Source organism: Nitratireductor aquimarinus (genome assembly GCF_017255295.1).
Classification (GTDB): domain Bacteria; phylum Pseudomonadota; class Alphaproteobacteria; order Rhizobiales; family Rhizobiaceae; genus Nitratireductor; species Nitratireductor aquimarinus.
In genome coordinates this window covers 1-452774 of record NZ_JAFKDE010000002.1, presented here as the reverse complement: position 1 = coordinate 452774, position 452774 = coordinate 1, and the positions used below count along the sequence as shown (strand labels likewise).

454 protein-coding genes and 5 tRNA genes (1 of these 459 running past the window's edge) are annotated in these 452774 nt (G+C 62.0%); 176 read left to right on the top strand and 283 right to left on the bottom strand.

What is annotated here, in order from left to right; all coding sequences use genetic code 11:
• Both JYP46_RS02510 and JYP46_RS02505 read right to left on the bottom strand, forming a co-directional pair.
• Window positions 1-684, bottom strand: the 5' portion of a protein-coding gene (locus JYP46_RS02510; protein ID WP_206544746.1) for an aspartate aminotransferase family protein. Its footprint begins 639 nt before the window's first position; 684 of the gene's 1323 nt are visible here — the first part of the coding sequence; the start codon lies at window positions 682-684; the stop codon falls past the left edge of the window.
• Window positions 681-1586: a MurR/RpiR family transcriptional regulator gene (locus JYP46_RS02505; RefSeq protein ID WP_206547174.1), complete on the bottom strand. Its 906-nt coding sequence runs from the start codon at window positions 1584-1586 to the stop codon at window positions 681-683. The genes JYP46_RS02510 and JYP46_RS02505 overlap by 4 nt, the downstream gene beginning before the upstream one ends.
• Before the next feature lie 69 nt (window positions 1587-1655).
• Here JYP46_RS02505 and JYP46_RS02500 point away from each other — a divergent pair, with 69 nt between their 5' ends.
• The 5 genes from JYP46_RS02500 to JYP46_RS02480 all read left to right on the top strand — a co-directional run bounded on the left by JYP46_RS02500 (window position 1656) and on the right by JYP46_RS02480 (window position 6567).
• Window positions 1656-2522, top strand: coding sequence for a beta-keto acid cleavage family enzyme (locus tag JYP46_RS02500; protein WP_206547173.1), 867 nt, complete (start codon window positions 1656-1658; stop codon window positions 2520-2522).
• A 120-nt stretch (window positions 2523-2642) separates the two neighbouring features.
• Entirely contained in the window at window positions 2643-3056 is a 414-nt protein-coding gene (locus JYP46_RS02495) for an OsmC family protein (protein ID WP_113154360.1), read from the top strand.
• A 163-nt stretch (window positions 3057-3219) separates the two neighbouring features.
• Window positions 3220-4017: a 3-oxoadipate enol-lactonase gene (pcaD, locus tag JYP46_RS02490; RefSeq protein WP_206547172.1), complete on the top strand. Its 798-nt coding sequence runs from the start codon at window positions 3220-3222 to the stop codon at window positions 4015-4017.
• Between the two features lie 85 nt (window positions 4018-4102).
• Window positions 4103-6175 (top strand): 3-hydroxyacyl-CoA dehydrogenase NAD-binding domain-containing protein, encoded by a 2073-nt coding sequence (locus JYP46_RS02485; RefSeq protein WP_206547171.1) that lies wholly within the window; start codon window positions 4103-4105, stop codon window positions 6173-6175.
• 53 nt (window positions 6176-6228) lie between these two features.
• A complete protein-coding gene (locus tag JYP46_RS02480) occupies window positions 6229-6567 on the top strand; it encodes a protein tyrosine phosphatase family protein (protein ID WP_113154357.1) in 339 nt (112 codons plus the stop codon).
• A gap of 73 nt (window positions 6568-6640) precedes the next feature.
• Here JYP46_RS02480 and JYP46_RS02475 read toward each other — a convergent pair whose 3' ends face one another.
• The 4 genes from JYP46_RS02475 to JYP46_RS02460 all read right to left on the bottom strand — a co-directional run bounded on the left by JYP46_RS02475 (window position 6641) and on the right by JYP46_RS02460 (window position 10571).
• The gene (locus tag JYP46_RS02475; protein ID WP_206547170.1) at window positions 6641-7963 is read right to left on the bottom strand and encodes a TRAP transporter large permease; all 1323 of its coding nucleotides are present in this window, start codon (window positions 7961-7963) and stop codon (window positions 6641-6643) included.
• Complete coding sequence (locus tag JYP46_RS02470; protein WP_206547169.1) at window positions 7960-8490, bottom strand: TRAP transporter small permease; 531 nt, start codon at window positions 8488-8490, stop codon at window positions 7960-7962. The genes JYP46_RS02475 and JYP46_RS02470 overlap by 4 nt, the downstream gene beginning before the upstream one ends.
• A gap of 347 nt (window positions 8491-8837) precedes the next feature.
• Window positions 8838-9887 carry a TRAP transporter substrate-binding protein gene (locus tag JYP46_RS02465; protein ID WP_206547168.1) on the bottom strand — a complete coding sequence of 350 codons (1050 nt, stop codon included), beginning with the start codon at window positions 9885-9887 and terminating at the stop codon, window positions 8838-8840.
• A 216-nt stretch (window positions 9888-10103) separates the two neighbouring features.
• Complete coding sequence (locus tag JYP46_RS02460) at window positions 10104-10571, bottom strand: Lrp/AsnC family transcriptional regulator (RefSeq protein ID WP_113154353.1); 468 nt, start codon at window positions 10569-10571, stop codon at window positions 10104-10106.
• A 144-nt stretch (window positions 10572-10715) separates the two neighbouring features.
• On the opposite strand from JYP46_RS02460, the gene hppD reads away from it, so the two are divergent.
• Window positions 10716-11828 (top strand): 4-hydroxyphenylpyruvate dioxygenase, encoded by a 1113-nt coding sequence (gene hppD / locus JYP46_RS02455; protein ID WP_206547167.1) that lies wholly within the window; start codon window positions 10716-10718, stop codon window positions 11826-11828.
• Between the two features lie 96 nt (window positions 11829-11924).
• Here the strand turns inward: hppD and JYP46_RS02450 are convergent, their stop codons facing one another.
• The 5 genes from JYP46_RS02450 to hmgA all read right to left on the bottom strand — a co-directional run bounded on the left by JYP46_RS02450 (window position 11925) and on the right by hmgA (window position 17482).
• Window positions 11925-12125, bottom strand: a complete 201-nt coding sequence (locus JYP46_RS02450) for a DUF2783 domain-containing protein (RefSeq protein ID WP_206547166.1) — start codon at window positions 12123-12125, stop codon at window positions 11925-11927.
• A 2-nt stretch (window positions 12126-12127) separates the two neighbouring features.
• A complete protein-coding gene (locus JYP46_RS02445) occupies window positions 12128-13744 on the bottom strand; it encodes an FAD-dependent oxidoreductase (RefSeq protein ID WP_206547165.1) in 1617 nt (538 codons plus the stop codon).
• 363 nt (window positions 13745-14107) lie between these two features.
• The gene (locus JYP46_RS02440) at window positions 14108-15058 is read right to left on the bottom strand and encodes an MBL fold metallo-hydrolase (RefSeq protein WP_113154349.1); all 951 of its coding nucleotides are present in this window, start codon (window positions 15056-15058) and stop codon (window positions 14108-14110) included.
• Complete coding sequence (locus JYP46_RS02435; RefSeq protein ID WP_206544740.1) at window positions 15058-16077, bottom strand: fumarylacetoacetate hydrolase family protein; 1020 nt, start codon at window positions 16075-16077, stop codon at window positions 15058-15060. The genes JYP46_RS02440 and JYP46_RS02435 overlap by 1 nt, the downstream gene beginning before the upstream one ends.
• Before the next feature lie 91 nt (window positions 16078-16168).
• Window positions 16169-17482 carry a homogentisate 1,2-dioxygenase gene (hmgA, locus tag JYP46_RS02430; protein WP_206544739.1) on the bottom strand — a complete coding sequence of 438 codons (1314 nt, stop codon included), beginning with the start codon at window positions 17480-17482 and terminating at the stop codon, window positions 16169-16171.
• Between the two features lie 197 nt (window positions 17483-17679).
• Between hmgA and JYP46_RS02425 the strand changes: the two genes are divergently transcribed.
• Entirely contained in the window at window positions 17680-18165 is a 486-nt protein-coding gene (locus JYP46_RS02425; protein ID WP_206547164.1) for a MarR family winged helix-turn-helix transcriptional regulator, read from the top strand.
• Window positions 18166-18220: 55 nt separating this feature from the next.
• Here JYP46_RS02425 and tdh read toward each other — a convergent pair whose 3' ends face one another.
• The 4 genes from tdh to JYP46_RS02405 form a co-directional block, all read right to left on the bottom strand.
• Window positions 18221-19255 carry an L-threonine 3-dehydrogenase gene (gene tdh / locus JYP46_RS02420; protein ID WP_113154345.1) on the bottom strand — a complete coding sequence of 345 codons (1035 nt, stop codon included), beginning with the start codon at window positions 19253-19255 and terminating at the stop codon, window positions 18221-18223.
• A 159-nt stretch (window positions 19256-19414) separates the two neighbouring features.
• Window positions 19415-20602 carry a glycine C-acetyltransferase gene (locus JYP46_RS02415; protein ID WP_206547163.1) on the bottom strand — a complete coding sequence of 396 codons (1188 nt, stop codon included), beginning with the start codon at window positions 20600-20602 and terminating at the stop codon, window positions 19415-19417.
• A 689-nt stretch (window positions 20603-21291) separates the two neighbouring features.
• The gene (locus JYP46_RS02410) at window positions 21292-22515 is read right to left on the bottom strand and encodes an acyl-CoA dehydrogenase (protein WP_390881183.1); all 1224 of its coding nucleotides are present in this window, start codon (window positions 22513-22515) and stop codon (window positions 21292-21294) included.
• Between the two features lie 916 nt (window positions 22516-23431).
• The gene (locus JYP46_RS02405; RefSeq protein ID WP_206547162.1) at window positions 23432-24139 is read right to left on the bottom strand and encodes a carbonic anhydrase; all 708 of its coding nucleotides are present in this window, start codon (window positions 24137-24139) and stop codon (window positions 23432-23434) included.
• Between the two features lie 228 nt (window positions 24140-24367).
• Between JYP46_RS02405 and mutL the strand changes: the two genes are divergently transcribed.
• Window positions 24368-26269: a DNA mismatch repair endonuclease MutL gene (gene mutL / locus JYP46_RS02400; protein WP_206547161.1), complete on the top strand. Its 1902-nt coding sequence runs from the start codon at window positions 24368-24370 to the stop codon at window positions 26267-26269.
• Window positions 26270-26416: 147 nt separating this feature from the next.
• Window positions 26417-26647 (top strand): DUF2093 domain-containing protein, encoded by a 231-nt coding sequence (locus JYP46_RS02395; RefSeq protein WP_113154340.1) that lies wholly within the window; start codon window positions 26417-26419, stop codon window positions 26645-26647.
• An 88-nt stretch (window positions 26648-26735) separates the two neighbouring features.
• Here JYP46_RS02395 and lpxK read toward each other — a convergent pair whose 3' ends face one another.
• The 6 genes from lpxK to JYP46_RS02365 form a co-directional block, all read right to left on the bottom strand.
• On the bottom strand, window positions 26736-27773 hold the full coding sequence (gene lpxK / locus JYP46_RS02390) for a tetraacyldisaccharide 4'-kinase (protein WP_206547160.1): 1038 nt from the start codon (window positions 27771-27773) through the stop codon (window positions 26736-26738).
• 82 nt (window positions 27774-27855) lie between these two features.
• Window positions 27856-29175 (bottom strand): lipid IV(A) 3-deoxy-D-manno-octulosonic acid transferase, encoded by a 1320-nt coding sequence (waaA, locus tag JYP46_RS02385; protein ID WP_206544733.1) that lies wholly within the window; start codon window positions 29173-29175, stop codon window positions 27856-27858.
• A 2-nt stretch (window positions 29176-29177) separates the two neighbouring features.
• Window positions 29178-29963, bottom strand: a complete 786-nt coding sequence (locus JYP46_RS02380; RefSeq protein WP_206547159.1) for a lysophospholipid acyltransferase family protein — start codon at window positions 29961-29963, stop codon at window positions 29178-29180.
• Window positions 29964-29976: 13 nt separating this feature from the next.
• Window positions 29977-30225 (bottom strand): DUF4170 domain-containing protein, encoded by a 249-nt coding sequence (locus JYP46_RS02375; protein WP_113156194.1) that lies wholly within the window; start codon window positions 30223-30225, stop codon window positions 29977-29979.
• 217 nt (window positions 30226-30442) lie between these two features.
• On the bottom strand, window positions 30443-31213 hold the full coding sequence (locus JYP46_RS02370) for a 3'(2'),5'-bisphosphate nucleotidase CysQ (protein ID WP_206547158.1): 771 nt from the start codon (window positions 31211-31213) through the stop codon (window positions 30443-30445).
• A 19-nt stretch (window positions 31214-31232) separates the two neighbouring features.
• Window positions 31233-32579: a TldD/PmbA family protein gene (locus JYP46_RS02365; protein ID WP_206547157.1), complete on the bottom strand. Its 1347-nt coding sequence runs from the start codon at window positions 32577-32579 to the stop codon at window positions 31233-31235.
• A 115-nt stretch (window positions 32580-32694) separates the two neighbouring features.
• Between JYP46_RS02365 and JYP46_RS02360 the strand changes: the two genes are divergently transcribed.
• Window positions 32695-34497, top strand: coding sequence for a monovalent cation:proton antiporter-2 (CPA2) family protein (locus tag JYP46_RS02360; protein ID WP_206547156.1), 1803 nt, complete (start codon window positions 32695-32697; stop codon window positions 34495-34497).
• Between the two features lie 313 nt (window positions 34498-34810).
• Here the strand turns inward: JYP46_RS02360 and JYP46_RS02355 are convergent, their stop codons facing one another.
• The 5 genes from JYP46_RS02355 to JYP46_RS02335 all read right to left on the bottom strand — a co-directional run bounded on the left by JYP46_RS02355 (window position 34811) and on the right by JYP46_RS02335 (window position 40900).
• Window positions 34811-35701: a patatin-like phospholipase family protein gene (locus tag JYP46_RS02355; protein WP_206547155.1), complete on the bottom strand. Its 891-nt coding sequence runs from the start codon at window positions 35699-35701 to the stop codon at window positions 34811-34813.
• Between the two features lie 3 nt (window positions 35702-35704).
• Window positions 35705-37054, bottom strand: coding sequence for a M16 family metallopeptidase (locus JYP46_RS02350; protein ID WP_206547154.1), 1350 nt, complete (start codon window positions 37052-37054; stop codon window positions 35705-35707).
• Complete coding sequence (locus JYP46_RS02345) at window positions 37051-38424, bottom strand: M16 family metallopeptidase (protein ID WP_206544727.1); 1374 nt, start codon at window positions 38422-38424, stop codon at window positions 37051-37053. Before JYP46_RS02345 ends, JYP46_RS02350 begins: the two co-directional genes overlap by 4 nt.
• A gap of 88 nt (window positions 38425-38512) precedes the next feature.
• Window positions 38513-39067, bottom strand: a complete 555-nt coding sequence (gene rsmD, locus JYP46_RS02340; protein WP_206547153.1) for a 16S rRNA (guanine(966)-N(2))-methyltransferase RsmD — start codon at window positions 39065-39067, stop codon at window positions 38513-38515.
• Window positions 39068-39070: 3 nt separating this feature from the next.
• The gene (locus JYP46_RS02335) at window positions 39071-40900 is read right to left on the bottom strand and encodes a pseudouridine synthase (RefSeq protein WP_206547152.1); all 1830 of its coding nucleotides are present in this window, start codon (window positions 40898-40900) and stop codon (window positions 39071-39073) included.
• A 199-nt stretch (window positions 40901-41099) separates the two neighbouring features.
• Here JYP46_RS02335 and JYP46_RS02330 point away from each other — a divergent pair, with 199 nt between their 5' ends.
• Window positions 41100-41528, top strand: a complete 429-nt coding sequence (locus JYP46_RS02330) for a nucleoside deaminase (protein WP_113156193.1) — start codon at window positions 41100-41102, stop codon at window positions 41526-41528.
• Window positions 41529-41615: 87 nt separating this feature from the next.
• On the opposite strand, the gene JYP46_RS02325 is transcribed toward JYP46_RS02330, so the two are convergent.
• The 4 genes from JYP46_RS02325 to JYP46_RS02310 all read right to left on the bottom strand — a co-directional run bounded on the left by JYP46_RS02325 (window position 41616) and on the right by JYP46_RS02310 (window position 47513).
• Window positions 41616-42290 carry a hypothetical protein gene (locus JYP46_RS02325; RefSeq protein WP_206544724.1) on the bottom strand — a complete coding sequence of 225 codons (675 nt, stop codon included), beginning with the start codon at window positions 42288-42290 and terminating at the stop codon, window positions 41616-41618.
• Window positions 42291-42501: 211 nt separating this feature from the next.
• Window positions 42502-45414, bottom strand: a complete 2913-nt coding sequence (ileS, locus tag JYP46_RS02320) for an isoleucine--tRNA ligase (protein ID WP_206547151.1) — start codon at window positions 45412-45414, stop codon at window positions 42502-42504.
• Window positions 45415-45641: 227 nt separating this feature from the next.
• Window positions 45642-46640: a bifunctional riboflavin kinase/FAD synthetase gene (locus tag JYP46_RS02315; RefSeq protein WP_206544722.1), complete on the bottom strand. Its 999-nt coding sequence runs from the start codon at window positions 46638-46640 to the stop codon at window positions 45642-45644.
• Window positions 46641-46652: 12 nt separating this feature from the next.
• Window positions 46653-47513 carry a TIGR01459 family HAD-type hydrolase gene (locus tag JYP46_RS02310; protein ID WP_113154329.1) on the bottom strand — a complete coding sequence of 287 codons (861 nt, stop codon included), beginning with the start codon at window positions 47511-47513 and terminating at the stop codon, window positions 46653-46655.
• A 237-nt stretch (window positions 47514-47750) separates the two neighbouring features.
• Here JYP46_RS02310 and JYP46_RS02305 point away from each other — a divergent pair, with 237 nt between their 5' ends.
• The 4 genes from JYP46_RS02305 to hisG all read left to right on the top strand — a co-directional run bounded on the left by JYP46_RS02305 (window position 47751) and on the right by hisG (window position 53264).
• The gene (locus JYP46_RS02305; protein ID WP_206547150.1) at window positions 47751-49682 is read left to right on the top strand and encodes a TadE/TadG family type IV pilus assembly protein; all 1932 of its coding nucleotides are present in this window, start codon (window positions 47751-47753) and stop codon (window positions 49680-49682) included.
• A gap of 90 nt (window positions 49683-49772) precedes the next feature.
• A complete protein-coding gene (hisS, locus tag JYP46_RS02300) occupies window positions 49773-51242 on the top strand; it encodes a histidine--tRNA ligase (protein WP_206547149.1) in 1470 nt (489 codons plus the stop codon).
• A 211-nt stretch (window positions 51243-51453) separates the two neighbouring features.
• Complete coding sequence (locus tag JYP46_RS02295; protein WP_206547148.1) at window positions 51454-52575, top strand: ATP phosphoribosyltransferase regulatory subunit; 1122 nt, start codon at window positions 51454-51456, stop codon at window positions 52573-52575.
• Window positions 52572-53264, top strand: a complete 693-nt coding sequence (hisG, locus tag JYP46_RS02290; RefSeq protein ID WP_206544718.1) for an ATP phosphoribosyltransferase — start codon at window positions 52572-52574, stop codon at window positions 53262-53264. Before JYP46_RS02295 ends, hisG begins: the two co-directional genes overlap by 4 nt.
• A 127-nt stretch (window positions 53265-53391) precedes the next feature.
• On the opposite strand, the gene JYP46_RS02285 is transcribed toward hisG, so the two are convergent.
• From JYP46_RS02285 to JYP46_RS02275, 3 genes are read right to left on the bottom strand one after another with little or no spacing between them, the layout of a single operon-like run.
• The gene (locus tag JYP46_RS02285) at window positions 53392-54588 is read right to left on the bottom strand and encodes an MFS transporter (RefSeq protein WP_222473818.1); all 1197 of its coding nucleotides are present in this window, start codon (window positions 54586-54588) and stop codon (window positions 53392-53394) included.
• 41 nt (window positions 54589-54629) lie between these two features.
• Window positions 54630-54944: an ArsR/SmtB family transcription factor gene (locus JYP46_RS02280; RefSeq protein ID WP_113154323.1), complete on the bottom strand. Its 315-nt coding sequence runs from the start codon at window positions 54942-54944 to the stop codon at window positions 54630-54632.
• A 59-nt stretch (window positions 54945-55003) separates the two neighbouring features.
• The gene (locus tag JYP46_RS02275) at window positions 55004-56263 is read right to left on the bottom strand and encodes a DNA recombination protein RmuC (RefSeq protein ID WP_210346549.1); all 1260 of its coding nucleotides are present in this window, start codon (window positions 56261-56263) and stop codon (window positions 55004-55006) included.
• A gap of 209 nt (window positions 56264-56472) precedes the next feature.
• Here JYP46_RS02275 and def point away from each other — a divergent pair, with 209 nt between their 5' ends.
• From def to truA, 4 genes are all read left to right on the top strand, one after another.
• On the top strand, window positions 56473-57003 hold the full coding sequence (def, locus tag JYP46_RS02270) for a peptide deformylase (RefSeq protein ID WP_113154321.1): 531 nt from the start codon (window positions 56473-56475) through the stop codon (window positions 57001-57003).
• A gap of 137 nt (window positions 57004-57140) precedes the next feature.
• A complete protein-coding gene (gene fmt / locus JYP46_RS02265; protein ID WP_206547146.1) occupies window positions 57141-58076 on the top strand; it encodes a methionyl-tRNA formyltransferase in 936 nt (311 codons plus the stop codon).
• Window positions 58073-58576 carry a GNAT family N-acetyltransferase gene (locus JYP46_RS02260; RefSeq protein WP_206547145.1) on the top strand — a complete coding sequence of 168 codons (504 nt, stop codon included), beginning with the start codon at window positions 58073-58075 and terminating at the stop codon, window positions 58574-58576. Before fmt ends, JYP46_RS02260 begins: the two co-directional genes overlap by 4 nt.
• A gap of 2 nt (window positions 58577-58578) precedes the next feature.
• A complete protein-coding gene (gene truA, locus JYP46_RS02255) occupies window positions 58579-59322 on the top strand; it encodes a tRNA pseudouridine(38-40) synthase TruA (RefSeq protein ID WP_206547144.1) in 744 nt (247 codons plus the stop codon).
• A gap of 80 nt (window positions 59323-59402) precedes the next feature.
• On the opposite strand, the gene JYP46_RS02250 is transcribed toward truA, so the two are convergent.
• The 3 genes from JYP46_RS02250 to JYP46_RS02240 form a co-directional block, all read right to left on the bottom strand.
• Window positions 59403-59921, bottom strand: a complete 519-nt coding sequence (locus JYP46_RS02250; RefSeq protein WP_206547143.1) for an SRPBCC family protein — start codon at window positions 59919-59921, stop codon at window positions 59403-59405.
• Complete coding sequence (locus tag JYP46_RS02245) at window positions 59914-60258, bottom strand: ArsR/SmtB family transcription factor (RefSeq protein WP_206544802.1); 345 nt, start codon at window positions 60256-60258, stop codon at window positions 59914-59916. Before JYP46_RS02245 ends, JYP46_RS02250 begins: the two co-directional genes overlap by 8 nt.
• Before the next feature lie 89 nt (window positions 60259-60347).
• Complete coding sequence (locus JYP46_RS02240; protein WP_206547142.1) at window positions 60348-60887, bottom strand: Lrp/AsnC family transcriptional regulator; 540 nt, start codon at window positions 60885-60887, stop codon at window positions 60348-60350.
• Window positions 60888-60938: 51 nt separating this feature from the next.
• On the opposite strand from JYP46_RS02240, the gene JYP46_RS02235 reads away from it, so the two are divergent.
• Window positions 60939-62114 carry an MFS transporter gene (locus JYP46_RS02235; RefSeq protein ID WP_206547141.1) on the top strand — a complete coding sequence of 392 codons (1176 nt, stop codon included), beginning with the start codon at window positions 60939-60941 and terminating at the stop codon, window positions 62112-62114.
• Window positions 62115-62188: 74 nt separating this feature from the next.
• Window positions 62189-64585: a DUF3772 domain-containing protein gene (locus tag JYP46_RS02230; protein ID WP_206547140.1), complete on the top strand. Its 2397-nt coding sequence runs from the start codon at window positions 62189-62191 to the stop codon at window positions 64583-64585.
• Between the two features lie 40 nt (window positions 64586-64625).
• Here the strand turns inward: JYP46_RS02230 and JYP46_RS02225 are convergent, their stop codons facing one another.
• The 4 genes from JYP46_RS02225 to dapD form a co-directional block, all read right to left on the bottom strand.
• On the bottom strand, window positions 64626-65219 hold the full coding sequence (locus JYP46_RS02225; protein ID WP_206547139.1) for a transporter: 594 nt from the start codon (window positions 65217-65219) through the stop codon (window positions 64626-64628).
• Window positions 65220-65221: 2 nt separating this feature from the next.
• Window positions 65222-66409, bottom strand: coding sequence for a succinyl-diaminopimelate desuccinylase (dapE, locus tag JYP46_RS02220; RefSeq protein ID WP_206547138.1), 1188 nt, complete (start codon window positions 66407-66409; stop codon window positions 65222-65224).
• 61 nt (window positions 66410-66470) lie between these two features.
• Window positions 66471-66842: a DUF805 domain-containing protein gene (locus JYP46_RS02215; protein WP_113154312.1), complete on the bottom strand. Its 372-nt coding sequence runs from the start codon at window positions 66840-66842 to the stop codon at window positions 66471-66473.
• Window positions 66843-66862: 20 nt separating this feature from the next.
• Entirely contained in the window at window positions 66863-67717 is an 855-nt protein-coding gene (gene dapD / locus JYP46_RS02210; RefSeq protein ID WP_113154311.1) for a 2,3,4,5-tetrahydropyridine-2,6-dicarboxylate N-succinyltransferase, read from the bottom strand.
• A 154-nt stretch (window positions 67718-67871) separates the two neighbouring features.
• On the opposite strand from dapD, the gene JYP46_RS02205 reads away from it, so the two are divergent.
• Genes JYP46_RS02205 through JYP46_RS02195 form a run of 3 tightly spaced genes read left to right on the top strand, consistent with a single transcriptional unit; the run spans window position 67872 to window position 69722 of the window.
• Complete coding sequence (locus JYP46_RS02205; RefSeq protein ID WP_206547137.1) at window positions 67872-68711, top strand: LOG family protein; 840 nt, start codon at window positions 67872-67874, stop codon at window positions 68709-68711.
• 17 nt (window positions 68712-68728) lie between these two features.
• Entirely contained in the window at window positions 68729-69133 is a 405-nt protein-coding gene (locus tag JYP46_RS02200) for a DUF2946 family protein (protein ID WP_206547136.1), read from the top strand.
• A gap of 52 nt (window positions 69134-69185) precedes the next feature.
• A complete protein-coding gene (locus tag JYP46_RS02195; RefSeq protein ID WP_206547135.1) occupies window positions 69186-69722 on the top strand; it encodes a copper chaperone PCu(A)C in 537 nt (178 codons plus the stop codon).
• Between the two features lie 99 nt (window positions 69723-69821).
• Here the strand turns inward: JYP46_RS02195 and JYP46_RS02190 are convergent, their stop codons facing one another.
• Window positions 69822-70520, bottom strand: a complete 699-nt coding sequence (locus JYP46_RS02190; RefSeq protein WP_113156190.1) for a pyrimidine 5'-nucleotidase — start codon at window positions 70518-70520, stop codon at window positions 69822-69824.
• Window positions 70521-70613: 93 nt separating this feature from the next.
• A complete protein-coding gene (locus JYP46_RS02185) occupies window positions 70614-70811 on the bottom strand; it encodes a hypothetical protein (RefSeq protein WP_206544705.1) in 198 nt (65 codons plus the stop codon).
• A gap of 169 nt (window positions 70812-70980) precedes the next feature.
• Between JYP46_RS02185 and JYP46_RS02180 the strand changes: the two genes are divergently transcribed.
• A complete protein-coding gene (locus JYP46_RS02180) occupies window positions 70981-71883 on the top strand; it encodes a DMT family transporter (RefSeq protein WP_206547134.1) in 903 nt (300 codons plus the stop codon).
• 15 nt (window positions 71884-71898) lie between these two features.
• Here JYP46_RS02180 and JYP46_RS02175 read toward each other — a convergent pair whose 3' ends face one another.
• The 4 genes from JYP46_RS02175 to argB form a co-directional block, all read right to left on the bottom strand.
• On the bottom strand, window positions 71899-72339 hold the full coding sequence (locus tag JYP46_RS02175; protein WP_206547133.1) for a carboxymuconolactone decarboxylase family protein: 441 nt from the start codon (window positions 72337-72339) through the stop codon (window positions 71899-71901).
• Window positions 72329-72724, bottom strand: a complete 396-nt coding sequence (locus JYP46_RS02170; protein ID WP_206544702.1) for a MerR family transcriptional regulator — start codon at window positions 72722-72724, stop codon at window positions 72329-72331. Before JYP46_RS02170 ends, JYP46_RS02175 begins: the two co-directional genes overlap by 11 nt.
• Entirely contained in the window at window positions 72721-73137 is a 417-nt protein-coding gene (locus JYP46_RS02165) for a nuclear transport factor 2 family protein (RefSeq protein WP_162742248.1), read from the bottom strand. The genes JYP46_RS02170 and JYP46_RS02165 overlap by 4 nt, the downstream gene beginning before the upstream one ends.
• Window positions 73138-73228: 91 nt before the next feature.
• The gene (gene argB / locus JYP46_RS02160; protein ID WP_206544701.1) at window positions 73229-74122 is read right to left on the bottom strand and encodes an acetylglutamate kinase; all 894 of its coding nucleotides are present in this window, start codon (window positions 74120-74122) and stop codon (window positions 73229-73231) included.
• 192 nt (window positions 74123-74314) lie between these two features.
• Here argB and JYP46_RS02155 point away from each other — a divergent pair, with 192 nt between their 5' ends.
• From JYP46_RS02155 to msrB, 4 genes are all read left to right on the top strand, one after another.
• Window positions 74315-74854, top strand: a complete 540-nt coding sequence (locus tag JYP46_RS02155) for a sigma-70 family RNA polymerase sigma factor (RefSeq protein WP_206544700.1) — start codon at window positions 74315-74317, stop codon at window positions 74852-74854.
• On the top strand, window positions 74851-75576 hold the full coding sequence (locus tag JYP46_RS02150; RefSeq protein ID WP_206547132.1) for an anti-sigma factor: 726 nt from the start codon (window positions 74851-74853) through the stop codon (window positions 75574-75576). Before JYP46_RS02155 ends, JYP46_RS02150 begins: the two co-directional genes overlap by 4 nt.
• 128 nt (window positions 75577-75704) lie before the next feature.
• Window positions 75705-76259 (top strand): fasciclin domain-containing protein, encoded by a 555-nt coding sequence (locus tag JYP46_RS02145; protein ID WP_206544698.1) that lies wholly within the window; start codon window positions 75705-75707, stop codon window positions 76257-76259.
• Window positions 76260-76441: 182 nt separating this feature from the next.
• Window positions 76442-76951, top strand: a complete 510-nt coding sequence (msrB, locus tag JYP46_RS02140) for a peptide-methionine (R)-S-oxide reductase MsrB (protein WP_206547131.1) — start codon at window positions 76442-76444, stop codon at window positions 76949-76951.
• A 57-nt stretch (window positions 76952-77008) separates the two neighbouring features.
• Here the strand turns inward: msrB and yihA are convergent, their stop codons facing one another.
• From yihA to JYP46_RS02115, 5 genes are all read right to left on the bottom strand, one after another.
• On the bottom strand, window positions 77009-77656 hold the full coding sequence (yihA, locus tag JYP46_RS02135; protein ID WP_113156189.1) for a ribosome biogenesis GTP-binding protein YihA/YsxC: 648 nt from the start codon (window positions 77654-77656) through the stop codon (window positions 77009-77011).
• Between the two features lie 147 nt (window positions 77657-77803).
• The gene (locus JYP46_RS02130; RefSeq protein ID WP_206544696.1) at window positions 77804-78112 is read right to left on the bottom strand and encodes a hypothetical protein; all 309 of its coding nucleotides are present in this window, start codon (window positions 78110-78112) and stop codon (window positions 77804-77806) included.
• Window positions 78109-78477 (bottom strand): hypothetical protein, encoded by a 369-nt coding sequence (locus JYP46_RS02125; protein WP_206544695.1) that lies wholly within the window; start codon window positions 78475-78477, stop codon window positions 78109-78111. Before JYP46_RS02125 ends, JYP46_RS02130 begins: the two co-directional genes overlap by 4 nt.
• A gap of 107 nt (window positions 78478-78584) precedes the next feature.
• Entirely contained in the window at window positions 78585-79223 is a 639-nt protein-coding gene (locus tag JYP46_RS02120; protein WP_206547130.1) for a CatB-related O-acetyltransferase, read from the bottom strand.
• A gap of 288 nt (window positions 79224-79511) precedes the next feature.
• Complete coding sequence (locus tag JYP46_RS02115) at window positions 79512-80357, bottom strand: NAD(P)H-binding protein (RefSeq protein ID WP_222473817.1); 846 nt, start codon at window positions 80355-80357, stop codon at window positions 79512-79514.
• 103 nt (window positions 80358-80460) lie between these two features.
• Between JYP46_RS02115 and JYP46_RS02110 the strand changes: the two genes are divergently transcribed.
• The gene (locus JYP46_RS02110; protein WP_206544692.1) at window positions 80461-81084 is read left to right on the top strand and encodes a TetR/AcrR family transcriptional regulator; all 624 of its coding nucleotides are present in this window, start codon (window positions 80461-80463) and stop codon (window positions 81082-81084) included.
• Window positions 81085-81191: 107 nt separating this feature from the next.
• Here the strand turns inward: JYP46_RS02110 and yidC are convergent, their stop codons facing one another.
• The 8 genes from yidC to JYP46_RS02070 all read right to left on the bottom strand — a co-directional run bounded on the left by yidC (window position 81192) and on the right by JYP46_RS02070 (window position 88444).
• On the bottom strand, window positions 81192-83009 hold the full coding sequence (gene yidC, locus JYP46_RS02105) for a membrane protein insertase YidC (RefSeq protein ID WP_206544800.1): 1818 nt from the start codon (window positions 83007-83009) through the stop codon (window positions 81192-81194).
• Window positions 83002-83382 carry a ribonuclease P protein component gene (gene rnpA / locus JYP46_RS02100; protein ID WP_113154294.1) on the bottom strand — a complete coding sequence of 127 codons (381 nt, stop codon included), beginning with the start codon at window positions 83380-83382 and terminating at the stop codon, window positions 83002-83004. The genes yidC and rnpA overlap by 8 nt, the downstream gene beginning before the upstream one ends.
• Window positions 83383-83405: 23 nt before the next feature.
• On the bottom strand, window positions 83406-83540 hold the full coding sequence (gene rpmH, locus JYP46_RS02095; RefSeq protein WP_206544691.1) for a 50S ribosomal protein L34: 135 nt from the start codon (window positions 83538-83540) through the stop codon (window positions 83406-83408).
• A 217-nt stretch (window positions 83541-83757) separates the two neighbouring features.
• Window positions 83758-84384: an FMN-binding negative transcriptional regulator gene (locus JYP46_RS02090; RefSeq protein WP_206547128.1), complete on the bottom strand. Its 627-nt coding sequence runs from the start codon at window positions 84382-84384 to the stop codon at window positions 83758-83760.
• 117 nt (window positions 84385-84501) lie between these two features.
• Window positions 84502-85395, bottom strand: a complete 894-nt coding sequence (locus JYP46_RS02085; RefSeq protein ID WP_206547127.1) for a DUF937 domain-containing protein — start codon at window positions 85393-85395, stop codon at window positions 84502-84504.
• A 146-nt stretch (window positions 85396-85541) separates the two neighbouring features.
• Entirely contained in the window at window positions 85542-86915 is a 1374-nt protein-coding gene (locus JYP46_RS02080; protein ID WP_206547126.1) for a glutamate--cysteine ligase, read from the bottom strand.
• A 115-nt stretch (window positions 86916-87030) separates the two neighbouring features.
• The gene (locus JYP46_RS02075; protein ID WP_206544799.1) at window positions 87031-87768 is read right to left on the bottom strand and encodes a 16S rRNA (uracil(1498)-N(3))-methyltransferase; all 738 of its coding nucleotides are present in this window, start codon (window positions 87766-87768) and stop codon (window positions 87031-87033) included.
• Between the two features lie 31 nt (window positions 87769-87799).
• Window positions 87800-88444, bottom strand: a complete 645-nt coding sequence (locus tag JYP46_RS02070) for a hypothetical protein (RefSeq protein WP_206547125.1) — start codon at window positions 88442-88444, stop codon at window positions 87800-87802.
• Between the two features lie 146 nt (window positions 88445-88590).
• Here JYP46_RS02070 and JYP46_RS02065 point away from each other — a divergent pair, with 146 nt between their 5' ends.
• Complete coding sequence (locus JYP46_RS02065; RefSeq protein ID WP_206547124.1) at window positions 88591-88731, top strand: hypothetical protein; 141 nt, start codon at window positions 88591-88593, stop codon at window positions 88729-88731.
• 59 nt (window positions 88732-88790) lie between these two features.
• On the opposite strand, the gene JYP46_RS02060 is transcribed toward JYP46_RS02065, so the two are convergent.
• Genes JYP46_RS02060 through JYP46_RS02040 form a run of 5 tightly spaced genes read right to left on the bottom strand, consistent with a single transcriptional unit; the run spans window position 88791 to window position 93254 of the window.
• The gene (locus JYP46_RS02060) at window positions 88791-89531 is read right to left on the bottom strand and encodes a metallophosphoesterase family protein (RefSeq protein ID WP_206547123.1); all 741 of its coding nucleotides are present in this window, start codon (window positions 89529-89531) and stop codon (window positions 88791-88793) included.
• A 3-nt stretch (window positions 89532-89534) separates the two neighbouring features.
• On the bottom strand, window positions 89535-90209 hold the full coding sequence (locus JYP46_RS02055) for a LutC/YkgG family protein (protein WP_206544685.1): 675 nt from the start codon (window positions 90207-90209) through the stop codon (window positions 89535-89537).
• A complete protein-coding gene (locus tag JYP46_RS02050) occupies window positions 90206-91645 on the bottom strand; it encodes a LutB/LldF family L-lactate oxidation iron-sulfur protein (RefSeq protein ID WP_206544684.1) in 1440 nt (479 codons plus the stop codon). Before JYP46_RS02050 ends, JYP46_RS02055 begins: the two co-directional genes overlap by 4 nt.
• Window positions 91645-92418, bottom strand: coding sequence for a (Fe-S)-binding protein (locus JYP46_RS02045; RefSeq protein ID WP_206547122.1), 774 nt, complete (start codon window positions 92416-92418; stop codon window positions 91645-91647). Before JYP46_RS02045 ends, JYP46_RS02050 begins: the two co-directional genes overlap by 1 nt.
• A gap of 50 nt (window positions 92419-92468) precedes the next feature.
• On the bottom strand, window positions 92469-93254 hold the full coding sequence (locus JYP46_RS02040; protein WP_206544682.1) for an FCD domain-containing protein: 786 nt from the start codon (window positions 93252-93254) through the stop codon (window positions 92469-92471).
• 211 nt (window positions 93255-93465) lie between these two features.
• On the opposite strand from JYP46_RS02040, the gene JYP46_RS02035 reads away from it, so the two are divergent.
• From JYP46_RS02035 to glcF, 5 genes are all read left to right on the top strand, one after another.
• Complete coding sequence (locus tag JYP46_RS02035; protein WP_222473815.1) at window positions 93466-94866, top strand: DUF3422 family protein; 1401 nt, start codon at window positions 93466-93468, stop codon at window positions 94864-94866.
• A 78-nt stretch (window positions 94867-94944) separates the two neighbouring features.
• Complete coding sequence (locus JYP46_RS02030; RefSeq protein ID WP_113154284.1) at window positions 94945-96441, top strand: FAD-linked oxidase C-terminal domain-containing protein; 1497 nt, start codon at window positions 94945-94947, stop codon at window positions 96439-96441.
• 76 nt (window positions 96442-96517) lie between these two features.
• Window positions 96518-97726, top strand: a complete 1209-nt coding sequence (gene glcE / locus JYP46_RS02025; RefSeq protein ID WP_206547121.1) for a glycolate oxidase subunit GlcE — start codon at window positions 96518-96520, stop codon at window positions 97724-97726.
• 43 nt (window positions 97727-97769) lie between these two features.
• Entirely contained in the window at window positions 97770-98150 is a 381-nt protein-coding gene (locus tag JYP46_RS02020) for a DUF4870 family protein (RefSeq protein WP_113154282.1), read from the top strand.
• 144 nt (window positions 98151-98294) lie between these two features.
• Window positions 98295-99671 carry a glycolate oxidase subunit GlcF gene (gene glcF, locus JYP46_RS02015; RefSeq protein WP_206547120.1) on the top strand — a complete coding sequence of 459 codons (1377 nt, stop codon included), beginning with the start codon at window positions 98295-98297 and terminating at the stop codon, window positions 99669-99671.
• Window positions 99672-99858: 187 nt separating this feature from the next.
• Here glcF and JYP46_RS02010 read toward each other — a convergent pair whose 3' ends face one another.
• Window positions 99859-100668, bottom strand: a complete 810-nt coding sequence (locus tag JYP46_RS02010) for a L,D-transpeptidase (RefSeq protein ID WP_113154280.1) — start codon at window positions 100666-100668, stop codon at window positions 99859-99861.
• 264 nt (window positions 100669-100932) lie between these two features.
• Between JYP46_RS02010 and JYP46_RS02005 the strand changes: the two genes are divergently transcribed.
• The 3 genes from JYP46_RS02005 to groL all read left to right on the top strand — a co-directional run bounded on the left by JYP46_RS02005 (window position 100933) and on the right by groL (window position 103787).
• Window positions 100933-101571 carry a DNA-3-methyladenine glycosylase I gene (locus JYP46_RS02005; RefSeq protein WP_206544679.1) on the top strand — a complete coding sequence of 213 codons (639 nt, stop codon included), beginning with the start codon at window positions 100933-100935 and terminating at the stop codon, window positions 101569-101571.
• 211 nt (window positions 101572-101782) lie between these two features.
• Complete coding sequence (groES, locus tag JYP46_RS02000; protein ID WP_113154278.1) at window positions 101783-102079, top strand: co-chaperone GroES; 297 nt, start codon at window positions 101783-101785, stop codon at window positions 102077-102079.
• A 61-nt stretch (window positions 102080-102140) separates the two neighbouring features.
• Window positions 102141-103787, top strand: coding sequence for a chaperonin GroEL (gene groL / locus JYP46_RS01995; protein ID WP_206544678.1), 1647 nt, complete (start codon window positions 102141-102143; stop codon window positions 103785-103787).
• A gap of 84 nt (window positions 103788-103871) precedes the next feature.
• Here groL and JYP46_RS01990 read toward each other — a convergent pair whose 3' ends face one another.
• Complete coding sequence (locus JYP46_RS01990) at window positions 103872-104915, bottom strand: calcium:cation antiporter (RefSeq protein WP_222473814.1); 1044 nt, start codon at window positions 104913-104915, stop codon at window positions 103872-103874.
• Window positions 104916-105227: 312 nt separating this feature from the next.
• Between JYP46_RS01990 and fumC the strand changes: the two genes are divergently transcribed.
• The 6 genes from fumC to JYP46_RS01960 all read left to right on the top strand — a co-directional run bounded on the left by fumC (window position 105228) and on the right by JYP46_RS01960 (window position 111361).
• Window positions 105228-106619 (top strand): class II fumarate hydratase, encoded by a 1392-nt coding sequence (fumC, locus tag JYP46_RS01985; RefSeq protein WP_206547119.1) that lies wholly within the window; start codon window positions 105228-105230, stop codon window positions 106617-106619.
• Between the two features lie 200 nt (window positions 106620-106819).
• On the top strand, window positions 106820-107203 hold the full coding sequence (locus JYP46_RS01980) for a DoxX family protein (protein ID WP_113154275.1): 384 nt from the start codon (window positions 106820-106822) through the stop codon (window positions 107201-107203).
• Window positions 107204-107414: 211 nt separating this feature from the next.
• The gene (locus tag JYP46_RS01975; RefSeq protein ID WP_206547118.1) at window positions 107415-108176 is read left to right on the top strand and encodes a TVP38/TMEM64 family protein; all 762 of its coding nucleotides are present in this window, start codon (window positions 107415-107417) and stop codon (window positions 108174-108176) included.
• Between the two features lie 29 nt (window positions 108177-108205).
• Entirely contained in the window at window positions 108206-109630 is a 1425-nt protein-coding gene (locus JYP46_RS01970; protein WP_206547117.1) for a dihydrolipoyl dehydrogenase family protein, read from the top strand.
• 60 nt (window positions 109631-109690) lie between these two features.
• Window positions 109691-111145, top strand: coding sequence for a sensor histidine kinase (locus tag JYP46_RS01965; protein ID WP_206547116.1), 1455 nt, complete (start codon window positions 109691-109693; stop codon window positions 111143-111145).
• A 139-nt stretch (window positions 111146-111284) separates the two neighbouring features.
• A tRNA-Arg gene (locus tag JYP46_RS01960) sits at window positions 111285-111361 on the top strand.
• Between the two features lie 242 nt (window positions 111362-111603).
• Here the strand turns inward: JYP46_RS01960 and JYP46_RS01955 are convergent.
• The 3 genes from JYP46_RS01955 to JYP46_RS01945 form a co-directional block, all read right to left on the bottom strand.
• On the bottom strand, window positions 111604-113571 hold the full coding sequence (locus JYP46_RS01955) for an FUSC family protein (RefSeq protein ID WP_206547115.1): 1968 nt from the start codon (window positions 113569-113571) through the stop codon (window positions 111604-111606).
• A gap of 106 nt (window positions 113572-113677) precedes the next feature.
• The gene (locus JYP46_RS01950) at window positions 113678-114127 is read right to left on the bottom strand and encodes an ion channel (protein ID WP_113154270.1); all 450 of its coding nucleotides are present in this window, start codon (window positions 114125-114127) and stop codon (window positions 113678-113680) included.
• A 170-nt stretch (window positions 114128-114297) separates the two neighbouring features.
• On the bottom strand, window positions 114298-115203 hold the full coding sequence (locus tag JYP46_RS01945) for a LysR family transcriptional regulator (RefSeq protein ID WP_206547114.1): 906 nt from the start codon (window positions 115201-115203) through the stop codon (window positions 114298-114300).
• Between the two features lie 83 nt (window positions 115204-115286).
• Here JYP46_RS01945 and JYP46_RS01940 point away from each other — a divergent pair, with 83 nt between their 5' ends.
• The 9 genes from JYP46_RS01940 to JYP46_RS01900 all read left to right on the top strand — a co-directional run bounded on the left by JYP46_RS01940 (window position 115287) and on the right by JYP46_RS01900 (window position 124075).
• Window positions 115287-115925, top strand: coding sequence for a class I SAM-dependent methyltransferase (locus JYP46_RS01940; protein WP_206547113.1), 639 nt, complete (start codon window positions 115287-115289; stop codon window positions 115923-115925).
• A 78-nt stretch (window positions 115926-116003) separates the two neighbouring features.
• Window positions 116004-116945, top strand: a complete 942-nt coding sequence (locus JYP46_RS01935; protein ID WP_206547112.1) for an alpha/beta fold hydrolase — start codon at window positions 116004-116006, stop codon at window positions 116943-116945.
• A 197-nt stretch (window positions 116946-117142) separates the two neighbouring features.
• Entirely contained in the window at window positions 117143-118201 is a 1059-nt protein-coding gene (locus tag JYP46_RS01930; protein ID WP_206547111.1) for a LacI family DNA-binding transcriptional regulator, read from the top strand.
• Window positions 118198-119040, top strand: coding sequence for an inositol monophosphatase family protein (locus JYP46_RS01925; protein ID WP_113154266.1), 843 nt, complete (start codon window positions 118198-118200; stop codon window positions 119038-119040). Before JYP46_RS01930 ends, JYP46_RS01925 begins: the two co-directional genes overlap by 4 nt.
• Before the next feature lie 34 nt (window positions 119041-119074).
• A complete protein-coding gene (locus JYP46_RS01920) occupies window positions 119075-120325 on the top strand; it encodes an extracellular solute-binding protein (RefSeq protein ID WP_206544659.1) in 1251 nt (416 codons plus the stop codon).
• Window positions 120326-120388: 63 nt separating this feature from the next.
• Window positions 120389-121444 carry an ABC transporter ATP-binding protein gene (locus JYP46_RS01915; RefSeq protein ID WP_113154264.1) on the top strand — a complete coding sequence of 352 codons (1056 nt, stop codon included), beginning with the start codon at window positions 120389-120391 and terminating at the stop codon, window positions 121442-121444.
• Entirely contained in the window at window positions 121441-122304 is an 864-nt protein-coding gene (locus JYP46_RS01910) for an ABC transporter permease (protein ID WP_113154263.1), read from the top strand. The genes JYP46_RS01915 and JYP46_RS01910 overlap by 4 nt, the downstream gene beginning before the upstream one ends.
• Before the next feature lie 15 nt (window positions 122305-122319).
• Window positions 122320-123150, top strand: a complete 831-nt coding sequence (locus JYP46_RS01905; protein WP_204360872.1) for an ABC transporter permease — start codon at window positions 122320-122322, stop codon at window positions 123148-123150.
• 124 nt (window positions 123151-123274) lie between these two features.
• A complete protein-coding gene (locus JYP46_RS01900; protein ID WP_206544656.1) occupies window positions 123275-124075 on the top strand; it encodes a glycerophosphodiester phosphodiesterase family protein in 801 nt (266 codons plus the stop codon).
• Between the two features lie 88 nt (window positions 124076-124163).
• On the opposite strand, the gene JYP46_RS01895 is transcribed toward JYP46_RS01900, so the two are convergent.
• The 6 genes from JYP46_RS01895 to JYP46_RS01870 form a co-directional block, all read right to left on the bottom strand.
• Window positions 124164-124448, bottom strand: a complete 285-nt coding sequence (locus JYP46_RS01895; protein ID WP_113154261.1) for a PTS sugar transporter subunit IIB — start codon at window positions 124446-124448, stop codon at window positions 124164-124166.
• A 125-nt stretch (window positions 124449-124573) separates the two neighbouring features.
• Window positions 124574-125035: a PTS sugar transporter subunit IIA gene (locus tag JYP46_RS01890; RefSeq protein ID WP_113154260.1), complete on the bottom strand. Its 462-nt coding sequence runs from the start codon at window positions 125033-125035 to the stop codon at window positions 124574-124576.
• An 11-nt stretch (window positions 125036-125046) separates the two neighbouring features.
• The gene (locus tag JYP46_RS01885) at window positions 125047-126450 is read right to left on the bottom strand and encodes a PTS galactitol transporter subunit IIC (RefSeq protein ID WP_113154259.1); all 1404 of its coding nucleotides are present in this window, start codon (window positions 126448-126450) and stop codon (window positions 125047-125049) included.
• 487 nt (window positions 126451-126937) lie between these two features.
• The gene (locus JYP46_RS01880) at window positions 126938-127267 is read right to left on the bottom strand and encodes a hypothetical protein (RefSeq protein WP_206547110.1); all 330 of its coding nucleotides are present in this window, start codon (window positions 127265-127267) and stop codon (window positions 126938-126940) included.
• 100 nt (window positions 127268-127367) lie between these two features.
• Window positions 127368-128324: a hypothetical protein gene (locus JYP46_RS01875; protein WP_206547109.1), complete on the bottom strand. Its 957-nt coding sequence runs from the start codon at window positions 128322-128324 to the stop codon at window positions 127368-127370.
• A 768-nt stretch (window positions 128325-129092) separates the two neighbouring features.
• Window positions 129093-129422, bottom strand: coding sequence for a hypothetical protein (locus JYP46_RS01870; protein WP_206547108.1), 330 nt, complete (start codon window positions 129420-129422; stop codon window positions 129093-129095).
• A 123-nt stretch (window positions 129423-129545) separates the two neighbouring features.
• On the opposite strand from JYP46_RS01870, the gene JYP46_RS01865 reads away from it, so the two are divergent.
• From JYP46_RS01865 to JYP46_RS01850, 4 genes are read left to right on the top strand one after another with little or no spacing between them, the layout of a single operon-like run.
• Window positions 129546-129812, top strand: coding sequence for a hypothetical protein (locus JYP46_RS01865; RefSeq protein WP_206547445.1), 267 nt, complete (start codon window positions 129546-129548; stop codon window positions 129810-129812).
• A 43-nt stretch (window positions 129813-129855) separates the two neighbouring features.
• Window positions 129856-130122 carry a hypothetical protein gene (locus JYP46_RS01860; protein ID WP_206547107.1) on the top strand — a complete coding sequence of 89 codons (267 nt, stop codon included), beginning with the start codon at window positions 129856-129858 and terminating at the stop codon, window positions 130120-130122.
• Between the two features lie 9 nt (window positions 130123-130131).
• A complete protein-coding gene (locus tag JYP46_RS01855; RefSeq protein WP_206547106.1) occupies window positions 130132-130788 on the top strand; it encodes an SOS response-associated peptidase in 657 nt (218 codons plus the stop codon).
• A gap of 47 nt (window positions 130789-130835) precedes the next feature.
• Window positions 130836-131261, top strand: a complete 426-nt coding sequence (locus JYP46_RS01850; protein ID WP_206547105.1) for a hypothetical protein — start codon at window positions 130836-130838, stop codon at window positions 131259-131261.
• Window positions 131262-131278: 17 nt separating this feature from the next.
• Here the strand turns inward: JYP46_RS01850 and JYP46_RS01845 are convergent, their stop codons facing one another.
• The 6 genes from JYP46_RS01845 to JYP46_RS01825 all read right to left on the bottom strand — a co-directional run bounded on the left by JYP46_RS01845 (window position 131279) and on the right by JYP46_RS01825 (window position 136029).
• Window positions 131279-131620 carry a DUF1515 family protein gene (locus JYP46_RS01845; RefSeq protein ID WP_113154799.1) on the bottom strand — a complete coding sequence of 114 codons (342 nt, stop codon included), beginning with the start codon at window positions 131618-131620 and terminating at the stop codon, window positions 131279-131281.
• A gap of 12 nt (window positions 131621-131632) precedes the next feature.
• Window positions 131633-131878 carry a hypothetical protein gene (locus JYP46_RS22075; RefSeq protein WP_244974823.1) on the bottom strand — a complete coding sequence of 82 codons (246 nt, stop codon included), beginning with the start codon at window positions 131876-131878 and terminating at the stop codon, window positions 131633-131635.
• The gene (locus JYP46_RS01840) at window positions 131790-132059 is read right to left on the bottom strand and encodes a hypothetical protein (RefSeq protein ID WP_206547104.1); all 270 of its coding nucleotides are present in this window, start codon (window positions 132057-132059) and stop codon (window positions 131790-131792) included. The genes JYP46_RS22075 and JYP46_RS01840 overlap by 89 nt, the downstream gene beginning before the upstream one ends.
• Window positions 132056-132859: a lysozyme family protein gene (locus JYP46_RS01835; RefSeq protein ID WP_222473812.1), complete on the bottom strand. Its 804-nt coding sequence runs from the start codon at window positions 132857-132859 to the stop codon at window positions 132056-132058. Before JYP46_RS01835 ends, JYP46_RS01840 begins: the two co-directional genes overlap by 4 nt.
• A gap of 1122 nt (window positions 132860-133981) precedes the next feature.
• Entirely contained in the window at window positions 133982-134449 is a 468-nt protein-coding gene (gene nudI / locus JYP46_RS01830; RefSeq protein WP_222473811.1) for a nucleoside triphosphatase NudI, read from the bottom strand.
• Window positions 134450-134934: 485 nt separating this feature from the next.
• The gene (locus JYP46_RS01825; RefSeq protein ID WP_206547103.1) at window positions 134935-136029 is read right to left on the bottom strand and encodes a stealth family protein; all 1095 of its coding nucleotides are present in this window, start codon (window positions 136027-136029) and stop codon (window positions 134935-134937) included.
• 868 nt (window positions 136030-136897) lie between these two features.
• Between JYP46_RS01825 and JYP46_RS01820 the strand changes: the two genes are divergently transcribed.
• Entirely contained in the window at window positions 136898-137743 is an 846-nt protein-coding gene (locus tag JYP46_RS01820; protein ID WP_206547102.1) for an FkbM family methyltransferase, read from the top strand.
• A 161-nt stretch (window positions 137744-137904) separates the two neighbouring features.
• Here the strand turns inward: JYP46_RS01820 and wecB are convergent, their stop codons facing one another.
• The 37 genes from wecB to JYP46_RS22305 all read right to left on the bottom strand — a co-directional run bounded on the left by wecB (window position 137905) and on the right by JYP46_RS22305 (window position 166361).
• Window positions 137905-139041 (bottom strand): non-hydrolyzing UDP-N-acetylglucosamine 2-epimerase, encoded by a 1137-nt coding sequence (wecB, locus tag JYP46_RS01815; RefSeq protein WP_206547101.1) that lies wholly within the window; start codon window positions 139039-139041, stop codon window positions 137905-137907.
• The gene (locus JYP46_RS22270; RefSeq protein WP_206547100.1) at window positions 139038-140618 is read right to left on the bottom strand and encodes a stealth conserved region 3 domain-containing protein; all 1581 of its coding nucleotides are present in this window, start codon (window positions 140616-140618) and stop codon (window positions 139038-139040) included. The genes wecB and JYP46_RS22270 overlap by 4 nt, the downstream gene beginning before the upstream one ends.
• Window positions 140619-141395: 777 nt before the next feature.
• Window positions 141396-143474 carry a phosphodiester glycosidase family protein gene (locus JYP46_RS01805; protein ID WP_206547099.1) on the bottom strand — a complete coding sequence of 693 codons (2079 nt, stop codon included), beginning with the start codon at window positions 143472-143474 and terminating at the stop codon, window positions 141396-141398.
• A 91-nt stretch (window positions 143475-143565) separates the two neighbouring features.
• Entirely contained in the window at window positions 143566-145812 is a 2247-nt protein-coding gene (locus JYP46_RS01800) for a phage tail protein (RefSeq protein ID WP_206547098.1), read from the bottom strand.
• On the bottom strand, window positions 145809-146213 hold the full coding sequence (locus tag JYP46_RS01795; RefSeq protein ID WP_206547097.1) for a DUF6950 family protein: 405 nt from the start codon (window positions 146211-146213) through the stop codon (window positions 145809-145811). Before JYP46_RS01795 ends, JYP46_RS01800 begins: the two co-directional genes overlap by 4 nt.
• Before the next feature lie 2 nt (window positions 146214-146215).
• The gene (locus tag JYP46_RS01790; RefSeq protein WP_206547096.1) at window positions 146216-146785 is read right to left on the bottom strand and encodes a transcriptional regulator; all 570 of its coding nucleotides are present in this window, start codon (window positions 146783-146785) and stop codon (window positions 146216-146218) included.
• Window positions 146786-146788: 3 nt separating this feature from the next.
• On the bottom strand, window positions 146789-147514 hold the full coding sequence (locus JYP46_RS01785; RefSeq protein ID WP_206547095.1) for a hypothetical protein: 726 nt from the start codon (window positions 147512-147514) through the stop codon (window positions 146789-146791).
• Window positions 147514-149451: a phage tail tape measure protein gene (locus JYP46_RS01780; RefSeq protein WP_206547094.1), complete on the bottom strand. Its 1938-nt coding sequence runs from the start codon at window positions 149449-149451 to the stop codon at window positions 147514-147516. Before JYP46_RS01780 ends, JYP46_RS01785 begins: the two co-directional genes overlap by 1 nt.
• A gap of 115 nt (window positions 149452-149566) precedes the next feature.
• Complete coding sequence (locus JYP46_RS01775; RefSeq protein ID WP_206547093.1) at window positions 149567-149995, bottom strand: gene transfer agent family protein; 429 nt, start codon at window positions 149993-149995, stop codon at window positions 149567-149569.
• Window positions 149995-150453 carry a phage tail tube protein gene (locus JYP46_RS01770; protein ID WP_206547092.1) on the bottom strand — a complete coding sequence of 153 codons (459 nt, stop codon included), beginning with the start codon at window positions 150451-150453 and terminating at the stop codon, window positions 149995-149997. The genes JYP46_RS01775 and JYP46_RS01770 overlap by 1 nt, the downstream gene beginning before the upstream one ends.
• An 80-nt stretch (window positions 150454-150533) precedes the next feature.
• Window positions 150534-150740, bottom strand: a complete 207-nt coding sequence (locus JYP46_RS01765; RefSeq protein ID WP_206547091.1) for a hypothetical protein — start codon at window positions 150738-150740, stop codon at window positions 150534-150536.
• Window positions 150740-150943 carry a hypothetical protein gene (locus tag JYP46_RS01760; protein ID WP_206547090.1) on the bottom strand — a complete coding sequence of 68 codons (204 nt, stop codon included), beginning with the start codon at window positions 150941-150943 and terminating at the stop codon, window positions 150740-150742. The genes JYP46_RS01765 and JYP46_RS01760 overlap by 1 nt, the downstream gene beginning before the upstream one ends.
• Window positions 150943-151347 (bottom strand): DUF3168 domain-containing protein, encoded by a 405-nt coding sequence (locus tag JYP46_RS01755; RefSeq protein ID WP_206547089.1) that lies wholly within the window; start codon window positions 151345-151347, stop codon window positions 150943-150945. The genes JYP46_RS01760 and JYP46_RS01755 overlap by 1 nt, the downstream gene beginning before the upstream one ends.
• On the bottom strand, window positions 151344-151787 hold the full coding sequence (locus JYP46_RS01750; protein ID WP_206547088.1) for an HK97 gp10 family phage protein: 444 nt from the start codon (window positions 151785-151787) through the stop codon (window positions 151344-151346). The genes JYP46_RS01755 and JYP46_RS01750 overlap by 4 nt, the downstream gene beginning before the upstream one ends.
• Window positions 151787-152125 (bottom strand): head-tail adaptor protein, encoded by a 339-nt coding sequence (locus JYP46_RS01745; RefSeq protein WP_206547087.1) that lies wholly within the window; start codon window positions 152123-152125, stop codon window positions 151787-151789. The genes JYP46_RS01750 and JYP46_RS01745 overlap by 1 nt, the downstream gene beginning before the upstream one ends.
• Window positions 152125-152706, bottom strand: coding sequence for a head-tail connector protein (locus JYP46_RS01740; RefSeq protein WP_206547086.1), 582 nt, complete (start codon window positions 152704-152706; stop codon window positions 152125-152127). The genes JYP46_RS01745 and JYP46_RS01740 overlap by 1 nt, the downstream gene beginning before the upstream one ends.
• A 4-nt stretch (window positions 152707-152710) precedes the next feature.
• Window positions 152711-152845 (bottom strand): hypothetical protein, encoded by a 135-nt coding sequence (locus tag JYP46_RS22210; RefSeq protein ID WP_268968649.1) that lies wholly within the window; start codon window positions 152843-152845, stop codon window positions 152711-152713.
• A gap of 65 nt (window positions 152846-152910) precedes the next feature.
• Entirely contained in the window at window positions 152911-154275 is a 1365-nt protein-coding gene (locus JYP46_RS01735) for a phage major capsid protein (RefSeq protein WP_206547085.1), read from the bottom strand.
• 14 nt (window positions 154276-154289) lie between these two features.
• Window positions 154290-155138 (bottom strand): head maturation protease, ClpP-related, encoded by an 849-nt coding sequence (locus JYP46_RS01730; RefSeq protein ID WP_206547084.1) that lies wholly within the window; start codon window positions 155136-155138, stop codon window positions 154290-154292.
• Window positions 155116-156357 carry a phage portal protein gene (locus JYP46_RS01725; protein WP_206547083.1) on the bottom strand — a complete coding sequence of 414 codons (1242 nt, stop codon included), beginning with the start codon at window positions 156355-156357 and terminating at the stop codon, window positions 155116-155118. Before JYP46_RS01725 ends, JYP46_RS01730 begins: the two co-directional genes overlap by 23 nt.
• Window positions 156358-156360: 3 nt before the next feature.
• Window positions 156361-158055 carry a terminase large subunit gene (locus tag JYP46_RS01720; RefSeq protein WP_206547082.1) on the bottom strand — a complete coding sequence of 565 codons (1695 nt, stop codon included), beginning with the start codon at window positions 158053-158055 and terminating at the stop codon, window positions 156361-156363.
• Complete coding sequence (locus JYP46_RS01715; protein WP_206547081.1) at window positions 158052-158531, bottom strand: helix-turn-helix domain-containing protein; 480 nt, start codon at window positions 158529-158531, stop codon at window positions 158052-158054. Before JYP46_RS01715 ends, JYP46_RS01720 begins: the two co-directional genes overlap by 4 nt.
• A gap of 51 nt (window positions 158532-158582) precedes the next feature.
• Entirely contained in the window at window positions 158583-158975 is a 393-nt protein-coding gene (locus JYP46_RS01710) for an HNH endonuclease (RefSeq protein ID WP_206547080.1), read from the bottom strand.
• Window positions 158976-159489: 514 nt separating this feature from the next.
• Entirely contained in the window at window positions 159490-160110 is a 621-nt protein-coding gene (gene nusG, locus JYP46_RS01705; RefSeq protein WP_206547079.1) for a transcription termination/antitermination protein NusG, read from the bottom strand.
• On the bottom strand, window positions 160110-161294 hold the full coding sequence (locus tag JYP46_RS01700; protein ID WP_206547078.1) for a helix-turn-helix domain-containing protein: 1185 nt from the start codon (window positions 161292-161294) through the stop codon (window positions 160110-160112). The genes nusG and JYP46_RS01700 overlap by 1 nt, the downstream gene beginning before the upstream one ends.
• Window positions 161295-161329: 35 nt before the next feature.
• Window positions 161330-162025 carry a hypothetical protein gene (locus tag JYP46_RS01695; RefSeq protein ID WP_206547077.1) on the bottom strand — a complete coding sequence of 232 codons (696 nt, stop codon included), beginning with the start codon at window positions 162023-162025 and terminating at the stop codon, window positions 161330-161332.
• The gene (locus tag JYP46_RS01690) at window positions 162022-162570 is read right to left on the bottom strand and encodes a hypothetical protein (RefSeq protein ID WP_222473810.1); all 549 of its coding nucleotides are present in this window, start codon (window positions 162568-162570) and stop codon (window positions 162022-162024) included. Before JYP46_RS01690 ends, JYP46_RS01695 begins: the two co-directional genes overlap by 4 nt.
• Entirely contained in the window at window positions 162567-162872 is a 306-nt protein-coding gene (locus tag JYP46_RS01685; protein ID WP_206547419.1) for an HNH endonuclease signature motif containing protein, read from the bottom strand. Before JYP46_RS01685 ends, JYP46_RS01690 begins: the two co-directional genes overlap by 4 nt.
• Before the next feature lie 29 nt (window positions 162873-162901).
• The gene (locus JYP46_RS01680; protein WP_206547076.1) at window positions 162902-163189 is read right to left on the bottom strand and encodes a hypothetical protein; all 288 of its coding nucleotides are present in this window, start codon (window positions 163187-163189) and stop codon (window positions 162902-162904) included.
• On the bottom strand, window positions 163186-163479 hold the full coding sequence (locus tag JYP46_RS01675; RefSeq protein ID WP_206547075.1) for a hypothetical protein: 294 nt from the start codon (window positions 163477-163479) through the stop codon (window positions 163186-163188). The genes JYP46_RS01680 and JYP46_RS01675 overlap by 4 nt, the downstream gene beginning before the upstream one ends.
• Window positions 163476-164162 (bottom strand): hypothetical protein, encoded by a 687-nt coding sequence (locus tag JYP46_RS01670; RefSeq protein WP_206547074.1) that lies wholly within the window; start codon window positions 164160-164162, stop codon window positions 163476-163478. Before JYP46_RS01670 ends, JYP46_RS01675 begins: the two co-directional genes overlap by 4 nt.
• On the bottom strand, window positions 164162-164431 hold the full coding sequence (locus JYP46_RS01665) for a DUF2312 domain-containing protein (protein WP_206547418.1): 270 nt from the start codon (window positions 164429-164431) through the stop codon (window positions 164162-164164). The genes JYP46_RS01670 and JYP46_RS01665 overlap by 1 nt, the downstream gene beginning before the upstream one ends.
• 106 nt (window positions 164432-164537) lie before the next feature.
• Window positions 164538-164738, bottom strand: a complete 201-nt coding sequence (locus JYP46_RS01660; RefSeq protein ID WP_206547073.1) for a hypothetical protein — start codon at window positions 164736-164738, stop codon at window positions 164538-164540.
• 94 nt (window positions 164739-164832) lie between these two features.
• On the bottom strand, window positions 164833-165093 hold the full coding sequence (locus JYP46_RS01655; RefSeq protein WP_206547072.1) for a hypothetical protein: 261 nt from the start codon (window positions 165091-165093) through the stop codon (window positions 164833-164835).
• Window positions 165090-165575: a hypothetical protein gene (locus JYP46_RS01650; RefSeq protein ID WP_206547071.1), complete on the bottom strand. Its 486-nt coding sequence runs from the start codon at window positions 165573-165575 to the stop codon at window positions 165090-165092. The genes JYP46_RS01655 and JYP46_RS01650 overlap by 4 nt, the downstream gene beginning before the upstream one ends.
• A 195-nt stretch (window positions 165576-165770) precedes the next feature.
• Window positions 165771-165845 (bottom strand) — tRNA-Met (locus JYP46_RS01645).
• A gap of 297 nt (window positions 165846-166142) precedes the next feature.
• The gene (locus tag JYP46_RS22305) at window positions 166143-166361 is read right to left on the bottom strand and encodes a helix-turn-helix domain-containing protein (protein WP_206546789.1); all 219 of its coding nucleotides are present in this window, start codon (window positions 166359-166361) and stop codon (window positions 166143-166145) included.
• Between the two features lie 106 nt (window positions 166362-166467).
• On the opposite strand from JYP46_RS22305, the gene JYP46_RS01635 reads away from it, so the two are divergent.
• From JYP46_RS01635 to JYP46_RS01600, 8 genes are all read left to right on the top strand, one after another.
• Entirely contained in the window at window positions 166468-167115 is a 648-nt protein-coding gene (locus JYP46_RS01635) for a LexA family transcriptional regulator (RefSeq protein WP_206546790.1), read from the top strand.
• 14 nt (window positions 167116-167129) lie between these two features.
• Window positions 167130-167414 carry a hypothetical protein gene (locus JYP46_RS01630; protein ID WP_206546791.1) on the top strand — a complete coding sequence of 95 codons (285 nt, stop codon included), beginning with the start codon at window positions 167130-167132 and terminating at the stop codon, window positions 167412-167414.
• A 203-nt stretch (window positions 167415-167617) separates the two neighbouring features.
• Complete coding sequence (locus JYP46_RS01625; protein ID WP_206546792.1) at window positions 167618-167842, top strand: hypothetical protein; 225 nt, start codon at window positions 167618-167620, stop codon at window positions 167840-167842.
• A 120-nt stretch (window positions 167843-167962) separates the two neighbouring features.
• Window positions 167963-168103, top strand: coding sequence for a hypothetical protein (locus JYP46_RS01620; RefSeq protein ID WP_206547070.1), 141 nt, complete (start codon window positions 167963-167965; stop codon window positions 168101-168103).
• Window positions 168103-168465: a DUF4031 domain-containing protein gene (locus JYP46_RS01615; protein WP_206547069.1), complete on the top strand. Its 363-nt coding sequence runs from the start codon at window positions 168103-168105 to the stop codon at window positions 168463-168465. The genes JYP46_RS01620 and JYP46_RS01615 overlap by 1 nt, the downstream gene beginning before the upstream one ends.
• Window positions 168462-168740 (top strand): hypothetical protein, encoded by a 279-nt coding sequence (locus tag JYP46_RS01610; protein ID WP_206547068.1) that lies wholly within the window; start codon window positions 168462-168464, stop codon window positions 168738-168740. Before JYP46_RS01615 ends, JYP46_RS01610 begins: the two co-directional genes overlap by 4 nt.
• Window positions 168737-169000 carry a hypothetical protein gene (locus JYP46_RS01605; protein WP_206547067.1) on the top strand — a complete coding sequence of 88 codons (264 nt, stop codon included), beginning with the start codon at window positions 168737-168739 and terminating at the stop codon, window positions 168998-169000. Before JYP46_RS01610 ends, JYP46_RS01605 begins: the two co-directional genes overlap by 4 nt.
• Before the next feature lie 294 nt (window positions 169001-169294).
• Complete coding sequence (locus JYP46_RS01600; RefSeq protein WP_206547066.1) at window positions 169295-170407, top strand: tyrosine-type recombinase/integrase; 1113 nt, start codon at window positions 169295-169297, stop codon at window positions 170405-170407.
• A gap of 545 nt (window positions 170408-170952) precedes the next feature.
• Here the strand turns inward: JYP46_RS01600 and JYP46_RS01595 are convergent.
• The 28 genes from JYP46_RS01595 to JYP46_RS01460 all read right to left on the bottom strand — a co-directional run bounded on the left by JYP46_RS01595 (window position 170953) and on the right by JYP46_RS01460 (window position 193950).
• Entirely contained in the window at window positions 170953-171219 is a 267-nt protein-coding gene (locus JYP46_RS01595) for a DUF6378 domain-containing protein (protein WP_206547065.1), read from the bottom strand.
• Window positions 171216-172442 (bottom strand): COG3415 family protein, encoded by a 1227-nt coding sequence (locus tag JYP46_RS22065; RefSeq protein ID WP_222473808.1) that lies wholly within the window; start codon window positions 172440-172442, stop codon window positions 171216-171218. The genes JYP46_RS01595 and JYP46_RS22065 overlap by 4 nt, the downstream gene beginning before the upstream one ends.
• Window position 172443: 1 nt before the next feature.
• Window positions 172444-172722, bottom strand: a complete 279-nt coding sequence (locus JYP46_RS01585) for a hypothetical protein (RefSeq protein WP_206547064.1) — start codon at window positions 172720-172722, stop codon at window positions 172444-172446.
• Window positions 172723-172737: 15 nt separating this feature from the next.
• Window positions 172738-173007, bottom strand: coding sequence for a hypothetical protein (locus JYP46_RS01580; RefSeq protein ID WP_206547063.1), 270 nt, complete (start codon window positions 173005-173007; stop codon window positions 172738-172740).
• Window positions 173004-173195: a hypothetical protein gene (locus JYP46_RS01575; RefSeq protein ID WP_206547062.1), complete on the bottom strand. Its 192-nt coding sequence runs from the start codon at window positions 173193-173195 to the stop codon at window positions 173004-173006. The genes JYP46_RS01580 and JYP46_RS01575 overlap by 4 nt, the downstream gene beginning before the upstream one ends.
• Window positions 173180-173416, bottom strand: coding sequence for a hypothetical protein (locus JYP46_RS01570; RefSeq protein WP_206547061.1), 237 nt, complete (start codon window positions 173414-173416; stop codon window positions 173180-173182). Before JYP46_RS01570 ends, JYP46_RS01575 begins: the two co-directional genes overlap by 16 nt.
• The gene (locus JYP46_RS01565; protein WP_206547060.1) at window positions 173413-173613 is read right to left on the bottom strand and encodes a hypothetical protein; all 201 of its coding nucleotides are present in this window, start codon (window positions 173611-173613) and stop codon (window positions 173413-173415) included. The genes JYP46_RS01570 and JYP46_RS01565 overlap by 4 nt, the downstream gene beginning before the upstream one ends.
• Window positions 173610-174194, bottom strand: coding sequence for a carboxypeptidase (locus JYP46_RS01560; protein WP_206547059.1), 585 nt, complete (start codon window positions 174192-174194; stop codon window positions 173610-173612). Before JYP46_RS01560 ends, JYP46_RS01565 begins: the two co-directional genes overlap by 4 nt.
• Before the next feature lie 562 nt (window positions 174195-174756).
• Entirely contained in the window at window positions 174757-174906 is a 150-nt protein-coding gene (locus JYP46_RS01555) for a hypothetical protein (RefSeq protein ID WP_206547058.1), read from the bottom strand.
• Between the two features lie 14 nt (window positions 174907-174920).
• Window positions 174921-176912 carry a hypothetical protein gene (locus JYP46_RS01550; RefSeq protein ID WP_206547057.1) on the bottom strand — a complete coding sequence of 664 codons (1992 nt, stop codon included), beginning with the start codon at window positions 176910-176912 and terminating at the stop codon, window positions 174921-174923.
• A gap of 63 nt (window positions 176913-176975) precedes the next feature.
• Window positions 176976-177791: a phage tail protein gene (locus JYP46_RS01545; protein WP_206547056.1), complete on the bottom strand. Its 816-nt coding sequence runs from the start codon at window positions 177789-177791 to the stop codon at window positions 176976-176978.
• A gap of 189 nt (window positions 177792-177980) precedes the next feature.
• The gene (locus JYP46_RS01540) at window positions 177981-180011 is read right to left on the bottom strand and encodes a hypothetical protein (protein ID WP_206547055.1); all 2031 of its coding nucleotides are present in this window, start codon (window positions 180009-180011) and stop codon (window positions 177981-177983) included.
• Complete coding sequence (locus JYP46_RS01535) at window positions 180008-181996, bottom strand: hypothetical protein (protein WP_206547054.1); 1989 nt, start codon at window positions 181994-181996, stop codon at window positions 180008-180010. The genes JYP46_RS01540 and JYP46_RS01535 overlap by 4 nt, the downstream gene beginning before the upstream one ends.
• Window positions 181996-182493: a hypothetical protein gene (locus tag JYP46_RS01530; protein ID WP_206547053.1), complete on the bottom strand. Its 498-nt coding sequence runs from the start codon at window positions 182491-182493 to the stop codon at window positions 181996-181998. The genes JYP46_RS01535 and JYP46_RS01530 overlap by 1 nt, the downstream gene beginning before the upstream one ends.
• A gap of 2 nt (window positions 182494-182495) precedes the next feature.
• Window positions 182496-183512: a hypothetical protein gene (locus JYP46_RS01525; protein ID WP_206547052.1), complete on the bottom strand. Its 1017-nt coding sequence runs from the start codon at window positions 183510-183512 to the stop codon at window positions 182496-182498.
• Window positions 183512-183982, bottom strand: coding sequence for a tudor domain-containing protein (locus JYP46_RS01520; protein WP_206547051.1), 471 nt, complete (start codon window positions 183980-183982; stop codon window positions 183512-183514). Before JYP46_RS01520 ends, JYP46_RS01525 begins: the two co-directional genes overlap by 1 nt.
• Window positions 183979-185646 (bottom strand): hypothetical protein, encoded by a 1668-nt coding sequence (locus JYP46_RS01515; protein WP_206547050.1) that lies wholly within the window; start codon window positions 185644-185646, stop codon window positions 183979-183981. The genes JYP46_RS01520 and JYP46_RS01515 overlap by 4 nt, the downstream gene beginning before the upstream one ends.
• Window positions 185643-186251, bottom strand: a complete 609-nt coding sequence (locus JYP46_RS01510; RefSeq protein ID WP_206547049.1) for a phage adaptor protein — start codon at window positions 186249-186251, stop codon at window positions 185643-185645. Before JYP46_RS01510 ends, JYP46_RS01515 begins: the two co-directional genes overlap by 4 nt.
• Complete coding sequence (locus JYP46_RS01505; protein WP_206547048.1) at window positions 186248-186838, bottom strand: phage adaptor protein; 591 nt, start codon at window positions 186836-186838, stop codon at window positions 186248-186250. The genes JYP46_RS01510 and JYP46_RS01505 overlap by 4 nt, the downstream gene beginning before the upstream one ends.
• Window positions 186838-187161 (bottom strand): hypothetical protein, encoded by a 324-nt coding sequence (locus JYP46_RS01500; protein WP_206547047.1) that lies wholly within the window; start codon window positions 187159-187161, stop codon window positions 186838-186840. The genes JYP46_RS01505 and JYP46_RS01500 overlap by 1 nt, the downstream gene beginning before the upstream one ends.
• A gap of 2 nt (window positions 187162-187163) precedes the next feature.
• Window positions 187164-187331: a hypothetical protein gene (locus JYP46_RS01495; protein ID WP_206547046.1), complete on the bottom strand. Its 168-nt coding sequence runs from the start codon at window positions 187329-187331 to the stop codon at window positions 187164-187166.
• Between the two features lie 67 nt (window positions 187332-187398).
• On the bottom strand, window positions 187399-188388 hold the full coding sequence (locus JYP46_RS01490; RefSeq protein WP_206547045.1) for a DUF5309 domain-containing protein: 990 nt from the start codon (window positions 188386-188388) through the stop codon (window positions 187399-187401).
• Between the two features lie 18 nt (window positions 188389-188406).
• A complete protein-coding gene (locus JYP46_RS01485) occupies window positions 188407-189396 on the bottom strand; it encodes a hypothetical protein (protein ID WP_206547044.1) in 990 nt (329 codons plus the stop codon).
• A gap of 27 nt (window positions 189397-189423) precedes the next feature.
• Complete coding sequence (locus tag JYP46_RS01480) at window positions 189424-189657, bottom strand: hypothetical protein (protein WP_206547043.1); 234 nt, start codon at window positions 189655-189657, stop codon at window positions 189424-189426.
• Window positions 189650-191869: a cell envelope integrity TolA family protein gene (locus JYP46_RS01475; protein WP_206547042.1), complete on the bottom strand. Its 2220-nt coding sequence runs from the start codon at window positions 191867-191869 to the stop codon at window positions 189650-189652. Before JYP46_RS01475 ends, JYP46_RS01480 begins: the two co-directional genes overlap by 8 nt.
• Window positions 191869-193290: a terminase large subunit domain-containing protein gene (locus JYP46_RS01470; RefSeq protein WP_206547041.1), complete on the bottom strand. Its 1422-nt coding sequence runs from the start codon at window positions 193288-193290 to the stop codon at window positions 191869-191871. Before JYP46_RS01470 ends, JYP46_RS01475 begins: the two co-directional genes overlap by 1 nt.
• Window positions 193190-193561, bottom strand: coding sequence for a DUF5681 domain-containing protein (locus tag JYP46_RS01465; RefSeq protein WP_206547040.1), 372 nt, complete (start codon window positions 193559-193561; stop codon window positions 193190-193192). The genes JYP46_RS01470 and JYP46_RS01465 overlap by 101 nt, the downstream gene beginning before the upstream one ends.
• A 50-nt stretch (window positions 193562-193611) precedes the next feature.
• Window positions 193612-193950: a hypothetical protein gene (locus JYP46_RS01460; RefSeq protein WP_206547039.1), complete on the bottom strand. Its 339-nt coding sequence runs from the start codon at window positions 193948-193950 to the stop codon at window positions 193612-193614.
• A 212-nt stretch (window positions 193951-194162) separates the two neighbouring features.
• Between JYP46_RS01460 and JYP46_RS01455 the strand changes: the two genes are divergently transcribed.
• Both JYP46_RS01455 and JYP46_RS01450 read left to right on the top strand, forming a co-directional pair.
• Window positions 194163-194435 carry a hypothetical protein gene (locus JYP46_RS01455; protein ID WP_206547038.1) on the top strand — a complete coding sequence of 91 codons (273 nt, stop codon included), beginning with the start codon at window positions 194163-194165 and terminating at the stop codon, window positions 194433-194435.
• A 144-nt stretch (window positions 194436-194579) separates the two neighbouring features.
• Window positions 194580-194726: a hypothetical protein gene (locus tag JYP46_RS01450; RefSeq protein ID WP_206547037.1), complete on the top strand. Its 147-nt coding sequence runs from the start codon at window positions 194580-194582 to the stop codon at window positions 194724-194726.
• A gap of 531 nt (window positions 194727-195257) precedes the next feature.
• Here JYP46_RS01450 and JYP46_RS01445 read toward each other — a convergent pair.
• The 14 genes from JYP46_RS01445 to JYP46_RS01380 form a co-directional block, all read right to left on the bottom strand.
• Window positions 195258-195965 (bottom strand): hypothetical protein, encoded by a 708-nt coding sequence (locus JYP46_RS01445; protein ID WP_206547036.1) that lies wholly within the window; start codon window positions 195963-195965, stop codon window positions 195258-195260.
• Window positions 195966-195985: 20 nt separating this feature from the next.
• On the bottom strand, window positions 195986-196267 hold the full coding sequence (locus tag JYP46_RS01440) for a hypothetical protein (RefSeq protein WP_206547035.1): 282 nt from the start codon (window positions 196265-196267) through the stop codon (window positions 195986-195988).
• Window positions 196264-197373: an RNA-guided endonuclease InsQ/TnpB family protein gene (locus JYP46_RS01435; RefSeq protein WP_206547034.1), complete on the bottom strand. Its 1110-nt coding sequence runs from the start codon at window positions 197371-197373 to the stop codon at window positions 196264-196266. The genes JYP46_RS01440 and JYP46_RS01435 overlap by 4 nt, the downstream gene beginning before the upstream one ends.
• Window positions 197370-197654, bottom strand: a complete 285-nt coding sequence (locus JYP46_RS01430) for a hypothetical protein (protein ID WP_206547033.1) — start codon at window positions 197652-197654, stop codon at window positions 197370-197372. Before JYP46_RS01430 ends, JYP46_RS01435 begins: the two co-directional genes overlap by 4 nt.
• Before the next feature lie 106 nt (window positions 197655-197760).
• Window positions 197761-198084, bottom strand: a complete 324-nt coding sequence (locus JYP46_RS01425; RefSeq protein ID WP_206547032.1) for a hypothetical protein — start codon at window positions 198082-198084, stop codon at window positions 197761-197763.
• A gap of 7 nt (window positions 198085-198091) precedes the next feature.
• The gene (locus tag JYP46_RS01420; RefSeq protein ID WP_206547031.1) at window positions 198092-198478 is read right to left on the bottom strand and encodes a hypothetical protein; all 387 of its coding nucleotides are present in this window, start codon (window positions 198476-198478) and stop codon (window positions 198092-198094) included.
• Entirely contained in the window at window positions 198475-198684 is a 210-nt protein-coding gene (locus JYP46_RS01415) for a hypothetical protein (protein WP_206547030.1), read from the bottom strand. The genes JYP46_RS01420 and JYP46_RS01415 overlap by 4 nt, the downstream gene beginning before the upstream one ends.
• Window positions 198681-199058 carry a RusA family crossover junction endodeoxyribonuclease gene (locus tag JYP46_RS01410; RefSeq protein ID WP_222473805.1) on the bottom strand — a complete coding sequence of 126 codons (378 nt, stop codon included), beginning with the start codon at window positions 199056-199058 and terminating at the stop codon, window positions 198681-198683. The genes JYP46_RS01415 and JYP46_RS01410 overlap by 4 nt, the downstream gene beginning before the upstream one ends.
• Window positions 199034-199351: a hypothetical protein gene (locus JYP46_RS01405; RefSeq protein WP_206547029.1), complete on the bottom strand. Its 318-nt coding sequence runs from the start codon at window positions 199349-199351 to the stop codon at window positions 199034-199036. The genes JYP46_RS01410 and JYP46_RS01405 overlap by 25 nt, the downstream gene beginning before the upstream one ends.
• Window positions 199348-200100 (bottom strand): hypothetical protein, encoded by a 753-nt coding sequence (locus JYP46_RS01400; protein ID WP_206547028.1) that lies wholly within the window; start codon window positions 200098-200100, stop codon window positions 199348-199350. The genes JYP46_RS01405 and JYP46_RS01400 overlap by 4 nt, the downstream gene beginning before the upstream one ends.
• A 120-nt stretch (window positions 200101-200220) precedes the next feature.
• On the bottom strand, window positions 200221-200385 hold the full coding sequence (locus tag JYP46_RS01395; RefSeq protein WP_206547027.1) for a hypothetical protein: 165 nt from the start codon (window positions 200383-200385) through the stop codon (window positions 200221-200223).
• 66 nt (window positions 200386-200451) lie between these two features.
• The gene (locus tag JYP46_RS01390) at window positions 200452-200802 is read right to left on the bottom strand and encodes a hypothetical protein (protein ID WP_244974822.1); all 351 of its coding nucleotides are present in this window, start codon (window positions 200800-200802) and stop codon (window positions 200452-200454) included.
• Window positions 200803-201596: 794 nt separating this feature from the next.
• Window positions 201597-201887 carry a hypothetical protein gene (locus JYP46_RS01385; protein WP_206547025.1) on the bottom strand — a complete coding sequence of 97 codons (291 nt, stop codon included), beginning with the start codon at window positions 201885-201887 and terminating at the stop codon, window positions 201597-201599.
• Between the two features lie 2 nt (window positions 201888-201889).
• Window positions 201890-202132, bottom strand: a complete 243-nt coding sequence (locus tag JYP46_RS01380) for a hypothetical protein (RefSeq protein WP_206547024.1) — start codon at window positions 202130-202132, stop codon at window positions 201890-201892.
• Window positions 202133-202217: 85 nt separating this feature from the next.
• Between JYP46_RS01380 and JYP46_RS01375 the strand changes: the two genes are divergently transcribed.
• On the top strand, window positions 202218-202889 hold the full coding sequence (locus JYP46_RS01375) for a LexA family protein (protein ID WP_206547023.1): 672 nt from the start codon (window positions 202218-202220) through the stop codon (window positions 202887-202889).
• A gap of 97 nt (window positions 202890-202986) precedes the next feature.
• Here the strand turns inward: JYP46_RS01375 and JYP46_RS01370 are convergent, their stop codons facing one another.
• Window positions 202987-203469: a MarR family transcriptional regulator gene (locus JYP46_RS01370; protein ID WP_206547022.1), complete on the bottom strand. Its 483-nt coding sequence runs from the start codon at window positions 203467-203469 to the stop codon at window positions 202987-202989.
• Between the two features lie 34 nt (window positions 203470-203503).
• Here JYP46_RS01370 and JYP46_RS01365 point away from each other — a divergent pair, with 34 nt between their 5' ends.
• The 20 genes from JYP46_RS01365 to JYP46_RS01270 all read left to right on the top strand — a co-directional run bounded on the left by JYP46_RS01365 (window position 203504) and on the right by JYP46_RS01270 (window position 211820).
• Window positions 203504-203776 (top strand): DUF7303 family protein, encoded by a 273-nt coding sequence (locus JYP46_RS01365; RefSeq protein ID WP_206547021.1) that lies wholly within the window; start codon window positions 203504-203506, stop codon window positions 203774-203776.
• A 99-nt stretch (window positions 203777-203875) separates the two neighbouring features.
• Window positions 203876-204193: a hypothetical protein gene (locus JYP46_RS01360; RefSeq protein ID WP_206547020.1), complete on the top strand. Its 318-nt coding sequence runs from the start codon at window positions 203876-203878 to the stop codon at window positions 204191-204193.
• Complete coding sequence (locus tag JYP46_RS01355) at window positions 204190-204363, top strand: hypothetical protein (RefSeq protein WP_206547019.1); 174 nt, start codon at window positions 204190-204192, stop codon at window positions 204361-204363. The genes JYP46_RS01360 and JYP46_RS01355 overlap by 4 nt, the downstream gene beginning before the upstream one ends.
• Before the next feature lies 1 nt (window position 204364).
• Window positions 204365-204547: a hypothetical protein gene (locus JYP46_RS01350; protein ID WP_206547018.1), complete on the top strand. Its 183-nt coding sequence runs from the start codon at window positions 204365-204367 to the stop codon at window positions 204545-204547.
• A complete protein-coding gene (locus JYP46_RS01345) occupies window positions 204544-204813 on the top strand; it encodes a hypothetical protein (RefSeq protein WP_206547017.1) in 270 nt (89 codons plus the stop codon). Before JYP46_RS01350 ends, JYP46_RS01345 begins: the two co-directional genes overlap by 4 nt.
• Window positions 204814-204891: 78 nt before the next feature.
• Complete coding sequence (locus JYP46_RS01340; protein ID WP_206547016.1) at window positions 204892-205134, top strand: hypothetical protein; 243 nt, start codon at window positions 204892-204894, stop codon at window positions 205132-205134.
• Window positions 205131-205862 carry a hypothetical protein gene (locus JYP46_RS01335; protein ID WP_222473804.1) on the top strand — a complete coding sequence of 244 codons (732 nt, stop codon included), beginning with the start codon at window positions 205131-205133 and terminating at the stop codon, window positions 205860-205862. Before JYP46_RS01340 ends, JYP46_RS01335 begins: the two co-directional genes overlap by 4 nt.
• Complete coding sequence (locus JYP46_RS01330) at window positions 205859-206584, top strand: RAD52 family DNA repair protein (protein ID WP_206547015.1); 726 nt, start codon at window positions 205859-205861, stop codon at window positions 206582-206584. The genes JYP46_RS01335 and JYP46_RS01330 overlap by 4 nt, the downstream gene beginning before the upstream one ends.
• Window positions 206581-206967 (top strand): single-stranded DNA-binding protein, encoded by a 387-nt coding sequence (locus tag JYP46_RS01325; RefSeq protein WP_206547014.1) that lies wholly within the window; start codon window positions 206581-206583, stop codon window positions 206965-206967. Before JYP46_RS01330 ends, JYP46_RS01325 begins: the two co-directional genes overlap by 4 nt.
• Window positions 206967-207182 (top strand): hypothetical protein, encoded by a 216-nt coding sequence (locus JYP46_RS01320; protein ID WP_206547013.1) that lies wholly within the window; start codon window positions 206967-206969, stop codon window positions 207180-207182. The genes JYP46_RS01325 and JYP46_RS01320 overlap by 1 nt, the downstream gene beginning before the upstream one ends.
• 11 nt (window positions 207183-207193) lie before the next feature.
• A complete protein-coding gene (locus tag JYP46_RS01315) occupies window positions 207194-207655 on the top strand; it encodes a hypothetical protein (protein WP_206547012.1) in 462 nt (153 codons plus the stop codon).
• Window positions 207652-207840, top strand: coding sequence for a hypothetical protein (locus JYP46_RS01310; RefSeq protein ID WP_206547011.1), 189 nt, complete (start codon window positions 207652-207654; stop codon window positions 207838-207840). The genes JYP46_RS01315 and JYP46_RS01310 overlap by 4 nt, the downstream gene beginning before the upstream one ends.
• Window positions 207840-208238 carry a DUF1364 domain-containing protein gene (locus JYP46_RS01305; protein ID WP_206547010.1) on the top strand — a complete coding sequence of 133 codons (399 nt, stop codon included), beginning with the start codon at window positions 207840-207842 and terminating at the stop codon, window positions 208236-208238. Before JYP46_RS01310 ends, JYP46_RS01305 begins: the two co-directional genes overlap by 1 nt.
• On the top strand, window positions 208235-208648 hold the full coding sequence (locus tag JYP46_RS01300; RefSeq protein WP_206547009.1) for a hypothetical protein: 414 nt from the start codon (window positions 208235-208237) through the stop codon (window positions 208646-208648). Before JYP46_RS01305 ends, JYP46_RS01300 begins: the two co-directional genes overlap by 4 nt.
• Window positions 208641-209498 carry a hypothetical protein gene (locus JYP46_RS01295; protein ID WP_206547008.1) on the top strand — a complete coding sequence of 286 codons (858 nt, stop codon included), beginning with the start codon at window positions 208641-208643 and terminating at the stop codon, window positions 209496-209498. The genes JYP46_RS01300 and JYP46_RS01295 overlap by 8 nt, the downstream gene beginning before the upstream one ends.
• Window positions 209495-209803 carry a hypothetical protein gene (locus tag JYP46_RS01290; protein ID WP_206547007.1) on the top strand — a complete coding sequence of 103 codons (309 nt, stop codon included), beginning with the start codon at window positions 209495-209497 and terminating at the stop codon, window positions 209801-209803. Before JYP46_RS01295 ends, JYP46_RS01290 begins: the two co-directional genes overlap by 4 nt.
• Window positions 209800-210099 carry a hypothetical protein gene (locus tag JYP46_RS01285; protein ID WP_206547006.1) on the top strand — a complete coding sequence of 100 codons (300 nt, stop codon included), beginning with the start codon at window positions 209800-209802 and terminating at the stop codon, window positions 210097-210099. The genes JYP46_RS01290 and JYP46_RS01285 overlap by 4 nt, the downstream gene beginning before the upstream one ends.
• A complete protein-coding gene (locus JYP46_RS01280; RefSeq protein WP_206547005.1) occupies window positions 210092-210418 on the top strand; it encodes a hypothetical protein in 327 nt (108 codons plus the stop codon). The genes JYP46_RS01285 and JYP46_RS01280 overlap by 8 nt, the downstream gene beginning before the upstream one ends.
• 1 nt (window position 210419) lies before the next feature.
• Window positions 210420-210611, top strand: a complete 192-nt coding sequence (locus JYP46_RS01275; RefSeq protein ID WP_206547004.1) for a hypothetical protein — start codon at window positions 210420-210422, stop codon at window positions 210609-210611.
• Between the two features lie 162 nt (window positions 210612-210773).
• The gene (locus JYP46_RS01270; protein WP_206547003.1) at window positions 210774-211820 is read left to right on the top strand and encodes a tyrosine-type recombinase/integrase; all 1047 of its coding nucleotides are present in this window, start codon (window positions 210774-210776) and stop codon (window positions 211818-211820) included.
• Between the two features lie 100 nt (window positions 211821-211920).
• Here JYP46_RS01270 and JYP46_RS01265 read toward each other — a convergent pair.
• Window positions 211921-211995: transfer RNA gene (locus JYP46_RS01265), tRNA-Thr, on the bottom strand.
• Between the two features lie 243 nt (window positions 211996-212238).
• On the opposite strand from JYP46_RS01265, the gene JYP46_RS01260 reads away from it, so the two are divergent.
• The 8 genes from JYP46_RS01260 (at window position 212239) to yacG (ending at window position 216626) form a co-directional block, all read left to right on the top strand.
• Window positions 212239-212442, top strand: coding sequence for a hypothetical protein (locus JYP46_RS01260; protein ID WP_113154256.1), 204 nt, complete (start codon window positions 212239-212241; stop codon window positions 212440-212442).
• A 254-nt stretch (window positions 212443-212696) separates the two neighbouring features.
• Entirely contained in the window at window positions 212697-213986 is a 1290-nt protein-coding gene (gene murA, locus JYP46_RS01255) for a UDP-N-acetylglucosamine 1-carboxyvinyltransferase (RefSeq protein ID WP_206547002.1), read from the top strand.
• A gap of 19 nt (window positions 213987-214005) precedes the next feature.
• Window positions 214006-214449, top strand: coding sequence for a DUF2948 family protein (locus JYP46_RS01250; protein WP_206544652.1), 444 nt, complete (start codon window positions 214006-214008; stop codon window positions 214447-214449).
• Between the two features lies 1 nt (window position 214450).
• On the top strand, window positions 214451-214936 hold the full coding sequence (locus JYP46_RS01245) for a UPF0262 family protein (protein WP_206547001.1): 486 nt from the start codon (window positions 214451-214453) through the stop codon (window positions 214934-214936).
• A 37-nt stretch (window positions 214937-214973) separates the two neighbouring features.
• Complete coding sequence (locus JYP46_RS01240; RefSeq protein ID WP_113154252.1) at window positions 214974-215420, top strand: arsenate-mycothiol transferase ArsC; 447 nt, start codon at window positions 214974-214976, stop codon at window positions 215418-215420.
• Window positions 215421-215547: 127 nt separating this feature from the next.
• Window positions 215548-215766, top strand: a complete 219-nt coding sequence (gene infA, locus JYP46_RS01235; RefSeq protein ID WP_006200926.1) for a translation initiation factor IF-1 — start codon at window positions 215548-215550, stop codon at window positions 215764-215766.
• A 28-nt stretch (window positions 215767-215794) separates the two neighbouring features.
• Window positions 215795-216427 carry a Maf-like protein gene (locus tag JYP46_RS01230; protein WP_113154251.1) on the top strand — a complete coding sequence of 211 codons (633 nt, stop codon included), beginning with the start codon at window positions 215795-215797 and terminating at the stop codon, window positions 216425-216427.
• Window position 216428: 1 nt separating this feature from the next.
• Complete coding sequence (gene yacG / locus JYP46_RS01225; protein ID WP_113154250.1) at window positions 216429-216626, top strand: DNA gyrase inhibitor YacG; 198 nt, start codon at window positions 216429-216431, stop codon at window positions 216624-216626.
• Window positions 216627-216740: 114 nt separating this feature from the next.
• On the opposite strand, the gene JYP46_RS01220 is transcribed toward yacG, so the two are convergent.
• Window positions 216741-217043, bottom strand: a complete 303-nt coding sequence (locus JYP46_RS01220; protein WP_206547000.1) for a DUF1127 domain-containing protein — start codon at window positions 217041-217043, stop codon at window positions 216741-216743.
• A 195-nt stretch (window positions 217044-217238) separates the two neighbouring features.
• Here JYP46_RS01220 and JYP46_RS01215 point away from each other — a divergent pair, with 195 nt between their 5' ends.
• The 3 genes from JYP46_RS01215 to JYP46_RS01205 all read left to right on the top strand — a co-directional run bounded on the left by JYP46_RS01215 (window position 217239) and on the right by JYP46_RS01205 (window position 221086).
• Window positions 217239-218201, top strand: a complete 963-nt coding sequence (locus tag JYP46_RS01215) for a LysR substrate-binding domain-containing protein (RefSeq protein WP_113154248.1) — start codon at window positions 217239-217241, stop codon at window positions 218199-218201.
• A gap of 70 nt (window positions 218202-218271) precedes the next feature.
• On the top strand, window positions 218272-219843 hold the full coding sequence (gene xseA, locus JYP46_RS01210; protein WP_206546999.1) for an exodeoxyribonuclease VII large subunit: 1572 nt from the start codon (window positions 218272-218274) through the stop codon (window positions 219841-219843).
• Between the two features lie 142 nt (window positions 219844-219985).
• Window positions 219986-221086, top strand: coding sequence for a GGDEF domain-containing protein (locus JYP46_RS01205; RefSeq protein WP_113154246.1), 1101 nt, complete (start codon window positions 219986-219988; stop codon window positions 221084-221086).
• A 13-nt stretch (window positions 221087-221099) separates the two neighbouring features.
• On the opposite strand, the gene JYP46_RS01200 is transcribed toward JYP46_RS01205, so the two are convergent.
• The 6 genes from JYP46_RS01200 to JYP46_RS01175 form a co-directional block, all read right to left on the bottom strand.
• On the bottom strand, window positions 221100-221384 hold the full coding sequence (locus JYP46_RS01200) for a hypothetical protein (RefSeq protein WP_113154245.1): 285 nt from the start codon (window positions 221382-221384) through the stop codon (window positions 221100-221102).
• A 176-nt stretch (window positions 221385-221560) separates the two neighbouring features.
• Window positions 221561-221833 carry a heavy-metal-associated domain-containing protein gene (locus JYP46_RS01195; protein ID WP_222473803.1) on the bottom strand — a complete coding sequence of 91 codons (273 nt, stop codon included), beginning with the start codon at window positions 221831-221833 and terminating at the stop codon, window positions 221561-221563.
• A 223-nt stretch (window positions 221834-222056) separates the two neighbouring features.
• Window positions 222057-223568 (bottom strand): multicopper oxidase family protein, encoded by a 1512-nt coding sequence (locus JYP46_RS01190; RefSeq protein ID WP_206546998.1) that lies wholly within the window; start codon window positions 223566-223568, stop codon window positions 222057-222059.
• The gene (locus tag JYP46_RS01185) at window positions 223565-224059 is read right to left on the bottom strand and encodes a c-type cytochrome (protein WP_204360870.1); all 495 of its coding nucleotides are present in this window, start codon (window positions 224057-224059) and stop codon (window positions 223565-223567) included. The genes JYP46_RS01190 and JYP46_RS01185 overlap by 4 nt, the downstream gene beginning before the upstream one ends.
• A gap of 130 nt (window positions 224060-224189) precedes the next feature.
• Window positions 224190-224672 carry a DUF411 domain-containing protein gene (locus tag JYP46_RS01180; RefSeq protein ID WP_206546997.1) on the bottom strand — a complete coding sequence of 161 codons (483 nt, stop codon included), beginning with the start codon at window positions 224670-224672 and terminating at the stop codon, window positions 224190-224192.
• 213 nt (window positions 224673-224885) lie between these two features.
• Entirely contained in the window at window positions 224886-225212 is a 327-nt protein-coding gene (locus JYP46_RS01175; protein WP_206546996.1) for a hypothetical protein, read from the bottom strand.
• A gap of 416 nt (window positions 225213-225628) precedes the next feature.
• Between JYP46_RS01175 and JYP46_RS01170 the strand changes: the two genes are divergently transcribed.
• The 4 genes from JYP46_RS01170 (at window position 225629) to JYP46_RS01155 (ending at window position 232230) form a co-directional block, all read left to right on the top strand.
• Window positions 225629-226294 carry an imm11 family protein gene (locus JYP46_RS01170; protein ID WP_206546995.1) on the top strand — a complete coding sequence of 222 codons (666 nt, stop codon included), beginning with the start codon at window positions 225629-225631 and terminating at the stop codon, window positions 226292-226294.
• Between the two features lie 40 nt (window positions 226295-226334).
• Window positions 226335-228434, top strand: coding sequence for an AHH domain-containing protein (locus JYP46_RS22205; RefSeq protein ID WP_206546994.1), 2100 nt, complete (start codon window positions 226335-226337; stop codon window positions 228432-228434).
• A gap of 146 nt (window positions 228435-228580) precedes the next feature.
• Window positions 228581-230752, top strand: coding sequence for a type I secretion system permease/ATPase (locus JYP46_RS01160; RefSeq protein ID WP_206546993.1), 2172 nt, complete (start codon window positions 228581-228583; stop codon window positions 230750-230752).
• Between the two features lie 11 nt (window positions 230753-230763).
• Window positions 230764-232230, top strand: a complete 1467-nt coding sequence (locus JYP46_RS01155) for an HlyD family type I secretion periplasmic adaptor subunit (protein ID WP_210346548.1) — start codon at window positions 230764-230766, stop codon at window positions 232228-232230.
• Window positions 232231-232453: 223 nt separating this feature from the next.
• Here the strand turns inward: JYP46_RS01155 and JYP46_RS01150 are convergent.
• Window positions 232454-232530: transfer RNA gene (locus JYP46_RS01150), tRNA-His, on the bottom strand.
• Window positions 232531-232727: 197 nt separating this feature from the next.
• Complete coding sequence (locus JYP46_RS01145) at window positions 232728-233183, bottom strand: phasin (protein ID WP_206547413.1); 456 nt, start codon at window positions 233181-233183, stop codon at window positions 232728-232730.
• A 358-nt stretch (window positions 233184-233541) separates the two neighbouring features.
• Between JYP46_RS01145 and JYP46_RS01140 the strand changes: the two genes are divergently transcribed.
• The 3 genes from JYP46_RS01140 (at window position 233542) to JYP46_RS01130 (ending at window position 240156) form a co-directional block, all read left to right on the top strand.
• Window positions 233542-237123 carry a PAS domain S-box protein gene (locus JYP46_RS01140; protein WP_206546992.1) on the top strand — a complete coding sequence of 1194 codons (3582 nt, stop codon included), beginning with the start codon at window positions 233542-233544 and terminating at the stop codon, window positions 237121-237123.
• A 180-nt stretch (window positions 237124-237303) separates the two neighbouring features.
• Window positions 237304-238362, top strand: a complete 1059-nt coding sequence (locus tag JYP46_RS01135) for a Fe(3+) ABC transporter substrate-binding protein (protein WP_206544643.1) — start codon at window positions 237304-237306, stop codon at window positions 238360-238362.
• Between the two features lie 96 nt (window positions 238363-238458).
• The gene (locus JYP46_RS01130; protein WP_206546991.1) at window positions 238459-240156 is read left to right on the top strand and encodes an ABC transporter permease; all 1698 of its coding nucleotides are present in this window, start codon (window positions 238459-238461) and stop codon (window positions 240154-240156) included.
• Between the two features lie 260 nt (window positions 240157-240416).
• Here JYP46_RS01130 and JYP46_RS01125 read toward each other — a convergent pair whose 3' ends face one another.
• Window positions 240417-242375, bottom strand: coding sequence for an acetoacetate--CoA ligase (locus JYP46_RS01125; RefSeq protein WP_206546990.1), 1959 nt, complete (start codon window positions 242373-242375; stop codon window positions 240417-240419).
• A gap of 324 nt (window positions 242376-242699) precedes the next feature.
• On the opposite strand from JYP46_RS01125, the gene JYP46_RS01120 reads away from it, so the two are divergent.
• Window positions 242700-244559, top strand: coding sequence for an AsmA family protein (locus JYP46_RS01120; RefSeq protein ID WP_206546989.1), 1860 nt, complete (start codon window positions 242700-242702; stop codon window positions 244557-244559).
• Window positions 244560-244692: 133 nt separating this feature from the next.
• Here JYP46_RS01120 and JYP46_RS01115 read toward each other — a convergent pair whose 3' ends face one another.
• From JYP46_RS01115 to JYP46_RS01095, 5 genes are all read right to left on the bottom strand, one after another.
• Window positions 244693-245517 (bottom strand): ABC transporter permease, encoded by an 825-nt coding sequence (locus tag JYP46_RS01115; RefSeq protein WP_113154234.1) that lies wholly within the window; start codon window positions 245515-245517, stop codon window positions 244693-244695.
• 2 nt (window positions 245518-245519) lie between these two features.
• Window positions 245520-246431 carry an ABC transporter permease subunit gene (locus JYP46_RS01110; RefSeq protein WP_206546988.1) on the bottom strand — a complete coding sequence of 304 codons (912 nt, stop codon included), beginning with the start codon at window positions 246429-246431 and terminating at the stop codon, window positions 245520-245522.
• Between the two features lie 6 nt (window positions 246432-246437).
• The gene (locus tag JYP46_RS01105) at window positions 246438-247577 is read right to left on the bottom strand and encodes an ABC transporter ATP-binding protein (protein WP_113154232.1); all 1140 of its coding nucleotides are present in this window, start codon (window positions 247575-247577) and stop codon (window positions 246438-246440) included.
• Window positions 247578-247602: 25 nt separating this feature from the next.
• Entirely contained in the window at window positions 247603-248700 is a 1098-nt protein-coding gene (locus JYP46_RS01100) for a polyamine ABC transporter substrate-binding protein (protein WP_113154231.1), read from the bottom strand.
• Between the two features lie 120 nt (window positions 248701-248820).
• Window positions 248821-250188, bottom strand: coding sequence for a glutamine synthetase family protein (locus JYP46_RS01095; RefSeq protein WP_222473802.1), 1368 nt, complete (start codon window positions 250186-250188; stop codon window positions 248821-248823).
• A 217-nt stretch (window positions 250189-250405) separates the two neighbouring features.
• On the opposite strand from JYP46_RS01095, the gene JYP46_RS01090 reads away from it, so the two are divergent.
• Window positions 250406-251383 (top strand): NADPH:quinone reductase, encoded by a 978-nt coding sequence (locus tag JYP46_RS01090; protein WP_113154229.1) that lies wholly within the window; start codon window positions 250406-250408, stop codon window positions 251381-251383.
• Between the two features lie 13 nt (window positions 251384-251396).
• Here the strand turns inward: JYP46_RS01090 and JYP46_RS01085 are convergent, their stop codons facing one another.
• The gene (locus JYP46_RS01085; protein ID WP_113154228.1) at window positions 251397-252860 is read right to left on the bottom strand and encodes a helix-turn-helix domain-containing protein; all 1464 of its coding nucleotides are present in this window, start codon (window positions 252858-252860) and stop codon (window positions 251397-251399) included.
• Window positions 252861-253448: 588 nt separating this feature from the next.
• On the opposite strand from JYP46_RS01085, the gene aceA reads away from it, so the two are divergent.
• The 5 genes from aceA (at window position 253449) to JYP46_RS01060 (ending at window position 258641) form a co-directional block, all read left to right on the top strand.
• Entirely contained in the window at window positions 253449-254738 is a 1290-nt protein-coding gene (gene aceA / locus JYP46_RS01080) for an isocitrate lyase (RefSeq protein ID WP_206546986.1), read from the top strand.
• A gap of 35 nt (window positions 254739-254773) precedes the next feature.
• A complete protein-coding gene (locus tag JYP46_RS01075; protein WP_113154226.1) occupies window positions 254774-255019 on the top strand; it encodes an SMc00767 family acetate metabolism repressor in 246 nt (81 codons plus the stop codon).
• A gap of 289 nt (window positions 255020-255308) precedes the next feature.
• Window positions 255309-255767: an ANTAR domain-containing protein gene (locus JYP46_RS01070; protein WP_210344126.1), complete on the top strand. Its 459-nt coding sequence runs from the start codon at window positions 255309-255311 to the stop codon at window positions 255765-255767.
• 70 nt (window positions 255768-255837) lie between these two features.
• Window positions 255838-257271 (top strand): glutamine synthetase family protein, encoded by a 1434-nt coding sequence (locus tag JYP46_RS01065; protein WP_113154224.1) that lies wholly within the window; start codon window positions 255838-255840, stop codon window positions 257269-257271.
• 83 nt (window positions 257272-257354) lie between these two features.
• Entirely contained in the window at window positions 257355-258641 is a 1287-nt protein-coding gene (locus JYP46_RS01060) for an NAD(P)/FAD-dependent oxidoreductase (RefSeq protein WP_206546985.1), read from the top strand.
• Window positions 258642-258861: 220 nt separating this feature from the next.
• Here the strand turns inward: JYP46_RS01060 and JYP46_RS01055 are convergent, their stop codons facing one another.
• The 3 genes from JYP46_RS01055 to JYP46_RS01045 all read right to left on the bottom strand — a co-directional run bounded on the left by JYP46_RS01055 (window position 258862) and on the right by JYP46_RS01045 (window position 263016).
• Window positions 258862-260631, bottom strand: coding sequence for an SLC13 family permease (locus JYP46_RS01055; RefSeq protein WP_206544635.1), 1770 nt, complete (start codon window positions 260629-260631; stop codon window positions 258862-258864).
• Window positions 260632-260770: 139 nt separating this feature from the next.
• Window positions 260771-261520: an SDR family oxidoreductase gene (locus JYP46_RS01050; protein ID WP_113154221.1), complete on the bottom strand. Its 750-nt coding sequence runs from the start codon at window positions 261518-261520 to the stop codon at window positions 260771-260773.
• A 20-nt stretch (window positions 261521-261540) separates the two neighbouring features.
• A complete protein-coding gene (locus JYP46_RS01045) occupies window positions 261541-263016 on the bottom strand; it encodes an aldehyde dehydrogenase family protein (RefSeq protein ID WP_113154220.1) in 1476 nt (491 codons plus the stop codon).
• Between the two features lie 310 nt (window positions 263017-263326).
• Here JYP46_RS01045 and zwf point away from each other — a divergent pair, with 310 nt between their 5' ends.
• The 4 genes from zwf (at window position 263327) to JYP46_RS01025 (ending at window position 268766) form a co-directional block, all read left to right on the top strand.
• Window positions 263327-264799 (top strand): glucose-6-phosphate dehydrogenase, encoded by a 1473-nt coding sequence (gene zwf / locus JYP46_RS01040; RefSeq protein ID WP_113156179.1) that lies wholly within the window; start codon window positions 263327-263329, stop codon window positions 264797-264799.
• A gap of 2 nt (window positions 264800-264801) precedes the next feature.
• Window positions 264802-265515 carry a 6-phosphogluconolactonase gene (pgl, locus tag JYP46_RS01035; protein ID WP_206546984.1) on the top strand — a complete coding sequence of 238 codons (714 nt, stop codon included), beginning with the start codon at window positions 264802-264804 and terminating at the stop codon, window positions 265513-265515.
• Between the two features lie 66 nt (window positions 265516-265581).
• Window positions 265582-267396, top strand: coding sequence for a phosphogluconate dehydratase (edd, locus tag JYP46_RS01030; protein WP_206546983.1), 1815 nt, complete (start codon window positions 265582-265584; stop codon window positions 267394-267396).
• Window positions 267397-267446: 50 nt separating this feature from the next.
• Entirely contained in the window at window positions 267447-268766 is a 1320-nt protein-coding gene (locus JYP46_RS01025) for a DUF2254 domain-containing protein (protein WP_206546982.1), read from the top strand.
• 228 nt (window positions 268767-268994) lie between these two features.
• Here the strand turns inward: JYP46_RS01025 and JYP46_RS01020 are convergent, their stop codons facing one another.
• The 3 genes from JYP46_RS01020 to JYP46_RS01010 all read right to left on the bottom strand — a co-directional run bounded on the left by JYP46_RS01020 (window position 268995) and on the right by JYP46_RS01010 (window position 273766).
• Window positions 268995-269954 (bottom strand): GlxA family transcriptional regulator, encoded by a 960-nt coding sequence (locus JYP46_RS01020; RefSeq protein ID WP_206546981.1) that lies wholly within the window; start codon window positions 269952-269954, stop codon window positions 268995-268997.
• A gap of 68 nt (window positions 269955-270022) precedes the next feature.
• Window positions 270023-270919 carry a bifunctional methylenetetrahydrofolate dehydrogenase/methenyltetrahydrofolate cyclohydrolase FolD gene (gene folD, locus JYP46_RS01015; RefSeq protein ID WP_113154215.1) on the bottom strand — a complete coding sequence of 299 codons (897 nt, stop codon included), beginning with the start codon at window positions 270917-270919 and terminating at the stop codon, window positions 270023-270025.
• A gap of 216 nt (window positions 270920-271135) precedes the next feature.
• Entirely contained in the window at window positions 271136-273766 is a 2631-nt protein-coding gene (locus JYP46_RS01010) for a GumC family protein (RefSeq protein WP_206546980.1), read from the bottom strand.
• Window positions 273767-274017: 251 nt separating this feature from the next.
• On the opposite strand from JYP46_RS01010, the gene JYP46_RS01005 reads away from it, so the two are divergent.
• The gene (locus tag JYP46_RS01005) at window positions 274018-275238 is read left to right on the top strand and encodes a lipopolysaccharide biosynthesis protein (protein WP_222473799.1); all 1221 of its coding nucleotides are present in this window, start codon (window positions 274018-274020) and stop codon (window positions 275236-275238) included.
• 8 nt (window positions 275239-275246) lie between these two features.
• On the opposite strand, the gene JYP46_RS01000 is transcribed toward JYP46_RS01005, so the two are convergent.
• The 3 genes from JYP46_RS01000 to JYP46_RS00990 are packed head-to-tail and all read right to left on the bottom strand — an operon-like array spanning window position 275247 to window position 278076.
• Window positions 275247-276119 (bottom strand): DUF6492 family protein, encoded by an 873-nt coding sequence (locus tag JYP46_RS01000; protein ID WP_206546979.1) that lies wholly within the window; start codon window positions 276117-276119, stop codon window positions 275247-275249.
• Window positions 276120-276121: 2 nt separating this feature from the next.
• Window positions 276122-276904, bottom strand: a complete 783-nt coding sequence (locus JYP46_RS00995; RefSeq protein ID WP_206546978.1) for a WecB/TagA/CpsF family glycosyltransferase — start codon at window positions 276902-276904, stop codon at window positions 276122-276124.
• Window positions 276901-278076: a glycosyltransferase gene (locus tag JYP46_RS00990; RefSeq protein ID WP_206546977.1), complete on the bottom strand. Its 1176-nt coding sequence runs from the start codon at window positions 278074-278076 to the stop codon at window positions 276901-276903. The genes JYP46_RS00995 and JYP46_RS00990 overlap by 4 nt, the downstream gene beginning before the upstream one ends.
• 183 nt (window positions 278077-278259) lie before the next feature.
• Here JYP46_RS00990 and JYP46_RS00985 point away from each other — a divergent pair, with 183 nt between their 5' ends.
• From JYP46_RS00985 to proC, 3 genes are all read left to right on the top strand, one after another.
• Window positions 278260-279258: a glycosyltransferase family 2 protein gene (locus JYP46_RS00985; RefSeq protein ID WP_206546976.1), complete on the top strand. Its 999-nt coding sequence runs from the start codon at window positions 278260-278262 to the stop codon at window positions 279256-279258.
• A gap of 106 nt (window positions 279259-279364) precedes the next feature.
• Window positions 279365-280624, top strand: coding sequence for an Hsp70 family protein (locus JYP46_RS00980; RefSeq protein ID WP_206546975.1), 1260 nt, complete (start codon window positions 279365-279367; stop codon window positions 280622-280624).
• A gap of 106 nt (window positions 280625-280730) precedes the next feature.
• Window positions 280731-281537 carry a pyrroline-5-carboxylate reductase gene (gene proC, locus JYP46_RS00975; RefSeq protein WP_113154208.1) on the top strand — a complete coding sequence of 269 codons (807 nt, stop codon included), beginning with the start codon at window positions 280731-280733 and terminating at the stop codon, window positions 281535-281537.
• A 254-nt stretch (window positions 281538-281791) separates the two neighbouring features.
• Here the strand turns inward: proC and JYP46_RS00970 are convergent, their stop codons facing one another.
• Both JYP46_RS00970 and JYP46_RS00965 read right to left on the bottom strand, forming a co-directional pair.
• Window positions 281792-283111 (bottom strand): NAD(P)H-dependent oxidoreductase, encoded by a 1320-nt coding sequence (locus tag JYP46_RS00970; protein WP_206546974.1) that lies wholly within the window; start codon window positions 283109-283111, stop codon window positions 281792-281794.
• 52 nt (window positions 283112-283163) lie between these two features.
• On the bottom strand, window positions 283164-283643 hold the full coding sequence (locus JYP46_RS00965) for an Lrp/AsnC family transcriptional regulator (RefSeq protein WP_206546973.1): 480 nt from the start codon (window positions 283641-283643) through the stop codon (window positions 283164-283166).
• 142 nt (window positions 283644-283785) lie between these two features.
• Between JYP46_RS00965 and JYP46_RS00960 the strand changes: the two genes are divergently transcribed.
• From JYP46_RS00960 to JYP46_RS00940, 5 genes are all read left to right on the top strand, one after another.
• Window positions 283786-287205: an indolepyruvate ferredoxin oxidoreductase family protein gene (locus JYP46_RS00960; protein WP_206546972.1), complete on the top strand. Its 3420-nt coding sequence runs from the start codon at window positions 283786-283788 to the stop codon at window positions 287203-287205.
• A gap of 686 nt (window positions 287206-287891) precedes the next feature.
• Window positions 287892-288911 carry an ABC transporter substrate-binding protein gene (locus JYP46_RS00955; RefSeq protein ID WP_113154203.1) on the top strand — a complete coding sequence of 340 codons (1020 nt, stop codon included), beginning with the start codon at window positions 287892-287894 and terminating at the stop codon, window positions 288909-288911.
• A 43-nt stretch (window positions 288912-288954) separates the two neighbouring features.
• On the top strand, window positions 288955-289725 hold the full coding sequence (locus JYP46_RS00950) for an ABC transporter ATP-binding protein (RefSeq protein WP_113154202.1): 771 nt from the start codon (window positions 288955-288957) through the stop codon (window positions 289723-289725).
• Window positions 289715-290560, top strand: a complete 846-nt coding sequence (locus JYP46_RS00945) for an ABC transporter permease (RefSeq protein WP_206546971.1) — start codon at window positions 289715-289717, stop codon at window positions 290558-290560. Before JYP46_RS00950 ends, JYP46_RS00945 begins: the two co-directional genes overlap by 11 nt.
• A gap of 153 nt (window positions 290561-290713) precedes the next feature.
• Window positions 290714-290789 (top strand) — tRNA-Phe (locus JYP46_RS00940).
• A gap of 78 nt (window positions 290790-290867) precedes the next feature.
• Here the strand turns inward: JYP46_RS00940 and nikR are convergent.
• The 17 genes from nikR to crcB form a co-directional block, all read right to left on the bottom strand.
• A complete protein-coding gene (gene nikR / locus JYP46_RS00935; protein WP_113154182.1) occupies window positions 290868-291278 on the bottom strand; it encodes a nickel-responsive transcriptional regulator NikR in 411 nt (136 codons plus the stop codon).
• Window positions 291279-291338: 60 nt separating this feature from the next.
• Window positions 291339-291926, bottom strand: a complete 588-nt coding sequence (locus JYP46_RS00930; RefSeq protein WP_206544617.1) for an ABC transporter ATP-binding protein — start codon at window positions 291924-291926, stop codon at window positions 291339-291341.
• On the bottom strand, window positions 291919-292716 hold the full coding sequence (locus JYP46_RS00925; RefSeq protein WP_206546970.1) for an ATP-binding cassette domain-containing protein: 798 nt from the start codon (window positions 292714-292716) through the stop codon (window positions 291919-291921). The genes JYP46_RS00930 and JYP46_RS00925 overlap by 8 nt, the downstream gene beginning before the upstream one ends.
• Entirely contained in the window at window positions 292713-293579 is an 867-nt protein-coding gene (locus JYP46_RS00920) for an ABC transporter permease (protein ID WP_206546969.1), read from the bottom strand. The genes JYP46_RS00925 and JYP46_RS00920 overlap by 4 nt, the downstream gene beginning before the upstream one ends.
• Complete coding sequence (locus JYP46_RS00915; protein ID WP_222473798.1) at window positions 293572-294591, bottom strand: ABC transporter permease; 1020 nt, start codon at window positions 294589-294591, stop codon at window positions 293572-293574. The genes JYP46_RS00920 and JYP46_RS00915 overlap by 8 nt, the downstream gene beginning before the upstream one ends.
• The gene (locus JYP46_RS00910; RefSeq protein WP_206546968.1) at window positions 294584-296158 is read right to left on the bottom strand and encodes an ABC transporter substrate-binding protein; all 1575 of its coding nucleotides are present in this window, start codon (window positions 296156-296158) and stop codon (window positions 294584-294586) included. Before JYP46_RS00910 ends, JYP46_RS00915 begins: the two co-directional genes overlap by 8 nt.
• A 255-nt stretch (window positions 296159-296413) precedes the next feature.
• The gene (clcA, locus tag JYP46_RS00905) at window positions 296414-297763 is read right to left on the bottom strand and encodes a H(+)/Cl(-) exchange transporter ClcA (protein WP_113154177.1); all 1350 of its coding nucleotides are present in this window, start codon (window positions 297761-297763) and stop codon (window positions 296414-296416) included.
• Between the two features lie 72 nt (window positions 297764-297835).
• The gene (locus JYP46_RS00900) at window positions 297836-299080 is read right to left on the bottom strand and encodes an ArsB/NhaD family transporter (RefSeq protein ID WP_206544613.1); all 1245 of its coding nucleotides are present in this window, start codon (window positions 299078-299080) and stop codon (window positions 297836-297838) included.
• Between the two features lie 167 nt (window positions 299081-299247).
• Window positions 299248-300246 (bottom strand): urea transporter, encoded by a 999-nt coding sequence (yut, locus tag JYP46_RS00895; protein WP_328849968.1) that lies wholly within the window; start codon window positions 300244-300246, stop codon window positions 299248-299250.
• A 21-nt stretch (window positions 300247-300267) separates the two neighbouring features.
• Entirely contained in the window at window positions 300268-301203 is a 936-nt protein-coding gene (locus JYP46_RS00890) for an urease accessory protein UreD (RefSeq protein WP_206546965.1), read from the bottom strand.
• Between the two features lie 4 nt (window positions 301204-301207).
• Window positions 301208-301858 (bottom strand): urease accessory protein UreG, encoded by a 651-nt coding sequence (gene ureG / locus JYP46_RS00885; protein WP_113154174.1) that lies wholly within the window; start codon window positions 301856-301858, stop codon window positions 301208-301210.
• A 27-nt stretch (window positions 301859-301885) separates the two neighbouring features.
• Window positions 301886-302608, bottom strand: coding sequence for an urease accessory protein UreF (locus JYP46_RS00880; RefSeq protein ID WP_222473797.1), 723 nt, complete (start codon window positions 302606-302608; stop codon window positions 301886-301888).
• 6 nt (window positions 302609-302614) lie between these two features.
• The gene (locus JYP46_RS00875) at window positions 302615-303187 is read right to left on the bottom strand and encodes an urease accessory protein UreE (RefSeq protein WP_206546964.1); all 573 of its coding nucleotides are present in this window, start codon (window positions 303185-303187) and stop codon (window positions 302615-302617) included.
• A gap of 170 nt (window positions 303188-303357) precedes the next feature.
• A complete protein-coding gene (locus JYP46_RS00870) occupies window positions 303358-305076 on the bottom strand; it encodes an urease subunit alpha (RefSeq protein WP_113154172.1) in 1719 nt (572 codons plus the stop codon).
• 37 nt (window positions 305077-305113) lie between these two features.
• The gene (locus tag JYP46_RS00865; protein WP_113154171.1) at window positions 305114-305521 is read right to left on the bottom strand and encodes an urease subunit beta; all 408 of its coding nucleotides are present in this window, start codon (window positions 305519-305521) and stop codon (window positions 305114-305116) included.
• 26 nt (window positions 305522-305547) lie between these two features.
• Window positions 305548-305850, bottom strand: a complete 303-nt coding sequence (locus JYP46_RS00860) for an urease subunit gamma (protein WP_113154170.1) — start codon at window positions 305848-305850, stop codon at window positions 305548-305550.
• Window positions 305851-306202: 352 nt separating this feature from the next.
• The gene (gene crcB, locus JYP46_RS00855; protein ID WP_113154169.1) at window positions 306203-306607 is read right to left on the bottom strand and encodes a fluoride efflux transporter CrcB; all 405 of its coding nucleotides are present in this window, start codon (window positions 306605-306607) and stop codon (window positions 306203-306205) included.
• A 450-nt stretch (window positions 306608-307057) separates the two neighbouring features.
• On the opposite strand from crcB, the gene JYP46_RS00850 reads away from it, so the two are divergent.
• Window positions 307058-308518: a sensor histidine kinase gene (locus JYP46_RS00850; RefSeq protein WP_206546963.1), complete on the top strand. Its 1461-nt coding sequence runs from the start codon at window positions 307058-307060 to the stop codon at window positions 308516-308518.
• Entirely contained in the window at window positions 308515-309234 is a 720-nt protein-coding gene (locus tag JYP46_RS00845; protein WP_206546962.1) for a response regulator transcription factor, read from the top strand. Before JYP46_RS00850 ends, JYP46_RS00845 begins: the two co-directional genes overlap by 4 nt.
• Window positions 309235-309288: 54 nt before the next feature.
• Here JYP46_RS00845 and JYP46_RS00840 read toward each other — a convergent pair whose 3' ends face one another.
• The 11 genes from JYP46_RS00840 to JYP46_RS00790 all read right to left on the bottom strand — a co-directional run bounded on the left by JYP46_RS00840 (window position 309289) and on the right by JYP46_RS00790 (window position 320303).
• Window positions 309289-310095 (bottom strand): FAD binding domain-containing protein, encoded by an 807-nt coding sequence (locus tag JYP46_RS00840; RefSeq protein ID WP_206546961.1) that lies wholly within the window; start codon window positions 310093-310095, stop codon window positions 309289-309291.
• On the bottom strand, window positions 310092-310562 hold the full coding sequence (locus JYP46_RS00835) for a (2Fe-2S)-binding protein (RefSeq protein WP_206546960.1): 471 nt from the start codon (window positions 310560-310562) through the stop codon (window positions 310092-310094). The genes JYP46_RS00840 and JYP46_RS00835 overlap by 4 nt, the downstream gene beginning before the upstream one ends.
• A gap of 54 nt (window positions 310563-310616) precedes the next feature.
• On the bottom strand, window positions 310617-311318 hold the full coding sequence (locus tag JYP46_RS00830) for an ABC transporter ATP-binding protein (RefSeq protein WP_206546959.1): 702 nt from the start codon (window positions 311316-311318) through the stop codon (window positions 310617-310619).
• Entirely contained in the window at window positions 311312-312070 is a 759-nt protein-coding gene (locus JYP46_RS00825) for an ABC transporter ATP-binding protein (protein ID WP_206546958.1), read from the bottom strand. Before JYP46_RS00825 ends, JYP46_RS00830 begins: the two co-directional genes overlap by 7 nt.
• A complete protein-coding gene (locus JYP46_RS00820) occupies window positions 312067-313050 on the bottom strand; it encodes a branched-chain amino acid ABC transporter permease (RefSeq protein WP_206546957.1) in 984 nt (327 codons plus the stop codon). The genes JYP46_RS00825 and JYP46_RS00820 overlap by 4 nt, the downstream gene beginning before the upstream one ends.
• A gap of 20 nt (window positions 313051-313070) precedes the next feature.
• Window positions 313071-313985, bottom strand: a complete 915-nt coding sequence (locus JYP46_RS00815) for a branched-chain amino acid ABC transporter permease (RefSeq protein ID WP_206546956.1) — start codon at window positions 313983-313985, stop codon at window positions 313071-313073.
• Window positions 313986-314070: 85 nt separating this feature from the next.
• Entirely contained in the window at window positions 314071-315240 is a 1170-nt protein-coding gene (locus JYP46_RS00810) for an ABC transporter substrate-binding protein (protein WP_206546955.1), read from the bottom strand.
• 44 nt (window positions 315241-315284) lie between these two features.
• The gene (locus JYP46_RS00805; RefSeq protein WP_206546954.1) at window positions 315285-316238 is read right to left on the bottom strand and encodes an MBL fold metallo-hydrolase; all 954 of its coding nucleotides are present in this window, start codon (window positions 316236-316238) and stop codon (window positions 315285-315287) included.
• A 10-nt stretch (window positions 316239-316248) separates the two neighbouring features.
• Entirely contained in the window at window positions 316249-317412 is a 1164-nt protein-coding gene (locus JYP46_RS00800; protein WP_206547411.1) for an ABC transporter substrate-binding protein, read from the bottom strand.
• Window positions 317413-317448: 36 nt separating this feature from the next.
• Window positions 317449-318000 (bottom strand): 3-hydroxyanthranilate 3,4-dioxygenase, encoded by a 552-nt coding sequence (locus JYP46_RS00795; RefSeq protein WP_206546953.1) that lies wholly within the window; start codon window positions 317998-318000, stop codon window positions 317449-317451.
• Complete coding sequence (locus tag JYP46_RS00790) at window positions 317997-320303, bottom strand: xanthine dehydrogenase family protein molybdopterin-binding subunit (protein WP_236042072.1); 2307 nt, start codon at window positions 320301-320303, stop codon at window positions 317997-317999. Before JYP46_RS00790 ends, JYP46_RS00795 begins: the two co-directional genes overlap by 4 nt.
• A gap of 126 nt (window positions 320304-320429) precedes the next feature.
• Between JYP46_RS00790 and JYP46_RS00785 the strand changes: the two genes are divergently transcribed.
• Complete coding sequence (locus JYP46_RS00785; protein ID WP_206546952.1) at window positions 320430-321341, top strand: LysR family transcriptional regulator; 912 nt, start codon at window positions 320430-320432, stop codon at window positions 321339-321341.
• A gap of 15 nt (window positions 321342-321356) precedes the next feature.
• Here JYP46_RS00785 and JYP46_RS00780 read toward each other — a convergent pair whose 3' ends face one another.
• The 3 genes from JYP46_RS00780 to JYP46_RS00770 all read right to left on the bottom strand — a co-directional run bounded on the left by JYP46_RS00780 (window position 321357) and on the right by JYP46_RS00770 (window position 324574).
• Window positions 321357-322256 (bottom strand): alpha/beta hydrolase, encoded by a 900-nt coding sequence (locus JYP46_RS00780; protein ID WP_236042071.1) that lies wholly within the window; start codon window positions 322254-322256, stop codon window positions 321357-321359.
• A 65-nt stretch (window positions 322257-322321) separates the two neighbouring features.
• On the bottom strand, window positions 322322-323452 hold the full coding sequence (locus tag JYP46_RS00775) for a transporter substrate-binding domain-containing protein (RefSeq protein ID WP_222473796.1): 1131 nt from the start codon (window positions 323450-323452) through the stop codon (window positions 322322-322324).
• Between the two features lie 30 nt (window positions 323453-323482).
• On the bottom strand, window positions 323483-324574 hold the full coding sequence (locus JYP46_RS00770; RefSeq protein ID WP_206544609.1) for a calcium:cation antiporter: 1092 nt from the start codon (window positions 324572-324574) through the stop codon (window positions 323483-323485).
• Window positions 324575-325119: 545 nt separating this feature from the next.
• On the opposite strand from JYP46_RS00770, the gene JYP46_RS00765 reads away from it, so the two are divergent.
• The 10 genes from JYP46_RS00765 to JYP46_RS00720 all read left to right on the top strand — a co-directional run bounded on the left by JYP46_RS00765 (window position 325120) and on the right by JYP46_RS00720 (window position 336948).
• Window positions 325120-326559, top strand: coding sequence for a TolC family protein (locus tag JYP46_RS00765; RefSeq protein WP_206546951.1), 1440 nt, complete (start codon window positions 325120-325122; stop codon window positions 326557-326559).
• A 50-nt stretch (window positions 326560-326609) separates the two neighbouring features.
• Entirely contained in the window at window positions 326610-328067 is a 1458-nt protein-coding gene (locus tag JYP46_RS00760) for a metal-dependent hydrolase family protein (protein WP_206546950.1), read from the top strand.
• A 2-nt stretch (window positions 328068-328069) separates the two neighbouring features.
• Window positions 328070-328885 carry a DUF481 domain-containing protein gene (locus tag JYP46_RS00755; protein ID WP_222473795.1) on the top strand — a complete coding sequence of 272 codons (816 nt, stop codon included), beginning with the start codon at window positions 328070-328072 and terminating at the stop codon, window positions 328883-328885.
• 98 nt (window positions 328886-328983) lie between these two features.
• Window positions 328984-329280 (top strand): YtcA family lipoprotein, encoded by a 297-nt coding sequence (locus JYP46_RS00750; protein ID WP_222473794.1) that lies wholly within the window; start codon window positions 328984-328986, stop codon window positions 329278-329280.
• Window positions 329281-329283: 3 nt separating this feature from the next.
• Entirely contained in the window at window positions 329284-330333 is a 1050-nt protein-coding gene (mdtN, locus tag JYP46_RS00745) for a multidrug transporter subunit MdtN (RefSeq protein ID WP_206546949.1), read from the top strand.
• On the top strand, window positions 330320-332038 hold the full coding sequence (locus tag JYP46_RS00740; RefSeq protein WP_206546948.1) for an FUSC family protein: 1719 nt from the start codon (window positions 330320-330322) through the stop codon (window positions 332036-332038). Before mdtN ends, JYP46_RS00740 begins: the two co-directional genes overlap by 14 nt.
• Before the next feature lie 166 nt (window positions 332039-332204).
• Window positions 332205-333320, top strand: a complete 1116-nt coding sequence (locus JYP46_RS00735) for a linear amide C-N hydrolase (protein WP_113154162.1) — start codon at window positions 332205-332207, stop codon at window positions 333318-333320.
• Window positions 333321-333446: 126 nt separating this feature from the next.
• Window positions 333447-334826 carry a glutamate decarboxylase gene (gad, locus tag JYP46_RS00730; protein WP_206544605.1) on the top strand — a complete coding sequence of 460 codons (1380 nt, stop codon included), beginning with the start codon at window positions 333447-333449 and terminating at the stop codon, window positions 334824-334826.
• A gap of 37 nt (window positions 334827-334863) precedes the next feature.
• On the top strand, window positions 334864-335742 hold the full coding sequence (locus JYP46_RS00725) for a hypothetical protein (protein WP_206546947.1): 879 nt from the start codon (window positions 334864-334866) through the stop codon (window positions 335740-335742).
• Between the two features lie 135 nt (window positions 335743-335877).
• Window positions 335878-336948 carry a siderophore-interacting protein gene (locus JYP46_RS00720; RefSeq protein WP_206546946.1) on the top strand — a complete coding sequence of 357 codons (1071 nt, stop codon included), beginning with the start codon at window positions 335878-335880 and terminating at the stop codon, window positions 336946-336948.
• Between the two features lie 86 nt (window positions 336949-337034).
• Here JYP46_RS00720 and JYP46_RS00715 read toward each other — a convergent pair whose 3' ends face one another.
• From JYP46_RS00715 to JYP46_RS00685, 7 genes are all read right to left on the bottom strand, one after another.
• Window positions 337035-337763: a histidine phosphatase family protein gene (locus JYP46_RS00715; protein WP_222473792.1), complete on the bottom strand. Its 729-nt coding sequence runs from the start codon at window positions 337761-337763 to the stop codon at window positions 337035-337037.
• Window positions 337756-338880 carry an ABC transporter ATP-binding protein gene (locus tag JYP46_RS00710; protein ID WP_206546945.1) on the bottom strand — a complete coding sequence of 375 codons (1125 nt, stop codon included), beginning with the start codon at window positions 338878-338880 and terminating at the stop codon, window positions 337756-337758. The genes JYP46_RS00715 and JYP46_RS00710 overlap by 8 nt, the downstream gene beginning before the upstream one ends.
• A gap of 1 nt (window position 338881) precedes the next feature.
• Window positions 338882-340609: an ABC transporter permease gene (locus JYP46_RS00705; RefSeq protein WP_113154157.1), complete on the bottom strand. Its 1728-nt coding sequence runs from the start codon at window positions 340607-340609 to the stop codon at window positions 338882-338884.
• A gap of 136 nt (window positions 340610-340745) precedes the next feature.
• Window positions 340746-342101 (bottom strand): extracellular solute-binding protein, encoded by a 1356-nt coding sequence (locus JYP46_RS00700; RefSeq protein WP_206544600.1) that lies wholly within the window; start codon window positions 342099-342101, stop codon window positions 340746-340748.
• 172 nt (window positions 342102-342273) lie between these two features.
• A complete protein-coding gene (locus tag JYP46_RS00695; RefSeq protein ID WP_206546944.1) occupies window positions 342274-343635 on the bottom strand; it encodes a sigma-54-dependent transcriptional regulator in 1362 nt (453 codons plus the stop codon).
• Complete coding sequence (locus JYP46_RS00690) at window positions 343632-345635, bottom strand: ATP-binding protein (RefSeq protein WP_206546943.1); 2004 nt, start codon at window positions 345633-345635, stop codon at window positions 343632-343634. The genes JYP46_RS00695 and JYP46_RS00690 overlap by 4 nt, the downstream gene beginning before the upstream one ends.
• A complete protein-coding gene (locus JYP46_RS00685) occupies window positions 345632-346954 on the bottom strand; it encodes an ABC transporter substrate-binding protein (RefSeq protein ID WP_222473791.1) in 1323 nt (440 codons plus the stop codon). The genes JYP46_RS00690 and JYP46_RS00685 overlap by 4 nt, the downstream gene beginning before the upstream one ends.
• Before the next feature lie 261 nt (window positions 346955-347215).
• Between JYP46_RS00685 and JYP46_RS00680 the strand changes: the two genes are divergently transcribed.
• The gene (locus JYP46_RS00680; RefSeq protein WP_206544598.1) at window positions 347216-347641 is read left to right on the top strand and encodes an acyl-CoA thioesterase; all 426 of its coding nucleotides are present in this window, start codon (window positions 347216-347218) and stop codon (window positions 347639-347641) included.
• Between the two features lie 4 nt (window positions 347642-347645).
• Here JYP46_RS00680 and JYP46_RS00675 read toward each other — a convergent pair whose 3' ends face one another.
• Window positions 347646-348605, bottom strand: coding sequence for a LysR family transcriptional regulator (locus JYP46_RS00675; protein ID WP_206544597.1), 960 nt, complete (start codon window positions 348603-348605; stop codon window positions 347646-347648).
• 129 nt (window positions 348606-348734) lie between these two features.
• On the opposite strand from JYP46_RS00675, the gene JYP46_RS00670 reads away from it, so the two are divergent.
• The 9 genes from JYP46_RS00670 to JYP46_RS00630 all read left to right on the top strand — a co-directional run bounded on the left by JYP46_RS00670 (window position 348735) and on the right by JYP46_RS00630 (window position 357235).
• Window positions 348735-349517: an ABC transporter substrate-binding protein gene (locus JYP46_RS00670; RefSeq protein ID WP_113154151.1), complete on the top strand. Its 783-nt coding sequence runs from the start codon at window positions 348735-348737 to the stop codon at window positions 349515-349517.
• Window positions 349518-349588: 71 nt separating this feature from the next.
• The gene (locus JYP46_RS00665) at window positions 349589-350236 is read left to right on the top strand and encodes an amino acid ABC transporter permease (protein ID WP_113154150.1); all 648 of its coding nucleotides are present in this window, start codon (window positions 349589-349591) and stop codon (window positions 350234-350236) included.
• Window positions 350237-350247: 11 nt separating this feature from the next.
• Window positions 350248-350907 (top strand): amino acid ABC transporter permease, encoded by a 660-nt coding sequence (locus tag JYP46_RS00660; RefSeq protein ID WP_065815904.1) that lies wholly within the window; start codon window positions 350248-350250, stop codon window positions 350905-350907.
• A complete protein-coding gene (locus JYP46_RS00655) occupies window positions 350904-351668 on the top strand; it encodes an amino acid ABC transporter ATP-binding protein (RefSeq protein WP_280530249.1) in 765 nt (254 codons plus the stop codon). The genes JYP46_RS00660 and JYP46_RS00655 overlap by 4 nt, the downstream gene beginning before the upstream one ends.
• A 4-nt stretch (window positions 351669-351672) precedes the next feature.
• Window positions 351673-353310, top strand: a complete 1638-nt coding sequence (locus JYP46_RS00650) for a N,N-dimethylformamidase beta subunit family domain-containing protein (RefSeq protein ID WP_206546942.1) — start codon at window positions 351673-351675, stop codon at window positions 353308-353310.
• A gap of 12 nt (window positions 353311-353322) precedes the next feature.
• Window positions 353323-354687 (top strand): aminotransferase family protein, encoded by a 1365-nt coding sequence (locus JYP46_RS00645; RefSeq protein WP_206546941.1) that lies wholly within the window; start codon window positions 353323-353325, stop codon window positions 354685-354687.
• Window positions 354688-354695: 8 nt separating this feature from the next.
• On the top strand, window positions 354696-355664 hold the full coding sequence (kce, locus tag JYP46_RS00640) for a 3,5-dioxohexanoate:acetyl-CoA acetone transferase (RefSeq protein WP_162742241.1): 969 nt from the start codon (window positions 354696-354698) through the stop codon (window positions 355662-355664).
• Between the two features lie 30 nt (window positions 355665-355694).
• Window positions 355695-356213 carry a GNAT family N-acetyltransferase gene (locus JYP46_RS00635; RefSeq protein WP_206546940.1) on the top strand — a complete coding sequence of 173 codons (519 nt, stop codon included), beginning with the start codon at window positions 355695-355697 and terminating at the stop codon, window positions 356211-356213.
• Window positions 356214-356215: 2 nt separating this feature from the next.
• Window positions 356216-357235, top strand: coding sequence for a histone deacetylase family protein (locus tag JYP46_RS00630; RefSeq protein ID WP_113156166.1), 1020 nt, complete (start codon window positions 356216-356218; stop codon window positions 357233-357235).
• Window positions 357236-357283: 48 nt separating this feature from the next.
• Here JYP46_RS00630 and JYP46_RS00625 read toward each other — a convergent pair whose 3' ends face one another.
• The gene (locus JYP46_RS00625) at window positions 357284-358003 is read right to left on the bottom strand and encodes a copper homeostasis protein CutC (protein ID WP_206546939.1); all 720 of its coding nucleotides are present in this window, start codon (window positions 358001-358003) and stop codon (window positions 357284-357286) included.
• Window positions 357987-358889: an ROK family protein gene (locus tag JYP46_RS00620; RefSeq protein WP_206546938.1), complete on the bottom strand. Its 903-nt coding sequence runs from the start codon at window positions 358887-358889 to the stop codon at window positions 357987-357989. The genes JYP46_RS00625 and JYP46_RS00620 overlap by 17 nt, the downstream gene beginning before the upstream one ends.
• Before the next feature lie 70 nt (window positions 358890-358959).
• Between JYP46_RS00620 and JYP46_RS00615 the strand changes: the two genes are divergently transcribed.
• Entirely contained in the window at window positions 358960-359961 is a 1002-nt protein-coding gene (locus tag JYP46_RS00615) for a LacI family DNA-binding transcriptional regulator (protein WP_206546937.1), read from the top strand.
• 65 nt (window positions 359962-360026) lie between these two features.
• Here JYP46_RS00615 and JYP46_RS00610 read toward each other — a convergent pair whose 3' ends face one another.
• The 9 genes from JYP46_RS00610 to JYP46_RS00570 form a co-directional block, all read right to left on the bottom strand.
• Entirely contained in the window at window positions 360027-360821 is a 795-nt protein-coding gene (locus JYP46_RS00610) for a transporter substrate-binding domain-containing protein (RefSeq protein WP_113154146.1), read from the bottom strand.
• Window positions 360822-360840: 19 nt separating this feature from the next.
• The gene (locus JYP46_RS00605; protein WP_206544588.1) at window positions 360841-361758 is read right to left on the bottom strand and encodes an isoaspartyl peptidase/L-asparaginase; all 918 of its coding nucleotides are present in this window, start codon (window positions 361756-361758) and stop codon (window positions 360841-360843) included.
• Between the two features lie 3 nt (window positions 361759-361761).
• Window positions 361762-362496 (bottom strand): amino acid ABC transporter ATP-binding protein, encoded by a 735-nt coding sequence (locus JYP46_RS00600; RefSeq protein ID WP_206546936.1) that lies wholly within the window; start codon window positions 362494-362496, stop codon window positions 361762-361764.
• 1 nt (window position 362497) lies between these two features.
• Window positions 362498-363169: an ABC transporter permease subunit gene (locus tag JYP46_RS00595; protein WP_206546935.1), complete on the bottom strand. Its 672-nt coding sequence runs from the start codon at window positions 363167-363169 to the stop codon at window positions 362498-362500.
• A complete protein-coding gene (locus JYP46_RS00590; RefSeq protein WP_222473790.1) occupies window positions 363166-363840 on the bottom strand; it encodes an amino acid ABC transporter permease in 675 nt (224 codons plus the stop codon). The genes JYP46_RS00595 and JYP46_RS00590 overlap by 4 nt, the downstream gene beginning before the upstream one ends.
• Window positions 363841-364120: 280 nt before the next feature.
• Window positions 364121-364927, bottom strand: a complete 807-nt coding sequence (locus JYP46_RS00585) for an amino acid ABC transporter ATP-binding protein (RefSeq protein WP_113154141.1) — start codon at window positions 364925-364927, stop codon at window positions 364121-364123.
• A complete protein-coding gene (locus JYP46_RS00580; RefSeq protein WP_206546934.1) occupies window positions 364924-365871 on the bottom strand; it encodes an amino acid ABC transporter permease in 948 nt (315 codons plus the stop codon). Before JYP46_RS00580 ends, JYP46_RS00585 begins: the two co-directional genes overlap by 4 nt.
• Window positions 365872-365909: 38 nt before the next feature.
• Window positions 365910-366767 (bottom strand): ABC transporter substrate-binding protein, encoded by an 858-nt coding sequence (locus tag JYP46_RS00575; protein WP_206544585.1) that lies wholly within the window; start codon window positions 366765-366767, stop codon window positions 365910-365912.
• A 111-nt stretch (window positions 366768-366878) separates the two neighbouring features.
• On the bottom strand, window positions 366879-367895 hold the full coding sequence (locus JYP46_RS00570) for an isopenicillin N synthase family dioxygenase (protein WP_206544584.1): 1017 nt from the start codon (window positions 367893-367895) through the stop codon (window positions 366879-366881).
• Between the two features lie 97 nt (window positions 367896-367992).
• On the opposite strand from JYP46_RS00570, the gene JYP46_RS00565 reads away from it, so the two are divergent.
• The 6 genes from JYP46_RS00565 to JYP46_RS00540 all read left to right on the top strand — a co-directional run bounded on the left by JYP46_RS00565 (window position 367993) and on the right by JYP46_RS00540 (window position 373386).
• Window positions 367993-368937, top strand: a complete 945-nt coding sequence (locus JYP46_RS00565) for a nucleoside hydrolase (protein WP_206544583.1) — start codon at window positions 367993-367995, stop codon at window positions 368935-368937.
• Between the two features lie 176 nt (window positions 368938-369113).
• Window positions 369114-369764 carry a TetR/AcrR family transcriptional regulator gene (locus JYP46_RS00560; protein ID WP_206546933.1) on the top strand — a complete coding sequence of 217 codons (651 nt, stop codon included), beginning with the start codon at window positions 369114-369116 and terminating at the stop codon, window positions 369762-369764.
• A 164-nt stretch (window positions 369765-369928) separates the two neighbouring features.
• Complete coding sequence (locus tag JYP46_RS00555) at window positions 369929-370126, top strand: hypothetical protein (RefSeq protein ID WP_206546932.1); 198 nt, start codon at window positions 369929-369931, stop codon at window positions 370124-370126.
• Between the two features lie 166 nt (window positions 370127-370292).
• A complete protein-coding gene (locus tag JYP46_RS00550) occupies window positions 370293-371255 on the top strand; it encodes a GAF domain-containing protein (protein ID WP_206546931.1) in 963 nt (320 codons plus the stop codon).
• Window positions 371256-371403: 148 nt separating this feature from the next.
• Entirely contained in the window at window positions 371404-372921 is a 1518-nt protein-coding gene (gene adh / locus JYP46_RS00545; RefSeq protein ID WP_206546930.1) for an aldehyde dehydrogenase, read from the top strand.
• An 84-nt stretch (window positions 372922-373005) separates the two neighbouring features.
• Window positions 373006-373386 carry a DUF779 domain-containing protein gene (locus JYP46_RS00540; protein WP_236042070.1) on the top strand — a complete coding sequence of 127 codons (381 nt, stop codon included), beginning with the start codon at window positions 373006-373008 and terminating at the stop codon, window positions 373384-373386.
• A gap of 3 nt (window positions 373387-373389) precedes the next feature.
• Here the strand turns inward: JYP46_RS00540 and metH are convergent, their stop codons facing one another.
• The 8 genes from metH to JYP46_RS00500 form a co-directional block, all read right to left on the bottom strand.
• Window positions 373390-377172: a methionine synthase gene (metH, locus tag JYP46_RS00535; RefSeq protein WP_206546929.1), complete on the bottom strand. Its 3783-nt coding sequence runs from the start codon at window positions 377170-377172 to the stop codon at window positions 373390-373392.
• 137 nt (window positions 377173-377309) lie between these two features.
• Window positions 377310-380351 carry an aminotransferase class III-fold pyridoxal phosphate-dependent enzyme gene (locus tag JYP46_RS00530; RefSeq protein WP_206546928.1) on the bottom strand — a complete coding sequence of 1014 codons (3042 nt, stop codon included), beginning with the start codon at window positions 380349-380351 and terminating at the stop codon, window positions 377310-377312.
• A 166-nt stretch (window positions 380352-380517) separates the two neighbouring features.
• The gene (locus JYP46_RS00525; RefSeq protein WP_206546927.1) at window positions 380518-381165 is read right to left on the bottom strand and encodes a cysteine hydrolase family protein; all 648 of its coding nucleotides are present in this window, start codon (window positions 381163-381165) and stop codon (window positions 380518-380520) included.
• Window positions 381156-381950, bottom strand: a complete 795-nt coding sequence (locus JYP46_RS00520) for an N-formylglutamate amidohydrolase (RefSeq protein WP_113154132.1) — start codon at window positions 381948-381950, stop codon at window positions 381156-381158. The genes JYP46_RS00525 and JYP46_RS00520 overlap by 10 nt, the downstream gene beginning before the upstream one ends.
• Complete coding sequence (locus JYP46_RS00515; protein ID WP_113154131.1) at window positions 381947-382840, bottom strand: branched-chain amino acid ABC transporter permease; 894 nt, start codon at window positions 382838-382840, stop codon at window positions 381947-381949. Before JYP46_RS00515 ends, JYP46_RS00520 begins: the two co-directional genes overlap by 4 nt.
• Window positions 382840-383547 (bottom strand): ABC transporter ATP-binding protein, encoded by a 708-nt coding sequence (locus tag JYP46_RS00510; protein ID WP_204360890.1) that lies wholly within the window; start codon window positions 383545-383547, stop codon window positions 382840-382842. The genes JYP46_RS00515 and JYP46_RS00510 overlap by 1 nt, the downstream gene beginning before the upstream one ends.
• A gap of 19 nt (window positions 383548-383566) precedes the next feature.
• Window positions 383567-384721 (bottom strand): ABC transporter substrate-binding protein, encoded by a 1155-nt coding sequence (locus JYP46_RS00505; RefSeq protein ID WP_113154129.1) that lies wholly within the window; start codon window positions 384719-384721, stop codon window positions 383567-383569.
• 35 nt (window positions 384722-384756) lie between these two features.
• Window positions 384757-386538 carry a branched-chain amino acid ABC transporter ATP-binding protein/permease gene (locus tag JYP46_RS00500; protein ID WP_206544577.1) on the bottom strand — a complete coding sequence of 594 codons (1782 nt, stop codon included), beginning with the start codon at window positions 386536-386538 and terminating at the stop codon, window positions 384757-384759.
• 117 nt (window positions 386539-386655) lie between these two features.
• Here JYP46_RS00500 and JYP46_RS00495 point away from each other — a divergent pair, with 117 nt between their 5' ends.
• The 3 genes from JYP46_RS00495 to JYP46_RS00485 are packed head-to-tail and all read left to right on the top strand — an operon-like array spanning window position 386656 to window position 390182.
• Complete coding sequence (locus JYP46_RS00495) at window positions 386656-387510, top strand: MurR/RpiR family transcriptional regulator (RefSeq protein ID WP_113154127.1); 855 nt, start codon at window positions 386656-386658, stop codon at window positions 387508-387510.
• Window positions 387500-388813 carry a glutamine synthetase family protein gene (locus JYP46_RS00490; RefSeq protein ID WP_236042069.1) on the top strand — a complete coding sequence of 438 codons (1314 nt, stop codon included), beginning with the start codon at window positions 387500-387502 and terminating at the stop codon, window positions 388811-388813. The genes JYP46_RS00495 and JYP46_RS00490 overlap by 11 nt, the downstream gene beginning before the upstream one ends.
• A 52-nt stretch (window positions 388814-388865) precedes the next feature.
• Window positions 388866-390182, top strand: a complete 1317-nt coding sequence (locus tag JYP46_RS00485; protein WP_206546925.1) for an aspartate aminotransferase family protein — start codon at window positions 388866-388868, stop codon at window positions 390180-390182.
• A gap of 18 nt (window positions 390183-390200) precedes the next feature.
• Here JYP46_RS00485 and JYP46_RS00480 read toward each other — a convergent pair whose 3' ends face one another.
• The 11 genes from JYP46_RS00480 to JYP46_RS00430 all read right to left on the bottom strand — a co-directional run bounded on the left by JYP46_RS00480 (window position 390201) and on the right by JYP46_RS00430 (window position 401733).
• The gene (locus tag JYP46_RS00480; protein ID WP_206546924.1) at window positions 390201-391622 is read right to left on the bottom strand and encodes a hypothetical protein; all 1422 of its coding nucleotides are present in this window, start codon (window positions 391620-391622) and stop codon (window positions 390201-390203) included.
• 7 nt (window positions 391623-391629) lie between these two features.
• Complete coding sequence (locus JYP46_RS00475) at window positions 391630-393237, bottom strand: GMC oxidoreductase (RefSeq protein ID WP_206546923.1); 1608 nt, start codon at window positions 393235-393237, stop codon at window positions 391630-391632.
• On the bottom strand, window positions 393234-393716 hold the full coding sequence (locus JYP46_RS00470) for a hypothetical protein (RefSeq protein ID WP_206546922.1): 483 nt from the start codon (window positions 393714-393716) through the stop codon (window positions 393234-393236). Before JYP46_RS00470 ends, JYP46_RS00475 begins: the two co-directional genes overlap by 4 nt.
• The gene (locus tag JYP46_RS00465) at window positions 393713-394408 is read right to left on the bottom strand and encodes a phytochelatin synthase family protein (protein ID WP_113154121.1); all 696 of its coding nucleotides are present in this window, start codon (window positions 394406-394408) and stop codon (window positions 393713-393715) included. The genes JYP46_RS00470 and JYP46_RS00465 overlap by 4 nt, the downstream gene beginning before the upstream one ends.
• Window positions 394390-394695 carry a c-type cytochrome gene (locus JYP46_RS00460; protein ID WP_206544572.1) on the bottom strand — a complete coding sequence of 102 codons (306 nt, stop codon included), beginning with the start codon at window positions 394693-394695 and terminating at the stop codon, window positions 394390-394392. The genes JYP46_RS00465 and JYP46_RS00460 overlap by 19 nt, the downstream gene beginning before the upstream one ends.
• On the bottom strand, window positions 394676-396220 hold the full coding sequence (locus JYP46_RS00455; RefSeq protein WP_206546921.1) for a multicopper oxidase family protein: 1545 nt from the start codon (window positions 396218-396220) through the stop codon (window positions 394676-394678). Before JYP46_RS00455 ends, JYP46_RS00460 begins: the two co-directional genes overlap by 20 nt.
• A 71-nt stretch (window positions 396221-396291) precedes the next feature.
• Window positions 396292-397803 (bottom strand): hypothetical protein, encoded by a 1512-nt coding sequence (locus tag JYP46_RS00450; RefSeq protein WP_206546920.1) that lies wholly within the window; start codon window positions 397801-397803, stop codon window positions 396292-396294.
• A gap of 272 nt (window positions 397804-398075) precedes the next feature.
• Window positions 398076-398834, bottom strand: a complete 759-nt coding sequence (locus tag JYP46_RS00445; RefSeq protein ID WP_206544570.1) for an iron ABC transporter ATP-binding protein — start codon at window positions 398832-398834, stop codon at window positions 398076-398078.
• Window positions 398831-399799: an iron chelate uptake ABC transporter family permease subunit gene (locus JYP46_RS00440; protein ID WP_113154117.1), complete on the bottom strand. Its 969-nt coding sequence runs from the start codon at window positions 399797-399799 to the stop codon at window positions 398831-398833. The genes JYP46_RS00445 and JYP46_RS00440 overlap by 4 nt, the downstream gene beginning before the upstream one ends.
• Window positions 399792-400775 carry an ABC transporter permease gene (locus JYP46_RS00435; RefSeq protein ID WP_222473787.1) on the bottom strand — a complete coding sequence of 328 codons (984 nt, stop codon included), beginning with the start codon at window positions 400773-400775 and terminating at the stop codon, window positions 399792-399794. The genes JYP46_RS00440 and JYP46_RS00435 overlap by 8 nt, the downstream gene beginning before the upstream one ends.
• A 25-nt stretch (window positions 400776-400800) precedes the next feature.
• A complete protein-coding gene (locus JYP46_RS00430; RefSeq protein WP_206546917.1) occupies window positions 400801-401733 on the bottom strand; it encodes a siderophore ABC transporter substrate-binding protein in 933 nt (310 codons plus the stop codon).
• A 175-nt stretch (window positions 401734-401908) separates the two neighbouring features.
• Here JYP46_RS00430 and JYP46_RS00425 point away from each other — a divergent pair, with 175 nt between their 5' ends.
• Window positions 401909-402190 carry a DUF2218 domain-containing protein gene (locus tag JYP46_RS00425; RefSeq protein ID WP_113154114.1) on the top strand — a complete coding sequence of 94 codons (282 nt, stop codon included), beginning with the start codon at window positions 401909-401911 and terminating at the stop codon, window positions 402188-402190.
• A gap of 101 nt (window positions 402191-402291) precedes the next feature.
• Here JYP46_RS00425 and JYP46_RS00420 read toward each other — a convergent pair whose 3' ends face one another.
• The 5 genes from JYP46_RS00420 to JYP46_RS00400 form a co-directional block, all read right to left on the bottom strand.
• Window positions 402292-404430, bottom strand: a complete 2139-nt coding sequence (locus JYP46_RS00420) for a TonB-dependent receptor domain-containing protein (protein WP_206546916.1) — start codon at window positions 404428-404430, stop codon at window positions 402292-402294.
• A gap of 263 nt (window positions 404431-404693) precedes the next feature.
• Complete coding sequence (locus JYP46_RS00415; RefSeq protein WP_222473786.1) at window positions 404694-407837, bottom strand: efflux RND transporter permease subunit; 3144 nt, start codon at window positions 407835-407837, stop codon at window positions 404694-404696.
• 12 nt (window positions 407838-407849) lie between these two features.
• Window positions 407850-408926 carry an efflux RND transporter periplasmic adaptor subunit gene (locus tag JYP46_RS00410; protein WP_222473785.1) on the bottom strand — a complete coding sequence of 359 codons (1077 nt, stop codon included), beginning with the start codon at window positions 408924-408926 and terminating at the stop codon, window positions 407850-407852.
• A gap of 116 nt (window positions 408927-409042) precedes the next feature.
• The gene (locus JYP46_RS00405; protein WP_315900304.1) at window positions 409043-409657 is read right to left on the bottom strand and encodes a TetR/AcrR family transcriptional regulator; all 615 of its coding nucleotides are present in this window, start codon (window positions 409655-409657) and stop codon (window positions 409043-409045) included.
• A gap of 203 nt (window positions 409658-409860) precedes the next feature.
• Window positions 409861-411459, bottom strand: coding sequence for a GMC family oxidoreductase (locus tag JYP46_RS00400; protein WP_206546914.1), 1599 nt, complete (start codon window positions 411457-411459; stop codon window positions 409861-409863).
• 290 nt (window positions 411460-411749) lie between these two features.
• Here JYP46_RS00400 and JYP46_RS00395 point away from each other — a divergent pair, with 290 nt between their 5' ends.
• Window positions 411750-412175, top strand: coding sequence for a DUF983 domain-containing protein (locus JYP46_RS00395; protein WP_206544563.1), 426 nt, complete (start codon window positions 411750-411752; stop codon window positions 412173-412175).
• A 4-nt stretch (window positions 412176-412179) separates the two neighbouring features.
• On the opposite strand, the gene JYP46_RS00390 is transcribed toward JYP46_RS00395, so the two are convergent.
• The 12 genes from JYP46_RS00390 to JYP46_RS00335 form a co-directional block, all read right to left on the bottom strand.
• Window positions 412180-413931 (bottom strand): M14 family metallopeptidase, encoded by a 1752-nt coding sequence (locus JYP46_RS00390; protein ID WP_206546913.1) that lies wholly within the window; start codon window positions 413929-413931, stop codon window positions 412180-412182.
• Window positions 413928-414776, bottom strand: coding sequence for an ABC transporter permease (locus JYP46_RS00385; RefSeq protein ID WP_113154109.1), 849 nt, complete (start codon window positions 414774-414776; stop codon window positions 413928-413930). Before JYP46_RS00385 ends, JYP46_RS00390 begins: the two co-directional genes overlap by 4 nt.
• 14 nt (window positions 414777-414790) lie before the next feature.
• Window positions 414791-415714, bottom strand: coding sequence for an ABC transporter permease (locus tag JYP46_RS00380; RefSeq protein ID WP_206544561.1), 924 nt, complete (start codon window positions 415712-415714; stop codon window positions 414791-414793).
• Between the two features lie 171 nt (window positions 415715-415885).
• Window positions 415886-417415: an ABC transporter substrate-binding protein gene (locus tag JYP46_RS00375; RefSeq protein ID WP_113154107.1), complete on the bottom strand. Its 1530-nt coding sequence runs from the start codon at window positions 417413-417415 to the stop codon at window positions 415886-415888.
• A gap of 40 nt (window positions 417416-417455) precedes the next feature.
• Window positions 417456-419294, bottom strand: coding sequence for an ABC transporter ATP-binding protein (locus JYP46_RS00370; protein ID WP_222473784.1), 1839 nt, complete (start codon window positions 419292-419294; stop codon window positions 417456-417458).
• Between the two features lie 332 nt (window positions 419295-419626).
• Window positions 419627-420148: a 2,4'-dihydroxyacetophenone dioxygenase family protein gene (locus JYP46_RS00365; RefSeq protein ID WP_206546911.1), complete on the bottom strand. Its 522-nt coding sequence runs from the start codon at window positions 420146-420148 to the stop codon at window positions 419627-419629.
• Between the two features lie 117 nt (window positions 420149-420265).
• Complete coding sequence (locus tag JYP46_RS00360; protein WP_206546910.1) at window positions 420266-420961, bottom strand: RraA family protein; 696 nt, start codon at window positions 420959-420961, stop codon at window positions 420266-420268.
• A 15-nt stretch (window positions 420962-420976) separates the two neighbouring features.
• Entirely contained in the window at window positions 420977-421681 is a 705-nt protein-coding gene (locus tag JYP46_RS00355) for an SDR family NAD(P)-dependent oxidoreductase (protein WP_206546909.1), read from the bottom strand.
• A gap of 4 nt (window positions 421682-421685) precedes the next feature.
• On the bottom strand, window positions 421686-423194 hold the full coding sequence (locus tag JYP46_RS00350; protein ID WP_206546908.1) for a tripartite tricarboxylate transporter permease: 1509 nt from the start codon (window positions 423192-423194) through the stop codon (window positions 421686-421688).
• Complete coding sequence (locus JYP46_RS00345) at window positions 423194-423655, bottom strand: tripartite tricarboxylate transporter TctB family protein (RefSeq protein ID WP_206546907.1); 462 nt, start codon at window positions 423653-423655, stop codon at window positions 423194-423196. Before JYP46_RS00345 ends, JYP46_RS00350 begins: the two co-directional genes overlap by 1 nt.
• A gap of 29 nt (window positions 423656-423684) precedes the next feature.
• Window positions 423685-424647 (bottom strand): Bug family tripartite tricarboxylate transporter substrate binding protein, encoded by a 963-nt coding sequence (locus JYP46_RS00340; protein WP_206546906.1) that lies wholly within the window; start codon window positions 424645-424647, stop codon window positions 423685-423687.
• A gap of 27 nt (window positions 424648-424674) precedes the next feature.
• Complete coding sequence (locus JYP46_RS00335) at window positions 424675-425418, bottom strand: FadR/GntR family transcriptional regulator (protein ID WP_206546905.1); 744 nt, start codon at window positions 425416-425418, stop codon at window positions 424675-424677.
• A gap of 217 nt (window positions 425419-425635) precedes the next feature.
• Between JYP46_RS00335 and JYP46_RS00330 the strand changes: the two genes are divergently transcribed.
• From JYP46_RS00330 to JYP46_RS00300, 7 genes are read left to right on the top strand one after another with little or no spacing between them, the layout of a single operon-like run.
• Window positions 425636-426796 (top strand): transporter substrate-binding domain-containing protein, encoded by a 1161-nt coding sequence (locus tag JYP46_RS00330; RefSeq protein ID WP_206546904.1) that lies wholly within the window; start codon window positions 425636-425638, stop codon window positions 426794-426796.
• Window positions 426793-427410, top strand: a complete 618-nt coding sequence (locus JYP46_RS00325; protein WP_206546903.1) for an ANTAR domain-containing response regulator — start codon at window positions 426793-426795, stop codon at window positions 427408-427410. Before JYP46_RS00330 ends, JYP46_RS00325 begins: the two co-directional genes overlap by 4 nt.
• Complete coding sequence (locus JYP46_RS00320; protein WP_206546902.1) at window positions 427391-428281, top strand: ABC transporter permease; 891 nt, start codon at window positions 427391-427393, stop codon at window positions 428279-428281. Before JYP46_RS00325 ends, JYP46_RS00320 begins: the two co-directional genes overlap by 20 nt.
• Window positions 428281-429201: an ABC transporter permease gene (locus JYP46_RS00315; protein ID WP_206546901.1), complete on the top strand. Its 921-nt coding sequence runs from the start codon at window positions 428281-428283 to the stop codon at window positions 429199-429201. Before JYP46_RS00320 ends, JYP46_RS00315 begins: the two co-directional genes overlap by 1 nt.
• Before the next feature lie 46 nt (window positions 429202-429247).
• A complete protein-coding gene (locus JYP46_RS00310) occupies window positions 429248-430873 on the top strand; it encodes an ABC transporter substrate-binding protein (RefSeq protein WP_206546900.1) in 1626 nt (541 codons plus the stop codon).
• Window positions 430863-431807 carry an acetamidase/formamidase family protein gene (locus JYP46_RS00305; protein ID WP_206546899.1) on the top strand — a complete coding sequence of 315 codons (945 nt, stop codon included), beginning with the start codon at window positions 430863-430865 and terminating at the stop codon, window positions 431805-431807. The genes JYP46_RS00310 and JYP46_RS00305 overlap by 11 nt, the downstream gene beginning before the upstream one ends.
• Before the next feature lie 28 nt (window positions 431808-431835).
• Window positions 431836-433647 carry an ABC transporter ATP-binding protein gene (locus tag JYP46_RS00300; RefSeq protein WP_236042067.1) on the top strand — a complete coding sequence of 604 codons (1812 nt, stop codon included), beginning with the start codon at window positions 431836-431838 and terminating at the stop codon, window positions 433645-433647.
• A 6-nt stretch (window positions 433648-433653) separates the two neighbouring features.
• Here JYP46_RS00300 and JYP46_RS00295 read toward each other — a convergent pair whose 3' ends face one another.
• Entirely contained in the window at window positions 433654-434406 is a 753-nt protein-coding gene (locus JYP46_RS00295) for a sulfite exporter TauE/SafE family protein (RefSeq protein WP_113154105.1), read from the bottom strand.
• Window positions 434407-434695: 289 nt separating this feature from the next.
• Between JYP46_RS00295 and JYP46_RS00290 the strand changes: the two genes are divergently transcribed.
• Window positions 434696-435916: a GGDEF domain-containing protein gene (locus JYP46_RS00290; protein ID WP_244974821.1), complete on the top strand. Its 1221-nt coding sequence runs from the start codon at window positions 434696-434698 to the stop codon at window positions 435914-435916.
• 6 nt (window positions 435917-435922) lie between these two features.
• Here JYP46_RS00290 and JYP46_RS00285 read toward each other — a convergent pair whose 3' ends face one another.
• Window positions 435923-436834 carry a LysR family transcriptional regulator gene (locus JYP46_RS00285; RefSeq protein WP_206546897.1) on the bottom strand — a complete coding sequence of 304 codons (912 nt, stop codon included), beginning with the start codon at window positions 436832-436834 and terminating at the stop codon, window positions 435923-435925.
• 109 nt (window positions 436835-436943) lie between these two features.
• Between JYP46_RS00285 and JYP46_RS00280 the strand changes: the two genes are divergently transcribed.
• The 5 genes from JYP46_RS00280 (at window position 436944) to JYP46_RS00260 (ending at window position 441966) form a co-directional block, all read left to right on the top strand.
• The gene (locus JYP46_RS00280) at window positions 436944-437450 is read left to right on the top strand and encodes a TRAP transporter small permease (RefSeq protein WP_206546896.1); all 507 of its coding nucleotides are present in this window, start codon (window positions 436944-436946) and stop codon (window positions 437448-437450) included.
• A 15-nt stretch (window positions 437451-437465) separates the two neighbouring features.
• A complete protein-coding gene (locus JYP46_RS00275; RefSeq protein WP_206546895.1) occupies window positions 437466-438743 on the top strand; it encodes a TRAP transporter large permease in 1278 nt (425 codons plus the stop codon).
• Between the two features lie 30 nt (window positions 438744-438773).
• Complete coding sequence (locus tag JYP46_RS00270) at window positions 438774-439604, top strand: creatininase family protein (protein ID WP_206546894.1); 831 nt, start codon at window positions 438774-438776, stop codon at window positions 439602-439604.
• A complete protein-coding gene (locus JYP46_RS00265) occupies window positions 439601-440551 on the top strand; it encodes a TRAP transporter substrate-binding protein (RefSeq protein WP_206546893.1) in 951 nt (316 codons plus the stop codon). Before JYP46_RS00270 ends, JYP46_RS00265 begins: the two co-directional genes overlap by 4 nt.
• Before the next feature lie 224 nt (window positions 440552-440775).
• Window positions 440776-441966: a M20 metallopeptidase family protein gene (locus tag JYP46_RS00260; protein ID WP_206546892.1), complete on the top strand. Its 1191-nt coding sequence runs from the start codon at window positions 440776-440778 to the stop codon at window positions 441964-441966.
• An 86-nt stretch (window positions 441967-442052) separates the two neighbouring features.
• On the opposite strand, the gene JYP46_RS00255 is transcribed toward JYP46_RS00260, so the two are convergent.
• From JYP46_RS00255 to JYP46_RS00230, 6 genes are all read right to left on the bottom strand, one after another.
• Window positions 442053-442844 carry an FAD binding domain-containing protein gene (locus tag JYP46_RS00255; protein ID WP_206546891.1) on the bottom strand — a complete coding sequence of 264 codons (792 nt, stop codon included), beginning with the start codon at window positions 442842-442844 and terminating at the stop codon, window positions 442053-442055.
• An 11-nt stretch (window positions 442845-442855) separates the two neighbouring features.
• The gene (locus JYP46_RS00250) at window positions 442856-445219 is read right to left on the bottom strand and encodes a xanthine dehydrogenase family protein molybdopterin-binding subunit (RefSeq protein ID WP_206546890.1); all 2364 of its coding nucleotides are present in this window, start codon (window positions 445217-445219) and stop codon (window positions 442856-442858) included.
• 12 nt (window positions 445220-445231) lie between these two features.
• A complete protein-coding gene (locus tag JYP46_RS00245; protein WP_113154102.1) occupies window positions 445232-445711 on the bottom strand; it encodes a (2Fe-2S)-binding protein in 480 nt (159 codons plus the stop codon).
• Window positions 445712-446209: 498 nt separating this feature from the next.
• Window positions 446210-447331 (bottom strand): ABC transporter substrate-binding protein, encoded by a 1122-nt coding sequence (locus JYP46_RS00240; protein WP_222473781.1) that lies wholly within the window; start codon window positions 447329-447331, stop codon window positions 446210-446212.
• Between the two features lie 139 nt (window positions 447332-447470).
• Window positions 447471-447827 (bottom strand): hypothetical protein, encoded by a 357-nt coding sequence (locus JYP46_RS00235; RefSeq protein WP_113152804.1) that lies wholly within the window; start codon window positions 447825-447827, stop codon window positions 447471-447473.
• 122 nt (window positions 447828-447949) lie between these two features.
• Window positions 447950-452774, bottom strand: a 4825-nt coding sequence (locus JYP46_RS00230; RefSeq protein ID WP_206546889.1) for a VWA domain-containing protein, incomplete at its 5' end; no start/stop codon positions are given.

Genomic DNA, 452774 nt, shown 5'->3' with positions numbered 1-452774 from the left:
CTCGCGGATGCGTTTGAAATAGCCGCTCACCGCCGGCACGGCGCCCGCCGTGGCCCCGACCACCGGCTCGGCGACAAACGCCATCACCGTGTCCGGCCCCAGCGCGTTGATCCTGTCTTCCAGCGCCTGCGCGGCGCGAAGGCCGTAAGCCTCTTCGCTCTCTCCGGCGTCCTGGTAGCGATAGGCGTAGCACGGGTCGATGTGGTGCGTTTCGATCAGGAGCGGCCTGAACGGCTCGCGCCGCCACTCATTGCCGCCGGTCGCCAGCGTGCCCAGCGTGTTGCCGTGATAGCTCTGCCTACGGGCGATGATCCTGCGCCGCTGCGGCTCGCCCTTCTCCACGAAATACTGGCGCGCCATCTTCAGCGCCGCCTCATTGGCCTCCGAACCGCCAGACACGAAATAGGCATGGCTGATGCCCTCGGGCGCACCCGCAATCAGTCGATCCGCGAGCTGTTCGGCCGGTTCGTTGGTGAAAAAGCTTGTATGGGCATAGGCGAGCGTCTCCGCCTGCTTTTTCAGCGCATCCACCACATCGGGGTGACCATGGCCGAGGCACGAAACGGCAGCGCCGCCACATGCGTCGATATAGGCATTGCCCGCCTCATCGAAGAGTTCGACGCCGCGGCCGCCCTTGGCGACCGGCAGTGAGGCATGGATCTGACGATGCAGAATGTGTGTCATTTGGGTTTTCCAGAACGATGCGCACGCGGCGCGGGATCGAGCAAATGGGTGTTGAGGGTGGAAAGCAGCGCTTCGGTCTTTGCGATTTCCGCCAGCGCCTCCTCGCCTCCTTCGCCGGCAACGAGCGCTGCCAGAATTTCGGCGGCCGCGAAGGCCGGCGTCATCGTGTGCAGAAAGGACGGGCTCTCCGTCGAAATGATCACGCACTGGTCTGCAAGGCTGGCGAGCGGTGAAACGGCACTGTCCGTCAGCGCAACCACGGTCAGCCCCAGCGCCCGTGCGCTGGCCGCCGCTTCCACCGTCGCCCGTGTGTAGGGCGCAACCGTGGTCACGAAGAACACGTCCTCGGCGGTCGCGTGGCGCAGCTTGTCGAGCCCTGCCCCGTTCACATGGTCGAGCAGATGCGCCTTCTCGCCGAGAAAGGTCATCGAATAGGTGAAATGCGCCGCCACCGCGTGGCTCGAGCGCAGCCCGAAGCAATAGATGCGGCGCGCTGCGGCCAGGGTTGCCGCAGCGCGCGCCAGCGCTTCCAGCGTGCCGGCGTCAGCGAGATTGCCAAGCTGGGCCGCCGTCTGCGCGGCGATATCGCGCGCCAGCGCATGACTCCCGCCCTGCCTCTGCCTGGCAACCTGCTCCCCCGCCTTGCCGGCAAAGCCGAGCGCCTGCTCTTTCAGCGCCTCGCCGTGAAGCTGGCGCAGTTCGTCGTAACCATCAAAGCCGAAACGCTTCGCAAGCCGCGTCATCGTCCAGGGCTGAACGCCCGCACGCCGCGCCTGCTCGCGCATGGAAAGCAGCGCCACATCGCCCGGATTGTCGAGAATGTAGCGCGCCGCCGCGCCAAGCTGGCCCGGCAGGTCTTCAAAGGATTCCGTAATGCGGTCAGCAAGTGTGGCGCGATCCATGATGGCTCATCCTAGACGGGCGCTTCGGCGTATGCAACAAGTGTTGCAAGTTGATATTAAATGCTTCAAATGGAGTATTCCGTGAGCGCATCTGCAAACGCCCATCGCGCCGCCATCGCCGTCGCCCCCAATGGTGGACGCCGCACCCGCGCGGACCATCCCGCCCTGCCGCAGACATCCGCCCAGCTGGCCGAAACCGCAGCGGCCTGCCTTGAAGCCGGTGCCGCCATGATCCATTGCCATGTGCGCGATGAAGAAGGCCGTCACATCCTTGATGCCGATGCCTATCGCGACGCCATTGCCGCCATCAGGAAGGCTGTCGGCGACCGTCTGGTGATCCAGATCACCACCGAGGCCGTGGGGCGCTATGGCGTGCGCGAGCAGATGGATGTGGTGCGCCAGCTGCGCCCGGAGGCGGTATCGCTTGCCCTGCGCGAACTGGTGCCCGACGCCTCGCACGAAGAGGAGTTTTCAAAATTTCTCTCCTTCATGCGCGCCGAGAACATCGCCCCGCAGATCATCCTCTACCACCCGGAAGAGGCGCTGCAGCTCAAGCGCATGATGGCGCACGGCCTTATCCCCTTCCCCGACATTCCGGTTCTCTACGTGCTCGGCCGCTACACGGAAGGCCAGCGCTCCGATCCTGCCGATCTCCTGCCCTTCCTTGACGGAACCATGCCGGATTTCGCGCATTTCATGCTCTGCGCCTTCGGCCCGCGCGAAGCCGCCTGTGTCACGGCGGGCTGTCTTCTCGGCGGCCATGCCCGCGTCGGCTTCGAGAACAATCTGCAACGCCCCGATGGCGGGATCGCGCCGGACAATGCGGCCCTCGTTTCCAGTGTCGCTGCATCCCTCACCGCGCTTGGCACGCCGCTCGCGACAGCCGATGATCTGCGCGGGAGCTGGGGGCTCGGCGCACCGGCAATTGGCCGCTGAGGCTTCGCCTCTTCTCCGTCGGCAATCGGTCGCCGGGGCTTCGCCTCTTCTCCGGTGGACGCGGGACAGGCGCGCCATTACATGTGGCGCGTCTGAATTGCCTTTCTGGAGTCTCTAAACATGGCGATCCGCATCAAAGCGAAAACCTACGGTCCCTTCACCACGGCCATCGGCCCTGGCAAGGTCATCAATGTCGACACCGCGCCGAAGCAGAATGTCGCCATCACCTCGCCCTCCACGGAAGAGGCCGGAACGCCGGTGGACTTCATGATCTCCGCGCTCGGCGCATGCCTTGCGCTCTCCTTCCACCACGCTGCCCAGGAAATGAAGATCGAGGTCGGCACGGTTTCCGTGGAAGTGAGCGGCAAGAAGGCCGAGGATCTGCCCGACCGTATCGGCAGCTACGCCGCCACCGTCTCGCTCGACACCATGCCCGACGAGGCGCAGTGCGAAGAGCTCATCAAGCGCGCCAAGGCCCGCTGCACCGTTTCCAACTCGCTGAACGGTCCCGTCGAAATGACGATGGCCGGCTAACGCATCGTGCTTTCAATGGGTTGAAGCGTCCTTTGTGCGTCCGAATGGACGCACGGCGCTCTGGGATCAGAAGCTAAAGCGTTTCGATCTTCCGATCATTGACGACGCCGCGCCCTTCTCCCATACAGAAGCCGCCTTACGGCAAACCATGGGAGGAGAGTATATGCGCTTTGTGCGGGTAAACGGCGTCGTCATTCATCACGAGGTCAGGGGAACGGCAGGCAAGCCTGTTCTGGTCTTTTCCAACTCGCTGGGAACAGATTTCCGCATCTGGGATGGCGTCGTCGCGCGGCTCGAAGCCGACTACCGCATCGTCCTCTATGACAAGCGCGGCCATGGCCTTTCTGAGGCCACGCCGCAGCCCTATGCGCTTGCCGATCACGTCGATGATCTGGCCGCCCTGCTCGACCATCTCGATATTTCCGGCGCGACCATTATCGGCCTTTCGGTCGGCGGCATGATCGCCCAGGGCCTCGCCACCTGGCATCCGCATCGCGTGTCGCGCCTTGTGCTCTGCGACACCGCCCACAGAATCGGCAATGACGACCTCTGGAACAACCGCATTGAGGCGGTGAACACGAAAGGCATTGCCGCCATCTCGGACGGCATCCTCGAACGCTGGTTCACGCCCGCCTTCCGCTCGCCGGAGAACGCCGATTTCATCGGCTACACCGCGATGCTCACCCGCACCACGGTCGACGGTTATGCCGGCACCGGCTTTGCCCTGCGCGACGCCGACCTGACGGGATCGACAGCCACCCTGAAACTGCCCACCCTGTGCATCGTCGGCGATCACGATGGCTCGACCCCGCCCGATCTGGTGCGCACGCTTGCCGGGCTCATCGAAGGCGCACGGTTCGAGATCGTGAAAGACGCCGGTCACCTGCCCTGCATCGAGCAGCCCGAGAAAACGGCCGCACTCATTGCAGACTTCCTGCGCAGCACCGCGCCCGATGCCTGAACATTTCCCAACGGGCGATATGCCGCGCTGCATTTGCCCACGCCGCACGGCAAACTGGTCACTTCAGATGACGAGAGGACTTTGAATGAGCGACACCGTAAAGATCACCCGGGACGATGGCATCGCCGTCCTCACTCTGGACAATCCCCCGGTCAACGCGCTCGGCCATGCGCTGCGCGCGCCGCTCTTCGAAGCGCTGCAGCAGGCAAAAGCCGATGACGCCGTTCAGGCCATCGTCATCACCTGCGCAGGCCGCACCTTCATCGCCGGAGCCGACATTTCCGAATTCGGCAAGCCACCGAAGGAGCCGAGCCTTCCCGACCTGATCGCCATGCTCGAAAGCATCGACAAGCCCACCGTGGCCGCCATCCACGGCACCGCGCTTGGCGGCGGTCTCGAACTGGCGCTCGGCTGCCACTACCGAGTAGCCGACAAGAGCGCCATGATCGGCCTTCCCGAAGTCAATCTGGGTCTCATCCCGGGCGCCGGCGGCACGGTGCGCCTGCCGCGCCTGGTCGGCCCCGAAGCGGCGCTGAAGATGATCGTCTCCGGCAAGCCCATCGGCATGGACGAAGCGGTGCGGCTTGGCGCGGTCGACCGGCTGGCCGAAACCGATCTGCTTGCAGAAGCCATCGCATTCGCCCGCGAGAAGGCGGCCTCCGGCAACGCACACCCCCACATCCGCGCACGCGCCGAAAAGCTCGCCGTCGACCTCGCCGCCTTTGACGAAGCGGTCAAGGCGGTCACGAAGAAGGCGCGCGGCCTCACCGCCCCGCACACGGCGGCCGAAGCCGTCCGCAACGCCATCACCATGGAGTTCGACGCAGCACTCGACCGCGAGCGCGAACTCTTTCTGGAGCGCCGCGACAGCGCCGAATCCGCCGCCCAGCGCCATCTCTTCTTCGCCACCCGCGAAGCCACCAAAGTGCCCGGCGTCGGTCGCGAGACCGAGGCGCGCAAGATCGCCCGCGCGGGCGTCATCGGTGCAGGCACGATGGGTGCGGGCATCGCCATGGCGCTGGCCAATGGCGGCATTCCCGTCACCATTCTGGAGATGAACGAGGACGCCATTGCGCGCGGTCTCGCCCATGTCGAGAAAACCTATGCCGGGTCGGTCAAGCGCGGCTCCATCGCGCCTGAAGAGAAGGAAGCGCGGATCGCGCGCATCTCCGGCACCACCGATTATGCAGACCTTTCCGACTGCGACATCGTCATCGAAGCCGTGTTCGAGGACATGGGCGTGAAGCGTCAGGTCTTCACCGCGCTCGACAGCGTGCTGAAGCCCGGCGCGATCCTCGCCTCCAACACCTCCTATCTCGACGTCAACGAGATCGCGGCCACCACGAAGCGTCCGCAGGATGTGGTCGGCCTTCACTTCTTCTCGCCCGCCCACGTCATGAAGCTTCTGGAGATCGTGCGCGGCGACGAGACCGCACCGGAAGTCATCAAGACCGCGCTGACCCTTGCCCGTAAAATCGGCAAGGTTCCGGTCGTGGTCGGCGTGTGCAATGGCTTCGTCGGAAACCGCATGCTTGCCGCCCGGCGCGAGCAGAACGAAGACCTTCTCCTCTCCGGCGCAACGCCCGAGCAGGTCGATCGCGTGTTCACCGATTTCGGCTGGCCCATGGGGCCGTTCCAGATGGTCGACCTTGCCGGCCTCGACATCAGCTGGAAGCACCGCCAGTCGCTCGGTCTCACCGCCCCCATCGCCGACACGCTGTGCGAAGCGGGCCATTTCGGCCAGAAGGCCGGACGCGGCTTCTATCTCTATGAGGAAGGCTCCCGCACACCCAAGCCTGACCCCTTCGTTCAGGAGCTCATCGAGAAGAAGGCTGCGGAACTCGGCGTCGAACGGCGCGAGATCAGCGCGGACGAGATCACCGAGCGCACACTTTACCCGATGATCAACGAGGGTGCGAAGATCCTTGAGGAGCGCATTGCCGCCCGCGCCTCCGACATCGACGTGGTGTGGGTCAATGGCTACGGCTTCCCGGTCGCCAAGGGCGGACCGATGTTCTGGGCCGAGCGCTTCGGCATCAAGACAATCGTCGAACGGCTGGAGCATTGGCATCAGAAGACCGGCAACCCGCTCTTTGAGCCTGCGCCGCTGCTTCGCCAGCTTGCATTGACCGGCGGAGGCTTTGCCGACCTCGCATAAGGCGGGGTCGCACCCTATATTCGACGCCAAACGAAACAGCGGAACGAGACAGTATGGACATTCGTCAGATTTCAGAAGAGTACGCCGTCGCCGCGCAGATCACGGCGGAAGACATCGCGACCGTGAAGGCAGCCGGTTTCAAGAGCATCATCTGCAACCGCCCCGAGGGCGAGGAAGCAGGCCAGCCCGCAGTCGAGAGCATCGCCCGCGCTGCAGAAGAGGCGGGGCTCTCCTTCCGCCATGTGCCGGTGGTTTCCGGCGCCATGACAATGGACGACGTGACCGACATGGCAGCGGCTCTGAAAGAGCTTCCCGGCCCGGTTTTCGCCTATTGCCGCAGCGGCGCGCGCTCGGCAAATCTCTACGGCATCATCAAGGAACGCGGTCTTTAAGAAGCACCGCCCGGACGTGATTGATCGCTAAAAAAAGCGGGGCCGATTTCCGGCCCCGCTTTTTTTTGTGTCCTCAATAAAGCCAGCGCAACATGAACAGCGATATCGCCGGGAACAGCGTCAAAAGCGCCACCCGCAGAATATCGCTCATCACGAAGGGCAGAACACCGCGATAAGTCGCCGAGATCGGCGTGTCTTTGGCCATCGAGTTCAACACGAACAGGTTCATGCCCACGGGCGGCGTTATCAGCCCCACCTCCACGACGATCAGCACCAGAATGCCGAACCAGATCGCGAATTCTTCCGCGCCCAGCCCGAAATCCAGAACCGTGACGATCGGGAAGAAGATCGGAATGGTCAGCAGGATCATGGACAGCGAGTCCATCACGCAGCCGAACACGAGATAAAGCAGCAGGATCAGCGTCAGCACCATCCAGGGGCTGTAGCCCTGCTCGCTCACAAACGCCGCCATCTGCTGCGGCACCTGAGCCAGCGCCAGGAACGAATTGTAGAACCCGGCCCCCAGAACGATGAAGAAAATCATCGCCGTGGCGGTTGCCGTCGCAAGGATTGATTCCACGAAGGTTTCGCGTGTCAGCCCGCCATTGATGAGCGCGATCAGGCCCGTGCCCGCCGCCCCCACCGCAGCGCCTTCCGTCGGCGTGAAGACACCCAGATAGATGCCGCCCACAACCGCCAGAAACACGATCAGCACCGGCCAGACATCGAGAAGCGCCCGCATCCGCTCCGAATAGGGCGCACGCTCGCGCGTGCCAGCGGAGTCGGGCCAGAGCCGCACATAGATCGAGATGGCGAGCATGTACCCGACAGCAGCCAGAACGCCCGGCACGAGGGCCGCAACGAACAGTTTCGCGATGTTCTGCTCGGTCAGGATCGCATAGATGACGAGGATCACCGATGGCGGGATAAGAATGCCGAGCGTGCCGCCGGCCGCCAGCGTGCCCGTGGCGAGCGCGCCCGAATAGCCGTAGCGCCGCAGCTCCGGCAGCGCCACCTGGCTCATCGTCGCCGCCGTCGCCAGCGACGAGCCGCAGATCGCGCCAAAGCCGGCGCATGCGCCCACCGCCGCCATGGCCACACCACCGCGCCGGTGGCCCATCCATGTTTCAGCCGCCTTGAACAGCGCCCGCGACATGCCGCCCAGCGTTGCAAACTGCCCCATCAGCAGGAACAGCGGAATGATGGAAAGCGAATAGCCGGAAAAGGTCGAATAGGTCTCGTTCTTCAGCTTGGCGAGCACCGGCGTGACATTGCCGAACACAATCCAGCTGCCGCCGAGCCCGCACAGAAGCATGGCGAGACCGATGGGCAGACGCAGGAAGATCAGAAGCAGCAGTAACGGAAAGGACCAGAGCCCGATTTCAAGATTGGTCAATGGACACTCCCCTGCCCAAGCCCCGGCGTCGGCGTTCCGGCCCTGAATTCACGATAGCGGACGAAGACCATGTAGATCGACACGATCACCGCGATGACAGCCGCCACCAGGCAGGCCGCATAGGGCCACCACAGGGGGAACTGCAGAATGAAGGTGGTTTCGCTGTAGCTCAGCTTGTCGATCATGCCGTAATAGAGCTGGCGGGCGATCAGCACCAGAAACAGCGTCATGATGATCTCCGTCACCAGATCGATCACATGGTTCACGCTGCCCGGCAGGAAAGCGGTGAAAATGTCCACCGTGGCATGACCGCGATTGAGCTGGCACCAGGGCAGAAAGGCAAAGACGGCAAAGCCGACGCCGGCCTGCACCAGTTCAAAATCGCCCGGCACGGGGCCGAGCCCGAAGCGCACCAGCGCGCGGCCGGTAATGCTGGCGACCGTCATGACGATCACCGCCACCAGAACGATCCCGCCCAGAATGGCCATTGTCCTGGCCAGCCAGACAATGATGCTCGATAGTCTCATGCGCCTTCCCGTCTCCCGTGCCGTCCCGCGTGCCGTCGCACGTCCAGTCCCGCGTGCCTTCGCACGTCCAGTCCCGCGTGCCTTCCCATGGCGTTCCCACTCATTCTTGTACCTTTTCGGCTTGCACCTTTTCAGCCTTGTACCTTTTCGGCAGGGTCCGATGACGTTAGCCAGCCACTTCTTCCCACGCAAGCGCCCGAACGCCTGCGGAGCCGGAGCCCGCCGGTTCCCACCGGACCGATGCAAAGTTGAAAGATCGGATCGTCTCGCCCTTGCCGAAGCGGCGAGACCGTTCAGAAAAAGGGGCGGACCGCAGGGGCCCGCCTCGGTTTCATGGCCTCAGGGCCTTACTGACCGGTGTACTGGTCGATCAGGGCGCGGGCTTCATCGATCAGCTTCTGACCGTCGATGCCCTTCTCCTTCATTTCCTCAACCCACTGGGCATAGACCGGCTCGGCGGCCTTCTTCCAGGTTTCGGTGTCCTCGGCGCTGATCTGGATGATGTTGTTGCCGCGATCCACCGCGATCTGGCGGCTCGGACCATCGGCCCCTGCCTGCGTGCTGCCGGCAAAGGCTGCAAATTCCTGACCGGAATTGTCGTCGATCACCTTTTTCAGGTCGTCGGGCAGGCTGTTATACTTCGCCTTGTTCATCGCCAGAACGAAGGTCGTCGTATAGAGCGCCTGATCGCCGCCAAATTCCGTGTGGTTGGAAACGAGCTCGGGCACCTTGAGCGCCGGCGTCACTTCCCAGGGAATGACGCAGCCATCGATCACGCCCTTGGAGAGCGATTCCGTGATCTGCGGCACCGGCATGCCCACGGGCGTCGCGCCCAGCTGGCCAAGAAGCGAGTTGATGATGCGCGTGGGGGCACGGATCTTCATGCCCTTCAGATCGTCGAGCTTCTCGATCGGCGCCTTGGAGTGCAGCATGCCCGGACCGTGAACCCAGACACCCAGCACATGCGTGTCCTTGAATTCCGTGTCCTTCATGTATTTTTCGTACAGATCCCAATAGGCGCGCGAGGTCGCCTCGGCATTGGTCATCATGAAGGGCAGTTCGAACACTTCCGTGGAGGGGAAGCGGCCCGGCGTGGAGCCCGGCAGCGTCCAGACGATATCAACGATGCCGTCGCGCGCCTGATCGTAAAGCTGCGGCGGCGTGCCGCCGAGCTGCATGGCGGGATAACGCTCGATCTTGATGCGCCCGCCCGAATCCTTCTCCACCTTGTCGGCCCACGGGTCGAGCACCAGTTTCGGCACATTCGCCTGCGGCGGCAGGAACTGGTGCAGCCTCAGCGTCACCTCCTGCGCGAACGAGGCCACCGAAGCGCCCACGAGCCCGCTTGCCGCTACGGCAGCCGCAAGGGCTAATTTTCTCACGGAAAATGATTTCATGCTTCTCCTCCCGATTGCATGGTCAAAGCGCCAGCGAACGCTTCGTATCGTTGTTTACGGCTGATGCGTCTCCGCCCGAAGAACTCCCTTTCTTCGCGGGGTGGCCGTCACGCCAAGTATCCTCTGGAAACGCGCCCTCCGTCCAGCCGTGACTTTAGTGGAAATTATGTAACAATAAAGAGGAAAATCTCACAAGATTCGTAACGCAAAGCGCTTTCAGAGCGGCAGCGCACCGGTTTCCTTCAGGGTCTCCAGAACAATGGCGCTTTTCACATGTTGCACCGAGTCATGCGGCAACAGCACGCCATTGACGAAATTGGAGAGCGATTTGAGGTCGGGCGTCACGACCTTCAATATGTAGTCCATCTCGCCGGTCAGCGCGTGCGCCTCCTGCACTTCGGGCAACCGCGCAAGCAATTCGCCGAAACGGCGGGCATTGTCGGGGTTGTGCGTGGCGAGTGTTACGGTGATGATGTTGACCAGCGGAAAGCCCAGCCGGTCACGATCGAGCATCGCGGCATAGCCGCGAATATAGCCCTCCTCCTCCAGTCGCTGCCGGCGGCGCGAGCATTGCGAGGGCGATAAGTTTACCCGTTCCGATAAGTCATTGTTGGTGAGCCGGGCATCGACCTGCAAGAGGGCTAATATCTTGCGGTCATATCCGTCGATACGCGCTTCAGCCATGCAATTCTCCTCCAACATGCACGATCCACGCGCTCTTGTCACAAAATGCGCCCCAGAATGCAAGCCGCTTGCAGGCCACTCCGCCTAAAATGCCCCATGCGTTGAAAAACGCGCGCATTTTCCCAATTCAGGAGGAGTTATTCCATGGGTCCGTTCCCCCACGACGCACCGCCCCCGGAAATCACGAAGGAAAACCCGGCCGGCACGGACGGTTTTGAATTCGTCGAATTCGCCCATTCGGAGCCGGAAAAACTCGCCGATCTGTTCACCAAGATGGGTTACACGGAAGTGGCCCGTCACAAGACGAAGAAGGTCTCCGTCTGGCGTCAGGGCGACATCAACTACATCGTCAATGCCGAGCCCGGCAGCCACGCCATGCGCTTCGTCGACGAGCATGGCCCCTGCGCACCGTCCATGGCCTGGCGCGTGGTCGATGCGAAGCAAGCCTTCGATCATGCGGTTTCCAAGGGCGCAGAGCCCTATGAAGGCGACGACAGGACGCTCGACGTGCCGGCCATTGTCGGCATTGGCGGCTCGCTGATCTACTTCATCGACGCCTATGGCGACAAAGGCTCGGCCTATGAGGCCGAATTCGACTGGCTGGGCGAGAAGAACCCGCGCCCGGAAGGCGTCGGCTTCTACTATCTCGATCACCTCACCCACAATGTCTATCGCGGCAACATGGACAAGTGGTGGGACTTCTACCGTGAGCTCTTCGGCTTCACGCAGATCCACTATTTCGACATCGACGGCCGCATCACCGGCCTCGTTTCCCGCGCGATCACCAGCCCCTGCGGCAAGATCCGCATCCCGCTCAACGAGTCCAAGGACGACACGAGCCAGATCGTCGAATATCTGAAGAAATACAAGGGCGAAGGCATCCAGCACATCGCAGTCGGCACGGACGGCATCTATGATGCCACCGACAGGCTTGCCGACAACGGCCTGAAATTCATGCCCGGCCCGCCCGAGACCTATTTCGAGCGCAGCCATGATCGCGTGCAGGGCCATGACGAGCCCATTGAGCGCATGAAGACGCACGGCATCCTGATCGATGGCGAAGGCGTGGTGAATGGCGGCATGACCAAGATTCTGCTGCAGATCTTCTCCAAAACCGTCATCGGCCCGATCTTCTTCGAGTTCATTCAGCGCAAGGGCGATGAAGGCTTCGGCGAGGGCAATTTCCGCGCCCTGTTCGAGAGCATCGAGGAAGACCAGATCCGCCGCGGCGTCATCAAGGTCGACGCCGCCGAATAGGCGCTACGTCAGATGCGGGCTGCACCGATTGCGGCCCGCAGGAAGCGGAAAAGGGGCAGGACCGGAAAACGGCCTGCCCCTTCTCTCATGCGCCTGTCAGGCGCTGCCGCGTGCCGCTGCCAGCACCTCGCGGATCGTTTCCAGATCGCCCACCTGATTGGCCAGAAGCAGCACCAGCTTCGCGTTCAGCCGCGCGCTTTCCTCAAGGCTGAGCCCCTCATGCGCCGCCATCAGGGCCGCATAGAAATCATCGCCGTCAGTCCCCAGCCGGTCACGGCCGACATCCGTTCTGTCCATCGTCATTCCCTCCCCATCGCATGGGTCATGGCGGCGGCGATCTCATGGGCGTCGGGCTGCCTGAACACCGCCGCCACATGCTGGTCGGGCCGCAACAGATAAAGCCGCCCCGCGCCATAGCGTGCCGCAACCGCCCCCGCGCTGTCCTCGACATGCTCCACACCGTCCACCGCCGAAGCGCCGGGTTGCGTCACCTGCACCACATGCAGCCCCGCAGGCAGACCGATGGGCGGATCGCAATCGACCGCCAGAAGCACGAAACCGCCGCCCGCCTCGCCGAGCAGCCAGGACGCCCTGCCTTCCACGCGCACCGGCGCATCGGCCATCGCTTCGCCCGGCGCAAGCGGGCTCTCGCCATCCCACGGCGCCTGCAATGTGCAGCCGGCCAGCGAGCACGGTTTTGAAAGCCGGCCCGAATTCACCAGTCGCCGCGCAAAATCATGCTCCTGCGAAAGCTCCAGAATGCTGTCGCGGAAAATGCGCTCCATCTCGCTCTTCGGCGTCATGAACGAAGTGGAACGCGCCGAGTTCAGGATGTTCTCATCCGCCCCGTGAACGCGCTCCTCGTCATAGGTCTCAATCAGCGAGGCCGGAGCCTCGCCCTGCACCACCAGCGCCAGCTTCCAGCACAGATTGTCGATGTCCTGAATGCCGCCATTGCCGCCCCGCGCGCCGAAGGGCGACACGATGTGCGCGCTGTCGCCGGCAAAGATCACGCGATCATGCACGAAGCGCTCCAGCCTGCGGCACTGGAATGTGTAGACCGACACCCAGTCGAGCTCGAATTTCGAGTGCCCGATCACCTTGGCGATGCGCGGGATCACATTCTCCGGCTTTTTCTCTTCGTCCGGATCGGCGTCCGGGCCAAGCTGCAGATCGATGCGGTAAATATCGTCCGGCTGCTTGTGCAGCAGCGCCGACTGCCCCTTGTGGAAGGGCGGCTCGAACCAGAACCAGCGCTCTGAGGGAAAGTCCGCCTTCATCTCCACATCGGCGATCAGGAAACGCTCCTCGAACACCTGCCCCGCAAAATCGAGCCCCATCATGCCGCGCACGGGCGAGCGCGCGCCATCACAGGCGATCACCCAGGCCGCGTCCATCTCGTAAGCGCCATCAGGCGTTTCCACCTGAAGGCGCACATCGCTGCCCTTCTGCTCAAGCCCGGCAACACGGTTCTTCCAGCGCAAATCGATCAGCTCGGGAAAGTCGGCCGCCCGCTCCACCAGATACTGTTCGACGTAATATTGCTGCAGGTTGATGAAGGCCGGCATCTTATGGCCTTCCTCCGGCAAAAGGTCGAAGTTCCACACCTCGCGGTCGCGGTGGAACAGGCGCCCCACCTTCCAGGTCACGCCCTTCTCGACCATCCGTTCGCCAACGCCCAGCCGGTCGAAAATCTCCAGCGTGCGTTTTGACCAGCAGATCGCCCGGCTGCCCACCGACACGACATCATTGTCATCGAGCACGACGACGGGAACGCCACGCTGCGCAAGGTCGATGGCGGCGGCAAGCCCCACTGGCCCTGCGCCAATGATGGCGACCGGATATTGCCCGACATGCCCTTCGGCGAGTTCAGGCGGCGTCGCGTAGGGAAAGGGACTGTACTCGTAACGCGGCATTGGATTTTACCCTCCCTTGCAGCCGCTTCTCCTCAAAAAAGAAGCGGCTCAAACCTCTTCCAGTGCACGACCCTCAACTCCGGTCATGAAGTCGGTGGTCATGAAAAAACAGCGCCAGCGCTGACGACCCCTTCTCCCCGCAAGCGGGGAGAAGGTAAGGATGAGGGGCAAGCGCCATCGGCAATCAGCGGATGCGCGGCAAAACCAGTCTCAATCAGGTCGCCGCCAGCCCCTCATCCCCAGCCCCTCATCCCCAGCCCCTCATCCCCCTGCCGGGACCTTCTCCCCGCAAGCGGGGAGAAGGAAGCCGACATCGCGAGCGGCGCGCGTCCTCCAAACGTCGCGCCGGCCCGCTTCATCACGTCATCCCTGCAGCGCGTCCCACATTTCGCGGTCACGTTCTGCCGTCCAGATGCGCGGCGTATCGATGCCCAGCGCTTCGTCATAGGCGCGCGCCACATTGAACGGCAGGCAATGCTCGTAGATCGCATAGTCGGAGAATTTCGGATCGCACACCGCGCGGCAGGCGTCCCACGCCTCCTTCAGCGTGCCACCGCCCTGCGCCACACGGGCCACCGGCTGATAGGTGGACATCACGAAATCGCCCGTCAGGTCGAGCGCTTCGTTGACCATGCCCTGCCCCACCAGCGCGTCACCGCGTCCCGGTGCGATGGCGTCCAGATCGAAAGCGCGGATTTCCTCCAGCGTCGCCGGCCAGTCGTGGAAATGCCCGTCACCGCAATAGCAGGCCGAGTGGTACTCCACGATATCGCCGGTGAACATCACATTGGCGTCCGGCACGAACGCCACGATGTCGCCCGCCGTGTGCGCGCGACCAAGGAACATCAGGTCCACCCGGCGCTTGCCCAGATACACCGTCATCGACTGCGAGAAGGTGGTGGTGGGCCAGGTCAGGCCGGGGATCGATTCATGCCCCTGGAACAGGCGCGGGAACCGCACGAATTCAGAATCCCAGTCCTCCTTGCCGCGCTCCACCACCATCGAGCGCGCCTTGTCGCTCATGATCACGGTCGGGGCCTGATAGGCCGATGCGCCAAGCACGCGCACCGCGTGATAATGCGTCAGCACCAGATGGCTGATCGGCTTGTCGGTGACGGAGCGCACCTTCTCGATCACCTTTTCGGCGAGGCGCGGCGTTGCCTGCGCCTCGATCACCATCACCGACTCGTCGCCAATGATGATGCCCGAATTGGGATCGCCCTCGGCGGTGAAGGCCCAGAGGTCCCGGCCGATCTCGTCAAACGAGATCTTCTTTTCGGTCAGGTCGCCTGCGGATGCGAATTGCTTGGCCATTACGCGCCTTTCTCGTATTTCTGAACAGTCTGCTCGATCGCGCCGAAGATCGAATGGCCATCGCCATCCTTCATCTCGATGCGCACCGTGTCGCCGAAGCGCATGAAGGGCGTCGACGGCTTGCCGTCATTGATGGTCTCGATCATGCGGATTTCGGCAATGCAGGAATAGCCCACGCCACCGGCGTCAACCGGCTTGCCGGGGCCGCCGTCGAGCTTGTTGGATACCGTGCCCGAACCGATGATCGCACCCGCTCCGAGCGGTCGCGTCTTTGCCGCATGCGCCACCAGCGTCGGGAAATCGAAGGTCATGTCGACGCCCGCATCGGCCCGGCCGAACGGCTTGCCATTGTAGTCCACGCAAAGCGGCAGCGAGAGCTTGCCGCCGTTCCATGCATCGCCCAGCTCTTCCGGCGTCACCGCCACCGGCGAGAAGGCCGAGGACGGCTTCGACTGGAAGAAGCCGAACCCCTTGCCGAGTTCGGCGGGGATCAGGCCCCGCAGCGAAACGTCGTTCACCAGCATCACCAGCCGGATCGCCGCTGCCGCCTCTTCCGGCGTCGCGCCCATCGGCACGTCATCGACGACCACGGCGATCTCGCCTTCCATGTCGATGCCATAGGCTTCATCCGCCATCACGATCGGGTCGCGCGGGGCCAGAAACGTGTCGGAGCCGCCCTGATACATCAGCGGATCGGTCCAGAAGCTTGCGGGCATTTCCGCCCCGCGCGCCTTGCGCACCAGCTCCACGTGATTGACGTAGGCCGAACCGTCCGCCCACTGATAGGCGCGCGGCAGCGGCGAAAGCGCATCATGCTCATGGAAGCGCTCTGCCGGCACCGAGCCGTGATCCAGGCTTTCGGAAAGGGCTGCCAGATGCGGCGCGATCCGGGACCAGTCATCGAGCGCTGCCTGCAGCGTCGGCGCAAGAAAGGAAGCGTCCGTGCAACGGGTCAGGTCGCGCGAGACGACGACCAGCTTGCCGTCGCGCGTTCCGTTCTTCAGCGTAGCGAGTTTCATGCAATGTCCTTTATGCGTTGGGGAAGACGCGCAATCGGCGCAGGTCCACCGGACCAACGCCGATCATATCGCCTGTGGTCGCTCTGGTCGATCAGGACCAGTCGCCCTCCGGCGTTCCGTTGAAGCGCTTCTTGAGGTCCTTCCAGCAGTCGATGTAATCTTCCTGCAGTGTGTCGGTCTCGGCCGCATAGCGCGTGAGGTGCTGCGGGAACCGGGTTTCGAACATGAACGCCATGGTCTCTTCCAGTTTCACCGGCTTCAGTTCCCCATGGCTGGCCTTCTCGAAGCCGAACGTGTCCGGCCCATGCGGCAGCATCATGTTGTGCAGCGACGAGCCGCCGGGCACGAAACCCTCTTCCTTGGCGTCGTACTGGCCTTTGATCAGGCCCATGAACTCGCTCATGATGTTGCGGTGATACCAGGGCGGGCGGAACGTGTGTTCGGCCACCATCCAGCGCGGCGGGAAGATCACGAAATCGATATTGGCCGTGCCCTCCTCACCCGACGGCGCGGTCAGCACCGTGAAGATCGACGGGTCGGGATGATCGAACAGGATCGCTCCCACCGGCGAGAAGGTGGACAGGTCGTATTTGTAAGGCGCGTAATTGCCGTGCCATGCCACCACGTCGAGCGGCGAATGGCCGATCTCCGTCACATGAAACTGGCCGCACCATTTCACGAACAGCCGGCAGGGCGTTTCCTTTTCCTCATACCAGGCGACCGGCGTCTTGAAGTCGCGCGGATTGGCCAGGCAGTTCGCGCCGATGGGGCCGCGATCCGGCAGGGTGAATTTCGCGCCGTAATTCTCGCACATATAGCCGCGCGCCGGCCCGTCCATCAGCTCCACCTGGAAAACCATGCCCCGCGGCAGAACCGCCAGTTCGCCGGGCTGGATCTCGATGATGCCCATTTCGGTCTTGATGCGCAGACCGCCTTCCTGCGGCACCAGCATCAACTCGCCATCGGCGTTGAAGAAATAGTCATCCACCATAGACGTGTTGAAGGCGTAGACATGGGCCGCCATACCGGCCTGCCCCTGCGCGTCGCCCGCCGTGGTCATGGTGTGCACGCCCGACAGGAAATCGGTCTTCTCGTTCGGGATCGGCGTCGGGTCCCAGCGCAGCTGACCGAGCGCAAGCTGGTGATCGTTCACATTGGGCGCAGACTTCCACTCATCGAAGCTGACCGCCGTAAAGCGGCCGGTGTGCCTCACGCTCGGGCGAATGCGATAGAGCCAGGACCGCTCATTCGTCCCGCGCGGCGCGGTGAAGGGCGAGCCCGAAAGCTGTTCTGCATAAAGCCCGTAAGCGGGCTGCTGCGGCGAGTTCTGCCCCTGCGGCAGCGCGCCGGGCAGGCTTTCCGTTTCAAAGTCATTGCCGAAGCCCGGCATGTACTGGACGGTCATTCATTCCTCCATGAAGTCGGGGAAGCGACGAATTGGTTGCAACCGTAACCATGGCGAATGTAACTATCAACGGCACCAGAGCATCGGCCCGAAATTCGGAAAACACGATGCGCGGGTCAAACAGGTTAGAGCGTCCTTTCTGCGTCCGAATGGACGCACGGCGCTCCAGAGGGAAACATAAGGAGAAACCGCCGCACATGACCACGTCCGTTCCCCCGCCCGGCTTCCCCCGGAACGCAACCGACCGCACCATCCTCGCACTGGAGGCTTTTCTGCCCTATCGGCTCACGCGTCTCACCGATGCGATCAGCCGCAAATTCTCGCAGGCCTATCGCGCACGCCTCGGCCTGACGCGGCCCGAATGGCGCACGCTCGCCACGCTCGGCCAGTTCGGCACCATGACCGCGACCGATATCGGCGCGCATTCTTCCATGCACAAGACCAAGGTGAGCCGCGCCGTCGCCTCGCTGGAAGAGCGGCGCTGGCTCCTGCGCGAGCCCGACGCGCAGGATCGCCGCGTGGAGCGCCTGACCCTCAGCAGGGTGGGCCAGAAGGCCTATGAAGACATGGTGCCCGTCGCGCACGGCTTCGAGACGCGGCTTCTCGCCCGCATGGAGCCGGAAGAGCGCGCAGCCCTTCTCACCGGCCTTGAAGCCCTGGAGCGCGCCGCACTGGAAGATTAGAGCAATTCCGGACGGAAAACCGGTTCCCGCTTTTCCTGGAATTGCTGCAACGGCGCTACCAGCTCATCACCACCTTGCCGGCCTCGCCCGAACGCATGGCGGCGAAGCCTTCGCGGAAATCGTCTGCGGCAATGCGGTGGGTGATCAGGTCGCGCACGTCGAGCCGCGTCTGAACCAGCGCGATCATCTTGTACCAGGTCTCGAACATCTCGCGCCCGTAAATGCCCTTCAGGTGCAGCATCTTGAAGATGACCTTGTTCCAGTCGATCTCGAAACCCGCCGGCGCAATGCCCAGAATGGCGATCTTGCCGCCATTGTTCATCACGTCGATCATGTCGCGGAAGGCGGGAGCCGCACCCGACATTTCAAGCCCCACATCAAAGCCCTCGGTCATGCCCAGCTGGCGCATCACCTCCGGCAGCGTTTCTTCCGCCGCGTTCATCGTGTGCTGCACGCCAAGCTTTCTGGCGAGCTCCAGCCGGCCCGGATTGATGTCGGTGATGACCACCTTGCGCGCGCCCACGGCCTGCGCCACCAATGCGCCCATGATGCCGATGGGGCCTGCGCCCGTCACCAGCACGTCCTCGCCCACCAGGTCGAAGGAAAGCGCGGTGTGCACCGCATTGCCAAGCGGATCGAAAATCGCCGCGATCTCATCGGGAATGTTGTCGGGGATCGGCACCACATTGTGCTGCGGCAGCGCGATGAACTCGGCGAACGCACCCGCGCGGTGAACGCCCACGCCCAGCGTGTTGTGGCACAGATGCCCTCGCCCCGCCCGGCAGTTGCGACAATGGCCGCACACGATGTGCCCCTCGCCGGAAACCCGCTGGCCGGGCTTGTATTCCGTCACCGCCGAGCCAACCTCCGTCACCTCGCCGACGAATTCATGGCCCGTCACCAGCGGCACCGGCACGGTGTTCTGCGCCCACTCGTCCCAGTTCCAGATATGCACGTCCGTGCCGCAGATCGCCGTCTTGCGCACCTTGATGAGCACGTCGTTCGGCCCGATCTCGGGCACGGGAACACGCTCCATCCAAAGGCCCTCCTCGGGTCTGGATTTAACGAGCGCCTTCATCATGTTGGACATCGTCGACTATCCTTCCAGAGTGTTTGGGTGGCCGTCCTTCCCCCCGCCTGCGGGGAGAAGGTGCCGGCAGGCGGATGAGGGGCCTGCGCCCACCTTCAAGACAAGCAATTCCAGGAAAAGCGGAAACCGGTTATCCGTCCGGAATTGCGCTAAAACGCTCTAAGCGATCACCCCAAGCTCACGCCCGATCTTTCCAAACGCCTCCACCGCGCGATCAATGTCTGCGGCCGAGTGCGCGGCAGACATCTGCGTGCGGATACGGGCAGCCCCCTTCGGCACCACGGGGAAGGAGAAGCCGATCACATAGATGCCCTCCTCCAGAAGCCGCGACGCCATCTTCTCGGCAAGTGCTGCATCGCCCAGCATCACCGGGATGATCGGGTGATCAGCCCCCGCAAGCGTGAACCCCTGCTTTTCCATGCCGGCGCGGAAGCGCGCCGCATTGTCATAGAGCTTCTGGCGCAGGCCGGCCCCGCCCGCCACCATGTCGAAAACCCTGAGCGAGGCCGCCGCGATCACCGGGGCCAGTGTGTTCGAAAACAGATAGGGCCGCGAGCGCTGGCGCAGCCAGTCGACCACTTCACCCTTGCCACATGTATAGCCGCCCGAGGCCCCGCCCAGCGCCTTGCCCAGCGTGCCCGTCATGATGTCGACCCGGCCTTCCACGCCGCAATGCTCCGGCGTGCCGCGTCCGTTCTCACCCACGAAACCGACCGCATGGCTGTCATCCACCATCACCATCGCATCGTATTTTTCCGCCAGATCGCAGACCGCGCCCAGATTGGCGATGATGCCATCCATGGAAAACACGCCATCCGTGGCGACCAGCCGGAAGCGCGCGCCCTCGGCCTGCTTCAGACATTCCTCCAGCGCGCCCATGTCATTGTTGGCGTAGCGATGGCGCTGCGCCTTGCACAGCCGCACGCCATCGATGATCGACGCATGGTTGAGCGCATCCGAAATGATCGCATCCTCCGGCCCGAGCAGCGTCTCGAACAGGCCCGCATTGGCGTCGAAGCATGAGGAATAAAGGATCGTGTCCTCATAGCCCAGAAAGCCGGAAATCTTCGCTTCCAGTTCTTTGTGCTCTTCCTGCGTGCCGCAGATGAAGCGCACCGAGGCCATGCCGTAACCATAGCGGTCGAGCGCCGCCTTCGCCGCCTCGCGCAGTTCCTCATTGTCGGCAAGGCCCAGGTAATTGTTGGCGCAGAAATTCAGCACCCTCTGCCCGCCGCTCTCGATCTCGGCCGACTGCATCGAGGTAATGACCCGCTCGCTCTTGTAGAGCCCGGCCTCCTTCAGGCCATCGAGTTCTTTGCGTAGATGGGAGAGGAAAGACGCGGTCATGAATGCCTCGCTCTGGGGTGGGAGGGACTGGCTTCTCTTCCACTACTACAGAGTGACGCCGCTTTCGACCATGGACAATTCTGCATTGCTTTTCCGTCGGACCGCGAAGCTCGACAAAGGTGTCGACGTCCGCCCCTCACCCCTCACCCTTACCCTTACCCTCTCCCCGCGCCCGGCGTTCCCGTGCCTTCATCCTCATCCTGAGCTTGTCGAAGGGCGGGGGTGAAGGCTTGCACCCGCGCTTCCCGCTGGAGCCCTTTCATGCCGCCCTCGCCCTTCGACAAGCTCAGGATGAGGCTGCGCCGGTTCCCCCAACCTCCCAAACCACCCGCAACAAAAAAAGGGGCAGACGCCAAAGCGCCCGCCCCTTCTCAAACTCTCCCGGCAGGGCGCGCCGCGCGCCGGCCCTCACCCTTACCCTCTCCCCACGCGCGGCGTTCCCGTGCCTTCACCCTCATCCTGAGCTTGTCGAAGGGCGGGGGTGAAGGCTTGCACCCGCGCTTCACGCTGGAGCCCTTTCATGCCGCCCTCGCCCTTCGACAAGCTCAGCATGAGGGCTGCGCCGGTTCCCCCAACCTCCCAAACCACCCGCAACAAAAAAAGGGCAGATGCCCAAAGCGCCCGCCCCTTCTCAAACTCTCTCGGCAGGGCGCGCCGCTCACCGCCGCGCGCCCGCCCTCACAATCGCATCAGAAAAACGCCTGCAGGCCCGTCTGCGCACGGCCGAGGATCAGCGCGTGAACGTCATGCGTGCCCTCATAGGTGTTGACCGTCTCCAGGTTCTGCGCGTGGCGCATCACATGGTACTCGATCTGGATGCCGTTGCCGCCATGCATGTCGCGGGCTTGCCGCGCGATATCGAGCGCCTTGCCGCAATTGTTGCGCTTCACGATGGAGATCATCTCCGGCGCCATCCGGCCCTCGTCGAACAGCCGGCCAACGCGCAGGCTGGCCTGAAGGCCGAGCGCGATCTCGGTCTGCATGTCGGCGAGCTTCTTCTGGAAGAGCTGCGTCTGCGCCAGCGGCTTGTCGAACTGCTTGCGGTCGAGACCATACTGGCGCGCGCGGTGCCAGCAGTCTTCCGCCGCGCCCATCGCACCCCAGGAGATGCCGTAGCGCGCACGGTTCAGACAGCCGAACGGGCCGCTCAGCCCCTCGGCATTCGGCAGAAGCGCGTCTTCGCCCACTTCCACGCCGTCCATCACGATCTCGCCGGTGATCGATGCGCGCAGCGAAAGCTTGCCGCCGATCTTCGGCGCGGAAAGGCCCTTCATGCCCTTTTCGAGCACAAAGCCGCGGATCTTGTTGCCGTGCGCGGCAGACTTCGCCCACACCACGAACACATCGGCGATCGGCGAATTGGAGATCCACATCTTGGAGCCGGTCAGGCGGTAGCCGCCGTCGATCTTCTCCGCGCGTGTCTTCATGCCGCCCGGGTCCGAACCCGCATCCGGCTCTGTCAGGCCGAAGCAGCCGATATATTCGCCGGAAGCGAGCTTCGGCAGATATTTCTGCTTCTGCTCTTCCGAGCCATAGGCGTGGATCGGGTACATCACCAGCGAGGACTGCACGCTCATCATCGAGCGATAGCCGGAATCGATGCGCTCCACCTCGCGCGCCACCAGGCCGTAGGACACATAGCCGGCGCCCACGCCGCCATACTCCTCCGGCACCGTCACGCCCAGAAGGCCCGCCTCGCCCATTTCGCGGAAGATCGCGGCGTCGGTTTCCTCGTTCATGTAGGCGTGCTCGACGCGCGGCGCGAGCTTGTCGGCGGCAAAGGCGGCCGCGGCATCGCGGATCATGCGCTCTTCATCGGTGAGCTGGTCTTCCATGAGGAACGGGTCGTCCCACACGAAATTCGATTTCGAGGATTTCGACGCGGCTTTGGCCTGTGGTGCTTCCATATTCATATGTGCCTTCCTGATGCGGTTGCGCTCTCTCGACGCCTGACTGGAGCATACAGCATCCTATGCGAAACTGCTTCAAGCTTAAAATGATTTTTTGGAAGAGGATGGTGACGGGAGGGGATGGATTGAGGTGGCGCTCGAACGGAGACATTCACCATGAGACACGGCACACCAATCAGCCAAAGCGCCTGCGCGGTGTTTCACGCCCCATCCCACCCCGCGCCTTCGTCATCCCCGGGCCTACCCCGGGGATCCATGCCGGTCGGTCTAAACCCGCCACAACCGCCAAGGAATGGATCCCCGGATCAAGTCCGGGGATGACGAAGGAGCGAGTGTGCAGGTTAGACCCCACCGCCTGCGCGCCCTTCTCCCCGCGAGCGGGGAGAAGGTGAGGATGAGGGGCGGGCGGCAAGCGTTTAGAATGAAATGAAGGCGGGACTGATCATGCGTCCCCCACTCCTTCGTCATCCTCGGGCCCGACCCGAGGATCCATGCCGGTCGGCCGAAACCCGCCGCAACGGTCACGGAATGAAACCCGGGTCAAGCCCGGGGTGACGCAGGGCAGGAAGCGCAATAACCCACACAGCCCTCATCCTGAGCTCGTCGAAGGGCGAGGGCGACATGGAGAGCGGCGGGAAGCGCATGGTGCATGCCTTCACCCCCGCCCTTCGACGAGCTCAGGATGAGGGTAAAGGCACGGCGATGCCGCGCTTGCCACCCTGCAATTCGGCACCTCTCACTCGCCTGCATGGTCCTTCACCTGTACAGGTGAAAATGAAGCTACCCACTCCTTCGTCATCCTCGGGCCCGACCCGAGGATCCATGCCGGTCGGCCGAAACCCGCCGCAACGGTCACGGAATGGATCCCCGGATCAAGTCCGGGGATGACGAAGGCGGAGGGCAGTCGCGGAAGCCCCCTTTAAAGGAAGTTCACCTTCCCCGTGGCAATGTCATAAATGCCCGCAGCGGCCTTGAGCTTGCCGGCTGCATAGAGGTCGCCGAGAATCGGGCCGGTCGTCTGCGCCCTCTCCGCGTTTAGCGTCGCATTGCGCGCTGTCGCGGTCGCCAGCAGGTCCTCCGGCTCTGCCGCCATGGCGTCGTAGACCGCAGGGCGAATGGCGTTCACGAGGCTCGGCAGATGGCCGGGCGGCAGGGTGTTGTCCTGAATCGCCTGGATCGTGGCGTCCACCGCGCCGCAGGCCGTGTGCCCCAGCACGAGGATCGTCTTGATGCCGAGAACGGCCGCCCCGTATTCGAGGCTCGCCAGCCCGTCCTCATTGATGAAATTGCCCGCCACGCGAATGACGAAAAGCTCTCCCGGCCCCTGATCGAAGATCAGCTCGGGCGCAACACGGGAATCCGCGCAGCTCACGATGGCCGCGAAGGGCTGCTGCCCCTGCGCGCGGCTGGCGCGGCCCGCCGAATGATCGGTGTTGATAGGCTGGTTGGCCACATAGCGCGCATTGCCGTCCATGAGGCGCTGCAACGCCTCGTCGGGTGAGACAGGCGCTGCCGCGCCGGTTTCGGCGGATGCACGCGCGGCAAGCGGTGCAGCCATTGCAAGAGCCAGACCGCCTGTCAGCAGCCCACGACGGCTAAGAATTCCAGAGTCACAATTCACGCACATAATTCAGTCGCTTTCTAAAGTTGACCCAACGTAAAGCCGTATATCTCAAAACTTACCTGATCACTCGATTTATGTTTACACTTCTAACAATCTACATCTTCTTCCCCTGCGGGCTGCAGGGGCCGCCCTTTCCGGCCCACGCGCTCCCTCGCCCCGCCCCGACACAAGTGCTGGAAAGCGGTGCGGCGTCTCTTCTCGCCACCTCCGAATCCCCGTAAAATCGGTCCCATGACTGCAGCCTCCCACACCATTCGCCAGCTAAACGACACCGTGATCAACCAGATCGCCGCAGGCGAGGTGATCGAGCGGCCGGCGAGCGTCGTGAAGGAGCTGGTGGAAAACGCGCTCGACGCCGGCTCCACCCGGATCGAGGTGGCGACCGCCGGCGGCGGGCTTTCGCTGCTGCGCGTCACCGACAATGGCGGCGGCATCGAGCATGACGAGCTGCCGCTCGCCGTCTCGCGCCATTGCACGTCAAAACTCACCGACGACATTCACGACATTCGCTCGCTCGGTTTTCGCGGCGAGGCGCTGCCCTCCATCGGCTCGGTGGCGCGGCTTTCCCTGCGCTCGCGCCCGGAAGGGGCCGACAGCGCCGCCGAGATCGCCGTGGAAGGCGGGCGCGTGTCGCCGGTCCGGCCCGTGGCGGCCAATCGCGGCACCACGGTGGAGGTGCGCGACCTCTTCTTCGCCACGCCTGCCCGGCTGAAATTCATGAAGAGCGAGCGCGCCGAGACCGCCGCCATCACCGAGGTGGTGAAGCGTATGGCGCTCGCCTTTCCCGAGGTGCGCTTCACACTGACGGGCTCCGACCGCAACACGCTGGAGCTGCCCGCCGTGCCGGCCGATGGCGAGGGGCTCCTGCGCCGCATCGCGCAGGTGATGGGCAAGGATTTCTCCGAAAACACGCTGCCCATCGAGGCCGAGCGCGAGGGTGTCGCGCTGTCGGGCCATGTCTCGATCCCGTCTTTTTCGCGCGGCAACGCGATGCTGCAATATTTCTACGTGAACGGGCGGCCGGTGCGCGACAAGCTCCTGACCGGGGCCATTCGCGGCGCGTACATGGACGTCCTGCCGCGCGACCGGCATGCAGTCGTCGCGCTCTTCATCTCGCTCGATCCGGCGCTGGTCGACGTGAATGTGCATCCGGCCAAGGCCGATGTGCGCTTTCGCGATCCGGGCCTTGTGCGCGGTCTCATCGTCGGCGCGGTCCGCCATGCGCTGGAGATCAGCGGCATGCGCGCCTCCACCTCCGGAGCGGACGCCATGCTGGCAGCCTTCCGCCAGCCGGAGCACGCAGCGCCCGGCGGCCTTTCCGGCGGCGGCAGCGCACATTATCGCTACACCCCGCCACCGCGCCCCGCACAGGACTGGCGGCTCGACACCTCCCCCACCCGCCCTCTGGACATGACGGGCAGTGCCTCCATTGCAGGCGCAGCGCCCGCCGCCGACGGCTTTTCCGCGCCCGCCCAGTCGGCTTTCGATGTCGGTGCCGGCCTGAGCGCCGATGCCCGCGCCGGCGAGGTCGAGGCAGCACCCGAATTGACGCGCTCCCCGCTGGGCGCCGCGCGCGCGCAGGTGCATGAAAACTACATCGTCGCGCAGACGGAGGATTCTCTCGTCATCGTCGACCAGCACGCCGCCCATGAGCGCCTTGTCTACGAGGCCCTGAAGGAGGCGCTCCATTCGCGCGCCCTGCCCGCGCAGATGCTGCTTCTGCCCGAGATCGTGGACATGCCGGAAGAAGACGCCGACCGCGTCGCCGCCCATGCCGAATTCCTCGCCCGTTTCGGGCTGGGGCTGGAGCGTTTCGGCCCCGGGGCCATCGCCGTGCGCGAAACCCCGTCCATGCTGGGCAAGGTCGACGTGCCGCAGCTCGTGCGCGACCTGGCCGACGAGATCGCCGAGAACGACACCGCCGACACGTTGAAGGAGCGCATCGACCACATCGCCGCGACCATGGCCTGCCACGGTTCCGTGCGCTCCGGACGGCGGCTGCGCGCCGAAGAGATGAACGCGCTTCTGCGGCAGATGGAGGCAACGCCCGGCTCCGGCACGTGCAATCATGGCCGCCCGACCTATATCGAGTTGAAGCTGACCGATATCGAGCGCCTGTTCGGCAGGCGTTAGAGCATCGGACCGAAAAGTGGGCACCGGTTTTCGGGTTAATCCGATGATCCAGACCAAGACCTCACGCGGCCCCGCCGGCGACAAGCAGGTTTACTTGGCGCGGCAGGAAGGTTAAGGCCCAGAGTTGATGACAAGAGGCACCAGACGATGAACCGTTTCGAAGGACCCGGCGCGCGCGAGGCACGCATTCGCTATCTGGATGGCGACTTTCAGGTCATGACCCCCGGCGCTTTCGTGCGCTGCGCCGTCACCGAACAGCCGATCCAGCTCGATGACCTGAAATACTGGAGCGTCGAGCGCCAGGAAGCCTATGTGAGCGCCGACACCTCGCTCGCCCGCGAACTGGAAATGCATCCCGAACTACGCAAACGCGGTTAATCGGAAACCGGTTTTCCGTCCGGGATTGCGAAAAAACAGAGAGATGGAGCGGTGCAGCGTTTCGGTGAAACGATGAACGGCTCCAGACCTATTTGAGGCTGCGTTCGCGCCAGTTCTCGATCGTGTTTTCGATGATCGTCACCGGCATGTCCGCTGCCTCGAACACCGCTTCCACCTGAAGCACCCGGCTTGCCTCGGCCAGTTCGCCGAGCGCACCGCTGCCGCCGCGCAGCCGCACAAGATCCTTCTCCGTCGTGATCAGCTGAAGCCCGTCCCTGCCAGCGGCTGCGATCAGATCGCGCGCGTCGTCATCATCATAGGGGTGATGATCGGGAAAGCTCTTCCCCTCCACCACTGCGCCGCCGGCCTCGGCAACGCTGTCGAAGAACTTCTTCGGGTTCCCGATCCCCGCAAAGGCGAGAAACCGCCCGCCCTTGATGGCGCGCATGCCACGCGGCTTGAGCCGCGCCTGAAACACCGGTCGTCCCGCCCGCGAGGTCTGGCGCACCACATGGTCGGCCGCAGTGCCCTCGCCCATGGTCAGAACCGCATCGGCAAAGCGCAGCTGGTCGATCAGCCGCGCCCGCAGCGGGCCGCCTGGAATGACGTGGCCATTGCCCAGCCCGCGCCGCGCATCCACCACCATCACCGCGTAATCCATGTGAATGCGCGCGCTCTGGAAACCGTCATCCATGATGATGAAGTCGCAGCCGATGCCGACCAGCTCGCGCGCGCCCGTCAGGCGATCCGGCGCTACCATGGTCGGCGCATGCCGCGCCAGAAGCAGCGGCTCGTCCCCCACATGGCGCGAGAGATCCTTTTCCGCATCCACCAGATGCGCCGTGGTCATGGAGCCGCCATGCCCGCGCGACAGGAAGCCCGGCTTGCGCCCCAGCTTCCGCGCCTGTTTCGCCAGCGCGATGGAAACGGGCGTCTTGCCCTCGCCGCCAACGGTGAAATTGCCCACGCACAGGACCGGCACATCCACTTTCGCGCGTTTGGCAGACGCCATCCGGTAGCCGGCCACAAAACCGTAAAGCGCAGAGAACGGGGCAAGGCTCCAGGCCCGCCAGTCCGCCGGCTCCCACCAGAACGGAGGCGCCTCGCTGGACCGCCGCGCGTCCATTCGCACGCGTGAAGGACGATCTACACTGTTCACGGAGCATCGGGATGACCGAAAACCGGTTTCCACTTTTCGGCCCGATGCTCTAGCCATGGCCCTCATCGTCCTCAAGACGACTCTTGACGATCAGTGGATGAATATAGGGATCGAGCGCCTGCAGGGTGCGGTTCAGCGCGCCCGACATGTCGTCAACCGCAGCCCGCCCGGCCTTGATCATGGTGCGCCGCGCGGAATAATTGTTGAGCAGGAAGTTCACCCCGCCCGCCAGCATCTCGCCATCGCGCACCAGCCGCGCACCGCCCGCATCGATCAGGCGGCGATAGGCGTCGCGGAAATTCTGCACATTGCAGCCAGAAAGAACCGCCGTGCCCAGACGCGCAGGCTCAATCGGGTTCTGCCCGCCCTCGCCCGTCAGAGACCGGCCCACAAAGGCGATCTCGGTCAGGCGCAGATAAAGTCCCATCTCGCCAATCGTGTCGCCGAGCAGGATATCGACATCGGCAGACACCGCATCATTGCGGCTGCGGCGCGCCACCTTGAGGCCACGCGCCTTGAATTCCTCTTCCAGCCCGTCGGCGCGCTCGGGATGGCGCGGCACGATAATGCTGAGAATGTCGGCATGCCGTGGCTTCAGCTTTTCATGAACATCCGCCGCCACGGTCTCCTCGCCCTCATGGGTGGAGACGGCAGCCCAGGTCTCGCGCTCGCCGATCTGCCCTTCCAGAAGCGCCAGCGCCTCCGGGTCAACCGGCGGAACATGCGTATCGACCTTGAGATTGCCCGAAACGGTCACGGGCCGCGCACCCAGCGTGCGGAAGCGCTCGCCGTCAACTTCCGACTGGGCAACCACATGCGCCAGGTTCTCGAACAGCGCCTCGGCCAGATAGGGCCGCTTCTGCCAGCGCGCGAAAGAGCGATCCGACAGGCGCCCGTTGACGAGAACCTGCGGCACGCGGCGCGCGCCCAGTTCAAGGATCGTCATCGGCCAGATTTCAGACTCGGCCATGATGGCCAGATCCGGCTTCCAGTGGTTCAGAAAGCGGCTGACAGCCGGCTTCAGATCAAGCGGCACATACTGGTGGATCACATTGCCGCCAAGCCGCTCTTCCGCCACCTTGGCGGAGGTCACCGTGCCGGTGGTCAGAACGATATTGATGCCATAGCCAAGCAGATGCTCGATCAGGCCGATCACGGCCGCCGTCTCGCCAACGCTGGCCGCATGCATCCAGATCAGCGGGCCTTCCGGGCGCGGCTTTCCGGCCTTGCCGTAACGCTCGTGCCGGCGCACCCGGTCTTCCTTGCCCTTGCCGGCGCGCCAGACGATATAGCCGCCAATCAGCGGAAACACCGCCGCGCCTGCCCAGCGATAGGTCGTAAGGATGGTCCGTGCCCAGCGTTCACTCATGGTCATCTATCGTCGACCAGGGCGTAGGCCTTGCGGGTCGCTTCATTGAGCGAATCCGTAACCTCGCGACGCTTCTCTTCCATCACATCCGCATCCGCATCGGCGGCGACAAAAATGGGCTCGCCCAGAATGACCGCGCTGCGCCCGAAGGGCAGATTGATGGTGGTCTTGTCCCATGTGCGCTCAAGCACCTTGCGGCGGCTCGTGGCAATGGCGACCGGCACGATTGGCCGGCCGGAAATGCGCGCCAGCGTGACGATGCCAAGCCCCGCCTCGCGCGGCGTGCCATGGGGAATGTCGGCGATCATCGCAACATTGCAGCCGCGGTCGATCGTCTTTTTCAGCGCGATCAGCGCCTTCGCGCCACCCTTGCGGATATCGCGCTCGCCCTTGCGCCCGCCGGAGCCGCGCACCGTATCGAAACCGAGTTTCTCGGCAACGAGCGCATTCAGCTCGGCATCGGCGCTGCGCGAAAAGAGCGCAACGATCTTGTGCTTGCGCGGATTGATCGCCGGACCAAGAATGTGCTGGCCGTGCCAGAGCGCTGCAATGGCCGGCGAATGCTGATCAATCGCTGCCTGCAGGTCGTCAGACCCTTTGACACGCGGATTGGTGCGGTCGATCAGGCGAATTGCGCCCGCCATCAGCGTCGCCAGCGCCTGTTTCACAAAGCGCGACTTCGCCAGCGGCTTGCGAATACGGCGCCACAGCTCCTTGAAGGGGCGCGGTCCCGTCTTCTTCCGCTTTGCGCTCACGGCAGGGGAAGGCGCAGTCGCCTTGTTTTCCATATGTGGGTCCTTGCTATCCCTTGGTCGTTTCCGACGCGGGATCGAGCAGGCGGTGTAGGTGAACGATGAAATAGCGCATATGCGCGTTATCAACGGTCTCCTGCGCTTTTGCGCGCCAGGCCTTTTCGGCAGATTTGTAATCTGGATAGATTCCAACGACGTCGAGATCATCGAGGTCGCGGAAAGTTACTCCGGTCAGCGAGGATAACTCGCCGCCAAAGACCAGATGAAGAAGCTGGGAATTCTCTTTTTTCTCGGACATGACCAAGCCCATTTGCAGACGAATGTGGCAATAAGCAAATCGCTAACCGCCCGTGTAGAGGAAAACCTCGGATTTTGGAACCGTTTAGAGCATCGGACCGAAATGTGGACACCGGTTTTTCCGCTGTTCCGAAGCTCCACCGATAATGTACTCCACGCATCCGTGTGAACGCATGGCGATCCAACGGATGTGGTTGCGGCTTCTCACAGGAAGACGCTTATTGGCGATACTCGGAAAGCGTGGCCGTCATCGTTTCCAACAACGCGCCACTGCCGGCAGCCAGCGCACCCTTGCGCGGATCAGCCCCGGCATAGACCGGTAATCTGCCATCGGCGTCATGCAGCGCACCGCCCGCCTCGCGCAGGATCACATCCGCCCCCGCCAGATCCCAGTCATGGGAATTGGGCTTGACGAAAGTGGCGTCCAGCGCCCCGCTCGCCACCATGGCGATGCGATAGGCAAGCGACGGCACATAACCATAGGGCGTCGTCTTCTGGCCGACCTCTTCCGGCAGCGCCTTGACCATGGGCTTGGGGCCAGCAATCACAAACGCATCGCCTGCCGGTTTTACCACAATGCGTTCCCCATTGCGAAACGCACCGCCGCCCTCAAGCCCCTGATAGGTTTCAGAAAGCTCCGGGCACTCCAGCACGCCCACGACACTTCTGCCGCGAAAGGCAATCCCGATGCTCACGCACCAGATGGGCCGCCCGTCGATGAACGCGCGCGTGCCGTCGATGGGGTCGACGATAATGACCCGCTCGCGCGCCAGTTCATGATCGACAGCAGCCGTTTCTTCCGAAAGCCAGCCATAGTCCGGGCGCGCCGCCATCAGGCGTTCGCGCAAAAACCGGTCCACCGCGAAATCAGCCTCGCTGACCGGCGACGTGCCGCCCTTCCACCACACTTCCGGATCGCGTCGGAAATATTTCTGCGCAATGCCGCCCGCCTCGCGCGCCACCTCGGTGACCAGCGCCAGGTCGTCCATCAAAAGATCCTGTGGGCTGTTATTTTCCGGCAAGCGTCATGCCTTCCAGAAGCAGCGTCGGCGCGGCCGTGCCGAAATTGCGGTCAATGTCATTGGCCGGGATCATGTTCAGGAACATGTCCTTCAGATTGGAGGCAATCGTGACCTCCGACACCGGATAGGTGATTTCGCCGTTTTCGATCCAGAAGCCGGCAGCGCCCCGGCTGTATTCGCCGGTCACGAGATTGACGCCCTGGCCGAACACTTCCGTCACGTAGAAACCTGCCTTGATGCCCGCAATGAGCGCCTCCGGCGTCTCCTCGCCCGGCTCCAGCGCCAGATTGGTCGAGGACGGGTTGACGGATGACGCACTGCGAACGCCGCGCCCATTGGTGTCGGTCAGCCCGAGCTGACGCGCCACCGCCGTGGAAAGGAACCAGTGCCGCAACACGCCATCTTCCACCATGACCAGCTTTTCGCCGGCAACGCCCTCGCCATCGAAGGGGCGCGACGAAGGCCCGCGCCGGCGCAGCGGATCGTCGGTAATGGTGATGCCGGCAGCAGCAACCGTCTTGCCCATCATGTCGCGCAGAAAGCTCGACTTGCGCGCAACCGACGCACCATTGATGGCCGACGCCAGATGGCCGGCAATGCCGCGCGCCACGCGCGGATCGAAAACGACCGGGAAGCGGCCCGTATCGACCTTGCGGGCGTTGAGGCGCTTGACCGCCCGCTCACCGGCACTGCGACCGATCTTCTCCGGCGCATCGAGATCCAGAAAGTGAAGCCGCGACGAGTAATCATAGTCGCGCTCCATGCCCGTGCCCTCGCCCGCCAGAACGCTGACGGAGCGGGCAAAGCGCGTCGCCTCATACTGACCGATGAAACCGTCGGACGTGGCAAGCACCATGCCGCCAGCGCCGGCGCTCGCACCGCTGCCGGAAGAATTGGTAACTCCGGCAATGTCGAGTGCGGCGGCCTCGGCGGCAAGCGCGTCTTCCTTCAGGCGGTCGGCAGAAACCTCGGTCGCATCGAACAGGTCCAGATCCACGATGTTCTGCGCCAGCCGGCCGGGCTCGGCAAGGCTCTGATACGGATCTTCCGGCGAGGCCTTGGCCATCGCCACCGCGCGCTCGGCAAGCGGAACCGGATCGGCATTGGCGGGGGCAGAAACACTGGCAACGCGCTTACCTACGAAAACCCGCAGCGACATGTCATCGCTTTCGGAGGCCTCGGTGCCTTCCACCTTGCCCAGGCGCACCGAAACGCTCTTGGAACGCGCACGCATGACCACCGCATCCGATGCATCCGCACCGGCTTTCGTGGCGGCCTCCACAAGGGCAGCGACGCGGTCGGCCAGCTGCTGCTTTTCGTTCTTGTCTGTCATTGCGATCCCGAATGGAAAAACGTGGCGAAAGGGGAATATCTATTTGTTTCATTTATGGTTCGCGGGCCATATGTGCAATGGTAAGCTGAATTTCCAAACAGAATCCGGAGTATCCATGGCCGTCGAAGCCGCCGCACCGCTCTACTACGAACCCCTTCTTCTTCTGGGTGGAGCCGTGATTGCAGCGCCTTTGTTCGCGCGCATCGGTCTGGGCACGATCCTCGGCTATCTGGCAGCCGGCATTGCAATCGGCCCGGTCCTGCTCCTGATCTCGGATGGAAAGGAGCTTCTGCATGTGGCGGAGCTCGGCGTCGTCTTCCTGCTCTTCATCATCGGGCTTGAGCTGAAGCCCGCGCGATTGTGGGCAATGCGGCGAAGCATTTTCGGCATGGGCCTGATCCAGGTGTCAGTCACCGGTGTGGCGCTGGCGATGATCGCAATGCTCCTGACCGACCTTTCCTATGGCGCGGCCTTTGTCATCGGCTTCGGTCTGGCGCTCTCCTCCACGGCCTTTTCCGTTCAGACACTGGAATCTCAAGGGTCGCTGAACAGCCGCTACGGGCAGACGGCCTTCTCCATCCTGCTGTTTCAGGATCTCGCCATTGCCCCGCTTCTGGCGCTGATCCCGCTGCTTTCGCCGGGCGCCGAAGGCGCGGACGCCATCAGCCTCGAACGGTTTGGGATCGCGCTCGCAAGCGTTCTCGGGCTGGTTCTGGCCGGTCGCTACCTGCTCAACCCGCTCTTCCGCGTGATCGCCAACACCGGCGCGAAGGAAGTGATGATCGCGGCCGCTCTCCTCGTGGTTCTTGGTGCCGCCGCCCTGATGGAGGTTGCCGGCCTTTCCATGGCGCTCGGCGCTTTCATCGCCGGCGTGCTTCTGGCTGAATCCTCCTTCCGGCATGAGCTGGAAGCCAATATCGAGCCGTTCCGCGGCATTCTGCTCGGCCTTTTTTTCATGGCCATCGGGCTTTCGCTCGACCTCGGCATGGTCATCGACAACTGGCTGACAATCCTGATTGCGGTGCCCATTCTGATGCTGGTCAAGGCTGTCGTGCTTTACGTGATCAGCCGGGCATTCAGTTGTCAGCACAATGATGCGTTGCGCGTGGCAGCCCTTCTGCCGCAGGGCGGCGAATTCGGCTTCGTGCTTTTCACGGCCGCTGCCTCCGCCTTCATCTTTCCCCAGGCCATGGCCTCGCTGCTCATTGCCATTGTCACCGTGTCCATGGCGCTGACGCCGCTTTCGGTGCGGATCGGCGAAATGCTGGTGCGCAATGAACCCGACGAGGAGATGGACGAGGATTTCGAAGGCGCAGGCGCTGGCGTCATGATGATCGGCTTCTCCCGTTTCGGGCAGATGGTCTCGCAGGTGCTTCTTTCGGGCGGCACGGACGTAACCATCATCGATCATTCGGCAGACCGCGTGCGTGCGGCGGCGCGGTTCGGCTTCCGCATCTATTTCGGCGACGGACGGCGCAAGGAAGTGCTGGAAGCCTCCGGCATCCGCCACGCAAAGATCGTTGCCGTCTGCACCAATGGCGCGGCCTCCACCGACCACATCGTCAACCTGATCCGCGCGGAGTTTCCGCATGTGCGGCTCTTCGTGCGCTCCTATGACCGTGCCCACACGCTCTCGCTGCGCGAGCGCGATGTCGAGTACGAGTTACGCGAAACGGTGGAATCGGCGCTGATCTTCGGCGGCAAAACGCTGCAGGCGCTCGGCACGAGCGAAGAGATCGCCAGTGAAATCGTCGAGGATGTGCGCCGGCGCGATGAAGAACGCCTGGCGATCCAGGCGGTCAAGGGCATCTATGCCGGCAACGACAAGATGCGGGTGCGCCCGGTCACGCCGGAACCGCTTGTAAAGCCCAAGCGGGAAAGCCAGCGCCTCGATCACGACGGCGAACAGTCTGCATAAGAAAACAGGGCCTCGATGCGGCCCTGTCTGCCTTCACGCCGGATCATCATGCGAAAAGTGAGAACCATTTTCTCGCATCATGCCAAGGAGCGTTGCTGGAGCTGTCCGGAGGCTCAGGCATGGATCCTCGGGTCAAGCCCGAGGATGACGAGTGTGTTTTGACGCTTGTACGCAACCGTATCCGAACCGGACTGGACGCCATCCCCCTGGATTGGACACCGTCCCCCGTCGTCATCCTCGGGCTTGACCCGAGGATCCATGCCGGATCGTCACAACCGCGTAATCACTCAGCCAAAGACTGCCAGCGCCACGGCTAAACTCGCGCTTTTTCGAAATTCGTGACAGCAGCGTCAATCGCCTGCTTCAGTTCATCCCGTATCCGCTGGGTTTCACCGAGAATGGCCTCGACCTTCATGAAATCGAGCACCCGGAACCGGGAAACCGGGGGACGGATGAGAATGTCGGGCCGCCCGTGCTCCAGCTTCATGGCGATGATCGACATCATCATCAGCTGGCTCGCACCGAACATGAGCTCGATGGAGGTCGGCGGCTTGCCGCCCGTATCGGACGGTGAACCCACCACATCGACGGCGATCAGGATATCGGCTTCGCCATCGATCAGGTCGAACGGAACCGGATTGTAGATGCCGCCATCGATCAGCGTGCGCTTGTTGCGCTCGATCGGGCGGAACACGGCGGGAATGGCGGCGGAAGCGGCCAGCGCCTCCACCAGCGGCCCCTGATCCAGAACAACCAGAGAATGGCCGAAATAATCCGTGGCGGTCACCTTGAGCGGGATTTCCAGTTCCTCGAAGGTCTCCGGCACCTCAGGCGGCAGGAAGGCGCGGATGATGCGTTCGGCATTGAACTGACCGACGCGGAACCCGCCTTCCATCATCTCGGCGAAATTGCCGGGCCGCGCCTTCCACAGGCGGCTGGCGACTTCCGTGCGACTGCTGAGGATCGCGCGCGCATGGGCATGGATGTCCGTGCCGCGCATGCCGGCGGCAAAGCCCGCGCCCATCAGCGCTCCGATGGAGGAACCGGCGATGACGGTCGGCTTGATCCCCAGTTCATCGAGCGTTTCGATAACATGAAGATGCGACAGGCCGCGTGCGCCACCACCACCGAGCGCCAGCGCGAAAGTCGGCCCACTGCCGCTTCCCTCGCCGCCTGTCCTGCCTTTCGTCACCGCCGTTTCCATCGCTTACTCTCCGCCTTGCTTCGCCGGTCCAACCACGAGAAGCGCTGGCTTCTGCGTCAGGAGGCGTGTTGCCGCCTCCTTTACGTCATCCAGTGTTACCGCGTTGATAAGATCGGAGCGACGCTCGATATAATCAACACCCAGATCATCCTCCTGCAGGCCGACAAGCGTGCGGGCAATCGCCGTGGAGGAATCCAGATTGTTGATCGCATAGGAACCAATCACATAGGTTTTGGCGGTGTCGAGCTCTTCCTGCGTCGGCCCTTCATCGCGCAGACCCGCGATCACCTCTTCCATCACCGCAAGCGTTTCATCCGCCTTCTCGGAGCTGGTAGCCGTCTGGATCGCCAGAGACTGGGCGTGGTCGCGGCTCATCAGATAGGACGATGCGCCATAGGCAAGACCGCGCTTCTCGCGCACTTCCTGGAACAGACGCGAAGAGAACACGCCGCCGCCGAGGATCTGGTTCATCAGATAGGCGGAGAAGAACTCCGGATCGTCCCGCTCGATGCCGGGATAGACGAGACGCAGCGTGGTCTGCGGCAGGGGATAGTCGACGCGGACTTCCTGACCGAGCTTCGGTTCGATGTCTTCCACGACCTGTAGCTCCGCCTCTTCCGGCAGCGCGCCGAACACCGTGTCGAGCACGGCGGCCAGACGCTCGGCGTCAATGTCGCCGACAACGCCGATGGTGAGGTTGGAACGGCCAAAGACGCGTTTGTGGAACGCCTTCAGATCTTCCGGCGTTATGCTGGCAAGTGTTTCCAGCGTGCCTTCCGTCGAACGCGCATAGGGGTGATCGCCATAAAGCGCCTTGGCCAGCGCTTCCCCGCCCTGCTTGCTCGGATTGCGCTCGTCGGCGCGAATGCCAACGGCGATCTGGCTGCGGATGCGCTCCACCGGGTCGATGTCGAAACGCGGGCTGGTCACCGCCAAGCGCACGAGATCAAGCACCTCATCGCTGTTTTCCGAAAGCATCCGCACCTGGCCGGAGATGGCGTCGGAGCTCGCGTTGAACGACATTTCCGCGCCGAGTTCTTCCATCTTCGTCTGGAAGGCGTCGGAATCGAGGTCGCCCGCACCTTCATCGAACAGGCCCGTCATCAGGTTCGCCAGACCGGCCTTGCCATCCGGATCCTGCGCAGCACCGCTGTCGAACGAGAACTGCATGGTGATGATCGGCAGCGAATGGTCCTCGACCAGCCATGCCTCAACGCCCTTTTCGGAGGAAACCTCCTGGATTTTCACCGCTGCCTGAACAGGCCCGGCAACGAGAATAAGGGCCAGCAGCGTTCCGGCCTTGAAAAAACTGCGCATGAAAGCACCCGGTATGAAATTCAATGTCTGGCTCATGAACGCTCTTCCCCTTCGGGAAGGAGATAGCCTTTGACCGCACGGTCAAGGTCCAGATAGCGCTCGGCCGCAGCCTTCACGTCTTCCACCGTCACGGCATCAAGCCGCTCGGGCAGGCTCGTAACGTCCTCGACCGTTCCGCCGGTGGTCAGCACCGCGCCGAACAGGTTTGCGCTGCGCACCTGGCTGTCGCGCAGGAATATCTGGTCCCGCTGGATCTTGGTGCGCGCCGTGTCGAGTTCTTCCTGGGTTACACCCTCATTCTTGATCTTCTCGATCTGCGCGATGATCGCCTTCTCGACGGTCGCCAGATCCGCGTCGCCACGCGGCTGGCCGTAGAGAACGAGCGCGGAATAGTCATAGGCCGAGCCCTGCAGATAGCTGCCGGCGCTTGCCGCGACACCCTGCTTGACCACGAGTTCCTGATAGAGACGGCTGCGCAGCCCCTCGCCCAGGATTTCCGAGAGAATGGCCACGGCCTCGAACTCGCCCTTCTCAGCGGTCCGGTAGGAGGGCACGAACCAGTTGATCGAAAGGTTCGGCACGCTCACGCGCGGATCGCGCAGCGACACTTCGCGTGCGGTCTTCTGCACCGGCTCCATGGGGCGCGCACGCGGCGCAAGGTCCGGCCCGCGCGCGATCTTGCCGTAGGTTTCCTCGGCCATCTCGCGCACGTTCTCCGGGTCCACATCGCCGGCGACCACCAGAACGGCGTTGTTGGGCGTGTAGAAGCGGTCGTAGAAGCTCTTCAGGTCGTCATGGGTCAGACCCTCGATTTCCTGCTGCCAGCCGATCACCGGAATTCCATAAGGGTGGTTCTGGTAAAGCGTGGCGTTCAGCTCTTCCGACAGGATGGAGGACGGCACATTGTCGACGCGCTGGTGGCGTTCTTCGAGAACCACCTTGCGCTCGGTCTCGATGTTTTCTTCCGAAAGCACCAGATTGCGCATGCGATCCGCCTCAAACTGCATCATTTCCGGCAGTTCCGAGGGGGCGACCTGCTGGTAATAGGCCGTGAAATCGTAGGATGTGAAGGCGTTCTCATTGCCGCCGACCGCAGCGATGGCGTCGGAGAACTCGCCCGAAGGATAGGTGCTCGTGCCCTTGAACATCAGATGTTCGAAGAAATGGGCAATGCCCGATTTTCCCGGATCCTCATCGGCGCTGCCAACCTTGTACCACAGCATATGGGTGGCGACAGGTGCCCGGTGATCCGGGATCACGACAACTTCGAGGCCGTTCTCTAAGGTGAAACTGGAAACGGCAGTGTCGTCCTTGGCTTCCTGCGCGATGGCTATGGACGGCGCTGCAACTGCAACGATGACTGCGAACGCCGCATGACGCGCGACACCCGCGATGGGATTTTTCATGGACAAGCCCTGTTTGTTTCTGGTGTGCCCGCACACAATGGCATGAGCACATAACAGGGCAAAGCTATCGGTGCAAAAGTGACGAAACTCAGGCGAGCTCGACAAAGCTCGCACAGGAGGTGCCATATTCACGCCGCTCGATCAGGCGGAATCCCTCCGGTGGCTGGAAGGGAGAACCGGCTGCTTCCTCGACCATTATAAGCGCTTCCGGCCTCAGCCAGCCGCCTGAACGGGCGGCTGCAAGCGCCTGTTCTCCATAGGCTTTTCCATAGGGCGGATCGGCCAGAACGAGGTCGAATGGCAGCATCGTCCCGACTTCGCCGAGACGCGTTGCATCACGGCGAAAGATCTTGCTGCGGCCCTGAAGGCCAAGATTCTCGACATTTGTGCGGATCAGGGCGCGTGCTGCTGCGGCTTCTTCCACGAAAAGGGCAAATGACGCCCCGCGCGAAAGCGCTTCCAGCCCGAGCGCGCCCGTGCCGGCGAAGAGGTCGAGAACACGCGCATCCTCGATGCGGTCCGCATAACGGTGCTCAAGAATGTTGAACAGCGCCTGCCGTGTGCGGTCCGTCGTCGGCCGAATGGCGTCCGAAGCGGGCGTCACCAGATTGCGGCCGCGAAAATCTCCACCCACAATCCGCATGGCCTAGCTGTCCCGGCCCGGCTTCTTGCCCGCAGGACGCCCCTTGCCCGGGCGCGGCGCGCCACCGGGTTTGCCTGCTCCGGGTTTGCCAAAGGATTTTCCCGCTCCCGGTTTGCCCCCCGGTTTGCCAAAGCTTTTCCCACCGGGCTTGCCGCCCTTTGCGAAACGCGGCTTGTCACCCGATGCTGGACGGTCATCGCGCGAGCGGAAGGGCCGGTCCTGACGGTCCCCGCGTCCTTCACCGGACGGTTTTCCGTCCCGCGAGAAACGCGGCCTGTCATTGCCGCCGGAGCGCTCGTCACGATCCGGACGGCCCTTGCCGAAAGGCTTGTCGCCGCGCGGACGGAAAGGCCTGTCCTCACGGTCGCCACGTCCCTCGCCCGACGGTTTGCCGCCACGGGAAAAACGCGGCTTGTCACCGCCACCCGAACGTTCGTCACGCTCCGGGCGGCCCTGACCGTAAGGCTTGTCGCCACGCGGGCGGAAAGGCCTGTCCTCACGGTCGCCACGTCCCTCGCCCGACGGTTTGCCGCCACGGGCAAAACGCGGCCTGTCACCGCCACCCGAACGTTCGTCACGATCCGGACGGCCCTGACCGTAAGGCTTGTCGCCGCGCGGGCGGAATGGCTTGCCGCCGCGCTCTGCGCCGCCCGGCTTCGGCCCGCGCTTCATCGGCTGATCGCCGGCGGCTTCCGCCTCGGCCTGTTTCTTCTTGCTCAGCGGCCGTGCGCCGGGCGCCATCCAGACGTGGCTGCCACGGTTCTGGCGCGGTCCACGCTCTTCCTCGCGACGCGCCGGACGCGTCTGCAGACGGTCACGGGCGGCTTCGCGCTTGTCTTCGCGGTCGCGCTTGCGGTTCTTGATGAAAATCTTGCCGCCATCGCGTTCACGACCGGCCTGCTTCTCCTCGGCCTCGGCCTCGCGCTGCTTGTATCCTGCGCGCACCGGCTTGTTGGAGAACGGGGTGGTGATGGGCGCATCGAAATTCGCACCGGCCTTCTCGACCAGACGCTCGCCAAGCTGCTCGCGCAGGGTGCGGCCCTTCACCTCCTGCACCTCGCCTTCAGCCAGCGCACCAAGCTGGAAGGGACCGTAGGAAATGCGGATCAGGCGCGTGACCTCAAGGCCCAGCGCGCCAAGCACGTTCTTGACCTCACGGTTTTTGCCTTCGCGCAGGCCCAGCGTCAGCCAGGCATTGCTGCCCTGCTCGCGGTCGAGCGACGCCTCGATCGCGCCGTAGAACACCCCATCAACGGCAATGCCGTCCTTGAGGCCTTCAAGCGCCGTCGCATCGACCTTGCCGTGAACGCGCACGCGGTAGCGGCGCAGCCAGCCCGTTTCGGGCAGTTCCAGCGCGCGGGCCAGACCACCATCATTGGTCAGAACCAGAAGGCCCTCGGTGTTGATGTCCAGACGGCCGACCGTGATCAGACGCGGGAGCCCTTCGGGCAGCGTGTCGAAAATGGTCTTGCGGCCCTCGGGGTCGCGGTTGGTCGTAACGACACCGCCCGGCTTGTGGAACAGGAAGAGACGCGTGCGCTCGACTGCCGGCAGCGGCTCGCCATCCAGCAGGATGCGATCGGAATCCCCGACATTGAATGCGGGCGTCGTCAGCACCTTTCCGTTCACCGAAACACGACCGGCCTCGATGATCGCCTCGGCGTCGCGGCGCGAGGCAACGCCCGCGCGCGCCAGCCGCTTGGCGATGCGCTCGGTGCCGGCCCTGTCAGCGTCCTGCGGGGCCGCGTCCTTCCGGTGAGCGGATTTCTGCGGTTTGTCTTCCCGGTTTGTATCTTGGGGCCGGTTCGTGTCTTTGGATCGGTCGTTCGTCATGATGGCCTTTTGCCCTGGGTCTCCGCAATGCGCACTATGCGGCGGAAACGCTCCAGTAAATTAAATCAGAGATCGCACGGCGCGAAAATCGATTCCGATTTCAAACCCGATGCTATAGAGGCGGCTAGGTATCAAGTCGCAGTGCCACTTGCGAGCAAAAAGATTGAGCAGACCGACGAAAGCGAACTACACCGGCTTCATGGATGCCGCCCTCGAAGAGGCGCGGCTTGCCGCCGAACGCGGCGAAGTGCCGGTCGGCGCAGTGATTGTCCATGACGGTGCGATCATCGCCCGCGCCGGCAACCGCACCCGCGAATGCAACGATCCCACCGCCCATGCAGAAATCGTCGCCATTCGCGAGGCCTGCGAAAAACTCGGTTCCGAGCGCCTAACCGGCGCTGATCTTTACGTGACGCTGGAACCCTGCGCCATGTGCGCCGGCGCAATCTCGTTCGCCCGCATCCGCCGCCTCTATTTTGGCGCAAGCGACGAGAAAGGCGGTGCCGTCACCAGCGGTGCGCGCTTCTACACGCTTCCCACCTGCCACCACGCGCCGGATGTCTATCCCGGCATCGGTGAAGCAGACGCGGCCGAAATGCTCAAGAGCTTCTTCAAGAAGCAGCGTTGAACGAAACCAGCCTGCTGACGAAAACAGCGGGCCATGGCCCGCTGTGTCTCAATTGATGATCATTCGGCAATGATCATTCGGCGATGATCAGCCGCCCCAGGGCCAGAGACGGCCCAGGTCGAATCCGCCGCCGCCCTTCTGTGCGGCCTTCTTGGCTTCGCGGGCCTTCTTGGCCTCATCGTCACCCAGCACGCCTGTCGGCGCGGTGTCTGCCGGCTGGCGATAGGTTGTCGGCGGCTCGCTCAGATAGCGGCGCTGCGTCGGCGTGCCCTGTGCGGAGACGGATGCGGCGCGGCGCTTGAAATATTCCTCGCGCTGCTTCTTGGCGACTTCGGGATTGATGAAACCGTCATCGCTACGCGCATTCACGCCAATATCGCGCTCGACGGGCGACTTGTAGAAGCGGTTGTCCTGGTTCTCGGTGGCTTCGGCGCGGATGCGGGCAAGCCGCTCTTCCGGCGATTCGGGCCATGCCGGGTTCGATGTCGAAGCCACGTTTTCCTGCGGCGGCGGCAGAACCTCGGTGGAGGACGGCATCACGATACCGGCGCGCGGCTTGTATTCGATCTTCTCCCTGTCACGCGGACCAAGAGAGAGAACACCCGTCACATCCTCGATAAGCTGCTGGTCGGCCGTTTTGTCGGTGCCATAGGTCGGAGACCCCATGCAGCCGGACAAAAGGACAGCCGAAAGGCACAGCGCGCCCGAAGCCGCAACCGCGCGCACGGAAGGCCGTGACGTTGTGGTTTCCGTTCTCTTCACTGCCACCTCTCTCCCAGAGTGCCGCCGCTCGGGCTTGGCAATCTGCTTGTCGTCCATTGTTCCAGACCGTCGGGGTATTCAGTTTCCGCGTGTCGCGCATGAATCCGGCGACAACGTGGCGTCCCTACCCGGCGGCATTTGTAGCGAAGGCGACCGCGGGAAGCAATCGGCAGCGCCGAAGCTTCCCCCGTATCCGCTAACGCCTGCCCGCCTAAAGGCGGCCAAGCGCCTGCAGTTCATGCAGCGCAGCCGCATCGCGCGCCGACACTTCCGGGAATGCGGGATCGGAGCCCACATCGTCCGTGTAGCGCCAGGAGCGCGCGCATTTCTCTCCACCGGCCCGCGCGAAGACAACACCGACACCCGGCACATCTTCAAGCGTGAACGCATCGGCCGGCGGCGCTTCGTGCCGCACGTCGATGCCGCTGGTGATGCAGATATCGGCCATGTCGCGATCGGCGATGGCCTGCTGCAGGCCCTCATCGTTCACATAGACGACCGGAGCGGCCTCCAGCGAGGAGCCGATGGTCTTTTCCTTGCGTTCGATCTCGAGCGCGCCCGTCACGACACGACGCACCTGGCGGATCTTGCGCCATTTCTCGGCCAGCGCATCGTCGCGCCACTCCTGCGAAATCGCCGGGAACTGCTCCAGATGAACGGAGCGCGCATCGGGATGACGCTCAAGCCATGCCTCTTCCATGGTGAAGGGCAGCATCGGCGCAAGCCAGGTGACGAGGCAGTCGAACAGCGTGCGGACCACCTGCAGCGACGCCTTGCGGCGCACGCTCGACGGCGCATCGCAGTAAAGCGCGTCCTTGCGAACGTCGAAGTAGAACGCCGACAGTTCCACGACCATGAAGTCGAGCAATGAGCGGATGATCCGCTTGAAGTCGAAATTGTCGTAGCCCTTGCGCACCACCTCGTCGAGCTCGGCGAGACGGTGGAGCATCAGGCGCTCCAGCTCCGGCATCTCGGCGAAAGGCACATCCTCGCCCGTGTCGTGGGCGAGCGTGCCCAGCATCCAGCGGGTCGTGTTCCTGAGCTTGCGATAGGCGTCGACATTGGTCTGGATGACCGATTTGCCGAGGCGCTGGTCTTCCCAGTAATCGGTCGTGGCGACCCACAGACGCAGAATGTCTGCGCCCGACTGGTTCATGATGTCCTGCGGCACCACGGTGTTGCCCAGCGACTTCGACATCTTGCGGCCGTCCTCGGCCATGGTGAAGCCATGGGTGATGACCGTGTCGTAAGGCGCCCTGCCCCGCGTCGCGCAGCTCTCCAGAAGCGAAGAGTGGAACCAGCCGCGATGCTGGTCGGACCCTTCCAGATAGACATCGGCGGGCCATTTCAGGTCCGGACGGTCTTCCAGCGTGAAGGTGTGCGTGGAACCGGAATCGAACCACACATCCAGAATGTCCATCACCTGCTTCCAGGGCTCGCCGGCGCGCGCGCCGAGGAAGCGCTCGCGTGCGCCTTCGGCAAACCATGCATCCGCGCCCTCGGCCTCGAAGGCGTCGAGAATGCGCTGGTTGACGGCCTCGTCCTTCAGCACATTGCCGTCTTCATCGGCAAACACGCAGATCGGCACGCCCCAGGCGCGCTGGCGCGACAGCACCCAGTCGGGACGGTCGGCGATCATGGCGCGCAGGCGCGCCTGACCGGCAGAAGGCACGAAACGGGTCTCGTCGATGGCCTTCAGCGCGCGCGAACGCAGCGTCGATGCATCGCCCAGATCCTTGTCCATATAGACAAACCACTGCGGCGTGTTGCGGAAGATGACCGGCTTCTTGGAGCGCCAGGAATGCGGATAGGAGTGTTTTAGCCGCCCGCGCGCGAACAGCATGTTCTTCCCGATCAGCGCTTCGATGACCGCCTTGTTGGCGTCGCCCTTCTTGCCCTTGTCGTCGATGACGCGGGCCGGACCGCCTTCACGGTCGGGACCGAAGCCCGGCGCATCCTTGGTGAAGTAGCCGGCGTCGTCCACGGTGAAGGGGATCGCCGGGTCGATGCCGCGCGCCTGCAGGTCACGGGCGCAATCCATCCAGGCGTCAAAGTCTTCGCGGCCATGGCCCGGCGCGGTGTGCACGAAGCCCGTACCCGCATCGTCGGTGACGTGATCACCCGGCAGAAGCGGAACCGTGAACTCGTAACCGCCGCCAACGCCCTTGAGCGGATGCGCGCAGACCATCGCGCCGAGTTCGGCAGCCGACACATCGCGCAGGCGCTTGTACTCAAGCTTCGCCTTGGCAAACGACTCTTCCGCCAGCGCATCGGCAAAGATCAGCTTTTCGCCGGCCTGCGGCCCAAAATCGTTCTCCGCACCGGTGACCTCGTAAAGGCCATAGGAGATGCGCGACGAATAGGAGACGGCGCGGTTGCCGGGGATCGTCCAGGGCGTTGTGGTCCAGATGACCACGCATGCGCCGTCAAGATCCGCAGCGCCATCGATCAGCGGGAATTTCACCCAGATCGTGTCGCTCTCGTGATCGTGATACTCGACCTCGGCCTCGGCCAGCGCCGTGCGCTCGACCACCGACCACATCACCGGCTTGGAGCCGCGATAGAGCTGGCCCGACATGGCGAATTTCAGAAGCTCGCCGGCGATCCGGGACTCTGCGTGAAAATCCATCGTCTTGTAGGGCTTCTTGAAGTCGCCCTCGATGCCCAGCCGGAGGAACTCATCCGACTGGACCTGGATCCAGTTGGCGGCGAAGTCACGGCATTCCTGACGGAACTCGTTGACCGGAACCTCGTCCTTGTTCTTGCCCTTGGCGCGGTACTGTTCCTCGATCTTCCATTCAATCGGCAGACCGTGGCAGTCCCAGCCGGGCACATAGTTGGAATCATATCCGCGCATCTGGAAGGAGCGCGTGATGATGTCCTTGAGAACCTTGTTCAGCGCATGGCCGATATGGATGTTGCCATTGGCGTAGGGCGGGCCGTCATGCAGCACGAATTTGGGACGCCCGGCGGCATCCTCGCGCAGGAGGCGGTAAAGGTCCATGTCCTGCCAGCGCTCAACGAGCTGCGGCTCCTTCTTGGGAAGGCCGGCGCGCATCGGAAACTCGGTCTGCGGCAGGTTGAGGGTTTTGGAATAATCGATCTTTTCGGACGTCTCGGTCATTGTCTCGCCATGAGATGGGCAAAGCAGCGAAGGGCTTCGCCATAGCCATTATCGTAAAACAGAAAAAGCGCGTTTGACGCGCGACAAACCCCGGACCTTCCGCGACGCTCAGGCCGCACGGAAGGCCGGGCCAATAATTCGTATGGCAATCGGTATGAAACCGGCGCGTGTCATCATGGGAACGGCTTTTAGCCGAGGCGGGCCGAAGAATAAAGAGGCGATTGGCGTCAGCCGGCCAGCCCCTCGAACGCCAGCGCCAGATCGAGCGGCCCATGGGGTTTGACATCGCCAAGCAATGCGCGCGCTTCCGCCTCGTCGCGCTTCATCTGCGCGATCAGCGGATCAAGCCCGTCGAACTTCACCTCGCCGCGCAGAAAGCCGAACAGCGAAACCGAGCAGGTTTCGCCGTAAAGATCGCCGTCGAAATCGAACAGGAAGGTTTCGAGCAACGGCGCGCCATCCTCGGTCACCGTCGGGCGGCGGCCAAAACTCGCCACCCCATTGTGCAGGCTGCCATCGGCGCGGCGAAACCGCACCGCATAGATGCCGTGGCGCAGCTCCGCATCCGGCGAGAGCGCCATATTGGCGGTGGGAAAGCCCAGCGTGCGGCCAAGCTTCTGCCCGCCGGTCACCTCTGCCTCCACCGTAAAGCGATAGCCCAGAAGCCCGGCAGCCTCCGCCACCTCGCCCCCGGCCAGAAGGCCACGGATGCGGCTTGATGAAATGACCGCCCCGCCCTCGTCGGAATAGGCGTCGACAACCGTGACGCCAAAACCATTGTCCCGTCCGGCCTCGGCCAGCACCGCCGGCGTGCCGCTGCGGTTCTTGCCAAAATGGAAATCGAAGCCCGTCACCACATGCGATATGCCGAGCCCGTCGACCAGAACCGTTTTGACAAAATCCTGCGGCGACAGGCCGGAGAAGCCACGGTCGAAGGCCTGCTCGACCACCGCGTCAAAGCCCAGCGCGCCCAGAAGCCGCGCCTTCATCGGCGCGGGCGTGAGGCGAAAGAGCGGCACGTCCGGTCGAAACACCTGGCGCGGATGCGGCTCGAAAGTGAGCACCAGCGCCGGCACGTTCTCACGTGCGGCGATCTCCAGCGCAGGCTCAAGCACCGACTGGTGCCCGCGATGCACGCCATCGAAATTGCCAATGGCCACCACCCCGCCGCGCAGCGCGGCAGGCAGGCCTTTCACATCGGCAATGCGTTCGATCGGACCGGCCACGCGCAAACCCTGCTATTTGAGCCGTGGAATGGCCGCGACGGGATTGTGGCCATGGGTTTCCAGGAACGCGGCGAGGCGCTCGGCCTCCGGTCCCTGGCCATTGCCATATTCGCGCGCATGAATGCCGTCGGTGACGAACAGCACGTCGATGCCATACTGATCCGCGCCCTTCACGTCGGTCAGCACGCCATCGCCGATGGCCAGCGCCTTGTCGCGTTCAAGCTCACGTCCCATGATCTCGCCGGCCGCCTTGAACGCAGCCTCGTAGATCGGGCGATGCGGCTTGCCCGCAATCAGCGTGCGCCCGCCAAGCAGACCGTAATCGCGCGCCAGCGCGCCGGCGCACCAGATGAGCCGGTCGCCACGCTCGACAATGATGTCGGGATTGGCGCAGATGAAAGGCAGATCGCGCATCCGAAGGCGCTCGAGCATCTGCGCATAATCTTCAGGCGTCTCGTTCTCGTCGTCGAACAGGCCCGTGCAAACGACGCCGGACGCCTCGAAATCCTCGACCAGCTCCACGTCTATCCCGTCGAAAATCGCATGATCGCGGTCAGGCCCGATGTAAAAAAGCCGGCGCGGGGCGCTGCGGATCAGATCGCGCGTCACATCGCCGGACGTCACCACCCGGTCCCACGCGTCATCGGGAACGCCGAGCACGCCAAGCTGCTCTTCGACGCCCTGATGCGGCCGCGGCGAATTGGTGATCAGCACCACCGCCTTGCCGGCGGCCCGCGCCCGCGATAACGCGGCGCACGCTTCGGGAAAAATGGAAACGCCGTTGTGGATCACGCCCCAGACGTCGCAGAGAACGGCATCGTAAGAGCCGGTAAGGCGGTCGAGCGTGTCGATAATCTGAGGTGCTTGCGGCATGGGGGAAATATTCGTCTCAAGCATTGGGAGGTCCGGTGAGAAAAGCGCAGGCCCGGAATTATCGGATGCGGGCTTCACTGTCACCCGGTTTTATCACCGCACCCCGGAACTGTCACACATTCGAACAGTGCGGTTAACCTGCCGGGAACCACAAAAACCGACGCGATCGCACCAGTTACGACCGGTTAATCACTCTACGTGGATGTTTAGCCAGCACTGTAACTTGGGGTGGCACAAATGCTCAGGAATTTCGTGCATGACCGTCGCGGCAATTTCGCCATGATGACGGCGCTGATGATGGCGCCGATCATGGGTGTGACCGCGCTCGCAATCGACTACAGCCAGGTTTCCCGCCAGCGACAGATGACGCTCAACGCGCTCGACGCTGCGGGCATCGCCACGGCCCGATATCTGACGCAGGGCGCGACCGACGCCGAGGCCGAGGCCTATGCGAAAGACTTCTTCAGGGCCAATCTCGGCGGCGTGAAACCCGAAAACGCGACACTCCTGATCACCCTGCCGAACCAGAACACTGGCGGCGGGACGCTGAAGCTGGAGGCGCAGCTCAAATACGCGCCGATCTTCTATCCCGTGTTTCAGAAGCTGCGCGGAGAAAACCCGGGCGGCGACACGAAGATCGACTTCAAGGCCCAGAGCGAGGTTCGGTTGAAGAACACGCTGGAAGTCGCACTCGTGCTCGATAACTCCGGCTCCATGGGCTACACCGGCACCGGCTCTTCCGAAAAACGCCTCACCATACTGAAAAGCGCCGCCAAGGAACTGGTCAAGACCATCGCCAGGGAAGGCGCGCAGATGAAGCAGGTGCAAAAGCCGGTTCAGTTCGGCGTCGTGCCCTTCGCCGCCTCGGTCAATGTCGGCCCGGACAACGCAACCGCCACATGGATGGACACGGACGGTCGCTCACCGATCCATCACGAGAATTTCGACTGGTCGACCATGGGCGCGCTCGATCCCGAAAAGCGCGTCGAACCAAGCAACGGCATCTACTACAAGCGCGGCGAAAACTGGGGCGCTGAAGCCGGCCAGAAGGTCACCCGTTTCACGCTTTACGACGACATCAAGCGCGTTACCGGCACATCAACGGACTGGGCCTATGAATGCACCCGCTTCTACAGTGACGGCTCGTGCAGACGGTATGGCTGGGTGGAGAAAACGACCCGCACACATGGTTCGTTCGCCAGCTGGGGCGGATGTGTGGAGATGCGGCCCTATCCACTCAACATCAACGATGCCCCTGCCGATCGCACCAGACCCGAAACGCTTTTCGTGCCCATGTTCGCACCGGACGAAACAGACAAGACCGACGGCAACCGTCGCCCGGCAAACAACAACTGGTGGGATGACTTCACCAGTGGCTCCACCAGCGCGGCCTATGATCAGGCCTATATGCCGAAATACTATGACGACACATATGAAACCCGCGCCATGGGCATGGACGAAGGACCGAATGCAAGCTGCAGCACCAAGCCCATCACGGCGCTGACCGATGTGGGCTCGACCACGGGCCTCAACAAGATCTACACCGCCATCGACGCGATGGAAGCCAATGGCGCGACCAATGTGACCGAGGGGCTGGCATGGGGCTGGCGGGTCGTTTCAGGACGCGCGCCCTTTTCCGAAGGCCGCCCCGACAACGAGACGGGCAATGACAAGGTGGTCATCGTGCTGACCGATGGCGCAAACACCTATTACACGCCCGGCAGCGTGTCGGCCCAGGACTATTCGGGCTCCTATTATCGCTATGGCGGCAATGATCTGGCCGGTTCCAGATCGATCTATTCGAACTATGGCTATGTGCGAAACCGCGCCGGCAACAGCCGCCTTTTCGATGGAGCAACCGGTGCAAGCAGCTATGACTATTCCAACGGCAACTACTCCAAAGCCATGACCTCCCATATGAGTGCGATCTGCGAGAATGCGAAGTCGGACAAGATCATGGTCATGACCGTTGCACTGGACCTTGATGCGACCGACGCCAATGAGAAAAAGCAGATCGACGCACTCAAAACCTGCTCCTCCGAGTCGCGCACCCGCAAGGACGGCAATGGCAAGCCGGTTAAGCTTTTCTGGAACGCCACCAGCGGCGATCTGGACGACGCCTTCAAGGCCATTGGCGACGAACTCTCCAACCTGCGCATTGTCGGCTGACGCCGCCCTTGCCGCTTTGGCCATGATCGGTTAGGACAGCCGCGCCCCCTTCCGGGCGCGGTTTTCTTCATTTTACGGACGGATTTCGACATGGCTAAAAAGGCTGACAAGACCCGGGCGAGGCTCCCACGCGGCTTTGTCGACCGCCATGCGAGCGACATTCGCGCCGTCGAAGAGATGAACGCGCGGATCCGCGAGGTCTATGAGCGTTATGGTTTCGACCCGATCGAGACCCCGATCTTCGAATACACCGATGCGCTGGGCAAGTTCCTGCCGGATCAGGACCGGCCCAATGAAGGCGTGTTCTCGCTGCAGGACGACGACGAGCAGTGGCTTTCGCTGCGCTACGACCTGACCGCCCCCCTGGCGCGTCACGTGGCCGAGAATTTCAACGACATCCAGCTTCCCTACCGCACCTATCGGGCGGGTTATGTGTTCCGCAACGAGAAGCCGGGACCGGGCCGTTTCCGCCAGTTCATGCAGTTCGACGCCGACACGGTGGGCGCGCCGGGCGTGGCCGCCGATGCCGAGATGTGCATGATGATGGCCGATGTGATGGAAGCGCTGGGCATTGCGCGCGGCGACTATGTGATCCGCGTCAACAACCGCAAGGTTCTCGACGGCGTGATGGAAGCCATTGGCGTTTCCGAAGACGGCCAGAAGCTGACCGTGCTGCGCGCCATCGACAAGCTGGACAAGTTCGGACCGGAAGGCGTGAAACTGCTTCTCGGCCCCGGTCGCTGGGACGGCGGCAAGGAAGGCGAAGGCGACTTCACGAAGGGCGCCGGGCTGGATGATGCAAACGCACAGATCGTTCTCGACTACATCGACGGCAAGGCCGGTGGTCTCGAGAACCCGACCTTCCAGTCGGGCGCTTCCGAACTGGCGCAGATCGAAAGCCTGTGCCGCGCAGCCGGCTACGATGAGAGCCGCATCAGCATCGACCCCTCCGTCGTACGTGGCCTCGAATATTACACCGGTCCCGTTTTCGAGGCCGAGCTGACCGCCGAAATCCCCAATGAGAAGGGCGATATCGTGCGCTTCGGCTCCGTTGGCGGCGGCGGGCGTTATGACGGGCTCGTGTCGCGCTTCCGTGGCCAGCCGGTTCCGGCAACGGGTTTCTCCATCGGCGTATCGCGCCTGATGACCGCGCTGAAGAACCTCGGCAAGCTCGGTCAGGACCCCGTACTGCCGCCCGTGCTCGTCACCGTCATGGATGGCGACACCGAAGCCATGGCGAAATACCAGCAGTTCACGCAGAAACTGCGCGCTGCCGGCATTCGCGCCGAGATGTATCAGGGCAACTGGAAGAAATTCGGCAACCAGCTGAAATATGCCGACCGGCGCGGCAGCCCGGTCGCCATCATTCAGGGGGCGGACGAGCGCGCCAATGGCGAGATCCAGATCAAGGACCTGCTTGAGGGCAAGCGGCTCTCCGCCGAGATCGAAAGCAATGAAGAATGGCGCGAGGCGCGCGTGGCGCAGCTGACCGTCAGCGAAGACGAGCTGGTGGATGCGGTGCGCAAGATGCTCGCCGCACAGGTCGGCGAGGCGGCGTGATGACAGCCGCCATCGCAAGTTTCAGCAGCGCAGCGCTCGCCCCTCACCCTTACCCTCTCCCCGCCAGCGGGGAGAGGGAGACATCAACCTTGCGGCCATCTTCCTTCTCCCCGCAGGCGGGGAGAAGGTGCCGGCAGGCGGATGAGGGGCAGCGCCGACGCCAGATATCGGGCGAAAACCTTGCCCGCAGCGTGAGGCGGGAGATCGCCCGATGACCTTGCGTGCACCCGACTTCGCCGACGAGATCGTTGCGATCTTCGAAGAACGCGATGCGGCGCTGACCGACATCGCCATCATCCAGCCGGCCGATCCGTTTCTGGACATGGCCGGCGAGGATCTGCGCCGCCGCATCTTCCTGACGGAGAGCGAGACCGGAGCCAATCTTTGCCTCAGGCCGGAATTCACCATTCCCGTCTGCCGCGACCACATCGACAAGCGCGCCGCCACGCCGCAGCGCTATGCCTATCTGGGCGAGGTGTTCCGCCAGCAGCGCGAAGGCGGTGCGGAATTCCTTCAGGCAGGCATTGAGGATCTGGGCACAAGCGACCGGGCGGGAGCCGATGCGCGTTCGCTGGCCGATGCGCATGCGCTTCTGACACGCGTTCTGCCGGGCGAGACACTGTCCGTGACGCTTGGCGATCAGGCGGTGTTTGAAGCGGTGCTGGCGGCCCTTGGCCTGCCGCGCGGCTGGCAGATGCGCCTCACCCGCGCCTTCGGCTCGCAGACGCTTTTGCAGGCGGCGCTCGATGACCTCGCCAATCCGCAGGGCACGGCCAATCTGCCGCGCGCGATTGCCGGTCTTGTGGCGCGGGGCGATGAGACAGCCCTTGCCGAACATGTCGGCACGGTCATGGAAGAGACCGGCCTTTCGCCATCCGCCGGGCGCACGCCCGAAGAGATCGCCCGTCGCCTGATCGAAAAGGCCGAGCTGCGCAGCGTGCGGCTGACGGACGAGGCGATGAGCGCGCTCAAGGCGTTCGTCTCCCTGCGCGTGCCCTTGGCCGAGGCCGGCGAACGGCTTTCGGCCTTCGCCGCCGACAACGGGCTGATCCTCGACGACGCGCTCGAAACCTTTGCCGCGCGTGCCGAACGCATCGAGGCCGAGGGCCTGCCGCTCGACGCACTGACATATGACGCCGGCTTTGGCCGACCGCTCGATTACTACACCGGTTTCGTGTTCGAGATCGCCGCTTCGGATGCAGTGCAGCCGCTGGCCGGCGGCGGGCGCTATGACCGGCTCCTGACGCTTCTGGGCGCAGAGACGCCCATTCCCGGCGTCGGCTTTTCCATCTGGCTCGATCGCGTTGCAGCACTCAGGGAGACGGCGGCATGAGCATCACCATCGCCCTGCCCTCCAAGGGCCGCCTCAAGGAAAACGCGCTGGCCCAGCTCGAAAAGGCTGGCCTGACCGTTCACCTGCCGGAAAACGACCGCAGCTACCGCGCGACGCTGGAAGGCGTCGACGGGGTGGAGATCGCGTTCCTATCCGCATCCGAAATCGCCCGTGAGCTGGAGCGCGGCACGGTCGACCTCGGCGTGACCGGCGAAGATCTTGTGCGCGAAACCATTCCCGACTGGGAACGCAAGGTGGAGATCGCCGCGCGGCTGGGCTTTGGCCGGGCAGACGTGGTGGTTGCGGTGCCGGAAGTCTGGTTCGACGTGGCCACCATGGCCGATCTGGACGATGTGGCCGCCGATTTCCGCCACCGTCACGGACGCCGCCTGCGTATTGCCACGAAATACTGGCGGCTGACGCAGCAGTTCTTCTCGCAGAAGCACGGCATTCAGGTCTACCGCATCGTGGAAAGCCTCGGCGCGACCGAAGGTGCGCCGGCTGCCGGTTCCGCCGACATCATCGTCGACATCACCTCGACCGGCTCGACGCTCGACGCCAATCACCTGAAGGTGCTCGACGATGGCGTGATCCTGCGTTCCGAAGCCTGCCTCGTGGCAGCGCTGCGCGAGCGTCCGGCAGCCGACGCCGCGGCGCTGGAAGCGTTGACGGCCCGCTTCTCGGTCTAGAGTTCTTGCGCAATTCCGGACGGAAAACCGGTGCCCGCTTTTCCTGGAATTGCTCTGGACATTTCACAGCCAGAGATTTTTCCCGTTTTCGCGAGAATTCGGGAAAAAGCGCGGGAATTCGCTCGTTTTAGTGCGTTTTCGGAAATTTTGGACGGGCCATGAAAGAGGCCGTCCAGAACGCCCCCACCATAACCAGCGTGGCCGCGAAGGCGAGCATCAGATAGAGATCATAGCCGCCGCTTGCCGCCCACAGCGCGGCGACGCCCAGCGGGGCCAGCGCCTCGATCGTGCGTGACGGCGTGATGAGCGCGCCGTTGATCGCGCCATAGGCCTCGCGGCTCAGCATTTCGGGAACGGCAAGGCCGCGCACAATGGTCATCATGCCATTGGCTGCGCCGTAAACGGCTGCAATCGCTGCGATCAGAAGCACGTGCGGCGGCGCGAAGGCATAGCCCAGAAGCACCAGCGGAAACACCGCGACCATGGCAGCGCCGATGAGGCGTACGGGCGCATTGGGCGCAAACGTCCAGATCACGATGCGGCCAGCCACCTGCGCCGGGCCGATGACCGCGACGATGCTCACCACTTCGGCGGCACTCAGCCCCCGCTCCAGAAGCAGCGGATAGATGTGGAAGCTCAGGCTGGAGAACACCCCGGCGTAAAGCACCAGGAACAGCGCCAGCGCCCAGAACACCGGCTGACGAAACGCCCAGAACACCGCTTCGCGCCCGTTCATGACCGGCCGCGCACCTTCGGCTGCCGGCTCCTTCGGCCTGTCGCGGGCAGGATCAATCACCGCGAAATAGAGGCTCGCGCACACAAAGGCGTTGATCCCGCCCAGCACCATCAGCGCACCGCGCCAGCCAAGCGTCGCGATGAGCCATTGCACCAGCGGCACGAAAACCGTGCTGGCAAAACCGCCCCACAGGGTGAGCGCGGTGATGGCGCGCCGCGCCTCAAGCGCACCGACGCGGCGGGCAAGCACCGCAAAGGCCGGCTCGTAAAGCGTTGCCGCCTGAAGCCCGCCGAGCAGCGGCACAACCACATAGAAGAAGGCGATGCTGTCGACCTGCGACCACAGGAGATAGAGGAGCCCCGCCGTCAGCGATGCGCCGCTCATGACCCAGCGCCCATAGCCCCGGTCGATGGCCGCGCCGACCGGATAGGCGGCGAAGGCTGCCAGAAGAAGCCCCGCCGTCGCACCGCCGTAAAGAAGCGGCTTCGACCAGCCGAGTTCGACGCGCATGGCTTCGGCAATGAGCGGGAAACTGTAGAAGATCGAGCCCCAGGAACAGATCTGCGCGATGCCGAGCGCCGTAATCATGCGCCTGTATCCAGGCTCAGCGGTCCGGGAGCGCGCCATCGTCAATTTTCCCCGGAGCTCTGGGGCTGGCAGCTTTCGACACAGCATTCGTCCACGAGATAACCGATCAGTGCGTGCATCGCCGGGTAGTGCGCCCGGCAGATCAGCGTGGTGCCCTGCCGCTCGCGTGTGATGAGGCCGGTTTCCAGAAGCTTCTTGCAATGATGCGAGAGGGTGGAGGCGGGCATGGAAAGCCGCTCCTGCAACCCGCCGACGGGCATGCCCTCGCCACCCGCACGCACAAGCATGCGGTAGATGCGCAACCGCACCGGATTGCCGAGCGCTTCAAGCTGGGAGGATGCGGTTTCAAGTTCCATGGTACGGACGCCTAAATCCCAGCGCCCGCACTGTCAATCTTATTTCGAAAATATTCGAACTATTCATCCACGACGCGCAGGCGTAGCTGGCCGGAGCCGGGACCGCCCTCGCCGGTCGGCGGTTTTGGCGCAAGGCGATTGTCGTCCTTTGCCGGTTTCTCCGCCTCGCCCGCGCCCAGTTCCAGCGCCTCGATCTTCTCGCCGCGCTTGGTGACCTTTTCGGTCGAGGTCAGGATCTGATCGATGTCGCGGTTGGCCTGCATGAAATGGGTTTGCAGCTTGCGCACCCTTTCATCGAGCCGGCCCACATCCTGCATCAGCCGCACCACCTCGGCCTGAATCAGATGCGCCTGCTCACGCATGCGCGCATCCTTGAGCACTGCCTGGATCACCTGGATGGACAGCATGAGCAGCGACGGAGAAACGATCACCACGCGGGCGCGGTGGGCGCGCTGAACGAGGTTTTCGAAATTCTCGTGGATCTCTGCGAAGATCGATTCCGACGGCACGAACATGAACGCCGTGTCCTGCGTTTCGCCAGTGAGAAGATACTTTTCCGAAATCGCCCTGATATGCACATCGATATCGCGCCGGAACGCCGCCTCCGCCCCCTTGCGCGCTTCGGGACTGCCGCCCTCGCCTTCCGAGGCGGCGCGAATGGCGTTCCACGCCTCGAGCGGAAACTTGGCGTCGATCACCAGCGACGGCGCGTCATTGGGCATCTTAACCACGCAGTCGGGCCGGCTGCCATTGGAGAGCGTGGCCTGAAACTCATAGGCCCCATGCGGAAGGCCATCGGCAATGATCGCCTCCATGCGAGACTGGCCAAAGGCCCCGCGCGTCTGCTTGTTGGAGAGGATCTGCTGGAGCTGCACCACCTGGCCGGCAAGCGACTGGATGTTGTTCTGTGCGGTGTCGATGACCGCCAGCCGCTCCTGCAGCTTCGCCAGATTCTCATGTGTCGACTTGGTTTGCTGGTTAATGGACTGGCCAAGGCGCGTGCTCATGCCATCAAGCCGCTCCGACAGGGCGCGGGTGAGTTCGGCCTGCCGGTTGCCGAACACTTCGGCAATCGACCCCATGCGCCCCTGCAACTCGGCCTGCGCCCGTGTGAGCTCGACCATGCGCGCCTCGGCCTCGCGGGCATGTTGCGCCGCTTCCGCGGCTGCGACCGCGCGCGCCCGTGCAGCGCGCCAGAGCCCGGCGATCAGCAGGACCATGAGACCAAAGAGCAGAGCGCCGCCAGCCAGCAACAGCTGCCCCAGCGTGAAGGTGCTCGCGCCGAGCTGCGCCACCGGTGCTGCGAAAATGTCGGACATCTTCTTTATCCCGCCATGTTGGAAGCATGGGACCGAAAGGTGAAAACCGGGCTCGGCTATTCCGATGCTCGCTCAATAATTTAGATCGCTCATCGCGCGTCCGAACGGGACACAGGGCGATCTGGTGGATTCGGGATAGCACTATAAGATCAAAACGTGAACAGGCATTGTGTATTGACGTTCCGCCGGTCAGGGCTTACCTGACAGCCATGACCATCAAACCGCTTGTTCTTCTTCCGGACCCGATCCTGCGCGAAACCTCCAAATCGGTGGAGCGCTTTGACGATCAGTTGCGCACATTCGCCGACGACATGCTGGCGACCATGTATGACGCGCCGGGCATCGGCCTTGCCGCCATTCAGGTTGGCGAGCCGCTTCGCATGCTGGTGATCGACGTTGCCGAGAAGGACGAAGAGCCGGCTCCGCTCGTGGTCATCAACCCCGAGATCGTGGCCAGCACCGATGCGCGCAACGTGCATGAGGAAGGCTGCCTTTCCATCCCCGATTACTATGCCGAGGTGGAACGCCCGGCCGGCGTGACGGTGAACTACTTCGATGTCGACGGCAAAGAGCAGACGGTGGAAGCCGACGGCCTGCTCGCCACCTGCCTGCAGCACGAGATCGACCATCTGAACGGCGTTCTGTTCATCGACTATCTGTCGAAGCTGAAGCGCGACATGGTGGTGCGCAAGTTCAGGAAACTCGCCAAGGACCGCCCGCCCGCGCGCATGGTCGGCTGACGCCGCCCCTCTGCTGCCGCGACCGATACGGGCATTTCAGCCTTCGGGGCTTGACCTTCAACCGGTAAATCCGCTTCAAGCACCCGCATGGGCGCTGATGCGCTCATTTCGTTTACTGGACGCATCGGACACGCGGCATGGCACTTCGTCTCATCTTCATGGGCACACCGGATTTCTCGGTCGCCACCCTTCAGGCGCTGGCCGGGGCCGGTCACGAAATCGTGGCCGTCTACTCCCAGCCGCCGCGCCCCGCCGGACGGCGCGGGCTTGAGCTGACCAAATCGCCCGTACACCGCGCCGCCGAGGAACTGGGCATCGAGGTGCGCACACCGAAATCGCTGAAAAGCGAAGAAGAACAGGCAGAGTTCAGCGCGCTCAATGCGGATGCGGCGATTGTCGTTGCCTATGGCCTGCTGCTGCCCAAAGCCATTCTGGAAGGCACGCGCCTTGGCTGCTTCAACGGCCATGCCTCGCTTCTGCCGCGCTGGCGCGGCGCGGCTCCGATCCAGCGCGCGATCATGGCCGGCGATGCAGAAACCGGCATGATGGTGATGAAGATGGACGAGGGGCTGGACACCGGCCCTGTCGCCATGACGGAGCGCCTTGCCATCACCCCCGACATGACCGGCGGCGAACTGCATGACGCCATGCGCGAAACAGGCGCGGCGCTGATGGTGAAGGCGATGGATGCGCTTGAGAAAGGCGCGCTTGAACTCACCCCGCAGCCCGAAGACGGCGCGACCTACGCCAGGAAGATCCTGAAAGACGAGACACGGGTGGACTGGTCCCGTCCCGCGAAGGAAGTGCACGACCACATTCGCGGGCTCTCGCCCTTCCCCGGCGCATGGTGCGAAATGCAGTTCGGCAGCAAGCCTGAACGCGTGAAACTTCTGCGCACGGTGCTCGCCAGCGGCGAAGGCGCGCCCGGTGAGGTGCTGGACGACACGCTGACGATTGCCTGCAGCGATGGCGCGGTGCGGCTGAGCGAAGTGCAGCGCGCCGGTGGCAAGCCGATGAAGGCGGTGGACTTCCTGCGGGGCGCGAAGCTTGAAAAGGGGACCGTGCTCCCATGAGCGCCATCACCATCCGCCCGGAGACTGAGGCCGACCGCGATGCGGTTCATGCCCTGCTGACCGCCGCCTTTGACGGCGATGGCGAGGCCGGGCTTGTTGCGGCCCTTCACGCGGCGGGTGACGCCGTGCTGGCGCTGGTGGCCGAAGCCGATGACGGCGCGATCTGCGGCCATGTGCTTTTCTCGCGCCTGACCGTCGAGAGTGGCGGCGGCAGCTTTCCGGCGGTGGCGCTCGCGCCGCTTGCCGTTCTGCCGGAGCACCAGCGGCAGGGCATCGGCGCACAGCTTGTCGAGGAAGCGCATCGGCATCTCAGAGCTGCCGGCGAGACGCTTTCCATCGTGCTCGGCGAGCCGGCCTATTACGGACGTTTCGGCTACACGCATGAGGATGCAGCCGCCTTCGACAGCGACTATCAGTGCGCAGCGCTGCAGGCCGCCCTTTGGGGCGCGACACCAACAACAGGACGGCTGGTCTACGCACCGGCCTTTGGCGGGCTCTGACCATGGCGCGTTTTCGCATCGACATCGAATATGATGGCGGCCCCTATTTCGGCTGGCAGCGGCAGGCCACGCATCATTCGGTGCAGGCCGCGCTGGAGAACGCCATTCTGGCCTTTTCCGGTGAGACGGTTACGCTGTTTGGCGCAGGACGCACCGACACCGGCGTGCATGCGCTGGCGCAGGTGGCCCACTTCAACCTGACGCGTGAATGGACCGCGCGCACCGTGCAGAACGCCATCAATGCGCGGCTGGCCATGGCCAAGGAAACCGTGGCCGTGATCGAGGCCGCCGAGGTGGCCGACGATTTCGACGCCCGGTTTTCCGCCAGGGCGCGCCATTATCTCTATCGCATTCACAACCGCCGCCCGCCGCTGACGGTGGACCGCGCCCATGCCTGGCATGTGGCCGCGCCGCTGGATGTGGACGCCATGAACGAGGCGGCGCAGCGGCTGATCGGCACGCATGACTTCACCACGTTCCGCGCGGCCCAGTGTCAGGCAAAGAGCCCGATCAAGACGCTGGAAAAGCTCGACGTGACCCGTGACGGCGCGTTTGTGGAGATCCGCGCCTCGGCCCGCTCCTTCCTGCACAATCAGGTGCGGTCCTTCGCCGGAACGCTGAAGCGTGTAGGCGAAGGCGGCTGGGACGCAGACGCGGTGACGCGGGCGCTGGAAGCACGCGACCGCAAGGCCTGCGGCCCGGTGGCGCCCCCGCATGGGCTCTACCTGACGCAGGTGGACTACTAGGCTCTGCGCCCCCCGCACCAGAATGCCGCTGACACAGTGAGAGGAAGCGGCAGCAGAAGCGTTACGCCAAAAACGAACCGTCAGCCCCGGACAGCTGCGGCACCAGCCTTCCCGGCAACGTGATCTGCAAGTTTGTTCAGCGTCTGTGTGCCGAACTCGACTGCACCAAATCCGATAACGGCGGCGCGGCGCTCCGGCGTCGGGTGCATCTGGCGCAGGGTGACAACGGTTTTGCCGTTATCCTGCTCATCAAAAGTGACCAGAAGCCGGAAGCGGTCCGGATCGTTGTCTACATCCCGGCCGTGATCGAGTTCGATCAGAACCGGGGTCTCGATCCGCAGAAACGCCATCCGGTTGGAAAACCGCGTACCGTCGGGGGCGATCATGTCGAAACGCCAGACGCCGTTTGCCCGAATGTCCACTTCATGGGACTCGATCTGGAAACCCCCAGGTCCAAACCACTGCACGATTTGCTTCGGATCGGCCCACGCCTGAAAGACCGTTTCGCGATCACCATCAACGACACGCGCGATGACGATTTCCTTGTCCAGCGGCCAGGTTTCCCAAGGCGAAGCCGGAGCTGCGGGCTTATCAATCATCTGATTTCTCCGTCCTTGTCTTTGCAATGTGAGCTTCAAGACGATCCAGGCGGCTCTCCCATTGTCGCCGTTGGGAAGCCATCCATTCTTCGGCGCTTCTCAAAGCCGATGGATTCAACGAACAGACACGGCTCCGCCCCTCGCGTCTCGACACGATCAGACCTGCATCTTCCAGAACGCCAAGGTGCTGCGTGAAGGAGGGCAGCGCCATGTCAAATGGAGCCGCCAACCGGGATACGGTTGCATCCCCTTCGCTTAGCGCCCGGATCACTGCGCGTCGGGTTGGATCAGCAAGCGCAGCGAAAGTCTGTTCGATAAGTGGCTTTTGCTTAGGCATTGACCTAAGCATAGCAGATTCTTCACTTAGGTCAAGACCTAAATGAAAGCGACCGACCTGTATCGCAGCCGCAAGCACTCCACGAAGATCTAGACAATCTCGGCGGGCCGCGCGGCTTTCGGCACCGGCCAGGATGGCGTGATGCCCGGCTGCGGCGGGCGCTCCAGATAGGTGGAGAGCACCACATAGCTGCGTGTCGCCTTGACGCCGGGCGTGTCGTAGAGCCGGGCGAGCAGCCCTTCGAGCGCGCGCGTGGAAGCGGCCCGCACCTTCAGGAGCATGCAGGCGTCTCCCGCCACCGAATGCACTTCCTCCACCTCGGGACATTCGGCAATCGCCATCAACGCCGGTGTCTTGCCCCAGCCGCTTGTGTCGACGTGAATGAAGGCCAGCAGCCCCTTGCCCACCGCGCCGGGATCGATGAGCGCGGCCATCCGGCGGATCGCGCCGCTTTTCTTCAACCGTTTCACGCGCTCATGCGCGGCAGGTGCGGAAAGGCCCACCCGCTTGCCCAGCTCCGCGTAGCTGACCGTCGCGTCTTCGACCAAGACGGCTAATATTTTTCGGTCCATGGGGTCGAGCTGCTGGGTTGCGGAGGCCAGCGCGTGAATATCATCTGTTTCTTTCATGGTTCGGCAAATTCCGATTGAAGCTTAATTTGGTTCGGACATTATGCGCATATGTCGAAGCTCAATCAAACACCTGTCGATGGCGACCTGGCGCTTGTGCTGGACACGCGCATTCCGCCAACGGTCTTTCTGCTCACCGGCTGCGTGGCGGTGATCGGCTGCAATTCACTTGTTCTTTCGCCCATCGCGCCGGAAGTGTCGCGCTCTCTTGGCGCGTCGGTTCAGGGCGTCATGATCGCCTCGGCGGCGTTCGGTCTGGGCACGGCGGGCAGCGCCCTTTTCCTCGCCCGCCACATCGACCGGCTGGGCGCGTGGCGCATGCTGCGGATGGCTTTTGCCGTTCTGGCATTCGCGCTGGGCGTCAGCGCCGTCGCGCCGCTGCTGGCGGTTCTGGTGGCGGCGCAACTCGTCGCGGGCCTTGCGGCAGGCATCGCGCTGCCGGCGATCTACACCAATGCGGCGACCGTCGCTCCTTCAGGGCGCGAGACCGAAACGGTCGGCATCGTCCTGACCGGCTGGACCCTGAGCCTCGTGGCGGGCGTCTCCCTGTCGGCGGTTCTGGCGGACATGCTGCACTGGCGCGCGGTGTTTGCGCTGGTCTGCCTTCTGGCGGTGGGCGCCTTTCTCGTGCTCGCCTTCAACGGACGCCGGGACACGCTCTCAGAGGAGCCCGCCATGGCCCCGCTGGCGGCCCTGCGCACGCCGGGGCTCGTGCCGTTGCTTCTGGCCTGCGGCGCGTTCATGGGCTCCTTCTATGGCGTCTACGCCTATGTCGGCGACCATCTGGCCAATGCGCTCGGCAGGCCGGTCAGCGCCAACGGGCTGCTGACGCTGGTCTACGGACTCGGTTTCGGGGCGGCGGTTCTGCTCGACAGGCCGGTGCAGAATCTGGGCGTCCGCAATCTCCTGCCTTTCGCCTTCGCCTTTGTGGCGGCGGTCTATCTGGCGATCCTTTGGGGTGCGGACAGTTTCGAGACCCTGCTCGCCATTGCCTTCGTCTGGGGGCTGGCGAACCATCTGGGCCTCAACATGCTGATTGTCCGGCTGACCGGCATCGCGCCCACGCGCCGGGGCGCGATCATGGGACTGAACAGCGCCACGACCTATATCGCCGCCTTTGCCGGGACGCTCGCTTTCGGGCCGGTCTATGCGGGGTTCGGGCTTGGAGCGACGGCGGCAATGGCCGCGCTTCTAATGCTGTTTGCAGCCATCGCCGCTGCGCGCTGACCCGCGGCCGCGCCTTGTTCATGGTCCCGATTGCGGGCACTATGCCCTGACTGCATTCGCAATCGGGGTACGCCATGCATCGATTTTGGACCGGGTTCCTGATCCTTCTTCTGCTCGCAGCCCCCATCCGGACAGCCGCCGCACAGGTGCAGACCGACACGCCGCCGGACATCGACACGCTGATGATAAGGTGGGATGCTTCGGCTGCCCGCGCGGAAGAAGCGCTCAGAAACCGGCGGGCTTCCACCGATGCGCTTGAGGCGCTGAGGACCGAAATTGCGGGGCAGCGCACAGAAGCGTTCGAGATTATCGAGCGCGGCGACATTCTCACGCTCACCCTGCAGGCGCAGCTTGATGCGCTCGGCCCGCCACCGGCTGACGGCGCGGAGGAAACACCCGCCATCGCCACCCGCCGCGCCGAGCTGACGGAAGCGTTTGACGCCGCCAACAAGCCGATCCTTGCCGCAAAACAGGCCTTCAACCGCGCCGAAGTGCTGATCGACGAGATCGACAAGCTGATACGCTCACGCCAGCGAACGGACCTGTTCGAGCGCATTCCCTCGCCACTTGTGCCAACCCGCTGGCTGCCCGCCTTTGCAGAACTGGGCGACTATCTGAGTGGCGTTGCAAGCGAGGTTTCCGGCGCAGTGCGCGACCCGACGCGCGGCCTGCTTTCGCGCCAGCGCATCCCGATCGCGCTGGCGCTTTTCGGCGGCAGTCTGGTGATGCTGCTGGCGATCCAGCCATTCATTCTGCGCCGGATGGATGCCGGGGTGAATGCCGCGATCCGCCCGATCCGGCGCAACCTGCTGCTCGGCCTTTCGCTGGCGCTCCGCTTCATTCTGCCGCTGATTGCCGGCCTGCTCTTCTTCGGCGCATTCGCCAGCCTCGGGCTGACGCTCTATGAAGGGCGCTCGCTCAACACGATTGCGCTTACGCTGCCCATGTTGCTGGTGTTCTCATACTGGCTGGGCCATGCGCTTTTCGCCCCCACGCTGCCCGGTTTTCGCTTTGTTGAAATGTCCGACAGGGCGGCCCGGACCGCGACCCGTATCTGCCTTGGGCTCGGCGGCATGCTGGCGCTGGAAATCATGCTGGAGCAGATGGAGAAGGACTACAGTTTTGCGCCGGAAACACGCTCTGTTCTGGCAACCACGGTGGTCCTTCTGGGAAGCCTGCTCCTGTGGAGACTGGCTTCGCTTCTGGCCAGATCGGACAAACCGCCGGAAGAATCCACCGCGCGCACAGATGCGGACCATGAGGACGCCACGGCGTTTCATCCCCGCGCGCTGATCGCCTATCTGATCCGCCTTGCCGCCATTGCCGCCGTCGTTTTTTCCCTTGCGGGCTATGTGGAAATCGCCCGCGATGCACTCGGTCCCATGATCCGCTCGCTCGGCCTGCTTGGTGTGGCGCTTGCCGTCTACCGGCTGCTTGTCTCGGCCTCGCACATCGCGGTTCGCGAGGAGAAGGCCGTCTCCTCGCTGATGCCTTTTGCGGCCGCCACCATCGTGGCGCTTGCCACGCTGCCGCTGTTCGCCCTGATCTGGGGCGCGCGGGAGGCCGACATCTCCGATGTCTGGATCCTGCTGACCGAGGGTGTCGAGTTCGGCGGCACCCGAATTTCATTCGGCGTGGTGGTGATGCTCGTCGCCATCTTCGTGATCGGCGTGATCCTGACGCGCTGGCTTCAGCGCATGCTGAGCACGACCGTTCTGCCCAAGACACGCCTCGACAGCGGCGGGCGCAATGCGGTGGTGACCGGGCTTGGCTATGTGGGCATCACGCTATCCGCGCTGATCGCGGTGTCGACAGCCGGGCTGGACCTTTCGAGCATCACCATCGTTGCCGGCGCGCTTTCGGTGGGCATCGGCTTTGGCCTGCAGGCCATCGTGTCGAACTTCATTTCAGGCATCATTCTCCTGATCGAGCGGCCCATCAAGGAAGGCGACTGGATCGAGGTGGCCGGCAACTCAGGCATCGTGCGCAAGATTTCCGTGCGTTCCACCCGCATCGAAACCTTCGACCGGCACGAGGTGATCGTGCCCAATGCAGACCTGATCGCCGGCACCGTGACCAATATGACCCTGAGCAGCCACACGGGGCGGCTGATCGTGCCGGTGGGTGTCGCCTATGGCAGCGATCTGGAAAAGACGCGCGAAATTCTACTGGAGAAAGCGCGGGCGCACCGGCTTGTGCTGAAATATCCGGAACCGGTGGTGCTGTTCATGGGGCTCGGCGAAAGCGCGCTCGACTTCGAGCTGCGCTGCTTCGTCAACGATGTCTATTCCGTGCTGTCGGCCAGATCGGATCTCCTGTTCGAGATCTACAGGGCGCTCAGCGAGGCAGGCATCGAGATACCCTTCCCGCAACGCGATGTGAGCCTGCGCAATGTGGGAGACATTGTCGACGCGGTGACATCCAGACGCGATGGCGGACAGGCGCCGAAACCCGCGCCCGACCCTGCCTAGGGTCAGGACCCTAGAAAGGCTTCACGGGCTGCTTCAGACCCTAGCCTGCGCGCGTCAGCCCCAGAAGCCCCTCAAAGGTGAACAGAACGCCGAGCGAGGCTGCGAACATGGCCGCGAAGACGGCGGAAGCGACGGCTGGCCCCTTGCCGATGGCCGCATTCGTCAGACGCCAGGAGAGCACAAGCGTGCCGATGAAGATGACGAAGGTGAGAAGATTGGCGAGTTCCGCCGCAGCCGGGATGAACAGGCGGATCAGCATGGCCGGCAGCGTGATCCACGAAAAAAGCGCGGACGCCCAGTTGCTCGCCACCACATAGTGCACAAAGCGGTCCGCAATGCCCGCCGGCCGCGCCACCAGCGCAAGAATGGCGAACGGGATGACCCAGGTGGCAATATCCGTGACCATCAGGCGATTGAAGAGCGCGAACCGGGCCGCGACAACCTCGCCGCCCGCCAGCTCGTTTGAGATGGTCACCCACCCGACCACAAGCGGCGGGAAGGCGACCAGAATGGCGAAGAAGGAATTCCAGAACCCGTCAGCCGACAGGTCGAGCAGGCGCAGCCCCTCGGAACGCCCCATCATCATGCGCCAGACGCCGGCAAAATTCTGCTGGATCTCGGCAAAGGACGGCATTGTCAGGCGAACCAGTCTTCAAGGAAGCGCAGATAAATCTGCGTGAGGGTTTCCAGATCGGCCAGCGCAACGCGCTCGTCGACCATGTGCATGGTCTGTCCGACAAGGCCGAATTCGACCACCGGGCAATAATCCTTGATGAAACGCGCATCCGACGTGCCGCCGGACGTGGAAAGCTCGGGCCGCGCGCCCACGACGGCTTCGACCGAAGCCGAAAGGGTTGCGACCAGCCTGTCATCACGCGTCAGGAAGACCGGGCTTGGCCGGCCGAGCCATTCGATGTCGAAATCCACCGGCTCGTCCGCATTGCCGCGCAGTCGGTTTGCGGCTGCGGCGCGATCCAGCCGGTTGTGGATTTCGGCCTGCAGGCTTTCCGCGCTCCACGTGTCGTTGAAGCGAATGTTGAAAACAGCGCTTGCGCGCGCCGGAATGACATTGGTGGCCTTGTTGCCCACATCGACCGTGGTCACTTCCAGATTGCTTGGCTGGAAATCCTTCGTGCCTTCATCGAAGGGCTGTTCGAGCAGCGCCTCGAGGAGCTGCATAAGCCCCGGCACCGGATTGTCTGCACGGTGCGGATAGGCCACATGGCCCTGACGCCCATTGACGGTGATGCGGCCGGACAGCGACCCGCGACGGCCGATCTTGATCATGTCGCCGAGCGCATCGGGATTGGTCGGCTCACCGACGATGGAGGCATCCCATTTCTCGCCGCGTTCTGCGGCCCATTCCAGAAGCTTCACCGTGCCATTGATGGCCGGGCCTTCCTCATCGCCCGTGATGAGGAACGAAACGGAGCCTTTCGGCTTGCCATGGGTTTTCACATAGCGCGCAAGCGCGGCCACGAAACAGGCAATGCCGCCCTTCATGTCCACCGCGCCGCGGCCATACATCTGGCCATCGGCAATCGCGGCGGCAAAGGGCGGGTGCTTCCAGGCGGCTTCATCGCCCGGCGGAACCACATCCGTGTGCCCGGCAAACATCAGATGCGGGCCGTCTCCGGCAAGCTTGCCGTAGAGATTTTCAATGTCGGGGGTGCCATCCTCGGAGAAGACGGGACGCTCGACCGTGCAGTCCAGCGCCTTCAACATGCCCTGAAGCACGGAAAGCGCCTGACCTTCGACCGGCGTGACGGAAGGACAGCGGATTAGCTCGGCGAGATTCGCCGCGGGATCGGTAGGCAGTGTCATAGGTGAGAGGGATAATCCAACCGCGCGCGGCTGTCACGCAGCAAGACACCGCCACCGCCCTCTATTGCTTCGGCGCGTTGGTCCGCTCGCCATATTCGTTTGCGCCAGGATCGCCCGGATAGAGACACAGAACGATGAAGGCGAGGATCGAAACCATCGGAACGAAAAGTGCGAAGGCGAACATGCCGGACTTTCCGAAATCGTGCAGGCGCTTGACGCCAAGCGCGACCGAGGAGAATGCCGACAGCATGAACATGCCCCAGAAGAGCAATGCCCACACGCCGCTGGCGCCGCTGCCTTCCGGCGCCAGGGTGAAGCGGTAAAGCACTAGGGCCTGCAGGACCGCCAGAAGCAGTCCCGCCAGAAAGAAAGCCGCGCGGCTGACCCGTCCGGAGAAACCCAGGAACAGCCATGAGATCTGATTCTTGGTCATCGCGCCGCTCCGCCTGCCCGTTAGTCGCGCAGGAGTTCGTTGATCGAGGTCTTGGAGCGTGTCTTCTCGTCGACACGCTTCACGATCACCGCGCAGTAAAGGCCGGGACCAGGCTCGCCATTGCCCATGGGCTTGCCGGGCATGGAGCCGGCGACAACCACCGAATAGGGCGGCACTTCGCCATAGAAGATCTCGCCCGTGGCGCGATCGACGATCTTGGTCGACTTGCCGATATAGACACCCATGCCGAGCACCGAGCCTTCGCGCACGATGCAGCCTTCGACCACTTCCGAACGCGCGCCGATGAAGCAGTTGTCCTCGATGATGGTCGGGCCGGCCTGCATGGGCTCAAGCACGCCGCCAATGCCAACGCCGCCGGAAAGGTGGACGTTCTTGCCGATCTGCGCGCAGGAGCCGACGGTCGCCCAGGTGTCGACCATGGTGCCCTCGCCCACATAGGCGCCGAGATTGACGAAGGACGGCATCAGGACAACGCCCGGCGCGATAAAGGCCGAGTGCCGCACAACGGCGTTGGGCACGGCGCGGAAACCGGCCTTCTCGAACTCATTGGCGCTCCAGCCATCAAACTTGGAGGCAACCTTGTCCCACCAGACCGCATCGCCCGGTCCGCCCTTGATGATCTGCATCGGGTTGAGACGGAAGGAAAGAAGCACCGCCTTCTTGAGCCACTGGTTCACCTTCCAGGAGCCATCCTCCTGACGCTCTGCGACGCGGGCCTTGCCGCTGTCGAGCAGACCGAGAGAGGCTTCGACGGCCTCGCGGATCTCACCACGGGTCTCAGTCGAAACGCCGTCGCGCTCTTCGAATGCGTTTTCGATTGTCTTTTCCAGCGCGGCGACATCGATGTTCGTCATGCTTGCGGCTCCATTGAACAAGCTGTTAAGGGCTCAGCCATAAGTTTGGGAGAAGGACCCAAGGCCGGCGCGGAAACTATGCGAAGCGCGTGTGGCGGTCAATCACGGGATCGCGCGCCAGCGCGGCAAAGCACCGAAGGACGGAAACAGGAACATGAAAACCAAAGACGAGAATGGCTGGACGCCTCTGCCGCATTCCGACGAGGATCTGCGCCGCGCCCGCCAGGTGCCCGATACGCCCCAGACCCGCGCGGACACCTATCGCCTCGCCTGGAATGACGAAGACTTCATGACGCGGCGCGAGCTGCGGCCCGTGCGCCTGCAGCTGGAGCTCTTGAAGCCCGAAATGGTGCTGGCCGAGCGTGGCATCCGCTCGACCGTGATCCTGTTCGGCGGCGCGCGCCTGCCCGAGCCCGGCGGTGACGCCTGGGCGGCCAAGAACGAGACGCAGCGCAAGAACCTCGAAAAGAACAGCCGCTACTATGAAGAGGCGCGCAAATTCGCGCGGCTGTGCTCGGTAGAATCGGCAAAATCCTATTACCGCGAATATGTTGTGGTGACGGGCGGTGGCCCCGGCGTGATGGAAGCCGGCAATCGCGGTGCTGCCGATTGCGGCGCGCCCTCCATCGGTCTCAACATCGTGCTGCCGCATGAGCAGGCGCCGAACGTCTATGTGACACCGGAACTCTGCTTCAACTTCCACTATTTCGCGATCCGCAAGATGCATTTCATGATGCGCGCGAAAGCCGTGGCCGTGTTCCCCGGCGGTTTTGGCACGATGGACGAGCTGTTCGAATCCCTGACGCTGATCCAGACCGGCCGCATGGAGCGGGTGCCTGTCATTCTGTTCGGCAAGGAATTCTGGGAAGGCGCGATCGACCTCGGCTTCCTCGCCGAGCAGGGCACCATCTCCCCCGGTGACGACGAGCTGATCACCTTCGTCGACACGGCGGAGGAAGCCTGGGAAAAGATCTCCGCATTCTACGAACTGTGAGAGGCTGATCAAAACGCATGAAGGCAAGCCCTGCCGACACGAGCTGGTTTGAAAGCCTGCGCCGCGATGCGAAGCTTTTCGCGGTCGTGGGCCTTCTTTCGCTCGTCATAGGCCTGTTGCAGCCGCTCGCAGTGGCGGCTGCCGCCCCGGCCTCCTACGGCTTCGTCATCTGCACGACCTACGGGGTCGGCAAGGCGGCTGACGGGAACCGCCAGCACCCGCGAAACGCCGAGTGCCCGCTTTGCCTGACAGGGCATTCCTGCAGTTTTCAGTTTGCACCGGCAACGCCGCCGCTTCCCGCGACCGCGCTTCAGACACCGGCGCGCGAACGCAGCATTCGCGCCGCATGGCGGCAACCTGCCCGCCTCTCGACACGGGGCGACACGCCGCCCTCGATCCGCGCACCGCCCCTGACTGCCTGACACCGCCAAACCGGGCTTCGGCCCTTTGAAAGATCAGACAGAAAGACAGACAATGCGCTTCAACATTCTCCTCGCGGCTGCAGCCGCCCTCCCCCTTCTTGCATTCAACGCCAGTGCGGAAAGCACGCCAAAGGCGGACGCGGCGACAAGCGAAACCGCCGACGCCACGATGAGCCATGCCATTCAGGCCGGCGACCTCAGGATCAGCGATCCGTGGGTGCGCGCGATGCTGCCCGGCCAGCCCGCAGGCGGTGGCTATCTGGTGATCGAGAACACCGGCGCGGAAGACGACACGCTCACGGCCCTCGCCTCGCCGCGCGCCGGCAAGGTGGAAATCCACACGATGGAAATGAACAATGACGTGATGGTGATGCGCCCGGTTGAAGGCGGCCTGACCATTCCGGCCGGTGAGAGCGTGACGCTGGAGCCCGGCGGCCTGCACATAATGTTCATGCAGGTGGAGAAGGGTTTTCAGGAAGGCGAGACCGTTCCGGTGACGCTGGAATTCGAGAAGGCCGGCAAGGTGGAACTCGAGCTTATGGCCGGGCCGGCGCGTGGCGGCATGCCCGAAGCGGGGCATAACCACTAGCAACGACGCTCCTGCCATTAGAAGCCCCTGGGGCAAAAGTCATTGGGGCAGAAGCCACCGGGCGGGGCGTGATCGCGCCCGCCCGATTTTCGTTCGGGATCAGACCCGGATGTTCTTCAGGAAATCGGTGAGATTGTCGGTGACGAAATCGACATCGTCTTCTTCATCCGGGTCCTGTTCCCAGATTTCCGCGAACGCCGGTTCGAAATTGTTGGGCACCACGAGAACCGTGGTCATGCCGAGTTTCTTCGGAACGGCCAGATTGCGGGCCAGATCCTCGAACATCACGGCCTTTTCGCCCACCACCCGGTGAAGGGCCAGAAAACGGTCATAGGTGGCCGCAGCCGGCTTGGGCAGAAGGTCGGCGGCGACGATGTCGAAAATATCGTCGAAATGGTCGAGCACGCCGAGCTGACGCGCCGCACGCTCTGCGTGACCGCGATCGCCATTGGTGAAGATGAACTTGCGCCCGGGCAGCGCGCGGATCGCGTCACCAAGCTTCGGATCGGGATCGAGCCACGAATAGTCGATGTCGTGGACCTTTTCGAGGAAGTCGTCCGGGTTGATGTTGTAGCGCTTCATCAGCCCGTTGAGCGTCGTGCCGTATTCCCTGTAGAGATCCTTTTGCAGCGCTCTCGCCTCTGTGCGGTCGAGCTGCAGAAGCTCGGACACATAGGCCGTCATCTTCACATCGATCTGCGAGAACAGATTGCTGTGATGCGGATAGAGCGTGTTGTCGAGGTCAAACACCCAATCGGTGACGTGGGTGAAGCGGTCGGGAGCGGGCTGGTTTCTCATGCCTCCGTTATGGCAGACCTTCCGCGCCACCGGCAATCCGGTTGCGGGGGTTTTCACCTGCCAGGTGAGCACGTGTCTTGTGCCAGTGCGGCTTCATTGTCCGTCGGATGCCGGGACAGGCAAACGGTCCACGTTCAGTCCCTTTTTGATGCAGAAGGACTGGGTTCGCGAGAGCGTGCCCACGTCCAGGCGGTTCCTCGCATTCTCGCAGGCGCCCGCGCTGTTGAACTCCGCAGACGTCATTCCGACGGTCCGGAAGCCCAGATAGATCGTGACCAGAACGTATTTCATCCTCTGCTCTCCTCGTCTTCAAGAGGGTGGCAGGCCAGCACTTGGATTGGGTCGATCCTGTCTGGGCAGAGGCCTGTAAGTGGCAGTTTTCTTTCGCTGCCGCGGTGACTATACACGTTTGCGACAACATCCCAAGGCAATTGAGCCGGAAGACGACAGAAGGCGAAGCATGGAACTCTGGATACCGATCACCATCGCCGCCGCCTTTCTGCAGAACCTGCGCTCCGTCGGTCAAAAGCACCTCAAGGGTGTGATGGGAACGACCGGGGCGACCTTCGTGCGCTTCGGGTTCGGCATGCCCTTCGTGCTTGCTCTGTGGCTGGCGCTGCATTTTGCCGCCGGCTACGGGATCCCCGAAATTCACGGCACCTTTCTTGCCTGGACCATTCTTGGCGGACTGGGGCAGATCTCCGCGCAGTTTCTGCTGATCTATCTCTTTTCCTTTCGGAATTTCGCTGTCGGCACCGCTTATTCGCGCACCGAACCGGCGCAGGCCGCGATCTTCGGTCTCGTCCTGCTTGGCGAGGTCGCCGGTTTCGGCGCGCTGGTTGCCATCGCGGTGACGGTGATCGGCGTGATGCTGATTTCGGTCGCCCGCGTGCCGATGAGCTGGGGCAATCTGTTCCGCTCGCTGATCAGCCCCACGGCGCTGATCGGCCTTGCCTCGGGCACGCTGTTCGGCGTGACGGCGGTGGCCTATCGCGCGGCCTCGCTCTCGCTTGGCGGGCCGAACTACCTGATGCAGGCGACGACGACGCTCGCCGTCACCATCAGCTTTCAGACCGTCATCATGCTGGCATGGATGCTGTGGCGCGACCGCGCCGAGGTGGGCAGGATCGCGCAGGCCTGGAAGCCTTCGCTCTTCGTGGGCTTCGTCGGCGCTGCGGCATCGCTCGGCTGGTTCACCGCCATGACCCTGCAACAGGCGGCGGTGGTGAAGGCGCTGGCGCAGATCGAGATGATCTTCACCTTCGCCTCCTCCGTCTTCTTCTTCCGTGAACACATCAACCGCACGGAAGTGGCAGGCTGCCTGCTGATCGTCGCGGGCATTCTGCTGCTGGTGCTCTGGTAGGCTACTTCTGGCAGGCTACTGGCCGTTCCAGGCGGAGGCGTCCGGCGAGCGGGCGCGTTCGCCAAAGAGTTCGAGCGCCGCGTTGAGCCCGTTGATGGCCGCCGGCCAGCCGCCATAGGCCGCCATCTGCAGGATCACTTCCAGAATTTCGCGTTCGCCCGCACCCGCCGCCAGCGCATGCTCGATGTTCACCTTGAGCTGGGGCGCTGTCTGCCCGCCAAGCGCCGTGAGCGCTGCCACAGTGGCGAGCTGGCGCGTTTTGAGGTCGAGCCCCTCGCGGGCGTAGAAACGCCCATAGGCGCTTTCGATCAGCGTTTCTGAAAACCCCGGCAGGACCGCATCATAGCGCTCTGACAAAATATCTTCGAGATCGGGATTGAGCCTTGCGGCGATGGCCCGCCCCTTTTCGAGCGCGGACGCATTTGCGGCGGTTTCAGCGACGGTTTCAATGGTCATGGGTCTGGTCCTTCCGGCCGTCTTCGGCGCGGTGGCGCGCTTCGATTTCGGCATAGTTCATGATCTTGTAGTCGAGCAGTTCGACGCATTCCTGAAGTTCGGCGATCTTCGCCAGAACCAACATGCGCTGATGCTCCAGCATCTCGCGGCGCTCGGCGGAGCTTCCTTCGCCCTCACGGCGCAGACGCGCATAGGTCTCGACATCGGCAAGCGGCATGCCCGTGGCCTTCAACAGCTTGATGAAGTTCAGCCATTTGACGATGTTGTCGTCATAGGCGCGCTGGCCGCCCTGCCGCCATGGCGGATCAATGAGGCCGAGCTTTTCGTAATAGCGCAGCGTGTCGATGCTCAGGCCGGTGCGCCTTGCCACTTCGCCAATCTTCATGCGGCCTCCCCGACTGGCGACAGCGCGTCTTCGAGCCGGGCGCTGTCCTCACAGAACTGATAGTGTGTGATCTTGCCTTCGCGCACGCGGCAGCGCAGCACCCATTCGCTGAAGAAGCGCTTTCCGGTCGCGGCGACGATGTGGTCAAGCTGCCCGCTGGCGAAGGCAACGCCCTCACCCGCTCCAAGGTGCTCCACCGTGAGCGACTGGCTTTTGAAGGTGCGTCCGAGTGCGGCAAGGAAGGTGCGGAAGCCATCATGCCCGCAGCGCGCGCCATAGGGCGGAACGGAGGGCTTCGGCTCGGCGCGGACGCCAATGATGACGGCATTTTCCGCCACGAAGGCGCAGGCCCCGTCGACATCGCCTGCCTTCAGCGCCGCAAGGAAATTCTCGATGATGATCTGCTCTTGCATGTGTGCATCTCCATTGTGTGCACACATGCATCTACTTGCTGGAGTGAACTCCAGGTCAAGCGGGTTTTCGCGTTTTTTCCGCAGCCGTCCCTTACGGAACGATCAGCGTGCCCGCGCCATGCTCGGTGAAGAGCTCGAGCAGCACGGAATGCGCGGTCTTGCCGTTGAGGATGACGACACCTTCGACGCCCCGCTCAATCGCCTGGATGCAGGTTTCAACCTTGGGGATCATGCCGCCGGAAATCGTGCCGTCCTTGATGAGCGCGCGCGCTTCGGCGACCGTCAGCTCGTCGATCAGGTTCTTGTCCTTGTCGAGCACGCCCGGCACGTCGGTCAGGAACAGGAGGCGCGTGGCGCGCACAGCACCGGCAATCGCGCCGGCGAACGTATCGGCATTGATGTTGTAGGTGTGACCGTCGCGGCCGGGCGCGACCGGAGCGATGACGGGGATCATTTCAGAATGGGCCAGAAGGTCCAGTAAAGTGCGGTCGACCTCCACCGGCTCGCCGACGAAACCGAGATCGAGCACGCGCTCGATGTTGGAATCGGGATCAACCACCGTCTTGTGCGCCTTTTCGGCAAACACCATGTTGCCGTCCTTGCCGCACAGGCCGATGGCCCATTCGCCCTCGGCGTTGATGAGCGCCACGATTTCCTTGTTGATGGAGCCGGCAAGCACCATCTCGACGATCTCCACGGTCTTCGCGTCGGTCACGCGCAGACCGCCCTCGAACTTCGATTCGATGCCCATTTTCTTGAGCATGGCCGCGATCTGCGGGCCGCCGCCATGAACGACGATGGGGCTGACGCCGGACTGTTTGAGGAGCGCGATATCGCGGGCGAAAGCCTGCCCAAGCGCATTGTCGCCCATGGCGTGACCGCCATATTTCACGACGATGGTCTTGTTCTCATAACGCTGCATGTAAGGCAGCGCCGCCGAAAGAAAGCGCGCCTGTGCTTCTGCAGTTTCCGTCATGTCCGTCATCGCGTTATTCCCCAAAGTCAAAACGGCGGTTTCATAAAGCATTTTTCGCAGCAAGTGAAATGATCTTGCATGCCCCGGACACAAAAAGCCTGATCCGCGCGGCAGTCGCCCCCTTGCCTTTGTCTGTGCGCGCCCTAGCTGATCTGCAAACCCGCCTTCCCACAAGTCGACAATCCGCCTAATCTTCCGCCCATGACGCCAGATGAGATAACGAAGCTGATCTTCAGAACCGCGCTCCGGGAGCGTGCGGCGTTCGATCTGCTTTATCGGCACACGAGCGCGAAACTCTTTGGCGTCTGCCTGCGTGTCTTGAAAGACAGGGCGGAGGCCGAAGAGGCGCTGCAGGAAGTCTATGTGAAGATATGGACCAAGGCCGACCGGTTTGCCGCGTCGGACCTGAGCCCGATCACCTGGCTCGTGGCGGTGGCGCGCAATCACGCCATCGACCGGCTGCGGGCGCGCAAGGCCCCGACGGAAGAACTGGATGAGGCGAACGCAATTGCCGACCCCGCGCCGACCCCCGAGGCCATGGCTCAGGCCGGCAGCGAACGGCGGCGCATCGACGCCTGCCTTGCCGAACTGGAGGCCGACCGCGCCACGGCGGTGCGGGGAGCCTATCTCAACGGCGACAGCTATGCCGAACTTGCAGCACATTTCGACGTGCCGCTCAACACAATGCGAACCTGGCTGCGGCGCAGCCTGCTCAAGCTCAGGGAATGCCTGGAACGATGACGGTGGCAGACGAACACGGACCGGACAGACGCGACGGGGACGATCTCGTTGCAGCCGAATATGTGCTGGGCGTTCTCGCTGCCGATGAGCGCGCCGCCGCCACGCGCCGCATCGAAACGGAACCCGAATTCGCGCGTCTCGTGGAACGGTGGGAGGCGCAGCTTGCCCCCATGGCCGACGCCTATGAACCGGCGGAAGCGCCCGCCCGTGTGAAGACAGCCATCGATGCAAGCCTGTTCGGTGCGGGCCCGCAGACCAGCCGACCGGGGTTATGGTCGAGCCTCGCATTCTGGCGCGGTTTCGCCGTGGCGGCGCTTCTGGCCTTTGCCGCCTATGTCGCGCTGACCTATACCAGCCTGCCCTTCGGTGCACCGCCGGTGGCCGAGCAGCGTTTCGTCGCCTCCCTCGCCCATGACGACACGGATGTGCGTTATCTCGCGGTCTATGACGGGACGAAACGCGATGTCTCGCTCTCGCATGTTTCGGGCGCGCGGCCCGATGGGCGCGACTTCGAACTCTGGGCCATAGAGGGCGACAATGCGCCGGTTTCTCTGGGCATCATTCCGGTCGGGTCCAGCGTTCACGTTGCGCTGAGCCAGGCGCTCGGTGAGGCCATCGACGCCGGTGCGGTCTTCGCCATCACCACGGAGCCGCTGGGCGGATCGCCATCGGGCGCGCCGACGGGTCCGGTGGTTGCGCTCGGCGACCTGCGCGACATCTGATTTCGGCCTTCTTCAAAAAAAATCGAACTTTTTTTGAAACTCTCCGCGGAAGGCATCCGTGGCTCCTCGTGTTCCCAAAAGGGCCGGCCATGAAGGCGGTCCCGCAAACGAACCTGAGGAGTTTAGACATGCGCAAGATCACTGCTTCCCTTCTCGCCGGCTCGCTCGCTCTCGCTTTCACGGGATCGGCTCTGGCCGAAAACCCGATGGTTGGCGGCGCAGCCATGTATGCCGACAAGAACATCGTCGAAAACGCGGTCAACTCGAAAGATCACACCACGCTGGTGGCTGCCGTGAAGGCTGCAGGCCTGGTCGACACGCTGTCCGGCGAAGGCCCCTTCACCGTGTTTGCACCGGTCAACGCCGCCTTTGAAAAACTGCCGGACGGCACGGTCGAGACGCTGCTGAAGCCGGAAAACAAGGACCAGCTTTCCACGATCCTGACCTGTCACGTGGTCGCGACCGAAGCCATGTCCGATGCCATCGGCAAGATGATTTCCGATGATGGCGGCAACCACCCGGTCAAGACCGTTGGCGGCTGCATGCTGGAAGCCAAGATGGACGGCGACAACATCACCCTGACCGATGAGAACGGCAATGTGGCGACTGTGACCATTGCCGACGTCGACCAGTCGAATGGCGTCATCCACGTCATCGACACGGTGCTTCTGCCGAAGGGCTGATCGCAGATTGCTTTCAGGCATCTGGCACGCATCTGGAGGGCGGCTTCGGCTGCCCTTCAGTAACCCCTCATCTCACACCGACTTGACTTGGAGGTGATGGATCACCGGGCTTAGGGTCAGCCCGAATCCTCCCGGAATTCCCGGCGTTCAATGCACGGCATGATGTGCGAAGGAGTTTGACGATGAGACGGCGTAATTTTCTTTATGGCGCGGCGGGCGCTTTCGCGACCCTGACCGGAGGCGCATTTATGGCGCACAAGCGCCCCGGCGGCAGCGCCATGGCCGAGACCTTCGAGATCACGAAGACCGAAGACGAATGGCGCGCCATCCTGACCGAACAGCAGTTTGCGGTTCTGCGCGAAGAAGCGACGGAACGGGCCTTTACGAGCCCGCTGAACAATGAGAAGCGCGCCGGGCTCTTCCATTGCGCAGGCTGCGACCTGCCGCTCTATTCATCTGAAGTGAAATACGATTCCGGCACCGGCTGGCCAAGCTTCTGGGAAGCGCTGCCGAACGCCATCGGCACGCGGCCGGACAACTCGCTGTTCATGACCCGCACCGAGTGCCACTGCCGCCGCTGCGGCGGTCATCTGGGCCACATCTTCGATGACGGACCGCAACCGACCGGCAAGCGCCACTGCATCAATGGCGTGGCCATGCAGTTCAGGCCCGGCCCCACAATGCCCAGCTAAGTCTGCGCCCGGGTGAGCCTGCGCCCGGCTGAGCCTGCTCATTCTCGTCTTCGCGCGTCAGCCGTCCGAGACGGCGCGCGCGATGGCGTTGCGCAGTTCGTCCATGCCATGCCCCTTCTCCGAAGAGGTGGCGACGATCTCCGGATAGGCTGCGGCGCGCTTCTTCAGCTGCGCTTCGGTATCGGCAAGCAGCCGCACCACTGCGGGCGGTTTGATCTTGTCGATTTTGGTGAGCACCACCTGATAGGAAACGGCAGCCTTGTCGAGCAGGTCCATGACCTCCTCGTCATTCTTCTTGATGCCGTGGCGTGCGTCGATCAGCAGGAAGACGCGCTTCAGCGTCACCCGGCCTCTCAGATAATCGAACACCAGTTCCGTCCAGGCGTCGACCTGCGCCTTGGGCGCCTTGGCGAAGCCATAGCCCGGCATGTCGATGATCGCCATGGGCGGCATGTCGCCATCGGCGCCGGAATAGCCATCGGGGACGAAGAAGTTCAGTTCCTGCGTGCGGCCCGGCGTGTTGGAGGTGCGCGCAAGACCACGCTGCGCGATGAGCGCATTGATGAGCGACGACTTGCCCACATTCGAGCGACCGGCGAACGCCACTTCTGGCGGCCCTTCCGGCGGCAAAAACTTCATTGCAGGCGCGCCGCGCAGGAACACCCACGGCCGCAGGAAACTCGTTCGGTCGATCTGCCGGCCGATCTGCTGCTCAGTCTGCGCGTTGCCGGTGGCTGCGCCATCTTCTGATGCGTTCACGCCATCATCTCCATTATCGTTCAGATGACGGCATCAAGACTGGCGAGGCTTTTGTCAACAGCGCTGTTGGGGAAACCGCACCGGACGCACCGCTCAGGCGGTGCCGAGAACCTGCATCGCGCCGAGGTCGCGGCGGCGCGGCTGGCGGCTCGCCTCGAGCAGAGCGCGGCCCAGATAGTCGAGATCGGCGGCTTCCTGCGGCTGCCATCCGCAGGAACAGGAGCCCGGCCCCTGATGCGCATCGGCCGTTTCGCGATAGATCACGCCAATGGCCCGCACGGCCTCGCGCATGACGATCATCGGCGGGAGGCCCGTGCGCTGCATGACCTCGCTCATTTCCTTCATCAACTGCATGCGCAGATGCATTTCCGCCTCTTCGCGGCGACGCTCAAATCCAGTCATCTGTGAAACGCAGTCCCTTCTAATTGCTTGGCTGGCCGGTGCGGGAGCGAGGCGACGAAATTCATGCCCGCCGATGCGGCGTGCAGCTCCCGGCACGCCTCATCGAGCTCGCGCATGGCCTCGAACAGCTTTTCCCGATCCCGGCAGTGCGCGTCGAACAGGGCAACGAACAGCGTGTTTGCGCTGTCATGCGGCTCCGGCGCGTCGTTTGCGCGGGAAAGGCTTTCTGCGGCGGCGGCCTTGGCCGCCTTCACCTTGGAGCGCAGGCGCTCGACACGCAGGAGCTTGCCGCGATGACGTTCCAGCTCCTGCGTTTCGCAAGGATGGTGAGGTGCAAAGTCACCAATCGGATCCAGATGTATCATGTCGCCTGTCTCTCGGCTTTCCGCCCCGAAGGTTCGGAGCGACCCGACCACAGACACAATACTTTACTGAAAAAGTCAAGTTTAATGAGGAAGGGATGAAGGCCGCCTCAGCGGGCAGCCTTCAGGGCCTCCAGATCCGCACCGCGAATGGCCGCAAGGTTGCGGCTGATCTTCTCGGCGGGCCAGGACCACCATGCGATATCGAGAAGCGCCGCCACGGTTTCCGGCGCAAAGCGCACGCGCAGGACACGGGCCGGATTGCCCACGGCAATCGCATAGGGCGGAACGTCGGAGGCGACCACGGCGTTCGCGCCGATCACCGCCCCGTCGCCAATGGTGACGCCCGGCATGATCTGCGCCTGTCGGCCGATCCACACATCGTTTCCGACAATCGTGTCGCCGCGCCCGTGCTCCAGATAGGTCCGGGCGTCGAAACCTTCCTCCCAGCCATTGCCGAAAATGTTGAAGGGAAAGGTGGAGAAGCCGGTCATGAGGTGATTTGCGCCGTTCATGATGAACGTCGAGCCATGGGCGATGGCCACGAAATTGCCGATGACCAGCCGGTCGCCCAGAAAGTCGAAATGGTAGAGGACATTGTTCTCCTCGAAACGCTCCGCGCCCTGCGGATCGTCGTAATAGGAGAAGTCGCCCACCTCGATATTGGGACGGGTGATGAAATTTTTCAGGAACACGGTGCGGGGAAAGCCGGCCATGGGATATGGCGTGGCGGGATTGGGTCCGTGCATGAGGACCTCCTTGATCTCAACAAAGGGGAAGAAAACACCGCCTCCGGCATGCGGAAAACGGACCGGACCTGAAGTCACGGCGGCGTGTCTGTTGCGGTCCCCTTAGTTGTTCATCGAAGGCTCTCCCTGATTACGGCCCCTTTCATAGCGGAGGCACGGCGCGCGGGCAACAATGGCAAAACGTCAGGAAGACGCCGCCATGACGCCCGCTCCAGCGTGGCAAGAACGGCCAATGCAAAGAGCGGACGGTCATGACGGCATCCTCATCAGGTTTGCGTCGAGCGTGGATCAGGCGACATCCCAGACGCCGGTCTGCGCCGTACGGCGGACAAAATCGGAGAAGTCGCGCGGCGGGCGGCCGAGCAGCTTCTCTACATCGTCACTCACGCTTTCATTGCGCCCGTCCAGAACCTCGGTGAACAATTCGCGCATGAGGGCCACAAGCGGCTCCTCAAGCCCCTGCTGGCGCGCGCCTTCCACGAAGATGTCGACCGGGATCTGAATGAAGCGGATGTCACGCCCGCACGCCTGCCCGATCTCGCTCACCATGTCGTCAAAGCGCATGGAACGCGGGCCTGTGAGCGTGTACGCCCTGCCCGCATGACCTGGCTGCGTGAGCGTGACGAAGGCCACGTCGGCGATATCCTCAACGTCGATGAAGGGCTCGCGCACATCGCCGACGGGCAAGGCGAGTTCGCCGGCCAGGATCGCATCGAGAAAGAAGGCTTCGCTAAAATTCTGGAAGAACCAGTCCGCGCGCAGGATCGTCCAGTCGGCCCCGCTCTGCATCAGGAGCTGCTCTGCGTGCTCGGCTCCTTCTTCGCCCCGGCCCGACAGAAGCACCAGCCGCTTTACGCCTTTCTCCAGCGCGCGCTTCGCAAACGCATCCACCGTCTCGGCAGCGCCCGGCACCGCGAGGTCCGGATAATAGCTGACATAGGCGGCACCCACGCCATCAAGCGCTGCATCCCATGTCTCCGGCTTTTCCCAATCGAACGGGATCTCGCTGCTGCGCGAGACGGCGCGGACGGGAATGCCCGCCTCGCCGAGCCGCGCCGCAACGCGGCGGCCGGTCTTGCCCGTGCCGCCGGTCACGAGAATGGGTCGGGCTGGGTCGATCTGCTGGTCTGTCATGCTGGCCTCCATAAAGTGATAAACTCTCACATTTGCAAATGTGATAAATCCTCATATTATTGATGTCAACAGCAATGTGAGCATCCCTCACAAAAGGATTTCGATGTCTGAGACGGAAACCGGCCACGGCGCCAGCATTCGCAAGAGGCCCATGCAGAAACGCGCTCAGGAGCGCGTGGAGCGCATTCTTGCGGTGGCGACACAGATGATTGCGGAAGCAGGAAGTGATCAGCTCAGGATGAGCGATGTGGCCGCGCGGGCGGGCATCTCCATCGGCTCGCTCTACCAGTATTTCCCGGACAAGGCCGCCATCGTCCGCACGCTGGCCGAGCACTACAACGAGGCGGGCCGGGATTGTATCTGTCAGGGGCTTGATGGCGTCTCCAGCCCGAGCGAGCTGGAACAGGCTTTCACGGAGCTGATCGACGAGTATTACGCGATGTTCCTCTCGGAGCCCGTGATGCGAGACATCTGGTCGGGCACGCAGGCCGACAAGGCGCTTTGCGATCTGGATCTGGAAGATGCGCGCGCCAATGCGCAGGAACTGGCTGCTGCGATGCTGCGCGCCAAGCCAGCGCGCGACCCGGACGCCACGGCCTCCACCGCCCTTCTGATCATCCATCTGGGCGAGGCGACCATGCGGCTGGCGATCCAGATGCCTGAAGCGGAAGGCCGCCGTCTGGTGGACGATTACAAGCGCATGGCGCTGCGCGAACTGCTCGATTAAACGCGCCGGACCTGCAGCATCCGCGCACAGACGGATGAAGCGCGGCGGCCAATCGCCCGAAAACAAAAAAGCCCCGGTCAAACCGGGGCTTTTTCTTTGATTACCGCCTATTCGGCAGGTTTTGGCTTCTTCTTGAACAATCCGGCCAGATTGTCCCAGAGCTCGATCTTCGCGCCCTGGCGCTTCATGATCACGCCCTGCTGGACGATGGAGAGGAAGTTGTTCCATGCCCAGTAGATCACCAGACCGGCCGGGAACGTGGCCAGCATGAAGGTGAAGATCACCGGCATCCAGTTGAAGATCATGGCCTGCGTCGGATCCGGCGGCGTCGGGTTCATGCGCATCTGCAGGAACATGGTGACACCCATGATCAGCGGCCAGACGCCGATCATCAGGAAGGCCGGAACGTCGTAAGGCAGCAGACCGAACAGGTTGAAGATCGACGTCGGATCGGGAGCCGAAAGGTCCTGAATCCAGCCGAAGAACGGTGCGTGACGCATTTCGATGGTGACGTAAAGCACCTTGTAGAGCGAGAAGAACACCGGAATCTGGATCAGGATCGGCCAGCAGCCGGCCAGCGGATTGATCTTCTCTTTCTTGTAGAGCTCCATCATCGCCTGCTGCTGCTTCATCTTGTCATCCGCATATTTCTCGCGGATTTCGAGCATGGCAGGCTGAACCTTCTTCATGTTCGCCATGGACTTGTAGGACTTGTTGGCGAGCGGGAAGAAGATGAGCTTGACGACAACCGTGGTGGCCAGGATGGCCAGGCCGAAATTGCCGAGCAGTTTGTACAGCCAGTCGATGAGGAAGAACATCGGCTTGGTGAGGAAGTAGAACCAGCCCCAGTCGATCAGAAGCTCGAACTGGCGCACGCCATCGGCCGTCTCGTAGGCGTCGACAACATTGACCTCTTTCGCACCGGCGAAAACCATCAGCTCAGAGGTGACCGAAGCGCCATCGGCGACCACGATCTCGTCTGTCAGATAATCGGCCTGGTAGCGCGGGGTGGTGTCGCCGGAATAGGTGTAGCGCGGCTGGAAGTCCTGACCGGTACGGGGGATCATCGTGACCGCCCAGTACTTGTCGGTGATGCCGAGCCAGCCATCGGACGACTTGCCGGGCGTGATGCGCTTTTCTTCCTCGACGTCGGAATAATCGATTTCCTGCAGGCCTTCCTCGCCGGTCACGCCGATGAGGCCCTCATGCAGAATGTAGATGCCGGAGGTCGCGGGCGTGCCGATGCGGGTGGTGCGGCCATAATTGCGCAGCGCAACCGGAGCGCCGGAAGCATTCTCCACCGCGTCCGACACGGTGAACATGTAATTGCCATCGACCGAGAAGGTACGATTGAAGGTCAGGCCCTTGTCGTTGGTGAAGGAGACCGTGACAGGCGTATCGGGGGTGAGAACCTCGCCCTCGGTGATGGTCCACTGGGTGGACGGACCCGGCAGCGCGCCAGCGGCTTCCGAACCCACATAGCCGGTCTCGACATAATAGCCGTCAGGACCGGTCGAGGGGTTGAGAAGCTGGATGTTCGGCGAATCCTTGTCGACCGTGACCCGGTAATCCTTGAGGAGCAGGTCGTCGAGACGTGCGCCGGTCAGATTGATGGAGCCCGAAATGCGCGGCGTGTTGATCTCCACGCGCTCGCTGCCGGCAATCGCCGTCTCGCGGTCGGCAGGCACGGCCGCCTGACCGGCAGTTCCCGGCACCGCACCGGCTCCGCTGGTCGGGGTGGGAATATCGCTGTTCTCACCGTTGGATTGCGCAAGGGCCTGTGCGGCTTCCGCGGCCTGCTGCGTTTCGATCTGCGCGATCTCGCGCTCCGACTCAATGCGCGGGTTCATGTAGAACACCTGCCAGAGCGTCAGGATCACCACGGAGAGCGCGATCGTGATGAGAAAATTGCGATTGTTATCCATCAAGGTCCTTGCCCTTTCCGCGCCGGTTCTCGGTTTCTCCGATACGGCGGGAAAGCTCGTCTTTCAGGGAGGCGAACGGTGCATCAAGCACAGAACGCCGCGCCACGATCACATAATCCTTGCCGGCGGCCATGTCGTGGACCGCGTGGAGGCGGCAGGCTTCTTTGAGCCGCCGGCGCACGCGGTTTCGAACAACCGCGTTGCCGACTTTTTTCGTTACCGTAATGCCCAGCCGCGGCGGATTTTCATCCCCACGATCAAGCACTTCCAGCAAAAAAAGCCGCCCGCGCCGTTTTTCACCGCGACGGACAGCCAGAAATTCGGCGCGCTTTTTAAGACGCGCCGGGGGTGGGACGGCTGGCCGGTCCGTCATCTTTCCGGCCTCGCCTCCGAACCTTATGCGGACAGCCGCTTGCGACCACGGCTGCGACGCGCTGCAATAACGCGGCGACCGCCCTTTGTGGCCATGCGGGCGCGGAATCCGTGCCGACGCTTACGAACGATCTTGGAAGGCTGATATGTACGCTTCATTTATTTAATACCGCGGAGTGCGGCCCTTCTTTATTCTGTTTCTTTGAACAGGAGCTTCGCTTTTTCGGGCATGTCCGAAGGCGTGACAACACGCCGCCAGACGCAAGGCCCAAGCGTGGCGGGCTTATAGGATTATGGATGCGTTGAGTCAATCAAAACGGCGCTTCACAGGCATTACCGCGTCAAACGGTCCCCATGTGAAATGCGGGACGGGGCTTCATTCCACCGGGATCTTCCCTGCAACCGCCCTCTCGGAGGCGTGAGAACTGCCGGCCATTCCTTCTGCGACACCGGCCCGGTCTGCGGCGCTGCGGTTCTGGCTCATCTTGTTCTTGCCCTCAAGACCGGTGATGGGAAGCCGCAGCCCGATGATCCCGCGCAGCTGCCCCCTGAGGAAGGGTGCGGGCGCATCCGATATCGACCAGACCTCCGGTCGTTCGGCCTCGTGCAGATTGGTCAGCCGCTCCACCACATCGCGAAGCCGCGCCTCATCATCGAAGAATTCGATCGGGCCGCGCGCGTGAACCGCACTGTAGTTCCAGGTGGGGACGACCTTTTCATGCTCCTTCTTGGAAGCATACCAGGAGGGCGAGACATAGGCGTCAGGCCCCATGAAGATCGCCAGCGCATCACTCAACGGTGCATCCTTCCACTGCGCATTGGCGCGCGCGAAATGGCCGTAAAGCGTGCCGAAAGGACCTTCGGTTTCGTCAAGGAACAGGGGAAGAGGACTGGCATGCAGCCCGTTGGCCCCGAAAGTGACGACATTGGCGAGCCGCGCCGCACGCATCAGACCGTGAAGCGATGCGAGTTCTTCAACGCGAAAGGCGGGCGGACAATACATCAAGGCTCATCTCCTCCGGGAATGAACCAGACATAGAACGCTTCGCCATCGCGCAAAAGAACCGCGGCCACCTTGCACAACCGGAAAGCCGCTGTGGCGTAACAGGCTGCAGAGAGATTAGCGGCGGCGCTCCATGCCCTGCCGGAACTGCTCGAAGATGTTTTCGACGCCACGCTCATAATCGTCGCGCGTCTGGCGTCCGGTCTCGAACATCTGGCCGAACAGATCGTCATAGGGATTGCGCGGACGCCCGCTCGGATTGGGCTCGGGTTCCGGTTCGCGACGGGTCTGCGATGCGCCCTGACCGCCCCTCAGGAACTGATCGAAAATATCGCCAAGCGGGTTGTTGCCCTGCCCGCCGGAGGGAGCGCTGCGCCCGGAAGAACCGCCTGCACCGCCACCGAACATGCCCTCAAGGATCTGCCCGAACGGATTGTCTGAAGGGCTCATGCCCGAAGGCGCGCGGCTGCGCGACTGCGTGGAACCCGGCTGCTGCCCCATCTGGCGCATCATCTGCTCCATCAGGTCACCCAGCATGCCACCACCGCCGGCCTGCGCCTGCGTCTGGCGCGGCTGCGCGCCGGGCATCTGGCCCGTCGACTGTTTGAACAGGCCACCCATGATCATGGAGGCGAGCACCGGCAGCATCTGCTTGATCATGTCTTCGCCAAGCCCGGTCGCCTGTGCGGCGTGGCTGGCCACGGCGCGGCTCACATCCTTGGAGCCGAAGAGATGGCCAAGAATGCCATTGCCCTCGGTCATGCCCTGCGCGCTGAAGGCGCTTGCCGCATCCTCGAAATATTTGGCGTGCTGGCCCGACGCCAGCGCGCCAAGGAAATTGCCCGCGCCATAGGGGTCGGCGGCGTTGCGCTTCAGGCCCTGGCTGAAAGCCGGCAGAAGCGCTTCCATGGCCTGCTGCGCCTGATCCTGCGAAATGCCGAACTGCCGGGCGAACTGGTCCACGCCCTGTCCCTGACCGGCATTGTTGAGCATCTCGAACAGCGGAAGCATGGGCATCTCCTTAGTAATCCCGCCAGCGTCACCCCGACGGTGATTGGCGGATAGCAAACCATTGTTTCAGGAAGATAACCCGACAAGCGCGCTTTGTCTTTGCCGACCCGAAAAGCCGGTCCGAAAAAACGCCGGTCCGGGCAGGCTTAGTAGGCCTGCTCGAGGAACACCGGTTCGATCGAGCGGTCCCAGCGCGTGTTGAACGCGTTGGCGAGCTCCTGCGCGCTCGTGGTGCCGCGGGCCACGATCTCATCAAGCGGGCTGAGGAAGCTCGCCTCGTCATAGCCTTCCGGATTGAGACATTTGCGGGCGGAAAGGCCCTTGCGCGAAATGGCCAGAACCTCGCGCGCAACCTCGCGCAGGTCGTGATTGCGGAAACGCGTGGCAAGACCTTCCGTCGGCACGGCGTTGCGCATCACCTCGATCTCCTCGAACGACCAGTCCGAAGTCAGATCATGGGCGGCGTCGAGCGCGGCCTGATCGTAGAGCAGACCGACCCAGAAGGCCGGGAGCGCGCAGATGCGCCGCCACGGGCCGCCATCGGCGCCGCGCATTTCCAGGAAGCGCTTGAGGCGCACATCCGGGAACAGGGTGGAAAGATGGTTCGACCAGTCGCCAATGGTGGGCAGGCCGTCGGTCACCTCATCCTTCAGCGCGCCATTCATGAACTGGCGGAAGGTGACGTGCGTACAGTCGTGATAGCGGCCGTCGCGGATGATGAAATACATCGGCACGTCGAGCGCCCACTCGACGTAATCGGCGAATCCGAAATTATCGGAGAACACGAAGGGCAGAAGGCCCGAACGCTGATTGTCGGTGTCGCGCCAGATCTCGCCGCGCCATGACTGGTAGCCGTTCAGCCGGCCTTCGGTGAACGGAGAATTGGCGAACAGCGCCGTGGAAAGCGGCTGCAGGCGCTGCGCGACCTGCATCTTGCGACGCATGTCGGCTTCGGTCTCGAAGTCGAGGTTAACCTGAATGGTGCAGGTGCGGTACATCATGTCGAGGCCCTGTGTGCCGACCTTCGGCATGTAGGCGGTCATGATCTTGTAGCGCGATTTGGGCATCTGCGGCGTTTCGGCCAGCGTCCATTTGGGACTGCCGCCGAGACCGAGGAAGCGAATGCCGAGCGGCTCTGCGATCTCGCGCAGCTGCGCCAGATGGGCATTGCCCTCGCGGCAGGTCTGGTGGAGCGTCTCCAGCGGTGCGCCGGACAATTCGAACTGTCCGCCCGGCTCCAGCGAGATGGCGCCCTGCCCCGTCGGCTCGACAAGGCCGATGATATTCCCGTCATCATTGATCGGGTCCCATCCGAGAACGCGCTGCATGCCTTCCAGAACGGCCTTGATGCCGCGCTCGCCCTCATAGGGAACGGGGCGATTGCCATCGACATAGAAGGGGAATTTTTCGTGCTCGGTGCCGATGCGCCATTTCTCGCGAGGCTTGCAGCCCTTCGCGAGATCGTCGGCAAGTTCTTCGACCCGCTCGATCGGCCGATTGTCGGTGGTGTCACGGGCCATAACTGCTCTCCTGGCAAACCATCAGCGATCTGATGGACCATGCTGACAATCCGCTTCAAGTAAAAAGTGCTGACAGGAGCGTCAACCTCTCTTCACAAGCGCTTTACTACTCCACTCATTCCCAGTCGCCAACGCTTGCCTGAATGACGGCGAGTGCCGCAACGGCTGCCGTGTCGGCGCGCAGAATGCGCGGACCGAGCGGAATGGATGTGACGAAGGGCAAAGCGCGCAATTGGGCGCGTTCCGCGTCGGAAAACCCGCCTTCCGGCCCCACAAGCAGCGCCAGCTTCTTCTCGGTAACGCCCGAAAGCGCCTGCATGGGATTGTTGGTCGCCGCATCCTCATCGCAGAAAATGAGACGCCGTTCGGGATCCCAGTCGGCAAGAAGCCGGTCGAGTTTCACCGGCTCCAGCACCTCGGGCACGGCCAAAATGCCGCACTGCTCGGAAGCCTCCATCACATTGGCCTCGAGGCGCTGCGTGCCGGGTTTGGCCACCTGGGTGTGCTGGGTGATGACCGGCTGGAGACGCCCTGCCCCCATTTCCACGGCCTTCTGCACCAGATAATCGAGCCGCCCCTTCTTCAGGGGAGCGAAACAATAAAGCAGGTCGGGCAGCGGGGTCTGCGGCCGGGCCTGTTTCGTCATGCGCAGGCGCACCGACTTGCGGCCGGCTTCAATGAGCTCCGCATGCCATTCGCCATCGCGGCCATTGAAGACGAGAACCTCGGCTCCCTCGCGCAGGCGCAGAACATGGCTGAGATAGTGGGCCTGTTCCCGGCTGGTTTCCACCTCGGCGTCGGGGGCGAGTGCGGCATCGATGAACAGCCGCTGCAATTTGTAATTCGCACGCATGGCGGTCTGATGGTGGATCGGCGATGCCGCGTCAAGAGGCGAGGCTGTCATGCCAGACCGGCGCGTAACCGGCCTCAAGCGCCGAGATACTCAAACGCGGCGTCAGCAGCTGGACGACGGGTGGCAGGCTTTCGAGGGTGCGGGCCGCGCCATATCCCGCGAAGCCCCATTCGTGAAGAACACCGGAACGCAGCGCATGGGCTCTCTCGCCAATGGCGATCATTGCCCCGTCGGGCAGCTTTGCGACCTGCGATGCGGAGAGCTCCACGGGTGTTCCGGTGACGGCATAGCGCTGCGCATGCAGGATGGCGTCCGCCTCCGGGGCCTTCATCTGCGGAGACTGACTGGCCTCGCGCGCGCAGTTCATGAAGCGCGTGGCGGGCTCCCTGCGGCAATGGAAGCAGGGCCGATGGCCTGCCGCCAGCGCCGTGACCTCATCGAGAAAGAAGAGCTCGGTCCAGCCCGCCCCGCCGGAGGGCCCGTTACGGCCCATCACCTCGCGGCGCCGCCCCCTGAAACTGCACTGACAGATGATCCACGCTTTGGTTGTCCAGCGGCGGCGCAGGAGCGTCTTTGTGTCAGGATCATGAATCACCCCACGATTGCCGGTGAAGAGGCCGCGCGCATGGGTTGCAATCAATTGCCCGAATGGATTAACGCGATTCTGCAGACTCATTCGGTTTTCCACCAATTTCGGGACCTGTCATAAAGTATGTGGGTATTGGCGTATAATTTGTTTCAATCTTAAGCTGTTTTCGTTTATAGCAGCCTCCGCGGCATGGGGAGCTGCTTTTTGTTGACCTTCAAGGGGACTTTGGCCGGATGACAATCGGGCGTGCAACTGTCGTGTTTCTGATTACCGTTTCAGCGTTCACACTGATTGGAGCAAGACTCCTTTCGGCAGGCGCCACCGGCGACCACCATCCCGTGGATGGCTACGGCATCTCCACCGCCGTCGACTAGACTTCAATCTGAGCGCAGCCAAACAGCGCGCTCAGTCGTGATCCCACAGGCCGCCTTCCTCAACAGGCGGCCTCGATCAGCACTTTCTCCCGACCTTCCATTCTGAGAGCCGTCAACCGACCGGTGTGCCATGCGCCCGTGTCGAGATTGACCCGGTTGCTGCAAATCTCCGGCGCGCGCACCGGCGTGTGCCCGTGTACAATGAGCTTGGGGTGCAGCCCCTCATGCGCGTGAAATGCACGCCTGATCCAGGTGAGGTCGTCGGGCGTCTGATCTTCCAGCGGTACGCCCGGACGAATGCCGGCGTGGCAGAAGAAGAAATCACCGAACGAAACGGAATATGGCAGGGTCGCGAGCAAGGCCCTGTGCCGCTGCGGCACCGCGCGCACAAGGGCGGCATGCCCCGGCTCCATCGCTTCGCGTGAGGTCAGGTCGATTTCCACGCCATAGGAAAGCGCCGTCTCGAACCCGCCATGGCAGGAGAAGAGACCGAACGGATCGGGGTTCGACAGGAAGTCGAGGAACCCCACATCATGATTGCCGGCAAGCGCGATGACACGCGGGTCGCTCTCGCGCAGATTGGCGAGATATTCGAGCACCCCGCGCGAATTGGAGCCGCGATCCACGTAATCGCCCAGATAGATGATGCGCCAGTCGGCAGGCCTGTCATGGAGAATTTCCTCCATGAGCCGCGCATGCATCGCGGCCAGCAGATCATGCCGGCCGTGAATGTCACCCACCGCATAGAGGCGCATGCCCTCGGGCGTCGAAGCCTCATTGCAGGAGACCCCGATCGCCATGGATCACCCGTCGACGACGATGATGTGCAGGGCGCGCGGACCGTGCGCGCCAAGCAGCATGGTCTGCTCGATATCGCCCGACCGCGATGGCCCGGTGATGAGATTGAGAACCCTGGGCATTTCACCTCTGCCGTATTTGCGCCGCACGCGGGAAATCACCGTTTCAAGATCGCCGGCAATGTCCTTCGCATCAACGACGATGACATGGTGATCGGGCACAAAATTGACCGTCGTGGGGTTATCCTTGCCCGAAGGCAGGGCAAGCGTGCCGCTTTCCGCAATGCCGGCGAGTGCGTGGCTGACGCCCACTTCATCCTGCGGCTCGGCGCGCCCGTGCTTCACCTCAAGGGACTTCTGGCTCGCCCAGTCCATGCGTTTGAGGCGCTTGTCGTCGCCCATGCGCACGCTGGGCGCAAGATTCCTGGAGCGCAGATAATGGGTGACGGCTTTCGGCACGTCATCGGCGCTGCCGACCCGCTCGACGGTAGCCGTCACGGCCTCGGCCATGCTGCAGAACAGGGCAATCCGCGCCTCGCCTTCCAGCTGGCCGCGCGCCGGGATCAACCCGCGGGGCGGCTTGGCGAGGCGTTTTTCAACGGCTTCGCGCCGCGCATGATCGCTGGCGGAAACAGACGCTGCCGAACGCAGCTTGCCCAAAATGGCTTCGCGCGCACTCATACCGCGCTCCTTTCAGATTTTCCGGCCTCGCGGTCGCGCCATTGCTGCATGAATGTGCGGCTTTCGGGGGCCGGCAGATCGCGGTGCCGCGTCCAGCCGCCCGCAAAGGGCAGCGAACGGAACCAGCCGCGCCGTCCGGCAAACCCCGAAAGCGTCGGGATCGCCATCGACGTGGCCAGACGATAGAGCTTCGGACGGCGGGCGAAGAACGCCCAGAAGCCGAGGCCGAAGCGCTGCGCCGCCGGGTTGAGCCCCCGCTCGAACTCGCGCTCGCGCCAGTTGCGCATCATGCGCGGCAGCGGGATCTGCATCGGGCAGACGGATTCGCAGCGCCCGCAGAAGGTCGAGGCGTTGGGCAGATGCCCCGCCTTGTCGACGCCCACAAGCGAGGGCGTGAGCACCGAGCCCATCGGCCCCGGATAGACCCAGCCATACGCATGGCCGCCAACCGCGTGATAGACCGGACAGTGGTTCATGCACGCGCCGCAGCGAATGCAGCGCAGCATCTCATGGAACTCCGTGCCGAGCATGGAGGAGCGCCCATTGTCGAGCAGGATGACGTGATACTCGTCCGGCCCGTCGGGATCGTCCGGGCGGCGCGGCCCGGTGGAGAGCGTGGTGTAGACGCTCATGTCCTGACCGGTGGCCGAACGGGCCAGCACGCGCAGGATCTGGCTTGCATCCTCCAGCGTCGGCACCACCTTCTCGATGGAGGCGACGACGATGTGAATGCGCGGCAGCGTCTGTGTCAGATCGCCATTGCCCTCATTGGTGACAATGATCGACGTGCCGGTTTCGGCCACCAGGAAATTGGCGCCCGTGATGCCGACATCGGCCTGAAAATACTGCGGCCGCAGGATGTTTCGCGCCTCGCCGAGCAGGGATTCGGGCTGCGACAGGTCGCGCTCCGGCGGAAGCTCTGTGTGAACGCGGCGGAAATCCTCTTCCACCTGTTCCTTGTTCAAATGCAGCGCCGGGCCAATGATGTGGCTCGGATGCTCGCCGCGAAGCTGGATGATGTATTCGCCCAGATCGGTCTCGACCGGGCGCACGCCTTCCTTTTCGAGGAAATCGTTGAGCGCGATCTCCTCCGTGATCATCGACTTGCCCTTGGTGACCGTGCGCGCACCGGCCGCCCGGCAGATGCTGAGCACCGCCTGACGGGCATCCTCGGCCGTTTCGGCCCAGTGCACCCGACCACCCGACGCAATCACCTTGCGCTCATAGGCTTCCAGATAAAGGTCGAGATGTTCGAGCGTGTGATCCTTGATCGCGCGCGCCGAGGAGCGCAGCTCGTCGAACTCAGGCAGTGCGTCGACCGCCTTCCTGCGCTTGGAGACAAAGCCGACCTTGGCCTTGCCCATGGCGCGCTGCAACTGCTCGTCGGCCATTGCCTTGCGCGCTTTTTCCTTGAACTGCGGAGACTGTACCTCCATCAGCGTCCTCCCCCGCCGATTGCCGGCTTGTCGGTCATGCCGGCCAGAACCTCGGCCACGTGACGAACCTCAACCTTGCTGCCCTGACGGTGCAGCTTGCCTGCCATGTTCATGAGACAGCCCAGATCGCCCGCGAGCAGCGTGCCCGCCTCGGCTCCCTCGATGCTGGCCGTCTTTTCCTCAACGATCTTGTTGGAGATGTCGGGATATTTGACGCAGAACGTGCCGCCGAAGCCGCAGCAGACATCGGGGTTCTGCATCTCCTTGAGTTCCAGCCCCTCGATGGAAGACAGAAGCTGGCGCGGCTGCGCACGGATGCCAAGCTCGCGCAGGCCCGAACAGGAATCGTGATAGGTGACGCTGCCCTCATGGCTGACCGGCACCGACGCGACGCCCAGCACATCGACCAGAAAGCTCACCAGCTCATGCACCCGGCCCGAAAAGGCTTCGGCCCGCGCCTCGAAGGACGTGCCCTTGAGCAGCGCGGGATAATGCTTCTTGAGCATGCCGGCGCAGGAGCCCGAAGGCGCGACCACATAATCGAAATCTTCGAAGGCCTCGATGGTCTGGCGCGCAATGGCGGCTGCGTCTTCCCTGTCGCCGGAATTATAGGCCGGCTGGCCGCAGCAGGTTTGCGCCATGGGCACCTCGACGGTGCAGCCGGCGTCTTCCAGCAGCTTCACGGCGGCAAAGCCGACGCTGGGCCTGAACAGGTCCACCAGGCAGGTGACGAACAGGCCGACGCGCTTCGGTGAGGTGCTTTCTTCTTTCAACGGTTCTTCTTTCGCTGGCTTGAATTGTTCGGCAGGGCCGGTTGGCTTGCTCATTGTTCCGCAACCTCTCCGCCGCGCTGATGGAGACGCAGCCGCGAGATGCGCTGCCAGTCGCCCGATCGCTCGGCCTGAAAGGTGGCTTTTTCGACGAAATCGATATGCGCGACCGCAGCCGCACGCGCTGCCTCGGGATTTCCCGCGACAATTGCGTCATGGATCGCCCGGTGCTGGGCAAGCAGCGTGTTGCGCGCATCCGGCAGTTCGTAAATGCGGGCGCGGTTCAGAAACACGCCATCCGACAGAAGCCGGTAGCAGGCGCGCAGCGTGTGCAGGAGAACGATGTTGTGCGCGCACTCGCCCACCGCATTGTGAAACTCGACATCGCAGGCCGCTTCCGCCTCGAAATCCTCAGAAGCATGCGCCGCATCCATGCGCTTCATGATGGCCTGCAGGAGAACCAGATCCTCCGGCGTCGCGCGCCGCGCCGCAAACTCGGCGGCGACGGCCTCCATCTCACGGCGATATTCCAGATAATCGGCGGTCGCCTTGCGATGGGTGGCGATGAGTTCGCGCACCGGCGTGGTGAAAACCTGCCCGATAATGTCGGCCACATAGGTGCCGCCGCCATGGCGGGTGAGGATCAGGCCGCGCTCTTCAAGCATCTTCAGTGCTTCACGCAGGATCGGACGCGACACGTCGAGCTGACGCGCAAGATCGCGCTCGCCCGGCAGCCTGTCGCCATCGCGCAGAACGCCTTCGAGGATCAGCGTCTCGATCTGCCGGATGACGCCATCCGCCGTGCGGGCATGCTCAATTCTGGAAAAAACTGCTTCCACCGGCCCTTGCCGCTCTCGTATGCCGTTCTCGTCTGCCGTTCTCGGCGCTCAAACGCTTTCGTGAGACGGAGAATAACGCAAGCCCGTCAAACTGGTCAATTTCTTTGTCCAATAATTAGACTATCAGCCAATGGCATTCGCGCATTGCGCCCTGCGCAAAGCCGGTAGCATACTTGCAAAAGGTCCATCCTGATGCAGACGGCAAGGCGCAATGAGCCAAGAAAATGGGGAACAGCTTGTCGCGATAGGCGCAGACAAGACAAGGCAAGACAAGACTGGGAAAGACAAGACTGGGGAATCGTCTCTCGAAACACTGGTGACCGGCAGCGTTCTGGGCTTTCCCGCCCATGACGGGCGCGCTGGCGCGCTTGGCGAAGTGCATGCGCGCCCGCACGCGCTTCTGGAAGCCCCGCGACTGATCATCCAGCTCTCCTTCATGACCGAAGGCGGCTCGGCGGTGGATCAGGCCGTGCTGGCCGATCTGTCGCGCCGGCTTGGCGTGGCCCCGCCACAGACCAATGCGCGCCACCACGCCATGAAGTGGGGCAAGGGCACGCTGCGCTGGGAGCGCCATACGGAATTTTCGAGCTATCAGTGGGATTGCCCGATTTCGCCGCGCACCGGCAAGCCGCTTGAGGAATCCCCCTTCGGCAACGGCTTCAGCCCGCCCGGCACGGCCATTTCCGGCACGCGCGTGGAGATCCGCAAATGGACGAGCGCGACGGAAAAGCTGGTCAGCGCCTTCGATCCGGCAAGCCTTGGCTATTCGGTGGTGGAAGGCGGACGCGCTGCCGTGGCCACGGATTTCCGGCAGGATGGCGACGGGCTGACCCGCATCCTGATCCTCGAAAAGGATCTCGCCCCGGCCCGTATCGGCGCGCTCTCGCAACGCCTGATCGACATCGAGACCTATCGCACGCTCGCCATGCTTGGCCTGCCGCTGGCGCAATCGCTGTCGCCGCGCCTGCGCCGCATGGAAGACCAGCTGGCCGCGCTGACCGCGCGCATGCGCCAGCGCGACAGGCATGACAGCCAGGAGCTTCTGGGCGAACTGACGGAACTTGCAGCCGAGCTGGAAGCGGACGCCGCGGCCAGCCTCTATCGCTTTGGCGCAAGCCGCGCCTATCACGGCATTGTGGAGGAGCGGCTCGAGACACTGAGCGAAGCCCCCATGGCCGGCTACGAAACCTGGGCCGCCTTTCTCCAGCGCCGCGTTGCGCCCGCCATGCGCACCTGCCGCTCGGTGGAAGAGCGCCAGGCCAATCTTTCGCGCAAGCTGACGCGCGCCGCAAACCTGCTCAGAAGCTGGGTGGACGTGGAAGTCGAGCGCCAGAACCGTGATCTGCTCGCCTCCATGAACCGCCGTGCGCAATTGCAGCTTCGCCTGCAGCAGACGGTGGAAGGCCTCTCCGTGGCTGCCATCTCCTATTATGTGGTGGGGCTGGTCGGCTATGTGGCCAAGGGCGCAAAGCCCGCGCTCCCCGGCATTTCGAGCGAGGTCATCACCGCCGCCGCCGTTCCCGTGGCCGTTTTGTGCATCTGGCTTCTGGTGCGGCGCATTCGCCGCCACCACGCCCGCGAGGACGCCAGCATCGGCACCGAGGCGGATTGACGCAGGCACGCTTTCCAAGCAGCATTTACAGAACCATCAACACACTGGTAAATTGAATGAACCAGTGAGGGAGTTCTGATGTCCGGCCTGAAAATGCCGCAGGCGAATGCGGCAACCCTGAAGAAGCGTGCGGAAATCATTGCCGACATGCGCATCATCGTGCCCGGCGAGGGCGTGGTGGATGCGCAGAACGAAATGCGCGCCTTCGAGAGCGACGGGCTGACCGCCTATCGCCAGATGCCGCTTGTCGTTGTCCTGCCCGAAACGACGGCGCAGGTGTCGCGCATCCTGAAATATTGCCATGAGCGCGATATCCGCGTCGTGCCGCGCGGCTCGGGCACCTCGCTTTCCGGCGGGGCGCTGCCGCTTGAAGACGCGGTGCTTCTGGTGATGAGCCGCTTCAACCGCATTCTCGACATCGATTACGCCAACCGCGCCGTGGTTGCGCAGCCGGGCGTCACCAATCTGGGCATCACCCACGCGGTCGAGCAGGCGGGCTTTTATTATGCGCCGGACCCCTCTTCGCAGATCGCCTGTTCCATCGGCGGCAATGTGGCGGAGAATTCCGGCGGCGTGCACTGCCTGAAATACGGTTTGACCGCCAACAATGTTCTGGGCATCGAGATGGTGCTGATGAATGGCGACGTGATCCGGCTCGGCGGCAAGCATCTGGATGCCGAGGGCTATGACCTGCTTGGCCTGATGACCGGCTCGGAAGGCCTGCTCGGTGTGGTGACCGAGGTGACCGTGCGCATTCTGCAGAAGCCGGAGACGGCGCGCGCGCTTCTGATCGGCTTTCCCTCGAGCGAGGAAGCGGGCCAGTGCGTGGCCGAGATCATCGGTGCGGGCATCATTCCAGGCGGGATGGAGATGATGGACGGCCCGGCCATCCGCGCCGCCGAGGACTTTGTTCATGCGGGTTATCCGCTCGATGTTGAAGCGCTTCTGATCGTCGAGCTTGATGGACCGCAGGCAGAAGTCGACCACCTGATTGACCGGGTGGAAACGATTGCCCGCCAGAACGGCGCGACCACCAGCCGCGCCTCCACCTCTGACGAGGAACGCGCCGTGTTCTGGGCCGGGCGCAAGGCCGCCTTCCCGGCGGTGGGCCGCATCTCGCCTGATTATTACTGCATGGACGGCACGATTCCCCGCAAGCAATTGCCACGGGTTCTGGCGGGCATGCGCGCGCTGTCTGAAAAATACGGGCTGCGCGTCGCCAATGTGTTCCATGCCGGCGACGGCAATCTTCATCCGCTCATTCTCTATGACGCCAACAGGCCGGGCGAACTGGAGAAGGCCGAGGATTTCGGCGCGGACATTCTGCGCCTCTGCGTCGAGGTGGGCGGGGTTCTGACCGGAGAGCACGGCGTCGGCGTGGAGAAGCGCGACCTGATGCCGGAAATGTTCACCGAAGATGATCTGAACCAGCAGATCCGCGTGAAATGCGCGTTCGATCCGGGCCACCTTCTGAACCCGGGCAAGGTGTTTCCGCAATTGCACCGCTGCGCCGAGCTTGGCCGCATGCACATTCATCGCGGCCAGATGCCGTTTCCAGAACTGGAGCGGTTCTGAGCATGGCCTTCATGGAATTGTTTCACGCAGGCGCCGGCATCCGGCCCTGCCCGGCCCTTTTCGGGAGTGTGTCGCCGTGACCGTTTTTCTGCCCAACACTGCCGAAGAGGTTCTGGAGACGGTGCGCTGGGCCGTTTCGGAAGAAGCGCCGCTTGAGGTGGTCGGCCATGGATCGAAACGCGGCATCGGCCAGCCGGTGCAGACCGCGCACACGCTCGACCTGTCAAAGCTGACGGGCGTGACGCTTTACGAGCCGGAAGAACTGGTGCTTTCGGCCCGTGCGGGCACGCCGATCGCCGAGATCGAGGCGCTGCTTCGCGAGCACAATCAGGAACTCGCCTTCGAGCCCATGGATTACGGCCCGCTTTTTGGCGGAGAACCGGGACGCGGCACGCTGGGCGGACTGCTTGCGGCCAATCTTGCCGGTCCGCGCCGCCTCAAGGCGGGCGCCGCGCGCGACCACGTGCTTGGCGTTCATGCGGTTTCGGGCCGTGGCGAGGGCTTCAAATCGGGCGGGCGCGTGGTGAAGAACGTGACCGGCTACGACCTCTCCAAGGGGCTCGCCGGCTCCTGGGGCACGCTGGCGGTGGCAACCGACATCACCATGAAAGTTCTGCCGGCTGCCGAAACGGAAACGACCTTCTGCATCGCCGGGCTGGACGATGCGGCGGCGACGCAGGCCATGGCCATCGCCATGGGGTCGAGCGCCGAGGTTTCGGGCGCTGCCCATCTGCCAGAAGGCGTGGTGGGCCGCTTCATTGATGGCGGGTTTTCCGGAGGCGGGCAGACCGTGCTGCGGGTGGAAGGGTTCGGCCCTTCGGTTGCCTATCGCATCGACCTTCTGTCGCGGCTTCTGGGCAACCATGGAAGCGCCGAGACGCTCGATGAAGCTGCTTCGCGCAGGCTGTGGCGCGAAATCCGCGACGGCCATCCCTTTGCCGACGGCTCGCCGGCCCCGGTCTGGCGGGTCTCGGTCACGCCGTCGCGCGGCCACGAGTTGGTGGACGCCTTTCGGCGCGCTGCCGGCGCCAATGTCTATTATGACTGGCAGGGCGGCCTGATCTGGATGCGCATGGAAGCGGATCCCGAAGCGGAGATCCTGCGCAAGATGATCGCTCATCTGGGTGGGGGCCATGCAACGCTGGTGCGCGCGCCGCTTGCAATACGCGCCGCGACGCCGGTGTTCGAGCCTCAGCCGGCCCCGCTTGCCGCCCTTTCAGCGCGCCTGAAAGAGCAGTTCGATCCTCAGAAAATCCTCAACCCCGGTCGCATGGATTTCACCTGAACCCGTGATAGATTGCCGCCGAAACGCAACGAGGGCGAAAAACATGAGCGATATGCAACCACAACAGAATGAAGGCCGCAAATCAGATGGCTGGCTCGAGCCGGGGCCAACCAATGTGCAGGTCATCTACATTCTCTATCTTGTCGGCTTCGTGATCGGCATCTCCACCCTGGTGGGCATCGTGCTTGCCTATCTGAACCGCGGCAAGGCAACCGGCTGGGTGGAAACCCACTACACCTGGGCCATCCGCACCTTCTGGATCGGCCTGCTCTTCGGCTTCGTTTCCGCGCTGCTGATGGTGATCGGCATCGGCTTCCTGCTGATGATCGCGGTCGCAATCTGGGCCGTGGTGCGCTGCGTCATCGGCCTGCAGGCGGTGGGCCGCAACGAACCGATCAAGAACCCGCAAAGCTGGCTGATCTAGATCGCCCCTGCGTCCATCCGGACGCATACTAGATCGCCAGGCGTCCATCCGGACGCATAAAGGACGATCCAAACCATGGAGAGAGCATCGGAATAGCCGAAAACCGGTTTCCACTTTTCGGTCCGATGCTCCAGAAGGCGCGCCGTGCAGACCAATTTCACCCCTGAGCAGCTTTCCGATCCGCATGTCGCGGAGGCGGAATCGATCCTGCGCAAATGCGTGCATTGCGGCTTCTGCACGGCCACCTGCCCAACCTATGTCACGCTCGGCAACGAGCTCGACAGTCCGCGCGGGCGCATTTACCTGATCAAGGACATGCTGGAAAACGGCCGGGCGGCCGACAAAGAGATCGTCACCCATGTCGACCGCTGCCTTTCGTGCCTTGCCTGCATGACCACCTGCCCTTCGGGCGTGAACTACATGCATCTGGTAGATCACGCCCGGACGCATATCGAAAAGACCTATCGCCGGCCTTTGCTCGACCGGCTGACCCGCTCCCTTCTGGCGCAGATCCTGCCCTATCCCGCACGCTTCCGCGCGGCGCTGAAGCTCGCCCGCGTCGGGCGTCCCTTTGCGGGCCTCTTTCGCAGGCTTCCGGGCATGAAGCCTGTCGCGGCCATGCTCGACCTGGCTCCGGGAAGCCTGCCGCAGGCAAAAGATGAACACGTGACCGTTTCGGGAGAGAAGCGTGGCCGCATCGCACTTCTGACCGGCTGCGCGCAATCCGTGCTTGATCCGGGCATCAATGCGGCAACGGCCCGGCTGCTCGCACGCCTCGGCGTCGAGACGGTGCAGAACCCCGAAGGCGAAGGCTGCTGCGGCGCGCTGGTGCACCATATGGGCAAGGAAGACGCGGCGCTTGAAGCAGCGCGGCGCAATGTCGATGCCTGGATGCGCGAGATCGAAGGCGGCGGGCTTGATGCGATCGTCATCACCGCGTCCGGCTGCGGCACCACCGTCAAGGATTACGGCCACATGCTGCGGCTTGATCCGGACTATGCTGACAAGGCAGCCCGCGTGGCCGCACTTGCCATGGACATCACCGAATATCTTGCAACGCTCGACCTGCCGGAGCCGATGATCGCGCCCGGCATCACGGTCGCCTATCACTCCGCCTGCTCCATGCAGCATGGGCAAAAAATTACCCGCCAGCCGCGCGAACTCCTGCGCAATGCCGGCTTTGTGGTGCACGAGCCGCGCGAGGGGCATCTGTGCTGCGGTTCGGCGGGCACCTACAACATTCTCCAGCCGGAGATCGCCGCGAAACTGCGCGACCGCAAGGTCTCGAACATCGAGGCCACCGGCGCGTCCGTGATCGCCACCGGCAATATCGGCTGCATGACCCAGATCGGCTCCGGCACCGACACGCCCATCGCGCATACGGTGGAGCTTCTGGACTGGGCCTATGGCGGCCCGAAACCGACCGGCATTCGCGATGTCAGCGCGCCGATGGAAGAGACATCGGCAGAGACTGGGGCAGAGACTGGGGCAGAGACTGGGGCAATGGCTGCCGCTGAATGAGAAAAGGGCGATGCTCCCCCAAGCACCGCCCTTCTCCATGAGCCCGGCAGTCCCCTTGCCAGGCGTCCCCCATTCCTGAGGAGCATCGGAGCAATCCGATGCTCTAGATCGCCGTGCGTCCATTTGGACGCACTAAGGACGATCTACACTTTTACTTGGGCATCGGAGCAATCCGATGCTCTGCCGGTCAGATAACCACCACTTTGGCGCCGACCGGAATGCTCTCGTAAAGCTCGATCACATCCTCATTGCGCATGCGGATGCAGCCGGATGAAACGGCGCGGCCGATGGTCCACGGCGCGTTGGTGCCGTGAATGCGGTAAAGCGTCGATCCGAGATAGAGCGCGCGCGCGCCCAGCGGGTTGGCCGGTCCGCCCTTCATATGCGCTGGCAGGATGCGCCCCTTCGCCCGCTCACGGGCGATCATTTCGGCAGGCGGCCGCCAGTCCGGCCACTGACGCTTCTGGGAAACGGTTTCCGTTCCCGTCCAGCCAAAGCCTTCCTTGCCCACGCCGACGCCATAGCGCTTCGCCTTCCCGCCCTTCATGACGAGATAGAGAAAGCGCTGCTTGGTATCGACCACGATCGTGCCCGGCGCCTGGCTGGTGCGATAGTCGACGATCTGGGGCAGCCATTTCGGATCGCTCATGCGCCAGGCACGCTCGCTGGCCCGCGGCGTGTAGGCGACCTGCTGCCCGGGAGCCGCCTGTACGCTGGGCGCGGGCACGACGACACGCTGCCGGTTCGCCTGATAATCGCGGCGGGCATTGGAGCGGCGCGGCGTGTTGCGCGCACGCTGATAGGTCCGGTACTCCTGTGCCTGATGTGAGCGCTGGGCGGTCTGAACAGGTGCGCGACGCAACTGCATGACCCAGGGCGCGGAAAGATCAGGACTGACGAGAACCGGCGGCGGCTCCACATAACGGTCCTGGGCATGCGCCCCCCAGGAAAACAGCAGCGCGACAGCAATGCCTGCCGCAGACATCATCGACTTCATGACAAGTTTCTCTCTACCATTCGTCTTTGACTAACGTATCCACATCGTTTGCAGGAAACGGGTGGCGGCGATGAGCAAGCACAACCTAGGCGCTTGTTCGTGTCAGGATGCTGACTCCAAGCAGCAACCGAATGGTGAATCCAGGTCCGTAAAATGCCATGTTTCGTGAAAACCATTTGGCGTGGTTACCGGCACGTTCAGAATGCTGGTGAACTTTGCGTTAAACCGGGCTGATTTCACATTAACCAAAGGATTTCGAGGCAGATGAGCGAAGAGAAGACGGGATTGATCCAGAGCGCCGACGGCAAGACCCGCTGCTTCTGGCCAGGCGAACTGCCCGACTATCTGGAGTATCACGACCGGGAATGGGGTCGTCCCGTGAGCAACGACCACCGCCTGTTCGAAAAGATCTGCCTCGAAGGTTTCCAGTCCGGCCTGTCCTGGCTGACCATCCTGCGCAAACGCGAGAATTTTCGTGAAGCCTTCGACGGGTTCGACTTCGAGCGCGTTGCCCGCTTTACGGAGAAGGATGTGGAACGGCTTCTGGGCAATGCCGGCATTGTGCGCCACGGCGGCAAGATCCGCTCCACCATCAACAATGCGCAGCGCGCCATTGAAGTGTGCGAGAAGGAAGGATCGCTCGCCCGTTATTTCTGGAGCTTTGAGCCGCAGCCGGATGAACGCCCCGACCTCGTCGACTACAAGACGCTCATCGCCAATCCCAAGACCGAGATCTCGACGCGGATTTCCAAAGATCTCAAGAAAAGAGGCTGGTCCTTTGTCGGCCCGACCACGGTCTACGCCTTCATGCAGGCGATGGGGCTCGTCAACGATCACATAGAGGGCTGCGCCTGCCGCGCAGAGGTGGAAAAGGAGCGGCAGGCCTTCCGCAGGCCCGTCTGAAGCGCGATCCCTGCCTGCCAGCCTCCGATAAAGACGGGCGAGCGCAAAAATTGTGTCGCTCAGCCTGATCGAAAATCTTGACTCACCAGCAGGCGCTTACTATCTCAAAGCCGCGTTAGCACTCTCCAAGAGGGAGTGCTAATGACGTGTCCGGCACCCGCCGGACGGAGGAAAAGCCTAATTCATCATCCGAATCAAGGGTTCAGAGAACATGGCCAACACGAACTTTCGCCCGCTTCATGACCGTGTGGTCGTCCGCCGGGTAGAGTCTGAAGAAAAGACCGCAGGTGGCATCATCATCCCGGACACCGCCAAGGAAAAGCCGCAGGAAGGCGAGATCGTCGCTGTCGGTTCCGGTGCGCGTGACGAGGCTGGCAAGCTGGTCGCGCTGGACGTCAAGGCAGGCGACCGCGTCCTGTTCGGCAAGTGGTCCGGCACCGAAGTGAAGCTCAATGGCGAGGATCTCCTGATCATGAAGGAATCCGACATCATGGGCATCATCGGCTAACCCACGCCACCAGATCGAAACGGTAACAGAGTTTCTCCAGAAGCTCAGGAGCTAGAGAAATATGGCTGCAAAAGAAGTAAAGTTCGCCCGCGACGCGCGTGAGCGCATGCTCAAGGGCGTGAACATCCTCGCCGACGCTGTGAAGGTGACCCTCGGCCCGAAAGGCCGCAACGTTGTCATCGACAAGTCCTTCGGCGCACCGCGCATCACCAAGGACGGCGTGACGGTTGCCAAGGAAATCGAGCTTGAGGACAAGTTCGAGAACATGGGCGCACAGATGGTGCGTGAAGTCGCTTCCAAGACCAACGACATCGCTGGTGACGGCACGACGACCGCTACGGTTCTCGCTCAGGCAATCGTTCAGGAAGGCGCCAAGGCAGTTGCCGCCGGCATGAACCCGATGGACCTGAAGCGCGGTATCGACAAGGCCGTTGCCGAAGTCGTCGAGTACCTCTCTTCCTCCACGAAGAAGATCAACACCTCCGGTGAAGTTGCCCAGGTCGGCACCATCTCCGCAAACGGTGAAGCAGAGATCGGCGAGATGATCGCCGAGGCCATGCAGAAGGTCGGCAACGAGGGTGTCATCACCGTCGAGGAAGCCAAGACCGCCGAGACCGAGCTTGAAGTGGTCGAGGGCATGCAGTTCGACCGCGGCTACCTCTCCCCGTACTTCGTTACGAACCCGGAGAAGATGATTGCCGAGCTCGAGGATGCATACATCCTGCTCCACGAGAAGAAGCTCTCCAACCTGCAGGCCATGCTGCCGGTTCTGGAATCGGTCGTTCAGTCGTCCAAGCCGCTCATCATCATTGCTGAAGACGTGGAAGGCGAGGCTCTGGCCACGCTCGTCGTCAACAAGCTGCGCGGCGGCCTGAAGATCGCTGCTGTGAAGGCTCCGGGCTTCGGCGACCGCCGCAAGGCCATGCTCGAGGACATCGCGATCCTCACCGGCGGCCAGGTCATCTCCGAAGACCTCGGCATCAAGCTTGAGAACGTCACGCTCGACATGCTCGGCCGCGCGAAGAAGGTTGCGATCTCCAAGGAGAACACGACCATCGTTGACGGTGCAGGTCAGAAGGCCGAGATCGAAGGCCGCGTTGCCCAGATCAAGGCACAGATCGAAGAGACCTCTTCCGATTACGACCGCGAGAAGCTGCAGGAACGCCTTGCGAAGCTCGCAGGCGGCGTTGCCGTGATCCGCGTCGGCGGCTCGACCGAGGTCGAGGTGAAGGAGCGCAAGGACCGCGTCGACGACGCGCTCAACGCGACCCGCGCTGCAGTCGAGGAAGGCATCGTCCCCGGTGGCGGCACCGCGCTTCTGCGTGCATCCGCTCAGATCAAGGCGAAGGGTGACAACCCGGACCAGGACGCTGGCATCAACATCGTGCGCCGCGCCGTTCAGGCTCCGGTTCGCCAGATTGCTGCCAACGCAGGCGCCGAGTCCTCCATCGTTGCCGGCAAGATCCTCGAGAACGAGGGTGTTACCTTCGGCTACAACGCCCAGACCGGTGAGTATGGCGACATGATCGCCATGGGCATCGTCGACCCGATGAAGGTTGTCCGCACCGCGCTGCAGGACGCCGCTTCGGTTGCCGGCCTGCTCGTCACCACCGAGGCCATGGTTGCCGAGCTGCCCAAGAAGGACGCTCCGGCAATGCCCGGCGGCGACATGGGCGGCATGGGCGGTATGGGCGGCATGGGCTTCTAAGCCAGTCGCACATCGCTACGACAAAAGAGGGCGCTCCTTTCGGGGCGCCCTTCTTTGTTTGGGACAGTCTTTTTGGGGGGGTGCTCAGGGCACCGCCGCCAGAAGCACGAAACAGGCGAAGATCACCAGATGCACCGCCCCCTGCATGATCGTCGTGCGGCCCGTGGCGAGCGTCAGTGTTCCGACGAAGAGCGTCAGAACCAGAAGCACGATGTGCTCGGGCTCAAGCCCCAGCGTGATCGGCTTGCCCAGAAACATCGACATGACGGCGATGGTGGGGATCGACAGGCCCACACTGGCGATGGCCGAACCGGTGGCGACATTGAGACTGGTCTGAAGACGGTTTGAGGCTGCCGCGCGCAGCGCCGTCACCCCTTCGGGCAGCAGCACCAGAACGGCGATGATCAGGCCGACAAACGCCTCTGCCAGACCGAGCCCCCGCACGCCCTGCTCCAGCGGGTGCGCCAGCGCCTCTGCAAGCACGATCACCATCAGCAGGGAAAGCGCGAGCATGATGCCGGCGGCGGCTGTCTGCCGCCCCGTGGGACGGCTGTGCATCACCTCGTCCACCACGGCAATGTCGACAAAGTCGCCCCGGTGCCGGACCGTCTGCACGAACAGGAAGACGCCATAGAGCACCAGAGAGACGACCGTGACGAAGGCGAGCTGCACGGTCGAGTAATACGGCCCTTTCACCGCCAGCGTGAAGTCGGGTAGGATCAGCGTCAGCGTGGCCAGCGTGCCAACGACGCTGAACGCGGCAACCGCCCCCTGGCTCTGGAAGGACTGCTCGTGATGACGCAATCCGCCAATGAGCAGGCACAGCCCCACCACGCCGTTGAGCACGGTTATCACCGTGGCGAACACCGTGTCACGCGCCACCGTGCTGTCACCCTCCGAGGGCGAAAGCATCATCGAAATGATGAGCGACGCCTCGATGACGGTCACTGCCACGGCCAGAACGACGGAGCCGAAGGGCTGACCGAGACGCAGCGACAGGATCTCTGCGAAATGGACGGATGAGAAAACGGTCGCGATCAGCAGAACGGCTGCCGGAAGGATGAAGTAAAAGCCGCTCTCGCCGATCAGGTGAAAATGTGCCGCAGCCGCCAGAAGGGCGGCAGCCACGGGAGGTCCGGCGGTTCGCCAGAACCGGGAATGATGCTGGTCTTTCAAAACGTCGTCCCCAAGCAACTCATTATGAAACAAAACGAAATTCCGCCTCGCCGGGCGAGACCTTATGGCGCGTGATAATTCATCGCCGGAAAGAAGAGCAATGGACAGTTTGTCAAAATGGCGGTCGATAGCGCACGGCCTGACCGCCAGCCCATTGCCAAATCCCCTCGCCCGCGCCATTAAACGGCAGCACTTTTCGGGCAGAGCCGGATCAGCACCGCTGCCCCCTTCCCGACGCGCGAATTGACAATGGAGCACGATCGCATGTCCAAGACCCGTACCGAGACAGATACATTCGGCCCGCTTGAGGTCGCCGCCGACCGCTATTGGGGCGCGCAGACGCAGCGGTCGCTGGGCAACTTCAAGATCGGCACCGAGAAAATGCCGATGCCGCTCGTGCATGCGCTCGGCATCGTCAAGCAGGCAGCCGCCGAAGCCAACATCGAAAACGGCAAGCTCGACCCCAAGCTGGGCGAAGCCATGGTTCAGGCAGCCCGCGAAGTGGTCGAGGGCAAGCTCGATGATCATTTCCCGCTGTCCGTCTGGCAGACCGGTTCCGGCACCCAGTCGAACATGAACACCAATGAGGTGATCTCCAACCGCGCCATCGAGATCCTGGGCGGCGAGATGGGCTCCAAGAAGCCTGTCCACCCCAATGATCACGTCAATATGGGTCAGTCCTCCAACGACACCTTCCCCACCGCCATGCACATTGCTGCGGGACGCGAGGCAGCGGAGAAGCTTCTGCCGGCGCTGCAGTATCTGACCGAAGCGCTCGACGAGAAGGCGAAGGCCTTTGACGGCATCGTCAAGATCGGCCGCACACACACCCAGGACGCCACCCCGCTGACGCTGGGCCAGGAGTTCTCGGGCTATGTGGCGGCGCTGAAATACGGCGCACGCCGGATCGAGGAGAGCCTCGCCGACGTCTACGCGCTGGCGCAGGGCGGCACTGCCGTCGGCACCGGCCTCAACGCGCCTGTCGGCTTTGACAAGGCGTTTGCCGAGAAGGTTGCCAAGATCACCGGCCTGCCCTTCCGCACCGCCGGGAACAAGTTCGAGGCGCTGGCAAGCCATGGCGCGCTGAATGCCTTCCACGGCATGCTGAACGCGCTGGCAGCCGATCTCTTCAAGATCGCCAACGACATCCGCTTCCTGGGCTCCGGCCCGCGTTCGGGCCTTGGCGAACTGAAGCTGCCGGAAAACGAACCCGGCTCCTCCATCATGCCCGGCAAGGTGAACCCGACCCAGGCCGAGGCGCTGACCATGGTCGCCACGCAGGTGATGGGCAACCAGACCACCGTCAGCATCGCCGCAAGCCAGGGCCATTTCGAGCTCAACGTGTTCAAGCCGGTCGTGGCCAACGCCGTTCTGCAGTCGATCCGCATTCTCACCGACGCCATGCAGTCCTTCGCAGACAATTGCGTGAAGGGCATCGAGGCCGACGAGACCCGCATTGACGACCTGATGCAGCGTTCGCTCATGCTGGTCACCGCGCTGGCTCCGGCCATCGGTTATGACAATGCGGCGGCCATCGCCAAGTCGGCCCACAAGCACGGCACCACGCTGCGCGAGGAAGCGCTCAAGAGCGGCCTCGTTTCCGAGGACGACTATGAGCGTCTCGTGCGCCCGGAACTGATGATCGCGCCGGCCTGATCGCCGCCGATCGCTTAAGCTCTCTCACCGGCCTGAAAACAAAGCATTTTCGGGCCGGTGATCCGCAATGAGATCACGGCGCTCGCGCTCATTGTCGTCTATTTTGAGAACACAGCGTCACCACTGGGGCAGTTTTTCTACACAATCGCGTCGCGTATATCAGCGTCAACGCATCGTTTGAAAAACATGGAACCCCAGCAATGTCCCAGAACGCAATCATCCTCATCGGCCGTATCCTGATTTCGGTCATCTTCATCATGTCCGGCTTCGGCAAGATCACCGATATCGGCGGCACCGCCGGTTATTTCGGCGCGGTCGGCCTGCCGCTGCCCGTCGTCACCGCCTGGCTCGTCGCCCTTCTCGAACTCGTTGGCGGCCTCGCCATTCTGGTCGGCTTTCAGGCCCGCATCGCCGCCCTGCTTCTGGCTGTCTTCTCCATTGCTTCCGGTCTGGTCGCGCATTTCGACTTCTCCGACCAGATGCAGACCATCATGTTCATGAAGAACCTCTCCATGGCCGGTGGCCTGCTTCTTCTGACCGCTTTCGGCTCCGGCGCTCTGTCGCTGGAACGCGCCAGGGCCTGAACCGGCTAAAATCCGCATCTCAGGGAGCCCGCTTTCGAGCGGGCTCTTTTGTTTTTATCGTTGTCCCGGTCTCTTCACGGTTCGGTGAGGCCGCTGCGAGATCATCTCAAAAGGCAGTGAGACTGTGTATCTTGCGTTGCACAGACCGGTCTCAACACGCATGTACGGCCATACGCCGCACAAAATGCGTAAGCCCCGCGGAGATCGAAAGATGACGGTGATGCAGACGACAGCGAATGACAGGAACGAGAAACCAAAGCGCTCCCTGCTGAAGCGCCTGGCTCCGCTGTTTGTCGTGGCCGGCGGTCTTCTGGCCGGCTATGCGCTGGGGCTGCACGAATATCTCTCGCTCACTTTCCTTTCGGAAAGCCGTGACGTTCTGCGCGGTTTCGTGGCGCAGAACCCGGTTCTGGCGCCGCTCGGCTTTGCCGTTCTCTATGCGCTCGCCGTCGCCTTCTCCTTTCCCGCCGCGTCCATTCTGACCCTCTTTGCGGGTTTTCTCTTCGGCTGGCTTCTGGGCGGGGCGCTGGTTGCGGTTGCCGCCACGATTGGCGCGTCCGCCGTGTTCCTCGCCGCGCGCGGCGCACTCTCCGGCGTCCTTGCACAAAAGATCGGCGGCCGCGTCTCGCGCATGGCAAGAGGCTTTGAGGACGACGCCTTCAATTATCTTCTGGTGCTGCGGCTCGCGCCGATTTTTCCCTTCTGGGTGGTGAATATCGCGCCTGCATTGTTCAACGTCTCGTTGCGCACCTATGCAACGGCAACGTTTCTGGGCATTCTGCCGGGCACCTTCGCCTATGCCTATCTGGGCCACGGACTGGACAGCGTTCTGGTCGCCGCAGCTGAAGCCGGGCGGGAAGTGACGCTCGGCGATCTGGTAACGCCGCAGCTCACCCTCGCCTTTGGCGCACTGGCGCTGGTCGCCGCGATCCCGGTCGTGGTGAAGAAACTGCGCCGCTCGCCCGACGCCTGACTGCCCTGAACAAGCAAGAGACTGCCCGAATGACCCTCCTCACTCCCGATATCTGCGTCATTGGCGCCGGCTCCGGTGGCCTGAGCGTTGCGGCAGCCGCTGCCGCCTTCGGCGTGCCGGTCGTGCTGATCGAGCGCGGCAAGATGGGCGGCGACTGCCTCAACTATGGCTGCGTGCCCTCCAAGGCGCTGATCGCCGCGGGAAAGCAGGCCCATCTGATGGGCAATGGCGCGGCCTTTGGCATCGCGCCGGCCGAGGCGGAGGTGAATTTCCGTCAGGTGATGCAGCATGTGGAGGCGACCATCGCCGCCATTGCGCCAAACGATTCCGTCGAGCGCTTCACCGCGCTTGGCGTTCAGGTGATCCAGGAAGAGGCGCGCTTCACGGACGCCCGCACGGTCACCGCTGGCGATTACGAGATCCGCGCCCGGCGCTTCGTGATCGCGACGGGCTCGTCGCCGCTCGTCCCGCCAATCCCCGGGCTGGAGGATGTGCCCTTCCTCACCAATGAGACGATCTTCTCGCAAACCCGCAAACCATCGCACCTGATCATCATTGGCGGCGGCCCCATCGGCATGGAGCTGGCGCAGGCGCACAGGCGTCTGGGCTGCAAGGTGACGGTGGTGGAAGCGCTTTCCGCCCTCGGCAAGGACGACCCGGAGCTCACGGCCTTCGCGCTCGCCAGGATACGCGAAGAAGGCGTGACCGTGCTGGAACACACCAGGGTCACGCAGGTGAGCAAGCGCGGCCGCACGGGCGTGCGCGTTCACATCGAAGACGCCGATGGCGCGCGCACCATTGATGGCTCACACCTGCTGATCGCCGCCGGACGCACGCCCAACATCGAGGCGCTCGACCTCGACAGGGCCGGCATCACGCATGACCGGCGCGGCATCACGGTTTCCGACAAGCTGCGCACGAAGAACCGCGGGGTCTACGCCATTGGCGATGTGGCGGGCGGGCTGCAGTTCACCCATGTGGCCGGCTATCATGCGGGTCTGGTGCTGCGCGCCCTGCTGTTTCGCCTCAATGCGCGCGAGAACCGGACCATCATCCCCTGGGCGACCTATACGGACCCCGAAATCGCCCATGTGGGACTGAGCGAAGAGGAAGCGCGCAAGCACCACCGCAGGATCAGCATTCTGCGCTGGCCCTATTCGGAAAACGACCGCGCCCAGACGGAGCGCAAGACCGAAGGCCTGATCAAGCTTGTCACCGACCGCAAGGGCCGCATTCTCGGCGCGTCGATTGCCGGGGCCAATGCGAGCGAGATGATCAGTTTCTGGGCGCTCGCCATCTCGCAAAAGCTCGGCGTGCGCGATGTAGCGGGCTATATCGCCCCCTACCCGACCATGACCGAGATTGGCAAACGCGCGGCGATCACGTATTTCACAGAGACGACACGCAAGCCTCTGGTGCGCGCTCTGGTGCGGTTTCTGCGTCGGTTCGGCTGATCAGCCTTGAGAGCGCCCACGACCAACAAAGCCGCATCTGGCCCGGAGAGACGCTGAGCGATGGCAGAGAAAATGGCGGGCGATACCGGCGAAAAGCCGCGCGAGACCGACACGGTGCCGCTGACGCGCGGCCTCTCCACCAAGCTTCTGGTTCTCACCATCCTTTTCGTGATGATCGCCGAAGTGCTGATCTTCATCCCTTCGGTCGCCAATTTCGGCATGCAGTGGATGATGCAGCGGCTCGAGAACGCGGCCTCCGTGAGCATCATCCTGATGGAAGGCGAAGACGAAAAACTCGCCCCGCCCATCCGCGACGAGCTGTTGATGGCCACCGGCGTGAAAGCCATCGCCGTGCGTGATGCGGATGTCTCCCGCATTCTCGTCGTGACCGACATGCCGCCCATGGTGGACGAACATATCGACCTTGACGCCATCACGCCGACGGCCGCCATTGCACAGACCTTCTCGACACTTTTCTTCGGCGGCGACCGTGTATTCCGCATCTACGGAACCGTGGGCGACACGGGCAAAATCTTCGAGATCCTGATACCCGATGCGGGCTTGCGCGACGCCATGCTCACCTATGCGCGCAATGTGGCGTTTCTCTCGTTGATCATCTCGCTCTTCACGGCCACACTGGTCTTCTACGCCATCAACCGGATCATGATCCGCCCGATCCGCGCGATGACACAGTCCATGCTCTCCTTCGCCGCAACGCCGGACGATCCGCGTCGCGTCATCTCGCCGGAAGAACGCGGCGACGAGATCGGCGTTGCAGAACGCGAGCTGGCGCGCATGCAGTCGGCGCTTCAGAAAACGCTGGGCGAACAGAAGCGGCTTGCCGATCTGGGACTGGCTGTCTCCAAGATCAACCACGACATGCGCAACATGCTGGCCTCGGCCCATCTGATGTCTGACAGGCTGAGCACGGTGGACGATCCGGCGGTGAAGATGCTGACGCCGCGCCTGCTGCGCACGCTCGACCGCGCCGTGATCTACACCGAAGGCGTTCTCAACTATGGCCGCACGCAGGAAGCCCCGCCGACCCGCCGCCGTCTGCGGCTTCATGCGCTGGTGGACGAGGTGCAGAGCGTGCTGCCGCTCGAAACCGATGACCGAATCGAATTCGTGAATGCGGTGCCGGAGGATTTCGAGATCAACGCCGATTCGGAACATCTCTTCCGCGTGCTGGCGAATCTTTGCCGCAACGCCATTCAGGCGATGGCGGGCGACAGCGAACCATCCGTCATCAAGCGCCTGACGGTCGCTGCCGACCGGGAGGACCACACGGCGCGAATCTATGTGACCGACACCGGCCCCGGCCTGCCGCAAAAAGCACGCGAAAACCTGTTTGCGCCCTTCCGCGGCTCCGCAAAAAGCGGGGGAACCGGGCTTGGCCTGGCAATTGCACAGGAATTGGTGCGGGCGCATGGCGGCGCGCTGGAGCTTGTGGAAAGCACTGGCGGACATACGGTTTTCGCGATCAGCATCCCCGATCAACCGCGTCTGGGCTGACCTTAAATGACGCTAATTGGACAAGCTGTGCAGATATCCAGAAAATTCCTTCGATAGCGCTTGCAATTCTACGCCGCACTCGCTAGTTAACCGCGGTCGGCGGCAGCGAACACTGCTTCGACAGTCGCCAAGGCGGCACGCGCCCGTAGCTCAGCTGGATAGAGCACCAGACTACGAATCTGGGGGTCAGAGGTTCGAATCCTTTCGGGCGCGCCATTTCCTTGAAAAATCGATGGATGACTAAGTGCCGCGCAGCATTGCGCTGGACAGTCCGTCTGTTCGATTGTTCGCCTCCCCAATCCGCACAAAACACCCCGCTTCGCATCGCGAAAGCACGGCCTGTCTTTTGAGACTGGAAACAAGGCGCTCTTACCGCCCTACAGCGCGCAATCAGGGGAGCGTGCGAACAAAGTCGCGCCACTCCCCTGATCGGCTCTCAGAGGCGCCCTGTGCGGGCGTTACGCGGCTGCGGGGGCTGCCTGCCCCTTCGCACCCACGTCTTTCTTCTCCATGAAACCATCGATCTGGTCGAAGGCCGCGCAGATGTTCGAAGCGAAGGCCATGAACGGGTCGCCATTCACTTCATCCTCCACGATGCCGGCGCAGCCGTCCGGTTTGCTTCCGGCGATTCTGGCTGCGAGCGCATCGACAATGGCTTCCTGATTCTCGGCCACCGTATATCTGGCTGACCATGCGCCGATACCGTCGCAGACGCGCTCCGCACCCGTTACGAGCGGGTACCATGCAGCGGCCTCGGGGCCCGCCGGGGCGGGTTCGAGCATGGCTGCGTTGATCTTCTTGCGCATCGCGGCAAGCGCCACATAGGCCTGCCGTTTTTTTGCGCCGATCTGGGGATCGGGCTGCGAAGCGTTCACAGGCTTCAGGGCGAGAAGATAGGCGGCGATCTTTTCCCGCGCGCTCTGGAAGCTGCGCTCCAGCTCATGCGAATGCGTGCGCGGCCAGATGAAGTAGCCGAACACAAGAATGATCGCTCCGCCGATCAGCGTGTCGACCAGCCGCTGCAGACCGTAATCGGTTGTGCCTGCGCCCGGCGACGTGATGTCGATAAGGATCAGCACCATCGGCGTGGCCACAAATGTCGCCATCCAGTAGGCGCGCTGCGCCGCCCACGGAAGAATGCCTGCAAGAACCGCCAGAACGCAGACCAGCGCGATGCCTTTCGGGAACAGGGCAAAGGCAGCAACCCCGACCAGAACGCCCAGAACCGTGCCGATGACACGGTGGACGGACCGGACGAAGATGGAACCCAGATCGGGCCTCAGAACGATGATGACCGTGAGGGGCGTCCAGTACCAGTGATTGCCATCGTTCACCCAGCGGGTGGCGAACGCGATGCAGACGCACAGCGCCAGAACGGCGGCGGACCTGATGGCCTCGCGGTCGAACTTCAAAGCCTCCGCGAACCCGACGCGCTTCGACACGGAAACCGCGCCTGAAGCCACGTGCGGCGGCGCGATTTTTTCTGAAGAGCCTGCGCTCCAGTACATCGCGGTGAAGTGCTCTACCGAACGGCTTAGCAGCGTATCGGCGAATGCGCCGTCGGCGGCCGGTGCAGGTTTTTCATCGCGCACCAGCGCTGCGAGACGCTTGAGTTCATGCGCAGCCTGCTCAAGGTTATCCGGCTTGTTCGACGCCAGCGTCGCGGTGAAAATGCGGCTGAGCCCCTGAAGGACGGACGACTCCCAATCGAGATGCGCCGAAGGCCGCCCATGCTGATGATAGCGGCCGGAAAGCAGGCTGGCGAAGCCCGTGGACATCTTGTCCGTGATCGTCCGGCGAATGGTTTCCTCTTCGGCGGCTTCGGCATTTTTGGAACGCGCCAGCGCAAGCCTCGAAAGCCCTTCAAGCAGGTTGGCGACCAGAACGATGAAGGGGCGCTTGCGGAAGAAAAGCGCCTCCACGCCGAGCAGAACGGCGTAGAAGCCGCAGCCCGCGAGGAAATAGGCAGCCGGCTTCCAGAAAGGCGCAATCGCGGGAAGCGCGATAGCGATACAGCCCATGAGCAGCGCCTGAACCAGAGCGGAAGCGAGAACCGATCCGTAAGAGCCGATGAGCCCGACCACGAACGCCACCACGGTCATTGCGGCGACGACAAAGGCCCAGTCGAGATGCCCCACATAGCCCAGAAAAAAGCCAAGCGCTCCGATCGGCGCGATGATCGCGACCTCGCGGAACCGTTCGATATAGGGGCTGTCCTTCTCTCCCAGACACAGGCCTAGAGCGCCAAGCGACATGACCATGAAGGAGCCGGCGGAGCCCGACATGATCCCCGCCAGAATTGGCAGGGCCACGGACAGGGAGGCCCTCAGGCAGCGCCCGATGGGCCAGTGCGCCGGCTTCAGGCGCGTCAACTCACGAAGCCATGAGTTTGGCCGGGTCTGCGCCGCGTGCGATCGTGTCGACATTTCTGGATTCCCGTGCGTTTCAATGCATTTGGCAGCGAAGGCGCGCGGGATAGAAACCGAAGACGACGCCCTTCCTGCAGCGGAGACAGTTCAAGCGAAGATCGACTCAGCTCTTTGAAGGCGTCGTGTCTTTCTTGGTGATGAAATAGGGCAGATGCGCCTGGAGGACGTAGATCAGCACGGCCGCAGCCCAGCTGAACATGAGAATGCCGCTGGCCGCCGCCATCGGACCGACAAGCCGGGTTTCGCTCATCTGGGAGGCGTCGCCGAAGCCGAGCGTGGTGTAGCTGACCAGCGCGGAATAGAAGCCATTGCCGAAATTATCGACCAGGCCGAGCCAATAGAAGAGCAGCCCCCAAACCGTGACGGATGCAAACAGCGCGACCGAAAGAATCAAATACATGATCGTCAGGGAGAACGATAAAAACAGGTTCCCTTTTTCATCAAAATCCGACTTCAGCGCATAAACCACCTTGGCGATGATGATCGTCGCCAAAAGATGGATGAACATCGAAATGAGGCTGACGATAAAACCGACCGTAAAATCAAAAACCATGGATTGAAATACCTTATATTAAAATACAACCATCAATATAACCCATCTATATGTTATTATTCATAGAATAAGAATTTCAAGTGAATTCCATGGGAAAGTAACAGCCGGCGCACTGATTTCCCCGAAAATCACCCCGGGACCACCGGCTTTCAGGCGTTTCCGGCAGGCGTTTAACCGGCTGATTTTCTGGCTTCGCGCGTGATGCGCTCCAGTTCCTGCGCCAGAATGTCATAGACAAGCCGGATGCGTTTGCTGGTGCGCAGTTCGCGGTGGGTGACGAGCCAGACCGGAAAGCGCACGGCCTCAAGCGCAGGGAACAGCTCGACGATGCCAGAGGCGCGCTCGGCGATCTCGCGGCTCATCAGGCTGACGCCCTGCCCGCGCCGCACCAGCTCCCAGATGACCACCGAGTTCTTTGAGACCAGCCGAAAATCCTCCGCGCCAATCTCGGCTCCCACGCCCCTCAGGAATGCGGCGAAACGCTCCGCATCTTCGTAGCCGACGAACTCGTGCGGCGCGATGCCTGACACCGCACCGGGATGACCATGTGCGGCAACCCAGCTCTCGGAAGCATAAAAATGCGCCGTGCTTTCACAGACGAGCCGCCCGATCAGGCCATCCTCTTGCGGCCGCACATGACGGATCGCGATATCCGCCTCCCGCCGCCGCAGATCGCTCAGACTGTCGCTTGAGATGACGGCAATGGTGATCTGCGGCGCTTCACGGCGAATGCGCTCCATGATTTCGGGCAGGATATAGGCGGCATAGGTGTCGGTCGCTGAAATGCTGACACGCCCGGCCACCTCTTCCGCCCGCCCCGAGGCGGCGACACGCATGGCGAGCGCGGCCTCGCCCATGGCGCGCACATGCTCCAGCAGGCTTTCGCCCGTTTCCGTCAGAACCAGCTTCTTGCCGACCCGCTCGAACAGGGTGACGCCCAGATCCGCCTCAAGCTGCGCAACCTGTCTGGAAAGCGTCGGCTGCGTGAGCCCCAATTCACGGGCCGCAGCGGAAAGAGAGCCTGTCTCCGCCGTGGCGAGAAAGGCGCGGGCGCGGTTCCAGTCAATATTCGTCATGCAAATATGTATATTGGATCTGCAGTGTTCCGCAATTTTCAATTTTTGCGCATATGATAGGGAACGCGCCAAAGGAGACGATCATGTTTCGCACTGCCGACAATGCGCGTTTTTGGGATCGCATCGCACGCAAATACGCCAGCGACCCCATTTCAGACATGGGTGGATATGAACGGACGCTGGAGCGTGTGCGCCATTATCTGCGGCCTGGCGACCGGGTGCTGGAATTCGGTTGCGGCACGGGCACCACGGCGCTCAAACTCGCGCCTTCGGTTGAAAGCCTGCTGGCGACCGACATTTCCAGCGAGATGATCGCGATTGCGCGTGAGAAGGCCCACAGCGAAGGCATCGGGAATGTGACATTCGAGGTGGCCGCTCCTGAAAGCGCGGACTGGCCGGCGGAAAGCTTCGACGCCGTGCTTGGCTTCAATGTCCTGCATCTTCTGGAAGACAGCAGCCGCGCGCTGGGCAACATCCGCCAGGCGCTGAAACCGGGCGGGCTCCTCCTCACCAAGACGCCGTGCCTCAAAGACATGAACCCGGTCTTTCGCGTTGTCGTGCCGCTCATGCAGATGGTTGGCAAGGCCCCGCATGTGGACTTCCTGTCTGCTGCGGAGGTCAATAAGCTGCTGAAAAGGGCCGGCTTCGAGGTCATCGAATGCGCCTATCATGCATCTAACGGCCGCGACGCCCGGCCCTTCATCGTGGGGCGCAGGCTTTAGAACAGGGCTTATTTCTGGACCACCCGCCCCCAACCGGCTAACCATCCCGTTTGAGAGAGTGTGGCGGGGCCGGCGATCATGAACCTTGTGCACAAGACCGACAGCCAGAACACGGCGGGATCAGACCCGGATCGCGGTGTCCGCACGGACATTGGCGGTTACAGGCTGAACAGCCTGCATCTGGGCGCTGACAACGCCGACCTTCCGCCCGTCGTCTTCATCCACGGGGCGAGCGCCAGCCTGCTCGACCCGCTCTATTCTTTCCGCACTGCGCTCGAAGGGCGCACACGCCTTCTCTTCATCGACCGGCCCGGCCACGGAAAATCCGACTGCGGGCCGGAAAGCCTCATCCTGCCGGACGGACAGGCCGAAGCAATTGCGGCGCTGATGACCGCACGCGGCATCGAGAAAGCAATCATGGTCGGCCATTCCTATGGCGGTGCGGTCGCTGCCGCCATGGCGCTGAACCACCCGGACAGGCTCCTTGGAACCGTCTTTCTTTCGCCGGCTCTCTATCCGTGGCCGGGCGGGATTGCCTGGTATTATCACGCAGCCGGAAACCCGCATCTGGGCAGCCTGTTCAGCAGGCTCATCGTGCCGCTGGCCGGACGGCTTTCGATCGGCAGCGCCGCGCGCGGCGTCTTTGCGCCCAACCCGATGCCGGACGACTATCTGCACGCCACCCGCGCCCATGAAGCAATTGAGCCGGCAGCGTTCCGGCACAATGCCCGCGAAATATGCGCCCTGCTTGCCTGGACCGAACGCACCCACGCCCGCTACCGCACCATCAAGACGCCATCCGTCATCATCACCGGTGCAATAGACGATGTGGTCTCGCCCGACATTCATTCAGAGGCCCTCGCCCGCGACCTGCCCAGCGCGGAACTGCTGCGCGTGGAAGGGCTTGGCCACAAGCCCGATTATCACGCGACGGATCTGGTGGTTGCCGCCATCGAAAAACTCGCCGGCCAGACGCACGACCTGAACACCCTGAAAACGGAAGTCGAGCAGCGGCTTTAAAACCCTCCTCCATCCCCCTTTCCCGTTTTGCACAGCGCTGTCAGCAAACTGACATGCTTGCGTAGCGTGGCTGTCATCTGAGCCGGCTATTCGGATCGCGTTCACTCAAACGACGGTCCGCCCCCATGGTCAGCGCGTTCTTCATTTCAGCCCTGGTAATACGTAGTACCGCCTCCACACCGGTGGAGGGCTGAGCGATGTCGCGGCGCAAATCCGGCACGGCAACCTCCCATGACGTGGCGCGCGTGGCAAATGTATCGCAGGCGCTGGTCAGCCGCGCCTTCACCGGCAATGGCCGCATTGCGCCGGAAACCCGCGAACGCATCCTGAAGGCGGCTGAACAGGTTGGCTGGCAGCCCAATGCGCTTGCCCGCTCCATGGTCACGGGCGACGCCCCGCTGGTCGCCGTCATCACCACCCGCCTCAATTTTGACTGGCGCGCGCAGGTTCTCTCGCGGCTTCTGAAGGCCATTCAGGAATGGCATCTGAAACCACTTCTCTTTTATGCCGAGAGCGACGCAGAAGTTGACCGGCTGCTTGAAGAGGCGCTGAGCTGGCGGGCGCGCGGCGTCATCGTGACCGCCGGTGTCGTGCGCGAAAACCGCGCCGCCGCGATCATCGAGAAAGGCCAGTTTCTGGTCGCGCTTAACCGCCCGGCCAATCATGAAAAGGGCTTTTCCGTCGCCACCGACAATCCGCTTGGCGGGCGCATGGCAGCCGGGCTCTTTGTTGAAGAAGGCCGCAGGCGGCTTCTGGTTCTGGGCGGTCCGCAGGGAAGCTGGGCGCCCTCGCTGCGCGCCGAAGGTTTTTCCGAGGCCGCGCGCGAAGTGGGGCTGCACGCCGCCATCTGGAACAATGACGCCATGTCCACCGAGGCAGGCCGCGCCTGCGCAGAGCGTCTGCTCGCCCTGCCGGGCAACGAACAGCCCGACGCCGTCTTCGCCACCAACGACGCCATGGCGCTCGGGTTTCTGGATGGCCTGCGCGGCCACCGTTCGATCCCCGACGACATCGCGCTCATCGGCTTTGACAACCTGCCCGCCGCCGACTGGCCGCCCTATCGCCTCACCACCTTCGAGCAGCCGCTCGAGGAAATGATGCGCCGCCTGATCGCCCATGTGGACGTCCATGGCGATGGGCATTCGGGCGGTCAGGCGGAAGACCAGCAACCACAGGAAGAGAGCGAGCCGCGCGCCCGCCTCATCCACTGCAAACCCAAACTCATCACACGCATGACTGCCGGAAAGACAGAATGACCCTGAATGCCCCCTCCCGCCTCGCCCTTGGTAAGACGCTTGCAGAAAAGGCGGGCCGCATCGCGCTCGACTATTTCCGCGCGCCCGATCTGAAAACAGACAGCAAGGGCCCGGGCGACGTGGTGACGGAAGCCGATTTCGCGGTCGAGCGCATGCTGCGCGCGGCCATTCTCGAAGCGTTTCCGGAAGACGCGATCATCGGCGAGGAGCTGGGCGGCAAGGCCGTGGCCAAGGGCTACACCTGGCTTGCCGACCCCATCGACGGCACGGTGAACTTCGCCCGTCGCCTTTCCTATTTCTGCGTCTCGCTCGCGCTTTTGAAGGACGGCCAGCCCATCGCCGCCTGGGTGTTCGATCCGGTAACGGACGAGCTTTTCTGGGCAGACGAAGAACATGGCGCGCGCCTTGGCGACACGCCCATCGCCTGCTCGCGCAATGACAGCATGGTGGATGCGGTGGTCGGCCTCGGCTTTTCGGGCCGGCACGAGCCGGAGCTTTACCGGAACTGCGTCGCAGCGCTCAGCGACCACGATGTGGAGTTCCGTCGCCTCGGCGCGGGCGCGCTGTGCCTGGCCCATGTCGCCGCCGGTCGCCTCGACGCCTATGTCGAGCCGCACATGAACCCCTGGGACGCCGTGGGCGGCCTGTTCATCGCCGCCACGGCCGGCGCTGTCACAAAAGATTATCTGGGCGCGAATGGTCTGGAGCATGGCGCTCCGGTCTTCGCCGCCTCGCCGGCAACGGCAGAAAGATTGCTGGCAATCCTGCCAGCGATGGAATCCGGCACCCCGCAGCATCGGCAAAATGACACGCGGAGTGCCGGAGAAGCCGCGACCTAGGTCGCGCCCTCAACCCCTTGCGGAGAAGACACCAATGAAGGCTCTCACTGCTGCAATCGCCGCCACCCTCATGAGCACCGCCGCCTATGCGGTCACGCCCATCGGGTCGGAAGAATTCAACATCCAGCCGGGCTTCGAACTGGCCGAGCTGACGTCTGAAAATTTCTATGACGTCATCGTTCCCCAGGCCAAGGAAGAAGGCAAGCTGACTTTCTTCGACTTCACCAACTCTTTCGGCCCGCTCTTCACCGACCGCCTTCTGCCGGCGTTCGAGGAAGAATACGGCATCACGGTGAACTACATTCGCGGCAACAACGAAGCTGCCGTGCAGCAGCTCATCGCCGCCAACAATTCGGGTGTGGCCGCGCCGGCTGACGTCTACTTCGTCGGCTCCAGCACGACCGGCCTGCTCCTGCGCGAGAATGTCATGGCCAACGTGCCGCTCGCCGATCTTCTGCCGAATGCGGATGGCTTCAATCAGGACATCGCGCGGGTTTCCGGCGGCGTGGACCACGGCGGCGCCTATGTGCCTTTCCACCGCAACCAGACCAGCATCATCTATGACACGCGCACCGTTTCGGGCGATGACGTGCCGACGACCGCCGACGCTCTGCTCGCCTGGGCGGAAGCAAATCCGGGCAAGTTCGTCGTCACCTCGCCGGCCGGCGGCGGTTCGGGCAACGGCTTCATGCAGTCCGTCGCCTACGCCAAGGTGGAAGGCGATGACTGCCGCGCCGAGTTCTCCAACTTCTCCATGACCGAGGACGAAGCCAAGGCCTATGTCGAGGGCGCGTGCCTGAACCCGGTCTGGGATTACTACAAGAAGCTCATCCCGGTTGCCGAGATCACCAATGGCAACTCCGACACGCTGAACCTCGTCGCCAATGGCGCGGGCGCGATCGGCACCGCATGGGAAGACATGGCCTATGACTTCATCGGCCGCGGCCTCCTGCCGCCGACCGTGCGTCAGCAGATCATCGAATCCGGCCAGGTGGGCGGCGGCGACGGCATGTTCCTGCCGGTCGGCAGCGAGCATCCGGCGGCGGCCCTGCTGTTCCTCGACTTCATGAGCCAGCATGACATCCAGCTCGAGAAGCTTGGCGTCAACGGGTCGCGTTCGGCACGCACGGACATCGATCCGGGCAAGAGCTTCACCGAAGAGCAGGCCGCACGCCTGATCCCGACCAACGAGTTCGCCGAGCGCGCGCTTCCCAGCCTGCCCGCGCCGCTTCGTGCAGCCATGCGCGACTACATCGTCGCCAACCTGCTGCGCGCCACCAACTAACCTTCGCACACCATTCGGGCGGCGCTGCCTCGCGGCGCCGCCCATGCGTCAGGATGCATCGTCATGGACACGACACTTTCCATTCGCCGCTTGACCAAGCAGTTCGACAACACCCGCGCACTGAAAGGGATCGACCTTGAAGTGCCGGCCGGCCGCTTCGTCACGCTTCTGGGCCCATCGGGCTGCGGCAAGACCACTCTCTTGCGTTCCATCGCGGGCATCACCGACCCGACCACGGGCGAAATCTGGCTCGCCGACAAGCGCATCGACGCGCTTGCGCCGGAGAACCGCAATTTCGGCATGGTCTTCCAGACCTACGCCCTGTTCCCGCATATGAGCGTGGAAAAGAACGTCGCGTTCGGGCTCGAAATGCGCAATGTCGCAAAGCCCGAAATCGCCACCCGCGTGGCTGCCGCGCTTGAGCTGGTCGGCCTTGGCCAGCATGCCCGCCGACTGCCGCGCCAGCTTTCCGGCGGCCAGCAGCAGCGTGTGGCGCTGGCGCGCGCCATCGTCATCGAGCCGGATGTGCTCCTGTTCGACGAGCCGCTTTCCAATCTCGACGCCAAGCTGCGCGACAGTCTGCGCGAAGACCTGCGCACCATGCAGCGCAAGCTGGGCACCACGTCGATCTACGTCACGCACGACCAGTCGGAAGCCATGGCGCTGGCCGACGAGATCGTGGTGATGAAGGATGGCGAGATTGTCGAACGCGGCACGCCTGTCGACCTCTACCGCCGCCCGCGCTTCCGCTTCACCGCCGAGTTTCTCGGCCTCACCAACGTCATCGAGGCCGACATTTCCGGCAGCGAGTGCCGCCTGCCCTGGGGTGCGGTGCGCAAGATCGAAAACCCGGCCGAACGCGCCTCGGAAGGCATCGCGATCCGCCCCGAGGACATCGGCATCGACGCCGCCAGCGGCGAGGCCGATGGCGTGGTCGAACAGTCCATGTTCCTGGGCGCATCCACCCATTACTGGGTATCCGCCGCCGGGCAGGAACTGCGCGTCATCACCGCGGGCGGGCAGTCCGACATTCTGGCCACCGGCCAGCCGGTCAAGCTCACCCCGCCGCCGGCCCTTCACCTTCTGAAGACGTTCGAGCCTGTGGAGGCGATGGCATGAAGCCGGTTCGCCTGACAACGATCCTTCTGTGCCTGCTGCCGGGCGTTGGCTATCTCCTCGTGTTCTTCGGCATGCCGCTCGTGCGCGTGGTGGTAAACAGCTTTTCCGGGCGCGGGGCCGATGCGGCAGGTTTCACGCTCGACCCGTGGATCACGCTTTTGACCACGCCGGTCTATCTGGATGGCCTGCGCTTTTCCGTCTGGCTCGCCATCGCGCCGACCGCGCTCAGCCTGCTCATCGCGTTGCCGCTTTCGGCCCTGATGCAGGCCAATGAGACGAGCCGCAAATTCTTCGGCTCGCTCTACCGCATTCCGCTGGTGGTTCCCGGCATCGTGGCCGCGTTTCTCGTGCTCGTCATGCTGGACCGTGGCGGCATGGCAAGCCGCATCCTGACCCCGCTCGGCATCACCCTGCCGCGGCTGGTGCGCGACGAATGGGGCCTTGGCGCGATCATCGCCTCGTCGTGGAAGAACATCCCGTTCATGACGCTGATCATTTCCGGCTCCATGGCCGCGATCAGCAAGGATGTGCTCTCCGCCGCCCGCACCCTTGGCGCAAGCCGCCTCACCATTCTGTGGCGCATCCAGCTGCCGCTGGCGCAGCCCGGCATCACCGCCGCCGTTCTGCTGACCTTCATCAGTTCGCTCGGCTCCTTTGTCGTGCCGAACCTGCTTGGTCCCAGCTATCCGCTGCCGCTCAGCGTGCACATGTACACGGAGGGCTTCACCAAGGGGAACTGGCCGCTCGTCTACGCGATGGGAACGCTGCTCAGCATCGTCGCCGTGGGCGTGCTCCTCACCTACTACGCAATCATCGGCTCGCTCAGCCAGTCGGACGCGCAAAAGCGCGCGGGAGCCTGAACCATGGCGATCAGCATGAGACATTCCCAACGCACCCAGCTCTGGGTTTCCCTCGGCCTTTACGGCTATCTTTTCCTGACGCTGTTCCTGCCGCTCGGCGTGATTGCGCTCTGGGCCTTCTATGATCCGGCAGTGGGCTGGTTTCCGCCCGACATCATTCCCCGCTCCTTCTCGCTTTCGGCGTGGGGCGACGTGCTGTCGGACCGGCACATCCTGCCCTCCGCCCTGCTCAGCTTCTTCGTCTCGACCGTGGTGACGCTGCTCACCGCAACGCTCGCCTTTCCCACGGCCTGGGCGCTGGCGCAGTTTCCCTTCCGCCTGAAGCGCGCGGTCGAGGTGTTCGTGCTGGCCCCGATGATCGTGCCGGGCATCGTCGTGGCCGTCAGCCTTGGCGAGATCTTCTTCGGCATGGGGCTTGCCGGCACGGTGCAGGGCATCATTCTGGTGCAGACCGTCGGCACGCTGCCGCTGATGATCCGCATTCTCACGGCGACGCTCGAGGGCATTCCCAACGAGCTGATCCTCGCGGCCCGCACGCTGGGTGCGGCACCCCGTGTTGCGGTGATGCGGATTGCGCTGCCGCTCGCCTGGCCCGGCTTTCTTGCCGGCGGCCTCTTGAACTTCATCGCCTCGTTCGAGGAGTTCGAGAAAAGCTTCATGGTCGGTGCGCCCAAGGTGCAGACGCTGGCCGTGCGCCTGTGGAGCTATCTGGGCGGCGAGATCCTGGTTCTGCCGACCGCCGCTGCCGTCACCTTCCTGCTTCTGGTGCCCATGCTGATCATCTTCTTCATCGCCGAACGGCTGATGAAGGAAGACGTGATGGCTGCGGGCCTCGGAAAACTCTAGATCGCCGCGCGTCAAACCGGACGCACAAATGACGATCTGGGCTTCTTATGGAGCATCGGAACAAGCCGAAAACCGGATTCCACTTTTCGGTCCGATGCTCGAACGCCAACAAGGACATTCAATCATGGCATTCTCCTTCCACATCGGTGAAACCGGCCCGCTGCACCTTTGCGGCCATCGCGGCAACTCCATCGCCGCGCCCGAAAACACCTTCGCAGCATTGCGCTCCTGCCACGCCGAGGGCGGCCGCAGCTGCGAGATCGACACGGTTCTGACCAGCGATGGCGAGATCATCGTGCTGCACGATCTCTCGGTCGACCGCACCAGCGACGGCACAGGCCCGGCCCGCACCCTGACGGCGGCGGAAATCGCAAAACTCGACGCCGGTTCCTGGTTCGGACCGGAGTTTGCCGGTGAGCGCATTCCCACCCTGACCGATTTCCTGATGCTTGCCCGTGAGCTCGACATGGGTCTGGAAATCGAGGTCAAGGAGAAGGTCGACCTCGACGGCTATATCCGCGAACTGAAGAAGATCGCCGCCGACCCGGCAAACCTCGAACGCATGATGATGATCTCCTTCGACCATGCGAGCCTCAAGCGCATCAAGGAAGAGATTCCGGGCATCCTGACCGGCGGCATCGCCCATGAGCGCTATGGCGACCCGCTTGCCGTGGTGAAGTCTGCCAATCTCGACGAGCTTTGCATCGACCTGGCCGTCTTCGATCTGGACGATGCGCGCCGCCTGAAGGCGGAAGGCATCGCCATTCGCTGCCACGCCTATGCACCGAAGAAATTCGAGGCAGCGCTGCGCGAAGGGCTCGACTGGACCGAAACGCTGAAGACCGCCTTTGCCGAGCGCCTGATCGACACGCTGTCGGGCGATGACGTGGCATGGCTGCGCCGTTTCGTCGAGGAAAACAGCTAAGGCGCTCTGCCTTCTGGCGACACACATGAAAAAGGCCCGCAACCGGATCGGCTGCGGGCCTTTTTCATATTCTGGAAGCGCGCGCGCTTTACTTGCGCAGCTCGCCTTCGATCTTGTCGAGCGCCTCGGCCTTGCCCATGCCCGTCAGGAAGGCGAGCGTCACGATGGACGGCACGTCGAGATCCGACGGTAACTGCGTGGTGGAAACGATCAGATCGACGCCGGTAAGTTCCGAACGGACTTCCGTTGCCTTGCACTGGCGCGGCTCGATGGTGATGCCGCGCTCCTTCATGGCCTCGGTCACGGCATTCGCGACCACCGTGGAGGTGGCGATGCCGGTGCCGCAGGCGAAAAGAACGGTTTTCTTGCTCATGGACTTCTCCCTACCAATGGAGTCTGAACCGCATCATCGCGTCATGGAGACGATGATGCGGTTCAGGGACTTTTTCTCAAAACAGTTCCGGAAGGGAAACCGGTTCCCGTTCTCCTGGAACTGCCTTACTTCAAAACCGCAGCGACATCATCGACCGACGATGCCTGCATGAGGCCAGAAATAGCCTCTTCGCTCTGGATCGTCGCCATGATTTCCTGAAGCATCTCGATCTGGCGATCCTTGTCGTTGAGCGCCATCAGGAAAACCAGGCCCACCTCGACCGGCTCGTCCGGGTCTTCCATATTGGCGAAGGCGACCGGCTTCTTGAGCGTCGCCAGCGCGATGCCCGGCTTCAGAACATGCTCCGGATCCGTGTGCGGCACCGCGACATTCACCGCGTGGCCGAGCGGCAGACCGGTCGGCATCGAGGCTTCGCGGGCGAGAACCGCATCGGCAAAACTGTCCTTCACATAACCGGCAGCCTGAAGTTTTTCCGCCAGCAGTCGGATGACAGCCTCGCGGCTGTCGGTGTCGACCCCGAGGACAATCGCCTCGGGATCGATGTGGTTCATAAGGGCTTCAGCCATTCACTAACCTATTAGCCTTCCTGTGCAGTGTCGTCTTCCGCACCAGCAGCCCGTTCCCAGGCCTGCGTGTTGCGGCGGTAGAGCCAGAAGCACGCCGCGATGAGCGCGGCAAGCAGACCCAGCCCGGCAACGCCGAGATCGCGGATCGCTGCGATGACCACGTAGGAGATCCACAGGAAGCCGTCGACCACCGAGGTGATCTGGACCGCGTTCTCGGGCATCTCGAAGCCGGAATCGATTGCTGCGCTGGTGAAAAGCGGCGCAAGCGCATTGGCCACGTAGAAGCCGACGGCCAGCGTAACCGTGCCGACGATGACCATGCGGAACACATTGCCGCGCATGAGCGGCGCCGCCATCGCGACGATGAACGGAATGACCGCAAGGTCGGCGAACAGGATCACGCGGTTGCCCGGCAGGATCACCGAAAGGGCGATGGCGATGGGCACCAGGATGAGCGACGACGAGATCGCGGCCGGGTGGCCGATGAGGATCGCCGAATCGAGACCGACCAGCAGTTCGCGGTCGCCCGTGCGCTTGCGCACGAATTCCTGTGCGGCTTCCGAAACCGGCAGCAGGCCCTCCATCAGGATCTTCACCATGCGCGGCAGAAGCAGCATCACGGCGGCGAGCGTCATGCCCGTCTGCAGAACCTTGGAGAGAACCGTGCCGAAATCGCCGGCATTGTAATAGCCGATGGCGCCGAGCACGAGGCCGATGACCAGACCCAGAACGACCGGCTCGCCGAACACGCCGAAGCGGCGCTCGATGGTTTCGGTCGAGATGTTGATCTTGTTGACACCCGGGATGCGCTCGATGATCCAGTTCACGACGATGGCGATCGGCAGGATCTGCGCGGATGCCAGATGCGGCACCGAAACGCCGGGAATGCCGTAGAATTTCTGCACCGCACGCGCCGACCAGTCGGCGAAGAGCAGCGACAGGGCGGCCATCAGCGCGGTGATGACGAGGCCGTAGCCGAGGCTGCCCGTGGCGGCGACGGCGAGCGAACCGATGAACGCGAAGTGCCAGAAATTCCAGACGTCGACATTCAGCGTGCGGGTCATGCGCGTGAGAAGCAGCACGATGTTGACGGCGATGCCGATGGGAATGACCCAGAGACCGACCGACGAACCAAACGCGATTGCGGCAGCCGAAGGCCAGCCCACATCAACGATATCGCGCTGGATACCCGTGTTGGTGACGATGGCCTGCGCAACATCCCCGATGGAGCCCAGCATGAGGCCGAGCACGAGATTGATGCCGATGAAAGCCACGCCGATGGTGACGGCAGCGCGAAACGCCTTGCCGACCTTGGCCCCCAGAACAACGGCGATGACAAAGATGACGATGGGCAACAGAACCGTTGCGCCGAGTGTGTCCACGGCCGTTTTGAGGCCGCTCAGAAATGCGTCCATTTTCCTCCCCCTGAAACACTGTTCATAACCATTCCCGGAAAGAACATTTGTTTATCTAAATAGACGTAAGTTTATGACTTGACCTCAGCCGGCTGTCAATCGGGGATTCCCGGCCCCAAAATGCGTTTTTCCGGAAAAAATGCGCCCTGTGATTTCCGCATAAGCTGCACTCCGTCGCATATTTCAATCACAAGATGAATACACGGAATGGACGGGGCGATGCAGCTCTTTCAACATGAAATACCCTTTCTGACCTCCCATGCGGCAACGCCCGCGCCACCTCCGTAAATCAGCCTTGAGAATTCACTTCGCACCGCGTGCGAAGTGTGCCGCCAAAGCCGGCCCTCCCGCCCCCCGGGCCGGCCTCTCCCAAAGTCTTGCCTCACTTCCTGGAAGTGTCGGCGAGGCTTTGGGACCCAATTTCTCAAAAGCGCAACCGCCTCGTACGGCTGCCTGATCCAGGGGTCCGAAAGTGCCCGCAAAACCGCTAACCGACCACCATTCCATTGAAGTGCTTCTCGATGAGATGGCGCAACAGGGCCACTCCAGTGCGGAAGTGGATATTCTGATGGTGCGGCAGGGGCCGGTTGACCTCGACCTTCTCCAGGACTGCAAACGCAATCACCCCTTTTTCGGACCGAAGCTCGTCATGAAAGAGCGCATCAAGCGTCTCCGGCTGAAACTTCAGGGCTAGGGTCAGGACCCTGGCGCACTCTCCTGCCTTGCCGGCACGAATGCAGGCATCGCGCCGAAGGATCACGCTCCTTCCGGTGCGTTCTTTGCGTTCGAGAGGCTCGCTTTTGCTGAACAGTCTCACGCCACTCCGCAGGAGCCAGTGAAAAGAAAAGGTCGGCGATAGAAAGCGGCCGTGCCTCTCTGCAAGTCCGCAAGAGAGACGCGGCCTGATCTTGCTCCGCCTATTCTTCCGGGCTGCGCGCGGCGACCCTCGCCCCTGCCTGATAATGGGCGAGCACACCTTCATACCCAAACAGGGATGCCGCGACCCGCGACGCGATGGCGTCGGCCAGATCCCCCTTCGCGTCGGGAACCAGCAATTCTTCCATCCGGGAGGAAACCTGCACTTCACGCGAGTCCGAATCCAGCAGGTGCCAGTAGATCCGAACTTCATCGGACTCGACCTGCACACTGGTCAGCAGCTCATAAACATTGCTGCCTGCTCCATATGTCTCGCGAACGCGGGCGCTCACCGCATCGAGCTTTTCCTCCGGACGCACCCCGACCGAGCGAATTCCCTCCTTCCGGCCGACCTTCAGCCACAGCGCGTCGTTCAGCATGTTCGCGAGTTGGGTGGCGTCCGCACTGGAAGGATTTGCACGAGCGCTGTCTAGCAACAGGACAGCGCCGCCACCTCCGGATTTGCCCGGCTGCCCGAGCCAGACCGGTGCATATGTCGACACGGCTAGAGCCGCTGCGGCAAGCAGTGCTGCACCGGCGACCAGAGAGGGGCCTTTGTTGAAGCCCCGGGACAGATTGCTCATGAAGGCGGATGTCGATGAGCGCTTGTCGAATGTTGGAACATAGGCGCCGAGCGGAATGGCAATCTGGACGACATCGCCCTGCCCGGCCTCGGCATAATACTCCCTGAGCGACTTGCGCAATTGCCCGGCGGCAATGCGGACGATGGGATCGACGGTTGCATCGAAATTGGCGTCGCGCCCGAACACATCGACTGCAATGGTGAAAGCCTTGATCCTGTCGGCGCGCCCTGCCACCGTTTCCTCGACCACGAAACGCAGAAACCGCTTGTTGCGGTCGGACGCTCGAAACTCCGGATTCTCAAGAAGGCGCTCCAGGGCGAGAAGGCGCTCGTCATTCGCCTGCTTTTCGCTCGAGGTCTCCCTGGTCAGCGCCACCTCTTTTCCTGTCGCCCGAGCCCCAGCTTCATTGGTATTTTTTTTCTGCAGCATCATCTCTCGCTTTTCGCAAGTTTCGAGAGCAATTGCGGCGCCGGCGTCTGAGCCAGGCACCATCCTCTCCTGTCATTGTTTCAACCGTCGCGACAAACAGGCAGCAGGGCTGCCCGGCGTAAACGGTGCGTATCGATATCGGCGTGCTGCGTGCCACAAAGTTGGCATGACTGTTCGAGTTGCCGTGGCAGGCATGGCAATTCATGCGCTGGCCAGCAGTGTTACGCATTGGAAAACGCACTACGCATTCGACGCCTGCCACCGTGAGAGTCTTCGGGACTCTCCCAATGGCCTGCCCGGATCATGAACACCTCGAATTAAGCCCCGGAGACTGGACCGAACTCCGACACGCAAAGCTGTGCGGTAACAAAACACCGACATGGCTCGCCCGTCGCCGATGATTCTCAAAATCCGCACCGCGCGGCTTATGAACAAGTAAGCCACCACACGCGAACGCTACGCCGTAAGGCAGCGTGCGCTTACGGTGTTCCTGTGGAAACCGAAGGGACTGGTGCTTTAACGTTCTGGGTGAAAACCGGCGCTGCCGGAGAGACTCGAACGCTCGACCTCTCCCCTGCCAAGGGCGTGAATGGACAGAGAAACCGCGCAAAACGTGGATTTTCAACAAGGAACTCGACAGAAACTTCACGGTATGTTCCGGTGTTTCTGTCAGGTTTCTGTCATGACTGAAACGCTTCGTCCAATCCTCGGTCACTAGGAGTCGGTCGGCGCAACGTCCCAAAACCGCTTCCGATCCCCCTTCCCCCTATCTCGCTTCGGATCGAATGGAATGCCCTCAAACTCGGCTGCGAAGCGCTCCGCGTCCTCCTTCTCAGCAAAGCAGAAGATGATGAAGTAACCGCCTCCGGGTTCGGCCCATTGGGCATAGACGGATTGCGTCCGGCGATGGACCGACAGGCCTTTGCAGAAGCCGTGAACGACATCGTAGTTGGCTCCCATTACCCGATCTTCCGGGAGCGCCACCTGATGCGGGTGAGCGCGATCAATCTGAGCCCCGGTAGGCTCTCCTTTGCGACGTGACATCGTCTGCTCCTTCTCAATTTCACCCGTCACGTCGCCGCATGCGCAACCGGAACAAATGTGGAACAAACTCTAGACTCGTCAAGGGCGATTGGATTACAATCTACGCTTCTGATGGAGAAAAGAATGACCAGTGAAACCGCCCTCAAGACGGATGGCGGCGGGCGCGAGCATTGCCGACGCCCGCCGCATCCGCAGCACGCATCCAGAAATGCAGATGGCGAACCCGATCCCTATGAGCCGGCGGCCGAGGCTATCATTGAAGCCTGCGGCGGCGATCCGCGCGAGGCGGTCATCGCGCTCCTGGGAGAGCGGGATTATCTCACCGGGCGCGTGGAAGCGCTGGAGCGGTCTGTCAGCTGGGGATTTGTGCGCGCTGGGGCGGCGCGCTGATGAAGGAAACAACGGTGCGGCACATGTTTTTCGGAGCCGCCAGATGCGCCAGTTCAAACCACTCCACCTGTCCGAGGTCGTTTTCTTCACACGCGACGGCCAGATCCGACTGAAGGACATTCAGCCCTACTATGCGCTTGGCGCGATCTGCCGGCACTGCAAGTCAATATCCGAGCTGGACCGCCACGCGCTTGAGCGGCGCTACGGCCGGGACGCAACAGCGATCGATCTGGAGAAGCGCCTGCGCTGCAGCAGTTGCCAAAACGCCCGTGGCAATACCATCATGGTCATAAATCAATGGCCGAGGTGATCCCGACCAATGTGCAACCTCTACAATATGACGACGACACGCCAGGCGATCCGCAACTTCATCAAGACAACGCGGGAATACGCCTTCAACGAGCCGTCCCTGCAGGTCTATCCGAACCGCTATGCGCCGATCATTCGCGTGGGAGATGATGGAGAGCGGGAAATGGTCCGCGCCCGTTGGGGCATGCCGACACCGCCCATGTTCATCAAGGGAAAGCACGACAGCGGCGTCACAAACATACGCAACACGTCATCCATCCACTGGCGCAAATGGCTCTCGCCTGAAAGCCGCTGCCTTGTGCCGGTCACGAGCTTCGCCGAGCCCGACCCTGCCGGCAGGAAGGAAGGCGATAAGCGGACGCCGAATGCATGGTTTGCACTGAGTGAGGATAGGCCCCTGTTCGTCTTCGCCGGCCTCTGGACGCCGTGGCACGGCAAGCGCATGGCCCGTGAGGAACCAGAGGACCATGAGGTCTATGGCTTCCTGACCACCGAGCCCAACAACGTGGTCGAGCCGGTGCACAAGAAGGCAATGCCGGTGATCCTCACCACAGAAGCCGAAATGACCGCATGGCTTACAGAGCCGTGGGAGGAAGCGAAGAAGCTTCAACGCCCCCTGCCCGATAACAAGCTTATGATCGTTGATGCGCCGGACTTACTAAAATAACTAATAGCCCTGAGAAGCTGAGCTAGTAATACCAACGGAGCAAAACCTTGAGCGAACTAAAATCTACCATCCTAGCCAGCATAGCCGGCGCCGCAGTCGGAGCGATTGCGACCATATCGACTGGCGCGTTTGGGTACATGAACAAAGACAGAGAATTGGATATCGAAATGGTTCAGGTATCCCTCTCCATCCTTCAAGGAGAGAATACAGAAACCTCCATCCCGGGTCGTAAATTCGCCCTCCGCTCTCTCGCAAAATTCACCGGCATTGAAATTCCAGACAGCGAGTTTGAAGAATGGGCAAGAACCGGCACGTTGCCCCGTATCGTCACGAGCGACACCACCTGCGACGCTCTGGCAGTAAAGTATGCTGACTTTGTTTCAGAAGGAACAGCACTCACCAAAGGATCCGACATCAAGGAAATTATGGACGCACTAGGCTGTTTACCAAACATCGATTCTCAACAACGTTAGCAATACTTCGGAGAGAGCTATGGCGGGGGCCGCCCTGTCAGCCAGGTGTAGATTCCGACCAGCCAGCCGGCGAACCCAACAATGCCGATGCCTAGGCGGATCAACCAACGGCCCGCAGTGCCCGCGCCTTGAGCCTGCGACCTGAGCCTGACGACATCATCGGTTACAGATTGCATCTGATCGACCTTGGCCTTCGTCGTCTCCGCCTCGCCCTCGAGGTGCGACAGCCGGTTACTGACCTCATCCAAACGGCGATGCACCACGGCGCGGCTGTCATCCGCGCGCATCAAGCGGTCATCGATGCCCTTCAGCTCTCCAAGGATTTGACCAAGGGTCCGCTCAACACTCGCTTCTGACATTCGCCGCTGCCCTCAGTCCTGCGTCTCTCGCCCATGGCGGGCGCATTCGGTTTGAGACCAGACACCGCTGCCGCAGAGGCCAGCTGCCGTCTCGTCAATCTTTCGCTGATCGTCCGCAGTCGCGCCGCGCGCGCCGATCAATGACGTGCCGACCACATCGCGCAGGCCGTCACTCGTGACAGGAACCGGTTTCGTAGTCGAACACCCCGCCACGCTCAGCGCAGCGGCGATAGCGAGCGCGCCAGTCTTCAGCCGCATTGCCTGCATCCTCATTCTGTTGGTTGGTCCATTGTGCGAATACCGCCTGTTCGGCCATGCGACCCCGCTGGTGGCCGTAGAGATAAATTCCACCAGCCATGACGGAGACTGCCAGAATTGCAGCCAGCACCTTCCCCAGCGGCGAGAGCAGTGCTTTGGAGATGATGCCGAGCCAGGTCATGCCCCGCGCTCCATTTCGGCCTTCATCGAGCGATACATCTTCGCGATGTCGCGCCGCCGCTTGATCGCGTAGACTGCAAAGCCGGCCACGATCAGAACGATGGCAAGCTGAACCCGCCAGTCATCAAAAACGGCCAGCACCGGGACGATGATCGAGGTGATAGCCCACTGCCAGACCGTCTTCGATTTGGTCAGCGGCTTATCGAGGTTTTCAGGGTCTTTCACCACAGGCTTCTCGACAACAGGCAACTGACCTTTGGCAACGGCCTTCACCCGGTCGAGCACCGCTTCGACCTTCTCAGGCGAGACCAGCGAGTTGTTGAGGCCATCGCCGACATAATAGCTTTCTCCCCTGCGTACATGTCGTTTCGCGCCGCGCGTGGCATCCAGCACAGGAAAAGACGCCCATTCGCCAGCGAGGCGCCGGCCGAACTCGGTGCGATCGATCTCGCCATTGATGAACTGGTGATAACCGCGCCGGATCAGGAGATGATAGGCAAGCCGGTCCTGAAGGTCGCTGTCAAACACCTGAGACCCGCGCAGGCCAAGTTCCTCTTTGAGCCCCATCAGCGTCTTACGGATGAACTGCGGCGCGCCGGCGGCCGAGGAACCATGATGGCGCGACCAGGTGCGCTGTGCGGCGATCACCTCGTCAACGGTCATGCGCGTGAGTGGCTTCGGCAAGCGATCCTGCCGGTGCGCGTAGATCACTTCATAGCATTCAGGCGGCGTGCGGCTCGTTTCCGTCTCATAGACGAACGCAAGCAGCAGCGCCGCGCCTGCGGGCACGGTGCGGTCCATTGGATTTTCCTCTTCGGATATCAGTGATAGTGTGGAGTTACCCTACCCGGGGTCGGCTACTTGTCGGCGAAACCTCGGACCGGTTTACGCCTGCTGGCAGGTAGTCACTACGCCTCTGCCGGCGACGACCTCCACCCATTCGAGCTGGCAGAGGCTTTTCTTTGCTGGGCATCGCCCTATTTCTTCTTGTGCTGGCGGGATATCCGCTCATCCCCTGACCGGAGACAGCACGACCTACCCTCGCAAGTCCCCGCCAGCACCCGAGTGACTTCGGTCCATATCGTAGCTCTGACCGTAGATGCTCGTTCCCACCGCGCCATTACGCCGCGACGACGCCAGCAGTGCTTCACGACGACAAGAGTCATTGATAACTAAGCTCGGACCTCTACGAGGTCACCGCCGCTCCCTGCAGGCAAGCGCTTCCCAACGTCAGCCTGCAGGGGGATTTCCACATTTGGGTGATTGAATTACGCTATCCGTGCTGGCGGGCGCTTAGAACGCCCCACGTTCGGAGCGAAAAGCCTTCCCCAATCCGAGGTTTGCCCGCCAGCACCGCTGATGGGCTGCCGGTGTTTACCAACCAGCAACGATTTGAGCTGAGACTGGCTTCGCCAGCGCGCGTAATGTTCGGGCATAAAGCCCACCCGCTTAACCCAACAAGCCCCGCGCGCTGGCATGCTCTTCCCGAAGCGATCTTGCCGCCCACCGTGACGGCAACCACTCGTTCAGATTTCGCCGGTAGACTTGTTCAGCTGGCAGGTTGAAGAATCTGGGGCTCTTCTGAGAGATAGGCGGGGGCTTTTACCCTATCCACCTGCCAGCGCCTTTTACGCCTTTCCGCAGGTGTGCTAAAGCACCATTCAATCGATCAGGCTTAGGACATACCTTCCGGTCGCTAGCTAACCCACGACTACACGTAGTCAGATGGTGAGCAAGCATCCAGCATGTTACAGCCTCCTCTGCCCCGCCGAACTGAGCCCCAACTCACTATGCGTTCGGCGGGGATTTTTCGCACCTGAGTTTCGATGTTTGTCTAAAAGCACACACCAAGCCTGGACCGGCAGAAAGCGCACCATTAGGCAGGTAGTGGAGACAGTGTCGCCATAGACTCGAAGTGGCGCACTACGAGTTTATCAAGCCTTTCGACGCGAGAGTGACACGCGTCGCCTCATTAAGATCGTACTGCCCAAGATCGCTGGGTAGAACCCACGCAAAGTCCTCGAATTCGTCGTTGATTGAGACGTTACGATTGGCCGCCCTGCAGTCAAAAATCAGATAGATCATATAAATCTGTTCGGATGTGCCGTCAGGATAGGTCTTCGTCCTTACATCGTCGCGGAATGTCCAAGGCTGCACGTGCTCGATCGCCAGCTCGGACCCTAATTCTTCAGCGATCTCTCGAAGCAGCCCAGCGGAAATGCTCTCGCCTTGCTCCAAGCCACCACCTGAAAGCGCCCATTGACCGGGGAAGACGCCACGATCACTGGGCATCTTGCAAAGAAGGTACGCGCCTTCATTCTCGATCAACGGACAAACAATAATTCTTTGGCGCATTGCTCTCTCGATCCATCTTTCTTGCGCGAGCAACATATCCGTTTCCCACGCACAGGCAATGACAGGATACCTCGCCAAGCAACCCACGCCGCCTGCCTCTTCCAGAACCCGACACAGGCCAACGAGCGAGATTAATCGCCCTTGAAGCCCCTAGCTTAGGACGTGTATTAGAACGCCCTCGCTCGTCGGCGCTCACTCCTACTGAGGCCTGAGCTCTATTGGACCATACCGGCGAGCAGGTCACAGGCTCCAAGGGACAAAGTCACGAGTTTACGACACGATACAATCCATAATAAAACAATGACCTGACGGGAGGGGCAAACCAATGTGGGAGTTGATCTGGTATTTTCTCGGCATCATAAGCGGCATAGCTATAGCTGTTGCGTTTATGCGGTCACGGAGCGACGACGCTACAAGTGAATTGGATGACACAACCGAAGACGAGTGGATGTAAGCTGCCATAGCCTAGTTTAAATCTGAGGCGAATAGGAGAACTGTGGGCAGCCTTGATATGGGCTCGTTCAGATTTCGAATGCAGACTTTTCCGGGAAAATTCTGCCCAGAAATTCCTTTAATTTCTCCGCATATGCAACATTCTGACGCCCTTCTGGAAGATAGTCATTGAAGCAACCCGAGAGTCGAACGTTTCCTTTTTCCATATCTGCCATGATCTTGGCGTAATGCGCGTCTGCACTCGCTTCTCTTATGCGCACAAAGTAGCCATCCAGATGGGTGAATAGAAATTCACCCATCATGTAGCCCACATACTGGTGCATGAAGCTGGTCGTTAGAAGATCATTTTTCTGGCGAAATTTGTTTTGCCGGAACTCATGATAACGGCCTGAAAACAACTTCTCGCATTCTTCTGCCACCGATTTCCGCTGAGGATGGAACTGGTGACGGAAGCGCCTTTCAAAATAGACCCCATACTGATCGTAGAGAAGATCACGGGCGTTCTTCGTAGCCCAATCATTTGCATTCTCCCACACAGCGGGTGGCCCCTTTGACACCCCCCGCCATGAGATGAACCCGTATGCATGCCCCGTCTCAGTGAAGGCGTCACATAGGGTGCTTTTGCGGAGAAACATCACGTCATCGTTCATATAGATATAATGCTCAGCAAGGCTCGGTATGCGATGCAACGCAGATTCAATCACATGGGAGTTGAACGTAGGCAAATATTGCTCATCCAGAATCTGCGCATGACTCACCACCTCAATCTTTGGGTTATCGGCTAGCCAAGCAGGGCGCTGCCCATTTGTTACGATAAACACCTTGCGCACCCAAGGCGCGAAAGTCTCAAGGGAGCGCAGCGAATACTTCAGTTCATCGTGATCGGTGAACCGGTCTGGCGTCGAATGGGGAACCATTTCGCCAGCGGGAAGATGAAGTCGGAATGACTCATCGAACTTGGGGTCGCTACGATCCACCCATGTATATACAACGTCCACTGGGAACTGGGGAGTGAACATACCAGTTTCGATTGCCCGCAGCCCGCGCGTATACAGACGTGCGCTCTGCCTGGTTACAGCGCCCTGTGTCACTCGTTTTACAAGATAGTCGCCTACGCGAGCGACAGACGGGTGGGCGATGCGCTTTGCAATTTTCTTGAACACACGGGGGCCTTTGCTAGCAATTCAAGCGGGTTCTGACATGAGTTATTTAATAAGGCAACGCTATCAGCGACTGCAATCACACATCCACTTTTATGCAGCAACCATCCTACTCGGGTCAGGCGATTTCCGCCCATCCTGTACTTCCGCCAACTCCGTCCTTACGATACTGACGCCCGCCGATATAACTCCAGAGGATTGCGCCCGCAGGCGCAGAGACTCCCCCCTCTGCCCCGCCGAATAGAGCCCCACTCAACGAACATTCGGCGGGGATTTTTCTGCAAACTCAGCCTGGGCATTACGTGATCACACCAATGGTGCGTTGACACCATGCGGCTATCTTGGCGCAGCCGGCGGGCGAAGATCTTTGCCCTGGGTCCCCAAGCCTCAAGACGTAGATTAAAACGCACTCGCTCGTCGGCGCTCACAGCCATGATTTGCCTTTAGCAAACTCCCATAAGTCGACGCCGGTGAACCAACTTGATAAAGCGCTGCTGTACTGCTTCATGCTGGGCGCGATCAGCGCGGCAGTCATGTTACCGTTGGCGTCTGTCTTGAAGCGTGAGAGCTGACGAGTATTTGAACCGCAAAGCAGAATAGGCCCCTGAGCCACCGGCAGTTTTTTTGAGAACGCACCCGCTCGTCGGCGTCCCTCCGCCCTCCCCAGGCAGACAGACAGAAGCAGAACCAACGCAGCGAGCGCCCGGCCTCCGGGGATTGCTGCACGAAACGGTGCGTTTCGCACCATATGGAAGTAAGGCGAATCTCTCTTCCCAAACACCTTCCCCTTCTGCAATCATCGCCTCGCCCGCAAAATCCACCAATGGCGAAGGACTTCTTTTGCGTTCTTTAAGCGGGGAGGAGGGAATACATGACTGAAGAGATTCTCGAAATTCTTGATCTATCCATGTTCGCTACAGCCTCATCGTATGACCTTACGAAGAAACCTGAGCGCCTCAGATCAGTAAACCAGCTAGAACGCCTATTCTTTCGAATAATCACCGAGCTAGATGCTGACCTTTTTATTGAAGCGGGGGCAAAAGATGCAAATTCTTCAAGGCGGGCACGGAGACATCTGCCCGATGCGAAGATCGTAGCTTTTGAGGCTAACCCCTACACGTATCGCAGATTTAGGAACGATGGGGCAAACCAACGCGAGAACATAGACTACGTACACAACGCCCTTACATCGAAGAATGGAAAAATCACCTTCAACGTCAGGGTTGTAGAAGGGAGACCGTCAGCGGACGGCTCTGGCTCTCTCTTGGCGTCTGACCAAGAGTCAAAGCCCGTTACTGTAGATGCTGTGCGTATGGACACCTATTTCGAGCCCGTTCAAGCGAAGCGTATAGCGCTTTGGGTAGACGTTGAAGGTGCGAACAAAGACGTCTTTGAAGGCGCTGATGGTATCATGGATGCAGTTCAAGTCGCCTTTGTTGAAGTTCAGGACCGCCCACTATGGGAGGGCCAATGGCTGACAAGAGACGTTTCTCGCCATCTTTACTCAAGAGGTTTTGTTCCCTTTGCTCGCGACTATCAATCCCGCTATCTCTACAACGTCATATACATCAAACGTGAACTCATCTGGACACCGAGAATACGGCACTTTCTATCGGAACATTACGCATCGCAGACACGCAAATCAATTACAACTGCTAAGCGAAAGGGCCTCAAGTCACGTGTCAGGCAGTTGTTCCGGAGGGCAATAAACTCGTAATATTATAGGAATATGGCACCTGGCACCGAAAGAGTATTGGCCGTTACACTCAACGTCCCGGTAGCACTGCCCGCGCACAAGAAGCCCCTCGCGCCGCCCCAACGCCATTGGTTCCGGCGCTAGATGCGCTCTCGCAGCGCTTTATCCAACGCGGGAAAACCTCACCCAGGAGCACCACATCTTTCAATTATTCTATCAATGATACGCTGTACGGCGCACCCGTCTCCGTAGGGATTATGTGCGCGGCTCATTTCTTTGTACTTCTCAACGTCATCCAATAACTTCTGCGTCTCCGCGACAATACGATTTGCATTCGTGCCGACCAGGAGCACCGTTCCTGCTTTTATTGCTTCCGGGCGCTCCGTATTGTCCCGCATTACTAAAACTGGTTTCCCCAATGAGGGCGCCTCTTCTTGAACGCCTCCCGAATCCGTAATTAGAAGATACGCTCTGTTCATAAGATAGACGAACGGAAGGTACTCTTGCGGCTCGATCAGAAAAATATTCTCGTGCCCCGATAGATTCCTTTCCACCGGCCCCCTTACGTTTGGATTCAAGTGAACAGGATACACAATCTGAACGTCTCTATTATCCCGTGCTATATTCGCAATTGCATTACATATTCTATCGAACCCATCGCCAAAGCTCTCTCGGCGATGTCCGGTGACAAGAATCATGCGCTTACGTTCATCCAAGAAAGAGAATTTCTCCTTAAACGATTCTGCAATGAATGGCTTTTCTTCAAATTTCCGAACAACAGAAAACAATGAATCAATAACAGTATTACCTGTTACTATGACACTATCCGGCGGCACACCCTCTCGTAATAAATTCTCTCTAGATGACTGCGTCGGCGCAAAATGATGCTGAGCTATCGGCGCAATTAGCGTTCGGTTTGCCTCCTCCGGCCAAGGTGACTTTATGTTGCCAGTTCGGAGCCCCGCCTCGACATGCGCGACCGGAATGCTCTCGTAAAAGCTGGCAAGCGCCGCAATAAAGCTTGTTGTCGTATCCCCGTGCACGAGAACAAGATCAGGACGATACCTTTTAAAGACACTATCTAATCCGCTCAAAATCGCAGACGACAAAGTATTCAACGAGTGATCTGGCCGCATGACATCCAAATCAAAATCTGGCTTGATCTCAAAAAATGACAATACGCTGTCGAGCATCTCGCGGTGCTGTCCGGTTACGCAGACGCGACCATCAATATCTGGATGCTGCTGAAGAGCCAGAGCCAAAGGCGCCATCTTGATAGCCTCGGGTCGCGTTCCAAAAACACAAAGCGTCTTAATCATGTCGTTACTTTCTCAAAAGAGGACTTATTCGGATAAAACTCATCCAGGAAGGCCAACAGAGATACATTCCATGACTTATTAAGATGACTATCGGCACCATCATTTACACATATGGAAAGCGGATTTCTCCCGCCCTCCCTCTTATTACGAACCAATCTAGAGAAAATCTCTTCAAATTTGTGGTTCTGCTGAATCAGCTGTACGGGCGTTTGATCATACACAGCCCTCCCGATCAGTATTGCGAAGTGGGCATGCAGATAACCTGTGACTGCAACATCATCGACAGCTCTAAACTTATTGTGCGTTGTCCGCGTTATGTGCTCTTCAAACCGCTCCTCAATCTCTTTCAGAACATCTTTGAGCATCGGTTGCGGGGAGTGGGTGACAAGCTGTGTCGTCGATCGTTCAAATACACCTTCGAGTAGCGCGTTCGCATTTATCGCGCCATTGAGATAGTCGGGTCTACCCGACTTGGGCTCTCCAATCACCATTCCATAGGGCTCAAGCCGCACCTTAGCTATCCCCGAAGGAAAGTAGAAATCAGATGCATACGCCTGTCGTGTCAGCAAAAAGTCGTCATTGCTGTAGATAAAGTGGTCTGAAAGACCTGGTATGTGATGCAGTCGCGTCTCTATTGCATGAGAACTAAACGTCGGCAGAGCGCTCTCGGGGAATATATCCTCGTGCGGCACCCAAACAACGCGCTTGTTATCAAGATCCAACCATTCCGGCGGGGCACAGTTTGAAACGATGAAAACCTTGCGAATAAACGGTGCATAGAGATCCCACGAGCGCAACGCATACTTGAGCTCATCACGATTGTGAAACCGTGACCGGCTCGAACCATCTTTTTTCTGCGCGGGAGCATAGGCCTCGTAGAGCTTCTGCCATTCAGGATCCTCAGCATTCACCCACGTGAAAACGAGATCAATCTGGAATTGATGCTCCATTTCATGGGGATGGGGCAAAACTGTAGAGTAGTCAACGATCCTTCCGGGTTGAAAAAGCCCACAATCTGCGGCTACGTCTTTCCAAAGACGCCGCGCTATCATGTTTTGCCCCGGAGCCGTATAGTATTCTTCTTCAGAATCCCAAAACTCAAGCTGTAAAGATATCTGCTCAATTGACCGGAGTGAGACTATTTGTACATTTGCACTCTTTACCGATGCAAAATCAGCATTCAGAGAAGCAAGATCAACACATTCTCGCGCCCTATTTCTGATACGATATTTTAGGAACGCGCCTTCGTGAGAGCAGAACGCAGCTAATGCCTCAAGCATCTCCTTTTTACTACCTGATGGAGTGCAGATTTTAGGATACTTTGCGGCACTATCTCGGATGAGGATTGCGGTTCCGTTCTGCGCTTCAAGAAATTTTAGGAAATCCTCAAAACAGAGAGGATTTTCGCGAGGCGAGAGGAGAAACCTGCGATTCTCAAAAACACTCTCAGGGTCTTTTGGAATATAATCTGGGACTTTCCTCTTCAGTGAGACGATGTCATATCCAAAAATACCAAGAGTACTCTTAATTGGCTTTACAACCCATTTTTTCCGCAATTTTTTTAATGCACTTTTCACGCAATAAACATCCTTAGTCTGGCGACATACTGCCCCTCTACCCCGAGAAAACGCGACCGTTGCACCTTGTTGGGGAGGACCATGGCTTCATTGTGGCTGTTATCCCAGCATGCTGCCTCTTTCAAGAGTTCAGAGACGCGCCTAGATTTTCCGCCATTAGACCACAACCTTAGGATGTCGCCAATGATCGTTTCTGGGTGCATTGTGTCGCGGAGCTCGATACACCTGCGACAATGGCCTTTGGCTCTGCCGAAGCGCGGGGCGATCCCTTAACGTTCATCTATGAGCACAAGGCCTCAGATGAAACGAATCAGGCAAAGCCTTTCAACTAATGTGGTTGACGCCCCACGTGACGACATCAAATGTGGCAAGGTGGTTTCGAGGAAATCAAAGCGCTGAAGTGGCGGAATTTTGTCTCTCCATCCCCATTCAACTACGGGCTGTCTCACTTCTGCAAAGCAACGAGAACAGGAAAACGCAGAGACTTTCACATTTGAGGTACTGGCTAACGAATAATTCTCATGGTCTTGTGGGAGTTCAACGAGAGACGAACTCAGTATGGAAAACCTCATCTGGTATTTTTTAGGAGCCGGCAGCGGCGTCGCAATGACATTTGCCCTTCGCGGCTGCACGATAGACTCGCTCCTTGACAGCCTCATGGACCAAGACTGTCCCGACTGCGGCAGCGAATGCAATTGCTACGAGAACGAGCAGAGGGCACGCGCACTTCGGAGACTGGAGAGCGCCGGTTCGGCGCCCTAGTCTTGCCCGTTTCCATTATGCATCTACGATGTCCAAATCGGTAAATGGCGCAGGCCAATACCCGCTGCCCGCAACGTAAGTTGGATTTGTCCCCAGATTGTGAACGCCTGCGCGGAACTCTTTGGATGATCCCGCATAAACACCGACTTGGCGACCGCCGTTCCCTGATGCGACAAACCGTGTGAGCCCGTCGAAAGTTGAATGGTATCGATACGGGTAAGCTTGGCCTATTTGCGGCTCTGAGTTATCGGTGAACGTGCCGCTAATTCTGACACTCGCATTGATTTGCGGCCCTTTGTGCCTCAGTCCAATCCCCCAGTGAGATCCCATCGCTGAATACCCCGCTGCAAGAGGCACCTCGATCAGGCCGCTATCATATTCCTCGACACCCACGTTAGCATCAAAAACCAGGAACGAAGGCACCCCTCGTTCTGTCGGATAGTTCCCAGCAGTGTCGGACGATGGGACAGCGTATGTGTTCTTCCACCAAGCCTGCGAAGACCCGCCTCCATCGCAAATGTAAGCTATCTCGCAGCCGAGAGCTTCGGCAATCTGCCCAGCCTGTGTCCCGGTCGCCCCGTATGAGCCGGAAATACCTTCAACAAGAACGATTACAATCTCACCACTTTGTTTCTGGCCCAAAACAGTGCGCGCGCTTACGTCTGTCCCTACATAGGTTCCATCAACGTTCACAGCTGCTCCGTTTTCAACGCAGACCACCCCCCAGCTAACAGACCAAACCGCGCCATCAGCAATCCACTCAGCCCCAGTTTTGCTGCCCTTTAGAGCTTTCACGAGGTTACCATTGCTCATCATGACGATGGCTTGGTCCCGGTGTTCGGCGGCCTGCCAGTCCTGATAGAGAATACCGTTTGCGATCTGCAATCCCATTGGACGCGCCGACAGCTTTTCTGCCCCCGGAGAACCGTCGGCGTTCCGCCAACCGTCCGCATTGATAACAACTTTCCGGCCGGACAGCTTAGAGTATTCGCGGGCTGTGACGCGATCCACAACCCCGTCAGGCGCGGCATTCGGTGCGAATTCCTTGTTCAACAAGAACGGACTGCTTAGCTCGATCACATCATAAATGTATGTGCCGTCTCTAACATGCCTCACGCTTGCGCTACCGGTAAGGCGCGGCAACGCCGAGAGCAGCCCATTCGACAATTTCGCCTCTGTAACCGCCCCGTCAGCTAGCTTCGATCCTGAGACGCTTTCATTCGCCAATTTTGCCTCTACAACAGCACCGTCCCCCAACTTCTCTTCCGTCACGCCCCCATCGGCAACGATTGAATAAGGAAACGTCTGCCACGCGCTGCCATCCCAATAGCGCCAGACATCAGCCGTGGTGTTGAAATAGATAGTGCCCTTCTGCTTGGTCAGGCCTTCAGCGGTCAGAAAGGCGTCTGCAGAAGCATTGTCCGGGAACGCGCCAACGGATTTCTCGCGCATCTCGGCCAGTACGGCCTCTGCCGCAACCTGCGCAGCCTCGGCAGCGGCCTGAATGCCGGCGCTCGCCTGATCGGACAAGAGGCGGAAATCCCCGCCCTGCACAACGCCCAGCATCACCGAGCCCGCAGGAAGCCCGCCGGCAGCCACGTCATTGCCCGAGACGGTCTTCACCGTCAGCGCTGCCCCGCCATTGAACGCCACGGTCACGGGCGAAGCCGTGTTCGCGGCCGTGATGGGCAGAAGGATTAGCTGCGTTTCGTTCACGGCCACTGGCGTGGTGGCGGCAATGGCGTTTGCCGTCCCCGCCCCCGCATTCGTGGCCTTGACGAAGCCCTGCCCCGGAACGTTGCCGATCTTCACCCACGAGCCCGAGCCGGACGCGCCCTGCTTCATGTAGAGGCCATCGTCGGCAATGCTCACGCCGATGAGGATGGCCCCGGTATGGGCCGGGTGGTCGAGGTCAGCATTCAGCGCGGACAGGCTGCTATAGACCAGCAGATCACCGCCCTCGAGCGCCACCTGAATGATGCGCTCAACCTCTGTCGACCACACCTGAGCGTCATGATTGATGACCTGGCGCGGGTTACCGGCTGCATCCGTAGGCGCAAAGATGAGCGCGCCGAGCTTGGAAAAGATCGACATCAAGTATCTCCGATTTTGGATAGGCTTCGCCGGCCGAGGCGCGCGGGCTGCGGCGGCTGGAAGGGTTCAGATTGGGGAGTTCAGCGCCGGCCTATGGCGGTGGGCCTTCGAAATTGTAGGTGTTCACCTTCTGTCGGCTGGTGCCGTCAGTGGTGTAGACCGTCGTGGTAATGGTGATAGTGTGGGCTGACCCTTGCCCCGGCTTCCCGATTTCGAAGCTGCCGACCTGCTCCTGAAGCGGACGGCCGACGCCATCATAGAGCGTCCCACTGCCTGATGGGGTGCCGATGGCGCTCCAAGTCATCACCATCCGCGCAACCTGAATGTCATCCTTGTGGGGTGACGACGTGATGGTGAATGTCCGGTTCTGACTTGTGTCACCACTGTCTTCGTATTCGATGTCCTGATACGGCACATTGGGCAGGCTATTGTCGACGGCCATAGGATCGACCGTCAGATACTCGGATGGATAGGACGCCTCGCCATCCCCATTGTACCAGCGCACCCGGAAGTCGCACTTTGCCCCGCGCGTATCTTCATAGTCCCGCGCATACCAGCGGTCGGCAGGCGAAGGCGGCGGGATAGGATCACCTCCCGGCACGTGATTGTCCCATTCCGCCATGCCCTGCCACGGATCCGGCAACCCGCCCGTATAGGTGCGGAAGTTCGCCTCTGCGAGTGTCCCGCCGCTCACCGTGCCGTATTGAACGCGCGTTTCCCACGCGCCGCCCGGAACCTGCACCACCACCGCGCGCGTGGGCGCGGCCGGCGTGTCCAGATCACTTTCATATTGCAGGTTCGGAAGCTGCTCCGGCGCTGCGGCTTCCATCGTCGCCGGGTTCCACGGGCTGTCAATCAGCTCCTGCGGCCAGACCGTGAATGGAATATCCACCTGCCCGCGCTCATCATCAACGCGAGGCGGGGCGATCTTGCAGACCGGGGTCTCCTCGATGTCGGAGAGCGTGATGTTGGCGTAGTCCCTGCCCCACAGCGCAAGCCCCGCCATGTTGGTCTGCACCACGCCGGTGTCGCCACGCGCCTGCAGGAAGAGACGGCGCGCAATGCGCTGCGCCTGGCTGGCCGATGGGCAGAACGGAAGCTCGATATCGTAGATCTTCTCGCCATACCGATCGATCTCATCCTGCACGCCCGCCCACGCTATGCCGGTCATGTCGATCTCGCCCATCTCATACCCACGCTCGGGCGAGTAGTAGGAGATGCGGCAGATGTTCGGACGCTCGGCGGCTTCCGGGCCTGACCGCCACGAATAGCTGGTGATGTGATCGTCGGTCAGCGTCATGTCAGCCGTGGGTGCGTCAGCGATGAGCCCGATGCGCACCAGCCCCGTATCGCTCAGCGTCACCTCGCACCCGATGCTTTCCAGCACCTGCTTCATGGTGTCGCCGCGCTTGGCCTCAGAAAGCCACACGCCAGAGCATTGCGAACGCGGTTCCGTCCCGGTCAGCGTTGGAACCATCGCATCGGCCTTGTCAGCTTCCGCCGCAATGAAATCCCAGTCGAAACTGTCGGCCGTCAGATCAGGGTAGGAGAGCATGATGCGGGCAGCGCAAAGCGGCCCATTCATCGACCACCCCCATGTGGCGTCGTTGTACTTGTCCGCCCCGACCTCTCGCGGGTCATAGACGACATTCCACCGGGCAGTGGTCGCGCTTTCCGGTTCACCCTGGTTGTAGAGCTGGCCGAACTTTTCGGTGTAGATGCCGGGGGAAACGTATTTGACCAGAGACTGTGCGATGCCACGAACGCGATGCGCAGAGGTCCATGTGGTCGGGAAAGAGCTGACCAGTTCAGGCCACGCCGTTTCGGTCCCGTCGCCAACCTTGGTCTTGAAGGTCACCCAGGAGCCGCCGGACTTCGCAAACGGCGGTGACGACACATAGCCCGTGTCGCTATCGACCACCACCTCGCGCCCGCCGAGAAAGTACTCCTCGATGGCAACCATCGGCCCCTTGGCGTGGCAGGTCAGGCGAAATCTGTCCCTGTTCCGCGTGTTGCCGAAGGTGCGGACACCGCCGAGACGGCAGCGGCCAATGGCGTTGATCTCCGATCCTTCAGGCGAGATCTCAAACGTGTTCTTGTATTGGCCGGGGTCAATCTTCTGGCTCTTGGACAGGGCCGACGAAACCAGAAGGGATGCGCCGATACCGATGGCGTAGAGACCGATCTGCGCAGCCGTCACCAGCGCGCCGAACGAGAAGGCCGCACCGAGCGGGCCAGCAAACAGAAAGAAGCCGATGCTGATCGGGTCCGCCGAGGCGTGCGCCGTCATCGCCAGGTAGGATCCACCGGCGCTGAGAAGGAATTTCCAGGGCTTCATGGTGTCTCGTAGACCCTCAGAAACTGGCGCACCGGCCCGAAGGGATGCCAGCCGCCATTGTCTTTGCGAATGATGAGGATGCGACCAGCCCCGAGAATGCCGCCGATCTGGCCATGAGGGCGGGTCTCGATGATGCCGACATCACCGATTTCGGGCTCGCCAATGCGCTCCATGCCGCCCACCTGCGCGGCGATATCATCCCACACCGCCAAGAGCCCGCCCATGCGCTGGATGATCGCGTGCGCCTCATCTCTCGAAGCGTATTGCGGCAGATCGATCTTCCTGCCCGTTTCTTCCGACCACCACAGCGCAGGAGCGGCAGAACAGTCACTTTCACCCCAGACCACCGGAGCGCCTTCAAAGCGCGTCAGGAAGGCGCGCAGGCGGTTTGCGCGGCTCATGGTCAGTTCCATTTCTCGGCCACCTTCACGCCGACGAACTGGAGCCCCTTGTCGCCGGGAAAGCGCCGGCGCTGGTCGGCATCGTTCCATTTCCCGCCAAAGGGAAAGTTCTGTGCCTCCCAGAAGGACTCGACCGTCAGCCCCACATAGCGGGTGCCCACACCCTGCCGGTGCAGCGTCGGCGCAGACATCTTGCCGGGGAACATGCTCTTGAAGAGCTTGATCTGTCCCGTCTCCGGATCGAACGCCCCGAAGCGCAGCGTGGCCGATCTGCCTTCGATGGCACGCGCATCCCGCTTCACGCTCTTGAAGAACTCGACATTGACGCCGCTCAGGATGATGTCGACCTTGGCCGCCTGCCCGAAGCGCGGATCCTCGACGGCGGAAATACCGACCAGCAGGCCACCGACCGGATCGGTCACGCCAACATAGGTCTGCCCCTCGACCTCGACCTCACCGACACCATTGTGCAGGTAGTGAATGCCGGTCGGGAGATCGAACTCGCCGAACCAGGCGCGCGTGACATGAGGACCGGACAGCCAGTCCATATCCGCTTGCGTGAACTCTGCCATTGATCAATCCGCGAAATATTTGCGCACGTCATAATCGAGCACTTCGATGAGCGTCATGGAGAGGTTGATGCCAAACGCGGCATCACGGGCGGCGGTCGCAGCTTCCTCGCCTTCCAGCCGCATCGCGATCACGGGGCGAAGGGTGGCAAAATCATCAAGCGCGATGTCTTTCCGCAGCGGCGGCCAGACACGATACTGACCGGGCGCAAGCACTTCGGTGACCATGTATTTCCCGAGATGGAACGGGAAGAACCCGAACATGTCGCCAATATCGAGGCCATGCCCCCAGAACGCGCTGTCGAGCGAGACGACCGTGCCGCCCTTCGACACCGCAGCTGATACCGCCACCACGGGCGGGGTCGAGCCCCAGTTCTGGCCATTGCTCCATGGCTGCCCGTTCAACCAGGGCTGACCGTCACGCCACTCCTGATCCGTCGCCGCCACACCCATTTGCGGGCGCGTCAACCCATCCCAGTCGCAGAAAGGCACCGCGACCGCATTGGCCCCGCCATGCAGGGCAGTGACGAGGCCACGATAGCGCCGGAATATCTGACCGCGCATCAGTGACGGGAACCCGAAGCGCCAGCGCCACAGCCCGAACGGACTCGCCGTGGTCTGGAGAAACCCGCTGATGGATTGCGTCTGCGAAGCACCGATCGTGCGCGGTCCGGAAAGCGGCTCACGCATGTTCGTGCGCAAACCGTTCGGCCATGAAAGCAGTCTAGCCATTAGGGCCTCGTCCCCCGAACATCACGGGTGTTGATGCGGTTGTCGATCTGCTTGGGCAGGCTGCGCTGCATTTCCTTCAGCTGCTCATTCACACGCGCAAGCGCCGGCGCATTCGCGTCCCGCGCATCGATGGTGATCGGCATGCTGATGGATGTGCCACGAGAACCGGATGCGGAAGGCCCCCGAAGATCCACGGGAATGCGCCGGCCATCGGGCAGCGGCACCGCAGCCTCCGGCCCCGCCTCACCGAAGATCGATGCCGACCGGGCAACACCGCCCTTGGCAAAGCGTGGAAGCGGCTGGGGCTTGCCGTGCGCGGCAATGCCGCCCTTGGCAAAACCGAAAAGGCTCAGAAGCCCGCCACCACCGAAGCCGCCGCCGAATAGACCGGCGATCAGATTGTTCAGAGCCATGTCCAGCAGCTTGTCCGCGACCTTCTGGAGCGCACCCTCCAGCGCTTCGGCAGCATCTACCCCGTTGCGCAGATCGTTGATGAAGCCGCCCAGCACATCCTTGCCCAGGTCTTTCAGGTCGTCGGCCTGCTGCCGTGCATTGTCCTGCGACTCTGCCAGCTTTTCGGATTCCACCGTGGCCGTGGCGTAGGCCGTGGCAAGCTGGCGGATCTGCTCGGAAAGCTGGGGCGTGATCTCAAGCCCCGCCTTCTTGGCAGCGTTCTCCAGTTCGGCAATGGCCGTAGCGCGCTCAAGGGCGAAGCCGTAGTCATCGATCAGAGGGTTGACCGTGGCCTGCGCGGCCGTCATCGCCTGAATGGAAGCGGTGCGCTCCCTGATCTGGGCAATCTCGCGCTGGAAACTATCCTCGCGAGAACTGCCCTTGCTTCCGCGGCCTCCACTGCTACCGCTGCCGGGGATAATCGTTTTCGGCGGCTTCTTTCCATCTCCGGCAGCCGCAGATGTAGCCTGCCCGTAACGGGCTTTCAGGGCCTCCAAAAGTTCCACGTCAGCCTTGACCATTTCACCCTGAAACGCCTGCGCCACACGGGCCGATGGGCTCATCTCCCCGGTGCCCGGTTTCACAACACCTTCGCCAGGCACAAAAACGGCATCCGAAACACCTGCAAAGTCAGCGAGCCGCTTCCATATTCCAGCGTTGCCGATCTCGCCCAGCTTTGCGGCAAGAGCATCGACCGGCCCAGCGATGAAATCTTCGAAGGCGACCGTCAGATTGAGAAGCGCCTCTTTGAAGTTCGTCTCGAAGTTACGGGCGGTTTTGGAGAACTCATCATCGATCTTTTCGGCCCGACGAATGAGCTCTTCATCAATGACGCCCCCCGCCTCTTCTGTCTTTTGCGCCATCGTGTCGATGGCTTCACTGCCGTCCCGAAACAGGTTGACGAGCGCCGCGCCCTCAGTGTCGAAAGCCTTGAAAGCAAGCAGAAGCTGCTCCTGCTCCGAACCCGCGTTCTTGATCAGGTCCGCATAGTCCCTGAGAATGTCTCTCTGGCTACGCATCGTTCCATCGGCTTCACGCAGTGTGACACCGTTGGCCTCGAGCACCTTCAGAAGCTCTCCGCTGCCATTCGCCGCTTCAGCAACACGCCGGGAGAAGCGCTGCATCGCCACGTCCATCTGGCTGGCCTGCACACCGGCAAGTTCAGCCACATATCGAAGCTGCTGCAGCTCATCCGTCGCCAACCCCACCTTGTCGGCGACTTTGCCAATCTTCGCGGCGTCAGCGACTGTGGCCATTGCCTTGTTGACGAGAGCGATGGGTGCGAGCGCTGCAGTGGCGGACGCAATGAGAGGATTGAACGCGCCCCGACCGTAGGACGCGATCTTCTTGTTCATCTTCTGGAAGCGCCCTTCGATCTGCATCGCGCGGCGATTGGCAACCTGATTTGCCTTCGCCATTTGCTTCTCGAACTTCGCCTGTGTCGCCTCCAGCCGCACGATAAGCCGTTCAACATCCGTCGCCATCAGAACCCCGCAATGCCCATATCAGCCAGATCGTCGTCGGAGATATCGCCGCCCTTCGGCTTGGCCCCATGCTCAAGCATGATACCGTCACGGGCGGCCATGAATTCCCAAAGGGTCAGAGACCCGATGTCTCCGAGCTTTCCCCGCCACTGGTAGAAGCCGGAGAAGCGCCATTTCCCGCGCGGGAGAGGTTCGCGCTCTGGTCCGCCTCCCCCGCCTCCGATTCCCCCACTTCATCGTCCTGCGTTCCGAAGAGCGCAGAGGCGAGAACGGCCTGAGCGGTAATCACCGAGAGCGAAAGCGGCGCATCTTCGACATGCAGCTTGACCAGCTTGCGGGCTTCTTCCTTCGACATGCCGCCGCCTTCGAGACCGAGGCGGATCGGCTGGATCACATCGTCGACGTGCCAGCGCGCGGATGAGAGCCGGTTCAGCACATGAGCCGGGCCGGCATCGCATTTCTCCTGAAGCGCTCGCAGAAGCTCGATGGTGAGCAGGAATTCATGCTCACCACCTGCCCAAGTGATCTCGACGCCGCGCGCCATTAGACCTTAGCCGTCCGGGTCGGCACGCCGTCGAAGTTGATCTCCAGCTCGGCAGTGACCTTCTGGCCCTTTGTGCGGGAGTTGTTCAGGCTAACCAGGATGGCGGGGCCGGCTTCTGTCTCGGTATCACCCGTTGCGCCGTCAGCCTCCACCTTGGCGTTGCGCAGACGAATGTTCAGCGTGCCGCCGCCATACCACCAGTCCATGATTGTTTCATGGCTCTGGAGCGCCCAGACGCCGGTGGCCGAGATGGTGACTTCCTGAGACCGGACAGCGCGTTCGATGCTAAGCGGAAGGCTCTCGTCGTTACAGGGCGGCACCTCAGTCGTGTCGATGCTCGCCGTGCGGTTGATGGTGACATCGATGAGACCACAGAGCGCAGCATAAGTGCCGCTTGCCGGCGTGGTCTCCACCTCCAGGATCATCTGTTCGTAACGCATTGTATCAGCGTAGGACACTGTTCTTCTCCATGCGGGAATGGGCCGGTTGCAAACCAGCCACGGTGATGGGCGTCGTGCCCGTTCTCAGGTGATGGGCGTTATCCCGCCCGCTTGGCGCGCTTGTAGGCGCGTTTCTGTTCTGGCCTCGGGCTCTTCACCCGCTCGGCCGCGCCGGCTGCCACGGCTGCATTGATGACCTTTGCAGGAAACTCCTGAGGGTCTTCGCCGTGCAAGATCTCCTGACACACGGCAGCATCAGGCCGGAAATCGAAATTGAAGGTGCGATGGAAGACAGCCCATGGCATCAGAAGAACCCTCCCCAGATGAGCAGTGCGACCAGACCGCTATCCATCAAGCGCCGCCCGATCCAACGGCCCCAGAATTCGGTCCATGTGGTTTTCGCTACGCCGCCCTGCCCCAAAAGGGCCATGCGAAGAAGCGGACCCAAGAAGACCTTCGACGCGAGAAGCGTTGCGAGAATCCACTGTGCGCCCTGCCAATGTTCCATCAGTTTTCCTCGATCATCGCCTCAACCGTCACCACGCCATGGGTCGTGAGGTTGTCGGGGTCTTTGAAAAAGCGGATGCCGATCACGCGCATCTGAACCAGCGCGTTGACGGTGAGCGCCCCGTCATACTTGTGCAGGGCCTTTTTCACGGCATCAGCGAGGGACTTCACCTCTTTGAACTTCCCGGAGGTCCGGGACCAGCAATCAAGCTGGATCGTCTCCGTGCGCCCCGTGATGCATTCCGCATCATCCTCGACCACATCAGACGGGCCGAATGAGACGTATGGGAAGGCAGCGCGCTTGGTTGGCGCGTCATAGATCCGATCCGCGCAAATCGCGTGGACGCCTGCGTCAGCGACAAGGCGACCATGGATCAGGGCCTGTAGCTCGTTGGAAGCCGTCACTTTGCCCCCTCCTTGATCCCCTTCTTCATCTCGCGGGTGATCCGTCCCTTTACACGGCGGCGAAGGGTTCGCCACGAAACGTAGAAGTACGGGCTTGGGGGCATGTCTTGAGTGCCGAACTCCTGCAGAAAGGCGTTCTGAAACTCAACGCCTCGGGAGTTTGTAACAATCGTCTTCTCGTTACCGGCATAGATGGTTATGCGCATGGTTGAGTATGCGTTTCCGGCGACCGTTCCGAGCACCATGGCGCCGGCTGGCGCTTGACCCCATGTCCAGCCAATACTGTTGGCGAGATCTCCCTTATCCTTCGGAACCAGCGCCTTCATCATGGCGACCAGTTCGGCCGCCCCCTTTTCCATCGCTGCCTGCGTCCGCTTCCGAACACGATCCGGGATCGTCTGCGTAAGCTTACGATTGAGCGACTTCAGCCCCTGCACCATCAGACGGCCACTCCACTCTCGGCGAGTAACTGGACGTACTGCCGATCCGGCGTGATCTCGCGCGACCGGATATTGAACGTCTCGCCAGTGCGGGTATCCACGATTGACCAGTCGGTATCGACGCGACGGGAGTCGGCGCTGGATCGCACGGTGATCACAGTCGGCTGGCGACCGGCAAGCCGCGCCGCCTGAACCGTCTCGGAACCGCGAAGACGCTGATAGCTGGCGCGATAGGTGAACTCATCGTTCCAGCCATCGACCATGCCGCCCTGCCCGTCTGAGACCGGCTCGGCAGGACTGCGAAACGTTACCCGCTCAATCAGCTTTCCAGCGGCCATCAGAAGAACACCCTTCGATAAGGCGTGATCAATCTGTCGACGGACAGAGGCACGCTTTCAATCTTCGTGCCCTCAGCCCCTTCGCGGTGCTCATACCAATGAGCAGCAAGGAGCATGATGGCGACACGCAGGGCCGAGGGAACATCAGTTGCGGCAGGGCCGAACCCCGTGGTGAACGTAACCTGCACCGCATCCGAGGCATCATCGAACAGGGCTGGCCGGGAGAAGCTGTCACGAAATCGGATCATCGATCCTGTCGCGGTCTCCACCACCTCATATTCACCTCGGCCAAGAACCAGCTCGTTCTCATCAGGATCGATGTATGTGATGTCTGCATCGGACACATCGCCGAACGGCAGGACAATCCTATCCGCCGGCCAAGAGCCCAGATTGATCTTCCAGTCCTGATCGATGATTGCCCGCCCGAGAACACCGCTCCATCCATCGAGATGATCCACGGCGGCGTCGAGATACGCCCGCAGGATCACATCGTCATCGCTGAAATCGACACGAGCGGCGACCTTGAGCTCTGCCAGACTGACAGGCTTTTCCGATGGTGCGGTAACTCGGACGGGCTTCATCGGGCTACTTCTTCGCCGGCTTGCCGTAGGGAGCCGGGTCCAGCCCCAGTTCCTTCGCCTTCGCAGCCGTCATGCTCTGCTTGCCGGCAACCGGTGTGTTGGCCTTGGTTGCCGCGTCGTTCTTGACCTGATCAGTCATCGTTTTCGCTCCTGTTATTTGGAAACTGCGAGCGGCCCGAAGGCCGTTCGCGAGATCAAACCTGATCAGGCAGCAGCCATTTTCAGGATCTTGATAGCCTCAGGGTTCTGGACACCACCGCCCACGCGCTTGGTCACATAGAAGTGCACGTAGGGCTTGTTGGTGAACGGGTCGCGCAGGACGCGTACGCCCGTGCGATCCACGATCAGGTAACCGCGACGGAAGTCACCGAAAGCGATCGGCATCGAGTCCAGCGCGATATCGGGCATGCCCGGCATTTCCGTCACGGGATAGCCCGCCACCATAGCCGGCTGGCCCGCCTGATAGGACGGCTGCCACAGGTAGTTGTTTTGGCCATCCTTCAGCTTGCGCACTTCACCCAGCACCGAGCGGTTCATGACCCAGCCAGCATCCTGCGTGAACGCGGAAGGGAGCATATAGACCAGCGACAGGAGCTCGTCGGCATTCATGCCACCGCCAGCCACACCGGAGGTCAGCACCTCGATGGAACCGAGCGGATTGGTGGCTGCATGGGCACCACCAGTCGCGAAGGTCAGGAAGCCGGCGGGTTTGTTGGCACCATTGCCAGCGATGAATGCGAGACCCTCCTGATAGGAGAACTCGGTCTCGACATCGTTCGCCAGCCACTGCTCCAGGTTGATCTCAGCATCATCCAGCATCTGCTGCGTGGCAGCAGGGTTGGCGTAAATCTCGCCCGGCGTGAAGTCCTGGACTCCGAGCGTCGGTGTGCCGGTTTCAGGCCGTGCGACCTGCTCGCCAACCCAACCCGACGCTGCACCGCGGAGATTGTAGACCTTCTTGAAACCGGCCGTCGAAATGATCTGCACCGACGCAATGCGGCGCATCGGAGACACTTCGATCAGCTTGTCGGTGATGGTGCGGTCCCATTCCACCGGAGCGAGATAACCACCGTCGGAATCTGCACCCTTGTTGAGCGAAGCCTGAACGTCGCCCTTTCTGAAATGGGAGCGGAACGCTTCGGTGTATTCGGCATCTGCGACTTCACCGACACCGCCGGCGCCGACCGACATTGCGGCAATCTTGGCGTTGGTGTCATCCACCAGCTTCTGAAGATCCGAAACACTGGAATTGATGCGCTCCAGCTTTTCGGTCGTGACCACGTCATCGAACTTCTTGGCGAGTTCCTTGTCCTTTTCCGCCATGGTCGCCTTGAATTCGGACCAGTCCCTGTTGAGGCCGTCGATAAGCGACTTCACGTCGCCGCTCGCATCTGCGCGCACAGCAAGGATGCCACGCACTTTCGCGCTGGCCGGAACCATAGCCCCCATCGCAGCTGCAAACTCGGTCGGACCGAGGGACATGAGCATTTCGGGAGTACCGGCGAGGGACACGCACGCGCCGACACCCAGCACCGCCAGGGCGGCGGCTGCCAGAGAGAGGAATTTCATATCTATTTTCCTGTTCAGCTATTGAGGGTTGAGCGAAGCTGCTGAAGCGCAGTCGCGAGATCGTCAGCGTCGTGCATGACGGTTGCGGCAGCGTCGTGCATGCCGCCTTTCACCTCGTTCAGAAGCGCACGGCGTTCCGAGCGAGGAATTCCGGATTTGGCAAGCTGGGCATCGATCCGGCGTGTGGCGTTCACCGCCCTGCCTGCCGCCGCCTTGGTCTTGTCTTCGGCCACCTGATCGGCCGGCAGAAATGCATCAGCCAGACCTTCTGCAACAGACTGCTCGCCGTTGAACCACGTTTCATTGTCCATCCATTCGGCAGCTCTGGACTTTTTCACACCAGCACGATCCGAATAGACAGTCGCCATGGCGTCGTCGAACGGCTCCATGACCTTCGCCGCCTCCGCCAGATCATGGCGATTGCCGATAGCCACGACCCAGGCATTGTGGACCATGAAGAAACCGGCCTTGCCGATCTGGATTTCGTCACCAGTCATCGCAATGACGGACGCCGCCGATGCGGCGAGCCCCAGAATGCGCACGGTAACTTTGTGCGGATGGGCGCGGAGGGCATTGTAGATGGCCACGCCCTCGAAGAAGTCACCGCCGGGCGAATTAATGTCCACGAAAACCTCCTGATCGCCAATTGCCCGGAGAGCAGCAGCAACACGCTTCGACGTAACGCCGCCGCCCGTCCAGAAATCCTCACCGATCACATCGAGGATGGAGATCGTGTTCTCATGCGTCTGTTGCGCCGCCATGATACCGGCATTCCAGCGCTCGATGGCTTCGGGGTCGGGCTCAAACGCACACACCTTCGGCAAGCGCTCGGCCCGGATCTCAGGAAGGTTTTTCAGGCTCATTGCCATTCCCCTTTCGCTGCGCCAGATGGTTCGGCGCGATTTCCTTTTCTGGAAGGTCCATCGTTTCGCGGACTTCCTCGTAATCCATCCATGGCTGATGACCGCCGGAGCCGAGCGCCTTGGTGAAGAACTCACCCTGGTCTTTCATGCTGCCCCGGATCAGAGCGCCGGCATTGAACTTCACGTCGAACTGCTCCTTCTCGGCATCCGTGAAGCATGAGCGCTCGATTGCCTGTTCCCAGGCTGAGAACCACGGGTTGAGCGTGTAGCGAACGAAGATCTGCCCAAGCACATCGATCCCGCTGCCCCAGCTCGTGTCATCGACACCGAGGAACGGACGCGGCACACCGAAGACGCGGCCGATTTCTTCGATCTGCAGTTTCCGGCTCTCAAGCTGCTGGCTGTCTTTTGCAGAGCTGGTGAACTGGTGGGGCTCCATCCCCTCTTCGCCAATGATCCAACGACCGGCGTTTTCTGCACCGCTGTATTTCTCCTGTAGCGATGCCTTCAACCGCTCATACGCTTCCGGGCTCAGTGCGTTGGGCATCGACAGCATGCCGCCAAGCAGCATGCCCTTTTTGAAGAAGTTCGATTGCGCTGACTCCAGCTGCCGGGCGAGTTCAATCGCCTGCGCAGCAACCTTGACCAGCGAAGTGCCCCGGATCCCATCTTCGGAGTCTGCGTAGACATGCAGAACATCGCGGGGCTGCAGGATCTTCGTTTGTCCCGCCTTCGGGGTGTATCGGTACTCGACAGACCAATCATTGCGCTGACGCGGTTCAACCATGCCCGGGTCGAGGGGAACGAGACGAATGACGCGATTTCCGCTTCGCACGATCAATGCGTAAGCATCGCCGTTGATCAGGGCACGACGTTGCATCAGCTCCCGGAAGTTGAACGCGGTCTGCCAGTTGTTGGGCTCCCTGTGCAGAAGCGGATATAGTGGATGATCCCTCGCCTTCTCTTTCGTGCCGGCGTTCAGCAGATTGAGCGGCAGCATGCCCATGGCATACGAGATCAACGAGACACACCGGAACACGGTCGGGTTTCGCATCGCATCCTTGACCGTGACTCCCACGACCCCGGATGCGCCATTGCGCATGAACTCCTTGAACCCCGGATCATCGAACCCGAAGAACTCGGCAGCCTCAGCCATCGAGTAAACCCGAGGAGCTTCTGACTTCGGCTCCTCGCGGCGAAATATGCTCAACAGCTTCATGGGCTAGACCACCAGTATCCCGCGTGTTTCGTAGACAGACGGCCCGCGCGCCTCCGGGTTCCGGCTCATCACCGTCACCGCGTCGAAGAGCGCCATGACCGGGTCGATCTTGGCGTCACCAGCATTCTGCTTGGTTGCCCTGATCGCGGTCGCCGTCGGTTCGATCTTCAGATTGCTGACGCACCAGGCCATCAGCTTGGAGCCGCAGTGCAGAAGGGTTCCGTTCGTCAGCTTCCGTTCGGCCGTCTTGATCGCGTTCATCATCGCGTAGCCCTGCGGAGCACCAATGATCTGGTTATTTTCCGGCGTGATCCCGATCTCGGCCAGACCATCGATCATTTCACCAAGACCGGCAGGATCGGCTGACACCGCCGCAAGAAGGCCCTGCGAATTGATGCGGTCGATCAGATCGATCATCTGGGCGATGTCGTCGAGTTCATCATCGACAATCGTCAGCTCGCCATCGACTGCCGCCTGCTCCAGAATGGGGGCAATCGACTTGCGGCGGCGAAGCACGCTGCGGTGGCACCACGCACGCGACCAGGCGAGCCATTCCTTCGTGGTCTTCCGCCGGCCAAGGGCGCAGAAACCGTAGAGGTCATCGAGCCCACCGCCATCGAGACCGACGACGATCACCTCACATTCAGCAAGCAGATACTCCAGTGTGATTTTCGGATCGTCACGCTGCGGCCAGCGATCGGCACCCGGCCAGCGGTTCGCCCGCAGGTTCATCCCGATTTCGACATTGAGGTGCTTGGCGAGAAACGTCTGGATCGTGTCGCCGTCTTCGTCGCTGCCCGAGCGAACCTTGATCAGCTTTCGTTCCAGCCAATCCTGCCGAACTGAGCGCCCCATGTTCGGGTTCGTGATGTAGAAGTTCTCAGGCTTCAGGTAGGCCTTGGATTTGACCATATCCTCCGGGAACTCGTACAGCACCGGCAGGCTCCGTGGATCATCGATCTTGCCGTCGCGCACATCGCGAAAGTAGTCGAGCTTTTCCTTGAACACGCCAGCTGGCGGACCATCCGATTGCGTCGAGATGTAGATCACGAAGCCCTCGGGCCGCGAGATGAGCCCGCCTGTTGCTTCCTGCAGCATCGCGCTCGCGCTCGCCTTCTTGCCAAATAACCACACTTCCTCGATCAGGATGAATGCCGCCTTCTTGCCGGCCGAAGTCGAGCTATCCGCCGAGACGACTTTCAGGACCGCTTTGGTCAAGCGGTGGGTGATCTCTTTCGTGTTCCTCTGGACGTGTAGAAGATCGCGCAGCTCTTCATCCGCCTCGACCATATCTGCGGCCGGGTTGAACGAGTTGTCGGCAACCTCACGCGTCGGCGCCAGGATCAGAAGCTCCTGCGAATGCCGCCAGTTTCGAATGAGCGCGGTCAGCATGATGCCGGCCGCCATGGTGCTCTTGATGTTCTTCTTCGAGATGAGGAGGAAGAACTCCTCAATCTGCCGGCAGGCTGTAGCGTGGTCATAGGCCCCGAAAATCGCCCGAACCAAATCGAAGACATACTCTTCGCAGGCTTCGCCGAAGGTGGGCTGCCCGGCCACATCGACGATCTTCAGGGACTTGAACACCCGAAGCGCCGCTTCTGCCTCATCCGGGTAGAGCGGATCGAACGGGATCAGCGACCGCCCCTCGACGATACGCTGCTCCCAGTCCGGGCAGGCTGTCGACCAGGTGGCGGTCATCGGTTGTCGATCACCAGTTTCGGCGGCACCGGCGGTGCATACTTCTCACCGACGTTCTGAGCCGCCATCTTCTGCTGCTCCTTCTTGCCCAGCTTCTCGGGCTTCTTCGCCGGCTCGGTGCCGCGAGCCTTGACGGTGCGGTCGGCGCTCTCGGCCTTGACGCGTTCAAGCATGCCGAGCGCTGCATTCAGCGCAGACGCGTTGCCGGACAGCCCCTGCCTGATCTGGCTCACCCGCAGCTTCGTCTGGAGCCGGTCGAGCAAGAGGTCGCGATGCTTGATCAGGTGCAAATAATGTTTCCGAAAAGTCGGCACCGACAGGCCGAGTGTTTTCGCAACTTCACGATTGGTTGCGCCCGATGCCAGTAACACCATGACAAATATGATCTTTTCTTCGTCCGGTTCATGCTCCGGTCGACCAAGCTTTTTCTCGGTCGTCACCAGAGGGTTTCCGAACAGGTCGAAATCCTGAGCCATGAGAAAAAAATATCCGAATGAGGGGGACGCGGGTCCGGGAGCGGAGGGGCCTCAGACTTTTGACCCGCCCCCCATCCTGTGGAGGTCGGCCCTTCGCTCTTCGCGTTGGATGATGCTGTCGTGGACCTGCTTGGTCACCGTCTCGAGGTTGTCCGGATCCCAGAACAATGCAGGGTCACCACGATGGGGAACCTTGTGGTTTGCCACCGGCGTGGCAGGGTGATTGCCCTTGCCCGTGCACAATGCGCCAGTGCGCTGGCAGGTGAACTGGTCACGCACGAACACGCTCTGTCTCAGCCGCTCCCAGCGCGCAGTCTTGTACCAGGCGCGCCATGGCTGCTCTTTCGAGCGCTTGCGGTCGCGGCCCTTCTCGTCTCCCGGCGCATAGCCGATGCGCGAAGCAAGCACACCGATGCGGGGTTTCAGGCTGGTGAGCTTAGCCATGCCCTAACCTCCAAGGTCGACACTTCCAGTCTTGACCAGAACGCCGATTACTTCCTCGCCGAGACCTCGACCGAAAGCGATCTCCTCAGCATGCGGCCAAGATGTTCCGATGATGCACCCACCGTATGTCCGGTCATTGGCTTGGAACTCGGAGCAGAACACCACACCACGTGCGGCGAGGAGGTTGCGCTCTGGGCCTTCCAGCCCATCGAGATCATCAAACCGGATGCCGTCTGCAACAGGGCGCGAAGGGTCAATGCGCAAACCGCTTGTCGGCAAGTGAGACCTCCACATACGGGAAGCCCCGGCGCATGACCGGGGAGTTTTGTGCAGATCTTGCACAGAAGTGATCACCGACAGGGCGTCGACATGTGATCTGATTTTCGGAGATAGCTTCGCCATGAGGCTCAATGTTCACCGGCTGATCGCCGTCTCATCGAGCTGGGTTGCCGCGGCGCCGTACACTTCCAAGAAGTGCCTACGTCCTGCAGCAGTGGCCTATGGGTCGGAATCGCTATGCCAGTTTTTTCAGATGGTCAATCCCCACCCGGCAAGGCGTCATCCGCCCGAAGATATCGATTTCGATATCGACGGTATCTCCATCGCCCTCATCTTTCGAGACGATCCCCTCGAATGAAGCGAACGGTCCGAACGTCACAGAAGCCCGATCACCAGCCCGAAAGAGGTTCGATTTGTTGATCAGCTCATCAGCACAACCCGCTTGAATTTTCGCAATAAATCGCTCCGGCACAGACTGTGGGATTTCACCATTGCCAAGCAGACAATCGACACCATCAAACGTCATCATCCCCAGCCACGCGGCCTCAAACCTGACAAGGCGAACGAAGAAGTAGCGAGCATAAAGAGGCCGCTCTACCGTGACGCGCGCATGCCGACGAGGAACCCTTTTCACAACTTTCTCGGTCGGGCAGCAGACGGTGATACCCTGCTCCCTGACCACATCAGCGACCGAATCAGCATTCGGCTTCTTCGTGCGAACCACGTACCAGAACATCTCATCGTCCTGCGCTGCAGCCTGAAGGCGAAGCCAGCCGACCATTTCACGAACCTTGCGGGACTTCTGCCAGGCGCGCTCCTCGCGCTCGCTCAATTCCTGCACCAGACCCTCACGCATTATTCGGCTGCCTCGCTGGTCCCTGTCTCATCTGCCCTGATTGCCGCTTCGAAGTCCCTCAGCCCGTCCGGCCCGCCAGCCGGGAAGTAAACCCATTCCTGTCGCCCCGGATCCGGCACCCACGGCCAGCCACGCACCTCATGCTCCAGCCGCCATTCCTCCCAGCGCTCTGAGCCAACCCGCACCGCCTCCATCATCTCCGCAAGCGGCTGCAGCGCGGTCGAAACCGTCACGCCCTGCCGATGCGAGGCCTTTTCGTGCATCGCGTTGATGGCTGGAAACCCGGTCTTCACTCGCTTGTCGGCAAGCAGCTGCTCAGCCGTGAAGCGACCAGCTTCCACCATCTGCTGCTCAACCCGCGTCAGGACCGGAGCCGGACCCGTCACCCCGGCCAACAGATGTTTGATCCGAGCGGCCTGCCAGAGCTTCCCGAACGGCTTGGCCAGCACTGCGGCCGGGCGCTCCTCGCTTGCCTTCGGCTCCAGCCGCGTCCAGCGCTTTTCGCGCAGATAGACCGCATGGGCGCACAGGCGCTGCCGCCCGGCGGCCTTCACCGCCGCCACATAGCGCTCCGCTTCCTCGGCAGCCTGTTGTCGCTCATCCAATGCCAGATCCATCCATGCCTTCCAAGCTTCCGGCCTGCTGTCGCTAACCGAAGTCGGCCAATCCTGAAACGCCCTCTCGAAAGCCCGTTCGATGGCCTTGCGGCTGGCTGGATGATTTTCCCTTTCTTCCCGCTCGCCTTCGCGCGCATCTCTCTCCTGTTCAATCGGGGACGTTAAATCGGGGTCGTTCTTATAGGGTGCCGATCCAGGACCGGCAGGGGGTGCCGACTCTGGGGCGGCAGGGGGTGCCGATATATCGGCAGGGGTGCCGGCTGGTCGGCACCCTGTTTCCGCGTCCGATTTCTCCCAGGCATTCATCGTCGCGGCCGCAACTTCGCGGTCGAAGATGACCCGGTAGTGATAATACGTGTCGCGCCCGTCGAAGCTGTCTCCAGCACGGCGCTCCACAACGCCGATCTTCATGAGCCGTTCCAGCGAGGACTGCACAGTAGATCGTGCGCAGTCGAGCTGCCGCGCCATTCTCACCTGACTGCGGAAGCACCAGCCCGCTTTGTCGATATGGCGCCCCAGCAGGCACAGCACCTGCAGGTCGCGCCCCTTGAGGCGCGGATCGGTCACGATCCAGCCCGGAATGATGGAAAATCGAAGATCACTCATACCGCCGCCTCCAGCGCAAAATCATCAAGGGCAGCGCCGCCCCATTGGTCGGCCATGGCGTCTGCCATGCCGGGGAAGAAGCGGCTACGCTCCTTGCCGCGATCCGCCCCCGGCGACATGCGCCACACGCGGTTCCAGCGCTTCCATTCATCACTGCCCTTTTCGGGCTCCGGCAGCCGGTAAGTCTCTGCAAGAGCGGGGAGCCCGCGCAGATACCAGCCCGTCGCCTTGTATTCGGGGTGCCCGAACCAGAACGGCTGCACGATCTGCGGACGCGGCAGGTCCGCCGGCATCCGATCCCTGGCAAGGTCGTGCATTTCCGGGTTTTCAATCGCCACGCGGGGAATGGGCGCGCGCCAGCAGGCAACAAACAGGTCAACGCCCTGCTCGAACTCCGCCTTCATGCTTTCCCACGTGCGGCCCTTGGGCAGTTTCTTGGGCGGCGTCATCTTGCCCGCACCGGAAAGCCAGCGACGGCCAGACCGGCACAGGCGTGTGCATGGCGGATGTGCGACGATGAGCAGATCCCAGCCGTCATGCAGAATCTCGCGCACATCGCCGACGATATGCCGGTTGCTGCGGTCATCCGCAGGCAGCAGATCGCAGGACCACGCATCATGCCCGCGCGCGGCAAAGGCCCGCCGCACGATGCCCGAATACTCGCATCCGACAAGAACGCGGAGACCATTCATCCCACAGCCCTCCAGGCCTTGAATGCAGCCCTCAGCGCCTTCCAGCGCTCAGCCGCCTGTCCATTTCCGTTGAGTTCGCGCCGCGAGGTGATCGCGAGGATCGAGCGCAGTTTCACCACCGCGCGGTCCTTCGTCAGCGGCGGTTCCAGCCCGTGCCGCTCCGCCAGAAAGCGGCGGAAGGCGGGCTCATCGCATTTCATGGTTGCCTCGGCGGCGAAGTCGCGCGGCGCGTCCTGCCGGGCCGGTTCGGCCTGCTGGCGCGTGGCCGCGCCCCTGCGCGCCTTCTCAATGGCGCGATCCACCAGCCCGAGCAGAAAACCGGCCATCTCCGGCGCGTCGGCGATAAAGGCGATTTCGTCAAAGGTCGCGCGCGGCGTGAACCGCGCCAGCTCGACAAACGCGCCATGCTCATCCCGCACTTCCAGAAACTCGCCAAGGTCATCCATGGAGCGGTGCCAGCGCGCGGGCTGGATCCGTGCAAGCCTGTCGCGGGCTGCCTGAAGGCGTTGCAGTTCGGTTCGGGGTTCTCTGGCGGCCATGTTCATTCGGCTGCCTCCAGCGCCGCAGCGGCAGCCGCCGCCGCACGGCGCTTCTGGTTCTGGCGGTGCGTCACAAGCTCCAGATGGCTTTCCCGCACACAGAGGCGCTGCCGGCACTTGTGGTCGAGCTGCTTCTTGCCGGGAATGAACCCGTTCTCGTTCGTCCACGAAACCTTGTGCACGGCCACGGTCTGCCCATCGAGCGACATGCGGGCATACTGCTCGCCGCGCCCGTCGCCGCTGGTCGGCCCGGTCCAGAGATGACAGGGCGTCTCATGGCCGGTGTCGACCACCTCAACGCGCGCCATGATCTTTTCGCGAATGCGCTCACGCCGGCTCACGGGAACCTCCCGTGCTTGGTCATCACGGTTTTCAGCCGCCGCGCCGCCGCTTCGAGGTTCCTGCGCGCACGAACTTCCGGCCCGCCGGAAAACTTCGCCTGCTGCAGCTGATCGAACGCTTTGCCAACCTGACGACAGGCATTCATGACCTCCTCATCCGCCTTGCGCACGATGACGCGCGGCGCAGGCACGCGCAGCTTCTCCACCTCTTCCATGAGCACCTGGCCGACCACGCCAGCCAGCCGCTTCTTGATGCCGTCGATCTTGTCGATGGGCGCCGTCATGTCCGACCCCCGTCAGCAAATGCGCCCAGCTGCGCGCCGAACTCGGCAAGCGCGTCGGCAACAGCGGGCTTCAAGCGCCCCTGCCCGTCCCGCACCGAGCGCATGGCGTTGAGCCGCAGTTCGAGATAGGCCTCGCCCGGCTCAAATTGCCGCTTGCGGCAGATACTGCGGATGACAGCCTGATACTTGCTCATGATCATGTCCGGCGCAGCCAGCAGCAGCAGCGCGAGCGCACGGTTATCCTCGGCGTCATGCATCTGGCGCAGGATGGGGAGCATGGTGTCGGTCATTCCGCCGCCTCCACGCCAAAGAGCTCGGACTGCGCCAGGTTGACGCGATCCATCATGCGAAGGACCGTTTCGCCGGCATGGGCGCGGTCCCACACAAACCAGCCATTCAGCATCGGCGGCGCGCCCTGCCCCGTGAAATCGATCTTCCAGCGCATCAGATAGACCCGTGCCGGTGGGCACCTGGCCCAGAGCGAGCCCAGTCCAGCAGCAGCCGGCCAAGACCAGCTCAGCAGAAGCGCCATGTATTCGATGTTCAGATCTTCAAGCGCATACCGGATCCAGCGGCCGCGCCCGTCACGCCAGTTGCACTCGTTGAATGGCGGATTGGTCACGATCGCGCGGGAGGGGCGTGACGCCGCGGAAAACCCATAGAAGCTCTGGATCAGCGCACCACAGCCACGATCCACCAGATCGGACATGAACACGTCATGTCCCTCCGCCTCCATTTCACGCGCCATCGCCCCGTCACCGCAGGCCGGCTCCCACAGCGTTGCGAAATCGCCAAGGCGGTTCCGCTCGGCGTGAAGCAGCGCGCGCGTCGGCTCAGGCGGCGTCGGATAAAAGTCTTCTGCCGCGCGCTCCAGCTCATCAACGACGATGACTTCGCCATCAGCCCCAACCACGGAAACCGGCTTGCTCTTTTTCCCGGTCGCCCGAAACAGCCCACGCGCGGATTGCGTCATCACGCCATCCCCATCGCGGCTTTGTAGAGGTCGATCATCGCCTCTTCTTCCTGGCGCTCCGCCTGATCCTTCTTCCGTAGGCGTATGATCGCGCGCACGGCCTTGGTGTCGAAGCCATTGGCCTTCATCTCGGCATAGACTTCCTTGATGTCGTCACCGACCGACTTCTTGTCTTCCTCCAGGCGCTCGACACGCTCCACGAACGCGCGCAGCTGACCGGCGGCAACCGTGTTCACACAGGCCTCACCGGTCTCTTCCTCGGAGAACATCGCTTCATCGGCTGGAGCCTCGGGCTCAGGCTCTGTCGCCTTGCGCGCCGCAGCCTTTTTCGCCTTCGCGCCAGCCGAGTGCTTCGGCTCACGCGCGCTCCACGGATCATGCGCCATCACGCTCACCTCCTTCGGCTCCATCGGTTGAGGCCCGCCCCGCATCGCGAATGCGCCGCTGAATGCGCAGCAGCGCATCACGCACAGGCAGGTCACGCTCCACGTCCATGCGCGCGGCATCATCCGGTGCTCGCTTCGCAAGCGGGGATCCGGGCAGGGTCAGGTTTGGGCTTTTCTCCTGGCTGCGCATCAGCCGGCCCTCGGCGTGATGGCGGCGAGCCAGAGCAGCAGGAGACAGAACAGCAGAACGGCAAAAGCCGCTGCCCGCCATGCGCGCGCCGCCGTCATGCCGCCTTCTCCTCCGCCACGCTTTCGCAGTGGGCGAGATAGTCGCGGTGAAATGCGCAATAGCGGCTATGCTGCCCGCCGCCCCAGTTCTCGGGCGCCACGGCGGAGGCGCAGAAAAACGTGGTGCCCGGCTCACGCCGCACGGGAAAGAGGCAGAAAGCCCCTTCGATCTCCACAAGGCTGCGCCCGCCGGCCACACCAGCAGGTGCTTCCGGCGCATTGCGCTCCTGCACCATGTCTTCGACGGAGCGGATCATGCGCCGTTCCCAACGACGTGCAGCGGACCTTCTACTTGGACCCCAATCAACGTGTCCTTTATGGCGGGTATCAGCCGCTCCGCACTCTGAAGCAGTCCAAGCAAGCGATTGGCTTCGCTAACCGTTATCACCCCATCGGAGCGCGCTCGCGCAGTCTCGACGACAAGCCGGCTGACATGCTCCACCATCTCACCGACTTGGAGCTCAAGGTTGCTTTCAACCTCACACCGCTCGGTGCCGGTCGCCTCGAAGCCGAGGTGCCAAACCATCTCTTTGGAGACGACCGGACGGCGAAGGTGTCCCTCGACCTGCATGACCTCTGGCAGCGACATCAGGTCGGATGCTCTGTCGTCTTTCCAGCGGTAAACTACCGACTTCGATTTATTGGTGAGCTCCATCACCTTCGGAACCCCCGCCTCCTCCACCAACTGTGCCTGTGCATTTCGCAGCTTTCCGAGGGTTCTAGCGGTGAACTCGATCATAGGTTTTCTCCGGGCAAAAGCTTTCCCGCACCGGGAAAACCCGGCGCCGTTTCCCGTGGCGGGAATGGATTGGTGCTGTCAGGGTGCGGGCATGGAACAGAAACCAGACACCCGCGAAATCATCGGCCTATGGCGGCGACCGGAGAGCGCCCCGAGGCACGCCCTCCGGCCCCTTCTCGCTCTCAGGGGTATGGCTGGTTGCAGGGGGCAGATTCGAACTGCCGACCTCTTGGATATGAACCAAGTGGGATACCGCTTCCCCACCCTGCTGAAACTGATTTGCTGCGCCGGCCTCAAGGTCGCACACGGCGCGCAGAAGGCGCGGAATGCCCGCGGCCCTGGCGCGCTCTGCGGCCATGTCGGCAATCAGCGCATCAACACTGGCGAACCTCTCATAGGCGGCAATCGCCTGGAGCAGGATCATCATGGCCGGAGAAACGCGAATGGAAGAGAAGGCCGCGCCCGCCGGGAAACGAGCCCCGAAACCCGCAGGCGCGGCCAGTGCCACATTTCCGGGGAGGAGATCGGAAACGCGGTCTTGGGAGGAACAGTGCTGACGAAGCGCGCTCATTCGGCGGCCTCCGGCACAGAAAAGAAGTACGCGTCATTCCATTTCTGGCCGCCGCTAAGGACAGCTTCGCGGATACGACCAAGGTGCGACAGATCAGGAAAGGACTCGCCTTTCTCCCACCGGCTGACCGTAGTCTGGGTTGTCTCAGCGATGCTGGCCAGCTCTGCTTGGCTAACACCGAGGACTTCCTTTCGGATGAATCTAATCGCGCTCATGCGACAATGCATATGCGCACGCGCATTCAAGGTCAACATATTTATGCTTGCGTGCATTTTACACGCATCAACACCATAGCTATCGGCTTAGAACATGGATCACTTGATGCTTCTCAAAGGACTTCTGGACGCGACCGGCGGTAAGCAAACTAGGCTGGCCGAGCAGCTAGGAGTAAATCAAGCCTCAGTCTCACGCTGGCTGCGCGGCGGAAAGATCGACGCCGATAACCGCGACAAGATTCTGGAGCTCGCGATTGATCACGACCTGATAGGCCAATCCGAGAGCTCCCCAACCCCGGACAAAAACTCGATACCCGAGATCGACGTAACTGGCGGGCTGGGCGGCGGCGGCTTAGTCGCGGTTGAAACAACCTCGCGGAACGGCATCAGCTTTTCAAAAGAGGTCGTTCGGGATCACTGGCGCATCCCAGACTGGGCACTATCCCGAATGGGCGTCAAAGCAACCAGTGTAGCGGCCTTCCCCGTACAAGGGGACAGCATGGAACCAACACTGGATGATGGAGACATCGTATTCATCGACACTAGACACCGCGTACCGTCGCCACCAGGCATTTATGCCCTAGCGGACGAGTTTGGTGGCGTAGTCGTCAAACGCCTCGATGTCATCTCGCGACCATCTGACGAGACGATTGTCGTGAAGATCTCGTCGGACAATGACCGACACCCGGCTAGAGAACTCACGCTTGAGGAAATCTCAATTATCGGACGCTTTATAGGTCGCTTCACCACTTAAATCGGTACAGGCACATGCGTGACAAATTCGCAAAACAGCTGCTTGATGCTACACATAAGCTTGACGAGCTATCTGCCACTGAAGTCCAGATACTCCTTCGCCGCGCCGCTCTGCGAATTGACAACCGAACACATGAAGCCGGGAAAACCATACTGATTCCCGAGGCAATGGAACTTGTCGACGACTTTGCGCGCGAACACAGCATGTCGAGGGATGAAGCTACAAACGCAATACTTATCGACTGGGGTGTAAGCGCCGGACGCATCGAAATCGACGACCTGAGCGACGACGAGGACTAGAGCTACCAAAGCAGCACACCCGAGAACGGCACTGCCACCCAGGCAGAAGTCGCAATTATGCGTGAATATTTTTATGCGCAAGCGCATTGACAATATATGCACATACGCATAGCTTTTCGTTCGTTCCCCACCCGAGGGCCGTATTGAGCACCCCCCTCCGCTCGGTACGGCCCGCCTTGGGGCCACCCGAACGGAGAGATGCAATGATCCAGTTTCAGAAGGCCGACATTTCGGCCACGGAAGCCGCCCACATCGAGACCAACCCCGTGAAGCTCATGGCCGACGCCATGCTGGTCATTCAGGGCGGCGGGCGCACGGTCGACCGCGACGCCCTTTCCCTTGAGGGCTTTTCCGCAGCTGAGATCGACAAACACGGTGTCGAGGCCCGCGACCTTGCCAATGCCCTGTCGCAGAGGCGGGCGGCATGAAAGCCGCCCTCGCCTTTCTGGCGCGCCGCCACATCGAGCGCGCGGCCATGATGGCGCTGACCTTCGCCTATGGCGTCGGCCTGCCGCTCATCTACGCGACCACGTGATGAGGGCGGCGTCATGTCTCCCGTCCTCGCCACCCTCGCCGGCGCAGCGGTCGGCCTCCGCCTTGTCGCGGCGCTGATCATCACCCTGAAACGCCGCGAGCGCCGCACCGGCGCCGACGATTTCCTTTCAGACAAGAACGATTGGGGAATGTGATGGCTGTCTACGTCGACAGAGCCCGCCACAGGTTTGGGCGTTACCGCATGTGCCACATGTGGTCGACCAGCCGCGACGAACTCTTCGCGATGGCTGACCTGATCGGCGTTCAGCGCAAGTGGTTTCAGAGACCGCCCATGGCTTCGTGGGAGCACTTCGACATCACTCAGACAAAGCGCGCGCTGGCCGTGTCTGCCGGCGCGATTGAGACCGACAAGTACGGCCCGGTTGAACACGTAGCCCGCCTCCAGATTGCAAGCGGAGATCCGAGGCAAATTGAAATGGGCAAGCGAAGGCTCGAACAGGTCTCCGCCTGCCGCGCCTTGAACGTGTTCGATGGCGACGGAGGACACTTCCTGTGAGCAATACTCAATGCAGCAACTGCGGCAGCACCATGCCGCCATCGAGCTTCCGCGCTTGCGAGGCCTGCCGCGCCGAATGGCGGCAATACGCCAGAAAGCCCGGAGGCCCGGCCGAACAGCGCGAGCTGCTTGAAGAGCTCATCGCCGTCACGAAAGACGTGACGCGCATGCTTGAGGCGGTCCGCTTCACCTCCGGCCTGGGCCAAGGCCAACTCGACCGCCTGCAGAAAGCGAAATCCGCAATCATCAGGGCGGAAGGAGCGCTCAAGCAATGACCATCGAAACCCATGACGGCCGCACGCAGGTCACCTGCGACCACTGTCCGGCCAGCTACCCGAACACCTACGCCCGCGAAGATTTCGACGTGATGATCGCCCACGCGCGAACCGCCGGCTGGCGCAGCGTGAAGGCGAAGGTCGATCCGGCAAACGGCGAAGGCACGGCCGAGCTCTTCGGCACCGCTCCAAAGGTCGCCGACCGCAAGCCCAAACAGAACTACGTGCACATCTGCCCGAACTGCCAGCGCCCCCTTTAGCCAATTCCCATTCTAGGATGCACAACCATGACCAGATCCGCATTGCGCATCGCACTCATCTCAGCCTCCTTTCGCAGAACAGCAGGAGGGGACAATGCATAGAGCTGACGTGAACGCCGAAGCTATCGGTGACGATGAACCAATGACACTCCCGGATGCCTGCCGCATTGTCTTTCGGGATGCGATCAAGCCTGCCACACTCAGGGCAGAGGCTGCACGAGGCAACCTTGTGATGGAGAGAATCGGTCGCCGCTACTTTGTTACGCGCGCCGCACTAACAAAAATGAGGGAACAATGCCGCGTCCAGCAAAAGGCGCCCGCCTCTGGTTCGACAAAAAAGCCGGCCTCTGGTTCATCCGTGACGGATCGGTCAAGCGTGGCACTGGCTGCAGCCTTGAGGAGCGCGAGGGCGCTGAGGGAAGACTCCAGCAATACATCGAAGAAAAATACGAGCCGCCGTCAGACAGCCGCTCCTCCGCGCTCCTCGTCTCAGACGTCCTGACCTATTACGCTCGCGAAATCGCGGGCGGACAGCGCTCCAAGACATCGAGCTATTCGATCGAGCGCCTGCTGGACTGGTGGGGGCTCAAGCCTCTCTCCGATGTGAAGCGCTCCACCTGCCAAGCCTATGTGGAGCACCGGGCATCGCAGCCAATCCGGCAGGCCACCAAGTCAAAGAAGCCCAAGCTTGTGTCACGGGAAACCGCCAGACGCGAGCTCACGGTGCTCCGGGCAGCCATCAACGCCTATCATGCAGAAACGCCGCTGGATGCCCTTCCTGTCGTGACTTTGCCGAAACAATCCCCTCCCCGGTCGCGCTGGCTGACACGCGAGGAGGCCGCCCGCCTTCTTCGGGCCGCCCGGAACCTGGAAGAGAGAGATTCGGCCCGCGCATTGCAGCGCTTCATCCTGATCAGCATCTACACCGCAACACGATCCGGCGCAGTTCGCCGTCTTGGATGGGTGGAAAATACCATTGGCGGGCACGTGGATACCGAAGCCGGCGTCATTCATCGCCGGGGCACGGATGAGGCCGAGACCAGAAAGCGCCGGCCCCCGATTCGCATCCCTGACCGGCTTGCCGGGTTCCTGCGAAGATGGAAGGCCGAGGACATGCGGAAGGACAAGGGCCGCAAGGCAATCCCGTTCGTGATCCACTTCCGTGGGAAACCGGTGAAGGCTCAGCGCAAATCTTGGGAAGAGGCCCGAGCAAATGCCGGACTGGGGAAGGAAGTGACGCCGCACATACTCAAGCACACCGCCGTGACATGGATGATGCAGAGCGGGGCGGAGCCGTGGGACGTTGCAGAGTATGCCGGAACGAGCCTGAAAATGATCGAGGATGTCTACGGCCACCACCATCCAGACTTCCAGGGCGACATCGCATCGAGGATCGGAAGGCGGTAGTTTCTGTCATCGTTTCTGTCATGACAGAATGACTGATATTCGCTAAGTGCTTGATTTAATGGTGCTGCCGGAGAGATTCGAACTCTCGACCTCTCCCTTACCAAGGGAATACGAGGTTAAATGAAATCAAAGGCTTGCGACATGAATCGTCATCATTCCCCGGATTTTCCCCGGAAAGAGCAATTCGCTCCCGTCGAATGCGGCGCTTGTGGCTGGCACGGTCGCCGCAAGACAGGCCAGATTGTCCAATGCCCCAAGTGCGGTTCTTTCGCCGCCTTCCAGATAGAGGATTGAACATGGCAGAGTGGAAGCCAATCGAGACAGCGCCGAAGGATGGGACGCTTATCCGGGTTGGATGGAAAGAGCCAGAAGACAATGACATTCAAGAGTGGTTCACTATGCAGTGGGGGCACATAGCCAAGAATGGCCTATTCCCTGGGAGTGTCGGCATGTGGGTTGCGCCCAACGGCGCGTTCACATGGTGTGGCGATTCCGGTCACGGGCCGACACACTGGTCTCCCCACCCCTCCAAAGGAGAATGAAGATTAGGCGTCTGTGGCAATCTCGCCACCGCAGGCAGCATATCCGGCCATATCCACCCAATTGTCGGCATGGCCGGGATTGCCCCACGCTCTGCATGTCTTGAGGTCCACAAGCATAATGCAGACTTGTTCCTCGGATAGCTCGACACCGAGGCGGGCAGACCAGATAGCAGCGATGCGCCCGAAGGTGCGTTCTGCATCTCCATGGGTAGCAGCGCGATCAACGGTGACGCACTGCAATGCAGTTTCCAGAATATCAGATCGTGTCATACAAGCTCAACCTCGGAATGCCCTCGTGCGCCCTTCTCAATGTGGTAGGTGTAGCTCTTGATGGAGCGCCCACTGAGATAGCCATGAGAGGCGTGGTAGGCGTCCTGAGCCACGGGGGCGCGGTGTGAAAAGACTGAGACGCCGCCGACTTCGCGCAGCGTGTCATGATGAATGTGCCCAGAATGGAAATGGCGAGTGCTTGTCGCGGCCCAGTCTTCTTTGCGCCGGTTCGCCATGATCATGGGAAGGTCTGGTATCTTGGCCTTGTCGCCATGGGTGCCGCCGATCAGATTGACGCCGAACCTTCGCCAATAGAACGGGTCTGGACTGGTATCGACCGACACGCGCCCATTGTTGCGCCAGTACATCCGCAGGGCTTGCCTGATGCCCGTTGTGCTGTTCTCGTCGTGATTACCTGGCTTGAATGTGACTTCCACCAGACGGTGCTTTGAGACGACGCGCTCGGTCGTTTCCGCCATCAGGTCGCAGACGGTTTCGAGGCACTTGGAATAGCGCGTGTCTACGTCCAGAACATTGCCGGAGCGTTCCGTCTGGTTGCGGCCATTGTCGGCATGGAGAAGGTCGCCAAGACCGAGAACGATAGCGTGGGAACTTGGGGGAGACGTTTCGATGATTTCTGCCATGGCATCGCTGATGGTCTTGCGAGCAATGGACAGATCCCAATCGGGGCCACCAGTCTCCTTGCCATACGCAAACAGGCCAATGTGCCAGTCGCAGAGGATGTAGGCGGTGAGACGGTCGTCGTCGTTGTCTTTCGGGGGGATGATTGCCGGGGCGGCAGGGGTGAAGTTCTCGAACGCCGCCCGGATGATTTCGGCTGTCTCTTCCGGTGGGCGCTCACCTTCCCTTGTCTTCACCCATTGGGCAGAGACATTGCCTTGGGCGTCCAGAAGCGCCGAGACGCCTTTGATCTGGTGGCCTTCCGGGAGAGTGAACGCGCCGCCCGCGTCTGGCTTCTGCTGGATGAACTCACGGACAGGGACGCCGTATTCATCCGTGACGGTGGTTGTCTTGCTGATGCGGAAGCCGGGAAGGACGGGGCTAGTGCCAAGCTTCCCCTCCGCCGCCGCTCGCTCGATGTACTTCTTGCAGGTTGAGCGCGCATATCCTGTTGCGTTGCTCACTGCGGTGTAAGTTCCTGTCGCCTTCCATGCCTCTATGATCTTCTGGATTTCGGTTTCGTCCAGAGCGGGCAGGTTCATGCTAGACGCCTCGCCCCGCGATGATTGCGTTTCCATCGGTGCCAGAGGCCACAAGGCAAGCCACTGCGCCCTGAAGGCTAAGCAACGTCCACGACCCGGATTCAGATTGCAGGAGGATGAGCTCAATCCCGCCGTTCGCGACACCTTCCCAAGCGGGCAGTTCTTCGTGCTGCTCACGGAAGTACTTCAGCGCTTCATCGGTGGGGGCACAAGCGCGCTGCGCATTTGCAGCGGGCACAAAAAAAGCCGCCATCAGGCAGCCTGCAAGCATGGCTCTCATGGGGAGCCTCCTGTGCTAGGAGTTGGGAGAGATAATCTTGAAGCCCTGCCACAAGAGCCAGAGAAGGCCCGACACGATGGCTACAAGAACGGTAGCGCCCACTTTGCGGGACGCGCCGTCAAAGGAGAGGCGTATCTTGCGGAGGAATCGGAAGTCCTCGCGCGCCTCAAACTGGTGGTTCGCGTCATCGAGACGCAGACCGGCGTCGTTCAATTCGTCTCGCACGGCTTTGCGCACGAGCTTTTCCAGATCATCATCTGTCATTGGCGGCAGGCGTCGGCTCATGGCTTCCACCCGCATAGGCGTTGGCCTTTTTCGTTGTGGGCAAGCAGCTCATTGACCTGTGCGTCGGTCATCTGGTCGATCTGCTCTTGAGAGGGGCGAATGGGAGACGCGATATCGCAGTAGCTGCCCACGGTGGTCTGGCAGGCCGATAGCGCCAGCATCGAAGCGAGGATCAGCGCGCGGACCATTTCGACAGCCTCTTGCGGTTTTCCTCTGCCGTGCGGCCTGCGATGGCGTCGTCAATCTCGTCTGCCGTCTCACGGGCGCGCAGGCGCTCTTCTGCCGTCTTCTGGCGCTCCTTGGCGGCACCGGACGCCCTGCCCTTGATGAATGCCCCCACAATCGCCAATAGAGCCGCACCAGAGCCGATAACGAACTTGTTGGATAGAATGGCTAGGATGACGCTCATGTGGCCCACCCAAGTCTTTTGGCGAGGCGATACCAAGTCTCACCGATGAAGCCGAAGAGAACGCCCGCGCCAATCTCAATCCAGCTATTCAACTGCGGGTCGGTGAGAACGAGGCCCATGTCATCCTTGGTGAGTAAGCCCCACGCGATTAGGAAGCCTGCGACGTATCGCAGGATGATACGTGCGATGACGCTCATTTGCGGCTCCAGATGTTTTGAATGAAGGAGATGATTGCGGCGACGATGACTTCGAGGAAGGACTTGCCGCGCTTGGTGGTGGGCTTTGAAGCGCTCTCGCCATAGCCGGCTGCACGAAGCGCGGCGTCGTATTCGCGGGCGATATTGGCGATCTCAGCCGCCTTGTCGGTGCCGTTGATGATGCGGCGAGCGCCCTTGAAGTCAGAGCGATTGAGCGTGATGTAATCGGAAAGCTTCTTGCCCGTGAACCAGCCCTCCTTGCTGCCGATCACGAGGATGGGTGCGGCGTATTTGGGCTTTAGAAGAAGCTTCGGGTTCTTGACGAAATCGACGCCAAGCTTGCGGCTGGCCTTCTCGTAATTGGCCCTCCAGGTAAGCTGCACGTAACCCATGCCGACATAGGGGTAATAGCGCTTGGAGCGGAGGTACTTCTCGCCACCATACTCACGCACGGGCTTCATGGTGTGGGCGGTTTCCCACTTCGCCGTCGCCAGCACGTATGCTGCCTGATTGCGCAATAGGCCATGCTCGCGGCACGTCTCCACAATAAGAGCCGTGTCGCCCGTGGTTAGGTTGACCATGGGGATTCCAATTCGGTTGGTTTTAGGGTAGATTCAGGGAGTTGGCGGGCCGCGTTGGGGCAATATCGCCAACCGACCTGAGCCGCGTCATAGGTCGCAAAGAATGCTACGGCTGGGAGGGTGCAAGGCCCTCACTTCTTCCCAAGCCAATAGCGCACCTCTTCAAGGCAATGCTCCGGCTCCCGAAGAACTGCGCCCACCACACGGCAGAACAAACACCGCTCTCCAAACCGCAGCCCAATTCTCGCACACAAGGTCTGCGTCTTCTCCCCTCCCGTTCTCTCATTTATGAATACAGAGAAAGCAGCAAGGTAGGAGCGCATCGGGCCTCCGGTGAGTGTTGCGCGTGAGGGTGTGTTATCGCACCATGTGGGAGAGAACTAGCCTAGACGATAGTAAGTTTCGACTAAGGGGGATCGAATGTCACAACTCATTTTTTACGTTCTCGGAGTGGTGAGCGGCATGGCGTTCGCCATCTTAATCATCCGATACGACAACCTGTCTTCAAGAGATGATGAGGATGAACTTGCCAGGTTTGATGACGAGAAATCCACATTTTAGCTTATTCTCCATCGGATAAGGTCTCGTCTTCCTTGATCTCTTGTAGCGCCATGAGGCCCGCAACAAGCTGGGCGACCTCTCGATAAGGTCGCGCTGCCAGATAGTCGGCAATGGCCTGAGCAAGATTCTCATCAATAACGAATTTGCGCATGGGGTTCTCCATAGCTATGCGACCTTCAACGTTCCGCCATCGTTCCAGATCTGACCACTGCTAAGCCCCGTAGCACTTGTCGGCAGCGTCAGAAGACGAAGCCCGTCATCCGTTATCTGCACTCGTTGCACGGTTCCCGCATAGATTGCCAATACTCCGGTGGAGTGAGCGTATAAAAGCCCCCCGGCTCTGTTGCTGGATGGGTTGGCGAAATACAGTGTGCTGCTATCAGAGGAACCATTGCCAATGGTGATGCCGCCCGTGCCCTCAACATCGATGAACAAGTTATCAGCCGCAGCATTGACCAATGCCCCGCTACCCGCCCCAACCCTGACGTGGAAGGTCGCTTCGATTTCAGAAGGCTGTATGTTGATGCCAGCGGCGGAATGATTGAACCGTCCCGCAATAAGTGGGTCGCGAGTGGACAGGTTCTGAATGGCGAGGATATCATCACCCTGCGTGACGCCCTGCCCGGACTGGTAGCCGATAAGCACATTTCGGTCGCCATCTGTCCACCCTGTGCCAGATCCACCGCCAACCATGACGTTGCCAAGGCCTGTCACATGGTTGTTGCCAGACTGATAGCCGACATAGACGTTGACATTACCTTCCTGGTGCTCAGAGCCAGCTACCGCACCTAATGCGGTGTTGGAGTTACCAAGAACGTTGTCAATCATGGCGTCTCGCCCGACCGCAACGTTGTTACTGACACCTACGCCCCGCGCCCCGGCACGGTAGCCGACAGCAACATTGAAGGTGCCGTTAATGAGATGCAATTGCGCATCCCGTCCTACTGCAACGTTGCCACGCACATCGTCAGTGTCAGCCGCATCATCCACCAGCAGGAGTTTGTCTTTCACGCCCGGATTGCGCGTCTCCAATCCCGCCGCATCCCACGCGGGGTCAGAAGGCTCAACGGGCCACCATAGGTCATGAAACAGCTCATTCAGGCGAGATTTCTCCTGCCCTAGCCATTGCAAGGTGAGAGAGCCAATAGCCGTATTCCGTTGAGAATATCGTGCAAAGCGCATTGCGCCATTGCCGTAGGCGTCTGTGCGCTCGCTCTCATCCATCATGGTCGCAGTCAAAGCGCCAACATAGGTGGACCTCCATTGGTTCCCATCTGCGCTTGCACCATGCCCAACAACAACGTTGAAATATGGCGCGCCACCTGACGGGGAGGCCCCCAAATCACCGCCAGAATGAGCGTCCACACTAGGAGTCGCCGTTATATTCGAAGCCTCATAATCTTGCGCCAGAATAACGTCAGTGATCTCCCACCATGCCCCATCCGCAGACTGGAACTTGCCCCCGTGTGTTGGCTCTGACGCGGCGCGCTTGTATAATGCTCCACCACCATCACCCGCAGAAGTATCGCCAGCCGTGCGAACGTAGTCCAAACTTGCCACGATATTCGCGGCTGCCGCTTCTGTGCGCGTAGCATAGTCAGCAATGCCAATGGCGGTTCTTGCTTCTGCCTGCGTATCAGAGCCGAGGACGGCGAGGCCGGTGGTGCCGGGTGTGGTGCCCTTAACGGTCTGCGCGTCCATAAGCGTAGAACTCCACGCCGGGAGCCCGCCCGTTACACCGAGAACGGAGCCGTTAGCGCCGATAGGCAACCGCGCAACCGTGTTCGATCCGGTCGCATAGAAAATGTCGCCCGCAACGAGCGAAAGACTGGACACGCTATCGAGGAGCGCATCATGCGCCTGAACAGTCGCTCCAATGTTGGCCGGCTGGAGAGCAGTATCGGCCTTCGAGCCCTGCGCAGTTGTAGCAAACTGTGCGCCGCCGATGGCGTCAATCGCCTGTTTGGTCGTCAGCGGCGTCATTGCCTTGAGATTGTCAACGCCCGCCTCCGCCTCTGGCTGTGAAGCAACCGGACGCCCTGCCTTAACGGCGTTCTCAAGCGTGGTCTTGCGCGTAGTGGTGCCGTCGATTGCAATCTCATCCGTGGCGGACGGGGTTGCTTCATTTGGAAGGCTTGAAATCCGAATATTGGCCAAGACATTGCTCCAATAAAAAAGCCGCCTCAAAGGGCGGCGGGCATGTGCTGATTTGGGAGGGCGCTAGAGCGCTTTGATGATCGTGTTGAATACGATTGTGGGCTGCACGTTGGGGTGCGCCTCGCCGCTACCATCGCTAGGGATGGTGTGGGAGTGGTCAGGGGCGTTGTTCATGATGTCGCTGAAGTTGTAGGTTCCATTGTCGAAGCTGGAGCCTCCATCAAACTGCCCATATGCGCCGGAGCCAGTAATCTTGATGCGCGCAGTCGAACTATGCTTATGCTTGCCCGCCTGTCCTGTGTTGCCACTATGGTCATGCTCGGCTAGCTCGGCCACAGTCAGCGCATGTTCTTCAACGCCGCCAGATGCGCCAAGCGTAATTCCAGCCACGCCACCCTTGCCGCTCGTAAGGCGTTCCGCTGCGGTGCCGCCCATATTGTCCTTGCCGGCGGCTACGCGGCCCCGGCAGTCAGGAACGTTGAAGGTTGTCGTTCCGTCGCCAGCACCGAACGCGGTACCGATCACCGAGAATAGGGTTGCATAGGTGGTTCGAGATACTGCCTGCCCATAGCAGAGAAGCCAGCGCTCCGGCGCGGTTGTGCCTGCATAGGAAACCACCGTTCCAATCGGCGAAGCGCTGTTTGCCTGCGCAACCGTCGCAGCGTCATTGTTCGCCGTTCCGGTTGCCAGACCTGTAATCTTGTTACCACCCATGGGAAGCTCGCCCTGCATGGGGGCTTGACCATCACGCGGCAGAGAATTGGTCATGGACGCCGCAAGATCCTCAAGCGGGCCGTTGTGCTGGGATGCCAGAACCGTTTCGCCCGTTGTGGCGAGATATCCGGCTGGGAGGGAATAGATACCGCCGCTGCGAGGCATGGGCTTCTCCGCATAGAAAAAGCCGCCCCCTTGCGAGAACGGCTCTGTTGAATCATATTGTGTAGGTGAAAAATTTTCCTGATGTCTTCGGCGCTGTCGTTGCGCTTATCATCTGCACCCTCATGGTGCGCTGGCTCGATAGCAAGGCTGACGAGTGGGGCTTGCCGCTCCTCGTCTTGGTTTGCCTGTCTATCGTTGGCTTGTGCCTCCTAATAGGCCGGTGGTGGGATAAACGAGAGCAGGCGAAGCGCGATTCATATTTTGATTGATACGGTCAGCAAGAAGCGCATTTGCTATCTCTCGACGGCTCATTTCGTTCATGCCAGAGAAGACACGTTGCGCTGATGCCTGCGGCCTCGTTAGAAGATTAGCGAGCTGCGAATAGACGGCATCTTCGCGAGCCTGAATTTTCTCAGGCGTTTTCCCGGTAAGAAGCTGAACAATTCGCTTGGTCGCATTGACAGGCTCACCCTGTGCCAACCGCCCAACAGGTCCGGGGCCAGTCATGTCCTTGATACGGCGATCAGTTGCCTGTCTGGCGTATGTCTTCGAGTTCTCCGCAACCGAGGCGCGGAGGTCAAAGGAGGTGGCAACGCGGTCAACCTCACTGAACAGCCGATCAGCTTTTTCTTTGCCAATTGCTGCTGCCAGCTTTTCACGATTGGAGCGGCTGGAAAGGTCTTTGAGCGCCTTAACCGCTTCTCGTGCATCAACGTCGCCATCCTGAACGGTACGAGTAACGCGCGCCATTGCGTCGTCAATTTGCTGACGGACGCCCTGCATCAGCTTCCCGCGCTCTGCCTCCGGGATGTCTTGGACGAACTCTTTCACCTGGTCACGCGTAACGGATGGTGACAGAAGCTTTGTGCCGAACTCTTCCGCCTTAACCTTACGGATTTCAGTACCGGCCCTGTCGAGCGCAGTCTTGTATTCCGGCACAAGCTCTTTCAGGTCGTTGCGGATCTCACGAGAGAGATTGGCATAAGCGCGGCCTGTGGCGGTCGTTCCACCAAGCTTGCCCTGCCCGTTTGCCTGCTCCGCAACCTCATTGAGGCCCCGTGTGATGTAATCCAACTGGCGCACGTCAGGAAGGGTTTCAAAGACCACAGAACCGTCATCGGCAAGCTTTGCCATGATCTGCTTCGACTGATTGCCTTCCACGCGCATAAGCTCGTTCGCCGCACGGATGGCAGACGGAGGAACGCGTCCTTTAACGGCCTTCTCGATGCGCATTGCCAATGGGTTGGAATAGTCGATAGGTGTATCATAAGCGCGCTTGTAGATCAGGCTCATGGGGTTGGTCTTATCGCCATAGACGACCATCTCCCGCGACATACTTTGGCCGGGGCGGCCCATCGTGTCATCGAGCGCAGCAGTGAGGTCACGAGCGCCACGAGATGCGCGCTCAGAGATTGCCCGCTGTGCCTGCACCCCACCCGGACCACCGCGCTGAATAGCGGTGTCGAGAATGGAGCGTGAATTCGGCCCAGCATCTGCAAGCATGGCTTCAGACCCGGCACGGCGCATATTGGCTGCACCACGAGGGCCAAGCGTATCGTCCGCCTGCATCGAGGTTCCCAGCATCCGCAATACTTCTGGATTGACGCCTGTACGCTTGGCAACCTCACGTCCAACGCGGGAATCCATAATAGCCCGCGCACCGGCAGAAGCACCTTTCGCGACGACCGGGAAAGCGCCACCGAAAGCCGCACCTAGAGCAGCATCCTTAACGCCACTCTGCAAGCGCCCACTGACGCCTTCTCCGGAACCAAGGCCATAAGCGCCGCCGAATGCCGCACCCTCAGCCGCACCCGCGCCAATACGAGCGCCGAGGCCAGCATTAGGTGCAAGGCGCGTCGTAAGGCTCAATCCGCCACGAGCAAGACCAAGACCGCTACCAACGCCACCGGCCACACGGCCCAATGTCGAGGAAATGGGGTCGGCTTCATCCCGCATGGCCTGCTCTTGCCTCTGGCGTTCGAGATTGCCCGAATAATCGCCAAAGTCGCCACCAATGCCCGTTAGAGCGCCAAGACCAGCCGAAATCTCATCAGCAAGACCAAAGGTAGCCATATCAGCCGCGCCACGCATGAAGCTGTCAACATCACGGAGGAATCCCCCGCCAGACTGCTCTTGCGGCTGACCGCCCTGCCCCTGCGCTTCCTGACGCCTGCGACGGGCACGAGCAAGAGCAAGCGCTTTCTGCTGTTCTGGTGTCATTGGAAGAGCGCCTTTTCTTCTGGCGTCATGAATTCCCAATCGGCGGGGTCAACGTCGCTTGGGATAGCATCTGAATTACTCTGATCAGCGGTGTTAGCCAGCGCTTTTTCCTGCTGCAAGATGGCCTGCGGCGGCATACCTGCCTTGAGAGCTTCGAGCGCGCGCTTGCGGGCCACCTGCTTCTGTCTAAGAACTTCAGGGCCATCACCCGGCATCGGAAGATAGGTACGGCCATAGGACTGCATTTCGTCGGTCGTGATCGCTGCGCCCGTATCCTTGCGAAGAATGGCCTGCAAGAACTCGTCGCCCGCCTGCTTGGCCTGCTGGAACTCTGGCGACTGGTTGCTCCGGAATAGGCCGGTTGGGTCATATTCGGCAGCGCGTTCAAGCGGGTTGGTGAGCGTATCCCCGAACTTGTCCAATGTGCCAAGAGAGCCTTCTGCGCGGGTCGCGTAGACGGTATCCTTGGACTGTCCCTCCGTGAGAGGCTTAACGCCGGAACCCTGCTGGAATGTGACTGCGCCGGTTGTTGGATCGACACTAAGAGCCGTACCGGAAGGCGGATTGATCGGATAGAAGCGACCATCAGGACCGAACTGCCCACCAGGTGCGCCATACTGCGCGGCTTCTTCAGGTGTCGCCCTGCGGAAACCGTCTTGGTCTCTGCCGGGAGCGCTAATCCATTCGCCGCTATTCGGGTTGTAGAGATTTCCGTCACCCGCGTTGATGAGCTTTTCTTGCGGGTTGCGCATCTGCTCAAGCTCAAGCCGTGCGCGCTCCATCTCCATCTGTCGCATCGGGTCGTTCTGCTGCATCTGCTGCTGCAAGAGCATGTTCACAATGCCGCGCTGCGACTCTGACAGCCATGGGTTCTGCGATGCCTGTAGCAACTGCTCCATGGTTGGGCCACTATTCATCGCCTGCATAGGCTGTGGTGCCTGCTGCATGGGCTGCGGCTCCGCACGAGCGCCGAGAAGCCGCAATGCCTCAGCATCCGACATCTGGTTGGGCATGGACGCCTGCGCCATCTGTACGGGCTGCTGTGGGGCGGCTCCACCAGTTGGCATGTTGAATGCCTGTGGGTTTTGCTGCGCCATGGCGGCTTCCATGGCCTGCACATCGGCCTCGGATTCCGCAACCTGCACCGGTCCATCGTTCATGATGCCGTTAATGGCTTGAACGGGGTTCGACGCCTGCATGGGGGAGTTGTAAGCATTGCGAAGCCAATCAGGAGCATTCGCCCCCTTGCCGCCCGCACCCCATACGGCTTCGCCGCCAAAGCCGATATGCATAGATCCGGGGCGCATATAGCCTTCGCCAGCGCCAAATCCCGTGATGCCAGCGGCACGGCCACGACGAACGATTTCCTCATAGATCGGCACATCTTCAGGATTGGACCAATCAAGGCGACGGCCATCCTTGTAGAAGAACACATCAGCCGCATTGCCGTGATCGTGACGGGTAGAGCCGACGCGAGCGCCACCAGATCCCTTGGCAGGCTGCCCCCCAGAGAACACCTCCATCTGAACGCCAAGCTCAGGGAGGAAAGAAAGAGCGCTCGTCAAATCTCCACTCAGGGGCATGCTACGAGTAGCGCCCTGATTTGCATATTTGAGCCAATCAGAGCCGCCGCTTTCGTTATGCGCCTGCGCAACACGCTGAGAGGCATAGTCAGGCTGGATGGATGGCGCTTCGGCAGCAAAGCCAGAGGCGCTAGAGCCAGAAGAACCGCCAAAATCACTGCCCGCAATGAGCGCCGCAATAGCCTTCTGGGCGCTCTGCTGCCCCATACCTTCGGCTTCTGATGCCCTGCGGTTCATCACATTGGCAACGATGCCGTCACCAAGGGCGTTAAGGCCCTCGCCAATGGTTCGCGGGGCGCGGTTCGTCGCAAGGATGGCCTCTGCGATGGCGCGCTTTTTCTTGACGCTCTCCGGGCTCTCCTTGGAAGGATCGAAGGCAAAGAGAAGATCACCGACAGCCATTACCGCCCTCCAAGTTTCAAAAGCGCCTGCGACAGCGGATCAATCCGGCGCTGCTGGGGCTGTGCCGACCGAGTGGTGGGAAGCCCGACCATATCCGCCAGCTTTTGATTGAACGGGTGAACAGGCGGGCCAGCAGGCTGGGTTGAACGCTGCGTAGGAAGCCCGACCATATCCGCCATCTTCTGGTTGAAGGGATGGACCGGACGCTGCACTGGCTGGCGAGGCTGTGCATTCAACTGCGCGAATGCGGCCAACTGCGCTAGAGCGGCATCCCTGCCATCAGGCGCGGCCTGCGCCATATCAACGGGCGCTGGAGCAGCCATAAGCCCCTGCGCATCGCCCATGTCCGGGGACTGCATCGGCGCGGACATTGCCATAAGCCCGCTGGCCTGCGGCATGGCTGCATCGCCAACCTGAAACGGATTCATGCCATTGGGTTGGCCGATATCCAGAGAATTGCCGTACTTGTCTTTCGTCGGAGACGCTTTCTGATACATGATTAGCGGGCCTCCAGAGAAAGAGCTTTGGAATAGTCAACACGACGCAGGCCATCCCGGCCACGCTTGACCGCGTCGGGGTGCTTCTTCTCCACTTCGGAAGCCATAAGGCCCAGACGAAGCGGCGCGCTCTTCGGCTCACCCTTGTATCGGTATGCATGCAGGTTCATGCCGGGTTCGACTTCACCCACCACCTGCTTGTCGGTCTTGGTGTCGTCATCCGAAAGGCCGATCATCTTGCCGCCAAGGCCAAGGAGGCCACCGAACAGACCGCCCATCATTGCGTTCTTCTGCTGCCATGCGCCAAGACGGTTCTGGTAGTCCTGCTGGATGATGCCCGCATTATCCGTGGTCGGAATCTGCGGCATCTGCCCGCCCGTGAACTGCGGCATGGAGACCTGCGCGCCGGACAGGAGCGCCGAAATCTCGTTGATCGGCTGGTTGCGCTCGGTAAGCGCCTCCTGCACTGCCTGCCCACGTCCGCTCAGAAGCAGCGAGTTATAGGCGTCATTCTTACCCTGATTGAAGTCGGACATGGCCGCGCTGAATGCATCGGTGCCTTCGCGGATGCCTCGATTGATGAGGTTGGTCCGCATGGCCTCTTCCTCACGCTGGAAACGCGGATCGAGACGCTTGGAGCCAAGCTCATAAAGCCGGCTTTCGACAGCCTCATTGCTGAGGTCAACCGGCTGGGCCATGTAGTCTTTGAGGAATCCAGACTGCTGCTCAGCAAGGCCAGCAAGGTTGCTCTCAGCCGCCTTTTCTCGGTCATAGATGGCCTGCTGTTCCGGGGAGAGATTGACCGTCTCGGTAAAGCGCGGAACGGTGTAGGTCTTACCGGTGTACGGATCGGTGAAAGACGTTTCACCTGACTGCGACCAGGTAGTGGTGCCATCCGGCCCAACGCGGTCAACATTCCCCAGCCACGAATTGGCAATGGCGGTCGCTACGCTGGTGCCGGTCTGTGCTGCGGAGGTTTCGCGCGGATCAGGAGGCGGAGGCGCTGACTTCTTGCCCATTAGCGGTTTTCCTTGTGAAAGCGGTTGGCCCGCCAGTCATCATCGGTGAGCGTGTAAAGGATCTCGCCTTCATCACGGCCACGTAGACGGGGAATGAAATGCGACTTGAACCCGTAGGACTTCAGAAGGCGGGGAAGCCCCCTGCCGTTCCACATGACGTTGCGCTCTGAAACGCGCATTGCCACAAGCTGATTGCCCATGCCGTTGAACGGATAATCGAACATGCTCCAGAGAACGGGGCGCGTGAGCCACTTGGGCGTGATGGCGCTGCCGCTTATCTCGATAACGCCTGCATCCGGGTCCCAATTGTGGTAGAGCATCACGGCAACGATCTGGTCGTCTTGGATGACGCCCATCGTTGTGAATGGCGGGTTCAGGCGGCTGACACCCTCGATATGGGCCGCGCACCAGCTTCCAAGAGCCTCGTTAAGTTCCGGCTCTCGGCTGCTACCCCAGACAATGTTCGTCATACCGTGAAGTCGCCGATTTTGAACGTCAGATCGGTGCGGACAACTTCCACATCCAGAGGCGTGATTTCTCCGCTTGTGATCTGGACGGCAGGGGCCAGAGCGTGACCGCCACCCGTCACGGTGCGCCAGTTTTGATAGACGCTTGCTTTCTGCGCCGTGCCCCATGTGGAGCTACCCCAGACGGCAGAGCCCCAAACGCTTTCGTCACTGACGGGTGTTGCGTCCGGATTTGGAGGTAGATTGACCTCGTAATCCTCTTGGATGGAAAGACGCTCCCGCACGGGATAGCGCGCCTTGATAACCGCGCGGCACATACCGGTTGCCTTGTAGCCCGCTGCGCCCAGATCGGTGAACATCGGGACATAGACGCCCGTGAAGGGAAGCCCCTCGTCCTGACCCGTAACCATAGCCTCGACAACGCGGCCATCGGTGGAGCCGAAGAACAAGCGCCCCTTGAAGACTTCCAAGCACGTGGCATTCCAGCCGGTGAACTTGCCCCATGCACCAGTTCTGGTGTTGGCAACGAACCATTCCGGGGCCGTTCCATCGACCGTAGGAAGCGCAACGGCCATCATCTGCTTGTCAGGCCAGACCTTGCTAACCCATGGCGAACCGCTGCGAAGCTCAACCGTCTCATTCCATGCCGTTTCAATCGGTGCAGAGACGGCGGATGGAGAAAGCGCCGCATAATCGCGCTGGATGGCCTGAGACAGCGGAACCTTGCCAATGTCGGTCGAGATGACGATATCGCCACCTGCGCGGATGAATGCATGCTTGCCTAGCGGCTTGCCAATTCGATAGACACCGACAAGAGACCAGTCTGTTGCACTCCCCGGATCAGCGCCCTGATAGACTGCGACCTCGCCTTCTGTGCTGACGAAAATGCACTGCTCGGACAAGCCGCCCTGCGCACCGTCTCCAAGAGACCATGAAGAGCCGAACAGAAGCTTGCCGCCCAGATTGAAGACACCGCCAAGCGGGAACTTGCTCGCTGCACCGCCGATGCTGTCAACCGGCAGATACCAGGCATTGAGGCTGTTCTTCTCCACAAAGAAAAGGCGGCTTTTGTAAACCCACACATAGTTCAGGTCTTCCGGCACCGCGCCCGTGATGGCAGGGGCAGTATCCCATGTCGTGCCATCGTAGACGAAGGGCGTGTCTTCACCATTCACACCGCGCAGGAAGACCCCACCAGAGGTGGCAAACTGGACCACCACCCAATCGCCGCCCGTCTGCCCAGAAAGGACATCGAGCCCGAACGTGCTGAGTTCGCCAAAGTTATCGCCGGTGTCCGTTACCAGCGTATCGCCGGTCTCGGTCGCAAGCAGATAGTTGAAGGCGCTCGTGATGGTCGTAATGTTGTAGACGGCATCTTCGGTCGCGCCAAAGAGTTCTTCCTGATTGCCATTGCGATAGGAGAACAGCGCAGTAACCGGCAGGTCGCCATCCCCAAGCGTAGCATATCGGGCCGAGCCCCGGCGCAGAATGGCGCTCGTAGCCGTTGGAAAGAAGTTCTCCAGAACCTCTGCGCCACCTGGCTCAGGAGCAGCAAGGCTCCCGCTTGCCACCCAGCCACGAATTGGGCCGGGAATGCTGACGGGCCGGTTTTCAGGTTCCTTCCGGGCGGTCTGGCGAACCTCGCCGCGAGCAGGCCGGACCCTCACGGTAGCCTCATGCCATCATCAAAGCTTGCATAGTCCGCAAGCGCGGCTTCAAACTCGGCAACGTAGTCCTGATAATCGAGGCCAAGATGACGCTTCATGCGCCACAGAGCGCCCTTTGTGACAAGGTTTTCGGGGAAGAGCGGGCTATCGGTGTCCGCCTGCCAGTTGGCAGTTCCGTTGTCGCACCAATTGCGGGTCTGCCAGACGATCACAGCCTGTTCACCAGAGGGCAGGAAGGGATAGAACGAGATACGCTCGCCAATCAGCCGGAAATAGCGTGGTGCGCCTTCCACGGGCGAAAGAGAGGCCCATTCGTCAGGCGAGACGCCACCACGTACCGGCGCACCGTTGTAGGTGACGGCAAGACCGCGTGTCAGGCGGGAGAAATCGGAGTTGATCAGAAGATCGTCATTCGCGCCCGTGCCGGTAACGCCGGTACGCATGCGAAGCTCGCCCCAATCCACACGGCGCGCAATCTCGTCTGCCGCTTCCTTGGCAAACTGCTGAATCTTGATCGTGTCAGGATCGTCGCTCGAAACCACAGCGGACGGAACCTGAAGGCTGCAATTGATCGCGACAGCCCGCGCAATATCGGAAAGGCTCAAGGCGTATTCCCCTGCACGAAAACAGTTGCATTGGCCCAGCGAGCGCGGTCATCATCGACCTTGAGCGCATCCATGGCCTGTTCGAGAAGTGCGCCGGTCGTCATGGCAAGCTCTGCATCACGCAGATGCTTTGCGGCTTCGACACCGACCGCGTAGAGGTAAACGTCGGGTGCGTCCTCGAGCAGCCAGTTGGAGGCGCTGGAGGAGCTTGTGAGCGTCGGGAGGGCTGTGAAGTACCTACAATCCCTGTCGCCGGAATAGCCATCGATCAGGACGCTTGAACCGTTGATGGCATAGCGGGAGTTCTGGGCGCGGCTGGAAACCGTTCGCGCAATGTCCGTTGCCCGCATGGGATGGCCGCTGTGATCGAACACATGCAGCATTTCCAGAAAGCCGGTCGGGAGAGGCGCAACCCCATCGGTGAAGGTGAGCGTGGCGTCGGTGATCTGCTGGCGGCAACGCAGCTTCTGATTCAGCTTGGTCTCTGCCATCTGAACAAGGCGCGGCATCACATCGGAGATGGAGCGGTTGCCGACTAGATCGGTGACAGCAAAGCGCAGATCGAGATAGTCAGCAAAGACAGCCATTACACCGTGCCCTCTTTTGTGCGGAATTTGCTGAAATCGCTGTCGTTGAGCAGCTTGGAGATAAACTTGTCGTCGTGCTGGTTCTGCGCTTCGACAAGCCCGCTGGAATAGGCCATGTTGAGCGGCACGGATGCGACCTTGTGCCAATCGCCTTTCCAGCCAGAGGGAGCGCTGTTGCGTTCCTCTTCGTTCTGGCGGATCAGACCTTCCACGGGGTAATCCACCCTCATGTGCGTGGTCTGGCCGTCATAGTAGGACCACACGGAGCGGCCCGACCAATGGTCAAAGTCCACCAGTGTCCAATCACCGTCCCGTATGGTCATGTTCAGCCCTTCTTGATGCGGGCCAGTGCGCCGGACTCGATGCCTTCGAGAGCGGCTTCAACCGGAAGCGTAACGGTCGTGCCTTCGCGATGACGCACGCCGTCCTTATCCCAAAAGTCGCGCTTGATTTCGCACTCGATATCCTGCGCTTTCTTGTTCTGCTCGGTCATGGAATTCTCCAAAGAAAAAGGGGCCAGCGATTGCCAGCCCCTTGGGTTGCAGGAATGTCAGATGCGGTTAGGTCGCGGCATCCACGCCGAAGATATCGGCAACGACGCCGAGGCCCTTCTCGTTCTTCACGCGCAGAGTGCCTTCACCGATAAGAACGCCCTTCTTGGCGTCACCGGTACGGGCAACCTTCTTGTCCTCGTGGATCTTGCGGAGCCAGTCGAAGGACAGCATGTCCGTATCGAGCAGGAAGGCATTGCGGGCCGTCGCTGCCGTGGACATGACGCGGTTCGGATGCACCAGAACCTTGCCGAACGGGCCTTCGTAAACGTCCGCGTTGGAGATGATCGTTTTGCGACCATTCGCGCTTGCGGCGTAACGGAACTCGGCCACGTTGGCATCGCTCATGAAGGACACGAACACGCTCTTGACGTAGGGTGAGACAACGAGATGACGGACATTGCCGCCGCTCTTGTATGCCTGCTCCATCACGTCATCGAGCAGAGCCTTGGTGAAGGCGCGCTGGGTGCCGTTGGTCGCGGCCACGGTCAGGCCGGTGCCGGAGTTGTAACCACCGTTGGTACCGGTCGCACCACGGCTGACGTTGGTCTTCAGCCAGGAGGGGAGCGAGCCGAACTGACGGGTAGCGCCAGCGACGGAAGCGGTATTCGACACGATGGCGAATTCCACGTCCTTCTTGATCTCGACGCCTTTCTTCAGCTTCTGATACTTGAACTTCTCAGCGCGGCCAGCGTTGTCCACGGCCTCCTGAGTTTCAGACAGAATGAAGGTCTTGCGCATGATCTGGGTGTAGTTGCCCATGCGCTCAGGCGGCGTGATCGCGTCGAAATCGTACTCGTCACCCTCGGCCTGCGCGTTTGCAGCCGGCGCAGCAAGGTCATCCGTCTCCCATTCGGGATGCACGGAATCGCACTTGCCCTTGGGAATGAGCGAGTAGATCGGGGTATCCTCCGGCGTGATGCGGTTGACCACATCGGAGAGTTCTTCACGGTTGCCTACGGCGTCCGTGGTCTGGAAAGTGTTGGCAAGGGCTGCCATGATTGTTCACCTCGTGAGCTAATCGAAATCGATCCTCATTGCGTCGTGCAATGAGCCGGTTTGCGACAGCCTCTTCATCGCGTCCCTGTTGCGCTTGACCTGCGTTGCCGATTTGGCTTGACGCTTGGTCGGTGCGACTTTCGGTGCCTTCGCGACCTTCTGAGTGGCCTTTGTCTTGGCTTGCTCAGCCTCCATGCCAAGGCGGGCGTAATACGCCAGCTTGAACATGCGGTGGTCTGTGACGCCCATGATGTCGTCATCGGAGTATCCGAGTTCCTTTGCGGCGCTTGCGGCACTGTCAAAGAACTTCTTGCGGCCTTCGGGGGTAGCTGTCTGTGGGAAGGCTTCCGCGAGCTTGGCATTTTCGGCCTGTAGGGCCTGCTGATGCTGCTCCTGCGTAAGCGTGCTTGCCACGTCCTTGGCTTCGTTGGCCTTCTCGATGAGCTGCGTGACCTGTGCCATTGCAGATTCGTGCATGGCCTTTTCCCGAACGTAACGGCTCGGATCGGTCGTCGCCAAAGTGGCGTCAGGCATGTCGGGGATCTGGTTGCCCAGAGCTTCCGCGATTGCGTCAATCGAGCGAGTGACGCGGGCTGACAGTTCTTCAAGACCCCGGCGCTGTTCACCAAGGTCCATCGTTTTGTGGCGGTAGTCCTTTTCCCGCATGTAACCGAGCTTGAGTTCCTTCAAAGGAACCTGCTCGCCGCCTTGCAGGGTGACGGTTACGTCATCGTCAACTTCGGGCTGGTCGGTGTCTTCCGCCTCGCCTTCGGTCTCTTCCGATGCTTCGTCGTCATCAGGATTTTCGGACTCTTGGCCGTCCTCTTCAGGAGCATCAGCCTCATCCGGCTCACTATCGCCATCGGTCCCTTCGTCGCCCTCGGCTTCGGGGTTGGCCTCTTCATCAGGCTCCCAATAGTCAAGGTTTTCCGGGTTATCGATGCTGTCGGAGGGGTGAAGTTCATCGCTCCCGGCTTCCACCAGGTTGGCGCTCTCTTCGATTGTCATGGGTAGTTCCCTGTTTGCTGCGCTGCCCTATGCAGGCGCTTTTCGCGCTGGCTTGGGTTGGCCCTCGTTGGCGACGGCTTCCAATCTGCTCAGCACGTTTCTCACGGCACGGGCTTCCGCTGCATGCGCTTGGCGGGCCTCGTGGTCGTCGTATTTTGCGTAGAGACAGGCGTTAACTGCCGCCTCTTCAAACTCTGCGAATATCTCTCTCATGAGAGGAATGGACAGGATGGCCTGTGCGGCCTCGGAGCGCTCAGACATCGGCCTGCTCCTGCGCCTCTGCCTTCTCGTTGCGCTCGAAAGCCCTACCGATGCTTGCGGCCTGCGCCTTCTGGATGTCGGCCTGATACTTCATCGTAGCGCGGGCGTCTTCGCGGTCCATCTTCTCACGCTCAAGCATAAGCTTCTGCTCTTCTTTCCAGCGCTCGAAGGCAAGGCGCTCGGCCTCCTTCTGCTGGTTGATGAGCATTTCCTGACGGCGCGCCTCGGTCTCTTTCTCAAGCTCAGCCAGCTTCACCTGAAGGTCGGCGTCCATCTGCGCCTTTTCCTTGGCGGCATCGGCCTGCATCTTCTTGTCAGTGAGCGCCATTTCAACCTGAGCCTTCATCTGCTCAAGCTGCATCTGGCCCTGCACCTTCTGCTCTTCCGGCGAGGGCTGGTTCTGACGCGCCTGAATGAGCGCCTGGATCTCCTGCGGGTCAGGCTTGGTGAAATACATATCCACCGAGCGAAGCCCCGCCGCCTCTGCCTGCTTGGCGATGGAGTTGTACAGGTTGTCAGGCTTCACATAAGGGTTGCTCTCGGCCCCGAAGGCCGCAAGAAGCTTCTCCTGAAGGCCCATGATCTGGCCCATCACCATCATGTCGCGCTCACGGGTGCCAGCACCAAGGCCGGTGTTTACCGTGGCGTCCATGCCCGCATTCCATGTGCGCGGGTCATACTCGGCCCAGTCATTGCGCAGGCGGATAGAGCGGGGCTTGTCCTGATGCTGGATGACCAGCTTTAGCAGGCCCTTGAACATGCGCTTGAGATCGTGCGCAATGGTGCGAACCATCATTTCAGTCTGGCCGATGCCCGCCTGCTCGATCATGGCAGAGGCTTTGGCCGTCATGTTCTGTAGCGCATCAGGAGCCATACCGCTGGATGCATCGGAAATGCCCGTGCGATCCGTCATCTCTTCATCGAGATAGGAGAGCATGGCGAAGGAATCCTTGGCGACAAAGGGGACAGCGTTCGTTCCAAGCGCACCACGCACATCAATGCCCTGCTTGACCCTGATCGGAAGGCCAAACTGCGGGCTCAGGACCGATTCAGGGTTCGTTACCGCGCCTTCCTGCACAATCGGCTGAAGATTGTTCTGCCAATACAGGTTGTCCATCGTCTGGCGCAGGAGAACGGTCTTGATCTTCTGGATCTCGGCCACATCATCCGTGATCGAATTGCCTTCCCACTGGTGCGGGCGGCGCTCACAGACCACATCGCCGTAATATATGTCGTCCCACTCTTCGTTCTCAAGCAGGTACTTTTCGTTGATGTCACCTGCGAAGACCACACGGCGCAACTCGGCAATGCCGTCATTGTCGTAGTCCACACGCACCAGAAGCTCGTAGTACTCGACCTCCTGCATGGCCGGGTCGTCTGCATCCTGATCCAGATCGTAAACGTCACGGCGGCGCGTGCTTTCCTCGAACTCCTCTTCCGTGGAATTGGAACCTGCTGCCGGAATGTCGGCAATCACGTCACGGTCATAGCCCATTGCCACCAGGTCAGAGCGGCGCAGGCGGCAATTCTCGCCAATGACGGGGCTTTCATCGAGATCCACCGCGTCGGGATGGATCAGGAAGTTCTCCAGAGGGATGGCTTTGACACGCGGTCGGCCCGAAGTCGTGAGACGCTTGATCTTCACGTCATGAACGACAGTGACGATCTTGCCTTCTTCCGTATCGACAAACTCTTCGCGCTCGGAATGCTCCAGCACGTCAACATTGTCATCTGCCACCAGCTTGGCGAGGGACATTTCATCAAGGCCGGTGTGGTGGGAAACCGAAACCTCGGTCTTCTTGTCGTACCACCATTTCAGAATGCCATTGCGCAGCCGCATGGCGTCAAGCACGGCATCCTCAACAGCATCACGCCCATCACTCTCAGGGAACACGATGTAATTGATGTAATCCGTTGCCTGCTCTGCTGCTTCCTCATCCCCCGGCCCGACCGGCTCATACTCAACAACCTTGTCGTTGTTCAGAATGGTGCGGATGACCGAAGGTAGGACCTTCTTGATGGCCGAACGAACATCACGAGAAACCACCTTGGAGCGGCCTTCGTCCGTCGGAAGATCGCTCATGGTGCCGTCATAGTATTCCATGGCGCGGACACGATCAGACGCACGCTCATCGCGGTACGCCTCGCACTCTTTGACGAGGTTCGCGATCAGGGAGCAGAACTGCCCTTCGTCCATGGTCTTGTCAGCCATTAAGCTACCTTCCGGGGGGAGAAGTCCCAGCCCTTATTGTTCGGCTTCACGCAGGCAAAGCGGAGCATCATCAAGGCGTAGCGCGATGCTGAAATCACATCGTCACGCTCTTTCACGATCTTCCCGTCCTTGCGGTGATACAGGCGGCGCTCTTCAAGCCATGCGTGGCAGTTGGAGAAGACTTTCCACCGGCCCGTTTGCATTCGTTGCAGCATGTCCGAGATGCCAGCTTCCACGCCGTTCGTCCCATCATCGAACGTGGCGCGCTCAGGAAGCATGTTGAGCCCCTGATCGCCGTATTGCTTGGCAAGCTGGTCGCCGCTGCCCTTGTCGTGCTGCAATCCATCGTGAGGCCATGACCATGGGAGCCAGTCACCCCACGGCTTCAATGCTGCCGCGTGAATGATCGGTGTGGCCTGTCGCTCTCGATAGTCTGCGGTGATGTAAACCGTGTCGTTGTCACGATCCCATGCCATCCGAACCGCGCCGAATGGGTGATCGTAACCAAAGTCCATGCCGCCGATCTGCGGCCAGATCTTCGGGATGTCGAAAGGCTCAACAATGATGTTCTCTTCCACCACCGGGAAGATCAGACCACTGCCAAGCGTCGGAATGCCCTTGGTGCGCGCTTCACGCTCATGGGCCGGATAGCCGTCAATGATCTGCTTGCGCTCTTCCGGGGTGAAGTGTTCCGCGTCCTCAATGGTCATCGTGACCTTGGCGCGGTCGTCACTCTCCTCCAGGAAAAAGCGAGCCACAACGCTCGACATGCCTTTGAGGGGGGTGAACGTCACCATGACGCTGCCCTTCGTGGCGTTCGTGCGCGTTATGCCCTCGAAGTAAACGTCTTCTGGCGGCTCTTCATCGAACCAGACGAAATCAACTGTGTTGGCCTGCCACTTGGAGCGGCCCTGATCGTAGCTCTTGAGATAGAGCGTAGACTGCCCGCCCGACACGTGCCGAACCGTGACCGTATCCAGCGCATTGGAAACACCCATCTTGCGGGTGCGGCCTGAAATCGTATCCTGCGGGATGAAGCCGGTGCCCCATTCCTCTTCACGATCAGGAGGCCCGACCAACAGGCGCTGCACACCATCACGGGTAAGCTCGGATGATTCAGAGCCAGCGATAGCCACGATAGGCTTGTCGAAGCGCCTGCCCTGCCACCAATCCGGATAGCGGCCCGTGAGATGCATTGCGGTCTCTGCCGCGCCAGCCAGCGTCTTGCCTAGCTGGTTGCCCGCCACGAACAGACGTTCGCGCTTGACGGTGTGGTGAAACTCTTTCTGCTTGTCGTAGGGCTTGTAGTGCTTGAGGCGGTTAGTGCGCTGTCGGCGCGCTAGCTCCGCCGTCAACAGCATCCTCTCCTGAAGCGTCGAGGAAAGGTCTGATGGTGGCGTCGAGGGCGCGGATGCGCTCAATGATCTGCTCATCCGACAAGCCTTCCGTCTGATTGACATTCACATTCATGTCTTTCGGCAGGATGGATGCGATGACCTTCAGATACTGATCTGGCTTTTCTGCACGGACCTTCTGGATTGCCTCCACGCCATGCTCGTTGAAATCGTCGTGCATCGCCTCTAGAAATGCTTCGCCCAGCTTGGAGCGCGCACCCTTCGGCCTGCCCTTTGGGTTGCCCGACTGACCGGGCTTGAAAAGGTGATCCTGTTTCTTTGCTGTATCTTCAGTCATGACAGCTATCAGGGGTTTCCTGTTTCAGTGTGGTCTTGCTGAGAGGGTGGTTATGCTGATGGCCTGACGCAAACACCAATGACTTCCTCATCAAGCCCGCGACCAAATGCGATGTTCTCTGCATGATCCCAAGACGTTGCGATGATGTTGCCGCTGTAGGTTCTGCCATTGGCCTTGAATTGAGTGCAGAAGACGACGCCACGAGCAGCGAGGAATGCGCGCTCCTTGGGGCCGAAGTTCTCCAGATCATCGAATAGAATGCCATCTGCTACCGGGCGCTTTGGATGTATGCGTATCCCGGTGGATGGCATGGTGGGCTCCTGAGAGGAGTTTTGTGCAATTTTTGCATTAAAATCTAAGGTTGCACTGAATTGAGATGCCGCCAGCAAGTTAGGGTACCAGCCAAGTCTGCTGACGGCTCAGGACGGGCGCGGATCGATCCCGCCTGCGTCCTGTTTAGGTGCCCACCATCTGCAATCAAACCCAGTTGGATATTGCAGCTAGCGAGAAACATACAAATTATTTTGATTTTCTGGCATTTCTCCTATTGACCATCATACAAGTAGCTTGTATATATAGGTCATCAACACAGGAGAGAGACATGACCAAGTACACCAAGCGCCAGTACAACAAAGATATCGCAGCGAATGAGGCAGCTATCGCCACGGTTCAGGCGCAGCTTGCCGACATGAACGATCGCGCTGAGGCTGGCGAGCAGATCACGAAAGAACTTTCCAACGCTTGGAATGCCCTGCACGACCGCGAATGGGAGCTTGAATGCGAGCGTCGTGACATCGAGCGCCGCTGGACGCAGCGCAACTGGACCGGTGCGGACTATGCGTCACACGAACTGATTGCAGCCAACATTGACTGAGAAGGGGCGGCAGAAGCCGCCTCACTCATTTGATCGGGATTTGACCCGCCATGCTTCTAAAGAAGAATTTCGAGCCCACCGACTTCGCTGATGCTGATTGCCGCGTTACACAATGGATGCCTTTCGACGGGTATAGAGGCGTTAATGGCTACCGAATATGGGTATGCAAATGCGGTGCTGGGTATTGGTTCCAGCGCCATGAATGGTCGAGAACGGGGCGGAACAGCACAGAGATGGGTCAATGGCTATTTGTTGGATACCACCCGCGCAAACAATTTGATGGGCATTTGATTGATGCGCCAATACTGGAGGATTTATGACCCCTGAACTATTCACCGAATGGCTGGCCGCGATGAAAGCGGCTGGCCTTGCCCGTTCCGACGCCGAGTGTGCCCGGCTGCTTGGCATCTCCGCTAATTCCGTTGTGACGATGAAGCGCAATGGATGTGACCGGAGAACCGCGTTAGCCTGTCGTGCGCTTCTTCACCGTATGGAGCCATATGGCTCTTGAAGGATGCCCACCATCTGCACCCGCTTGGCTTAGGGAGCTTCTGTGTTGTTCGAGGAGTGGTGGGCTAGCTGTGAAAGAAAAACCCGCCCAGAGGCGCATCGTTGAGAGGCGGGGCGGGTGTTGTTTAGTGCGCGACCGAAGAATGGCAGTCCTTCGAGCCTCTGTTTATGTGCCGGTCGTGCGCTCACAATCGCAAGCACGACTAGCGAATAGGCTTGGCGTGGTGCCTATCGGCGCAAAGCGCCTTATCCCATTTCATCCCATAATCGCCGGATGAAGTCAAGCCCTTCTGATGTAAAAAACATCAACACTCATGCGGCGCGCTTTAACCTTGATGCTCTATCCACCGCATTGAGAGCCAAGCGCAGGTCTCCGATCATGCTGCTTGCTGCCTTGTTCTCGAACACAATGGCCTCTACAGCCATGAAGCCGAAAGGCCCGCTCTTGAGAATGGCCCCGCGAATGCCGCTCTTGCGGTCCTCGCCAACCCACCGGTTGATGGCGCTCTTGTCGCGCTTAGCCTTCTCGCTGTTGAACGGATCGGAGCCATCAAACCCACCAGGTGAGCCGAAGTCACTGGATGAGCGCGGATTGCGTGAGGCGATTGCCACGCGGTAATCAATATATGCCTCGTGGATCTTCCGCGCCGTCTCCAAATCGCTGGCTGTGAACATCATGGGGTTTGGCTCGTCCGGGCCATGCTTCTTGATGAACTTATCGTGCGCCACCTTCCATGCATGAATGACAGAGCCATGCTCCGGCTTGCGGGCTTCCTCAATCGACATGCTCTGATCGGTGTGCCAGTATCCGGGGACGGTGATATTGCCCTTATCGTCCCTTTCGGGCTCAACCCATTTTTGCCGGCGCTTCCATGTCGCCGCCTCCAGCGTCAAGCGCTCCTCCAACGCCTTTGAATCAGCAGAACGTGAGATACGCCCGCTCTCGGTACGCAATACCCCCTCCTTGCGTGGCCTCCCTGCCCTGCGCTTTGCCGCCTTGGAGCGCGCTTTGATCTTCATGCTGTCCTCGTGTGTTGCCGCTAGGTTTCGGAAAGTGCCGCGTCGATCATCACCTGCCATGCATGGCGAAGTGCTTCCTTGCTTGGCTTTCCGCATTCAAAGGCTGCTTCTGAAAAGGCGAGAGAGCCCGCCTCTATCATCGCTTGACTTGGCTCTCGAATGGCCTCTAGGCCCGCGCGGGCCATGTATCCATAGCAGCGACCATTCCTTTCGTGCTCTGCCAATATCGCTTCCGCCATGCGCTCTACCGGTGTGACTGCTCCTCGGCCTGAAGATCGGAGTTTCATGGCTCCGGCGCTCATGTCGAGGCTCCTACTGCTAGCGTGTCCAGTCCGACACGGAGAATGTTCTTCGCTGCGTTCACGTCGCGGTCGTGGACCGCTCCGCACTCACTGCATTCCCATCCTCTTATTCCAAGACCTGCGATACCCTTCGGCCTCGAAGGCGGCAGAGAGCCGCACTCCGAACAGGTCTGGGTTGTCAGTCGCTCCGAAACCTCAATGGTGCCACCGCCATGCATGATTGCCTTGTACGAGAGCATTCGTTTGAAGTCCGACCAGCCAGCATCGAGCACGCTCTTTGCCATCCTGGTCTGAGCTAATTTCGACGGACTGACATCGCCGATGACGATGAGCCCGTATTCTTTCGCCAAAGCCGTGCTGGCCTTGTGCAGGAAATCCTTGCGACGGTTAGCAATTTTACGATGAATGGCGCGGGAGCGTTTCGACTTCCCCGCTCGCTGCGCCGTCGCCAACATCTCCTCGCTACTGCGAAATAGGCGCGGCATCTCGATCTTTTTGCCGTTGCTGAGCGTGGCCAAGTCCTTCAATCCGAGATCAACGCCGACATGCGTAGATTCCGCGCGGTTAGCGCACTCAACTTCGATAGTCAGATTGATGTACCAGCGCCCCTTACTGTCTGCATTGAAGCTGCTGGCACCGATCTTCATGCCTGCTTTCAGACGCGGGTTGAGGTGCATAGGATGATAACAATGGCCCCGAAACTTCAGCGCATCTCCGTCAAACGACACATGACCGGTGTTGAACGGTACCCATCCAAGAGACCTACGACCGCGCCAGCGGATGGACGCACGCTTGGCCTTATCTCTGGATCTGGAGAACTGCTGGCAAACATTCTTGATGGTGTGTGCGTGTAGGTCCAACTCCTTAGAAGAGCCTGCGGTAAGGCGGCCTAAATCGAACCCGGAAAGCCAACGGCGATCTCTTCGCCACGCATTCCCGCTAGTCTCATTGCAATAATTCCAGACGAAATTCACCGCACGCGCTTGGCGATTAAGTTCGGCGGAGTGCTTGTCGCGCAAGCGAAGTTTGATGGTGAGTCTCTGCATGGCCCGCCCGCTATCAACGCTGTAGACGATGGAGTTTGCGCTCGCTGGTTTCTTGCTCATGCTGCCTCCTTTCGGGAAAGGGCATCCCTGCCAACCACTGGATCGCCCATAAGCATGCCCGTGAGGTCGCGATACTGGCCCGATGCCCTAAGCGGCTCTCTTGCGCGCCGTGCTGCGATCTGCTGCCTCACGCGCTTCTGTTGACGGTCGTACTTCCGCACCTGCTCCATCACGTACTTGATCGAGCGGTTGTACTGCTCTGAGATTTCCTCTGCGGTCGCACCCGCGTAATACGCCTTCGCAATCTGGTTGCTTTCCATTGCTTCTTTGCTGCAAGCCATGTTCAAGCTCTCTTTTCGCTTCGTGATAATCTGCTTCGCGTTGTTCCCAGTCTCCCCAGTCGGCTATCGCCAGCCGCCATAGATCGCGGGTCCAATTGACCATCGGTCAGGTCTTCACGCCGTACTGTTCTGCAAGGCTGTCCCATGTGCGCCGTCCATGCATGCAGTCAGATAAAGCCTGCATCTTTTCCTTGGAGACGATGGGAGCGCTGTCTGTGGCTGTCTGTGGCGTAGGAAGCGCCCTGCCCCGGTTGCTCTTGAGGTGGATGATCTTCTGCCGCTCCTTCACCTGCTGGGTGAACATGGCGGTGGAAGGCGCAAAGCGTCCGTCATGGCCCTTCACCTCGCCCTTGCGATAGCGCAGGCATGCAGCCTCGACCGCTTCCGGCGAGAACTCATCGACACACTCAAGGAAGCTCGTGATAAGCATCTCAGGATCAATGCCACTCTGTGCTGGGAAGCTGTTGAGCATGATCGTAATTGCCATCAATGAGCGTTTCTTGCCTTCCGTGTTCACTTTCGCGCTCCAGTCTTTGAAGGATGGATCGGGCCGCTGTTAGAGAGGTCTGGGGGCGCTGTGCCTCTGGGTATTCGTCTTCCCAATGCGCGCCGTTCAGGAATGTGTGCGGGTGCTTCTTGTGCTTCCACGGATTGGCCGCTAGATGGGCGTCGTAGGCGGGGATGGAGGCGCAGATGTCATCTACAATATCCTCCAGCCCCTCGCGTTCCCACAGCTTGAGGCAAGCCTTCTTGCCGACCTTGTAGCCGTACTCGCTCCAGAAGCGGGTGAAGCCTTCCGGCTCCGGTGTTCTGAGCTTCTTCACTGCTGCATCTCCTCTTTCCGGTCGCGCTCTGCTGCCTGCTTCAGCCATCCGAGGATTTGCTGATGCGCTGCTAAGCGGCGATCCTGCTGTGAAAACCATGCTTCTGGGCGATCACCCTTCTTGCGATGAAGGGCCGCGAAATCCTTGATCGCCGCTATCTCGCCTGCGAAAATCTCGCATAGCTCTTGCTTGGTGAAGCGGGTCATGCTGCCATCGCCTCTTCTGCTGGCTGCACGATCACAACGCATTCAGCGTCAAGACCGGCGTCCCATTGCATCGTTAGGCGCTCCAGAAGGTTGTCGTTCTTGATCACCCCGTAGTGCTGGAGCGCGTCCAAAATCGCCTTGCTTCGATTGTCCAGATCCTGCCGCTTGTTCGGGCGTTTCAAGGCTATGGAGCAGGAGAACGGCACGCTAATTGGATGCTCATTCCTGCCGCGAATGAAGTGGCCGCAATCCTCTCGCCATTTGCGATACTCGCCCGATAGACGGCGCGACTTGCCCCACCCGGTGTATAAGTCCCAGGCACTAGGCGGGTATGGGAGAGATAGGCGGATCATGAAGGCCTCCGCGAAATCCATTCCGTTTCATCCGGCCCAACGATACTGTAGGAGTGCTGGCAAAGCCGGCGCATAAGGCTGGACGCCAAGTCGCGGGCTACCGCCGCAAGATCATCTTTGTTGGTAGGGAAGCGCGGATAGTTGATAAGGCCAACCCGCACGCCTTCTTCTTCGCCGCCAGTGTAAATGTATGTGACCGGCTCGACCGTAACGCAGAGGCCCTCCGCGAAACAGAACTCACGACACACCTGCTTAGCCTGCTGGATATCGCCCGCGATGAAGATTTCATACTTGATCGTTGGTGCTATAGTCATGCTGCGTCATCCATCTCTGCCAACGCACAAAGGAAGTCGCATGCGGGGACAATTGGCTTCGTCATTGGCCAATCATTCGGTATTTCATCGATGAACATGCGCTCATCGTTGATACGCGTAAGCCGCGCCCCGATCTCTCGCGCATATGCGGCGGTTCTCTCAAAGTTCTCCGGGAAGTGATGACGATATAGAGCCCAATAGTTCGGGCTGGTCGCCTTCACGCATCCTGTCTGAAGACAGTTCGCATTGGGGAAACCCATCGCGTAGGATCGTGGCAACTCCAGCCCCGCACGCTCCACCATTGCCAGGCTGGCGGCTTTAGTAATTCCTTGCTCGATCAGCGGTGCACGAACTTTCAGTTCAGGGTAATTCGATTTCAGCCTGTCGAACCGGTCGCAATCTTCTTTATCCGCCGTGTATCCGAATACATGCAGGTCGGTGGGCTTCTGAAAGGCTAACCGAGGCGCAATCTTCATCTCCGATGTGCAAGGTGCGCCATTAATGCCAGACATATAACGGCGCTTCTGCCAAACGTCCCAAACGCTCGCATATTCGTCAGATTGAAGGAGCGTGACCGATGCGTCCAGCCAACGCATAACGTCAGCTTCAAAGCGGTAGTTGTCTGGGTCTTCATTGTTTGTTTCGCAGCGCACGATCAAAGCTTCCGGTTCTTCACGCAGCATAAGGCGACACATGATCGCGCTGGCGGCTCCAGTACTCCACCAAATGAGTGTGCGTTTATCCTCCATCACACCGCTCCCAGCATCCATGCAGCGAGGTACAGAGCACCAAGAGCAATGGCTGCCACAAGAACAACGCCTAATAGGGTTTCTGTAGTGGTGGGGTGGGGACGGGAGAAAGGGCTCATCTCACCGCCCCAATTTGTCCATGGCGCGGTGAAGGTCTCTCTGGAAAAGAAGCGTCAGGAACCCGAAGGCGATGACGTAAGACAAGTCAGCTTCGAAGATGGCAGCACAGACCATTCCGATGATACTTCCAATACGCCCGACGAGACTCATATATGCCAATGTCATCACTCATTCTCCTCAGCTTCCGGGGCGCGGGCTTCCAAGCCCTCCGGATAAATCTCATCGGCCCAATCAAGCCGCTTGATCGCGACCTTCTGAAAGCGTTTCGCTAGCCGATAGCGGACCGTTTCTGGCAAGACGGCCCTCAAGAGCCGCCAAACGCTCGATGATCTCTTTGCGCTCACGTTTCATTTCCTCAATCCGTGCTTCTTTCAGGGCGTCCAGTTCGGCCCCATCGACGCGCCGAGCAGTCCCCCGGTGCAGGGTCTCACAGCGCCGAATTGTGAAGGGCCGCTCGATGCGGTTCTCCACCCTCGGCTTGAGAAACCGGTATGCTTCGTAGAGAAGCGCATCCACCTTCCCGTAGCGGGACTTGGGGAACGCCTCCCTGAACAAACTCTGTGCGTATGCAACGTCACTCATTTCCTTGCCTCGTTTCGGCAAACGCTTGCAGGTTTTCGGCAACACCTTGTCGCTCCTTCGCGGTAGGTTCCTGATTGTTGGAACTCAGCGATGGAAGGAACGGACTTTTGGAAACCTACGCGGAAGCAGCTCAGCGACTTTTGGCGAAGATTGAAGAGCGCTCGCGTGAAAAGGCTTCGGGCGGCCTTTATAGGCCCGGCAAATTCTTGAATGCGCACCGCCGCGCGCATGGGGAAGCTGGTAGTGTCCTCGAATCCAGCTTCCCCCTCAGGTCGCCGCTGGTATTGAAGGCGGATAATGACAACTGCCGGCTGCATGTTATCCCCTCCTGATCTCGCGGATGATCAGACCGGCGACCGAGTATTGTATTGACCCGATGATCAACACCGCCGACCAGATATCCCCCATAGGAGCGATCAAGAGAGCGCCAACAAGGAAGGCTCCAGAAGCCGACGACAAAATCTTTGGCAAGCTCATAACCAGAACCCTTCGCGCTTCGTCTTCCAGGGGCTGTAGAATTGGGTTGCCGGGGAGGCGAACGGAGGAGGAAAAACCTCCCCGGCATACGCGGCTTGGGAGGATGGGCCGCGATTGGAATTAGCTGCCGTGCCTTTATCGCGCCCATGCACGGCTATGGGGTGAGAGCGGGCTAGGAAATGGCATGAGATACCCGCTGGCGATTGGGTGAACTGCATTCTCATCACAGCGACCCCATACCCAGCGCCACAACAGCGCAGGTGGAAAGGATGAGAAGGAAAGAGAGGAATAAGGCGGTGTCGATGGAATTGGTCATGTCACTCGCCTCCTGTGGCTTTGGAGAGAGCGGCGTTGGCCTGTTTCAAAGCTTCCCACGCCTTATCGGGATCAACCTCGAAGCCTGCCCGTGCCGTGAGAACACAATCCTTCATAGCCTCCAGCGCTTCCAGCATCTCCGCTGCAATATCGCCCCGAACATATTCGGTAGCGTTCGGCTTGGTCTGGAACTCGATCCACCCACCAATGAGTTGGCGAATGCCGGTTGGAATGACCGTGGAAGCACCGTGAACTGTCGCGTAGATTCGGATAGGATCATCGATCTTGCTCATGGCTATGCCGTCTCCTTGGAGGGGGCTTTGGAAGCGCGCTCGGCGCTATCCAGCCAGCCGATCACGGCGTCGTATGTCTTGATCGTGAAGTTCCTGCCCCGCGAAACCTCCGCGAGAAACTTGCTGTCTTTCACCGCCTGCTCGGAGATGAACGAAAGGCTCTTCCCGTGCTTCTGGGCGTACGCATTGGCGCGCTTCAAAAGCTCTTGGCGGATCGTTTCGGCTGTGGGTGTCTTCTTCATCATGCGACCATCTAGCGGGACGCATCCCGCTTTGTCAAGGGACGCATCCCGCTTTCGTGTTTTTTTCTGCTGTGGGATATAGTCCCGCATGACCCAGAAGATGATCGAGCGAATCCACGAGCGCCTGAAAGAGCTCGGAATGTCTGCCGCTGCGGCCTCTAAAGCTGCGGGGCTAAGTCAGGATTATATTCGAGACCTAAAGCGGAAAGAGGTCCAGCCGGGAGCCGAGAGCCTCGCCAAGCTGGCTAAGGCATTAAAAGTTTCGCCCGATTTTTTACTGACTGGTAAGACAGGGTCGCCCACGGTCGAGGTGGTGGGGCTACCTGTAGTGGGGGTCATTGAGGCGGGGCAGTTTCGTGACATCACTCTCGTAAGCCAGGATGAAGACTACCCAACGGTGAACGTGGTGAAGGATGAACGTAACTTCCCCCATGCTCGCCAGTATGCATTGCGCGTGTCTGGTGACTCCATGGACAAGTATTTCCCTAACGGGAGCTTTGTGATCTGCGCAGAGTTCGGAGATACCGGCCTAGGCTTGAAGCCGGGACTAGTCCTCCACGTCGAGCGCAGCGTGGCCGGGACGCATCTCGTTGAAACAACTCTCAAAGAGGTGGAAGTCGAGAACGGCACACGGTATCTAGCACCGCGTAGCTCAAACCCGCGCCATAAGCGGATTGAGGTTAACGGCGATGACGACATGATCGAATACCAAGTTCGAGGCGTCGTCATCGGCAGCTACAACCCTTGGTCTTTCTCGTAGCCGAGGCGATTGCGTCTAAAAATTAGACGACAATAGATATATGGTCTTTTTTCTATATTCTTCCTTAGAACATATAAGGACCGTATATCTTAATGGTCTAAAATTTAGACGCAATGCGCTGACGCCTCCCCTTCGGCGGGTTCTTCATCTCCTTCGGAGAATAGGGCTTCGTGCGCTTGCGCTGCCACTTCCCTTCCCCGTCAAAAGGCATCGAGTAGTGGTTAGCCTCCGCATGGAAGCGCTCAACCTCAAGAAAGCCTGCGCCCTCTAATTCGTCCAGCGCCTTAGACACAGTGCTGCGGCTCATGTGCGCATTATCCACCAGCCACTGATATTTCGGATGAACGCTCTCGCGGTCTTCTGGCTGTAGGAACGTGCCGAAAAGCAAGCCGACGCGGACGGCTGCGGCGCTGATCTCGCCACACCGCGCCAACTGATACAGCCAGTCAACGCGATTCTCATTCCACTGCTTGGTGTAGGGGTCGATGATTTTCATGCACCCCATATACGGGATATGTCCCGACATTGCCAGAAAATAATCGGGATGCATCCCTTGACTGCGGGATACTTCCCGTGCCATTGTCTTTTCATCAACACGAGATGAGGACACCGAAATGAGCGCAGTCGTTCAGAAATTCCCACAGCAGACAGACGATTTCAAAATCGAGAAGAACGTACCGTTCAACGGTCGCATCAGCTCCCGAAAAGGGACGTCAAAATATCCCTTCCAAGAGATGGAAGTCGGAGACAGCTTTTCCTTCGGGGCGGATAACAACGACGTCCATAAAATCAGGATGGCCGCTTCGAGATTTGGGCTTACCAACGGGATGACCTTCTCCACTTCTCGCCAGAAAGACGGCACCTACCGCTGCTGGCGCACCGCCTGATCATCCACCCGGATAAGAGGCGCGAATGCCTCTCATCCTCATCGAACACACCCCACCGGCACGCAAAGCTGATCTGCCGGGAACGAGAGGAAGAGAACGATGAACGCTCATGCCCTCACAGCCCAAGCCCTGACAGGCGCGCTTACCAAGATCGCAGTCGGCACCACTGTTGACGATGTGGCGGAATGGGGCCGTTCGGTCGGCCAGTACCCACACTTTCGCAGCGCCGTCTACGCCATCACCGGTCTGGATGCCTTCGAGCCTATCGACAAGGTGAAGGCCCGCATTGAGCGCATGACGATCCGCGAGGAGAACAAGCGCGACCGTGAGCATTGGAGCTACGACGCCAACCGTCACGTCGCTCTCAAGCAGATGGCCGACCACATCGCGCTCTATGAGAGCCGGAGGGCAGCATGACCACGCAAGCCACTCCCCGCGAGATGAAGGACGCCATCTGGTTTGCCCGCGCCTTCGTCGCCCACTGGATCAAAGACGTACAGGGCAATGTGACGCCCACTCTCGGCAGTCTTGAGGAAGTGCTTAGCCGCCTCGACGCCGTCTATTCCAAAGCAAACGGAGGTCAGTGAGATGACCACGCTAACGCAACTGAACTGCACCATGCACCGCCGCTGCGACTTCAACATGCACGTCTACCGCAAGCTTCTCAAGAAGGGGAAAGGCTGGATCGCCAAGAACTTCCTCACCCGCGCAGAACGCAATCGAGAAGCGGCAGAGGATATTCAGGAAGTCATGAAGGAGACGGCGCGATGAGAAAGATCAACGATGGTGGGTTGGTTTTCCCTGGGTCTCGAAGCGAGAAGGTCCGAGACGAATCGTTCGGCGGAGACCCGATGGCATACGAGTATGTTGACCATCCCGGCATGTCCCTGCGCGACTATGTGGCAATCAATGTCTTCGCCAAGAAAATTGAGGACGTGGGCACACGGGCAGACACCTCGGTGGTTCGAGAGATCGCCAGAAGTAGCCTGAATGCCGCAGATATCTTCATCGAAGCGCGGGAGCAGTCCCGTGCGTGACCTCTCCAAAGACACCCTATCCCTCGCAACCATCACTGCCTTTCTTCTGGTGGCTTGCGCTTACCTGGGAGCGATCTGATGAACGCCCATATCGAACCATCAGCCATAGAGCAAAGCTCACTGCGATACCGCGAAGTCATGGAGGCATTCCGTTGCAGCCAGACCCTTCGCCGCATGGCCCATGAGGACAAGCGGGAAGCCATGGAAGCCCTCGCCCTTGGCAAGATGGAGCGCTTTGAGCGCCTTCGCACCGAGAGCGACCGCCGTTGGCGTTCCGCGAAATGGCACCTGAATTACGCGAAGCAATGGAGGCTCGCATGAACGTAGCAGTAGCAACCATCGGCCACAATCGAAGCCCGTTCGAGATGTCCAAGGAGGCTATCGAAGACCTTTATGGTGAGGCAAAGAATTGGTGCGACGGCGAAGAGATCGCCAGCCAAGAGCAGGCGGACATGGTGCAGAAGCTTCTGCGCGATATCCAGTCCGCCAAGAAGGAAGCCGACGAGCGCCGCAAGGAAGAGGTCAAGCCTTTCGATGAGGCAAAAGCCGAAGTGCAGGAGCGCTACAACGCCCTGATCGGCAAGACCAAGAGCGTGACCGGCATTGCCATTCTGGCAGAGGACGCCTGCAAGGAAGCCCTCGCCCCATGGCTTCGCAAGGTTGATGAGGAAAACCGCCGCAAGGCCGAGGAAGCCCGCAAGGCGGCAGAGGAAAAGCAGCGCCTCGCTATGGAGGCTATGCAGAACCGCAAGAGCCTCGAAGACAGCGAAGCGGCAGAGCGCGCCGTGCAGGACGCCAAGGCGGCAGAAGCCGAAGCGCGCAAGCTTGGCAATGCGAAGGCATCGGCCAAGGGCGCAGGACGCGCCGTTACCCTGCGCGATTACTACGAACCGACCGTGGTCAATGAGACGGAATTTGCGCGCTGGATCTGGACCGTGCACCGCGATGCCATGGCCGAATTCCTCAACACGATGGCCGTGAAGCTTGTCGCGTCTGGCGTTCACAAGATGCCAGGTGTGGAAGTGAAGCACGAGCGGAGGCCGGTATGACCTTCACGACAGATCAGAAGTCACTCCTTGAGGCGAAGCTTGACCCGTCTCACGTCAAGCCGCCGCAGCAATTCGGCCCGAAGGGAGACTACCTTGAAGGCTGGCACGTCATCGCAGAAGCCAACCGCATCTTTGGCTTTGATGGGTGGTCTTATGAGGTGGTGGACGTGAAATGCGTCTCCGAAGCCCCGCGCAAGATCGGCCGTCAGCAAAAAGACGGCTGGGGCGTGACTTATACCGCCCGCGTCAAGGCAATCGTTTCTGGCGTCATCCGAGAGGATTGCGGCGCTGGTCACGGCTATGACGTTGACGCCGGCTTGGCCCACGAAAGCGCCATCAAGGAAGCTGTCACGGATGCCCTGAAACGCGCCATGCGCACCTTCGGCAATCCGTTCGGCCTCGCCCTCTACGACAAGACACGGGCCAACGTGGGGACCGCCGAGGAAGCGCCATCGAGGCAGCAGCAGGAGCCCGCCCCGAAGGCCAGCAGCGCAGCACAGAAGCGCGGGCTTGAGGATATCGAACGCGATCTACTGGATTGCAAGACCGTCCAGAACGTCAGGGCATGCGCCAACTCATGGAAGCACATCTTTGACCGGGATGGCTGGGCCGAGGACTTCACCACCCTTGCGGGGGACAAGTTCCGCGCCCGCATCGCAGAAATCAAACAGGCCGAAGCGGAAGACGTCTTCCCCGGCGATCAGAAGGACATTGCAGCATGAAGACCATCGTAATCGCAGGGCGGCTCACACGTGACGCGGAGCTTCGCCGGACACAGGCAGGTGATGCAGTACTTGGCTTTTCTGTAGCGGTCGATGACGGCTATGGCGAGAGGAAGAAGACGCTCTTCTTCGATTGCAGCCTGTTCGGCAAGCGCGGCCAGTCTCTCGAAGACCACATGCGCAAAGGCTCTCAGGTGACCGTCAGCGGCGATTTCTCGACCCGCGAGCATGACGGGAAGAGCTACATGCAGATCCGCGTCAGTGACCTCACCTTGCAGGGTGGGAAGCCGTCAGAAGGTCGCGCCCGTCAGGAGCCGGAAGGCAGCTATGGGGCGCAGTCCGGGCTGGATGATGAAATCCCGTTCATGATGGAGTGGCGCTGATGGCTAGGATCACAAAGGCGAAGATTTGCAACGCGATTTCTCGATCCCTGATTGAGTACGGGTATCCAGACGCATCTCCAGAAGTGATTTCCGAAGTCTATGACGCGTTCCGTGACGGGGTGCGCTTCCCCGACCTTCCGCATGATGTCATCGGCGGGTTCGCGGAAAAGCAGCTTCAGGAACTCCAAGATATCCGGCCTCTCCCAGAAAAATAATAGGGTCCATCATGCCGACGCGCATCATCGAAACCCCGTCTGACCTGCGAATGCTCTTCCGGTACCTGGAGGGGCAGAAGCTCCCGATCACCGTCAGCATCAAGGCCGGTGGTGCGCGCACGGTCAAACAGAACAAGCTCAATCGCAAATGGGTGGCTGAGATTGCCGAGCAGCTTGGCGACGTGACCGCAGAGGAAATTCGCGGCTACTGCAAGCTTCATCTGGCGGTGCCGATCCTGCGCGAAGAGGACGACGAGTTCCGGGCGAAGTATGACGAGTTCGTCAAGCCCCTGCCCTACGGCCACAAGCTGGCCATGATGCAGGAGCCGCTGAACTTTCCCGTAACGCGCCTCATGACGACGAAACAACAGACCGCCTATCTCGATGCTGTCTGGCAGCATTTCACAGAGAAGGGCGTGATCTTGACCGATCCGGGCGACTTGCTTGCGGTCGGAAGAAAGGCAGCAGCATGACCTCCAAAGCCTATGCAGTCAAAGCCCATGTGCGCCGCGCGCCTGTCGATCCTTATGCAGAGGTGAGAGAGGCCACAACGCAGAAGCTACAGCAGTTTGTCGAGGAACAGAAGGTGAATCGCGAGTGCGTGAAGGCGCTGGAAGAGGCCCTGAGCGAGCCTTGGGAATTCATGGGGGTGGTGTGATGGGCATTATCTCCACCAAGCTCAGAAACAGCGCGCAGGGACAGCAGTGCCAGTTCGGCATCCCCGGCGTCTGCAACCACAACCCTGAAACCGTGGTGCTGTGCCACGCCCCCTCCGAGATCAAAGGGCTTGGGAACAAGGGCCATGACTACCACGCCGCATTTGGATGCAGCGCATGTCATGAAGCGCTCGACCACCACAAGCTAGACCGGTGGGAAGAACTCTACTTCTGGTATCGCGGCGTCATGCGCACCCAGAACATTTGGGTTGACAAGGGCTTGCTGATTATCCCGGTCGATCCGGCGACAGCCAAGCGCAGGCCGAAGCGAAAGGCGAAGATACCTTCCCGGCCCATCCCAAGCAGACCATTTCCTAAGCGTGAAAAGGAAAGAGCATGAGCGAAGACCTGATTGAACGGCTGCGACGGATGGCGAAAGCCAAGGCGGTTCAAGACTACGACGCTGGGCGCAAGCCTCCTGCCTATGGGCACGAGTCCGAACCTGAATGGCAAGCCGCCGCCGAGATCGAACGCCTGCGCGCCAAGCTGGTTGAGGTGAAGAGGTTGACCGATGGGTTGAACGATGAAGTCCAGTTCATGCGTAATGTCGCAAAGGAAAACCGTAACCGCACCGAAGCAGCAGAGAAGCGCTTGGCGTCTGCCAAAGAGGTGATAGCGCCTTTCAGTGACATGGCGAAACATCATGCAGCCGACGCACCGGAATGGAGGGATCATCACGCGGTTCACGCAATGGTTTTGGTCGGCCACCTCCGCGCCACTGCCGAATGGATGGAGAAGGGCGATGAATAGAGAGCAGATTGACGCCCTTGAGTGGGCAATCAGTGAACTGTACGAGCTTGGCATAATGCGCAGTGAAGTCCGCTATATGGACGCTCTATGCCGGTTGCGTGACGCCGCCCTCTCTGCCCCCAAGGCAGAGGCGGAAGAACCCTGCCCCGTATGCGCAAAGCCGTTTGCACCTGGCGACACATGCGCCACCGATATCGAGCTTGGCAAATGCCATGCCGAATGCCTTGCGGGCAGCCCGACCGTCGATCTGGAAACCGGCGAACCGATGGATGGGCCGATTGGCACGTTTCCGCATGTCGCGCCCAGGGCAGATGCGGTGACAGTGAAGCCTCTTGTTTGGGACGCGCCCATGGAAGGTAGCTACAGAGCAACGGCCATCGGCCTTAGATACTACGTCTACCTCAATTCAGATGACGGCCTTTGGCATATGTATTCGGAAGGGTATCAGCCGGTTAATGGCGAGTTTGCCACCTCCGAAGAAGCCAAAGCCGCCGCACAGTCCGACTATGCGGCTCGCATTCTTTCGGCAATCGCCACCTCCCCGGCTCCCAAGGCGGAGGCCGAAACGCTTCCCTGCGACGTGCAGCTTCCCGGCGTTCTGTTGCGAAAGGGCGTCAGCATGGACACGCTCATGTTTGCTTTGAAGCGCAGAGAAGGACGGCCTGAAGAGGATACTCGGTTCCACACCTCCCCCGTCCCCGCCCTCACCGACGAGGCGGTGGAGCGGGCGTTGCAGGCGTTGTGCGCAATGGATATTGGCGATCCTCTGCGCGCTAGTAAGCCGGTGCTGGAAACTGCGATGCGCCGCGCCCTCCTCGCCGCCTTCCCCAGCAAGGGAGAGGGAGAATGAACACCGCTAGAATTTCCAACGCCGTTCGTGAGATCGAACGAAACACCGCCGCCCTTAAATGGCTGGAGGAGTATGGAGTGAAGCTATCCATGGAACCCGAGACCTCCCTCGGCATCAGCGTTTCACCACATTTCGCTGGGTCGTGCACTGGAGCGAAAGAAGCATCGGAAGTTCTTACCGCGTTCGCCTGCCGTAGCATCGCTGAACTGGTCGAAACCGCCATCAAGAATTGCCGCAACACAATTGAGATACACCGCCAAGCCATCATTGACGAGGCTGGCCGCGCACTGGAGGGCCAACCATGAGCGCGAGAGACATCATTGCGAAAGTCTTCGGTCGACTGCATCGGGAGACGTGCTACCCAGACGCCAGCAGCGAAGAGAAAGCCCTTGCGGCTGATGCCGTCATGATTGCCCTCATCTCTTCCGGCTACCGCATCCTTGCGCCCGGAGAGATGGACAGGATCAAGGCCGAAGAACGAGAGCGCGGACGCATAGAGGCAATCGAAGCTGCGGCGAAGCGCCTTGAAGGCTTGCCGTCTTTCGGTGATGGCAAATGGGCTGCCGCCGCTATCCGAGCATTAGGAGGCGGGGATGAGTGACAATGCAGCACTTGAAGCGGAAGCTGTAGAAGCGTTCCAGTTATCCAATCACGGAATGAAACGTGTTAGACAGCGGCTTGGCATCCCCAAGAAGGCGGCGGAACGCGAGGTTGGCCGCGCACTTGAAGTCGGGGCGTCACGCACATCGTTCTCTGGACGCATGAGGCGCACACTTGATGCCATGTTCCACAAGTTCGGACACTACGGCGATTACCGCGTCTATCGTGGGCATGTCTTTGTATTCAAAGGCGACCAGTTTGTCACGGTGTTTCCTCTGACAAATGGCCTTCACAATTCCAAGGCTGGCGGAAGGGGCTGATATGAAGAAGCTGACGAAAGCGCAGAGACTGAAGCTGATAGAGCGCAGCGGGCTGGCGAGCACTATTCGCAGCCTTCCCGACGACGAGGCTCTAGCGGCGCACGACCTTATTCACGAGATCATGAATGAGAGGTGGGGATCGAAAAGCCGCGTCGAGGCAGAGCGGCGAGCATTAGGAGGCGGTGATGGGTAGGCCTCTGACGATGGAGCAAGCCGCTTATGAGTTGGGAGTGTCTCGCCGCGCCTTTCAGGATATCATCAAGCGGCATCCGCACTACTACCCAAACGGACGCCGCAAGCTCTTCACGGATGCTGACATTGTAGCGATCAGGAACGGCCTGAGACAGGAAGAACAATGCCGCTTAAGCTCATCCCGCCAAAGCCGGGGAAAACGCCGAACTACTACATCCGGGGCACATACCTCGGGCAATATGTGGAAGAAAGCACAGGCACTCCTAACAAAACCGTCGCGAGCGCGCTCCTCAGATCCAAGAGAGAAGCAATCGAACGTGGTGAGGTTCAATCCCGCCGACAGCTAAAGCAGGAGCCAACGTTCCTGAGCGCCGCAATCGCCTACATGAGCGCGGGTGGAGAGCGGCGCTTCATCGGTGAGTTTGATGAAGAAACAGGCGAATGGAAAGAAGGGCTTTTGACGCACCTTGGCGAAACACTTCTGCGGGACATTGATCAGCAGGTGATCGACAATGCGGCAATGGCGCTCTACCCGAAGGCGAGCGCGGCAACACGTAACCGCCAAGTCTATACGCCAGTTTCCGCCATCCTGCGCCATGCAGGCATAGAACTAAGGCTAAGGAGGCCGAAGGGGGCGCAAGGAAAGCAGCGCCTAGACTGGTTGCAGCCGGAGCAAGCCTATCACCTTTTCAAGGTCGCGGAGAAGGAAGACGGCGAGTTCGCCGCGTTCCTGGTATTTCTCTGCTATACTGGATGCCGCCTGAGTGATGCACTCAACCTGACATGCGACCACGTGGTCCTGTCGGAGTCATTTGCCTTCTTCGAGAAGACCAAGAACGACGAGCCAAGGTCTGTGCATTTGCCGCCTATAGTCGTCACCTCTCTGGCGAACCTCCCCAAAGGCATGGAGAGAGGCCGTGAGAAGGTATTCCGGTTCAGGAAGAACGGATATCTCTACAACCTGCTTAAGCGGGTCAAGAAGAAGGCCGGAGACGACCTATCGTTCGTCACCTTCCACACATTCTCGCACACATGGGCGACGTGGATGAGGCGCTATGCTGGTCTTGATACGAGGGGGTTGGTTGGCACTGGCCGCTGGAAGGATCTGAAATCAGCAGCGCGCTATGAGCATGTCGTCGTGTCAGAAGAAAGCCTCAAGGCGAATCTCTTGCCGACAGCGAAACGAAAGAAGAACAAACTTCCCCGATAATCCCCGGGCGTCGGTTCTGTGTTGTGCCTATGTTCTCCATTACGTGCCGAATGACTGGCAATGAAGCGGTGAATATGGTATTGAAATTGTTGGAGAAAACTGGTGCTGCCGGAGAGATTCGAACTCTCGACCTCTCCCTTACCAAGGGAGTGCTCTACCCCTGAGCTACGGCAGCATGCCATAAGGCGGAAACGCCGGGGTGACGGATGATGCGCCTGCGTTTCGCTCACCACGAACAGAACTGCGTCTGTCTCTGTGATGCGGCGGACTTCTGCCACAATGAAAAGCATTGCGCAAGCGCACATTCGCATTCAATTGCACAGTTTGATAGAAGCTTGTGAAATTTGCCGCCAAAGCCGGCCCAAACGGCGCTCTCTGCGCGCCCTGAGAAAGCCATAGAAAGGCGGTTTCAACTGACATGGAGCCTCATGTGAGCAAAGCCGATAAACAGAATCCGCCCGTCGTCGGCAGCAAGGGCGATGAAGAACGCAAGAATCGCCTCGCAGCGCAATTGCGCGCCAATCTCGCCCGCCGCAAGGCCCAGGCGCGCTCGCGCCGTCAGGGCGAGGCAGACCAGCGCCCCGAAGGCCTGCAATCGAGCCCGGCGGAATCGGAAGAATAACGGCGTTTCACGACGCATTCCCCGCCTTGCGCAGCGCGCGGCCATGTTTTAGGACCAATTTAAACGAATACGTCTTGCGGCAAACGCTTCGCGGCGTCGCATGCTCCAATTCCGCCGCGATCAAGCATTCCTTTACGATACCGCAAGGCAATCGGCGTATTCAGGCAAGTCGGGGCTGGCAGATCGCTGCCGGCAAATCGGGGACAGCCCACGATCAGACCATGTCGGAACAAGCGCCCGGAAAGTGAGAACGGATGGACCGCATACGCATAACCGGTGGTAACGAGCTGAATGGCACGTTGCCGATTTCGGGCGCCAAGAACGCAGCGCTGCCGCTGATGATCGCGTCGCTTTTGACAGATGACACGCTCACGCTGGACAATGTTCCGCATCTGGCCGACGTCGAAAGCCTGATCCGCATTCTCGGCAATCACGGTGTCGACTATTCGGTGAACGGTCGCCGCGAGAACCAGCAAAAGGGCTATTCGCGCACCATCCATTTCACCGCCCGCAGCATCGTTGACACCACGGCTCCCTACGAGCTCGTCTCGAAGATGCGCGCGAGCTTCTGGGTGATCGGACCGCTTCTGGCGCGCATGGGCGTGGCCCGCGTCTCCCTGCCCGGCGGCTGCGCCATCGGCACCCGCCCTGTGGACCTCTTCATCGACGGACTGCGCGCGCTGGGCGCGGAGATCGAGATCGAGCAGGGTTACGTGAACGCGAAGGCCAAGAACGGCCTCATCGGCAACCGCTACGTGTTTCCAAAGATTTCAGTCGGCGCAACGCATGTGCTGATGATGGCCGCAGCACTCGCCAAGGGCGAGACGGTGCTGGAGAATTCCGCGCGCGAGCCAGAAATCGTCAATCTGGCCGACTGCCTCAACGCCATGGGCGCGAAGATTTCTGGCGCCGGCACGGACACCATCACCATTGAAGGCGTGACCAGCCTTTCGGGCGCGCGCCATCGCGTGATCCCCGACCGCATCGAGACCGGCACCTACGCCATGGCCGTTGCCATGACTGGCGGCGACGTGATGCTCGAAGGCGCGCAGGCAGACCTTCTGGAAGCCGTGCTCGACACGCTGGAACAGACCGGCGCAGAGATCACCCGCACCAACAGCGGCATCCGCGTGCGCCGCAATGGCGCCGGCATCAACCCGGTCGACATCACCACACAGCCCTTCCCCGGCTTCCCCACCGATCTGCAGGCGCAGTTCATGGGCCTGATGACCATGGCCAAGGGGCGCTCGCACATCACCGAGACGATTTTCGAAAACCGCTTCATGCACGTGCAGGAGCTGGCGCGCCTGGGCGCGAATATCTCGCTTTCGGGCCAGACCGCGGTAGTGGACGGCGTTTCGGAGCTGCGCGGGGCGCCGGTGATGGCCACCGATCTGCGCGCTTCGGCATCGCTGGTCATCGCTGCCCTTGCGGCACAGGGCCAGACAGAGGTAAACCGCGTCTATCATCTGGATCGCGGCTTTGAGCGGCTGGAAGAAAAACTCTCCGCCTGTGGCGCAGTGATCGAGCGTATTTCAAGCTGAACCTGAGTGGCGCGTTAACATGGATTTTCTCAAGCTCGTAGCGCTCGACGATGTCGATCTCGGCATACTTTCGGCGCACCTGCAGGACGCGGTCGTCAAGGTTGGCGATCTTGCATTCGAGCCGTCGAACCGGCGCTTTGCAGCGGCCTTCAACCGCTTTGTCTGGGAAAACGAGACCAAGCGCAGCTTCCTGAGACAGTCCCCGCATGAGCGCCGCCGCAGCGTTCTTCACTTCGACCGGGTCCAGTCCGTGCGCACGGCAGGGATCGACCGCAACCGGCCGAACGACGTTCTCTCGCTTCTGGCGATCAACTTCGTCCCCACGCAGGAACCGTCGGGGGTGGTCGAACTGATCTTCTCCGGCGATGCCGCGCTGCGCCTCGATGTCGAGTGTATCGAGGCGCGGCTCACCGATCTCGGCGCGGCGTGGGAAACGCCAAGCCGACCAAGCCACGACGTCTGACATGGCTTGTCCGGACTCCGATACGGCACGTCTGATCGATGTCGAACTCGATGAGTCCGTTGGCCGCGGGACGCCCGATGTCGAGCATGAACGGGCGGTCGCGATCTTCGACCTGGTCGAGGAAAACTGCTTCCGGCCCGTCGACGACAAGAAGGACGGCCCCTACAAGCTGAAACTCTCGCTTGTCGATTCCCGCCTGGTCTTCGCGATCTCCCGTGAAAATGACGAGGCCGTGGTGACGCATATTCTGTCGCTCACCCCCTTCCGGCGCATCGTGAAAGACTATTTCATGATCTGCGAAAGCTATTACGATGCCATTCGCAGCGCCACGCCCAGCCAGATTGAGGCAATAGACATGGGCCGGCGCGGTCTGCACAATGAGGGATCGCAAACCCTGATGGATCGCCTGAAAGACAAGATCGAGGTCGATTTCGACACCGCCCGGCGGCTCTTCACCCTGGTTTGCGTGCTGCATTGGCGGGGCTGAGGCGCATCATGTGCACCTGCCACGGCAGGGTGCAGTCATGAGCCCCGGCGTCGCGGAGAAACAGCGTGCGCCGCAATCGGTGTTGTTTCTGTGCGGCATGAACGCCATTCGCTCCCCCATGGCCGAGGCGCTGGCGCGGCAAAGCCTGCCAGCCGGCGTGTTTCTGGCGTCTGCCGGCCTTCGCGCCGGCGAGCGCGACCCCTTTGTCGATGCTGTGCTGGACGAGAAGGGCCTTTCGCTGGGCGCGCGCCAGCCGCAGTCCATCGAAGAGCTGGCGGACACCAATTTCGATCTGATCATCACCCTGTCGCCCGAGGCGCATCACCGCGCTCTCGACATGACGCGAACCATCGCGGCTGACGTGGAATACTGGCCGACGATGGACCCCACCGTGGTCAGCGGCACACGCGACCAGATCGTCGCCGCCTACCGCGATGTGCGCGACCGTCTGGCCGCATCCATCGCCCAGCGCTTCGAAACGTGAAACAATTCCGACACAAATTCACGTTTGCCGGGGTTTGGCTTGTTCACAAAGGGTGATGAATGGGCTAGGTTCCGCGCCAAATTCCGGTCGTCGGCCGGAAATATCCTAAAAGAGCCGAAGGTAACGGATGCCAAAGGAAGAAGTCCTGGAGTTTCCAGGCGTGGTCACAGAACTGCTGCCCAACGCAATGTTTCGCGTGAAGCTGGAAAATGAACACGAGATCATCGCCCACACCGCTGGACGCATGCGCAAGAACCGCATCCGCGTTCTGACAGGTGACAAGGTGCTCGTCGAGATGACGCCCTACGACCTGACCAAGGGCCGCATCACCTACCGCTTCAAGTAAGCCGTCTGACGCGGTCGGTGACATTGCAATGAGCGCACTGCAGAAACTCGTGCTGGCCTCTGGCTCGCCCCGCCGCGTCGAACTCCTGCAGCAGGCAGGCATCGAGCCGGACCGCCTTGCGCCTGCCGATATCGACGAAACGCCTCTGAAGAGCGAACATCCCCGCTCGCTTGCCCGCCGTCTGGCGCTTGGCAAGGCGGAGAAGGCGCATGAGCGCCTGACGCAGGATGGCGAGGCGGAAGGTCATTACCTGCTGGCCGCAGACACGGTCGTGTCGGTTGGCCGCCGGATCCTGCCCAAGGCCGAAATGGTGGACGAGGCATCCAACTGCCTGCAGCTGCTCTCGGGCCGCGCCCACCGGGTCTACACCGGGCTTTGCCTCATCACGCCTTCGGGAAAGGTGCGCCAGCGCATCGTCGAGACGCGCGTGCGCTTCAAGCGCCTGTCGCATGAGGAGCTGGAAAGCTATCTCGCTTCGGGCGAGTGGCGCGGTAAGGCCGGCGGCTACGCCATTCAGGGGCTCGCAGGCACGTTTGTCGTCAAACTGGTCGGCTCCTACACCAATGTGGTCGGCCTGCCCCTCTATGAAACGGTCAACCTTCTGGTCGCCGAGGGCTACAAGGTACACTTCAACTGGCTGTCCGGACTGGGAGCGCGCTGAGATGGATCAGGACCAGAAAGAAAAGGTCACGCCGCTGCGCCCCAAGCGTCCCTGCCCGGAATGCGGCAAGGAATCGCTGCGCGCGCACTATCCCTTCTGCTCCAAGCGTTGCAAGAACGTCGACCTCAATCGCTGGCTGTCGGGCAGCTATGTCCTTCCGGGTCGCCCGCTCGATCAGGACGACGACGACACCGCCTGAAGTCTCCACGCATAAAAAAAAGCCCGGTCCAGAGGACCGGGCAAGTGGCAGGCTGCCGGGGGGAACCGGCATGCGGGAGTCAGGCCTGCTTGGGATCAGAAAAACGCTCGAAACTCACGATTTGTGTCCGGCTGCGCCATGAATGGCCGCCATACGCGCCCGCTCGTGAGCGACGGTCTGTAGCCGTTGCGTCACCTGGGCGCGCGGCACACTGAGCGCGGCGGTATCAACGTCACAACGCGTCAGCCCGATATCGGCGAGCTGCCAGTCGGACATTTCCGAGAGCTGACGCGCGGCGCGGCGCGCGCTCAAGAGGCCCGTGAGTTTGGCGCATAGCGATACCGTGAGCGCACGCACCACGCCAGCCGGCTGCGGGACAGCGGTTACGGCGAGAGCATCGGTGTGAGCGCGTGGCATCGAACAAATCCTTCATATCGGCGGTGACACTGGGAAACGGCTTGCCCTGACAGGGTTTGGCCAGGGGGTTGGCCAGGGGGTTGAGAAGGGACGGGCAGGCCATTTCCGAAGACAGCGCGATAGTGTCAAAGGCTTATTGATTAGTCGAACGAATGTTTCTAATCTTTATCATCAGCTTCAATGATGGATTGATCCATGGCCGCCCCACTCGACCTCGACCAGCTCGCAACCTTCATCGCGATTGCCGATACGGGAAGTTTTACGCGGGCCGCCGAAGAGGTGCACCGCACCCAGTCTGCCGTGTCCATGCAGATGCGCCGGCTGGAAGAGCGGATCGGCAAGACGCTGTTTCAGAAGGACGGCAGAACCAATCGTCTGACGGAGGATGGCGAGCGCCTTCTGGCCTATGCGCGCCGCATGCTGCGGCTGAACCGCGAGACGCTGGCCGCTTTTGACGATGCCAGCCTGGAAGGCCATATCCGCATCGGCACACCCGATGATTACGCCGACCGCTTCCTGCCGGAGATCATGGCGCGTTTTTCGCGTTCCAACCCGCGTGTCGAGCTCTCGGTCGCCTGCGAACCGACATCCAATCTGGTCGAGCACATCCGCAAGGGAACGCTCGATCTGGCGCTTGTCACGCATGATGATTCCAGAGGCGGATCGGAGCCGGTGCGCCGCGAACCGATCCTGTGGGTCAGCTCGGCCAATCACACGGTCCATGAACGCGAGGTTCTGCCCATGGCGTTTGGGCGGCCGAACTGCCTGTGGCGGCGCACGGCCTGCGCAGCCCTCGAAGAGGAGGGCCGCGACTATCGCGTCCTTTTCACCAGCTTCTCGGCGACCGTCATCGCCACGGCGGTTCTGTCGGGGCTCGCCATCTCGGTTCTGCCCGAATGCGCCCTGCGCCCCGGCATGCGCGTTCTGGGAGAGGCCGATGGCTTCAAGGCGCTGCCCGACTGCCATATCGGCCTCATGCGCGGCCACACCGGGCAGGCCGAGATCATCGACGCGCTGGCGCGCCACATCTCCGAGAGCCTGGACAATCTCTCTGTCCCCGCCTTTCTGGAAGAAAACGGCAGCTATGATTTCAACGCTGCGTTCCTGAATTCGCGCAACAAACGCCTGCGCCCCGGCCATTTGCTGAATGGCTGGTGAGGCGGGCGACGGAGCACGGCAGATGGCGCGGGCTTGACCCCGTGGACCCGGAACGTCTCAATCGGAAATTATGGAAAAGATACGCCCAGCCGATTCGCAGAGCAATGTTGCGGAATTCTCCGTCAGTGAGATTTCGGGTGCGCTGAAGCGCACCGTGGAAGACAGGTTCGGGCATGTGCGCGTGCGCGGCGAGGTGTCCGGCTATCGCGGGCCCCATTCATCCGGCCACGCCTATTTCGCACTCAAGGACGACCGCTCCCGGCTTGAAGCCGTGATCTGGCGCGGCGTCTTCTCCAAGCTCAAATTCCTGCCGCAGGAAGGGCTTGAGATCATCGTCACCGGCAAGCTCACCACATATCCGGGCTCGTCGAAATACCAGATCGTCATCGAAAGCGTGGAGCCGGCCGGCGCCGGCGCGCTGATGGCGCTTCTGGAAGAACGCAAGAAGAAGCTCGCCGCAGAAGGGCTCTTCGAGGACAGCCGCAAGAAGCCCATCCCCTTCATGCCGCGTGTCATCGGCGTCGTCACGTCCCCCACGGGCGCGGTGATCCGCGACATCATCCACCGCATCTCCGACCGGTTTCCGGTTCATGTGCTCGTCTGGCCCGTTCGTGTGCAGGGCGAGACCACGGGCGATGAAGTGTCCAACGCCGTGGCCGGCTTCAACGCCCTGCCCGAAGGCGGACCACTGCCGCGCCCCGACCTCGTGATCGTTGCGCGCGGCGGCGGCAGTCTGGAAGACCTGTGGGGCTTCAACGACGAATCCGTGGTGCGTGCTGTCGCGGCCTCGGACATTCCGGTCATCTCCGCCGTCGGCCATGAAACCGACTGGACGCTGATCGATCTCGTGGCGGACCGCCGCGCGCCCACACCGACGGGCGCTGCCGAGATGGCCGTGCCGGTGAAGGCCGATCTGGAAGCCTCCGTTGCCCGGCTTTCCGCGCGGCTGAAAGGCGCGGTCTCGCGGGAAGGCGACCGCAAGCGGCAGACGCTGCAGGCGCTGTCACGCGCCCTGCCCTCGCCCGACCAGCTTCTGGCCCTGCCGCGCCGTCGCTTTGATGAGGCCGCTGGCCGGCTCGGCCGCGCGCTCACCGCCGCGACGCAGCGCAAGCGACTGACCTTCAATGGCGTGCGGCTGTCACCAGCCACGCTGGAGCGCCGTCTGAGCGAGGTGCGACGACGCACCGCAGCCTCCGGCGAACGCCTGCCAGGCGTCTTCCTCGCCCTTGTGCGCGCCCAGCGCACGCGCTTCGACCGCGATGCCGCGCGCGTCTCCCCGACGGCGCTCCGGCAGCGCATCGTGCATTGGCGCGACCGCCTTGCACAGGCCGAACGCCGGGCCGACACACAGGTCGCCATGCAGCTCAAACAGGGTCACGCAAGCGCCGATCAGGCCATGCGTCTGGCGAAGTCCCTGTCGCACGAAGGCGTTCTGGAGCGCGGGTTTGCGCTGGTTCGCGGGCCTGACGACCTTCCCATCAAGCGGGCGCGCAACATCCAGCCCGGCCTTGAGCTCCAGATACAGTTTGCCGACGGGACCACCCGCGCGGTTGCCGCCAGCGACGGCCGCAAGGTCGCAGCCAGCCCGAAGAAACCCAAACCCTCGGACAAAGGTCCGAAGGATCAGGGGAGCCTCTTCTAGTTCGCCCTGCGTTCATTCGGACGCACGGGGAATGCTCTGGTGCGCGGTTGAAAAATCGGTGACGGGTGCTTCTGGCACACCACCTCTTTTACCGCATTGAAACCTTGTCTACCTAGCGTCCCGAGAGAGCAAGGATAATGCAATGAGTACAGCGCTTCTGATTTCCGGCGTCTTGCAGAATTTGGGTATCGCCGCAATTGCCGCGCTGTTTTACGACATCGTTCTGCGTCGCAGCCCCAATGACGCAACGCGCCACGCATTGATCGCCGTGGTGTTTGCCGCCGGTGCGGTGGGCTCCATGTCGCTGCCCGTGCAGGTGGCGCCCGGCCTCATCTTCGATCTGCGCAACTCCTTTGTAATTCTCGCGATGAGCTTCGGCGGCTGGCTCACGCTCGGTCTCACCACCGTTGCAGCCATCGCTTTCCGCCTGTGGATCGGCGGGGCGGGTGCGATCGCCGGCGCGATCGGCATTCTGGTTTGCGCAGGTGCAGGCCTTGCCTTCGCCATGCTTTTCAAGCGCGAGCGCATCAGCCTTCCGACATTCGGCCTTCTCGGCGCGGTCTCCGGCCTGTCGCTGCTCTCCATGTTCGTTCTGCCATACGAGACGGCAATCGCGCTTCTCTCCAATGTCGGCCCGGTCATGCTGCTCATGAACGTGCTCGGCACCATGCTCGTCGGCGGCATTGTCGAGCGCCAGCGCCAGCAATATGAGCGCGAGAACACGCTGACGCGCGAAGCATCCACCGACGCACTGACCCGCCTTGCCAACCGGCGCGTGTTCGACATGCGCGGCCCCAACATCATGGATTCCGCCATGCGACGGGGCGAGGCCTGCACATTGATGCTGATCGACATCGATCACTTCAAGCAGATCAACGATGTCCACGGCCATGATGTGGGCGACAAGGTGCTCAAGCATCTGGCTGCACTGGTGCGCGCCAATGTGCGCCAGAGCGACCTTGTGGCGCGTTTCGGCGGCGAAGAGATTGCGCTCGTCCTGCCGATGCATGACGCCAATCGCGGTTTCAACCTCGGTGAGCGCCTGCGCAAGGCCGTCGAAGCCACGCCCTATCTGCACGAGGACGGCGCGGAAATCCGGATCAGCGTGAGCATTGGCGTCTACGCCAACAATGGCGAAGATGCTGCCGAGCCCTTTTCAGCCGCATTCAAGCGCGCCGACATGGCGCTCTACCGGGCAAAATCTGCCGGCCGCAACCGCGTCGAAATCGCCATCGCGGCATAGGACCGGAGCCGCTTCACTTCTGACGCGGATTGCGCCAGCGTTGCAGGAGTTCGGCCTCAATGCCCTTGAAGCCGAAATAGAAGAGCACGATCAAAAACCCTTTCGCGAGAATGGAAAGGAACTGCAGGAGACCGCCATCGGCGATCCCCATCAGGCCGTGCCTGAGCAGAAAATCCAGATTGGCCATAGCCACATTGATGAGCTGAAACGAGAGAAATGCCGTCAGGAAGGCGCACAGCGCCATGACCATGAACAGAAACAGCCAGTGATAGCGTGACAGTCGAAACAGATCTCTCATTCGACTTTCCCGAGCGCCCGTAAACTGCCCGAAGCACCGCGACGCGCGGGCCCGAAACCATGCTCCAAGGATAGGCCGCCGGGCCCGATGCGCAAGCCTGCCCGGTTAACGGCGCTCATGCAAAAGGGCGGCGAACAGAAGCTCACCGCCCTTTGCCATTTCATTGGTGTGTCCGCTCAGGCCGTTTTCACGTCCGAGGGATAGCCGGCCGCGTCGAGCGCCTGAATGACGGCGGCATCGGCGCTCTGGCTGTCGATCTGAACCGTCTTCGTTTCCAGGTCGACATTGACCGCTGCATTCGAATCCACGCTCTTGACCGCTTCGGTCACCGCTTTTGCGCAATGCCCGCACGTCATGTCAGGCACATTCAACGTCACCATTTGCTGCTCCTTCAGGTGAAGATCGTCTCGATTCGATGAAGCTAATCCTTCCAGCAACCGGAAGGTCAATCGCCTTTCGCCCTCACGCTTGACCTTCCAGCAGATGGAACCTCTACCCTGCAAAGGCCGATACAGGAGAAGACATCATGATGAACGACTTCATGGGCACGGGAATGATGGGGTTCGGCGGTCTCTGGATGCTGCTGATTGGTGTTCTGGTCATTCTGGCGATCGCCGCGCTGGTCAAGTATCTGATGAAATAGCCAGCGCGGCGTCACCTGAAGCACCGCGCTCAGCTCACGGTAAACTGCCCCATCATGCCGGCGTCCTCGTGTTCGAGAATGTGGCAGTGATACATGAAGGGCGTGTCCCTGCTCGCCGGGTGATCGAACCGCACCAGCAGCTCCGTTTCGCCATCGACAAGAACCGTGTCTTTCCAGCCCTGGTCTTCCGGCCCCGGTTCGCGTCCGTTGACGCTGATCACCTGAAACGACACGCCATGGATGTGAAACGGGTGCGTGAGCATGTTCGTGGTCACGATCCAGCGTTCCGTCGCACCGCGTTCCACTTCTTCGTTGATCACGCCCATCTCGAAGGGGCGGCCATTGATGGAGAAGCCCCCCATCATGCCTCCGCCCATGCCCCCCATGCCCCCCATGCCCCTGCCGCCCCCCATACCCATATCGAGCGAGAAGCGGCGCGTCGCGGCAACTTTTGCCGGATCATGATCCGGGCGGGCGCCGCCGAGATTGTCTGGCAGACGCTTGATCGAACCTTCAAGACGCTCATCGACAGTGAACGGAAGAACCGGGAACTGCCGCAGCCCCGTGACCCTGTCCACCATGCCAAGCGCGCGTCCCATCATGCCGCCCATGCCTGAATTGGGATCGCCATCGCTCGCAAGCGTCATCGCCCGACCGTCGGAGAAATCGACAAGGATCTCGGCCCGTTCGCCCGGCGACAGGCGCAGTGTCTCCAAAGCCACGGGTACCGGCAGATAGCCGCCATCCGTCGCAACCAGATGCATGGGCCGCCCGTCATCACAGAAGAGCGAATAGATCCGCGCATTCGACGCATTGATCAGCCGCAGGCGGACGATGGATTTCGGCACAACGGCCACCGGATCGAGCTGCCCGTTTATGAGCATCGTGTCGCCTGTCATGCCATGCATGATGTCCATCATGGAGCTTGCATAGGCGAGTTCGCCATCCTGCGTGAAGCGCCGGTCCTGCAAAAGGAGCGTCAGATCATCGACGCCATAGGTGGACGGCAGGCCGCGCTCGTCATCCAGACCATCGGTGACGTGGATTGCGCCGGCAAGCCCGGCATAGACATCACGCGCCGTGCGGCCATGGATATGGGTGTGGAAGAACGCGGTGCAGGGCGACTGGTCGATCTCCATGTCGGGAACCCACTCGCCACCGGGCTCCACGGGCAGATGCGGGCCGCCATCATGCTCTCCGGGTACAAGAAGGCCATGCCAATGCGCACTGACGGGAATGGGCAGCGTGTTGCCCACCCTGGCCTCCAGCGGCCCCTTCTTCATGCGCACGACGGGTCCGAGATAGGACTGGTTGAAGCCGATGGTCTGGGCGCTCAGCCCGCCGCCGAAATCCGTCTGCCCGGTCTGCGCCACCACCTCGAAACGACCGGTCTCAGTCGTGTCGATCAGCGTCGGCATGCGCAAAGGCGCGCGGTCTGCGGCAAGGGCTGCGGCGGGTGGCAATGAGGGTCGCAGCACGATGCCGGCAGCGCCTATCGCAGCCAGCGCGGTTGCACCTGTGAGAAAGTGACGTCGTTTCATCGTGTTCGCTCCTGCGCGGAACGCGCGTTCAGTTCGTCGTGGCCCTCGCGTATCTCATCGGGCCAGGTGCTCTTGATGTAGGACAGCACCGCAACGATCTCCTCATCCGACAGAATGCCATCATAGACCGGCATTGCCGAAACGTAATCGTCGAGATTGGCTGCCGCAGCCACACCGTATTTCGTTATCGCGAAAAGCAGCGTGTCATTGTGGTGCCAGGTGTGCCCGGTTTCATCATGCGGCGGCGCGGGCATGGAGCCATCCGGCCCGGGTGTGCGCCAGTCCGCGGTCTCGCCTTCAAGGTCTGCGCCATGGCACGAGGCGCAATTGGCCGCGTAGATTTCCCTGCCGCGTGCAACGAGCTGCCGGTCATCGGGCTTCAGGAGAGCAGCATCCTCCGCCGCCCCCTCCACCAGCACCAGCCAGAGCGCCGCCGATAGAGCGACCGCGAAAGCGACGCCCAGAACGACTAAGACCGAGCCTGCACGCATGCCTGCCTCGCCTGAACGGGAAAACCGGAGCCGCCGCCATCAGACGGTGCCTGCGAAGACAGGACCGTCACAGCGACGGTCATGCCTGCTGCCGGAGCGCAATGCGCCCCGGCGCGAATGCCCGGCAGGGTCATTTCTTGCCGGTTTCGAGGAAGACGCCCGGCTGGGTGTCGGCATATCCGTCGAATGTGTAGACTGTGTATTCGGCCTCAGGGTCGTATCCCATGCCCAGCGAGCCCATCGGCATGCCCGGAACGGCGATGCCCTTCACGTCCGGCTTCTCGGACATGAGCTTTTCCACCGCCTCGATCGGCACGTGACCTTCAAGCACATATTTGCGCTCGTCGCCGATCACCGCCGTGTGACAGGCCCCCATAGCGTCAGGCACACCGGCCTGCTTCTTCACATTGGTGAGGTCTTCCAGATCGCTCACCTTCATCGTGTAACCGGCCTCTTCCATGGCCTCGACCCACACTTCACAGCAGCCGCACCACGGCGTCTTGTAGACGGTGATGGTCTTGTCGCTGTCTGCCGGAGCGGCATGAGCCGCGCCAAGAAGCGTTGAAAGGGCAAGTGCGGCTGCAGGCATCTGCTTCAGGATGGCGTTCTTCATTGTGGTTCTCTTTCGAATGATCTCGGGGGAGAGCCGCGACAGGAACTGAAATCGTCCAGAGGGCCAGAATGCGCGCCACCGGGGCCGCTCTTGCGCGACCGGGTTCAGGTGGCGGGCTCATGCCCGAAGGCAGCGCCAAGGCGCACACCTTTCTGGAGACCGATATCCTCTCTCGACTGATTGAAATGCGCCGGATACCGGCGCTGAAAGCGATCAGGCGAGGATGGGCGGTCGAAAGAGACGTAAGGGGACGGGCTGATGAAGCGTCACGGTCGGCATGCTGGCAAGCGGCGAGACCGTGGCGTGGAACTGCTGCACCTGGAAGGGCGCGATGTAATGGCAATCCATTGCGCAATTCATCTCGAAGGGCATCGCGCCATCGCTGGCCGGCCCGCAGCAATCCATCATCGAAGAATCAGCGGCATGCGCGGCCGTTTCCGTGGCGGCGACCGAATCAGCCGCAAACGCCGTCTGCATTGCGGGAAGCGCGCCCGCAAAGGCAAAAACGATCAGAAGCAGGACGGCCAGAAACCTTCTCATGAAGCGTTATGTATCGCGCCATGGCCGGGAAATCCATAAAAACCGGGCGCCTGCGACACCGAAACCGGGTCTGGAGGCGTTCAATGTTGCGCCACTTCGATAGGCATATCCATTGGGCGAAACACGACTGCCGCGGCGGGTAGCGGGCCAACAAACGCCCAAGAGGCTATCCGAAAGCTCACCCCTCCCCGGCGCTGCAGCGACCCGGTAAAAGAAGTAAAGGCATCCGACGCCACTCATTTTTCGAACATCGCGATTGACAATCTTCCACTACTGATATCACTTAAGCTAAGTAATTGGATTTATTAAGATATCTCGAAAAACTATTCAAACTTGAATTAAGTTTCATTCGAGCGCAGCGAACTGCACGACTCCGGCCCAACAGCCCCATATACCCCGCACTAAAGGCAAGAGCGATGAACGCCAACAAAACCTCCCGATCAACGACCATTGCGAAGCCGAAGAAGCGGAAGTTTTTTCTGTTCGGTCCCGACATTACAGGTGGCGGCAAAGGCCATGGGCTTGAAATTGTCAATGAAGATGCCCTGATCGTTCCTGGCCTCGCTTTTTTTGCCGCGCCGATAGATCGGGTCGAAACCTACAGGAAGTGGTCAGGCTTCGGATATTTCAAGGAAGTACCGCACATTGTTGAGAAAAAGGGGCATCGGCAACCGCGCGACATGGAGGCATATGGCGATTTCTCGCTCATTTCGGAGCGAATGAAACGGATACTAGAGACCGTCGACGAGAAAGCCTTCGCCTTTGCGGAATGTGACCTCACATTAGCGGACGGATCCAAGGGACCGACATACTATCTCTGTGATGTTGTTCGTGAGCTTGATGCTCTGGACCTAGCTTCTTCCAAATTGAAAGTGGAAGTTAGTGATGATTTCATCCATGGAAAACACTACAGCATTGCTGGAGGCGCCAACCTTTTCTTCAATGAAGATGAAATAGGTTCTGCACATGTTTTTGTACAACCCCACCTCGGAGCAGACCCTATATGCGACAATATTTTGCGCGACGCATGCAAACATGAAGATCTAAAGGGAATTCGCTTCCGCGACGTCTCGAAACTATAATTAACATTAATTTTTAATATTGCTTTCTAGAGTTTTCATCGTGACAAAAATAAATTTGCACCAGGAACATCATATTATTGAGCGTCAGGCATTCGGAAAAAGCGGATTGCTTAAGGAGCTCTCAAAACGCAATTTGCTCAACCTCGATAGTCCGCGCAATCTGCTCAACCTGCCACAATCCAAGGAACTCGCGGCAAAGCTCGGCGTCTCACCGCATCAAGGTGGACCGTTGAAGGCATATTCTGAAGGGCTGGCCGGTCAACTTCAGAGGCTTCAGGGCACCAAAGACTACCGCGCCATGCTCTCCGGCGACAAAGCCGCCGGACAGCGGCTTGCCGGGCGCGTCAACGGGCTGATGGACACGCTGAAAGCGGGGCTGGTCAATGGTGATCTTTACACCAACACGCCGAAGGGTCTGTCGGATGTAGCGACGAACGCGAAGATCAGCTCCTTCTTCGGCGACCTCGACGGCTATACAAGGAAGCACGCGGCGCAGATCGGCAAGCTGGGAAAGTTGCCAGCGCCGGAGGCCAAGTGGGCGGCGGCTCTGAAGTCGAAGAAAGCACTCGAAACGACGGTAGACGCCTTGCAGAAAGCTGGCGTCAAGCTTGGCAAGGGACCGGCGGCCGCTACGCTTGAGGAGCTGGCCGGAGCCGTGGTGGTTTCGGGTAAGCAGAGCCTGCTCTCAGCAACATCGCTGACAACGCTCAAGAATTACTATGCCAGCCTTCCTGTTTACGTCAGAAACGGCGTCAGGGTCAGCGGGCCGGCTGCCACCGCTTTGGGCATATCTGTGAGTGTCGCCGAGGCGGCGCAGCAGGCAAAAGCTGGCGACACGGCAGGTGCAATCGGCACTCTGGCACGCCTTGCGGGAGCCCTCTATTTCGGCGCGAAAGGCATGGCGCTCGGCGCGGCCGGCGGAATGGCTGCTGGCGGACCAGTGGTCTCGGTCATAGGCGGCGTGATCGGCGGCGTGGCAGGCGCCGTAGGCGGCGATGCGGCCGTGGGAGTACTGATGGATGGCGCAAACAATCTCCTCGGGGCTGTGGCCGGCCATGCGTGGAGCAAATCGTCCAAACTCCTTCCCTCCATTCATGATTTCATGCTTTTCATTGAGGTCGGTCAAGCGATCACGGGTGGTGCGCGCGAGTTGAATGCGCTGGTAAAGGAAGTCACCCAGGTTGGAGGGCACACCAAGCCGAGCCGGAGAGCTGGAGCCACTGTCGGTAGTCTTGGAAGAAAGAGATCGAAATCACTTCACCACCGCAGTGGCGGGCATTCTTCCGACAATCAAGATGGTGGTTCTAAGAGACCTGTATACGACCCTTGTTGTGACAGCTTTCAAAAATCGCGCACCTATGTCGAGCGCGACGGCGTCACTCGTTTGCCATGCATTGTAGTTCGCGCGGGTGACGAATGGGGAAATTCCAGTCAGACAGGTCGCAGCAGAAGCAGTGGCAGCGGCAATAGCAAAGGCCGCGGCCGAAGCGGAGGAAGCCGGGGCGTAGTTTCAAAACAGGCACGAGACGCGGTTTCGAGAGGAAGGGGCGGGCTTTATCCAGTCGCTCTCGACCTTGATGGCGATGGAGTTCTTGATATCCGACCACTTGAACCAGCCTTGTCAGTTGGCCCTCTGTTCGATGCGAATTGCGATGGAACACCGGATTCGGTTGCCTGGGTCGGACCTTCGGACGGCCTGCTGACGATCGACCTTGGCGCCGATGGCGAACAAGGGCCTGACGGGACCATTGATCAAACCAGAGAACTCGCCTTTGCCTTGTGGAAGACACAGGATGAGATCGCAACGGAAAGCGGGACCAAGAGCGATAAGCCAGTGACCGACCTTGAAGGCTTGCGCTGGGCCTTCGACACCAATGGCGACAATGTTCTGGACCCTCACGATGATCGCTGGAACGAGTTCCGCATCTGGCAGGATCACAATCAAAACGGCGCTAGCGACCCCGGAGAGCTGCGCACGATGGAAGAGGCCCGTGTCGCCTTCATCGAACTGCTGCCATCCAGCAAAGGCTCAAGACTGTTCGCCGACGGTTCGGCCATAACCGGCACGAGCTCTTTCGGGAAAACGGATGGCACAGCCGGCCTCGCTGCCGATGTCGTGCTGAGCTATCGATCGCACTGAATTCCCGACTTCCCGACCACACGCCCACCTGAACACCGGAAACGGCGTTCGGGTGGATGTGGTGTGCGAATTTCATGACCTGCAGCAGCGTTGAAAACGTGCCGCAGCCTCTCTCATGCATCCCGTATTTTCAGACGACACCGAGCATGGACAATAACCAGCCCCACGATCCGGGCCTACAAGCACGCACTGTTGCAGCGGAAACCGGGCTGGCGGCACTCAGCCTGATCGCGGGTTTCTATCGAATATCGATTGAGCCTGAGAAACTCTCGCGTGAATTGGCCCTTTCCGGCGAGGCCAACAGCCAGGACATTCAGCGCGCAGCGCGCTTGATCGGCCTGAAAGCTCGCCACGTCGGGCGACTGAATGCGCAGCGCCTCTCCACACTTCCCGCCCCCGCAATAGCCTGTCTTGGCGACAGGGGCTTCGCTGTATTCGGCGGAGTTACAAGAGAAGGAACCTACCGACTCCTCGATCCGGCAAGCCTGGCCGTTCGGGACCTGCCAGCCAATGAATTCCTTGAAGCCGACAGTGGCGGCATGATTCTTCTGCAAAGGCGCATGGGCGGTCCGGGCACGGATCAGGAAAGTTTCGGCTTTCGCTGGTTCCTGCCATCGATCTGGCGCTATCGACGGCCGATCGTACATGTGCTTCTGGCCAGCCTGTTCGTGCAGATATTCGCCCTGGTCACCCCCCTGTTCTTCCAGGTGGTGGTCGACAAGGTCCTTGCGCATCGCAGCTATTCAACGCTGATTATCCTGGTTACCGGCCTGGTTGTTATCGGTCTCTTCGACGTCGTTCTCCAATATCTGCGCACCTATGCGCTATCGCATACGGCGAATCGGATTGATGTAGAGCTGGGCCGCCGACTGTTTCGTCATCTTCTCAACCTGCCGCTCAGCTATTTCGAGACCCGCGCTGCCGGTCAAACGGTCGCACGGGTGCGCGAACTGGAAACTATTCGCGACTTCCTCACCGGCCAGGCGCTCTTCAGCGGCCTCGACCTCGTTTTTACATTCATCTTCATCGCGGTGCTGTTCGCATATTCGACAACACTTACATGGATCGTGATTGCGTCCATCCCATTTTACATTGGTATCGGGGTTCTCATCCGACCATTTTTGCGGACCCGCATTGACGCAAAATTCGACCGCGGTGCCTATAGCCAGCAATTGCTCGTCGAATCCATCGTTGGCGCACAGACCATAAAGGCGGCGGCGATTGAGCCAACTATCACGGCGCAATGGGAGGAGCGTCTGGCCGCTTACGTAAAGGCGTCCTTTGCGGCGACCATGCTTGCAGCCAAGGGGCAGAACGCCATCCAGTATGTGAGCAAGGTGACAACGGCGGCGCTGCTCCTGTTCGGCGCTCAGGCCGTCATCAACGGCGAAATGACGGTCGGCGCACTCATAGCCTTCAACATGATCTCCGGGCAGGTTGCACAACCCATTCTACGCCTGTCGCAATTGTGGCAAGACTTCCAGCAGGTGCAGATTTCGGTCGCTCGGCTGGCAGATATTCTGAACGCCCCAGCGGAACCACGCCCCTCAAGCACCACCGCGCTACCCAGGCCGAATGGAGCCATAGAACTCAGAAGCGTTCGCTTCCGCTACTCACCCAACGGGCCGGATGTCTTGAAAGATATCTGTCTTGAGATCGGTTCAGGAGAGGTGGTCGGCATTGTCGGCCCATCTGGATCGGGCAAATCCACACTGACCAAGCTTATTCAGCGGTTCTACATTCCAACTTGCGGCCAAGTACTGGTTGATGGGCAGGATATCTCCCAGGTCGATCCTGCATGGCTCCGCGCCAACACGGGCGTCGTGCTTCAGGAGAACCTGCTGTTCAACCGCAGCATTCATGACAACATCACTCTGGCCACCCCTTCCATGCCACGCGCAGATGCGATGCGCCTCGCAACGCTGGCCGGGGCCGATGAGTTCATTGCAAAATTGCCAAGCGGTTACGATACAATGATCGAAGAGCGCGGCGCCAACCTTTCGGGCGGGCAGCGCCAGCGTCTGGCCATTGCTCGCGCCCTGGCAACCAATCCGCCAATACTGATACTCGATGAAGCGACAAGCGCACTCGACTATGAGAGCGAGCGCATCATTCTCGCCAATATGCGCGAGATCGTTCGCGGGCGCACCGTTATCATCATAGCCCACCGTCTGGCCACGGTGCGGGGCTGCAATCGCATCATCGCCATGGATAACGGCCGCATCGTTGAAACCGGCACGCACGAAGACCTGTCAGCGCGCAAAGACGGGCTCTACGCGCATCTGTGGCGGCTCCAATCAGGACCGAGCCAAGGGTGAGGATCGTTCAATTGAAAGCTGCGAAGACATCGAAATCAGTCCAGGCGGCCCGCCCAAGGTCTGACTGTGCATTCCTGCCCGCCGCTTTGGAAATTCTGGAAACGCCCGCATCTCCCGTTCGCATCGCATTTCTATGGACCATATGTCTATTGGCAAGCAGCGCACTCCTATGGGCCTATCTTGGAAAAATCGACATTGTGGCAACGGCTCAGGGAAAGGTTCAGCCCGCCGGTCGCGTGAAGACCATCCAATCGCTGGAAAGCGGGAGGGTCAGCAGCGCAATCGCCATCAATGGCGCGCCTGTCAAAAAAGGGGATATCCTGCTCAGGCTCGATGCTGGCGAGGCGCAGTCGGATGAAACTGCACTCATAGGAAATCTAACGTCGCTGGAAGGCGAAATCGCCCGCCGCAAGGCCGTATTACAGGCAATCCGCTCCTGGCGGCTTCATTCCGACCGTAGAGAGGAAGCGGGCACTGTTCCAGATCTGCAATTCCCTCCCTCAGTGCCCCCATCAATCCGGCAACGTGAACGACAGAGGTATCGCGCCGAACTTGATGAGCTTGAAGCCGGACTGAACGTCCTTCGCGCGCAGAGCGAACAAAAGCATGCGGAAATCAGACGCTTGAAGAGGTCTGCCTCCTCACAAAGCGCCTTGATTGAAACGCTTTCAGAGCGGGTCGCAATGCGCTCCAGCCTGTTTCAGGCAAAGGTCGAAACGAAAGCTCACCTGCTTGAAACGCTGCAGGCGCTTCAGGAAGCCGAAGTGGGCCTTGCGACCTTGAAAGGCCAGTGCGAGGAGGCGAAGGCAGCACTCAAGGCGATTGAAAACGAGGCGGACAAGCTCGTGAAGAGCTATGTCAACGACAATGACAAACGCCAGTCTGAAGCGCTCCAGCGGGCGGCGGAATTGAAACAGACATTGCTCAAGGCCGAACGGCGTCGCGCGCTCATGACAATCGTCAGCCCGATTGACGGCACCGTTGAAGCTTCGGCAATCACGACAGTCGGCCAGGTGGTCACCGCCGGCACGGAACTGATGAGAGTTGTACCAGAAGGGGCCCGGCTTGAAGTTGAGGCCTATCTTGCCAATCGGGATGTCGGCTTTGTGGAAGTCGGCCAGGAAGCCATTATCAAGATTGAAGCATTTCCCTTCACGCGCCATGGAACCCTGACGGGACGGGTCACGCACGTTGCCACCGATGCCATCCCTGAACCCGACGCACGGGAAATCGAGAACAGCCCAGCCGCGGAACTGAAGAGCCTGGTGCCACTTGGTAACGTGCAACGCATGCAGAACCTGGTTTTCCCGATCACCGTTGAACTCATGGAGACAACCTTCATGATTGAGGACAGGCTCGCCACCCTCATGCCCGGCATGATCGCCACGGTGGAAATCAAGACAGGTCAACGGCGCATCCTCGAATATCTCTTCTCGCCGCTTGCCGAGATTGGCGATCAATCCTTCAAGGAACGTTGAAAGGTTCCGCCATGTGGGCGGCTGAACTGACTTGCCTGAAGCGCCCCGTTCGTGGGCCAGCTCCAGCGATATGCAGCATGATTCCGAACGTGGGAGGCGAATCACAACATCTTCTGAAGATGCCCTCCAGAAAAGGAATGCGAACCATCCGCCGAGAGCGTTCGCGCATCACCGCCGGTAGCGGAATGCGTGGTTTCGGGCAATGCTGTGAGATGAAGAGAAATGGTACGGTTGGGTGGATTCGAACCACCGACCTCAGGAGCCACAATCCTGCGCTCTAACCAACTGAGCTACAACCGCACACGTGACCGGTGACCGGCGTTCGCGTCAATACGGGCAATTGATCGCTTTTTCAAGCCAAAAGAACAAAAGAAAAAAAGACCGGGGGGAGGATCCCGGTCTTTTTTCACAAGAGACCGAAGGGAGGAGGTTTCGGTCCCACTCGGCAGCAAGCGGGAGGAGGTGCTTTCTGCCGGACTACTCAGAGCGCTAACGCCTCAGGCGACGCGCAGTTCCTTGACGGCCTTCTCGAACACGTCCTTCATGGGCTTCGCCATGGTTTCAGCAGATTTCTGCGACGTGGTCTGGAAGTCCTTCATCTGGTCGACGGCCACTTCCATGCGCTTGCGCATGAAGTTGCTCTGCATTTCGATCAGCTCGGCGAAGGAGCGCACGCCAGCCAGCGCCTCAAGATGGGCGAGATTGGCTTCCGTGCCCTCGCGCAGCGCGGCAATCGACTTGGAGGTCAGCTCGTTGCCGGCGGTCTTGGCGCTCTCGAAAGTGGCTTCGAAAGCCTTCTGGGTCTCTTCCGCGCTCGACTTCATGCGGGAATAGGCCTCTTTCGTCTGCTCGGCGCTCTTTTCGGCGAAAGCGCGGAACTGCTCGCTCGCCTGCGTCGCATCAAACGTCGGGAATTCAACGGCCCCAGTGTCCTTCTGCGTGGTCTTGGTCATATCCGCGATCCTTTGGTTCTCGTTCATGGTGGCCTCTCCTTGGATGGCGCTCACCGATAATTCATGACCGGTATATAGCATCGATCTTTGTGCATTGCAACATCTTTGCTGCACTGCAACATGCTCATCGCTATAACCGTCGCTGCAATTAACCAATCGCGGAGAATTCGCAGCATCAGGGCCTTAGAGTTTGTGGACCTCGCGGCCACATGCTTTTATTAATAAGGCGTTAACATCGTTATCGGGATGCCGCGTTCTGCGGTTGAGGATGGCAGCCCGATGCTGTTTGAAACGATGCGGTTCTCCCGGCCAGCGATTCCCGGCCGGGCGCATACAGGATAATTGTTGGCTCGTTTGAATGGCGTCTGTCTCATACTCCTTCGTTGACATTGCGGTGCTGGACCGGGTGCGTGAGCGCTTCGCAGCGGGCGATGCGCTGCTCGTCCTGTCGCGCGCGCTCGACACCGTGATCTGGGCGAACGGCCCCGGCGCGGCCCTGATCGGCTATCGCAACATCGAAGAGGCCATCGGGGCCGAGAGCAATCTTTCGGCAACGACCCGCCGGCAGATCTCCGCCACGCCCGGCTTCCCCCGCATTTCGGGAGAACGCACGGTTGGCACGCGGCTTGGCCGCGGCATGCGCGCGCCGGTCGTCAATCTGGAAGCATCCACGATTTCCCTGCCCGGCGGCGAGCAGGCCATTCTTCTGGCCCTCAAGGCCACATCCATGCGCATGCGCGACGATGCCTTCCGCGCCACGGCGGCGGTTGAGGGCTTCGATGCGGCAGACCAGTTTGCGGCGCTCGTCGATGAGAACGGCCTCGTCGCAGCCTCCTCCAGCGGCTTCCAGAAACTCGGCATCGAGCGCGAGACCCTGCGCGCGCTCGTTGACGAAGTGCGCGACGAGACGGATCGCCTGGTCAAGCGCATGGTCGAAGGCGGCGCGCGCCAGCGCCCCGCCGCCATTGCCAAGCTGACCGACGAGCCGGCATGGCACCTTCTGGTCGTGGTGGACGAACAGAACGCGCCGCTTCAGGAAGCGCCTGCTGCTCCGACCGTGACGACCATGCCCGACGACGCCCCCTCCCCGCTCGTGGAAGAGCCGGCTGCGGATGCTCCGGCTGCGGATGCCCCGGCGGCGCAGACCACAGCGCATGACGATGCGCCGACAGAGACACTGGCGACCGAAGCGGACGCCGCGTCTGCACCGATTGCGCCCTCTGCCGCGCAGGAAAACAACGTCGCCTCCACCATGGAGACGGTAGAGCCCGAAGCGCAGGAACCCAGGAAGACGCCGCAGCGCGAGCGCCCGAAGGGAACCGTGCGCTTTGCATGGCGCACCGATTCGGAAGGCCGCTTCACCGCCCTGTCCGATGCCTTTGCCGAGGCCATCGGGCCAGCGGCAGCCGACGTGATGGGGCGACGCTTCCGCGATGTTTCGAATGCCTTTGGCCTCGATCCCGATGGCCGCATCGCGACCCTTCTGGAGCGCCGCGACACCTGGTCCGGCCGCACCGTCATGTGGCCGCTGGAAGGCACGGACCTGAAAATTCCCGTCGACCTTGCAGCCCTGCCGATCTATGGCCGCGGCCGCGTGTTCGAAGGCTTTCACGGCTTTGGCCTTGCCCGCATGGGCGATGCCGTAACCGATCCCGAGGGCATCGGGCTGGTGCTCATTCCCGGCGCGCCGCTTCCGACCCGTCCTGTGGAGAGTGCCGAAACGCCGCCTGCACCGGAAGCCGGAAGCAGCGAAACCGCGCTGCCGGAGACACCGGAAGCCGAGGAAGAGCCAGTCGTTGAAGCACCCTTTGACGCCGACTTGCACGACGCCCCTGCGGACGAGGCGGAAGAGCCCGCTGATGCGGAAACCGAAGGCGAGCCGGAAGCACCCGTCAAGATCATCAATCTCTCGGAGCACCGCACCGCGCCTGCGAAGGAAAACGGACTTTCGCCGAGCGAAGCAACGGCCTTCCGCGAGATCGGCGCACGTCTGCGCGAAAACAGCGAGCAGACTTCCGATGCCGGCAAGGTCGCGGCATCTGAGACGACAGACGAAGCACCTGTTGAAGACCAGCCCGCCGCCCCCGCCGTAAAAGGCACGGTAACGGAAGACAGCGCGCCGGAAGGAGAAGCGCCGTCACACGAAGCCGAAGAGGCAGCACCCGACGATATCTCTGCAGAAACAAACGAGCCGGTAGCGGAAAGCGCCGCTGAGGACGAAATGCCGGTTGAGGACGTTCACGCGCCTGAGCCTGAACTGACGGCAGACGACGGGGCATCGTCTTCGGGCGAAGCCGCGCATCCCGAGACGACCGAAGCAGTGGAAGCAGTCGAAGGAGCCGAAGCCCGGCCGACGGCAGAAGAAGCGGCGACGCCCGTTTCCACCGCCCCGGTTGTGCCCTCGGCCTTCTTCGAAAAAGCCGCCGATGACCGGGAAGAGACCAGCCTTCTGGCCGGTCTCCCGTTGCCGATCCTCATCCATGCCGGCGACACGCTGCACTTTGCCAATCGCGCCTTCTTCGACCTGACCGGCTATGCCGATCTGGACGCGCTTGAAGAAAACGGCGGCATTGGAGCTCTCTTCCCCGAGAGCTACGAGGTTTCACACACGCCGGCAGACGCGCAGGCACTCACGCTCAAAACGGCGCAGGGCGTCGAGCATGATGTGCATGCGCATCTGCAATCCGTGCCATGGCGCACGGGCAAGGCCCTTCTGCTCGCCCTGCAACCGGTGGAAGCCGAAACGACAGAGCCTGCGCAGGAAGCCGTCGCCGCGCCGCTTTTGAGTGAAGCTCCGGCGGAGACCGGACAGACTGCTGAATTGCAGATGCATCTGGCCGAAATGCGCGCCATCGTCGACACGGCGACCGATGGCGTTGTCATCATCGACAATGACGGCCATGTGCGCTCCACGAACCAACCGGCCGAAGCGCTGTTCGGCTTCGATGGCGAGGATGTGGCGGGCAAGCCCTTCACGGCCCTCTTTGCCATCGAGAGCCAGAACGCCGTGCGCGCGCATCTGGAAAGCCTTTCCGACAATGGCGTTGCGAGCGTTCTGAACGACGGGCTGGAAGTCATCGGCCGTGAAGCGCAGGGACGCTTCATCCCTCTGTCCATGACCATTGGCCGCCTGCCGCACGAAAGCGGTTTCTGCGCGGTTCTGCGCGACATCACCCAGTGGAAGCGCGCCGCTGAGGAACTGACCCAGGCGCGCGCCGAGGCCGAACGCGCCTCCTCGCAGAAGACCGAGTTTCTTGCCCGCGTCAGCCATGAGATCCGCACGCCGCTCAACGCCATCATCGGCTTTTCCGAGCTGATGATGGACGAGAAGTTCGGCCCCATCGGCAATGACCGCTATCGCGACTATCTTCGGGACATCAACCGGTCCGGCAATCACGTGCTCGATCTGGTCAACGATCTGCTGGACATCTCCAAGATCGAGGCCGGCGAGCAGGAAATGCACTACGAGGCCGTCTCGCTGAACGACATTCTGGGCGAGACCGTCGCCATGATGCAGCCGCAGGCCAACCGCGAGCGCGTCATCATTCGTTCGAGCTTCGCCTCCAACCTGCCCGATGTGGTGGCCGATCCGCGCAGCGTGCGTCAGATCGCCCTGAACCTGCTCTCCAACGCGGTTCGCTACACCGCTGCCGGCGGCCAGGTGATCGTTTCCACCGCCTACAGCGCGGATGGAGCCGTCGTCATGCGGGTGCGCGACACCGGCATCGGCATGAACCCGGCTGAAGTCGAGGAAGCGCTGAAACCCTTCAAGCAAATCAACAGCTTGAAGCGCAAGCGCGGTGACGGAACCGGGCTCGGCCTGCCGCTGACCCGCGCCATGGTGGAAGCCAACCGCGCCGCCTTTGCGATCCATTCGGTTCCCGGCGAAGGCACGCTTGTCGAGGTTTCGTTTCCGCCGACGCGCGTTCTCGCCGATTAGGCCTGCCCGCCAGGAAAACACGGAAAACATGATAACCGCAGTTTAGAATACTTCTAAACTTATGATATTGCTTGCATTTTCCTTGACGGTTGCGAAAATTTTTACGACAAGCCTCCTCGCTGGATGGTCAAACCCGGCACTTTCCATGGGACCTTGAACCCCACAGGCTAGGAGACAGAAATGCTGACCAAGAAATTACTCGCAGCCCGCGCAGGTCTCGCCGCGCTTGTTGCTACCGGATCGCTCGCCGCCACGCTTCCTGCCGCACAGGCCGAAGGCACGGTGAACATCTATTCCTACCGCCAGCCCTTCCTCATTCAGCCGCTGCTGGACGCCTTCACCGAGAAGACCGGCATCGACACCGAAGTCCTGTTCCTCAACAAGGGGCTTGAAGACCGCATCGCAGCCGAGGGTTCCAACTCCCCCGCCGACGTGATCCTCACCGTGGATATCGGCCGCCTGATGAACGCCAAGGAAAAGGGCATCACCCAGTCCGTCGAGGACGAGACGGTGAATTCCGAAATTCCCTCCGAGTTCCGCGATCCGGAAGGCAACTGGTTCGGCGTCACCACGCGCGGCCGCGTGATTTATGCTTCCAAGGACCGCGTCGAGCAGGACACGATCACCTATGAAGAGCTCGCCGATCCCAAGTGGAAGGGCAAGATCTGCATGCGCAGTGGCCAGCACAACTACAACATCGCGCTGTTCGCCTCGATGATCGCCCATCACGGCGAGGAGAAGGCCGAGGAGTGGATGAAGGGCCTGAAGGCCAATCTGGCCCGCAAGCCGAACGGCAATGATCGCGGACAGGCGCAGGCCATCTTTGCCGGCGAGTGCGATCTCGGCATCGGCAACACCTACTATGTCGGCATCATGATGAACAACGACAAGGAGCCGGAGCAGAAGGAATGGGCCGATTCGCTCAAGGTCCTGTTCCCCAATTCCGGTGACCGCGGCACGCATGTGAACATTTCCGGCATGGCCATGGCCAAGCACGCACCGAACCGCGAACAGGCTCTTGAGCTGATGCGCTTCCTGGGCAGCGCCGAGGCACAGGCGATCTACGCCGAGACCAACTATGAATATCCGGTCCTGCCGGGCGCGGAAGTCTCTGAAACGGTCCAGTCTTTCGGCGAAATCAAGCCGGATAGCCTGCCGCTCGCAGAGATCGCCAAGCACCGCAAGGCAGCCTCCGAGATGGTCGACCGCGTCGGCCTCGACGATGGCCCGGCCAGCTGATCTTTCCATGAACCGCAAAGCCGGGCCTTGTTCGAGGCCCGGCTTTTTGCTTTCTGCCGGAACGAGTAGCATATTCGAGTTCCGGTACACGGCGTCATGACATCCTATCACACACCGACAGCCCCGCTTCGCGAACGCCGCTTTCCCCGCATCCGGGGCGAGCGACACGGCTTTGCGCTTGCCGGCAGCGTTGTCATCGCGCTTGCCGTTCTCCTGCCGATCGCCACGATCCTCTATGTGGCTCTGACCGGCTCCGGCGAGGCGTGGCCGCATCTTCTGCGCTATGTGCTTCCCCAGTCGCTCGGCACCACGCTTGCGCTGCTCGGCCTCGTGGCGCTTGGCACATCCGTCATCGGCGTCGGGTCCGCATGGCTGGTGGTCGGCTATGATTTTCCACTGCGCCGGCTTCTTGCCTGGGCGCTGGTCCTGCCGCTCGCCGTTCCCACCTATCTGGCGGCCTACGCCTTCGGCGAGTTCTTCCACTATGTCGGGCCGCTGCAGACGGCCGTGCGCAGCATTTTCGGCTTCACCAGCGCACGTGATTACTGGTTTCCCGACATCCGCTCCACCTGGGGCGCGGCGCTGGTGGTGACCTCCGTCACCTTTCCCTACGTCTATCTGACAGCCCGCGTCGTGTTCCTCATGCAGGGGCGCAACATCGCCGATGTGGCGCGCACGCTCGGCGCGCGGCCCTCGCGCGTGTTCTTCCGCGTTCTCCTGCCGGTGGCGCGCCCCGCCATCATCGCCGGCCTGGCTCTGGTCATGATGGAAACGCTGAACGATATCGGCGCGGTGGAATATCTGGGTGTGCGCACGCTCACCCTCTCCGTCTATTCCACCTGGCTCAACCGGGGCAGCCTGGAGGGCGCAGCCCAGATTGCGGCTGTCATGCTGATCATCGTCTTTCTGCTGCTGACGGCAGAGCAGTGGGCGCGGCGTAAACAGCGCTTCCACAGCGCCCGCGCCACACAGATGCATGTGCGCCCGCCGCGTGTTCCGCTCGCCGGCGCACGGGGCTGGCTGGCAACCTTCGCGCTGTCGCTTCCCATCCTGTCCGGCTTCGGCGTGCCGCTCTTCATTTTCGGCGGTTATGTCTCCCGCCGCCTCTACCAGTTCGCCGAACCGCAGATCCTTCAGGCTTTCCTCACCAGCGTTGCGGTTGCAGGCGTGACGGCCCTCCTCACGGTCTTCATCGCGCTTCTTCTGCTCAATGCGATGCGCCTCTCCCGCTCGGGCTACACGATAGTTCTGGTGCGTCTTGCCTCCGTCGGCTACGCCCTGCCGGGCACGATCCTCGGTCTCGGCCTGCTCCTCTCTCTCGCCGCCATCGACAACACGGTCGACGGCGTTGTGCGCAGCTATACCGGTCTTTCGACCGGGCTCCTGCTCACCGGCACCGCCGCCTCCATCGTGATTGCCTGCACGATCCGCTTTCTGGCGCTTGCCGAAAGCGCGATCCGCTCCGGCCTTGAAAAGCTGCCGCCCAATCTGGATCAGGCTGCCCGCAGCCTCGGCAAGACGGCAAACCAGAGCGCCTTCACCGTGCTCCTGCCGCTCCTGAAGCCGGCCATCCTGACCGCCGCCATTCTCGTCTTTGTCGACACGGTGAAGGAGCTTTCGGCCACCATCCTGCTGCGGCCCTTCGGCTTTCACACGCTGGCCACCCATGTTTATGAAAACGCCTCGCGCGGCGCGGTGGAAGATGGCGCGGTGGCCGCGCTGCTGATCATCGCAACGGCAATCGTTCCGGTCATTCTTCTGTCCGGCCCGCTCATGCGCGACCGCAACGCCTGACCGCAAAAAATCACGAAACACAGGCCAAAAAAAAGCGCCCGAAAGGGCGCTTGAAGGATCTTGTATGCTGTCAAAAACGGGGCTTGGCGAACATCTGTCTAACAGTCGGACCCTGTGTCCGGCTCGTCAAGTTAGCCGACACTATCGCGGCTATCTCTTAACAGAACCTTACCTGGTTACCGACAAGTTTACGCTTCTGTACCACCTGTGAATTCTCGGTAAATATCGGCTTTACCGATCCTTAACCATGCGCCCGCCCTTCAGCTGCGAAGAGCGGGAATATCCCGGTAGAGATCGAGCGCCTCGGGATTGGCGAGCGCCTCCTTGTTCTTCACCTCGCGGCCATGCACGATGTCCCGCACCGCGAGTTCGGTGATCTTGCCCGACTTGGTGCGCGGAATGTCGCTCACGGCCACGATGCGCGCCGGCACGTGGCGCGGGCTTGCGCCGGTCCGGATCTTGGTGCGGATCGTCTTTTCCAGCGCCGCGTCCAGCTCCACGCCCTCTGCCAGCCGGACGAACAGCACGACGCGCACATCGTCTTCCCAGTCCTGGCCGATGCAGATCGCCTCGAGGATTTCTGGCAGCTGCTCCACCTGATTGTAGATCTCCGCCGTGCCGATGCGCACGCCGCCCGGATTGAGCGTTGCGTCGGAACGGCCATGGATCACGATGCCGCCATGCTCCGTCCACTCGGCGAAGTCGCCATGGCACCACACATTGTCGAACCGGTCGAAATAGGCTGCGTGGTATTTCTCATCCTTCGGATCGTTCCAGAAACCGAGGGGCATGGCCGGAAAGGCGCGCGTGCAGACAAGCTCGCCCTTGCCTTCGACAAGCGGCTTGCCCTCGTCGTCCCAGACCTCGACAGCCATGCCAAGGCCGGCTGCCTGGATCTCGCCAACCCAGACCGGGAGCGTCGGCACGCCGAGCACAAAACAGGACACAATGTCCGTGCCGCCGGAGATCGACGCCAGATGCACGTCCTTCTTGATCCCCTCATAGACGAAGGAGAAGTTCTCCGGCGCCAGCGGCGAGCCGGTCGAGGAGACCGTGCGAACGGTCGACAGGTCGTGGCTTTCCATCGGCTTCAGATCCGCCTTGCGGACCGCATCGATGAACTTGGCCGACGTGCCGAAATAGGTCATGCCCTCGGCATCGGCATAGTCGAACAGGACATTGCCATCGGGATGGAAGGGCGAGCCGTCATAGAGCAGAAGCGTGACTTCCGACGCCAGGCCGCTCATCAGCCAGTTCCACATCATCCAGCCGCAGGTGGTGAAGTAGAAAAGCCGGTCGCCCGGCGCCAGCCCGGCATGAAGACGATGCTCTTTCATGTGCTGAAGCAGCGTGCCGCCAGCCGAATGCACGATGCATTTGGGAATGCCCGTCGTGCCCGACGAAAACAGGATGTAGAGCGGATGCGAGAAGGGCAGACGCTCGAATGAAACCGGCGCAGCCTCATAGGCTGCAATCGCATCGCTGAACGCGTCCGCCCGGTCGATTTTTGCGGCGGCTTCCGTAGCGTTGCCCAGATAGTCCACGATCAGCGCCTGCTTCACGCTCGGCAGTTTTTCGAGCACGGCAGCCGTCTTTTCCGACACGTCGAACGATTTGCCGCCATACCAGTAGCCATCCGGCGCGATGAAGATCATCGGTTCGATCTGGCCGAACCGGTCGAGAACGCCCTGCGCACCGAAATCGGGAGAGCACGAAGACCACACCGCCCCCAGAGAGCTTGCCGCCAGCATGGCTGCCAGCGTCTCGGGCATATTCGGCATCATCGCCGCAACACGGTCTCCGGCCTTAAGGCCGCGATCCCGGAAGAGCTGCTGGAGCTTTGAGACCAGATTGCGCAGCTCGTCCCAGGAGAGACGGCGCTCATCCTTGTCTTCGCCGCGAAACACCACCGCATCACCGTCACCGCTCTTGCGCAGGAGATTTTCGGCAAAGTTCAGCGTCGCGTCGGGAAAGAAGGAAGCCCCCGGCATCCGGTCGCCATCGACCAGTACGCGCTCGCCCCTGTCGCCGATCACGCCGCAGAAATCCCACAGCAGCGACCAGAACCCCTCACGATCCTCGACCGACCAGGCATGCAGGGCCGCATAGTCGGGCAGGCGCTTTCCGGTCAGCGCTTCGGCGCGCTCCGCGAAAGCCGTAATCGGAGCTTCCTTCGTGCGGGTTTCGGATGGCGTCCAAAGCGGCTCGGCTGCACTCATGCTTTCCTCCTAAAGGCCTTTACGGCAATCGCACCCCTTATGCATTTCCGCTCGTCCTGCGGCAATGGTCTCGTTTGAAACAGCGAGGCGACCCGGCCGTTTCCTTCCGTTTGCGGCATAAACCGGCAGAAAGCGGTGCAATATCCGGCAGACGCGCGACAAATCCTTGAATTGCCATACGCCATGTTTAAACCCGTAAGGAGTTGTGAGGTCGCGGTTTGTCGGCCTGATTGCGTCGTGCTTGACGCCAACCTGTGATAACAGCGTTTTGCACTGGCATCGGGCGTTTCAAACCGGTGCGCAAAGCGCCAGGGATGAGGTTCCATGCCCTCGCCGGCAGTAAAGAAAAGCATTTGGGCACTGGCCATTGCCGCTCTGATCGCGGTGGTGGTGATCCTGTGCCTGCCAATCCTGGCCTCAACCCAGATCGTCCGCGACAGCGTCGCCCAGCAGGTGAGTGCGTGGAGTGGATACCGCGTGCGGCTCGACGATGCGCCTGAAATCCGCGTCTGGCCCTCCTTCAAGGCCGTTCTGAACGATGTCGTCCTGTCCAACTGGAATGGCGACGGGCAACCCGCCGTCATGGAAGCAGAGCGGGTCGAGATCGACCTTTCGGCGCTGGCCGCCCTGCGCGGCGAAGTGGTGTTCACCAAGATCCGCCTCGTGCGCCCCGTGGTGCGGCTCGATGAGAGTGGCGGCGTCATGCGCATTCCGGCCATTCCGAAGTGGGGCAAGCTTGCTCAATCGGTCGAGGCAACGCGCGGCCTGATCCAGGCCAATCCCGCAGAGCCCGACACAAGCGCCCTGCCGAACGACAGTTTCGCAACGGTGGAAATCGTGGACGGGCGCGTCATCGTGCTCAACGGCGTCAATCGCCCGCCGGTCTTGAGCAGCGTCACGGGAACGCTCAACTGGCCAGCCCTCGACCGCTCCGCAACGCTCTCCGCCAAGGGCATCTGGCATGGCGAGAGCATCGCCGTGGAAGCCTCCAGCGCAGAACCGCTGATCATGCTCGCCGGCGGCAAGACCAATGTTTCCCTCTCGGTCAACAGCGCGCCACTGACGCTCTCCTTCAAGGGACAGGCGGACATTGTCGGCAACGCCTTCCTGCATGGCACGCTGGAAAGCGCGGCCCCTTCCCTGCAGCGCGTTCTCGAATGGACGCTGCTCGAGGACTGGCCCGGCAGCACCATCAAGGCAGCCAAACTGAAAAGCACCATTACCGGCGACGCCACGCGGGTGAAGTTCGAGAATGCCGAATTCAATCTCGGCGACAGCAGCGCCCGGGGTGTGTTCGACATCGCCTTCACCGACCCGCACCCCACCGTTTCCGGCACGCTGGCTTTCAATGCGCTGGATCTGGGCGTGCTTCTGAACACGCTGGCGCCGGAGCCAGACACAGCCGCCCCACCGGCCGCCCCCCCGGCCGCTCCGTGGGCGCGTGACCTGAACTTTGACCTGCGCCTTTCGGCAAATGAAGCCACGGCAGGTTCCGTCTCGATGACCGATATTGCCGCCACCGCGCAGGTTCGCGACGGGCTGGTGAGCCTCGACATTTCCGACGCCACCGCCTTTGGCGGCATGCTGCAGCTCGGCATTCGCCTCGACAGGGTGGAAGGCCACAATCAGGCAGAGCTTCGCATCACGGCTGAAAACCTCAATGGCGGGGCAATGGCCGAGAAGCTGCACCTCACCAGCTTCATGCCCCGGGCCCCCGGCTCCTTCTCCGTTTTCCTCAAAGGGAAAGGCGAGACGCTGGATGAAATCCTTGAGACCTCCGACGGCTCCATTTCAGCCAGTTTCGGCGAAGGCACCGTGCCCGGTCTCAACCTGGAATCCTTCCGCGAGCACAATGACAAGGGCTCCTTCTTCCCACTGACCGAGATCGCGGATGGCGAACTGGCTATCGACGGGGCGGAACTCAAGGCAACCCTTGCCGGCGGCATCGCATGGATCGACACCGCCGAGGCGAAGCTGGAGACGGGCGAGACCATCACGCTGGGCGGGCTCATTCCCTTCGCCGGTCGCGGCATCGCCCTTTCCGGCAGCATCTTGCCGCCCGAAAGCGACAAGCCGGTTGATGAGAACGGCGAAGAGGCTTCCGGGGAAAGTGATCCCCGGGAGACCTTCTTCATCGGCGGCTCGTGGAACGCCCCGTTCATCGCACCGTTTCTGATCGAGTAGATCGCAGAAGACAAAGGCTCCCGACGCATCTGCTGCGGTGGCCCTGCGTAGCGAGCGGGGATATCTTCCCGCTCGACTGATCATCTCACATGAAAGAGACAGGCCCGCCCCATCCGGCCAACTCTACGCATGCCTAGGCTGTGATGCGCGCGGCGGCCTGTTCGTCGCGGCGGCGCTGCACTTCCTGCCGCTTGGTGATGACGGAGGCGATGATAACGCCGGTCGCCACAATGCCGATCAGGATGGTGCAGACCGCATTGATTTCAGGCGTCACGCCCAGCCTGACCTGGCTATAGATCTTCATTGGCAGCGTGGTTGCACCCGGACCGGAGGTGAAGCTTGCGATCACCAGATCGTCGAGCGACAGGGTGAACGCCAGCATCCAGCCGGAAACCACAGCCGGCATGATGACCGGCAGCGTGACCTGAAAGAACGCCTTGAGCGGCGTTGCGCCGAGATCGAGCGCGGCCTCTTCCAGAGACTGGTCGAAGCTCATAAGCCGCGACTGCACCACCACCGCCACGAAACACATGGAAAAGGTGATATGCGCAATGGTGACGGTGAAGAATCCACGGTCGAAATTGATCGCCACGAAGAGCAGCAGCAGCGACAGGCCGGTGATGACTTCCGGCATCACCAGCGGCGCGAACACCATGCCCGAGAAGAGCAGCCGGCCGCGAAAGCGCGTGTAGCGGGTGAGCGCGATGGCCCCCATCGTGCCGAGCACGGTCGCGACCGTGGCCGAAAGGAAGGCGACACGCGCCGTCACCCATGCCGCGTCCATCAGGCCGCGATTGGAAAACAGCTCCACATACCATTTGGTCGAGAAGCCGGACCAGACGGTGACAAGCCGCGACTCGTTGAACGAGTAGACCACCAGAAGCACGATCGGCAGGTACAGAAAGGCAAAGCCCAGCACCAGCGACACGATGTTGAAACGTCCCCAGCTTCCAGCCATCTCTACCTCCCCGCCTCACGCGAGCGCGCCTGCGACCGCTGGAACAGCATGATCGGCACGATCAGGATCAGAAGCAGGATCACCGCCACCGCAGACGATACGGGCCAGTCGCGATTGTTGAAGAACTCGGTCCACAGCGTCTTGCCGATCATCAGCGTCTGCGAACCGCCCAGAAGATCGGGAATGACGAACTCGCCCACCGCCGGAATGAACACCAGCATGCAGCCGGCAACGACGCCCGGCAGCGAGAGCGGGAACGTCACCTTCCAGAACGCCGATGTGCGCGAGCAGCCAAGGTCGCGCGCAGCCTCGATCAGCGATTCGTCCATTTTCTCCAGCGTCGAGTAGAGCGGCAGCACCATGAACGGCAGGTAGGAATAGACGATGCCGATATAGATGGCGGTCGTGGTGTTGAGGATGATCAGGGGCTCGTCGATAAGGCCGGTGAACATCAGGAACTGGTTGAGCAGCCCCTCGGGCTTCAGAATGCCGATCCACGCATAGACGCGGATCAGGAAGCTGGTCCAGAACGGCAGGATCACCAGCATCAGGAGCGTCGGGCGGATCGCGGCCGGCGCGCGCGCCATGCCGTAGGCAATGGGATAGCCCACGGCCAGCGTGATCAGCGTCGAGACGCCGGCGATCCAGATGCTCGACAGATAGGCGTTCGTGTAGAGCGGATCGTCCAGCAGCCAGAAATAGTTGCCGAAGGACAGCGTGCGCACCTTCTCGATCAACCCCGAAATGCCGTCTGCCAGATCGAAGGCCGGCATATAGGGCGGCATGGAGAGCGCCGGTTCCGACAGCGAGATCTTGAAGACAATCAGGAACGGCGCAAGGAAGAAGACGAGCAGCCAAAGATAGGGAACGGCAATGACCAGACGGGCCGCGATGGCGGAGAGGAAACGAGCCATCGCCGCCTACCGCGTCAGCACCACACCGGCATCCGCCGGGAAGGACACCCAAGCCCGGTCATGCCAGGTCAGAACGTCTTCCACCGCACGCCGCCGGTTGATGCTGCTGGCCTTGACGATGCGCCCGTCATCAAGCTTCACATGGTGGATGGTCATGTCGCCGAGATAGGCGATGTCCCAGACCTCGCCTTCCACCGCGTTCACCGCGCCATCCGGGCGATTGCGCGAAATGTCGATCTTTTCGGGCCGGACGGCGAACCAGACGGTCGCCCCCTGTTCGGCGCCCGCCCCGTTCATGACGGAAAGTTCGAAACCGGATGCATCGGCGATCCGCACCTTCTCCCGGTCGGCCGCCGTCACCGTTCCCTCGAACATGTTGATCGAGCCGACGAAGTCGGCGACGAAGCGCGAATTCGGCGCTTCATAGATTTCAGCCGGCGTCGCCACCTGGATGACCTTGCCCTTGTCCATCACCGCGATGCGGTCGGCCATGGTCATCGCCTCTTCCTGATCGTGCGTGACGACCATGAAGGTGAGGCCGAGATCATATTGCAGATCGATCAGCTCGAACTGGGTTTCCTCGCGCAGCTTCTTGTCGAGCGCGCCCAGCGGCTCATCCAGAAGCAGGAGCTTTGGCCGTTTCGCAAGCGAGCGGGCAAGCGCCACGCGCTGCCGCTGACCGCCGGAAAGCTGATGCGGCTTGCGCTTGGCGAAGGGCTCCAGCTTGACCAGTTTGAGCATCGCGGCCACGCGGTCGGCGATCTCGTCCGCCGGCATCCGGTCCTGCTTCAGACCGAAGGCGATGTTCTTCTCCACCGTCATGTGGGGGAACAGCGCATAGGACTGGAACATCATGTTGACCGGCCGCTTGTGCGGCGGAATGCCGGAAAGGTCCTGCCCGTCGAGGAGGATGCGGCCCGAAGTGGGCTGCTCGAACCCCGCAAGCATGCGCAGGAGCGTGGTCTTGCCACACCCCGACGCGCCCAGGAGCGCGAAGAACTCGCGCTCATAGGTGTTTAGCGACAGGTCATCGACCGCCGTGAAGTCACCGAACGTCTTGGTCACGTTCTCGAAAGAGATATAGGGCTTCGCCTGGGGGTCGGCCCAGGGCGCGAAGCTGCGACGTGTGCTGCCGAGCGACTTCATCGGCGGTCCCCTGCCCTGTAGCGCCTTACTGGCCGGTCACAACCTTGGTCCACATGCGCGTGACCTGACGCTGCGTGCGCATGTCGTAGGGCAGCGGAGCCTTGAGCTTGGCCATGGTCGCCTCATCCGGATAGACAGCCGGATCGCCGACCACCTCTTCGTCCATTTCCGCCTGGGCAGCCTTGTTGCCATTGGCGTAGACGACATAATTGGAAGCCTTGGCGATCACGTCGGGACGCATGATGTAGTTGAGGAATTCATGCGCCTCGTCGACATGCTTGGCATCGGCGGGAATGGCCATCTGGTCGAACCACAGCATCGCGCCCTCTTTCGGGATCGCATAGCCGACCTCGACGCCCTGATCGGCCTCCGCCGCACGGTCACGGGCCTGGAACACATCACCCGAATAGCCAAGCGCCAGGCAGATGTCGCCATTGGCCAGACCGTTGATGTATTCCGACGAATGGAACTTGCGCACAAAGGGGCGAACCGCCATCAGCAGTTCCTCGGCCTTTGCGAGTTCTTCAGCCGAAGGCGTGTTCGGCTCAAGACCCAGATAGATCAGTGCGGAGCGCACGACCTCACTGGCGGAATCGAGCATGTAGATGCCGCAATCCTTGAACTTCGCCGCCAGTTCCGGCGTGAACATCACATCCCAGGTGTCGATCTTGGAAGTGCCGAGGATTTCTTCGGCCTTGCCGACATTGTAGCCGACGCCGGTGGTGCCCCACATGTAGTTGATGGAGTACTCGTTGCCCGGATCGTAGACCGCGACCTGCTCGTTGATCATGTCCCACATGTTGGAGAGGTTGGGCAGCTTGTCCTTGTCGAGCTTCTGGAACACGCCGGCGCTGATCTGGCGTCCGAGGAACTCGCCCGACGGCACCACAACGTCATAGCCCGAACCGCCAGCCAGCAGCTTGGTCTCAAGAATTTCGTTGGAATCATAGACGTCGTAGACGACCTTGATGCCCGTTTCCTTGGTGAAATCCTCAAGGATGGAATCGTCGATATAGTCCGACCAGTTGTAGACATTGACGACGCGGTCCTGCGCGCCGGCAGCCGTGGAAACGGCAATCGCGGCGAGTGAGACGCAGGAAGCAAGAAGGGTCTTACGAAGCATGAAATCTCTCCCTTGGGGACTGTGTTTGCCGCGGTTCAAATCACCGCCGGCACCCGCATATTTGGGTTCAACCCTATTGTCGTTTCCAAACTGCGACAAGCGGGATTTTTCTGTTTCAGCTCAAAGATAAGTGGTGCGTTCGAGGGGCGTGATCTCGCTCCAGAAGGCGATGATTTCCGCCCGCTTCAAATCACGATAGACCTTTGCCAGAAGCGGCCCCAGCGCGCGCTCCATGAAGCCGCTTCTGGAGGCGAGCTGCAACGCGTCATCCATGTCGTCGGGCAGCTCACGGCCAAGATCCGCCGTCTCGTCATAGGCGCTTCCCTCGACCGGCGGCGGCGGCTTCGCGCCGCTCTCCATGCCCTCCATCATGCCTTGAATGATGGCGGCCATCACCAGATAGGGATTGGCGTCCGCGCCGGAGATGCGATGCTCCACCCGGCGGTTCTCTTCATTGGAAACCGGAATGCGCAGCGCCACCGAGCGGTTGTTCTCCGCCCACACCGCATGGGTCGGCGCGTAGGAGCCGGGCGTGATGCGACGGAACCCGTTCCACGTGTTGATGTAGAGAATGAGCGATTCCGGCATGGTGTCGATGAGCCCCGCCACCGCCGAAAGCAGCCGCGCCTGCCCCTCATCCCCCGCAAACACGTTTCGCCCCTCACCATCCAGCATGGAGGTGTGCACATGCATGCCATTGCCCGCATAATCGATGAAGGGCTTGGCCATGAAGGTGGCCGTCAGCCCGTGCGCACGTGCGCAGCCCATCACGATCCGCCGCAGGAGGATCACATCGTCAGCGGCCCGGAGCGGATCGGAGCGATGCTTGAGATTGACCTCGAACTGGCCGGGCGCCGCCTCCTTGATGATCGTGTCGATGGGCAGGTTCTGCGCGTCCGCCGCATCGCGGATCATGTCGAACAGCGCGGCGTTCTCGGCGAGATCGTCGAGCCCGTACATGCGCAGACGATCCGGCCCCTCGCCCGCCCCAAGCGGCGTCGGCATGCCGGCGGCATCCTGCTTCTCGGGGTCGAGCAGATAGAATTCGAGCTCGAAGGCCGCCACGGGGAAGAAGCCGCGCGCATTGGCCTCGGCCACCTTGTGCTTCAGCACCTGGCGCGAATCCGCCATGAAAGGCTCACCCTCGGGGGTGAATGTCTGCAGGAGCACCTGCGCCGTCTTGCGCCTCGCCCATGGCACGATGGAAAGCGATCCGCGCGTTGCGCGGCAATAGCCGTCCTTGTCGCCGGTTTCGATGTGCAGGCCCGTCTCCTCCACCTCGCGTCCCCAGACATCGAGCCCGTGCAGCGACATGGGAAAGTTCACGCCCTCCTGAAACGCCTTTTTGAGGCTGTCGCCCGGCGCCCACTTGCCGCGAATGACGCCATTGGGATCGACAATCAGGAATTCCACGGCCTCAAGGTCGGGATGCTCCTCCACGAAGGCGCGATATTCGGCCTCGTGCTCGGGCGAGATAAAATCCCCCATCGCCTCCGCTCCGTCTGTTGAAATTCCTCCCCCGGACGCTGGCGCTATGGGAGAACTGTGCTTACGGTCGTGGTCGGTGACGCTTTCGGGACGATTCAAGATTGACCTGCATCTTCGTTGCGGATGACGAAGCGTGCGCCGCAAATTTGGGCCTTGTCAATGGCGGGAGAGCGCCGGTCGGCACGCTTGCAGGGCATCTGATCGAGGGGAGAAGGCAATGAAAGCAGCATGGTATGAGCGCAATGGGGCAGCCCGCGACGTGCTCGAACTGGGCGACATGCCGACGCCCACGCCCGGTCCCGGCGAAGTGCGCGTGCGGCTTGCCACCTCCGGCGTGAACCCGTCGGACGTGAAGGCGCGGCGCGGCCGGCCGCTCAATGCCGAACGCATCATCCCCCACAGCGATGGCGCTGGCGAGATCGACGCCGTCGGCCCCGGCGTGGACCATGGCCGGGTCGGACAGCGCGTCTGGATCTGGAATGGCCAGTGGCGACGCCCCTTCGGCACCGCCGCCGAGATGATCACGCTGCCGGAAGCGCAGGCCGTGCCGCTTCCAGCCAATGTGGATTTCGCCGCCGGCGCATGTCTCGGCATTCCCGCCCTCACCGCCATTCATGCCGTCAATCTGTTCGGCGATGTGCGTGGCAAGACGCTGATCGTCATCGGCGCCGGCGCTTCGGTCGGCCATTATGTCACCCAGATCGCCAAGGCGCGCGGCGCGCGTGTCATCGCCACCGCCTCCGCCTCCCGCGCCGCCCATGCACGCGCTGCCGGCGCGGACTTCGTGATCGACTACAAGGCCAAGGACGTGGCCGCCACCGTGAAGGGCCTCACCGCCGGCAAGGGCGCGGACGGCCTGATCGACATGGACCTCTATTCCACCACCTCGATCATCTCCAATGGCGCGCTCGCGCCGCACGGCAAGATCGTGTGCTACGGCTCCAGCATGCAGGGCGACATCCCGGTTTCCTTCCCGACCCTGTTATGGAACAGCCTCACCCTGCAGGTCTTCGTGGTCTACGAACTACTTTCCAAAGACCGGGAAACAGCCATCGCCCAGCTCACCACGATGCTTGAGAAAAACAGCCTGAAACACGCGATCGGCGAACGCTTCGCCCTGCGCGACATCGTTGCAGCCCACGAAGCGGTGGAACGCGGCGACATCATTGGCAATGTGATCCTGGACATCGCCTGACACGCATCGCGCTCTACTGAAAATCGAAAGCGCTCAGCCCCGTCACCATCTCGTCGAGCCCCAGCGGCCGCGTGACCGGCGGTTCGGCGCGGGCGAGACAGCCGGCGCGCTCGCACAGGCGGCACGCCGGCCCGACCGGTGTGAGCGCATGGGTGGGCGCAGCTCCCGCCTTGCCCGGCGCACCCGGCAGCGCATCGCCATAGACGACACCGTCACGAAAGCCGAGATCGCACCCCAGCAGAAGCGCCGTGCGGCGCGGGCGCTCCGCAAACGAGCCCTGCGGCCCTTCCAGCGTGCGCGCCATCGTCAGAAATTCCGCGCCGTCGGGCATCTCCACCGCCTCGACGAGGATCTGGCCCGGCTGGGCAAAGGCAGCGTGAACGGCAAGCTTTGGACAGCCGCCGCCGAAACGCGCCTGCGGAAAGCCCTGCGCGCCTGCCTTGCGGAAGCGGTTTCCCGCATGATCCACTTCGAGCATGAAGAACGGCACACCCGATGCGCCCGGGCGGGCCAGCGTGGTGAGCCGGTTGGCCGCCTGCTCGAACGAAACCCCGAAACGCGATTTCAACACGTCCACATCGTAGCGCGCGCGCTCGGCAGCCGACAGAAACGCCTGATAGGGCATCATCAGCGCATGCGCCGCATAGCGCCCGAGTTCGAACCGGGCCAGCCGGCGCGCCTCATTGCTTGAGAGCTTCAGCGCCTCGATCTCCGCCGCAATCGCCACCGACATACGCAGGAGACACGCCTCCATGGCGATCTCGCGCAGCTGATCGGCCGGCGAAAGCCGCTCCGAGATGAAGAGACGCTGCGAATGCCGGTCATAGCGCCGCCGCCAGTTCGGCATGGTCGCCACCGGCAGCACCCGCACCACGATGCCGTGCTCCTGTTTCAGCCAGCCCCGGATCGCGCCGGAAAGATCATCCCCCGGCCCCATAAGCCCCATCTGCCCCATGAGCTTGTGAAAGCTCTCCGCCTCTTCCTCTATGGCCGGGAAATGGTTGCCATGCCGCTCAAAGGTCTCGCGCACCTCGTCCATCGGCAGACGCGTTGCCGAAATGGCGGTGGTGCGCCCTTCCCGCGCCAGCATTTCGGAGAGGTCGGACATGCGGTCGGCCTGTTCGCGATAGGCGCGGTAGAGCTTGACCAGCGCCGCAGCCGCATTGGGGGCGGCTTCCGCCACATCCACAAGCTCCTGCTCGCCCGGCAGCTCGCCCACCAGAAGCGGATCGGAAAACACTTCGCGAAGCGCGGCAAGCGACAGGCCGGTCTCGCCCTGCAACTCGTCGGGATCGACCTTGTAGACCGAGGCCAGCTTGAGAATGAGCGACACGGTGAGCGGCCGCTGGTTGCGCTCGATCAGGTTCAGATAGGAGGGCGAAATGCCCAGCCCCTCGGCCATGGCCGTCTGGGTCAGACCCTTGGCGGTGCGTACCCGCCTGATACGGGCTCCGGCGAATATCTTCTGATTGGCCATGGTCGGCCCCCTTGTTTTCTGCGTCCCCGGCGAGGCGCGACCGTTCCGGCATGGATCCCCGGGTCAAGCCCGGGGATGACGAAGAAGGAGTTCCACGAAGCCATCCTGCTCTGACGGTGGATCATGCGAACCATAGCCGACTGGATCAACGCCTGTGCCTGAGCCTGAGCCGACCCCGTCTTGTCCTTCGTCCCCATCGTCATCCTCGGGCCTGACCCAAGGTTCCATGCCTGAACGACCACGAAGCCATCCTGCTCTGACGACAAAGAAGGCGAACCGGATCCACCCGCTTCAAAATCTGCCCCTCCCCGTCGTCATCCTTGGGCTTGACCCAAGGATCCATGCCAGAACGGCCACCATTTTACACGCCTTTACAAAACGACCCCACAAACTCGTCCTTACATCTTTTACAAATTTACACGCCCGTCCTGTCAAAATCCAGACATGCTGACACGAAAATACCCCACAAAACCCGGTTTTCTCTCCGCTTTCGCTGCGGCGCAATGTAAATCCTGTAACGAAAGCGGGGCACAGAAGCATCACGCCAGACAGCCCCTACCGCGAAACAGATCCTGTACGGAGGCAATAATGACGGATTTTTACAACCTTGTTCCCAGCGCTGCGGAAGGTCGCTTCGATGGCATCGAACGCCCCTACACGCCGCAGGATGTGCAGCGGCTGCGCGGCTCGGTTACCGTCCGTCACACGCTGGCCGAGGAAGGCGCAAAGCGCCTCTGGAAGCTCATCCACGAAGAGGACTTCGTCAACGCGCTCGGCGCGCTCTCGGGCAACCAGGCCATGCAGATGGTCCGCGCCGGCCTGAAGGCGATCTACCTCTCCGGCTGGCAGGTCGCCGCCGACGCCAACACCGCTTCGGCCATGTATCCGGACCAGTCGCTCTACCCGGCCAATGCCGGCCCGGAGCTCGCCAAGCGCATCAACCGCACGCTTCAGCGCGCTGACCAGATCGAGACTGCGGAAGGCAACGGCCTTTCGGTCGACACATGGTTCGCTCCGATCGTGGCGGATGCGGAAGCCGGCTTCGGCGGCCCGCTCAACGCCTTCGAGCTGATGAAGGCCTATATCGAGGCGGGCGCTGCCGGCGTCCACTTCGAGGACCAGCTCGCATCGGAAAAGAAGTGCGGCCACCTGGGCGGCAAGGTTCTGATCCCCACCGCGCAGCATATCCGCAATCTGGATGCCGCGCGTCTTGCAGCCGACGTCATGGGCGTGCCGAGCCTGGTCATCGCCCGCACGGATGCGGAGGCCGCCAAGCTGCTCACCTCCGATATCGACGAGCGCGACCAGCCCTTCGTCGATTACGAGGCAGGCCGCACGGTCGAGGGCTTCTACCGGGTGAAGAACGGGCTCGACGCCTGCATTGCCCGCGCTGTCGCCTATGCGCCGCACACGGATTTGATCTGGTGCGAAACGTCGAAGCCGGATCTTGAGCAGGCGCGCAAATTCGCCGAGGGCGTGCACAAGGCGCATCCGGGCAAGCTGCTCGCCTACAACTGCTCGCCGTCCTTCAACTGGAAGAAGAACCTGGACGACGCCACCATCGCCAGGTTCCAGCGCGAGCTGGGCGCCATGGGCTACAAGTTCCAGTTCATCACGCTGGCCGGGTTCCATCAGCTCAACTTCGGCATGTTCGAGCTGGCGCGTGGCTACAAGGACCGGCAGATGGCGGCCTATTCGGAGCTGCAGGAAGCGGAGTTCGCCGCAGAGGCCAACGGCTACACGGCCACAAAGCACCAGCGCGAAGTCGGCACCGGCTATTTCGACGCCGTGTCCATGGCCATCACTGGCGGCCAGTCTTCGACCACCGCCATGAAGGAATCCACCGAATCTGACCAGTTCCGCCCAGCAGCGGAATAACACCAACGGCAAATCGCCGGGAAAGGAGAACGGAAATGACACCGAACACCCGCGTCAAGGAACGTGCAGAAGAGCAGGCAAGCGCCATGTCTTCCGACCAGCAGGCCATCATCCGCATGGTGGCAAACGACCTGCACCGCCTCAACCAGTCGGTCATGAAAGCGGTCGATTCCGGTGTGTCCGTCGAACTGGTCCGCTCGGCGCGTCATCATGGTGGAGAAGGCAACTGGGGAGATCTGTTGGTGCCTGTCATCGTCACCAACCGTCTGGCTGGCTCCTGACACCAGCCTGATTGATCTCCCGTCAAGCGCCCGCGCACTGTCTCCTGCGCGGGCGTTTTTTCTTGAATAGAAAACGGTCATTCGATCTTGTGATCAAACAATACAAATATCTGAAATCCCAATCTAATTTCCGGTTATTTCTTGAAAAAAACTGGTTTTACCAACAAGAAACAGGCACATAACAATTCTGACTTATTTGTAACTTGACATTTCAACCGCGGTGACATTCATTCCCGTCATATTTCAACCGGGCATTGAATTTCTTATTCTAACCGTGGGCGAAGACATGATGGCAGACAGACCTGTAACCGATCAGCCGACCATCGATGCATGCGAGGCGGTCTCCAACAGCTGCGTTGCAGATCTGTCCCAGGCACTGGTTGTCGCCTCATCTCCGGTGAACAGGATTGTGCTCTCGCGCATCGCGCAGCGTGCCTATCTGAAGGCCAATGCGCTCGAACCCGCCGAGGCAACGCGCATCCTGTCTGCCCCGACACCGCTCTCCCGGCCCGGCGTGGTGATTGTCGACATCGACGCGCAGACACGCGCCACCAGCGAACTGTTCACCCATCTGGAAAGCCACCGCCGCGCCTCCCCGCGCGGCCTGCCGCTTGTCATCACCATTGTCGCCTCGCGCCACAAGGACACGCTGGCCGAATCACCCGTGGACGCCCGGGTCGTGCGCCCGGTCACGCCCGAGGCATTGCAGCCGGTCATCGACCGTCTTGTTGCGGGTGTGCAATCCTGACGCGGGGCCTTCCCTTCCCTTCACGCCCACGTCTATACTCACGCATCCAACCAACGATCCCTGGTGTTTGATGCCTGACAGGAAAAAGCTAACCCGCCGCAACGGTCGAGGTAACTCCGTTCGTGCGCCCGCATTTCTGAAAAACCTTCGCGGTGTGAAGGACTGGAAGCAGGTTTCCGCCTGGCTGGAATGGCGCGGCATCGAAGACATCGAGTGCATCACGCCCGATCAGGCCGGTGTTGCGCGCGGCAAGATGATGCCATCGAAGAAGTTTACGTCCAACACCTCACTGGCGCTGCCTTCGGCTGTCTTCATGACAACGATCTCCGGCGAATATCCCGAAGATGGCGGTGACTTCGTCTACCCGGAGGATGACGGCGACCTGAAGCTTCTGCCCGATCTCTCCACGCTCTCTTCCGTTCCGTGGGAAAGCGACCCGACGGCGCAGGTCATCTGCGACCTCGTCCATCAGGATGGGCGCGATGTCGCCTTCAGCCCGCGCAACGTTTTGAAGCGCGTCGTCGCCGAATATGCGAAGCATGGGCTCAAGCCCATCGTCGCGCCGGAAATCGAGTTCTATCTGGTCGACAAGAATCCCGACCCGGACTACCCGCTGACGCCCCCGGTCGGCCGCTCCGGTCGCCCCATTGGCGGCGGTCAGGGCTATTCCATCGCCGGCGTGAACGAGTTCGATGAGCTGATCGACGACATCTACCACTTCTCCGAGGCGCAGGGCCTGGAGATCGACACACTGATCCACGAGGAAGGCGCCGGCCAGCTCGAGATCAACCTGCGTCATGGCGATCCGATCGAGCTTGCCGATCAGGTGTTCATGTTCAAGCGCACCATTCGCGAAGCGGCGCTCAAGCACGACACCTACGCCACCTTCATGGCCAAGCCGATCCAGAACCAGCCCGGCTCCGCCATGCATATTCACCAGTCGGTGGTGTCGCTCGAGACCGGTCACAACGTCTTCTCCGACGAGAATGGCGAAGAAACGGAGATGTTCCGTCATTTCATCGGCGGGCTGCAGCGGCACATTCCCAATGCGCTCATCATGCTTGCGCCCTATGTGAACTCCTATCGCCGCCTGACGCAGGGAACGGCGGTGCCCGTCAACACGCGCTGGGGCTATGACAACCGCACCACCGCCTTCCGTGTGCCGCGCTCCGACCCGGCGGCGCGCCGCGTGGAAAACCGCATCCCCTCGTCCGACGCCAATCCCTATCTGGCGCTGGCTGCCTCGCTTGCCTGTGGTCTCGTCGGCATTCTGGAAAAGAGCACGCCCGATGCGCCGGCCGGCAAGGCGGTCAACCAGGATGAGATCGAGCTGCCACGTGGCCTTCTGGAAGCCGTCGCCCTTTTCGAGGACGACGAGCCACTGAAGGAAATGCTGGGCGCGCCCTTCGTCTCGACCTTTGCCGCCATCAAGCGGGCCGAGTTCGAGACCTTCATGAAGGTCATCAGCCCCTGGGAACGGGAATATCTGCTTCTGAACGTCTAGAGCGTCTCCGCTTTTCGTTGAACCGCGAAAACGCCCTGAATTATTGATTTTGCGCAATTCCGGACGGAAAGAGGGGTGCATCCATGCCCTATCAGTCGCCCATATCGCCCGGCTTCTCCTGGTATGAAGCAACCGTGGGCGAGCGCCCGCAATACCCGTCGCTCGATGGCGACCGGCGGGCCGATGTCGCCATTGTCGGCGGCGGCTTCACCGGCCTGTCGGCGGCCGCCCATCTGGCGAAGGCGGGCGTCAATGTGGTTCTGATCGAGGCGCACCGCTTTGGCGATGGCGCATCCGGGCGCAATGGCGGGCAGCTCGGCACCGGTCAGCGCGCCTGGGCCGAGGAGCTGGAGGCCGAGCTTGGCTTCACCCGCGCCAAAGCCCTGTTTGATCTGGCCGAGGAAGCCAAGACCCACCTCATCGATTTCGCCGCCGCCAACCGCATCGAGATCGACTATCGTCCGGGCCAGATTTCAGCCGTCCACAAGCCCCGCTATCTGGACGAATACCGCCGGCATGCCGACATCATGCGTGACCGGTTCGACTATCCGCATATCACCTACATGGACGCGACCGAGACCGCAGAGCGGCTTGGCTCGACGCGCTATTTCGGCGGCATCCGCGACACCGGCACCGGTCATATCCACCCGCTGAAGCTCGTGGTCGGCACGGCGCGCGTGGCCCGTGAGGCGGGCGCGCTTCTTTTTGAAGGCACGCCTGCGCTGAATATCAGCTCCGATGCCGGCGGTGTGCGTATCGAAACGCCTTCGGGAACCATCACCGCCGAGAAGTGCCTCATCGCCACCAACGCCTATGGCGGCGATCTGGAGCCGGAGAGTGCGGGCCATGTCATGCCCATCGGTTCCTTCATCGGCGCAACACCGCCGCTTGGCGATGACAGTCCCGTGCTGCCCGGCGGCGAGTCGGTCGACGATTCCCGTTTCGTGGTGCGCTATTTCCGGCGCGAGCCGAATGGCAGCCTGCTTTTCGGCGGACGCGAGATCTACGCGCCCGGCGAAGACAAGGCGATCCACCACCACATCCGCCGCCAGATTGCCGAACTCTATCCCGCGCTCAAGGATGTCGAACTCACCCATGCATGGGGTGGTTATGTGGGCATAACCATGCCCAGACGCCCCTTTGTGCGCGAGGTCATGCCCAATGTGATCTCAGCCGCCGGCTGGTCCGGTCATGGCGTGATGCTGTCGAACTTCACCGGCAAACTCTATGCGGAAACCGTCTGCGGAAACCGCGACCGGCTGCGCCTGTTCGAAGAACTGAAGATCCCGCCCTTCCCCGGCGGCCGCCATCTGCGCCCGTTCCTGATGTTCCTGGCGCTCAACTGGTACGCCCTGCGCGACCGGATTTGAGGGCGAAAAGACACGCTGCATTGACGTTGTGCGTGGTTCGACAAGCTCACCATGAGGGTGGGGCGCGGCTGCAGGAACTATCTGCAACCTCGCGGAGCCAGATTTTCCTACAGGGTCACACATCCCTCATGGTGAGCTTGTCGAACCACGCAAAACGCTCCTGCCACAAAATCGGACACGACCGAAATCATCAGGTGAACCGAACCGCTTCAGCCCTGTCTCACAGCGGCCAGAAGAACAGGATTGCCGGCACGGAAACCGCGATAATGAGGATTTCCAGCGGCAGGCCCATGCGCCAGTAATCGCCGAAGCGATAGCCACCCGGCCCCATGATGATGGTGTTGTTCTTGTGGCCGATGGGCGTCAGGAACGCACAGGAAGCGGCCACCGCCACGCCCATCAGAAACGGATCGGGTGAGACGTTGAGCCCCTGCGCAACGGAAAGGCCGACCGGCGCTGCAATCAGCGCTGTCGCCACATTGTTCAGGAAGTCGGACAGCGTCATGGTGACAACCATCAGGATCGCCAGGATCGCCCATGCCGGCAGCGAGCCGGTCAGCGAGAGAATGGAATCCGCAATCAGCTTCGTACCACCGGATTCCTCAAGCGCCAGCCCGAGCGGAATGAGCGAGGCCAGAAGCACGATCACCGGCCATTCCACCGATTCATAGACTTCGCGCGCGCCGACCACATTGAACAGCGCATAGATGGCGACCGCGCCCGCAAGCGCGATGGCGAGCGGCACGAACCCCATCACCGAAATGGCCACGGCAATGGCAAACACCGCCACGGCGAACAGCGCCTTGCCGCGCTGGATCACGTTATGGCTCTTTTCCGCCAGCGGCAGAACGCCCAGCCAGTCGGCGGCGTCGGCAACGCGGCTTTCCGGCCCAAGAAGCAGGACCACGTCGCCCGCCCGGATCGGCAGCTTGCGCACCCGCTCGCGAAACCGCCTGCCCTGCCGCGACACGCCCAGAAGCGTCACGCCGCGGCGGTAAAGCAGCCGCAGGTCAAGCGCCGTGCGCCCGACCATGCGGGCATTGTCCGGCACAATGGCCTCGACCAGAACCAGAGACTTGCCGCGAATGCCGCCATGCTCTTCCGAGCCCGGCGTATCGAGTTCCGCAGCGCCGATGAACGCCTCGATGGATTTCGGATCGCCCTCGAGAATGAGCTGATCGCTCTTGCGAAGCTCTTCGCCAGCGGAAAAACCGGGTAGACGCTTGCCGCGCCGCACCAGTCCGAGCACGGTCACATCGTGCTCATCGGCCAGCGGATAGAGATCGCTCACCGGCCCGTCGATGAATTTGGATTTTTCCTTCACACCCGCTTCCACGACGAAGAGGCCCGCCTCGCCGTCATCTCCGGCAACCGCCTGCCCGGTTTCGGGGATCAGCCGCCAGCCAACCAGCGTCACGAAGGCGATGCCAACCACGGCGCAGACGAGGCCTACCGGTGAAAAGTCGAACATGGAGAAGGATTCGCCAAGCGCGCGCCCGCGAAACTCGGCGATGACGATGTTGGGCGGCGTGCCGATCAGCGTGATCATGCCGCCCAGAATGGTCGCGAAGGAAAGCGACATCAGCGATCGGGAAACAGGCCGCTTCGCCTTCTTCGCAGCCTCGATATCGAGGGTCATCAGCATGACCAGCGCGGCGACATTGTTGATCACCGCCGAAAGGCCGGCGCCGATCACCGACATGAAACCGATATGGGTTGAGAGAGAGCGTCCCGAAGACAGGACGAAACGCGCGATCAGCTCCACCGCGCCCGCATTCATCATGGCACGCGAGACGATCAGCACCAGCGCAATGATGACGACGGCCTCATGGCCGAAGCCGATGAAGGCGTCATGCGCATCGACGACGCCGGCGGCCACCGCGATGATCAGCGCGGCAAAGGCAACAAGGTCATAGCGAATACGACCCCAGACAAGAAAGGCAAACACAACACCCAGCAGACTGAAGAGAAAGATCTGCTCGTAGGTCATGCGCTTGCCCTTTTCATGCCGACCGCCGGACAAACGCCGGCGGCCTGAAATTGTTCTGTCCGGTTATAGGTAATTCCTTGCTCCAAGTCAGGTTCCCGGAGACACGGAATTCCTAAAACCGTTCAAAGGCAGGGCTGCGTCAGATGCAGCGGCCGCCGTCCACTTCCAGCGCAACGCCGGTGATGAACTCGGCTTCCGACGAAGCCAGCCAGAGCGCTGCATTGGCGATGTCGAGCGGCGTGGAAAGCCGGCCAAGCGGGATGGAAGAGCGGAACTGCGCGCGCTTCTCGGGCGTGTCTTCGCCCATGAACTGGCCGAGCATGCCGGTTTCGCCGGCCACCGGGCACAGGCAGTTCACGCGGATGTTCTTCGGCGCAAGCTCAACGGCCATCGACTTGGTCGCGGTGATCGCCCAGCCCTTGGATGCGTTGTACCAGGTGAGACCCGGACGCGGGCGCAGGCCTGCCGTCGAAGCGGTGGTGATGATCGAGCCGCCGCCGAGCTTCTCCATGACCGGCACAACGGCCAGCGTGGAATGATAGATCGCCTTCATGTTCACTGCGCCGATGAGATCGAAAGTCTCTTCGTCAACTTCCATGAGGGAGGTGTTGCGGTGCGTGTAGCCGGCATTGTTGATCATGATGTCCAGACGGCCATGCGCCTGCATGGCGGCGTCCACCATCGCGTCCACATCGGCTTTCATGGAAACGTCTGCGGTAACCGGCAGCGCTGCTTCACCAATCTCTGCGGCAACCCGCTCTGCGCCCTTCGCGTTCAGGTCGGCAACGATGACCTTCGCGCCTTCTTCGGCGAAACGCTTCGCCATGCCTTCACCGAAACCGGATGCTGCGCCGGTGATGATGGCAACCTTGCCTTCAAGTCGAGCCATTTCGAAAATTCCTGTAATTGTTAGCCGTGGTTGAAAACGATTGTCTTGGTCGCGGACATGTCGAACAGGGCTTCAAAACCCTTCTCGCGTCCGTGGCCGGATTTCTTGAAGCCGCCGAAGGGCAGCTCCACGCCGCCGCCTGCGCCATAGCCGTTCACGAAAACCTGGCCGGCGCGCACGCGCTTGGCGACCCGGTGCTGGCGCGCGCCGTCGCGCGTCCACACACCGGCCACCAGACCGAACTCCGTGTCATTGGCGAGCCGGATGGCGTCTGCCTCGTCCTCGAACGGGAACAGCGAAAGCACCGGTCCAAAAACCTCTTCCTGAGCGAGCGCTGCCTGCGGATCGACCGCGCCGAACAGTGCGGGCGGCTGATAGTAACCGCCCTCGGGCGCGTCCGGGTGCACCGTGCCCTGTGCGAGCAGCGGAATGCCGGCTTCCTGCGCTGCGGCAATAAAGCCGGCAACCTTGTCGCGCTGCGCCACATTGACGAGCGGCCCGATGTCGAGATCCGCATCATGCGGGCCCGCAACCAGCTTGGAGAAGCGCTCGGCCAGCGCCGTCGCCACCTGCTCGTAGATCGGCTTCTCGATCAGAACGCGGCTGCCGGCAGAGCAGGTCTGCCCGCCATTCTGGATGATGGCGTTCACCAGAACGGGAAGCGCTGCCTCGATATCCGCATCGGCGAACACGATCTGCGGGGACTTGCCGCCCAGCTCCATCGTCACGCCGCGATTGTTCACCGCCGCTGCCTGCTGGATCGCGGTGCCGGTGATCGGCGAACCGGTGAAGGTCACGTAATCGACCAGCGGATGCGAGGAAAGAGCCGCACCAGCGCTGCGGCCATAACCGGTGATGACGTTGAACACGCCAGCCGGGAAACCGGCCTCAAGCGCCAGCTCGGCCATGCGAAGCGTCGTCAGCGAAGCGTCTTCCGCCGGCTTCACCACCAGCGTGTTGCCCATGGCCAGCGCCGCGCCGATGACGCGCGCCAGAATCTGCATCGGGTAGTTCCAGGGCGTGATGCCCGCCACCACGCCATGCGGCTCGCGCAGCGTCAGCGCCGTGTAGCCATCAAGGAACGGGATCGTGTCGCCGTGGATCTTGTCAGCCGCGCCGCCATAGAACTCGAAATAGCGCATCGTGGCGGTCACGTCCGCCGTGCCCTGACGGATCGGCTTGCCGGTGTCGCGCGATTCGAGCGCAGCCAGCTCCTCGCCATTCTTCTCCACCAGATGGAAAAGACGCGTCAGGCAGCGCCCGCGCTCCACGGCCGGCATGCGGCTCCACGGGCCTTCGTCAAACGCCTTGCGCGCCGACTTCACCGCCAGCTCCACATCGGCTTCCGTGGAAGCCGGGATCGAAGCGAAGACTGCGCCGTCGGACGGGCTGCGAACGTCGATGCGTTCTCCCGAGAGCGAATCGACCGAACGCCCGTCGATGAACTGCATGAAAGCGCGGCCCTCAGCCACGCTGCGCGAAAAATGGGTTCCCATCCCTGCCGCTCCGGTTTGTAATGTCTGTATGCGAGCCTGTGCTCGCGAAGGAAACATGGGAAAACCCGCCATGCGATGCTGTGTCAAGGCACAAATGGGCGCACCGGCTTGGCTCAGCCCGACAGACGCGCTGCCGCGCAATCGCATCTGGCTTTTTTAAATCGATTAGACTATAGCAACGGCAACTTGGTATGAGGCTAGGGCAATTCCAGGAAAAGCGGGAACCGGTTTTCCTGGAATTGCGCAAGAACAATCAATGAGAGCGTTTTCGCGGTTCAACGAAAAGCGGAAACGCCCGAGCGGAGAAACCATGACCAGCCAGACAATTCCGGTCGAGCCTTTCGATCTCGTGGTGTTCGGGGCCACGGGCGATCTCTCCGAACGAAAGCTGCTTCCGGCGCTCTATCAGCGCCAGCGGGCAGGTCAGTTCACCGACCCCACGCGCATCATCGGTTCATCCCGCTCGAAACTGTCCGACGAGGACTTCCGCACCTTTGCCGAAAAGGCCATCCGCGAGCATGTCGCCAAGAGCGATATCGAGCCGCAGGAGCTGACGCATTTTCTGGCCCGCCTGTCCTACGTGCCGGCGGACGCGAAATCGGGTGACGGCTTTGCCGACCTGAAGACCGAGATCGGCGACAGCGACAGTGTGCGCGCCTTCTACATGGCCGTCGCTCCCAGCCTGTTCGACGACATTGTCGGCCAGATCGACAAGCACGGCCTGTCCACCGACACGGCCCGCGTGATCGTCGAAAAGCCCATCGGCCGCTCGCTCGCCTCCGCCCATGAGCTGAACGACGCCGTGGCGCGCGTGTTCGACGAGCACAACGTCTTCCGCATCGACCACTATCTCGGCAAGGAGACGGTGCAGAACCTGATGGCGCTGCGCTTTGCCAATGCGCTCTATGAGCCGCTCTGGAACTCCGCCCATATCGACCATGTGCAGATCACCGTGGCCGAGACCGTGGGGCTTGAAGGGCGCGCGGGCTATTACGACAAGGCCGGCGCGCTGCGTGACATGGTCCAGAACCACATGCTCCAGCTTCTCTGCCTCGTGGCGATGGAAGCGCCGGCCTCCATGGAAGCCGACACGGTGCGCGACGAGAAACTGAAGGTCCTGCGCGCCCTGAAGCCGATCACCTCCAATGCCGCAGAGAGCGTGACCGTGCGCGGGCAATACCGCGCCGGCGCGTCCAATGGCGGCGCGGTGAAGGGCTACACGGAAGAACTTGAAAGCGGCGAGAGCAACACCGAGACCTTCGTCGCCATCAAGGCGGAGATCGAGAACTGGCGCTGGGCCGGCGTGCCCTTCTACCTGCGCACCGGCAAGCGGCTCGCCACCCGCGTTTCGGAAATCGTGATCCAGTTCAAGCCGATCCCCCATTCCATCTTCGAGGATGGCACGGGCAAGGTGTTTGCCAACCAGCTGGTCATCCGCCTGCAGCCGGATGAAGGCGTGAAGCAGTGGATGATGATCAAGGACCCCGGCCCCGGCGGCATGCGCCTGCGCCATGTGCCGCTCGACATGAGCTTTGCCGAATCATTCAATGTCCGCAATCCGGACGCCTATGAGCGCCTCATCATGGATGTCATCCGCGGCAACCAGACGCTGTTCATGCGCCGCGACGAGGTCGAGGCCGCATGGCGCTGGATCGATCCGATCCTCGCCGCCTGGGAAGACAACCAGCAGCCCGCACAGGGCTACACCGCCGGCACCTGGGGGCCTTCCTCTTCCATCGCGCTTATCGAGCGCGACGGACGCACCTGGCATGAGAGTGTCTGAGCATGGCGAATTGCGAGTGGCATGAATTCGCCTCCTCCGAGGCGCTGGCCAGGAACCTGTCGGAGAGGGTTGCCAAAAAACTGGCCTTGGCCGTGAAGGAGCGGGGCCACGCGGCGATTGCCGTTTCCGGCGGTCGCACGCCCGCGCAGTTCTTCGATCAGCTGTCGCGATGCGATATCCCGTGGGACAAGGTCACCGTCACGCTGGTGGACGAACGTTTCGTGCCGGCCGATTCACCGCGCTCCAACGCCCGTCTGGTCGCCCGGCATCTCCTGCAGAACAAGGCTGCCCGCGCCGCCTTTGTCGGCCTCTACCAGCCAGCCGACGAGATGGAAGAGGCCGCCAGCCAGTCGGCAAAGGCGATTGCCGCACTGCCCCGACCGCTCGACGTGGTCGTGCTCGGCATGGGCAATGACCGGCACACCGCCTCCTTCTTCCCCGATGCGCCGACCATCGAAGCGCTTCTTGAGCCAACGGAAGGGCCGGACGTTTTACCGGTCGCGTCGAAGGCGGCGGGCGAACCCCGCCTCACGCTTTCCATGAACCGGCTCGCAGGCGCACGCTTCCTCGCCGTCCACATCGAGGGCGCCGACAAAAAGGAAACGCTTGAAACAGCGCTCTCCGTCCCACCCGGCCCGGCCTCCCCCATCGGCGCGGTGCTGGCCGAGACAAAAGAACCCGCCCACATCTTCTGGGCTCCCGCAGGCCAGGCGTAAAACGCCGGCCCGCCGCGCCCCGCGCTCCTTCCGCGTGGGGCCAACTGCAAGACAGGACGCCATGCCATGACCGCAAGACCCGAAATCGAAGCCGTCACAGCCCGCATCCGCGAGCGCTCACGCGCCAGCCGCGAAGCCTATCTGGAACGCGTCGACCACGCTGCCGGACAGGCCGTTCATCGCGGCGTCCTTTCCTGCGGCAACCTCGCCCACGGCTTTGCCGCCTGTGGCCCCGCAGACAAGGCGGCCCTTTCCGGCGACCGGGTGCCCAATATCGGCATCATCACCGCCTATAACGACATGCTCTCGGCGCATCAGCCCTTCGAGCCATTTCCCAGCATGATCAAGGACGCCGCGCGTGAAGCCGGCGGCGTGGCGCAGGTTGCCGGCGGCGTGCCCGCCATGTGCGATGGCGTCACCCAGGGCCAGCCCGGCATGGAACTGTCGCTCTTTTCGCGCGATGTCATCGCCATGTCGGCTGCCGTCGGCCTGTCGCACAACATGTTTGACGCGGCCGTCTATCTCGGCGTCTGCGACAAGATCGTGCCTGGCCTGGTCATCGCCGCCCTCACCTTCGGCCACCTGCCTGCGATCTTCATTCCCGCCGGACCCATGACCTCCGGCCTGCCCAATGACGAGAAGGCCCGCATCCGCCAGCTCTACGCCGAAGGCAAGGTGGACCGTGCGGCGCTGCTGGAAGCCGAGTCCAAATCCTATCACGGCCCCGGCACCTGCACCTTCTACGGCACGGCCAACTCGAACCAGATGCTGATGGAGATCATGGGCCTGCACACACCGGGTTCCTCCTTCGTCAATCCCAACACGCCGCTGCGCGATGCCCTGACGAAGGAAGCCGCAAAGCGCGCGCTCGCCATCACCGCGCTCGGCAACGAGTTCACGCCCGTTGGCCGCATGATCGACGAGCGCTCCATCGTCAACGGCGTGGTCGGCCTCAACGCCACGGGCGGCTCGACCAACCACACCATGCATCTGGTCGCCATGGCGGCAGCGGCAGGCATCCGGCTCACCTGGGACGACATCGCCGAGATTTCGGACCACGTGCCGCTCGTTGCCCGCGTTTATCCCAACGGGCTTGCCGACGTGAACCATTTCCACGCCGCAGGCGGCATGGGCTACATGATCCGCGAACTGCTCGACGACGGCTATCTGCACGAGGATGTGCGCACCATCTGGGGTGAGGGTCTGCGCCCCTACACGGTCGAGGCCAAGCTCGCCGACAATGGTTCGGTCGTGCGCCTCTCCGCACCCGCCACCAGCGGCAACGACAAGGTGCTCACCACCGCCGCCAAGCCCTTCCAGCAGACCGGTGGCATCCGGGTTCTGTCGGGCAATCTCGGCAAGTCGATCATCAAGGTTTCCGCCGTCAAGCCGGAGCACCGCGTGATCGAGGCCCCGGCGCTGGTCTTCCATTCGCAGGAAGAAATGCAGACGGCCTTCAAGGAAGGCAGGCTCGACCGCGATTTCATCGCCGTCATCCGCTTCCAGGGCCCCAAGGCAAACGGCATGCCGGAACTGCACAAGCTCACGCCGGCGCTGGGCGTGCTTCAGGATCGCGGACACCGCATCGCGCTGGTCACCGACGGGCGCATGTCGGGTGCATCCGGCAAGGTGCCGGCGGCCATCCACGTTACGCCCGAAGCGCTCGACGGCGGCATGATCGGAAAGCTGCGCGATGGCGACCCGATGCGCCTCGACGCAGACAAGGGCACGCTTGAAGCGCTGGTCGACGCCGAAGAGTTCGCCGCACGCGAAAGCGCCGCACCCGACCTCTCGGGCAACCAGTTCGGCATGGGCCGCGAGCTCTTTGCCGGCTTCCGGCAGCTCGCCGGCCGTGCCGATCAGGGTGCAGCCGTATTCTGAGCTGGAACAAACTGCGGTAGCCGTGCATTCTTCCTCTGATCGGAGGGAGTGTGAACGGCTACTGGTTCCTCTTCAGGCGGCTCACGCGAGCCCTGTGGTTTCTGCCGGCGCTGTTCTGCGTCTCGGCGGTCATCGTCATTGTCCTTGCCTATCTTTCGGCAGACCTGCTGCCCGAAAGTCTGGATGAAAGCGCCCTTCCCATAACCGTTTCGGGAGAAGCGCTGCGCAACATTCTGGGCATCGTCGCTTCCAGCATGCTGGCGGTCGCCGTCTTCGCGCTTTCAACGCTGGTCAACCTGCTCACCAGCGCCGCGCAGACAGGCTCGCCCCGCGCCGTGCCGCTTTTCTCCGGCAATCGCGCCGCCCGCACCACCATCTCCGTTTTCATCGGCGCGTTTCTCTTTTCCATCATCGGCATAATCGGCCTGTCGAGCGGCATCTACACGCTTGGCGGACGGCTTATCCTCTTCGCCGCCACCGTCATCGTGGTCTTTGCCGTTGTCTGGGCGCTGATCCGCTGGGTGCGCGAAATCTCGGTTGTCGGACGCGTCGTGGAAATGACCAGCCGGCTTGAAGAGACAACACGGGAAGCCCTCACCCGCCTTGGCCGCGACGGGCGCTATGGCTGCACCGCCGCCACGCTCTCCTCCAGTCCGTCAGGGCGAACCGTAAGCGCCGGGGCGGTCGGCTTCGTCCAGCATTTCGACCCGCATGCGCTGCAGGAACTGGCGGAGGCCAGCGGTCTCACAATCCATGTTCTCGTCCGCCCCGGCGATTATGTGGACCACACCACCGCCCTTGCCGTCGTCAGCGGCGAAGCGGACGATGCCTGCCTTGAAGCGGTCCATGACGACTTCATCATCGGTGAGGAGCGCACCTTCGATTCCGATCCGGGATTCGGCTTCCTCGTTCTGGCCGATGTCGCCCGCCGGGCGCTTTCCCCCGGCGTCAACGACCCTTCCACCGCAATCCACGTTCTCACCGTGCAGACCCGGCTTCTGGCCGACTGGGCGCTGACGGACAAGGAGGCGGACAGCGATAACGACGAGCCGCCCTACCCCAAGGTGACCTTTGCGCCCGTGAAGCCGTCCGCTCTTTTGGATGCAGCCTTCCGGCCCATATCCTACGAAGCCGCCTCCGGCGCGCCCGATGTCGGACTGGCGCTGTTGCGTGGCCTGTCCTCGCTTGCGCGTGTCGCGCCGGGAGCCTTCCGCGACGCCGCCACGGCGCTGGCCGCAGACTTCACCGCCCGCGCGACCTCATACGCCTCCCACGCACCCGATGTGGCTGCACTGCGTAAAGCCGCTGCCGAAATCGGTGGCGTTGTTTCGGAAGCCGAGCGCCCTCGCCCTTCGACAGGCTCAGGATGAGGGCTACTGAGAGGGCGCAGTTGCTTCAAGCTCTATGCCCGCTTTTTAGTCAGCACGGGAGCCTCATTCCGAGGTTTCTTGGGCGTGTGTAGTCAAGTTCTCAACTGTGTGGGTATGAAGGGAGAACCGGCACCGCAGTAGCCCTCATCCTGAGCTTGTCGAAGGGCGGGGGCGCTTGGCTCCACCTCTATGCCTCCGACCACCCCTCAATAACCAGCGCGGCGCTCTTCAACCAGCGCGGCGCTCTTCCGATGGCGGGCGCCCGAATTGCTGGCGATAACTCTGCGCGAAATAGGAATGCGAGGTGAAGCCCGTTGCAATCGCCACATCGAGGATCGGCATGTTGGTCTGCCGCAGAAGCTCACGCGCCCGCTCCAGCCTGAGCCGCATGTAATAGCGCCCCGGTGTCATCCCCAGATGCCGCAGGAAGAGCCGCTCGACCTGGCGCACGGAAAGGCTCGCCGTGCCGGCAAGCTGCGCCGCCGAATAAGGCTCATCCAGATTGTCGGCCATCAGCTCGACGATCTTCTTCAGCTTTTCCGACTTGCCCGTCAGGTCGCGCTCCGGCCCCGTGCGCTGCCGGTCGCCGGCGGAGCGGATGCGCTCGTGCTGGAACTGGTTGGCCACATCATTGGCAAGATCCGCGCCGAGGTCCGTCCGCACGATTTCCAGCATCAGGTCGATGGAGGTCGTCACGCCCGCGCAGGTGTAGCGGCGGCGGTCGATCTCATAGACATTGCCCGTGCATTCGATATCGGGAAAGCGCTCCATGAAGGAGGCCCGGTTCTCCCAGTGGATCGTGCAGCGATGGCCGGCAAGCTGCCCGGCCTCGGCAAGCAGATAGGAGCCCGCCGCCAGCGCACCCAGCGCAGCACCGCGCCGGCCAAGACTGCGCAATGCGGCAAGCACCATGCTCTTGCCGGGAAACTCGGTGGTGAGCCCCACGCAGACAAAAAGAATATCGACAGGCGGAAGATCGGCGACTGCGTAGTCGATCTTGATCGGCAGCCCGTTGGACGCCATCACCGCCTCGCCATCAGCCGAAACGGTCACCCAGCTATAGACGTCACGCCCGAGCAGGCGGTTGGCCGAGCGCACCGTGTCGATGGCCGCTGCCAGCGAAAACATCGAAAACTTGTCGACCAGCAAAAATGCGAAATGCCGTCGGTCCTGCCGCGCCTCGCCCATGGGCAATTGTTCTAAAACAGGCGTGTCTGGCAGGAGAGGCATGGCAGATGGTCCCGATCAGAAAGAGGCTAGAAAGCCGGTGGTTCAAGCCCCGCAGTGCGGAATGCGGAAGTGAGCGTGTTGGCCATCAGCATGGCGATGGTCATCGGCCCCACGCCGCCCGGCACCGGGGTGATCGCGCCGGCGCGCTCCTTTGCTTCGGCAAAGGCCACATCGCCCACGAGCCGCGTCTTGCCCTCGCCCTTTTCCGGCGCGGGAATGCGGTTGATGCCCACATCGATCACGGTTGCACCGGGCTTCACCCAGTCGCCCCGAACCATTTCCGGCCGTCCCACTGCGGCAACGAGAATGTCGGCCGTCGCGGCCAGCGCCGGCAGATCCTTCGTGCGGCTGTGCGCAACGGTCACCGTGGCGTTGGCGGCCAGAAGCAGGTTCGCCATCGGCTTGCCCACAATGTTGGAGCGCCCGATCACCACTGCCGAGAGGCCGGAGAGGTCCCTGCCGCGCACCCGCTCAAGCATCAGCATCGCGCCCGCCGGCGTGCAGGGCACGAAGGCGCTGTCCAGCGCACCGGTTCCAAGCCTGCCGACATTGATGAAATGAAAACCGTCGACATCCTTGTCCGGGTCGATGGTCTGGATGATGCGCGCTTCATCGATGTGCCCGGGCAGCGGCAGCTGCACCAGAATGCCGTGGATCGCCGGATCGGCGTTGAGTTCCTCGACCAGCGCCACCAGCGCGTCTTCCGACGTTTCTGCCGGCAGCGAATGCTGAACCGAATGGAAGCCGCATTCCTTGGCGCGGCGCGACTTGGACGCCACATAAACCTGGCTTGCCGGATCCTCGCCGACGATCACCACTGCCAGCCCCGGCGTCACGCCGTGTTCGGCGAGCGTCGCAGTCTGCGTCTTGACCTTCGCAACCACATCTTCTGCGATCGCTTTTCCGTCGATGATATCGGCCATGTCTTTCCCCGGTCAGGCGTCAGTGCGTGCGGCCTCCCGGTCCACGCCAAGGCGCTCGCATCGGGATCGCACTCCAGCCCGCATAATGGGGAAAACGCAGAACCGCAATCCCGGCTTCGCGTCGTTTGGCGACGTTATTGGGAAAGAAGGCGAATTTGTCTGGAACGCGCCCGCCGTTCGGCAGCGTCAGGCAAGACCACCTGACGCCGGAAACGTCTAGTACCGGAACCGGTTTGCCCGGCGCACGGCCAGTGCATCGACCTCGCGACGCACGGCTTTCAGACGATGGTGGATTTCGCTGAAGCGGTCGTCGCCATCGTCGTCTTCATGAAACGGCTCGCCAGCACTCTGCGGACCTGCCGCAAATCCAGCCTGCGCCATCGGCGGCACCTGCTGCCAGACGGGATAGGCCGGCATCATCGGCATGTTGATTCCCGGTTGTCCCATCCCCGGCTGCCCCATCACAGGCTGCCCCATCACTGGCTGAAACGGCGCCATTGCAGGCATCATGCCGGGCTGCATCGCGAGCTGTGGCGTCTGCCACATCTGCTGTGGCGCATATTGCGGCTGTGGCTGGGGCTGGGGCTGGGGCTGAACCTGGGGCTGCGAAGCTGCCGACGCCCGCACCCGATGCCGTGGCTCCGCATACCGATCGGCAAGATCATCGATCTCATCGTCCATATGCGCCGTAAACGCATGGTCGAGATCATCTTCATCCTCACGCGCGTCCACACCGGCCATTGCATAGCGCTCACCCGAACGCGGACGCCATTCGCCAGAATGCCGGTCTGATGCAGCATCCCGCAGCCGGTCGTCGGACGCGTGCCGCCAGGATCCGCCACCGGGCGGTGTCGGGTCAGGCTCCGGGTCATAATCGTCATAACCCTGGCTGCCTTCGCCGCCTTCGTCTTCCTCGGCCTGACGCTCGGCCATGTTTTCGCGCAGGCTCTGGATCGCCCCGCCGGCTGCGCCAATGCCCACGCCGAACAGGAAGCCAAGGATCATGCCCGCCATCGCGATCGACGAACGCGACGGGCCGATCGGATCGAGCGGCGGCACGGCCTGCGAAATCACGCTCACATTGGCGGTGTTCAGGCGTTCCTGCTGTCCGGTCTCACGGGCGCGCAGGAGCAGCGATTCATACACCGAGCGCTTCGCATTCGCCTCGCGCTCAAGCTCGCGAAGCGTCACCTGCTCCGATGCCAGATTGCCCTTCTGAACCTTCAGCCGCGCGAGCTGGCCGGCCAGATCCTGCTCAAGCTGAACGGCGCGCTGCAATTCCACCTGGTTGGACGCCGTCACCCGCCGCAATTCGCGTGCGATCTCCTCACGCGCGCCGGAGAGTTCCGCTTCCACGGCAAGCCGCTCCGGATGACGCGGGCCGAATTTCACGGCCAGCCTGCCCGCCTGCTGCCGCAGGCTCGCATACTGCGCCAGAAGCTCGGTCATGACGGGCGAGGAGATCTGCTCCGGCAGTGCGCCGCCCAGAACCTCGTCCACGTTCAGCTCACGCGCGGCCGCTGCACGCGCATTCAGCTCCGATGTGCGCGCCTTGGCGTTCGAAAGCTGGTCGTTGAGACGCAGGATCTCCTCATCGGTGATCAGACGCCCCTGCGCATCCACGATGTCATTCTTCGCCTTGAAATCGGCCACGGCCCGTTCGGCCTCTTCCACTTCGGCCCGAAGCGAGGTGAGCTGCTCGGTGATCTCGCGATTGGCGCGGCCCGCCGTTGCAGACTGAAGCTCGCCAAAGGTGGACAGGAACACATCGCGCGTGGTCGTCGCGATCAGCGAGGATTTCTCGGGATCCTCCGTCTCGGCGCCAATGGTGATGATGAAGGTCTTGGCGTTACGGCTCACATCCAGCGCATCTGCGAGGTTCTCGACCGCAATGGAGTGCCGCGCCGTGCCGCCATCCTCATCGCCGCTGCTGAGCAGCGCCGAGATGAGCGCGCGCGGGCTCAACAGCAGGCTCACAATGGAACTGCCACCCGAACCGTTGAATTCCGGGTCATCCGCCAGATCCAGTTCGTCCACCACCCGCGCCAGCACATTGCCGGAGGTCATGATGGCCACCTGGTTTTCGATGAGCGCCAGCGTCGCATCCGAGGGCAGACCGCCCGGCGTCAGATCGCGTTCCACCAGCTGCAGATTGCGCGGATCGAAAATGAGCTGCGTTGCCGCGTAATACATTTTCGGCGTCGACAGCGCGACCATCACGCCAAGAACCGCACCGATGATCGTCGTCAGAAGAATGAGCCACTTGGCGCGAAAAATCCCGCTGATCACGCGCACCGGATCGATCAATGGCCGCCAGAGCCGCTCATCCGCATCACGCTTTCCGGTCTGCCTGCGCCGGTGCTGCATGGGCTCGCGATAGGCTTCGGGCTCTTCGTCAATCACGGTTCGCCGCACGGCCACATCGCGCTCGTCGCGCATCGGCGCACGCGCGGGCTCTGCGGTCTGCGCCCCGCGCTGCGGGGCCTCCGGCAGCGGAAACATCCTGTCGAGCAGGCGCTTGTGGAGCGGGGCCTTTTTCGGTGCGGTGCGCGCTTTCCGTACCGGCTCCTCGACCCGGCGCGCAGGCTGTGCGCGCTTCGGGGAAACGTCGTCCCGCGCGCGGTCACCCGCCTCGGCACGACGCAGATAGGCATCCGCCGAGGCTGCCCGCTCCCTGCGCGCCTCGCGCATTTCCGCATCCCTGTCAGAGCGCGGCAATGACGAACGGTCCGTAAGATCTTCCTGCGTTGTCGCACGATCATCACGCGGCGGCTGCATCGACAAAAGCGAGCGCGAGCGCCCGTCTTCCCTTGACCGTTTCCTGTTGGGATTTTCGGCGTCGAACATCGTGTGTGCAGCTTCCGCAAATGATGATGAAGCGGGCACATCAGCCCGCGATTATGTTAACCCAAGCTAAAGAGGCACAGGTAACAAACAGTTAACGGTAAGCTCTGCGTAAGTGTTTTTTGCCCCTGCGTCAGCCAGCAGAACAGCGCATTAAGTTTTATTGCTTATGCTCGCCGCAGAACCGGCATTTCAGGCTCAGAATTCAGGGGCGCCCCATCTCGCTACGCGACATCATCACCAGCCAGCGCCAGGTGCTGCGGGACTACCTCGCCACGATCAGCGGATCGGCGGGCAGGCTCGTCTTTTCGCTCGCCTATTTCGTGATTCTGGCCAACAGCCTGTCCATCGCCGATTTCGGTCTTTTCGCCACGGCCTCCGCCGCCGGCGTGATGGTCGGTCGCATTCTGGCGCTTGGCTTCACCGCCACGCTCTACCGCATCGCCACCGTCAAGCCGCGCCTGCTCGGCACATACGCAGCCGGTTTCCTCATGCTAACGGTCGCTTCCCTGCCGCTCATCGCACTGGCGAGCGTGGCGCTCTATCTGGTGTTCTTTGCGGGCGACATGAAGGTTCTGCCCTTTGCGCTCGTCATCGCGTCCGACGCCATTGCCTGGCGGCTCACCGAAACGGTGATCGTGGTCAACAATGGCCTCAACCGTTTCGGCCGCGCCGCCGTCATTCTCATCGTCAGCGTCGGCATCCGCGCGCTGGCGGCCCTCCTGTTCACATTCCACGCGAGCAGCGACCTCCTCACCTGGACCGTTTTCTATCTCGCGGCAAACAGCGCGGCGCTCGTCTTCGCGCTCCTGTTCTACTGCCCCCGCCAGCGCCTGCGCCTGCAGAGCGCGCTCTATTGGCGTCGCCTTCCAGACGCGCTCTACGTGGCCGGCGCAGAAGTGCTGTTCTATCTGCAGATGGAGCTCGACAAGCTTCTGGTTCTTGCCCTCGGCAACCCGCAACTTGCCGGCATCTACGCCATCATCATGCGGCTGGTGGACCTGACCGCGATCCCCATCCGCTCCTTCTCCATGCTGCTCGTCCAGCGCATGATGCGCGCACCGGAAATGCTCAACCGCTGGAAACTGCGTCTTGGCATTGAGGGCGCGATCTTCGCCGTGTCCACGCTGGCGCTGGCGTCGCTTGCGGTGATCCTGCTGTTTTACCCCACGCTGCTGGGGCGCAATGTGGCCGAGGCAGCACCTCTGGTCATTCTGGCGCTTGCGGTTCCGGGCCTGCGCAACCTGACCGAATATCAGGCGGACCTGCTCTTTGCCCGCGGCCAGACCTTCATTCGCGCGGTCAATCTCGGCGTTCTGGCCCTGGGCAAGGCTGCACTTCTCTCGCTGGTTCTGAAAAACCTCACCGAGACACGGGACATCATTCTGTCGCTCAACGCGGTCTTCGCGGTGCTTTACGTGCTGTCGATGGTACTCACCTATCGCGCTCTGGCCAGACCGGCCAAACGCGTCTGATACTGACCCTAACCGATCACACGGCGCAGCGGTTCCAGGCTCGTCTCGGTGAAGGACTGAATGCCGATGGCCACCTGATAGGGCTCCATCCCGGCAATGAAACGCTCAATGCCGGTTTCATCCAGCTCCGGCCCCAGCCAGTAGATGTGGCAGAGCGCGCGGTCGTCGTGGAAGTGTCCTTCCCCGTTCAGAACCTCATCCACATAGCGGCCATAGAGAATGCACTCCGAGAAACGGCGGTCGCTCGCCACCACATTGATCCACGGCCTGCCGTGAACCGTCTCGATACGCCTGAGCATGTCCAGCACGGTTTCGCGTCGCCATGCGATCAGTGTGGTGATGTAGTCATGGTCGCTGGTCTGCCCGGCAGGAAGGTCAAGCGCCCTGCCCGCATTGGCCAGCCAGTCGCGGTGCCCCATGTCCATCAGCGAATGCATGCCGTCGCTTTTGCGGTATAGCCGCATCTGGCCATCGCGCCAGAAATCGCCGCAGTCGAACGGCTTCAGGAACACGACGTCGGAATCGCAATAGACAAGCGCGTCTTCCGTCGCCTTTTCGGCAAAGGCGATGCGCCGCAATTGCTGCACATGCCATCCGCGCAGCGGCGCAAGCCGCGTGCTCAACCAGACATGGCGGCGAAAAAGACTGGTCGGATCGCGCACCGCATGCAGCCAGGATGGCAGGAGATCGCGCTCGTCGACCACCACCCGGCGGTCCGTTTCCAGTGCGCGAAAACGCTCGACATCATGACTGGCGACAAGCAGGTAATGGCGTGTGTAGCCGGTCACATACCGGTCCATACTCTCACACAACAGCCTGCATCGCTCGAAATCACCGGCATAGCTGGGCGTAACGATTGCGGCGTTCTGCTGCGCATCCATGCCTAACCCCCGCCTGCCTTGCCGCTCAGCTTCTGGCCAAGCACCCGCAGGAGAAACAGCGGATTGCCCACCACATAGCGCCGCCACAGACGACGCGGCTCAAGCCCCAGCCGGAACAGCCATTCAAGCCGCAGCCGGCGCATCCACAGCGGCGCGCGCGGCACCGCGCCGCTCAGAAAATCAAGAAGCGCGCCCACGGCAATCGGCACGGTGCAATGCTCAACCCCGAGCTTCCCGGCAATCCACAATTCCTGGCGCGGAACGCCCATGGCCACAAGCAGCACGTCCGGGCGGATTTCCTCCAGCCTGTCGAGGATGGCCTTCTCTTCCGCACCGTCAAAGTAACCGTCATGCAGGAAGACAAATTCGTGTTGCGGCGCATGCTCTGCAAGCTTCTCGGCTGCGGCAAGCGCATTGTCGCGCCGCGCGCCAAGCAGGCCGACCGTCAGCCGGTCCTTCTGCCGCCTGAGGAATTCCGGCACGAAATCGGTGCCGTTCAGATTGTCGGGAAACGGCTCGCCGTAGAGCATCTTTGAAGCGATATCGACGCCAACGCCATCCGCCAGCACCAGAAAGTCCGGCAGCACCTGGCGAAAGCGCGCGTCCGCAACGGCCACATTGGCGTTGTGCGCATTGAGGAACGTCACCTGCGTGAAGCGCCGTTCGGCAATGCTTTCGGCCAGCATCGCAATTGCCGCGTCACGGCCAATTGCCGTCACATCCGTTCCCAGAATGTCGCGCCGCTCGGGCACCGGTGTGATCTTGTTCGGCGCATCCACGTTCATGCGGCCTCGTTCTGCCGGCCAAAGCCAGACTGCTGAAGCCCGTGAAGCACGGCCTTGTCGAGCGCGTTGCGCTGCTCTTCATGGAATGTCCGCCCGTCGAGATCGACGGGCGATCCGGCGGCACGCACCAGCGCATCCGCAAAGGCGCGCGGCTCGTCGGCAAGGGTGCAGTTCTCCGGCTTGTAGGAAATGCCGCGCAGCGCGCTCTGCGTGGCGACGCTCGGCAGACCCAGTTCAAAGGTCTCGATCGTCTTCAGCTGCACGCCTGTCCCGGCACGGCTGATAAGCGGGACCACCTTGCCCGACCGCACGAACTCCACCGCGTCGGGAACACGCCCGACAAAGGCGATGCGGGGGTGTTCCTGCGCCAGGCTCGCCGGCGCATCCCCCGCCACCGCAATACGAAAATCGTCAGGCAGGTGCGGCACAACCTGTTCCAGAAACCAGTCGAGCCCGATGCGATTGGGCGCCCAGCTCCACGTGCCGATCAGCGCCGCGTCGTAATCCGCCCTGCGTTCATCGCCCGTCACCTCCACCGGCGCATGCGCCACCAGCGGCAGAACTGCCGAGCGCCGGTCATCCGCCACGCCCAGAACCTGCCGGTCATCCTCGGAAAGCGTGTAGATGAAATGCGCATCGGCGCACAATTGCGCTTCCAGCGTTTTCAAAAGCTTCGCCTCACGGCCAAACATGAAACGCGCAATGGGGCTGCGTGCGGCGCGCGCGCTCTGCTCGGCCGAAACATACTCCACATTGTGCGCCACATAGATGTTCGGCAAATGGGCGAAAATCTCGCGGAATGCGCCTGCAAACTGCACGGAATTGAAGATGACGCCATCCACCGGACCAAGGCCATCGAGTGCGGCGCGCACCTGCGCCGGCGAGGCAAGCAGCATCTTGGCGGACGAGAACGTCATGTTGCGCGTCATTGCACGGGCAAGCCATCGCAGCTTCTGAAGACCGCCCGCCGCTTCGGTGCGCGGGTCCATTTCACCCAGAACGACCGTGTCGTCGGTAATGTTGCGCGCCTCACGTCCCTGCCAGGCAAAGCCCATGACGGAGACCCGGCACCCCGCGCGCGACAGCGCGCCGAGGATTGCCGCATTGGCAATCTCGTAGCCACTCTTGGGCGTCCCGTCGGGAACGATGGATGTCGCAAAGACCAGATGCATGCACTTTTCCTGTTTGGAACGTTCTGTCAAACAGCAATGAACTCTTCATTAAGGGAGAAGCCGGGGAAACACTTTTGGCGGGCATAACACCATTTCCCTGCCGCAAAAACCTGCCGCACTTAACGCCGCCTTAATTGCCGCCACCGCTTATAGAGCGCGAAACAAGGGGGCATTGGCGGGATCGTGACGCAGGACAGGGCAGACAAGTCGGTTTCAACCGTCGCGCGAACGCCATCGCTGAGCGTGCAGGAGATCGAGTGCGTTGTCACCGTTCCCACCTTCAAGCGCCCCGATCAGATTCTCGACACGCTCCATTCGCTTGCCGCCCAGAAAACCGCGCGCCCCTTTGCCATCATCGTGATGGAAAACGAGGCCGAAGCACACGAAGGCGCAGACGCTGCCGCGCCGCTCTTTGCCGATGGCACGTTCAACGGCCTTGTCATCATCGCCCACCAGCGCGGCAATTGCTGCGCCTACAATGCCGGCTGGGAAACCGCGCTGGCTGAATTTCCGGCCTTTCGCTATCTCGCCGTCATTGACGATGACGAACTCGCCTCTCCGCACTGGCTTGAAAACCTCTGCGCGACGGCGGAGAAATTCGACGCCGATATCGTTGGCGGCCCGCAGGTGCCGGCCTTTGAAAAGCCTGCGCATGAGCGCTGGGCGACCCACCCGGTCTTCGCCCCGCCCTATGATGAAACAGGCCCCGTTGCAGCGCTCTACTCCTCCGGCAATCTTCTTGTGACGCGCCGCGTTCTGGAATCAATGCCGCGCCCCTTCCTCGATCTTCGGTTCAACTTCATGGGCGGCGGCGATTCCGATTTTCTCAGCCGTGCGCGCCAGAAAGGCTTTCGCCTTGCATGGTCGGCGGAAGCGGAAACGCAGGAGATCGTGCCGGCGCGCCGGGTTGAACGCGACTGGATCCGCGCCCGTGCGCTGCGCAACGGCGTCATCTCCACACTGGTGGAAAAGAAGAAACGGGCGGACGAAGGCTTCGGCCGGCTGCGCGTCTTCGCCAAGAGCCTCGCGCTTCTGGCCCTCTCCCCGCTGCGTGGAGCCGCCCGGCTTGCAAAGACCGGCTCCATCTCCACCGCCATGTATCCCGTCTATGTCGGTCTTGGCCGCGTCATGGCCGAATTCGGCTACGCGAACGAGCAGTATCGCGAGCCGGAAAAAAACTGACGGCCCTTGCCGCCAACAAAACGCTTCGCCGCTGTCGACTTCCCTTCGGTGATTGTGTAGCGGTCCCGCTCCCCTGACCGATCCACATCCCCCAAGGACATAAGCTATGCGAGCGCTGAGCGGCGGCATCGACTTCGGCACGTCGAATTCAACAGCCGGTTTCATGGAAAACGGCCAGCCACGGCTCATCGAGCTGGAGCGTGGCGAGGTCACCATGCCGAGCGCGGTGTTCTTCAATTTCGAGGACAACCGCACCTATTTCGGCCGTAGCGCCATCTCCTGCTACACGGAAAATGCCGAAGGCCGGCTTCTGCGCGCCCTGAAAAGCGTTCTCGGATCGTCGCTGATCCACGAGAAAACGCGCATCAAGGCGCATTCCATCGCCTTTTCCGACATTATCGGCTCGTTCCTGCATTTTCTGAAGGACAGCCTCGAAACCAATCTCGGCGGACCGGTCGACAACATCGTGCTCGGCCGACCGGTGCAGTTCGTTGATGACAATCCGGAAGCCGACCGCCGCGCGCAGGACGAGCTTGAAAAAGCGGCCCAGCGGCGTGGCTTCAAACACATCGAGTTTCAGTTCGAACCCATCGCCGCGGCACTCGATTACGAGCAGCAGGTCAGCGGCGAGGAACTGGCGCTGATCGTCGATATCGGCGGCGGCACGTCCGACTTTTCCGTCGTGCGCGTCTCCTCGGAACGCGCGAAGCAGGCCGACCGCAAGGACGACATTCTTGCCAGCCACGGCGTGCATATCGGCGGCACGGATTTCGACCGCCTCCTGAGCATCGCCCATCTGATGCCGGAACTCGGCTACCGCACGCTCACCAAGGACGGCAAGCGCCAGCTCCCCGCCGGATATTACATCGACCTTGCCACCTGGCAGCGCATCCACATGCTCTACACCAACAAGGCGATGACCGATCTCAGGCAGATCCGCTACGAAGCGGCCCAGCCCGAACTGGTGGAGCGCATGATCGACGTGGTTTCCAACCGGCAGGGCCATGCGGCCGTGGCCGAGGTGGAACGGGCGAAGATCGCGCTGACCGACCTGACGGAGAGCGCCATCGAGCTTCCGCTCACCGAGGAGAAGCTGCATCTGCCCGTTACGCGCGACGAGCTGAACGACGCCATTCGCGTCACCGTCGAGCGCGTTCAGAAGGCCGTGAGCGAAACCCTCGTCAATGCCGGTATCGGGCCTGAGCGGATCACCGCGCTGTTCCTCACCGGCGGTTCGTCTGCCATCCCGCTCCTGCGCGAAAGCGTTCTGGGCATGCTGCCGGCCGCTTCCGTGGTCGAGGGCGACATGTTCGGCTCCGTCGGACGCGGCCTGGCCCTGGACGCCGGGCGCAGGTTCGGCGCCTGAGCCCACTCGTTCGGACCGGGGCGCCAAAACGCCCCGGCCCACATCCTTCTGTTGCATTCGCCGTCCGCACGCGGCATTCCTCTCCCATCATCAAGGGAGAAGTTTCATGGGCAAATCGGTCATTCTCGTCGGCTGCGGAAACATGGGTTACGCCATGCTGAAAGGCTGGATCGCGGCAGGCAAGCTCGCCTCCGGCGACGCCACCGTGATCGAGCCGAATGCGGACCTGCGCGCCCGCGCCGCAGCACTCGGCGTGACGGTTACCGACAGCGTCGACACGCTGGAGCAAGGCGCAGACATGATCGTGTTCGCCGTCAAGCCGCAGGTCATTCGCGACATCGCCCCCGCCTATGCCCGCTTTGCCGACAAGGCCACCTTCGTCAGCGTTCTCGCCGGCACCGGAACGGCCACATTCGAGGAAATTCTCGGCCGTCATGCCGCGGTCATGCGCTGCATGCCCAACACGCCCGCCGCCATCGGCAAGGGCATGATGGTGCTGTTCTCCAACCGCAATGTGAGCGACGGGGCAAAAGCCTTCGCCGGGGAACTGCTTGCCACCAGCGGCGCGGTCACCACCATCGACAATGAAGAGCAGATGGACGCCGTCACCGCCGTTTCCGGCTCCGGCCCGGCCTATATCTTCCACTTCATCGAATGCCTGACAGCTGCCGGCGAGAAGGCCGGCCTGCCGAAGGAAACCGCAAAGCTTCTCGCCATGCAGACAGTCTATGGCGCGGCCTGCCTTGCCAAAGAAAGCGATGACGAGCCCGGCAAGCTGCGCGAGCAGGTGACAAGCCCGAACGGCACCACCGCCGCCGCGCTCTCCGTCTTCATGGATGAGAACCGCCTTCTCGATCTGGTAAGCGACGCCGTCGACGCCGCCAAAAAGCGCTCCATCGAACTGGGAAAGTAGAGGATCGGCGCAGGCCCCTCATCCGCCTGCCGGCACCTTCTCCCCGCGTGCGGGGAGAAGGAAGAAAACCGGAAAGGAAAGCGCCAGCTTCAAGGCCCCCAAGCAACCCGCAAGGCACCACCTCACCTTCTCACCTCAACCGAGGAGAAGGTGATATTGAAGGTGACACGCCTTCCGGTTACGACGCGTTTCCTTCTCCCCGCACGCGGGGAGAAGGTGCCGGCAGGCGGATGAGGGGCGAGCACCCCACGCCATCACCCTTCGCCGAACACCATCGCATCCTGCCGCGCCCTGAGCGCCACCAGCCGCGAAGCCGCGTCGGGCGCAACATTCGCATAGGTCAGAAGCGCGCCCTTCTTCACCGGGGCCGTCACCGTGCCGCCCTCAAGCAGCCCGCATGGCACGGCCTTCGCCGTGCGCGCCTCTTCCGCCGTCATGATCCACGAGCGGTAGGAATATTCGCCGATGGCGTCTAGCCGGTCGCCGGGCTTCAGATCCTTCTTCGCCACCGCACAGACTTCCGCAACCGGCCTGTCGAGCGGCACCATGTCCGCCTTGTTGTAGAGCACGGCGCGCGCGCAGGTGAGCGGCACTTCCAGCGAGGTCAGGTGATAGGGCCGGAAGAAGGTGTAATACGGCCCCTCCCCGAGCTTCAGATCGTTCATGCGCTCGCGCAGGCGCGGGTGGTCCATCTCCGCCACCACGAACACGCCCGGCGCAACACCCTTGCCCACCGTGAAGTCGACACAGCCCTTCTTCGAGAGCACGCCGCCATCGGCAATCGGGCAGAGAACGCTGGAAAGCTCCTCGCGGCTCGCCGCCGGGCCATGCATGCCCGGCCTGTCCGGCACGAGGCCCGTGGCATTGGCGATGGCCGCCATCTCCACCATCGTCTTGGAGCCGTCGACGAACTCGACCAGCATGCGCACATTCATGTTGCGCCGTTCCGCCTCCTCGGCGTAGTCGTCCGGCACCGCGTCGATGTTGAGCGGATTGTTCTTGCCCTTGCCGGCGGCAACGATGTCGTGCCCCATGGCCGAGACGAACTCGATCAGCTCCATGCAGGAAGACGGCTCGTCGCCCGCGCCCAGCGAATAGGTGACACCCAGCCGCGCCGCTTCGCGCTTCAGATAAGCGCCGATGGTCACATCCGCCTCGACATTCATCATGACGAGATGCTTGCCCGCCTCCATGGCCGAAAGCCCGATCTCCGCGCCCACCGCCGGCTTGCCCGTGGCGTCGATCACCACGTCCACCAGATCGTTTTCGGAAACCAGCCGGGAATCGCCCGAAAGCGCCGTCTTGCCGGCGCGGATCGCGTCGCTGATCGCGCCTGCCGTTTCAGCCTCCACCGCGCTCCCGGCAGCGCGTCCGGCAATCTCGATGGCCTTTGCCGCGCGTTCGGGCCGTGTGTCGGCAATGGCCGCCACCTCGATGCCCTTCATGCGCGCCACCTGCGTGACGATGTCCGTGCCCATCTCGCCGCAGCCGATCAGGCCGATGCGCACCGGCCGCCCCTCTTCCGCCCGCTGCTCAAGATCGCGCGCGAGACCCGTAAGCGCCACATTCGTCATCCGATGTCCTCCTCGTTTGACGACCGAGATAGAAGCGGCCCTGCGCGGTATGTCAACCGGTCTTCACCTGCACCGGAACCGGACTGTTTTTCTTGATATCTTTCAGAACGAGGTTGGTGCGCACATTGGCGATGCCCGGCAGGCGAAACAGGAAATCCTCCAGAAACCGGTTATAGGCCGCCAGGTCCCGGCACACGACGCGCAGATGATAATCCGCCTCTCCCGTCGTGGAGTAGCAGTCGAGCACTTCGGGCCGCCGCCGCGTCTCGGCGATGAACGTGTCCACATGCCGGTGGTCATGCCGCGTCAGCGACACATGCACGATGGCCTGAAAACCGAGCCCCGCCTTCTCCACGTCCAGCAGAGCCGCATATTGCGTGATCAGCCCCGCCTCCTCCAGCGCCTTCACCCGCCGCCAGCAGGCTGAAGCCGACATGCCGGCCCGCTCCGCCAGCTCCTGGTTCGAGAGCCGGCAATTGGCCTGAAGTGCGTCCAGAAGCCTCTTGTCCTGTTCACTCAGCTTTTCGGGCATAGGTCCAAATCCTGAAAAATTCTCCGATACATCCACCTATATCGGATAATCCTTCCAGAAACCAAATTCCAATCGCCAAATCTGGCACAAAATTCCACCTCCGCCGGTTTAAAATTCTTCCAGTCTGCACTGGAGGAATTGCATGACCGTCCAACCCAAGGCCGGCGAACTCGCGCGCTATCAGCTCGAGGACCGCTACACCCAGGAAAAGGGCCGCGTCTTCATGACCGGCACGCAGGCGCTCGTGCGCGCCGTGCTCGATCAGGCGCGCCGCGACCGCGCGAGCGGCCTCAACACGGCAGGTTTCATCTCCGGCTATCGCGGATCGCCGCTGGGCGCGCTCGACCTTGAGTTATGGAAGGCGAAAGACCGGCTCGACGCCGCCCGCATCGAATTCCTCCCCGCCGTCAACGAGGATCTCGCCGCCACCGCCGTGCTCGGCAGCCAGCAGGTGGAGACCAATCCGAAGCGCGAGGTCGAGGGCGTTTTCGGCCTCTGGTATGGCAAAGGCCCCGGCGTCGACCGCTCGGGCGATGCGCTGAAGCACGGCAACGCCTACGGCTCCTCGCCCCATGGCGGCGTGCTGGTGGTTGCCGGCGACGATCATGGCTGCGTCTCCTCCTCCATGCCGCACCAGTCGGACGTCGCCTTCATGTCGTGGTTCATGCCCACGCTCAATCCGGCCAGCGTGTCGGAATATCTGGCCTTCGCAGAATATGGCTACGCCCTGTCGCGCTTCTCGGGCATGTGGGTCGGCTTCAAGGCCATTTCGGAAACGGTGGAATCGGCAGCCTCCGTCGACATTCCCGCCCCCCGCGCGTTCGAGACACCCGATTTCACACCGCCTCCCGGCGGGCTCCACTATCGCTGGCCGGATCTGCCCGGCCCGCAGATCGAGGAGCGCATGGAGGCGAAGAAGCACGCCGTTCTGGCGTTTGCCGAAGCCAATCCCGTCGACCGCCACATCTATGACGTGAAGGATGCCCGTTTCGGCATCGTCACCACCGGCAAGGCCCATCTCGACCTGATGGAGGCGCTGCGCCTTCTGGGCATCGGCGAGGCCGCGTGCCGGAAGCTCGGCATCGACATCTACAAGGTCGGCATGGTGTGGCCGCTCGCCCGCCGCGCAGCACTCGACTTCGTGAAAGACAAGCAGGAAGTCCTCGTCATTGAGGAAAAGCGCGGCATCGTCGAAAGCCAGTTCAAGGAATATTTCTACGACTGGCCCGGCCACAAGCCGCACGCCATGGTGGGCAAGCGCGACGAGGATGGCGAACGCCTCGTGCCGTGGACCGGCGAGCTTTCGCCACGCCTGCTTCTGCCCGTCGTCGCCCGGCGGCTCGAAGGCATCTTCCCCGGCAGCGGCTTCATCGCCCGCGCTGAAAAGATCCTCGCCGCACCGGCCATCGCCCTGCAGGTGGAAGGCGCGACCCGCACTCCGTATTTCTGCTCCGGCTGCCCGCACAACACCTCGACCAAAGTGCCCGAGGGGTCCGAAGCGCTGGCCGGCATCGGCTGCCATTTCATGGCGAGCTGGATGGACCGCAACACCACCTCGCTGATCCAGATGGGCGGCGAGGGCGTGAACTGGGCAGCCTCCTCGCTCTTTACCGGCAAGAACCACGTCTTCCAGAATCTCGGCGAAGGCACCTGGTATCACTCCGGCTCCATGGCCGTGCGGCAGGCGATTGCCGCAAAGGCCAACATCACCTTCAAGATCCTCTACAACGACGCCGTCGCCATGACCGGCGGTCAGCCGGTGGACGGCCCCGTCAGCGTTCAGGCGATTGCCCACGCCTCGCGCGCCGAGGGTGTGGAGCGCATTGCGCTCGTCTCCGATCACCCGGACAAGTTCCAGCCTGGCGAACTGCCGGTCGCCACCACGATCCATCACCGCCGCGAGCTCGACGCCGTCCAGCGCGAGCTGCGCGAGGTGAAGGGCGTGTCCATTCTCATCTACGAACAGACCTGCGCCACCGAGAAGCGCCGCCGCCGCAAGCGCGGCCAGATGGAAGACCCGAAGAAATTCGTCGTCATCAACGACCTCGTCTGCGAGGGCTGCGGCGACTGCTCGGTGGAATCCAACTGCCTCTCCGTCGAACCGCTCGAAACCGAGTTCGGCACCAAGCGCAAGATCAACCAGTCGTCCTGCAACAAGGACTTCTCCTGCGTGAACGGCTTCTGCCCGAGCTTCGTCACCGTCGAGGGCGCAACCCGCAAAAAACGCTCCGGCATGGAGTTCGATCTGACGCGGCTTGCCGGCGATCTCCCCGATCCGGAGCCTGCAGCGCTCGACAGGCCCTTCGACCTGATGATCACCGGCGTCGGCGGCACCGGCGTCGTCACCGTTGGCGCGCTCATCACCATGGCCGCGCATCTGGAGGGCAAGGGCTCCAGCGTGCTCGACTTCACGGGCTTTGCCCAAAAGTTTGGGCCGGTGCTTTCCTATGTCCGGCTGGCGTCTGCACCCGACGCCATCCATCAGGTGCGCATCGACCGTGGTGCAGCGGATGCGCTGATCGGCTGTGACATCGTCGTGTCGTCCTCACCCAAGGCGTCGGCCAGCTACCGCCCCGGCATGCACGCCGTGGTGAACCTTGCCGAGATGCCCACCGGCGATATCGTGCGCAAGCGCGATGCGAGCCTTCACGTGGACCAGCGGCTCGCAGCCATCGAAGGCGTGACGGGCAAGGATGCGCTTGCCGCCATGGACGCCAACCGCCTCTCTGAAAAGCTCATGGGCGACACGGTGTTCGCCAATGTGATGATGCTCGGTTTCGCCTGGCAGAAGGGCCTCGTGCCCGTCTCGCTCAACGCGCTTACCCAGGCCATCGTGCTGAACGGCGTCGCCATTGAGAAGAACCACCGCGCCTTCCTCATCGGCCGTCTGGCGGCGGAAAAGCCCGACGCGCTGAAGGGCCTGCTCGACCCGAAGTCGCAGGCCGATGGAACGCTCGACGAGATCGTCACCCGCCGCGAGGCCTTCCTGACCGACTATCAGAACGCGGCCTATGCCGAGCGCTACCGCCATCTGGTGGATCGCGTTCGCGCCGCCGAAGCGCCGTTCGGCAGCGACGCCATCAGCCGGGCCGTTGCCCGCTCCCTGTTCAAGCTGATGGCCTACAAGGATGAATACGAGGTCGCCCGCCTGCACACGCAAACGGGCTTTTCCGCCCGCATCGCAGAAGAGTTCGAGGGCGACTATCGCATCGTCCATCACCTCGCCCCGCCGTTCCTTGCTTCCGGCACGGATGCGCGCGGACGTCCGCTCAAGCGCGAATTCGGCCCCTGGGTGCGCCTGCCGTTCCGCATGCTCGCCCGCATGAAGCGCCTGCGCGGCACCGCCTTCGACCCGTTCGGCCGCACCGCCGAGCGGCGCATGGAGCGCGAACTGATCGGCTGGTACGAGGCGCATGTCGAAAAAGCGCTTGCGCAGCTCGACACCGGCAATGCCGCAACGCTTGCCGAAACCCTGGCGCTGCCCATGCAGATACGCGGCTACGGCCCGGTGAAAGAAGAAGCCGCAAAGCGCATCCGCACCGAGATGGCTGCGCGTCTGTAGACACTGCCTGAAGACCGCACCTCTCTCTTGGGCTCTCCGCTCCTTCGGCAGGCGGAGGAGCCCCCTTTCCCACCCGCTCCTTCGTCATCCTCGGGCCTGACCCGAGGATCCATGCCGGAACGCCGAACACGAAGCCCAGCCTCTCAAAGCAAGCGCATCATTTCCCGCACCTGCGCAGTCGCCACCGCAACGGCATGGATCCTACGGTCAAGCCATAGGATGACGAGGGAGAGGGTCGGCGCGCTCTCATTCACGCTCCCCCCCTTATTCCTCTCCGCTCCCTGCGGCAAACCAGGCAGGGAGAAGACGGGCGCTTACCAATTCACGCTCCTTCATATCTCCCGCCCTCCCTTCAACAAACTCAGAAGGAAGAGCCCGCCACCCCACCCGCTCCTTCGTCATCCTCGGGCCTGACCCGAGGATCCATGCCGGAACGCCGGACATAAAGCCCAGCCTCTCAAAGCAAGCCCATCGCTTCCCGCGCCTGCGCCGTCGCCACCGCAACGGCATGGATCCTCGGGTCAAGCCACAGGATGACGAGGGAGAGGGTCGGCGCCTTGCATGCCAACCAGAGGGCGTGCAGCGCAAACGCGCATGATGCGCGCCATGCGCCCGGCATCCCAATCCCTTGCTCCCGCTTCCTGCGTATGCAAATAGCATTGGTCAAACAGCCAAGGAGGAACCCCATGACCGCCATCACCCGCCGCACGCTCGGTGCGCTCGCCCTCACCACCGCTCTCGCCGGCTTCGCGCTGCCCTCCGCCGCCGCCGACAAGATCAATGTCGGCATTCTGTCGCTCACCTCGCATTCGCCGAGCATCATCGCCGAAGCCAAGGGCTATTTCGACGCTCAGGATATCGATGTCGAGTTCGTGTCCTTCCAGGCTGCGCAGCCCATGGCCGTCGCCATTGCCTCGGGCGATGTCGATTTCGGCATGACGGCGATTTCCGGCGGTCTCATCAGCCTTGCAGACAAGGGCGTGATCAAGGTCATCGGCGGCGCGCTGCAGGAAACGCCCGAGATCGACGGCCAGAAGATCCTCGCCTCCAAGGCTGCGTTCGACGCCGGCGTTAAAACGCCTGCCGACCTCAAGGACCACAGCTTCGGCATCACCACCACCGGCTCGTCCTTCCACTACATGGCGCACAAGATCGCCGACAAGGAAGGCTTTGACCGTTCCGAAATCCACGTGAAGCCGCTGCAGAAGGTGCCGGCCATCATCGCGTCGCTCAAGAGCGGCCAGATCGACGCATGGTCCATCGTGCCGAACATTGCAGGCGCGCTCACCAAGGGGCCTGAAGTCGTCGAGATCGGCAAGATTTCCGACTATGTCGACGATTACCAGGTCACCACGGTCTTCACCTCCACCAAAAATGCGACCGAAAAGAAGGATCTCGTCGAGCGCTTCCTGGCCGGCCTCTCCGAGGGCATCAGCGACTACAACGCCGCCCTGGTCGACAAGACCATGAGCGAGGAAGACACCGCGGCAATCGTCGGGATGATCCACAAATACGTCTATTCCGACCAGCCGCTCGACAAGGCCGATCCGCGCATCCGCGCCGGCGCCATGCGCATCAACGAAGGTGCGGCGCTGAGCGTGGCAAGCGTCGAGGACCAGCTTGAGTGGTTCAAGTCGGAAGGCCTCGTGCCCGATGGCGTGACGATGGAAAAGCTGGTCGACACCAGCTTCGTGGAAACCCGCTAACAGCGAAGCCGCCCCGGCCTGCCGGGGCGGCGTTTTTGGACCGATGCAGCTTCTTCTTCAGAACATCACCCACCACTATGGCGGCACGACCGTCCTCGACGACATCTCGCTTACGGTGGATGACGGCGAAATCGTCTGCATTGTCGGCCCCTCGGGCTGCGGCAAGTCCACGCTTCTGCGCATTGCCGGCGGACTGGAAAAGCCCGATCAGGGTCAGGCGCTTCTTGCCGGACCTGAGCCGGATGGCTCGCTCAACCCCCTCACCTACATCTTTCAGGATTTCGCCCTGCTCCCCTGGCGCAGCGTGGAAGGCAATGTGAGCCTGGTTCTGGAAGATCACGGCATCGCGGCAGCCGAGCGCAGGGCGATCATCGCCGATGTGCTTGCCCGCACCAATCTTTCCGATTTCGCCAAGGCGCTCCCGCGCCAGCTCTCCGGCGGCATGAAGCAGCGCGTGGCCATTGCCCGCGCGCTCGCCGTCAAGCCGGCCATCATGCTGATGGACGAACCGCTCTCCGCACTCGACAGCCAGACCCGCGAACTCCTGATGGACGATCTGGTTACGCTGTGGACCCGCGAGCGGTTTTCCGCCTGCTACGTGACGCACAATCTCAACGAGGCCGTGCGCCTTGGCCGCCGCATCATCGTGCTTTCCCGCCGCCCCGGCCGCATCCGCGACGTGGTCGAGATCGACATGCCCCTTGCCGAGCGCGCCGACCGGCTGGCCGAGCTGGAAACCCTGCAGCGCCGCGTCTGGGAAATCATGCGCGAGGAAGCCCGCGAAGCCGACAGGGAGATTTCCGATGTCGCATGACGCCACGCACGAACAGCCCGCCACCGATGCGGCAACAGCCAATGAGAGCGGCCAGCGCCCGGTTCCCTTCCGTGGCGGGGGCTTCGTTCATCGTTCGCTCGGTCCCGTCGCCCCGCTTGTTTTCCTCGCCATTCTGGCGGTCTGGGAGCTGGGCTCGCGTTCGGGCTTCATCAGCCCCATTGCGCTGCCAGCCCCGTCAGAGGCGTTTGGCGCGCTTGTCGATCTTTTCCAGACCGGCATGCTCTGGAAGCATCTCGGCGCGAGCCTCTACCGTCTTGTCGTCGGCTGGACGCTGGGCAGTCTGCTGGGCATCGCCGTCGGCCTGTTCATCGGCCTGTTCTCGCTTGCCCGCGCCGGGCTTCTGCCGCTCGTCTCGGCCCTGTTCCCGGTGCCGAAGATCGCGCTCCTGCCGCTCTTCATCATCTGGTTCGGCATCGGCGAAGGCTCCAAGGTGGCCACGATCCTGTTCGGCACCTTCTTCCCGACCGTGATCGCCACCTATGGCGGCGTCGACAATGTGGACCGCAATCTGATTCGCATGGGCCAGTCCTTCGGCATGTCGTGGCTCTCCATCGTGCGCAAGATCATCCTGCCAGGCGCAATGCCGGCCATCCTGTCCGGCTTCCGCATCTCCGCCTCCATCGCCATCGTGCTTCTGGTCGCCGCCGAGATGATCGGCGCGGAATTCGGCGTCGGGGCCTATATCCTCATGGCAGGCGCGCTTTTCGCGCTGGATCAGCTCATTGCGGGCGTGGCGCTCCTGTCGCTCATCGGCCTCATCATTGCGTGGCTGATCGGCAAGCTGGAGAAGCGTCTGCTTTCGTGGAGAACCTGAGCCTTTTTGCCGCTTGTGAAAAAACTCTTCGCAAATCGACAGAAGGGCGCTTGCCAGCAAAAAATCTCGTGCTATAAACCACGCGCTTCCGGCGGAAACCAACACCGCCTCGCCTTGTAGAAATCTCTGCACCGGCACCGTGAAGCAGGGTTTGCCCAGATAGCTCAGTTGGTAGAGCAGCGGATTGAAAATCCGCGTGTCCGTGGTTCGAATCCGCGTCTGGGCACCACTCCCCTTCAGCGTCTCCAATCATCGCAAAGCAACGCACACTTCTCGCAAAGAAGCCGACCGTCAGCTCTGAAACACCTCAGTCTTCTGATGAATTCGGAATGAGGCTGAGCTTTCCATGCATGACATGCCGTTCGGCGATCACATGCTCTGCAAGCCGCTTAACATCGTCCGGCAGCCCCTTGAGGATGCTGATTTCAAGGCATCGGTCATGGTCGAGATGCACATGCATGCTCGCGACCGAGAGTTCGTGGGCATGATGAAACGCGTTGGTCAGCCGCTTCGCCAGATCCCGCGCCTCATGGTCATAGACATAGCTCAGAACGCCGATGCAGCTTTTCTGCGACCCAGTTTTCAAAAGGGTCTGCTGCATGCCCTGCCGTGTCAGGTCGCGAATCGCCTCCGAGCGATTCTGATAACCGCGCTCACGCACGACCTGATCGAGCTCATCCATCAGGTCGTCATCCAGCGTAACGGTTATGCGTCGCATTGCTCGCCCTCATTCACGGTAAAGCCGCCATGCCGGAAAAGGCTGACGGGCGGAAGAAAATCACAGGTCGAGAATGCGGCCTGCGATGCGGCGAAGCAAGGGCCTGTCATGGCTGATAACAAGCATCCCAAGCCCGTTTTTCTGCGCATGCGCTAGCAGGGCCATCCAGATCTGCGCCTGCGTGAGGGGATCGAGCGGTGCGGATATCTCATCGGCAACGAGATAGCGCGTGCCAGGCGCAAGCGCGCGCAGCACGGCGACCCGCTGCAGCTCCCCGCCGGAGATTTCATGCGGATAGCGGTCATACCACGCCTCTGAGACGCCGAAGGCGCGCAGCATGGCTTCGTCAGGACGCCAGGCCTCGCTGATGACCCTGCCGACGGTCCAGCGAGGATCAACCGAGAAGGCCGGCGACTGAGAAAGATACTGAACCGGATTGAACCCGCGCGCATGCGGCTCACCGTCGATGATGACCCGCCCGGACAACGGCCGGTAGTGACCTGAAAGAATGCGCCCCAGTGTCGATTTTCCGACCCCGGACCTGCCCGTGAGGCCGACCACCTCGCCGGGGCGAACCGCAAGGCTCACATGATCGAGCACGCGCCCTGCCACGCCGTAGGAGAAACAGACATCCCTTGCTTCAAGCATGGTGCGCCACCTGAAAGCCGTTCTGTGGCAGGGCCTGCCACAGGGCGCGGGCGTATGCGCTGCGCAAGCCCTCTCCCGCGCCATCAAACGCGCAGGCCGCTTCCTCGCCCTCCATCCTTCCATTGCGGATGAGACATACCCGGTCGGCATAGGGCAACGCGGCAGCCAGCGAATGCGTTATCAGAAGCACGCCCTTCTCCTGATCCGCCAGCCCCCGCAGTTTCGACAGCACGATTTCGGCGTTCTCGTCATCCAGCCCGCTGGTCGGCTCATCGGCGATGAGCAGATCCGCGTCGCCAACCGTCGCGATGGCCATCATCATGCGGCGCGCCATGCCGCCGGAAAGCTGGTGAGGGAAGGCTTTTGCCGCATCTCCATCCAGCCCGAAAGCCTCAAGATGGCGCGCAAGCGTCTCCCTGTCGGTGGGCCGCCCCGCCCGCCGCGCCGCCCAGCGCAACTGCTTCGCGCATCGCGCCAGCGGCTCCAGATGGCTGATGGACTGCGGCACGAGCGCCATGCGCCGGCCACGCAATGCGGGGAGAGTGCGCTCGTCCACCGGCTGGCCGTCCAGACAAATGCTCCCATGCATGCGGGCATTGGGCGGAAGAATGCCGAAGGCCGCATGTGCGATCAGGCTTTTGCCGCTGCCGGACGCACCGACAAGCGCCACCACCTCCCCGCGCCCGATGGTGAAGGCAATGTCGTTGAGAACCGGTGTCTCGCAGGAGGCGAGAAGCCCATGATAGCGCCGAAACGACAGGCCGAAGCCGCTGAAGGAAAGAAGCGTCATGTCTGCGCCGTTCTCGGGTCGAAGATCAGCCGCAACCCGTTGCCCACCGCATCGAAGCACAGAACGAACAGGAGCAGGCACAACCCCGGAAACAGGCCAAGCCACCATTTTCCGGCAGTCAGATAGCGCATGGAATCGGCCAGCATCACGCCGATGGCCGGCGAGGTCGGCTCAAGGCCGAAGCCGAGAAAGGTCAGGCTTGCCTCATGCAGGATCGCATGGGGAACCATCAGGACGAACCCCACCAGCATCTGCGGCACCAGCTGCGGCAGAACATGGCCCACTGCGATGGCCGCCCACGACTTTCCGAAATGGCGGGCCGAAATGATGTAGTCCGCCTGCTTTATCTGCATGACCTCCGCACGCAGGATGCGCGCCAGACGCGGCCAGTGCGTCAGCGCCAGGGCGAGCGTCACCGCGAAAGGCCCGCCGCCCAGCGCAAAGCAGATCAGGATCAGCAGCACCAGATGCGGAAGACCGATCGTGGCGTCGATTGCAAGCGACACCAGCGCATCCATCCAGCGGCCGGACGCGGCTGAAACCAGAACCATCACGACTGCGATGAGGACGGAACAGGCCGATGCGAACAGGCCGACCCAGAGGCTGGTCGTCAGCGCCTTGGCGGTGCGCGCAAACATGTCGCGCCCCATCTGGTCCGTACCGAACCAGTGGGCCCAGTCCGGCGGGACAAGGCGTGCCGTGAAGTCCGGCGCGACGCCCGCACTTCCAGCCATGAGCGCTGCCACCGGGATCAACAGGATCAAAAACAGGCACACCGCGGCGGCGGCGAATGAGCGAACACGGTTGTCCATGCGCGGAAGAATCAGCGGTTCAAGGGTCTGCCGCTCACCGAGCTCAGCCATGATCGCCTCCCGTCAAAAGGTCGCCATCGCGAATGCGCGGGTCGACGAGGCGGTACAGCATGTCCGCAATCATGTTGCCCACGGAAACGAACAGCGTCAGGCAAAGCGTGATCGCCAGAAGCAGCGGCACGTCTCCCTTGATGCCGGCGGCAACCGTCGCCTGCCCGAGCCCCGGATAGGAGAACACCTGCTCCGCCAGAATGGAGCCGCCAAACAACTCTCCCAGAGAGGCAAACAGAATGGTCACGGCGGGAAGCGCGGCATTGCGCAGCCCGTGCCTCAGAACGATGTCCAGCTTCGTTGCCCCCTGCGCGCGGGCATAGAGCGCGGCATCGAGGTTGAGGATCTCGATCATCTTGGCGCGCGTGTGCAACGCCACCTGCGAAACGCCGAAAACGGTCAGCGCCGCCAGCGGCAGGGCGAGGTGACGCAGCCGGTCTGAGAAGGTGACGTCCTCCGGCACGACACCGATTGGTCCCGCGCAACACACCGGCGCCCATCCAAGAAAGACAGCAAAGGCGAGTAGCAGAAGGATCGCGATCCAGAAGGTCGGCGCGCAGGAAAGAACATAGGCATAGACGCGGATCACCCGGTCGATCCACGACCCGGAATTCGCGCCGGCCACGACACCCAGCGCAAACCCCAGAATGCCGGACAGAAGCCACGCCAGCCCGACGAGCGGAAGCGAGGTCCAGAAGCGGCTGGCGATCACCTCCGAAACCGGGGCGTTGTAGATCATCGAATAGCCGAGATCGCCCTGGAGAATGTTCTGCGCCCATCGAACGAACTGCGTCAGCGGGGCCTCGTTCAGGCCCCACCGCTCCGCAATCAGCGCCTTCTGTTCCGGCCCGACCCGCGCAATGTCATCGCCGAGATAGGCGTTGACCGGGTCGATGGGAGAGATTTTCGCCAGCGAAAACGCCACTGCCGCGACCAGCAGCAGGACGACGGCAAGCCGCCCCAGCCTGTAGGCCAGCCCGACAGCGAGAGATTGCGCTAACGGCCTAGTCACACGTCCAGGCCCACTGATCGATCATGGTTGTGATCGGCCAGCCATGCCCGTGTGGCTCAATCTGCGTCTTGCCGATATCGAGGCACTCATTCGTGAAATAGATGTGGTCCAGATTGACGAGCCACGCCCAGCCGGCAAGGCCGCGCGCCGAAAACCCGGTCTCGCCATCCCACTCAGCGGCCTGCCAGTGGGGATAGGAGGCCTCCAGCGTCGCTGCCTGCTGGGCATCGGCCAGATGCGCATCCACGACCGCGTCGGAAAAATAGCCCGGATTGTAGAAACCCACGCCGCCCCAGTCGGAATTGTAGAGGCTGTAGACTTCCAGCGGGCTGTGGCTGCCCCATCCCAGCATCACCGGTTCCTGATGGGCGAACCGTTCGATCTGCTCCCAGGACGCGCCGGTGGGCTGCGCGTTGATTCCGAGCGCCTTGAGCTGCTCGGCCACCACAACGGTCAGCGCCTGACGCACCGCATCGGACGCGGGGTAATAGATCTTGAAACCCGCCTTCACGCCATCCTTCGCGCGAAAGCCGTCATCGCCCACCAGCCAGCCGGCCGCATCCAGCATCGCCCGCGCTTCGTCGGGAGCGTATGTCACGGCGGCATCGGCATTTGACCACGGCATGCCATCGGCCGGTCCGGCTGCGGGCCTGCCGAAACCATTCAGCACCACCTCGACAAGCTGCTCACGATCCACACCGAGATTGATCGCCCGGCGAATGGCGGGATCGGAAGTCACCGCATTGCCCACGGCCTCTCCCTGTGCATTCACCTCACCCGGCTCCTGCATCGGGAAGGTCAGTCCGCGATTGTCAACGGACATCACCTGGAGGCGCTTGAAGCCGTCGATCATGTCATCGGCCATAAGGGCGGGAACAGACACCATGTCCACCTGACCGGCGCGCGCTGCGGCAAGCCCTGCATCCTCTCCGGTGAAGACGAATGTAAGCCGCTCGAACTGTGATTTCGGGCCGTAATAATCGGGATTGGCTTCAACGATGAGCTGCTCGCCCTCAGTCCACGAAACCAGCCTGTAGGGACCGGACCCGACCGGGTTGCGGGCATAGCCCTGCCCGTAACTGTCTGACGGGACGATGCCCAGCGAATAGAAGTTTTCCGAGAACGTCACCCAGGGGCGCTTCAGTTCGATCCTGACGGTCAGATCGTCAACCGCCTCGGCCTTTTCCATCACCGTCAGGTCAAGTGCGCCGCCAGCCGAAGCAGCCTCATTGAACGTGAACGCGACGTCTTCCGCCGTGAGCGGCGTGCCATCGGAAAAGACCACGCCCGGACGCAGGGTCACGGTCCAGACCAGCCGGTCGTCGGACAGTTTCCATTCGGTCGCTAGATCAGGGACCGTGTTCAGATCCGCATCGCGGCGCAAGAGGGTCGACTGGAACAGCGGATGGCCATAACGGCCCCAGCCAAGAAGCGGGTCGTAGCCCGTGTCCGGCTCGCCGCCGATTGCCAGAACAAGATCATTCTTGGCGAATGCCGGAGCGCCGGCAATCAGGGAGCTTGTTGAAAAGAATAAAAGACCGGCCCAGCCCGCGAAACTGCGATTCATCTACAAATGCCCCTCAAATCAATTTCATGCCGGTCTGCAAGCTACCAACAGAAAGTATGACGTCAATAGAAAAACATCATACTTTCTGAATTCGTTTCACGGCGCGTTTCGATCAGATTTTCATCCATTCCGAGAATTCAGAAAAACGGCTCAAAACGCGCGTAAAAATCAGAAAATCGGCAGAGAAATCGGGAATTTTTCTGACTTTTCCGGAATTTCCAATGCAGGTTCATTTCTCTAGAAATCAATTAACCATCACGCCAGACCGGTGCTGTCTTCCCCCTTCTTTCTCGGGTCGATGCCGGCCTGCATGAGTGTCTTTTCAAGAAGCAGATCATAGATCGGCCGCCCGCCAATCCACTGCGCCACCATATTGGCCGTCACGCAGGTGGCGATCAGCGGCATCACCATCGTGTAAGAGCCGGTCAGTTCCAGCGTCAGCGCCACGCCGACGACAGGCGCCCGCACGGAGGCGGAGAACAGCCCGCCCATGGCGGCGATGCCGAAGGCCAGCGGAACCATCGCGTCATGCGGCACGGCGAATGTCATGACCTCACCAAAGGCGAGACCGACACACATGGAAAGCGCCAGCATTGGAGCGAAGATGCCGCCCGGCGTTCCCGCCGAATAGCTAGTCACCATGGTCACGAAACGCAGCACCGCCAGCATCAGCAGGATTTTCAGACCTGCACCGTCTGCCGCCAGCGACTTGATGACACTGTCGCCGCCGGTCACGGCCATCGGCATCACGATGAACAGCGCGCCAATGGCCAGCCCCACGATTGCGGGAAAGAGATAGGATGCGCGGGCATTGACGCGCGCGGCAAACGTGCTGGTCCATAACAGGCCCGCATTGAGCGTGACGCCCAGGACGCCGAGCAGACAGCCGAGCAAAACGAAGGCAGGCAGCATCCAGACCGCCGGGCTATCGACCAGCATGGACAGGTCCGGCGCGGTGCCGCCGATGATCTGCGTCATGACGGTGGCCAGGAAGGCCGCGACGATCACGCCCATATAGGTGCGGAACGTGTAGGGAAACTGCCGGCGCGTCTCTTCCACGATGAAGAGAACAGCCGCGAGAGGCGCGTCGAACGCGCATGCAAGACCTGCCGCGGCACCTGCGCCCAGCATGCCCCGCCGTTCGATCTCGCTGACCTTGAAGAAATCCGTTATGGCCGCCGAGAACGATGCGCCGATATGGATCGTCGGACCCTCGCGGCCAAGCACCAGTCCAGAGCCGACCGCAGCAATGCCGGCGAAGAACTTGACCGGCAGAACCCGACGCCAGCGCACGACCCGCAGGCCCTGCATCGCCCCCTCGATTTCCTGCACGCCACTGCCGCCCGCCTCGGGCGCATAGCGGCGCACGACATAAACCGCCAGCAGCGTGATGCACATGGTGATGAGCGCAGCCGCGACCACGAGCGACGCGCCGTCCACATATGCCGAAAGCAGATGAGGCCAGGTCTGCAGCCTGTCGATCATCAGGTGAAACACGGAGCCAACCGCGCCTGTCAGGATGCCTGTCAGGCTTGCCAGAGCGATGTAGCGCATCTGCGCGCCCCGGTGTCCCGGCCGGTCCAGTGTTGCGATTGGGTTATCCATGGCTGCGACTTTGACTCATGTGACTTTTGGCGGCGTTGTTCATCGACGGTTGGAGATGCTGTGTCGTTCCACTCATGTCAGGATTGCGATCCAGATGAGTGCAAGGGCGATACACAGGATCGAGACCGGAATGCCCGCCCGGCAGAATTCCCGCATGCTGATCTTGATGCCAGCAGCGGCTGCGCGCTCGACGACGATAATACCGGCGAGGCTTCCAAACACGATCAGGTTGCTCGAAAAGCCGGTGCCAAGCGCCAGCGCCGCGCCGAGGGCGTCCGATTCTCCCGAATGCGGAATGAACGGCACCAGAAGCATGACAGCCGGATTGTTGCCGACCACATTGCTCAGGCCCGTTATGACCAGAAAGAGGGTCGCCGGATCGGAGAAGTCGATGCCGGCTGCCTGCAATTCGTGAATGACCTTTTCCGGCAGCCCCGTCGCCGTCAAAGCGGCGTTCACGACGAACAGCCCCGTCAGAAGCAGCATCAGATTGCCGTCCACGGTTCCCAGAACATCCTTCGACGCGACACGACGATTGACGAGCATGACCGCTGCCGCCGACATCGCCACCATTTCGCGCGGCCAGTCGGTGAAGACGAAAGCCGCGATGATGGCGACGGTGATCACCGCTGCCTTCAGCGTTTCGAGGCGGTCGAGCGGCGGGTTCTCGACGGGGGCTGCGGTAGGGGTAGCGGGGCCGGCGGACACCGTGTCCAGCGTCCAGCGATTGCGGTAAAGCCACGAGACGGTCGCCCACACAACCGGCAGGGAGATGAGCGCAGGCACGAGCGCGATCTTCATGAAGCCCGTGAAGGAAAGGTTCAGCGTCTGAGCCGCGATCATGTTCTGCGGGCTGCCAAGAATCGTGGCGACGGACCCGGTGTTGACGGCAAAGCAAAAGCCCAGAAGAAACGGGATCGGATTGAGCCCGCGCGACAGCGTGATCGCGACCAGAAGCGGCGTCATGGCCACCACGACCACATCCTTGGTGAGAACCGAGGAAAGCGCGCCGCCCGTGACGATCAGAATGGCCAGCAGGGCTGGCGGCGACACCTGCAGCGAAGCGACCTTTGCCGCCACCCAGGGGTAGAAGCCCGAAACCGTATAGGCCCCCGACACGATCATGAGACCGAACAGAAGCCCCAGCGTCTGGTAGTCGATGGCCGCCCATGCGGCCTCCGGCGAAATCCGTCCGAAACCGATCATGGCGAGCGCGCCAATCACCGCCGCACCTGTGCGATCGACGCGAAAGCCCGGAAGATAGCCGAGCATGAGCGCCAGATAGACCAGCAGGAAGATGATGACGGTGATATCCACGATTTCCCCCTGTGGCCCGCCGACGGAAACAAGCCATGGCAGGCAAAAGGACTTGCAGTTTTGAAACAGGACGATGGCCTGACAATCCATCAACCGTCAGGCCATCAACCATCAGGCCATCGCGCCTGATGCTTCGTTGCTGGCGCGGTGCGCCAGACAGGTTTTCTCTACTTCGCCGGTGCGTCCGCCGCCTTGCCGACCAGATGCTCGCGCACACGCTTGTGCGGATGCGGGGCCAGAAGCTTCTTTGGCACGATGAAGAGATAGAGCGTCAGAACATAAGGGGCCGTGAAAGACGGCAGCCCGAGCGGCGACATGAGCACATCATAGGCCCCCTGCAGGAAGACCGTCACAATCGTCGCCAGAAGCGCATAGGCAATGACCTTCGGCGATGTCTTGAGGAACACCACGCCGATCGCCATGGCAGTGAGCACCGCACTGAAACCAAAGAGCCCCTGGCTGACCGATGACGGGTCTGCCCGCAGGACAATGGCGGCGATCATGGCAATCAGAGAGCCAAGCACTGCCGCGATGCCCGCAGGCCGCGAGGCGATGAGAATACCGACAAGGATAATGACGCCACTGATCTCGTTGCCAAGCAGGAAGACCTGACCGATGTTCCGGAAGAAGATCTGAACGAGCTCGACCGAAGACGGGATCATCTCCTCGCCCTGCACATAGTCGGAGACCAGTTTTGGCTGTTCGCTTGCAATGTCGAGCGCACCGAACGCATAGGCACCCGCCATGAGCAGCCAGCCCGTCAGGACAAACGGCCCCGTCGATCCGGGAATGCCCCAGCTCTTGGTGATGGTCGCGCCCATGGCGGCGGTCACGACCGTGCTCATGGCCGCCCCGACAATCACATAGAACCAGAGTTCCGGCGATGCGGTGATAAAGGTCGGCATGGCGATGCCGATGAGGATGCCGTTAAAGCCAAACAGGCCGGACGTGATGGAGGCTTCGTCGCACTCAAGCAGCCTTGCCGTGAGTGTTGCCACCACCAGACCGACAACCGCGCCGATGGTCGTCGCCCAGTCTCCGCCCGCGAAGCTCGCATAGGCAATCGCCACCAGAAACAAAAGACCCGTCAGCGCGTTCTCCATGAAGAACACCTGCCCTGCACCACGCAGGCACTGAAATAAAAAGCCTTGCCGATTTTCGTTCACAGCAGCCCCCTCACGGATTGATTAGCGCCAAAGGAACTCTTCGGGCAGTGTGCGCCCGCGAGCCTCTTCCCGTACGACTTTCCAGAAACGCCTGACCTCGCGGCGCACATCGTAGCTTTCGATGCCAACGGCGCGCAGCATCAGCCCCGCCCCGTTGGGCAGCGCGGAAACGCCGGAGATTGCGCGCGGATTCTCATCCAGCCAGTTCGTGTCCATGCGCGCCTTGATGCGCTCGGCCGTTTCGGGCGGCGTCAGGCACATGATGTTTGCAAACGCGTCGAAGCCGCGCATCACGGCGGCGAAGTCGCCGGTGTTGTTGCCCTTTTCGATCAGCACCTTCTCGGTGAAGAGCTTGCGCCCGTCCGGGCGGCGCACATTGACCGACATGGAGAGGAGATCGAGGCCGAAACGCTCGCTTGCATGGTGGTGCTTGCGGCCGGTCATCATCATCTCGCCATAGATCACCGTGGCGCTCTCATCGACGATAAGGTCCGTGTCGTTGATGAAGCGGGAATCCCGGTAGGGAATGGTGACGTCCGGCAGATATTCCAGATACGCGTCCGCGCCGACGACAACCTCCTGATGCTGCGAGGCATAGTTGGCGTCCATCTGGTGAATGCGGTTCGCGCCCTGCGAGGTGACCTGCGCGCAGGCCCCCTCACCGACCGAAATGTCGATCGTGTAGCGGTCGCCCTGCAGGATGCCGCCGCCGACCGAGATGATCGCGCATATCGGCAATTCCGGCATGGCCTCATCCCAGTAGAGCGCCTGCTGCACGAGCAGCGGGGCCACGCGGTAGAGGTCCGAGAGGACCGACCGGTCGCCGCGCCTGGTGAACCCCAGACGCAGCTCCCCGATCTTTCCCGGGCCGGCAGCACGCATCTGCGCAGGTTCGGTCTTGAAGCCACTGAGCTCCCGATAATCGTCGAGCCTTCGCAGGCGTTCGTGCAATGCCATGGCGTTACGCTACCGTGTCTTCAGCCTTGGCTGCCGGCTTCACGTCGAACAGCGCCATATCCATGATGAGCTGCATCAGCTCGTCGACGCCTTCACCGGTCTTGCAGTTGGTGAAGACAAACGGCTTCTTGCCGCGCATGAGCTTGGAATCGCGGTCCATCACGCCAAGGTCCGCGCCCACATGGGGAGCGAGGTCCGTCTTGTTGATGACTAGAATGTCGGACTGGCAGACACCGGCGCCATTCTTGCGCGGGATCTTGTCGCCTGCGGCCACGTCGATGACATAGATGTAGAAGTCGGCAAGCGCCGGGCTGAAGGTCAGCGTCAGGTTGTCACCGCCCGACTCGATCAGGATCACGTCGCTGTCGGGATACTTCTCTTCCATCTCCTCGACGGCAGCGATGTTCATCGAGGGGTCTTCGCGCACTGCCGTGTGCGGGCACGCGCCGGTTTCAACACCGACGATCTTTTCCTCGACGAGAATGCCCTTGAGCGTGCGGCGAACCTGCTTCGCATCTTCGGTCGTCACGACGTCGTTGGTGATGATCAGCGGCTTCACGCCGAGATCAAGCAAACGCGGCGTGATGGTCTCGATCACGGCCGTCTTGCCGGAGCCAACCGGACCGCCAATGCCAATGCGTGTGATTTTCTTCATTTTGCCAATCCTGCTTCAGCCAGCCGCTCAGTTCATGAACAGCCGGACATGTGTTGTCGTGTGATGCGCCACCAGAACGTCGAAGACGGGCGCGAAGCTGGACATCTCTTCCAGCTCCAGGCCGCAGACGCTCGCATATTCGTCCTCGACGCTTTCCTGCGCCGCAAAGAGAATGCGCTGGGTATCGAGGTGATCGATCCGCATGAGGCGCACTGCCGCGCTCATGATCATCGCGGCGACGCCATATTGATGGACGACGAAAGCCTGCTTCTCGTCCGCGCCGAGCTGCGCAAAAGCCATGGCCTGACCGATCGGGAAACAGCCGGGCGTTTCGCCAGCCTTGATCCCGGCCAGCCAGCGCTCGAGATGCGGAAACGCACTGATCTTCAGCGACAGTTCGGCAAGCTTGCGGCCCATGCGGGCGAGCATGAGCTGCTGCTCTTCGCCGACACGCCGGTTCCACAATGCCTGGTCTGCCGCCAGAACGCCGTCATAGTCGCCCGCGGTGATGGCCCGGTGCGCGTGCAGCAGGGCGATCCCGTCCATGTGGGCCGCCTGCCGCAGAACGACCTCGACGAAGCGCTGGAGGCTGTCAGCATCGGTGACAACCTCGGTCTGCAGCGCCGATTCCAGGCCATTCGAAAACGCGAACGAACCAACCGGAAGCGTCGAGTCGGAGAATTGCAACAGCCGCGACAGAAGCAGCATGTCATTCTTCGGGCGTTTCGCCCCCTTCTTTCGATCCGCCATCGGCCTTCAGTGTTCGTGCACGTGGTGGTGGTGGTGGTGGTGCGGCGTCGCGTCGGCGCCGGCAAACAGCATGCGCACTTCGCTTGCGTCCAGTTTGGCGGCGATTTCCTCGCCCGGCGCAAAATGGCTCTTCACACCTTCAATGGCGTGTGTCTTCATCACCGAAGCCATGACCTTCTGGTCGACGGAAAGCGGCACATAGACCGTGCTTCCCTTGATCACGGCGGGCCAGTGCTGGTTGCCGAGCGCATGGCCAAGCTGGAAGCAGATGTTCAGGATTTCCTGCGGCGTGCGGCTCTCGAGGCTCTCAAGCTCGATCACCATCACTTCCTTGAGCGCGATGCGGGCCACGACGATAAGGTTCTTCGCCTCGTCATGGTGGAGGATGTCGCCATTGTGCAGGTGCTGCGAACGCGGCAGCGAAATCGCGATCTCGACACCGCCTTCGCTCATCTTGCGCAGACGGCTTTTGGGGGCTTCCCACTGTTCAAGCGCCAGATAATCCACCTGCAGGTCTTTGGCCTTCTCCTGCCAGACCGGATCGTTCAGGTTTCCAAGAGCATTTTCGACAAGAATCATTTTCTATCCCTGGATGCTGTAGCGGTTGCGCCAAAATTCGTCCGCCATGCCCGCGAAACCGCCGGGCTGCGGCGGAAACTGCATCGGCGTTTCTCCGAAACAGACTTCTGTGAAGGGTATTGAGACGCCCGCGCAGGAAAGCCGAAGCTCCTGCGCGGGCGTCATGTCTCTTAGCTGAAGAAGTGGAGCTGGTTCAGCGGCAGGCTGGTTGCCGGCTCAATGGTTGCATGCTTGCCATTGACGGTGACCGCGAAGGTTTCGGGGTTCACCTCGATCACCGGCAGCGCGCTGTTGCGAACCATCGAGTCCTTGCTGATCGTGCGCGTTCCGTGGACCGGAATCACGTGCGACTTGAGCTCGTAATGGTCGACAATGCCGTCTTCGTAAGCCGCCTGCGACGTGAAGGTGACGCGCGTCTTCGGCAGCGCCGAACCGAACGAACCATACATCGGGCGGTAACGAACCGGCTGCGGCGTCGGCAGCGATGCGTTCGGATCGCCCATCAGCGCCCAGGAGACGAAACCGCCCTTGATGACCATCTTCGGCTTCGCGCCGAAGAATGCCGGCTCCCAGAGAACCAGATCGGCCATCTTGCCCACTTCAATCGAGCCCACCACATGGCTGACGCCCTGTGCGATGGCCGGGTTGATGGTGACCTTGGAGACAAAGCGCAGCACGCGCTGATTGTCGTTGCCGGACGTGTCTCCTTCGTAGGCTCCCATGCGCTTCTTCATGAGATCTGCGGTCTGGATCGCGCGGACCCAGTTTTCGCCGACACGGCCCATGGCCTGGCTGTCACTGGACAGGATGGAGATCGCACCGAGATCGTGCAGCACGTTCTCTGCGGCGATGGTTTCCGGGCGAACACGGCTCTCCGCGAACGAAACGTCGGTCGGGATCTTCGGGCTGAGGTTGTGGCAGATCATTGTCATGTCGAACAATTCTGCCTGCGAGTTGATGCCGTAGGGCAGCGTCGGGTTGGTCGAGCTCGGAATGACGTTCGACTGCCCGGCAACGCGGATGATGTCCGGCGCGTGACCGCCACCCGCACCTTCCGTGTGGTAGGTGTGGATCGTGCGGCCCTCGAAAGCGGCGATCGTGTTTTCCACGAAGCCGGCTTCGTTCAGCGTATCGGTGTGGATGCAGACCTGGATGTCGAAATCGTCTGCGACACCGAGCGCGGTGCGGATCGCTTCCGGTGTGCTGCCCCAGTCCTCATGGATCTTGAGGCCCATGACGCCGGCGCGCAGCTGCTCTTCCATCGGCAGACGGGTCGAGCAGTTGCCCTTGCCCAGAACGCCTGCGTTGACCGGCCAGCCGTCGAACGAGCGGAGCATCATCTCCACGTTCCACGTGCCGGGCGTGATGGTCGTGCCATTGGTGCCGTCTGTGGGGCCGATGCCGCCGCCAAACAGCGAAGTCACGCCATTGCTGAGCGCGGCCTCGGCCTGCTGCGGGGAGATGAAGTGCACGTGCGCATCGATGCCGCCGGCCGTGAGGATCAGGTGCTCACCGGAGATTGCATCGGTGCCCGGTCCAAGCGCGAGACCGGCCGTGACGCCCGACATGATCGCCGGGTTGCCGGCCTTGCCGATGGCGCAGACCAGACCGTTCTTGATGCCGACATCGGCCTTGATCACGCCCTGCACCGCGTCAACGATGGTGACGTTGGTGATGACGAGGTCGGGCGCGCCGGCGGCGCTGGTCAGCTCATTGTCGAAGCCCATGCCGTCGCGCAGCGTCTTGCCGCCGCCATAGACGGCCTCTTCACCGTAGACGCGCAGGTCTTCCTCGATCTCGATGTAGAGATCGGTATCACCGAGGCGGATCTTGTCGCCGGTCGTCGGTCCGTAAAGGTCGGAATACTGCTGCCTGGAAATCTTTGCCATTTCATAAGTCCTGTAAAACGAGATTGCGCCCGGGCGATTATTTTTCCGTCTTGAAGCCGTACCGCTCGACGCGCTCCATGGCATCGGCGAGACGCGGACGGGAATCGTCGTAGCTCTCGTCGCCGACCCAGCCATTGACGAGGCCATTGAAGCCGATGGCGCGCTGCTTGCCCTGATACGGGACCAGCGTGACTTCCTTTTCATCGCCCGGCTCGAAGCGCAGGGCTGTCGTGGCAGGGATGTTCAGGCGTTTTCCGAAGGCCTGCTCGCGGTCGAATTCCAGAGCGGCGTTCACTTCGAAGAAATGAAAGTGGGAACCAACCTGGATCGGACGGTCGCCCGTGTTGCGCACCTTCAGGTCCGTGGTCGGGTAGCCGGCATTGATTTCAATGTCGCCTTCGCCAAGCACCAGTCCGCCGACTGGCGTTTTTTTCTGTTCGGTCATTTAAGAAGCTCCCTTCGCGGCACGCACTACTGGATAGGATCGTGGATCGTCACAAGCCGGCTACCATCGGTGAACACGGCTTCCACCTGCACGAAAGGAATCATCTCGACGACGCCTTCCATCACATCGTCGCGGGTGATCTCCTTGCGGGCGATCTCCATCACTTCCTCGACGGTCTTGCCGGCGCGCGCGCCGTTGAGAGCGGCCACGGAAATGAGCGAAACGGTCTCGGGGTGATTGAGCTTCAGCCCCTGATCCTTCCGCTGCTGAGCGACCTGCGCAAGCGTGTAAATCAGAAGCTTGTCGATCTCTCTTGGTGTAAAGTGCATGTACTTCTTCCCTGTCAGAATGGATAAACTTGCACGTCGCGCAGGTCGGTGGGGCACCGACATGCAGACAATCCCTGCCAGCCGCAGATCCAGAAAAAGCGCAACGCTTCCGGATCAGAGCTGTTTGACGACGATTTAGCGACACACCTCCCAAATGCTTTTATCGCTCAAAGCAGACAAAACAGCCCGCTTGATTGTAAAAACACCCAAGGCGAACGTCGCGCCGCCACGTAAAAGCCACCCTCCTTCAAAAACCCTCTAATACCTGCCATGGAATACAAAACGCATACAAGCGTTTTTCATTTTTTTATTGATTAACCAGAGGTTAACACAGAAAAACGCCATACATATACTAAAACGCTTGCACTCCGTTGAAATACAACTTGGCGGCGTGCACGCCAATGAACGCAAATCCGAACGAAACGACGATCGTGATGAAGACGTAGTAGAAGGCGGCAAGGCTTTCGCCCTTGTCGATCAACTGGATCGTATCAAGCGAGAACGAGGAGAATGTCGTGAAGCCGCCCAGAACGCCGGTAACGACAAGGGCCCGCCACTCTGCAGAACTGACGGCGGCGCGCGATATGATCTCGACAGCAACACCGATCACGAAAGAACCGATGATGTTGACGATCATCGTACCCCAGGGAAAAGCATCGCCCCAGATGCGGTTGGCGAGAAGCCCGACCGACCAGCGCCCAACCGAGCCAACGGCTCCGCCGAAAGCGACAAGAAGCGCAAGAGAAAAGTAATTCATCGCCCCAGCAAGCCCCACTGAAATCCTTTGCCTATGCAAACCATTAATACACCGGACTCACACACGCAATGAATTCATGTGGAATTTTAAATATACTTGATCACCCAAATAAAACTTGAAAATATACAATTAAACAACCGGTTAATATAAACCGATATATGTCGATTGGTCTATTCTCAAAAACTGGTATCCATACGTATTGACAGCGTCGCATTCCAAAAACCGTAAGCGACTCACACACTCCACCCGCCCCTCCAGGCCGTCGAAAAGGCGCCCAAGGATGCGCAAACCGACTTCGGGGCCATGTCCGGCCAGCGAATTCCTGCAAATTCTGACGAATACTGACCAAATCTTACAGGTATCGCCGCTTTTTAGCCGCTTCACGAGAAATGACGGTTTTCACCGGCCCTGCCTTCTTGCACCGGCCCAAAGCTTGCGTCATCAAAGGTCATGCTCGACCTCAAGACGCTGCTGCTGCTGGAATTCTGCACGACGACACTCCAGGCAATCGCCTGGGTTCTCGTGTGGATGTCCTGGCGTCATCTCTATGAGCTGAAAGTCATCGCCGCCGGCTTCGTGGCCATCGCGCTCGGCCTTCTTCTCCTGCTTCAGCGTGGTCAGGAGGCATCGGCGCTGCGCATCGTGCTCGACAACATGATGATCAAGATCGGGCTGGTTCTGCTTGCCGATGGCATGGCCCGGTTTCTCGGCCAGCCAAGATGCCTGAGGATCGGCGTTTTCTGCCTGGCCGTGCATCTCGTTTTCTGGGTCACGGCGGTCGCGCTTGCGCCCGAGCGCCTCGAACTGCGCATTCATGCCTCCACGGCTTTCACCGTCGTCATGATGGGGGTCATGATCAAGACCCTCTACATGGACCGCACCCAGCCGCCCTTCCTGCGCTGGATCACCATCGCTTTGCTGGGGGAATATGTCGGCGCAAGCCTCCTGCAGAGTTTTCTGCTCTACTGGTACCCGGACACTTTCGCCAATGGCGCGCTGCTGAGCGATGTGAACGCCTGGTACTTTTTCCAGGGCCATCTGTTCATTGTCGGCTTTTTCATCTGCCTTCTGTTCATGGTCGGCATGCGCCTTTCAAACGACCTGCGCGACAGGAACTCGGCGCTCGCCCGTGAGGTTGCCGAACGGCGGCGGCTTGAAGGCGAACTTTCCGCCAGCCTTGATGCGGAAAAGGCCGCGCGCGAAGAGCAGCGACAGCTCATTCGCATGGTGAGCCACGAATTCCGCACCCCGCTGGCCGGCATCCGCTATGCCAGCGAGATGCTCGAGATGATGCTCAAGCGCCGCTCGGAGGCCGTCACCAAGCGCCTCAGGAGCATTGATGACGCCGTCTCCCGGATGACCATGCTCATCGACCGGTTTTTGTCGACCGAACGACAGGTCGAGGGCGTGCTCAAGGTCGAGCAGCTGGACATCGGCGAACTGACACAGGACATCCAGCGGCATTTCGATCAGGTTGGTCTTGGCGACCGACTGCACTTCACGACCGTCGAGGCGGTTTCCGATTACTGGGCGGATGTCGAGATGCTGCGCACCGTAATCGTCAACCTGATCGACAATGCGCTCAAATATTCAGCCGATGACAAACCGGTCGAGATCGCCATTTCCGCGCGCAACAAACTTCTCATCATGGAGGTGTCCGATCGCGGCATCGGCATTCCCGAAGGGGCGCTCAGCCATGTGGGACGACGCTTCTTTCGCGCCCCAAACACGGGGAAGACGGCGGGCAACGGACTTGGGCTTCACACATGCCGGCAATTGCTTGGCTACCACCGGGGCGCGGTAAACCTCAAGGCGCGCAGCGGCGGCGGCACTGTCGCAACCGTCATGCTGCCGATGCCCGGCCTGGTGCCGATGAACGATACGGAGCGGTGGGAGGAGAAAACCGCATGAGCCGGATACTGATTGTCGAAGATGAAGACGCCCTCAGGGGCGACCTGATCGACTACATGCACCTGCAGGGGTTTGACGCAGCCGGCGTTGGAACGGCCGGTGAGCTGAAAAAAGCCCTTGAAGTGCAGGCACGGCCCGACGTTGTGATCCTCGACATAACCCTGCCGGACGGCGACGGCTTCCATCTGGCGGAGATGATCCGGGCAAGGCTCGATTGCGGCATCATCATGCTGACTGCGCATGGCGACACGGAAAGCCGGGTGCGCGGCTTTGACAGCGGCGCGGATATCTATCTCGTCAAGCACAGCAGCCTGCGCGAGATCACCGCAGCGGTTCACAGCCTGCTGCGCCGCCTGCCCCAGAACCAGGCACATGACGGGCAGACAGGAACCTGGGTGCTCGATACGGTGAGCTGGACCCTGCTTTCTCCCGATGGCAGTTCGGTAAAGCTCACCGCGACCGAGAATTCCTTCATCGGCGCACTGATCGAGAATTCCGGTACGCCACGCTCCCGCGAGGAACTGGCCCGGATCCTCTCCCGGCGGCAGACCCAGTTCGACAACCGCCATCTCGACGCGGTGGTGAGCCGCTTACGACGCAAGATCCTCGACCAGACCGACATCGACCCGCCGATAAAATCCGTCTACGGCGTCGGCTATTCCTTCAGCGCGGCCGGAAAGATCGGGAGCCTCCAGCCCGGCGAAGCGCGCGGCTAGCATTCAGACAAAAGAGTTTCGACGTGGGATATTCTGGTGCAGAGGCCGGCCCGTCTAAGCCCCGCCTGAAATTTCCGCGACAGCATCACCGGCAAGAACCTTCGCCAGATGGGCGCGGTATTCGCCGCTGGCATGGATATCATAGAGCATGTCATCCAGAGGCAGCACGAGCCGCTCCAGCGCCTCCGGGTGGAAGCGCTCATTGAGCGCCTCTTCTGCCGCAGACCAGCGAAACACGCCATCGCGGCCGGCACCGGTGATGGCGACGCGCACACTCCCTGGCACACCGGCCACGAAGACGCCGACAATCGCAAACCGGGAGGCAGGATTGCGAAACTTCAGATAGGCGGAGCGACGCTGAAGGGGAAAACGCACCCCGGTGATGATCTCCCCCTCTTCAAGCGCAGTCTCAAACAGGCCCAGGAAAAAGGCGTCAGCCCCGATTTCGCGCCGGTCGGTAAGAACGGTCGCGCCAAGCCCCACACAGGCAGCCGGATAATCGGCTGCCGGATCATTGTTGGCGATGGACCCGCCAAGCGTTCCGCGATTGCGCACCTGCGCATCGCCGATCTCTCCGGCAAGGGCGGCAAGGCCCGGAACATGTCTGCGAACGGCCTCGGCGCCTGCCACCTGTGCATGGGTGCACATGGCCCCGACAATGATCGCATCAGGCTCGATGCGGATCTTTTTCAGAGCGCTGATCCCTGCCAGATCGACCAGCATGTCGGGCGCGGCCAGCCCCTGCTTCATCGTCGGCAGCAGGGTCTGCCCGCCGGCAAGCAGGCTCGCCTCTTCGGCCTCGCCCAGAAATGCAGCCGCAGCCTCCACGCTTTCAGCGCGCCTGTAGCAGAACGGGTTCATGCAGAGATCTCCTGCGCGCCCTGGCGGATCGCCTTCACGATGTTCTCGTAGCCGGTGCAGCGGCAGATATTGCCTTCGAGCTCATGCCGAATGGTCGCCTCATCCAAAGCCGCGCCATGACGGCGCACCATATCGAGCGCCGACAGGATCATTCCCGGCGTGCAGAAGCCACACTGAAGCGCATGGCATTCGTGAAATGCCTTCTGCATGGCGTGCAGGTTTTCGCCCTCGGCAAGCCCCTCAATGGTGGTCACCTCCCGCCCCTCGCACTGCACGGCAAGCATGGCGCAGGATTTGATCGCCTCGCCATCGACATGCACCACACACGCGCCGCACTGGCTGGTGTCGCACCCGACATGCGTTCCAGTCAGGCGTCTGCGCACCCGCAGGAAATCCACGAGCAGCGTGCGGTCTTCGATGTCTTCGGTCACGGCCTCGCCATTGATGCGCATGGTCACGCAGGTCATGGACATACCTCATGGCGCTTCAGCGCAGACGATCTGCAGCACACAAACCAGACGTCAGATGCCGACATGGCGATGCACCAACTCTGAATCGCGCTCCAGATCGGCGCTTGTGCCCGACCAGACCGTACGTCCTTTTTCCAGAACGTAATGATGGTCGGCAAGGCGCTTGAGCACCTCGACATTCTTGTCGATCAACAGGATCGACTGACCTTCAGCCTTGAGGCGCTCCAGACATTGCCAGATCTCGCGGCGAATGACGGGGGCGAGCCCCTCCGTCGCCTCATCAAGGATGAGAAGATGCGGATTGGTCATCAGCGCGCGCCCGATCACCAGCATTTGCTGCTCACCGCCCGACAGGGTTCCAGAAGACTGCCCCGCCCGCTCGCGCAGACGCGGGAACATCTCGTAGACCCGCTGCAGCGTCCAGGGATTGTTGCGCTTCAGCCTGTTGCTGGCCGTCGCTACAAGGTTCTCCCGCACGGTGAGCGTTGGGAACACCTGCCGCGATTCCGGCACCAGCCCGACACCGAGGCGGGCGACCTTTTCGGGTGCGGCCGCGGTGACATCCCTGCCGCGAAGCTGCACCTTGCCGGACTGCGCCGGCAAAAGCCCCATGATGGTGCGCACCGTGGTCGTCTTGCCCATGCCGTTGCGACCGAGCAGGGTCACGACCTGCCCCTCTCCGATCTCCAGTGCGACATCGAAAAGGATCCTGCTTGCGCCATAGGCGGCCTGAAGCCCTTCAACGCTCAGCATAGCTCGTCTCCTTCGCCCAGATAGGCCGTCTTCACATCGGCATTGCTTCGGATTTCATCGGCGCTTCCGGTGGCAATGATCCGCCCGTAAACAAGAACGGAAATGCGGTCGGCCAGCGCGAACACGGCATCCATGTCGTGCTCGACCAGAAGCATGCTGAACTGTCCCTTCAGGCTCAAAAGCAGGTCGACCATCTGCTGGCTCTCCACATGGCCAAGACCGGCCATGGGTTCATCCAGCAGGAGCAGGCGCGGCCTCGTGGCAAGCGCCACGGCGAGCTCGAGCTGCTTGCGTTCGCCATGGGCGAGGTTCGCCACCAGCTCGCCGGCGCGCTCCTCCAGCCCGACACGGCGCAGAAGCACTGCCGCTTCTTCCTGCAAATCGGTGTCGCGCCGGGCGCTCGCCAGAAAGTGAAAGCTGTGGCCCTTCTGCACCTGGCAGGCGATGGAGACATTCTGCAACGCGGTGTAATCCGGCAACAGGCAGGTGATCTGAAACGTCCGGGCCAACCCGCGCGCCACGCGATCCGGTGTCGGCAGGCTGTCGATCTTCTGACCGTTCAGGCTGATGTGGCCGGCGTCGTGCGCCAGCTCGCCAAAGAGCTGCGAGATCAGTGTGGTCTTGCCCGCACCATTGGGTCCGATCAGCGCATGGATTTCGCCCGGCTCCACGGTGAGGCTCACATCGTCGGTGGCCGTCAGACCGCCAAAACGTTTCTGCAGGTTCTCGACCTTGAGGATGGAACTGGTCATGAGCGGCTCCCGAAAACACGCTGGAGCAAGGCCTGCACGCCGCCCTGCGTATAAAGGACAACGAACAGCAGGATGAAGCCGAGGCCGAGCTGCCAGTTCTCGGTCCACGAAGCGAGCAGCGTTTCCAGCACGATGAACGTGCCTGCGCCGATCAGCGGCCCAAACACGGTTCCGACCCCGCCGAGAATGACCATCACCATCAGTTCGCCCGATTTTGTCCAGTGCAGCATGTCCGGGCTGGCAAAGCGCATGAAATTGGCCATGAGCGCACCGGCCAGTCCGGCCCCCATGCCCGAGATCACGAAGGCGACCAGCTTGTAGCGATAGGCGTGCAGGCCGATGGCCGCCATGCGCTGTTCGCTCTGCCGCAGGCCGGCAAGTACGTAGCCGAAGCGGGAGTTCACCAGCCGCGTCAGAAGCGCGAAGAACAGAACGGCGATTGCCAGACAGACATAATAGACGGTCTGCTTGTCACGCATGTTCAGCCCCGGAACCTCGTTTGCACGGCGGATGATCAGCCCGTCATCGCCGCCATAGGCCTTGAGCGAGACGAAGAAGAAGAACAGCATCTGCGCGAAGGCCAGCGTGATCATGATGAACTGGATGCCGCTCGTGCGCAGCGAAAGCGCGCCGATGATCGCAGCGACCGCCCCGCTGACGAGAATGGCCAGAGGCAGGGTGATCAGAAGCTGATTGGTGCCCGGCAGGAAGCCGAACAGCGGTTCGCCCGATGCGTAGTGCTGATAAAGGATGCCGACCACATAGCCGCCGACACCGAAGAAGGCTGCGTGCCCGAAGCTGACCATGCCGCCGAAGCCGAGGATGAAGTTCAGGCTGGCTGCGGCGATGCCGTAGATCAGAACCCGCGTTGCCAGCGAGGTGAGCGCCGGCTGCCCCAGCATGTCGGCGATCACCGGCAGTGCCAGAAACACTGCCAGCAGGCCGATGCCCAGGAGAGTTTTGCTTGATGATTGTGTCATCGAAATAATCAATCCGAAACTTACGAGTGCGCCGGGAAGAGACCCTTGGGCCTGACAAGCAGAACAAGCGCCATGAGAAGGTAGATGCCCATCGAGGAGAGGCCCGCGCCCAGCGCATCGGCCTCGGAGCCCGCCATGATCTGCCTGAGGAAGCCCGGCAGATAGGCACGGAGCATCGTGTCGAAGACGCCGATGATGAGGCTGGCGAAGAACGCGCCGCGGATCGACCCGACGCCGCCGATCACCACGACGACGAAGGTCGTGATGAGGATCTGCTCGCCCATTCCCACCTGCACCGCCAGGATCGGGCCGGCCATGTAGCCGGCGAGGCCTGCCAGCAGCGCGCCCAGCCCGAACACGATCGTGTAGAGCATGCGGATATCGACACCCAGCGCGCGCACCATGTCACGATTGGTGGAACCGGCCCGCACCAGCATGCCGATGCGTGTGCGGTTGATGACCAGGTAAAGACCAAGCGCCACGAGCAGACCGACGGCAATGATCGCGAGCCGATAGCTCGGATAGAACAGGCCGGGCAGAAGCTCGACCGAACCGCTCAGCGCCGATGGCAGGCCCACGAACAGGGGCTGTCTGCCGAAGATGAGCGTGATCACCTGGTTGGAAATGAGGATCAGGGCGAACGTGGCCAGCACCTGATCGAGGTGATCGCGCTTGTAGAGACGCCTGACGACGAGGAATTCCATCGCCGCGCCCGTCAGCGCCGCAGCGGCCAGCGCCGCCGGAATGCCGGCGTAGTAGACGCCCGTCTCCATGGCGACATAGGTTCCGGCATAGGCCCCGATCATGTAGATCGAGCCATGCGCCAGATTGATGATACCCATGATACCGAAGATCAGGGTCAGTCCCGCGGCCATCAGAAACAGCATTACGCCGAGTTGCAGACCGTTGAGAACTTGTTCGAGAAACAGAGTCATTGCGTTTCGCTGGCCAGTTGCTCAGAGATTGGAAGGAAGCGGCCGCTCCGGCGCAAAGGCCATCGCGACCGCCATATGCGTGTGATTAAAGGCTGCACTCGGCGGCATAGACGTCGCCGTGATCCTCAAAGACCGTACCCACGGTCTTAAGTGCCGGCTTGCCATCCTCGCCATCGACAACCTTGAGGGAGAACCAGTCCTGAACCGGATGCTGGTTGGGACCGAAGGCGAAATCGCCGCGCACGGATTCGAAGGCCGCTTCGCGCATGGCGTTGCGGAACGCGTCCGCATCGTCGACGGAACCGCCCGTCGCCTTCAGCGCCGCGGCAATGGCGCGCGCCGCATCGTAACCCTGGCTCGCATAATAGGTGAGCGGACGGTCATAGGCTTCTTTCCAGGCAGCCACGAAACCTTCGTTGGCGCTGTTCTCGAAGTCCGTGTTCCAGTGGCTGGACACGTTGACGCCCTTGGCGGCATCGCCAACCGCGTTCAGGATGACCGCATCCATGGACGGTTCGGCGACCACCATCGGCACGGTTTCGAGAAGGCCCGCCTGCTGATACTGGCGCAGAAACGCAATGCCCAGACCACCGGGATGGAACTGGAACACGACATCCGGCGCGGCGTCGCGGATCTGCGCCATTTCGGCGGCGAAATCGGTCTGGTCGAGGCGTGTATAGACCTCACCGACGATATCGCCCTTGAAGAACCGTTTGAAGCCGGAGATGGCGTCCTTGCCGGCCTGATAGTTGGGGGCCAGAACGAAGGCCGTCTTGTAGCCCAGATTGGTCGCGTTCTGTCCCGCGCTTTCATGCAGGCTGTCATTCTGCCAGGACACCACGAAATAGTTCTCGTTGCATTCCTTGCCGGCGAAATTGGACGGCGCGGCATTGGGGCTGATGTAGAAAGCGCCTGCATCGACAATGTCCGGCACGGTGGCGCCGGCAACGTTGGAGAAGACGATACCCGTGAAGAGCTTCACGCCCTCATTGTTGAGGTAGCGATCCGCGATCTGGCGGCCATTGCCCGGTTTCAGACTGTCATCCTCGACCATCAGTTCCACCGGAACACCGCCGAGCTTGCCGTCTTCTGCGTCAATGGCCAGCTGGAAACCGTCGCGAATGTCCTGCCCCAGATAACCGGCCGGGCCGGACAGCGTGGTGATCATGCCGATCTTGACCGGCTCCTGCGCCGCCAGCGGGGTCGCTGCGGCTGCAGCCAGCACACCGGCCAGAATGGTCTTTCTCAATGTCATTTCCCGTTCTCCTCTGGTTCCCGCGCTGTGCGCGTTGTTGCCGGCTAGCTGACGTCCTCGACCGCGAGGGGACAGAACCGGAAGCTCGTCTCATCCGTTTTCAGACGACCGAAAACGGGGGCTGGAAAGTGGTAGGGTGCGAGAACAGCATTGCCTGCCGCAGCCTGGGCCAGAAGCCTCTGCCGGGTGCTGCAGGCCTGTTCCGGGTTCTCACAGAAGTTCGAGCTGACCGCCGCATCATCCAGCTGCAGCGGATGATGGATGGCATCGGCCGGAAACATCACGTCGCCGTGCGGGGTCGACAGGATGACGGCAGCCATTCCCGGTGAATGGCCGGGGGCCGGCTGGAAGCAAAGCCCCGGCGCAATCTCCGCGTCCGCAGCGACCGCTTCGTAACCGACCGTCTCCACGATGGGAGCGATGCTGTCGGCGAATGCGCCGTGCAGCGTTCCCACACCGTCCGGGCCAACGCCATCGTTCTCACGGTCGATTGCCGACCAATGGTCAAGTTCGGCCCCGCACACCACGTAGCGCGCGGAGGCGAAAGTCGGCTGCCAGACACCCTCCACCAGACATGTGTTCCAGCCAACATGATCTGCGTGGAGATGCGTGTTGATGACGATGTCCACCTGCTGCGGCGCAACGCCGAGCGCCGACAGCGCGTCGAGAAAGGAGCCGCTGCGGCGATGCCAGGCCGGACGGTCGGGCCGCTCCTTGTCGTTGCCGACACCGCAGTCGATCAGGGCGGTGAAATCCGGTGTTTCGATCAGGTAGCTGTTGAAGCTCAGCCGCACCGTTCCGTCCGACGCGTTGACCGTGCCGGCCGGAGCGCGGGTTTCGGCAGCCGCCAGAGCGCCGGACGACAATGCGCCGAAAATGGCTTTTGCCGGCCACGCAATGTTTGCGATGTCGGGGATGCATGTCACCCGCACCGGGCCGCATTCCAAACGGTCGACAACCATGTCGACGCCCTCAAGTTTCTGCCGAATTACCCGCATGTCGTACGCCTCAGAAGCTGCAGTCTTGGGCGAATGGATCGCCGTGAGCAGACATGAGTTTCTTGCGCGTCTTCAGAACCAGTTCACCCGCATCGTTCTTTTCAACACGCATCGCGTACCAGTCCTGGACCGGATGCTGGTTTGCGCCGAACTCGAAAGCACCGCGTGTGGTCTCGAAGTCGGTCTCGCGAAGGGCGCTCCGGAACGCATCCAGATCGCTGATGTCGCCCTCGACCTTGCCGAGCGCTGACGCGAAGGCGAGCGCCGTGTCATAGCCCTGCGCCGCATACATGGTGGGCGTGCGGCCGTAGGTTTCCTCGAACTGCGCCACGAAGGCCGCGTTGGTCGGGTTGTCGAGATCGGTGTTCCACGCGCCGGAAACATTCAGGCCCTCGGCAGCGTCGCCAACAGCCTTCAGGATCGCGTGATCCATCGACGGCTCGGAGACAACCATCGGAATGGAGCCAAGCAGGCCCGACTGCTGATACTGGCGCAGGAAAGCGATGCCCAGACCACCGGGCTGGAACTGGAAGACCACGTCCGGCGCGACTTCGCGGATCTGCGCCATCTCGGCGGCGAAGTCGGTCTGGTCAAGGCGCGTGTAGATCTCGCCGACGATCTCGCCGTCGAAATAGCGCTTGAAGCCGGTGATCGCGTCCTTGCCCGCCTGGTAGTTGGGTGCGAGCACGAAGGCGCGTTTGTAGCCGAGGTCGCTGGCGTTCTTGCCGGCGCTGCCCTGCATCGTGTCGGTCAGCCAGGACAGAACGAAATAGTTGGGGTGGCAGCCCGCGCCGGCGAACTCCGAGGGCCCGGCATTCGGGCTGACAAAGATCGCGCCCTCATCGACGATATCGGGAACGGTCGCACCCGCCACATTGGAGAAGATGATGCCCGTGAAGAGCTTCACATCTTCATTGTTCAGGAAGCGGTCGGCGATCTGGCGACCATTGCCGGGCTTCAGACCGTCATCCTCAACGAGGATCTCGACCGGAACGTTGCCAAGCTTGCCGTCATTCATCTTGACCGCGAGCTCGAAACCGTCGCGGACGTCTTGTCCCAGATAGCCCGCCGGCCCCGAGAGCGTGGTGATCATGCCGATCTTGACCGGTTCTTGAGCCCCACCGGTCACCACGCTCCCCAGGAGGCCGGCGAGCGCGAACAAGCCTGCTTTCATGTTTTTCATTTTATCGTTTCCACTTTGCAGGAGAGGTTAGAGTTGAACCCAATTCGCAGGCGGCTCCTTGCCCGGATGAACCGTTCCGCAATTGGGACAGATGCGCGCCTTCTCGTCGGCGTAGAACGCCTCGTAGATGGGCGGCAGGTCACGCACGATGCTCTTGAGTGAAACCTCGACGCGTTTGACGAGCGCCTGGCATTCGAAGCAATACCACTCGAACGCGTCGCGTTCGTCGGGCTGGCGCTTGGGTTCTACGACCAGCCCGACAGAGCCTTCCTGCGGACGTTGGGGTGAATGACGCACATGCGGCGGCAGGAGAAAGATTTCCCCCTCGCGGATCGGCACGTCATGGAATTCGCCATTGTCGACGACCTTCAAAAGCATGTCGCCGCGCAGCTGGTAGAAAAACTCCTCCACCGGATCGTCATGATAGTCGGTGCGTTTGTTGGGGCCGCCAACGACCGTCACCATCATGTCTGCGTCTTCCCATATCTGCTGGTTGCCGACCGGCGGGCGAAGAAGATGTTCGTGTTCGTCGATCCATTTTGAGAAACTGAAAGCCGACAGTCTTCTTTTCGTCGTCATGTCAAACTCCCGTTTTTCCGCTGCCGTGGATGCGCCTGCGCCCATTCTTGCTGCAGGGCGCGCCAGATTGTTTCGCTGGTTAATGGCATCTGCAGCTTGTGCGGACCGAACGGCGCGACCGCATCCGAGACCGCATTGAAGATCGCGGCTGGCGCCCCGATGCAGCCAGCCTCCCCCACGCCTTTCGCACCGAGTGCGTTGGCCGGAGAAACGGTCTCCAGTTTCGCGATATCGACGGCTGGGATGTCGATGGCGCGGGGCACGGCATAGTCCATCAGGGATCCCGTCAGAAGCTGGCCGTCATCGTCATAGACAATGCGCTCCATCAGCGCCTCACCAAGCCCCTGCGCCATGCCGCCGACCAGCTGGCCGCGCACAAGCATCGGATTGACGACGCGACCGGCATCGTCCACCCAGGAGAGCTTCTCGAAGGTCGGCGCGCCGGTGCGCGGATTGATGGACACAAACGCGAGGCAACAACCGCTGCTCCACGCTTCGCCTTCAGCGTGGTAGACGACGGAACCGGTCAGAAGCGGCTTGAGGGCCGGACCGGGTGCTTCTCCCGCCACATGATCGGCCAGGGCATTCCAGCTTATCGATGCAGCGCCCACAACACCGGCCGAAATGCCCTCGCGGGTGAAAAGCAGGATTTCCGGATCGCACTGGAAAAGCCCGGCGGCGATCTCCGTCAACTGGCCCCGTAACATCTCGCAGGCACGAACGACTGCGCTGCCGCCGATGGCCGTGCCCCGGCTCGCCAGCGCGCCGATGCCGCCGGAAAGATCGTCGGTATCGCCCTGCCGGACGGCGATGCGATCGGGCGAGACCTGAAGCATGTCGGCCGCGATCTGGGCGAAGGCCGTCTCGCGTCCCTGCCCCTGCGCGCTCGCCCCGGTCAGGACCTGAAACATCCCGTTGCGGCAGAAATTCACATCGGCGCTTTCCCAGCCCTGCCCGCAGGGTTCGATGTAGAGCGCCAGACCGAGACCGACGACCTCGCCGGCAGCCCGGCGTTCGTCACGCTGCGCAAGCAGGGCCTCATAGCCTGCATGGCTGCGCATCCTGTCGAGGAGCTGTCCGTAATCGCCGGAATCGAGCGTCTGGCCGGTCGGCGTCGTATAGGGAAAGGAGTTTGCGTCGATCACGTTTCTGCGGCGCAGTTCCAGCGGATCGATTTTCAGCCGTTTTGCCGCAGCATCCATCAGGCGCTCCAGCAGCATTGCCGCCTCGGGACGGCCTGCACCCCGGTAGATGCCAACGGCGGCGCGGTTGGCGCGATAGCCCTTCAGACCGATGTCCATTGCCTGAACCCGGTAGGGGCCGGGAAGGATGCGGCTCGCATTGCGACCGGGAATGGCGGCGCTGTAGGGCATCCAGTGACCAAGCTGAAACGCCAGCCGCGCCCGGAGCCCGAGCAGAACGCCATCTGCGGACAAGGCCAGTTCGCCCTCGCTGCGCGCGCCGCGCCCCTGCGTCGCGGCGAGCAATTCCTCACCACGGGTGGCGCACCATTTGACCGGCGCCTTCAGATGCCGCGCTGCCCAGGCGACAACCACATCTTCGGGATAGATCGACGATTTCCCGCCGAACGCACCGCCAACATCCGGCGCGACAACGCGCACCTGCGCCAGAGGCAGATCGAGAATGCGCGCAAGATCCTCACGCACCCGGAAAGGTGTCTGCGTCGAAGCCCAGACGGTCAGCGTGTTCCGGGACCAGTCGGCAAGCGTTGCGCGCGGCTCGAGCGCGGTCGGAGCCACCAGCGCGTGTTCCACCGACACAGTGACAATGTGCGCCGCCTGCTCAAAGGCCGCGTCCACATCGCCATCGGTGTGGTGGTGTGCGTAGATCTCGGCTTCTGCCGCTGCACTGCCGCCCTCCGACGGCTCCACATCCAGAAACACGCTCTGGGCGGCGTCACGGGCAGCGGAAAGGGACGTTGCGATGATGGCGGCAACAGCCTGACCTGTCGCCTCGACAACACCCTTTGCCAGTGGACGCAGCGGGCGCGCGCCCATATCCGCCAGCACCAGATTAATCGCTGATGCGCCCAGATCACCAAGGTCGTCAGCGGTCAGAACGGCGACAACGCCTTCCGCCCGCCGGGCCGCTTCAACATCCAGCGCGACGATCTCGCCGCATGGATAGGGGCTGCGGACAAATTCCAGGAAAAGACAGCCCTCGGGCAGGAGATCGTCGACATATTGGCCGCCACCACGCACAAGGCGCATATCCTCGACACGCAGAAGGCTGCGGCCAAGCCATGCATCTTTTCGTGCGGAGGTGTTCTCGCCGATATCCAAACTCTGCTCCCCATCGCGATCCTTGGTGGATCGTCGTTCGTTGGCGAGAAGCAAACATGGAATTCATCTATATGACCATCTGGATTTATCGTATTAATTTATCAGTTTTCATTATAAGAACGCCATATGAAGGTCACCATCAGACAGATCGAAAGCTTTCTTGCCGTTGCCAATGAGGGAAGCTTCTCCGCCGCAGCACGACGCCTCGGCTCGGCGCAGCCCGCACTATCCCAGGCCGTTCGGGATCTGGAGCTGGAGCTTGGCGTGCGCCTGTTTGACAGAACGACCCGGCGCGTGGAGCTGACGAGCGCGGGACGCGAGTTCATGGGCGCGTCTGGCAAGGTTCTGGAAGATCTGGATCACGCCGTGCAGAACGCGCGCGATCTTGCCGATCGCAAGCGGGGCCGCATCCGCATCGCCGCACCGCCACTGCTGGCGGCAGTCGTGTTGCCGCAGGCGATTGCCGAGTTTCAGGCGCAGCATCCCGGCATCAGGCTGGAGCTGGTCGATGTGGGCACCGAGCAGATCGTGGAAAGTGTGCTCAATGGCCAGGCCGAGTGTGGGCTTGGCACATTTCCGCCGGGCGAGACGGGCATTGAGCGGACCGTTTTGATGCGGGACAATCTGATGCTTTTTTGCGCCTATGACAGTCCCTTCACCGGAAAATCGACTGTGGAATGGGCTGATCTGGATGGGCAGCCCCTGATCACGCTGACACGCGACAGCGGCATTCGACTGCTGGTCGAGGTCGGTTTCGAGACCGTGCGCCTCCCGCTGAAACCGGCCTTTGAGGTTTCGCTGGTGACAACGGCTCTGGCACTGGTGGAGGCCGGGCTCGGCGTTGCCGTTCTGCCCACCTATGCGCTCGCTTCAGCGCAGCATCACAAGGTGACCGGCAAGATACTCACCAATCCCAGCATCGCCCGCGAAGTGGTTCTGATCCACGCCAGCGGCCGCTCCGTCGCGCCGGCAACAGCCGCCTTTGCAAGCGTGGTGCGGCGCATGGCGCAAAGGCTCACACCGCGCGAGCAGAGCTAGGGTCGGGATCTAGGGTCAGGACCGCTCCGGGCTGCCTTCGATCATCGCAACGAGCGCCCTGGCGAGATCGGTATCCGCATCGGCCAGATCGGAGATCACGTCGAAATGGTGGCGGTCCGGGACTTCCATCAGCGTGGAGGTCAGTCCCGCTGCCGACCACATTTCATGATAGGCGCGCGACTGCCGGCGAAAACCCGCCGGCTCGCCTTCTGCATAGGCGACGATGATGGGCGGGCCGCTCGCGGGAATGTTCTCGGCAGGGCTGAGGTCAGCCACTTCCTGCGGTGTGAGCGACATCCATTCCTGCACAAAAGACCGTGCGATGGGGGCCAGGTGGAACAGCCCGCTCACCGGCATCGCACCCTTGATCACATTTGTCGGAACGCCGAATTCCTCATGCCAGCCGGCCGAGAGCAGTGCGCCCGTCAGATGACCGCCTGCCGAGCTGCCGCCCACGAAGATGCGTTCGGGATCGACGCCGTGGACCTTTCCCTCCCGCCACAGAAACGCCAGCGCCGCACGAACCTGACGCACGATTTCGCTCAGGCTCACGGCCGGGGCAAGTGTGTAATCGACGACGGCAGTGGCGATGCCCTTCTGCGCAAGCATCGACGCCATGAAGCCTGAATCCTGCTTGGAAAGCGCGCGCCAGTAGCCGCCATGCACAAAAAGGAAGACGGGCCGCGCCTCGCCCTCACGCACGCCGAAAATATCGAGGGTCTCGCCGCTGGTCTGGTCGTAAACCACGTCGCGCAGACCAGCGAGCGGGGCGCAGGCCTCCTCCGACAGCCGACGATAGCGCGCCATCTCGTCGGCGAATGCCTGCTCAGACACGGATGCCCGCGCATTGTAGTCGACATCGAGAACGTCCTTCGGCAGCGCTTCCTCGCCGGCGAACGGGCTTGTCGTCATCATGTGTCTGACCTTTCGTGATTGAGCCCGAGGCAGGCGAGGCTGCCTGCCCGCATATGGCTACCCCTTCAGGGATTGCTCCCGAAATACTGCACCGCAAGCTCGCGGATCGTCCCGTCCTCCCGGGCCCCGATCACCTCGACGGTGAGCGGCTTGCGCAGCGGGCTCTGCGGCGGCAGGCCGAAGCCGTATTTGTCGGGATTGAAAACCGCGCCAACAACCGAGAAAGGCGCTGCCGGGTGATTGTTGGCGAAATACTCCAGCACCGGCTTGTCGCCGATGATCGCATCCACATGACCCCTGAGCAGAGCGTCGGCGGAGCGGGAGATATTCGGGAACGGCACCACGGCCAGTCCCGCAGCCTGCGCGAATTCCTCGGCCGTGCTCCCGTCCGTAACCGCGATAACGCGGCCACCGAGATCGGCAACGCTGTGAATTTCGCCACGCAGGGACAGGGTGGTCATCACGCTGGTTACCGAAGAGGTCACGAATGCGACGACAATCACACCGAAGACGAGCCACAGGCCCTGCCAGACACGCCCGAACCAGCCAAACAGGTTCTTGCGCGCAGGCGGCTTCCCCGAGGTGGCAATCGTCATGACAGAGTAAAAGCTCTCCGCCAGCCCGTCGCGCCAGCGTTTGGGAAATGATTTGTCGAAATGCCGGTCAAAGAGCGTGTAGCCAAACGTGGCGGCGAGAACGACGAAACCAAGCCACGCATAGGCTGTGAGGAAGCCTGAATCACGCAGGCCCCGCAGCAGGTCCCACAAGCCGTTCGAACCACTGTTATTGACCATGATGCGCAGACCGGAATCGAACCATGGCTGCGTGAATTCGATGCGTTCGGCGCGCGTCTCGGTGATCGTGAGATTGGTGACGGCGACATCCAACTCGCCTGCGGCCGTTGCATTGACCATCTCGCTTACCGTGTCGAACGGCACGTAACGATATTCCAGCTCCAGTTCTTTGGCCAGATACTCCCAGAGATCGATGGCCATGCCGGAGAAGCGCCCTTCCTCTTCGGAAACGAAGGGCGGGCTTTCGTGAACCCCGACGATCAAAGGTTCGTCCTGTGCGGCGGCGGGTGCTGCGACACCCAGGGTCATGGCGCAGATGACAGCCAGCGCCAGACGCTGAAACCAGATGGCGGTAAAGCGAAGAAGGCCGCGATTACGAGGTGGCGTTTGCTGGTTCGTCATGGTGGCGTGCACGGAAAATCAGGGGGAAAATCAGGGAAGGATCGAGATGGTGATAAAGGCGGCGAAGATCACCAGGTGAATGCCGCCCTGCATGATCGTGGTTCGCCCGGTCGCCAGCGACAGCGTGCTGGTGAAGAGCGTCAGCACGAGAAGCACCATGTGCTCGGACGCCAGACCGAGGATCAGCGTCTTGCCCTGAAAAACCGAAATCAACGCAACGGTCGGAATGGTCAGACAGAGGCTGGCGAGCGCCGAACCGAGCGCCAGATTGAGGCTGGTCTGGAGACGGTTCTGTGCAGCCGCGCGGATGGACGCAATGCCTTCGGGCATGAGCACCATCAGGGCGATGACCACGCCAACCAATGCGTCGGGCAGGCCGGCCTGTTCGATCTTCTCCCCCACGGGGTCGGCCAGGATTTCCGCGAGCATGACAACGGCGACAAGCGACACAGGCAGCGCCAGAAGCGAGGATATGAGCATACGGCGCGGCGGAGGCTCATGCGCATGATCGTGCCCATGTCCCTGGGGCTCTCCGATATCGAGAAAGTCGTCGCGATGGCTGAACATCTGGACGAACAGGAACAGCGCATAAAGGCTGAGCGAAACGACGGCGACGAAGATAAGCTGTGCCGGCGCATAAACCGGCCCCGGCTCGCCGACCGTGAAATTCGGCAGCACGAGACCGAGCACGGCCAGCGTGCCCAGAACGCCCAGAGCCGCCGTGGCGCTGCGCCCCTGAAAGCCCTGCTCATGATAGCGAATGCCGCCGACCAGCAGGCAGACGCCGACAATGCCGTTCAACACGATCATGATGGCTGCAAAAACGGTATCGCGGGCCACCGGACTGTCGCCCGCGGGATCGGCCAGAAGAACGGACACGATCAGCGACACTTCGATAATCGTCACGGCCAGCGCCAGAAGGATCGAACCGAAGGGCTGGCCAACCCGATGGGCAATCACCTCGGCATGATGGACTGCGGAAAAAACCGACAGAAACAGAAACGGCGCAGCGAGGAGTAACAGAAAAACTGAAGTCGTTTCACCGGCCTGATGTTCGATGAAGAACGATAAGCCAAGTGCCACAATGGGCGCTGCGAGTGTCCAGGCTGGATTACGAATCATTTCGCCAATCTTCCAAGCAATAAATATCGAAGCGTATGTGAGGGGCCTGAAGCCAAACGGTTAGCCATATTACGATTATGCGCATCGAAGCATTATCCTGTGCCCTGCGGGAATGAAACCCGCGCATTTTTTAAAGCTGTTCACAGGAAACATGGTTCTTCGGGCTGTTCATTCGAATTCGGCCTGTTTTTTCGCAAGTTTTCAGCGAATCCAGCACATGGCCACCCCATGGCCACGTATTTTGCGAGCGCCGCCAAACGACTAAACGCGTGAGAAGAAGTAAAATGGCGGTCTTGACCTTGCCTTCCAGAAACGAAAGAACTCCAATAGATGCGATTGGCGCCGACACGTTTTTTGCAGGAACGCTGTAATCTTGGTGTCGAATTGGTGACCTAAGTCTGGAAGCAAGTGCAGCGCGACCGCTGCGGGTTTGAGTAGCAATGGGGCGTTGTGTGTCGCGAACAACAAGAGTCACTGTTTCCCGTCTCCCCAGGCTTGCCCTGCTACTGGCCCTGAGCGCCTTACCGGCAGCCTGTGTATCCGAGATGTCCGAGCTGACCTCGCCAGCGCCCGACCAGGCGTGGAATGCTGAAGGCAAGAGCGGCGACTATTCTGTGCCGGCAAATATGGAGGCGGCTTCCCCCATCTCCAGCGCCGACCAACGTTCTCCCGCATCGTCCACCCCTCAGATCCGCAGGGACCACGCCTACACGCTGCCCGAGCTGATCGACATGGGGCAGCGGCTGAACCCTGCGACGCGCGTTGCATGGGAGCAGGCGCGGCAGGCGGCCACCGCCGTGGGCATGGTCGAGGCCACCTTCCTGCCCGTCATCACGGCCAACATCATCGCCGGTCAGCAGGAGGTGACAACGCCGATCCCCACGCTGACAGGCGGCACAGCCTATCTCGACACGACCGTCAGCGGCGCGGTTCCGAGCGTCACCCTGCAATGGCTGATCTTCGATTTCGGCGAACGACAGGCATGGCGCGACGCCGCGAAGCAGAACGCCTACGCAGCCAGCGTGAGCTTCAACGGCACGCATCAGGCGCTGATCTACAACATCACGCGCGCCTATTATCAGTATGGCGCGGCCAGCAGAAACCTGCAGATCGCGCGCCAGACGCTGACCAACAGCCGGCGCCTGCAGGATGCCGCCAACACGCGCTACAAGAACGGTGTCGGCACCACGATCGAAACCGCGCAGGCGAAACAGATCGTCGCCCAGTCCGGTTTCCGCCTCGTGCAGGCCGAAGACACGGCGCGCGATTCCTATCAGGATCTGCTTGGCGCAGTTGGCCTCTCGCCCCACACCAACATCAAGATTGCCAGCGATGCGGCACGTCGTCTGCCGCGTCCGCGCGCCCTGCCGACAGAGGAACTGGTCAGGACCGCGCTCGCCCGCCGGCCCGACGTTCTGGCAAGCTACGCAGCGGTGAAAGCCAGCGAGGCCAATGCCCGCGCCGCCGACGCCGCCTTCATGCCAAAAGTCTATCTCGGCGCGATGGCAGCCGCGAACAATGGCCGCATTCAGGCCGGCAGCCTGCCGGGCCTCGGACTTCAGAATACTTCGACCGGCATCGTCGTCGGCGCTTCGGTTCCGATCTATGATGGCGGCCTGCGCGCCAACCAGCGCCGTCAGGCGCAGTCGGTAACGAGGGCGGCCATCGCCACCCATGAGCAGGTACGCACCGCAGCCATCCGCGAGATTGTCGTCGCCTCCGACACGCTGCGCTCGGCGCTCGCTTCGCACAACGCTGCGAGCGAACTCGTCAATGCGGCCGGCGTCACCTACAACGCGTCGTTCGAGGCCTTCAAGAACGGGCTCGTGCCGATCACCGATGTGACGACGGCGGAGACCGGGCTTCTGGACGCGCGACAGGCGCAGGCCGACGCCCATGCCGCCTCGCTGATCGCGGCCTCCACGCTCGCCTTCTCGCTCGGGAACATGACCTCCAAGAACGCACCGTCACAGGCGGTTCGCTAGTTCCGGTCATTGTTGCGCCGGAACACAATCCATTCGCCCAGGAGAATATGATGCGGCTTCGTTTGGGAAAGAAATACGGGCACCTGGTTCACGGCCTGAACTGTGCCTGCCACAGTCCTGAAGCGCTCAGCCTTTTTCAGCGTGTCGACAAGGGCCTGTCGCGCCGTTCGGTCCTGCGCGGCATCGCGGCAACACTGGCCGCGCCCGCTCTTGGCGTTGCCTCGCCAAGCTTCGCGCAGCCGGCTCCAAAGCCGATCCTGCTCAAGAATGTGCGTATTTTCGATGGCCGTTCGGCGCAGCTCATCGATGGCAAATCCATCCTTATCGAAGGCGCGCGCATCGCAGCCCTGCCGGCGCAGGACGACACCGTGAGCGATGCCGAAATCATCGATTGCGGCGGACGCACGATCATGCCCGGCATGATCGACGCGCACTGGCACACCATGCTTGCCGGCATTTCCCAGATGACCGCGATGACAGCGCAGGTGCCCTATGTGCATCTCGTTGCGGCCGAAGAGGCGGAGCGCACCGTCATGCGCGGCTTCACCTCGGTTCGCGATGCGGGCGGCCCCTCCTTCTCCGTCAAGCGTGCGATTGATGAAAGCCGCATCCCCGGCCCGCGCATCTATCCGTGCGGCGCCATGGTGTCGCAGACTTCGGGCCATGGCGACTTCCGCCCGCTCTACGAGCTGCCGCGTTCGCCCCAGACCAATCTGAGCCATGCGGAAGAAGCCGGCATTTCGGCGATCGCCGATGGCGTGCCGGAAGTTCTGCGCCGGGTGCGCGAACAGCTCATGCTCGGAGCGAGCCAGATCAAGATCATGGCGGGCGGCGGCGTTGCCTCCGCTTACGATCCGCTCGACAGCCTTCAGTTCACCGAGGAAGAAATCCGCATGGCCGTGACGGCCGCTGAAGACTGGGGCACCTATGTGTGCGCCCATGTCTACACCTCGAATGGCATCAAGCGCGCCCTGGCCGGCGGCGTCCGCTCCATCGAGCACGGGCAGCTTGCCGATGAAGAGGCAGCGCGCCAGATGGCCGACATGGGCGCGTGGTGGTCCATTCAGCCATTCCTCGCCGATGAAGATTCCAACATGTATCCCAATCCGCTGCAGCGCGAGCAGCAGAAGCTGATTGCCGAAGGCACGGTGCGCGCCGTGGAGCTGGGCAAGAAGTTCGACGTCAAGATGGCGCTGGGCACCGACATCCTGTTCAACCCGCAGGCGACCGCCAGCCAGGGCAAGCAGCTGACCAAGTTCGCCCGCTGGTATGACAATGCCGACGTTCTGCGGATGCTGACGAGCGGCAATGCCGACCTGCTGGCGATGTCGGGACCGCGCAACCCCTATTCCGGCAAGCTCGGCGTCGTTGAAGCCGATGCCTTTGCCGATCTTCTGCTGCTCGACGGCAATCCGCTGGAAAACATCGACCTGATCGCTGATCCCGAGACCAGCATGAAGCTGATCATCAAGGATGGCCGCATCCAGAAAAATACATTGGGAGCATAGGAATGCGTGCATCACTGGCTGTTCTGGCTGCCGCCACCCTTACAGCGACTGCACTTGGCGCGAAGGCCTCGGACCTTCCTGTTCCCACAGAGAACGAGGGCGAAACCGAGCGCCCGTGGGTGCTGCAGATCACGCCCTATGTGTGGGGAACGGGCCTCAGCGGCGATGTATCGCCGTTTCGCCGCGGCCCGACAATCGGCATCAAGAAGAGCTTCTCTGATGTGATTGAGGATCTCGACTTCGCCGGCTTCGTGAATGTCTGGGGCCGGTATGAGCGCTTCGTGTTTTCAGCCGATATGCTCTACGTCTCGACCACGGACAGCAAGGTCGTCCACGGCACGATCCCGCGCCCGCCCCTCTCCGTGCGGCTTGATGCATCGATCGACACCAGGCAGTTCACCTCGACGCTGCAGGCCGGCTACCGCGTGATCGAAACGCCTGACTTCACATTCGACGTGCTCGGCGGCGTGCGCTTCTGGCACATCTCGAATGATGTCGATCTGGACGTCCAGGTCGCCGGCCAGAAGCGCAGGATCAGCTATGGCGAGGATTTCGGCTGGGTCGATCCGGTCATCGGCGCGCGCGCGTTTCTGCGCATGACGGAGAAGCTCTCGCTTCAGGCACAGGCCGATGTCGGCGGGTTTGGCGGTGGATCGAACTCCACCTGGTCGGTTCTGGCCACGGCGAATTACACGATGACGGATCACCTGTCCGTGTCAGCCGGCTACAAATATCTCGACATCAATTACGAAGATGACGGGCACGTGTTCGACACGACCATGAGCGGGCCGGTTATCGGTCTTACCTATCGCTTCTGACCAATCGGCATAACGGTTTCGGGCATGCATGGCCCAAAACCGCCCGCAACCAGCAGCGTCGTCCGGAGCGACGACCGACAGACGAAAAGGAGGTTACCGTGCGAAGACAATCCAGCCCCCGCACCGGTGGCCGTTTCAGGTTCCTCTTGCCGCTGGCCACGCTTCTGGCCGCCAGTGCGCCCGCTCATGCGGCAGCGCCCTCGGTGCCCATGTTCGGCAGTTTTTTCCCTTACTGGCTGCTCAGCCTTTTTGCCGGCGTCATTCTGACGGTCGTTCTGCGGCTGGTTTTCGTCCTGATCGGTCTCGATGACATCCTGCGCTGGCGTGTCCCTGTCTATATGAGCATGGCTCTGGGGCTCACCTTCATCATCTCTTTCCTGGCATTTGGGCGCTAGAAAATGAAGCACTCCCCTTCCCGTCGCGTTCTCGCCGTCCTCGGTGGTGCAATCAGTCTGGCGATCATCGCCGGCGCAGGCGCGCTCGCCTATCGCAGCCATCTGGAGACACAGGCCAATCCGCTATCCGACGATGCATCGCTCGATGCCGAAACGGTGAGCATCGCCGCCGGCGTTGCCGGGCGCATCAAGGCCCTGCATGTGAGCGAAAACGCCATGGTCCGCGAGGGCGACATTCTTGTCGAGCTGGACGATTCCGCATACCGGATGGCCGTGGAGCAGACCCGCGCGGATCTGGAGATCGCAACGGCCGCAGCCCACGACCAGACGCGCAACATCCAGGCCGAGCGCGCCAATGCGCAGATCGCCGCGGAGCAGGTTGCGCGCGCCACGGCCAATCTCGAACTGGCGACCCAGACGCTCGACCGCCTGCTTCCGATGCAGTCCAAGGGCTATGTCTCCGCGCAGCAGATCGATGACGCCAGGACCGTCAAGCGCGATGCGGAAGTCAGCCTGAACGAGGCGCTGCGTCAGCAGGAAGCCGCCGAGGCGCTGGTGGGCGATGAGGAAGGCGTCGAAGCGCTGATCCGCGCCCGTCAGGCCGCCCTCGCCATCGCCGAACATGAGCTGGCCGGCACGGTGATCCGCGCACCCGCCGATGGGCGCGTGGTGGATCTGACGGTCGGCAAGGGCGGATATGTGCTGCCGGCGCAGTCCATGTTCACCCTGATCAAGACCGATGCGTGGTTTGCCTCCGCCGCCTATGTCGAAACCGTTCTCCCCGGCATTTCCGTTGGCGACTGCGCCACCGTCTATGCCCTTGCCGACCGCAAGCGGGCGATCAAGGGAACCGTGGAGAGCATCGGCTGGGGCGTTTCGTCAAAGGATTTCATCACCCTGCCGGTGGGCCTGCCGATCGTTCCGAAGTCGCTCGACTGGGTGCGCGTTCAGCAGCGCTTTCCGGTGCGCATCCGGCTGGTCGATCCCCCGGAAGATCTCATGAGAGTGGGCGCATCCGCCGTTTCGGTGATCCACCGCGATGACTCCTGCTAGCTCACCCCTTTCGCGCCTGCTCAGTCAGGCCTGGGCCGACCTGCAGCCTTTTGCCGGCCGCTTCGGGCTGACCTGGAGGGTCGCGCTTCTGTGCGCGATCGTCACCGCTGCGGCGATGATGTTCAAGATTCCGGAAGCGTCGATCAGCTGCTATCTGATCATCTTCCTGATGAAGGAAGACGCCGTTCAGAACTGCCTGATGGGTTTCGGGCTGATCCTCCTGGCCACGCTGGTGGTCGTGCTCATGATCCCGGTGATCAATATGAGCATCGACAGCCCGGCCATGCGGCTGGCGATCATGTTCGGCGTCTCCTATGTCTTCCTGTTTTTGAGCTCGACCACACCGCTCGGAGAGCAGGCCGCCATTGTCGGCCTCATCGTCGCTTTCATCATGACGCTGGTGACGGATGTGCCGATTGGCCAGATCGGCAATCAGGGGCTTCTCGCGGCCTGGAAAATGGCCTGCATGCCCATGGCCCTGATGATCCTGTTCAATCTGGTCCTCGGCATTCCCGCACAGACACTGGTGCGCAACAGGATCGTGCGCCGCCTGCGCGCCAGTGCGGACGTGCTGGAGCACCCTGACGCATGCGAAGAACTGCGGGAGCTGCTGGCCGAAGGCAACGACCTTTCCCTGCAGCAGATGCTGACGGTGAAGCTGCTTCACCTGATCTCCAAAGAGAAATCGACCTGGCTGAACGGCGCTGTCGAGACCAGCTATCGCGTCATGCTTGCGTCGCTCGCACCTGCGGGCAGCATTGCCCCGGAACGCGCCCGCGCACTGGCAGGTGAACTCCGGCAGGCTGCCGATGACATCGCTTCTGGCGAGGTTCCGGCGCCCCCTGAAAACGCGACCGATGACAGCACCGCCGCACGCAGACTGTCCGAGGCGCTTGCAGCGCTTTCACAACCCGATGGCGGCGCGTCGCCGAAGCCCGCCCCGCAGCGGCTTCTGTCGGCTGACGCCTTCACCAACCCCGATCACCAGCGCTATGCGCTGAAAACCTCGCTGGCCGCGATCATCTGTTACCTGATCTACACCGGCATTCAGTGGGACGGCATCCACACGGCCCTGATCACCTGCTATGTGGCCGCGCTCGGCACGACGGGTGAAACCGTGCGCAAGCTCACGCTGCGCATCGTGGGCTGCCTCATCGGCGCTGCCATGGGCGTTGGCGCACTCCTGTTCATCATGCCCCACCTCACCAGCATTGGCGGACTGATGATCCTCGTCTTCGCCGGCACGCTGGTGGGCGCGTGGGTCTCCTCCGGAAACGAGCGCATCTCCTATAGCGGCGTCCAGATCGCCCTCGCCTTCCTGCTGACCACGCTGAACGGATTTGGCCCCAGCTTCGAGTTTTCGCAGGCCGGCGACAGGATCATGGGCATTTTCGTCGGCATCTTCGTGATCTACGTCATTTTCACGCAGTTCTGGCCGAAAAGCGTCGTCAACGAGGTGCGCGACACGCTCGACCGCGTCAGTGGCGATCTCAAATCTCTGGCTGGCGAAACCAAGGATCGGCGCGACAGCGATCTGGCGATTTCCATGCGTGCCTTTGGCGATCTGGAACACGCTGACGAGATGCTGGACATGGCCTATTTCGAGCCCCGCAGCGAGCGCGCGCCCAATGAGCAGCTTGATGGGTATCGCGTGACGCTGGAGGAAATGCGCAGCCGGCTCTGTGGCCTTCAGGCCAGGGCATAAAGCCGTGCTCCAGAGACCGAAACAGCGTGGTTAACAAAGAGTTCAAAGCTCAGATTGGAGAAGATTACAAATTTGTAATCGCAAACACCGAACTCATGTCACGTTAATGGACAAGTATTGTTCGTCAGCTTAGTGTTTCCCTGAATCGCATTGAGGAATATCGTATATGTGCACATCTCTTATTTACCGCGACGTCTCCGACAACGTTTATTTCGGGCGGACACTGGAGCTTACGACCGACCTGCCATACCAGGTCGTCTATTTCCCGGCCGGTGTTCCGTTTTCCTCAGAAAGTGAAGGTCACCCGGCCCTCAAGTTTACAGGTAAATACGGATTTGTCGCCGTAACCATGCCCGGACGCCTGCCGACGGCAGAGGCCCCGCTGGGCTTTCAGGATCTCAAGCCGCTGGAAGGCATGAACGAAAACGGGCTGACCTTCAGCCTCCTCTCCTACCCCGCTGCCGGTGGCGCCCAGAAGGCCGTCGCTGCAACGCAGGCCGTGCTTTCGGCCACGGATCTGGGTTCGTGGGCGCTCAGCCAGTTCGCCACTGTGGCCGAGGTCAAGCAGGCCCTCGGCGAGCAGCCGGTGCTTCTGGAAGCGCTGGCGCTTCTGGGGGGCGTTGAATCGCCGTTCCACTACGTCGTTCACGACGCATCGGGCGCCTGCCTGGTGATCGAGTTCAACAAGGGTGAGATGAAGCTCTATGACAACCCCGTCGGCGTGATGACCAACGGGCCGGAGTTCAGCTGGCACCTGACCAATCTCGACAATTACACGTTCCTCAGCAATGTCGACAAGACGAGCGCGACCTTCGGAAGCTACAAGGCGGTGCAGCCGGATTCAGGGATCGCCACGGCCGGTCTTCCCGCCTCAAACACCTCGGTGGGACGCTTTGTCCGGGCCGCCTACTACGCCCAGTACACCGAGAAGGCGAAGACCGCCGATCAGGCCGTGCAGACGCTGGCGCATGTCATGAACAATTTCGACCGCCCGCGCGGCGTGACCATTGACTATCCGAGCGAGGATGGCGGCCATCTGGAGGTCGCAGGCCTCTCAAATTCGAGCAGCGAAGCCTATGCGACGGAGTTCACCTGCTGGACGAACCTGTCGGATCTGGCCCGCCGCCGCTTCTACCTGCGCACCTATCGCAGCCTGAACTACACCTGCTTTGACCTCAATGAACTGGCTGGTTCGAAAGAGGTCTTCGTGCTGCAGATGGACAAGTTCGACGGTCTTTCCGCAGACGCGACCGACCTTCTCAAGCAGGCCAAGGCCGCCTGATCACGAAACGACGTCATGCGGCCGGCAAAACGCTTGCCGCCGCATGACGCTCCTCCCTGCCCCCACCGAATTCGATAACCGACGGGCTGGTGCAACACCCCCGTCCGCCACGCGATGGAGAGCCCCATGAGCAAACATCGAAACGACAATCTGGACGAAGTCTACGGCGCCGGCGATCTGGCGCAGGCGCTGCCCAAGTCGCAATTCCCCGGCACCGAGCGCGATGCGCGCCATGTCTATTCCGCCCTGCGCGACGAGCTGATGCTCGATGGCAATGCGCGCCAGAACCTGGCCACCTTCTGCCAGACCTGGGAAGAGCCGGAAATCCATCAGCTGATGGATGACTGCATCGACAAGAACATGATCGACAAGGACGAGTATCCGCAGACCGCGGAGATCGAAATGCGCTGCGTGCGCATGCTTGCCGATCTTTGGCACGCACCGGAAGGTCCCGCCACCGGCTGCTCCACCACCGGTTCGAGCGAGGCTGCCATGCTCGGCGGTCTGGCCATGAAGCGCCGCTGGGAAGCCAAACGCAAGGCCGAGGGCAAGCCCACCGACAAGCCCAACATCATCACCGGCCCGGTGCAGATCTGCTGGCACAAATTCACCCGCTACTGGGACATCGAGCACCGCGAGATTCCCATGGAGAACGGCCGCCTGCTGATGACGCCCGAAGAGGTGCTGAAGCTGTGCGACGAGAACACGATCGGCGTCGTGCCGACGCTCGGCGTCACCTTCACCGGCGAGTACGAGCCGGTCAAGGCTGTCAGCGACGCGCTCGACAAGCTGCAGGCCGAAACCGGCCTCGACATTCCGATCCATGTCGACGGCGCAAGCGGCGGCTTCCTCGCTCCGTTCTGCGCACCGGAGCTGGAATGGGACTTCCGCCTGCCGCGCGTTCGCTCCATCAATGCGTCGGGCCACAAATTCGGCCTCTCGCCGCTGGGTGTGGGCTGGGTCATGTGGCGCGAAGAAGCCGACCTGCCCGAAGAGATGATCTTTTGGGTCAATTATCTCGGCGGCAACATGCGCGACATCGCCCTGAACTTCTCGCGTCCGGGCGGCCAGATCGTCTGCCAGTACTACAACTTCCTGCGTCTTGGCCGTGAAGGCTACGCCAAGGTTCACAACGCCTGCTACAAGAGCGCCAAGTATCTGGCTGACGAGATCGCCAAGCTGGGCCCGTTCGAGATCGTGTTCGACGGTGACAAGGCGCGTGGCATTCCGGCCGTGTCCTGGAAGATCAAGGATGGCACGGAGCCGGGCTTCACCCTGTTCGATCTGGCGGACCGTCTGCGCGTGCGCGGCTGGCAGGTGCCGGCCTACACGCTGCCGGCCAATTGCCAGGACCATGCCGTGCAGCGCATTCTCGTGCGCAACGGCGTGAGCCTCGACCTCTGCTCGCTCCTGATCGAGGACATGAAGGCCGCGCTCGAGCATCTCGAAGCGCACCCGAAGAAGACGCCGCTCGGCAGCGAAGACTTCTCCGGTTTCCACCATTGAGCGCGGCCGCACGGCTGCCCTCCAACCGGGACACGCGATGAGCACGCTGTCTGATACCGAGAACAAGGGGGCCACGCACGCTCGTGGCCCCTGGCCTTTCATCACCCTGCGGAGCTTCGTGCTGCACGGCCAGCACATCGTTCTGAAATCGCGTGAGCGGCGCAAGGGGCTGATCCGCTTCCTGCAGCACGATGATGCGCCTGCCTGGCGGCAACCCGCCTACAATTGGTGGATGGGTCTCATCTTCGCCTGTGGCGCTTCGCTTTTCATGCTCGGCGCGGCGCTCTCCCTCGTGCATACCTCGCTGGCGAACTGGCAGATCGGCCTCGTCTTCTTTCTGGGGTCCATCCCCTTCACCACCGCTGCCTTCATGCAGAACCTGCAGGCCGCAAATGCGCCCGACGACGCCCCTCCAAAGGCAAGCGCGGCTCCACAGCCCTTCCGGGTGATCGGCTGGCGACCGGGCAATCTGGGCTGGCTGAGCACGATCACGCAGTTCGTCGGCACCATTGCCTTCAACTTCAACACGCTCGACGCCATCCATCCGCTGCCGGGCTGGTATGCGCAGGATCTGACCATCTGGCTGCCCGGCATTGTCGGCTCCATCCTGTTCATGATCTCCGGCTATCTGGCCTTCATGGAAATCAGCCATGGCTACTGGTCATACAGCTCGCGCGACATCGACTGGTGGATCGCCTTTTCCAACCTGTTGGGCTGCATCTTCTTTCTGACGGCCGGCGTTTTGGCCTTTGTGCCCAGAGGGCCTGAACCGGGCTGGATCGCGGATGTTGCCAACATCCATCTGTTCCTTGGAGCCACGGGCTTTCTGGTGGGCGCAGTGCTGATGATGCGCGAAAGCAGGCAGGTCGAAACAATCGACAACGCCCGCAAAACCGCCTCACAGGCAACAGCATAGTTTTCCGGACGGGCGCAGAACGCCCGTCCATGGATGCCCCGCCTCAGGCAAAAGCCCTGCGGCGACGATTGCAACAATCATAAATTAGACTATAAGACTCAAGTTTAATTTCAACGGTTGCAGCAGGGTGCATTCATGACGATGCCTGGTTCTTTTCGCGCGCAGTTGCGTCTCCCGCAGATGGCCGGTTCGCGATTAACGGATGCGCTGATCAAGGGCATGGGCGCAGAGCCTCTCGAAGAGACGGCGCAGGGCACGCGGCTCGCGCACACATTCGGCCGCATCGCCGTCGAGACGCAGGCATCGGGCCTTGATATCAGCCTCGATGCGGATGACCGTACGTCGCTTGCCTATCTGCAGCTCAGCATCAGCCACCGCCTGCAATCGCTCGAAAAGGGCATTGAGCTTCCATGGGACAGCGACAACAGGCCCGGCATGCTGCTCCCCTATTTCCGCAAGATGCAGGTGGTCTCCACACACAACCTCACGCCCTCCATGCGGCGTGTCCGGCTTGCCGGTGAGGATCTGGAACGGTTCTCCCGCAACGGGCTTCACATGCGGCTTCTGTTTCCGCCCGCCGGCAGCGCCTCCCCTTCATGGCCGCAGATCGGCAGGAATGGCGACGCCGTCTGGCCCGACGATGAAAACCGCCCGGTCGCACGCGTTTACACGATCCGCACGATTGACGTGGCCGCCGGGCTGATCGACGTGGACATGGTTCTCCATGAGGGTGACGCCTATCCCGGCGCAGGCTGGGCGGCGCGTGCAAAGCCGGGCGATATCGTCGGCATGACGGGACCGGGCGGCGGCGAAGCCCCGCACACCGCCACGCTGGTGCTTCTGGGCGATGAAACCGCCCTGCCCGCCATCGGCCGCATTCTGGAGGGACTGCCGAAGGAGACGAACGCCATCGTGCGCATCGAGATCGCCAGTGAGGAGGAGAAGCAGCTGCTTTCCACCCGCGCGACACTCGATCTGGAATGGCTCGTGCGCGGCAATGCAGAGGCTGGAACGACGACGCTTCTTGAAGATGCGGTGAAGGCTCTGGATATCAAGGGAGACGACCCCGACCTCTTCGTCTGGGCTGGATGCGAGTTCTCCGCCTTCAAATCCATCCGCAGTCATCTGCGCAAGGAGCAGCGGCTGCCCAACCGGCAGCATCTGGTCGTGTCCTACTGGCGGCGCGGCGTGGCCGGCGTTCACTAGGGGCAGGAAAGTGGGAACCGGTTTTCCGTCCCCGGACACGCGATTGCGCACCGGGCCGGACTTCAGATCCGGCCCGGCTTCAAGGCTCAGATTTCCACCGTGCGGCCGGAACCGCCGACGCCGAAAGCCTGTAGCAGCGCCGCCGGCGGCGCGACTTCCCGCTCACTGCCCGACTGAAGCAGGAAAGCCGTGGTCTGCGGCTCGCGATAGGCTTCCGTCGCCGCGCGCGATGCGCCCGTGCACAGGGCGCGGATGGCGCGAAAGCAGCCGCTATGGGTGACGACCACATGCGCCTGATGACGGTCGAGCCCATCGAGCCAGCCTTCAATCCGCGCGAAAAGCTCATCCTTGCTTTCGCCGCCGGGCACCCGGTAGCCCCATGGATCGGCCGCATGCTGTCTGAATTCCTCGGGCCGGTCAGTCTCCACGTCACTGAGCGTGTTTCCTTCCCAGGCGCCATAGGCGCGCTCGGCGATGTCGGACGCTTCGATGAAACGGTCAAAGCCGATCTGCCAGCAATCCGCCAGAATGGACGCCGTCTGCCGGGCGCGGCCCAATGGGCTGACCCAGAAGCACACATCCCCGGGCAGGGTTCGCATATGCGCATCGACCGTTGCAGCGACGGCAAGACACTGCCGCATGCCATTGAGCGTCAGGGGCGCGTCCCTGCGCCCCTGCAATCGTCCCTGCCGGTTCCACTGGGTCTCCCCGTGCCGGATGAGCAGGATGGGCGGATAAAGGCCGGGCTCCCGGCCCGACGCCTCACATGCGTCACCGGCATGCCCCGCTTCACGGGCAAGCATCTCGTCAGTCATGGATCAGAACGCCCTCCTGATGGCGCACGTCGAGACTGACCGCCTCACCGGCCTGCCGCCGCCCGCTGCCACGGTTATGGACTTCGTCCACGAGGAGCGTCTGGCCGGAGACCTCGACCGCATAGCGGATCATGCCGCCAAGGAACTCGGCGGATTGAACCGTGCCGGTGAGGCTCCCGTCCCCATTCTGCGCAAAGGAAATGCTCTGCGGGCGCAGAACGAGCTTGCCGGCGCCGGCCCTCGCATCCCCCGCACAGGGGATGGCGATACCGGACGGCAGCACGAATGCGTTTCCGTCCGTCCGCTGTTCCACCACGCCTTCCAGCACATTGGCCGTGCCGAGGAATTTTGCCACGAAGGCATTGGCCGGCGTGTCGTAAACCTCGTCGGGCCGCCCCACCTGCTGCACGACGCCATCGGCCATGACCGCGATGCGATCGCAGATCGTGTTGGCCTCCTCCTGATCGTGCGTGACGAAGATGGTCGTGATGCCGAGCCGCCTTTGCAGTTTCAGGAGATCCTGCCGCATCTGTACGCGTAAATTCGCATCCAGATTGGAAAGCGGCTCGTCGAGCAGCAGAACACGCGGCTCCACGACGATGGTGCGGGCTAGCGCAACACGCTGCTGCTGGCCGCCGGAAAGCTGCGAGGGATAACGCTCGGCATACTGGCTCATGCCGACCATCTCCAGCGCCGCACTGACGCGCTTTGCAGTCTCCGCCTTCGGCACACGGCGTTCATCAAGACCGAAGGCGACGTTGCGCGCGACGGTCATGTGGGGCCAGAGCGCGTAGCTCTGGAACACCATGCCGACATTGCGCTTCCACGGCGCGGTGCCGACAACATCCTGCCCGCCAAGCAGGATCTGCCCTTTGGGCGTCGGTCCGAAACCGGCAATCGCGCGCAGCAATGTGGACTTGCCGGAGCCCGAGGGACCGAGGAAGGCGAAGAACTCGCCGGGCTCGATCTTCAGGTCGATGCCTTTCAGCACCTCCGTCCTGCCGAAGGAAAGCGAGACGTTGCGAATGTCGATCTCGACCGGCTCCACCCGGCCTGCGCCTTTGTCTGCGGTTTCAGCGGGGCCGTCGCCCGTCATGGATTTCATGGGCATGTTCATCTCAATGTCCTCCCCCTGGGGCGCTGGCGGCAGCCTGGTTGCGGCGGGCGTTCTCGACCAGACGATGCGACAGGTAGGTCGCCAGCCCGACGATCACGACCGCCATGATGCCCAGCGCTGCGCCGGGGCCGCGGCCTGCCGCCGATTGCATGAAAAGATAAAGTCCGTAGGCCAGCGGCGCGTCTTTCTCGCTGGAGACCAGCATGATCGTCGCCGAAAGCTCCACGGCTGCGGTTGCGAAACTGGTCACGAAACCGGCCACCAGACCGCTCACCATGAGCGGCACGACGACACGCCGGACCGTGCGCAGTTTCGATGCGCCGAGGTTCTCGGCCGCTTCTTCGAGTGCCGGTGAAATCTGCTGGAGCGCGGCGGTGCATGAGCGCAGCGCATAGGGCAGACGCCGGACCGCGAGCGCGATCACGATGATGCCCCACCAGGTTGCCAGAGGCTGGCCGGTGAGCGGCATCTCCACACCGTAATAGACACGCAGATAGCCAATACCCAGCACCACGCCGGGAACGGCGAGTGCGGAGACCGCCATATAGTCCAGCCATTTGCGCCCGATGATGTTTGTGCGCAGAACCAGATAGGCGATGGCCGTGCCGATGATGATGTCGATCAGGCCCGCGAGCCCGGCATAGAGAAGCGTGTTCTGGATGAAGCCCCAGGCCGAGGTGAGCGCTGTCTCATAGTGCGCGAGCGTAAACCCGTCGGGCAAGACGCCGAACGACCAGACCGTGCCGAAGGACAGAAGCAGGAGCCCCAGATGCGGCGCAAGCACCAGCGCTAGGATCAACAGAACGACGATGTAGCAGAGCACCGCCTCGCGCCGTGTGAGATCGCGCCTGGAAAGTCCGCCACCGCCCTTCTGCGTGGTCGAATAATCCTTGCCGCGCATGCCGAGGAACGACACCCACATGGCGAAGATCGAGAACACGATCAGGATGCACGAGATCACGTAGCCCATCGGATCGGAGATGCCGACCGAGGAGATGCGCAGATAGGCCTGCGGGGCGAGCATGGTGTTGACGTTGAGCAGAAGCGGCGTGCCCAGATCGTCGAACACCTTGACGAAGACCAGCGATGCGCCGGCGATATAGCCGGGCATGGCCAGCGGGAACACGATGCGCCGGAACATGCGCACGCCGCTGGAGCCAAGCATCTGGGCCGCTTCTTCCATGGAGCGGTCGATGTTGCGCAGGCTGGCCGAAAGATTGATCAGGATGAACGGGAAATAGTGCAGGCTCTGCACGAAAATGACGCCGTTCAGCCCCTTCATGAAGGGGATCGTTATGCCGAAATATTCACGCAAAAGCAGGTTCACGCTGCCATTCGCGCCAAACAGAAGCTGCATTGCCACCGCGCCGATGAAGGGCGGCATGATGAGCGGCACGAAGGCCAGCGTCTGGATGATGACCGAGCCGGAGAAGTTGAACCGCGTGGTGAAATAGGCCAGCGGCAGAGCGATCGCGGATGCGATGACCACCGACATGCCCGCCACATAGACGGAATTGTAGAAAGACTGGCGAAACAGCGTGCTGGCGAAAAAGTCCTGGAAATTCACCAGGGTGAACGCGCCGCTGGAGGGGTCCTGAAAGGCGACCTGGATGACTTTCAGAACCGGGACAACCAGAAATGCGCCGAGAAACAGGACGACGATGCCAGCCGCCAGATAGGGTCCGACAGACACGTTGAGCGCCGGCCGCCGAAGGGCTGCAGTGGGCATGGAAATGCTCCGTGGGAACAGGAAATCTTGAATGGCCAAACCGGCCCTGGAGCATCGGACCGGGAACCGGTCGCGACCCGATGCTCAATCAATGGATCAGATCGTTCCTTGAGCGTCCGAATGGACGCCGGACGACCTAAAGCAGAGACTTGGCCTTCTCGGCCAGTTCAGTGGCCTTGCGGTAGTTCTCGACCACCATGGCGTCCCACTGCTGCTCGATCTCGGCCTGACGGCCTTCGACCTTGGTGTCGGCCTCTTTGCGCTTCACCGTGAAGATCGCATTGAAGTCCGGATCGGCGGCTTCTTCAGCGGAGACCGGAAGCGCGTTGATCAGGGCCTTTGCTTCCTCGATCAGCTTGGCGGCCTCGGCATTGCCGGAGCCGGCTTCGGCAAGCGCAGTGTCCGCCGCCTGCACGGCAGCCGTGGCGTTGCGCAGATCGTCAAGCCGGTAGGTGATCATCACGTCGAACAGCGAATTGATCACATTGTAGCGCTGCTCCGACACGTCGCTGTCGAAGTTCACCTTGGTTTCGATCGAACCGTCGAACGGGTTGGGCAGACCTTCCGGCGCGCCCGCATAGGCGTTCTTGTTCACCGGCAGACGCATGATCTTCGGATCGAAGAGCAGTGCCTGGCCCTTTTCCGACAGAAGGAAGTCGATGAACTTCTGCGCCGGCCCCTCATTGGGCGCATTGGCGACAACGCCGATATTGGCGGGCACCAGCGCCGTCACGCTCGGATAATGGAACTCGACCGGGAAGCCGGAGGCCTTGGACGAGAACCCGAAGAAGTCGATCACGATGCCGACGCCGAAGGAACCGCTGTTGACGCCGTCCGGCACGCCGAAGCTGCGCTCGGTGATCGTCTTTGCATTGCCGGAAATCGCCTTCAGCGTCTTCCAGCCTTCCTCCCAGCCTTCACCCTGGAGAATGGTCTCGATGGTCAGGTGCGTGGTGCCGGAACGCGATGGCGAGGAAATGCCGACATGGCCGTGATAGACCGGCTTTTCGAGGTCGTCCCATTCCTTCGGCGCGGGCAGTTCGTAGGCGTCCATGTAGCGGGTGTTCCACATAAAGCCGTAGCCCGAGAGGGCGAAGCCCAGATACTGGCCGTCCGGATCGTTGATCGGATAGCCGTTGAGATCGGCCGGGATGCCATCGACCTCTTTGGAGTAGCTGCCGAGAAGCTCTTCGCCCTTCAGCACTTCGAACGCATCCGGCGCGGAAGCCCAGAAAATGTCGGACTGGTTGTTCTGCGCCGTCTCGATCAGATATTTCACGCCCGAAGACGTGCTCTTGTTCACCACCTCAACGGCAATCGAGGGGTTCTCCTTCATGAAGGCGGTCTTGAAAACATCCGTCAGATCGGAGGGAAAGGACGTTACGATGACGAGCTTGTCGTCGGCCGCATAAAGCGGCGACGCCGCCAGCAAGGCCGCGGCCGCGACCCCCAGTCCCAGCGTGCGATACGGCTTGCGTTTGATGTCAGGCATAAAATTCCTCCCAGAAATATACCGCGATCTTGTTCATCGCGAACAATCAGGAGCAACCGGCGTGCCAGTTTGCGCGCCGCCCGGAATTTTTCGGCAATCCATTGATGTTCATGGGAAATTCAGGACGCGGAACTGACCGGCGAACGGGTCGTTTTTGACCCATCCGCCTTAATCACGTGTCACTTTCGACACGATCATCCTCCACGAAATCCTCCCGAACGAGGCCGTGGCGCTGCATTCTGAGATAGAGCTTCTTGCGCGGAATCCGCAGATGATCGGCGGCCATCTGCACCCGTCCGCCGGTCCGGCGCAGGGCTGCGGCAAGAACGCGTTTTTCGAATGCGTCGAGCTGGTCGGCAAGGCCGGGTTCCGCTCCGCCCATCGCGCTGCCCTGCGTCTCGCCGTCAATACCCAGCGCATGACGCTCTGCGACATTGATCAGCTCGCGGACATTGCCCTTCCATGGCCGTCGGCTCAGCTCTTCCAGCAGGTTCTGGTCCGGCTCGACAAAGCCGCGCTGAATGCGCCGGCCCGCCTGCTGCACATAGTGCATGAAAAGAAGCGGCACGTCTTCCGGGCGCTCCCTGAGCGGCGGAATGGAAAGCGTCGCGACGGCGATGCGATAGTAGAGATCGGCGCGGAACGTGCCTTCCTCGGATGCCTCTTCGAGATCCTTCTTCGCGGCTGCAACCACCCGCACATCGATGCCGATCTCGTCCTTGCCGCCAAGCCGCGTGATGGTCTGCGACTGGAGCGCGCGCAGAAGCTGGGTCTGATGCGCAAGCGGCATGCTCTCGATCTCGTCGAGAAACAGCGTTCCGCCGCTCGCCTGTTCCAGCCTGCCGATGCGCCGGCGATCCGCCCCCGTAAAGGCACCCGGCTCGTGGCCGAACAGTTCGCTGGCGATCAGCGTGTCCGGCAACGCGCCGCAATTGAGCGCGACAAAGGGGCCGTCGCTGCGCTGGCCGAGCGAATGCAGCGCATTGGCCACCACTTCCTTGCCCGACCCGGTTTCGCCATAGACGACGGTGTTGACGTCGGCCAGCGCAACGGCGGCGATGCGCTTGCGCAAGCGCTGAATGGCCTCGCTGTTGCCGATCAGCTGCTTTTCCAGCGCGTAGGGCGCGCCCGCACCGCTGAGCAACTGGCGGTTCTGAAGGATGAGTTGGCGCATTCTGGCGCCGCGTTCCACCGCCGCCAGAAGCACCTCCGGCTCCGCCGGTTTCTCGATGAAATCATAGGCCCCGTTGCGAACCGCAGACACCGCCATGGGCACATCGCCATGACCGGTGATGATGATGACGGGGATATCGCGGTCGATCTCCTGAACGGCCTCCAGAAGGGCAATGCCATCCATGCCGGGCATTCTGAGATCCGAGACGACGACGCCCGGCCAGTTCCGGTCGAGCACGCGCAGCGCCTCCCGCCCATCGGCGAAGGTGAACGGTTCATAGACCTCCAGCGCCAGCGTCTCCGCCCAGGCGTCACGGATTTCCATGTCGTCATCCACCAGAATTACCGGTATCGCATTCATGTCTTGAACAGCTCCACGGTTGCGATCACGCCGCCTTCCTCCCTGCGTTTCAGTTCCAGACGGCCACCCAGATCGCGAATGACATTGTACGATATGGAGAGGCCGAGCCCGAGCCCTTCGCCCGGCGGCTTTGTCGTGAAGAACGGGTCGAACAGCTTTCCTTCAAGCCCCTCGGCAATGCCCTCGCCATTGTCCTCCACCTCGATGCGCGCCAGCATTTCGGTCTCGCTGATGCGGATGGTGAGCCGTGCCGGGTGAACCGGCTCGGTGGCGTCGAGCGCATTGGAAACGAGATTGACGAGCACCTGCTCCAGAAGTGCCGGCTCCGTCATCACGTGAACCGGGTGCGGCGGGTGCTCCATGACAAGCGCGACCCCCTGCCGCTCGATCCGCTCCTTGAACAGGGTCAGCGCGTTCGCGACCACCTCCGTCACATCGTTGCGCACCAGCACATCCTGCGGCCTGCGGGCGAAGGTCTTCAGATGATTGGAGGTTTTCGCCAGCCGCTTGATCAGCCGTTCGATGTCGCCCAGCTTCTCCCTGCCCTTGTCGATGTCGCCGCGCTCCAGATAGCGCAGCGCATTGTGCGTATAGGATCCCATCGCCGTCAGCGGCTGGTTGAACTCATGCGCAATACCCGCCGAAAGCTGCCCAAGGGCGGCAAGCTTTGCCGCCTGCACCAGTTCTGCCTGCGTTTCGCGCAGTTCGGTCTCCACCTGTCTGCGCCGCTCGATCTCCGATGTCAGGCTGACATTGGCCTGCCGCAGCTCGCGCGCCCGCTGGTCGAGCGCTTCGGACTTGTCGCGGAAAAGGCGAACCGCATCCGCAAGCTGGCCGATTTCGTCGGAACCCGACACGCCCACCTGAATGCCTTTCTCACCACTCGCAATGCGCCCCATCGCCTCCAGCACCTTCATCAGACGCTGGAACAGGTGCCCGCGCACGAAGAAGTAGGAGAAGGCGAGCAGAAGGAGCAGAAGAATGGCGGTGCTGAACGCGTTGAACACCCGCCAGCCCGACAGTACATCGTTGATTTCCACTGAGGCAAGGCTCGACCGAAGACCGCTTTCGCGCACCGCACCGGCAACCACATTGCCAAGCTCTTCAAGCAGCGAGGCGTTCATTTCCTGCAACTGCGCGCTTTCAGCCAGAAGCCCGCTTTCGTTCAACCGGCGATCCAGAAGGTTGTCCGGCTCGGTGGCGAACAGGGCAATGTCCTCCCAGATCTGGCGCAGCGTGATGGCGCTTGCATTGCTCGCGATCAGCGCCGCATTGGCGTTGCCCTCATCGACCGTTTCCGCAAGCCGCCCCTGCAACTGTTCGATCAGGCGGAAATCGGTCTCGCTCGCGCCGCGCAGGATCATCCCCACCGCCAGATTGGCGCTGGCGTGCAAACGGCCAAGCGCCTCCGTCAGACGCACCTCGCGCTCGACGAGACTGCGCCGCGCATTGTCGGCGAGGCCTTCGCCCGCCCGCGCCTCAAGCGCCGATTCCACATTGAACTTGGCGTCCACCAGAAGCGGATCGACCTCCAGCAGAAAATCGCCGTGCAGGCGGTTGAGACGCGCCGTCTCCTCCTCCCGCTGTTTGGCGAGAACGAAGCGCCGCGCCACATTGCGGTCGAGCGCCAGTACATTGGCCTCCACCTCGGCCAGAACGCCGCCCAGCCCGCTGAACGCCTCATCCTTTCCCATGCCCGTCGCCAGAAGCTGGCGAAGGTGCCCGAAATGGTCCTCGAGCCGCTCCAGCGCGGATTCCCGTTCGAACCGTGTGCGCGCACTGCCAAGCATGGGCACATCGACACGAATGGCCTGACCGATTTCGGCCAGCCGGGCGCTGGCCGCCGCCGTCTTGAGATTGTCCGACGCCAGATTGGAAATGGTGTTGCCGACATTGCCCAGCGTGAAATTCGCCACCAGCATCGCCACGATGGCGAAGCCGGCAATCGTGGCCATGGCGACCAGAAGCTTGCTGCGCAGGGAGGTGGAATGACCGTTCACGGCGCGCGCCCGGATGTGAGTTCGGCCAGCCGGGCGTCTCCGCGCGCGATCAGTTCGCGGGCGCGGCTGAAGCGGCCTGAAAAGTCGCGCGACCAGCTGTCCCGCAATGTGCCTTCGCCATCGGCGGAAAGATCGACGAGATCGCTTCCTTCGAGCTGCGAAATCAGCTCTGCGGCATCCGACATGAAGGAGGCGACCGGCACGGTCTCCACCCGGTCGCGCGCCTCGGCGATGAGATTGCGCAATTGCGGATCGTCAGCGGCTTCCGGGGCCGCCACGAGGCGGTCGATGCCGGCCCGGATCTCGGCGAGTTCCAGATAACGATAGGTGATCATCTCGTCGAACAGCGCATTGACGATGGGAAGGCGGCGCGCGGCAAGGGCCGCATCGAAGGCCGCGCCTGCGCTGTGTTCAGGCTCGAACCCCACCTGCCCCCAGAGGTCCGGATTGACGGGGATGCGCGCAATGGCGGGGCGCAAGAGCAGGTTCTGCCCCGTGTCGGAGCGCAGGAACTCAACGAATTCCACCGCCAGCGGGTTCTCCGCGCCGGTGCGGGCAATGCCGACACTGGCCGGGAAGACCGCACTGTCGCGCAGCGGCGCAAAAGCGATGGGCGGCTGCGTCTCATTGGCCGCCTTGGCCAGAAAGTCGATGCCAATGCCCAGCTCGAACCGGTTTCGGGCGATGCCCTCGCGCACGCCGAAACTGCGCGCCGTGACAGTGGCCAGATTGCTGCCGATACGCGAAAGGAGCGCCCACCCTTCATCCCAGCCCAGGTTCTGCAGGACAGTCTCGACGAACAGATGCGTGGTGCCGCTGCGCGCCGGCGATGTCATGCCGATGCGGTTGCGATAGCGGTCCTGCGCCAGAAGCTCCACCTCGGCGGTTGGCCCTATCGTCTCGCCATCGGGCTTCCACATCAGGCCGATCTGCGACAGCGCGAAGCCGAAACGCGCGCCGCTTGCATCATCCACCACCAGCCCGCCGAAATGCGAAGGATCGGAAGAAAGCTCCGGCCGGTGATCGAGCAGGCCGTCGGCATCGAGCGCAGCAAAGGCAACGGGCGAGCTTGTCCAGACCACATCGGCGACCGGGCGGCGACCTTCACGCATGTGCCGCATCAGCGCGATCGTGTTCTTGTTGGTCACGCAGGCGCGGCCATAATCGCTGGAGAACCGCTCCACAAAAGGCCGGTAAAAGCTTTCGGGGTAGGAGGTGATGATCTGGAGCCGGCATCCCGTGTCGGCGGCCTGTGCAAACGCCGCCCCCGACAGCCAGACGCAGGCCGACACCCCCCAGCAATGTAACAATCTGCGCAAAGGCTCTCCTCCCAGGGAGGCCAGGCCGCACGGCATCGCCGCGCCTCCTCGGCGCATCAACCTCCCCCTGTCACGATAGCGCAGCCCTCAAGGCCCCGCCACTTCGCCAGTTCCGGCGCGACATCCCAACTTCGCGCCAGCGCCATTCCTGCCTTACCCGGACAAAGCACGTCAACATGCGAGATGCGCCTGGTGGACTATTGCGTCAGGCCGCGTAGATTGCACCGGTCAATCGACCACCCGCAGACCAAGAGGCGCATCATGGCATCTTCCCGGCTCACAACCCTCGTCAGCGTGGCGCATCCATGGATGTGCGACACGATGGGGCACATGAATGTGCGCCACTATGCGGCGATGTTCGATGACGCCAGCTTCCAGCTGCTCGGCCATCTGGCCGGCCCCGAGGCCATCGACAACCACGACCTTGGCTGGGCCGATGTGCGCAGCGAGACGGAATACAAGCACGAGACCGAAGCCGGCGCGCTTTTGACGATCCACTCCCATGTGACGCGTCTGGGGCGCTCGTCGGTGAGTTTCGAGCAGGTCATGACCGGCAGCATCGATGGGGTCGTGCGCGCCGTGAACCGCACCACCACGGTGCGCTTCGATCTCAAGGCACGCCGCTCCGCGGAACTCGAAACCGGCCTGCGCGCCCGCGGCGAAGCGCTGCTCGTCGCTTCGGACTGACGCCTCAGCGGTCGTAAACGCGTTCCTCGAACGGGGTTTCGGCGATCAGTGTCTGGAGCCCGGAGATCAACGCCTTCTCCGCCCGGTTCAGAACCTTTTCCGGATTGGTCAGCATGAAGATGTCGATCTGTGGCGGCCGGTCATAGGGCGGCAGACGCCACAGCAGCCCGTCATTGACGTCGCGCCGCGCCACATGCAGCGGCAGCGGGCCGATGCCGAGCCCGGCAAGGATCATGCGCCGCACCTCCTCAAGGCTTGAGGAAACGCCAACCACGCTGCTGTCCAGCTTGGCCTCGCTGCGCAACAGCGCCACCGGACGCAGCGAATCCGAGATGTGGTCCGTGTGGAAGGAAACGGAGGTCTCGCCCTTCAGATCGGAAAGCTTCAGCCCGTGATGCCCAAACAGCCGGTGTTCAGGGCCGCAAAAGAAGCCGAAGAACTCACGATAGACCATCGTGTAATCCAGCGCCGGGTCGCGCTGGCTGACAAGGCAGATGCCGAACGAGGCGCGCCGCTCGCGCACCTGCCTGGCCACATCGATGCTCGTTAACACGTTCAGCGTGATGCTGGCGCGCGGATAGTTTTTGTGAAATTCCGCAAGCGCGCGGTCGAACAGGGGCGATTCCACATGGCTTGCGAGCGCGATGGTCACATGCCCCGTCACCTCGTCGCTGATGCCGCGCATCAGGAGCGGCAATTGCGAGATCGCGCCGAACGCCTCGATGCTCTGCTCGTAGAGGAGCTCGCCCACCTCGGTCAGTTCGAAGCGCGTTGCGTCGCGCTCGACCAGTCGCCGTCCGATGCGGTCTTCCAGCCGCTTCAGCGCGTTGCTCACTGAGGGCTGTTTGAGGTTCAGCTGGTCGGCCGCGCCGGTGATGCTCTTCACCTCGGCGATCACCACAAAGGTGCGCAGAAGGTTCCAGTCGAGGTCCCAGACGAGCCTGTCGGTGCGCTGATTCATCATTCACTAAATCTATGACTTCTATTCCCATTATCTATTTGCGTAATGCATTGGCAAACGCAATCATGAACACGAATGACCTGCAAAAAATCAGAACAGCATTCACCCAGAGGAACGGAGGAACCCAATCTCATGACCAAGATTCTGTCTCGCCTGATGGCCGTCTCGCTCGGCCTCGCCGCCTCGTTTGGCGCGTTTTCCGCCGGGGCCAACGAACTGGAAGCGATCAAGGAAGCCGGCGAGATGAAAATCGCCATGTCGGGCCAGTACCCGCCCTTCAACTTCGTCAACGACCAGAACCAGGTGGTTGGCTTCGATGCGTCCATCGGCATGGAAATCGCAAAGCGTCTGGGCGTCGAGGGCGAGATCGTCACCACCGCCTGGGACGGCATCATCGCCGGCCTTCTGGCCAGCAAATACGACACCATCGTCGGCTCCATGACCATCACGCCGGAGCGCGAGAAGGTCGTGGATTTCGTCGGCCCGTACTACCATGCCGGCCGCGCCGTGTTCGTGATGGAAGATTCCGAGGTTCAGGCGCTTGACGATCTGAAGGACAAGACCCTCGGCGTGACGCTCGGCGAGACCCATGAGAAGTGGGCGCGCGAAAAGGGCGGTTGGGACATCCGCACCTACAAGGGCCTGCCCGAGCTGCTGCTTGAGCTGAAGTCCGGCCGCATCGACGCCATCGTTGTCGACAACATCCCCGTGCGCGTGGCCGTGAAGGAAACCGGCGACAAGGTGCGCATGCTCGAGACCCCGGACATCGAGGGCGGCGCAGTGGCCATCGGCATCGCCATCCGCAAGAACAGCCCCGAGCTGAAAGCCGCCATGCAGGAAGCGCTCGACGCGATGATGGAAGACGGCACCTACGAGAAGATCTCGATGGAATGGGTCGGCAGCGACATCCGCTGATCCCGCAATGACCATCCGGCCGGCGCGTTCCAGCGCCGGTCGCCCCGCCTGCCCCTTTCCGGAGCTTCCGTATGGATTTCTCCCTGATGGTGCGCGTCTTCCCGTTCTTTCTGGAAGCCGCACTGGTCACCGTTCAGATTTCCGCGCTGGCGCTCGTTCTCGGCCTTGCCGCCGGTTCGCTTGCCGCCGCCGCCAAACTGTCGCGCTCGCGCATCATTCGCACGATCGGCACGGTCTATGTCAGCATCTTTCGCGGCACGCCCTGCCTGATCCAGCTCTTCATTCTCTATTTCGGCGGTCCGCAGATCGGCATTCATCTCGACGCCTTTGCCGCCGGCGTCATCGGTCTTGGCCTCAACATCGGCGCCTATATGGCTGAATCGATCCGTGGCGCGATCCTCTCCGTGGACAAGGGCCAGACGGAAGCCGCACGCACCATCGGCTTCGGCCGGGCGCAGACCATGCGCAAGGTGGTGCTGCCGCAGGCCGCCCGTCTGATGATCCGCCCGCTCGGCGTCAACACGGTCGCGCTGGTGAAGGGCTCCGCCCTGGTCTCGACCATCTCCGTGGTGGAACTCACCTATACCGCACAGCGCTTCATCGGCTCCACCTACAAGCCGTTCGAGATCTTCGGCGTCGCCGCCCTTCTCTACATGATCATCGTCTATGCCGTTGCGCGTGTCGTCGACCTGCTCGACCGCCGCTACGCGCTGAGCTGAGGGAGCGACCCATGCAAGGTTTGGATTTCAGCGTCGTCACTCCCTATCTCGGCCTCCTGTGGATGGGTGTCTGGTGGACCATCGTTCTCACCGTCACATCGTCCATACTGAGCTTCTTCAGCGGCATTCTGTTTGCCGTTGCCGTGCTCTACGCCCCGGCGGTCATCGCCTATCCCGTGCGCTTCTTCATGTGGCTGTTCATGGGCACGCCGCTGCTCCTGCAGCTCTTCCTGATCTATTTCGGCCTCGTGCAGATCGGCATCGACATTCCCGCACTTGGCGCAGGCATTATCGGTCTTGGCCTGCACTTCGCCGTCTACAACGCCGACATTCTGCGCGCCGGCATCACCGCCGTCGATCCGGGGCAGTCCGAGGGCGCACGCAGCATCGGCTTCGGCCGCTGGCAGACGCTGCGCTATGTCGTCATCCCGCAGGCCGTGCGCAACACCGCGCCGCCCATCGGCAACAACATGATCGCCCTCTTGAAGGAATCCTCGCTGGTCTCGGTCATCGGCATCGCCGAACTGGTCCACGCCGCCCAGCTCGCCATCAGCGAAACCTTCCGTCCGTTCGAATTCTACATCACGGCCGCCGCGCTCTACTACATCCTGAACCTCGTTCTGGAAGCGGGCCTGCGGCAGGTCGAAAAGAAAGTGGAGGTCTCTCGATGAGCACCCGCAACCCCATGGTCGAGGTCAAGGACGCCCGCAAGGCCTATGGCTCCTTCGAGGTTCTGAAAGGCATCGACCTTTCCGTCGAGCGCGGCCAGATCGTCGCCATCATCGGCCCCAGCGGCTCCGGCAAGAGCACGCTCCTGCGTTCCATCAACCACCTTGAAACGCTCAATGGCGGCGAGGTCTGGCTCGATGGTATTCAGGTCAACCAGCCGCTCACCGGACGCGCCTTCGAGCGCCACATCAATGCGGTGCGCCAGCAGATGGGCATGGTGTTCCAGCACTTCAACCTGTTCCCGCACCTCACCGTGCACGACAACATCGCCATGGGTCCGATCATCCTCAAGGGGATGAGCAAGGCCGCAGCGCGCGAACTCACGCTGGAGCTTCTTTCCAAGGTCGGCCTCGCCGACAAGATCGACGCCTATCCTTCCCGCCTGTCGGGCGGCCAGAAGCAGCGCGTGGCCATCGCCCGCGCGCTGGCCATGCAGCCCAAGGTGATGCTCTTCGATGAAGCCACCTCCGCGCTCGATCCCGAGCTGGTCGACGAGGTGAACATGGTGATGAAGCAGCTCGCCGCCGAGCACATGACCATGCTGATCGTCACCCATGAAATGCGCTTTGCCGGCGAGGTCGCCGACCGCGTCCTGTTCATGGATGGCGGCGTCGTGGTGGAGGAAGGCCCGCCCGGCGAGATTTTCACCGCTCCCAAGCAGGAGCGCACCCGCTCCTTCCTCAAGAAGTATCTTGCCGCCTGAGACCATGCATATCATCGAAACCGAATTCCCCGATTTCGGGCTGACGCCGGAGCAACGCCGCGAGGCGGTTCTGGGCCACTATTACGAAATTCCCGGCATGGACGGCGCACGCGGCGAAATCTGGTGCTACACCGACGCCTATGCCTATCCGCCCGGCGCGACGGTCAATCTGCATGTCAGCGCGACCGCTTCCCGATACCGGCTGGAGATCGTGCGCGACGGCGCGACCGAAACCCCTGTCCTGTCGCAGGACGGCCTTGCCGCCGCCTGGCAGGACACGCCCGACCAGTGCTCCGTCATTGGTTGCGGCTGGTCCGTCTCCCACGCGTTCCGCATCGGTGAGGACTGGCCGTCCGGCGCGTATCGCATCACGCTGACGGCAGAGGGCCGCGACGGCAACCCCATCACCTGCCACCATGTGTTCATCGTGCGCCCGCTTGCCGGTCGCAAGCCCGGCCGCGTTCTGCAGGTCGCCGCCACCGGCACCTGGACGGCCTACAACACCTGGGGCGGCTCCAACCACTATCAGGGCATCACCGGCCCCGGACGCAACCAGTATGCGCCCATGGTCAGCACCGAGCGCCCGTTCTGCCGTGGCTTCGCAGTTCTGCCGGAGAGTGCGCCACGCGTGCCGCTGGAGATCTACACCCCGCCGGCTGCACCCCCGCGCTATCCGCACATGGAATGGGCCTATGCCAATGGCTATTCCAAGAAATACGCCTCCGCCGGCTGGGCGAGCTATGACAGCCATTTCTTCCGCTGGGCGGAACGCGCCGGCTACGCGGTCGATCTGGCGAGCCAGCACGAGCTGCACTTCACGCCGGAAATCCTCGACGGCTATGACTGCGTGGTCTTCGTCGGCCATGACGAATACTGGACATGGGAAATGCGCGACGCTGTCGACAACTATGTCGAGAATGGCGGCAGGGCGGCCCGTTTCGCCGGCAACTTCATGTGGCAGACGCGGTTTGAAGACGATGGCAAAAAGCAGGTCTGCTACAAATACCGCGCCCGCGCGGAAGACCCGGTCTACCAGTCGGAAGACAGGCGCCGCACCTCCGGCTGCTGGGAAGCTGAAGAGACCGGACGGCCAGCCGCAGGGACATTCGGCCTCAACGCCCTGCGCGGCCTTTATGTGGGCTGGGGCGGCTGCGCGCCGCGCGGCGTGCGCGGGTTCCCCGTCTACCGGCCCGAGCACTGGGCCTTCGCCGGAACCGGCATCTATTACGGCGACCTTCTGGGCGCGGATGGTCACGCCTTCGGCTATGAAGTGGACGGGCTCGACTATGTGATCCGTGGCGGTCTGCCGGAACCAACGGAGGATTCCGGTGCGCCCGAAGGGCTCGAAATTCTGGCGCTCGGCATGTCCTCCCTCAAGGAGGAGAGCGCCGACATTCCCGCCGACGACCAGTTTCTCTCCGACGCCGACGCAAAATTCGTCGCCGAAACGCTGGTCGGCAACCAGTCCGACGAGTCCGTGAACCGCATCAAGCGCGGCTCGGGCATGATCGTCAATTTCCCGCGCGGCCGTGGCGAGGTGTTCCACGCCGGAAGCTGCGAATGGGTGGCCGCGCTGAAACGCGGTGACGCGATGGTCGAACGCGTCACATCGAATGTCCTCGACCGTTACCTCTCCCGCTGAGCGAGACACGCCATGCAGAATGAAACTTCGACACAACGCCCCCCGTCTCACCTCTTCTACCAGTCGCGCCTGCGTCGGCCGCTGGTGGACCGCGCCGAGGGCATCTATCTGTGGGATCAGGAAGGCCGCCGGATGATCGACGGGTCGAGCGGCGCAATGGTCGTCAATATCGGCCACGGCAACCGCAACGTGCTCGACGCGATGAAGCGCCAGATGGACCGCGTGACCTTCGCCTATCGCCTGCATTTCGAGAACGAGCCGGCGGAAGACCTGGCCCGTATGGCGGCGGAGCGCCTGCCGGAAGACATGGACCGCATCTTCTTCGTTTCCGGTGGTTCCGAAGCGGTGGAATCCTGCATCAAGCTTGCCCGCCAGTGGGCGCTGGCCGTGGGCCAGAGCGAACGCTGGAAAGTGATCTCGCGCTTCCCCTCCTATCATGGCGGAACGCTGGGCGCGCTTGGCGTGACCGGCTATGCGGCGCTCAGCGACCCGTTCTCGCCGATGATGCGCGAGATGCCGAAAATCCCGGCTCCCACCGCCTATCTCGACCGCGACAATCTCACGATGGAGCAGCGCGGCATCAAATATGCCGACATGCTGGAAGAGAAGATTCTGGCCGAAGGCCCTGAAAGCGTGCTCGCCTTCATCATGGAGCCCATCGGCGGCGCTTCCACCGGCGCGCTGGTTGCGCCCGACAGCTATTTCCCGCGCATCCGCGAGATCTGCGACCGCTACGGCATTCTCCTCATCCATGACGAGGTGATGAGCGGCGTGGGGCGCACGGGCAAATTCCTCGGCGGCGACCACTGGAACTGCAAGCCGGACCTGATCGCGCTCTCCAAGGGCTTTGCCTCCGGCTATTGTCCACTTGGCGCAATGGCCGCTCCCTCGCGCCTCGTGAAGCCCGTTCTCGATGCCGGCGGTTTCCAGCACGGTTTCACCTATGCGGGCAATCCGCTCGCCTGTGCGGCCGGTGTCGCGGTGCTCAACGAGATCGACCGTCTCGGCCTGATCGACAATGCAGCCCGGATGGGCGAGGTGCTGAAGGGCGAGCTTGAACGCCTCTCCGAGCGCTTCCCCTTCATTGGCGATGTGCGCGGCAAGGGGCTTCTGCTCGCTGCCGAATTCGTCTCCGACCGGGAAACGATGAAGCCCCTGCCCAAGGAGCTCAACGCGCATCAGCGCATGGTCGACATGGCCTATGAGCGCGGGCTCATCATCTATTCCAGGCGCACCCGCGGCGGGGTCGAGGGCGATCACTTCCTCGTCTGCCCGCCCATGATCGTCACACGCGAAGAAATCGGGTCCATCACGGCCATTCTGGGCGACACGCTCGAGGCACTGGCCGCCGAACTCGATCTTCCCGTCAACCGCTGAGCTGCACCATGACCAAAGACACAAAGACCGATGGCATGAAGAAAAAGCCGAACCGCAAGGTCGTCGTGACCTGCGCGGTCACCGGCTCCGTGCACACGCCCTCCATGTCACCTCACCTGCCGATCACGCCTGACCAGATCGCCTCCGAGGCCATCGCGGCGGCAGAGGCCGGCGCGTCGATCCTGCATCTGCATGCCCGCGATCCCGAGGATGGCCGTCCCTCCGCTGATCCGGCGCTGTTCATGCAGTTTCTCCCGCGCATCAAGCAGTCAACCGATGCGGTGGTGAACATCTCCACCGGCGGCTCCTCGCTGATGAAGCTGGAAGACCGCATCGCCGCAGCCCTGCGCGCCGAGCCCGAAATGTGCTCGCTCAACATGGGCTCGATGAATTTCGGCCTCTTTCCGGCGCTGGAAAAGAAGACCGACTGGCAGCACGAATGGGAGCCGCAGCTTCTTGAGGCAACGCGCAGCTCCATCTTCCAGAACACTTTCGCCGACATGGAGAACATCCTGACCCGGCTCGGACAGGGCTGCGGCACGCGGTTCGAGTTCGAGTGCTACGATGTCGGCCACCTCTATTCGCTTGCCTATTTCCGCGATCGCGGCCTGGTCTCCGGTCACCTCTTCATCCAGTTCGTATTCGGCGTGCTGGGCGGCATCGGCCCGGACCCGGAGAACCTCACGCATATGAAGCGCATTGCCGACAAGCTTTTCGGCGACGATTACAGCTTCTCGGTTCTGGCGGCCGGCCGGCACCAGATGCCGATGATCACCATGTCGGCGGCCATGGGCGGCAATGTGCGTGTCGGGCTGGAAGACAGCCTTTACAATGGACGCGGCGAACTGGCGCGCTCCAATGCGGACCAGGTAAAACGCATCCGAACCGTTCTGGAGGCCCTCTCGCTGGAGATCGCCTCTCCTGCCGAGGCGCGCGATCTGCTGGGCCTCAAGGGAGGCGACCGGGTCGCATTCTAGAGCAAGTGAGAACGCCCCGGGGAAGATCCCATGCCGAACCACGCCGTTGCCGATACCGGCTTCTCGATCCGCCCCGCGACGGCGGATGACGCGCAGACCATCCACCGCGCCATCATGGATCTTGCCGCCTATCTGGGCGAGCAGGACCGCGCGGTCTCGCAGGTGGAGGATTTCCGCCGCTTCGGCTTCGGGCCGGACGCCGCCTTCTCCTGCCTGATCGCAGAGGCCGACGGGGCGTTTGCAGGCCTCAGCCTCTTCTTCCCCGTGTTCTCCACCTGGCTCGGCAAACCCGGCGTCTACGTGCAGGATCTCTACGTCTCGCCAGCGGCGCGCGGGCGCGGCGTGGGCGAGGCCCTGCTGGCCGCCACGGCGGCCTGGTCGCAGGCGCGCGGCGGAGCCTATCTGCGGCTTTCGGTCGATGCCGAAAACCGCAACGCAAAAGCATTCTACGCCCGGCTGGGCATTGGCTGGAACGAAAACGAGCACGCGCACGCCGCCTATGAGGCGACATTCGAGGCGCTGGCCAGCCGTCAGACAAGACAGGAGTGATGATGAAAGCCTTCTACGCCGTAGAGCAGAAACAGCACAATCCGAAAGCCTTCCTCTCCAGCGGTGCGCCGCAGCCGAACCCGGAACAGCCCGAGCGGACCGAGCGTCTTCTTCTGGGCGCGAAGGCCGCCGGCTGCGCCATCGAGCGTCCCCGCGAGCACGGGCGCGGTCCCATCGCAGCCATCCACACGCCGGAATATCTGGACTTTCTGGAGCACATCTACACGCGCTGGCAGCGCATCGAGGGCGCATCCGAAGAGGTGATCCCGAACATTCACCCGCTTGGCCGCAATGGCCGCTACCCGGCTTCTGCCGTGGGACAGGCCGGCTACCACATGGCCGACACCGCCTGCCCCATCTCGGCCGAGACCTGGGACAGCGCCTGCTGGAGCGCGTGGAGTGCTGTGGAAGCCGCCGAAGCCGTGATGAGCGGTGCGCCCGCCGCCTATGCGCTTTCGCGCCCGCCCGGCCACCACGCCTTTGCCGATGCCGCTGGCGGCTTCTGCTTCTTCAACAATTCGGCAATCGCCGCGCAGCATCTTCGCAAACAGGCTGCCCGCGTCGCCATTCTCGATGTCGACCTGCACCACGGCAATGGCACGCAGGGCATTTTCTATGCCCGGCCCGACGTGCTCACCGTCTCCATCCATGCCGACCCCGTGCGCTTCTACCCCTTCTTCTGGGGACACGCCGACGAGCGTGGCGAAGGACCGGGCCTTGGCTACAATCTCAACCTGCCGCTGCCGCGCAAATCGGGTGATGAAGCCTTTCTGGAAGCGCTTCAGCCTGCCTTCCGCCGCATCCGCGCCTTTGCGCCGGACGCGCTGGTCGTGGCGCTCGGCCTTGATGCATTCGAGGGCGATCCCTTCGGCGGACTGTCCGTCAGCACGCCGGGCTTCGCCCGCATGGCGGAGGCGATCTCCAGCCTCGGCCTGCCGAGCGTGATCGTGCAGGAAGGCGGCTATCTGTGTGACGCGCTGTCAGACAATCTGACTTCGTTCCTCACGGGCTACGCCTCCTGATCGCCTGATCGGGCGAGGCGGCGTTTCTCCAGAAACACTGCCTCGCCTCTAAAGGCTTTCGAGCACCGTCTTCATCTGCCGGATTTTCTCCGCCGAGGTCCGGCGCGCGGTCTGCGGCGCAAAGCCGAATGCGGCGAGCCGCGCATCGGTGGGCACAGAGATTCCACAAGACGCATGAAACGCGCTTATGCCCGTCCGCTCGGAAATCGCGACGGCATTCTCGGGAGCGACACCGGACCCGACCATGATCTCGATGCGCTCGCCGGCATGCGCCTGCATGTCTTTGAGTGCCGAGAGCCCGTCAATGGCCGTCAATGCGCCGCCTGACGTGAGAATTCTCTCAAAACCAAGCGCAATGGCCGTGTCGATCGCCGCCAGCCGGTCTTCCACCGTGTCGATCACGCGGTGCAGGGTGCGCCCCATGCCCTCGCTGGCCGCGCAGAGCACCGAAAGCACGGCTTCGTCGAGAAGACCGTCATGGGTCGCCGCCCCCAGAACCACACCGGCAAGGCCCGCATCCCGCGCCGCCGCAATGTCATCCACCATCAGCGCAACCTCACGCTCGCCAAAGCAGAAATCGCCCTGGCGCGGCCGGATCATGGCATAGGCCGGCACGCCGCACCCTGCCGCCGCCCGCATCAGGCCAAGCGATGGCGTCAGCCCGCCAAGCGGCAGCGCCGAGCACAGCTCAATCCTGTCCGCCCCGCCTTCGACGCAGGTTTCCACGCCTTCAAGCGTGTCCACGCAAACCTCAAGCGTTGCCCGCATTGTGTGCCTCCCTTGCAAAGATTGCAGCGCCCACCAGCGCCTTTTCCGCACCGCCCTGAACCGGGACAAGCAGCCGTTCGCTGCGCTCGATCAGGCAGCGCTGACGCACCTCTCTATCAAGCGCTTCAATGAGTGTTTCATCCTGCGCCAGCCCGCCGCTGACCGGGATGATGGACGGATCGACCATGTTGACGATGTTGGCCAGCGCGCCGCCGACAATGTCGAGAAAGACATCGACGGTGCGTGTCGCCCATTCCTCACCGGCATGCCATTGCGCGAGGATCGTCACGCTGTCGCTCTCGATGCCATGCAGGTGCCGGTGCAGCCGCTCGATGCCGCGCGCAGCCCCCAGCGTGTCGACACAGCCCACCTGGCCGCAGCCGCATTCAATCGCAGGCAGTACGGTGCCCGTGCGCATGGCGCTTGCCGGGCCGTGACCCCATTCGCCCGCATTGCCGGTCGCGCCCGTCATCACCCGGCCATCGATCACCACCGCGCCGCCAATGCCCGTTCCGATGATTGCGGCGAGCACCTGCCGGTGTCCGACGCCCACGCCCGTCTGCGCTTCGGCGAGCGCAAAAGCGTTTGCATCGTTGATGACATAGACCGGGCGCGAGAGTGTTTCGCGCAGATCTGCGGCCACGTTGCGACCGGTGATGCAGGGAATATTGGCGCTGCGCGCAAGCCCGGTCACGGGATCGATCACCGCCGCGATGGAGATGCCCACCGGCGCATCGCCCTCGCCCGCCATCGCCTTCACCGTTTCGCGAAAAGCGTCGTAATCACGCGCGGGCGTCGCCTGCCTGTCGCGAATGACCGGCCTGTTGTCCGATCCCATGTCGGCAACGATGGCCTTGGACCCGCCGATGTCAAAACAACATATCATTTCAATTCTTTCGTGTTTGATGGCATAAGGCCGCGAAGGCCAGAACATTACAAGAAGACCGGAAAAATCCATGCCCGAAGACAAACCCGCGCGACGCAAAAGGCCGACGATTGCCGATGTCGCAAAGCGGGCGGGCGTGGCGCCGGCGATTGTCTCCCGCGCACTCTCGCCGGAGCGCCGTCCGGTCTCGCGCGAGAAGCGCGAGCGTGTTCTGAAGGCCGCCGCGGAGCTTGGCTACAACCAGAACCCGCTGGCGCGCGGCCTGGCCACCAATTCGCTCGACATGGTGGCGGTCATCGTCAACCACATCACCGATCTTTCCGATCTCGACCTGTTCGACCCGCTGCTCGAAGCGATCCAGGCGCTCGGCAAGCAGGCAGTCATCATCCGTGTCGGCAACACCGAGAAGATCGAGGATTTTCTGCGCAACAGCGCCGCGTTTCACGTTCATGCAGCGCTCGTCTTTTCCGACTTCGCCGACGCCGAAGGCGTGCGCACGCTGTTCCACAGCGACAATGTTCTGATGCTCAACGGGCGCTTCGACGCCAAGTCCGCCTACATCACCATCGACGAGGCGGCGGGCATTCGCGAGGCCGTGACGCGCGCGCTGGAACGCGGGGCGAAGACCGGCGCGCTGGTCACCGGCCGTCAGACCTCGCTCATCGAGCAGGCCCGCATTCAGGCCTATCGCGACATCTGCGCCGGGGCAGGTCTCGATCTCGTTCAGGAGCTGCAGGGCGACTATTCCTATGCGTCGGGGCTCAGCCTTGCCGGCCGCATCGACGGCGCTAGCCTTCCCGATGCGATTTTCTGCACCTCGGACGCCATGGCCATGGGCATAATGGACGGGCTGAGGGCGCGCGATCTTATGCCGCCGCGCGACTATCGTCTTTACGGGTTCGACGCCGTGGTGAACGCCAATTTCAACGCCTTCGACATCTCCTCGATCGGCTTTGACAAGGCGGAACTGATCCATGGCATTTCGATGTTTCTGAAGGATCCCGCCGGCTATCGCGACCACCCGGAAGTGCATGAACTGCGCACCCGTTTCGTCGAGCGCAGCACCGGCTGACAAACCGACATTCGATCAATGAGAATGCCCGCCGGCAAGATTGCTCGCCAGCGGGCCGTTCGGGTTTACCAGAGCGGGTTCAGCTCCGGCGGGTTGGCGTCTTCGCCCCACCACTTCTTGTAGTTTGCCTCATAGGCGCCGGACTGGATGTAGTCCGAGACGAACATGTCGAGCCAGCGCACGAAATCCGGATCGCCCTTGGCGACCGCAATGCCGATCGGATCGTTGGAATAGAGACCCGGCACCGTGACCAGACCTTCTTCCTGTGCTGCGAGATAGTCGAGCATGGAGGAATCCTCGATGCCGGCGTCAACGCGCTTCTGGCGCAGCAGCAGAACGCCATCCGGCGAGAACGTGTCGGTGTAGACCAGCTCCGCACCCGGCACTTCACGCTTCAGGAAGGCTTCGCCCGTGGTGCCGCGCCCCACAACGACGCGCTTGCCATCGAGGTCGGCGAGGGTCTTGATCCCTGCATCGGTCTGGGCAATCACGCGCAGGCCGGCGCGGTTGTAGGGGATCGAGAAGCTCACCGCCTTGGCGCGGGGCAGCGTTGCAGACGTGTTTGCGACCACGATGTCGAGCTGGCCGGAAACCAGCATCGAAACACGCGCATCGCCCGAAACGTCGGTGAACTCCACCGGCACGCCGATCTTCTCGGCAAGCAGGGTGGCCACGTCCACGTCGTAGCCGACGGGGTTGTTCTTGTCGTCGCGGAAGCCGATGGGCTCGCCGCCCAGCGACACGCCGATGCGCACCTTGCCGCGCTCGATGATGTCATCCAGCATGCCGGCTGCCGCCGGTCCGGCGAGCGCGGCACAGGCCGCCAGCGCCACGATGGTCTTCTTCACGAGAGATTTCATTGAACTCCTCCTTCTTAAATCAGATCGGTTGCGATTGCCGCTTTTCCGGAGCGGCCATGGAAGGCTCCCAGAACCAGTAGGCAACGGTGCCCTGGCCATGGAGATTGACGACACGGTGATTGCCGTGCGTGTCGAGCGCGTGGATCACCACTTCGCCGATGAAACCGGTGTCGAGCGCGAGCAGATCGTCGGCTGCACTCTGGATCGCGTCGTCGAGAGACAGACCGCATTTCATGCCGTGCACGATTGCGTGCGCCGTCGCCGAACGCATGGTCATCTCGCCGGTATGCGTGCACGCCGCCGCGCCATAGCGGCTGTCGGCGTAAAAGCCTGCGCCGGGGATCGGGCTGTCGCCCACGCGGCCCGGATATTTCCACGCCCAGCCCGAAGTCGAGGTGACGGTCGCAATCCCGCCGGTCTGGTCCTGCCCCAGAAACACGGTCGTGTCGCGCACCCGCTCGGGGTCGGTGATCGCGCCCAGAAGCCCCGCCAGCGGGGTGTCGGGGAAAGCGCCCTTCTGTTCCTCGGTCATCAGGCCGTCGAGCTTTTCCCACCAGACGCGCTTGCTGTCCGGATAGAGCATGTCGTCGGTCGTGAAACCGATTTCATCTGCAAACCTGCGGGCGCCCTCTCCGGTCAGCATCACATGGGGCAGCCGGCGCATCACCTCGCAGGCGAGCGCGGCCACATGCAGCGTGCGCGGAACGGCGGCCACCGTGCCCACGGCGCGGGTCGTCCCGTCCATCACGCCGGCGTCGCATTCCATCACGCCCAGCATGTTGGGCCAGCCGCCATAGCCGACGCTGCGCACCTTCGGATCGGCCTCCACGAAGCCGATGCCGCGCACCAGCGCATCCACGGCGGATTTCCCGTTCTTCAGGTCGGCAATGGATTCGGAAAATCCGGCTTCGGCCTCGCAATTGGCAAGAAGTATCACGCGTCAGTCTTTCTTCATCTTGGTCAGGAACTGGCGGATGCGCGGCACGGCAAAGCCGCCATCCTCCGCAAAGAAACGTTCGGTGGGCATGTCGACGATGAGCTCGCCCTGCTCCAGAAAAACGATGCGGCTGGAAATGCGCCGCGCAAACTCGACCTCGTGGGTCACGAACAGCATCGTCGTGCCGCCGCGCGCAAGCTCGGCCAGAATGTCCAGAACCTCGCCCGTCATCTCCGGATCGAGCGCGCTCGTCACCTCGTCCAGCAGCAGGTAACGCGGGTCCATCGCAAGCGCCCGGCAGATGCCCACGCGCTGACGCTGGCCGCCCGACAGGCGCTGCGGATAGGCCGTCGCGAGATCGGCGAGCCCCACCAGCTTCAGGAGTTCGCGCGCCCGCGCCTCGGCTTCCGCGCGCGGCTTCTTCAAAACGTTGATCGGCGCCAGCGTGATGTTCTCCAGCGCCGTCATGTGCGGGTAGAGATTGAACAGCTGGAACACCGTCGCCGAGCGCCGCCGCGCCGTCGCGAGCCCCGCCTTGGTGGACACATCATTGCCATCGACGGTGATCCGCCCGCCAGAGAGGGCCTCCAGCCCGTTGATGCAGCGGATCAGCGTCGACTTGCCCGAACCGCTCGAGCCCAGAATGGTCACCACCTCGCCCGGCTCGATGGTCAGGTTGATGCGCTTCAGGACCGTCGTTTCGCCAAAGCGCTTTTCGACGTTTTCAATGACAATCATGTCAGATTCCTTCCCAGACGACCGACCTGCGCAGCCGCTTTTCAATGCGCGCGCCCACACTCGCCAGAAGCTTTGCCAGCGCGTAGTAGAGGAGCCCCACCACGGTCCACACGATGAATGGCTCGAGCGTGCGCAGATTGAGAATGTTGCCGATCTTGGTCAGATCGAACACGCCGATGACCGAGATCAGCGATGTGACCTGAAGCTGGTTCACCAGAAGGCCGACCAGCGGTCCGATGGAGAACGCGGCAGCCTGCGGCAGAAGCACGAAGCGCAGGATCTGCCAGCGCGAATGCCCATAGACCTTTGCCGCCGCCACCTGCTCCGCCTCCACCGCATCGATGCCCGAGCGGAAGATCACGAATGCAAACGCCGCCGTGTTCAGGCTGATGGTGAGCGATGCCGCCACGAATGGCGTCATGTTGATGTGAAAGAAGGCCGGCAGCCCGAAGAACACCAGAAAGAGCTGAACCAGAACCGGCGAGTTCTTGAGCGCTTCACTGACCGTGACGATCACCTGCCGCAGCACCGGCACGCGGTAATAGTCGACCAGGGTGAAAAGCGCCGCGATCAAAAGCCCGACAAGCGTGGTGAGCGTGAAAAGCCCCACCGTGACGCCCAGCCCCTGCGCAAGCAGCACCAGGTCGTAGGGCGTGAAGTCCGCATATCTCATGCCGCACCTCCCGTATCCATCGCCCGGTTGAGCCGCCGGTGAACCGTGTTGATCAGAAGCGACAGCGCATAGGTGAGCGAGGCGTAGAGAACGAGCAGCACGAGATAGACCTCGAAGGGCTTGAAGGTGGTCGAAGCCACGATCTTGGCAGTGCCCGTCAGTTCATTGATCGTGATGGTCGACAGGATCGAAGAGGTCAGAACCATGTTGATCAGCACCGAGCCCATCGGGCGCACGGAGGTGCGCAGCGCAATCGGCAGAACGATTTTTGTAAAAATGGTCCAGCGGCTGAGGCCACTCACCTTCGCCGCCTCGATCACCCCCTGATCCACCGCCAGAATGCCCGAGCGGATGACATCGGAAACAAACGCGCCGCCGATGATCGACAGGGCGATCACCCCGGTCTCGAACGCGCCGATATAGATGCCGATTTCCGGCAGGCCGTAGAAGAAGAAAAAGAGCTGAACGATGAACGGCGTGTTGCGGAACACGTCGCTATAGGCAAACGCAACCCCTCGCACGATCCGGTTTCCGGACGTGCGAAGCGACGCCATCAATGCGCCGATGAGGACCGCCCCGATGATCGCCAGCGTACAGGCGAACACGGTGAGCAGAAACCCGTCGAGCATGAAGGGCAGGTGCGGCCGAAGCGTAACCCAGAGCTGATTCAACGTCCCCCCTCTCCTCAAAAGTGAAAGCGCTTTCATTTAATGAGACAGTCGCCGCCCGTGTCAAGGCCGCAGGCGCGGATTCATCCCGTCTGTCCGTTGAAAGCATGTTGATTGTGGAAGCGGCATGACGCCCGTGAGATCTGCTCAACGGCGCGACTGGAGCAATTCCAGGAAAAGGGGGAGCACTCTAACCCCGAAAAATCAAAAAGCTGACCCCGCCTTCCGGCAGAACGGGAGACGGGGTCGAAAGCGCTGGAAATTAATCTACCGGCAAAGCGGATCAGAGCACCTTGGAGAGGAACTCTTTCGTGCGCGGCGACTGCGGATTGGCGATCATTTCGCGCGGGTTGCCCTCTTCGACGATCACGCCGCCATCCATGAAGATCAGCTGGTCACCGATCTCGCGGGCAAAGCCGATTTCATGAGTCACCACCACCATGGTCATGCCGGTTTCGGCAAGATCGCGCATGACCTGCAGAACCTCGCCCACAAGCTCGGGATCGAGCGCGGAAGTGGGTTCATCGAAAAGCAGAACCTTGGGCTTCATCGCCATGGCGCGGGCAATGGCCACGCGCTGCTGCTGACCGCCGGAGAGTTCGCGCGGATAGCTGTCGACTTTCTCGGACAGGCCGACACGGGCGAGCAGCTCCAGCGCCTCGCTCTTGGCCTGCTCCACCGGCACGCGGCGCACATGCACCGGCGCTTCGATCAGGTTCTCCATCACCGTCATGTGCGAGAACAGGTTGAACGACTGAAACAGCATGCCGATCTCGGCGCGCCGCTGGCAAAGCTCGTTGTCCTTCACCTCATAGAGCCTGTCCTTGCGCAGATCGTAGCCAACGAATGCGCCGTCGACGAGCAGAATGCCGCCGGTCAGCTTTTCCAGATGGTTGATGCAGCGCAGGAACGTGCTCTTGCCGGAGCCGGAAGGCCCGATGATGCAGGCGACCGAGCCCTTCGGAACGTCGATGTCCACGCCCTTCAGAACGTCCAGCGTTCCGAAGGATTTGCGCACGCCGCGCGCGAACACCATGGAGTCTTCCGGCACGCCGAAGCGGGCGCGGTTTTCAGATGGAGTGTTGCTCATGTCGCCGCTCCCTTTGCGCGTGTTCCGAAGGCATTGCGCAGGAAGCGCGTGGTCAGGGACTGGCTGCGGGTTTCACTGCGGCCGAAATGGCGCTCCAGGAAGTGCTGCCCCACCGACATGATCGAGACCACGGCGAGATACCAGACGGCCACCACGATGAGCAGCGGAATGGTCTCAAAGGTGCGCGCATAGATCGACTGCGCCGAATAGAACAGGTCGTCCACGGCGATGAAGGTCACCAGCGAGGTCAGCTTCAGAAGATTGATTGCCTCATTGCCCGTCGGCGGCACGACGAAGCGCATGGCCTGCGGCAGCACGATGCGCTTCAGGATGTTGCGGTAGGGCATGCCCAGTGCGCTTGCCGCTTCCGACTGGCCGGTCGGCACCGACTTGATGCCGGCGCGGATGATCTCGGCCATGTAGCCCGCCTCGCAAAGCGAGAGCGCCACAACGGCGGAGAAGAAAGGCGTCATGAAATCATTGGTGCGGATCGAGAAGATTTCGCCGACGAAAGGAAGCGTCAGCGAGAATTCGCGCACCAGCAGCGCCAGGTTGAACCAGAAGATCAGCTGGATCAGCGCCGGCACGCCGCGGAAGAACCACACATAGGCGCCCGCAAAGCTGCGCAGCACCGGGCTCGGCGACACGCGCATCACCGCGACGATGGTGCCGATGATGATCGCCAGGAACATGATGACGACCGTCAGCACCAGCGTGGTCATGAGACCGCTCATGATCGACGGATGGAAGAGGTAGCCGGCGGCTGTCTCCCATCCGAAGGCCGGGTTGACGGCAAAGGCGCGCAGGATGAAGTACGATAGCACCAGGGTGAACGCCGTCCCGATCCAGATGCCGTAATTGCGGCGCGGCACGACGACGAGACGGTCGACCTCCTCCACCACGGATGGCTGGGGCCGAGCCTTGCTCGTATCAACCTTGCTCATCGTTTCTCCAAACTCGCTACAGTGGGACTACAGGCCGATTACTCGGCCCGCAGCGCTTCCATGGTGTCGACGAAATAGGGTTCCTTGATCGCGTAGGCGCCCATTCCATACTTGTCGAGGATCGACTGATAGGTGCCGTTCTCGAACAGTTCGGCGAGTGCCGCGACCATCATGTCGGCGGTTGCCTGATCGCCCTTCGCAATGGCGAGGCCAAGCGGCGCGACGTCATAAAGCGTCGGCAGAACGATGAGCTTGCCATTGCTCGTGACCTCGAAATAGCTCGATGCGGTCGCGTCATCAACGCGGGCGTCGATGCGGTCGGCGAGCACGGCCTGAATGATGTCCGTCGACGTGTTGAACACCGACTTGTCGATCGCTTCCTTGCCATTCTCGGTGCATTCGGCGCTCAGCTTGTCGACCAGGAAGTCGGAACCGCTGCCGGCCGACACGCCCACGCGCTTGCCGCAGAGCGGCATGTCGCCTGCGAAGTCGTCCTTCTTCTCGGGCGATGTCGAAGCCGCGATGCCGGCCTTGATGAACATCACGAAGTCGACCTGCTCCAGACGCTCGGGCTTGGCCGAAAAGGTTTCCCAGGCGATCTTGAAGCGACCGGCCGCCAGGCCGGGGATCATCGAGGGGAACGGGGTGCGCTGCACATCAAGCTCGGCATCCACCAGCTTGGCGACTTCGCCGGCCAGTTCGATGATGATGCCGGTCGGCTTGCCGTCTGCATCAAGATACTCGAAAGGCGCGAAATCGATCGTGTTGGCGACCGACAGCTTGCCGCTTTCCGTGACTTCCGGCGCAACCGGAATGTCGGAAGCCGATGCCGAAGCGCTCAGCCCCATCAGTGCGGCAAGGCCGAGGCCCGCCATCTGCGAAACATGTTTGTTCATACCCGTTCTCCTCTGGACTTATCCATATATGCCTCAGCCCCCGAGGCATAATCCCTTTGAAAACGGCCCTGGCGTCCTTCGGGACGGTCAAGGCCGTTTCAAGCGCGAAGATCAGTTCGCCGCAGCTTCTTCAGCGGCTTTCTTCTTGCGGTAATGATAGTTCTTGTCGATGCGCTCCATCAGGTAATCCCCATAGAGCACCGGCTCGTATTTCGGTGCAGCGCCCTCGGGCACGCAGGCCGGCAGCGCCTCGATCTGCGCTTCCATCGACGGATCGAAGAAGAAGGGCTGCGAGTAGCGCTCACGGCCCGACCGGTTGATCACCCGGTGCGGCGTGGAGACGAACACGTCGTTCGACCAGCGGGCAAGGATGTCGCCCACATTCATGACGAAGGAGTTCGGGATCGGCGGAGCCGGCACCCAGTCGCCACCCTTGTTCTTGACCTCGAGACCGCCGACATCGTCCTGCGCGAGCAGGGTGATGAAACCGTAATCGGTGTGCGGTGCGGAGCCGAACAGCCCCTCTTCCGCCGGCTGCGTGGGATAGTGCAGAAGGCGCAGGAAGGTGGTCGGATCGTCGAAGTGGCTGTTCAGCTCGTCCGGCGACAGGCCGAGCGAGATGGAGATCGCACCAACCATCTTGCGGGCCAGCGTGTTCATCTGGTCCACATAGCGCTCGATGGTCTCGCGAAACTCCGGCAGCATCACTGCGTCCGGCCACTGGTTCGGCCCCTGAAGCGGCTTGTCGGCAGCCACGCGCGGATCATCAGCGTCGACCTCATGCATGAAGAAGAGCGACTCGCTCTGGTTCGGCTTGCTCACGGTCGCAACCGACGAGGTGACGATGGTGGAGCCGGCGAACGGCAGATAACCGCGGAAGTTCTTGTCGATCCGCAGTTTCAGCTTTTCTTCTTCGGGCAGAGCGAAGAACTGCCGGCTCGCTTCGCGTACGGCCTCGATGTCCTCCTGCGCGATCTGGTGACCGACGATGTAGAGGAAGCCGATGTTTTCCAGATAGCCGCGCAGCGTCGACGCGACTGCGCGCACGGCGTCCTCGTCGCCGCCATAAAGACCCGAGACGTCGAGAACCGGAATCTCCGAAAAATCGCCGCGTTCACTCGTTGACATGACCACCATCCCAGCTTGAAGATACTATACAGTACTGTATTTATGCATATCGGATTGTGCTCGGCAATAGCCGAATCAGACGGAAATGGGAACCGACATGGCGCCACGTAAGATCATCATCGATACCGACCCGGGGCAGGACGACGCCTTCGCGATCCTGTTCGCCCTGGGTTCCCCGGAAGAACTCGAAGTGGTTGGCATCACGACCGTTGGCGGCAATGTGCCCCTTTCGCTCACCACCAAGAACGCGCTCAAAGTTGTGGAACTTGCAGGCCGCCCCGACGTGCCGGTCTTCGCAGGCTGCCCCGGACCGATGGTGAAGCCTCTGATGACGGCGGAATATGTCCACGGTGAAACCGGGCTGGACGGCGCCGAACTCCCCGAGCCGACGACGCCGGTGCAGGACGAGCATGCCGTCAACTGGATGGTTCGCACGATCATGGACGCGCCCGAAGGCGAGATCACCGTCTGCACGCTCGGGCCGATGACGAACCTCGCCATGGCCATGACCATGGAGCCGCGCATCATCCCCCGCATCCGCGAAGTGGTGCTGATGGGCGGCGGCTTCTTCGAGGGCGGCAACGCCACGCCGGCAGCCGAGTTCAACATCTTCGTCGACCCGCATGCGGCCCACAAGGTGTTCCACTCGGGCGCGCCGGTCACCATGGCCCCCATCGACTGCACCTACACCGCACAGATGACGCCGGAATGGCTCGAAACGCTGGGCGCCACCGGCAGCCGCGCCGCACTCGAGGCCGCCAACATGGCCGGTTTCTTCTGCCAGTATGGCGATCACAAGTTCCCGACCAAGGCGCGGCCGATCCACGATGCCTGCGTCACCGGCTATCTGCTCGTTCCGCAGGCCTATGAGCAGCGCGACTGCTATGTCACGGTCGACATCTCCTCGTCCGAGACCATTGGCATGACGGTGGTCGACTGGTGGCACGTCACCGGCAAGCCGAAAAACGTCAATGTGCTGCGTCGGATCGATCCGGCTCCGTTCTTCGACCTCATGCTGGAGCGCATCAGCGCCCTGCCCTGACGCAATTGCGGCAATGCACGATGGCGCTGCGCACTCAACGGGGTGCGCAGACCACTTTAGAGTTTACGGATGACCGGCCCCGCAACTTCTGTTAGCGAAAGCCGTTCGACAGGAAAGAGACCAGCAGGTTCCCAGAACAACAGCGCGTGAATGCGCACCAGAAGTGGAGGCAGCCCGTGGCGCAGAAGAAGGCATCGAAATCCGCAAAGGACAAGAAGACGTCATCGCGCCAGACGCTGTCCCGTGAAGCCTGGGCCAGGGCGGCGCGCAAGGTTCTGGAAAAGCGGGGCATAGCCGAGGTCAAGATCGACCGCCTCGCCCGCCACTTCAAGGTCACGCGCGGCAGCTTCTATTTCCACTTTTCCAGCCTAAAGGATCTCCACGAAGAGCTTTTGAACGAATGGCGTCGCGCCAATTGCGCGCCCTTCGAGGCCAAGCGCGACATCACCGATGTCGACGGGCTGCAGTTCTTCACGGAGATCGTCCACATCTGGGTGGATGAAGCCCCTTTCAGCCCGCTTCTGGATCTCGCCGTGCGTGACTGGTCGCGCACCTCGAAAGCGCTCGGTCAGGAAGTCGCCCGCATGGACGACCTGCGCATCACGCTCCTGCAACGCGCCTTTCGCGCCATGGGATACGGGCCGGAGGAGAGCCTTGTGCGCGCCCGGCTGACCTATTTCCACCAGATCGGGCAATACGCGCTCTCCTTCAAGGAAGATCCCGACCAGCGCAAACGCCATGCGCCCATCTACGGAAAAGTGCTGCTCGCGCCGCTGGTCCAGGAGCCCAACCTGCCAAAAGACTGGCAGGACGGGGAAGGTCGTTAAACGGCAACCAGTTATCGCGTTTAAAGGCTTCACGACCGGTAAGAAGCGCGAAATCGGCGCATTTCCGCAACTATTTCGAGCCGGCTAAGAATAAACCGTTGACGAAAGAAAATTTCTAAATAGGTTGCCGCTACGTAATTTCGGGTGGGGGCCCTATGGGACGAGTGATCGAGATCATCGCAATCGCGGTGATCTGTTGGGGTGTGTTGTTTTCATTTTTCTGGGTGGTGAACACCGCATTTTTTTGCCCGCGCTATTCCAATGCGCAGGCTGCAATTCATATTGCGGAAGCTGTCGGCCTCTGCGTCATCATCATCTTTCTGCTGGACTTCTTCATCGCCCGGGCCAGTCAGAAGAAATAGCGGTTCGAGTATTCAGCATCGCCCGCACCGCATCTCATCCAATGGTCTATTGACAGATCCGCTCCGACAAAGAGACTGACTGAAAGACACTGTCAGACGGCGCGGGAGCCAAGACAGCGTGGAGGCGCTGGCTGGCAGTGGCAGGCAAACCATGGGGAGGAAAGCCATGGATGGACGCAGTCTGTCGTATCATGCGGACAGGGTTCTGGCGGCGGTCGATTCCAATCGCTCGGCCAAGTCCGCGCTCGTGGCGTCGTGGCAGCGCTCCTGCCGGCTCCATCGGCTCGACCCGGCCGAACGCCGCAACCCGGAACGCATTTCCGATGCTGAACTGGCGGCCGCCCGCGCACGGCTCGAACCGCTTCTCCACTCCGCGCAAACCCCGCTCGACCAGCTTTTCCTCGCCGTCGGCAGCTCCGGCTGCTGTGTGGTTCTGGCCGACCGGCAGGGCATTCTGATGGAACGGCGCGGCACGCCGGGCGATGACGAGACCTTCCGCCAGTGGGGGCTGTGGACCGGCACGGTCTGGAGCGAGCAAAGCGAAGGCACCAATGGCATCGGCACCTGCCTCGTGGAGCGCCGCACGCTGACAATCCACCGCGACCAGCACTTCCACTCCCGCAACACGCTTCTCTCCTGCACCACCGCGCCGGTCTACGATCACGAGGGCCATCTGGCGGGCGCGCTCGACGTTTCTTCCTGCCGCGCCGACTTGACCGACGGCTTTGTCAGTCTCATCGCCACCGCGGCCAGCGATGCCGCCCGCCGCATCGAGGCGGAGGCGTTTCGCCTCGCCTATCCTCAGGCGCGCATCATGCTCCTGCCGGCGGCGGACCCGTCGGCCCTCATCGCGGTCGACAGCGACGATCTGGTGATCGGTGCAACCCGCACGGCCCGCGCGCTTCTCGACCTCCCGCCCGGCCCGCTTGCCAATCCGCTGCCCGCATGCGACGTGCTGGGCGGCCCGCAGACCGCGTCGCCCGGCCTTGCCGGGGCCGAGCGCAGCGCCCTTCAGCGCGCGCTTGTCAGCGCCGGCGGCAATGTTTCGAAGGCCGCGCGCCAGCTCGGCATTTCCCGCGCCACCATGCATCGCAAGATGGCCAGGCTCGGCGTCGGCCGCACCCATTAGCGCCTTCCGGGATGTTTTGATGCGTCACCTGTCGCAGATCTGAGACAGGTGACGCACGCCCCCGCTCTTCCCCCTCTGCCGCACCGGAAAACCCGCGCCTACCCTTCCCTTCATGCCGCATGACGCGGTTTGAATTCGGGAGGATTTCATGAACAAGGTTGAATTCGCACGCAGCGCGAAAGCGCCCTTCGCAAAGCGTTATGACAATTTCATCGGCGGCGCATGGGTCGCGCCGAAATCCGGGCGCTATTTCGAAAACACCTCGCCGGTCACCGGCCAGCCGCTGGGCGAAATCGCCCGCTCCGATGCAGCCGACGTGGAGCTGGCGCTCGACGCCGCCCACAAGGCCAAGGACGCCTGGGGCCGCACCAGCCCGGCAGAACGCGCCCTCATGCTCAACCGCATCGCCGACCGGATGGAGGAAAACCTCGAGCTTCTGGCGCGCGCGGAAACCTGGGACAATGGCAAGCCGATCCGCGAAACGACCGCAGCCGACGTACCGCTCGCCATCGATCATTTCCGCTATTTTGCCGGCGTCCTTCGCAGCCAGGAAGGCTCCATCTCGCAGATCGACGACGACACGGTCGCCTATCATTTCCATGAGCCGCTGGGCGTGGTCGGCCAGATCATCCCGTGGAACTTCCCGCTTCTCATGGCCTGCTGGAAGCTCGCGCCTGCGCTCGCTGCCGGCAATTGCGTGGTGCTGAAGCCCGCCGAGCAGACCCCGGCCTCGATCATGCTGTGGGCCGATCTCATCGGCGACATTCTGCCGGAAGGCGTTCTGAACATCGTCAACGGTTTCGGCCTTGAAGCCGGCAAACCGCTCGCATCCTCCAACCGCATCGCCAAGATCGCCTTCACCGGCGAAACCACGACCGGCCGGCTCATCATGCAGTATGCCAGCCAGAACCTGATCCCGGTCACGCTGGAGCTTGGCGGCAAGTCGCCCAACATCTTCTTCAAGGATGTCACCGCCGAGGATGACGACTTCTTCGACAAGGCCATCGAGGGCTTTGTCATGTTCGCGCTCAACCAGGGCGAGGTCTGCACCTGCCCGAGCCGCGCCCTCATCCATGAGGAGATCTATGACGCGTTCATGGAGCGCGCCCTGAAGCGCGTGGAGCAGATCGTGCAGGGCGACCCGCTCGACCCGGCCACCATGATCGGCGCGCAGGCATCCTCCGAGCAGCTTGAGAAGATCCTGAGCTACATCGACATCGGCAGGCAGGAAGGCGCGGAAGTGCTGACCGGCGGCGAGCAGGCGCATCTGCCCGGCGATCTGGCCGGCGGCTACTACGTCAAGCCGACGGTCTTCAAGGGCCACAACAAGATGCGCGTCTTCCAGGAAGAGATTTTTGGCCCCGTCGTTTCGGTCACGACCTTCAAGGACGATGCCGAGGCCATGGAAATCGCCAATGACACGCTCTACGGCCTGGGCGCAGGCATCTGGAGCCGCGACGCAAACCGTCTCTACCGCTTTGGCCGGGGCATTCAGGCGGGCCGCGTGTGGACCAATTGCTACCACGCCTATCCGGCCCATGCGGCCTTCGGCGGCTACAAACAGTCCGGCATCGGCCGCGAAACGCACAAGATGATGCTCGACCACTACCAGCAGACCAAGAACATGCTGGTGAGCTACAGCCCCAGGAAACTGGGCTTCTTCTGAGAAAAGGAAAGCCGGCTTTCGCCGGCGTCAGACCGGCCTTTCCCCGTTCGCGGGGGAAGGCATCCGCTTCGATGGAGCTTCCCCATGTGCAACAGCGCCAGGCCCATGTCCAACAAAGCCAGACATGACAAGGTTTCTGCAACGCCCGAAGCGCGTGCGCTTCTGGACGAGATCATCGCCGATCATGGCCCCGTCCTCTTTCACCAGTCGGGCGGCTGCTGCGATGGCTCTTCACCCATGTGCTACCCGCGCGGCGATTTCATCGTCGGCGATCAGGACGTGCTTCTGGGCCATATCGGCGACACGCCGGTGTTCATCAGCGCATCGCAGTTCGAGGCGTGGAAACACACCGACCTGATCATCGACGTGGTGCCGGGGCGCGGCGGGATGTTTTCGCTCGATAACGGGCGCGAAAAACGCTTTCTCACCCGCTCGCGCGTCTGCGCCGCACCCGTCCGCGAATAGGCTCTATTCGGCGGCTTCCGTGTAGGAGGCCGGCAGATAGTTGAGAACCGGCCCGAGCCAGCGCTCCACATCCGCCACGGCCATGCCCTTGCGCGCGGCATAGTCTTCCACCTGGTCGCGCTCGACCTTGGCAACGCCGAAATAATAGCTTTCGGGATGCGACAGGTAGAGGCCCGAGACCGACGAGCCCGGCCACATGGCCATGCTTTCGGTCAGCTGCACACCCGAATTCTTCTCCGCATCCAGAAGCCTGAACAGCGTCACCTTCTCGGTGTGGTCGGGTTGCGCCGGGTAACCCGGAGCCGGGCGGATGCCGAGATACGGCTCGGCAATCAGCTCTTCGGGCGTGTAGCTTTCATCGCCCGCATAACCCCAGAATTCCTTGCGCACCTTCTCATGCATGCGCTCGGCAAAGGCTTCCGCAAACCGGTCGGCCAGCGCCTTCACGAGGATCGAGTTGTAGTCGTCATTTGCCCGCTCGAAGCGCTCGGCAATCGCCACTTCCTCGATGCCCGCCGTCACGACGAACCCGCCGATCCAGTCCGGCTTGCCGCTGTCCACCGGCGCAACGAAGTCCGACAGCGCGACATTCGGCTTGCCGCCGCGCTTGGTAAGCTGCTGGCGCAGGGTGAAGAAGGTCTCAAGCTCTTCTTCGCGGGTTTCATCCGTGAAGAGCCGCACATCGTCGCCAACCGCATTGGCCGGCCAGAAGCCCACCACTGCGCGCGGTGCGAACCACTTCTCGTCGATGATCTTCTTCAGCATGGCCTGCGCATCGGCAAAGAGCTGCCGCGCCGCCTCGCCCTGCTTCTCGTCCTCGAGAATTTTGGGGTAACGCCCCTTCAGTTCCCAGGTCTGGAAGAACGGCGTCCAGTCGATGTAGCGCGCCAGCTCCTCGAGATCCCAGCTTTCGAACACTTTCGTGCCGGTGAAGGCGGGCTGCGGCGGCGTGTAGTCCGCCCAGTCGATCCGGTGCGGATTGGCGCGCGCCCTGGCGATCGGCAGACGCTGCTTCTCGCGCTCGGAGCGTTCATGCGCCTCGGTCACCTTGCGATATTCCTCGCGCACGCCATCGATATAGCCGCCACGCGCGTCCGGCGAAAGCAGGTTCGAGACCACGCCCACCGCACGGCTCGCATCGTTCACGTGAACCGCCTGCCCGCGATCATAGCTCGGATGGATCTTCACCGCCGTGTGCACACGGCTGGTCGTCGCACCGCCGATCAGAAGCGGGATGTCGAACCCTTCGCGCTCCATTTCGGCCGCTACATGCACCATCTCGTCAAGCGACGGGGTGATGAGGCCGGAAAGCCCGATAATGTCGACCTTCTCTTCGCGCGCGGTCTCGAGGATCTTTGCCGCCGGCACCATCACGCCGAGATCAACGATCTCGTAATTGTTGCAGGCGAGAACCACGCCGACGATGTTCTTGCCGATGTCGTGCACATCGCCCTTCACCGTGGCCATCAGGATCTTGCCGGCGCTCTGGCGTTCGCCGCCGCCATTGGCCTTCTTCTCCTCCTCCATATAGGGGAGCAGAACGGCCACGGCCTGCTTCATCACGCGGGCGGATTTCACCACCTGCGGCAGGAACATCTTGCCTGCGCCGAACAGGTCGCCGACCACGTTCATGCCGGCCATCAGCGGCCCTTCGATCACGTGCAGCGGGCGCTCGGCGTTCAGCCGCGCTTCCTCGGTGTCCGCGTCGATATATTCAGTTATGCCGTTGACCAGCGCATGCTCCAGCCGCTTCTCGACCGGCAGCTCACGCCAGGAAAGGTCCTTTTCCTTGGCCTCGCGCCCGCCAGTGCCGCGAAAACGCTCGGCAATCTCCAGCATGCGCTCCGTCGCCGTGCCGCCGGCCTTCGGCGTGCGGTTCAGAACCACGTCTTCGCAGGCCTCGCGCAGTTCGGCATCGATGGCGTCATAAACGGCCAGCTGACCGGCATTGACGATGCCCATGTCCATGCCCGCCTGAATGGCGTGATAGAGGAACACCGCGTGCATTGCCTCGCGCACGGGCTCATTGCCGCGGAACGAGAAGGAAAGGTTCGACACGCCGCCCGAGATATGGACATGCGGCAGGGTGCGAATGATCTCGCGCGTCGCCTCGATGAAGTCGACGCCGTAATTGTCGTGTTCCTCGATACCGGTCGCGATCGCGAACACATTCGGATCGAAGATGATGTCTTCGGGAGCGACACCGGCCTTCTCGGTCAGAAGCCTGTAGGCGCGGGTGCAGATTTCCACCTTGCGCGCTTCCGTGTCGGCCTGACCGGTTTCGTCAAAGGCCATCACGACCATGGCCGCGCCATACATGCGGCACAGATTGGCCTGATGCAGGAACGCCTCCTCGCCTTCCTTGAGCGAGATGGAATTCACCACGGCCTTGCCCTGCACGCATTTCAGGCCAGCCTCGATCACCTCCCATTTGGAGGAGTCGATCATCACCGGCACACGCGCAATGTCGGGCTCCGCCGCCACCAGATTGAGGAATTCGATCATCGCCTTTTTGGAGTCGATCAGGCCCTCATCCATGTTGATGTCGATGATCTGCGCGCCGCCTTCCACCTGGTTGCGCGCGACATCCAGAGCGGTCGCGTAATCACCGGCGGTGATGAGCTTGCGGAACTTCGCCGAGCCCGTGACATTGGTGCGCTCACCCACATTGACGAAGGGAATGTCGTCGGTCAGCGTGAAGGGCTCGAGCCCCGAAAGGCGCATCTGCGGCGCACGTTCGGGTATGCTGCGCGGCGCGTGCCTGGCCACCGCGTCGCGGATCGCGGCAATGTGCTCCGGCGTCGAGCCACAGCAGCCGCCGACCACGTTGATCAGCCCCTCGCGCGCAAACTCCTCGACCTGCGCAGCCATGGTCTCCGGGCTTTCGTCATACTGGCCGAAGGCGTTCGGAAGACCGGCGTTCGGATAGGCGCAGATCAGCGTGTCGGCCACGCCCGAAAGCTCCGCCAGATGCGGGCGCATGGCCGCAGCGCCCAGCGCGCAGTTCAGACCGATGGTGAGCGGCTTGGCGTGCCGCACCGAATGCCAGAAGGCCGTCGGCGTCTGGCCGGAAAGCGTGCGTCCGGAAAGGTCGGTGATCGTGCCGGAGATCATCACCGGCAAGCGCACGCCGCGCTCTGCAAAGATCTCCTCGCATGCGAAGATCGCCGCCTTGGCGTTCAGCGTGTCAAAGATGGTTTCGATCAGCACGATGTCCGTGCCGCCATCGAGCAGCCCGCGCAGCTGTTCGCCATAGGCGACGCGCAGATCGTCGAAGGTCACGGCGCGGTAGCCGGGATTGTTCACGTCCGGCGAAATGGAGGCGGTGCGGTTGGTCGGCCCGAGCGCACCGGCCACGAAGCGGCGCACGCCGTCCTTCTGCTCGGCGCGGATCGCCGCGCGGCGGGCAAGCCGCGCACCGTCGCGGTTCAGCTCATAGACCATGTCTTCCATGCCGTAATCGGCCTGGGCGATGGTCGTGGAAGAAAAGGTGTTCGTCTCGAGAATGTCCGCGCCCGCCATCGCATAGCGGAAGTGCTCTTCCTCGATGGCCTTGGGCTGCGTCAGGTTGAGCAGATCATTGTTGCCCTGCTGGTGGCAGGCGCAGCCGGTGAAGCGGTCGCCGCGGAAATGATCCTCGTTGAAACCCAGGCCCTGGATCTGCGTGCCCATCGCGCCGTCGAGGATGAGAATGCGCTCGCGCGCGGCCTTGTTCAGCGCGGCGAAGATTTCCGATCCGTCCGGCTTTTCGCCGACCGGCCCAAACAGTTCATCGATAGACGGCATGTGCGACGCTTTTCATCCTTGATACGACAATGGATCTGCATCACATAAAGATATCTTTATGTCAACATGCAGGCCCGTTGATCATATCGCGGTCCAGCGTCGCATCCATGCCCTTTCGCAGGCCCTGTCAGGCCCGGTCAGACCTTGGCCACCGCCTCGAAACTTTCTTCCAGAACGCCGAGCAGATGGTCCGCATTGGCCCTGGAGAAGATCATCGAGGGGCGCATCTTCAGCACATTGTCATGCGGCCCTTCGGTGCCCATCAGAACGCCCCGCGCCCGCGCCTCGTTGCAGATGGCGCGCGCCGTTGCCGTGGCGGGAACCTTGCTCTCGCGGTCTTCCACCAGTTCGATGCCGAGGAACAGGCCCATGCCGCGCACATCGCCGATCACGGGGTAACGCGTCTGGAGTTCGACAAAGCCGGCTTTCAGATAATCGCCGATTGCCGCCGCGTTCTCCCGCAGGCCGTCGCGCTCGATCGTGTCGATCACCGCAAGCCCCACCGCGCAGGAAACCGGGTTGCCGCCGAACGTGTTGAAATACTCCATGCCGTTCTGGAAGGATTCCGCGATCTCCCGGCGCACCACCAGCGCGCCCATGGGGTGACCATTGCCGATGGGCTTGCCCACCGTGGCGATGTCCGGCACCACGCCCTGCGTCTCGAATGCCCACCAGTGGCTGCCGATGCGGCCAAAGCCCACCTGCACCTCGTCGGCGATGCAGATGCCGCCTGCCGCGCGCACCATGCGGTAGACTTCGTCCAGATAGCCTTCCGGCATGAACACCTGCCCGGCAACGCTCGGGATGGATTCGGCAATGAAGAAGCCCGGAGCCTCGCCCTTGGCCGCCATGGCGTCGATCTGCTCGCCCACGCTGGCGGCAAAGCGCTTCGCCAGCTCTTCCTGCGGCCAGTCGGCCGGCGCGCGATAGGCGTCCGGCAGGTCGGCCACGTGCACATGCGGCCTGGGGCCATGCCCGCCCTTGCGGCGGAACTTGTAGGGGCTGAGATCGATCAGCTCCTGCGTCGTGCCGTGATAGGACCAGTCGAGAACGATGGCGTTCTCCCGGCCCGTATGCGCCCGCATCATGCGCAGCGCCAGACTGTTTGCCTCCGAGCCCGAATTCACGAAGGCCGCAATGCCCAGCTCCTTCGGCATGGTCGCCGTCAGCCGCTCCGCATAGGCGACGATGTTGTCGTGCAGATAGCGCGTATTGGTGTTCAGCGTCGCCGCCTGTGTGGCGAGCGCCTCCACCACCGCCGGATGGCAGTGGCCCAGATGGCAGACATTGTTGAAACAATCGAGATAGGCGCGGCCCCGGTCATCGATCAGCCACACGCCCTCGCCCTTCACGAACTTGATCGGCTCCTCATAGGAAATCGACAGGTTCGGCAGGAGCAGCGACTGGCGCTTCTCCACGATCTCGGCCTTGGAAAGCCGCCCCGCATCAACCGCCACAAGTCCGGCAAAATCACTGGCGTCGGGGAAGAGCTCGCCCCACGTTTCCAGATAGCGCGTCTCGCCGACGCCCAGAATGTCGTCCGCGCTCATCGTCGTGTCGCAGGAAATCTGCAGGTGCAGATGGGGCATCCAGCCGCCATTTTCCTTCGGCCCGCCCATATGGGCCAGAAACGCGCCGGCCTCGACCCGGTCGCCCACCTTCAGACGGTCCGCAACCTCATGGGCAAGATGCCCCCACAGCGACAGGAAGGCCGGGCCGTCTTCCGGCTCATGCTCCAGCACCATCACCGCGCCATAGCCAAGCCGCGCGGCCTCCACGCCCACTTCCTTCACCGTGCCGGCAAGCGGCGCATAAAGCGCGGCTCCCGCCGGCAGGAAAAGATCGAGCCCCAGATGACGCCTGCGGCGCTCGCCGGCGATCAGGCGGGATTCGAAAATCTCGCTGGTGTAGACGCCGCGCTCCTCGCCCCATGGGCCGATGCCCAGAATGCGCGTCGCGTCGCCCACCGCGTCTTCCCAGAGCGCCTGCGCCTCGTCCGGCCGCTCTTCAGCCGAGGCGATGGCAATTGGGTCGCTCTGATCGCCAAGCGGCACATGGGCGGTCGGATAGCTCGCCGCCGCGCGCACCAGCACCGGCGCGAAATTGCGGCGGTTGTCCGCCAGCCAGCCCTTCACCGCGCGCGCGCCGGGCATCGCCTCGAAGCCGCAGGCATTGCGCAGAATGGCCGTGGCGAAACGCGGGTCCATTGCGCCGAGCCGGCGCAGAAGATCCCACGCGGGCTTTTCGCTCACCGCGAGATAGGGATTGTCGGCCACTTCCGACTGGCGGCTGGCCGAAATCGTCACCGAGGTGACGAGCCGCATGGCGACAAGATCGAACAAAAGGTCGACCTCTTCTTCACGCAGCGGATACTGCGCATGGAAACCGGCCGCCAGCGCGCCGATGGCCCCCAGCGGATCGCCGCAGTCGAGCGCGCCGTATGCGCCGGCAATGGCCACTTCGCAGATCAGCGCGCTGTAGAGCGCATCGCCGAAATCGATCAGGCCGCAGATCTTCGTGTGGTCCGCCGGATCGACCAGCACGTTCCAGTCATTGGCGTCGTTGTGGATCACCCCGCCGCGCAGGCAGGAGAGCCGTGGCAGAACATCGGCTTCGAAACGGTCGATGAAGCGCTCTGCCAGCGCGCGGTCATCCGCATCCCGGATCTTGTCCAGCCGCGCGCGGCTGTTGCCGGCAAGGCGCAGATCCCAGTCCAGCGGGCGCACCGCGCCGGGATGCATGAAACCGTTGAGCGCATTGTTGAACCGGCCGAGCAGTTCGCCGAGGCTTTCCATGGCCGCCTCGCTGCGCGGCGCCTCGGCAAGCGGCATGCCCTCGATCCAACTGACAAGCCGCAGCCGGTGCGTTCCGCCTCTGGCGGAAACCGCCTCGCCAAGCGCCTCACCCTTCAAGGTCGGCAGGAGCGCCGGCACGGGCAGGTCGGGCGCGTGCCGGGCCATGTGCTGCAGGAGCGCCGTCTGGAAATCACTTTCCAGGGCGGGTTCAGCCGCATTGATGATCTTGAAGATGAACGCGCCTTCCGGCGTCTTCACCCGGACATTCTGGTCCCGCTCGCTTTCCAGCGCCGAAAGCGCGCCTTCGATGCCATACACATCCAGCAGAAGCCGGCGCACCTCTTCCTCGGAAAAGCGCGGAACCGTGTCGAGAATTGCAGTCATTCGCCCTAATCTCCCAAGCGCAGCTCTGGATCGTCCTGCATCCACCCGGACGCACAGGAACGATCTGGACCGGGCGGCAGACCTGTCATCCACCCATGCCTGCCCGGCCCGATGCCGCTATCCGTTTCACGACGCGGCCCCGTTCGCAAGCCGCCCGGGCGAAACGTCACACAGCTTTCGACTGCAGTTCCGCGATCAGCTCCGCCGTCGTCACCTGCCGGCAATAGCCCTTGATGGTGCGCAGCGAATTGTCGTGCCGCTCCTGGCTGTAGGTCAGGCAGGCATCCGTCACCTGCGTCACCAGATAGCCCAGATCGCAGGCGTCGCGAATGGCGCTCTCCACGCACTGATCGGTGATCAGCCCGCAGATGATGAGCTGCTTCACGCCAAGATTGCGCAAAATGTAGTCGATATGGGTCGAGACGAAGACCGACGAAGAGGATTTCGGCAAGACGATCTCGTCTTCGCCCGGCGCGATCTGGTCGATCACCTTGCCGTCCCAGGAGCCCTTGGCCACGTTGAAGCCGGTGATCTTGTAGTCGAGGCTGCGGTCGCGCCCGTCCAGCGTCAGGCTTTCGATGGTGGTGTACATCACCTCCACGCCGGCGCTGCGGCAGGCCGCCTGCAGCTCCTGCATGCGCGGGATCACGTCTGCGTCGAGCCGGTCGAAATACCAGCGGTATTTTTCCTCAAACGTCTTCTCGTCGAGATCGGCGAATTCCGCCCCTTTCCTATGGGCGCTGAAATTCTGCACATCCACATAGAGGATCGCTGCCTGGCCCGGCTCGATGGGAACGTTGCGCGTCAGTTCCATTCCTGTAACTCCGTTACGAAGCGATGCACGACGGCGGTCATGAGCTTTGCCCACTGCGCCTGTCCGACGGCATCTGAGATGAGATCGTTGCGAATTTCAATCAGGCTGTGCGGCAGACCGCTCAGCTCGCCATGGCGCGGCACGAACCAGTCCGACTCGTCGTCAATCGTGTAGGGCTCGTTCATGCCCACCGTCATGTCCGGCGCGTTTTCCAGAACGAGCTGGCGCAGGCGCTCGGAAGTGCGCACGTCCTTGCGATAGAGAAAGCTGATTTCCCAGGGGCGCGGCACGCCATCCTGAAGCTGCGGGTTGAAACTGTGGATCGACAGGATCGCCCGGCAGTGCGGCGCTTCGCGCATCATCGTCACCGCCGCATTGAACGGCTCGAAAATCTCGCGCGTGCGGTGGGCGCGCGCCTCATCGCTCAAGGAGCGGTTGCCCGGCACGATCACGCCATCGCTTACCTCCGGCATCGCGTCGGGCGCTTCCGGCGGGCGGTTGCAGTCGATCACCAGCCGGCTGTAGCTCTGAAACACTGCCGGCGCGCCGAGCTGTTCGGCCATCAGCCTCGTAACGGCGGCCGCACCGATGTCCCAGCCGATATGCGCCTCGCGCGCATCGTCCGAAAGGCCGAGCCCGTTCAGGGCTGCCGGCACCGTCTTGCCCGCATGCTCGCAGACCAGCAGCACCGGGAAGCTGCTTTCCTGATTGATGATGGTGACCGGGTTCGGGTCGAGCGACGACAGAAGCCGACCGCTCTCTCCGACAGATGTGTGAAGGCTCATACTTTCTCCGCCTTGAGGGCTGGCGAGGGGATAAGGCCGTTCGGGCGGAAGATCAGCACGAGAACGACCAGGCAAAGGGCGATCGGATCACGGAACTCCTGCATGCCGGCAGGCAGGTAGGCAGCCAGGTAGATCTCGATGAAGCCCAGAAGGAAACCGCCGGCCACCGCACCGCGCAGCGAGCCGAGGCCGCCCAGAATGGCCGCGATGAAGGCCTTGAGAACGGGCGTGAAGCCCATCAGCGGATCGACCGAAGCGCGCTGGCTCACCCACAGCACGGCGGCAACGCCGGCCAGGAAGCCCGACAGCGCGAACGCGCCGGCAATCACCGTGTTGGCGCGGATGCCCATGAGGCGCGCCACCGAGAAATCCTCGGCTGCCGCCCGCATGGCGATGCCGATGCGGTGATGCTTCATGAAGCGGTCGAGGAAGATCAGCATGACGATGGTGGTGGCGATGGCCGCAATCTTGTTGACGCCGATCACCAGCCCGCCGAAGCGCACGCTTTCAGACAGGATTTCCGGCACCAGAACGGCCTGCGAGCGGGCGGAGATGAAGTTCTGGAACAGAACCTGCAGGATCATCGAGACCGCGAAACTGGTTACCAGCATGGTCGCGCCGGAGGCGTTTCTGACCGGCCGGAAGGCAATGCGCTCCATCACCACGGCGGCCAGCACCGCCGCCGCAATCGCCAGCAGAATGGAGAAGGCGAACGGAACGCCGGCCAGCCCGCAGGCCATCAGAATATAGCCGGCGATGGTCATCAGCTCGCCATGGGCGAAGTTGATCAGCCCCATGGTCGAGAAGACCATGGCAAGGCCCAGCGCCAGCAGCGCATAGGTACCGCCCAATGCAAAGGCATTGACGGTTTGCTGTAGAAACAGATCCATTACTCGGCCCCCAGATAGGCAGCTTGCAGCGTTTCGGAATCGCGCAGTTCCGCAGCGGTGCCGGAAGCAGCGATGCGGCCGCTGGCCATCACGTATCCACGATCCGCGATTTCGAGCGCCATCGACACATTCTGTTCGACGACCATCAGCGTCACGCCCTGCTTGCGCAGAACGGTGATCAACTCGAAAATCTGCTCGACAATCTTCGGCGCGAGCCCCAGCGACGGTTCGTCAAGCAATAGAAGACGCGGATTGCTCATCAACGCGCGGCCAACGGCCAGCATCTGCTGCTGGCCGCCTGACAGCGTTCCAGCAAACTGCTCACGGCGCTCCTGCAGGATCGGGAACAGATCGAAGACCCGCTCCCAGGCGGCTTTCACCGCCGCCTTGTCCCGCATCGAATAAGCGCCCATGAGCAGGTTCTCCTGCACGCTCAGCGTGCCGAAGACGCGCCGCCCCTCGGGCGACAGCGTCATGCCCAGCGAGGTGAAACGCTCCGGCGCGCTGCCGGTCACGTCCTGCCCCGAAAAGACAATCTTGCCCCCGCTCGCCGGCGCAAGGCCGACCAGCGCGTTGAGCGTGGAGGACTTGCCCGCGCCATTGGCGCCCAGAAGCGCGATGATTTCACCTTCATGCACATCCAGGTCGATACCGCGCACCGCCTGAACGGCGCCGTATTGCACCTGGAGTGACTGGACGGACAACAGCGCAGACACGTGCCCTACCTCACTGAACGCGGGGTTCGGGGATGAGCGAAGCATCCGGCGTCGGCTGGCCGATAAGCTCACGCTCACCGTCCTTGACGCGGATCAGGCTCACCGAGCGCAGCGGCATGCCGTTGGTGCCCTTGTAGGTGATCGTGCTGGTCGCGCCCTGCACGTTCTCCAGATTGGCAATGGCGTCACGCAGCGTGTTCGCATCGGTGGAACCGTCTGCCGCGATCACGGCCGCTTCCAGCACCTTCACCAGATCGTAGCCAACCGCGTTGAACACGGTCTGCGGGGCCTCGCCGTTCACCTCTTCGAACTTCTTGTTGAAGGCTTCCAGCTCGCTGCCCTCGGTCGGGTGACCAGCCGTGGTGAAGACGAGGCCTTCGGCCACCGCGCCAAGCGAGAAAGTGGTCGGGCTGTCGATGCCGTCGGAACCGATCATCTGGCTTTCCACGCCGGCTGCGCGCAGCGCCTTCAGCATGGAGGGGAAGTCCGGCTCATAGGTCGAGGTCATGATGACATCGGGTTGCGGGTCGAGCGCCGCGATACGCGTTGCAATCGCTGAAAAATCCTGCTGGCCGATCGTGTGCGTGTCCTCGCCCAGCATCTTGCCGCCGAGCTTCTCGAACACTTCCGCGAAATAGAGCGGCATGGTCGTGTACTGCGTGTCGGGCGAATAGATGATGTAGGCGCTGCGGTGGCCCTCGTCATAGGCCCATTTGGCCGAAACGGTCGCCTGCACATTGTCGCCGGGGAAGTTGGCGAACATGTAGTCGCCGCCGATCTGCGGCAGCGTCGGCGAGGATGCGCAGGTGGAGATCGCCGGGATCTGCGCATCGGTCACGACGCCGATGGCGGCCAGCGACGGGTCGGCGTCACACGGCAGCACGATCACGGAGACGCCCTCATCCACCAGTTCCTGGGTGGCGATGGAGGTCTGCGCGGCGTCGGAGCGCACGTCCTTTTCCAGAAGCTCGATCTTGATCTTGCCGTCGATGCCGCCGGCAGCGTTGATCTCGTCGACCGCGATGTGAATGCCGTCGATCACCGGCGTGTCAAACGGCGCGAGCGCACCGGTCTGCGCCGTGGCGACGCCAACGCGCAGCGTTTCGGCAGCCGCCGGAAGCGCCATGGCGCTGGCGAGAAGCGTGGATATGAGCAGCTTGTTCATGTCAGTTCCCTTTTTTCTTTTTTCGTTCGTTTCGATCAGGCGGTCTTGCCCGGCCCCAGATAGGCTTCGATGACCGCCGGATTTTCGCGGATTTCCGCTGGCGCGCCATCCGCGATGAGCCGGCCTTCGTTGAGCACGACGATGCGGTCGCACAATTCGTTGATCAGCTTGAGGTCGTGATCCACCAGCACCACGCCGAGCCCCAGATCCGCCGACAGCACTTTCAGCCGGTCGATCAGATCGTCGGTCTCTTCGCGGTTCATGCCGGCAGCCGGTTCATCGAGCAGCAGGAGCGTCGGCTCACAGGCCAGCGCCCGGGCAATTTCCACCCGGCGCTGCTCGCCATAGGACAGCGTTCCCGCATCCTCGCCGGCGCGTTCATCGATGCCCAGCCGCGCAAGTGCCGCGCCCGTGCGCTCTTCCGCATTCTTTCCGCCATGGGTGGAAAGCGCTGCCGCAAGCACGTTCTGGTAAACGGTCAGCGTCGGGAACAGGCGAATGTTCTGGAACGTGCGTGCAATGCCGTAATCGGCGATCTTCTCCGGGGCCACGCCGGTGATCGAGCGGTCACCCAGAACGACATCGCCCTCGGTCGGTTTCAACACGCCGGAGATGATGTTCAGGAGCGTCGTCTTGCCAGAGCCGTTCGGCCCGATCAGGCCGAGAATCTCGCCCGGATTGACGGCAATGCTCACATCGTCGACCGCGCGCAGACCACCGAACTGCATCGCCACGTGGTCGACCTTCAGCCGGTCGTCGCTGTGGCGTTTTGCAAGCGCCTCCGCCTTGCCGCGCTTCGGCTTGTAGGGGAAGACGCGCTCCTCCCACTCCTTCAGCCCCATCACGCCTTCCGACATGCGGAACATGGCGAACAGGATGAGCAGGCCGATGCCGATCTGCGTCGTGCCGAACACCGCCGGCAGTTCGAAACCGCCAATGCTCATGCCGCTTTCAAAGCGCCGCAGGATCTCGGTGATGACCGTGATCAGAATGGTGCCGGAGATCGCACCGGTCACCGTCGTCATGCCGCCGACGATCAGCATCGCCAGAAGCAGGAACGTGTCGTGGAAGTAGAATTTCTTGGGGCTGAACGCACCGAGAAAATGGGCGATCAGCGCGCCCGAAAGCGCCATGATTGCAGCGCTCAGAACCCATGCGATGAGCCGCTCGCGCTGCACGTTGATGCCGACGGCCTTGGCCGCAATCGCGTTCTCGCGGCCGGCTCTCAGGCGCAGACCAGACAGGGAGTCGCGATACCAGCGCGCCGCGATCAGCGCGATCACGCAGGCCACCGCCGCCACCAGAAGCGTGGTGTCGCGCGGCACGCCGAAGAAGGACTGCGCGCCCCGCGTCACGTCGCGCCAGCCGATGATCACGCCATGCACGATCACCAGAAGGCCAAGCGTTGCGATGGACGCCGCCGAGCCTTCCAGCCGGCCGATGGCGATGCCGATCAGAAGCGCGATGATCGCCGTTACCAGAACGGCGACGATGATGGCCGGAACAAGCGAGAGTTCGGTTGCCGCGAGCCAGTCGGGCAGCCCGCGCAGCGTCGCCATTTTCAGCCCCGCCGGCAGCGTCAAAAGGCCCGACACATAAGCGCCGATGCCCATGAAGGCCAGATGGCCGAAACTCAGGATACCGCTGTTTCCGCTGTAGACGCCAATGCCCGTAACGGCGATGAGCGAGATGAAGAAAACCGTGAGCACGCGCTCAGCGGCAGCGCCGAAAAGACCGGCGATCACAACGCCCGCCACCGCCAGAACAACGATGGCGAGAGCGGCGGCAATGAAGTGCTGGCGCGATGACGTGAACATGAACTCCCCTCTTGCTCCCCTGCCCTTTAGCTTTGATATTATTTTTTCACAGTCAACCAAAAATTTTCATATTGACTTATGATTTTCAAAATCGTCTGTTCGCCTTGGAGGAGATCAATGCAAGTCAGACAACGGTTGGAGAACCTGTCGAGCGAGCTCACGGCGACCGAACGGAAGCTGTGCACCGCGCTGTTGCTCGACTACCCCTATGCGGGCCTCGACACGATCCAGGACCTGGCGAAGAAGACCAAGACGTCTCCGCCATCCATCTCGCGTTTCGTCACGAAACTGGGCTTTCACGGCTATCAGGATTTCCAGCGTCATCTGATCGACGAGATCCGGCAGTCGAACCGCTCGCCGCTGGATCTGCATGTGGGCGACCGCGCCATACAGGGCGACTTTCTGGAAGATTTCGTGGCCCGCGCGGTCAATCTCATTTCCGCCTCGGCATCGGCCACGACAAGCGCCCAGTTCGAGCGCGTCTGTGCGCTTCTGGGCGATGAAAAGCGCAACATCTACCTCATCGGCGGACGCATCAGCGATGCAATCGCGCTCTATGTGTCACGCCATCTCCGCCAGGTCAGAAGCGGCGTCTTCCACCTGCCGGCAGACCCGGAAGTGTGGCCGGAATATCTGCTGCGCATGCGCTCGAAAGACGTGCTGTTCGTGGTCGATTTCCGCCGCTACCAGCGCAAGCTTTCAGAGCTGGCGCGCCTTGCCCGCGAAGAGAGCGGCGTCCAGATCGTCGTCCTCACCGACAAGTGGATGTCACCCGCCGCCAACCACGCCAACGAAGTTTTCGCCACGCCCATCGAAAGCGGCACTGTCTGGGACAGCTACGCCGGCGCGATGGTGCTGATGGAGGCCATGCTCACCCGCATCGCCGAAACCAACTGGGACAAAACCCGCAAACGCATCGAAGCCTGGGACTCGCTCCGCTTCGATCATGGAGCACGCGACGATGATCAGTAATCCTCTCATGTTCGCCGCCACTTCGGACTTCTCCGGCGTGACGCGCGGCAAGGCGTTCCCCCTGAAGGAAATGGAAAAGCGCTTCCGGCAGGGTGTCGGCTGGACGCCCACCAATGTGCAGATCACCTGTTTCGACGCCATCGCCGACAGCCCCTTCGGCTCCTTCGGCGACCTGATCCTCGTTCCCGATGCAGACACCGCCGTGACGCTTGATCTGGAAGATGGCGGCCCGGTCGAACGCTTCGTTCTGGGCGACATTCTCGACCTTGAAGGCACGCCCTGGAGCTGCTGCACGCGCTCGATCCTGAAACAGGCCCTCAAGCGGCTCGAAGATGTCTCGGGGCTCCGCCTCATCGCCGCTTTCGAGCATGAATTCCAGACCCGCGAAACGCCGCCCGGCCCCGGCGAAGCCTTCGGCCTTGCCAGCTTCGCCAATCACCGCGCCTTCGGCGAAACCGTCATGGCCGCGCTGGAGCTGGCGGGCGTCAAGCCCGACACCTTCCTGAAAGAGTATGGCGCAGACCAGTTCGAGGTCACCAACGGTCCCGATCTCGGCGTCACCGCCGCCGACACGGCCATCAAGGTGCGCGCCGTCACCCGCCTCGTCGCCGAGCGCATGGGCCACCCGGTCACCTTCGCGCCGATCTGCGATCCCGCCGGCGTCGGCAATGGCGTCCATGTGCATATGAGCTTCATCGACGAGAAGGGCGCCCCCGCCACCTACGACCCCGAAGCGCAATGGGGCATGTCGGAAAAGACCGGCTCCTTCATCGCCGGCATCCTGAAATACATGGACAGCATCATCGCGCTCACCGCGCCCTCTGCCATCTCCTATCTGCGCCTCACGCCGCATCGCTGGAGCGCGGCCTTCAACAATCTGGGCTATCACGACCGCGAGGCCGCCGTGCGCATCTGCCCGGTCACGAGCGCCAGCCCCGACAGCGCCGCAAAGCAGTACAATTTCGAGTATCGCGCAGCCGATGCCGCAGCCTCCCCCTATCTGGTGCTCGCCGCCCTCGCCCATGCGGGCGCACAGGGCATCGAGGAAGGCCTCGCCGCCCCGCAGGTCACCGAAGAAGACCTGTCCCTCCTTTCCCCCGACGCGCTTTCAAAGCGCGGCTTCGTGCGCCTGCCGCAGTCGCTCGACGAGGCGCTTGACCGGCTTTCGGCAAACGGGCTGGTCGCGCAGTGGCTCGGCCGCGAGGCGGTGGAAACCTATGTGAAGCACAAGCGCGGCGAGATCGACCAGACGGCTGATCTCGATCAGGCGGAGCGCTGCGCCCGTTACAAGGCAGTCTACTGACGGCCTTTGGGGGCAACACCCGACACACGGAAACACAACAGGGAAAGCAGGCATGAACGGACTGTACGACCGCGAAAGCCGCAGCGTTTCAACGCTCGCCCATCTGCGTTTCTTTCCGCAGGCCGTGACCGGCGGAAAGGGCAGTCTCCTGCGTGGCGATGACGGGCGCGACCTTCTCGATTTCGCCGCTTCGTGGGGCGCGGCCAGCCTCGGCCACGGCCACCCGGCCCTTGCCGAAGCCGTCAACCGCGCGCTGACCGATCAGGCGGGCGCGAGCTACCTTTCCACCGCCAACGAGCCCTGCGTTCTTCTGGCCGAGAAACTGCTCTCCATCGTGCCCGAGCGCGCCGCGGGCCGTGTCTGGTTCGGCCATTCCGGTTCGGACGCCAACGAGACCGTCGCCCGCGCCGTGGTCGCCGCGACGGGCCGCAAACGCATCCTGTCCTTCAAGGGCGCTTATCATGGCGGCACGGTGGGGTCGGTGGCCATTTCCGGCCACCCCGCGCAGGGCGGCATCGACAAGGCATCGGGCCTGAGCCTCGTTCCCTATCCCGATGCCTACGCCGCCGGCAGCCCCGAGGCTGCCGCCAGCGCGGCACTTGCGCATCTCGAAGAGCTTTTCGCCACCACCGTCCCGCCGGAGGAAGTGGCGGCCTTCTTCATCGAACCGATCCAGTCCGATGGCGGCATGCTGGTGCCCCCGCCCGGCTATTTCCGGGAAATTCAGGCGCTCTGCCGCAAACATGGCATTCTGCTGGTCTGCGATGAGGTGAAGGTGGGGCTCGGACGCACCGGGCGGCTCCACGCCTTCGAGCACAGTGACATCGAGCCCGACATCATTGTCTTCGGCAAGGGGCTCGGCGGCGGCCTGCCCATATCGGCGGCGGTAGGCCCCGAGGCGATCATGAACCACGCCTCCGCCTTCTCCTTCCAGACGCTTCACGGCAATCCCGTCTGCGCGGCGGCGGGCCTCGCCGTTCTCGACACGATCGAGCGTGAAAACCTCGTCGCCAATGCGGCGCGTGTGGGCGACACGATGCTAACGGCGCTGCGTGACCTGCAGGCAAAGCACGAGCTCATCGGCAATGTGCGCGGCCACGGTCTTGCGCTGGGTGTCGAGCTGGTCAGCGACAGTAACGCCCGCACACCGGCCATCGAGCAGACCGCGCTTGTCGTCTACCGCGCCTTCCAGCTCGGCCTCGTCATCTACTATGTGGGCATCAACTCCAATGTTCTGGAGTTCACCCCGCCCCTCACCATGAGCGAGGACGAGGCGCTGCGCGGCATCGCCATTCTCGACCAGGCGCTGGGCGATGTGGAGGCCGGGCGTGTGGACCCGCAGCTTCTGGAGCACTTCGCCGGCTGGTAGCTTGTCCCCGCGCCGCGCTCATTGCTGCGCGGTCGGGCTTTTCGCACCTTCCGCCGCAATGGCGTCGGGCGATGCCTCTTTCGCAAAAAGGAACGGCATCGCCACCACCACCAGAACGGCCTGCAACACGAAAACGCTGGAATAGACCGCGTCAGGCGCAAAGCTCAGCATCTCCATCACCTGTATCAGGATCTCGAAGAGTTCCAGCCCCACTTCCGTTCCCACGATGATCACGAAGGCGATGAAGAGCGACAGATGCGCGTTCTTGCCGGCCGCGCCGGTGACCGCAAAAACGGCAGCCGTTGTCAGCAGCCCCGTGCCGAAACCGGTGAGCGCCTTCGACCCCAGATAGACCTCGTAATAGGGAAAGCCGAAATACAGCATATAGGAGCCGAGGCCCGCCGCCGTGATCACCGCGCCGGCGAGCATCAGCGCCCGCTGGATCGGCATGCGCGCCAGGATCGCCGTCGCTCCCATGGCCGCTACCACCTGCGCCAGCGCGCCAATCGTTGCCCGGTCGGCGATCAGCGTGTTGGAGCACATGTGCTTCACCAGATAGGCGGTGTCGTAAAAGCCCGTGGTCGCCACATTGACGAAAAAGAGGAAGGCGAACACGCCAAGCGTCGCCCCTTCCACGGGCGCTCGCGGAGCCTGTTCCGCAGCCCTTCCCCGCCGTGCCCGCACGATGAGATAGGCAAGGCTCGCCGCAAACAACCCGGCCGCAATCTGCGTTTCCGGCGCACTGATGCCCGAGAGCGACACCAGCGTTGTCACCGCCTCGAAGGTGATCAACACGGCAAGAACCGGAAGAAGCGCGAAGCTGGCGGCCTTCTCTTCCCCTGCCTCGCCCGCCGTTTCCTTCACGGGTTCGCGCACCATCCAGAGGCCCAGCATCAGCAGGAAAGGCACCATGGCGAAGCCGGCAAAGAAGATGTCCAGCCCATAGCGCGGCGCAATCACCCGGACGAGTTGCGGCGTGACCAGAAACGCCGCCGGCATGGCCACCGCCCACACACCCGTCAAAAGCTTGGAATGCCGCTCGCCGCCCCACACGGTCATCATTTGTGCAATGGGCGCGAGCGCCGCCAGCGAAAAGCCGATCAGTGGAAACAGCACCACCACCAGCGCCTCACGCGTTGCGACCGGCGGCGCAACCCAGAAAAGCACCGCCAGCCCAAGGCTGGAGACCCCCGCGATGAGACACATCGCAGCCGCCAGCGGCCGTGCCGGAAAGCGCTGGATCAGCCGTGGCGTGATCAGAAGCGACAGAAGCACCGCGCCCAGAAGCAGCTCGATGATCACCGAGGTCTTGTTGACGGAAATTTTCAGAAAGCTCGCAAACGTCCCTTCCGAGACGAACACGGTGGAGCTGACCACCGAACGCAGCCCGTTGCCGAGCAGCACCAGGAGAAGCAGCAACGGCAGCGCGGCCTTGTTCATGCAGGTTTCAGCCCTTGTTCAGGTGCTCGGCCAGCCGGATGCCCATGGCGGCGATGGTCAGCGACGGCGCGTTGACCGGCGCGCTCACATGGGTCGAGGTGCCAAGTATATAAAGGTTCGGGTGCTGGTGCGTCTTCAGATCCGGCCCCACGACCGAACGCTTCGGGTCGGTTCCCATGCGTGTGGTGCCGGCGATGATGGCGTTGGAGAGATAGGGCGTATCTTCCTTGATGTCCTTCGCCCCCATCAGGCCGAGCACCTTCTGGTTCACCTCCCGCGCCACGGTGATGCCAGCCTGCGTGTAATCATCGACCGTGAAGTTGATGCGCGGGCGCGGCACGCCGGACGTGTCCATCTTGTCGGAAAGCGTAACGCGGTTCTCCGGCACGCCCAGCGTTTCCGCCGAGGAGTTGAGCCGCACATGGCGCGAAATCTGCGCGTTGAGCGTGTTGACCAGCTCCGCCCCGCGCATGCCCTTGCCGATCAGCTCACGCGAGAGCTTCTCTGCATCCGAATTGCCGCTCCAGCCATTGTTCATGAACGACGTGCCGAAGGCCGCATATTCCTTGCGGAAATCGCCATCGCGATACTCGATGATGCCGGAGGTCTGCTGCGGCCCGCGATAGGGATAGACCGGATCCGTCACCGTGCCGGACACGTCGATATTGTACTGCGACAGGAGGTAACGCCCCACCTGGTCATGCGCGTTGCCAACCCCGTCAGGCGCAGTTTCCTGCTTGGAATTCAGCATGAGGCGCGGGTTCTCGATGGCGTGCCCGCCCAGAACGAAGATATTGCCGGTCACCTTCTGCGTCGCGCCGTCCGGGCGGCGGATCGTCAGCGACACGACCTTCTGGTCGGCCCCGATTTCAATGAAGGTCACAAGCGCGCGCAGTTCAATGCGTGCGCCAGCCGCCACCGCCTTGTCCATGTCGAACGAGGCGTCGTATTTCGCCCCGATGGGGCAGATCGGCACGCAGGTATTGTTGCCGCAGCAGGCTGGCCGGTTGTCGAAGATCACCGAGTTGCGCGCATGCGAGAAGCGCTTGGAGGTGAGCCCCATCTGATCCAGCGCCTTCTGAATCTGTAAATCCATATAGGAGGCGGGAATGGGCGGCATCGTGTAGCCTTCGCCCGGCTTGCGCGGCGCGCCCCATGTGAAGTCCGGGTCGCCCGAAACACCCCAGCGCGCTTCCGCCTGCTCGTAATAGGGGATCAGCTCGTCATAGGTGATCGGCCAGTCCGCGCCCCGGCCATAAAGCGTGGCGCTCTTGAAGTCATTGGGCCGCAACCGGTCGGCAAAGCCCGTCCAGTGCCACGTCGTGCCGCCATAGATGCGCAGATACGCACCGACGAAACGCACCGGCCCCGCCTGATCGTAAAACGCGTCATAATCCGTATCGGTCGGGTGCGGCGCCCAATCCTGGCTTGGATAGGGGGCCTGCGGACCCTTCACCGGATTGGCGTAGAAATCGGCGAGATATTCCGAACGCGGCTTGCTGTCGCCGGCTTCCAGAACAAGAACGTCGCGTCCCGCTTCAGCGAGGCTGCGCGAAAGATGCGCCCCCGCCATGCCGGACCCGACGATCACGATATCGGCGTGCAGGTCGCTCATGCTGCCTCCCACGGATTGAGCCAATAGCCGAACTCCGGCCCCGAGCACAGGCCCGGCGCTTTGGCAAAGCTCAGCGACTTCCATCCCAGCGCGTATGGATAATTGATCATCGGCGCGTCCTTATCGGCGGGGTCGGCCGAGCCGGTGAACAGATAGGCGGCGATCCAGCGCACCTGCTCTTCCCGGTCCCCCTCCTGCGCATCAAGCACCGTGGCGATGCCCGCGCGGCCGAAATGGGTCACCAGATCCTGCCGCGCCGGCACGCCGAACGTCTTGGTGAAATCGCGCTTCAGCGCATCACGCAGGATCTGCGGCGTCTTCACCGGGCCAGCAATGGCCGAGACCAGCCCCTCCCAGACCGTGTCGTCATAGGCGGAGCCCAGACGCGCCGCCTGCGCCACGGACGCCACGGGCGTAAGCGCCATGGCGCAGCAGCTTCCGATCAGGAAGGCGCGGCGGGAAAGGCGCGGCCCCGTCACTGGACCGACACCTTGACGAAACCGCGCGAGCGGTTGGACCCCTCGTCCACCATCATCATCGCCGCATGCAGCTTCTCGACGCTGATCCACACCGGCGGATATTTGTATTTCGCCACATCGAGGATCAGAACGCTGTCGGTCTCCTCGTCATAAGCGCCGATGGGCGAAATGTGCCCGTCGCCTTCCTGGGGCAGCGCCTTGCGCGAATAGTTTGCGATGAAGCGCGCATCGCGGTCCTCAAGCGTTTCCCGGATCGCCGTGCGCAGTTCATCAACGGATGTCTCGTCGGCAAAATGGTGTTCCGCCGCAAGCCCCGTGTTCTCGATGAACGTGTCGAGCTCCGCCAGCGTCAGCCCCTCATGCTCCACCATCGCATAGGGTTTCAGCTTCTGGTTGGCCTCGTTGAACAGCGTGTCCTGCGTGAACAGCGTCCACGGATAGAGCCGGTCGGGCGAAGGCCGCGGAATGCCCAGCGCATTGGCCACCGCCGCCACGGTCGCCGGCCCGCAGAAGGTCAGGATCTGCTCGCTCTCCACATAGGTGGCGAGGCTGAAATAGTCGCGGTTGAGGTCGGCGTCGAGCAGGCGCTCCTCGCCCTGCTCGCTCGTCAGGTAGAGGAGATCCTCAGCGGCAAGTGTCGGCGTTGCGCAGAGCGCGGCAACGGCCAGCGCGATCAGTTTTGTGCGAACCATTCCGAAATCTCCTTGATGTCCTCGTCGCTCAGTTCCTTGGTGTAGAAGCGCATCACATCGGCCGGCCCGCCGGTGCGGCGGCCCTCGCGATAGGCCTTGAGTGCGGCCTCCAGATAGTCGGACCGCTGGCCCGAAAGGATCGGCACCCCTTCCACCAGCGGATTTCCATCCGCCGAATGACACGAGACGCAGCCCGACGCCTGTTTCGGAACGGCGTTGTTGTCCTGCGCCTGGGCAGCGAACGGCATCAGGAGCAGTGCTGCGAGGCTAAGCCTTGATATTGACATTGAGCATCATCCCCAGGTCTTCGTGTGGAAGGATATGGCAGTGCATGACGAAGCGGCCGTCGAACTCGGTGAAGCGCATGCGCACCGTGGCCGACCCCGCAGCCGGCACGGCGATCGTGTCCTGCCAGTGCTTGTAAGCCAGCTCCTCGCCATTGATGTGCGTCACCTGCATCGGGTTCACATGCACATGGATCGGGTGCGGGAACGGGGTCGTGTTGACGAACTCCCACTCTTCCGCCGTCCCCAGACTGGCCACGATGTCGTCGCGCGAGGGATCGAACGGCTTTCCGTTGAGCGTGAACACCGTGTCCTTGTACATGCCGGGCGTGTCGGTCACGCCGAGCACGATCTGCTGGCGTTTTGAGATTTCCTCATCGGTGATGTCGGTCAGGATCTTGTTGTCGGGCAGCTCTTCCTCGGGAATGCGCGTGCCCATCTTCACGTCCGGCCCGATCCGGTCCGTATCCGCCGGCAGCACCACGACCTGCGCCATGCGCACTTCCGGAAGCGCCGTCTTGCCCTGCGAGAAGGCAGGGCGGATCAGCTCGTAGACGCCCACTTTAGGTGCCCGCACCATCACGTTCGACCTGTTGCCCGGCGCGATGAAGATGCGGTCGGTTTTCCGCGCGAAATCATAAGGGTTGCCGTCGAAACCGATCTCGAACAGGTCCAGACCGTCCAGCGTCATCGGCAGGAACTGCTCATCGCCCGCATTCAGCCAGCGCCAGTGCTGCACCTCGCCTTCGCGCATATAGATGCGCGGCTGATATTCGCCATTCACCAGCCAGTAGCGTTCCGAATCCAGGTTCCAGATCGTGTCAAAGCTGTCGAGCTCGCCGCTTGTCGGATCCACCACCGGGCACTGGAACACCATCACGCGCTCGATGGCTTCAGCCACCTCCGGCACGTCATCCAGCGTGCCGCGCACGATCATCATGCCGCCGCAGCCCGAAGCCACCTGCACCGCCACCGAGCCATGCCTGTGCGGGTGATACCAGTAATTGCCCGCCGGATGATCCTCCGGAAGCTGAACCAGATAGTTGAAGCTCTCGCCCGGATTGATCTGCAGATAGACGTTGTCGCTGTTGCCCTTGGGGCTCACATGGAAACCGTGGAAATGCAGATTGGTCGAGTTGAACTGGTTCGGCGTGTTGGTCACCGGGTCGTGGTCGCGGTTGGGCGGCATCCGGTTATGGAGCGCGATCTCCATCTCGTCGCCCGGCGACACACGAAAGGTCGGTCCCGGGATCTCCCCTTCATAAAGCCTGAGCTCCGCGCTCGCATAAGGCAGATCCTGACGGGTGATCTTCATCGTCAAGTCCGTCTGGAATCGCCCGTCAATGGAGTGGATTTCGCGCGGGTTCTTCAGATCGCCTTCCATGCCGAGCGGCGAGCGCGCCGGCACGAGCCGCGGATCGTCCTTGCCCTCGGCCACTGCCGCATGGTCCGGCCGCAACACGGCCAGCGCCGCCACGGTCGCCAGAGCCGTGGAACCGAAAAGGAGGGCACGCCGGTTCATCTGCATGTGCAACATCCTGCCTTGCTTCAATCAGTTCGTATGTTTCTTGCCGCCAGCGCGCAGACCGCGCGCCGCATTCAGTCTTTCTTTGCGCAGCGGTGCGGGCCCTGTGCGCCCACCTCGATCGGGCAGGCATTGCGGAATCCCCAGACGAAATCCGTCTGAACCGCCACCAGCCCCGGCGCCAGAACCTGGTCGCCGACGCCGTAATAGGCGCTGGTGGTGAACCAGCTCGGCGCCGGCACGCCATTGGTGCTTTTGGGCAGGCCGGCGTCACTCAGATCGCTCACGAAGATCGATAAGTTCGGTAACCCCTTCTCGGTCACCGATGCGCGCGCATGGCAGCTGATGCAGGAGCTGGAATTGGTGAAGCCGGCTTCCGTCACCGAATTGCCGAGCTGCGTCGGCCGGCCCGTGGGCGTCACGAAATTCGTCTGGCTGCCCTTGAGGCGATAGTTGCGCCAGGCCGGATCGGCGGGCCTCGGCGTGCCGCTCTCATTGGCCGCTCCGGTTCCGATGCCGAGCGTCCTGAACACCGCCGCCAGCCCGTCGCGCATCTCGCTGTCGGCGTCATAGGTCCGGGCAAGATCGAATGCGACCACGGCGCCGTCCGCCATTTCCAGCTGGTTCGGCGACACGTAATTGTCTGCCGGCTCGGGCAGATCGTCCCGCGCCACCGGGCCGTCGCTCACCTTCGCCACATAACCGAAACTGTCATTGCAGCCGATCCAGTCGCAGCGGCCCTGATTGTCCACATGCTCGAATGTGGTCCAGAACCAGTTGGGCAGATCCTTCGAGGAGATGTGAAAGGACAGAAGGATATAAGTGCCGGTCTCCGGCGTGTTGCCGCCCTTCGGCAAATCGAGCGTGATGTAGTCGGCGTTCTTTTCAAGATCGATGCCCAGCTCTTTCGCCTTGCGGATGTCGAGCAGGTTCGCCTTGAGCATGAGCGAGCGGATCGGCAGGTCGATCTGGCTGAGAGGTCCCGTGCCGGCCACGCCATTGTATGGCGCATAGTGCTCCATGACGCCTGCACGTGTCTGAAAAACCCGGCCAAGCCCGTCCGTGTGATAGAGCCCGTTTGCGAAGATGTAATCGGTCATAGGCCGGTTGTGATAAACCAGCTCCACCTGCTCCGCGCCGATCACTGCGGTCTTGAGTTCCGGCGGCACGTCATCCCAGTCGATGCTGCCGTCACCATCCCGGTCGGTCTTGGCCGCATCCTCCATCGACACCTGATGCGCCTTGCTCGGCTCATGCGGTGTGTGTGCGGGCATGCCCAGCGCCGGGTCGGGGCGCACGGGGCAGTGTTCGGGATCGGGATTGTTGGAAACTTCGACCGTGCTGCAGCAGTTTTCCGTCTGGCCGGGCTCGCACACCGGCCATGGCGCGGTCGGCCACATCTGCACATCGGTCGTCCAGCGCGACCAGAATTCGCCGCGCACCGCCTCGGTGAAAATCTTCCAGGCGAAAGCATCCGGACAGCTCATGGACGGATTGCTTATCTCCGGCCCGAAGTCGAAGCGCCCTTCCCCGTCCACCGTAACTGCGCATTCCGGCGAATCACGCAGGTCCGCCAGATACTGCATCGCAAAATCAATGGAATTCGGATTGGCCGATACGGCCGAAACTGAAAGCGAAGTACTTATAAACGCTAAGAAAAAAGCCCTTTTCGCGACCCTCGCCTGATCGCAAATAACGCGAGCCACGCGTTTTGATTGCCTCTGGTGCGCCAAAAGCCTTGTGCCCCCTCACAAGTTTGTTTTGCACCAGTGTTTATCACAAACATTGACGGTTAGTTGAGAATAAATTCCGCAATTGAACGGTTTCTCCACTCCGCAGGCTCTGCAGATGCCGGGCTCTACAGATAATGCAGCCCCAGAAGATGCCCCTCCACCTCGCGCACCTGCACGACGGTGTCATAGATGTCCTCAAGCACCGCTTCCTGCATCAGGTCACCGGCCTCGCCCTGCAGCACCACGCGTCCGTCGCGCATCGCCACCACGTGATCGGCATAGATCGAGGCGAAGTTGATGTCGTGGATCACCACGGTAATCGACTTCTTCAGGTCGTCCGCCGTGCGCCGTAACAGCTTCATCATCGCCGCCGCGTGTTTCATGTCGAGGCTGTTGAGCGGCTCGTCCAGCAGCACATATTTCGTGTCCTGCGCCAGAACCATTGCCACGAAGGCGCGCTGGCGCTGACCGCCCGAAAGCTCGTCCAGAAACCGCCCGCGCAGAGCATCGAGCCCCAGATAGGAAATGGCCTCGCCGATATGGCGCTCGTCTTCCACGGTCGGTCGCCCGCCCGAATGCGGAAACCGGCCAAACGCCACCAGCTCGCTCACCGTCAGGCGCATGCCCACCTGGTTGTTCTGCTTCAGGATCGCCAGCCGCTTGGCCAGCACCGCGCCCGGCGTTTCCTGCACATCCAGACCATCCACCAGAACCCGCCCCGAAGTCGGCGCGATCAGGCGCGCAATCATGGAAAGAAGAGTCGACTTGCCCGCCCCGTTCGGGCCGACAATCGCGGTGATGCCGCTCTCGGGAAGCGACAGGCTGACATCGTCAACCACCGTCGCATCGTCATAGGTCTTGGTGAGATTGTGGATGTCGATCATCGCCTGAGGTTCCGATAAAGCAGCAGCATGAAGGCAATGCCGCCGGTGAATTCGATGATGATGCTGAGCGCCGTGTCGAAACCGAATACGCGCTCCAGCACGGTCTGCCCGCCCACAAGCGCAATGATGGCAAGCAGCGTCGCCGCCGGCAGCGTGTATTTGTGCCGGTCCGTGCCCACGGCCTGATAGGCGAGATTGGCGACCAGCAGACCGAAGAAGGTGATCGGGCCGACAAGCGCCGTCGAGACCGAAACCAGAACCGCGATCATGGCGAACAGCAGCAGCACCACGCGCTGATAATCAATGCCCAGATTGATCGCCACATCGCGGCCAAGCGCCAGCACGTCGAGCTTCGTCAGAAGCCGCCGGCTCACAAAGGCGGTCGCCAGAACGATCACTGCCGACACCGCCAGCAATTGCTGGTCGATGCTGTTGAAGCTGGCGAACAGCATGTCCTGAAGCGCGATGAACTCGTTGGGATCGAGAATGCGCTGCATCATGTGCGCCAGGCTGCGGAAGAAGACGCCGCACACCACACCGGCGAGCACGACGAGATGCAGGCTGCGCTGGCGGCTGAGAAACAGCCAGTAGAAGAGCGCCATGGACATGCCCACCATGAGCAGCGTCTCCAGAACGAAACGCAACCGCATGTCCACGCTGGCGAGATCGCGCGTGCCCAGAAAGAACACCAGCGCCGTCTGCAGGGCCACATAGAGGGAATCGAAGCCCATCACCGCGGGCGTCAGAATGCGGTTCTGCGTCACCGTCTGAAACAGCACCGTCGCCGTCGCCACCGCATAGGCCACCAGCACGAGGCCGAGCAGCTTGGCGCTGCGAAACGGCAGCACGAAATCCCAGTTGCCCTTCACGCCAATGGTCATGAAGGCCAGTGCCGCCGCAATGGCGCCAAACGCCAGAACGACAAGCGCCACGCGGGGCCGCCGCCATGTCGGATTTTTAGCCAAAACGCGCCCGCCGCCGCAAAAGGAGATAAAGGAAAATGCCCGAACCGAGCACGCCTGCCACCGTTCCCACCGGGATCTCATAGGGAAACCGCAGCGTACGGCCGACAATGTCGCAGGCAAGCAGGAAGCCCGCGCCCGACACCGCCACCCAGGGCAGCGCACGGCGCAGATTGTCGCCCACCGTCATGCTCACCACATTGGCGACGATCAGCCCCAGAAAGGGCACCGTACCCGCCGTCACCACTGCCGTCGCCGAAACCATGGAAACGATGACGAGGCCGAAGGCGAGGATGCGCCCGTAGTTCAGACCGAGATTGCGCGTAAAACTTTCGCCAAGCCCGGCGACCGTGAACCGGTCCGCCGCCACATAGGCAAGCAGCGCCAGCCCGCCCGCGATCCACAACAGTTCGTAGCGCCCCCGCAAGACGCTTGAAAAGTCACCATTCGTCCAGGCAGAAAGCGATTGCAGAAGATCGTAGCGATAGGCGACGAAGGTCGTCATGGCGTTGATCACGCCGCCGAACATCAGGCCCAGAAGCGGCACGACCAGGCTGGAGCTTGCCGGGATCTTCGACACAAGCCGCAGGAACAGGAAGGTTGCGGTCAGCGCGAAAACCGATGCCACCGCCATCTTGGAAAGCATCGGCAGGCCGGGCGCGAACAGCGCCACCGCCAGAAGACCAAGGCTCGCCGCCTCGACCGTGCCGGTCGTTGTCGGTTCAACGAAACGGTTGCGAAACAGCATCTGCATGATCAGCGCCGCAACGCCCATCGCCATGCCCGAAAGCACCAGCGCCAGGGTGCGCGGAATGCGGCTGACGAGCAGAAGCTGCATGGCCTGTGCGTTGCCGTCACCGCTCAAAAGATCGCCGAGCGGCATGTCGGCCACGCCGATGAAAAGGCTGATTGCAGCGAGAACGATCACCACGCCCACCGCCAGCACGAGGCCGGCGGCGGGGTAGATACGTTGGGGCATGCTGGCGGCAGCTTGCATAGCCTTGTCAGTCGACTGGTGTGAGCGCCTTGGAGAGCGCGTCGACTTCTGCCTGGAGGGCAGTCATGCCGCCGCCGACCAGATACCAGCGCACGGAATCGGCATAGTAGATATTGCCTTCCTTCGCGGCCGTGGTCGCTGCGACGAGTTCATTGTCCAGCGTCTGCTTTGCCGACTGGCCTTCACTGCCGATGGCCGAATCCCGGTCCACCACGAACAGCCAGTCCGGATTTGTCTTCAGGAGAAATTCGAACGAAACCGCCTCGCCATGGGTCGCCTCCTGCACATTCTCGACAGCAGGGATCACGCCGAGATCGTCATGCAGCCAGCCGAAGCGCGAGCCCGGACCATAGGCCGAAACCTTGCCGCCATTGGTGAGGATGATCAGGCCTTTGCCGGCATCCTTCGCCGTCTCGCGCAGCGCTGCAACGGAGGTGTTGAGCCTCTCGATAAGTTCCTCGGCCTTCTCTTCACGGTCGAAGATCACGCCCAGCTTGCGCGCATTGTCTTCCGCGCTGTTGAGGAAGTCATCCTGTGCGACCGTCAGGTCGATGGTCGGCGCAATCTTGGAAAGCGCCTCATACTGCTTGGCCGAGCGGCCCGCGACGATGATCAGGTCGGGCCTGGCGGCATTCACCACCTCGAAGTCCGGCTCGAACAGCGAGCCGACCTTGGCGTAATCGTCGCTCTTGTATTTCGACAGATAGTCGGGAAGCAGCGCGTTGGGCACGCCGGCCACGTCGACGCCCAGCGTGTCGAGCGTGTCGAGCGTGGCGAAATCGAAGGTCAGAACCGTCTTGGGCGTGTCCGGCAGAACCGTTTCGCCCTGCGCATGTTTGACGGTGATTTCGTCGGCATTGGCGTAGCCCGGCAGGAACGCCGCAAGCGCGATGGCCGAAGCCAGAAAGCGCGCGGTCAGGGAGTTCGTTCTTGTGATCATCGACATGCTCCAAATGTCAGGGATGACGGGTGGACGCCACCTGCCGGTTTCCGTTTTGCGCGGTCGGCAACGCCCTTGTCTGGATTTCGGTTAGCAAATATGATTTCTACAATCAACTTTTCTGTACGGACATTCCAACACTCAGTTTCAACCGCCGCTTTTCTGGAGATTTCCCATGCTGCAATCCAAAGCCGTCATCGCCACCGAGCATGCCTCGAAATATCTGCAGCAGCTCTGCAAGCATTTCGCGCACAAGGTTTCGGTCGATTACGACGCCTCGCAGGGCAAGGTTGATTTCCCCTTCGGCGACTGCCTCATGCGCGCCGATGAAACCTCGCTGACGATCGAGTGCGCCGCCAAAACGGACGAGGAACTCGCCCGCGCCCAGCACGTGATCGACGATCATCTGGCCCGCTTCGCATGGCGTGAGAAGCCGCAGATCGCCTGGAACGTGTGACGGCTTTCGGGCCCTGAAAGTCCGCAGATGACGGTTTGCCCCTCCCGCCACCGAAGTGGTGATGGCGGGAGCGTTGGATGTCAGCGAGAAGGTCATGAGGCTCAGAAAGTGGAGGTCATGCCGACCCACACACGGCGTCCTTCGACAACCGTGTTGATGTCGCCCACGTCAATGCGCTTGTCGAACACATTGTAGACCGCCGCCTTCAGGGTCACATTGTCGTTCAGTGCATAGTTCGCTCCGAAATCGACCGTGGTGTAGGCATCGTATTTGCGCGCCAGAACTTTCGAACCGTCGCTCGACAGGATCGGCTTGCCTTTGGAGCCGATACGCAGGCCCGCATTCACCTCCGACCCGTGATAGCTGACCTCGCCCCACGCGCTCAGCCCCTCGACCGGCGTGGTCCAGTCCGCGCGCAGGCTGGCCATATGCTGCGGCGTGCGCATCAGCGGAAAGCCTGCATAATCGCCGGTCTTCTGCTTCGAATGGGTGTAGGTGTAGCTGCCCCGCAGGATCAGATCGTCACGCACATCCCATTCGCCCGTCAGCTCCACGCCCTGCGTGATGGCCCGGCCGATGTTGAAGAAGCGCCAGAGGCGGTAATTCGGATCCTCGTCCCAGCGAGCATGCGACCCATCGGGATTGTAGATCATCGCATTGCTGATCTTGTCCTTGAAGTCGTTGCGGAAATAGGTTGCGCCCAGCCGCACGCCGCCGAGACTGTCCCAGAGACCGCCGATCTCGATGCTGGTGCTTTTCTCGGCTTCAAGATCCGGATTGCCGATGATCACGCCACAGGTGCCGTCCGGTCCATAGCTGCAACCACGCCCGCCCGTCACATAGGCGTAGCCCGGCGCAATCGCGCGAATGACCGGAGCCTTGAACCCCGTCGAGACACCGCCCTTCAGCGTCAGCTGCGGCGTCGCATGCCACACCGCATAGGCGCGCGGGCTGAACTGCGCGCCATAGATCTCGTGATTGTCCATGCGGATGCCGCCGGTCAGCGCGAAATCCGGCGTGATCCACCACTCGTCCTCGGCAAACAGCGCCCATTGCGAAACGCCGAATTTCTCATCGCGCCCCGTGCGGCGGCCGGGATTCTGATCGGTCAGCAGCGCATCCAGATACTGCCCGCCCAGCACCAGCGTATGCGCCCCGTGAAAATCGAGCGGCGTGGTCGTCTTCACGTCGAAAACCGTGTTGCGAACCAGCGGCGAACGCGGATCTTCCGCATATTGTCCGGTTCCCGCATCGCGCATGAAGCGGGTGCGCTCGGCCCATTCCTGCGAGAGGGAAACCTCCGATGTCGTCCAGTCCCAGCGCCCCGTATGACTCAGCGACCAGTGCCTGCGGTCCAGCCGGTCGTAATTGTCCCGGCGCGTGCTGGTTCTGTCCTCGGTGTGCGTGCGCAACAGCCGCGTCCTGCCCGCATCAAGAACCAGCTCATGATCCTCGTTCGGGGTGAAGGTCAGACGCCCGGTGAGATCGAGATCCTTCTTTTCCGGCAAGCCGCCCATGATCCGGTCTTCGCCGCGCAAAAGACCGCGCCCCCAGATCTGCAGGCCCAGCATGTCGCGCATCACCGGCCCGCTGGCGTAGAACGACGCATTCCCTGCATCGCCATGGTCGGTATGCTGCTGCAGCGTTCCGTCGGCCGAGACCGTCCCGGTCCACGCATCGGCCACCCTGCGCGTGATGACATTGATGACACCGCCCATCGCATCGGAACCGTAGAGCGCCGACATCGGGCCACGCACCACCTCGATCCGCTCGATGGCGGACACCGGCGGCAGGAAGCTCTGCTCGAAACCGGAATTGCCATTGGAGCGCGACTCGCGCGTGTTCTGCCGCTTTCCATCCACCAGGATCAGCGTGTATGCGCCCGGCAGACCGCGGATGGAAATGTCTTCCCGCCCCGGCGACCCCGTCACCGCCACGCCCTGCACATGGCGAAGCGCGTCGGTCAGGTCGCGGTAAACGCCCTTTTCCAGCGCCTCGCGCGGCACCACGGTTATGCTCGCCGGCGCATCCACCACACTCTGCTCGAAGCCGGTCGCCGTCACGACCAGTGTGTCAAGAAGCGTGACCTTCTGGTTTTCCGCCTGTGCCAGCGCGCCCTCCACCGGCAGGGCGACACAGCCCAGAAAAGCCAGTGCAAGCCGACCGGAAGAAGAAACGGCGCCGCGCAAACCGGCACGCGCCGGGCTGCGCGGAGCCGCATCGAAAAAGCTATAAGTCATTATTAATTCTCAATAAAATTACATACTTGAAATACGGGCGACTTACCTCCCGTTAAAAGATGATGTCAACACTCATCTTTTAGAGCGCTTCCAGATTGCCCCGCTCAGACATGCCCCAGCGGCACAAAGCCTTGTCTGGCCATGCGCGCAGCGGGGTCGGCAACCGGTCGATGAAGCTGTGGAAAAGCGGGCGGCGGAACCCCGCCCGAAAAGGGGTCAGGAGAAGCGGCGGGACGCGAGCAATTGAATCCCGCCGCCTCTGCTCACTCGGCCGCCTGTGGCAGCGCGAGCTGTTCGTTGTCCTGCATGGCCGCATCCGTTTTTGCAGGTGCGCCCTCCTCCGGCCGCTTCACGCGGTAGAAGGCGGCATAGAGCGCCGGCACGAACAGAATGGTCAGCACGGTCGCCACCGTCAGGCCGCCCATGATGGCGAAGGCCATCGGCCCCCAGAACACATTGGTCGAGAGCGGCACCATGGCGAAGATGGCGGCCGCCGCCGTCAGAACCACGGGCCGCGTACGCCGCACGGTGGCCTCGATAATGGCGTCCCATTCCGCATGGCCGGCTTCAAGGTCCGCTCCGATCTGGTCGACCAGGATCACCGTGTTGCGCATGATCATGCCGGCCAGCGCGATCAGGCCGAGCAGTGCCACGAAGCCGAAGGGCTGGTTGAAGATCAAAAGCCCCAGCGTCGCCCCGATCAGGCCAAGCGGCGCTGTCGCGAAGACCAGTGCAAGGCGCGAGAAGCTCTGCAGCTGGATCATCAGGATCGTCAGCATCGCCAGCAACATGATCGGAAACACGTCGAACAGCGCCGCATTCGCCTTGGCGCTTTCCTCGATGGCCCCGCCAAGCTCGATGCGATAGCCGACCGGCAGATCCTCGATCAGCGGCTGCAGCGTCGGCCAGATCTGCGACGACACATCCGGCGCCTGCACGCCCGCCGGCACATCGGCCCGCACGGTGATCATCATGTCGCGGTTCTGCCGCCACAGGATCGGCTCCTCATGGCCATAGACCACCTTCGCCACCTGCGAGAGCGGCACCGGCTGCCCGCCGCGCGTGGCAATCGTCAGATCGCCCAGATGCGCCACATCAAGCCGTTCGCTTTCCACCGCACGCGCCACGACATTGACGGTCTCGATGCCGTCGCGCACCGCCGTCACCGTGTAGCCGGAAAGCAGCGTCTGCAGCGTGCGGCCAATGTCCTGCGGGGTCAGGCCAAGCGCCCGCGCCCGGTCCTGATCCACTTCCAGCCGGATCGACTTCGCCTGCTCGTTCCAGTCCAGATTGGGGTCGAGCGCATTCGGGTTCTGCGCCATCACATCGCGCACATCATAAGCGATGCGACGCACCTCGAGCGGATCGGGGCCAACCACGCGGAACTGCACGGGAAAGCCCACCGGCGGGCCGAACACGAGTTCGGTCACGCGCACCCGCGCCTCCGGCAGACCGCCGTCTGCGATGTAGTCCTGCAACCGCGCCTTCACCCGGTCGCGGGCTTCCGCGTCCTTCGTGTACATCTCGATGGTCGCGAAGTTCGGCTTCGGCAACTCCGGATTGGAAGCGAGGAACCAGCGCGGCGCGCCAGCGCCCACATAGGTGGCGTAGGTCAGAACCTCTTCATCCGCCGCGACCACCGCTTCCATGGTGCGGGCGGAAGCCTCCGTCGCCTTGATCGGCGCGCCTTCCGGCAGACGGATTTCCACCATCAGCTCCGGTCGCGGCGAGGTCGGGAAGAACTGCTGCTGCACGAAACCGAATGTCCAGATGGAAGCCGCAAAAAGGCCGATCACCGAGGCGATCACCACCCAGCGCCAGGAGACGCACCAGTTCACCACCCGGCGCAAAGCATTGTAGAGGCGCGTGTCATAGATGTCGTGATGCTGCCCGCCCTCGGCCACCGCACCACCATGCTTGTGGAAGTCCGGCAACAGCTTGACGCCGATATAGGGCGTGAAGATCACCGCCACGAACCACGACGCCACCAGCGCGATGGTCACCACCCAGAAGATGCCGCCGGCATATTCGCCCGCCGTCGACTTGGCGAACCCGACAGGCAGAAAGCCCGCCGCCGTCACCAGCGTTCCGGTGAGCATGGGAAAGGCCGTTGATGTCCAGGCGAAGGTCGCCGCCTTCAGCCGGTCATAGCCCTGCTCCATCTTCACGACCATCATCTCGACGGCGATGATCGCATCGTCCACCATCAGGCCGAGCGCGATGATGAGCGCGCCAAGCGTGATGCGTTCAAGGCTCATGCCCAGCATGTCGAGCGCGATCATCACGATGGCCAGAACCAGCGGCACGGCCAGCGCCACAACGATGCCCGTGCGCCAGCCGAGCGACAGGAAGCTCACCGCCAGCACCACGGCCAGCGCTTCCAGAAACACCTTGATGAACTCGCCGACCGAATCCTGCACCACTTCGGGCTGGTTGGCGATCATCTCGAGTTCCAGCCCCACCGGCATGTCGGCCCTGATTTCACTCATGGCCGCATCGAGGTTTTCGCCGAGCTTCAGAATGTTCGCGCCCTCGGCCATGACCACACCAATGGCCAGCGCCTGATGCCCGTCATGGCGGGCAAGGAAGGCCGGCGGGTCTTCATAGCCGCGCCGCACATCCGCAATGTCACCCAGCCGGAACACGGTTCCGTTCGCCGCAATTGGCACCGACGCGACCGCGTCCACGCCCTTCAGCGCGCCTTCAACACGCAGGAACACCCGGTCAGAGGCCGTTTCGATCTCGCCTGCCGGCGTCACCGCGTTCTGCGCCGCGATGGAGTTGAAGATCACCTGCGGGTCGATGCCCAGCGTCGCAAGCTTTGAATGCGAGAACTCGACGAAGATGCGCTCATCCTGTGCGCCGTAGAAGCGCACCTTCTCCACATCGGGAACACGCAGAAGCCGCTGGCGTATGTCTTCCGCCGCGTCCTTCAGGTCGCGCATGGTCGCGCCTTCGCCGCTCAGCATGTAGAGCGCGCTGTCCACATCGCCGAACTCGTCGTTGAAGAACGGCCCGATCACGCCTTGCGGCAGCTGCGCGCGAATGTCGCCCACCCGCTTGCGCACCTGATACCAGAGTTCCTCCACCTCACCCGGCGGCGTGGTGTCCTGAAGCTGCACCTGCATGAAGGTGGAGCCGGGCTTGGAATAGGTGCGCACCTTGTCGAAATAAGGCACTTCCTGAAGCGTCTTTTCGATGGGATCGGCGACCTGCCGCTGCACTTCCTCGGCGGTGGCGCCCGGCCAGACCGCGTTCACCACCATCACCTTGATGGTGAAGCTCGGGTCTTCCGCCCGGCCAAGCCGCGCGTAGGAATAGGCCCCGCCAAGCGACAGGACGATGATCAGAAACAGTACGAGCGTCTGGTGGGTGACGGCCCACTGCGAAAGGTTGAAGCGTTGCATCTGAGCCCCCGGTCAGTCGGCGCTGGCGGACTGGATTTCGGCGAGCCGGACACGCTCCCCGTCGCGGAGCTTCTGCACTCCAAGCGTCACGATCTTGTCGCCATCCTCAAGCCCCTCGGCGATGATCGCATTCTCTGTCTGGTAGGCCTCGACGACGACCGGCCGGCGTTTGAGTTCGTGCGAGGGGGGATCGACAACGAACACGACCGGGCCCCGGCCGTCGTCAAGAACCGCCGTCATCGGTATGCGAGCAACCGGTGACGGATCTCCTTTGGTCAGTGAAACGGTGGCGGTCATGCCAAGCCGGACATTCTCGTCCGCCTCCGGCACGGAAAACCGCACGGGATAGGTTCGGCTCGTGCCATTGGCCTCCGGCGCGATCTCGCGCACCGTCGCCGCATAGCGCCCGTCGCCGGCCCACAGGGTCACTTCGGCGGTGGAGCCTTCCAGATCGGCGAGCCGGCTTTCCGGGATCGAAACCACGACCTCCTTCTGGTCCAGCCGTGCAACGCTCACCACCATCTGACCGGGCGAGACCACCTGCCCGGCCTCGACGCCCGTGGCGCTCACCACGCCATCGGCAGAGGCCGTCAGTTCCGCATAGCCCATCTGGTTGGTGGCGAGTGCAACCGCGCGTTCGGCCTGATCGAAGCGCGAGCGCGCCTCATCCACGGCCAGCGACTGCGCATCGAGCGCGGCCTCGGTCACATGCCCGCGCTTGAACAGCGTGCGGGCGCGCTCCAGATCGGACTGCGCCTTGGTGAGGCTCGCCTGCGCCGCCGTCAGCGCGGCGCGCTGCTGTTCGAGCTGCAGGTTCAGATCCACCGGGTCGAGCTGCGCCAGCGTCTGGCCTGCTTTCACCCGGTCGCCCACATCCACAAGCCGGGCCGCCACCTTGCCGCCGACGCGAAACGCCTCGGCCACTTCCGTGCGCGGCATCACGGTTCCGGTGTAGGTGCGGGTCTCGGCAAGCGGCGCAAGGCGCACCGTCGCCACGCGCACCACCGGGTCTGGCCGTTCGGCCACTTCCTCATCCTGGCAGGCGACAAGCGCCAGCGCCATTGCGCTCAAAAGAACGGTCCGTTTCATCGTCGCCAGGGGCATGAAAGCCTTACCTTATAAATGTTGTTAACTGATGATTCTCAATAATCATCACTATTTAGGCGCACGAAACAGACTTTGGCTCCCGGTTTCCCGGTAACGCCCTAGTTTCGCTTGCCCAGCCCTCTCAGAATAAAGCGAAGCTGCTCGCGCAGCCCCTCTTCGGTGTCTTCACCATGCAGGATGCAGTGTTCGATCATCTGCGGATGTACGAATGTCATGAAAGCCGTCTTCACGCAGCGCGCTGCTTCCGCAGGATCGTCCACGTCGAAATCGCCGGAAGCGATCCCCTCACGAATGACCCCTTCTATGATCAGGGTCATGCGCTCGATATGGTCCTTGATCGTCGCCCAGTTCTCGTGCATCGCCGCCGAAAGCATATCGTGCGTGCGTTTTTCCCTTATAAGGGTCGCTTTGTTGTGCTCGTGAATGGCGGTCAGAAGCTTCGTCAGCTTCTCCGGCGCAGGCGCGTCAGTCCGCGCGATGGTAAAGGCGATATCGGCCACCTCTTCCACGATGCGCCCGCAGATGGACTCGTTGATTGCGCCCTTGGAAGGGAAGAACCGGTAGATATTGGCCGGACTCATGCGCAGTTCCGCCGCGATATCAGCGACCGAGGTCTTCTGATAACCGATGGTTCGGAAGAAGTTCTCCGCAACCTCCAGAATGCGGGAGCGGGTCTCTTCAGGATCTGTGCGCGTGCGTGAAACTGGCTTCATCATCTAATTCCTGATGATTTTCAATAATCATCACTATTCATTGAGTCAAGCGTTGAAACGCGTTCTACCACGTCCCGCCGGCAGGCTACAGGCCCGGCCAGCCGCAGACGTGGGGCTTTGCCCGGCACTGGCGACCGGACAACACCATGAATCCTTTATAAGAGCGGCAATCGCAAGGCGCAAAAAGCCTGAAACACCTTACGTCAGCGCGCATCCTCAAGGATCATCGCAGCCGCCTTCTCCGCGATCATCAGCGTCGGTGAATTTGTGTTGCCCGATGTGATCACCGGCATGACCGAGGCGTCGGCGATGCGCAGCCCCCGAAGCCCGCGCATGCGAAGCCGCGGGTCCACCACCGCCCCTTCATCCGCGCCCATGCGGCAGGTGCCGACGGGATGGAAGATTGTCGTGCCCACCTGCCCCGCCGCCTCCACCAGTTCTTCTTCGCTCTGGTACTGCGGCCCCGGCTTGAACTCTTCGGGGCTGTATCGCTGCAAGGCCGGCTGCGCGACGATGCGGCGTGTCAGCCGGATCGCATCGACAGCCACCTGCCGGTCGCTCTCGGTCGAAAGGTAATTGGGCCGGATTGCCGGCTGCCGGCGGAAATCGTCAGACGTCAGATGCACCGAGCCGCGACTGTCCGGCCTCAGATTGCACACGCTCGCCGTGAAGGCAGGAAACGGATGAACCGGCTCGCCGAACCTGTCGAGCGAGAGCGGCTGCACGTGATATTGCAGGTTCGGCGTCTCGCGCGCCTCATCCGAACGGGTGAAGAGGCCGAGCTGGCTTGGGGCCATCGACATCGGCCCCGAACGTTTCAGGAAATATTCCAGCGCAATCGCCGCCTTGCCTGTCAGGCTGCTCGCCTGCTCGTTCAGCGTGCGGATGCCCGACACTTTGTAGGCGCAGCGCAATTGCAGGTGGTCCTGAAGATTTTCGCCCACGCCATTCTGCTCGAACTCCACGGGAATGCCTGCCGCCTGAAGCACATCACCGCGCCCTATGCCTGACAGTTCCAGAATGTGCGGTGAGCCTATCGCGCCTGCCGCAAGCACCGTCTCACGACGGCACCTTGCCTCGCGCGCCTCGCCATTCTGTTCATAGGCAACGCCCGTCACACGCCCGGCTTCCAGAAGCAGGCGGCGCACATGCGCGCCCGTTTCCACGCGCAGATTCTTCCGGTGGCGCACCGGTTTCAGAAAGGCTTTCGACGCATTCCAGCGCACGCCGCCGCGCTGGTTCACCCGGAAATAGGACGAACCCTCATTGTCGCCCCGGTTGAAGTCATCGACCCTTGGAATGCCCAGCCCTTCGGCGGCTTCCTGAAACGCGTCGAGAATGTCCCAGCGCACCCGCGCCTCTTCCACGCGCCATTCGCCGCCCGCGCCATGCATCTCGTCGGCGCCCCGGTAATAATCCTCGGGCTTCTTGAAGAATGGGAGCACGTCATCCCATGCCCATCCCGTGCAGCCCATCTGCCGCCAGCGATCATAGTCGCGCGCCTGACCGCGCATGTAGATCATGCCATTGATGGACGAGCAGCCGCCCAGCACCTTGCCACGCGGATAGGCGAGCGAGCGCCCGCCGAGCCCCGGCTCGCTTTCGGTCGCAAAACACCAGTCGGTGCGCGGATTGGAGATGCAGTAGAGATAGCCGACCGGAATGTGGATCCAGGCGTAATTGTCCCGCCCGCCCGCTTCGAGAAGCAGAACGGAGACATTCGGATCGGCGGAAAGCCGGTTGGCCAGCAGGCATCCTGCCGTTCCCGCACCGACGACGATGTAGTCGAACGTCTCCGCCATGGCCGTCAGCCCCGCTCACCGGCAGGCGGAAGAAGATCCGCCCTGCGCGCCTCCATGGTCAAGGCTACGATGCGGCAGGTTGTTTTCGCAAGATCAGAACTGCGCGATTACGGCACTGCTTTGGGAGCATTTCTTTTTCGGAAAAAGCGCCTGGTTTTCCCGAAAAAGCCCGTCGTTTTTCTGGAAAATCGCCGTTTTGGAGAATTTCAGGCAATATTGTCGCAAGCGCAATTGTCACATGGTCAAGCGATTTGCTTTGCCCGACACTGCGCGCCCCAATGGAGGCCGAGATGAAGAACGCCGAATACACACCGACTGACAATCCCATGCTGACCGGCGCGCTCGGCCGCTGCCCGCAGTGCCAGAAGGGGCATATCTTCAAGGGCTATCTGCAGATCGCTGAAAACTGTGACGTCTGCGGTCTCGACTTTTCCTTCGCCGACCCGGCGGACGGCCCGGCCTTCTTCGCGATGACGATTGCCGCCGTTCCGGCCCTTGCCTTCGGCGTCTGGTTCCAGATGGCGTTCGAACTGCCGCTCTGGGTTCACGTCTTCACCACCGTGCCGCTGACGATCCTGAGCTGCATGGCGCTTTTGCGCCCGCTCAAGGGCTGGCTGGTCTGCTCGCAATACTTCCACAAGGCGGCGGAAGGCTCCATCGACTACGCCTGGCACGAACAGGCGGCCGAAGCGCAGAAGCAGGCCGACAAGGCCTGATTTCTCAGACCTCCAGCGCCGTCTCGGCCATGATCTCCTGAAGCGCGTCGTAGGCGGCGACAACCGTCTGCGCCTGCGCTTCATGCGCGAGCCGGAAGGCATCGCCATAGATGGTCTCGTCGGGATATTCCGTGATGAGCATCATCGGCGCCTCGTGACGATCATCTTCGGAAATCGTGATCGGGAAGCCGTTCAGAACCTCGAACTGCAGCGTGCCCGCATGGATCTCGTAAAGCCGGATCTGGCGCGCGTTGAATTCGACCAGCCCCGGCACTTTTGCCAGTTCCGTCGTGACCTTTTCCAGAAGCCGGCGCGTGCGCTCTCCCCAGCCCGCCTTGTGGCGGACGATCAGGAAGAAGCCCTTGGGCACTGTCCACATCTCGAAACCGCGCGGGATGTAGCCGGTCAGCGGCCGCGTCCACTCATGGGCGGGATAGCCGTGCAGATTGACGTGAAGGGCCGCCTTTGTGCGCTCGAAGCACAGACGCCGGATGCCCTTTTCATAAAGCGGCTCGGCCTCGCGATATTCAAGATCGTCGCCCAGCGCGGTGTAGCGGGCGGCGTGATGCATGTGATGCGGCTGGCTCTGGCAGAGATGCCAGTGCAGCGCATAGCCATCCGGGTTCTCCAGCGGCGAGACGGTGAAATGCGCGCCTGTGCGCTCTGAGAGCATCGTCGCGCCGCGCAGTGCGCCGGCGACGCCGGAAATCTCGTTCGGGTGCTGCCCGCCGCTCAGCATGATCGGATGATCGCTTCCGCTGACATAGCGCCCTGCCACCGCGCGGCCCGCGCGCGATTTGACCGCAAACGCCTCGCCGCCGATCCGCTCCAGCGTCTCGTTGACGGCGGCGACCGAAAACGGTCCCGTTGCCTCGTGCAGCGGCTGTGCGGGCCATGCGGCAGGCTCGGTGGTGAGCGGGCGCGTTTCGACCCTGACGGTGAGCGGCCCCTCGCCTGCCGCGATCACCGGAATGATCTGACCGGGCTGAAGCCCGCGCGAACCGAGCGGACGGCCGGATTTCTTCTGGAAGAGTTCAAGCAGCGAGAAATAGAAATCCTCGTGCAGCGCCTCATGCAGGCTGATCGCTTCCTCGCCAACCGGGAGGCGTGCGTCTGCGCCGGGCATGGACACGGCAATGTGCAGCGCCTCGAAGAAGGGTTCGCTGTCGCCCCAGGGATGCGCATCGATGGCCTGTACCGTTTCGTGGAACAGACGCTCGAAATCGGTTTCCAGCGCCTCATCCACGCTGCGGCCATCGGGATGGCGCACACGCAGCCAGCCGCAGGGCGAGAGAAGCTCTTTGCCAATGTGATCTTCGGCAAGCCGGTTGGGCGCGAACACCGCATGGCGCGAGACAGCGCCATCCGCCGCCGTGATCTCGACGCCATATTCGAGCGCGCCGCCGGCCTCGGCCGGGGTGAAGGCGATTTCCGCCGCGCCCACCATGCCGGCAAGCGGATAGGCCTCCAGAAGGAAACGCTGCCCGGGCGCAGCCGGGCTCACCGGGTAGGTGATGGCGATGCGGCTTGCGCTGGCTGCCGCATCCTCGGTGAAGAAATGAACCAGCGGCTTGTAGGCGCTGTAGAGCCGGGCGGTGACGCCCGCTGCCGCAAAGCGCTTCCCGGCAGCGCGGCGTGCTGCCTCATCCTCGAAAAGCCAGGCCTCCAGCTCTGCGCCGCGCCATGCCTCACTGGCATAGTCGGCGATCAGACGGTCGAGCGTTCGGTCAAAGGTCTTTTCGAAGATCGCGGTCATGTTTCTGTCCGTCCTGTTGGATCAAGGAGATCGCGCAGCCAGTCGCCAAGCAGGTTCAGGCCGAGCACGGTGAAGAGAATGGCAAGTCCCGGGAAGACGCTGACCCACCATGCGTTCTGCATATAGGTGCGCCCGTCCGCCAGCATGCCGCCCCAGCTCGGGATGGTCGGATCGACGCCGAGACCGAGGAAGGTGAGCGAGCTTTCCAGAAGGATGTTGGTGGCGACGTTGAGCGTCATCAGAACGATGACCGGGCCGGCCAGGTTCGGCAGAAGGTGCTGGAACAGGATCTTGAAATCCGGCACGCCGATGGCCTTGGCCGCATGGATGAACTCGCGGTCGTTGAGCGACAGGACGGAGCCGCGCACAAGGCGCGCATACTGCACCCACTGCGACACGATGAGCAGGATGATCGTGTTGGTGATGCCGCCGCCCACAATGGCGATGAAGGTGATGGCGAGCAGGATGAAGGGCAGCGCGAGCTGCACATCGGCAAAGCGCATCACCAGCACATCCCAGAAGCCGCGATAATAGCCCGAAATCAGGCCCATCACGACGCCCACGACCACCGCGCCGGCAACCGAGGTGAAGCCGACGAGCAGCGAGATCTTGCCGCCGGAGATGACACGCGCAAGCACATCGCGCCCCAGCGGATCAGTGCCGAGAATGTGCGCCCAGTCGGTGAAGGGTTTGGTCAGGCGGGCGGCAAGATTGATCTGCTCGCCACCATCGGGGAACAGAAGCGGCGAGAGAAGCACCGCCAGCGTCATCGTGCCGGCGAGCAGGATGCCGAGGATGAACTCGATGTTCTTGAAGTGACGCAAACGCGAAACAGCCTGTGCCATGATTGCGTCCTTTCCTAGCGGTTGCGGATGCGCGGATCGACCAGCCCGTAGGCGATGTCGACCAGCAGGTTGATGCCGATGATGAGCAGCGACAGAACGGTGATGACCGCCTGAAGGACCGGATAGTCACGACCGGCCACCGCATCGAAGGCCAGCGTGCCGAGGCCCGGCCAGTTGAACACGCGCTCGATGACGACGATGCCGCCCAGAAGGCCGCCGAACTGGAGGCCGAAATAGGTGATGAGCGGAATGGCGCAGTTTCTGAGCGCGTGCTTGTAGAGCACCTTGGTCTCGCTCAGGCCCTTGGCCCGCGCCACCTGAATGTATTGCGAGCGCAGCGTCTCAAGCATGGCCGTGCGCACCAGCCGCACATTGGTGGCCGTGAGAATGACGCCCATGGTGACCGCCGGCATGATGTAGCTTGCAAAGCCGCCCATGCCCGAAGGCGGCAGCCATTGCAGCATCACCGAGAACACCAGCACCAGCATGATGGCGAGCCAGAAATTCGGAAAGGAAAGACCGACCAGCGACAGGATGCGGATCACCTGATCGGCGGTCTTGCCCTTGTTGACCGCAGCGTGAACGCCAAGCGGGATGGAAATCGCGATGGACACGAACATGGACGAGAAGGCCAGCGCCAGCGTGGCCGGCAGGGCCTTGGAAATGAGCATGGAAACCGAGGTTCCACCAAGGAAGCTGCGGCCGAAATCGCCAACGAACAGCCCTTTTATGAAATCCCAGTACTGGGTGATGAAAGGCTCGTTGAGGCCGAGTGCCTGGCGGATGTTCGCCAGATCCTCTTCCGTGACGCTGCCCGCGCCCTGGGACAGCATGAGCGCCGGGTCGCCGGTCAGCCGGATGGCGAACGACACCGTGAGGGTGACGACGAAAACGACGAACACCGCCTGCAGGATGCGTTTGAGAAGAAAACTGGCCACCAGAGCCTCCGGGATAAATTCGTTGCGCGCCGCGTGATTCTTTTGCGGTGCGCGATGTTCAAGGGGCCGGGGGCGACACGGGCCGCCCCCGACATGCAAGTCGCAGTCCTTTGACCTTCGCATTTGTGCGCGGTCGGGTGAGATCACCCGACCGCAAAATGCTGAGGAGGACTATTCGACCTCAACCTCGTTGAGACGCATGCGGCTGTCCGGCGGCGCGATGAAGTTCTTCACCCGCTTGTTGACGCCGTAGAGCGCATTGAGGTTGTAAAGCGGCATTTCGAGAGCGCGGTCGGCTGCGTAGGCTGCGATTTCCTGCAGCACCTTCTCACGCGCATCGACATCGATCATCGGGCGCTGCGATTCCAGAAGCGCATCCAGCTCCGCGTCGCTGTCATACGGGTTCCAGCGCTCGCCCGTGTGGTACATCAGGTAAGCGGTGTTGTCGTAGTCGAGCGTCCAGCCGCCCCAGCTCTGCTGGAACATCTCGCCGGTCTTGCCCTGCGGGATGATGTCGTTGAGCAGAACGTTGGTCTCATACGGCTTGATGGTGGCGTTAAGGCCGGCCATCTGCAGGTAGCTGGCAACCGCCTGGGTGACTTCACCGAAGGTGGCGTCATTGCCGCGAATGTCGATCTGAACAGCCGTGCCGGGCGCAACGCCGGCTTCCTTCAGCAGTTCCTTGGCCTTGGCCTGATCGAACGGCAGCGGCTCCATCTCCGGGTCGTAACCGAAGGACAGTTCCGACTGGAACGATGCGATCTGCTTGGCCTGACCGCCGAGAACGGCGTCGATGATGGCCTCGCGATCCACGGCCATGATCATGGCCTTGCGCACGCGCTCATCGGCGGTGATGCCGTTGCCGGTGTTGAAGCGCAGGGCATAGACCGTCGGGCTGGTGACGGAAACGATTTCGAGCTTGTCGTCGGCCTCGATGGTGGGAACCATGGAGATCGGGATGGTCGGCGGAATGACGATGTCGACACGGCCGGCCTGAAGCTCGGCAACGGCGGTGGCCGGCTCCGAGATGAAGCGGTACTCGACGGCGTCGAGCTTCGGTGCGCCGCCCCAGTGGTCGGCGAAGGCTTCAAGCTTCACGCCGACCTTCGGCTCGTAGGAGGCCATCTTGAACGGACCGGTGCCAACGGGATTTGCGTTGACGAAGTCTTCTTCGTTCTCGGTGACGTATTTCGGCGGCACGATCATCGCGCCATAGCCGGCGAGCTTGGTGATCAGCACCGGATCGGGCTGGGTGAGGATCAGATCGACGGTGAAATCGTCGATGACATCGACCTTCTCGATCACGGCGTAATTGGAACGCTGCGGGCCCTTCTTGCCTTCTTCGCCGAGCAGGCGGTCGAAGGTGAACTTCACGGCGTCGGCGTTGAAATCCTCGCCATTGTGGAACTTGACGCCTTCACGCAGCTTGAAGCGGAGACGCTTGCCCTCGTCGAGCACTTCCCATTCGGTGGCGAGGCCGGGGACGATCTTCGTATCGGGACCGCGATAGACCAGGCCATCATAGATGTTGGTGGCGACGGACGACCAGTTCACCAGGAAGGTGTCGATCGGGTCCCAGCTGCCCGGGTCCTGCGGGGAAGAGATGGTGAGCGTGCCTGCGGCCTGCGCCGGCATGACGCCGAACGGCAGAGCCGCCAGCACGGCGGCGAGTAACGCGCCGCGTGTATTGCCCAGTTTCATGTCAAAGTCCTCCGTTTCATCTGCGTTTGTGTTCCAGCAATCAGCCTGCGGCGTTCTGCGCGACCAGATGGTCGGGCGCGATCTCCACCAGAGGCTGAATTTCGGGCTCGTCGCCGACCCTGCGCACAGGGCTCGGGATTTCGCCTTCGAGCATGGGCCGGTCGGGCCGCTTTGTCGGGTCGGCGATGGGAACCGCCGAGAGCAGTTTCTTCGTGTAGGGATGCGTGGCGCGCTCGAACACGGCCTCGCGCGACCCCGCCTCCACGATCTGCCCCAGATAGAGCACGGCGACGCGGTGGCTGACCTTCTCGACCACCGCCATGTCGTGGCTGATGAACAGGTAGGACAGGCCCTCGTCAGCCTGCAGCTCCATCAAGAGATTGATGATCTGCGCCTGCACCGACACGTCGAGCGCCGACAGCGCCTCATCGGCGATGATGAGCTTGGGCCGCGAGGCAAGCGCGCGGGCGATGCAGATGCGCTGGCGCTGGCCGCCGGAGAATTCATGCGGGTAGCGCCGCGCATGCTCGGCCTTGAGGCCGACGCGCTCAAGCAGTTCGTCCACACGCTTCTGCCGGGCGGCGGCGCCTTCGATCAGGCCATGCGTGACAATTGGCTCTGCGATGGAGAAGCCGACCGTGCGGCGCGGATCAAGCGAGGCGAACGGGTCCTGAAAGACATACTGCACCTTCTGGCGCAGGCTGTGACGCTCGGCCGACGACATGGCGGAAATGGCCTTGCCCTCGAAGAAGATCTCGCCGCCTGTCGCTTCCTGAAGCTGCTGGATGGTGCGGCCGATGGTGGACTTGCCGGAACCGGACTCGCCGACCAGCGAAAGGGTCTCACCCGGCCAGATGTCGAGGCTGACCTTTTCCACCGCGTGAACGCGATGGGTGACGCCGCCGAAGAAACCCTTCTTGATGTCGAAACGGGTTTCCAGGTTCTTCAGCGTGAGGATCGGGGACTGATCGTAGCGCGCGGTGTCCTGAAGATGCTCCTCGCCCACGAGACGGGGCGTTTCGCCATCCATGACGGCAACCGGCAGGCGCTTGGGATATTTCTCGCCGGCCATGGAGCCAAGGGTGGGAACGGCGGACAGAAGGGTCTGCGTGTAGGCATGCTGCGGATTGGCGAAGATCTGGTCGACCGGGCCTTCCTCGACCTTCTGGCCGCGCCACATGACGACCACCTCGTCGGCCACCTCGGCCACCACGCCCATGTCGTGCGTGATGAAGATGACCGCCATGCCGAGCTTTTCCTGCAGGTCGCGGATGATGGAGAGGATCTGCGCCTGAATGGTCACGTCGAGCGCGGTGGTGGGCTCGTCGGCGATCAGGAGTTTTGGCTTGCAGGCAAGCGCCATGGCGATCATGACGCGCTGGCGCATGCCGCCGGAAAGCTGGTGCGGATAGCGCGACAGCAGCGCGCGGGCATCCGGCAGGCGCACCATCTCCAGAAGGTCGCCGGCCTGACGCAGCGCCTCTTTTCTGGAAACGCTTTCATGCAGCATCAGCACTTCGGTGATCTGGTCGCCGATGGTGAAGACCGGGTTGAGCGAGGTCATCGGCTCCTGGAAGATCATGGCGATGTCCTTGCCACGAACCTTGCGCATGGTTTCGACCGGGGCCTTGGCGAGATCGACCGGACCGTCACCGCCATTAAACAGGATCTCGCCCTTGGCGATGGTTCCGTTCATGTGATCGATCAGCCGCATGATGGAGAGCGAGGTGACCGATTTGCCGGAACCGGACTCGCCCACAATGGCCAGCGTGCGCCCCGGCGCGACCCTGAAGCTCAGATCGTCCACGACCCGGTTCGAGCCGAATTCGACGGCGAGTGAACGAATTTCCAGTAACGTGTCCTGTCCGAGCTGCGGCATAGGTGCTCCCATTTGAAGGGTAGGCCGAGATGTCTCATTGAACCCGGCTGCATCTGGCCCCAACTGTTAGTCCAGTTTGACGACAGACGCGTGTTTTCCGCGCGTTATGAGCGGCCTCCCAATCAAAAGAAAACATTTCCAGATATTTTGTCAATAAATTATCATTGAAGATGCATGTAAAATTGCGACCTATTGAAATGCAAGGCTTTCAGCTCGGCTCTATCAGAGCGTCTTTGCGGGACAATGATGCGGCCAGCGCCAAAAGCGCCGGAGCGGATGCCCCGACGCCTTTCATGCAACGATGATCGAAAGGCGGATTTTCCGCCTGTGGCTCAGCGGATGAACTGATCCACGTAGTCGCGGCCTAAGCCGACCTTTTCATAGTGGTTGCGGCACATCTCGATCTTGGTGAAGACGTCCTCGAACCCCTCATGCTTGCCCCAGGGGTCGACGTAGTACATGACGCCGTTAACCTGGAAGAGCGTGATCATCTCTTCAACGTCTTCCGGCACGACGAGGGTGTGGGTTTCGCCCGGCGGCTCATAGACATAGCCCCCTTCTTTGGCCACCCAGTCGTGCTCCAGATAGTGCCAGCGCCCCTTGATCACATAGCCGTGAACGGGATTGGGATGGCGGTGACGGGCCAGTACGCCCGCCTTGCGCACCTTCAGGAGATTCACCCAATAGCCCTGTGAGGCATTGAGGCAGAGCGGGCGGAACCAGACCTGATCGGCCTGCGGCACCCACACCCGGTCGTCTTCCGGAATTGCACTGGGGACCACGATGTCGCTGCCCGCCTCCGGCGGCATGGGCAGCTGATAGGGCATTCTCTTTTCGTCTTCGCTCTGGGCCATTTTTCTCTCCCGGGAGCATTTCGGGTGAAAACAGGGTCACCCGAAATGCTCGATCTGTTCAAATTCATGCAAATGCGGATGCAGAAACGACTTCCGCTTTGCTGTGATCGCGCGTGACTACATCACGCCAAAGGTCTCGAACGCCTCGACGGCGGGCATGCCTTTGCGGATGGCGTTGCCGACGCGGTTTTCCGTTTCCGCCTTTTCCAGCGAGCGGCGCACCACTTCCTCCTCCGCATCGCGCGGGATGATGAGGACGCCTTCGCGATCGCCGAAGACAAGCGCGCCGGGCTCGACCCGGATGCCGTCGATCTGAACCGCCGAACGGAAATCGATTACCTTGCCGCGCGGTCCCTGATCCTGCGCGTAGACGCCGCGACAGAAGGTCGGGAAACCCAGCGCCTCGATGCCGTCGGCATCGCGCACATAGCCGTCGAGCACCGCGCCTGCGGCTTTCAGGAAGCCGGCGCGGGTGGCCATGAGCTCGCCCCACAGCGCGTAGCGCAGCGATGCGCCGGTGGCGACATAAACCTCGCCCTCTTTCAGATCATCGAGCGCCTCGAGCATGAGGCCGAAGGGCTTGTGCGCCAGCGGCCCGCGCGCCTCTTTTCCGCCATTGCCGAACACATCGGCCTCAAGAACGGGCATGGCGCGGCCGACGGTGATCATCTTCTGCTTCAAGGGCGCAATGCCGGCCGGCAGGAACTGATGGTGCAGGCCCATCTCATCGAGAATGTCGCCGAGCACGGCCGTGAACAGCCGCTCACGCATGAGCGTGAACATTTCCGTGTCATTGGCGTAGGGTTTGCTCATCTGGAAAATCCTTCTTCAAGAGGCCGAGTAACCGCCATCGACCGGCAGGATGACGCCGGTGACGAAGGCAGCTTCGGGAGATGCGAGAAAGCGTGCGGGGCCGGCCAGATCTTCCGGCTTGCCCCAGCGTTTCATGGGGGTCCGCGACAGGATCGGATCGCTGCGCGCGGGATCTTCGGTCAGCGCCCGTGTCAGATCGGTGGCGATCCAGCCCGGCGCGATGGCGTTGACGCGGATCCCGTCTGCAGCCCAGGCGATGGCGAGCGACTTCGTCAGCTGCGCCACACCGCCCTTGGAGGCGGCGTAGGCCGGCGAGGTGGCGCTGCCAAAATAGGTGAGCATGGACGCGGTGTTGATGACGCAGCCGCCGGCAGCCTTGAGGGCCGCATGGGCGGCCTCGCAGCAGCGCTGCGTGCCATTGAGGTTGATGTCCAGCACATCGGCGAAATCCTGCTGGCGGAACTCGGCCCCGTTGCGGCGGATCACGCCGGCGCAATTGACCAGCACATCAAGACGTTCAAACCCCGCGAAGAAGGCGGTTACGCTTTCAGCATCCCGCACATCCAGCACCGCGCCTTCAACGCCCTCCGGCAGGCTCGCGACAACGCCCTCCTCATGCCCGGTCGCGACAACGCGCGCCCCCTTCCCGCCTGCGAAGCCGGCGGCGATGGCGCGGCCAATACCGCTCGATCCGCCGACGACGACAACCGTTCTTGTCATGTATTCAGTCTCCAGTTGATGCGGCGCGGCGTGTGCGCGCGGCCCTGTAAAGCGACAGGCCGATCAGAAGCGCCCAGAGCGCCAGTGTCAGCACGCCCAGCGTTCCGCCGATGGGGCGGGCAAAAAACTCCATGAGCTGCCCGTCCGCCTTGATGATCGACTTCATGAAGTTCTCCTCGACCAGTTGCCCGAGGATGAGCGCCAGGATCATCGGCGCGAGCGGGAAGTCGTTCTCCTCCAGAACGAAGGCGATGAGCCCGACAACCAGCATGACCCAGACATCGAACAGCGTGTTGTTGGCGGCGAAAGCGCCGATCACGCAGAACAGTAGGATGATCGGAAACAGGATGTCCTGCGGAATGCTGAGGAGACGCCGCGAGCCGTAGACGGCAGCCAGACCGAGCGGCAGCATCAGGAGGTTCGCGATAATGAAGACGGCGAAGATGGCGTTGACCAGCCCGGTGTCCATGACGAACACCATCGGCCCAGGCGTAATGCCCTTCATCAGAAGAACGCCGATCAGGATCGCGGTAATCGTGTCGCCGGGGATGCCAAAAACGAGGCTCGGCACATAAGCGCCGGACAGCGCGGCATTGTTGGCGCTGGAAGCGCTGACGATGCCTTCGGGATAGCCGGTGCCAAACTTTTCAGGCGACCGGGAGAATTTCTTGGAAAGCGCGTAGGCGATCCAGGCGGCGATGTCCGCGCCGGCTCCGGGCAGAGCGCCGATCACGCTGCCAAGCAGAGAGGAGCGCGCGACACCGCCCTTGAAACGCCAGATGGTGCTGCCGACACCGGACACCATCGCGCCAAGCCGCACGGGCGGCGGCGCCGGCAGCCGCGAGGGGCGCGCGACCTTGCGCAGGATCTCGGTGATGGCGAACATGCCGATCAGCACGGGGATGATGGACACGCCGCCGATCAGCTCGGTATCGCCGAAGGTGAAGCGCTTGACGCCCATCACCACGTCGATGCCGATGGTGGACAGCATGAGGCCGATGCACAGCGACAGGACGCCTTTTACCGGTGAACTGCTGGACACGAAGATGGCGCAGGACAGGCCGAGCAGCGCCAGCCAGAAATATTCGTAGCTGGAGAAGCCGAGCGACACGGCCGCGATCTGCGGTGCAGCCAGAATGAGCACGGCGACGCCGACGAGGCCGCCAATGGTGGAACAGAGCATGTTGACGCCGAGCGCCAGCTCCACCTGCCCCTTTTCGCGCATGCGATAGGCCTCGTCCGTATAGGCGGCGGAGGCGGGCGTGCCAGGAATGCGCAGAAGCGCACCGGGAATGTCGCCCGCGAAAATGGCCATGGTGGTGGCGGCGACAATCGCGCCAATGGCCGGGATCGGATCGAGGAAGAAGGTGATCGGCACCAGAAGCGCGGTACCCATGGTTGCGGTGAGCCCCGGTATGGAGCCGATCATCAGACCGTAGGCGGATGCGGCGACGATGATGAAGAAGACCTGCGGCTGCAGGACCTGACCGAAAGCTGTGAGAACGGCGTCCATCAGTAGATCACCTCCGTCAGAAGGCCGAGCGGCAGCGGCACACGCAGGAGATAGGCAAACAGCAGCCAGAGAGCGCCTGTGCCGAGCAGGGCGATGATGGCGGCGCGCACCGGTTTGCCCGTGGTGACGGTCAGGAATGCGCCGAGCAGCACCGGCACCAGAAGCGGAAACCCGATAGGTTTGCTGAGATAGATGTAGGCGACCACGAAGCCCGGCACCCAGGCCATGCGATGGAGCGTGGCCGAACCCCGCATCCAGTCAGCAATAACGAGAAGCGGTGCGTGGCTGCGCACCCCGCTCCAGACGAGCGCGAGGCCGCCCACCATCATCACACTCGCGATGATAGTGGGAAATGTGCCGGGCCCATAGGGCTGGTCCGGCAGGGTGGGGAAGCCGCGAACGGCAAACAGGATGATGACCGACAGGAGGACGAAAATGCCTCCTATCAGAGCGTCGTTCATGCGCATGGTTCAGGCCTCCCCGCGCCCGGTTACTGCTTCAGGCCGAGCTTCTGAATGACGTCGGCATTGCTCTTGGAAGCGCCTTCCATGAAGCTGCCGAACTCATCCGCTGGGAGCCAGCGCACGCCAAAGCCGCGGCTGCTCATGAACTCCTGGAACTCATCGCTCTGGTAGACCTTGTCGAGCGCAGCCTCGACCTTGTCGGAGATCGCCGCGTCGAGCCCCTTCGGACCGACAATGCCGCGCCAGGTGCCACCGACAGAAGCCGTGCCGACGGCCTCTTTGGCGGTCGGAACATCCGGGTAGGAAGCAAGCCGCTCATCGGCCAGAACGGCGAGCGTCTTTACGAGACCGGCATCGCGCATGGATGCAGCTTCCGGTAACGAGGACGGAACGACGGCCACACCGCCGGCAACCAGCTCCTGAAAGCCGGGCGCAGCGCCTTGGCTGGGAACAACCGTGAGTGCGGTCGGGTCCACACCATTGTCATTGAGGAAACCGGCGAAGGCCAGATGGTAGGCAGCGCCAACCGGGAAACCGGAAGCCTTGAACTTGCCCGGGTTTGCCTTGATGGCCTCAAGCGCCTGGCCGGCGTTTTCCCACTCGCTGTCAGCGCGCACGTTGAACGCGGAAGCGTCGAAATTGACAAGCGCGATGGGGGTCACATCAGCAGGCGACGCCTCGGACGTGCCGATGGCGGCGTAGGTGGTGAGTTCGGCCGTGGCGAGACCCAGCGTGTAGCCGTCCGGGTCGGCGTCGATCATCGCCGTGTGCCCGACGATGCCGCCGGCGCCGGTGCGGTTGACCACATTGACCGGCGTGCCGAGTTCTTCCTGCAGACCCTTGGCAAGCATGCGGCCAACGGCATCGGTGCCGCCGCCGGCGGACCACGGCACGATCAGCGTGATCGGGCGCTCGGGATACTCGGCAAAGGCCGGGCCGGCAAAGGCCACGGTCGCTGCAAACAGCGTCGTCAGGGTTACGTATTTCATTGCTTCTCCTCCGTTGATTGGCATTCCTCAATGCCGGTTGCCGGTTCGTGCTGAACCGAAAAGCTCCTTCGTGTCGGACAGGCTCTGCTCAAGCAGGCGCTCCATGGAAGCGCGGGCCCTGTCCGGGTCGTGTGCGGCGATGGCTTCGTAGACGAGGCGGTGGTTTTTGAGATTGCCCTCGAAATTGCCGGGCTGTTCGAGAAGCGCCTCGAAATTGGCGCGCACGGCATGGATGATCGAGCGGATGATGGACTGGATGAACCGGTTGTTTCCAGCGTCTGCGACCGCCAGATGGAAGGCCACATCCACCGTGACCTGATCGGCGGCGTTGTCGCTGCCGCGCAGTTCTTCCATGCCGCGATAAGCCTCGGCGATGGCATTCACCTGCTCTGGATCCGCTGAACGCGCTGCCTCATAGGCGGCTGCCGGCTCGATGGTCTGGCGCGTTCTTGCGAGTTCCTCCAGAAACTGCGGATCGGCGCGAAACAGCGCCCCGAACCAATCGATCACGTCTGGATCGAGCACGTTCCACTCCGCACGCGGCAGAACCACCGTGCCCCGGCGCGGCGCAATGGCCACCATCGACTTGGCGGCAAGCAGCTTCATCGCCTCACGCAGCGTATTGCGCGAAACCGAAAAGCGCGATGCGAGCTCGGCTTCCAGGGGCAGACGTTCGCCCTCGGAAAACTCTCCCTCCACAATCGCCTGACCAATGGCCTCGGCCGTGATGAAGGCTCCCGACCTCCATTGAGCCGTACTGCGCGACGTCATACGCCCTCCTCATCTCGCATTGGTAGGATCAATGCGCAAGACTCCATAATCTGTCAAGCGCCTCACCTTGCTGCGCTGCACCAAATCGAATTCTTCAAGGCCCTTGACAGCTTCGTTTCGCGAGATAGGCTTAAGACCTAATAAGATTTTGGCATCTGGGCCTCGCCGGGAATATTGTTGTTCCCGTCGGGGCCTTTTGCGTTTTAAGGAACCCAAAGTGAGCGTCTATCCGGTCGGAGTTTTGTTTTCGCGTAGCGGCGGCTATAGCCGGCCGGCCGAGCAGGGTTACTTCGGCGCGCTGGCGGCGGTGGCCGACATCAACGCGGACGACGCCTACCCCTTCACGCTCGAAGCCCATCATGCAGACCCGAAGGGCAATGCGGACCGCTATGCAGAGCTTTGCCGCGATCTGATCCGCACGACCGGCGCGCAGCATATTGTCGGCTGCACCACCTCGTGGAGCCGCAAGGAGGTGATCCCGGTTGTCGAGAAACTCGATGCGCTTCTTTGGTATCCTTGCGTCTATGAGGGCTTCGAGGTCTCGGAAAACCTGATCTATGTGGCGGCCTGCGCCAACCAGCATCTGGTGCCGCTGCTCGACCACATCGTTCCGCGCTTCGGCGCGCGCGCCTTCCTGACCGGCTCCAACTATATCTGGGGCTGGGAGACGAACCGCATCGCGCGCGACATCCTCACCCGTTCCGGCGGCGCTGTTCTGGGCGAGCGCTATGTGCCGATCGGCGATGAGGACATCGACCATCTGATCGAGGAAATCCGGGAGAAGCACCCGGACTTCATTCTCAACAATCTGATCGGCACCTCCTCCTATGCGTTTTTGGCGGCCTATCGGGCGCTGGGCATGGAAGACCCGGCCTTCCGCCCCGAAAACTGCCCAGTGGTGAGCTGCAATCTGTGTGAGAACGAGACCACGCGGCTCGGCGAAGACGCAGCCGGGCACTACACGGTTTCAAGCTATTTCCGCGCACTGGCGAGCGAGGAGAACGACCGCTTTGCCGCCCGCATGAAGGCGAGCGAGCCGTCGCGCGTGGCCGATGCGTTCTTCGTGCAGGCCTATGCGGCGGTGGTGATGATCGCCGAGGCGATCCGCCGGACCGGCAGTGACGCGGCGCAGGACGTGCTGGAAGCGGTGCGCGCGCAGGAGACGGCGACGCCGCTCGGACCGGTGCGCGTCGACCGCGGCACCAACCATGTCAATCTGTGCGCCCATATCGGACGGGCACGCGCGGATGGCGATTTCGACATCGTGCATTACTGCCGCGAAACCATTGCGCCCGACCCGTTCCTGACGGCCACGCCGCTCGACCGGCTTTACGCGACCATGGCCGCCGATGCGCGGCAGCTCAGGGTGGTGCGATGAGCCCCACCCTCGCCCATACACCCAATTTCGTCGGCTGGCGGGCGCTCATCCTGCACCGGCCGCACCAGAACGTGGACGCGCTGATGGCGCAGTGCGCGCGCATCGGCATTGCCGCCGATCAGGCCTGGCCGACGCTGGAAGACGCCGAAGCCATGCGCGGCTATGACGTGCTTCTGATCGACGCCGACATGGGCCATGACGAGCAGTTTCCCTGGGCGCCGGGGCTCGCGCCCATGCCGATGATCGCGCTGATCGGCTCGGAAGCGCCCGGGCGCATCGCCTGGACCATCGGTCAGGGGGCGGACGCCCAGCTTCTGAAGCCCATCGGCAGCGCCGGGCTCTACAGCGCGCTTGTCGTGGCGAGCCAGGGTTTTTTGCGGCGCACGGCCCAGACGGAGGAAATCGCCCTCCTGAAAGACCAGCTCGCCAAGCGGCAGGTCGTCGCCGAGGCGACCGCCATCCTCATGCTGAAGCACAATTGCGATGCCGAGGCCGCCTATAACCGTCTTCGCAAGACGGCCATGGCCGAGCGGCGCTCCATCGAGAAAGCCGCCGCCGGCATCATCGCAAGTTTCGATACACACGGAAGAACGAATGTCACAAACGGTCGCTGAGACGGAGACGCACGTGGCGACGCCGTCGGTTCTGGCGCGCCTTCTGCGCCGACCGCTGGCGCTGACGGGCCTTGTCATCATCGCGGTGGTGGTTCTGGCCGCAGTCTTTGCGCCATGGCTCGCCCCCTATGATCCCTATGAGCAGTTCTTCGAGGGGCTGACCATTGAGGGTGCGCCGCTGCCGCCAAGCGCGCAGTTCTGGTTCGGCACCGACCTGGTGGGACGCGACCTCTTCAGCCGCCTGATCTATGGCGCACAGACCTCGCTTATCATCGGCGTGGTGGCCAACGGCATCGCCGTGGTGATCGGCTCGGCGGTGGGCATTTCGGCCGGCTATTTTCGCGGCTGGGCCGACACGGTTCTGATGCGCTTCACCGACCTGATGATGGCCTTTCCGGCGCTGCTCCTGGCCATCGTTCTGGCGGCGATCTTCAGCCCGAGCCTGTGGATCGTGGCCATGGTGATCGCCATGGTGAACTGGGTGCAGATCGCGCGCGTGACCTACACCGAGACGCGCTCCATCGCCGAACGCGACTTCGTGGTGGCCGAGCGCGCCATGGGTGCGGGCGCAGGGCGCATCCTGTTCCGCCACATCCTGCCGCATCTGCTCTCCACCATCATCGTGTGGGCGACGCTGGGCATCGCAACCACCGTGCTTCTGGAAGCGACGCTTTCCTTCCTCGGCATCGGCGTTCAGCCGCCCATTCCCTCCTGGGGCAACATCATCTTCGAGAACCAGACCTATTTCACTTCCGCGCCCTGGCTCGTGTTCATTCCGGGCGCCGCCATTCTGGCGCTGGCGCTTGCCTTCAACCTGGTGGGTGATGCGCTGCGCGACATTCTCGACCCGACACAGCAGGGACGCCACTGATGCTTGCCTACATAACCCGCCGTCTGGTGCAGACGGCGCTGATCCTGCTCGGCATCAGCTTCGTGACTTTCGTGCTGCTTTACCTTGTGCCGGCTGACCCGGCGCGCCAGATCGCCGGCCGCAGCGCAACCGCCGCGACGGTGGAGAACATTCGCGAGCAGCTTGGCCTCAACCTGCCCTTTTACGAACAGTATCTGCGCTATCTCGGAGGGCTTCTGAACGGCGATCTCGGCCGCTCTTACCTGCAGAAGACCGAGGTTTCCACGCTGATCGCGGCGCGTCTGCCGGCGAGCCTGCTCCTGATGGCGGGCGCGATCTTCTGCGAGCTGGCGCTTGGCCTGACCATGGGCGTTGTGGCGGCGCTGAAGCGCGGTTCGCGCACCGACGACACGCTGATGATCGCCTCTTTCGTGGGTGTTTCGGCCCCGCAATTCGTGATCGGCATTCTGCTGCTCTACGTGTTTGCGGTAAAGCTCGGCTGGTTCCCCATCGGCGGTTACGGCACGTTTGCGCATCTGGTTCTGCCCTCCATCACGCTCGGCTTTCTGGGGGCTGGCTGGTATTCGCGCATGATGCGTTCGTCGCTGATCGACGTGCTCAGGCAGGATTACATCCGCACCGCCCGCGCCACCGGCGCGACCCGTGCAAAGGTGCTTTTCGGCCATGCGCTGCCCAACGCCATCCTGCCCATCATCGCCATGATCGGCATCGACATCGGCCTGTTCATGTCGGGCATCGTGGTGGTGGAAAGCGTGTTCGGCTGGCCCGGCATCGGCCAGCTCGCCTGGCAGGCGATCCAGCGCGTCGACATTCCAATCATCATGGGCGTCACGCTGGTTTCGGCCTGCGCCATCGTGATCGGCAATCTGCTTGCCGACCTGATCACCCCGCTCATCGATCCCCGCATCAAGCTGCGCTGATGCGTTTCCAACAACACGTGCAGCACCAGAGAAAGGAACACTTGAGATGAGAAATCTGCTTCTGGCCGGCGTTGCCGCCGCTGCCCTTTCCGCCTCCGCGCTCGCGCCCGCCCTTGCACAGGACATCAAGCAGGGCGGCTCGATGACCGTGACCTACAAGGACGACGTGTCGACGCTCGATCCGGCCATCGGCTATGACTGGCAGAACTGGTCGATGATCAAATCGCTGTTCGACGGCCTGATGGATTATGTGCCGGGCACGACGGAGCTGCGCCCGGAGATTGCCGAATCCTATGAGATTTCCGAGGACGGCACGGTCTTCACCTTCAAGCTGCGCGACGGCGTGAAATTCCACAATGGCCGCGCCCTTACCGCCGAGGACGTGAAATATTCCATCGAGCGCGCGGTGAACCCGAAGACCCAGAGCCCGGGTGCGGGTTTCTTCGGCTCCATCAAGGGGTTTGAGGAAGCTTCGAGCGGCGATGCGGAAGGGCTTTCGGGCATCACGGTCGTCGATGACGGCACGATCAAATTCGAGCTTTCACGTCCCGACGCGACCTTCCTGCACGTGCTGGCGCTCAACTTCGCCCATGTGGTGCCGAAGGAAGAGGTCGAGAAATACGGTGCGGACTTCGGCAAGCATCCGGTCGGCTCCGGCGCGTTCAAGCTGGCGGAATGGACGCTCGGCCAGCGCCTCGTCTTCGAGCGCTTCGAGGACTACTGGAACCCCGGCGTGCCGAAGCTCGACCAGATCGTCTTCGAGGTCGGCCAGGAGCCGGTGGTGGCGCTGCTGCGCCTGCAGAACGGCGAAGTGGACGTGCCGGGCGACGGCATTCCGCCGGCGAAGTTCATCGAGGTGAAGAACGATCCCAAGTTCAAGGACCTTATCATTCAGGGCGGCCAGCTGCACACCGGCTACGTGACCATGAATGTGAAGATGGAGCCCTTCGACAAGGCGGAAGTGCGCCAGGCCGTGAACATGGCCATCAACAAGGACCGCATCCTGCGCATCATCAATGGTCGCGCCGTGACGGCGAACCAGCCGCTGCCGCCTTCCATGCCGGGCTACGCCAAGGACCATGAGGGCTATGCCTATGATCCGGAAGCCGCCAAGGCGCTTCTGGCCGAGGCCGGGCTTGCAGACGGGTTCGAGACCGAACTCTACGTCATGAACACCGACCCGCAGCCGCGCATTGCGCAGGCGATCCAGCAGGACCTGAAGGCCATCGGCATCAACGCCTCGATCAAGTCTCTGGCGCAGGCCAATGTGATTGCGGCAGGCGGCGAGGAAGATCAGGCTCCGATGATCTGGTCGGGCGGCATGGCGTGGATCGCCGACTTCCCGGATCCGTCCAACTTCTACGGCCCGATCCTGGGCTGCGACGGCGCGGTTTCGGGCGGCTGGAACTGGGCCTGGTACTGCAATGAGGATCTCGACGCCATGGCGCAGGAAGCCGATTCCATGGTCGATCCGGCCAAGGCCGGCGAGCGCGAGGCCATGTGGCGCGACATCTATCTGAAGGTCATGGAAGACGCCCCCTGGGCGCCGATCTTCAACGAAGAGCGCTTCACCATTCGCTCCGAACGCATCGGCGGCGACGACAAGCTGTTCGTCGATCCGGTGCACATTCCCGTCCACTATGACGAGGTCTATGCCAAAGATGTGCAATAACTGCGACTACACCATCCACGGACGCCACCACCATTTTGGGTGGGATCATTCGATCCCGCCCGCAGAACGGGTGACGCCGGGCTCGACGCTGGAATTCGAATGTCTCGATTCCGGCTCCGGCCACTTCACGCCCGAAAGCACCGTGGACGACATCGCCACGCTGGATTTCTCCAAGGTCAATCCGGTCAACGGCCCCATCTATGTGGAAGGGGCCAGCCCCGGCGATGCGCTGAAGGTCGAGATCCTCTCGTTCAAACCGTCCGGCTTCGGCTGGACGGCGAACATTCCGGGCTTTGGCCTTCTGGCGGACCAGTTCAAGGACCCGGCGCTGACGCTGTGGAACTATGACGCAACGAGCCTTGAGCCGGCTGCCTTTGGCAAGCACGGCCGTGTGCCGCTGAAACCCTTTGCCGGCACAATCGGACTGGCGCCGGCGGAAGCGGGTCTCCACTCGGTTGTGCCGCCGCGCCGCATGGGCGGCAATCTCGACATCCGCGATCTGGCGGCGGGCACCACGCTCTATCTGCCGGTCGAGGTGGAGGGCGCACTGTTCTCCATCGGAGACACCCATGCCGCCCAGGGCGACGGCGAAGTGTGCGGCACGGCCATCGAGAGCCAGATGAACGTGGCGGTGAAGCTGGACGTGGTGAAGGATGCAAACCTTGCCATGCCGCGCTTCACCACGCCGGGACCGGTGACGCGGCATCTGGATGCGGAAGGCTATGAGGTGACGACCGGCATCGGCTCCGACCTCATGGAAGGCGCACGTGCGGCCCTTTCCGGCATGATCGACCTTCTGTGCGCCACGCGCGGGCTCTCGCCCGAGGACGCCTACATGCTGTGTTCGGTGTGTGGCGACCTGCGCATCAGCGAAATCGTCGACCAGCCCAACTGGGTCGTTTCCTTCTACTTCCCGCGCGTCGTCTTTTCGTGAGCCGACGCCAATGAGCAAAGCGCGCGCCATGCAACAGAAAACAACCAGCGGTCTTCTGGAGGTGAACGGCCTCACCGTTCAGGTGGCCACACCCGCCGGCGCGCGCACTGTCGTCGACGATCTGTCTTTCACGCTGGAAGGCGGAAAGACGCTCTGCATCGCCGGCGAAAGCGGTTCTGGCAAATCGATGACCGCACTCTCGCTGATGCAGCTTCTGCCCAAGCCCATGGCGCGGGTTTCCGCCGGAACGGCCAAACTTGACGGGCGCGACATTCTCGCCCTGCCCGAGGCGGAGATGCGCCAGGTGCGCGGCCGCCATATCGGCATGATCTTTCAGGAACCGATGACCTCGCTCAACCCGGTTCTGACCATCGGCAAGCAGCTTGGCGGGGCCATTTCCGCACATGGCGGCATGCGGGGGGGCCTGTCGGACGCCGCGATCCGCGCCCGTGCGCTGGAACTGCTCGACCAGGTGCAGATCCCCGAGCCGGCGCGACGCCTGAAGCAGTTTCCTCACGAGCTTTCCGGCGGCATGCGCCAGCGCGTGGTGATTGCCATGGCGCTGGCCCAGAGCCCGCAGATCCTGATTGCCGATGAACCGACCACGGCGCTGGATGTGACCGTGCAGGCGCAGATTCTGGCGCTGATCCGCAAATTGCAGGCCGATCTCGGCATCTCCGTGATCATGATCACGCACGATATGGGCGTGGTGGCCGAGATGGCGGATGACGTGCTGGTGATGCAGCACGGGCGCATGGTGGAACACAGCCCCGCCAGCGTGATCTTTTCAAAACCCCGTCACCCTTACACGCAGGAACTGCTCGCCGCCGTTCCAAGGCTGGGCGAGATGACGGGAACGAGTGCGCCCAAGCGCATGAGCGATGACGCGACTGCATCGGTGCAGACGCCCGCGCCCGCCGAACCGCTGGTCGCGGTGAAAGACCTGACCGTGCGCTTCGACATCAAGGGCGGCATCCTGCAACGCCCGGTGCAGCGCGTGCATGCGGTGGAGGGTGTTTCCTTCGACATCATGCCCGGCGAAACACTCTCGCTGGTCGGGGAATCGGGCTGCGGCAAGTCGACCACCGGCAAGGCGCTGCTCAACCTGATCCCGTGGCAGGGCGACATTCGCGTTGCCGGCCGTGAAACGCGCGGGCTCGGCGCAAGCGCCATGCGGCCCGTGCTGCGCGACGTGCAGATGATTTTTCAGGACCCTTACGCCTCGCTCGATCCGCGCATGCGGGTAGGCGATCTGGTGGCCGAGCCGCTGCACATCCATGGGCTGGCAAGCGGCAGCGAACTTGATGACCGCGTGGCCTATCTCTTCCGCCGCGTGGGGCTCTCGGCCGACCAGATGCGGCGGTATCCGCACGAGTTCTCCGGCGGCCAGCGGCAGCGCATCTGCATAGCGCGTGCGCTTTCGCTCTCGCCAAAGCTGATCGTGGCGGATGAATCCGTCGCCGCACTCGATGTTTCGATCCAGGCGCAGGTGCTCGATCTGTTGCAGGATATCCAGAACGAAACCGGCATGTCCTATCTCTTCATTTCGCACGACATGGCGGTGGTGGAGCAGATCAGCCACCGGGTGGCGGTGATGTATATGGGGCGTTTCGTGGAGATGGGCAGCCGTGCGCAAATCTTCGAGAACCCGCAGCACGACTACACGAAAAAGCTGATGGCGGCGGTGCCGGTGGCGGACCCTTCGCGCCCGCGCCGCGCCTTCATGGAAAGGGCGGAAGACCTGCCGAGCCCCGTCCATGAGCTCGACTACACGCCACCGCTACAGGCTGCACGCGACATTGGCGGCGGACACATGGTGTGGGAAGCGGCGGGGCGATAAGTCGGCTTAAAAGAGCCTGACGAAGAAGACCAGGCTCATCACCGTGCCGACCAGAATGACCACCGCGCGCACCACGGCAGGCGGCAGCGCGCGGGCCAGCGGCGCACCCGCATAGCCGCCAATGGTGGCGGCTGCCATCATCACCAGCGCCTGCGGCCATGCAACGATCCCGGCAAGCGCGAAAGTGGCGACCGAGATGGCCGAGAGGATGAAGGACAACCCGTTCTTCAGACCGTTCATCGTGTTGAGGTCACGCATGCCCCAGAGCGAAAACAGGGCGAGCAGGACAATGCCCAGACCGCCATTGAAATAGCCGCCATAGATGGAGACGACGAGGGTGCTGATCCGCCCCTCACCTGCCTCGCCACCGCCCGAACCGTGGCGGCGCGCCCAGCTTTGAATGCGGGCGCCGAAGGCGAAGATGAGCGTGGCGGCTGCCAGCAGGAAAGGCACCACCAACGAGAACGCTTCGTTGGAAGACACCAGCAGCAGGAGCGAGCCGATCAGCCCGCCAATGGCCGTGAGGCCGGCAATGCGCAGAAGCCTGGACCGGTCGAAAGCCGCGAGCTCCGAACGGAAGCCCAGCGCGCCGCCCAGATAGCCGGGAAACACGGCGACTGCGCTTGTCGCGTTTGCCGCAACGACGGGCACGCCCGTATAGACCAGCGCCGGGAAGGTGAGAAACGTGCCGCCGCCTGCGACCGTGTTGAGCGTGCCGGCAAAGAACGCCGCGACCGCCAGGATCAGATACTCTTCCATGCGTCCCCCACGCTCTGAAAAACCGGACTTGCATCAACCGCCTGGATCGCGGCGGATCCGAATGAACCACGGCGATCCAGAGCCACTTATCCGATCCGCGCGAAAAGGGCCAATGGCCTGCGCCGGCGGAGCATTGGCACAGACGGGTGCGCGCGCACGGAAACAACGTGGGATAGTATGAAAAGAAGGCCTTCAGGCTTTGTTATGAATGTGACATTAGGGAAGTTCTCTGGAGACTTCGAACGTTTCGCCCCTGCGAAACCCTTTCGCGACACGCCTGGAAAGCATGATGGAGAACACCCCTGCGATCAACATGACCGGCTTTGTCGGTCCTGCGATCATGCTCCTTTTCGCCCTCGGCTTCGTCTGGGTGTGGCTCGTGGACCGGCGGCAGCTGAATTCCGCCATTCTTGCAGCCGCCTGCGCCTTCCTGAGCGTGGGCATGACCTTGCAGCTTCTGGAATGGCCGGCGGGGCCTGGTCCGAATGTGCTGTTTTCCGGCTTTTTCTATACGCTGGCCGTGTTGCTGGCGAGCGACGGCATGTTACGACGCGCCGGCAAACGGCTCAGCCTGTTAGCCGGCATCGCTCTGATGATCGCCATCATGGCGCCGCTCTGGTATTTCTCCTATGTCGAGCCAAGCCTGCTGATGCGCATCTATGTGCAGAATTTCGGCTATGGCGCCATACTTCTCGTCAACGCCCTGCGCCTGCGGCCGGCAAAGGGCGCAGGTGCTGCGGACCGGGTGCTCTTCTGGGTGCTGCTGGTCTTCGCCATTCACTTCTTTCCGCGCACGCTTTTCACCACCGGCCCCGCGATAGCGCATGACGGCATTGCGCCGGATGGATCACTGTTCTGGCAGACGCTCCAGCTCTCGCTCTCGGTGCTGGGGGCCATGCTGGCGCTGGCCGTGCTCGCCACCATTCTGACCGACATGATGGAAGACCTGCGGCGCGATCGCGACCGTGACGGGCTGACGGGCATTCTGAACCGCCGGGGTTTCGAGGAACGCGCCAACAGGCTTGTGAATTCGCGGCGCAGAGCAGCCATGTCGCTCATCGTGTGCGATCTCGACCACTTCAAGCTCCTGAACGACACCCATGGCCACAGTGCCGGTGATGCGGCGCTGAAGGTCTTCGGCACCATGCTTCTCGATACGGCGCGTTCCACCGACATTGTGGGTCGGATCGGCGGCGAGGAATTCGCGCTGCTCCTGCCCAACACCGACCTCGCCGGCGCACGCGACATGGCCGAACGCCTGCGCCGGAACCTTGCAGCCGACGACTTTCCGCTGACGCAGAAGGGCATCGACCTTTCCGCAAGCTTCGGCGTGGCGGAGAAGGCTCCGCAGGACACGCTTGGCACGCTGTTCAAGCGGGCCGATGGCTATCTGTATGAGGCCAAAAACGACGGACGCGACCGCACCGTTGCGCGGGAGGTTTCCGAAGCCGCGCCGCACACGGACGCAACCCCGGCGGCAAAGCCAGCCGATCAGGCACCGGGCGTCTGAACGCACTCACGCGCCAATGTCGCCCACAGCCGATAGCGTGCATTTGACGAAATCGCGCACGAACGGGTTTATGCTGTCCTCGCGCCAGGCCACCACCAGCGAAACCGCCTTGGGCAGCTTTGGAAGCTCGCGGTAGACCACCCCTGTCGTCGGCGTCATTACCACCCAGGACGGCACGATGCCGACGCCAATGCCGGCGGATGCCATCACGACGACCGTCATCGTGTGGCTGACCTCCTGAACCACTTTCGGTGCGAAGCCGGCTTTGCGGCAATATTGCAGGACCACATCCTGATAGCTGACACCGACGATCGATGAATAGGTGATGAAGTTTTCCTCACTCAGGTCTTCGACCTCGAGGTCTTCCTTCGCGGCAAGGGGCGAGTCTGCCGGCAGCACCGCGACGAACCCCTCCCGATACACTTCGCGATAGGTGATGCCGGACATGGTGCGGGGCGGGCGCACGAAGGCCACGTCGATCTTGCGCTCTTTGAGGAGCGCCAGCTGCTCCTCGGTGGTGTGGATCTGCATGTCGATCTGAACGGCCGGATTGCGCTGGCTGAACTCACGCATCGCATTCGACATAAAGGTGTAGAGCCCGACATACACGGTGGAAATGCGCAACCGCCCTGCCGAAAGCCCGCCGGCCGCCTGGGTTTCACGGAACCCCTCTTCCAGCGAAACGAAGATCTGCTGGGTCTTTTCAAACAGCACGCGACCGGCCGGCGTGAGCGTGACGCTGCGTGTCGTTCGGTCGAACAGACGAACGCCAAGCCGTTCTTCCAACTGACGAATCTGCTGGCTGAGCGGCGCCTGGGAGACGCCGAGCATCTCCGCAGCGCGGCCGAAATGCAGCTCCTGCGCGACCCGCATGAAATAGCGCAGATGCCGGAACTCAATGGCTCCCAGTGACTGCATTGCTCCTCCGTAATTCATATTCAAAACAGAAAAATAGCCTTCATAAATATATTGGACAAGCAATATTGGCACATGCTTCCGTAGTTCGAATTTGTTTGGGAGAGACTTCGTGAACGACCAAAAGCCGATCGATCTCGCACGACCGCTGCGGATCGCTGTTGGCCTCATGCTCATCGTGGTTGTGGGTGTGACGCTGCTGCAGATCATTCTGCGTTACTTCTTCAACGCACCGCTTGTCTGGAGTGAGGAGCTGGCAAAGCTTCTCATCGTCTGGATCGCCTTTATCGGCGCGGCCGCCGTCTGCTGGGACGGCCGCCATCTGAACGTTGATGTCTTCTTCCTGATGCTTCCGCAGAAGGCGCGCAATGTGGTGCGCTACATCAACGCCGGAATTTCCATCGGCTTTCTGGCCATTCTCGGCTGGACCAGCGTCAAGCTGGTGATCCTGGAGAACATGCAGGACCTCTCGGCCCTGCCGCTTCCGGCAGGCGTGGTGCGGCTCGCAGCGACCGTTGGTGCGGCCCTGATGATCCTCGCGATCATCGGACGCATCGTCTACGTGCGGCCCATGCACCGCCAGACCGACCCGGCCTATGGCCATGAAGACCCCATGTGATCTGCGGACCAATCAATGCTGACAATTGCTATTATCGGACTGCTTCTGGTCCTTCTATTCATGGGTTTGCCGCTGGTCTTCGCCATCGGCGCATCGTCCATGGTGTATTTCTTCTTTGCCGACATCAATCTGGCGCTGCTGACCCAGCGCATGACGGCATCGATCAATTCCTTCCTGATCCTGGCCATCCCGTTCTTCTTCCTGGCCGGCGAATTGATGAATGCGTGCAAGCTGACCGACCGCATCATCGCTCTGGCAAAGGCGCTGGTGGGGCATATCCATGGCGGTCTGGCGCAGGTGAACATCTTCGCCAGCCTGATCTTCTCCGGCATGTCGGGCTCGCCCACCGCAGACACGACCGCACTGGGCTCGGTGCTTATTCCGGCAATGAAGAAGGAAGGCTATCCAGGCCCCTTCTCGGCAGCCGTGACCGTGGCGTCTTCCATGGTGGGACCGATGATCCCGCCGAGCGTTGCACTGGTGATCTATGGCACGCTGGCCAATGTCTCCATCGGCCGCCTGCTTCTGGCAGGCATTCTGCCGGGCTTCGTGATCATCGGCACGCAGATGCTGTTCACCTATTTCTATGCGCGCAAACGCAATTTTCCGCGCTATGAACGGGCGACGATGCCGGAACTGGCCACCGCCATCAAGGGCGGCGGCCCGGCCATCATGTTCCCGGTCATCATCGTGGCTGGCATTCTGTTCGGCATCTTCTCGCCGACCGAGGCGGCGGCCGTGGCCGTGCTCTACGGCCTGCTGCTCAGCCTCTTCTACCGCAATGTAAAACTCGCCGACATCTGGGGCGCGATCCAGAACACGGCGCTGGGCTCGGCCCGCATCCTCTCCATCATCGCCGTTGCGTCTGCGTTTTCGTGGATCATGGTGCGCGAGCAGGTGCCGATGGCCATTGCAAACGGCATTTCCTCCATCTCGGAAAACCCGGTCATCGCGCTCTTCGTGATCGTGGCGATGCTTCTGGGCGTCGGGCTTCTGATGGTTGCCTCTTCGGCCGAGATCGTGCTGACGCCGATCCTCGTTCCGGTGATCCTGCAGTTCGGCATCGATCCGGTGCACTTTGGCGTTTTGCTGGTCTTCAGCCTGATCATCGGCGGCGCGACCCCACCGGTGGGCGTGCTGATGTTCATCGCGCAGGACATAGCCAAGATATCGCACGGCCAGATGGTGAAGGCGATGCTGCCCTTCTACATCCCGCTGTTCACGGCGGTGGTGCTGCTGGTCCTGTTCCCCGAGATCAGCCTTTTCCTTCCCAACCTCGTGTTCGGGAACTGAGCGTTCAATGACTTTGGAGTCCATGCATAAATGAGTACCGTGAAGAACCACCTTCTGGAGGACATGACCTTTCTGGAATTCCAGGAGCGCATGAGCGAGGATCCGGTGATCCTCATTCCGCTCGGCTCGCAGGAAATTCAGGGCCCGATGGTGCCCATGGGCGATTTCATGCTCACCCGCGAAATCGCCAGCCTCGTGGCCGAGAAGACCGGGGCGATTGCCGCCCCGACCATGCCTTTCGGCTATGCGGAGTATTTCCGCTCCGTGCCGGGCGGCATCGCGCTTTCGGCCGACGCCTTCCGCGCCACGCTGCGCGACATGCTCGACAATTTTCTCGACCATGGCCTGACCAGGCTTGTGATCCTGAACGGGCACAGCGGCAATGCGCCCCTGATCGACCAGGTGATCCGCTCGGTGCGCCGCGATCATGACGTGCTGGTGCCAAGCATCAATCTGTGGCGCTCCATTCCCGACGATCTGTGGAAGGAACTTCATGGCGACTTCGGCAAGAAGGCGTTCGCCCATGGCGGAGATCCGATCACCTCGGTCTATCTGCACCTCTTCCCGGATCTGACGCGAATGGACGCCGTGGAGATCGATGCCGCGTTCGGCAAGATGCTCGATCTGCCGACCGCCGGTCTTTCCGGCGTGCGTTTCCAGGGAACGGAAATCGCACTGCCGGTCAATGTCGACGATCACTGCTCCAACGGCATTGCCGGAGGGGACGCGCGCAAATCCTCTGCCGACAAGGGCGCGCGCTTCGTCGAGCACCTCATCGCGTTCTGCTCCGACTTTGTCGAGCACATGCGCTCTGTTCCATCATCCACAAAACCGAAAGCCAAAGGGGAACTTGCAAAATGAAGATGAAGGCACTTGCACTCAGCGCCGTGCTTCTGGCGACCGCCAGCGCACAGGCCGATGAAATCCGCTACGCGCTCTGGGCGCAGCCCGGCGAAGCGCAGTATGAAGGCGCGATGGAATTCAAGCGCGTGGTGGAGGAAGGCTCCGACCACACCGTCACGATCTTCCCCGGCGACCAGCTCGGCACGCCGCGTGAGGTTTACGCGCAGATGGCGCTCGGCTCCACCCAGATGCTCGCCAGCGGCGACCCGGGCCTCAAGGAGATCGAGTATCTTGCCCTGCCCTATCTGATGAACGGCATCGACAACTACAAGAAGGTGCTCGACACGGACTTCGGCAAGGAGTGGAACGAGCGGCTGACCGCAGAGCGCCAGGTGCGCATGCTCGGCTTCATGCCGCGCAGCCCGCGCCAGATCAGCGCCAATGTGGTCATCAACTCGATGGACGATCTGAGCGGTCTGAAGCTGCGTGCGCCCGAGCGGGACTACTATGTGGAATCGCTGCGCGCGCTGGGCGCGAACCCGACGCCCATGGCCTTCGCGGAAGTTTACACCGCGCTCCAGACCGGCATTGTCGACGGTCAGGAAAACCCGGTCGAAACCATCTACGCCCAGAAGTTCTATGAAGTTCAGAAGGGTGTGGCGATGGTCGATTACATCAACAAACCCGCTTATGTCGTTATCAGCGACCAGTTCTGGAAGGGACTGTCCGAGGAAGATCAGGCGCTTCTGCAGAAGGCCAATGACGCTTCGACGGCCAAGGTGAACGAACTGATGCCCGACCAGACCAAGAAGTACATCGCCGAGATGGAAGCGGCTGGTGTGACCGTGACCCACCCGGACACCGCGCCCTTCATGGAAGCCACGCAGTCCGTGCGTGACAATCTGGGCAAGGGCGTCTGGGGTGAAGAGGTCTACAAGCAGATCGTCGAGATCGGCAAAGAGTAGTTCGAACCCGGCAGATACATTGTCTGGTGCGGCTTTGGCCGGTTCATCGTTTACCGGAAACGGTGAACCGGTCTGTCTGCCTGCTTCCCTGCGTCCATAGGAACGCACAAAGGACGAGCAAGTCTTTTGATGGAGCATCGGGCCGAAAACGGTTTCCGCTTTTCGGCCCGATACCCTTGTGACCGCGCCACCCATTTTTTCAATTTCAGGATTCAAGCAACGCCATGAGCGACACCCAGAACCTGCGCGAGCGCATCGACGAGATCACCGCCGAGATTACCCCGCGCCTGATCGAAATCCGTCGGCAGCTCCACGCCAACCCGGAGCTGGGCTTCGAGGAATATGAAACATCGGCTCTGGTGATGCAGGAGCTGACCCGGATGGATGTTGCCCATCGTTCGGGCTTCGGCAAGACCGGCGTTGCCGCGACCATCGGCCAGGGCAATGGCAAGACCATTGGCATACGCGGCGATATGGACGCCCTGCCCATCGAGGAGACCGCCTCGCCGGAATATAAATCGCGCAATCCCGGCAAGATGCATGCCTGCGGCCATGACGCCCACACCGCCATCGCGCTTGGCGTGAGCCAGGTTCTGGCGCGTCTTTCCGACGTTCTGCCGGGCCGCGCGCTGATGATTTTCCAGCCCGCAGAAGAGGGACTGGGCGGGGCGCGCGCCATGCTGGAAGACGGCCTGTTCGAATGGGTCAAGCCGGACATCATGCTTGGCTATCACAACTGGCCGCTGATTGATGGCGGCACGATTGGCTATCATCCGAAGACGGCGTTCGCCTCCACCGATCCGTTCGACATCACGATCACCGGTCAGTCGGGCCATGGCGCGCATCCACATCTGGCGGTGGACCCGATCGTGGCGGCTGGCAATCTCGTGTCTTCCCTCCAGACCATCGTCGCCCGCGAGATCGCGCCGCTGGAAGCAGCCGTGGTGACCATCGGCTCGATCAAGGGTGGATCGGCGCGCAACCAGATTCCCGACAGCGTGACGCTGGAAGGCACCACGCGCAGCCAGAACCCGGCCGTGCGGGAAGCCGTGAAAGCAGCCATCGAGCGGGTATGTGCGGGCATTGCGCTCACACACCGGGTGACCTGCGAACCGACCTTCCTGACGGGCGTACCGCCGGTGGTAAACGATCCCGACATTCTGCATCCCGTGCTTGAAAGCGCGCGTGGCATGCTGGGAGATGACAGGATCGTTGAGCTGCCGCAGGGGTCCATGGGCAGCGAGGATTACGCGGAGTTTTCCACCCGCGTGCCAAGCGCGCATCTGCGCATCGGCTCGCGCCTGAAGGACCGCAACACGATGCTTCATCGCAGCGATTTCGATCTGGACGAGGCCTGCATTCCGACAGCGGTGAAGGCCATCGCGGCAGCGGCCATCGACCTGATGAAGGACTGACCGGCTGCCGGCGTTGCCGGCATCTGCAGGCAAAGAAAAAGGCCGGGCGCGAGACGCCCGGCCTTTTTTGCATCTCGTGAACCCGGTCAGGCGAGCGCGCGTTTGGCCATGGCCTTGATGAGATTGGCGCGATAGGCGGCATCGCAATGGATGTCGGACATGAGGCCATCGGCGGAGACGGACACGCCATCCACGGCGGCAGAAGACCAGTCTTTCGAAAGAGCCTGCTCGAGCCCCTCATGGCGGAAGACGCCATCCGACCCTGCACCGGTGACCGCCACACGCACCACGCCGTCACCGCCTTTCGCGACGAAGACGCCCGTCATCGCATAGCGCGAGGCCGGGTTCGGGAATTTCGCGTAGCCGCAGGTTTCCGGCGCGTCGAAGCTGACCGCCGTGACGATCTCGCCCTCATCGAGCGCGGTGGAGAACAGCCCGGTGAAGAAATCATCCGCAGCGATCTCGCGCCGGTTGGTGTGGATCGTCGCGCCAAGCGCCATGAGGCCTGCCGGATAGTCCGCCGCAGGATCATTGTTGGCGATGGAGCCGCCAATCGTGCCCTGATGGCGCACCGCAGGATCGCCGATGCCGCCGGCGAGCTTGACGATGGCCGGGCAGACCTTTGCGAGCTCAGCATTCCCGGCGACGGCCGCATGCGTGGTCATCGCGCCGATGGTGACGCTGCGACCGGACACGCGGACGCCCACGAGATCGGCAATGCCGCGCAGGTCGATCAGGTCTGAAGGAGCCGCCAGCCGATGCTTCATGGTGGGGAGCAGGGTCTGCCCGCCGGCAAGAAGCTGCCCTTCGGAGGCTGCGGAAAGCCTGGCGACGGCATCGTCGACACTGGTGGCGCGGTGATAGGTTACGTCATACATGGCAGGCCTCCCTATTCTGCAGCGATCTTGGTTGAGGCAGCCTGCAACGCCGCCCACACGCGCGGCGGCGTGGCCGGCATCTGGAGATCGTTGTTGCCGATTGCATCGGTGATGGCGTTGATGACCGCCGGCGGCGTGCCGATGGCCCCCGCCTCGCCGCAGCCCTTCATGCCGAGCGGGTTGGACGGGCTCTTGGTGGAATGATGATGGATGACGAAGCTCGGCACATTGTCGGCGCGCGGCATGGTGTAGTCCATGTAGCTGGCCGAAAGGAGCTGGCCTTCTTCGTCGTAGACCACGGTTTCAAGCATGGCCTGGCCAACGCCCTGGGCGATGCCGCCATGCACCTGGCCTTCCACGATCATCGGGTTGATGATGGTGCCGAAATCATCGGACGCGACGAACTGGATGATTTTCGTCTCGCCGGTTTCCGGGTCGACTTCCACCTCGCAGACATAGGTTCCTGCCGGGAAGGTGAAGTTTTCCGGATCGTAGAACGCGCCCTCCTTGAGCCCCGGCTCCATGCCGGCGGGCAGATTGTGCGCGGTGTAGGCGGCAAGGCCAACCTCGTGCCAGGCCATGGCGCGGTCGGTGCCGGCGACCTTCACCTCGCCATTCTCAACGACCAGATCGTCTTCGGAAACTTCCAGCACATGGGCGGCGATCTTCTTGACCTTGGCTTCGACCTTGTCGAGCGCCTTGACGATGGCCGAGAGGCCGACCGGGCCGGATCGCGAACCATAGGTACCCATGCCGAACTGCACCTTGTCGGTGTCGCCATGGACGATCTGGATGTTCTCTATGGGCAGGCCGAAACGCTCGGCCACCACCTGGGCAAAAGTGGTCTCATGCCCCTGCCCGTGGCTGTGGCTGCCGGTGAGAACCTCGATCGTGCCCACGGGATTGACCCGCACTTCCGCACTTTCCCAAAGGCCGACGCCCGCACCCAGCGAGCCGACGGCTGCCGAAGGGGCAATGCCGCAGGCCTCGATATAGGAGGCGAGGCCGATGCCGCGCAGCTTTCCGCGCTTGGCCGCTTCTTCGCGACGGGCGGGGAAGCCCTTGTAATCCGCAGCCTCCAGCGCCTGATCGAGATTGGCGGCGAAGTCGCCCGCATCATAGGTCATGATGACGGGCGTCTGGTGCGGGAACGCCTTGATGAAATTGGCGCGCCGCAGCTCTGACGGATCGACGCCCAGCTCCCGCGCCGCCGTTTCCATGATCCGCTCCACGAGGAAGCACGCCTCCGGGCGGCCAGCGCCGCGATAGGCGTCCACCGGCGCGGTGTTGGTGTAGACCGTGCGCACATTGCAGTAGATGTTGGCGATGTCGTACTGGCCCGAAAGCAGCGTCGCGTAGAGATAGGTCGGCACCGCCGAGGAGAACAGCGACATGTAAGCGCCGAGATTGGCGACCGTATCGACCTTGAGGCCGACAATGCGGTTGTTCTCGTCAAAGCCGATGCGCGCGGTGGAGACATGGTCGCGGCCATGCGCATCCGTCAGAAACGCCTCGGAGCGGCTCGACGTCCATTTGACCGAGCGCTTCGTTTTCATGGACGCCCAGAGGCAGGCGATCTCTTCGGGATAGATGTAGATCTTGGAGCCGAAGCCGCCGCCCACATCCGGCGCGATGACCCGGAGCTTGTGCTCCGGCGCAACCTGATAGAAGGCCGACAGCACCAGCCGCGCCACATGCGGGTTCTGGCTGGTCGTGTAAAGCGTGTAGTGATCCTCCGCCTCGTCATAGGTGGCGATGGCCGAGCGCGGCTCCATCGGATTGGGCGACAGGCGGTTGTTGACGATCTCAAGCTCGGTAACGTGGGCTGCGCCCGAAAGCGCCTTGTCGACCGCTGCCTCCTCGCCGATGCCCCAGTCGAAGATCAAATTGCCGGGCGCATTCTCATGCACCTGCGGCGCGCCGTCCTTCAGCGCATCGACCGCGTGGACGACTGCCGGCAGCTCCTCGTAATCAACGACCACCGCTTCCGCCGCCGCACGGGCGGCCGCCTGCGTTTCGGCCACCACGAGGACAACCGCATCGCCCACATAGCGCACCTTGTCGGTGGCGAGCGCCGACCAGGCGCCCATGTTCATGGGGCTGCCATCCTTGGAATTGACGGCCCAGCCGCAGATGAGATTGCCGATGCCGTCACCGGTGAGCTGCTTGCCGTTGAGGACCGCGATCACGCCGTCCATCTTCTCCGCCTCGGCACTGTCGATGCCGGTGACCTTCGCGTGGGCGTGGGGGCTGCGCACGAAGGCTGCATAGGCCTGCCGCTCATTGCGGATATCGTCGGTGTAACGGCCCTTGCCGGTGATGAAGCGCTTGTCTTCCTTGCGCAGGACGCGCGCGCCAATGCCTTGTTCCGTCATGTCTATCCTCCCTCAGCCTGCGGCCATCTTCGCCGCGCCATCCTGAATGGCCCGGACGATGTTGTGATAGCCGGTGCAGCGGCAGATATTGCCTTCCAGCTCGTGGCGGATCGCCTCTTCGGTCAGCTCCTTGCCGGCGGCCTGATAGCGGGCAACCATGTCGGTTGCCGACATGATCATGCCGGGCGTGCAGAAGCCGCACTGCAGACCGTGATTTTCCTTGAAAGCCGCCTGCATGGGATGAAGCTCGCCATTGGCCAGCCCCTCAATGGTGGTGACCTCGGCCCCTTCGGCCGACGCAGCGAGCGTGGTGCAGCTCTTCACCGCGCGCCCGTTGACATGAACGACACAGGCGCCGCACTGGCTGGTGTCGCAGCCCACATGCGTGCCCGTGAGACGCAGATGCTCGCGCAGGAAATCCACCAAAAGCGTATTGTCCGGCACAGAGGCGCGCGCCGCCTTGCCGTTCACCGTCATCGAGACTTCGGTCATATATTCCTCCCTTGCCTTGGGCCGCGCCCGCGCCTGCGGACCGGAATCCTAGGTTACGATCCGTCCTGCTCCTTCACATGGATCAATGAGATGGCAGGACAATTCATTGGCGCCATTGGCGCGTCCGGCGGTCTGCTTCGGCATGAAGCGCCGGGACGACGCCGGAAAACCGGATGAAATGTGCTGAACGCTTCTGTGGCTGTGCCGGGCGCACAGCAAAGATGCGGCATGCATGCGCATAGCGGCTGCCCTCACCGCTTCATGGAAACGGGGAAACGCCCACTCATCTTGATTTGTGGCAGGTCCAGAGGGGAGATTTTCCTCCATCTTCCCTGAAACCGCGCCAGCAATGCAATTCGCCAAACGAGGCCTCCCGCGCCCGATTGTGGCCGCGCAACGCGACCGAATGCATTTTCCAGTTCACTCCCGGAAATCATTTAAGCGGCGTTTTACTCGAATGCCAAGACCCCTTTGGTATAGGGCAAGAAAAGGCCAAGATCAGAAGCCGTTGGGCGCAGGATCATGCATTTTGAAGGCATTGCCCTCCACCCGGTAGATGGAGCAGTTGCGCTCGACCGCGCCCGATGACGAGAAGCGGAACGAGCCAAGCACGCCCCGGAAACCGGAGCGCGAGGTGAGCGTGCCGCTTGTCAGCCCGGCAGCCCCTCTGGCGCGGGCGATGCCGATGGCGAGGGCTGCGGCATCGAAACCATAGGCCGCATCCCGCGACATGGCCCTGCCGAATTCGGTGCGGAAGCGCTCGGTAATCTCGCCGACGGCCAGCTGGTCGACACGGCACATGAGAACGCCTGCGCCTGCGGGACCGGGCGGAAAGTCGGGCGTGGCGAGGATGAGCGCGCTGGCCGGCAATGCGCCGGTGGCGCGAAGCCCCGCCAGCGTGGCTGCCGGCGAACGCAGGCCGGGGGCAAGAACGATGGCCTGCGCCCCCTGAAGCTGCGCGGCTCTGGATGCAAGCTCGCTCGTGGAGTTTGCCGAGACCGGAATGTCTGCGATGACCGTGCCGCCTTTGGCAGAGATACCGGAACGCAGGCGCGCAAGACTGGCTTGATCTGCATCCGCAGCGTGAACGATCACGATCTTCTTGCGGCCCGCGCCAATGGCGTAGGCCGCAGCCTCGATGCTGCTGTCAACCGCGTCGGACAGGAAGGCGAAGACGCCGTTCTTGCGCTGAGCGCCATTGGTGACGAACGCCACCACAGGCGGATTGCCGCCCGATGGAACGGCGTTCAGAAGACCGGCCTGCGCCGGGCCGATGATGATCTTCGCGCCGCGTTCGACGAGCGCATCAACCGCGGTTTTCGTGCCTGAGGCATTGGCTTGTGCGTTGTAGATGGCGAGCGTGACCGCATCTCCGCCAAGCTGCTGCGCGGCGAGCTTCGCGCCATCGCGGTAATCGCGTTCGGAGGCGCGCGCGGTGCCTGCAAGCCCGGTGACCATGCCGATTGTCACGGGCCCGGAGCCGATGGTCTCGAGCCCGGCTGCGGAGGATGCAACCTTGCTGTCTTCGACGTTGAGCGTGTCTTCGACGCCGGATGACTGGCAGGCGGCGAGAGCCAGCATGGCGCAGACCGCAAGTGGCCGCGTCAGACGCGCGAGCAAAAACGCGCGATCACCAGAGCGCTTTTGAGCAATTCCGGACGGAAAACCGGTTTCCACTTTTCCTGAAATTGCTTCAGGGCGCAGCAACGGCTCGGAAGACACTCTCATCGGGACACCAGGCACCCGGATCTACGGCAAATCAATACATGTACCGAACCATGCGCGAGTGGAAACACTCGCACTTGTTCAGATAGTCCTCATCCCGATAGGCGGACTGGAGATAGCCATAGGCCTTGCCGCAGGCGACCTTGGCCTCGGAGGCCCAGACGAAGGCGGGGCGACCCGAGTTGATCCATTGCGGGCTGTCGGCAACGGCGACGGCCTCATCCATGAGGCGGACGACCTCATTGGTGAGGGTGGCATTGTTTTCGATGGTGAGAAGTTTGGCATTCCCGGCCACCGGGCAATAATCGCCGGTGGAGAGATCGGCAGATTGCGCCCCGCCGGCCAGAATGGTCCCGACAACGACAGCAAGCCCCAAAGTAAGCTTCTTCATAAGTCCCCCGTGGCGTTGCCGCCTGTGGTGTGTTGTGTTCCCTGGCCGGGAAATTACACGGTTCCCGGCGGTTTATCAAACATGCGGCCGCGCAATGGCGGCCGCATGTCGTGTCATTTCACTCAGACTGTGCCCGAAGTGTCACTGCCATCATCGTCGTAGAGGATCTTGATGGAAGCCGGGGTCTGCGGCACGTCGAAGGTGGCGACTGTCACCCAGTCGTCGCCGCCGGCGGTTCCGTCCGCATCCACCTGCAGTTCCTTACCGTCGCCGGGGTTGAGCCGGACGAAATCACCGACATTTTCACCGGACGTGGTCGAGAGCGAAACCAGTTCGGTGAGGTCCACGACGTCCTCGGAGCTGAAGCCGATGATCTCGTCCGGGTTCATGCCGGTGAGCGCGGAAGGATCGAGCACCACCGTATCGATGGCGCCGTCGGTATCGGTGAGATCGTAGGTGTTCTGCCCTTCGCCGCCGATCAGCACGTCTGCGCCGTCGCCGCCGATGAGGAGATCGTCACCTTCGCCGCCATCCAGAAGATCGGCTGCATCGCCACCGACGAGTGAATCGTCGCCGCCCATGCCGAGCAGTGTCGAACCGCTGTCATTGCCGACGAGAACTTCGTCCGCATCCGTTCCGGTGATGGTGCTGCCCGAGACGCCGGTAACGCTGACATGGGCGTCATCAGTGAAGCCACTGCCATCGGAGACCGAGTAATCGAACCCGCCGCTGGAGAAGGAAGGAGTCGGGGTGTACTCAACGCTGACATTATCAAAGTAAACGTCCGCGAATTCACCGCTTCTCGTTTTCTCCGTCATCAGACCGCCCAGCGCCAGAGTGTGCTCACCGGCAGACAGATCAATTGTGGTGGTAAAGGTTTTCCAGCCAGTCACGGCATCGCCGCCAGAGTTGCTGGGATCGCCTAGAAGTTCATCAACGACACCGCCGGCGCCAAATGCCTCGCCATCAATGCCGGCCAGAACGCGAACATCTTCGCCGACATCCGTATCGTCAGTCAGCATCGCGTAATAATCGAATGTGATTGTCACGGTCGCTGCGGAAGCCAGATTGAATGTTCGCGTGAAGGCACCATTCATGTTTTCACGGTCATCACCACCACCATCGCCAAGCTCGATCTTCAGCGCACCACCACCGGCAGGTCCAGACGAGGTTTGGAAACCACGGGCTTCCGAACCCGTGCCCGGATAATAAGCATCGCGGTAGACGAATGAGCCTTCACCGCTGCTGAAGTCCTCATCAACGAACTCCACCGGCGTGCTGGACGGCGTGAAGGTGACATCGCCGGCCAGGCTTACACCGCCATTTTGCGGATTGCTCGCCCCGTCGACACTGAGCGGGCTCGTCGGAGCCGGAGCCGGGTCATTGTGCAGCAGCGCTGCCGTCGGGATATCGATCGCCGAGTAATCGGTGATGTTTGTCAGCACCACGTCATCCGTTGCGCCCGGAGGCGGCAGGATGTCGATTGTCAGCGACGCGCCGCTGGTGTCGCCGTCATTGTCGACCAGAACATAGTCGAAGCTCTCGGTGCCGGGCGTTGTGTCACCATCGGCCTGATAACTCCACGCGCCGGTCTCGAAGTTGAACGAGAGTTCGCCGCCAAGCGAACCGTCCACGACAAGGCTCGACCCGCTGATTGCCGGCTGGCCGCCATCGTTGAAGATCTTATCCGGGCCTTCCTGATAGGTGTAAGTGACGCCATCCACCGTGATGGAGAGAATGCGACCATCGTCTGCGCCGAGGATGTCGTCGTCACCACCGCCCACGGCATTGTCGTTGCCGAGCAGGACATTGCCGGAGACATCCACCTGATTGGTGAGATCGAGCAATGCGGTGACCAGACCATCGAAATTCGAAACCGACACCACCACATCGCTGCCGTCGGCCTCGTCGACATCCTGAAGCTGTTCGACATCGATGTTGTTGCCGATGCCGACCGTCTGCACGGTCACGTCATTGTTCTGGACGAAGTTGTTCCAGGCCGTCTGCGTGCTGCCGTAGAGCGAATGTCCTCCAGCGCCAATCTGCTCGTTCGGATTGCCATCGCTCAGGAAGAAGACCTGATTGTTGTGATCCGAAAGGGGCGTGTAGGCATCCATGGTTTCTTCAATGGCCGCCGTGAAGTCGGTGCCGCCATTATAGGGGCGGGAGCCGCCTTCCGTCGGGTTCCAGTCATCGATCTGCGCTGCGAAGGACGCATAGTCGGTGAACGGCCCTGCAGCACTGGCGCTGGATGAGAAGGCGACCAGCTCGATCTGCACATTGCCCGAGGTTCCATCGAAGAAGGCCTGACCGGCCGCCTTGACCGCGTCTAGCATCGCATCCAGTTCGCTGTTGCTGACACTGCCGCTGAAATCGAGAACGAAAGCGATGTTGAAGTTTTCGGTCCCGAGCGTCAGGCTTGCATGGTCAGCAACGGCCTCCGGTGCATCGTCGAGCACATTGACCTTCAGCGTATCGACGGCCGAATAGTCGCCATCATTGTCCTTTGCACGAACATTGAAACGTTCCGCCACACCTTCGGGCGTGCCCTTGCCGGGCCGCACATTGTGGTCGAGCGAGTTCTGGTTGAGCTGGTAGGAGCTGGAGTAACCGCCACTGCCATTCGCCGTGACCGTCAGCAGGCCGAACTTGCCCTGCACCGTGCCGCCGCCCGTGACATCGACCCAGTTGCCATTGGCGTCGCTCACCTCGAGCGTGTCCAGCGTGTCGCCCGATGCGAGCGCAATGCTGAGCGCGCCCGTATCCACCGTGCTTGCCGTGCCCTCTTCAGAGCCGCCTGCAAGACCGGCCTCGTTGACCTCGGCGGTGAACGCGCTGATCGTGGGGGCTGCGTCGGGCTGCAGCGTGAGGTCGATCTCGGCAGGAGCCGTATCGCCATCTCCATCAACGATCTCGATGGGCAGAGTGAAGTCCACCGGATCCGTGCTCACCACGGAGGTGCCGAACCCGGTCATGGCGAAATCGTCACCCGAGATATAGAGCACTTCGAGGCTGTTATAGCCATCCGCCGTGAAGCTGGTGATTGTGACCTGCGTGTCCAGCACGCCCGTGACCTGCGCCACGCGGGCGCCGCCCACCATGACGAAATCGACGGTGTAGCTTCGGTCGGCAAGACCGCCCGGGCTGCCAACCGTGACCGTGGTCGGGTAAGTGTCCAGCGGATCATAGGTGATGACCTGGTTTTCACCGTCATAGGCGATCACGATGCTCGTGATATCGTCGCCGGTTCCGTCTCCAACCGTGGTGTTGCCGTCCGGGTCATCGAAAGCGCTCAGTTGGATGGTGGTGTCTGTCGAGCCATCTCCGAAGGTAACGGCGGCGCCATTCACCGTGTAGTGGCCATCGAACAGATGATCCTGCTGGGCGGGATTGCCCTGATAATCCGCCGGCGAGCCGGCTGGGTCGCCCGTGAGATCCTGAACAAAGTCCAGACGGATGCCTTCACCGGCACCGATGTTCTGGCCACCGGAACCGCCGCCGACACCCGCCGAAGCGGCATTGCCGTTGATCGAGGAGCCGCTAGCGCCGATCGGCGTCAACAGCAGGTCACGGGAATTGTCGTCCACCGGCGAGCCGCCAGGCGAATTCCCGTCCTGTCCATTGGGCACGAAACCGGCCCACGGATCGTTGCCGCCGACGAAATCATAGATGCCCGGATCGAAGTCGACCTGGGTGAAGGCATCGACCGGACGATCCATATCCACCGTGTAGGTACCGTCTGCAGGATCAAGCGTGACCGTGAAGACCGTCGTGCCCCCTGCCCCGCCGACCTTGGCGGTCAGAACCGTTCCGCCGGCAGACAGGTGGTAGGTGACCGGCTGGCCGCCTGAAGTGAGGCCGCTGTCCTGCCCGTCCGTCACGGTAAAGCGCACCGTACCTGCGCCATCGGCGCCGTAATTGTCGGTGACCATGCCATCGACGTCCAGATCGAACTCCTGCGGCGCGCCCGCGGAATTGCTGAGAACGGCTTGTTCAGGATCAACCGCGACCGGAATGTCATCATCGATGGTCAGCGTCAGCGTGCCGGGCGTTCCCGTGGCATCGTCGGCGTCATAGACCTCATACCCCAGCGTGAAGTCCAGATTGTCCTCAAAGCCAGGAGAGCCATTGGCATTGTCGTGCTCGACACGCGCCAGAAGCTCGACCGTATAGGTGCCAGCCTCTGCGTCGGTCAGCGTCACCCGGAACACGTCCTGCGTCCCGTCATTGGCCGTCAGAACCGTTCCGTCCGCATTCACCGTGTAGGTGTACGATACCCCATTGACCGTCTCGGAACCCGATACAAGCTTGATCGAGCCAGCCCCGTCCGGGCCGTAATTATGCGGTAGGACACCTGGCTGTGCCGACGGCGCATCGTCGCCAGCGGCAGCATCGTTGTTGCCCGTCGCAAGATCATCTTCATCAACAAGAGCCGTCGCATTGCCCGCAGTGGCGTGAAAATTGTCACCCGAGAAGGTGATGGTCAGTTCCGCCGTCGCCGTGTCGCCATCGGCGTCGATCACCGTGTAGGTGAACACATCCGTCGAGCCCGCCGGCACCGACATCCCCGCCGTCGGCGTGTAGCTGTAGGTGCCGTCAGCGTTCAGAACAAGCTGGCCATACGCCCCGGCAATGCCGCCCAGATTCGTGCCACCCGTCGTCACACCGCCGCCTGCCCCGGCAACAACGCCGTCGACACGGCCGTCCGTGCCCACCGTTCCGTGGTCGGCCCCGAGATCGTCATTGTCCAGAACATTGCCGTTGACAGACCCACCGTCTTCGCTCGCGCCATTCGCATCATTCGAGGCCGTGGGCACATCGTCGCCGATGTTCAGCGTGATCGTCGCAACAGCCGTCGAGCCGTCGCTGTCTTCGATCGTCACCGCCACGCTGCCCTGATCCGTCGCCGTCCCCGGCGCATGCGGATAGGCTGCAGTCTGCGTGAAG

Bases quoted from the DNA above. Each gene is read 5' to 3' on its own strand.
- JYP46_RS02505 (WP_206547174.1), bottom strand. From the start codon at position 1,586: ATGGATCGCGCCACACTTGCTGACCGCATTACGGAATCCTTTGAAGAC.
- JYP46_RS02500 (WP_206547173.1), top strand. From the start codon at position 1,656: ATGGAGTATTCCGTGAGCGCATCTGCAAACGCCCATCGCGCCGCCATC.
- JYP46_RS02495 (WP_113154360.1), top strand. From the start codon at position 2,643: ATGGCGATCCGCATCAAAGCGAAAACCTACGGTCCCTTCACCACGGCC.
- pcaD (WP_206547172.1), top strand. From the start codon at position 3,220: ATGCGCTTTGTGCGGGTAAACGGCGTCGTCATTCATCACGAGGTCAGG.
- JYP46_RS02485 (WP_206547171.1), top strand. From the start codon at position 4,103: ATGAGCGACACCGTAAAGATCACCCGGGACGATGGCATCGCCGTCCTC.
- JYP46_RS02480 (WP_113154357.1), top strand. From the start codon at position 6,229: ATGGACATTCGTCAGATTTCAGAAGAGTACGCCGTCGCCGCGCAGATC.
- JYP46_RS02470 (WP_206547169.1), bottom strand. From the start codon at position 8,490: ATGAGACTATCGAGCATCATTGTCTGGCTGGCCAGGACAATGGCCATT.
- JYP46_RS02465 (WP_206547168.1), bottom strand. From the start codon at position 9,887: ATGAAATCATTTTCCGTGAGAAAATTAGCCCTTGCGGCTGCCGTAGCG.
- JYP46_RS02460 (WP_113154353.1), bottom strand. From the start codon at position 10,571: ATGGCTGAAGCGCGTATCGACGGATATGACCGCAAGATATTAGCCCTC.
- hppD (WP_206547167.1), top strand. From the start codon at position 10,716: ATGGGTCCGTTCCCCCACGACGCACCGCCCCCGGAAATCACGAAGGAA.
- JYP46_RS02450 (WP_206547166.1), bottom strand. From the start codon at position 12,125: ATGGACAGAACGGATGTCGGCCGTGACCGGCTGGGGACTGACGGCGAT.
- JYP46_RS02445 (WP_206547165.1), bottom strand. From the start codon at position 13,744: ATGCCGCGTTACGAGTACAGTCCCTTTCCCTACGCGACGCCGCCTGAA.
- JYP46_RS02440 (WP_113154349.1), bottom strand. From the start codon at position 15,058: ATGGCCAAGCAATTCGCATCCGCAGGCGACCTGACCGAAAAGAAGATC.
- JYP46_RS02435 (WP_206544740.1), bottom strand. From the start codon at position 16,077: ATGAAACTCGCTACGCTGAAGAACGGAACGCGCGACGGCAAGCTGGTC.
- hmgA (WP_206544739.1), bottom strand. From the start codon at position 17,482: ATGACCGTCCAGTACATGCCGGGCTTCGGCAATGACTTTGAAACGGAA.
- JYP46_RS02425 (WP_206547164.1), top strand. From the start codon at position 17,680: ATGACCACGTCCGTTCCCCCGCCCGGCTTCCCCCGGAACGCAACCGAC.
- tdh (WP_113154345.1), bottom strand. From the start codon at position 19,255: ATGTCCAACATGATGAAGGCGCTCGTTAAATCCAGACCCGAGGAGGGC.
- JYP46_RS02415 (WP_206547163.1), bottom strand. From the start codon at position 20,602: ATGACCGCGTCTTTCCTCTCCCATCTACGCAAAGAACTCGATGGCCTG.
- JYP46_RS02410 (WP_390881183.1), bottom strand. From the start codon at position 22,515: ATGAATATGGAAGCACCACAGGCCAAAGCCGCGTCGAAATCCTCGAAA.
- JYP46_RS02405 (WP_206547162.1), bottom strand. From the start codon at position 24,139: ATGTGCGTGAATTGTGACTCTGGAATTCTTAGCCGTCGTGGGCTGCTG.
- mutL (WP_206547161.1), top strand. From the start codon at position 24,368: ATGACTGCAGCCTCCCACACCATTCGCCAGCTAAACGACACCGTGATC.
- JYP46_RS02395 (WP_113154340.1), top strand. From the start codon at position 26,417: ATGAACCGTTTCGAAGGACCCGGCGCGCGCGAGGCACGCATTCGCTAT.
- lpxK (WP_206547160.1), bottom strand. From the start codon at position 27,773: ATGGACGCGCGGCGGTCCAGCGAGGCGCCTCCGTTCTGGTGGGAGCCG.
- waaA (WP_206544733.1), bottom strand. From the start codon at position 29,175: ATGAGTGAACGCTGGGCACGGACCATCCTTACGACCTATCGCTGGGCA.
- JYP46_RS02380 (WP_206547159.1), bottom strand. From the start codon at position 29,963: ATGGAAAACAAGGCGACTGCGCCTTCCCCTGCCGTGAGCGCAAAGCGG.
- JYP46_RS02375 (WP_113156194.1), bottom strand. From the start codon at position 30,225: ATGTCCGAGAAAAAAGAGAATTCCCAGCTTCTTCATCTGGTCTTTGGC.
- JYP46_RS02370 (WP_206547158.1), bottom strand. From the start codon at position 31,213: ATGGACGACCTGGCGCTGGTCACCGAGGTGGCGCGCGAGGCGGGCGGC.
- JYP46_RS02365 (WP_206547157.1), bottom strand. From the start codon at position 32,579: ATGACAGACAAGAACGAAAAGCAGCAGCTGGCCGACCGCGTCGCTGCC.
- JYP46_RS02360 (WP_206547156.1), top strand. From the start codon at position 32,695: ATGGCCGTCGAAGCCGCCGCACCGCTCTACTACGAACCCCTTCTTCTT.
- JYP46_RS02355 (WP_206547155.1), bottom strand. From the start codon at position 35,701: ATGGAAACGGCGGTGACGAAAGGCAGGACAGGCGGCGAGGGAAGCGGC.
- JYP46_RS02350 (WP_206547154.1), bottom strand. From the start codon at position 37,054: ATGAGCCAGACATTGAATTTCATACCGGGTGCTTTCATGCGCAGTTTT.
- JYP46_RS02345 (WP_206544727.1), bottom strand. From the start codon at position 38,424: ATGAAAAATCCCATCGCGGGTGTCGCGCGTCATGCGGCGTTCGCAGTC.
- rsmD (WP_206547153.1), bottom strand. From the start codon at position 39,067: ATGCGGATTGTGGGTGGAGATTTTCGCGGCCGCAATCTGGTGACGCCC.
- JYP46_RS02335 (WP_206547152.1), bottom strand. From the start codon at position 40,900: ATGACGAACGACCGATCCAAAGACACGAACCGGCCCCAAGATACAAAC.
- JYP46_RS02330 (WP_113156193.1), top strand. From the start codon at position 41,100: ATGGATGCCGCCCTCGAAGAGGCGCGGCTTGCCGCCGAACGCGGCGAA.
- ileS (WP_206547151.1), bottom strand. From the start codon at position 45,414: ATGACCGAGACGTCCGAAAAGATCGATTATTCCAAAACCCTCAACCTG.
- JYP46_RS02310 (WP_113154329.1), bottom strand. From the start codon at position 47,513: ATGCCGCAAGCACCTCAGATTATCGACACGCTCGACCGCCTTACCGGC.
- JYP46_RS02305 (WP_206547150.1), top strand. From the start codon at position 47,751: ATGCTCAGGAATTTCGTGCATGACCGTCGCGGCAATTTCGCCATGATG.
- hisS (WP_206547149.1), top strand. From the start codon at position 49,773: ATGGCTAAAAAGGCTGACAAGACCCGGGCGAGGCTCCCACGCGGCTTT.
- JYP46_RS02295 (WP_206547148.1), top strand. From the start codon at position 51,454: ATGACCTTGCGTGCACCCGACTTCGCCGACGAGATCGTTGCGATCTTC.
- hisG (WP_206544718.1), top strand. From the start codon at position 52,572: ATGAGCATCACCATCGCCCTGCCCTCCAAGGGCCGCCTCAAGGAAAAC.
- JYP46_RS02285 (WP_222473818.1), bottom strand. From the start codon at position 54,588: ATGATTACGGCGCTCGGCATCGCGCAGATCTGTTCCTGGGGCTCGATC.
- JYP46_RS02280 (WP_113154323.1), bottom strand. From the start codon at position 54,944: ATGGAACTTGAAACCGCATCCTCCCAGCTTGAAGCGCTCGGCAATCCG.
- JYP46_RS02275 (WP_210346549.1), bottom strand. From the start codon at position 56,263: ATGTCCGACATTTTCGCAGCACCGGTGGCGCAGCTCGGCGCGAGCACC.
- def (WP_113154321.1), top strand. From the start codon at position 56,473: ATGACCATCAAACCGCTTGTTCTTCTTCCGGACCCGATCCTGCGCGAA.
- fmt (WP_206547146.1), top strand. From the start codon at position 57,141: ATGGCACTTCGTCTCATCTTCATGGGCACACCGGATTTCTCGGTCGCC.
- JYP46_RS02260 (WP_206547145.1), top strand. From the start codon at position 58,073: ATGAGCGCCATCACCATCCGCCCGGAGACTGAGGCCGACCGCGATGCG.
- truA (WP_206547144.1), top strand. From the start codon at position 58,579: ATGGCGCGTTTTCGCATCGACATCGAATATGATGGCGGCCCCTATTTC.
- JYP46_RS02250 (WP_206547143.1), bottom strand. From the start codon at position 59,921: ATGATTGATAAGCCCGCAGCTCCGGCTTCGCCTTGGGAAACCTGGCCG.
- JYP46_RS02245 (WP_206544802.1), bottom strand. From the start codon at position 60,258: ATGCCTAAGCAAAAGCCACTTATCGAACAGACTTTCGCTGCGCTTGCT.
- JYP46_RS02240 (WP_206547142.1), bottom strand. From the start codon at position 60,887: ATGAAAGAAACAGATGATATTCACGCGCTGGCCTCCGCAACCCAGCAG.
- JYP46_RS02235 (WP_206547141.1), top strand. From the start codon at position 60,939: ATGTCGAAGCTCAATCAAACACCTGTCGATGGCGACCTGGCGCTTGTG.
- JYP46_RS02230 (WP_206547140.1), top strand. From the start codon at position 62,189: ATGCATCGATTTTGGACCGGGTTCCTGATCCTTCTTCTGCTCGCAGCC.
- JYP46_RS02225 (WP_206547139.1), bottom strand. From the start codon at position 65,219: ATGCCGTCCTTTGCCGAGATCCAGCAGAATTTTGCCGGCGTCTGGCGC.
- dapE (WP_206547138.1), bottom strand. From the start codon at position 66,409: ATGACACTGCCTACCGATCCCGCGGCGAATCTCGCCGAGCTAATCCGC.
- JYP46_RS02215 (WP_113154312.1), bottom strand. From the start codon at position 66,842: ATGACCAAGAATCAGATCTCATGGCTGTTCCTGGGTTTCTCCGGACGG.
- dapD (WP_113154311.1), bottom strand. From the start codon at position 67,717: ATGACGAACATCGATGTCGCCGCGCTGGAAAAGACAATCGAAAACGCA.
- JYP46_RS02205 (WP_206547137.1), top strand. From the start codon at position 67,872: ATGAAAACCAAAGACGAGAATGGCTGGACGCCTCTGCCGCATTCCGAC.
- JYP46_RS02200 (WP_206547136.1), top strand. From the start codon at position 68,729: ATGAAGGCAAGCCCTGCCGACACGAGCTGGTTTGAAAGCCTGCGCCGC.
- JYP46_RS02195 (WP_206547135.1), top strand. From the start codon at position 69,186: ATGCGCTTCAACATTCTCCTCGCGGCTGCAGCCGCCCTCCCCCTTCTT.
- JYP46_RS02190 (WP_113156190.1), bottom strand. From the start codon at position 70,520: ATGAGAAACCAGCCCGCTCCCGACCGCTTCACCCACGTCACCGATTGG.
- JYP46_RS02185 (WP_206544705.1), bottom strand. From the start codon at position 70,811: ATGAAATACGTTCTGGTCACGATCTATCTGGGCTTCCGGACCGTCGGA.
- JYP46_RS02180 (WP_206547134.1), top strand. From the start codon at position 70,981: ATGGAACTCTGGATACCGATCACCATCGCCGCCGCCTTTCTGCAGAAC.
- JYP46_RS02175 (WP_206547133.1), bottom strand. From the start codon at position 72,339: ATGACCATTGAAACCGTCGCTGAAACCGCCGCAAATGCGTCCGCGCTC.
- JYP46_RS02170 (WP_206544702.1), bottom strand. From the start codon at position 72,724: ATGAAGATTGGCGAAGTGGCAAGGCGCACCGGCCTGAGCATCGACACG.
- JYP46_RS02165 (WP_162742248.1), bottom strand. From the start codon at position 73,137: ATGCAAGAGCAGATCATCATCGAGAATTTCCTTGCGGCGCTGAAGGCA.
- argB (WP_206544701.1), bottom strand. From the start codon at position 74,122: ATGACGGACATGACGGAAACTGCAGAAGCACAGGCGCGCTTTCTTTCG.
- JYP46_RS02155 (WP_206544700.1), top strand. From the start codon at position 74,315: ATGACGCCAGATGAGATAACGAAGCTGATCTTCAGAACCGCGCTCCGG.
- JYP46_RS02150 (WP_206547132.1), top strand. From the start codon at position 74,851: ATGACGGTGGCAGACGAACACGGACCGGACAGACGCGACGGGGACGAT.
- JYP46_RS02145 (WP_206544698.1), top strand. From the start codon at position 75,705: ATGCGCAAGATCACTGCTTCCCTTCTCGCCGGCTCGCTCGCTCTCGCT.
- msrB (WP_206547131.1), top strand. From the start codon at position 76,442: ATGAGACGGCGTAATTTTCTTTATGGCGCGGCGGGCGCTTTCGCGACC.
- JYP46_RS02130 (WP_206544696.1), bottom strand. From the start codon at position 78,112: ATGACTGGATTTGAGCGTCGCCGCGAAGAGGCGGAAATGCATCTGCGC.
- JYP46_RS02125 (WP_206544695.1), bottom strand. From the start codon at position 78,477: ATGATACATCTGGATCCGATTGGTGACTTTGCACCTCACCATCCTTGC.
- JYP46_RS02120 (WP_206547130.1), bottom strand. From the start codon at position 79,223: ATGCACGGACCCAATCCCGCCACGCCATATCCCATGGCCGGCTTTCCC.
- JYP46_RS02115 (WP_222473817.1), bottom strand. From the start codon at position 80,357: ATGACAGACCAGCAGATCGACCCAGCCCGACCCATTCTCGTGACCGGC.
- JYP46_RS02110 (WP_206544692.1), top strand. From the start codon at position 80,461: ATGTCTGAGACGGAAACCGGCCACGGCGCCAGCATTCGCAAGAGGCCC.
- yidC (WP_206544800.1), bottom strand. From the start codon at position 83,009: ATGGATAACAATCGCAATTTTCTCATCACGATCGCGCTCTCCGTGGTG.
- rnpA (WP_113154294.1), bottom strand. From the start codon at position 83,382: ATGACGGACCGGCCAGCCGTCCCACCCCCGGCGCGTCTTAAAAAGCGC.
- rpmH (WP_206544691.1), bottom strand. From the start codon at position 83,540: ATGAAGCGTACATATCAGCCTTCCAAGATCGTTCGTAAGCGTCGGCAC.
- JYP46_RS02090 (WP_206547128.1), bottom strand. From the start codon at position 84,384: ATGTATTGTCCGCCCGCCTTTCGCGTTGAAGAACTCGCATCGCTTCAC.
- JYP46_RS02085 (WP_206547127.1), bottom strand. From the start codon at position 85,395: ATGCTTCCGCTGTTCGAGATGCTCAACAATGCCGGTCAGGGACAGGGC.
- JYP46_RS02080 (WP_206547126.1), bottom strand. From the start codon at position 86,915: ATGGCCCGTGACACCACCGACAATCGGCCGATCGAGCGGGTCGAAGAA.
- JYP46_RS02075 (WP_206544799.1), bottom strand. From the start codon at position 87,768: ATGCGTGCGAATTACAAATTGCAGCGGCTGTTCATCGATGCCGCACTC.
- JYP46_RS02070 (WP_206547125.1), bottom strand. From the start codon at position 88,444: ATGAGTCTGCAGAATCGCGTTAATCCATTCGGGCAATTGATTGCAACC.
- JYP46_RS02065 (WP_206547124.1), top strand. From the start codon at position 88,591: ATGACAATCGGGCGTGCAACTGTCGTGTTTCTGATTACCGTTTCAGCG.
- JYP46_RS02060 (WP_206547123.1), bottom strand. From the start codon at position 89,531: ATGGCGATCGGGGTCTCCTGCAATGAGGCTTCGACGCCCGAGGGCATG.
- JYP46_RS02055 (WP_206544685.1), bottom strand. From the start codon at position 90,209: ATGAGTGCGCGCGAAGCCATTTTGGGCAAGCTGCGTTCGGCAGCGTCT.
- JYP46_RS02050 (WP_206544684.1), bottom strand. From the start codon at position 91,645: ATGGAGGTACAGTCTCCGCAGTTCAAGGAAAAAGCGCGCAAGGCAATG.
- JYP46_RS02035 (WP_222473815.1), top strand. From the start codon at position 93,466: ATGAGCCAAGAAAATGGGGAACAGCTTGTCGCGATAGGCGCAGACAAG.
- JYP46_RS02030 (WP_113154284.1), top strand. From the start codon at position 94,945: ATGTCCGGCCTGAAAATGCCGCAGGCGAATGCGGCAACCCTGAAGAAG.
- JYP46_RS02020 (WP_113154282.1), top strand. From the start codon at position 97,770: ATGAGCGATATGCAACCACAACAGAATGAAGGCCGCAAATCAGATGGC.
- JYP46_RS02010 (WP_113154280.1), bottom strand. From the start codon at position 100,668: ATGAAGTCGATGATGTCTGCGGCAGGCATTGCTGTCGCGCTGCTGTTT.
- JYP46_RS02005 (WP_206544679.1), top strand. From the start codon at position 100,933: ATGAGCGAAGAGAAGACGGGATTGATCCAGAGCGCCGACGGCAAGACC.
- groES (WP_113154278.1), top strand. From the start codon at position 101,783: ATGGCCAACACGAACTTTCGCCCGCTTCATGACCGTGTGGTCGTCCGC.
- groL (WP_206544678.1), top strand. From the start codon at position 102,141: ATGGCTGCAAAAGAAGTAAAGTTCGCCCGCGACGCGCGTGAGCGCATG.
- fumC (WP_206547119.1), top strand. From the start codon at position 105,228: ATGTCCAAGACCCGTACCGAGACAGATACATTCGGCCCGCTTGAGGTC.
- JYP46_RS01980 (WP_113154275.1), top strand. From the start codon at position 106,820: ATGTCCCAGAACGCAATCATCCTCATCGGCCGTATCCTGATTTCGGTC.
- JYP46_RS01975 (WP_206547118.1), top strand. From the start codon at position 107,415: ATGACGGTGATGCAGACGACAGCGAATGACAGGAACGAGAAACCAAAG.
- JYP46_RS01970 (WP_206547117.1), top strand. From the start codon at position 108,206: ATGACCCTCCTCACTCCCGATATCTGCGTCATTGGCGCCGGCTCCGGT.
- JYP46_RS01965 (WP_206547116.1), top strand. From the start codon at position 109,691: ATGGCAGAGAAAATGGCGGGCGATACCGGCGAAAAGCCGCGCGAGACC.
- JYP46_RS01955 (WP_206547115.1), bottom strand. From the start codon at position 113,571: ATGTCGACACGATCGCACGCGGCGCAGACCCGGCCAAACTCATGGCTT.
- JYP46_RS01950 (WP_113154270.1), bottom strand. From the start codon at position 114,127: ATGGTTTTTGATTTTACGGTCGGTTTTATCGTCAGCCTCATTTCGATG.
- JYP46_RS01945 (WP_206547114.1), bottom strand. From the start codon at position 115,203: ATGACGAATATTGACTGGAACCGCGCCCGCGCCTTTCTCGCCACGGCG.
- JYP46_RS01940 (WP_206547113.1), top strand. From the start codon at position 115,287: ATGTTTCGCACTGCCGACAATGCGCGTTTTTGGGATCGCATCGCACGC.
- JYP46_RS01935 (WP_206547112.1), top strand. From the start codon at position 116,004: ATGAACCTTGTGCACAAGACCGACAGCCAGAACACGGCGGGATCAGAC.
- JYP46_RS01930 (WP_206547111.1), top strand. From the start codon at position 117,143: ATGTCGCGGCGCAAATCCGGCACGGCAACCTCCCATGACGTGGCGCGC.
- JYP46_RS01925 (WP_113154266.1), top strand. From the start codon at position 118,198: ATGACCCTGAATGCCCCCTCCCGCCTCGCCCTTGGTAAGACGCTTGCA.
- JYP46_RS01920 (WP_206544659.1), top strand. From the start codon at position 119,075: ATGAAGGCTCTCACTGCTGCAATCGCCGCCACCCTCATGAGCACCGCC.
- JYP46_RS01915 (WP_113154264.1), top strand. From the start codon at position 120,389: ATGGACACGACACTTTCCATTCGCCGCTTGACCAAGCAGTTCGACAAC.
- JYP46_RS01910 (WP_113154263.1), top strand. From the start codon at position 121,441: ATGAAGCCGGTTCGCCTGACAACGATCCTTCTGTGCCTGCTGCCGGGC.
- JYP46_RS01905 (WP_204360872.1), top strand. From the start codon at position 122,320: ATGAGACATTCCCAACGCACCCAGCTCTGGGTTTCCCTCGGCCTTTAC.
- JYP46_RS01900 (WP_206544656.1), top strand. From the start codon at position 123,275: ATGGCATTCTCCTTCCACATCGGTGAAACCGGCCCGCTGCACCTTTGC.
- JYP46_RS01895 (WP_113154261.1), bottom strand. From the start codon at position 124,448: ATGAGCAAGAAAACCGTTCTTTTCGCCTGCGGCACCGGCATCGCCACC.
- JYP46_RS01890 (WP_113154260.1), bottom strand. From the start codon at position 125,035: ATGGCTGAAGCCCTTATGAACCACATCGATCCCGAGGCGATTGTCCTC.
- JYP46_RS01885 (WP_113154259.1), bottom strand. From the start codon at position 126,450: ATGGACGCATTTCTGAGCGGCCTCAAAACGGCCGTGGACACACTCGGC.
- JYP46_RS01870 (WP_206547108.1), bottom strand. From the start codon at position 129,422: ATGTCACGTCGCAAAGGAGAGCCTACCGGGGCTCAGATTGATCGCGCT.
- JYP46_RS01865 (WP_206547445.1), top strand. From the start codon at position 129,546: ATGACCAGTGAAACCGCCCTCAAGACGGATGGCGGCGGGCGCGAGCAT.
- JYP46_RS01860 (WP_206547107.1), top strand. From the start codon at position 129,856: ATGCGCCAGTTCAAACCACTCCACCTGTCCGAGGTCGTTTTCTTCACA.
- JYP46_RS01855 (WP_206547106.1), top strand. From the start codon at position 130,132: ATGTGCAACCTCTACAATATGACGACGACACGCCAGGCGATCCGCAAC.
- JYP46_RS01845 (WP_113154799.1), bottom strand. From the start codon at position 131,620: ATGTCAGAAGCGAGTGTTGAGCGGACCCTTGGTCAAATCCTTGGAGAG.
- JYP46_RS22075 (WP_244974823.1), bottom strand. From the start codon at position 131,878: ATGCGGCTGAAGACTGGCGCGCTCGCTATCGCCGCTGCGCTGAGCGTG.
- JYP46_RS01840 (WP_206547104.1), bottom strand. From the start codon at position 132,059: ATGACCTGGCTCGGCATCATCTCCAAAGCACTGCTCTCGCCGCTGGGG.
- JYP46_RS01835 (WP_222473812.1), bottom strand. From the start codon at position 132,859: ATGGACCGCACCGTGCCCGCAGGCGCGGCGCTGCTGCTTGCGTTCGTC.
- nudI (WP_222473811.1), bottom strand. From the start codon at position 134,449: ATGTTGCTCGCGCAAGAAAGATGGATCGAGAGAGCAATGCGCCAAAGA.
- JYP46_RS01820 (WP_206547102.1), top strand. From the start codon at position 136,898: ATGACTGAAGAGATTCTCGAAATTCTTGATCTATCCATGTTCGCTACA.
- wecB (WP_206547101.1), bottom strand. From the start codon at position 139,041: ATGATTAAGACGCTTTGTGTTTTTGGAACGCGACCCGAGGCTATCAAG.
- JYP46_RS01805 (WP_206547099.1), bottom strand. From the start codon at position 143,474: ATGTCGATCTTTTCCAAGCTCGGCGCGCTCATCTTTGCGCCTACGGAT.
- JYP46_RS01800 (WP_206547098.1), bottom strand. From the start codon at position 145,812: ATGAAGCCCTGGAAATTCCTTCTCAGCGCCGGTGGATCCTACCTGGCG.
- JYP46_RS01795 (WP_206547097.1), bottom strand. From the start codon at position 146,213: ATGAGCCGCGCAAACCGCCTGCGCGCCTTCCTGACGCGCTTTGAAGGC.
- JYP46_RS01790 (WP_206547096.1), bottom strand. From the start codon at position 146,785: ATGGCAGAGTTCACGCAAGCGGATATGGACTGGCTGTCCGGTCCTCAT.
- JYP46_RS01785 (WP_206547095.1), bottom strand. From the start codon at position 147,514: ATGGCTAGACTGCTTTCATGGCCGAACGGTTTGCGCACGAACATGCGT.
- JYP46_RS01780 (WP_206547094.1), bottom strand. From the start codon at position 149,451: ATGGCGACGGATGTTGAACGGCTTATCGTGCGGCTGGAGGCGACACAG.
- JYP46_RS01775 (WP_206547093.1), bottom strand. From the start codon at position 149,995: ATGGCGCGCGGCGTCGAGATCACTTGGGCAGGTGGTGAGCATGAATTC.
- JYP46_RS01765 (WP_206547091.1), bottom strand. From the start codon at position 150,740: ATGCCATGGGCTGTCTTCCATCGCACCTTCAATTTCGATTTCCGGCCT.
- JYP46_RS01760 (WP_206547090.1), bottom strand. From the start codon at position 150,943: ATGGAACATTGGCAGGGCGCACAGTGGATTCTCGCAACGCTTCTCGCG.
- JYP46_RS01750 (WP_206547088.1), bottom strand. From the start codon at position 151,787: ATGGTGCAGGGGCTGAAGTCGCTCAATCGTAAGCTTACGCAGACGATC.
- JYP46_RS01745 (WP_206547087.1), bottom strand. From the start codon at position 152,125: ATGGCCGCTGGAAAGCTGATTGAGCGGGTAACGTTTCGCAGTCCTGCC.
- JYP46_RS01740 (WP_206547086.1), bottom strand. From the start codon at position 152,706: ATGAAGCCCGTCCGAGTTACCGCACCATCGGAAAAGCCTGTCAGTCTG.
- JYP46_RS22210 (WP_268968649.1), bottom strand. From the start codon at position 152,845: ATGACTGATCAGGTCAAGAACGACGCGGCAACCAAGGCCAACACACCG.
- JYP46_RS01735 (WP_206547085.1), bottom strand. From the start codon at position 154,275: ATGAAATTCCTCTCTCTGGCAGCCGCCGCCCTGGCGGTGCTGGGTGTC.
- JYP46_RS01730 (WP_206547084.1), bottom strand. From the start codon at position 155,138: ATGAGCCTGAAAAACCTTCCTGAGATCCGGGCCGAGCGCTTGCCGAAG.
- JYP46_RS01725 (WP_206547083.1), bottom strand. From the start codon at position 156,357: ATGAAGCTGTTGAGCATATTTCGCCGCGAGGAGCCGAAGTCAGAAGCT.
- JYP46_RS01720 (WP_206547082.1), bottom strand. From the start codon at position 158,055: ATGACCGCCACCTGGTCGACAGCCTGCCCGGACTGGGAGCAGCGTATC.
- JYP46_RS01715 (WP_206547081.1), bottom strand. From the start codon at position 158,531: ATGGCTCAGGATTTCGACCTGTTCGGAAACCCTCTGGTGACGACCGAG.
- JYP46_RS01710 (WP_206547080.1), bottom strand. From the start codon at position 158,975: ATGGCTAAGCTCACCAGCCTGAAACCCCGCATCGGTGTGCTTGCTTCG.
- nusG (WP_206547079.1), bottom strand. From the start codon at position 160,110: ATGCGTGAGGGTCTGGTGCAGGAATTGAGCGAGCGCGAGGAGCGCGCC.
- JYP46_RS01695 (WP_206547077.1), bottom strand. From the start codon at position 162,025: ATGAATGGTCTCCGCGTTCTTGTCGGATGCGAGTATTCGGGCATCGTG.
- JYP46_RS01690 (WP_222473810.1), bottom strand. From the start codon at position 162,570: ATGAACATGGCCGCCAGAGAACCCCGAACCGAACTGCAACGCCTTCAG.
- JYP46_RS01685 (WP_206547419.1), bottom strand. From the start codon at position 162,872: ATGGCGCGCGTTGAGGTGGTCGACACCGGCCATGAGACGCCCTGTCAT.
- JYP46_RS01680 (WP_206547076.1), bottom strand. From the start codon at position 163,189: ATGACGGCGCCCATCGACAAGATCGACGGCATCAAGAAGCGGCTGGCT.
- JYP46_RS01675 (WP_206547075.1), bottom strand. From the start codon at position 163,479: ATGACCGACACCATGCTCCCCATCCTGCGCCAGATGCATGACGCCGAG.
- JYP46_RS01670 (WP_206547074.1), bottom strand. From the start codon at position 164,162: ATGACGCAATCCGCGCGTGGGCTGTTTCGGGCGACCGGGAAAAAGAGC.
- JYP46_RS01665 (WP_206547418.1), bottom strand. From the start codon at position 164,431: ATGTTCTCCGAGGAAGAGACCGGTGAGGCCTGTGTGAACACGGTTGCC.
- JYP46_RS01660 (WP_206547073.1), bottom strand. From the start codon at position 164,738: ATGCGCAGCCAGGAGAAAAGCCCAAACCTGACCCTGCCCGGATCCCCG.
- JYP46_RS01655 (WP_206547072.1), bottom strand. From the start codon at position 165,093: ATGATCCGCTCCGTCGAAGACATGGTGCAGGAGCGCAATGCGCCGGAA.
- JYP46_RS01650 (WP_206547071.1), bottom strand. From the start codon at position 165,575: ATGATCGAGTTCACCGCTAGAACCCTCGGAAAGCTGCGAAATGCACAG.
- JYP46_RS22305 (WP_206546789.1), bottom strand. From the start codon at position 166,361: ATGAGCGCGATTAGATTCATCCGAAAGGAAGTCCTCGGTGTTAGCCAA.
- JYP46_RS01635 (WP_206546790.1), top strand. From the start codon at position 166,468: ATGCTTCTCAAAGGACTTCTGGACGCGACCGGCGGTAAGCAAACTAGG.
- JYP46_RS01630 (WP_206546791.1), top strand. From the start codon at position 167,130: ATGCGTGACAAATTCGCAAAACAGCTGCTTGATGCTACACATAAGCTT.
- JYP46_RS01625 (WP_206546792.1), top strand. From the start codon at position 167,618: ATGATCCAGTTTCAGAAGGCCGACATTTCGGCCACGGAAGCCGCCCAC.
- JYP46_RS01620 (WP_206547070.1), top strand. From the start codon at position 167,963: ATGTCTCCCGTCCTCGCCACCCTCGCCGGCGCAGCGGTCGGCCTCCGC.
- JYP46_RS01615 (WP_206547069.1), top strand. From the start codon at position 168,103: ATGGCTGTCTACGTCGACAGAGCCCGCCACAGGTTTGGGCGTTACCGC.
- JYP46_RS01605 (WP_206547067.1), top strand. From the start codon at position 168,737: ATGACCATCGAAACCCATGACGGCCGCACGCAGGTCACCTGCGACCAC.
- JYP46_RS01600 (WP_206547066.1), top strand. From the start codon at position 169,295: ATGCCGCGTCCAGCAAAAGGCGCCCGCCTCTGGTTCGACAAAAAAGCC.
- JYP46_RS01595 (WP_206547065.1), bottom strand. From the start codon at position 171,219: ATGACACGATCTGATATTCTGGAAACTGCATTGCAGTGCGTCACCGTT.
- JYP46_RS22065 (WP_222473808.1), bottom strand. From the start codon at position 172,442: ATGAACCTGCCCGCTCTGGACGAAACCGAAATCCAGAAGATCATAGAG.
- JYP46_RS01585 (WP_206547064.1), bottom strand. From the start codon at position 172,722: ATGAGAGCCATGCTTGCAGGCTGCCTGATGGCGGCTTTTTTTGTGCCC.
- JYP46_RS01580 (WP_206547063.1), bottom strand. From the start codon at position 173,007: ATGAGCCGACGCCTGCCGCCAATGACAGATGATGATCTGGAAAAGCTC.
- JYP46_RS01575 (WP_206547062.1), bottom strand. From the start codon at position 173,195: ATGGTCCGCGCGCTGATCCTCGCTTCGATGCTGGCGCTATCGGCCTGC.
- JYP46_RS01570 (WP_206547061.1), bottom strand. From the start codon at position 173,416: ATGAGCGTCATCCTAGCCATTCTATCCAACAAGTTCGTTATCGGCTCT.
- JYP46_RS01565 (WP_206547060.1), bottom strand. From the start codon at position 173,613: ATGAGCGTCATCGCACGTATCATCCTGCGATACGTCGCAGGCTTCCTA.
- JYP46_RS01560 (WP_206547059.1), bottom strand. From the start codon at position 174,194: ATGGTCAACCTAACCACGGGCGACACGGCTCTTATTGTGGAGACGTGC.
- JYP46_RS01555 (WP_206547058.1), bottom strand. From the start codon at position 174,906: ATGCGCAAATTCGTTATTGATGAGAATCTTGCTCAGGCCATTGCCGAC.
- JYP46_RS01545 (WP_206547056.1), bottom strand. From the start codon at position 177,791: ATGCCTCGCAGCGGCGGTATCTATTCCCTCCCAGCCGGATATCTCGCC.
- JYP46_RS01540 (WP_206547055.1), bottom strand. From the start codon at position 180,011: ATGACACCAGAACAGCAGAAAGCGCTTGCTCTTGCTCGTGCCCGTCGC.
- JYP46_RS01535 (WP_206547054.1), bottom strand. From the start codon at position 181,996: ATGGCTGTCGGTGATCTTCTCTTTGCCTTCGATCCTTCCAAGGAGAGC.
- JYP46_RS01530 (WP_206547053.1), bottom strand. From the start codon at position 182,493: ATGTATCAGAAAGCGTCTCCGACGAAAGACAAGTACGGCAATTCTCTG.
- JYP46_RS01525 (WP_206547052.1), bottom strand. From the start codon at position 183,512: ATGGGCAAGAAGTCAGCGCCTCCGCCTCCTGATCCGCGCGAAACCTCC.
- JYP46_RS01520 (WP_206547051.1), bottom strand. From the start codon at position 183,982: ATGACGAACATTGTCTGGGGTAGCAGCCGAGAGCCGGAACTTAACGAG.
- JYP46_RS01505 (WP_206547048.1), bottom strand. From the start codon at position 186,838: ATGGCTGTCTTTGCTGACTATCTCGATCTGCGCTTTGCTGTCACCGAT.
- JYP46_RS01500 (WP_206547047.1), bottom strand. From the start codon at position 187,161: ATGACCATACGGGACGGTGATTGGACACTGGTGGACTTTGACCATTGG.
- JYP46_RS01495 (WP_206547046.1), bottom strand. From the start codon at position 187,331: ATGACCGAGCAGAACAAGAAAGCGCAGGATATCGAGTGCGAAATCAAG.
- JYP46_RS01490 (WP_206547045.1), bottom strand. From the start codon at position 188,388: ATGGCAGCCCTTGCCAACACTTTCCAGACCACGGACGCCGTAGGCAAC.
- JYP46_RS01485 (WP_206547044.1), bottom strand. From the start codon at position 189,396: ATGACAATCGAAGAGAGCGCCAACCTGGTGGAAGCCGGGAGCGATGAA.
- JYP46_RS01480 (WP_206547043.1), bottom strand. From the start codon at position 189,657: ATGTCTGAGCGCTCCGAGGCCGCACAGGCCATCCTGTCCATTCCTCTC.
- JYP46_RS01475 (WP_206547042.1), bottom strand. From the start codon at position 191,869: ATGGCTGACAAGACCATGGACGAAGGGCAGTTCTGCTCCCTGATCGCG.
- JYP46_RS01465 (WP_206547040.1), bottom strand. From the start codon at position 193,561: ATGACTGAAGATACAGCAAAGAAACAGGATCACCTTTTCAAGCCCGGT.
- JYP46_RS01455 (WP_206547038.1), top strand. From the start codon at position 194,163: ATGACCAAGTACACCAAGCGCCAGTACAACAAAGATATCGCAGCGAAT.
- JYP46_RS01450 (WP_206547037.1), top strand. From the start codon at position 194,580: ATGGCTACCGAATATGGGTATGCAAATGCGGTGCTGGGTATTGGTTCC.
- JYP46_RS01445 (WP_206547036.1), bottom strand. From the start codon at position 195,965: ATGAAGATCAAAGCGCGCTCCAAGGCGGCAAAGCGCAGGGCAGGGAGG.
- JYP46_RS01440 (WP_206547035.1), bottom strand. From the start codon at position 196,267: ATGAGCGCCGGAGCCATGAAACTCCGATCTTCAGGCCGAGGAGCAGTC.
- JYP46_RS01435 (WP_206547034.1), bottom strand. From the start codon at position 197,373: ATGAGCAAGAAACCAGCGAGCGCAAACTCCATCGTCTACAGCGTTGAT.
- JYP46_RS01430 (WP_206547033.1), bottom strand. From the start codon at position 197,654: ATGGCTTGCAGCAAAGAAGCAATGGAAAGCAACCAGATTGCGAAGGCG.
- JYP46_RS01425 (WP_206547032.1), bottom strand. From the start codon at position 198,084: ATGCTTATCACGAGCTTCCTTGAGTGTGTCGATGAGTTCTCGCCGGAA.
- JYP46_RS01415 (WP_206547030.1), bottom strand. From the start codon at position 198,684: ATGACCCGCTTCACCAAGCAAGAGCTATGCGAGATTTTCGCAGGCGAG.
- JYP46_RS01410 (WP_222473805.1), bottom strand. From the start codon at position 199,058: ATGGATTTCGCGGAGGCCTTCATGATCCGCCTATCTCTCCCATACCCG.
- JYP46_RS01405 (WP_206547029.1), bottom strand. From the start codon at position 199,351: ATGACTATAGCACCAACGATCAAGTATGAAATCTTCATCGCGGGCGAT.
- JYP46_RS01400 (WP_206547028.1), bottom strand. From the start codon at position 200,100: ATGGAGGATAAACGCACACTCATTTGGTGGAGTACTGGAGCCGCCAGC.
- JYP46_RS01395 (WP_206547027.1), bottom strand. From the start codon at position 200,385: ATGACATTGGCATATATGAGTCTCGTCGGGCGTATTGGAAGTATCATC.
- JYP46_RS01390 (WP_244974822.1), bottom strand. From the start codon at position 200,802: ATGAGTGACGTTGCATACGCACAGAGTTTGTTCAGGGAGGCGTTCCCC.
- JYP46_RS01385 (WP_206547025.1), bottom strand. From the start codon at position 201,887: ATGAGCAAGATCGATGATCCTATCCGAATCTACGCGACAGTTCACGGT.
- JYP46_RS01380 (WP_206547024.1), bottom strand. From the start codon at position 202,132: ATGATGAAGAAGACACCCACAGCCGAAACGATCCGCCAAGAGCTTTTG.
- JYP46_RS01375 (WP_206547023.1), top strand. From the start codon at position 202,218: ATGACCCAGAAGATGATCGAGCGAATCCACGAGCGCCTGAAAGAGCTC.
- JYP46_RS01370 (WP_206547022.1), bottom strand. From the start codon at position 203,469: ATGGCACGGGAAGTATCCCGCAGTCAAGGGATGCATCCCGATTATTTT.
- JYP46_RS01365 (WP_206547021.1), top strand. From the start codon at position 203,504: ATGAGCGCAGTCGTTCAGAAATTCCCACAGCAGACAGACGATTTCAAA.
- JYP46_RS01360 (WP_206547020.1), top strand. From the start codon at position 203,876: ATGAACGCTCATGCCCTCACAGCCCAAGCCCTGACAGGCGCGCTTACC.
- JYP46_RS01355 (WP_206547019.1), top strand. From the start codon at position 204,190: ATGACCACGCAAGCCACTCCCCGCGAGATGAAGGACGCCATCTGGTTT.
- JYP46_RS01350 (WP_206547018.1), top strand. From the start codon at position 204,365: ATGACCACGCTAACGCAACTGAACTGCACCATGCACCGCCGCTGCGAC.
- JYP46_RS01345 (WP_206547017.1), top strand. From the start codon at position 204,544: ATGAGAAAGATCAACGATGGTGGGTTGGTTTTCCCTGGGTCTCGAAGC.
- JYP46_RS01340 (WP_206547016.1), top strand. From the start codon at position 204,892: ATGAACGCCCATATCGAACCATCAGCCATAGAGCAAAGCTCACTGCGA.
- JYP46_RS01335 (WP_222473804.1), top strand. From the start codon at position 205,131: ATGAACGTAGCAGTAGCAACCATCGGCCACAATCGAAGCCCGTTCGAG.
- JYP46_RS01330 (WP_206547015.1), top strand. From the start codon at position 205,859: ATGACCTTCACGACAGATCAGAAGTCACTCCTTGAGGCGAAGCTTGAC.
- JYP46_RS01325 (WP_206547014.1), top strand. From the start codon at position 206,581: ATGAAGACCATCGTAATCGCAGGGCGGCTCACACGTGACGCGGAGCTT.
- JYP46_RS01320 (WP_206547013.1), top strand. From the start codon at position 206,967: ATGGCTAGGATCACAAAGGCGAAGATTTGCAACGCGATTTCTCGATCC.
- JYP46_RS01315 (WP_206547012.1), top strand. From the start codon at position 207,194: ATGCCGACGCGCATCATCGAAACCCCGTCTGACCTGCGAATGCTCTTC.
- JYP46_RS01310 (WP_206547011.1), top strand. From the start codon at position 207,652: ATGACCTCCAAAGCCTATGCAGTCAAAGCCCATGTGCGCCGCGCGCCT.
- JYP46_RS01305 (WP_206547010.1), top strand. From the start codon at position 207,840: ATGGGCATTATCTCCACCAAGCTCAGAAACAGCGCGCAGGGACAGCAG.
- JYP46_RS01300 (WP_206547009.1), top strand. From the start codon at position 208,235: ATGAGCGAAGACCTGATTGAACGGCTGCGACGGATGGCGAAAGCCAAG.
- JYP46_RS01295 (WP_206547008.1), top strand. From the start codon at position 208,641: ATGAATAGAGAGCAGATTGACGCCCTTGAGTGGGCAATCAGTGAACTG.
- JYP46_RS01290 (WP_206547007.1), top strand. From the start codon at position 209,495: ATGAACACCGCTAGAATTTCCAACGCCGTTCGTGAGATCGAACGAAAC.
- JYP46_RS01285 (WP_206547006.1), top strand. From the start codon at position 209,800: ATGAGCGCGAGAGACATCATTGCGAAAGTCTTCGGTCGACTGCATCGG.
- JYP46_RS01280 (WP_206547005.1), top strand. From the start codon at position 210,092: ATGAGTGACAATGCAGCACTTGAAGCGGAAGCTGTAGAAGCGTTCCAG.
- JYP46_RS01275 (WP_206547004.1), top strand. From the start codon at position 210,420: ATGAAGAAGCTGACGAAAGCGCAGAGACTGAAGCTGATAGAGCGCAGC.
- JYP46_RS01270 (WP_206547003.1), top strand. From the start codon at position 210,774: ATGCCGCTTAAGCTCATCCCGCCAAAGCCGGGGAAAACGCCGAACTAC.
- JYP46_RS01260 (WP_113154256.1), top strand. From the start codon at position 212,239: ATGGAGCCTCATGTGAGCAAAGCCGATAAACAGAATCCGCCCGTCGTC.
- murA (WP_206547002.1), top strand. From the start codon at position 212,697: ATGGACCGCATACGCATAACCGGTGGTAACGAGCTGAATGGCACGTTG.
- JYP46_RS01250 (WP_206544652.1), top strand. From the start codon at position 214,006: ATGGATTTTCTCAAGCTCGTAGCGCTCGACGATGTCGATCTCGGCATA.
- JYP46_RS01245 (WP_206547001.1), top strand. From the start codon at position 214,451: ATGGCTTGTCCGGACTCCGATACGGCACGTCTGATCGATGTCGAACTC.
- JYP46_RS01240 (WP_113154252.1), top strand. From the start codon at position 214,974: ATGAGCCCCGGCGTCGCGGAGAAACAGCGTGCGCCGCAATCGGTGTTG.
- infA (WP_006200926.1), top strand. From the start codon at position 215,548: ATGCCAAAGGAAGAAGTCCTGGAGTTTCCAGGCGTGGTCACAGAACTG.
- JYP46_RS01230 (WP_113154251.1), top strand. From the start codon at position 215,795: ATGAGCGCACTGCAGAAACTCGTGCTGGCCTCTGGCTCGCCCCGCCGC.
- yacG (WP_113154250.1), top strand. From the start codon at position 216,429: ATGGATCAGGACCAGAAAGAAAAGGTCACGCCGCTGCGCCCCAAGCGT.
- JYP46_RS01220 (WP_206547000.1), bottom strand. From the start codon at position 217,043: ATGCCACGCGCTCACACCGATGCTCTCGCCGTAACCGCTGTCCCGCAG.
- JYP46_RS01215 (WP_113154248.1), top strand. From the start codon at position 217,239: ATGGCCGCCCCACTCGACCTCGACCAGCTCGCAACCTTCATCGCGATT.
- xseA (WP_206546999.1), top strand. From the start codon at position 218,272: ATGGAAAAGATACGCCCAGCCGATTCGCAGAGCAATGTTGCGGAATTC.
- JYP46_RS01205 (WP_113154246.1), top strand. From the start codon at position 219,986: ATGAGTACAGCGCTTCTGATTTCCGGCGTCTTGCAGAATTTGGGTATC.
- JYP46_RS01200 (WP_113154245.1), bottom strand. From the start codon at position 221,384: ATGAGAGATCTGTTTCGACTGTCACGCTATCACTGGCTGTTTCTGTTC.
- JYP46_RS01190 (WP_206546998.1), bottom strand. From the start codon at position 223,568: ATGAAACGACGTCACTTTCTCACAGGTGCAACCGCGCTGGCTGCGATA.
- JYP46_RS01185 (WP_204360870.1), bottom strand. From the start codon at position 224,059: ATGCGTGCAGGCTCGGTCTTAGTCGTTCTGGGCGTCGCTTTCGCGGTC.
- JYP46_RS01180 (WP_206546997.1), bottom strand. From the start codon at position 224,672: ATGAAGAACGCCATCCTGAAGCAGATGCCTGCAGCCGCACTTGCCCTT.
- JYP46_RS01175 (WP_206546996.1), bottom strand. From the start codon at position 225,212: ATGAGAAGGTTTCTGGCCGTCCTGCTTCTGATCGTTTTTGCCTTTGCG.
- JYP46_RS01170 (WP_206546995.1), top strand. From the start codon at position 225,629: ATGAACGCCAACAAAACCTCCCGATCAACGACCATTGCGAAGCCGAAG.
- JYP46_RS01160 (WP_206546993.1), top strand. From the start codon at position 228,581: ATGGACAATAACCAGCCCCACGATCCGGGCCTACAAGCACGCACTGTT.
- JYP46_RS01145 (WP_206547413.1), bottom strand. From the start codon at position 233,183: ATGACCAAGACCACGCAGAAGGACACTGGGGCCGTTGAATTCCCGACG.
- JYP46_RS01140 (WP_206546992.1), top strand. From the start codon at position 233,542: ATGGCGTCTGTCTCATACTCCTTCGTTGACATTGCGGTGCTGGACCGG.
- JYP46_RS01135 (WP_206544643.1), top strand. From the start codon at position 237,304: ATGCTGACCAAGAAATTACTCGCAGCCCGCGCAGGTCTCGCCGCGCTT.
- JYP46_RS01130 (WP_206546991.1), top strand. From the start codon at position 238,459: ATGACATCCTATCACACACCGACAGCCCCGCTTCGCGAACGCCGCTTT.
- JYP46_RS01125 (WP_206546990.1), bottom strand. From the start codon at position 242,375: ATGAGTGCAGCCGAGCCGCTTTGGACGCCATCCGAAACCCGCACGAAG.
- JYP46_RS01120 (WP_206546989.1), top strand. From the start codon at position 242,700: ATGCCCTCGCCGGCAGTAAAGAAAAGCATTTGGGCACTGGCCATTGCC.
- JYP46_RS01115 (WP_113154234.1), bottom strand. From the start codon at position 245,517: ATGGCTGGAAGCTGGGGACGTTTCAACATCGTGTCGCTGGTGCTGGGC.
- JYP46_RS01110 (WP_206546988.1), bottom strand. From the start codon at position 246,431: ATGGCTCGTTTCCTCTCCGCCATCGCGGCCCGTCTGGTCATTGCCGTT.
- JYP46_RS01105 (WP_113154232.1), bottom strand. From the start codon at position 247,577: ATGAAGTCGCTCGGCAGCACACGTCGCAGCTTCGCGCCCTGGGCCGAC.
- JYP46_RS01100 (WP_113154231.1), bottom strand. From the start codon at position 248,700: ATGCTTCGTAAGACCCTTCTTGCTTCCTGCGTCTCACTCGCCGCGATT.
- JYP46_RS01095 (WP_222473802.1), bottom strand. From the start codon at position 250,188: ATGGGGGATTTTATCTCGCCCGAGCACGAGGCCGAATATCGCGCCTTC.
- JYP46_RS01090 (WP_113154229.1), top strand. From the start codon at position 250,406: ATGAAAGCAGCATGGTATGAGCGCAATGGGGCAGCCCGCGACGTGCTC.
- JYP46_RS01085 (WP_113154228.1), bottom strand. From the start codon at position 252,860: ATGGCCAATCAGAAGATATTCGCCGGAGCCCGTATCAGGCGGGTACGC.
- aceA (WP_206546986.1), top strand. From the start codon at position 253,449: ATGACGGATTTTTACAACCTTGTTCCCAGCGCTGCGGAAGGTCGCTTC.
- JYP46_RS01075 (WP_113154226.1), top strand. From the start codon at position 254,774: ATGACACCGAACACCCGCGTCAAGGAACGTGCAGAAGAGCAGGCAAGC.
- JYP46_RS01070 (WP_210344126.1), top strand. From the start codon at position 255,309: ATGGCAGACAGACCTGTAACCGATCAGCCGACCATCGATGCATGCGAG.
- JYP46_RS01065 (WP_113154224.1), top strand. From the start codon at position 255,838: ATGCCTGACAGGAAAAAGCTAACCCGCCGCAACGGTCGAGGTAACTCC.
- JYP46_RS01060 (WP_206546985.1), top strand. From the start codon at position 257,355: ATGCCCTATCAGTCGCCCATATCGCCCGGCTTCTCCTGGTATGAAGCA.
- JYP46_RS01055 (WP_206544635.1), bottom strand. From the start codon at position 260,631: ATGACCTACGAGCAGATCTTTCTCTTCAGTCTGCTGGGTGTTGTGTTT.
- JYP46_RS01050 (WP_113154221.1), bottom strand. From the start codon at position 261,520: ATGGCTCGACTTGAAGGCAAGGTTGCCATCATCACCGGCGCAGCATCC.
- JYP46_RS01045 (WP_113154220.1), bottom strand. From the start codon at position 263,016: ATGGGAACCCATTTTTCGCGCAGCGTGGCTGAGGGCCGCGCTTTCATG.
- zwf (WP_113156179.1), top strand. From the start codon at position 263,327: ATGACCAGCCAGACAATTCCGGTCGAGCCTTTCGATCTCGTGGTGTTC.
- pgl (WP_206546984.1), top strand. From the start codon at position 264,802: ATGGCGAATTGCGAGTGGCATGAATTCGCCTCCTCCGAGGCGCTGGCC.
- edd (WP_206546983.1), top strand. From the start codon at position 265,582: ATGACCGCAAGACCCGAAATCGAAGCCGTCACAGCCCGCATCCGCGAG.
- JYP46_RS01020 (WP_206546981.1), bottom strand. From the start codon at position 269,954: ATGGGCGAGGCGCGGCAGGACCGACGGCATTTCGCATTTTTGCTGGTC.
- folD (WP_113154215.1), bottom strand. From the start codon at position 270,919: ATGGCCGATATCATCGACGGAAAAGCGATCGCAGAAGATGTGGTTGCG.
- JYP46_RS01010 (WP_206546980.1), bottom strand. From the start codon at position 273,766: ATGTTCGACGCCGAAAATCCCAACAGGAAACGGTCAAGGGAAGACGGG.
- JYP46_RS01000 (WP_206546979.1), bottom strand. From the start codon at position 276,119: ATGGATGCGCAGCAGAACGCCGCAATCGTTACGCCCAGCTATGCCGGT.
- JYP46_RS00995 (WP_206546978.1), bottom strand. From the start codon at position 276,904: ATGAACGTGGATGCGCCGAACAAGATCACACCGGTGCCCGAGCGGCGC.
- JYP46_RS00990 (WP_206546977.1), bottom strand. From the start codon at position 278,076: ATGCATCTGGTCTTTGCGACATCCATCGTTCCCGACGGGACGCCCAAG.
- JYP46_RS00980 (WP_206546975.1), top strand. From the start codon at position 279,365: ATGCGAGCGCTGAGCGGCGGCATCGACTTCGGCACGTCGAATTCAACA.
- proC (WP_113154208.1), top strand. From the start codon at position 280,731: ATGGGCAAATCGGTCATTCTCGTCGGCTGCGGAAACATGGGTTACGCC.
- JYP46_RS00970 (WP_206546974.1), bottom strand. From the start codon at position 283,111: ATGACGAATGTGGCGCTTACGGGTCTCGCGCGCGATCTTGAGCAGCGG.
- JYP46_RS00965 (WP_206546973.1), bottom strand. From the start codon at position 283,643: ATGCCCGAAAAGCTGAGTGAACAGGACAAGAGGCTTCTGGACGCACTT.
- JYP46_RS00960 (WP_206546972.1), top strand. From the start codon at position 283,786: ATGACCGTCCAACCCAAGGCCGGCGAACTCGCGCGCTATCAGCTCGAG.
- JYP46_RS00955 (WP_113154203.1), top strand. From the start codon at position 287,892: ATGACCGCCATCACCCGCCGCACGCTCGGTGCGCTCGCCCTCACCACC.
- JYP46_RS00950 (WP_113154202.1), top strand. From the start codon at position 288,955: ATGCAGCTTCTTCTTCAGAACATCACCCACCACTATGGCGGCACGACC.
- JYP46_RS00945 (WP_206546971.1), top strand. From the start codon at position 289,715: ATGTCGCATGACGCCACGCACGAACAGCCCGCCACCGATGCGGCAACA.
- nikR (WP_113154182.1), bottom strand. From the start codon at position 291,278: ATGCGACGCATAACCGTTACGCTGGATGACGACCTGATGGATGAGCTC.
- JYP46_RS00930 (WP_206544617.1), bottom strand. From the start codon at position 291,926: ATGCTTGAAGCAAGGGATGTCTGTTTCTCCTACGGCGTGGCAGGGCGC.
- JYP46_RS00925 (WP_206546970.1), bottom strand. From the start codon at position 292,716: ATGACGCTTCTTTCCTTCAGCGGCTTCGGCCTGTCGTTTCGGCGCTAT.
- JYP46_RS00920 (WP_206546969.1), bottom strand. From the start codon at position 293,579: ATGGCTGAGCTCGGTGAGCGGCAGACCCTTGAACCGCTGATTCTTCCG.
- JYP46_RS00910 (WP_206546968.1), bottom strand. From the start codon at position 296,158: ATGAATCGCAGTTTCGCGGGCTGGGCCGGTCTTTTATTCTTTTCAACA.
- clcA (WP_113154177.1), bottom strand. From the start codon at position 297,763: ATGGATAACCCAATCGCAACACTGGACCGGCCGGGACACCGGGGCGCG.
- JYP46_RS00890 (WP_206546965.1), bottom strand. From the start codon at position 301,203: ATGGCATTGCACGAACGCCTGCGAAGGCTCGACGATTATCGGGAGCTC.
- ureG (WP_113154174.1), bottom strand. From the start codon at position 301,858: ATGAAGAAAATCACACGCATTGGCATTGGCGGTCCGGTTGGCTCCGGC.
- JYP46_RS00880 (WP_222473797.1), bottom strand. From the start codon at position 302,608: ATGGCGGATCGAAAGAAGGGGGCGAAACGCCCGAAGAATGACATGCTG.
- JYP46_RS00875 (WP_206546964.1), bottom strand. From the start codon at position 303,187: ATGATTCTTGTCGAAAATGCTCTTGGAAACCTGAACGATCCGGTCTGG.
- JYP46_RS00870 (WP_113154172.1), bottom strand. From the start codon at position 305,076: ATGGCAAAGATTTCCAGGCAGCAGTATTCCGACCTTTACGGACCGACG.
- JYP46_RS00865 (WP_113154171.1), bottom strand. From the start codon at position 305,521: ATGACCGAACAGAAAAAAACGCCAGTCGGCGGACTGGTGCTTGGCGAA.
- JYP46_RS00860 (WP_113154170.1), bottom strand. From the start codon at position 305,850: ATGCACTTTACACCAAGAGAGATCGACAAGCTTCTGATTTACACGCTT.
- crcB (WP_113154169.1), bottom strand. From the start codon at position 306,607: ATGAATTACTTTTCTCTTGCGCTTCTTGTCGCTTTCGGCGGAGCCGTT.
- JYP46_RS00850 (WP_206546963.1), top strand. From the start codon at position 307,058: ATGCTCGACCTCAAGACGCTGCTGCTGCTGGAATTCTGCACGACGACA.
- JYP46_RS00845 (WP_206546962.1), top strand. From the start codon at position 308,515: ATGAGCCGGATACTGATTGTCGAAGATGAAGACGCCCTCAGGGGCGAC.
- JYP46_RS00840 (WP_206546961.1), bottom strand. From the start codon at position 310,095: ATGAACCCGTTCTGCTACAGGCGCGCTGAAAGCGTGGAGGCTGCGGCT.
- JYP46_RS00835 (WP_206546960.1), bottom strand. From the start codon at position 310,562: ATGACCTGCGTGACCATGCGCATCAATGGCGAGGCCGTGACCGAAGAC.
- JYP46_RS00830 (WP_206546959.1), bottom strand. From the start codon at position 311,318: ATGCTGAGCGTTGAAGGGCTTCAGGCCGCCTATGGCGCAAGCAGGATC.
- JYP46_RS00825 (WP_206546958.1), bottom strand. From the start codon at position 312,070: ATGACCAGTTCCATCCTCAAGGTCGAGAACCTGCAGAAACGTTTTGGC.
- JYP46_RS00820 (WP_206546957.1), bottom strand. From the start codon at position 313,050: ATGACACAATCATCAAGCAAAACTCTCCTGGGCATCGGCCTGCTGGCA.
- JYP46_RS00815 (WP_206546956.1), bottom strand. From the start codon at position 313,985: ATGACTCTGTTTCTCGAACAAGTTCTCAACGGTCTGCAACTCGGCGTA.
- JYP46_RS00810 (WP_206546955.1), bottom strand. From the start codon at position 315,240: ATGACATTGAGAAAGACCATTCTGGCCGGTGTGCTGGCTGCAGCCGCA.
- JYP46_RS00805 (WP_206546954.1), bottom strand. From the start codon at position 316,238: ATGCGGGTAATTCGGCAGAAACTTGAGGGCGTCGACATGGTTGTCGAC.
- JYP46_RS00800 (WP_206547411.1), bottom strand. From the start codon at position 317,412: ATGAAAGCAGGCTTGTTCGCGCTCGCCGGCCTCCTGGGGAGCGTGGTG.
- JYP46_RS00795 (WP_206546953.1), bottom strand. From the start codon at position 318,000: ATGACGACGAAAAGAAGACTGTCGGCTTTCAGTTTCTCAAAATGGATC.
- JYP46_RS00785 (WP_206546952.1), top strand. From the start codon at position 320,430: ATGAAGGTCACCATCAGACAGATCGAAAGCTTTCTTGCCGTTGCCAAT.
- JYP46_RS00780 (WP_236042071.1), bottom strand. From the start codon at position 322,256: ATGATGACGACAAGCCCGTTCGCCGGCGAGGAAGCGCTGCCGAAGGAC.
- JYP46_RS00775 (WP_222473796.1), bottom strand. From the start codon at position 323,452: ATGACGAACCAGCAAACGCCACCTCGTAATCGCGGCCTTCTTCGCTTT.
- JYP46_RS00770 (WP_206544609.1), bottom strand. From the start codon at position 324,574: ATGATTCGTAATCCAGCCTGGACACTCGCAGCGCCCATTGTGGCACTT.
- JYP46_RS00765 (WP_206546951.1), top strand. From the start codon at position 325,120: ATGTCCGAGCTGACCTCGCCAGCGCCCGACCAGGCGTGGAATGCTGAA.
- JYP46_RS00760 (WP_206546950.1), top strand. From the start codon at position 326,610: ATGCGGCTTCGTTTGGGAAAGAAATACGGGCACCTGGTTCACGGCCTG.
- JYP46_RS00755 (WP_222473795.1), top strand. From the start codon at position 328,070: ATGCGTGCATCACTGGCTGTTCTGGCTGCCGCCACCCTTACAGCGACT.
- mdtN (WP_206546949.1), top strand. From the start codon at position 329,284: ATGAAGCACTCCCCTTCCCGTCGCGTTCTCGCCGTCCTCGGTGGTGCA.
- JYP46_RS00740 (WP_206546948.1), top strand. From the start codon at position 330,320: ATGACTCCTGCTAGCTCACCCCTTTCGCGCCTGCTCAGTCAGGCCTGG.
- JYP46_RS00735 (WP_113154162.1), top strand. From the start codon at position 332,205: ATGTGCACATCTCTTATTTACCGCGACGTCTCCGACAACGTTTATTTC.
- gad (WP_206544605.1), top strand. From the start codon at position 333,447: ATGAGCAAACATCGAAACGACAATCTGGACGAAGTCTACGGCGCCGGC.
- JYP46_RS00725 (WP_206546947.1), top strand. From the start codon at position 334,864: ATGAGCACGCTGTCTGATACCGAGAACAAGGGGGCCACGCACGCTCGT.
- JYP46_RS00720 (WP_206546946.1), top strand. From the start codon at position 335,878: ATGACGATGCCTGGTTCTTTTCGCGCGCAGTTGCGTCTCCCGCAGATG.
- JYP46_RS00715 (WP_222473792.1), bottom strand. From the start codon at position 337,763: ATGACTGACGAGATGCTTGCCCGTGAAGCGGGGCATGCCGGTGACGCA.
- JYP46_RS00710 (WP_206546945.1), bottom strand. From the start codon at position 338,880: ATGAACATGCCCATGAAATCCATGACGGGCGACGGCCCCGCTGAAACC.
- JYP46_RS00705 (WP_113154157.1), bottom strand. From the start codon at position 340,609: ATGCCCACTGCAGCCCTTCGGCGGCCGGCGCTCAACGTGTCTGTCGGA.
- JYP46_RS00700 (WP_206544600.1), bottom strand. From the start codon at position 342,101: ATGCCTGACATCAAACGCAAGCCGTATCGCACGCTGGGACTGGGGGTC.
- JYP46_RS00695 (WP_206546944.1), bottom strand. From the start codon at position 343,635: ATGAATGCGATACCGGTAATTCTGGTGGATGACGACATGGAAATCCGT.
- JYP46_RS00680 (WP_206544598.1), top strand. From the start codon at position 347,216: ATGGCATCTTCCCGGCTCACAACCCTCGTCAGCGTGGCGCATCCATGG.
- JYP46_RS00675 (WP_206544597.1), bottom strand. From the start codon at position 348,605: ATGATGAATCAGCGCACCGACAGGCTCGTCTGGGACCTCGACTGGAAC.
- JYP46_RS00670 (WP_113154151.1), top strand. From the start codon at position 348,735: ATGACCAAGATTCTGTCTCGCCTGATGGCCGTCTCGCTCGGCCTCGCC.
- JYP46_RS00665 (WP_113154150.1), top strand. From the start codon at position 349,589: ATGGATTTCTCCCTGATGGTGCGCGTCTTCCCGTTCTTTCTGGAAGCC.
- JYP46_RS00660 (WP_065815904.1), top strand. From the start codon at position 350,248: ATGCAAGGTTTGGATTTCAGCGTCGTCACTCCCTATCTCGGCCTCCTG.
- JYP46_RS00655 (WP_280530249.1), top strand. From the start codon at position 350,904: ATGAGCACCCGCAACCCCATGGTCGAGGTCAAGGACGCCCGCAAGGCC.
- JYP46_RS00650 (WP_206546942.1), top strand. From the start codon at position 351,673: ATGCATATCATCGAAACCGAATTCCCCGATTTCGGGCTGACGCCGGAG.
- JYP46_RS00645 (WP_206546941.1), top strand. From the start codon at position 353,323: ATGCAGAATGAAACTTCGACACAACGCCCCCCGTCTCACCTCTTCTAC.
- kce (WP_162742241.1), top strand. From the start codon at position 354,696: ATGACCAAAGACACAAAGACCGATGGCATGAAGAAAAAGCCGAACCGC.
- JYP46_RS00635 (WP_206546940.1), top strand. From the start codon at position 355,695: ATGCCGAACCACGCCGTTGCCGATACCGGCTTCTCGATCCGCCCCGCG.
- JYP46_RS00630 (WP_113156166.1), top strand. From the start codon at position 356,216: ATGAAAGCCTTCTACGCCGTAGAGCAGAAACAGCACAATCCGAAAGCC.
- JYP46_RS00625 (WP_206546939.1), bottom strand. From the start codon at position 358,003: ATGCGGGCAACGCTTGAGGTTTGCGTGGACACGCTTGAAGGCGTGGAA.
- JYP46_RS00620 (WP_206546938.1), bottom strand. From the start codon at position 358,889: ATGATATGTTGTTTTGACATCGGCGGGTCCAAGGCCATCGTTGCCGAC.
- JYP46_RS00615 (WP_206546937.1), top strand. From the start codon at position 358,960: ATGCCCGAAGACAAACCCGCGCGACGCAAAAGGCCGACGATTGCCGAT.
- JYP46_RS00610 (WP_113154146.1), bottom strand. From the start codon at position 360,821: ATGAAATCTCTCGTGAAGAAGACCATCGTGGCGCTGGCGGCCTGTGCC.
- JYP46_RS00600 (WP_206546936.1), bottom strand. From the start codon at position 362,496: ATGATTGTCATTGAAAACGTCGAAAAGCGCTTTGGCGAAACGACGGTC.
- JYP46_RS00595 (WP_206546935.1), bottom strand. From the start codon at position 363,169: ATGAGATATGCGGACTTCACGCCCTACGACCTGGTGCTGCTTGCGCAG.
- JYP46_RS00585 (WP_113154141.1), bottom strand. From the start codon at position 364,927: ATGAGCAACACTCCATCTGAAAACCGCGCCCGCTTCGGCGTGCCGGAA.
- JYP46_RS00580 (WP_206546934.1), bottom strand. From the start codon at position 365,871: ATGAGCAAGGTTGATACGAGCAAGGCTCGGCCCCAGCCATCCGTGGTG.
- JYP46_RS00575 (WP_206544585.1), bottom strand. From the start codon at position 366,767: ATGAACAAACATGTTTCGCAGATGGCGGGCCTCGGCCTTGCCGCACTG.
- JYP46_RS00570 (WP_206544584.1), bottom strand. From the start codon at position 367,895: ATGTCAACGAGTGAACGCGGCGATTTTTCGGAGATTCCGGTTCTCGAC.
- JYP46_RS00565 (WP_206544583.1), top strand. From the start codon at position 367,993: ATGGCGCCACGTAAGATCATCATCGATACCGACCCGGGGCAGGACGAC.
- JYP46_RS00550 (WP_206546931.1), top strand. From the start codon at position 370,293: ATGGATGGACGCAGTCTGTCGTATCATGCGGACAGGGTTCTGGCGGCG.
- adh (WP_206546930.1), top strand. From the start codon at position 371,404: ATGAACAAGGTTGAATTCGCACGCAGCGCGAAAGCGCCCTTCGCAAAG.
- JYP46_RS00540 (WP_236042070.1), top strand. From the start codon at position 373,006: ATGTGCAACAGCGCCAGGCCCATGTCCAACAAAGCCAGACATGACAAG.
- metH (WP_206546929.1), bottom strand. From the start codon at position 377,172: ATGCCGTCTATCGATGAACTGTTTGGGCCGGTCGGCGAAAAGCCGGAC.
- JYP46_RS00530 (WP_206546928.1), bottom strand. From the start codon at position 380,351: ATGACTGCAATTCTCGACACGGTTCCGCGCTTTTCCGAGGAAGAGGTG.
- JYP46_RS00525 (WP_206546927.1), bottom strand. From the start codon at position 381,165: ATGGAACTGACGCGCAACGTTCCCATCGAGCCGGGCCAGGCAGCGATC.
- JYP46_RS00520 (WP_113154132.1), bottom strand. From the start codon at position 381,950: ATGAGCCTTCACACATCTGTCGGAGAGAGCGGTCGGCTTCTGTCGTCG.
- JYP46_RS00515 (WP_113154131.1), bottom strand. From the start codon at position 382,840: ATGGATCTGTTTCTACAGCAAACCGTCAATGCCTTTGCATTGGGCGGT.
- JYP46_RS00505 (WP_113154129.1), bottom strand. From the start codon at position 384,721: ATGAACAAGCTGCTCATATCCACGCTTCTCGCCAGCGCCATGGCGCTT.
- JYP46_RS00500 (WP_206544577.1), bottom strand. From the start codon at position 386,538: ATGTTCACGTCATCGCGCCAGCACTTCATTGCCGCCGCTCTCGCCATC.
- JYP46_RS00495 (WP_113154127.1), top strand. From the start codon at position 386,656: ATGCAAGTCAGACAACGGTTGGAGAACCTGTCGAGCGAGCTCACGGCG.
- JYP46_RS00490 (WP_236042069.1), top strand. From the start codon at position 387,500: ATGATCAGTAATCCTCTCATGTTCGCCGCCACTTCGGACTTCTCCGGC.
- JYP46_RS00485 (WP_206546925.1), top strand. From the start codon at position 388,866: ATGAACGGACTGTACGACCGCGAAAGCCGCAGCGTTTCAACGCTCGCC.
- JYP46_RS00480 (WP_206546924.1), bottom strand. From the start codon at position 391,622: ATGAACAAGGCCGCGCTGCCGTTGCTGCTTCTCCTGGTGCTGCTCGGC.
- JYP46_RS00475 (WP_206546923.1), bottom strand. From the start codon at position 393,237: ATGAGCGACCTGCACGCCGATATCGTGATCGTCGGGTCCGGCATGGCG.
- JYP46_RS00465 (WP_113154121.1), bottom strand. From the start codon at position 394,408: ATGGTTCGCACAAAACTGATCGCGCTGGCCGTTGCCGCGCTCTGCGCA.
- JYP46_RS00460 (WP_206544572.1), bottom strand. From the start codon at position 394,695: ATGTCAATATCAAGGCTTAGCCTCGCAGCACTGCTCCTGATGCCGTTC.
- JYP46_RS00455 (WP_206546921.1), bottom strand. From the start codon at position 396,220: ATGCAGATGAACCGGCGTGCCCTCCTTTTCGGTTCCACGGCTCTGGCG.
- JYP46_RS00450 (WP_206546920.1), bottom strand. From the start codon at position 397,803: ATGCAGTATCTGGCGGACCTGCGTGATTCGCCGGAATGCGCAGTTACG.
- JYP46_RS00445 (WP_206544570.1), bottom strand. From the start codon at position 398,834: ATGATCGACATCCACAATCTCACCAAGACCTATGACGATGCGACGGTG.
- JYP46_RS00435 (WP_222473787.1), bottom strand. From the start codon at position 400,775: ATGCCCCAACGTATCTACCCCGCCGCCGGCCTCGTGCTGGCGGTGGGC.
- JYP46_RS00430 (WP_206546917.1), bottom strand. From the start codon at position 401,733: ATGATCACAAGAACGAACTCCCTGACCGCGCGCTTTCTGGCTTCGGCC.
- JYP46_RS00425 (WP_113154114.1), top strand. From the start codon at position 401,909: ATGCTGCAATCCAAAGCCGTCATCGCCACCGAGCATGCCTCGAAATAT.
- JYP46_RS00420 (WP_206546916.1), bottom strand. From the start codon at position 404,430: ATGACTTATAGCTTTTTCGATGCGGCTCCGCGCAGCCCGGCGCGTGCC.
- JYP46_RS00415 (WP_222473786.1), bottom strand. From the start codon at position 407,837: ATGCAACGCTTCAACCTTTCGCAGTGGGCCGTCACCCACCAGACGCTC.
- JYP46_RS00410 (WP_222473785.1), bottom strand. From the start codon at position 408,926: ATGAAACGGACCGTTCTTTTGAGCGCAATGGCGCTGGCGCTTGTCGCC.
- JYP46_RS00405 (WP_315900304.1), bottom strand. From the start codon at position 409,657: ATGAAGCCAGTTTCACGCACGCGCACAGATCCTGAAGAGACCCGCTCC.
- JYP46_RS00400 (WP_206546914.1), bottom strand. From the start codon at position 411,459: ATGGCGGAGACGTTCGACTACATCGTCGTCGGTGCGGGAACGGCAGGA.
- JYP46_RS00395 (WP_206544563.1), top strand. From the start codon at position 411,750: ATGAAGAACGCCGAATACACACCGACTGACAATCCCATGCTGACCGGC.
- JYP46_RS00390 (WP_206546913.1), bottom strand. From the start codon at position 413,931: ATGACCGCGATCTTCGAAAAGACCTTTGACCGAACGCTCGACCGTCTG.
- JYP46_RS00385 (WP_113154109.1), bottom strand. From the start codon at position 414,776: ATGGCACAGGCTGTTTCGCGTTTGCGTCACTTCAAGAACATCGAGTTC.
- JYP46_RS00375 (WP_113154107.1), bottom strand. From the start codon at position 417,415: ATGAAACTGGGCAATACACGCGGCGCGTTACTCGCCGCCGTGCTGGCG.
- JYP46_RS00370 (WP_222473784.1), bottom strand. From the start codon at position 419,294: ATGCCGCAGCTCGGACAGGACACGTTACTGGAAATTCGTTCACTCGCC.
- JYP46_RS00365 (WP_206546911.1), bottom strand. From the start codon at position 420,148: ATGGCCCAGAGCGAAGACGAAAAGAGAATGCCCTATCAGCTGCCCATG.
- JYP46_RS00360 (WP_206546910.1), bottom strand. From the start codon at position 420,961: ATGAGCAAACCCTACGCCAATGACACGGAAATGTTCACGCTCATGCGT.
- JYP46_RS00355 (WP_206546909.1), bottom strand. From the start codon at position 421,681: ATGACAAGAACGGTTGTCGTCGTCGGCGGATCGAGCGGTATTGGCCGC.
- JYP46_RS00350 (WP_206546908.1), bottom strand. From the start codon at position 423,194: ATGGACGCCGTTCTCACAGCTTTCGGTCAGGTCCTGCAGCCGCAGGTC.
- JYP46_RS00345 (WP_206546907.1), bottom strand. From the start codon at position 423,655: ATGAACGACGCTCTGATAGGAGGCATTTTCGTCCTCCTGTCGGTCATC.
- JYP46_RS00340 (WP_206546906.1), bottom strand. From the start codon at position 424,647: ATGAAATACGTAACCCTGACGACGCTGTTTGCAGCGACCGTGGCCTTT.
- JYP46_RS00335 (WP_206546905.1), bottom strand. From the start codon at position 425,418: ATGACGTCGCGCAGTACGGCTCAATGGAGGTCGGGAGCCTTCATCACG.
- JYP46_RS00325 (WP_206546903.1), top strand. From the start codon at position 426,793: ATGAGCCCCACCCTCGCCCATACACCCAATTTCGTCGGCTGGCGGGCG.
- JYP46_RS00320 (WP_206546902.1), top strand. From the start codon at position 427,391: ATGTCACAAACGGTCGCTGAGACGGAGACGCACGTGGCGACGCCGTCG.
- JYP46_RS00315 (WP_206546901.1), top strand. From the start codon at position 428,281: ATGCTTGCCTACATAACCCGCCGTCTGGTGCAGACGGCGCTGATCCTG.
- JYP46_RS00310 (WP_206546900.1), top strand. From the start codon at position 429,248: ATGAGAAATCTGCTTCTGGCCGGCGTTGCCGCCGCTGCCCTTTCCGCC.
- JYP46_RS00305 (WP_206546899.1), top strand. From the start codon at position 430,863: ATGTGCAATAACTGCGACTACACCATCCACGGACGCCACCACCATTTT.
- JYP46_RS00300 (WP_236042067.1), top strand. From the start codon at position 431,836: ATGCAACAGAAAACAACCAGCGGTCTTCTGGAGGTGAACGGCCTCACC.
- JYP46_RS00295 (WP_113154105.1), bottom strand. From the start codon at position 434,406: ATGGAAGAGTATCTGATCCTGGCGGTCGCGGCGTTCTTTGCCGGCACG.
- JYP46_RS00290 (WP_244974821.1), top strand. From the start codon at position 434,696: ATGGAGAACACCCCTGCGATCAACATGACCGGCTTTGTCGGTCCTGCG.
- JYP46_RS00285 (WP_206546897.1), bottom strand. From the start codon at position 436,834: ATGCAGTCACTGGGAGCCATTGAGTTCCGGCATCTGCGCTATTTCATG.
- JYP46_RS00275 (WP_206546895.1), top strand. From the start codon at position 437,466: ATGCTGACAATTGCTATTATCGGACTGCTTCTGGTCCTTCTATTCATG.
- JYP46_RS00270 (WP_206546894.1), top strand. From the start codon at position 438,774: ATGAGTACCGTGAAGAACCACCTTCTGGAGGACATGACCTTTCTGGAA.
- JYP46_RS00265 (WP_206546893.1), top strand. From the start codon at position 439,601: ATGAAGATGAAGGCACTTGCACTCAGCGCCGTGCTTCTGGCGACCGCC.
- JYP46_RS00260 (WP_206546892.1), top strand. From the start codon at position 440,776: ATGAGCGACACCCAGAACCTGCGCGAGCGCATCGACGAGATCACCGCC.
- JYP46_RS00255 (WP_206546891.1), bottom strand. From the start codon at position 442,844: ATGTATGACGTAACCTATCACCGCGCCACCAGTGTCGACGATGCCGTC.
- JYP46_RS00250 (WP_206546890.1), bottom strand. From the start codon at position 445,219: ATGACGGAACAAGGCATTGGCGCGCGCGTCCTGCGCAAGGAAGACAAG.
- JYP46_RS00245 (WP_113154102.1), bottom strand. From the start codon at position 445,711: ATGACCGAAGTCTCGATGACGGTGAACGGCAAGGCGGCGCGCGCCTCT.
- JYP46_RS00235 (WP_113152804.1), bottom strand. From the start codon at position 447,827: ATGAAGAAGCTTACTTTGGGGCTTGCTGTCGTTGTCGGGACCATTCTG.